The organism is Rhodopirellula sp. SH410 (genome assembly GCF_055811895.1).
In genome coordinates, this window is the sequence record NZ_CM147949.1 from 2,821,648 (window position 1) to 3,283,020 (window position 461,373).

General features: G+C 57.0%; 339 protein-coding genes, 1 tRNA gene, 1 other RNA gene and 1 pseudogene (1 of these 342 only partly in view). 173 read left to right on the forward strand and 169 right to left on the reverse strand.

Annotation, left to right across the window (positions count from 1 at the left end; genetic code table 11):
* Positions 1-1,000: 1,000 nt before the first annotated feature.
* The gene (locus SH410x_RS10315) at positions 1,001-2,065 is read right to left on the reverse strand and encodes a sulfotransferase family protein (RefSeq protein WP_473676423.1); all 1,065 of its coding nucleotides are present in this window, start codon (positions 2,063-2,065) and stop codon (positions 1,001-1,003) included.
* A 94-nt stretch (positions 2,066-2,159) separates the two neighbouring features.
* A complete protein-coding gene (locus SH410x_RS10320; protein ID WP_473676424.1) occupies positions 2,160-7,646 on the reverse strand; it encodes a LamG-like jellyroll fold domain-containing protein in 5,487 nt (1,828 codons plus the stop codon).
* A 487-nt stretch (positions 7,647-8,133) separates the two neighbouring features.
* On the opposite strand from SH410x_RS10320, the gene SH410x_RS10325 reads away from it, so the two are divergent.
* The 7 genes from SH410x_RS10325 to SH410x_RS10355 all read left to right on the forward strand — a co-directional run bounded on the left by SH410x_RS10325 (position 8,134) and on the right by SH410x_RS10355 (position 15,428).
* Positions 8,134-9,639: a VanZ family protein gene (locus SH410x_RS10325; RefSeq protein ID WP_473676425.1), complete on the forward strand. Its 1,506-nt coding sequence runs from the start codon at positions 8,134-8,136 to the stop codon at positions 9,637-9,639.
* Between the two features lie 164 nt (positions 9,640-9,803).
* Positions 9,804-11,135: a nucleotide sugar dehydrogenase gene (locus SH410x_RS10330; RefSeq protein ID WP_473676426.1), complete on the forward strand. Its 1,332-nt coding sequence runs from the start codon at positions 9,804-9,806 to the stop codon at positions 11,133-11,135.
* 143 nt (positions 11,136-11,278) lie between these two features.
* The gene (locus SH410x_RS10335; protein ID WP_473676427.1) at positions 11,279-11,608 is read left to right on the forward strand and encodes a hypothetical protein; all 330 of its coding nucleotides are present in this window, start codon (positions 11,279-11,281) and stop codon (positions 11,606-11,608) included.
* A gap of 462 nt (positions 11,609-12,070) precedes the next feature.
* On the forward strand, positions 12,071-12,412 hold the full coding sequence (locus SH410x_RS10340; RefSeq protein WP_473676428.1) for a hypothetical protein: 342 nt from the start codon (positions 12,071-12,073) through the stop codon (positions 12,410-12,412).
* Between the two features lie 66 nt (positions 12,413-12,478).
* Positions 12,479-13,441: a PEP-CTERM sorting domain-containing protein gene (locus SH410x_RS10345; RefSeq protein ID WP_473676429.1), complete on the forward strand. Its 963-nt coding sequence runs from the start codon at positions 12,479-12,481 to the stop codon at positions 13,439-13,441.
* 540 nt (positions 13,442-13,981) lie between these two features.
* A complete protein-coding gene (locus SH410x_RS10350; protein ID WP_473676430.1) occupies positions 13,982-14,320 on the forward strand; it encodes a hypothetical protein in 339 nt (112 codons plus the stop codon).
* 16 nt (positions 14,321-14,336) lie between these two features.
* Positions 14,337-15,428: a PEP-CTERM sorting domain-containing protein gene (locus SH410x_RS10355; RefSeq protein WP_473676431.1), complete on the forward strand. Its 1,092-nt coding sequence runs from the start codon at positions 14,337-14,339 to the stop codon at positions 15,426-15,428.
* A 170-nt stretch (positions 15,429-15,598) separates the two neighbouring features.
* On the opposite strand, the gene SH410x_RS10360 is transcribed toward SH410x_RS10355, so the two are convergent.
* The 5 genes from SH410x_RS10360 to SH410x_RS10380 form a co-directional block, all read right to left on the reverse strand.
* Positions 15,599-17,137, reverse strand: coding sequence for an FAD-binding oxidoreductase (locus SH410x_RS10360; protein WP_473676432.1), 1,539 nt, complete (start codon positions 17,135-17,137; stop codon positions 15,599-15,601).
* Positions 17,127-17,411, reverse strand: a complete 285-nt coding sequence (locus SH410x_RS10365; protein ID WP_473676433.1) for a hypothetical protein — start codon at positions 17,409-17,411, stop codon at positions 17,127-17,129. Before SH410x_RS10365 ends, SH410x_RS10360 begins: the two co-directional genes overlap by 11 nt.
* Before the next feature lie 44 nt (positions 17,412-17,455).
* The gene (locus SH410x_RS10370) at positions 17,456-18,223 is read right to left on the reverse strand and encodes an N-acyl amino acid synthase FeeM domain-containing protein (protein ID WP_473676434.1); all 768 of its coding nucleotides are present in this window, start codon (positions 18,221-18,223) and stop codon (positions 17,456-17,458) included.
* 832 nt (positions 18,224-19,055) lie between these two features.
* Positions 19,056-20,630, reverse strand: coding sequence for a hypothetical protein (locus SH410x_RS10375; RefSeq protein ID WP_473673012.1), 1,575 nt, complete (start codon positions 20,628-20,630; stop codon positions 19,056-19,058).
* 1,063 nt (positions 20,631-21,693) lie between these two features.
* Positions 21,694-22,506 (reverse strand): hypothetical protein, encoded by an 813-nt coding sequence (locus SH410x_RS10380; protein ID WP_473676435.1) that lies wholly within the window; start codon positions 22,504-22,506, stop codon positions 21,694-21,696.
* Positions 22,507-22,777: 271 nt separating this feature from the next.
* Here SH410x_RS10380 and SH410x_RS10385 point away from each other — a divergent pair, with 271 nt between their 5' ends.
* Positions 22,778-24,103 carry an NTP/NDP exchange transporter gene (locus SH410x_RS10385; protein WP_473676436.1) on the forward strand — a complete coding sequence of 442 codons (1,326 nt, stop codon included), beginning with the start codon at positions 22,778-22,780 and terminating at the stop codon, positions 24,101-24,103.
* A gap of 97 nt (positions 24,104-24,200) precedes the next feature.
* On the opposite strand, the gene SH410x_RS10390 is transcribed toward SH410x_RS10385, so the two are convergent.
* The 6 genes from SH410x_RS10390 to rpmI form a co-directional block, all read right to left on the reverse strand.
* Positions 24,201-25,517 carry an adenylosuccinate synthase gene (locus SH410x_RS10390; RefSeq protein WP_473676437.1) on the reverse strand — a complete coding sequence of 439 codons (1,317 nt, stop codon included), beginning with the start codon at positions 25,515-25,517 and terminating at the stop codon, positions 24,201-24,203.
* Positions 25,518-25,737: 220 nt separating this feature from the next.
* Positions 25,738-27,783 carry a transketolase gene (gene tkt / locus SH410x_RS10395; protein ID WP_473676438.1) on the reverse strand — a complete coding sequence of 682 codons (2,046 nt, stop codon included), beginning with the start codon at positions 27,781-27,783 and terminating at the stop codon, positions 25,738-25,740.
* 388 nt (positions 27,784-28,171) lie between these two features.
* Positions 28,172-30,247 (reverse strand): phenylalanine--tRNA ligase subunit beta, encoded by a 2,076-nt coding sequence (pheT, locus tag SH410x_RS10400; protein WP_473676439.1) that lies wholly within the window; start codon positions 30,245-30,247, stop codon positions 28,172-28,174.
* 103 nt (positions 30,248-30,350) lie between these two features.
* Positions 30,351-31,391, reverse strand: a complete 1,041-nt coding sequence (gene pheS / locus SH410x_RS10405; RefSeq protein WP_473676440.1) for a phenylalanine--tRNA ligase subunit alpha — start codon at positions 31,389-31,391, stop codon at positions 30,351-30,353.
* A 14-nt stretch (positions 31,392-31,405) separates the two neighbouring features.
* The gene (rplT, locus tag SH410x_RS10410; protein ID WP_473676441.1) at positions 31,406-31,777 is read right to left on the reverse strand and encodes a 50S ribosomal protein L20; all 372 of its coding nucleotides are present in this window, start codon (positions 31,775-31,777) and stop codon (positions 31,406-31,408) included.
* A 135-nt stretch (positions 31,778-31,912) separates the two neighbouring features.
* On the reverse strand, positions 31,913-32,119 hold the full coding sequence (rpmI, locus tag SH410x_RS10415) for a 50S ribosomal protein L35 (RefSeq protein WP_473676442.1): 207 nt from the start codon (positions 32,117-32,119) through the stop codon (positions 31,913-31,915).
* Positions 32,120-32,430: 311 nt separating this feature from the next.
* On the opposite strand from rpmI, the gene SH410x_RS10420 reads away from it, so the two are divergent.
* Entirely contained in the window at positions 32,431-33,432 is a 1,002-nt protein-coding gene (locus SH410x_RS10420; protein ID WP_473676443.1) for an AAA family ATPase, read from the forward strand.
* A complete protein-coding gene (locus SH410x_RS10425; RefSeq protein WP_473676444.1) occupies positions 33,429-34,874 on the forward strand; it encodes a DUF58 domain-containing protein in 1,446 nt (481 codons plus the stop codon). Before SH410x_RS10420 ends, SH410x_RS10425 begins: the two co-directional genes overlap by 4 nt.
* 24 nt (positions 34,875-34,898) lie before the next feature.
* Here the strand turns inward: SH410x_RS10425 and SH410x_RS10430 are convergent, their stop codons facing one another.
* On the reverse strand, positions 34,899-36,086 hold the full coding sequence (locus tag SH410x_RS10430; protein WP_473676445.1) for a hypothetical protein: 1,188 nt from the start codon (positions 36,084-36,086) through the stop codon (positions 34,899-34,901).
* Positions 36,087-36,306: 220 nt separating this feature from the next.
* Between SH410x_RS10430 and SH410x_RS10435 the strand changes: the two genes are divergently transcribed.
* The 3 genes from SH410x_RS10435 to SH410x_RS10445 all read left to right on the forward strand — a co-directional run bounded on the left by SH410x_RS10435 (position 36,307) and on the right by SH410x_RS10445 (position 39,139).
* Positions 36,307-36,816, forward strand: a complete 510-nt coding sequence (locus tag SH410x_RS10435) for a hemerythrin domain-containing protein (protein ID WP_473676446.1) — start codon at positions 36,307-36,309, stop codon at positions 36,814-36,816.
* Between the two features lie 133 nt (positions 36,817-36,949).
* A complete protein-coding gene (locus tag SH410x_RS10440) occupies positions 36,950-38,101 on the forward strand; it encodes an LptF/LptG family permease (protein ID WP_473676447.1) in 1,152 nt (383 codons plus the stop codon).
* Positions 38,102-38,728: 627 nt separating this feature from the next.
* Positions 38,729-39,139: a hypothetical protein gene (locus SH410x_RS10445; RefSeq protein WP_473676448.1), complete on the forward strand. Its 411-nt coding sequence runs from the start codon at positions 38,729-38,731 to the stop codon at positions 39,137-39,139.
* A gap of 1,158 nt (positions 39,140-40,297) precedes the next feature.
* Here the strand turns inward: SH410x_RS10445 and SH410x_RS10450 are convergent.
* The 4 genes from SH410x_RS10450 to SH410x_RS10465 form a co-directional block, all read right to left on the reverse strand.
* Positions 40,298-41,380: a Gfo/Idh/MocA family protein gene (locus SH410x_RS10450; protein WP_473676449.1), complete on the reverse strand. Its 1,083-nt coding sequence runs from the start codon at positions 41,378-41,380 to the stop codon at positions 40,298-40,300.
* A 159-nt stretch (positions 41,381-41,539) separates the two neighbouring features.
* Positions 41,540-41,737, reverse strand: a complete 198-nt coding sequence (locus SH410x_RS10455; protein WP_473676450.1) for a hypothetical protein — start codon at positions 41,735-41,737, stop codon at positions 41,540-41,542.
* Between the two features lie 258 nt (positions 41,738-41,995).
* Positions 41,996-42,661, reverse strand: coding sequence for a hypothetical protein (locus tag SH410x_RS10460; protein ID WP_473676451.1), 666 nt, complete (start codon positions 42,659-42,661; stop codon positions 41,996-41,998).
* Complete coding sequence (locus tag SH410x_RS10465; RefSeq protein WP_473676452.1) at positions 42,658-43,863, reverse strand: peptidylprolyl isomerase; 1,206 nt, start codon at positions 43,861-43,863, stop codon at positions 42,658-42,660. The genes SH410x_RS10460 and SH410x_RS10465 overlap by 4 nt, the downstream gene beginning before the upstream one ends.
* Positions 43,864-44,090: 227 nt before the next feature.
* Here SH410x_RS10465 and SH410x_RS10470 point away from each other — a divergent pair, with 227 nt between their 5' ends.
* On the forward strand, positions 44,091-44,996 hold the full coding sequence (locus SH410x_RS10470) for a sigma-70 family RNA polymerase sigma factor (protein WP_473676453.1): 906 nt from the start codon (positions 44,091-44,093) through the stop codon (positions 44,994-44,996).
* 1 nt (position 44,997) lies between these two features.
* On the opposite strand, the gene trhA is transcribed toward SH410x_RS10470, so the two are convergent.
* A complete protein-coding gene (gene trhA, locus SH410x_RS10475; RefSeq protein ID WP_473676454.1) occupies positions 44,998-45,705 on the reverse strand; it encodes a PAQR family membrane homeostasis protein TrhA in 708 nt (235 codons plus the stop codon).
* A 1,345-nt stretch (positions 45,706-47,050) separates the two neighbouring features.
* Between trhA and SH410x_RS10480 the strand changes: the two genes are divergently transcribed.
* A complete protein-coding gene (locus SH410x_RS10480; protein ID WP_473676455.1) occupies positions 47,051-50,935 on the forward strand; it encodes a secretin N-terminal domain-containing protein in 3,885 nt (1,294 codons plus the stop codon).
* 50 nt (positions 50,936-50,985) lie between these two features.
* Here the strand turns inward: SH410x_RS10480 and SH410x_RS10485 are convergent, their stop codons facing one another.
* Positions 50,986-51,210, reverse strand: coding sequence for a hypothetical protein (locus SH410x_RS10485; protein ID WP_473676456.1), 225 nt, complete (start codon positions 51,208-51,210; stop codon positions 50,986-50,988).
* Between SH410x_RS10485 and SH410x_RS10490 the strand changes: the two genes are divergently transcribed.
* Positions 51,209-52,219, forward strand: coding sequence for a hypothetical protein (locus SH410x_RS10490; protein ID WP_473676457.1), 1,011 nt, complete (start codon positions 51,209-51,211; stop codon positions 52,217-52,219). The two genes, SH410x_RS10485 and SH410x_RS10490, sit on opposite strands and share 2 nt — an antisense overlap.
* A 245-nt stretch (positions 52,220-52,464) precedes the next feature.
* Here the strand turns inward: SH410x_RS10490 and SH410x_RS10495 are convergent, their stop codons facing one another.
* Positions 52,465-55,281 (reverse strand): COG1361 family protein, encoded by a 2,817-nt coding sequence (locus SH410x_RS10495; RefSeq protein ID WP_473676458.1) that lies wholly within the window; start codon positions 55,279-55,281, stop codon positions 52,465-52,467.
* Positions 55,282-55,482: 201 nt separating this feature from the next.
* Between SH410x_RS10495 and SH410x_RS10500 the strand changes: the two genes are divergently transcribed.
* The 3 genes from SH410x_RS10500 to SH410x_RS10510 all read left to right on the forward strand — a co-directional run bounded on the left by SH410x_RS10500 (position 55,483) and on the right by SH410x_RS10510 (position 58,773).
* The gene (locus SH410x_RS10500) at positions 55,483-56,628 is read left to right on the forward strand and encodes a Gfo/Idh/MocA family protein (protein ID WP_473676459.1); all 1,146 of its coding nucleotides are present in this window, start codon (positions 55,483-55,485) and stop codon (positions 56,626-56,628) included.
* Positions 56,629-56,752: 124 nt separating this feature from the next.
* On the forward strand, positions 56,753-57,169 hold the full coding sequence (locus SH410x_RS10505) for an OsmC family protein (protein WP_473676460.1): 417 nt from the start codon (positions 56,753-56,755) through the stop codon (positions 57,167-57,169).
* Positions 57,170-57,315: 146 nt separating this feature from the next.
* Entirely contained in the window at positions 57,316-58,773 is a 1,458-nt protein-coding gene (locus tag SH410x_RS10510) for a beta-ketoacyl synthase N-terminal-like domain-containing protein (RefSeq protein ID WP_473676461.1), read from the forward strand.
* Between the two features lie 834 nt (positions 58,774-59,607).
* Here SH410x_RS10510 and SH410x_RS10515 read toward each other — a convergent pair.
* The 7 genes from SH410x_RS10515 to SH410x_RS10545 all read right to left on the reverse strand — a co-directional run bounded on the left by SH410x_RS10515 (position 59,608) and on the right by SH410x_RS10545 (position 65,421).
* On the reverse strand, positions 59,608-60,897 hold the full coding sequence (locus SH410x_RS10515) for a beta-ketoacyl-[acyl-carrier-protein] synthase family protein (RefSeq protein WP_473676462.1): 1,290 nt from the start codon (positions 60,895-60,897) through the stop codon (positions 59,608-59,610).
* Between the two features lie 6 nt (positions 60,898-60,903).
* Positions 60,904-61,410: a 3-hydroxyacyl-ACP dehydratase FabZ family protein gene (locus SH410x_RS10520; RefSeq protein WP_473676463.1), complete on the reverse strand. Its 507-nt coding sequence runs from the start codon at positions 61,408-61,410 to the stop codon at positions 60,904-60,906.
* Between the two features lie 2 nt (positions 61,411-61,412).
* Positions 61,413-61,802 carry an acyl carrier protein gene (locus SH410x_RS10525; protein ID WP_473676464.1) on the reverse strand — a complete coding sequence of 130 codons (390 nt, stop codon included), beginning with the start codon at positions 61,800-61,802 and terminating at the stop codon, positions 61,413-61,415.
* Positions 61,803-61,841: 39 nt separating this feature from the next.
* Complete coding sequence (locus tag SH410x_RS10530; RefSeq protein WP_473676465.1) at positions 61,842-62,366, reverse strand: 3-hydroxyacyl-ACP dehydratase FabZ family protein; 525 nt, start codon at positions 62,364-62,366, stop codon at positions 61,842-61,844.
* Between the two features lie 93 nt (positions 62,367-62,459).
* Positions 62,460-63,875 carry an aminotransferase class III-fold pyridoxal phosphate-dependent enzyme gene (locus tag SH410x_RS10535; RefSeq protein WP_473676466.1) on the reverse strand — a complete coding sequence of 472 codons (1,416 nt, stop codon included), beginning with the start codon at positions 63,873-63,875 and terminating at the stop codon, positions 62,460-62,462.
* A gap of 215 nt (positions 63,876-64,090) precedes the next feature.
* On the reverse strand, positions 64,091-64,546 hold the full coding sequence (locus SH410x_RS10540; protein WP_473676467.1) for a response regulator: 456 nt from the start codon (positions 64,544-64,546) through the stop codon (positions 64,091-64,093).
* A gap of 20 nt (positions 64,547-64,566) precedes the next feature.
* Positions 64,567-65,421: an alpha/beta hydrolase gene (locus SH410x_RS10545; protein ID WP_473676468.1), complete on the reverse strand. Its 855-nt coding sequence runs from the start codon at positions 65,419-65,421 to the stop codon at positions 64,567-64,569.
* A gap of 828 nt (positions 65,422-66,249) precedes the next feature.
* Here SH410x_RS10545 and SH410x_RS10550 point away from each other — a divergent pair.
* The 11 genes from SH410x_RS10550 to SH410x_RS10600 all read left to right on the forward strand — a co-directional run bounded on the left by SH410x_RS10550 (position 66,250) and on the right by SH410x_RS10600 (position 76,713).
* Complete coding sequence (locus SH410x_RS10550; protein ID WP_473677287.1) at positions 66,250-66,426, forward strand: Sec-independent protein translocase subunit TatA/TatB; 177 nt, start codon at positions 66,250-66,252, stop codon at positions 66,424-66,426.
* A gap of 1 nt (position 66,427) precedes the next feature.
* The gene (locus SH410x_RS10555) at positions 66,428-66,706 is read left to right on the forward strand and encodes a Sec-independent protein translocase subunit TatA/TatB (RefSeq protein WP_473676469.1); all 279 of its coding nucleotides are present in this window, start codon (positions 66,428-66,430) and stop codon (positions 66,704-66,706) included.
* A 54-nt stretch (positions 66,707-66,760) separates the two neighbouring features.
* Positions 66,761-67,270 carry a 2-C-methyl-D-erythritol 2,4-cyclodiphosphate synthase gene (gene ispF / locus SH410x_RS10560; protein WP_473676470.1) on the forward strand — a complete coding sequence of 170 codons (510 nt, stop codon included), beginning with the start codon at positions 66,761-66,763 and terminating at the stop codon, positions 67,268-67,270.
* Between the two features lie 112 nt (positions 67,271-67,382).
* Positions 67,383-68,405, forward strand: coding sequence for an ROK family protein (locus SH410x_RS10565; RefSeq protein ID WP_473676471.1), 1,023 nt, complete (start codon positions 67,383-67,385; stop codon positions 68,403-68,405).
* Between the two features lie 22 nt (positions 68,406-68,427).
* Positions 68,428-68,889, forward strand: coding sequence for a RidA family protein (locus SH410x_RS10570; RefSeq protein WP_473676472.1), 462 nt, complete (start codon positions 68,428-68,430; stop codon positions 68,887-68,889).
* Positions 68,890-68,932: 43 nt separating this feature from the next.
* Positions 68,933-69,685, forward strand: coding sequence for a 3-keto-disaccharide hydrolase (locus tag SH410x_RS10575; RefSeq protein WP_473676473.1), 753 nt, complete (start codon positions 68,933-68,935; stop codon positions 69,683-69,685).
* 296 nt (positions 69,686-69,981) lie between these two features.
* Positions 69,982-70,992 carry a stage II sporulation protein M gene (locus tag SH410x_RS10580; RefSeq protein ID WP_473676474.1) on the forward strand — a complete coding sequence of 337 codons (1,011 nt, stop codon included), beginning with the start codon at positions 69,982-69,984 and terminating at the stop codon, positions 70,990-70,992.
* Positions 70,993-70,998: 6 nt separating this feature from the next.
* On the forward strand, positions 70,999-72,897 hold the full coding sequence (locus SH410x_RS10585; protein ID WP_473676475.1) for a DUF4129 domain-containing protein: 1,899 nt from the start codon (positions 70,999-71,001) through the stop codon (positions 72,895-72,897).
* The gene (locus SH410x_RS10590; protein WP_473676476.1) at positions 72,894-74,183 is read left to right on the forward strand and encodes a hypothetical protein; all 1,290 of its coding nucleotides are present in this window, start codon (positions 72,894-72,896) and stop codon (positions 74,181-74,183) included. The genes SH410x_RS10585 and SH410x_RS10590 overlap by 4 nt, the downstream gene beginning before the upstream one ends.
* Before the next feature lie 71 nt (positions 74,184-74,254).
* A complete protein-coding gene (locus SH410x_RS10595) occupies positions 74,255-75,268 on the forward strand; it encodes a class I SAM-dependent methyltransferase (RefSeq protein WP_473677288.1) in 1,014 nt (337 codons plus the stop codon).
* A 26-nt stretch (positions 75,269-75,294) separates the two neighbouring features.
* Positions 75,295-76,713 (forward strand): sensor histidine kinase, encoded by a 1,419-nt coding sequence (locus tag SH410x_RS10600; RefSeq protein WP_473676477.1) that lies wholly within the window; start codon positions 75,295-75,297, stop codon positions 76,711-76,713.
* 143 nt (positions 76,714-76,856) lie between these two features.
* On the opposite strand, the gene SH410x_RS10605 is transcribed toward SH410x_RS10600, so the two are convergent.
* The 4 genes from SH410x_RS10605 to SH410x_RS10620 form a co-directional block, all read right to left on the reverse strand.
* Positions 76,857-77,396 (reverse strand): shikimate kinase, encoded by a 540-nt coding sequence (locus tag SH410x_RS10605; RefSeq protein WP_473676478.1) that lies wholly within the window; start codon positions 77,394-77,396, stop codon positions 76,857-76,859.
* A gap of 150 nt (positions 77,397-77,546) precedes the next feature.
* On the reverse strand, positions 77,547-78,929 hold the full coding sequence (locus SH410x_RS10610) for a hypothetical protein (RefSeq protein ID WP_473676479.1): 1,383 nt from the start codon (positions 78,927-78,929) through the stop codon (positions 77,547-77,549).
* Positions 78,930-79,196: 267 nt separating this feature from the next.
* A complete protein-coding gene (gene gltX, locus SH410x_RS10615) occupies positions 79,197-80,744 on the reverse strand; it encodes a glutamate--tRNA ligase (protein WP_473676480.1) in 1,548 nt (515 codons plus the stop codon).
* 535 nt (positions 80,745-81,279) lie between these two features.
* A complete protein-coding gene (locus tag SH410x_RS10620; RefSeq protein ID WP_473676481.1) occupies positions 81,280-82,230 on the reverse strand; it encodes an outer membrane protein assembly factor BamB family protein in 951 nt (316 codons plus the stop codon).
* A 26-nt stretch (positions 82,231-82,256) separates the two neighbouring features.
* Between SH410x_RS10620 and SH410x_RS10625 the strand changes: the two genes are divergently transcribed.
* The 6 genes from SH410x_RS10625 (at position 82,257) to SH410x_RS10650 (ending at position 90,019) form a co-directional block, all read left to right on the forward strand.
* Complete coding sequence (locus tag SH410x_RS10625; RefSeq protein WP_473676482.1) at positions 82,257-82,940, forward strand: TIGR04283 family arsenosugar biosynthesis glycosyltransferase; 684 nt, start codon at positions 82,257-82,259, stop codon at positions 82,938-82,940.
* Positions 82,933-83,295, forward strand: coding sequence for a hypothetical protein (locus tag SH410x_RS10630; RefSeq protein WP_473676483.1), 363 nt, complete (start codon positions 82,933-82,935; stop codon positions 83,293-83,295). Before SH410x_RS10625 ends, SH410x_RS10630 begins: the two co-directional genes overlap by 8 nt.
* Before the next feature lie 414 nt (positions 83,296-83,709).
* A complete protein-coding gene (locus tag SH410x_RS10635) occupies positions 83,710-84,762 on the forward strand; it encodes a hypothetical protein (protein ID WP_473676484.1) in 1,053 nt (350 codons plus the stop codon).
* Between the two features lie 35 nt (positions 84,763-84,797).
* Positions 84,798-86,249 carry a tyrosine-protein kinase family protein gene (locus SH410x_RS10640; RefSeq protein ID WP_473676485.1) on the forward strand — a complete coding sequence of 484 codons (1,452 nt, stop codon included), beginning with the start codon at positions 84,798-84,800 and terminating at the stop codon, positions 86,247-86,249.
* 102 nt (positions 86,250-86,351) lie between these two features.
* Complete coding sequence (locus tag SH410x_RS10645) at positions 86,352-88,670, forward strand: ribonuclease R family protein (protein WP_473677289.1); 2,319 nt, start codon at positions 86,352-86,354, stop codon at positions 88,668-88,670.
* 188 nt (positions 88,671-88,858) lie between these two features.
* Positions 88,859-90,019: a PP2C family protein-serine/threonine phosphatase gene (locus SH410x_RS10650; protein ID WP_473676486.1), complete on the forward strand. Its 1,161-nt coding sequence runs from the start codon at positions 88,859-88,861 to the stop codon at positions 90,017-90,019.
* 740 nt (positions 90,020-90,759) lie between these two features.
* Here the strand turns inward: SH410x_RS10650 and SH410x_RS10655 are convergent.
* The 3 genes and pseudogenes from SH410x_RS10655 to ftsH all read right to left on the reverse strand — a co-directional run.
* A complete protein-coding gene (locus SH410x_RS10655; protein WP_473676487.1) occupies positions 90,760-90,939 on the reverse strand; it encodes a hypothetical protein in 180 nt (59 codons plus the stop codon).
* 243 nt (positions 90,940-91,182) lie between these two features.
* A complete protein-coding gene (locus SH410x_RS10660) occupies positions 91,183-92,295 on the reverse strand; it encodes a transposase (RefSeq protein ID WP_473676488.1) in 1,113 nt (370 codons plus the stop codon).
* A gap of 194 nt (positions 92,296-92,489) precedes the next feature.
* Positions 92,490-94,295: pseudogene (gene ftsH / locus SH410x_RS10665) on the reverse strand (ATP-dependent zinc metalloprotease FtsH); the annotation flags it as partial.
* 497 nt (positions 94,296-94,792) lie between these two features.
* Between ftsH and dxr the strand changes: the two are divergent.
* The 7 genes from dxr to cmk all read left to right on the forward strand — a co-directional run bounded on the left by dxr (position 94,793) and on the right by cmk (position 106,181).
* Positions 94,793-96,085: a 1-deoxy-D-xylulose-5-phosphate reductoisomerase gene (dxr, locus tag SH410x_RS10670; protein ID WP_473676489.1), complete on the forward strand. Its 1,293-nt coding sequence runs from the start codon at positions 94,793-94,795 to the stop codon at positions 96,083-96,085.
* Between the two features lie 60 nt (positions 96,086-96,145).
* Positions 96,146-98,263 (forward strand): M50 family metallopeptidase, encoded by a 2,118-nt coding sequence (locus SH410x_RS10675; protein ID WP_473676490.1) that lies wholly within the window; start codon positions 96,146-96,148, stop codon positions 98,261-98,263.
* Positions 98,264-98,651: 388 nt separating this feature from the next.
* Entirely contained in the window at positions 98,652-100,595 is a 1,944-nt protein-coding gene (gene asnB, locus SH410x_RS10680) for an asparagine synthase (glutamine-hydrolyzing) (RefSeq protein WP_473676491.1), read from the forward strand.
* Positions 100,596-100,664: 69 nt separating this feature from the next.
* Complete coding sequence (locus SH410x_RS10685) at positions 100,665-101,609, forward strand: AAA family ATPase (protein WP_473676492.1); 945 nt, start codon at positions 100,665-100,667, stop codon at positions 101,607-101,609.
* A gap of 5 nt (positions 101,610-101,614) precedes the next feature.
* On the forward strand, positions 101,615-102,883 hold the full coding sequence (locus SH410x_RS10690; RefSeq protein WP_473676493.1) for a DUF58 domain-containing protein: 1,269 nt from the start codon (positions 101,615-101,617) through the stop codon (positions 102,881-102,883).
* Positions 102,884-105,466: a transglutaminase TgpA family protein gene (locus SH410x_RS10695; RefSeq protein WP_473676494.1), complete on the forward strand. Its 2,583-nt coding sequence runs from the start codon at positions 102,884-102,886 to the stop codon at positions 105,464-105,466. It abuts the gene before it with no gap.
* A gap of 52 nt (positions 105,467-105,518) precedes the next feature.
* Entirely contained in the window at positions 105,519-106,181 is a 663-nt protein-coding gene (gene cmk / locus SH410x_RS10700) for a (d)CMP kinase (RefSeq protein WP_473677290.1), read from the forward strand.
* 154 nt (positions 106,182-106,335) lie between these two features.
* Here cmk and SH410x_RS10705 read toward each other — a convergent pair whose 3' ends face one another.
* Genes SH410x_RS10705 through atpD form a run of 9 tightly spaced genes read right to left on the reverse strand, consistent with a single transcriptional unit; the run spans position 106,336 to position 113,126 of the window.
* Positions 106,336-107,220, reverse strand: a complete 885-nt coding sequence (locus SH410x_RS10705) for a F0F1 ATP synthase subunit gamma (protein WP_473676495.1) — start codon at positions 107,218-107,220, stop codon at positions 106,336-106,338.
* Positions 107,217-108,785, reverse strand: coding sequence for an alternate F1F0 ATPase, F1 subunit alpha (locus SH410x_RS10710; protein ID WP_473676496.1), 1,569 nt, complete (start codon positions 108,783-108,785; stop codon positions 107,217-107,219). Before SH410x_RS10710 ends, SH410x_RS10705 begins: the two co-directional genes overlap by 4 nt.
* The gene (locus tag SH410x_RS10715; RefSeq protein WP_473676497.1) at positions 108,782-109,585 is read right to left on the reverse strand and encodes a F0F1 ATP synthase subunit delta; all 804 of its coding nucleotides are present in this window, start codon (positions 109,583-109,585) and stop codon (positions 108,782-108,784) included. The genes SH410x_RS10710 and SH410x_RS10715 overlap by 4 nt, the downstream gene beginning before the upstream one ends.
* Before the next feature lie 3 nt (positions 109,586-109,588).
* Positions 109,589-109,870 carry a F0F1 ATP synthase subunit C gene (locus tag SH410x_RS10720; protein ID WP_473676498.1) on the reverse strand — a complete coding sequence of 94 codons (282 nt, stop codon included), beginning with the start codon at positions 109,868-109,870 and terminating at the stop codon, positions 109,589-109,591.
* A 24-nt stretch (positions 109,871-109,894) separates the two neighbouring features.
* The gene (locus SH410x_RS10725; protein WP_473676499.1) at positions 109,895-110,599 is read right to left on the reverse strand and encodes a F0F1 ATP synthase subunit A; all 705 of its coding nucleotides are present in this window, start codon (positions 110,597-110,599) and stop codon (positions 109,895-109,897) included.
* Positions 110,580-110,903, reverse strand: a complete 324-nt coding sequence (locus SH410x_RS10730) for an N-ATPase subunit AtpR (protein ID WP_473676500.1) — start codon at positions 110,901-110,903, stop codon at positions 110,580-110,582. Before SH410x_RS10730 ends, SH410x_RS10725 begins: the two co-directional genes overlap by 20 nt.
* On the reverse strand, positions 110,896-111,252 hold the full coding sequence (locus tag SH410x_RS10735) for an AtpZ/AtpI family protein (RefSeq protein WP_473676501.1): 357 nt from the start codon (positions 111,250-111,252) through the stop codon (positions 110,896-110,898). The genes SH410x_RS10730 and SH410x_RS10735 overlap by 8 nt, the downstream gene beginning before the upstream one ends.
* Entirely contained in the window at positions 111,245-111,634 is a 390-nt protein-coding gene (locus SH410x_RS10740) for a F0F1 ATP synthase subunit epsilon (RefSeq protein ID WP_473676502.1), read from the reverse strand. Before SH410x_RS10740 ends, SH410x_RS10735 begins: the two co-directional genes overlap by 8 nt.
* On the reverse strand, positions 111,624-113,126 hold the full coding sequence (gene atpD, locus SH410x_RS10745) for a F0F1 ATP synthase subunit beta (protein ID WP_473676503.1): 1,503 nt from the start codon (positions 113,124-113,126) through the stop codon (positions 111,624-111,626). The genes SH410x_RS10740 and atpD overlap by 11 nt, the downstream gene beginning before the upstream one ends.
* A gap of 791 nt (positions 113,127-113,917) precedes the next feature.
* Between atpD and SH410x_RS10750 the strand changes: the two genes are divergently transcribed.
* From SH410x_RS10750 to SH410x_RS10760, 3 genes are all read left to right on the forward strand, one after another.
* Positions 113,918-114,787 (forward strand): ADP-polyphosphate phosphotransferase, encoded by an 870-nt coding sequence (locus SH410x_RS10750; RefSeq protein ID WP_473676504.1) that lies wholly within the window; start codon positions 113,918-113,920, stop codon positions 114,785-114,787.
* Between the two features lie 81 nt (positions 114,788-114,868).
* The gene (locus SH410x_RS10755; protein ID WP_473676505.1) at positions 114,869-116,401 is read left to right on the forward strand and encodes an FMN-binding glutamate synthase family protein; all 1,533 of its coding nucleotides are present in this window, start codon (positions 114,869-114,871) and stop codon (positions 116,399-116,401) included.
* A 172-nt stretch (positions 116,402-116,573) separates the two neighbouring features.
* The gene (locus SH410x_RS10760; protein ID WP_473676506.1) at positions 116,574-119,105 is read left to right on the forward strand and encodes a plasma-membrane proton-efflux P-type ATPase; all 2,532 of its coding nucleotides are present in this window, start codon (positions 116,574-116,576) and stop codon (positions 119,103-119,105) included.
* A gap of 287 nt (positions 119,106-119,392) precedes the next feature.
* Here the strand turns inward: SH410x_RS10760 and SH410x_RS10765 are convergent, their stop codons facing one another.
* Genes SH410x_RS10765 through SH410x_RS10775 form a run of 3 tightly spaced genes read right to left on the reverse strand, consistent with a single transcriptional unit; the run spans position 119,393 to position 124,316 of the window.
* Positions 119,393-120,517, reverse strand: a complete 1,125-nt coding sequence (locus SH410x_RS10765; RefSeq protein WP_473676507.1) for an ABC transporter permease — start codon at positions 120,515-120,517, stop codon at positions 119,393-119,395.
* Between the two features lie 2 nt (positions 120,518-120,519).
* Positions 120,520-123,297, reverse strand: a complete 2,778-nt coding sequence (gene rbbA / locus SH410x_RS10770) for a ribosome-associated ATPase/putative transporter RbbA (RefSeq protein WP_473676508.1) — start codon at positions 123,295-123,297, stop codon at positions 120,520-120,522.
* Positions 123,294-124,316 carry an HlyD family secretion protein gene (locus SH410x_RS10775; RefSeq protein WP_473676509.1) on the reverse strand — a complete coding sequence of 341 codons (1,023 nt, stop codon included), beginning with the start codon at positions 124,314-124,316 and terminating at the stop codon, positions 123,294-123,296. Before SH410x_RS10775 ends, rbbA begins: the two co-directional genes overlap by 4 nt.
* Positions 124,317-124,690: 374 nt before the next feature.
* Here SH410x_RS10775 and SH410x_RS10780 point away from each other — a divergent pair, with 374 nt between their 5' ends.
* The 3 genes from SH410x_RS10780 to SH410x_RS10790 all read left to right on the forward strand — a co-directional run bounded on the left by SH410x_RS10780 (position 124,691) and on the right by SH410x_RS10790 (position 128,726).
* Positions 124,691-126,307 (forward strand): transposase, encoded by a 1,617-nt coding sequence (locus tag SH410x_RS10780; protein WP_473669183.1) that lies wholly within the window; start codon positions 124,691-124,693, stop codon positions 126,305-126,307.
* An 805-nt stretch (positions 126,308-127,112) separates the two neighbouring features.
* A complete protein-coding gene (locus tag SH410x_RS10785) occupies positions 127,113-127,631 on the forward strand; it encodes a hypothetical protein (protein ID WP_473676510.1) in 519 nt (172 codons plus the stop codon).
* 42 nt (positions 127,632-127,673) lie between these two features.
* The gene (locus tag SH410x_RS10790) at positions 127,674-128,726 is read left to right on the forward strand and encodes a dihydroorotate dehydrogenase-like protein (RefSeq protein WP_473676511.1); all 1,053 of its coding nucleotides are present in this window, start codon (positions 127,674-127,676) and stop codon (positions 128,724-128,726) included.
* A 175-nt stretch (positions 128,727-128,901) separates the two neighbouring features.
* Here SH410x_RS10790 and SH410x_RS10795 read toward each other — a convergent pair whose 3' ends face one another.
* Together SH410x_RS10795 and SH410x_RS10800 are read right to left on the reverse strand one after the other, a co-directional pair.
* Positions 128,902-130,368 carry a vitamin K epoxide reductase family protein gene (locus SH410x_RS10795; protein WP_473676512.1) on the reverse strand — a complete coding sequence of 489 codons (1,467 nt, stop codon included), beginning with the start codon at positions 130,366-130,368 and terminating at the stop codon, positions 128,902-128,904.
* Positions 130,369-130,414: 46 nt separating this feature from the next.
* Complete coding sequence (locus SH410x_RS10800; RefSeq protein WP_473676513.1) at positions 130,415-131,773, reverse strand: sigma-54-dependent transcriptional regulator; 1,359 nt, start codon at positions 131,771-131,773, stop codon at positions 130,415-130,417.
* 249 nt (positions 131,774-132,022) lie between these two features.
* Here SH410x_RS10800 and SH410x_RS10805 point away from each other — a divergent pair, with 249 nt between their 5' ends.
* Complete coding sequence (locus tag SH410x_RS10805) at positions 132,023-134,443, forward strand: PAS domain S-box protein (protein WP_473676514.1); 2,421 nt, start codon at positions 132,023-132,025, stop codon at positions 134,441-134,443.
* Complete coding sequence (locus SH410x_RS10810) at positions 134,431-134,799, forward strand: response regulator (protein WP_473676515.1); 369 nt, start codon at positions 134,431-134,433, stop codon at positions 134,797-134,799. Before SH410x_RS10805 ends, SH410x_RS10810 begins: the two co-directional genes overlap by 13 nt.
* Before the next feature lie 205 nt (positions 134,800-135,004).
* Here the strand turns inward: SH410x_RS10810 and SH410x_RS10815 are convergent, their stop codons facing one another.
* Complete coding sequence (locus SH410x_RS10815; RefSeq protein ID WP_473676516.1) at positions 135,005-135,442, reverse strand: MgtC/SapB family protein; 438 nt, start codon at positions 135,440-135,442, stop codon at positions 135,005-135,007.
* Positions 135,443-136,272: 830 nt separating this feature from the next.
* Between SH410x_RS10815 and SH410x_RS10820 the strand changes: the two genes are divergently transcribed.
* The 3 genes from SH410x_RS10820 to SH410x_RS10830 all read left to right on the forward strand — a co-directional run bounded on the left by SH410x_RS10820 (position 136,273) and on the right by SH410x_RS10830 (position 140,837).
* Complete coding sequence (locus SH410x_RS10820) at positions 136,273-138,018, forward strand: heavy metal translocating P-type ATPase (RefSeq protein WP_473677291.1); 1,746 nt, start codon at positions 136,273-136,275, stop codon at positions 138,016-138,018.
* Positions 138,019-138,248: 230 nt separating this feature from the next.
* A complete protein-coding gene (locus tag SH410x_RS10825; RefSeq protein WP_473676517.1) occupies positions 138,249-139,865 on the forward strand; it encodes a transposase in 1,617 nt (538 codons plus the stop codon).
* 366 nt (positions 139,866-140,231) lie between these two features.
* Positions 140,232-140,837, forward strand: coding sequence for a histidine phosphatase family protein (locus tag SH410x_RS10830; RefSeq protein ID WP_473676518.1), 606 nt, complete (start codon positions 140,232-140,234; stop codon positions 140,835-140,837).
* A 116-nt stretch (positions 140,838-140,953) separates the two neighbouring features.
* Here SH410x_RS10830 and SH410x_RS10835 read toward each other — a convergent pair whose 3' ends face one another.
* The 6 genes from SH410x_RS10835 to ychF all read right to left on the reverse strand — a co-directional run bounded on the left by SH410x_RS10835 (position 140,954) and on the right by ychF (position 146,356).
* A complete protein-coding gene (locus tag SH410x_RS10835; RefSeq protein WP_473676519.1) occupies positions 140,954-141,886 on the reverse strand; it encodes an alpha/beta hydrolase in 933 nt (310 codons plus the stop codon).
* 53 nt (positions 141,887-141,939) lie between these two features.
* Positions 141,940-142,842 carry an alpha/beta hydrolase family protein gene (locus SH410x_RS10840; RefSeq protein ID WP_473676520.1) on the reverse strand — a complete coding sequence of 301 codons (903 nt, stop codon included), beginning with the start codon at positions 142,840-142,842 and terminating at the stop codon, positions 141,940-141,942.
* Positions 142,839-143,918 (reverse strand): flotillin-like protein FloA, encoded by a 1,080-nt coding sequence (gene floA / locus SH410x_RS10845; RefSeq protein ID WP_473676521.1) that lies wholly within the window; start codon positions 143,916-143,918, stop codon positions 142,839-142,841. The genes SH410x_RS10840 and floA overlap by 4 nt, the downstream gene beginning before the upstream one ends.
* Positions 143,919-144,151: 233 nt before the next feature.
* Positions 144,152-144,487 (reverse strand): amidohydrolase, encoded by a 336-nt coding sequence (locus tag SH410x_RS10850; RefSeq protein ID WP_473677292.1) that lies wholly within the window; start codon positions 144,485-144,487, stop codon positions 144,152-144,154.
* Positions 144,488-144,537: 50 nt separating this feature from the next.
* On the reverse strand, positions 144,538-145,128 hold the full coding sequence (locus tag SH410x_RS10855) for a hypothetical protein (RefSeq protein WP_473676522.1): 591 nt from the start codon (positions 145,126-145,128) through the stop codon (positions 144,538-144,540).
* A gap of 136 nt (positions 145,129-145,264) precedes the next feature.
* Positions 145,265-146,356, reverse strand: coding sequence for a redox-regulated ATPase YchF (ychF, locus tag SH410x_RS10860; RefSeq protein ID WP_473676523.1), 1,092 nt, complete (start codon positions 146,354-146,356; stop codon positions 145,265-145,267).
* Positions 146,357-146,651: 295 nt separating this feature from the next.
* On the opposite strand from ychF, the gene SH410x_RS10865 reads away from it, so the two are divergent.
* Positions 146,652-146,990: a hypothetical protein gene (locus SH410x_RS10865; RefSeq protein ID WP_473676524.1), complete on the forward strand. Its 339-nt coding sequence runs from the start codon at positions 146,652-146,654 to the stop codon at positions 146,988-146,990.
* 27 nt (positions 146,991-147,017) lie between these two features.
* Here the strand turns inward: SH410x_RS10865 and SH410x_RS10870 are convergent, their stop codons facing one another.
* Both SH410x_RS10870 and SH410x_RS10875 read right to left on the reverse strand, forming a co-directional pair.
* Positions 147,018-148,004: an alpha/beta fold hydrolase gene (locus SH410x_RS10870; RefSeq protein WP_473676525.1), complete on the reverse strand. Its 987-nt coding sequence runs from the start codon at positions 148,002-148,004 to the stop codon at positions 147,018-147,020.
* Positions 148,005-148,018: 14 nt separating this feature from the next.
* On the reverse strand, positions 148,019-150,202 hold the full coding sequence (locus SH410x_RS10875; RefSeq protein ID WP_473676526.1) for a carboxy terminal-processing peptidase: 2,184 nt from the start codon (positions 150,200-150,202) through the stop codon (positions 148,019-148,021).
* Positions 150,203-150,521: 319 nt separating this feature from the next.
* On the opposite strand from SH410x_RS10875, the gene SH410x_RS10880 reads away from it, so the two are divergent.
* From SH410x_RS10880 to SH410x_RS10890, 3 genes are all read left to right on the forward strand, one after another.
* Positions 150,522-152,333: a hypothetical protein gene (locus tag SH410x_RS10880; protein WP_473676527.1), complete on the forward strand. Its 1,812-nt coding sequence runs from the start codon at positions 150,522-150,524 to the stop codon at positions 152,331-152,333.
* A 126-nt stretch (positions 152,334-152,459) separates the two neighbouring features.
* Positions 152,460-153,260, forward strand: coding sequence for an MBL fold metallo-hydrolase (locus SH410x_RS10885; RefSeq protein ID WP_473676528.1), 801 nt, complete (start codon positions 152,460-152,462; stop codon positions 153,258-153,260).
* Between the two features lie 243 nt (positions 153,261-153,503).
* Positions 153,504-154,706 (forward strand): TlpA family protein disulfide reductase, encoded by a 1,203-nt coding sequence (locus tag SH410x_RS10890; RefSeq protein WP_473676529.1) that lies wholly within the window; start codon positions 153,504-153,506, stop codon positions 154,704-154,706.
* Positions 154,707-154,751: 45 nt separating this feature from the next.
* Here SH410x_RS10890 and thiS read toward each other — a convergent pair whose 3' ends face one another.
* The 3 genes from thiS to aroE form a co-directional block, all read right to left on the reverse strand.
* Positions 154,752-154,955, reverse strand: a complete 204-nt coding sequence (gene thiS, locus SH410x_RS10895; RefSeq protein ID WP_473676530.1) for a sulfur carrier protein ThiS — start codon at positions 154,953-154,955, stop codon at positions 154,752-154,754.
* Positions 154,952-155,953 (reverse strand): sugar phosphate isomerase/epimerase family protein, encoded by a 1,002-nt coding sequence (locus tag SH410x_RS10900; RefSeq protein ID WP_473676531.1) that lies wholly within the window; start codon positions 155,951-155,953, stop codon positions 154,952-154,954. The genes thiS and SH410x_RS10900 overlap by 4 nt, the downstream gene beginning before the upstream one ends.
* A gap of 145 nt (positions 155,954-156,098) precedes the next feature.
* Positions 156,099-157,589 carry a shikimate dehydrogenase gene (gene aroE, locus SH410x_RS10905; protein WP_473676532.1) on the reverse strand — a complete coding sequence of 497 codons (1,491 nt, stop codon included), beginning with the start codon at positions 157,587-157,589 and terminating at the stop codon, positions 156,099-156,101.
* Between the two features lie 196 nt (positions 157,590-157,785).
* Here aroE and SH410x_RS10910 point away from each other — a divergent pair, with 196 nt between their 5' ends.
* The 7 genes from SH410x_RS10910 to SH410x_RS10940 all read left to right on the forward strand — a co-directional run bounded on the left by SH410x_RS10910 (position 157,786) and on the right by SH410x_RS10940 (position 168,957).
* On the forward strand, positions 157,786-159,066 hold the full coding sequence (locus tag SH410x_RS10910) for an outer membrane protein assembly factor BamB family protein (protein WP_473676533.1): 1,281 nt from the start codon (positions 157,786-157,788) through the stop codon (positions 159,064-159,066).
* A 268-nt stretch (positions 159,067-159,334) separates the two neighbouring features.
* On the forward strand, positions 159,335-160,651 hold the full coding sequence (locus SH410x_RS10915) for a coproporphyrinogen-III oxidase family protein (RefSeq protein ID WP_473676534.1): 1,317 nt from the start codon (positions 159,335-159,337) through the stop codon (positions 160,649-160,651).
* Positions 160,652-160,767: 116 nt separating this feature from the next.
* Positions 160,768-162,474 (forward strand): serine hydrolase, encoded by a 1,707-nt coding sequence (locus tag SH410x_RS10920; protein WP_473676535.1) that lies wholly within the window; start codon positions 160,768-160,770, stop codon positions 162,472-162,474.
* A gap of 360 nt (positions 162,475-162,834) precedes the next feature.
* A complete protein-coding gene (aceE, locus tag SH410x_RS10925) occupies positions 162,835-165,579 on the forward strand; it encodes a pyruvate dehydrogenase (acetyl-transferring), homodimeric type (RefSeq protein ID WP_473676536.1) in 2,745 nt (914 codons plus the stop codon).
* Between the two features lie 113 nt (positions 165,580-165,692).
* Complete coding sequence (locus tag SH410x_RS10930) at positions 165,693-167,084, forward strand: 2-oxo acid dehydrogenase subunit E2 (protein WP_473676537.1); 1,392 nt, start codon at positions 165,693-165,695, stop codon at positions 167,082-167,084.
* A gap of 175 nt (positions 167,085-167,259) precedes the next feature.
* A complete protein-coding gene (locus SH410x_RS10935; RefSeq protein WP_473677293.1) occupies positions 167,260-167,952 on the forward strand; it encodes a polyprenol monophosphomannose synthase in 693 nt (230 codons plus the stop codon).
* Positions 167,953-168,072: 120 nt separating this feature from the next.
* Positions 168,073-168,957: a hydroxypyruvate isomerase family protein gene (locus tag SH410x_RS10940; RefSeq protein WP_473676538.1), complete on the forward strand. Its 885-nt coding sequence runs from the start codon at positions 168,073-168,075 to the stop codon at positions 168,955-168,957.
* 89 nt (positions 168,958-169,046) lie between these two features.
* Here SH410x_RS10940 and SH410x_RS10945 read toward each other — a convergent pair whose 3' ends face one another.
* Positions 169,047-171,542 carry a PSD1 and planctomycete cytochrome C domain-containing protein gene (locus tag SH410x_RS10945; protein ID WP_473676539.1) on the reverse strand — a complete coding sequence of 832 codons (2,496 nt, stop codon included), beginning with the start codon at positions 171,540-171,542 and terminating at the stop codon, positions 169,047-169,049.
* A gap of 298 nt (positions 171,543-171,840) precedes the next feature.
* Here SH410x_RS10945 and ahcY point away from each other — a divergent pair, with 298 nt between their 5' ends.
* Positions 171,841-173,181, forward strand: a complete 1,341-nt coding sequence (ahcY, locus tag SH410x_RS10950) for an adenosylhomocysteinase (protein WP_473677294.1) — start codon at positions 171,841-171,843, stop codon at positions 173,179-173,181.
* Positions 173,182-173,521: 340 nt separating this feature from the next.
* Here the strand turns inward: ahcY and SH410x_RS10955 are convergent, their stop codons facing one another.
* From SH410x_RS10955 to SH410x_RS10980, 6 genes are all read right to left on the reverse strand, one after another.
* Positions 173,522-174,043 (reverse strand): hypothetical protein, encoded by a 522-nt coding sequence (locus SH410x_RS10955; protein WP_473676540.1) that lies wholly within the window; start codon positions 174,041-174,043, stop codon positions 173,522-173,524.
* 108 nt (positions 174,044-174,151) lie between these two features.
* On the reverse strand, positions 174,152-175,327 hold the full coding sequence (locus tag SH410x_RS10960; RefSeq protein ID WP_473676541.1) for a sialate O-acetylesterase: 1,176 nt from the start codon (positions 175,325-175,327) through the stop codon (positions 174,152-174,154).
* A gap of 157 nt (positions 175,328-175,484) precedes the next feature.
* Positions 175,485-176,825, reverse strand: a complete 1,341-nt coding sequence (locus tag SH410x_RS10965) for an outer membrane protein assembly factor BamB family protein (protein WP_473676542.1) — start codon at positions 176,823-176,825, stop codon at positions 175,485-175,487.
* Positions 176,826-176,827: 2 nt separating this feature from the next.
* Positions 176,828-178,573 (reverse strand): redoxin domain-containing protein, encoded by a 1,746-nt coding sequence (locus SH410x_RS10970; protein ID WP_473676543.1) that lies wholly within the window; start codon positions 178,571-178,573, stop codon positions 176,828-176,830.
* 165 nt (positions 178,574-178,738) lie between these two features.
* On the reverse strand, positions 178,739-180,094 hold the full coding sequence (locus SH410x_RS10975; RefSeq protein WP_473676544.1) for a DEAD/DEAH box helicase: 1,356 nt from the start codon (positions 180,092-180,094) through the stop codon (positions 178,739-178,741).
* A gap of 214 nt (positions 180,095-180,308) precedes the next feature.
* Positions 180,309-181,310: an ABC transporter substrate-binding protein gene (locus SH410x_RS10980; RefSeq protein ID WP_473676545.1), complete on the reverse strand. Its 1,002-nt coding sequence runs from the start codon at positions 181,308-181,310 to the stop codon at positions 180,309-180,311.
* 863 nt (positions 181,311-182,173) lie between these two features.
* Between SH410x_RS10980 and SH410x_RS10985 the strand changes: the two genes are divergently transcribed.
* Positions 182,174-185,941, forward strand: coding sequence for an AsmA family protein (locus SH410x_RS10985; RefSeq protein WP_473676546.1), 3,768 nt, complete (start codon positions 182,174-182,176; stop codon positions 185,939-185,941).
* 332 nt (positions 185,942-186,273) lie between these two features.
* Positions 186,274-187,473: a hypothetical protein gene (locus SH410x_RS10990; protein WP_473676547.1), complete on the forward strand. Its 1,200-nt coding sequence runs from the start codon at positions 186,274-186,276 to the stop codon at positions 187,471-187,473.
* Between the two features lie 124 nt (positions 187,474-187,597).
* Here the strand turns inward: SH410x_RS10990 and SH410x_RS10995 are convergent, their stop codons facing one another.
* The gene (locus tag SH410x_RS10995) at positions 187,598-188,284 is read right to left on the reverse strand and encodes a DUF2141 domain-containing protein (protein ID WP_473676548.1); all 687 of its coding nucleotides are present in this window, start codon (positions 188,282-188,284) and stop codon (positions 187,598-187,600) included.
* A gap of 174 nt (positions 188,285-188,458) precedes the next feature.
* Here SH410x_RS10995 and ffs point away from each other — a divergent pair.
* From ffs to SH410x_RS11065, 14 genes are all read left to right on the forward strand, one after another.
* Positions 188,459-188,553: signal recognition particle sRNA small type (gene ffs, locus SH410x_RS11000), an RNA gene on the forward strand.
* A gap of 71 nt (positions 188,554-188,624) precedes the next feature.
* A complete protein-coding gene (dnaX, locus tag SH410x_RS11005) occupies positions 188,625-190,445 on the forward strand; it encodes a DNA polymerase III subunit gamma/tau (protein WP_473676549.1) in 1,821 nt (606 codons plus the stop codon).
* A gap of 27 nt (positions 190,446-190,472) precedes the next feature.
* Positions 190,473-190,859 (forward strand): YbaB/EbfC family nucleoid-associated protein, encoded by a 387-nt coding sequence (locus tag SH410x_RS11010; RefSeq protein WP_473676550.1) that lies wholly within the window; start codon positions 190,473-190,475, stop codon positions 190,857-190,859.
* On the forward strand, positions 190,856-191,455 hold the full coding sequence (recR, locus tag SH410x_RS11015) for a recombination mediator RecR (RefSeq protein ID WP_473676551.1): 600 nt from the start codon (positions 190,856-190,858) through the stop codon (positions 191,453-191,455). The genes SH410x_RS11010 and recR overlap by 4 nt, the downstream gene beginning before the upstream one ends.
* Positions 191,456-191,579: 124 nt before the next feature.
* Positions 191,580-193,073, forward strand: a complete 1,494-nt coding sequence (rpoN, locus tag SH410x_RS11020) for an RNA polymerase factor sigma-54 (RefSeq protein ID WP_473676552.1) — start codon at positions 191,580-191,582, stop codon at positions 193,071-193,073.
* Positions 193,074-193,094: 21 nt separating this feature from the next.
* Positions 193,095-193,751, forward strand: coding sequence for a peptide chain release factor family protein (locus SH410x_RS11025; protein ID WP_473676553.1), 657 nt, complete (start codon positions 193,095-193,097; stop codon positions 193,749-193,751).
* A gap of 313 nt (positions 193,752-194,064) precedes the next feature.
* On the forward strand, positions 194,065-195,348 hold the full coding sequence (serS, locus tag SH410x_RS11030) for a serine--tRNA ligase (protein WP_473676554.1): 1,284 nt from the start codon (positions 194,065-194,067) through the stop codon (positions 195,346-195,348).
* Positions 195,349-195,383: 35 nt separating this feature from the next.
* Complete coding sequence (gene alaS / locus SH410x_RS11035; RefSeq protein WP_473676555.1) at positions 195,384-198,227, forward strand: alanine--tRNA ligase; 2,844 nt, start codon at positions 195,384-195,386, stop codon at positions 198,225-198,227.
* 887 nt (positions 198,228-199,114) lie between these two features.
* Entirely contained in the window at positions 199,115-200,299 is a 1,185-nt protein-coding gene (locus SH410x_RS11040; RefSeq protein WP_473676556.1) for a DUF1559 family PulG-like putative transporter, read from the forward strand.
* Positions 200,300-201,173: 874 nt separating this feature from the next.
* Positions 201,174-202,022: a PP2C family protein-serine/threonine phosphatase gene (locus SH410x_RS11045; protein WP_473676557.1), complete on the forward strand. Its 849-nt coding sequence runs from the start codon at positions 201,174-201,176 to the stop codon at positions 202,020-202,022.
* 405 nt (positions 202,023-202,427) lie between these two features.
* A complete protein-coding gene (locus tag SH410x_RS11050) occupies positions 202,428-203,639 on the forward strand; it encodes a putative glycoside hydrolase (RefSeq protein ID WP_473676558.1) in 1,212 nt (403 codons plus the stop codon).
* A 2-nt stretch (positions 203,640-203,641) separates the two neighbouring features.
* On the forward strand, positions 203,642-203,860 hold the full coding sequence (locus SH410x_RS11055; RefSeq protein WP_473676559.1) for a hypothetical protein: 219 nt from the start codon (positions 203,642-203,644) through the stop codon (positions 203,858-203,860).
* A gap of 111 nt (positions 203,861-203,971) precedes the next feature.
* Entirely contained in the window at positions 203,972-204,952 is a 981-nt protein-coding gene (locus tag SH410x_RS11060; RefSeq protein WP_473676560.1) for an alpha/beta hydrolase fold domain-containing protein, read from the forward strand.
* A gap of 348 nt (positions 204,953-205,300) precedes the next feature.
* Positions 205,301-207,355: a sulfatase family protein gene (locus SH410x_RS11065; protein WP_473677295.1), complete on the forward strand. Its 2,055-nt coding sequence runs from the start codon at positions 205,301-205,303 to the stop codon at positions 207,353-207,355.
* Between the two features lie 501 nt (positions 207,356-207,856).
* Here the strand turns inward: SH410x_RS11065 and SH410x_RS11070 are convergent.
* Complete coding sequence (locus tag SH410x_RS11070) at positions 207,857-209,410, reverse strand: DUF1570 domain-containing protein (protein ID WP_473676561.1); 1,554 nt, start codon at positions 209,408-209,410, stop codon at positions 207,857-207,859.
* 710 nt (positions 209,411-210,120) lie between these two features.
* Between SH410x_RS11070 and SH410x_RS11075 the strand changes: the two genes are divergently transcribed.
* The 3 genes from SH410x_RS11075 (at position 210,121) to SH410x_RS11085 (ending at position 214,863) form a co-directional block, all read left to right on the forward strand.
* Complete coding sequence (locus SH410x_RS11075; RefSeq protein ID WP_473676562.1) at positions 210,121-211,371, forward strand: DUF1559 family PulG-like putative transporter; 1,251 nt, start codon at positions 210,121-210,123, stop codon at positions 211,369-211,371.
* A gap of 104 nt (positions 211,372-211,475) precedes the next feature.
* Positions 211,476-211,670, forward strand: a complete 195-nt coding sequence (locus SH410x_RS11080) for a hypothetical protein (protein WP_473676563.1) — start codon at positions 211,476-211,478, stop codon at positions 211,668-211,670.
* A 73-nt stretch (positions 211,671-211,743) separates the two neighbouring features.
* Positions 211,744-214,863 (forward strand): FG-GAP-like repeat-containing protein, encoded by a 3,120-nt coding sequence (locus SH410x_RS11085; protein WP_473676564.1) that lies wholly within the window; start codon positions 211,744-211,746, stop codon positions 214,861-214,863.
* Between the two features lie 54 nt (positions 214,864-214,917).
* On the opposite strand, the gene SH410x_RS11090 is transcribed toward SH410x_RS11085, so the two are convergent.
* The 3 genes from SH410x_RS11090 to SH410x_RS11100 form a co-directional block, all read right to left on the reverse strand.
* Positions 214,918-215,769: an RluA family pseudouridine synthase gene (locus SH410x_RS11090; protein ID WP_473676565.1), complete on the reverse strand. Its 852-nt coding sequence runs from the start codon at positions 215,767-215,769 to the stop codon at positions 214,918-214,920.
* A gap of 274 nt (positions 215,770-216,043) precedes the next feature.
* On the reverse strand, positions 216,044-216,535 hold the full coding sequence (locus SH410x_RS11095; RefSeq protein ID WP_473676566.1) for a YaiI/YqxD family protein: 492 nt from the start codon (positions 216,533-216,535) through the stop codon (positions 216,044-216,046).
* On the reverse strand, positions 216,532-218,571 hold the full coding sequence (locus SH410x_RS11100) for an NAD(+) synthase (RefSeq protein WP_473676567.1): 2,040 nt from the start codon (positions 218,569-218,571) through the stop codon (positions 216,532-216,534). Before SH410x_RS11100 ends, SH410x_RS11095 begins: the two co-directional genes overlap by 4 nt.
* A 563-nt stretch (positions 218,572-219,134) precedes the next feature.
* Between SH410x_RS11100 and csrA the strand changes: the two genes are divergently transcribed.
* Together csrA and SH410x_RS11110 are read left to right on the forward strand one after the other, a co-directional pair.
* Positions 219,135-219,665, forward strand: a complete 531-nt coding sequence (gene csrA / locus SH410x_RS11105) for a carbon storage regulator CsrA (protein ID WP_473676568.1) — start codon at positions 219,135-219,137, stop codon at positions 219,663-219,665.
* Between the two features lie 26 nt (positions 219,666-219,691).
* Positions 219,692-220,399, forward strand: coding sequence for a lipase family protein (locus SH410x_RS11110; protein WP_473676569.1), 708 nt, complete (start codon positions 219,692-219,694; stop codon positions 220,397-220,399).
* A 54-nt stretch (positions 220,400-220,453) separates the two neighbouring features.
* On the opposite strand, the gene SH410x_RS11115 is transcribed toward SH410x_RS11110, so the two are convergent.
* On the reverse strand, positions 220,454-220,852 hold the full coding sequence (locus tag SH410x_RS11115) for a PEGA domain-containing protein (RefSeq protein WP_473676570.1): 399 nt from the start codon (positions 220,850-220,852) through the stop codon (positions 220,454-220,456).
* A 264-nt stretch (positions 220,853-221,116) separates the two neighbouring features.
* Here SH410x_RS11115 and SH410x_RS11120 point away from each other — a divergent pair, with 264 nt between their 5' ends.
* Positions 221,117-221,473, forward strand: coding sequence for a hypothetical protein (locus tag SH410x_RS11120; protein WP_473669212.1), 357 nt, complete (start codon positions 221,117-221,119; stop codon positions 221,471-221,473).
* A gap of 1 nt (position 221,474) precedes the next feature.
* Positions 221,475-222,680, forward strand: coding sequence for a hypothetical protein (locus SH410x_RS11125; protein WP_473669210.1), 1,206 nt, complete (start codon positions 221,475-221,477; stop codon positions 222,678-222,680).
* A 202-nt stretch (positions 222,681-222,882) separates the two neighbouring features.
* On the opposite strand, the gene SH410x_RS11130 is transcribed toward SH410x_RS11125, so the two are convergent.
* The gene (locus SH410x_RS11130; protein WP_473676571.1) at positions 222,883-223,920 is read right to left on the reverse strand and encodes an aldo/keto reductase; all 1,038 of its coding nucleotides are present in this window, start codon (positions 223,918-223,920) and stop codon (positions 222,883-222,885) included.
* Between the two features lie 269 nt (positions 223,921-224,189).
* Between SH410x_RS11130 and SH410x_RS11135 the strand changes: the two genes are divergently transcribed.
* Positions 224,190-225,347 (forward strand): 3-dehydroquinate synthase, encoded by a 1,158-nt coding sequence (locus SH410x_RS11135; protein WP_473677296.1) that lies wholly within the window; start codon positions 224,190-224,192, stop codon positions 225,345-225,347.
* Between the two features lie 48 nt (positions 225,348-225,395).
* A complete protein-coding gene (locus SH410x_RS11140; protein WP_473676572.1) occupies positions 225,396-229,127 on the forward strand; it encodes a glycoside hydrolase family 2 TIM barrel-domain containing protein in 3,732 nt (1,243 codons plus the stop codon).
* A 264-nt stretch (positions 229,128-229,391) separates the two neighbouring features.
* Here SH410x_RS11140 and SH410x_RS11145 read toward each other — a convergent pair whose 3' ends face one another.
* The gene (locus SH410x_RS11145; RefSeq protein ID WP_473676573.1) at positions 229,392-231,515 is read right to left on the reverse strand and encodes an ABC transporter permease subunit/CPBP intramembrane protease; all 2,124 of its coding nucleotides are present in this window, start codon (positions 231,513-231,515) and stop codon (positions 229,392-229,394) included.
* Positions 231,512-232,267 carry an ATP-binding cassette domain-containing protein gene (locus SH410x_RS11150; protein WP_473676574.1) on the reverse strand — a complete coding sequence of 252 codons (756 nt, stop codon included), beginning with the start codon at positions 232,265-232,267 and terminating at the stop codon, positions 231,512-231,514. Before SH410x_RS11150 ends, SH410x_RS11145 begins: the two co-directional genes overlap by 4 nt.
* A 304-nt stretch (positions 232,268-232,571) precedes the next feature.
* Here SH410x_RS11150 and SH410x_RS11155 point away from each other — a divergent pair, with 304 nt between their 5' ends.
* Complete coding sequence (locus tag SH410x_RS11155; protein ID WP_473676575.1) at positions 232,572-233,597, forward strand: transglutaminase-like domain-containing protein; 1,026 nt, start codon at positions 232,572-232,574, stop codon at positions 233,595-233,597.
* Between the two features lie 91 nt (positions 233,598-233,688).
* Here SH410x_RS11155 and SH410x_RS11160 read toward each other — a convergent pair whose 3' ends face one another.
* Together SH410x_RS11160 and SH410x_RS11165 are read right to left on the reverse strand one after the other, a co-directional pair.
* Entirely contained in the window at positions 233,689-234,894 is a 1,206-nt protein-coding gene (locus SH410x_RS11160; protein ID WP_473676576.1) for a hypothetical protein, read from the reverse strand.
* 1 nt (position 234,895) lies between these two features.
* A complete protein-coding gene (locus SH410x_RS11165; protein ID WP_473669212.1) occupies positions 234,896-235,252 on the reverse strand; it encodes a hypothetical protein in 357 nt (118 codons plus the stop codon).
* Positions 235,253-235,488: 236 nt separating this feature from the next.
* On the opposite strand from SH410x_RS11165, the gene SH410x_RS11170 reads away from it, so the two are divergent.
* On the forward strand, positions 235,489-237,567 hold the full coding sequence (locus tag SH410x_RS11170; RefSeq protein ID WP_473676577.1) for a hypothetical protein: 2,079 nt from the start codon (positions 235,489-235,491) through the stop codon (positions 237,565-237,567).
* Between the two features lie 297 nt (positions 237,568-237,864).
* Here the strand turns inward: SH410x_RS11170 and SH410x_RS11175 are convergent, their stop codons facing one another.
* Positions 237,865-239,172 carry a hypothetical protein gene (locus SH410x_RS11175; RefSeq protein ID WP_473670264.1) on the reverse strand — a complete coding sequence of 436 codons (1,308 nt, stop codon included), beginning with the start codon at positions 239,170-239,172 and terminating at the stop codon, positions 237,865-237,867.
* On the reverse strand, positions 239,153-239,515 hold the full coding sequence (locus SH410x_RS11180; protein WP_473670265.1) for a hypothetical protein: 363 nt from the start codon (positions 239,513-239,515) through the stop codon (positions 239,153-239,155). The genes SH410x_RS11175 and SH410x_RS11180 overlap by 20 nt, the downstream gene beginning before the upstream one ends.
* Positions 239,516-239,809: 294 nt before the next feature.
* Between SH410x_RS11180 and nusA the strand changes: the two genes are divergently transcribed.
* The 6 genes from nusA (at position 239,810) to SH410x_RS11210 (ending at position 249,035) form a co-directional block, all read left to right on the forward strand.
* On the forward strand, positions 239,810-241,387 hold the full coding sequence (gene nusA, locus SH410x_RS11185) for a transcription termination factor NusA (RefSeq protein ID WP_473676578.1): 1,578 nt from the start codon (positions 239,810-239,812) through the stop codon (positions 241,385-241,387).
* A 315-nt stretch (positions 241,388-241,702) separates the two neighbouring features.
* Positions 241,703-244,783, forward strand: a complete 3,081-nt coding sequence (infB, locus tag SH410x_RS11190; RefSeq protein WP_473676579.1) for a translation initiation factor IF-2 — start codon at positions 241,703-241,705, stop codon at positions 244,781-244,783.
* A gap of 55 nt (positions 244,784-244,838) precedes the next feature.
* Positions 244,839-245,318 carry a 30S ribosome-binding factor RbfA gene (rbfA, locus tag SH410x_RS11195; RefSeq protein ID WP_473676580.1) on the forward strand — a complete coding sequence of 160 codons (480 nt, stop codon included), beginning with the start codon at positions 244,839-244,841 and terminating at the stop codon, positions 245,316-245,318.
* A gap of 35 nt (positions 245,319-245,353) precedes the next feature.
* Positions 245,354-246,511 (forward strand): hypothetical protein, encoded by a 1,158-nt coding sequence (locus SH410x_RS11200; protein ID WP_473676581.1) that lies wholly within the window; start codon positions 245,354-245,356, stop codon positions 246,509-246,511.
* Positions 246,512-246,536: 25 nt separating this feature from the next.
* Positions 246,537-247,262: a YebC/PmpR family DNA-binding transcriptional regulator gene (locus SH410x_RS11205; RefSeq protein WP_473676582.1), complete on the forward strand. Its 726-nt coding sequence runs from the start codon at positions 246,537-246,539 to the stop codon at positions 247,260-247,262.
* A 219-nt stretch (positions 247,263-247,481) separates the two neighbouring features.
* On the forward strand, positions 247,482-249,035 hold the full coding sequence (locus SH410x_RS11210; RefSeq protein WP_473676583.1) for a sulfatase family protein: 1,554 nt from the start codon (positions 247,482-247,484) through the stop codon (positions 249,033-249,035).
* 304 nt (positions 249,036-249,339) lie between these two features.
* On the opposite strand, the gene SH410x_RS11215 is transcribed toward SH410x_RS11210, so the two are convergent.
* The 4 genes from SH410x_RS11215 to SH410x_RS11230 form a co-directional block, all read right to left on the reverse strand.
* Entirely contained in the window at positions 249,340-253,944 is a 4,605-nt protein-coding gene (locus SH410x_RS11215) for a beta strand repeat-containing protein (RefSeq protein WP_473676584.1), read from the reverse strand.
* Between the two features lie 242 nt (positions 253,945-254,186).
* Positions 254,187-255,860, reverse strand: coding sequence for a BBP7 family outer membrane beta-barrel protein (locus SH410x_RS11220; protein WP_473676585.1), 1,674 nt, complete (start codon positions 255,858-255,860; stop codon positions 254,187-254,189).
* Between the two features lie 798 nt (positions 255,861-256,658).
* Positions 256,659-257,546: a metallophosphoesterase family protein gene (locus SH410x_RS11225; RefSeq protein ID WP_473676586.1), complete on the reverse strand. Its 888-nt coding sequence runs from the start codon at positions 257,544-257,546 to the stop codon at positions 256,659-256,661.
* Between the two features lie 227 nt (positions 257,547-257,773).
* Positions 257,774-259,075: a TolC family protein gene (locus SH410x_RS11230; protein WP_473676587.1), complete on the reverse strand. Its 1,302-nt coding sequence runs from the start codon at positions 259,073-259,075 to the stop codon at positions 257,774-257,776.
* Positions 259,076-259,325: 250 nt separating this feature from the next.
* Here SH410x_RS11230 and SH410x_RS11235 point away from each other — a divergent pair, with 250 nt between their 5' ends.
* Complete coding sequence (locus SH410x_RS11235) at positions 259,326-260,789, forward strand: DUF6666 family protein (protein WP_473676588.1); 1,464 nt, start codon at positions 259,326-259,328, stop codon at positions 260,787-260,789.
* 69 nt (positions 260,790-260,858) lie between these two features.
* Here SH410x_RS11235 and SH410x_RS11240 read toward each other — a convergent pair whose 3' ends face one another.
* Complete coding sequence (locus SH410x_RS11240) at positions 260,859-262,340, reverse strand: sulfatase family protein (RefSeq protein ID WP_473677297.1); 1,482 nt, start codon at positions 262,338-262,340, stop codon at positions 260,859-260,861.
* Positions 262,341-262,482: 142 nt separating this feature from the next.
* Between SH410x_RS11240 and SH410x_RS11245 the strand changes: the two genes are divergently transcribed.
* From SH410x_RS11245 to mqnB, 3 genes are all read left to right on the forward strand, one after another.
* A complete protein-coding gene (locus SH410x_RS11245; protein ID WP_473676589.1) occupies positions 262,483-264,240 on the forward strand; it encodes a leucine-rich repeat domain-containing protein in 1,758 nt (585 codons plus the stop codon).
* 395 nt (positions 264,241-264,635) lie between these two features.
* Entirely contained in the window at positions 264,636-265,877 is a 1,242-nt protein-coding gene (locus tag SH410x_RS11250; protein ID WP_473677298.1) for a nucleoside monophosphate kinase, read from the forward strand.
* Between the two features lie 5 nt (positions 265,878-265,882).
* A complete protein-coding gene (gene mqnB / locus SH410x_RS11255; protein ID WP_473676590.1) occupies positions 265,883-266,662 on the forward strand; it encodes a futalosine hydrolase in 780 nt (259 codons plus the stop codon).
* 241 nt (positions 266,663-266,903) lie between these two features.
* Here the strand turns inward: mqnB and SH410x_RS11260 are convergent, their stop codons facing one another.
* The 11 genes from SH410x_RS11260 to glgB (SH410x_RS11310) form a co-directional block, all read right to left on the reverse strand.
* On the reverse strand, positions 266,904-268,061 hold the full coding sequence (locus SH410x_RS11260; protein WP_473676591.1) for a thioredoxin family protein: 1,158 nt from the start codon (positions 268,059-268,061) through the stop codon (positions 266,904-266,906).
* A gap of 163 nt (positions 268,062-268,224) precedes the next feature.
* Positions 268,225-269,142: a DUF1559 family PulG-like putative transporter gene (locus SH410x_RS11265; protein ID WP_473677299.1), complete on the reverse strand. Its 918-nt coding sequence runs from the start codon at positions 269,140-269,142 to the stop codon at positions 268,225-268,227.
* A gap of 157 nt (positions 269,143-269,299) precedes the next feature.
* Entirely contained in the window at positions 269,300-270,196 is an 897-nt protein-coding gene (locus tag SH410x_RS11270; RefSeq protein WP_473676592.1) for a hypothetical protein, read from the reverse strand.
* The gene (locus SH410x_RS11275) at positions 270,193-270,777 is read right to left on the reverse strand and encodes a PulJ/GspJ family protein (protein WP_473676593.1); all 585 of its coding nucleotides are present in this window, start codon (positions 270,775-270,777) and stop codon (positions 270,193-270,195) included. Before SH410x_RS11275 ends, SH410x_RS11270 begins: the two co-directional genes overlap by 4 nt.
* Complete coding sequence (locus SH410x_RS11280; RefSeq protein ID WP_473676594.1) at positions 270,774-271,205, reverse strand: type IV pilus modification PilV family protein; 432 nt, start codon at positions 271,203-271,205, stop codon at positions 270,774-270,776. Before SH410x_RS11280 ends, SH410x_RS11275 begins: the two co-directional genes overlap by 4 nt.
* 14 nt (positions 271,206-271,219) lie before the next feature.
* Positions 271,220-272,257 (reverse strand): type II secretion system F family protein, encoded by a 1,038-nt coding sequence (locus tag SH410x_RS11285; protein WP_473676595.1) that lies wholly within the window; start codon positions 272,255-272,257, stop codon positions 271,220-271,222.
* On the reverse strand, positions 272,254-273,462 hold the full coding sequence (locus SH410x_RS11290) for a type II secretion system F family protein (protein ID WP_473676596.1): 1,209 nt from the start codon (positions 273,460-273,462) through the stop codon (positions 272,254-272,256). Before SH410x_RS11290 ends, SH410x_RS11285 begins: the two co-directional genes overlap by 4 nt.
* Positions 273,453-274,520: a hypothetical protein gene (locus SH410x_RS11295; RefSeq protein ID WP_473676597.1), complete on the reverse strand. Its 1,068-nt coding sequence runs from the start codon at positions 274,518-274,520 to the stop codon at positions 273,453-273,455. Before SH410x_RS11295 ends, SH410x_RS11290 begins: the two co-directional genes overlap by 10 nt.
* Positions 274,510-274,911, reverse strand: coding sequence for a hypothetical protein (locus SH410x_RS11300; RefSeq protein WP_473676598.1), 402 nt, complete (start codon positions 274,909-274,911; stop codon positions 274,510-274,512). The genes SH410x_RS11295 and SH410x_RS11300 overlap by 11 nt, the downstream gene beginning before the upstream one ends.
* Positions 274,904-275,623 (reverse strand): RNA polymerase sigma factor, encoded by a 720-nt coding sequence (locus SH410x_RS11305; RefSeq protein WP_473676599.1) that lies wholly within the window; start codon positions 275,621-275,623, stop codon positions 274,904-274,906. Before SH410x_RS11305 ends, SH410x_RS11300 begins: the two co-directional genes overlap by 8 nt.
* Positions 275,624-275,657: 34 nt before the next feature.
* Positions 275,658-277,688 (reverse strand): 1,4-alpha-glucan branching protein GlgB, encoded by a 2,031-nt coding sequence (gene glgB / locus SH410x_RS11310; RefSeq protein WP_473676600.1) that lies wholly within the window; start codon positions 277,686-277,688, stop codon positions 275,658-275,660.
* A 448-nt stretch (positions 277,689-278,136) separates the two neighbouring features.
* Here glgB (SH410x_RS11310) and SH410x_RS11315 point away from each other — a divergent pair, with 448 nt between their 5' ends.
* Complete coding sequence (locus tag SH410x_RS11315) at positions 278,137-281,070, forward strand: PD-(D/E)XK nuclease family protein (protein WP_473676601.1); 2,934 nt, start codon at positions 278,137-278,139, stop codon at positions 281,068-281,070.
* Positions 281,067-283,865 (forward strand): UvrD-helicase domain-containing protein, encoded by a 2,799-nt coding sequence (locus tag SH410x_RS11320; protein ID WP_473676602.1) that lies wholly within the window; start codon positions 281,067-281,069, stop codon positions 283,863-283,865. The genes SH410x_RS11315 and SH410x_RS11320 overlap by 4 nt, the downstream gene beginning before the upstream one ends.
* A gap of 206 nt (positions 283,866-284,071) precedes the next feature.
* Here SH410x_RS11320 and pstB read toward each other — a convergent pair whose 3' ends face one another.
* The 6 genes from pstB to SH410x_RS11350 all read right to left on the reverse strand — a co-directional run bounded on the left by pstB (position 284,072) and on the right by SH410x_RS11350 (position 290,162).
* Positions 284,072-284,896 carry a phosphate ABC transporter ATP-binding protein PstB gene (gene pstB, locus SH410x_RS11325; RefSeq protein WP_473676603.1) on the reverse strand — a complete coding sequence of 275 codons (825 nt, stop codon included), beginning with the start codon at positions 284,894-284,896 and terminating at the stop codon, positions 284,072-284,074.
* Positions 284,897-284,919: 23 nt separating this feature from the next.
* Complete coding sequence (gene pstA / locus SH410x_RS11330; RefSeq protein WP_473676604.1) at positions 284,920-285,834, reverse strand: phosphate ABC transporter permease PstA; 915 nt, start codon at positions 285,832-285,834, stop codon at positions 284,920-284,922.
* Positions 285,834-286,808, reverse strand: a complete 975-nt coding sequence (gene pstC / locus SH410x_RS11335) for a phosphate ABC transporter permease subunit PstC (RefSeq protein ID WP_473676605.1) — start codon at positions 286,806-286,808, stop codon at positions 285,834-285,836. Before pstC ends, pstA begins: the two co-directional genes overlap by 1 nt.
* Before the next feature lie 15 nt (positions 286,809-286,823).
* On the reverse strand, positions 286,824-287,885 hold the full coding sequence (gene pstS / locus SH410x_RS11340) for a phosphate ABC transporter substrate-binding protein PstS (protein ID WP_473676606.1): 1,062 nt from the start codon (positions 287,883-287,885) through the stop codon (positions 286,824-286,826).
* 295 nt (positions 287,886-288,180) lie between these two features.
* On the reverse strand, positions 288,181-288,870 hold the full coding sequence (locus SH410x_RS11345) for a class I SAM-dependent methyltransferase (protein WP_473677300.1): 690 nt from the start codon (positions 288,868-288,870) through the stop codon (positions 288,181-288,183).
* A gap of 59 nt (positions 288,871-288,929) precedes the next feature.
* On the reverse strand, positions 288,930-290,162 hold the full coding sequence (locus SH410x_RS11350; RefSeq protein ID WP_473676608.1) for a BtaA family protein: 1,233 nt from the start codon (positions 290,160-290,162) through the stop codon (positions 288,930-288,932).
* A 613-nt stretch (positions 290,163-290,775) separates the two neighbouring features.
* Here SH410x_RS11350 and SH410x_RS11355 point away from each other — a divergent pair.
* Positions 290,776-292,038: a M16 family metallopeptidase gene (locus SH410x_RS11355; protein WP_473676609.1), complete on the forward strand. Its 1,263-nt coding sequence runs from the start codon at positions 290,776-290,778 to the stop codon at positions 292,036-292,038.
* 132 nt (positions 292,039-292,170) lie between these two features.
* Here SH410x_RS11355 and SH410x_RS11360 read toward each other — a convergent pair whose 3' ends face one another.
* Both SH410x_RS11360 and SH410x_RS11365 read right to left on the reverse strand, forming a co-directional pair.
* Positions 292,171-292,296: a hypothetical protein gene (locus SH410x_RS11360; protein ID WP_473676610.1), complete on the reverse strand. Its 126-nt coding sequence runs from the start codon at positions 292,294-292,296 to the stop codon at positions 292,171-292,173.
* A gap of 109 nt (positions 292,297-292,405) precedes the next feature.
* Entirely contained in the window at positions 292,406-292,585 is a 180-nt protein-coding gene (locus SH410x_RS11365; protein ID WP_473676611.1) for a hypothetical protein, read from the reverse strand.
* Between the two features lie 277 nt (positions 292,586-292,862).
* Here SH410x_RS11365 and SH410x_RS11370 point away from each other — a divergent pair, with 277 nt between their 5' ends.
* Complete coding sequence (locus SH410x_RS11370; protein ID WP_473676612.1) at positions 292,863-294,818, forward strand: PstS family phosphate ABC transporter substrate-binding protein; 1,956 nt, start codon at positions 292,863-292,865, stop codon at positions 294,816-294,818.
* Positions 294,819-294,883: 65 nt separating this feature from the next.
* On the forward strand, positions 294,884-295,789 hold the full coding sequence (gene ppk2, locus SH410x_RS11375; protein WP_473676613.1) for a polyphosphate kinase 2: 906 nt from the start codon (positions 294,884-294,886) through the stop codon (positions 295,787-295,789).
* 336 nt (positions 295,790-296,125) lie between these two features.
* On the opposite strand, the gene SH410x_RS11380 is transcribed toward ppk2 (SH410x_RS11375), so the two are convergent.
* From SH410x_RS11380 to SH410x_RS11390, 3 genes are all read right to left on the reverse strand, one after another.
* Positions 296,126-297,742, reverse strand: a complete 1,617-nt coding sequence (locus SH410x_RS11380; protein ID WP_473669183.1) for a transposase — start codon at positions 297,740-297,742, stop codon at positions 296,126-296,128.
* Between the two features lie 335 nt (positions 297,743-298,077).
* Entirely contained in the window at positions 298,078-298,791 is a 714-nt protein-coding gene (locus SH410x_RS11385) for a hypothetical protein (RefSeq protein WP_473676614.1), read from the reverse strand.
* Positions 298,792-299,175: 384 nt separating this feature from the next.
* Positions 299,176-300,249 (reverse strand): DUF1559 family PulG-like putative transporter, encoded by a 1,074-nt coding sequence (locus tag SH410x_RS11390; protein WP_473676615.1) that lies wholly within the window; start codon positions 300,247-300,249, stop codon positions 299,176-299,178.
* A gap of 437 nt (positions 300,250-300,686) precedes the next feature.
* Between SH410x_RS11390 and SH410x_RS11395 the strand changes: the two genes are divergently transcribed.
* Positions 300,687-301,433 (forward strand): cysteine hydrolase family protein, encoded by a 747-nt coding sequence (locus tag SH410x_RS11395; RefSeq protein ID WP_473676616.1) that lies wholly within the window; start codon positions 300,687-300,689, stop codon positions 301,431-301,433.
* Entirely contained in the window at positions 301,433-303,760 is a 2,328-nt protein-coding gene (locus tag SH410x_RS11400) for an exo-beta-N-acetylmuramidase NamZ domain-containing protein (RefSeq protein WP_473676617.1), read from the forward strand. Before SH410x_RS11395 ends, SH410x_RS11400 begins: the two co-directional genes overlap by 1 nt.
* A 22-nt stretch (positions 303,761-303,782) precedes the next feature.
* Here the strand turns inward: SH410x_RS11400 and SH410x_RS11405 are convergent, their stop codons facing one another.
* The 3 genes from SH410x_RS11405 to SH410x_RS11415 all read right to left on the reverse strand — a co-directional run bounded on the left by SH410x_RS11405 (position 303,783) and on the right by SH410x_RS11415 (position 307,741).
* Positions 303,783-304,709: a hypothetical protein gene (locus tag SH410x_RS11405; RefSeq protein WP_473677301.1), complete on the reverse strand. Its 927-nt coding sequence runs from the start codon at positions 304,707-304,709 to the stop codon at positions 303,783-303,785.
* Positions 304,710-304,714: 5 nt separating this feature from the next.
* Positions 304,715-306,919, reverse strand: a complete 2,205-nt coding sequence (gene glgB / locus SH410x_RS11410; RefSeq protein ID WP_473676618.1) for a 1,4-alpha-glucan branching protein GlgB — start codon at positions 306,917-306,919, stop codon at positions 304,715-304,717.
* A 96-nt stretch (positions 306,920-307,015) separates the two neighbouring features.
* Positions 307,016-307,741: a ribonuclease H family protein gene (locus SH410x_RS11415; protein WP_473676619.1), complete on the reverse strand. Its 726-nt coding sequence runs from the start codon at positions 307,739-307,741 to the stop codon at positions 307,016-307,018.
* An 848-nt stretch (positions 307,742-308,589) separates the two neighbouring features.
* Here SH410x_RS11415 and SH410x_RS11420 point away from each other — a divergent pair.
* The 3 genes from SH410x_RS11420 (at position 308,590) to SH410x_RS11430 (ending at position 312,093) form a co-directional block, all read left to right on the forward strand.
* On the forward strand, positions 308,590-310,023 hold the full coding sequence (locus SH410x_RS11420) for an enolase C-terminal domain-like protein (RefSeq protein ID WP_473676620.1): 1,434 nt from the start codon (positions 308,590-308,592) through the stop codon (positions 310,021-310,023).
* Positions 310,024-310,062: 39 nt separating this feature from the next.
* Positions 310,063-311,064 (forward strand): Gfo/Idh/MocA family protein, encoded by a 1,002-nt coding sequence (locus SH410x_RS11425; RefSeq protein WP_473676621.1) that lies wholly within the window; start codon positions 310,063-310,065, stop codon positions 311,062-311,064.
* A gap of 108 nt (positions 311,065-311,172) precedes the next feature.
* Positions 311,173-312,093: a PIG-L deacetylase family protein gene (locus SH410x_RS11430; protein WP_473676622.1), complete on the forward strand. Its 921-nt coding sequence runs from the start codon at positions 311,173-311,175 to the stop codon at positions 312,091-312,093.
* Between the two features lie 49 nt (positions 312,094-312,142).
* On the opposite strand, the gene SH410x_RS11435 is transcribed toward SH410x_RS11430, so the two are convergent.
* Positions 312,143-313,468 (reverse strand): DUF2314 domain-containing protein, encoded by a 1,326-nt coding sequence (locus tag SH410x_RS11435; protein ID WP_473676623.1) that lies wholly within the window; start codon positions 313,466-313,468, stop codon positions 312,143-312,145.
* 143 nt (positions 313,469-313,611) lie between these two features.
* Between SH410x_RS11435 and SH410x_RS11440 the strand changes: the two genes are divergently transcribed.
* The 3 genes from SH410x_RS11440 to ppk2 (SH410x_RS11450) all read left to right on the forward strand — a co-directional run bounded on the left by SH410x_RS11440 (position 313,612) and on the right by ppk2 (SH410x_RS11450) (position 321,698).
* Entirely contained in the window at positions 313,612-314,847 is a 1,236-nt protein-coding gene (locus tag SH410x_RS11440; RefSeq protein WP_473676624.1) for a M48 family metalloprotease, read from the forward strand.
* Entirely contained in the window at positions 314,844-320,216 is a 5,373-nt protein-coding gene (locus tag SH410x_RS11445) for an AAA domain-containing protein (RefSeq protein ID WP_473676625.1), read from the forward strand. Before SH410x_RS11440 ends, SH410x_RS11445 begins: the two co-directional genes overlap by 4 nt.
* Before the next feature lie 603 nt (positions 320,217-320,819).
* A complete protein-coding gene (gene ppk2 / locus SH410x_RS11450; protein ID WP_473676626.1) occupies positions 320,820-321,698 on the forward strand; it encodes a polyphosphate kinase 2 in 879 nt (292 codons plus the stop codon).
* Between the two features lie 146 nt (positions 321,699-321,844).
* Here ppk2 (SH410x_RS11450) and SH410x_RS11455 read toward each other — a convergent pair whose 3' ends face one another.
* Both SH410x_RS11455 and SH410x_RS11460 read right to left on the reverse strand, forming a co-directional pair.
* Complete coding sequence (locus SH410x_RS11455; protein ID WP_473676627.1) at positions 321,845-322,933, reverse strand: dihydrodipicolinate synthase family protein; 1,089 nt, start codon at positions 322,931-322,933, stop codon at positions 321,845-321,847.
* A 3-nt stretch (positions 322,934-322,936) separates the two neighbouring features.
* Positions 322,937-323,962, reverse strand: coding sequence for an NAD-dependent epimerase/dehydratase family protein (locus tag SH410x_RS11460; RefSeq protein ID WP_473676628.1), 1,026 nt, complete (start codon positions 323,960-323,962; stop codon positions 322,937-322,939).
* Positions 323,963-324,209: 247 nt separating this feature from the next.
* On the opposite strand from SH410x_RS11460, the gene SH410x_RS11465 reads away from it, so the two are divergent.
* A complete protein-coding gene (locus SH410x_RS11465; RefSeq protein WP_473676629.1) occupies positions 324,210-324,449 on the forward strand; it encodes a divalent metal cation transporter in 240 nt (79 codons plus the stop codon).
* Positions 324,450-324,530: 81 nt separating this feature from the next.
* Complete coding sequence (locus tag SH410x_RS11470; protein ID WP_473676630.1) at positions 324,531-325,502, forward strand: sugar phosphate isomerase/epimerase family protein; 972 nt, start codon at positions 324,531-324,533, stop codon at positions 325,500-325,502.
* Positions 325,503-325,537: 35 nt separating this feature from the next.
* Here the strand turns inward: SH410x_RS11470 and SH410x_RS11475 are convergent, their stop codons facing one another.
* The 3 genes from SH410x_RS11475 to efp are packed head-to-tail and all read right to left on the reverse strand — an operon-like array spanning position 325,538 to position 328,770.
* Positions 325,538-326,854 (reverse strand): hypothetical protein, encoded by a 1,317-nt coding sequence (locus tag SH410x_RS11475; protein ID WP_473676631.1) that lies wholly within the window; start codon positions 326,852-326,854, stop codon positions 325,538-325,540.
* Positions 326,851-328,185: a B12-binding domain-containing radical SAM protein gene (locus SH410x_RS11480; protein WP_473676632.1), complete on the reverse strand. Its 1,335-nt coding sequence runs from the start codon at positions 328,183-328,185 to the stop codon at positions 326,851-326,853. The genes SH410x_RS11475 and SH410x_RS11480 overlap by 4 nt, the downstream gene beginning before the upstream one ends.
* 15 nt (positions 328,186-328,200) lie before the next feature.
* Complete coding sequence (gene efp, locus SH410x_RS11485; RefSeq protein ID WP_473676633.1) at positions 328,201-328,770, reverse strand: elongation factor P; 570 nt, start codon at positions 328,768-328,770, stop codon at positions 328,201-328,203.
* Positions 328,771-328,803: 33 nt separating this feature from the next.
* On the opposite strand from efp, the gene epmB reads away from it, so the two are divergent.
* The 3 genes from epmB to SH410x_RS11500 all read left to right on the forward strand — a co-directional run bounded on the left by epmB (position 328,804) and on the right by SH410x_RS11500 (position 332,787).
* Entirely contained in the window at positions 328,804-329,931 is a 1,128-nt protein-coding gene (epmB, locus tag SH410x_RS11490; protein ID WP_473676634.1) for an EF-P beta-lysylation protein EpmB, read from the forward strand.
* A gap of 49 nt (positions 329,932-329,980) precedes the next feature.
* Positions 329,981-331,648, forward strand: coding sequence for an ABC transporter permease subunit (locus SH410x_RS11495; RefSeq protein ID WP_473677302.1), 1,668 nt, complete (start codon positions 329,981-329,983; stop codon positions 331,646-331,648).
* A gap of 317 nt (positions 331,649-331,965) precedes the next feature.
* The gene (locus SH410x_RS11500; RefSeq protein WP_473676635.1) at positions 331,966-332,787 is read left to right on the forward strand and encodes a hypothetical protein; all 822 of its coding nucleotides are present in this window, start codon (positions 331,966-331,968) and stop codon (positions 332,785-332,787) included.
* A gap of 135 nt (positions 332,788-332,922) precedes the next feature.
* On the opposite strand, the gene SH410x_RS11505 is transcribed toward SH410x_RS11500, so the two are convergent.
* Positions 332,923-333,321, reverse strand: coding sequence for a hypothetical protein (locus SH410x_RS11505; protein ID WP_473676636.1), 399 nt, complete (start codon positions 333,319-333,321; stop codon positions 332,923-332,925).
* Between the two features lie 83 nt (positions 333,322-333,404).
* Here SH410x_RS11505 and SH410x_RS11510 point away from each other — a divergent pair, with 83 nt between their 5' ends.
* Genes SH410x_RS11510 through SH410x_RS11520 form a run of 3 tightly spaced genes read left to right on the forward strand, consistent with a single transcriptional unit; the run spans position 333,405 to position 338,002 of the window.
* The gene (locus SH410x_RS11510; protein ID WP_473676637.1) at positions 333,405-336,023 is read left to right on the forward strand and encodes a CHASE3 domain-containing protein; all 2,619 of its coding nucleotides are present in this window, start codon (positions 333,405-333,407) and stop codon (positions 336,021-336,023) included.
* The gene (locus SH410x_RS11515) at positions 336,020-337,474 is read left to right on the forward strand and encodes a sigma-54-dependent transcriptional regulator (protein ID WP_473676638.1); all 1,455 of its coding nucleotides are present in this window, start codon (positions 336,020-336,022) and stop codon (positions 337,472-337,474) included. The genes SH410x_RS11510 and SH410x_RS11515 overlap by 4 nt, the downstream gene beginning before the upstream one ends.
* 18 nt (positions 337,475-337,492) lie before the next feature.
* Positions 337,493-338,002 (forward strand): FixH family protein, encoded by a 510-nt coding sequence (locus tag SH410x_RS11520; protein ID WP_473676639.1) that lies wholly within the window; start codon positions 337,493-337,495, stop codon positions 338,000-338,002.
* Between the two features lie 26 nt (positions 338,003-338,028).
* On the opposite strand, the gene SH410x_RS11525 is transcribed toward SH410x_RS11520, so the two are convergent.
* Together SH410x_RS11525 and SH410x_RS11530 are read right to left on the reverse strand one after the other, a co-directional pair.
* Positions 338,029-339,300: an FtsX-like permease family protein gene (locus SH410x_RS11525; RefSeq protein ID WP_473676640.1), complete on the reverse strand. Its 1,272-nt coding sequence runs from the start codon at positions 339,298-339,300 to the stop codon at positions 338,029-338,031.
* Positions 339,297-340,622, reverse strand: coding sequence for an HlyD family efflux transporter periplasmic adaptor subunit (locus SH410x_RS11530; RefSeq protein WP_473676641.1), 1,326 nt, complete (start codon positions 340,620-340,622; stop codon positions 339,297-339,299). Before SH410x_RS11530 ends, SH410x_RS11525 begins: the two co-directional genes overlap by 4 nt.
* Before the next feature lie 254 nt (positions 340,623-340,876).
* On the opposite strand from SH410x_RS11530, the gene SH410x_RS11535 reads away from it, so the two are divergent.
* Positions 340,877-342,094: an ATP-binding cassette domain-containing protein gene (locus SH410x_RS11535; protein WP_473676642.1), complete on the forward strand. Its 1,218-nt coding sequence runs from the start codon at positions 340,877-340,879 to the stop codon at positions 342,092-342,094.
* Positions 342,095-342,169: 75 nt separating this feature from the next.
* A tRNA-Ser gene (locus SH410x_RS11540) sits at positions 342,170-342,252 on the forward strand.
* 135 nt (positions 342,253-342,387) lie between these two features.
* On the opposite strand, the gene SH410x_RS11545 is transcribed toward SH410x_RS11540, so the two are convergent.
* The 3 genes from SH410x_RS11545 to SH410x_RS11555 form a co-directional block, all read right to left on the reverse strand.
* The gene (locus SH410x_RS11545) at positions 342,388-343,626 is read right to left on the reverse strand and encodes a tyrosine-type recombinase/integrase (protein WP_473676643.1); all 1,239 of its coding nucleotides are present in this window, start codon (positions 343,624-343,626) and stop codon (positions 342,388-342,390) included.
* Positions 343,627-344,064: 438 nt separating this feature from the next.
* Positions 344,065-345,201: a hypothetical protein gene (locus SH410x_RS11550; protein ID WP_473676644.1), complete on the reverse strand. Its 1,137-nt coding sequence runs from the start codon at positions 345,199-345,201 to the stop codon at positions 344,065-344,067.
* Positions 345,202-345,870: 669 nt separating this feature from the next.
* A complete protein-coding gene (locus SH410x_RS11555; protein ID WP_473676645.1) occupies positions 345,871-346,665 on the reverse strand; it encodes a hypothetical protein in 795 nt (264 codons plus the stop codon).
* Positions 346,666-346,879: 214 nt separating this feature from the next.
* Between SH410x_RS11555 and SH410x_RS11560 the strand changes: the two genes are divergently transcribed.
* The 15 genes from SH410x_RS11560 (at position 346,880) to SH410x_RS11630 (ending at position 355,688) form a co-directional block, all read left to right on the forward strand.
* Positions 346,880-347,215: a hypothetical protein gene (locus SH410x_RS11560; protein WP_473676646.1), complete on the forward strand. Its 336-nt coding sequence runs from the start codon at positions 346,880-346,882 to the stop codon at positions 347,213-347,215.
* A 39-nt stretch (positions 347,216-347,254) separates the two neighbouring features.
* A complete protein-coding gene (locus tag SH410x_RS11565) occupies positions 347,255-347,494 on the forward strand; it encodes a hypothetical protein (protein WP_473676647.1) in 240 nt (79 codons plus the stop codon).
* 122 nt (positions 347,495-347,616) lie between these two features.
* A complete protein-coding gene (locus SH410x_RS11570; RefSeq protein WP_473676648.1) occupies positions 347,617-348,060 on the forward strand; it encodes a hypothetical protein in 444 nt (147 codons plus the stop codon).
* A gap of 1 nt (position 348,061) precedes the next feature.
* Positions 348,062-348,193 carry a hypothetical protein gene (locus SH410x_RS11575; RefSeq protein WP_302117418.1) on the forward strand — a complete coding sequence of 44 codons (132 nt, stop codon included), beginning with the start codon at positions 348,062-348,064 and terminating at the stop codon, positions 348,191-348,193.
* Complete coding sequence (locus SH410x_RS11580; RefSeq protein ID WP_473676649.1) at positions 348,193-349,200, forward strand: hypothetical protein; 1,008 nt, start codon at positions 348,193-348,195, stop codon at positions 349,198-349,200. The genes SH410x_RS11575 and SH410x_RS11580 overlap by 1 nt, the downstream gene beginning before the upstream one ends.
* A gap of 432 nt (positions 349,201-349,632) precedes the next feature.
* Positions 349,633-349,917, forward strand: coding sequence for an outer membrane protein assembly factor BamE domain-containing protein (gene bamE, locus SH410x_RS11585; RefSeq protein WP_473676650.1), 285 nt, complete (start codon positions 349,633-349,635; stop codon positions 349,915-349,917).
* Between the two features lie 80 nt (positions 349,918-349,997).
* Positions 349,998-350,273 (forward strand): hypothetical protein, encoded by a 276-nt coding sequence (locus SH410x_RS11590; protein WP_473676651.1) that lies wholly within the window; start codon positions 349,998-350,000, stop codon positions 350,271-350,273.
* A 38-nt stretch (positions 350,274-350,311) separates the two neighbouring features.
* Positions 350,312-350,908 (forward strand): hypothetical protein, encoded by a 597-nt coding sequence (locus SH410x_RS11595; RefSeq protein ID WP_473676652.1) that lies wholly within the window; start codon positions 350,312-350,314, stop codon positions 350,906-350,908.
* 84 nt (positions 350,909-350,992) lie between these two features.
* Positions 350,993-352,453 carry a hypothetical protein gene (locus tag SH410x_RS11600; protein ID WP_473673834.1) on the forward strand — a complete coding sequence of 487 codons (1,461 nt, stop codon included), beginning with the start codon at positions 350,993-350,995 and terminating at the stop codon, positions 352,451-352,453.
* On the forward strand, positions 352,450-352,917 hold the full coding sequence (locus SH410x_RS11605) for a hypothetical protein (protein ID WP_473676653.1): 468 nt from the start codon (positions 352,450-352,452) through the stop codon (positions 352,915-352,917). The genes SH410x_RS11600 and SH410x_RS11605 overlap by 4 nt, the downstream gene beginning before the upstream one ends.
* Positions 352,910-353,290 carry a hypothetical protein gene (locus SH410x_RS11610; protein WP_302117412.1) on the forward strand — a complete coding sequence of 127 codons (381 nt, stop codon included), beginning with the start codon at positions 352,910-352,912 and terminating at the stop codon, positions 353,288-353,290. Before SH410x_RS11605 ends, SH410x_RS11610 begins: the two co-directional genes overlap by 8 nt.
* A 12-nt stretch (positions 353,291-353,302) precedes the next feature.
* Complete coding sequence (locus SH410x_RS11615; RefSeq protein WP_473676654.1) at positions 353,303-353,782, forward strand: pyrophosphohydrolase domain-containing protein; 480 nt, start codon at positions 353,303-353,305, stop codon at positions 353,780-353,782.
* Positions 353,783-354,008: 226 nt separating this feature from the next.
* Positions 354,009-354,380 carry a hypothetical protein gene (locus tag SH410x_RS11620; RefSeq protein ID WP_473676655.1) on the forward strand — a complete coding sequence of 124 codons (372 nt, stop codon included), beginning with the start codon at positions 354,009-354,011 and terminating at the stop codon, positions 354,378-354,380.
* A gap of 113 nt (positions 354,381-354,493) precedes the next feature.
* On the forward strand, positions 354,494-355,126 hold the full coding sequence (locus SH410x_RS11625; protein WP_473676656.1) for an SGNH/GDSL hydrolase family protein: 633 nt from the start codon (positions 354,494-354,496) through the stop codon (positions 355,124-355,126).
* A 91-nt stretch (positions 355,127-355,217) separates the two neighbouring features.
* Positions 355,218-355,688: a hypothetical protein gene (locus tag SH410x_RS11630; protein ID WP_473676657.1), complete on the forward strand. Its 471-nt coding sequence runs from the start codon at positions 355,218-355,220 to the stop codon at positions 355,686-355,688.
* On the opposite strand, the gene SH410x_RS11635 is transcribed toward SH410x_RS11630, so the two are convergent.
* The 8 genes from SH410x_RS11635 to SH410x_RS11670 all read right to left on the reverse strand — a co-directional run bounded on the left by SH410x_RS11635 (position 355,660) and on the right by SH410x_RS11670 (position 373,337).
* Positions 355,660-356,037: an ISAs1 family transposase gene (locus tag SH410x_RS11635; RefSeq protein ID WP_473676658.1), complete on the reverse strand. Its 378-nt coding sequence runs from the start codon at positions 356,035-356,037 to the stop codon at positions 355,660-355,662. The two genes, SH410x_RS11630 and SH410x_RS11635, sit on opposite strands and share 29 nt — an antisense overlap.
* Positions 355,976-356,272: a hypothetical protein gene (locus SH410x_RS11640; RefSeq protein ID WP_473676659.1), complete on the reverse strand. Its 297-nt coding sequence runs from the start codon at positions 356,270-356,272 to the stop codon at positions 355,976-355,978. The genes SH410x_RS11635 and SH410x_RS11640 overlap by 62 nt, the downstream gene beginning before the upstream one ends.
* Before the next feature lie 168 nt (positions 356,273-356,440).
* Positions 356,441-357,733, reverse strand: a complete 1,293-nt coding sequence (locus tag SH410x_RS11645; protein ID WP_473676660.1) for a hypothetical protein — start codon at positions 357,731-357,733, stop codon at positions 356,441-356,443.
* An 18-nt stretch (positions 357,734-357,751) separates the two neighbouring features.
* Positions 357,752-358,834, reverse strand: a complete 1,083-nt coding sequence (locus tag SH410x_RS11650; RefSeq protein ID WP_473676661.1) for a hypothetical protein — start codon at positions 358,832-358,834, stop codon at positions 357,752-357,754.
* A 4-nt stretch (positions 358,835-358,838) separates the two neighbouring features.
* Entirely contained in the window at positions 358,839-360,584 is a 1,746-nt protein-coding gene (locus SH410x_RS11655; protein ID WP_473676662.1) for an NERD domain-containing protein, read from the reverse strand.
* A 32-nt stretch (positions 360,585-360,616) separates the two neighbouring features.
* Positions 360,617-367,030 carry a DEAD/DEAH box helicase gene (locus SH410x_RS11660; RefSeq protein ID WP_473676663.1) on the reverse strand — a complete coding sequence of 2,138 codons (6,414 nt, stop codon included), beginning with the start codon at positions 367,028-367,030 and terminating at the stop codon, positions 360,617-360,619.
* A gap of 17 nt (positions 367,031-367,047) precedes the next feature.
* On the reverse strand, positions 367,048-370,320 hold the full coding sequence (locus tag SH410x_RS11665) for a helicase-related protein (protein ID WP_473676664.1): 3,273 nt from the start codon (positions 370,318-370,320) through the stop codon (positions 367,048-367,050).
* Entirely contained in the window at positions 370,260-373,337 is a 3,078-nt protein-coding gene (locus SH410x_RS11670) for a hypothetical protein (RefSeq protein ID WP_473676665.1), read from the reverse strand. Before SH410x_RS11670 ends, SH410x_RS11665 begins: the two co-directional genes overlap by 61 nt.
* Before the next feature lie 533 nt (positions 373,338-373,870).
* Between SH410x_RS11670 and SH410x_RS11675 the strand changes: the two genes are divergently transcribed.
* The gene (locus SH410x_RS11675) at positions 373,871-374,083 is read left to right on the forward strand and encodes a hypothetical protein (RefSeq protein ID WP_146408965.1); all 213 of its coding nucleotides are present in this window, start codon (positions 373,871-373,873) and stop codon (positions 374,081-374,083) included.
* A gap of 390 nt (positions 374,084-374,473) precedes the next feature.
* On the opposite strand, the gene SH410x_RS11680 is transcribed toward SH410x_RS11675, so the two are convergent.
* From SH410x_RS11680 to brxE, 12 genes are all read right to left on the reverse strand, one after another.
* Positions 374,474-377,626: a UvrD-helicase domain-containing protein gene (locus SH410x_RS11680; protein ID WP_473676666.1), complete on the reverse strand. Its 3,153-nt coding sequence runs from the start codon at positions 377,624-377,626 to the stop codon at positions 374,474-374,476.
* The gene (locus tag SH410x_RS11685) at positions 377,623-380,277 is read right to left on the reverse strand and encodes a PD-(D/E)XK nuclease family protein (RefSeq protein ID WP_473676667.1); all 2,655 of its coding nucleotides are present in this window, start codon (positions 380,275-380,277) and stop codon (positions 377,623-377,625) included. Before SH410x_RS11685 ends, SH410x_RS11680 begins: the two co-directional genes overlap by 4 nt.
* Before the next feature lie 185 nt (positions 380,278-380,462).
* Complete coding sequence (locus SH410x_RS11690; RefSeq protein WP_473676668.1) at positions 380,463-382,595, reverse strand: DEAD/DEAH box helicase; 2,133 nt, start codon at positions 382,593-382,595, stop codon at positions 380,463-380,465.
* A complete protein-coding gene (gene brxD / locus SH410x_RS11695; protein ID WP_473676669.1) occupies positions 382,592-383,920 on the reverse strand; it encodes a BREX system ATP-binding protein BrxD in 1,329 nt (442 codons plus the stop codon). Before brxD ends, SH410x_RS11690 begins: the two co-directional genes overlap by 4 nt.
* Before the next feature lie 231 nt (positions 383,921-384,151).
* Complete coding sequence (gene pglZ, locus SH410x_RS11700) at positions 384,152-387,103, reverse strand: BREX-6 system phosphatase PglZ (RefSeq protein ID WP_473676670.1); 2,952 nt, start codon at positions 387,101-387,103, stop codon at positions 384,152-384,154.
* Positions 387,100-391,620 carry a BREX-6 system adenine-specific DNA-methyltransferase PglX gene (pglX, locus tag SH410x_RS11705; RefSeq protein WP_473676671.1) on the reverse strand — a complete coding sequence of 1,507 codons (4,521 nt, stop codon included), beginning with the start codon at positions 391,618-391,620 and terminating at the stop codon, positions 387,100-387,102. The genes pglZ and pglX overlap by 4 nt, the downstream gene beginning before the upstream one ends.
* Positions 391,621-391,688: 68 nt before the next feature.
* Complete coding sequence (locus SH410x_RS11710; RefSeq protein ID WP_473676672.1) at positions 391,689-392,069, reverse strand: endonuclease domain-containing protein; 381 nt, start codon at positions 392,067-392,069, stop codon at positions 391,689-391,691.
* Positions 392,070-392,279: 210 nt separating this feature from the next.
* A complete protein-coding gene (brxC, locus tag SH410x_RS11715) occupies positions 392,280-395,903 on the reverse strand; it encodes a BREX system P-loop protein BrxC (RefSeq protein WP_473676673.1) in 3,624 nt (1,207 codons plus the stop codon).
* A gap of 55 nt (positions 395,904-395,958) precedes the next feature.
* Positions 395,959-396,567 carry a hypothetical protein gene (locus SH410x_RS11720; RefSeq protein WP_473676674.1) on the reverse strand — a complete coding sequence of 203 codons (609 nt, stop codon included), beginning with the start codon at positions 396,565-396,567 and terminating at the stop codon, positions 395,959-395,961.
* A gap of 10 nt (positions 396,568-396,577) precedes the next feature.
* Positions 396,578-397,216 (reverse strand): DUF1788 domain-containing protein, encoded by a 639-nt coding sequence (locus tag SH410x_RS11725; RefSeq protein ID WP_473676675.1) that lies wholly within the window; start codon positions 397,214-397,216, stop codon positions 396,578-396,580.
* Positions 397,213-398,019, reverse strand: a complete 807-nt coding sequence (locus tag SH410x_RS11730; protein WP_473676676.1) for a hypothetical protein — start codon at positions 398,017-398,019, stop codon at positions 397,213-397,215. The genes SH410x_RS11725 and SH410x_RS11730 overlap by 4 nt, the downstream gene beginning before the upstream one ends.
* 15 nt (positions 398,020-398,034) lie before the next feature.
* Complete coding sequence (gene brxE / locus SH410x_RS11735) at positions 398,035-398,640, reverse strand: BREX-6 system BrxE protein (protein ID WP_473676677.1); 606 nt, start codon at positions 398,638-398,640, stop codon at positions 398,035-398,037.
* Positions 398,641-398,751: 111 nt separating this feature from the next.
* On the opposite strand from brxE, the gene SH410x_RS11740 reads away from it, so the two are divergent.
* From SH410x_RS11740 to SH410x_RS11765, 6 genes are all read left to right on the forward strand, one after another.
* Positions 398,752-399,081, forward strand: a complete 330-nt coding sequence (locus tag SH410x_RS11740) for a helix-turn-helix domain-containing protein (RefSeq protein ID WP_473676678.1) — start codon at positions 398,752-398,754, stop codon at positions 399,079-399,081.
* A 24-nt stretch (positions 399,082-399,105) separates the two neighbouring features.
* Complete coding sequence (locus tag SH410x_RS11745; protein WP_473676679.1) at positions 399,106-400,041, forward strand: nuclease-related domain-containing protein; 936 nt, start codon at positions 399,106-399,108, stop codon at positions 400,039-400,041.
* A 10-nt stretch (positions 400,042-400,051) separates the two neighbouring features.
* On the forward strand, positions 400,052-401,266 hold the full coding sequence (locus tag SH410x_RS11750) for a DUF6361 family protein (protein WP_473676680.1): 1,215 nt from the start codon (positions 400,052-400,054) through the stop codon (positions 401,264-401,266).
* Positions 401,259-403,199, forward strand: coding sequence for a phospholipase D family protein (locus tag SH410x_RS11755; RefSeq protein ID WP_473676681.1), 1,941 nt, complete (start codon positions 401,259-401,261; stop codon positions 403,197-403,199). The genes SH410x_RS11750 and SH410x_RS11755 overlap by 8 nt, the downstream gene beginning before the upstream one ends.
* Positions 403,196-406,456 (forward strand): C-terminal helicase domain-containing protein, encoded by a 3,261-nt coding sequence (locus tag SH410x_RS11760; protein ID WP_473676682.1) that lies wholly within the window; start codon positions 403,196-403,198, stop codon positions 406,454-406,456. Before SH410x_RS11755 ends, SH410x_RS11760 begins: the two co-directional genes overlap by 4 nt.
* Before the next feature lie 69 nt (positions 406,457-406,525).
* Complete coding sequence (locus SH410x_RS11765; RefSeq protein ID WP_473676683.1) at positions 406,526-407,431, forward strand: GIY-YIG nuclease family protein; 906 nt, start codon at positions 406,526-406,528, stop codon at positions 407,429-407,431.
* A 250-nt stretch (positions 407,432-407,681) separates the two neighbouring features.
* Here the strand turns inward: SH410x_RS11765 and SH410x_RS11770 are convergent, their stop codons facing one another.
* The 3 genes from SH410x_RS11770 to SH410x_RS11780 form a co-directional block, all read right to left on the reverse strand.
* On the reverse strand, positions 407,682-408,278 hold the full coding sequence (locus SH410x_RS11770; protein WP_473676684.1) for a hypothetical protein: 597 nt from the start codon (positions 408,276-408,278) through the stop codon (positions 407,682-407,684).
* Between the two features lie 66 nt (positions 408,279-408,344).
* Positions 408,345-409,343, reverse strand: coding sequence for a hypothetical protein (locus tag SH410x_RS11775; protein ID WP_473676685.1), 999 nt, complete (start codon positions 409,341-409,343; stop codon positions 408,345-408,347).
* Positions 409,344-409,493: 150 nt separating this feature from the next.
* A complete protein-coding gene (locus tag SH410x_RS11780; RefSeq protein ID WP_473677303.1) occupies positions 409,494-409,856 on the reverse strand; it encodes a hypothetical protein in 363 nt (120 codons plus the stop codon).
* A gap of 353 nt (positions 409,857-410,209) precedes the next feature.
* Here SH410x_RS11780 and SH410x_RS11785 point away from each other — a divergent pair, with 353 nt between their 5' ends.
* From SH410x_RS11785 to SH410x_RS11820, 8 genes are all read left to right on the forward strand, one after another.
* The gene (locus SH410x_RS11785) at positions 410,210-410,731 is read left to right on the forward strand and encodes an NADAR family protein (RefSeq protein ID WP_473676686.1); all 522 of its coding nucleotides are present in this window, start codon (positions 410,210-410,212) and stop codon (positions 410,729-410,731) included.
* Between the two features lie 382 nt (positions 410,732-411,113).
* Positions 411,114-411,398, forward strand: a complete 285-nt coding sequence (locus SH410x_RS11790; protein WP_473676687.1) for a hypothetical protein — start codon at positions 411,114-411,116, stop codon at positions 411,396-411,398.
* Between the two features lie 80 nt (positions 411,399-411,478).
* On the forward strand, positions 411,479-411,754 hold the full coding sequence (locus SH410x_RS11795; RefSeq protein ID WP_473676688.1) for a hypothetical protein: 276 nt from the start codon (positions 411,479-411,481) through the stop codon (positions 411,752-411,754).
* A 65-nt stretch (positions 411,755-411,819) separates the two neighbouring features.
* Positions 411,820-412,890, forward strand: a complete 1,071-nt coding sequence (locus SH410x_RS11800) for a hypothetical protein (RefSeq protein WP_473676689.1) — start codon at positions 411,820-411,822, stop codon at positions 412,888-412,890.
* A gap of 2 nt (positions 412,891-412,892) precedes the next feature.
* Entirely contained in the window at positions 412,893-413,270 is a 378-nt protein-coding gene (locus SH410x_RS11805) for a hypothetical protein (protein ID WP_473676690.1), read from the forward strand.
* The gene (locus SH410x_RS11810) at positions 413,270-413,728 is read left to right on the forward strand and encodes a pyrophosphohydrolase domain-containing protein (RefSeq protein ID WP_473676691.1); all 459 of its coding nucleotides are present in this window, start codon (positions 413,270-413,272) and stop codon (positions 413,726-413,728) included. Before SH410x_RS11805 ends, SH410x_RS11810 begins: the two co-directional genes overlap by 1 nt.
* A gap of 265 nt (positions 413,729-413,993) precedes the next feature.
* Positions 413,994-414,326 carry a hypothetical protein gene (locus SH410x_RS11815; protein WP_473676692.1) on the forward strand — a complete coding sequence of 111 codons (333 nt, stop codon included), beginning with the start codon at positions 413,994-413,996 and terminating at the stop codon, positions 414,324-414,326.
* Between the two features lie 62 nt (positions 414,327-414,388).
* On the forward strand, positions 414,389-415,414 hold the full coding sequence (locus tag SH410x_RS11820; protein ID WP_473676693.1) for a hypothetical protein: 1,026 nt from the start codon (positions 414,389-414,391) through the stop codon (positions 415,412-415,414).
* Positions 415,415-415,638: 224 nt separating this feature from the next.
* Here SH410x_RS11820 and SH410x_RS11825 read toward each other — a convergent pair whose 3' ends face one another.
* From SH410x_RS11825 to SH410x_RS11835, 3 genes are all read right to left on the reverse strand, one after another.
* Positions 415,639-415,794 carry a hypothetical protein gene (locus SH410x_RS11825; RefSeq protein WP_473676694.1) on the reverse strand — a complete coding sequence of 52 codons (156 nt, stop codon included), beginning with the start codon at positions 415,792-415,794 and terminating at the stop codon, positions 415,639-415,641.
* A 78-nt stretch (positions 415,795-415,872) separates the two neighbouring features.
* Positions 415,873-418,881, reverse strand: a complete 3,009-nt coding sequence (locus SH410x_RS11830; RefSeq protein WP_473676695.1) for an AAA family ATPase — start codon at positions 418,879-418,881, stop codon at positions 415,873-415,875.
* Positions 418,882-418,896: 15 nt separating this feature from the next.
* Positions 418,897-420,069, reverse strand: a complete 1,173-nt coding sequence (locus SH410x_RS11835) for a metallophosphoesterase family protein (protein WP_473676696.1) — start codon at positions 420,067-420,069, stop codon at positions 418,897-418,899.
* Positions 420,070-420,568: 499 nt separating this feature from the next.
* Here SH410x_RS11835 and SH410x_RS11840 point away from each other — a divergent pair, with 499 nt between their 5' ends.
* Positions 420,569-421,129: an RNA polymerase sigma factor gene (locus SH410x_RS11840; protein WP_473676697.1), complete on the forward strand. Its 561-nt coding sequence runs from the start codon at positions 420,569-420,571 to the stop codon at positions 421,127-421,129.
* 84 nt (positions 421,130-421,213) lie between these two features.
* A complete protein-coding gene (locus SH410x_RS11845) occupies positions 421,214-423,226 on the forward strand; it encodes a protein kinase domain-containing protein (RefSeq protein ID WP_473676698.1) in 2,013 nt (670 codons plus the stop codon).
* Between the two features lie 363 nt (positions 423,227-423,589).
* Here SH410x_RS11845 and tnpC read toward each other — a convergent pair whose 3' ends face one another.
* Positions 423,590-425,014, reverse strand: coding sequence for an IS66 family transposase (tnpC, locus tag SH410x_RS11850; protein WP_473676699.1), 1,425 nt, complete (start codon positions 425,012-425,014; stop codon positions 423,590-423,592).
* Positions 425,015-425,106: 92 nt separating this feature from the next.
* On the opposite strand from tnpC, the gene SH410x_RS11855 reads away from it, so the two are divergent.
* From SH410x_RS11855 to SH410x_RS11915, 13 genes are all read left to right on the forward strand, one after another.
* A complete protein-coding gene (locus tag SH410x_RS11855) occupies positions 425,107-425,610 on the forward strand; it encodes a formylglycine-generating enzyme family protein (RefSeq protein WP_473676700.1) in 504 nt (167 codons plus the stop codon).
* A 341-nt stretch (positions 425,611-425,951) separates the two neighbouring features.
* On the forward strand, positions 425,952-426,206 hold the full coding sequence (locus SH410x_RS11860; RefSeq protein WP_473676701.1) for a hypothetical protein: 255 nt from the start codon (positions 425,952-425,954) through the stop codon (positions 426,204-426,206).
* A gap of 112 nt (positions 426,207-426,318) precedes the next feature.
* Positions 426,319-427,533 (forward strand): hypothetical protein, encoded by a 1,215-nt coding sequence (locus SH410x_RS11865; RefSeq protein WP_473676702.1) that lies wholly within the window; start codon positions 426,319-426,321, stop codon positions 427,531-427,533.
* Positions 427,534-427,742: 209 nt separating this feature from the next.
* The gene (locus SH410x_RS11870) at positions 427,743-428,204 is read left to right on the forward strand and encodes a MotA/TolQ/ExbB proton channel family protein (RefSeq protein WP_473676703.1); all 462 of its coding nucleotides are present in this window, start codon (positions 427,743-427,745) and stop codon (positions 428,202-428,204) included.
* Entirely contained in the window at positions 428,201-428,659 is a 459-nt protein-coding gene (locus tag SH410x_RS11875; RefSeq protein WP_473676704.1) for a hypothetical protein, read from the forward strand. The genes SH410x_RS11870 and SH410x_RS11875 overlap by 4 nt, the downstream gene beginning before the upstream one ends.
* Positions 428,660-428,663: 4 nt before the next feature.
* Positions 428,664-429,371 (forward strand): hypothetical protein, encoded by a 708-nt coding sequence (locus SH410x_RS11880; RefSeq protein ID WP_473676705.1) that lies wholly within the window; start codon positions 428,664-428,666, stop codon positions 429,369-429,371.
* On the forward strand, positions 429,368-430,063 hold the full coding sequence (locus SH410x_RS11885) for a hypothetical protein (protein ID WP_473676706.1): 696 nt from the start codon (positions 429,368-429,370) through the stop codon (positions 430,061-430,063). The genes SH410x_RS11880 and SH410x_RS11885 overlap by 4 nt, the downstream gene beginning before the upstream one ends.
* A 3-nt stretch (positions 430,064-430,066) precedes the next feature.
* Positions 430,067-431,968, forward strand: coding sequence for a GTPase domain-containing protein (locus tag SH410x_RS11890; protein WP_473676707.1), 1,902 nt, complete (start codon positions 430,067-430,069; stop codon positions 431,966-431,968).
* Positions 431,965-432,705 carry a hypothetical protein gene (locus SH410x_RS11895; protein WP_473676708.1) on the forward strand — a complete coding sequence of 247 codons (741 nt, stop codon included), beginning with the start codon at positions 431,965-431,967 and terminating at the stop codon, positions 432,703-432,705. The genes SH410x_RS11890 and SH410x_RS11895 overlap by 4 nt, the downstream gene beginning before the upstream one ends.
* A 741-nt stretch (positions 432,706-433,446) precedes the next feature.
* The gene (locus tag SH410x_RS11900; RefSeq protein ID WP_473676709.1) at positions 433,447-433,824 is read left to right on the forward strand and encodes a helix-turn-helix domain-containing protein; all 378 of its coding nucleotides are present in this window, start codon (positions 433,447-433,449) and stop codon (positions 433,822-433,824) included.
* On the forward strand, positions 433,821-434,450 hold the full coding sequence (locus SH410x_RS11905) for a mobile mystery protein B (RefSeq protein WP_473676710.1): 630 nt from the start codon (positions 433,821-433,823) through the stop codon (positions 434,448-434,450). Before SH410x_RS11900 ends, SH410x_RS11905 begins: the two co-directional genes overlap by 4 nt.
* Positions 434,451-434,525: 75 nt before the next feature.
* Positions 434,526-435,248, forward strand: a complete 723-nt coding sequence (locus SH410x_RS11910; RefSeq protein ID WP_473676711.1) for a hypothetical protein — start codon at positions 434,526-434,528, stop codon at positions 435,246-435,248.
* 25 nt (positions 435,249-435,273) lie between these two features.
* Complete coding sequence (locus SH410x_RS11915) at positions 435,274-437,520, forward strand: esterase/lipase family protein (RefSeq protein ID WP_473676712.1); 2,247 nt, start codon at positions 435,274-435,276, stop codon at positions 437,518-437,520.
* A 175-nt stretch (positions 437,521-437,695) separates the two neighbouring features.
* Here SH410x_RS11915 and SH410x_RS11920 read toward each other — a convergent pair whose 3' ends face one another.
* From SH410x_RS11920 to SH410x_RS11930, 3 genes are all read right to left on the reverse strand, one after another.
* Positions 437,696-438,898, reverse strand: a complete 1,203-nt coding sequence (locus SH410x_RS11920; RefSeq protein WP_473676713.1) for a DUF697 domain-containing protein — start codon at positions 438,896-438,898, stop codon at positions 437,696-437,698.
* Positions 438,899-439,293: 395 nt separating this feature from the next.
* Complete coding sequence (locus tag SH410x_RS11925) at positions 439,294-440,679, reverse strand: YcjX family protein (protein WP_473676714.1); 1,386 nt, start codon at positions 440,677-440,679, stop codon at positions 439,294-439,296.
* Between the two features lie 476 nt (positions 440,680-441,155).
* Positions 441,156-441,620, reverse strand: coding sequence for a ZIP family metal transporter (locus tag SH410x_RS11930; protein WP_473676715.1), 465 nt, complete (start codon positions 441,618-441,620; stop codon positions 441,156-441,158).
* 214 nt (positions 441,621-441,834) lie between these two features.
* Between SH410x_RS11930 and tnpA the strand changes: the two genes are divergently transcribed.
* Together tnpA and tnpB are read left to right on the forward strand one after the other, a co-directional pair.
* Entirely contained in the window at positions 441,835-442,224 is a 390-nt protein-coding gene (gene tnpA / locus SH410x_RS11935; protein ID WP_473676716.1) for an IS66 family insertion sequence element accessory protein TnpA, read from the forward strand.
* Positions 442,221-442,553: an IS66 family insertion sequence element accessory protein TnpB gene (gene tnpB / locus SH410x_RS11940; protein WP_473676717.1), complete on the forward strand. Its 333-nt coding sequence runs from the start codon at positions 442,221-442,223 to the stop codon at positions 442,551-442,553. Before tnpA ends, tnpB begins: the two co-directional genes overlap by 4 nt.
* 159 nt (positions 442,554-442,712) lie before the next feature.
* Here the strand turns inward: tnpB and SH410x_RS11945 are convergent, their stop codons facing one another.
* From SH410x_RS11945 to SH410x_RS12020, 16 genes are all read right to left on the reverse strand, one after another.
* The gene (locus SH410x_RS11945) at positions 442,713-444,935 is read right to left on the reverse strand and encodes a hypothetical protein (protein WP_473676718.1); all 2,223 of its coding nucleotides are present in this window, start codon (positions 444,933-444,935) and stop codon (positions 442,713-442,715) included.
* 233 nt (positions 444,936-445,168) lie between these two features.
* A complete protein-coding gene (locus SH410x_RS11950) occupies positions 445,169-446,437 on the reverse strand; it encodes a DUF2357 domain-containing protein (RefSeq protein WP_473676719.1) in 1,269 nt (422 codons plus the stop codon).
* A 13-nt stretch (positions 446,438-446,450) separates the two neighbouring features.
* On the reverse strand, positions 446,451-448,790 hold the full coding sequence (locus tag SH410x_RS11955) for an AAA family ATPase (protein ID WP_473676720.1): 2,340 nt from the start codon (positions 448,788-448,790) through the stop codon (positions 446,451-446,453).
* The gene (locus tag SH410x_RS11960) at positions 448,787-450,001 is read right to left on the reverse strand and encodes a coiled-coil domain-containing protein (protein ID WP_473676721.1); all 1,215 of its coding nucleotides are present in this window, start codon (positions 449,999-450,001) and stop codon (positions 448,787-448,789) included. Before SH410x_RS11960 ends, SH410x_RS11955 begins: the two co-directional genes overlap by 4 nt.
* Before the next feature lie 136 nt (positions 450,002-450,137).
* Entirely contained in the window at positions 450,138-453,203 is a 3,066-nt protein-coding gene (locus tag SH410x_RS11965; protein WP_473676722.1) for an AAA domain-containing protein, read from the reverse strand.
* Complete coding sequence (locus SH410x_RS11970) at positions 453,149-454,609, reverse strand: hypothetical protein (RefSeq protein ID WP_473673834.1); 1,461 nt, start codon at positions 454,607-454,609, stop codon at positions 453,149-453,151. The genes SH410x_RS11965 and SH410x_RS11970 overlap by 55 nt, the downstream gene beginning before the upstream one ends.
* Positions 454,610-455,399: 790 nt before the next feature.
* Entirely contained in the window at positions 455,400-456,191 is a 792-nt protein-coding gene (locus SH410x_RS11975; protein ID WP_473676723.1) for an EF-Tu C-terminal domain-related protein, read from the reverse strand.
* A gap of 280 nt (positions 456,192-456,471) precedes the next feature.
* Positions 456,472-456,606 carry a hypothetical protein gene (locus SH410x_RS11980; RefSeq protein WP_473676724.1) on the reverse strand — a complete coding sequence of 45 codons (135 nt, stop codon included), beginning with the start codon at positions 456,604-456,606 and terminating at the stop codon, positions 456,472-456,474.
* Between the two features lie 67 nt (positions 456,607-456,673).
* Positions 456,674-457,342, reverse strand: coding sequence for a ThiF family adenylyltransferase (locus SH410x_RS11985; RefSeq protein ID WP_473676725.1), 669 nt, complete (start codon positions 457,340-457,342; stop codon positions 456,674-456,676).
* Positions 457,339-457,926, reverse strand: coding sequence for a Mov34/MPN/PAD-1 family protein (locus SH410x_RS11990; RefSeq protein WP_473676726.1), 588 nt, complete (start codon positions 457,924-457,926; stop codon positions 457,339-457,341). The genes SH410x_RS11985 and SH410x_RS11990 overlap by 4 nt, the downstream gene beginning before the upstream one ends.
* Positions 457,901-458,920 (reverse strand): hypothetical protein, encoded by a 1,020-nt coding sequence (locus tag SH410x_RS11995; protein WP_473676727.1) that lies wholly within the window; start codon positions 458,918-458,920, stop codon positions 457,901-457,903. The genes SH410x_RS11990 and SH410x_RS11995 overlap by 26 nt, the downstream gene beginning before the upstream one ends.
* A 46-nt stretch (positions 458,921-458,966) precedes the next feature.
* The gene (locus SH410x_RS12000; protein ID WP_146405640.1) at positions 458,967-459,188 is read right to left on the reverse strand and encodes a MoaD/ThiS family protein; all 222 of its coding nucleotides are present in this window, start codon (positions 459,186-459,188) and stop codon (positions 458,967-458,969) included.
* Between the two features lie 137 nt (positions 459,189-459,325).
* On the reverse strand, positions 459,326-459,544 hold the full coding sequence (locus SH410x_RS12005) for a hypothetical protein (RefSeq protein WP_473676728.1): 219 nt from the start codon (positions 459,542-459,544) through the stop codon (positions 459,326-459,328).
* Positions 459,545-459,644: 100 nt separating this feature from the next.
* Positions 459,645-459,857 (reverse strand): hypothetical protein, encoded by a 213-nt coding sequence (locus SH410x_RS12010; RefSeq protein WP_473677304.1) that lies wholly within the window; start codon positions 459,855-459,857, stop codon positions 459,645-459,647.
* 41 nt (positions 459,858-459,898) lie between these two features.
* Positions 459,899-460,843 carry a hypothetical protein gene (locus tag SH410x_RS12015; RefSeq protein WP_473676729.1) on the reverse strand — a complete coding sequence of 315 codons (945 nt, stop codon included), beginning with the start codon at positions 460,841-460,843 and terminating at the stop codon, positions 459,899-459,901.
* 48 nt (positions 460,844-460,891) lie between these two features.
* Positions 460,892-461,373: the 3' portion of an AAA family ATPase gene (locus SH410x_RS12020; RefSeq protein WP_473676730.1), read on the reverse strand. Its footprint extends 1,012 nt past the window's final position; the window shows 482 of its 1,494 coding nt (coding positions 1,013-1,494); its start codon lies off the right edge, out of view; its stop codon occupies positions 460,892-460,894.

Sequence of the window (461,373 nt, forward strand, 5' to 3'; positions counted from 1 at the left end):
GCTCACGCGACTCGGCTCATTCAATCAACATCCGGTATGCGAGAAACCGAATCCCTCTGTAATCGGTCACTTGGTTTCGTCCAAGTTGGACCTGCAATGAGCCGAATGCCGTAAGGCATCGGGTAACGCGTGCCACCCGGCCGTTCACGCGACTCGGCTCATTCAATCAACATCCGGTATGCGAGAAACCGAATCCCTCTGTGATCGGTCACTTGGTTTCGTCCAAGTTGGACTTGCAATGAGCCGAATGCCGTAAGGCATCGGGTAACACGCGCCACCCGGCCGCTCACGCGACTCGGCTCATTCAATCAACATCCGGTATGCGAGAAACCGAATCCCTCTGTGATCGGTCACTTGGTTTCGTCCAAGTTGGACCCGCAATGAGCCGAATGCCGTAAGGCATCGGGTAACGCGTGCCACCCGGCCGTTCACGCGACTCGGCTCATTCAATCAACATCCGGTATGCGAGAAACCGAATCCCTCTGTGATCGGTCACTTGGTTTCGTCCAAGATGGACCTGCAATGAGCCGAATGCCGTAAGGCATCGGGTAACGCGTGCCACCCGGCCGCTCACGCGACTCGGCTCATTCAATCAACATCCGGTATGCGAGAAACCGAATCCCTCTGTGACCGGTCACTTGGTTTCGTCCAAGTTGGACCCGCAATGAGCCGAATGCCGTAAGGCATCGGGTAACACGCGTCACCCGGCCGCTCACGCGACTCGGCTCATTCAATCAACATGCGGTATGCGAGAAACCGAATCCCTCTGTGATCGGTCACTTGGTTTCGTCCAAGTTGGACCCGCAATGAGCCGAATGCCGTAAGGCATTGGGTAACGCGTGCCACCCGGCCGCTCACGCGACTCGGCTCATTCAATCAGCATCTGGTATGCGACGAAATGAGTTAGGGGAAAATCCAGCTGATCTGACGCTTTCGGAAAAGACGGACCTTGCTTTGAATGTATCGCTGTCCAGCGAAAGTGATTCAACCACATCGTGGCTTACGAACGCAAGTCCTTTAGTTTTACCTTCAAGCTGTGCAGGTTCACCGCCCAATATTGCGGATGACACCATTGCACCGCAGAATTGTGTGCTTCGGAAATAAGGCTTTCGATCGCGCCGATATTCCGGGAAGTGTTCACAGAAGTGGAGTATCCATTTTCGGCGAGCAGGTTTCCCGCGATCGAGTCGAAGTCGTGGATCTGGCGCGCCGACATCGCTTGCTTCCATTTGGAATGGTTTCCATGCATCAGTTCCTCTTCGATTTGTGCCGTGGCATACTCAAGTAGTTCGCCTCCTCTGTCGTCGATCTGCAAAAATGGAATCAACTTGGCCAACACACTTTGCGGATCGTCGAGCAAATCTTCGTAGCGGATGGTGACGAACTTCTCTGGTCCCAACTGATCTCCAAACTGTTGAATTCGCTCGACAGACCGTCGCCAATCGCGGGCAGCCACGACCGTATTCTTGATTCCACTGCGGGGATGGGCCATCGCGGACAGGGCCACGTCGCGTCCATCACGGACGATATGGATAAACTGAGAGTTGGGGAACAAATCTAAGATCGCGGGCAGATCCTCGGCATAGGTAGGACTTTTGTCGCCCCAACGCGGGCAACCGACCTGCTTGGCAACTTCGCTGAAGATCGTGTCAAGGATGCCACTATAGGTGCGCTGCCGCAATTGTCGGAGAACCTGGTCGGTCGTGACATGAACGCCAAATTTTGCGGAACGTTTGAAGTATCGTTCTTCCAGGATGGCGTGGACGAGTCGCCGCAGGTTTTTGTCATCTGACAATGGTTCAAAGCGATGGAGATGACATCGCATGCGCAGTATGAACTGGCTTTCGGTCGCAATACCGATTCCCAAATGAACGCGGCAGATGGCGGAGAAGATACTGGTTCCCGATCGTCCATGGCCTAGCACATGGACTGGACCGGGGGCTCGATGAACGACAGGGAATTGCGATGCCACTCGGTCTTGGAGTGGTGTTTTGGTTGACGCGATCATAGTCAATCTCTTAGCTACCGATGCCTGGGAATTTGTCTGCAAAATGACAAAACTCATGCTATCGATGCCAACGCATTTGCTCGTTAAGAAGTGACGAGCAAATGATTAAGATTGGAAGTTTTTTCGGCCAGGAGCTTTCGTTCGCCGCCAATCAGTGTTGGTCGAGCATAGACGTGGACGCAAAGAGAAGATCGACATCCTCAGCTGTCGGGGATTCTTCGCTAGTCGTGCGATCATCCATGGCTATCGATGGAGTCGCCAGGATCGCCCGCTCTACTGCCGACACTGCAAGTTCTTGAATCGTGTCGGAATCCAGTGCGATGCCATAGATACGCAGGTCATCCATTAAACCGTGGAATCCGTACGCACCCCAAATGCTCGTGCCAATCGACATCGGGGCCGTTGACTTGGCTAACGAGGTTCCTTGAAAATCAACTGCTGTTTGCAAAACACCGTCTTGGTACGCTTGGATGGTGGTGCCATCCCAGGTCAGCGAGAGATGAGTCCAAACGTTGACGTCGTAATGACCAAAATAGACGGTGGGCGAATTTTGGCCACTCTGATTGCGAAGTGTCGCAAGAAACTGGTTGCTGGTCGTCGTTCGAATAGCGTAGGAGCGATTGGCGACCAAGTATGCATTCGCCACAACCTCAGGTTTCACCCAAGTCGCAACCGTGATCTGCGTCGGTGTTAGCATCGCAGTCGGATCATTCACGACGACGCGCTGCGTGGAATCATTGAAAACGATCGCTTGCTCGTCTTGACCGCTGATAAACACCGGCGCTGCCGCGCTGCCATCGAGACTGCATTCGCTGTCGAGCAAATCACCATCAAACTGCCAACGCCCTAACGGCTGGATCGGTTCCACCGTGATCGTAATCTGATCGCGTCCGTTCACTTCGCCATCGCTGGCGTTCAGTTCGAGGACGTAGCTGCCTTCCTGGGAAAACGTTGCCTTGGTGGTTGCAGACGCGGCGTCATCGAAGGTCACCTGTCCTGGGCCGCTGACCGTACGCCACTGCATCGTTAGTTGGCCTGATTCGGCAGGCAGGCCTTTGAGGCGAACGTCAGCAGTCAGCTCCGCAGTTTCATTTTTTTGAAGAGCTTGCGCCGGGCCAAGGTCTACGACCGGTGCCACTCTGTTTGCGATCGTAGTCATTGCATCGGGGTCGAGTGCAGTTCGGTAAACTCGTAAATCATCCATCTCGCCGTGATAGGCGTGGACACCATACATGCTGGCACCTATCTGCGTATCAAAATTGGTTTGCCGAAGTCCATCGCCTGAAAATGGAGCCAAAGCAACAGGGATTCCGTCTTGGTACGCGCGGATTGTCGTACCATCCCAGGTGATCGAAACGTTGGTCCAGTTGCCGACGGAGTATTTTCCAAAATAAAGTGGTGTTGATGCAGCCCCCTCACTATTTCGAACTAACACTAGAAAACGTTGATCCGCAGTGGTCCGAAGCTCGTAGGCACCGTTCGCGATCAGATACGAATTGCCGACTTCTGCTGGCTTTACCCACGTGCTAACGGTGATTTCAGGCGGAGCGAGTACATTGGCTGTATTCTTCACTTGCAGTGAGCTCTTGTCGCCAGCAAACGTGATCGCCTGATCGTATTGGCCGGGTGCGAACGCAGAATGATCACCAGTGGCATGATTGCTACGAGCAGAGTCGAGCGTATTTCCGTCGAAGGTCCAGCGAGCCACCAGTCCACCACCGGGTGCTTCGTTGACGGTCACTACGGTGGCATCGGAACCGGTCAATTCGCCATCACTGACGCTCAAACGCAGCGTATAGGTACCGATCTTCGAAAATGTCGCTGACGTCGTCGCGGATTTTGCATCACTGAACGTCGTGAAGCCGGGGCCAGAGACTTGGCTCCACGTGTACGAGAGCGATCCCGGCAGGGGCAGGCCATCGTCCTGAACCGTGGCGTTAAGTAACGCGGCATCCAAGACCGTGGTCGTCGCGTCGTCACTCACTTGAACAACAGGTGCGGTGTTCGGCGGAGCCTCTGGCGACGTTACCGTGATCGTTTCGCTATTGCCGGACGAATTGCCCGCCGCATCGACGGCGCGGACGCGAGCGTAGTAGGTTGTCTCGGGCAGCAAGCCCGTCACGTTGAACGAAGTCGACGTACCAACGAAGTAATTTTGGTACTTCGACACAAAGCTTGAAAACGCAGGGTTGGTGGAAAGGTCGACGCGATATCCGCCCATTTCGACAGCATCTTGTGAGGGATTCCAGCTAAGTTTGACCTGAGTTGCCGCAGGGTCCGCTGCCAGGACGTTTGTGGGCACGGAGGGCGGTTGCGTATCGGGGTCACCCAGTTCAAAGGAGACATCGCCGCTGATCGTCATGTTGCCCGCCATGTCTTTTTCGCGGACGCGGAGGTGGTAGACATGGTCGGGCAGCAGATTTCGCAGGGTCACCTCATGCAGTTTCGCGTAAGTCGGTTCAATCGCGGAGAACTGGCCCAGCCGGCTCGTCGGGCCGTACTGCAGAAATCCGATGGAATCCTCATCAGTGACCCATTTGACGGTGACGGCTGTGTCGCTGAGCGGGGTGACCACGACATCGCGAATTTCGACCGCGCGGGTGTCGGCCTGTGGGTACAAACCTGCGGCTTGCAGGTTGGCGCCAATCGCCTGCAGGTCCGGCAATTCGAATTTACCTTGCAGCGACATCGACCGGATGTAATAGATCAGGTCGCGGAGATCAACGCCGGTGATTTCCGGGCGGGGGACTGAGCCTCCGGCACCGTCGCGAATGAAGTTGGCAAGTTCAACGTCCGACTTTTTTGCGAGATCATCGTAGGTCCCCAGGTCGCCGACGAAGGCGTGGCCACTGGCGCCGTAGAGGTTAAATAGCGAGGGTCGCAGGCTCATCGCGATCGATCCACCATTCAATTGCACGTTGCTGGGCGTGACCGCGTCAAAAGGGAATGACTGAGCCGTTCCGGCCGCAGCGACCACCAAACCATTTGTAAAGGCACCATTGTCAATCATGCTGGTTAAGACATCACCGGGTTGGCGGGGTCGGAGGAGTGTGAACGATGTGCGATGATGCGAAACGACACCCAACGCGGCACTATCATCGTCAATGACCATGCTCCAGGTTAGAGTGTGTGATCCCGCCGCCCCATATCCCGAATTATATGATCCTGGTGGATCACCGAGCAGAACAAATAGAGCATCGTTCATGTTGTCGTATCGCGAACCATCTTCGGACATCCGCACAAACTGACCGCCTACCCGGCCCTCGGCAATAATAAGATCGTCTACTGGTCCGATGTTGCCTTTGCGATCCACGTCAAACCAGCTGTCAGAGATCCCAAACTTGTCTAACATGCGAATTTTCTCGACCGTGTGGGTGGTCAGGTCCAAACGCCGAATCGTGCTCACCACACCTTCCGAAAACAACAGATTCCCTTGTGAGTCGAGCCGCACTGTATATGGATAATAAATGGTCGCATCGGCAGAGGACACGTTGCTGGGCAAGAAATCGTCTTTACTACCTGACTGCTGAATTTGCTGAGCGAGCATCGCTCGATCGGGCACTGAATCGGGACCTTTTCCAACAACCGTTGATACCTGTCCGTTGCGATCGACCTTGCGAATTGCAAAGTTGTATCGATCCGAAACGTACAGCACGCCGGTGGTGGGATCGGCAGTGAGGCTGATGGGGCCATCAAACCGAGCGGAATTGGCGTCTCCATCGACATATCCCGCCGTGCCGACTTGGCCGACAAACGTCGAGAGCGTGGGCACTGCGTGTGAGAAATCGAGTTTGGCAATCCGCTGGTTATTTAGGTCAGCGATGTACAGAATATTCGAGTCCAGTGGATCAAAGGTTAGGTCCCAGGGATTGTCCAGCGGCACATCGTAGGTCCCGATGAATTCTGCTTTTTGATTTTCCAGTTGCGGCGTATTGAAACTGGCCTCGAATTGGTAGGGAATGACGTCGCTTTGGCGACGCGGGCCAAACAGGGTCGTTACCGTGCCATCGCGGTCGACACGAAAGACACGCCCGCTAGCCTCAACACCAATGAATCCGGTGCTGTTGGGGTCCGGTGTGAAGTGACTCGTGTCACTGACCTGGTTGTTATTGCGAGGTCCATCGAAACCCACATAACCTTCTGCCGTGGTCAGACTCCATGCGGAACCTACCTCGGCACTCTTTTCCCCTTTGACCATCTTGCCACCGATAAAGGGATGGCCGTCCGGTGTCAACGCTTCGAACCGATCTACCTCTTCGCGATACGAATAGGCTTTGGTCAACGGCTCCGACACCCAACTGGCGATAGGAATCAAGGCGTCGCGGGCAGCATCGGTTTGCGGTGGACTGACGATCTGAGAGGGAAAGGGTTCTGTCGAGTTCTGGCTAGGGCCATCCACAGTCACCCAGTCCACTCCGAACGCTCCCCCCGGCAGGTTCCAGTAACCATATGTGCCCCGGGTGCCCACTGCGGCAAGCTGTTGCGGCCCCGTGACTGGACCGGCAACATTGTCAACAGTGAGGATCAAATTCCACGGGTGCCACAGATCCAAATCTCCGTCAAGTAGTTCAATCGCGATCGCATACTGACCGTCGGCGAGCGTGGTGGTATCGAAGGAGACTGTTTCGTTGCCCTTAAGCGGGCCACCGAGCGACGTTTCATTGCCTGCTGAGTCAAGCAACATGAGACGATAGCGGGCGTTGTCGGGCGGAACGTCATCCGGGTTGTCACCAGCGGTCCAGGCTTGGCCATGATCCGTTGACGCAATCGCACCAATATCGATTGTCCCCGCCACCACGGCTTGCTTGATTGCCGCATCGCGATTGTAGAAGGCCTCCTTGGCTCCCGAGAAGATGTGAGGAAAGAAGTTGAAGGTATTGCTTGAAGTTGACCAAGGGTGGACATCGAACGTGATCGGCGTGGCCGTTTGATGCCCCTCTTGATCGGTCGCGATAATCGTCGCGACGTGAGTTCCCACTTCAGTGTCCTTCGGGGTCCAGCCGATTCTCGTATTGGTGCCGGTCGTCGAGGACCAATATCCCGTTTTACTGGCGGATGTTGGAAGGCCGTCCACGGAAAGACTCACACCATTTGGCGAGCGGTTCTCAGGATCGATCGCGTCAATGCGGATATCCGAACCGTGAACGGGTGAAATCAAATCCGTGTAATTTGTCGGACGTAGTTCATACGTATTCCATGCCACTTTTTCCGAAATCCGAATCCCCGGGGTGCCGTCGGTGCGGTCAGCGATGTGCAGGTCAACGGTACGTGTCGACTGATTCCCCTGCTCGTCTGTGGCTACGAAGTTCAGGTTGTAATCGCCGGCTTGATCAAAATCGGGCCACCAAATAAAACGTCGCTGCGTCGTGTCAGGGTCTACCTGCAACTCGGCGCCCTCGGGCATTGGGGTTACGGAGTAGGTGAACTTTAGTGTATTGTCTTGCCCGGACTGCACCGTAAAAGGAATCACGAGTGTTTCACCTTCGAGCCCAGTCATTCCCTCTTGAACTACACTGGGACTTAGAATCATCGGCAGCGTCAACAAAAACCGTTTCTCGAGCGTCTGTAGTTGCAATTGCCGCTTCGCTGGTCGACGAGACTGTGTTTTTACGCGTCGCGACCGGGGGAGAAATGGCATCTTGAATTCCTGGACGTAGAAGAGTGGCGTGTGTCGAGAAAACCATTGACAAACTGATTAGCAGCCCCACGCGATCCTTGAAATAAGAGAAAACAGAACGACAGGATCGGCGTCTTGAGGGCGGAGTATTGTAAAAAGGGGATCTCGCGAGCATTTGAGCATAGGACACTTAGGTACGCCGTGGAATTCCCCTCTGGTGGGGTTGTTTCATTCCATTGCAGGAGTGGGGCTAGTTGGGTTTCCGAGGTGTTCTGTGTTTAACGCCGAAAGCGGTTTGGATCTCGTACACTACTGGGCCGCCTAGGTCAAGTGGGGTTGGGAAATCCGAAGCTGAGGCAATCTCGGGTATCACAAAGGAGGCGGCCACTGAGCAAGGGTTCGGCAACGTACCTAACACGCCTCGGCCGCCCACAGGGCAACCACATCCCGCCCCGGCAAGACGTCGTGCCGTTTCTGCGTTGTGAATTCAGGTGGGGCCAGATAGACGGTGGATCTTTCGTTCGCACGCATCAAAGCCGCGCGACATCGCAAACGCAAGGCTCAGACTCACGTGTTTAGGAAGCAGGCAAATCGAGTTTTCGCGATTGTCGCTCTGGCGGCGGCATTGATTCTACTGATCGGTTCATGGACACCATTTCAGTTTGCATCGGTGCCGTTCGCGGTAGTTTGGGAGTCGTTTTGCACGGTGCGTCCGCTGCCTCACTTTTCACGATCCGATGTCGTGGTCAATTTCCTACTCGGGTTTCCTGTCGCCGTGGGGATGTGCGGCTCAGCAACCGCCCATCGAGGCTCCGCCGGTCGGCGCTTCCGCGTGGCGATCGCCGTGATTTGCATGCAGGTGCTGCTCAGTTTGGCTGCGGAGTTGGGGCAGGGCTGGCTGCCTGGTCGTACCTCGTCGATTTTCGATTTTGGACTGCAGGTCGCCGGTGCGGTCACAGCGGTAGTCATCTGGCAGTACGTGGGCGAATGGATTTCACAGCGAGTCAACACACTCTTTGATGTGGATGACGCAGTTCAGCAGGCGACGCGCTGGGACGCGGCGATCACGCTAACTGCGTTGGGAATATTGGCGTGGTCGATGATGCCGATGGACGTGGTGACTTCGCCGGTGGAGCTGGCCCGGAAATATCGCTCTCATGGGATCGAGCTGATTCCCTTTGAACGCTGGGAGCCGTCGCTGTGGGAAAATATTTATCAGTGGATCGCGAGTTTTGTGCTCGGGTGTCCGCTGGGGGTGTGGTGGGGCCGCTGGGCATCCAAGCGGGAGATTGTCGCTGCTCGCTCCGCGATCAAAACCATGGATCGCGGAGCGATCCATGACACTGAAGGCGGAGCCCGCCAATGGACGATCTACACACTCCTTCTGGGGGCGATCGGTATCGGGGTGCTGCCGGAGTTGCTTCAGATACCGATTCGCTCTCGCGTCGCCTCGGCAACCGATGCCTTGTTTCTCGCGGTGGGGGCCGTCGTCGGGACGCTGTTCGCTGTCGGGATCACCACGGGACGCTTGCGTTCGTTCGTGCCGCGATGGCAGCAAACACTTCGATCCCCTGGTTTCTGGCTGGGGCTGTTGTGCTTGCAAGCCTTCGTGATCTGCTTGTTGGCCTGGCTGCCGCTGGATTTCAGCACCGATCCAGCGTTCATCCGTGAACGCTGGCAGACGTTCATCGCATCGCCGCTGAAGAATTCTGCGGGCAGCGACACTTACAACGCCCTGACGCTGTTTCGTTCCGGAGCGATGGGGGCCGTGCTCGGTTCCTTGGCAGCGATGTTCTTGAGTTGTCTGTGGTCGGAATGGAAGGTGTCGCGAGGCGTGGTCCGCAACATCGTCGCGATGCTCGCCATCACCACACTATTGCTGTTCGTCCTCGCCGTGGAGCTGGCCCAATTGCTCGAGCCCTCGCGGACCTGCAGCATGCTGAGTGCGCTGGTCCAGCAAACCGGAGTGGTTGTTGGCTATGTGATCGTCCGGAACTCGTTCGCGGGGCGGTAGAGTCCGACCGACCACGGCAGGATGAACGAGGGTTTTTTCATGAGACGCTTTTTCGAGTCTCGGAGAGACACGGCCTCTCATTGCGGGTATCTTTTTAACTTTGGTTCGTGTGACCGAACCGCTGATCATCAATGCATCTCCATCCCCCAAGATTCGAAATTTCCATGACAACGATTACCGCTGAATCGCTCTGCCAATCCATCGACGAACGGACCTCGCGGGTCGGGATCATTGGGCTGGGGTATGTGGGCTTGCCGCTGATTGATGCCTTCATGACCAAGGGGTTTTCCTGCATTGGGTTCGACGTCGACCAGAGCAAGGTTGACTCGTTGCAGGCGAAGAAGAGCTACATCAAGCACATCAGCGACAGTAAAATAGCGGCTTGGTTCGACCAGGGGCGGTTTGATGCGACGTCGGACATGTCTCGTTTGGCGGAGGCCGATGCGCTGTTGATCTGCGTGCCGACGCCGCTCGACGATGCCCGCGATCCCGACCTTACCTATGTGATCAGTACCTGCGAACAGATTTCGCGGCATCTGCGTGCCGGGCAGTTGATCGTGCTCGAGAGCACGACCTATCCGACGACGACGCGGGATGTGATGGTGCCGATCCTGGAGAAGTCGGGGTTGAAGGCGGGGGTGGATTTCTTTGTGGCCTACAGTCCTGAACGCGAGGATCCGGGGAACCCTCAGTTCTCCGCAGCGGGGATTCCCAAGGTCGTCGGCGCGATCAATGAGGGCAGCCTGTCGGTGGCCACGACGCTGTACAACGCGGCCGTCGCGGGCACGGTCCCGGTCAGTAGCTGCGAAGTCGCCGAAGCGGCCAAAGTACTCGAGAATATCTACCGGGCGGTCAATATCGCGTTGGTGAACGAGTTGAAGGTGTTATTTGATTCGATGGACATCGACGTCTGGGAAGTCATCAATGCGGCCAAGACGAAACCGTTCGGCTTCCATGCCTTTTACCCAGGCCCAGGCCTGGGCGGGCACTGCATCCCGATCGACCCGTTCTATCTCTCATGGCTGGCGCGGAAACAGGGACTCAACGCGCGATTCATTGAGCTGGCCGGTGAAGTCAACCGGTCGATGCCGGCGTACGTGGTCTCGCGGACGGGTGAGTTTCTCAATGACGCCAGCAAGCCGATCCGCGGCAGCAAAATCTGCATGCTGGGCGTGGCCTACAAGAAGGACGTCGATGATCCGCGTGAAAGTCCGTCGTTCGAGCTGATGGAATTGCTGCTCAAACAAGGGGCCGTGCTGACCTACAGCGACCCCCACGTGCTGAAACTGCCGTCGATGCGGCACTTCGATTTGCCCGCGATGGCCAGCCAAGAGCTGACGGCTGAGTTTCTATCGCAGCAGGATGCGGTCTTGATCGCGACCGACCATACGGATTTTGACTATGACGCGATTGTTGAGCACGCACCGCTGGTGATCGATACCCGCAATGCGACGGCAAACGTCCAACAGCACCGAGAGAAAATCCGTAAGGCGTGAGTTCGGGGGTCGCAGTTCTCTGCGTTCGTGGCGGAAACCGTAGCTCATCCGTCTTGACGGATGAGCTATCTGAGTCGTTACGTTCGTGAGCAGGTGGATTCCACCGTCTGGGGACGGTAGCTACGTTCGCGCGACGCGTATGATTGTCGTCGAGGTTGGCCACCGAGCCCGCAGCCCCTTACCACTATCGCCGCGCATTCATCGTCGATTTAGTGGTTTCGACGGATCCACGACTTCTGCAGACGGCGATCCATCAAACCGTCAAATACTGCCAGGAGCTCGGTGTCGACGCGGTCGCGATGCACATCATCAACGAGCGGATTGAGCAGGCGCTGGAGACCTACGGATTTCTGAAGCGTTCTGCCACCCGGCACTTGCTCGTCGCCACCGACGAGACGGTCGATCGCCAGACGCTACTTGAACCGCATCAATGGCTGGTCACCCAAGGCGACTCCGACATCGATCGGCCGTGAAGCGACGTGTAAAAGTTCAGCGGGGACAGTCGCCCGCGGTGAAATCAGTACCTGGGGAGCCCGAAATGCTTCCCAACCCGCCTTTGCCCGCCGACTGCCACGGCATCAAAAAATAGACTCGGCATCGCCCTCTCACGCATGTGTCCACCTCCGCGTATCTCTTGAAGGATGGTTTTCAGGGTGTTTGCCGTGCCCCTCATCAGTGCCCCCTCTTTTGTGGATTGGGCGGGCAGTTATCTCCGAGTTCGCAAGTGACATGGGCGGAAATATCGGGTTGGGGTGTGTGGGAAATGCCATTAGTTGTGCGTGGTTACGGGTGTATTGGAGTGGAGTGGATTTCGGGAACGAGTCCAGTGTCTTCGTTGTTGGGGGCCCCCTGTTGGAAATGTCGTTGGATTTATTTCCGAGGATTTTTAGAGATTTTGGTTGACTCCCCTCTGGTGGGTATTTATAAATACCCACATGCTGATTCGCTTTGCCATGACCGCTTTCCTGTTTGTTGCTGGAGCACACTGTGCCTCGGCGGGGATGATCGTGCACGAAGCGAATACGCCAGCGATTATTGCCGGTGAGGAAGTGATGCCATGGCCGGATGATTGCGACCCGCCTCTACGGGTTGAGCGGGGGGCGACACTGGGGATGACCACGACGGTCGTTTCATCGGGCACGACTGCGTCGGCGAGTGTGTGCATTTGCATTTCTGTGGCGACCACCGCTCGGGAGCCTCTGCGTTGGCGTCTACGATTGGCCAACTCGAGACTGCCTGCCAAGCCACTGCTGAGCGAGCCTCTGAAGCCTGCCTAGCCGATTAACTGTCTCTCATTTTGTTTAGACAGATCGGTTTACGTAGGTTTTCAGAAGGAAATACAGATGTTAAAGAAATTTGTTGCAGCGATGGCACTGATGTGCATCGCAACCCCGATCCAAGCGGGGGTTTTCGGGAGTGCGTTGCAGAACATCACGAACCAGCGCATTGAATACTCGTCGGACTCTACCGATGGTATCGACGGTACGTGGAATCTCGCCTTGGTGACGGATATTAATCCGCAAGGCACGACTATTTCCAACACGTCGCTCGCCACCCTGGGCGCGTCAGTGTACAGCGCTGGTAACTCAGGCGCACTTGACGGGCACATGTCGTACATCGATGAACTCGGTACTGGGAATGGGACAGGAGTAGCCCCCCATGACCGAGGACCACTCAACAATACGGCGTTTGTCACCGGAGTTCCGGGCGGGGCGACTCCCAGTTACAGTCTTGCGGACACCAATGGAGGTGGCCTGCTGGTCGGTACCGGTGACCGTTACACCCAGGCTGTGGCGAGTACGCAGATTGACGATCAGGGATTGAATTCGCAATCGTTCGGCCTCACCACGACCACCGCGAGTGGTTTGGTGGAGTTTCTCGCCGGTTCGGCTGGATTTTATCGGTACGTTGCCGACTACAGCCTCGACTTCACCGTCGATATCGTCACACCACCAGATGGGTACAATGTCGTGTTGGCAAGTGATTTTTCCGGGGCCCTCACCCGGATTCTGGGCTCGCCGACAGGTGGCAACCCCGTCATCGGCCCCGCCAATATTAATTTGCCCACGGGGGATCTGGTCCAGGAGATCACCTACGGCGCAACTGATTCGGAGAATTTTTCTGGGCAGATTGTCTCAACGGGTTTGTTTCTTCGTAGAGGCGACAGCGGTACATTCACGTCCCAGAATAGCGTTGCGGTCGTTGCCGCCGTCCCCGAGCCCGCGACTTTGTTGAGCTTCATCGGCGTTGGAGTGGCTGGTTTCGCCGCTCGTCGTCGACGCCGACGCGTTGCCATGGCAGTTTGACGTCGTTTTCGACGACTGCGGAACGGTCGTCGATTTCAACAATTGAAAAAAACGGGCATGAACTTCGAGTTCATGCCCGTTTTTTTGTCGTTTTGGCACAGGAGTGATGGGCCGTTCTCCGCGTTGATGGAAGTGTCCGCGACGACCCGTCAAAAAGGAATGGCGTGAAAACTCGCCTGAGACACGCCGTTTTGCCAAAAAAAGAAAGGAATGTCGCTCGGGGAAAATTTCCGTCGCTCCTTCATCGCTTGACTTCTGCTGGGAGCGCGACGTACTCTTGGGGTGTATTCGCTTGGAAGTCGTTGCAATAGAATTGCGGCAGCCGCGTTTGCGGGAGTCACTCGCGGGAAGTGCGTCAGCGATGATCGACGTTCGTCCGTGAAAATGCCGCCCGATCGACACGTCGTTCCATGAGTTCGCACGGACTGATTTTGACAAAGTTTTCCATGCGATCCTGCCGAAAATTATCTTTCCGAAAGTTTTTTCGGATTGCGAACTGAATCCCCTCTAATGGAATGGATTGGTATCCAGCCCGCCTCTATGTTCACTCGCCTTCTTCTCACTCTCATTCTGCTGGCCATTGGAACACAATGTGCTTCTGCCGGGATTTTGGTGCGTGCGGAGCAGACGCCTGAGGCGGTGAATTCGATGGTCGCACCGGTGGACGATGAGTCACCGATTGCGTTGCCCGCATTGGAGAAGGGCGATTTTGCGTGTGACATGACGGTCACGTCGAGTTACAGCAGTGCGTCGGGATTTGCGTTGAGCGAATGGTCGTCTGTTTTGCTCAGTGAGGCTCCCCTATCGGAAGTGATCCGGGTGTGGAGTTCGACGCTACCGACGTGCCCCTTTTTGGAAGCTCGATTGAAACCTGCGTAGTTGAGGGACTTGATCAATGAACCAAGTTTTTCAATTTCAGAGTTTCAATTTAAAAAAGTTTCAAATGTTACGTAAGTTTTTGTGTGTTGCTGCGCTAGCGATGTTTTCGGTTTCGGCGAATGCCGGCGTGATTGTAACGTCAAATGGCAGCCTGCAGGTCCAGAACCCTTACCCATTGCCGGGCGTCGCCGCACCGATTCCGGAAGTATTTAGTCTTCACACGAGCGGTGGATTTGGGTTTGTTAATCAGCTGAACAATGTGGCTCCTGCCCTTGGCGAGCGGGTTCGCTCCGCGACGTTCGTGAACTTGCCTTCGGTGCGTGCTTTGCCAGTAGGCATCGGGGCGGCTGACTACAACCCCGTTGAATTGGCAAACGGCAACAATGCTGGATTTGTCACGATTCTAGAGGGGTACATCGTCTCGGTCGGTACGGGAGGTGATTATGAAGTGTTGTTTGATAAGGGGTCAACCTTTTTGGTCGACACTGGGCTCAATCAGACCATCGGTCAAAGTCTTGCTAGCGGAAGCCTGACCACAGGTAGCATCCAAGCCAGGTACGACCTACTTCCCCAGAGCGACGTGTTTTCGGGCAATCCGCTCGGTTTTGGTGGCGCAGGAGGAGCGGTTATTGATGTCTCACCATTGACGAATCGAAGCTCCGTGAACGTTGGAACCACTGTGCTTGGAGATTCTTCGCTGCTATTCGGCGAAACTTCCGTCGGATCCGGTTTCCTGGATAATGTTGCCGACGCTTCTGGTGTAATTGGCCCAGGTGCTGAAAAGGGAATCGATGTCTTGCTGGCGAGGCCTCAGTTAACGACATCGAGCAGTAATAGTGCAGGTGAATCGGATCTTGCAGCTAACTTGGCCAGCATCAATAGTTTCTTCAATGAAGCGTTAGGTGAAAATTTCGCAGATGTTGCTGGGGATTATGATCCTAATTTTGCAGGCGGCCTGTCAACAACTGGTGACTTTTTCTTCGACACGGTACTGGGTGAAGTCAATGTCGGTCATACCGTCGTGCCTGAACCTGCATCGATCTTGTCGTTCTTGGGGATTGGTTGTGCAGCAGTTTGTGCACGCCGCCGTCGTCGCAAGAGTGCCTAGTCACAGCTTTTTTAAGCTTGAGAGATTGCGTAGAAACGGAACGATTCGGGACTGAATGCGCATCAAGTGAACCCCAGGGTCTGTCGTGACCCTGGGGTTTTTTTGTCGATAGCGTGTTGCTCATCCGCTGCGAAACGAGATGCATGCCTGATATCTTGGCGTTCCGATTTTTAGTGCTGGTTGAACGTGTTTATGTCGGCTGGCCGGCAGTCGCGATTTTGTCGCGTGGGAGTTGCCACGGGAATGCTCGAGTTTCGATACGGCGGGTATCCAAGCCGATCTATTTCGGATCTCATCGCGTGATAACATTCCCCGGCTTGGCTGCATTGCTCAGGATCCGATTTGTCATATGAGAGGTTGGCAATGCACACCGCTGCTCTCGGTACGACTGGGGAGATCGTCATCGGCAAATCAAAACCGTATCTATGGGCGATCGGTTCGATTGCTGAGACGAGTCGAAGGGCGTCCGTTCCGGTACAGGGGATGACAGGCGCGATCCAGATCAGTCCGGCATCGATGACTTTGCCAGAATCGGGGCGGTTGCGGTAGAACGCTCCTTCGAGGTGTTTCGCCGAAGGGATGCCGCACAACAGATCGTAGACGTCCGAGACGGTTGTTGAGAGACTTTTGACAGGATCAAAGAGTGTCGAGGATGGTAGGTGGCGCGAGACTCTCGCAAGGGTTCTGACTTGCCAGGCGGAAAAAAATCGGAGTGGGCAGATGCCTCGGAACGCCTTCTTGAGATCACGTTTCTTGGCGGCGACGATGCGGCGGGATCCGTATAGACCGCCCAGTCCGTTCCATTTGCTGATTCCTGCTTTCTTTGCCAACTCTGCCCGCTCGGTGGCGTTCAGAGGGTCGCGCCTGCTACCGCGTTCTCTCATCGCGGCGTGCGTTGATAGCACTCTCAAGTCGTTGGCCATGTGGACGACGCTGTCGATGGTTCCGTTGCGGCGCAGGTGGCCGATGCGGTCGATCATCTTTGCGAAGACGGCCGGGTCGTTTGTTTTAAAGTTGAAGCCCGCGATCGTCTCGTAGCGAGGCATTAGCCACACGGTCATGCGGGTGACGATCCCCGCGTGACTTTGTGGAAAGGTGCCTTGTAGGCAAGGCCCGTTGCCGTACGGATAGACGTGACCCACGTTGCTCTCGGTGATGTCACCAAATCCGGTTCGAACCAGTTTGCCGTCGGGCAGCACCACTTCGTAATTGCACGAGTTTGCATAGTGGTCGCCATAGGGCGTATGTCCGAAGCCCCTTTGCAGCGTGTTGCCCACGATGCTTGCATCGGGTCCCGCTCCGGTGACATCGAGCATCAGATTCGATCCAAAGGTCTGTAGTTGCTCGGCGAGTTGGCCTTGCGACACTCCCGGTTCGATCACGGCATACGCCAACTCTTCGTTGATCTCGACAATGCGATTCATGAGTCGTAAGTCAATGATCAATTGACCGTCCGTCGACGCGCAGGCGTCGCCGTAGCCCCAGTTCTTGCCACGACTGATTGCGTGCCAACGAATGGGATGACGCTCGATCAACTGCATCAATGCGATCACTTCGTCGCATGACTTCGGTGTGACCACGCCGAATGGGGTCGTGGATTGCGGAAGCGTTGTTTTGGCAAGTGTGAGTATCGTGCTTTGATCGTCACGAAACCGTTCCGTTCCGAACAGCTCGAGCAACTCAAGTCGAAGCTGAGATTTATCCGTCATGGGATGCCGCGGGATATTGGGTTGGCGAGCCATGCCGAGCACGAGCACTGTCGGCAACGGGGAGAATGGGACCAGGTGGCGGAAGTGTGCGCCAGAGGTTGTCCAGGCACGACTCGAATGTGCCACGGCGAATTGCCAGTGTGTCCGTGCGAGGGGTGAATGAGGCCACCGCGAGCAATGGGGTCAATCGCTGCAGCGGTGCGACGCGGCAACGAATTTCTCGGTCGATGGTGCACCCAAGTTGTTGTCGCCCACCGGCTAATTTATGGAGCATTTTATTCGTATCCGCTTGACGCATGGCATCAACTGGATGGATTCCTATGCACCGACGCCAGCCTTTAGTTTTGCATGCAAGTTGGCTTGCCCCACGAGAGAATGGCAATACCAGTACTCCTTCTCTGAGATGGGGCGAGGCTGGATGTCCTCGCTTCGATATGCGCCGTCGAAATAGTGGCCTTGCCACCGTTTTCGATACCTCGATCGATCATTGACACTACCAAGGACTGCCACACCTGGCTTGCCGCCGACCTGACGACATCGCACTTCGCCTCCAATGACTTGGAAGCCCATGGCATGCTGATAAAACTTGGCGTGCCGTGGATGAACAACTGCGGCGAGTGACTGAGCGCCTTGATTTCGAGCGAAGAACATCAGTAGTCGTGTCAGTTCGCCGAAAACCTCGGTGGGCTTGGTGTGATCAGGGGCCACTGCAAGTGATGCAATTTCGCTGACACTTCCTTCCGTGCAGCTCGCTCGAATCTCACGTTGATAATAATCCAACATCGGGAGGTCGAACCGGCCTGCCGAGACAAGTGTGACCGTACCGATGATCCGTTCGCCTACGGCCGCAACGAAGACCTGGGACTGTTGCCAACCGTGGTAGGGCATCATCCGAATCCGGCACGTTCCCGAAGATGAGTCGGCGAGACCCGCATCGAGGTAGCGGGTTTGGAGGAGCTCGAATGCCCCCAGGAAATCAGAACGCGAGGAAGCGAGGCGATACTCGATCTCGGCTCCCTCGCCAAAATCAAATGATCGTGCAACACGTGAATCGGTTGAAGGAAGACGACGGGGTCCAGCGTCCACCAGCGTCCTGCGTTTTGCTCCATCCGCATTTTTGATGAAAGCTTTCAGCCTGTGGGCGACGCCATGAACAAAAGTCCGGTCTTCCAGGTTCTGCATAACCGAGTTTCCAAATGCGAGTGAAAAGAGGACCGTTTCTGTGAATTACACGAAAACCAACTGTCCTGAACCGCGTCTAACATGCAGTCATCAACCAGATGATCAAGCAGGAAAAGTGAACGCGATCAAGGGAAAAGAATCGGTCTAAAGTATTTATCACGGTGGTCCCAAATAGAATAACCAATTCTAAAATGGCTGTCGACATGCACGGTGAAATTAAGTGCCGTAAAAACGCATCAATGAGACAAAGTGCGTGGTTAGCGGGGGGGGCCCTTGACCGTAAATGCGGTGATATAGCCGCGTCCCCTCTGTGGGCGAGTGCTGTAGTGGCTCAGTAAGGCTATTGCCTTTTGCCAACGCGAAAGGCTTCCTACTGGAGTTCCCCTATATGAATTTCTTCTGTTGGATAGCCACGCGGGGGGGGCGTGAGCACTAAATGTTTTGCCCGCGGGTGATGCAATGATGCTTGGTCGCGCCGGTTGATGCCGCGAAGTAAACCCTTTTTTGCGACGCCTCAAACCGTAAAGGCTTGAGGATGGTTTCCGAGCGAGGCTCAGGTTTTGGGGATGGAAGAATTTAAATTGATTGAGGAGCAGTGGAGGTTTTCGCTCAGCGATTGGTTTTTGGTTTTTGTCTTTTGAGCCGAGTCGCGTGAGCGGCCGGGTGGCTGCTGGTTTTAGTGCATCTGAGGGTGCATTCCCCTAAAAAGGACGCTGAGGACAAGCGATTTACGGGATCAGGTCGCCAAGGCAGGAGAGTCTTCAATTTTGATGCTCATGTTTTTCGGTTCCCAGTCCCAGCTGTCATGGGCTTCGGTGCGGCGGAACTCCGATAGGTCCGACATTGCTTGATCCCATTGATCAGGAACCACTTGGCTGCGTACTTGAAGCATCGACTCGGCATGTTCACTCTTCCAGAACATCGCATTGCTCTTGAGCCGTAGATTGATCACTCGACGGATACCGCTCTCGATCGCACCGCTTCCGCAAGGAAGACCAAGTTGTTTGAAGCGTACATACTTCAAACGCCCCGCTTCGCCGTGACGATGAAGATAAGAAATCTCAGTCGCAAGTGCTACGTTCGGTTTGTCGGTGTCTTGTAGTTCATTTAAGTCGTCAACGACCTGTTGCCATTGGCCGTTTCGAAGCTGGCTGCGGAGGTGACGATACAACGGGTTTCGTTCCTCGACGCTTAGGCCCAATGAAGCCAGTGCCTGCGAAATGTGATGCACTGCATGGCAGCAATCCAAGACTTCATAGGTCGGGACATCCTTCAGTCCGGCAAGCTGGATGATGCGGTCGATACGATCCCAGATCCAGGGAGCACCATCGGCGACGAACGTCACACTGAGGGCTTCCGCCGCACCAAGCCGATGAAGATGCATTGCCACCACCTCGGCGATCGCATCAGGACCAAGCAGCGTCCCGTCGATGGTCGCTTTGGTTTTCTTGACCATCTTGCCGTGCTCGTCATGGATGAAGATCGTCATCAGCTTCGGCTCACGCCAATCCGCCGAAAACGTTCGACGTGGCGTGCTCTTGGAACGTCCCGGTGCGTTACCAGTCAGCAAGCCGTTTTCATTGGTTGGTTCAATGACAGTGGATTTTGGCTTCATTTCGCCACGAATTTTCATTCGCCCGCCGTCGATTTGCACTGACACGCGTTTGCCCGATAGCTCGCTGGACGCTTTGAGTTGCTTGCTCCGCAACTGTGCAATGCGGTGTCGTCGCAATGCCAACAATCCTGCACCGCACTGATAGGTGATTCGCTTGACTGTCTTGATGTCGATATCAATTCCCTCGCGAGTTAGCTCCTTGTGAGCAAACGCGATCGAAGGACACAACGCCATTTGACGGGCCACCTTGCTTTGCAACCCGGGCGAGACGCCTTTGCCAAATCCGAACTGCGATAAAGTAATGTCTAGCCCGACCCGCGGCGCGTCGTCTTTACGAAAGCGTTTCTTCTTGGGAGCGCAGTACAAGGTGACCGCCCAAACGACCATGCCCCCGAGTAGTTGAACGGCGACGGAGCGTTCGCGACCCTTCTGAAGCGGACGAGAAAATTCTCTCCTTGTTTGTTCAGCCGCCTCCAAAACCTTGCCTTCTTTGATAGTCGCCGCCATCAAACCAGCAACCAGCAAGTCGGCTCCGTGAGCGTACGCCCGATGCACCCTGCGTTCGATGGATTCCAGGTCGCCTGGGCAGTTGATCAGTTGCTGTGTCCATTGCACTGCGTCGACACTGATCTGAGAAGTAAAGCGAAGAATCATTTCTTGATTTGATTCGATCAATTTGCCATGCGATCCATCCACGGTCATTCCCTCCATTAGGTCACCAGCATCCTTGCCACGAGTTAGAATTGATCCATCAAAGCAATCAATTCTAACCTCGGGAAGTCAGGCGAAAACGGGGCAAAGACCAATTCGATTTGCTAGCAAACATGTCCGTAGAATGGGAATGCACCCGCATCTGATGCAATGTTTGCGGTTGCGCGTGGGCATGCGGCTCAGTGCTTGCCCTGTTGTGTTACCCGGTGCCTTACGGCACTCGGCTCAAATGCTCAGTGAGCAGGGGCGGCCGGATGGTTTTTGTTTTTTGAGCCGAGTCGCGTGAGCGGCCGGGTGGCTGCTGGTTTAGTGCATCTGATCGAATGTTTCTGCTTTTGCGTGGGCTTGGGGCTCAGTGTTTTCCCTGTTGTGTTACCCGGTGCCTTACGGCACTCGGCTCAATTGAGCCGAGTCGCGTGAGCGGCCGGGTGGCTGTTGGTTTTAGTGCATCTGATGCAATGTTTCTGCTTTTGCGTGGGGATGGGGGTAGATGATTTTTCTGTTGTGTTACCCGGTGCCTTACGGCACTCGGCTCAATTGCTCGGTGAGCAGGGGCGGCCGGATGGTTTTTGTTTTTTGAGCCGAGTCGCGTGAGCGGCCGGGTGGCTGTTGGCTTAACGTGTCCGATTCAATGTTTCTGCTTTTGCGTGGGGATGGGGCTCAGTGCTTGCCCTGTTGTGTTACCCGGTGCCTTACGGCACTCGGCTCAAATGCTCGGTGAGCAGGGGCGGCCGGATGGTTTTTGTTTTTTGAGCCGAGTCGCGTGAGCGGCCGGGTGGCTGTTGGTTTTAGCGCATCTGGTGCAATGTTTGCGGTTATGCGTGGGCTTGGGGCTCAGTGCTTGCCCTGTTGTGTTACCCGGTGCCTTACGGCACTCGGCTCAATTGAGCCGAGTCGCGTGAGCGGCCGGGTGGCTGTTGGTTTTAGCACATCTGATGCAATGTTTCTGCTTTTGCGTGGGGATGGGGGGTAGATGTTTTCCTTGTTGTGTTACCCGGTGCCTTACGGCACTCGGCTCAATTGCTCGGTGCGCATGGGGGGGCTGTGTTTATGCGGCGCGTTTTTGTTGTGGCAGGAGGCCGCATTCGCGGGCGAGGTCGGGGCAGGCGTTTTCTGCTTTTTCGTACCAGAGGTTTAAGAGCGAGTTGCGGGTGCCTTGGGTCGCAGCGAGCTTTGACTTGCCATGCCAGCTTTTTAGCGTGATCGTGTTGAGCACGGCGAAGGCGTAGACGGTATTGGGTAAAAACTGCATCTGTTTGACAATGTCAAATCCCCGTGGCTCCCGCAGCCAGCTCGATGGGTTGAGGCTGCGTTTATAGAACTCCGTTCCCAACGATACCTGCGAATCGTCGGGTGCTAATGCGAACTGCATCGTCACGACTTTCTTTCGCGTATCGGGATGGGGTTTAATCGTGTAGCCCTCGGTCTCGCGAAAGAGTTCAGGCAGCGCAAAACCGTCGAGATTGACTGCCTCTTGGGAGGGCACGCCGTACCGGAACGCCAATCCCGATGACAGTTTGGAATAAACGGCGTCTTTGAGCTGGCGGCTGCCGAAGGCGTTGCGCACCGAGTACCAAAATGTTTGCTCATCCGCGGGCAGGCGGTTGAGCGAGTCGGCGGTCATTTCAAAGTGTCCGCGAGTGCTCGCGCCGTCCTGCGTTTGGTGGGTCCCATAACCGAATGCGGCATAGTGCTCGTCGGCGGGCAGCATTTCCAGCAATTGGGCATAGGCAGCGTCGGGGATGAAGCCGCCGGTGGTGAAGTGCGGGAATGGATCTTCGGAAAAGGGAGCCGTTTTCACGGCAGCCACCATATGCGACAAAATTTGATCGCGGAATTCGATATCAATACGTGGTTCCATCGCACGACTCCAGGTACGGTGCAGGTGAACGGTTCCGGCTCTAACCAGCCGTCGGGGGAGGACGAGACAGTATGCCCCCCGCAGAATTGGATGTAGCCAGAATCTCGCGGCGGACTCAAGAGCGATTTTTTTCTCGTTCCGCTGTTGCAGTGGGGGGAGCGGCGGAAATAGATTCTCCCGTAGCGGAGACTCGTCAGGGGTTTCCGTAGCGTCGGCAGGCAATCGAACGTCTTGACGATGTCCGCTACCGTGGGACGAGTAAACGAAATCCATGCCAGCTGCTCGCTCACCTTCGCCTCCTCAGGGAGGTCCGTCCGAACGCTGGTGGTCGCGAATTCAGGCCAGCGAGCGACCGGCGGTGGCGTGGGCGACGGCGTGGTTCTTTTTCATTCTGCTGGGATATTTGATCGTCCGTCCGGTGCGTGAAACCATGGGGAGCGTGGGTTCGACAACGGCGCTGCAGTGGCTGATGCTGGCGACGTTCGGCATCATGCTCGCGGCGGTCCCCGGCTACTCGTACCTCGTGTCACGGTTGCCGCGGCGGTGGCTCGTTCGCGTGGTCTATCATGTTTTTGCGGTCGCTCTGCTGGTCTTCTTTGTGCTGATGCGGACCCCCTCAACGGCGCTGCAGCTTTGGACGGCACGGGCCTTTTTCCTCTGGGTGAACGTGTTCGCCCTGTTTGCCACGAGTGTGTTTTGGAGTGTTCTGGCGGACTTGTTTACGAGCAGCCAGGGCAAGCGGTTGTTCGGGATCATCGCCGCCGGTGGGACAGCCGGTGCGATCACCGGTTCTCTGATTACCAGCCAATTGGCAACGCATCTTTCGACGAGCACCCTGCTGCTACTGCCGATCGTGATGATTGAGTGCGGTCTGTATTGTGCCTGGCGATTGGAAAAACAGTCCACTCTTCTGCGTGCCGGCCGATCGCCTGCCGAAGACGAGGCGGTCGCGCTGCCGGATCAAACCGCGACCGGCGGTGGTTTATTGGCAGGGATCACCCATGTCGGCAGGTCACCGTACCTGCTGTTCATCTGTGCGTTCCTGGTCTTGGTGCAAACCTGCGGCACCCAGCTGTATTTCCAGCAAGCCGAAATTGTCTCGACTGCGTTTGAGTCGAAGCAGGAGCGGACCCAGCTATTCGCCTACATCGATCTGGCGACACAGATTGTGACGCTCTTGATCCAAGTCTTCTGCGCCAGTGTGATTCTGCGCCGCGCGGGTGTCAGTATCGCATTAGTGATCTTGCCGGTCGTCTATCTGTGTGGCTTCGCGTCTCTCGCCGTCAGCCAATCGCTCGCTGTGCTGGTCGTGGTCATGATCGCGACCCGCGCCATCGGCTATGGGGTGACCGTTCCGACGCGAGAAGTGCTGTTCACCGTCGTCAGTCGTGAAGACAAGTACAAGTCCAAGAACTTCATCGATACGGTGGTGCTGCGCGGCGGCGACGCGGTCTCGGGGCAAGTGTTCGGCGGCCTGCGATCCCTCGGTGTCAGCCTGACCTTGCTGAACGTGATCGCGATCCCCGTGACGCTTCTCTGGGCGGCCATCGCATGGCGTCTCGGCAAGCGACAGCAACAATTGGCCAAGCGGGCTTGAGTAACTGAGCGAGCCGAGATGCGGCCAGTGGCCCGGTGGTGCAGCCGAGTGCCTGCTGGCACTCGGCGCGTTGCTCACGTGGGCAGGGGCAAAAGCCCTACGCCAGTCCCATGCCGGCGGCTTCGTCGGTGAAGATCGTTTGGGCGCGGTCGGGACCGACCGACAGGATGCCGACGGGCACGCCGACGAGCTCTTCGATCCGTTTGACGTAGGCGAGGGCGCCGGCGGGGAAATCGCCGACCGAGCGCACGTCGTCGACGGGTGAATTCCAGCCGGGGATGGTTTCCAGAATCGGCTTGCAACGGCGCAGTTCATCGGCGTGGCTGGGCACGTGATGAATCTCTTTGCCGTCCAGTTCGTAGGCGACACAGACCTGGAGTTCTTCGAAGTGAGCGAGCACATCCATCATCATCAGCGCCAAGCGTGTGACGCCGGACAGGCGTGCGGTGTACCGCACCGCGACCGCGTCGAACCACCCGCAGCGCCGGGGGCGGCCGGTCGTCGTACCGAACTCATTGCCCAGTTTGCGGATTTTCTCACCGGTCTCATCGTTGAGTTCCGTTGGGAATGGGCCGCCGCCGACCCGTGTGCTGTAGGCTTTGCAGACACCGAGCACATGATCGATCCATTTCGGCGGCACGCCCGCACCGGCGCAAACGCCCACGCCGCTGCTGTTGCTGCTGGTGACGAAGGGGTACGTCCCGTGATCGATATCGAGCAGTGCGCCCTGGGCACCCTCGAACAAGAGTTTCTGATTGGCTTCGGCGGCATTCAGGATCAGGTCCGTCGTGTCGGCGATCATCGGAGCGAGCCGCTCGGCCCAAGCCGCCGCCATCGTGACCATCTTCTCAGGAGCGATCGCTGCCAGTTCTTCGTCGGAGGCACCGAGTTGCCGCAGCAGCACGGTTTTCTGTTCCGCCACCGTGGCGATGCGTTCATCACGTGACGGTTGGATCAGGTCGGTCATGCGGATCCCATAGGTCCGTCCGACTTTGTCTCGGTAACAGGGACCGATGCCGCGATTCGTCGTGCCAATGGACTCGCCCTTGACGCTGACCGCGTTAATCGTGGCGTCCTCGATCATGTGCCACGGCATGACCAGGTGTGCGCGATCGCTGACCTTCAGGTTCCCCACCACGTCGATTCCGCGGGCGGTGAGTCCATCGATCTCCTCCAGCATCGTGGTGGGATTGATCACGACGCCGGGGGTGATGAAGTTTTGCACGTCGCCGTGCAGGATCCCCGACGGGATATGGTGCAGTTTGTAGACCTCGTCACCCGCGACAACGGTGTGGCCCGCATTGGCGCCACCTTGGTAGCGGATCACACAATCGAAACGAGGCGCCAGTAAATCGACGAGTTTGCCTTTGGCCTCGTCGCCCCACTGCAATCCAATCACGCATGTACCGGACAAAACAAAAAACCTAAAAAAGAGAGAGGTGAAGGGTTCAGGGACGATGAGAGTTCAGGGATCAGGAAAGGCGTGCGAGGGTGATTGTCGTGTTCAACCCAGTGTCGTTTCCATTGAAAACCCTGCACGGCATCGAAGTGATCGCAGGGACCGAATCAGCCGTCGCTACCGTCGCGAGACGGTGGAAGCCACGTTCTGGTGAACGTGGCGACGGTTTGTGGCTCTATTTTGTTGCTGCGGCGACCACGGCGGCGGCGTTGATGTGGAAGTGTTCGTAGACGGCATCGTAGGGGCCGCTGGCACCGAAACTATCCATCCCGACGAACTTGCCGGCCGATCCGATCCAGCGATCCCACGGCATGCGAATGCCCGCTTCGATCGCGACCCGATTGGTGACCGCGGGTGGCAGCACTTCATCGATGTAGGACGGGTCCTGTTCGGCAAAGATATCCATGCAGGGCATGCTGACGACGCGAACTTTCTTGCCCGCGGCGGTCAAGGTTTCGGCGGCGTCGCGGGCCATGAACAGCTCGCTGCCGCTGCTCATCAGGATCACGTCGGGGGTGCCTTCGCAATCGCTCAAGATGTAGCCGCCGCGACTGCAGCCTGCTGCGGAGGCGAACTTGGTCCGGTCGAGTGTGGGCATGTTCTGCCGCGACAAGACCATCGCCGCAGGATGGTGAGCGTCCAGCATCGCCGTGCGGTAGCACTCGGCGACTTCGTTGGCGTCACCGGGGCGATAGACCTTGAAACCTGGGATCGCACGGCAGGCTGCGAGATGTTCGACGGGTTGGTGGGTCGGTCCGTCTTCGCCGACTCCGATCGAGTCGTGCGTGAGGATATAAAGCGTTGGCAGATGCATGATGCTGCTCAGTCGCATGCCACCACGCATGTAGTCGGTGAACACGAAGAACGTCGCCGCGTAGCCGCGTAGTCCCGACAGGCACAGCCCGTTGACGATGCCTGCCATCGCGTGCTCGCGGATACCGAAGTGCAGGTTTCGGCCCGCATACTGGCCGGGGAGAAACTCGCCCGCTCCTGCGAACGTCAGGTCCGATTTATTGCTTGGCGAGAGGTCGGCTGAGCCACCGATCATGAAGGGCACGTTGGCGGCGATGGCGTTGAGCACTTTGCCGGAACTATTCCGCGTTGCGTCACCCTTTTCGCTAGGCTCGAACACGGGGATGTCCTTGTCCCATCCGGCCGGCAGTTTGCCGTCGAACATGGTTTGCAGCTCAGCCGCTTTGGCGGGCTCGGCGGACTGGTATTTTTCCCAGACCTTGTCCCAGGTTGCCGATGCCTCGGCACCGCGGGCACCCACGCCTTGGGCGAAATGGTCCATCACGCCATCGGGGATGTAGAACTTTTTATCTTCGGGCAGGCCGTATGATTTTTTCGCCAGCGCGATTTCGTCCCACCCCAGCGGCGAGCCGTGGGCACCGGCTGTGTTCTGTTTGTGCGGCGCCCCGTAACCGATCACGCTCTTAACGATGATCAGCGTCGGTTTGCCCGCGCATGCTTGGAATTCAGCGATGGCTTTGCCGAGTGCGTTGACATCGTTGGCATCGGCGACCTTGATCACGTTCCAGCCGAGCCCCTCGAAACGCTTGCCAACGTCTTCGCTGAACGCCAGCGACGTCTCGCCTTCGATCGTGATGTGGTTGTCGTCATAGATCCAGCAGAGATTGTCGAGCTGCAGGTGTCCGGCCACCGAGGCTGCTTCGCTGGAGATGCCCTCCATCATGTCGCCGTCGCTGCAGACGGCGTAGACGTTGTGATTGAACAGAGTGAGGTCGGCAGTGTTGTAGTTCGCGGCGAGCCATTTTTGGGCCATCGCCATGCCAACGCTGTTGCTAACGCCGGCGCCGAGAGGTCCGGTCGTCGTTTCAATTCCGGCGGCGTAACCATATTCCGGGTGCCCGGCACAGACCGAGTCAAGCTGCCGAAACTTCTTGATGTCCTCGAGCGTCACCGACTCTTCGCTGGTCGGTTTTCCGTTGTCGTCGGTGGCCTTGGTACCGATCAGGTGCAGGGTGCTGTAGAGCAGCATCGATGCGTGACCGCAGGAGAGTACGAACCGATCTCGGTCGGGCCAGTTGGGCCGGGCTGGATCGAAGTTCATCGTGTTTTGGTACAACTGGTAGGCGATAGGTGCCAGCGCCATCGGGGTACCAGGATGGCCACTATTGGCTGTCTGGACGGCGTCCATGCTGAGCGTACGAATGGTGTCGATTGCCAAAGTCTGAATGTCAGTCGAAGTGGCTGTCATGAACCGTGCCGAGGGGTCAGTGGAGAGTGGTCGGAATTTTGAAATCCTGGAAAACACCGCGGAAATGGATTCATTTGCGTGATTTCCAGACCCGCCAAAGCCTACTGATCTCGGCCCGCTCGGAAAAGGGGACAGAGGCGGTCACCGCGGCCACACCCTGAACGACTCCTCCGACGGACGCGGACTTGGGGCTGAGTCGCGAGGACAATCACGCTACGACAATCTCGCTATGGCAATCGCGGGCATGCGATTTTTTCAGTGCGGGGTCAGAGCGGTGGGCTTGGGCGGCACGCCGGTGGCATCGAAGTGGGCTGGTGCCTGCGGAGTGAACCGCTTTTCTGGGGGCGCCGGGGGAAACGGACGTGCGTTTGGGCCTGATGAGCGATACTTATCGCATCAGGATGGCACCGAGCTTCTGCTCGCAGGCCGCCACGATATTTTCAACGATGCCGTCCGCGTCCGAGCCGCTGAGCGTTTCAGTCAGGCTTTGCAGCTCCATCGAGAACAGCACTCGTTTCCGATCGGGGCCGTCTTGTTTTTCGTTGCGATAGGTTTCTTGGTAAGCCAGGTTCGTGAGCCGTTCGTCCGCAGCGGACTGGATCACATTGGAGAGTGCATCCCAGCGAACCGACTCGGCCAGCACCAGGTTCAGATCTCGGAGGATCGACGGGAATGCACTGACGGCTTGCTGTTGAGGGACCAGGTGCGAGAGTTCGACCAAGCGCTCGGCGGACAGTTCGGCGGCCACCACGCTGCCGGGCAGTTTCCAAGACCGGACCAAGGAATCGTCTAGGATGCCGAGGTACCCAATGGTTTCATTGGATTGGCCGTCGGCGAGGGTCAGGGCGACCAATCCGCCGCTGGCGAACCCGTCTCGCTCGACGGTTTCGACGTTGAGTCGGCCACGGATTCCCAAGCGGAGTAAAGCGGTTTCAACCGTACCTTTGGCGGCGAAGAAATCGTCGCCCATGATCATGCCGACGTGATAGGTTTCCGCAGGCAAGGCGTCGGCGCCGACTTCGCTCTGTGGGGGCAGGTAGACATGTGCGATCTCAAACAGGTCGGCGTGCAGGGAGGCGGACGCCCAGTTCGCGGCGCGGCTTTGCAGCAGGCTGGGGATCAACGAGCGGCGGAGGCGACGCGAGCCTTCGAGCATCGCGGTGCGGGTCTGCATGGCAGGGCGGTCCGTCCATGGCGACAGCGACGCGTCGAGTTTCTCCGTCACGACACTTGGTGTCATCGCTTCGCTCAGCCCCGCCGACGTCAGCACGCTGCGGAGGCAAGCCATGGCGGAATCAAACGGTCGCTTGCTGCTCGGCGCGACTGGAATCGGTGCGTTCTCAGGGATCTTGTCATAGCCGTGGATGCGTGCGACCTCTTCGATCAAGTCGGCTTCGCGGGTGAGGTCATGTCGCCATGAGGGCGGCACACACTGCAGGCTCGATTCGCTGTGTCCCGGGCTAGGGTCGCGGGTGTCGTCCGAGGCGAGGTCGACCCGGCACCCGAGGCCCGTCAGGATTCGCTGAACGGTGGCGCTGTCGATCTCAATTCCGAGCACGCGTGGCAATTGAGACAATCGCAAGACGATCGGGGCGCGATCGGCGATCGTAGGGGCCGTATCGATCAAGCCCGCGGCAACGGACCCGCCGGCGATTTCAGTGATCAGTTGGCAAGCTCGGCGACTCGCCCAGTCGATGCCGCGCGGATCGACACGCCGTTCAAACCGGAACGACGAGGGGCTGTGCAGTTTCAGTCGGCGGGCCGTTCGCCGGACGGCCAGGGGCGCGAAATCGGCCGCTTCAATGATCACATCGGTCGTGCGCTCGGACACCTCGCTGCTCGCCCCACCCATCACGCCGGCGATTGCCAGTGGTGTGTCCGCGTCAGCGATCACGCAGGTCTGGGCGGTCAGTTCATAGTCGCGGTGGTCGATCGCCTGCAGTTTCTCTTGCGGGCGACCGGGCCGGATGACGATTTTATCGCCGGCGACCGCTGCGGCATCGAACGCGTGCAGCGGTTGGCCGCATTCCATCATGACGTAATTGGTTACGTCGACGACATTGTTGACGACACCGATGCCCAGCGAGCGAAGGGCCTGCTGCAGCCACTCCGGGCTGTCGCCAACGGTCACGCCCTGGATCACACGAGCGGTGTAGCGCGGGCAGGCGGTTGGGAACTCGTTGACGACATCGAGCAGGTCGCCGACCTTCACGCTCGACTCGGTGTACTGCACTTTGGGCAGTTTCAGCTTCTGCTGCGTGAGCACCGCGATCTCGCGAGCGACACCGATGTGGCCGAGGCAATCGCCGCGATTACTGGTTACTTCCAAGTCCACGACCGTCTCGCCGTCGACCGTTTCGCTCGATTCGTGGTTCAACCCTGACAGGCTCAACCGATCCACTAACTCATCGTGGGAGAGGTTCAGGTCAACGTACTGCGCCAACCAGGAAAGCGTAACGAGCATGGTGATTGTGCTTGAAAGATGGAGGGAGAGCGTAGGACAGGCTTCCCGCCTGCCACGGTCGCGGTGCCAGGCGGGAAGCCGATCCCACGTTTGCGACGCTGCCTTAAAACTGCTGCAGGAACCGTAGGTCGCCGCTGTAGAGGTCGCGGATGTCCGTGATGCCGTGGCGACGCATGCACAAGCGTTCGACGCCTAGGCCGAATGCGAAACCACTGACCTTCTCGGGGTCGTAGCCGACCGCTTTGAAGACATTCGGGTCGACCATGCCGGCGCCCCCAAACTCGATCCAGGTACCGTTCCACAGAAAGTCGACTTCGACGCTCGGTTCGGTAAACGGGAAGAAGGAGGGGCGGAAGCGAATCTCGACATCGTCACCGAGGTAATTATTGGCAAACACCCGCAGCACCGTCTTCAGATTCGCCATCGTGACGTTTCGGTCGACGAGCAGGCCTTCCATTTGATGGAACATCGGGAAGTGTGTCGCGTCGGGCGCGTCGGGCCGATAGACACGGCCGAGTGAAATGATTCGAATCGGGGGCTGGTGCGATTTCATCACACGAATCTGCACCGTGCTGGTTTGGCTGCGGAGCAGCCGATTTCCTTCACCGGTTTCGCCCGCCCCATCGGCATCGCTCGCTCCCGCGGTGGCAAGATAGAAATTATCTAGCGGATCACGAGCCGGGTGATCTTCGGGGATATTCAGCGAGACGAAGTTGTGCCAGGGGTCTTCCACCTCAGGGCCTTCGGCGACTTCAAAGCCCATCCGGCCCATGATCTCGGTGAGATGGTTGATCGTCTGCGTGATTGGATGGACGTGCCCGAGCACGGGCCGATGGCCCGGTAGGGAGGGATCGAAGGTGGGATCGATCTGCGCGTCCAGGCCGCCTTCGAGACCGGTTTGAGCGTTCTGGAAGGCGTCATTGATGGCATTTTTGACTTCGTTGAGCCGCATGCCTGCTGCCCGCTTGTCGCTCGACTCGATGCCGCCGAGCAGTTTCTGCACGTCCTTGAATTGGCCATTCTTGGCGCCCAGAAAAGCGACGCGCGCCTGCTCCAGCGATTCGGAATCCGAAGCGCCCGAGAATGCAGACTCGGCGTCGCTTTGGAGTTGATCCAAGCGACTGAGGAAATTTTGCAGCGACATGGCTAGGACCGACCTTACGCCGTTTGCGTTTCGGCAGAGAGTGCGGCTTTCACCGCATCGCATACGTCCTTGAACCCGGCAGGGTCGTGGATCGCCATTTCCGACAGGGACTTGCGGTCCAAGCCGATGTTGGCTTTCTTCAGACCGAAGATGAACTGGCTGTAGCGCAGTCCGTGCGATTGTGCCGCGGCGTTGATCCGGATAATCCACAGTTTGCGGAAGTCGCGTTTTCGCACCCGACGATCGCGGAACGCGTACGCTCCACTACGGAGCAGGGTCTCTTTGACCGAGCGGATCAGTGATCCACGGCCGCCTACAAAGCCTTTTGCACGTTTGAACAGACGTTTTTTGGCTTGGTTCCGGGCGGCACCTTTACGTGTACGCATCTTTCGAGTTTCCTTGTGGAAGAGTTTCAGTCATTGCCGAGTCTCGATTCAGGCCCCGGCAGCAGCTGCCGAAGTTTTGCCCAATCGAGTTGCCGGGCGATTTCCTAAGAGGGTGAAATTGGACGGGGAACGTCTTTAGTTGCTGTAGCCATTCAGAGCGGCGTGGATGGTTGGTTCCATGCAGGTGTCCAACGAGGTGGTGCCACGCAGGTTACGGCGTCGCTTCTTGCTCAGGCCTTTCGCCAAGTGGCTCGTACCGCTTTGACGGTGCATTGCCTTGCCGGTCGCGCTCAAGCGAAATCGCTTTTTGGTGCCCTTGTGGGTCTTGACTTTGTTTCCCATGAAAATTCCATGATTGGAGGGTGTGTTCAATTCGCAAAACGCGTGATTTTCGGCGGATGATAACGAAGTGGCGGTGCATTCACCAGGGGGTTTGCCGGTGCGGTGCAGGCAGCTGTGCGTCCGTTGGGGTATGATGGTCACGCCCCTCGGAGCAAGGGGGCGTTTGTCATGGATCCCAATTCGGGGTGGCGGTCGTGGATCGTGTGAATAATTCACACGGGCTGACGTGTGCAGGATCTCTTGCAAGAACCATGACCGAGTTGCCCCGACTGCCCCCCTGAACCGAACCTCGTTTTGTGAGAGCGATCTCGTTGAGCCCTACCGCCCCCCCTACCACCTCGGTCCCGTCTCCGCCTGTGAGCGTTGATGTTGCTCAGGTTGCTGACATCGCCAAGCGAGTTATCGGAAATGTTGAGCTGGCAATCGTAGGAAAACGCAAACAATTAATCTTATCGCTCGTCGCGTGGCTGAGCGGCGGACATATTCTGCTCGAAGATGTGCCGGGAGTCGCCAAGACGATGCTGGCTCGGGCGCTGGCGAAGAGTCTGGGCTGCCAATTCAAGCGGGTGCAGTGTACGCCTGACCTGTTGCCTTCGGATGTGACCGGCACGTCGATCTTCAACCAGAAGAGCGCGGAGTTTGAGTTTCGTCGCGGGCCAGTGTTTACGCAGATTTTACTCGCTGACGAGATCAACCGCGCCACACCGCGAACGCAGGCGTCACTGCTCGAGGCGATGGCAGAGGGCCGCGTGACGGTCGATGGCAAGACGTACGCGCTCAAGCCACCGTTTCTCGTCATCGCGACGCAGAACCCGGTCGATCACGAGGGCACGTTCCCGCTTCCTGAGGCCCAGCTCGACCGGTTTTTGATGCGTTTCTCGCTGGGCTATCCGACGGTCGAAGAGGAATTGCGGATGCTCTCGATGCTGCAGCATCGCCATCCCATCGACGCGCTCGAACCGGTCGCGACGGCCGAGCAGCTCGTCGCGGCGCAAGCGGCAACCCGCGAGGTCCATGTCGATATCCGGGTGCAGCGATACCTTTTGCAGGTCGTCCATCAAACCCGTCATAACGAACATCTCGCACTCGGCGGCAGCCCGCGGGCGACGATCGCCCTGTTCCGCTGTTCGCAGGCCATGGCGGCGGTGCGGGGGCGTAATTTTGTGCTGCCCGATGATGTTAAAAAGATCCTCGCCCCCGTGATGAACCACCGCTTGATTCTGCGCCCGGAAAGTCGATTGCGCAAAATGACGACGGAGAAGGTGCTCGATGAGGTGCTGGGCGAGATCGCCGTTCCAACGATTCAGGCGTGAAATCAACCGACGTGAACACGCCACTGCCCTCTCCTGCGGCCGGTCCCGCGACGCCTTCTCCGCCCTGGTTCACGGTCATCGCGATCGGTGCCGCCCTGCTGGTGCTGGGCATGATTGCCGGAGCGGGGCTCTGGATGGTGGCAGCCGTCGCGGTCGCGATGGTGATTGGAGTCAGTGCGTTTGTGTCGACACAGTGGTCGATCAGCGTCGTTGCCGTCCGTCAGGAATTGCCCGAGGAAGGCCGTGATATCGAGGTGTTGGTCGGGTCCCGGGTGCCCGTCTGCGTTGCCGTCACCAACACCGGACGATTGCCCGTTGCCTGGGTGCTCGCTGAGGATCTGTTGCCGCGAGCGGCAGTCGACGAAATCAAGGAGAGCAATGATCTCGTTTCGCGGACACGGATGCCGCCGCTCTCGGTCGAAGGTGCTCGATTAGCCGTCCTGGCCCTACTGCCGGGGCAGACAAAATATTTGCGATACAGCGTTCACTGTCGCCGCCGCGGTTATTTTCAAATTGGCCCAACGGTGCTCGAGACCGGTGACCCGGCAGGCATGTTTCGGCGTTATCGGTTGGGCACACCACCCCTGTTCATCACGGTGTTACCGCGTATCGAACTGATCTCGAACTACGACATCGGTTCGCGTCGCCCGATGGGTGAGATTCGCATCCGCGCCAATGTGATGCCCGATCCGACGCGTATCCGCGGCATCCGGCAGTGGCAGACGGGGGATCCGATGCGCAGCGTCCACTGGGCAGCGACCGCCCGCACCGGGACACTGCACACGAAGATCTACGAACCGTCATCGGTGATCGGGGCAACGATCGTCGTCGACCTGCATGTCTCCACCAACCCCGATCGCAATGAGCCGGAGCGAACGGATTTGAGTGTGACGGCCGCGGTGTCGATTGCCGCGGCGCTGCATGAAGCGGGCGAGCCCTTTGGGATGGCGACCAATGGCCGCGACGCAGCGGACCGTGTTCGCACCGAAGGCTACCGTGGGGACCACCGCATCGGAGATCATTTTGCCGTCCGTCGATCGGCCGGCAATGCAACGGCGATGCGGCTCAAGAGTGATCGGCTACGGCCGGTCGTGATTGGCATCGATCGCGGCCCAGAACACTTGAAGGAGATCACGCGGACACTTGCGCGGATCGAGCGAACCGATGGTTTGACGTTATCCGAGTTCCTGATCGATACCGAACCGCAGCTCTCGAGCGAAACAACCTTGCTGGTGATCCTGCAGGAGGCGCCGCCGGAAACGATCGCCTCGTTGGTGGGGTTGTCGCGTCGTGGATGGGCCGTGGCCGTCGTGCTCAATGCCATCAGCATCGACGACTTCACTCGCTTGGCCGCGCCACTCTTGGCCGAGCGGATTCACGTATCCCATCTCTGTGACCGAGACAGCGTTCGCGATGTGTGTCGCGAACAGGTCATGCGATAATCCGTCTGCCGACGGATCGAGGTCTCAGCGGCCGATCGCGCCATAGAGACTGCGTTTGGTCACCTTGGGAACGGCGATCGGTAGCGGTTCGACATCAAACGGGTACTTTTGAGCGACGCATTTTACGGGCACACCCTGGGTCGTTTGGCGTTTGACATGATCTGCCAACTTGGGGTCGACGTTGAAGGCGCGGTACTCATTCATCACGCGTTGGATATCCGGTGCGTATTCGAATCCACCGCCGGGTAGTTCTTTGCCGAGGGAATCGAAACTGCCGATGGTGACGATCGATTGGGTTCGGTCGTGGTATTCGTAGGCTTCGACGCCTTCGGCCCGCAGCAGTGCGACCATTTGGTTGGCGTCGACTCCGCACTGCAGCATCCGCTTGGCACTGGGTTCATAATTCTTTTCCTTCTTGCCGTCCACGATCGTGTTGAACCCGGTGAACGTTCGGACGACGACGGTGTACTTGCCTTCGCAATTCAGCAAGCTGTTCGGTTTGTCATCGTTGAGGCTGCGAACGAACGCGTCGACTTCGGGCGATCGAAAATAGTCTTCGGGCAGCATCGGGTTGCGGGTGAGGAACGCGTTGCCCATGGGGCCGCGTTTCTTATCGGCGAAACGCTCGGTCAAGCGTTGGTGCATTGCCTTGACGGCGGTCACTGGGTTCCGGAAATCGTTCTCCGCGGCCATCTCCTTCTTGTCACCGAAGACGGCGCAGGAAGCTGTTTTGATGCGTTCCAGGTCGGAGTCAATTTGGGGGTGATCGGGATTGTCGTACTCGCCCACTAGGACTGCGTGTGCCTTGTAGCGGATCTGATTCTGGTATTTCATGCGGCGTTGGCTGTGTGCACCGCCGCTGCGTTGGACCGCTGAGCCAGGATTGACTTCGCCGGAGAAATCAAAGTCATCTTCGAAAACGAATGCTGGCAGATTCAGGTCACGCCGGATTTCCAGGGCCAGGCGTTCGGCGCGATCACTCGATCCCTCGCCGACGAATGTGTGAGCGAGCACCAGCCAGGGCCCGTCCTCGGGCGTCAAGGAGTAGGATTTCGACTCGTCCGCGTTGACCTGATGGTCGCCACGGGAGAACATGCGCAGTAGCGATGGCCCCTCGGCGTGGATGCTGGGCATCGCACTGGCCATGACGAGGAACGCGAGCATTGCGATCGATCGGTCACAAAACATTCGGCACATCGGCATTTTGATCATGGAAACAGCTTTCCTGCGGTCGGTGGTCACAGGCTCGGAGCGATCCGGGCGGTGCAATGGGAATCAAACTTCCATGTTGAGCTACCAAAATCGAACGACACAAATCAAGGCCGGCCAGGTGACAATCTGTCAGCCTCTGAGCGGATGATCGCTTCACCCGGATCGTCGAAATCAGTTACACTAAGCGAAGCTATTCATTCTCCAAGGCAGGAACACCCCGATGTCTCGCAACACTGATCAATCCCGTCGCTTAACGGTCAATGCCGCCTTCTTGAAGGACATCAAAGACGACAACCGCGATTTGAAAATTTTGATCGATCGCATGCGTCTGCTCACGCAGCGGCGCGAAGCTGCAGCGAATCATTGGCCGGAGTTGCTCACTCTTTTTGCGGATCTCCGCGACCAGTTGGCGCTGCACTTTGGGCTCGAGGAAGCCTACGGTTACTTTGACGAAGCGATCGGAACGGAGACCGAATTGTCGATCACAGCGGACACACTTCGCTCGCAACATGCGGTGCTGTTTGAGGAGGCTCGACACTTGGCCGAAGCGGCCGTCGACACCCACACCGGTGACGCACCGATCGAAGGCACCACGCCTGAGGTGACCACTGCCCAAGAGAGAATCTTAAATCGTTTCGATGAGTTCCTCGTGCAGCTTCAAAACCACGAGGAAGCCGAATTGAAACTAATCCTCGACGCACTCGACGAAGACATCGGGGTCGGCGACTGAGCGGCGGCCAGGGCGCGAGTAAACACGGGCCGAGCAAAAGATCGCAAGTCGACTTGCGGTGGAGACGTCGGGCGGGCTACCAAGAACAAGGGACGCGCCCGCCTGAGAATCCACGCTTTCGAGCTTTCTAGCTGTGACGAAGATCGACCGCTATATCCTGCTCCTCTTCCTTCGCACCGTGATGGTGTGTTTCCTGTCACTGGCAGGTATCTTTATTGTTTTTCATGCCTTCACGGCATTTGAGGACCTCGTCGCCCAAACCCGCTCGGGCGAGAGTCTGCCATCGGTGCTGGTCCGTTTCTATGGGCCCTATCTGATCCTGCTGTTCGACATGACCGGGGCGATCATCACGCTGATGTCGTTTCTGTTCACGGTGGGGTGGCTGCGGCGGACCGGAGAGTTAACCGCAACGCTCTCGGCAGGGATCTCGCACGGACGCATCTTTCGGCCGATGGTGATCGCCTCGCTGGTGATCATCTCAGGGCAGTTGGTGTGTCGCGAGTTTGTGATTCCGCATTTCCGCAGTTCGTTAACGATGAAGGCGGAAGACCTCAATGGTGAAATCGAACAGTCGGTCCGACCCACTTTTGACCAATTTGCAGGGATCTTGATCGAGGGTTCCCAGTTGCAGACTAAGGCTCGCAAAATCGAGCGGCCTAACTTCCGCATCGACAGTGAGTACGAAGGGTTCGGCGACATGCTGATCGCCAAGGAGGCGGTTTGGATGGATGCTCAGCCAGCCGGCGGCGGTCCGCCCACATCGGGCTACTTGATGCGTGGTGTGAAAAGCCCCGAAGATATCGGTACGATTGCATCTGCGAGTCGCGGTGGCCAGCCGATACTGATGACGTCTGCCGATCACGACTGGCTGGCCGCGGACGAGTGCTTTGTGGCGACGACGGTGCATCCGAACATGCTGCAGACCCAGGACACCGCCACTCGTTTGGCCTCCGTATGGGAACTCAGTGGCCGGATTCGAAACCCAGCCGTGCACAGCAGTTTGGCGTTACAGACTCAGGTGCATGAACGGATCGTGCGTGCACCGTTGGATTTCGCGCTCGTGATGCTGGTTCTGCCGATGGTTGTCAACGCTCGCGGCCGCAAGATTTTTGTGCTGATCGGTTCGGCCGTCGGTCTGGTGCTGGGGTTCTTCGCCTTGAAAACACTCGCGGGCGCCCTCGGCGGTAGCGGCACGATGCTCTCACCGGGCATGGCCGCCTGGCTCCCGCTGCTGGTCGTGGCACCACTGGCCTATGTGCGACTGCGTGCCGTCCAGCGAGTCTGAGGCGTCGCGGCGTGGGGGATTCATGAGCCGAGCCGCGTGAGCGGCCGGGTGGCTGTTTGTTCCCTGGGGCCGACGTCGCGTGAGGCGGCCGGTGGTGTGTGTTACCCGATGCCTTACGGCATTCGGCTCAATTGCGTGGCGAAATTGTTGGCTGGGGTTGGGGATTTATGAGCCGAGTCGCGTGAGCGGCCGGGTGGCTGTTTGTTCCCTGGGGCCGACGTCGCGTGAGTCGGCCGGTGGTGTGTGTTACCCGGTGCCTCACGGCATTCGGCTCAATTGCGTGGCGAAGTTGTTGGCTGGGGTGGGGGATTTATGAGCCGAGTCGCGTGAGCGGCCGGGTGGCTGTTTGTTCCCTGGGGCCGACGTCGCGTGAGTCGGCCGGTGGTGTGTGTTACCCGATGCCTCACGGCATTCGGCTCAATTGCGGGGCGAAATTGTTGGCTGGGGTGGGGTTTTATGAGCCGAGCCGCGTGAGCGGCCGGGTGGCTGTTTGTTCCCTGGGGCCGACGTCGCGTGAGGCGGCCGGTGGTGTGTGTTACCCGATGCCTCACGGCATTCGGCTCAATTGCGTGTCGAAATTGTTGGCTGGGGTGGGGGATTCATGAGCCGAGCCGCGTGAGCGGCCGGGTGGCTGTTTTTTCCCTGGGGCCGACGTCGCGTGAGGCGGCCGGTGGTGTGTGTTACCCGATGCCTCACGGCATTCGGCTCAATTGCGTGTCGAAATTGTTGGTTGGGGTGGGGTTTTATGAGCCGAGTCGCGTGAGCGGCCGGGTGGCTGTTTGTTCCCTGGGGCCGACGTCGCGTGAGGCGGCCGGTGGTGTGTGTTACCCGATGCCTTACGGCACTCGGCTCAATTGCGTGTCGAAGTTGTTGGCTGGGGTGGGGTTTTATGAGCCGAGTCGCGTGAGCGGCCGGGTGGCTGTTTGTTCCCTGGGGCCGACGTCGCGTGAGGCGGTCGGTGGTGTGTGTTACCCGATGCCTCACGGCACTCGGCTCAATTGCGTGTCGAAATTGTTGGCTGGGGTTTGGGATTTATGAGCCGAGCCGCGTGAGCGGCCGGGTGGCTGTTTGTTCCCTGGGGCCGACGTCGCGTGAGGCGGCCGGTGGTGTGTGTTACCCGGTGCCTCACGGCATTCGGCTCAATTGCGTGTCGAAGTTGTTGGCTGGGGTGGGGGATTTATGAGCCGAGTCGCGTGAGCGGCCGGGTGGCTGTTTCTTCCCTGGGGCCGACGCCGCGTGAGGCGGGTGGTGGTGTGTGTTACCCGATGCCTTACGGCATTCGGCTCAATTGTGTGTCGAAATTGTTGGCTGGGGTGGGGGATTTATGAGCCGAGCCGCGTGAGCGGCCGGGTGGCTGTTTTTTCGTGGGGCCGATATCGCGTGAGGTGGCCGGTGGTGTGTGTTACCCGATGCCTCACGGCATTCGGCTCAATTGCGTGGCGAAATTGTTGGCTGGGTTGGGGGATTTATGAGCCGAGCCGCGTGAGCGGCCGGGTGGCTGTTTGTTCGCCTGGGGCTGACGTCGCGTGAGGCGGCCGGTGGTGTGTGTTACCCGATGCCTCACGGCATTCGGCTCAACTGCGTGGCGAAGTTGTTGGCTGGGGTTTGGGGTTTTATGAGCCGAGTCGCGTGAGCGGCCGGGTGGCTGTTTTTTCCCTGGGGCCGACGTCGCGTGAGGCGGCCGGTGGTGTGTGTTACCCGATGCCTCACGGCATTCGGCTCAATTGCGTGTCGAAGTTGTTGGCTGGGGTGGGGGATTTATGAGCCGACGTCGCGTGAGCGGCCGGGTGGCTGTTTGTTCCGTGGGGGCCGATATCGCGTGAGGCGGCCGGTGGTGTGTGTTACCCGATGCCTCACGGCATTCGGCTCAATTGCGTGTCGAAATTGTTGGCTGGGGTGGGGGATTTATGAGCCGAGTCGCGTGAGCGGCCGGGTGGCTGTTTTTTCGTGGGGCCGACGCCGCGTGAGGCGGCCGGTGGTGTGTGGTACCCGATGCCTCACGGCATTCGGCTCAATTGCGTGTCGAAATTGTTGGCTGGGGTGGGGGGATCTATGAGCCGAGTCGCGTAAGCGGCCGGGTGGCTGTTTGTTCCCTGGGGCCGACGTCGCGTGAGGCGGGTGGTGGTGTGTGGTACCCGGTGCCTTACGGCACTCGGCTCAAAACACCGGTCGGGCTAAGACTCGATCAACAGCCTGTTAGGCCTCGACCAGCGGCACGGTTCTGCGTTCTTTCGCGCTGAGCACGGCGGAGTCGACGATCTGTTGGCCGATGCGGCTGATTTCGACCGACAGCGGTCCTTCGATCGGTTTGTCGTTGCGGATCACATCGACCATGTATTGGACCGGGTTTTGGAACGGCGGAACCAGGGTGTCTGCGTCTTCCCATTCACCTGCTTGGCACCATTCGTTTTGCCAGTGGATTCGGTTGTCGTAGTCGTAGCTCGCAATCGTGCCGCGGGTACCCACCAGAACGAACCCTGTTTTGGGTTGGGGCTGGTGCGTCCAGGGATCGGTGTAGGTGCCCCACCGCGTCTCGAACTTGGAAAGCCCGCTCTCGTACCGGGCGATGGTGATGCTGTGCTCGTCAACCTCCAGGCCTTCCTCCGCGTCGACCATGGTCGTGATTTCGAGGGGGCGTTTGCCGTTCATGAACCAGGTCCCGAGGGTGGTGCCGTAGCCGAGGTAGTCCAGGAGCGAGCCTCCACCCTGGCTTTTCTTGTAGAACCAGCTCTCTGATTTTTCCTTGGCGATTTCAGCCGGCGTTCGCTCGATCTTGTCCGCCCCGTGACAGAGCGGACCCCGGTTGCCACCGTAGTGGTGGACCTCCAAGACATCGCCGATGTGGCCTTCATCAACGTAACGCTTGGCAGTGCGGTGACAGGCCATCCAGGCCAACGGCCAGTTAATCGCCAGGCGACTGCCGGATGCTCGGCACGCGGCAGTCATCTGGTCCGCTTCGGCGAGGGAAGCGGCAAAGGGTTTCTCGATGAGGATGTCGCATCCATAGGGTGCGACACGCTCGACCCACACCCCGTGCGTCGACGCGGCGGGGCAGAGGATCGCAAGGTCGGGCTGCGTCGTCTCGAGCAGCTGCCGATAGTCGGTAAACACCTTTTCATCGGCAATGTCGAACGCTTCGCGGGCACCCGCCATCCGGTCAGGCGTCTCGTCGCAGATACCCACTAAATCCACGTCGGGATGATCGAACGCCATCCGCAGCAAATCGCCCATGTGGAAGTGGTCGAAGTTGATGCCAACAATTTTGAAACGATCGCTCATGATAAGTTGCGGTGCTATGCCGCTCCAGGTCGAGTCCACACGGGGAAATGGGAGGTCCCAAGAGCGAGTATATCACATCGTTGAGCAGCGTTTCAAATCGCATGGATGCAGATGCGAAAGGTGGCAGCCGCGGAGCCGCGGGGGAGACGCGGGGGATCACTAACGCTTGCGAAGTTCGTTGCCCAGTGCGATGCGTGCCTCGGTCATGATGCGAAGATCTTCGTCATTGGTTTCGACGCCGCGCACCATCGACGTATTCGATTCGAGCGAGTTGGCGTGACTCGCTTCGACCGTGTCGTAGATGCCACCGGAAATCAAGGCGGTGATCAGAGAAAGTGTTTGGGTAATCCGTGACATTTTTGTAAACCTCATTCAGAGCGGTTGGGCGGGGAACACCATCCGTGATGTTCTGATGAGGTGTTTGAAATGCACGTGGTGTGCCAAGTTGTCGCAGGGGTGACGGAAACCCGGCATTTCACGATCAAAGCCCTGTGAGAACGGGTGTTTTGGCACTGGAGGCCCAAGCGGGTGTCGTGCATGCAATCGCAGGTTGCATGCAAGTCTCTGCAGGCCACGCCGGCTCACCCGTCGGGCTGGGGCACCCGTTGGGCCGGGTCACCCGTCGGGCTGGGTCACCCGCCCGAAAATGTCCTTCAGGATGGCTTGTTCGAGCGAGGTGTCGCGTCCCAGTGGGATCCAGCCGATCGTTTGTGGACTCTCGCCGAAAGTGTCGGCACGGTTGGTGCGTGCTTCGCCTTTCTCGGCACCGATGATCGATTCAGTCGCGTTCTGAGTGCGATCGGTGTCCTCGAGGTCCTTCTGCACGATGACTTCCACGCTGTACCCCGCTGTGGCGGGCCGCACCGTCACGATGGCGCGGCGGCGGATCGTCTGTAGTGTGCTCTGGAGTCTCTCGAATCCGGTCGTGTTGTCCTTCTGCCATGGCTGGAAGATCGAGCCAGCGATTTTGTAGCTGGTTTCAAGTTTGCCTTCGAGCACCAGCCCTTGGCTGTTCACGACGGGTTGTTGCCGGGCGATCCGGAAATAATCGTCGAGCGTGTCGACAACTTGTAACCACAGAAAGTCATCGGCGACGGGGGGCAGTTCGAGCGGATTGGGAACGTATTGCTCCGGCACATCGCTGGTCAATCGGTACGCCAGCGTACCGCACCCGGCCGGCATCACAGCGGCGCCCAACAGCGCGGCCACAAAACCTCGACGTGTCGATTGGCAATTCCCATTTCGAGCTGCTGAGTCGCTCGTCCGCGGTGACGATCTCATTGGCGATTCATGGGTCGGGCGGCGATTTGTGGCAGTGGTTTGGCGCCAGGAATATCTTCTGGGAACAAGGACCAAACGGGCACGCGGCGACTGATCTCATCCAACGCGTCGGCTTGCGCCTTGGCGACTTTCTCGCCTCGCAGGATTTTGCGGATATCTTCTTGGACATCGGCGAGTGGGGTCACGCCTTCGGGTTCCCGATCGGTGACGCGGACGATGTGATAGGCGTCCACGTCTTCGATAATGAGGCTCATCTCCCCGGTGGGGATGGAAAAGATCTGTTCATCGAGGACGTGCGAGGCCAATGCACCCTGATTCGTCCAGTCGTGCACGCCACCGTCGCTGGCGAAGGGCTCTTGGCTTTTCTCACGTGCAATCGCTTGCATGTTGCCGCCGAAGAAGGCCTCCCGGCCCATTGCCCAGATCGCGTCATAGGCGGCTTTTTTGGAGGGGAAGTTCTCAAACTTGACAGTGATTTGCTCCCATTTCGCACGGGATTTATTGTAGAACTCGTCCCGGTGGACAATGTAGTATTCTCGTATTTCGGACAAGGCGATCGGCGGGTCGCGGTCGACTTTGTTCTGCAGATAGACGTGGCCGAGCATTTGGTCGATGAACTCGCGTTCACGTGCGGCCAGGGAACTCGCCTCCTCATGCAGTTTCTCGTCGAGCTCCGATATCGAGTCAACTTCGTACGTCTTTCGCAGTTCCGGAACTTCGGACTCGAAGAACATCTGCCGTGCTTGGGCCTGCATTTTTGCATCTGCTTCGCGGCGTTTTTCGGCCGTTTGCGTGGCGACTTGGTCGAGCAGGAAGGATTCACGCATCATCCGGTTCTGGATCGTTTGTGCCAACAGGCCCCGCACCATCCGCACGCGGGCGAAATGAATCTGGTCCGCAGGGATTTCCTGGCCTGCATTGGCCACGACCTCCTGAATGCGGGCTTCGATTTTCGGGTTGATTTCGCCTAGCAAAATGGCGCTTTCGCCGACAATCGCAACGACGGCGGCTGGATCGGTTGGCAGCTTCGCCTGCATGGCCTCGTCGATCTGTGCCTGGGTGAGCTGCTGCCCCCAGGCCAGCGGCGCAGCAGCCATCACAGCGATCACAACCACCAGGAGGTTTGCAAGCGGCAATCTATAGTTTGGGGGCATGGCAGGCCCGATGGCTGGATAGGGGATGAACAATTGCGAACGATCCATCGCTTGTAGATGAATCGTCGGTGGAAATGCAACAGAGATTGATGGGGCATCCAAAGCGCCCACTTTCACACCTGCTCATATTTGGAAAAACCGGCACGATGCGAACAAATTCTCAAACATTCGTTCGGCGGCATGGACGCGGACGATATCTAGAGTGACCCTCCCTATTGCTCCCGCAGCGCCTCCCCTGCCTGCTGAGCACCTCCTATTTGATCGGACCGCACGAGATGAGCTTTACAGAGCAACTAGAGCAAGGCGAAGTCGCCTTGTTGAAATCACGTAGTCGTAAACCTGTTGCCGACCACAGCCAAGCGGCTCAGTCGCCGCTGGAGATCTATCTGCGTGAAATTAACGAGACGGCACTGCTGTCGGCCGCCGAGGAGACTGAACTGGCGACACGGATTGCCGGAGGCGACGTGATGGCACGTGACCGGATGGTGCGTGCCAATCTGCGTCTGGTGGTCAATATCTCACGGGGCTACACGGGCAAGGGATTGGGGCTGCAGGATCTGATCGAAGAGGGCAATCTTGGTTTGCTCCGGGCCGTCGAGGGGTTTGATCCGATCCATGGAACTCGCTTTAGCACCTACGCAAGTTATTGGATCAAACAGGCGATTAAGCGGGCGCTGATCAACAGTTCCAAAACGATTCGCATCCCCGCCTACATGGTTGAATTGCTCAGCAAGTGGCGGCGTGGGACGGCCCGGCTCAACGAAGAACTCCGGCGCACGCCGACCAATGAGGAGGTCGCCCGCATGCTCGGCCTGCCCAAAAAGAAACTGCCGATCATCCGCAAGGCGATCAAGATTAACAATGCAACTCCGCAGAGTGACCAGAGCGATTCAGGATGGTCGCTCGGTGACATGGTGATGGACGAGCGAGTGAAGTCGCCTGATGAAGCGATGCTCGATCATGATATCCTGAAACACGCGATGGGCCTGCTGGAGAATCTCGATCTGCGAGATGCGACGGTTTTGAAATTGCGGTTTGGCTTGGATGGTTCCGAACCGATGACACTCAAGGAAATCGGTGCCGAACTTGGGCTGACGCGTGAGCGGGTTCGCCAAATCGAAACCGAGGCCCTGCGGCGAATGGCCGATGGTTTGACCGACCCGCGTGACATGGGATTCTAGTCTACGTGGGGACGATGACCACATATTTGACGATGCCGACAAAGTGTACGATCGACGCGGTGAACACGAACAAATGCCACACCGCGTGAAAGTACTTGACGCGGCTGTCATTGATTAAAAAAAGCACCCCCAGGCTGTAAATCACGCCACCGGCGAGCACATATCCGAAAAGTCCCAACGAGATCCGGCCATATAGTGGAATGGCCGGTAACCACCCCAGCATCAGGTAGCTGACCGTGCTGATGGAATGGATGCGGTGGTTCAAGATCGCTTTGTTGACGAATCCCCACAACGCGAATCCCCACATCGCGGCGAGCAGGAGCAGCCGGTACTGCGACGCCGCCATCTGGTAGGTGATCGGTGTGTAGGTACCGATGATCATCAGATAGATCATGGCTTGGTCCCAGGCGCGGTAGCGGTCCAACCGCGGTCGCTCGAGAAACGTGTGCGACAATGTTGAGCATGTGAATGTGCCGATGCAGCTCGCCCCATACGCGGCACAGGCAATCGCCAGCCCCGCGCTGATATGGGACGCCCGCGTCACCAGCCACACCGAGAGCCCCAACCAGATGACCGCGGCGATCCCATGCGTCCAAGCGTTGGCCCACTCTTGGTCCGGTTGGATGGGAGGTGAACCGTCGACGATCCCTCGCGCGGGCTCTGAGTGAACCGGCTCGGGCGGGGCGTGTTCTACGGTTTCACTATTCATGATGTCGCGCAATTCGAGCGGATGTCCATTCGTGTGGGGGGTGACCATCGTTAGACGGCCCAACGGCGTGAACTTAGTGAGCCGGCGGCGCTCGCCGCGGGCCTCGCATCACCGTTATTGCTGCATAAAGACCGAGGCTAGCGCCTACGGCTCCGTTTCGCAGCGAAATTAGATGGCATGGGTCAGACTTCGAAAGCCCATTGTAGCGAGCTGCGCGTGGGCTGCGACCATAGCCAAGAAATCGCCAGCCCGCTCCACGGGCCGTCGATTGCGCCGAATGCCGTAAGGCATCGGGTAACGCGCACCACCCCAGCCTGTTGATCGATTCGAAGTCCGCCCGTCAAAAATGAGCCGAATGCCGTAAGGCATCGGGTAACACGCACCACCCCAGCCTGTTGATCGATTCGAAGTCCGCCGGTCAAAAATGAGCCGAATGCCGTAAGGCATCGGGTAACACGCACCACCCCGGCCTGTCGATCGATTCGAAGTCCGCCCGTCAAAAATGAGCCGAATGCCGTAAGGCATCGGGTAACACACACCACCCCGGCCGCCTCACGCGACGTCAGTCCAGGGGAAAAAACAGCCACCCGGCCGCTTACGCGACTCGGCTCATAAAACCGCACCCCGGCCAACAATTTCGACACGCACTATTGAGCCGAATGCCGTAAGGCATCGGGTAACACGCACCACCCCGGCCGCCTCACGCGACGTCAGTCCAGGGGGAAGAAACAGCCACCCGGCCGCTTACGCGACTCGGCTCATAAAACCGCACCCCGGCCAACAATTTCGACACGCACTATTGAGCCGAATGCCGTAAGGCATCGGGTAACACGCACCACCCCGGCCGCCTCACGCGACGTCAGTCCAGTGGAAGAAACAGCCACCCGGCCGCTTACGCGACTCGGCTCATTCCATCACCAGCCCGCGAACGGCCACTGGGGTGATGCGGATGGAATTCCCCCAAACCAGCTTAAAGCGACAGCGAGTCAATCGAACGCGTCGCATTTCAAGGTCAGCACATGCTCAGACGAGCGGCAAATACGTGGCCGAACGCTCCGCGGTCGGAATCGTCGACCGCGGAGCGTTCGGCCACAACTTCAGACAGTCATTTTCCGCTCGTTCCGTAGCGGTCCGCCCAGCTCAGTTGGGCGGCGAGAGTCGATGGCATGGCAGGCCTCGAACACCGATTGTAGCGATCTGCGCTCCAATCGCGATCACAACGACTCAAGAAAACGGTCGGGTTGTGACGATGGAAGCACTTGTACGGAAACTACTACGACTGCTTGTCGTTGGAGCCTTTCGGTTTCGATTCCAACGCAGGGTGCTTGGCCCAGAGATCAACCGCATGTTAAACAAAAAAATACTGTTAGCTGACCAGCCCAATCGTTGGGCGGCAACGTTATTGCTGATCGCGGTAGCGTTCAGCAGCGTCTCGGTATCAGACGCATTCGCGGAGCGGGTCGACGCTCCCGAACTGCGGCAGGTCGCCGTACCGATCGAATTGGTCGATCCGGTCGCGACGCGATTGAGTCTGCAGTATCACGGGGAGGTGGGTGTCAGTATTACGGCCGACGATCGGGGCGGCGGCGCCGTCCTCGTCATGGCACCACCGTCTCTCCAGGCGAAGATCGCCGAAGATGCGGCGATGTTGATCAAGCACCTCCAGCCAACCGCCCGGGAGGCTGGTGAGCGGACTGCGGTCAAGGTGCAGTTAATGCATATCAGTTGGCGGGAAGCGGAGGATCTGCTCCGTTCGATCGCTGGCGAGCAAGTTGCTGTCACGACCAGTCGCAACGGTGAGCGGGCAACGTTCCAAATCCGCCTCGGCAAAGCGACATCGCCCACCCAGGTCGATGTCGATCGTCGCAGCGACGCGATCACGTTGACAGCGGCTCAGCGGTCACAAGCGGTGTGGTTGCGAATTTTCACGGCGATTGACCAGCCGATACGATTCGATGACGAGCAAACCGAAGTGCTGCGTCTCGTCCACGCCGAGGTCGGCCCAGTGCAACGAGCCATCCGATTGCTCGAAGCTCTTGAAAAGAAAACGGCTCCAGAGCAGGAACAGCAGCTCAACCGGCCAGCCGTGATGCGTAACAAGCCGAAATTCCGGACTGCGGCCTTTGCTCAAGACACCACCGCCAACGAAGAAGTCGTTGTGGAAGAAATTCCCACCCCTTCGGCAGACGTCGCCGCCGCGGTTGCCGACGCAGCCGCCGAGGATACCGACGGCGGTGTGATCGGTGATACGGATATCCAAATCGTCCCGGACTCCGGTTTGATCATCATCAAGGGTGCCAAGCGAGATGTCGAACGAATCAAGCAGGTGATCGCTGAGATCGAAGCCCAGGCCAAAATCACACAGCCTCAAATCGAAGTGCGTGAATTAAAGTACGCCGATTCGAATGCCGTCGCTGCACTGCTCGTACAACTCTATGAAGATGTGCTGTCGGCACGTCAGGGTGATGTCAGCATCACGTCTCTCGATGCACCCAACGCGCTGCTGTTGATCGGGCGGGCCGAAGCGATTAAAGCGGTCCTGGATCTCGTCGAAAAAATTGATCAGCCCATTCCAGAGACTGACAAACTACGTGTCTTCCGACTCAAGCATGCTTCGGCGATCGATGTCGAAACCAGCATCCGCGAGTTCTTCACCAATCAACCCGGTGAAGATTCGGACCCACGTCCGGGTCTGGGCGTTCGCGTCCGCGTCAAAGCCGACCAGCGGACCAACTCGCTCGTCGTGGCCGCTTCGCCCCGCGATCTGGCGGAAGTCACGCGCTTGGTCGATGACCTCGATGTCTCGCAAGCTGCCGCAACGAGCCAAATTCGAATTTTCCCGTTGCGAAACGCTCGTGCCGAGGACCTCGCACTCGTGCTGCAAGATGCCGTCACCGCGGAGCCTGAAAATGTGCCCGAAGGCACAACGCCCAAGACGTCGACACTGTCCATGGTCGGGCTCGGCCCGGCGGGCAATTCAGTGCTCAATTCAGGCGTGCTCAGCGGTACCGTCGTGACGGCCGACAGCAATGCCAACGCGGTTGTGGTGCGTGCCCCGAGTGAAGGCATGCCGTTGATCGCTGAATTGATTCGCCAACTCGACCAGCCTGCAGGGGTGGACTCGCTCGTGAAGGTATTCACGGTCGAAAACGGTGACGCGACCAAGCTGACCACGGCGCTGCAAAACCTGTTCGGTACCGATGCAGGGACCGCCGGAACGAGCGTGGGTGCCGGCAATCAATCTGGGTTGAACGCGCTGTCGAGCACTGACAGTGCTCTGGTCGCTCTGCGATTCTCAACCGACGCTCGCACCAACAGCATCATCGCCAGCGGGTCCGCAGAGGATCTCGAAGTCGTCGAGAGTATTCTGTTGCGACTCGACAGTACCGGATTCGCCGAGCGGATCACTGAGGTCATTTGGTTGAAGCATCAAATCGCCGAAAATATCTCAACGGCCATCACGAGCTATGTCACCGCTCGCCAGCAATCGCAAAACATCATCCCGCAATTGCAGCAGAGCATCGGTCCCTACGACCTGCCCGATCGGGATTTAATCGTCGTGCCTGAGAACCAAACCAACAGCTTGTTGTTGAGTGTTTCGCCACGACTCTATGAAGAGGTCCGCCGATTGATCGACCGTCTCGATCGTCGCCCACCCATGGTTTTGATCAAAACGCTGATCGCTGAAGTCAAGCTCGATGACGGCTTCGAAATCGGTGGCGAGATCGGGTTGCAGGATTCTTTGTTGTTCGATCGAGGGGTTGCCGGAGCAGGTCTGGGAACGCCATCGATCCCTGGTTTCAATTTCAACGACAACGGTACACCGAACCTGAATCGAGCGGGGAGCGACACACTCGCCTCCCAAGGCGTGACGAGTTTCGGGCTGGCCACCAGCCAGTTGATGAATGTCGGGAGTGCGAAGGGGTTTGCCTTCTCCGCAGCGAGCGACTCGATCAGTCTGTTCCTGCGTACCCTGCAAACGGCCAACCGGTTGCAAGTACTCAGTCGTCCACAGGTGATGACGGTCGACAACACCACAGGCTTTATCAACGTCGGTCAATCGTTTCCTCGACCGACCGGACTGAATGTCACCGGGATTGGGAATACGCAGATCGGGATCGAAGACATCGACGTCGGGATTACCCTGCAGGTCACGCCGCGAGTCGGTGCGGATGGTTTGATCATCATGGACATTGACGCCAGCCGCAAGAACGTGAACTTTACCGTCGGCCAGGTCATTGGCACGACGGAGACAGGTACCGATATTTTTGTTCCTGCGATTGACCAAAGTGTCGCCCGCTCGACCATCACTGCCTTCGATGGCCAAACGGTTGTCTTTGGTGGGCTGATCCAAAAGGTCCGTTCCAACAGCACCAAACGGGTCCCCTACCTATCGTCGATCCCCTTGCTGGGCGTCTTCTTTCGGTACGATTCCGAGCAGGAAGTACGCAACGAACTGCTCGTGATCATGACCCCGACGCTCGTTACGGGCGACGAGGACCTCGAGTACGTCAAAATTGAAGAGTCCAACCGCATGAGTTGGTGCTTGGCCGATGTGGTCGAGGCTCACGGTAACGTTGGATTGTCCGGTGGTCACGGATTGTGGGGACCCGCGATCGGCCCCACCATTTTCCCTGATATCCAGCCGACTGTGGACGTTTTCCCCGCCGCCGACATGCCCCTGAATTCTGAAGGTCGTACGGTACCACCGATGTACCCGAACCACTTGATGCAAGGTGGTATGGCGGCTCCAACGGCCGGTGTGCCGCCGGGATCGAACGTGTCACTGGAAACGGGACTGCCGCCTGGTGTGGAACTCGCTCCCGGAGAATCGATCATGTCGCCCGCGGAACTGTTTCAATCCGAAGCGTTCGGGAACACGCATGCCCCTGGCCAACCACAGCAGTGGGCACCCGAGGGATCTCATACCATGCCTGTACCAAGCAGCACACCGGAGTTGATGCATCCCAATGCCGCACCACGTTCTTCGGCGCCAACGTCGTCCCAACCGGGAGCCAGCGGTCAGCCATCGGAGCCACGTATCTTTTCGCCCTCCGACGGTGCTACCAACGCCAAACCGAAGACTCCAGCGACGCCGACCTCGATGAGAACCACGCCGACGAGGCTGCCCGATTCGACGCCCGAAACCAAAACTCCAACGCGACGTTGGTCAAGTTTCCAAGGCAAACTCGGCAGCTGGATCGGACCGGGGAAAGCGACGGCTCAGTAGTCAAGCCATGTTTGGGTAGTGGATCTTGTGAAAGATCCACTACCGCTATTTCAGGTAATTAGCCGGTGGTCGAGCGAAGCGAGCACCACCGGTTCGCAACGAGCGGGAAATGTCTGTTGGGAATGGTAGTCGAACGCTCCGCGTTGGAACGTTCCGGCCGCGGTGCGTTCGGCTACCAAATTTCTGCTCGTCGCTTCGTTGCCGTGCTGAGTTTTAGGATCACGAAACAATCCAAAGCCCCCTTGGGGGCGACCGTAACCCGAAAGAAACGTCATGAAAAAGATGAATTGCAAAATTGTGTCGATGCAACGCGGGCGTTTCCAATCGGGTCGTTCCGCCCTGGCCAGAGCTTGCGTCTTGGTTGCCAGTCGGAGCCTACCCTCAGCCCTGAGTGCCCGTCCCTCAGCCCTGAGTGCCCGTCGTGCTGGCGGCACTCAACCGCTCGTCGCCGGCCTGGGTTGCGTTTTGCTGGTCACCGTCACCGGCTGCAGTACGTTCAATACGAAAGAGTCACTGACCGACACGAGATCGATATTCGATCGGATGCCGTGGTCAAAGTCCAAGAGTGACGTGCCCGAACCGTATCCGAATCCGGTCAAGCTCGCTGCGACCTGGACGCCTGACACGCTCACCCAAGTCGGGCGCGTTCCAACACGTGGATTTGGAGCTCGAGTGTACTTTTACGACGAGAAATCCCGGCCCGTCCCCGTCGAGGGGACCCTGCGGGTGCATGCCTTCGACGAAGGTAGCCCTGGGAAAGAGGAGATGCCGTTGGTGAAACGCTACGAGTTCACCCCCGAGCAGTTCACTCGCCACTTCAGTCGCTCGGACCTCGGCGCGTCATATAGCGTTTGGATTCCTTGGGACGCCGTTGGTGGCAACCAAACCCGTGTCTCACTCGTGGCTTCGTTCACGACGGCCGAGGGCAAAATCGTCCAGGGCTCATCGTCCACCGTGTTGCTGCCGGGCGCCAAACCCAGTGCGGCTGAGAGTCTCGCCCAACGGTTTGCTCCCGAGTACCGACAATGGCAAGCCGCCGCATCGGGATCGAATCCACCGACCAGCGGATTGACGACAACTACGATTCACCGTGAGGCAGCGAGTGCGCGTCTCGTCCCCGAATCCGCTGCACCGACAGCAGGTGTGCCGACCTGGAACATCGCTGGCGGCAAGGCCACCAACTCGCTCAATGTGGCCATGAAACCATCGCAACCGGAGGTCAACGTGGACGACGCCAAGACCGACTACCAAACGCTGCCCGCGAGCACCCGAACGCAGCGCTAAGTAGCTTGGGACCATGGTCCCGAGCGCGCACTTTTGCAACGACTCCGCATACCGAGTTGTCGGACGGGACAATGGTCCCATCCGGGCCCAATCCCCTTCCAAATGACGCCGATCCTGGAAGGATCCCAGCGATTAGCCGGTGGTTAGCCGGTCGTTTTCGCTACGCTCGGGTCGCCGACCGATCGCTTGAGTGGCGTTGGGAATGAGGTCTTTGGGGAGTTGTCGGACGGGACAATGGTCCCATCCTACTGTGCCACCTCAGTCGGTTGGGATACGGCGATGCCGGTGGGGAGGTTGCGACTGATCGCTTCGATCACCAGATTGAAGTTTTGGGGTTGATTGCTGCGGAGAACGAGTTCGTAGTCGATCGATTCGCGTGGTTTGATCGAGCGAATTTCTTCAAAGTAGATCGTGTTACCACCCCGTGTGAATTTTCCCAGTTCAGGGCTTTGGGTTTGGGTCAGACGCTCGATCGTCACGCCGTTGGGCGTATCAAACGAGATCTGTACGGCATGATCCACTTCGTCGGTATCGTTGGTCAATCGGATCGAGTAGCCGATCGGGTCATTCACGCGGGGTGAGATGTCGCGTTGCAATACGTCGAGCCGCAGAGTGCCGGGGGCGCGGCGATCTGAAGGACTCGGCTGTGTGCTCGGCGGTGGCGGGAGCGCCGGCGGCGTGCCGGGGCCAGCGGGGATTGCCGGAGGCGTTTGTGCTGGTGGCAAGACGGGTGGCGCCACCAGAGGTGCGGCGGGGGCATTGCCTGGAAGAATCTGTACGGAGGTTGAGTTTCGGCCGCGGGCGCCTTCGGCGGATTCCGCGGTAAAAATGAATTGACTGGCCGCGCTGGTCTGTTGGGCCGCGAATTCGGCTTCGAGTACAGCGGTCTCGCCAGCGGGCAGTTCAGGAATCGTCCACGAAATCAGATAGGGAGTATCGAGATTACGCGGGAAATCCACCGTCGCTTGTTGGGGTAAAAGATGCGGATCGTACGACATCGTTACCCGCACGCTCTTGAGCGGAATGCTGCCCGTGTTTTCGACTCGCCCCCGCACAAACACGTTGTCGCCAACGCTGATGCGATCGCGGGCCGCCGAGACCATGACCGACATGGCGGGCGTGGGCGGGGCCGGATTGATAACGGTGACGCAGGAGGACAGCGATTGTTGTTGGCCACCCGCTGCGGCGGCTTGGAACGTCACGCAGCGAAGCCCTGAATCGGTGGGCGTGAATCGAACCGTGCTACGCCAGATCTCGCCGGGTTGTAGCGGGCCGTCTGTTTTGTCATTGCCCACCTCGCGGGTGCCCTTTTCACTATGCATCATGTACTGATCACCGGACGCGGTCAGCGAGATGTCACGCAGGGGGCGATCGCCGGTGTTTTCGACTTCAATCTCAAAGGCGACCTTTTCGCCGGTTTCATAGCGATCCCGTTCCGCAGCAACGCGTAGCGCCAATGCGGGGCGGAAAATGTCGACTCGAATGTTCCCGTTGGCGGACAGACCACCATCACCGCGAGCTTCGAAGTCGATCGAAACCGGTGCACCGGAGCTGAGTTTGAGTCCCAGGTCGAGCTGTTGCTGTGGGGGGATGGTGCCGATCTGCCAAACGACGCTGTTGGGGAATACTTTCGCAAACGTGTCACTCGAGATGACTTTCACGCCGTCGGGAATCGCAGCCCGAACTTCGATCCCTGTCGCGTCTTGATCGCCTGGGTTGGCGATATTGGCGGACACGTCGAAAGGCGTGTTGTAGGAGGCGATTTCCGGACCACCGGTGCGGAGAGTCAATTGCGGTGACGACCACGTCACGAACGCTTGACCGCGTCCGAGCGTCAGGTCGGGCATGTTGTCAGCGGTCCCGCCGGGGCGGATGACTCGAACGTCAACGATCGCGTTGCCCGCTGTCCCAGGAATGGGCACGAGGGTCGCGGGAGCGTTGCCGGAGTCGTCTACGTTGACTTCCACGATCGAGGATCCATCGGTGCCCGCGAAACTGGCCAGTTCAGGGTTCATGTTTTCATAGCGGACTTTCCAGCCGCGAGCGGGCAGCGACCCTTCGGCTCGGGTCACGCGTGTGACCAGCTCAGCGGCCACTCCGGCAGTCAGACGCTGCGGCGCCGGGAATACCCAACGGGCATCGACCCAGTAAATCGTCGCCGAAGCCTTGCGTTGATCCCAGCATTCGCTCTCGGGAGCCAGCACGGTGACGTGGCTGGTGCCTTCACTGGGGCTGCTCAAGGTCATCCACGTCTGGCCCTTTTCGAGTTTGACGTCGTCGTTGGGGTTGGTGTTTCCACGGGTAATCAGCATCTCCTTGGTGCTGGTCACACCGCGTGCGTAAGCGCCATCTTGCTTTTTCGCTACGGGAACACTGGCCAGTTTATGGATCAGGCCCGGTGCATTGTCGTCCACAGCGATGATATTGCCCACGCTGTCTCGGCTGAGCATCCACTCGAGCGGTTCGGCGACTTGCAGGTAACCATCGGTGCCACAGATGCCTGAAAGGAACATGACTTCCCCGCCCACGGGGGCGACAATTTTCTGGGGTGACAGAAGGATGCAGCCCCGTTTGCCACGGGAGGGCAGCTTGCAGGCGAGTTTGGGATCAATCTCGCTACCGTAGAGCACAGCGGGGGGACCGACGAGGCATTCGCCACTGCAATCGGGACCGGGCACGCAGGGCTCGTTATTGATCGCGCCGCTGCCAGTCGCGGCACCCGGTTGGGCACAGGCAGGTGGATCGGCGGGTTCGGTGAATGCGGGGTTGGGGAAATCAAAGCCGGGGCAGCTCAAGCAGCACCCCAGATTCTTAATGCACCCGAGGCATTTACATGGATTCAGGCAGCACGTCCCATTCGTACAGGGCGACACCAACTGCGTCGTTGTGGGTAGCGGGGCAAACAGGCATGACCCGGTGCCATCGATTGCGGGTAAACGCAAATGACCGCAGCCGCTGACGGTCACGAGGAGCACCATCAACCACAATGAAAACCCACGCAAGCCACGTGCGGACACACGTTGCTGGCTGCGTAGATCGTCAATGATCGTGGTGAAGTGCATCGTTCCATCGGTAGAACAGAGAAAAAGAATTCGTCCGTAGGAACGCTAGCACGCAGACACACCGGGGGCGGGATTCGCAAGAGACAAAGGCAAAATCTCGACAGAAGCTGGGTCGCCGATTGCGGGTTATCCAGATTGCGACGAAGATTACGCCCCCAGACCGCCCGCCTCCGTTTTTCCGCGTCTACTCAACTCAGCCCCATGTCATCACTACCCATTCGATTCGGCGTCCTCGGCACGGGACGTATCACGCGGCGGTTGGTCGCCGATCTGCAGTCGACGCCGGGAGCAACGCCCACCGCGATCGCCTCACGCAGCGCCAGCCGGGCTCAGTGGGCCGCCGACAATTATGGGATTGCCGCGGCGGTGGAGGGCTATGACGCGTTGCTAGCACGTGATGACGTCGACGCGGTTTACATTGCATTGCCACCGTCACTGCATCACGAGTGGACGCTCGCCGCATGCGCCGCGGGCAAGCATGTCCTGTGCGAGAAGCCCGTTGCGCTCTCAGCGGCGCAAGTTCGCGAGATGCTCGCGGCGGCGAATCGTGCCGACGTGAGATTCCTCGACGCCACGGCTTGGTTGCACCATGAACGCACCGACCAGTTCCGCCACTGGCTGACGACGGCGACACCTCAACCCGATGCCGCGATCGCGGCGGCCAAACAAGATGAATTATTTGCGGACGAGTCCGACGCAGCCCAGGAGCGTTTACCGTTTCGCATCGGTCCCCTGCGGCATATCAGTGCAGCGGTCTCGTTTCCCAATCCCTTTCAGAGCGGCGACCATCGACTCGACGCAAGTCTGGGGGGCGGCGCCCTATTGGATCTCGGTTGGTACGCCGCGGGGCTGATTCGGTTTGCCACCGGCGGGCTACCGGATCAGGTCTACGCGACGGCGGTCATGCGGGATGGCATCGACGTGCGTGTCTCGGCAACCATGCGTTTTGCCGATGAAACGACCGCGACTCTCTCCTGTGGTTTCGATACGACGACGCGGAAGTGGTGTGAGATCGCCGGGGCGGAAGCCTCGATCGTGTGCGACGATTTCACTCGCCCCTGGGCCGACAAACCTGCCCGGAGCTGGGTCCATGAAGCTTCGGGCAAGGTTCACTCAATGCTGCCGCCGAGCGAACAGGAGCTACCCGCGAGTCCCGATGCCGCCGCGCAGCCACTGACTCGCTCGCCCCGCTGCCATCAAGAGCGGGAAATGATTTCGCGACTGGTGGGCTGGATCCGCAACGGATCGCAGGCCGCTGGCGAAAAACCGTGGCAGAAGTATCACGAGCAGGCACTCCAGACCCAAACTCTGCTCGACGCACTCGCCGTCGCTATCGAATTGAAATGAGTCGTCAGGGATCACCGAGACGCGCCCACCCAAGAGCGACGTCACCGCTGTCGAACCCACACCACAGAAGCTATTCTCCCGTATCCCCTCTTTCCGATCCCCCTCTCCCCTCAATCACATCCCCATGGCAGTTGAAATCAAAGCGGTTTATCAAGGTCAGCTTCGTTGCCAGGCCACCCACGGTCCCAGTGGTCAGCAGATTTCCACGGACGCACCGACCGACAACGGCGGTCGTGGCGAGGCTTTTTCGCCGAGCGATTTGGTGGCGACAGCGTTGGGGACGTGCGTGTTGACGATCATGGGCATCGTCGCAGCCCGCCATGAGGTGGATTTGAGCGGTACGGAAGTCCACGTTTCCAAGGAGATGGTCCAGTCGCCGATGCGCCGGATCGGACGCCTGACGACCACGGTGACCTTCCCCGCCTCAATCGAATTGGACGACGCCATGCGTGACCGGTTGACGTCTGCGGCTCGCCAATGTCCGGTCCATCAGAGCCTGCATCCAGAAATCGATGCCCCCATCGAGTTCCAATACTCCTGATTTTTCCGGCAGCCGTGGCGATTTCATGTGAAATCCCCGTCTCTAGGCTGGTTAGTCTGTGGCATGCCGACCATACTGGGAGGTAGATTCGTGCGCGTTACGGACCCTTATTTTACGTCACACCCGTTATCCCTAAGTTCCGCCCCATGAATTCGTCCGACATCGTGATTACCGGCGTGGGCATGGTATCGTCGATCGGGGTGGGCCGTGCAGCGTTTACGCAGTCCCTGCTCGACGGTGTCAGTGGGGTGCGTCACTACGACGAAAATGCGAGCGAGACGAGCGAAGATGTCGTGCTGCAGTATTGCTACGAGGACGGTGTTCCCCGCCTCGTCAAAGAAACAGCGGTCGTCGCGGGGTTGGTTGACTTCAATGGCAAACAGTTTGTCACGCCGCGTAAAGCGCTCAAAGTAATGTCTCGCGAGATTCAAACGGCCTACGCAGCATCGCAGCTGGCCGTCCTGGATGCGGGATTGCAACCGTTTCTGCCCGCAGAGCCCGCGGCAACGGAGCAACGGATCCGGCACGCGGGGGCGGAGCATGCCGAGCAGCGGCCGTGCTACACCGAGAGCGGAAAAATCAGCAGCGATCGGATTGGAACCGTATTCGGCAGCGAGCTGTTGTACGGGCCCCCGTTGGAGTTGAGCGATGCGTTCGCGGACAGTGTCAATGCGGACGGAGCGTTTGCCGCGAGTGAGTTCGGTAACTCTGCGATGCGGCATATCACGCCGCTGTGGCTGTTGAAATATTTGCCCAATATGCCTGCGTGTCACTACAGCATCGTGCTCAACGCCCATGGCCCGAATAACTCGATTACCGTCGGTGACGCCTCGGGAGCGTCTGCGTTGATCGAAGCGTGTGGCTATTTGCACCGTGAGATTGCCGATTTCTTAGTCGTCAGCGCCAGCGGCACGCGTCTCAACGCGACACGTGCCTCGTTCACCGAGGACCAGCCGTTGGCCAAGGTGGTTGATCCCGTTTCACGGACCAGCCGCCCGCACGCGATTGACGCCGATGGGTTGGTCCGGGGCGAAGGTGCCGGCGGATTGGTGCTCGAGCGAGCCGATACGGCAGCGGCGAGAGGCGTCAAGCCGATCGCCCGCGTGCTGGGCTTTGCATCCCGCTTCATCGCTTCGCCCGCCTTCCTGTCGGGAGAACGGACGGCGGACATCCGCCCCGATGCCGGTCGCGGCTCAGCGGATGCCATCATCGCCGCGATGCGAGGCGCTTTGGCCGCAGCCGACATGCAGCCCGAGGACATTGGTGCGGTCGTCGGCCACGCCGCGGGCGATCCGGTGCTCGATGCGTGCGAGCGAGAAGCATTGGCACGGGTGATTCCGGACGCCGCCGTCGTTTTGCCCGCCACATTGCTCGGACATACCGGTGCCGCCAGCGGCATGATGGGACTATTGGCCGGGTGCGTGACCCTGCAGAGCGGAAAAATACCATGCGTGCCCCACGCTGATTCCTGTGTGGCGGGGACGGATTCGACCCTCAAACCACTCAATGTGAGCGATCAAGTTCGACCGCTCGAGAAACGCGTCGTGATGGTGATCTCGCACACCTCACCCGGCCACGCCACTGCCGTGATCTTGGCGGGCTAGTGGTCTGGCACTCTGGATGATGTTTTGAAATCCCCATCAACGGCACGCGTACCGAACGACATCGCTCGCGTTTGATGCGGTAGAGCATCCGCAGCCAACCCCAGGGGAAGAGTTTGAGTGGCTGTTTCTTCCCTGGGGCCGACGTCGCGTGAGGCGGGTGGTGGTGTGTGTTACCCGATGCCTTACGGCATTCGGCTCAATTGCGTGTCGAAATTGTTGGCCGGGTTGGGGGATTTATGAGCCGAGTCGCGTGAGCGGCCGGGTGGCTGTTTGTTCCCTGGGGCCGATGTCGCGTGAGGCCGGTGGTGTGTGTTACCCGATGCCTCACGGCATTCGGCTCAATTGCGTGGCGAAATTGTTGGCTGGGGTGGGGGATTTATGAGCCGAGCCGCGTGAGCGGCCGGGTGGCTGTTTCTTCTCCTGGGGGCCGATGTCGGATGAGCGACGCGGTGGTGTGTGTTACCCGATGCCTTACGGCATTCGGCTCAATTGCGTGGCGAAGTTATTGGCTGGGGTGGGGATTTATGAGCCGAGTCGCGTGAGCGGCCGGGTGGCTGTTTTTCCCCTGGGGCCGACGCCGCGTGAGGCCGGGTGGTGTGTGTTACCCGATGCCTTACGGCATTCGGCTCAATTGCGTGGCGAAATTGTTGGCGGGGGTGGGGGTTTATGAGCCGAGTCGCGTGAGCGGCCGGGTGGCTGTTTGTTCCCTGGGGGCCGATATCGGGTGAGCGACGCGGTGGTGTGTGTTACCCGATGCCTTACGGCATTCGGCTCAATCAGTGGGCGGCTCACATCCGAAACGGCTGTTCGAATGAAACACTTCCCTAACCTCGCTTAGCCATTAAAACGGCTCAGGCACAGCGTCACGTTTTGGCCACCGAAACCAAAACTATTATTGAGGGTGTACTTCAGCTCTGCCTCGCGAGCTTGGTTTGGAACGTAGTCCAAGTCGCAGTCTGGATCAGGATTCTCGTAGTTGATCGTTGGCGGCAGGACACTGTCTCGCATCGCCATCAAGCACACGATCATCTCGGTCACCCCGGCGGCGGCGATCAGGTGCCCCATCATGCTTTTCGTGCTGCTGACGGGAGTGGTCGCGGCGAGCTCACCGAAGACTTCGTGACAGGCCTTGGATTCCACACGATCGTTCACCTTGGTGCTGGTGCCGTGCGCGTTGACATAATCAATATCGGCAGGCGTCAGACCGGCATCGGCGATCGCCATTCGCATCGCGGCGATGCCGCCATGTCCGTCCGGCGGGATGTCGGTGATGCGATATGCATCCGCGGTGGTGCCGTATCCGGCAACCTCTCCATAAATGGTCGCGCCCCGCTTTTTGGCTGACTCGAGTTCTTCCAAGACCACCATGGCGGATCCCTCACCGAGGACGAAGCCATTTCGTCCTGCGTCAAACGGGCGGCTCGCTTTGGTGGGCTCGTCGTTGCTTTCCGAGAGTGCCGTCAACAAATTGAATCCGGTCACTCCGAACGGATGGATCATGCTATGGGTGCCGCCGGCGAGCATCACATCGGCCTCACCGCGACGAATGATCTCAGTCGCCTCGCCCACCGCTTGGCTGCTCGCCGCGCAGGCGGTCAAACAGTTGAAGTTGGGGCCTTGTGCGTTGAAACGCGTCGCCAGGTGAGCGGCCGGCATGTTCGGTTCTTGCTCGAGTTCTTTCGCGGGGTCGAGCAAGTCGATACCAGCGGCAATGAACCGTCTGACGTCGTACTCACCCGTCGAAAGCGCAGCGACCATCATACGGCTGAAGGTGCCGAAATCTTGGTTGCCCTCACCGCTACCTAAGTAGACGCCCATGCGCGTGGGATCCTCGACGGAGTCGAGCACACCGCTGTCGGCGACGGCTTGGGACGCCGCGGCGATCGCGAATTGGGTATGTCGACCGCGGCGGACATGCTGGTCGCCATCGGGAACGGTTTTGGTAATATCCCAGTTTTTGATTTCCGCGCTTATTCGCGTAGGAAATCCGGTCGCGTCAAACAGCGTCGTGGCTGCGACTCCGCTGCGACTTTCTTTCAGACCAGACCAGACCGTCGTGACATCCCAACCCATGGGGTTGATCATTCCGATCCCGGTAACGACGACTCGGCGGCGCGGCGACATGGACGCTCAAAGATTCTTGTAGGAAGGAACGGGATTGCCATCGGCGGTAACCGCAACGTGAAAGAAATTCATCATTCGCAACATGGACCGCAGGTCACCCGGATTGAATAGAGAGCCATCAACGAGATGCCCCTCTTCTAAAAATGCGAACATCAAGTCCGCTTCGGCTTGCAGTTCGCCATTGCAATGGCTCGTGCCACTGATGACCGCGCCGAGTGCTTGGGTTCGCCCCATCTTCACATGATAGTTCAGCGTATCACCTGGTTTCGCGGGCGCGTGAAATTTCACTTTACTGACTTTGGCCAGTACGACGCGTTTGGTGAACCCAAAATGTTCATGAACGAGGATCCCGCCCAGCTGGGCTAAGCCTTCAATGATCAATGTCGGTGGCAGCAACGGATAACCGATGCTGTACCCATCGATCACCTCCTCATCGAGCGCGACATTCTTGATGCCGCGCGCATGAGACCCACTGACGAACTCGGTAAATCGATCTACCCAAAACCAACGCATGGTTACGCATTGACCTTGCTGCTGACATAGCTGCACAGGTCACCGACGGTGAGCAGGTTGCCGAAGTCTTGAACCCGTGGGTTTTGCTCGAACTTCGAGAGGTCGGCCCAGGGCATCCGTGACTTCAGTTCCGTCATCCCTTCGGGGGTGACCACGCCGTCTTGGACGTATTGGCTGTTGGTCAAAATGTCTTCAGGGGACAGTTCTTCACGTGGAATTTGGATATTGAAGGACTTCTCGAGTTTGAAGACGATATCGAGAAAATCGATCGATTCAGCACCCAGGTCACCGACCAAGGTCGCTTCGCGAGTCGCTTCGTCGTCGTCCACACCGAGTGCGTCGACCAAGGCGGCCTGGACTTTTTCGTAAATTTCGTCTTGATCAAGCGACATCGTGAGTTCCTATTTTGGTTTAACTGAAAGAGTAAAGTATTAGGGGGTTATCGTTGGTGTCGCGTTCTCGTCGGCCTGCGCGAGGGCAGCCACACAAGGGCAATCACCGTAAAGTTCAAAAAACTGCTCGCGGGCGAGAAGTTTGAGGTCGCTGTCGGTATCAAGATATTCGGGATCGCCACTAGAGCAGCTTTCTAAAATCAGTCGTGCTGCAACCGTGATTCGATCGCCCTTGCGGGCCACAGCCTTGACCGTTGTGATCGCTCCCTCAACTTTAAAAATCTCCGCTTCCACGGTGAGTGTCTCGCCGGGCGACAGGAAGTCGCCGAATTTGACGTTCCGGACTTCTCGCAATAACACCAGGGCATCATCGAAGCCGGATGTCGTGCGAATCAACCATGCCGACGCCTGATGCAGCGCTTCGAGCATCATCACGCCCGGCATGACCGGGAAACGTGGAAAGTGATCCTGAAGGTACTCTTCGTCGGCGTTCAACGTGCGTTCGCCGACCAGCTTTTGGCCGGGTTCGAGCAGGGTGATGCGATCAAGCTGACTGTATTTCATGTGCGAATAATAGTGACCTATAGAAAACCCCTCAACCGGAGATAGGCCCCAGAAATCAGAGAGGGCAGTAATTCTAGCCCTTTTTTGACAACATCAGCCCAATTTCGCGGTCATTTGCGTCAATCCCTCGTCCAACAGTTCGATCGCAGTATCGATATGCGCGTTTGTCGTGATTATCGGTGGCGGCAAAAATCGGATTCGTGCCGGCGCCGCACCGCAGAGGAAACCCAGCAGACCCAAGTCAAACAGCAGCCCCATCAACATCTTGGCGTGATCGAGCGATCCATTGCCCGGCGTGAAGGCCATCATCATGCCTTCCCCGTACGGGCCAGAGATCATTCCAGCATGCTTTTTCGCCAGACGCTCCATCGCGGCCGCGAAGTACGCGTGGCGGCGCATGTTGGCCCCGTCGTCACCGAAGCAGCCCGATGATGCCAGTAGATCGAGTGTCTTCAGCCCCGTGCGAATGGCCGCCGTCGAGCCGGTGAAGGTTTGGCTGATGATGGGCGCGGTGGGCTGGAACTCTTTGCGATACAGCGTCGCGCAGACCTGGGTGATCTTCCCGATGGTGACAATGTCAGCAAACTCATCGAGTCCGTAGTGCTGGAAGGCGAACGCGCGGCTGGTTCGTGAAAACGATTGGATCTCGTCGAAGATGATCGGGATCCCGGCGTCCCTTAGCGGCTGGCACAACGCCGCGAAGAATTCGTGACTGCCGGGGTAATAGCCGCCTTCGCCTGCGATCGCTTCCGCCCAAAATGCCGCGTGTTGCTTGGGATAGCGAGCCAGGAGTCCCTTCAGTATCTCGGTGGCACGCTGCGTCGACCCAGCGGGATCGTGAGGGTCCAGGAACGGCAAGTAGTCGACGTTGATCGCCATCGGGATGCCGTCCCGGTAGGCGGGGCGATCGGTCACGGCCGCCAGAGCGATCGAACGGCCCGCGAATGCATTGTCGAATGCGATCACACGGGTTGCGGGTTGCGCATGATGAAAGGCAAGTTTCAGCGCGTTCTCATTGGCCATCGCGCCACTGGTCGACAGGATCGCGTGCTCCAACGCCGCGCCCGATTCGCTGGCCAGGGCCGTCAATCGGCTGAGCATTCGCACGCTCGGCACGTTTTGCTGCAGGTTCCCCTGCATGACGGTGTCTTCGAGTGCCGCATCGATACTCGCGGCGATCATGTCGGGATGGGAGTGACCGCATCCGTGGACCCCGATGCCACCGATGAAATCCAGCTTCACACTGCCGTCGGCCAGTTCCACGTAGGGCCCGTTGCCCATTCCTGAAGCAAAGTAGGGCCAAATCGGCGGTCCGCCTCGCTCACGCGTGTATTCCGCAATGATCGACTGGTATTGCTCTGATCGCTCGGCATCGGGAGACGCCACGGCGTCGAGTTTCGCTGCATGCTCGCTCACCGCCGCCGAAATCAGGCGTTTTGCTTCAGCAATTCGCGGGTCGTTTTGAAGGGATTCAGCGTGCAGCGGGGTTGGGGTGGTGGAGACGGACATGAATCTCGAATGGGGACAAGAAAACTGGCGTGGATGGTATTACGAGCGGCGCAACCATCATCAGGTTCAGGAGCAGATCTTACAATCTGTCGTCGGCAGCACGACGGGGCGGTTCGATCGTCCGGTGGGATCATTGCCCAGTCGGCGATCTGGTGTCGGCAATCTGGTGTGGGCGATCAGCAATGCGTTGGCTCGCTCGGGGCGATGGTCCCAAGCTACGCGCCCGCCGCATCCTTGGGTGGCTCGCTCTCTCCGAGCAATCGAGCCACGGCGTCGAGCAGACGATCCATTGGAAATGGTTTGCGAATGTACTCGCTCACGCCGAGCAGTTCGGCGTACGCCTGGTGGCGACTGCCCTCATTGCCCGTGATCATCACGACGGGGAGCGGCAGATCGTGATCGCGGCGGAGTTTCTCTAGCACGAGGAAACCGCTGCGTTTGGGCATCATCATGTCCAGGATCATCAGATGGGGGTGCTCGCGTTCAGCGAGCGCCAGTCCTTGATTGCCGTCTCGTGCCACCACGACTTCGTAGCCCGCCGACTCCAGCGCGTAGCTCACCGTTTCGACGATTTCAATATCGTCATCGACCAGCAATACTTTCCGGCCCAGTGGTTTCGGCTGATCCGGCTGGGGTGCCGATGCGGTCTGCTGATCGATCGATGCATTCATGATGTGGCTTTAAAAAAGGTTCAATTCGACGAAAAACCCACCATCTTTCGGGCGGCATCGTCCACTACCGCATCGCCAACGCAGGTCGCATCGGGTCTCGGCGAAATGATCTTATCAAAACACCAGCGGTCAATGTCTTTCAACGCCGCGGTATTCATGACATCATCGTCTCGGTACTGTCGGATTTCAACCTGTGCTCGGATCATCTGCGCCATCGCAATGTCTCGCACGAGCGCCTGCGGTTCGTCATCGACGCCATTGATGGCTTGCAGCCACAGCATCGGTAGCTGGCGAGATCTTAGTTGACTGAAGTTCGGGATCGTGCCATGGGAGTTGGGGAACTGGCCGCCAGCACGGACCACGCCCGCAAACCGCTCGCTGTGGCGCATCGCAACCTGGCACGCCATGGTCGCACCGTTGCCGTAACCGGCAAGGATGATTCGGTCAGGATGAATGCAGTAGACTGCCTGTGCCTGTTCGATGGCGTTGCACACGATTTCGCATGCCTTCGCCGTTGCACTGTGACCGCTGGACCAATCGAAGCCGAATCCACGGACATCCGTCGCCCGTGTCGCACGAACGCCGACACCGACATAGTTGCGTGTACTGATGTGCGGCATGACCTGTTCGATCTGCCGCTCGTTATGACCCGAGGAGTGCAGCCACACGATCAGCGGATACTGATAGCCGGCTTGGTAGTGCAGCGGTGCAAGCATTTGCACACTGCTGCGACGACTATTGATCGTTGGTGGTGCCAGCGTTTCATTGCGGCTCGCGGCGTGGTCGCTCACCTTCGTGGTGTGATCGGGTGCTTCCGCGCTCGTTGTCTCGGCTTGTGGTCTCGATATCCAACGGCGTGAAAACGAACCACTCATCGAAAGGCCTTGTTGCAGAGTAAACAAAGCAGTCGAGCGGCCGATCGGGTCGGCCCCTTAACCGCGAAGGTGAGACGACGTGAAGGCTAGTTCCTCGGCCACCCTGTTGTCAACTCCGAATCAACAGAGGAGACAAAGTTAACGAGGTCGATTTGGTTCCTCTGTTTTGCTAGCAACGCAGGCTCGCAAGTCGGATATTTCCCTGCCCGCCATGGTCAGCAGTCCGGGAGGTCTGTGGTGGGTTATCTCGGTTTTCTTGAGTGTGTCGAGGGCGCTGTCCAAGGCGAGTTAGATGACGTTCGTCTCGATCGTCAAAGACGCGGTCCGTCCCATCGTTTTCGTCAACTTGCCATGCCTTCGGCTGCGTCGCCGGGACTGCTTGATCGACTCGTGCGATTGTGCCCCTGACAGTCCGTTTGTTCTGCAGCGAGGAAGACTCGCTTCGCCGTTTCTTCTAGAAAAAGCTGTGGCCTTTGACTCCGTCGCTCGGCTTGTCTATACTTTGTGCATCACGGGTGAAATTCGCTGCCTTCAGCGATCTGCCCGTGTTCTTCGGTCCCGGAGATGTTTGTGGACGAACGGTTTTGCCAACGCGCAGGGCCGGGTCGCTTCGCATCCGATCTACCCGCTTTCGCCGAGGTTGTTCGCTAAATCTAAAACGCTGTTTCCACGACGTTGTCCTGAGTTGCTCGAACGAGTAGGCAGGCCGCTGCGTCGAACAGGTAGCGCTGTGATGCGGACGACGCCAATGTCACGATTGAACATGATATTGGAACACCCTTTCACTTTCGAAATCTCCAACCAATCTGCGGGACAATTGCCATGGGAATGCCGGGAACTACTGAGCTGTTGATCGTTTTATTCATTGCTCTATTACTCTTTGGTGGTTCAAAACTACCCTCGCTGATGCGGAACTTGGGTAAGAGCGCCAACGAATTTAAACGTGGCATGGCCGAGTCAACGGACGATGTTGACGAGTCGAAAAAGCTACACGAAAAGGTCTGAGATGTTTGGTCTCAGTTTTTTCGAGATGTCGGTGATCGGGGTCATTGCGGTGGTCCTGTTCGGCGGCAATTTGCCCGAGGTGGCGAGAAAGTTTGGCAATTCCTATGCGCAGTTGCGGCGCAGCCTGCATGACGTGCAGCAGCAGTTCCGCGACGCTCAGAAGGATGTCGATCGCGCCATGGCGGTCGACACGAAGTCGAGCGGGAAAGCGGCGAGTTACGACGAGGATGAAGACGACGCTTCCGAGCCGTCTGCACCGAAGTTCACGCCGCCGAGCTAAATCGATTCCCGATGGAGCGATCGCAGTTCAGACCTCAACGCCACGGCCGTGCCCATGACATCTCTTGCGCTTCCCTTTCGCATCGGCCTTGGGTACGACTCACATCGGCTCGGTCGCGGCGGTCCACTGCGCATCGGCGGGATCGACGTCGGTGAGGACGGGCCTGAGCATTTCCATGCGATCGGACACAGTGATGCCGATGTGTTGCTGCATGCCCTGACCGATGCGTTGCTCGGGGCTATTGCGGCAGCGGACATTGGGCGGCTGTTTCCCGACGACGCGGATGTGAATCGAGATCGCGATAGCGCGGAGTTTGTCGCCGCGGCGCTGTCGAAGGTCCGCGAGGCGGGCTATCAAATCGGCAACCTTGACGCGGTCATCTTGGCACAGCAGCCGAAAATGGCGCCGCACATTGACGCCATCCGGCAGCGGATCGCTGGCCTTCTGGATTGCCCCCTCGATGCTGTGGGTTTGAAAGCCAAAACGGGCGAGGGCGTCGATGCGGTGGGCCGCAGCGAGGCGATCGCGGCGCGGGTCATCGTGATGCTGCTACGCGTGGCCTAGCGGCCGGTCATTCAATGTGCCTGCTTCTCGCCCGTGTATCCTGAGCGACTAATTCTGTTTATGCTGGCGAATGCACGGGATACCTACGCCCAACAAATACTCGAGGGTTGTTTTGAAAGATATTTGGATTGGTTTCGACCTGGGCGGCACCAAGATGCTGGCCGTCGCGTTCGATAATGAGATGAAACCCGTCGCTCGGCGACGTCGAAAAACACGCGGCAGCGACACGGGCATTTCGAGAGTCGTCTCGACGATCAAAAAATTGCTGGACGAAAACGAAATTGATCCGAAACGCATCGCGGGAATCGGTATCGGTTGCCCGGGACCCATTGACCTTGATGCCGGGCGATTGATGGCGTCCCCCAATCTTGGCTGGGATACCGTTGATGTGCGCGGAGTGCTCACCAAACAGTTTGGGTGCCCGGTCGCTGTGATCAATGACGTTGATGCGGGCGTCTATGGGGAATATCGCTTTGGCGCCGCCGAAGGCAGTCGCTGTGTCGTCGGTATTTTCCCGGGTACCGGCATCGGTGGCGGGTGCGTCTACGAAGGAAAAATTTTGCAGGGTGCTGGCATTTCCTGCATGGAGATCGGCCACACCCGCATCAGTTCAGGGGTCCGCTGCAGCGGCGGCGAGATTCCGGGAACGCTCGAGACACAGGCGAGCCGGTTATCGATCGCTGCCGAGGCTGCCAAACTCGCGTATCGCGGCGAGGCACCCTCGCTGCTCAAAAATGCTGGCACCGATCTGACATCGATCCGCAGCGGCTCGCTGGCCGACTCGGTCAAGAACGGTGATACGGCTGTTAAGCAGGTCATCGAAGAGGCTGCCGTCGTGATCGGTTATGCTGTCGTCAATGTCGTCCACATGCTCTGCCCCGACAAAATCGTCCTGGGCGGCGGGTTGGTCGAGGCGATGGAGAGCTTGCTGCTCGAGGGCGTTCGCAAGACCGCACACGCGTGTGTCATGCCAGTGTATAAAGATCGCTTCAAAATTGTCGCAGCGAAACTGGGTGATGATGCTGGCGTGATGGGCGCAGCCGCGTTGGCTAAGTCCCGGTTCGAAGGGGACCTCGTGGCCCCCGGCCGTCAGGACGTTGCCGACGACGTTGCGATGAATACCACAGACAATTGAATTCCAATCGGAAAGCCGAAATATGAGTTACGACGCCCGCATCGAGAAGCTCGATCTCGAACTGCCTCCGCCCCCGCAAGCCATGGGGCTGTACAAGCCTATCGTGCAAGTTGGCAATCTCGTCTACCTGTCCGGTCACGGCCCCTTGCAAAGTGATGGCTATCCGCTCACGGGTCGTCTGGGTGCCGATATGGACGTCGAAGGTGGGCAGGCCGCTGCTCGATTGACCGGTCTGGCGATGCTAGCGACCCTGCGCAGCCATTTGGGAACGTTGGACCGGGTGTCCCGTTTAGTTAAACTGTTGGGACTCGTCCGCTGCACGGAGGATTTCGATGCTCAGCCCGCGGTCATCAACGGCTGCAGCGAGTTGTTCCGTGAAGTGTTCGGCAACGAGGCCGGTGTCGGCGCTCGCAGTGCCATCGGCACGTCTGCGCTGCCGGCCAGCATGGCTGTTGAAATCGAAGCCATTTTCGAAGTCGAGTAGCCAGCCCGTTTCCTCTCTTCCCACTCCCCCTTGCCCGAAACTCATGAAAAAACACCTTCCCCACTGCCTTGTGATTCTCTCCCTGGCCTGTTCGTTCGGTTCGGTTGTCGCCGAAGAATACGTGACCGGAATCGACTGGGCTGAGCCGCGCATTGTGACACCCGGTACGACCGACAACGCCCCGCCCTCGGACGCAACGGTTCTGTTCGGCGACGCTGCCGATATCTCGAAGTGGAAGGGCGCCGAGACTTGGAAAACGGACGGCGATGTGATGATTACCGGCAGCGGTATGATTCGTAGCGAAGCCGAGTTTGGTGATTGCCAAGTTCACATCGAATGGTCGGCGCCGACGCCTCCCAAGGGCAATTCCCAAGGTCGCGGGAATAGCGGTGTGTTTTTGATGGGCATCTACGAGATGCAGGTGCTCGATTCCTACGAAAATAAAACCTACTTCGACGGCCAAGCGGCTTCGATCTACAAACAAACGCCGCCGGCCGTGAACGCCATGCGACCGCCAGGCGAGTGGAACAGCTACGACATTTTCTGGACTGCACCGCGCTTCAGTGAAGACGGTGAGCTCGAGTCACCGGCCTACATCACCGCGACCCATAACGGTGTCTTGGTGCTGAACCACTTTGAAGTGCTCGGCGACACACCGTTCAATCGTGCCCCGCAATACAAGGACATCGGCCCCAAGGGACCGATCGCCCTGCAGGACCACGGCAACCCAGTGCGTTTCCGAAACATCTGGGTCCGAGATTACGAGCCCGCGCAGAAAGCGTCAGAGAAGGAATAGTCGGACGGGGCACCCGATCGAATCCGTCGCTGGGGACCATTGTCCCAAGCGACCCGCGAAAACAAGTGGCCGAACGCTCCGCGGTCGGTCATTCCGACCGCGGAGCGTTCGGCCACATTTTTCCGCTCGTTCCTATGCGACCGGGAATGAATAGCCCGAGTCGCGGCGTTCGCTAACACGTGGATTTCACCGTCTGACGACGGTAGCTGCATTGGATTCAACGCGTTTGATTGTCTGGCTGTTGCTAACTCTTGGACGGGACGAGGGTCTCATCCTACGACTTGGATTCCTTTCCCATGAACATCGCCAAGCTACTCGAAAAACGGCACAGCAATTGGGCGGAGTTGGAGCGTTTATGCGAAGCGATGGAGGTGACTGGGAAAACCCATAAAGCGGGCGAGCAGTACCAAGGTGCTGCTGGGATTGTTCGCTTCGCGACGCTCTACCGGGGTGCCTGTGCGGATCTCGCATTGGCGGACGCGTATCAGTTGCCGCCCTCGACGGTGACGTACCTACATCGGCTCGTCGCTCGCGGCCACAACCAGCTCTATCGCAGTGGGAAATTTTCCCCGGTTGGATTTTTTGATCTGGTCTTCAACGAAGCACCCCAGCAGATCTTTGCTGACTCCTGCGTGCGCGTGGCCACCCTCGTTTTCTTTGGCATGTTCGCCCTGTCGATGTACCTTGGATACGAAGCGTCACTGTTCCCGGATTTTGCCACCAACGTCGTCGGCCAGGAACAACTTAAATCCCTCGAGTCGATGTATGCACAGAAGGTCTCCGGATCGCTGAGTCACTATGTCGGCATGTCTGGGTTTTACATCATGCATAATACGGGCATTGGGCTGCAGTGTTTTGCGTATGGGATTTTGCTGATCCCGTGCCTTTATCTCTTGGCGTACAACGGTGTCGCGTTGGGCACGATGTTTGGATACATGGCCCGTGAGAACTCGGTCGGCAGCGAAAATTTCTTTCACTTCGTGACCGCGCACGGACCCTTTGAGCTCACCGCGATCGCGTTGTCTGCCGCCGCTGGACTGCGTTTGGGTGTGGGTTTTTTTCACACCGAGGGGCTCACGCGAATCGATTCGATGCGGCGGTCGGCTCATCGTAGCGTACCGATCATGGCGGCCGCCGCGACGTTGTTCGTGCTGGCCGCATTCACTGAGGGTTTCCTCTCACCGAGTTCCGCCCCATACCTGGTCAAGGCCGCGTGGGCGATCATGTCCTCGGCCATGATCAGTTTCTATTTTGTTGTGTTGGGATTCCCCCGCGCCCCCCATCGTCTCCCGTCTCAATTCGAATAGTCAGCCGTGCAACTCGACCGAACCCATGTTGCGATTCGTGTACGAACGCTCTCGGAGATCGGCGATTTGTCATTGGTGATGATCCGACGCTACCCCAAAGCCGTTTTCCAAGCCTTCTTTTTGGGGGCCGCGTTTTGGATCATTGCGGATCTATTGCTGCTCGGTTGGTTACCGTTGCGGCCGACCGGTGAAGGCCTGTTTGAGGAGGACTCCACGGGCGATCAATTTCGTTATCTATTTTGGATGGCCACGTTGGTGTTTTTGCAAGCCCCACTTGCCGGGGCGCTGACGACGTACACGTTGGGGCAGTCCATCTTCGAGCAGCAAATATCGTTGAGCAAAGCGACCCGTGAGGTGCGTCCTGTCCTGTGGCAGTTGGTGCGTGTGCTCGGTATCCGTCGTCTAGCGATCCCCGCGATGATCGTGGTGGGGATGCGTTGGGCAGCCGACACGAATGTGTTTTTTGATTTTTTCGTTCCGATCTTTTTCTTGCTGGTCGTCGCGTTGATCCGTAGCAGTCGTCCCTTCGTTGCCGAAATGATCGTGCTCGAGCGATGCCCCCTGCGAAGCAAGGATGCCGATGTGATCACGCTGGGACGCCGCTCCAGGGCCTTGCATTCCCCGATGGCAAGTGAACTAGGCGGCCGCTTTCTGACCGTGGCACTGACGCTGACGGTGTTAGTGGCGTGCGTCTTTTTCGCGTTGCTCTGGACGCGTGGGATGGCCTTGGGAGATTGGGCGGTGGACTCCTTCGCACTGCTGGTCTTCTATCCACTGGCGCTGTGGCTGGTCGCGTCTCTGAGCGTTGTTGTCAAACTCCTGGGATACCTCGATGCGCGGATTCGCTTGGAGGGTTGGGAAGTTGAGCTGGCCATCCGGGCGGAGGCAATCCGACAGTTCGGTGAAGACTCGATGTCCACTGTCGCCCCGCCCAAAACGGAATCTGCGGCACCCATCGCGCCAACGCGACAGGATTCGCGGGCCACCCCGGACGTGCCGCCCGGGGCGAATGCGCCCGCGGCGAATGCGCCCGCGGCGAATGCGCCCGCGATGGGGGCGTCGGCATCAGCTGTGAAAACGCTCGCGATCTGGGTAGGCTTTCTGCTGGCTAATCTCGCGTTCCTGTCGCCACTCGCTGCCGCCGCACCGCTTGACAATCTCGCGGCAGATGCTTCGCCACCGGCGATCGCTACCGAGCAATCCGTGGTCGCCGACTCGGCATGGTTTGATTCGGAGCGGCAGCAACTGCGGCCGATCGAGCTACGTGACCAGCGAGTCGATACGAAGAATCGCGAGAGTCGATGGCTGGCTGAACCCGCGTCCAAGTCGGCGCAGCCGAAAACGCAGCCCAGTCCCGCTCAATCGTGGTGGTGGGGTATCACGGGGCCGGGATATTTCGTTGCTTGGGCGCTCCTAATTGCTCTCGTGTGCGGTTTCGTGGCGCTACTGGTGTATGTCTTTGCCCATAGCTCGTTCGAGTTCCAAAGCGAGATGCCCGGTCAAGCGATCGTGAATAGTCACGCTCTGGACGAACAGACGAAACAACGGATTGCTGAGTTGCCCGCCGAATTGAGAGAGACCCAGGTTAGCCCGCGGGCGGAACTGCAGCGGTTGATGCAAACGGGTGAGTTCGATCACGCCATCGTCTTCCTCTACGGACATCAATTACTGATGCTCGACCGGGTCGGCTGGCTCCGCCTGTCTCGAGGGAAAACCAATAATCAATATCTTCGTGAGGCTCAGCAATCCGATCCGAAAGTGGGCGATCAGTTACGCGACACCATCGACGCGTTTGAACGATCGTATTTCGGAAAACATGCGCTCACCCGCATTCAGTTTGAAAGGCTCTGGCAGGAAAATCTGGACATGGAAGCGACCCTCTCTGCCCGCGGAGTGACGACATGAATGCTCCCTTACCCACGCCCGCACTCGCGACCACGCCCGTAGCCACGACCGCGCCCGTAGCCACCGTCGCCAGACGGTGGACCACCCTGTGCCTGCTTCCAGTCCTCCTCCTCACCGGTTGTTCGCAATTTTTAAGCGAGTACGGAGCGAGCGGGGGAGCATCGGGAAGGGAGAGTCTCAACGGATTTGGGGCGTTCCGCACCGCCCTCCAAGATTCCCCTACGGACGTACTCCCCGAGATCCAGACACACGATGTTGCGAGATTGTCCGATCAGGAATCCCAGAGCGACGCGATCGTTTGGATTCCCACGGCATGGTCTCCGAGCAATCTTCAAGCGGCCCAGGACTGGCTCGGCAATTGGCTGGCCCAGGGGCAACGCACGTTGGTGTTCATCGTTCCCGATGGCGGTAGTGCGGAGGCCTATTACCGGGAGGCGTCCGCCCGGGCGCCCGCGGGGCAGCGATTGAACTATCGACGGCAATTGGCCGAGTTGATTAACGAACGCTTGCTCACCGATGCGGAGCGCAGCGAGGTCAGCCTGGGGGATTGGTTCACCGCTGAACCGCTGCCCTACCGAATCGAATTGCCCGATCGGCAGCTCGTCGATTTTTCCGTCGAGCGTAGTCCTCTCCAGTCGGCGAGCTCGAAAAAGGGTTCCGACACGATTCGCTTCGAGCCCCTGGTTGAGGAGAGTTCGCATTCTCCCGCCGGTTCGAATTCGCTGACCACTCTGGCGCGGATCACTCGAAAACGCTGGCAGAGCTCGCAGGTCTTAGTGGTCGCCAGCGGCTCGTTGTTGACTAATTTTGCCATGACCGATTCCGCGGCACAGAAGATGGCGGATGAAATCCGCAGTGAAATCCGGCGTGCTCGCGGCAAGGAAACGGACACTCCCATCCATGTCGCGTTCTTGTCGTCGAGTTACGCTTCGATACCGATTTCGGACGCGACGCCGGGATTCCCCAAAGCAAGAGGCTGGGAGTTGATGACGGAGATGCCACTGAGCCTGATTAATCTGCATGTGGCCTTTCTCGGAATCGTCTTATGCCTCATGCTGCTGCCCGTCTTCGGCCGGCCGCATCGGGTGCGTTACAACCAGCCGACGCATTTCGGTAACCATCTGTCCGCGATGGCGTCGTTGATGCGGCGTAGCGGTGGAACCCAGTACGCCAAGCAGAAGATCAGTGCGTACCTACGGCAGGTCCGCGGCGAAACGTCGGGACCCTGGGTCTTACCCCAAGAGGACGCGGCGGATTCAGATCAAACTAGTGAAACACAACCCTGATGAACAACCCCACCCCACCCGCCGGCGATACCGATCATTCGGCGAGCCGACCTTCCGGCCCCAGCTTCGTGATGCTGAGTTGCGCCCACGGCGCCGAGGGCATTGTCAAAGCAACGATAGCTGAGGCGGGGTGGCGATTATCGTTTTCGCGTCCCGGATTCGTCACCGCCAAACACGATGAGTACCGGAATCCGCCCAGCGGCATTTTTATCCGCACAGCATCCCGCTCGCTGGGCAGTGGCAAGTCGGGAGACGCCGATGAACTGATCGATCGTTTAATCGAAGCGACCCAGACGCTGAGTCTCCCCTTCGACCACCTTCACGTGTGGCCCCGCGACCGCGTGCCGATCGGCCGATTCGACTTTGAACCCGGCCCCGACGAGGTCTCCGCCGCGGTCGCTGACCGAATTCATCAACGGCTCGGCCCCGACCGAATTCGCTGCTCGACACCCAACGAGATCGCCCAGCCGTCGCAGAGCATTCTCGATGTCGTGCTCGTCGATCCGTCCCAGTGGTTCTTTGGTTTTCACACGGCCACGACGTTACCGAGTCGGTGGCCGGGAGGCGTACAACCGGTTGCACCCGAGTACGAACCGATCTCGCGGGCCTATTACAAGGCGGCAGAATCGATTGCCTGGAGCGGATTCGATCTGCGACCGGATGATCTGGCCGTCGAAGTGGGCAGTGCCCCCGGTGGAGCGTGTGGTCGCTTGCTGGAAATGGGGCTGCATGTGATCGGCGTGGACCCTGCCGAAATGGACCCGCGGATCGCTGATCATCCTCGGTTTATCCACTATGCGGCGCGGGCCGGCGACCTGCCGCGGCGAGTCTATCGGGGAGCCAAATGGTTGCTGGTCGATTCCACCGTCAAACCCGACGCGACGTTGAGCACCGTGCGCAATATCATTGAAAGCCGTGAGACGAGTTTTCAGGGTTGCTTGATCACCATGAAACTCGGCGACTATGAGCGGGCCGACCAGATCCCTCGCTGGGAGCGGGAAGTTCAGCGATGGCGGCCCAAGAAAATCGAAATTCGTCACCTGGCGCGGAATCGTTGCGAAGTGTGCTTCGCCGTGACCCTGTGAGGCAGCACAAAGGACCGTGAAGCACCATGAAACTCGCTGCCAAGCTCATCCTCGTTTTCCTGCTCGGTGTCCTGGCGATCGTAGCCATGTTCACGTGGCAAACAATCCGGCGACAGCGAGTCTGGGACGAGCAGCGTCGCTCCGCCCACGCCGCTGACCTCGCCGAAACGCTCGCCCCGGCGATCGAGAAAGCGTACGAGGAAGGCGGCACCATCACCGTCCAACAGGCACTCGAAATCTCCACCCGCCAGCTCAGTGGGCCGCAAGTACGGTGGATCGATGGCCAGGAGGTGACGGGCGATGCCGCGGAACAGGCCACCGAAACGACGGCGCGACAAACGACGAGCCTGTCGATCACCGAAGCGAATGGGAATCGCAAGTCCTATGCATACGTGCCCATACAGATCGGTGACGAGGATGCGGGCACTGTCGAAGTGGCCGAGTCTCTGAGCGACCTCGATGCGTTTACCCAACGATCGGTGGTGACCTCCGTTCTACTGCTGATCGGAGTCGCGTTGCTGTCGGCCGTGGTCATCTTTTTTGGCGGTGTTGCCTTGGTCGGTAGGCCGCTGAGCCGACTGATTGCCCAGGTCAACCAAATCGGAAATGGACAGGTTGACCAACCGCCGGCATTGACGAGCGACGACGAACTCGGACGACTCGCGTCGGCGATCAGCGAAATGAGTTATCGCATCGGGCGGCAACGCGACACGATTCGACATACCGATCGGCTGGGCACGATCGGGACACTCGCGGCAGGGATGGCTCACGAATTGGGCACGCCGCTCAACGTTGTCGCGGGACGCGCGGGCCTGATCAAGAGTGGTAAACTGAGCCCTGACGAGGTCGTCGCGAGCGCTGCCACGATCCAGAGTGAAGCGGAGCGAATGACCAAGATCATTCGCCAACTGCTCGACTTTGCACGCCAGAAACCCTCGGCCCACCAGTCGCTGGAGTTGAACGATGTGGTCACGCAAACCTGTGAAGTGCTGCACGCACTGGCGGCAAAATCGAACGTCCAACTGGTCGTTCAACTGCCCGACGAAAACGTAACGATCGACGGCGATCCCGCGCAAATCCAACAGGTGCTGACCAACTTGATCACCAATGCGATCGCTGCGATGCCCGACGGCGGTACCGTGGCGGTGAACCTCGCCGAACGCGGTGACGAACGGACGCGAGATGCCCAGGCGGAAATTCAGGTCACCGATGCGGGCGTGGGCATTGATCCGCAAGATGTTCAGCGAATCTTTGAACCCTTTTACACGACCAAGGACGTCGGCCAGGGCACCGGTCTGGGGTTGTCCATCGCCTATGGCATTGTCCGCGAACACGGCGGCAATATCCGCTTTGATCGCGTTCCAGGTGGCGGCTCACAGTTCACGGTGACCTTCCCTATTTGCCAATCTGAGCAGCGTCCCTCGGGATCGCAGCCTGTTGATTGAGTCGACGTCCGAATGGCGATGGTGAGCCGAATGCGGTAGGGCGTCGGGTAGCGCGAACCGCTCGGCCGCTCGCGTGGCTCGGCTGATGAAATCAATACGCCGCTCGCCATCGTTGCGATGGGACGGAGGCGGAGCGAATGCCCCTACGTCCGTGTGCGTTGGCTCGTCATTGCCGCTTCAATCGCATCGACGATCTGTGGGATCGATTTCGCCGTCGTATCGATTTGGAAATTGGCGACCTCGCGGTAGAGCGGTTCCCGCTGGCTCATCACGGAGACAATTTCCGCGGCGGGGGTGAGAGGGGTTAATGCAGGTCGTCGCGGCCCGGTTGTCTCGTCGCCGGCGAGTCGCTCGGCGATGACCGCAGGATCGGCGTCGAGCCAGACGCACCAGCCTGTCGCGGCAATCGCGTCCCGGTTGACCGGTCGCAAAATCGCGCCGCCGCCCAACGCGATCACGCTCGGCGGATGCAGCGACACGCTTTGCAGAGCGAGGGTTTCGCGGTCACGGAATCCAGGCTCGCCCTCGTTCGCGAAAATCTTCGCAATCGTGGTTCCAGCGGCCGACTCGATCACGTCGTCGAGATCGCACCAGGGCAGGTTGAGCTGCGCGGCCAAGCGTTTCGCAACGGTGCTCTTGCCGCAGCCCCGATACCCAGTCAAATAAAGATGAGGTCGTTTCATGGAACGCAACATTAGGCTATCGCCCCATGCACGACAATATCACGTACCCAGGGTCCCCATACGCAGTCATTTGTAGCCACCGTCGCCAGACGGTGGGGCCCACGTTCTGGCGAACGTAGCGACGGATTCTTGTTCGGCGATCGGGCGATCTCAGCGTGGCTGTGAGATCGGACTGGATTCGTCTCGTCGAGGTTGCACGCGGCTGATCCGCGCAGCCGGCTCTGCGTCCCCGGGGGCGACGTCCGGCATTCCGCTGGCCACGGATTTTTGCGGCAGAGCATGGCGTGGCGGGCGAAGGATCGACAGCAGCCCGCTGGTTTGCCCCGACAGTGGGATCCAGACACTATGTGAGGGCGCGCATAAGCGTGCCAGATTCAGCGAATCGATCCACTTCCCGCTGGAATACACGATCGGTCGTCCGCCGGCTGAGACCACGACTTCCGCTGGCAGCCATTCCCGGCCCGGGAGACTGCGGCAGATGCCCTCCACCTGCAGCTGGGCGGCGTACAAGTCGAATCGCAGCGCCAGTGCATCGAAGCTGAAATCGTCAGCCGTCGCGACCGCAAGTCTGCAGCCCAAGTCCTCAGCGAGCCTTGGTAACAGCGACGCCGACATCCAGCCTTCGTCGGCAACGAGTTGCCCGGCCACATTGACCGACCAGTCCTGGTCGAGCTGGCAGCGGTCGATTGAGACCGTGCCGCGGCCCCGCACCTGGTGCGGTAGGTTCTGCGTGAGCTGGCCGAGATCGATATCGCGGAAGTGGCCGGCGAGGTTCAGTGACCACGCGGGTGCCGTGATGCCGTCCTGACGCGTGGCCGCGACGCTGCCATCGAACGTCGCATCGGCGCCGAGTTGGCCTAGGAACGGGTAGTAATCACTCAACACCGCGAGCGGCAGTTGTACCTCACCGGTCTGCAGCGACCACGCTGTCGTCGGCGGTGACGTGCGGCGATCCCGGGTGACTTCGAGATGCATCCCCTCGCTGTCCTGGCGATAACCCGCGGGAATGCAGCGGACCGTCGCCCATACCACATTTTCTCGGGTTTCTAACCAAACGTCGAAATCTTGTATCGTCTGGGCCGTCGAGCCGCCGCGCAGCGTGACGTCATCGGCGGCGATCCGCACAGGCACCCGGGTTTGGTCGGGGCGGCACAAGAACCGATGGTGCAGTAATTCGGCGACCTGTTCGAGCGACGCGATATGAATTTCGGGCTGGCTGAGCCGGATCACCGTGTTCTCACTCTGCGAAATCCACTGCAGCGAGCGAACCGTGGCCACCGGGCGGAGCGTTTCGGGATCGGACAGCCGCACGTCCGTCAACCGCCATGTCGACGGATCGGCACGCACGAAATCACCGATCTCGACATGCAATCCCGTCATCAGGGCAACATGGGATTCGATCGCCCGGCGAGCTCGATGATGGTACCAGGGCGTCCATGTCAGTAGGATCGCGAGCATCGTCAACGCCGTCGGGCCCGCGCAGCAGCCAACGAACAGCCATCGAGCAATCGCCCGCGTCGTTCGTTCGTGCATGGCAAATCCGTCCTGAGCGGAAACGAGAAAGAGCAACTATCTCTGAAACTACTCAATTGCCGGTACCGGCCGGAATACCGGAATGGGCGATTTACAACCTGGGGCCCCGATCAGGGGCTGTGGCAGAAGGTCGGCTCGTGTCTCGACGCGGCGATCGACGTTTCAAGGTTTCACCGCCGAGGCACGAACCGGAGGCCGTCGGCGTTTCCGGCTCGGTGAGGCGAGCTCTCGAAATCGATGGATCGCGGAGCGATCCATGACGTTTGATTAGCGGGCCAGCGTTTTGTCGATCCGTTCGATCGTTCGCTCTTTCCCCACAATTGCCAGCGTCTCGAACATGCCGAAACCGCCTGCGGCACCCGTCGTGGCGACTCGGAGGGCGTGGATGATGTCGCCGAGCCCAATCGTTTCGACTTCGCAGAAGCCGTGGACAGCCGCTTCAACACCCGCCGCAGAAAAATCGTTGCAGTTCGCTAGACTCTCACGGATCTTGCCGAGCAGGTCGCGAGCTGCGGCCGGTTTCGTGATGCGCTTCTCAAACGCTTTGGCGTTGATCTCGTAATCGTCCACAAAGCAGTAGTCGAAGTCGATGATGTCGCCAGCCATCTTCAACCGGTCGCCTGCCGCCGAGACGACGTCGGCCAGTCGCTGTTGCGACTCGGCGTCGGCCGGATCCGTCCAGCCCGCCGCCACTGCGAATGGCAATACTCTCGCGGTCCGGTCGTCGTCCGATAAAGCCGCGAAGGCATCGGCTTGAAATGATGTCAGCTTGGCCGGGTCAAACGACGCCGGTGACTTCGTCACTCTGGCCAAGGTGAACAGATCAATCATCTGCTGACGAGTAAACTTCTCGTGCTCCCCGTCGAGCGACCAGCCCAGCAGCATCAAATAGTTCAGCAACGCGTCGGGCAAGAATCCGATCTCACGGTAGAAATCGACGAGCACGGGATTGAAGGTATCGTCATCCGTCGTCAATCCACAACGCTTGGCGATCGCTTGGCCGCGTCCCATCAGGTTCGCGAAATCTCGATTTTTCACGTATTTGTCGAGTTTGCGTTTGCTCAGTTTCGCCGTCCCACCGGGCTCGGCTACGTAGGGCAAGTGAGCGTACTCGGGTAAGCCATAGCCGAGCGACTGGGCAATGAAAATTTGCCGTGGCGTGTTCGGCAAATGCTCCGCCGCACGCACGACGTGGGTGATTTTTAGCTCATGGTCATCGACGACGCTCGCGAGGTGGTACAGCGGGCTGCCATCGGCGCGGGCGATAACGTGGTCCTGTTCGGACGCCCATTCCACAACGACTTCGCCGCGAATTAAGTCCTGGATCACACATTGACCTTCTCGCGGCATTTTCAAACGCACGACACCTTCACGACCTTCGGCTTCGAACTTCGCCGCAGCCGCATCGTCGGCCGCCATCCAGCGACGGTCATACACGAACGCCCCCCCGCTCTGGCGCGCCTCATCGCGAAGCGTCTGTAGTTCGTCGGGTTTCGCAAAATCGCGGTACGCATGACCGCTAGCGAGCAGTTGGGCAATCGCGGCCCGGTACAAATCGCCCCGCTGCGACTGAAAGTACGGGCCGTGGGGCCCCCCGACCTCTGGCCCCTCGTCCCAATCCATACCGAGCCAACGAAATCCATCAAGGATCGGCTGGAGGGCCGCCTCCACGTTCCGGCCAGCATCGGTGTCGTCAATCCGCAGGACAAACTGACCACCGCTCTGACGGGCGAGCAGCCAATTGAAAAGCGCAGTGCGAACACCGCCAATGTGAAGGTATCCCGTCGGACTGGGGGCAAAGCGTGTTCGTATCATGGGGGGCAGTGAGCGTGGGGGAGACGAGGAGAGTGGTTAGCGGCGTGTTGATTTCGTGAGCCGAGTCGCATCAGCGGCCGGGGGGGCTCGCGTTTACCTGATGCGTTTTAGCATTCGGCTCAGTATTGCCGGTCGAACTTCGACTACATGAACAGCCTGTTAGGATGCACGCATTGGCTGTGATCGCCTAGTGGTGTTTCTCACTCCAACACCCGAAGCGACCATTTTTAGCTTCAGCGGTTGGTTGATTTAATCGACGTGAGCAACCCACCACTGAGCCGAGTGCTGTACGGAACCGGGTGACTTCGCCTTGCTCTGCGGGCAAGGCGAGCGGGAGTGGGCTGGGGGGGGGAATCGCGGAGGGGTGGGTGACTGGGCGGTTTGGGTGCCTGCCGTGACGCTGCGGATTTACCCCAGCGGACTGGGGAGTGAAAAAGTTGCATTGCAAAAGGCAATCAGCAAAATATCTCGTGATCACTTCGTGGTTTTCACTTTTGCGGGAATCGCACGCCCACCTCTTTGGCGGACCAACCGCTCAGTCATGGAGGATCGTCGAGTTGGAAACATTATTGCCAAAATCTTCGTGACGATCGAGCGTCCAGACGACACGTTTTGTCTCGGGGACGATCTCGATCAAGACCGGCTGACCAGGGCCAGCGTGACAGTTGCCGAACACCCAGTTGCCGTTGTCGAGAACTTCGACGGTGGTGACCCACGCCAGCCGAATTCCGGGCAGGTCGTCCTGGTGGACTTGACGGACGATCTGTTTGTCCGGGGTGACTTCGAGCAAGCAGTGTCCGTTGCCGCCGCCAATCAACGTGTTGCCGTTTTTGAGCCGAGTCGCCGAGAATAGGCTGTTGCCAAACGCATCGGGGCCGTGGCCGCGGCGGGCAGCTTTGCCAAACATCGGAACCTCGTATTCCCAGATCACCTTGCCGTCGGCGTCGTACTCCCGCACCTTGCCGTCGGCTTCTTGAGCGACAAGGTAGTTGCCATTGCTCAGCTTGCGAACTAATCGGGTATCCGAGTGAGTGCTGGGGTGATCCCTGACGAGTGTGATTTCGTGGACAAGTTTGCCGCTGGGATCAACTTCGATAATTCTCCCGGGGCCCGACTCGGCGATCATCGTGTTGCCGTTCTCAAGACGCTCAAAGGCGTGCACCTCCACGGCTTTCCCCACATTGCCATTTTCGCTGCCGCTGTCGTATTGCCAAACAATCGATTTCGATGTCGGATCAATTTCGACGACGCGTTTGTTCCCTTGGCGGGTGAGAATGTGTCCATTGTCGAGCATCGCGATATCGTGAATTTCGTTCCACGGCATCTGCCAGGAGATCTCACCATCGGGCTCGACAATCACGAGCCCCTGTTGAGTATGCAATAAAATACGGTGGGAGACAGCCTCGTCCGCAGCATCGCAGACACCAGGGGCAGTCAAGCAGGCGGCTAGCAAACCGGTTAGGATGACGCGAAATATCATGGGCATTTTGAGTTGTGGAGTTGTTAGGTGAGATGAAAAAGTCGGTTTCAATTATCATTCCGACCCTCAATGAGTCGCAAACGATTGAAACCTCGCTCCGTTCGGCCGGAGCTTTGGGGGGGCTCGAGATTATCGTCAGTGACGGCGGCAGCGTGGACGACACGGTTGCCAAGGCACGCCACTTCGCCCAAGGTCGCGACGGCGACGTGATTGTAATCAATTCACCTCGCGGGCGTGGACGGCAACTGGCCGCCGCGGCGAGGATCGCCCAAGGCGACGTGCTGTTGTTCCTGCATGCAGACAATCGACTTCCCGAAACGGTGATGAGCCAGTTCAGGCACGCCGATTGGCCCGTTTGGGGTGGGTTTCAACAGCGTATTGACCATGCGAGTTGGCGGTTTCGAGCGCTGGAAATCGGCAATGCCGTGCGCGCACGCCTGTTCGGTCGCGTTTTGGGCGATCAAGCGATCTTCGTTCATCGCAGCGAATACGAAGACGTCGGCGGATTCGCTGAGGTTGAGTTGATGGAAGACGTCTTGCTATCTGCGCAGCTATTCCGCCAACATCGACCGCGACTCCTTCCCGGCCCCGTCACGGTCGACCCCCGTCGCTGGCTGCGCCGCGGCGTTGTCCAGCAAACATGGTTGAATTGGCAAATCCAATACGCTTTCGCACGCGGTGCGACACCCGAGGAACTGCGAAAACGTTATGGCTAAAACACGATCGGCGAACGCCACGGCCTCGGTCGAGCAGCCGCAGCCACGAAACCAGGACGTGGCAAAATCAAGGCGTCAGCCACCATCGCCCCGCCGCGTGAGCGGGGACATTCAATCCAAACGCGTGATCGTGCTCAAAGCTGGCCTGTTCCTGATACTGGGCTGTTTGTCTGGCGGCCTGTTGCTCAGCTCAATCGTCACGCTGCGAAATATGATCTTGTTGGCACTGACGATTTGGAGCTTCTGCCGATGCTACTATTTCGTCTTCTACGTCATCGAGCACTACGTCGACAGCTCCTATCGTTACCGAGGTTTGATCGACCTTGTGAAGCACTACTGGACGCGGTCCAGGTAAGAGGCCTGTTGAACCAATTCGCCGGGGCGACTCGCCGGGGCGCGTACGCGGCCGGGTGGGTCGGGCGTGGTGCCCGATGCTTTTCGGCATTCGGCTGATCCGGTTTCCCACGTCCAAAATCACTCGATTTCGTCTTGTCGTGAGCGATTGATTTTCGCTATCCCGGACAATCCTCAAGCTCCTTCTGCGGACGCTTCGATGCCAACGCAGGAGGATGAGATCGTCAACTCGATCCGCTCCACATGCAGGGATGCCACGATGACGCTCGCGTCTGATACCAGAAAACCTTTTCCGAATCGTTCGAGTGAGAAGAAGCCAACGTCCGGCGAACGCTCTCATTCAGAGCCATTGCCGCCCACGCTATTGCGATTGCCTAATTTGAATTCGACGCGTTCAGCGTTTGAAGAATCGCCTGTGGTAACGACTTCCGAATGCGAACCAACGCAAACCGTTGTCGCGTGCGAACCGGGGGACATGCGCACCAGTGCGGATGCCGCTTCCCCGCGAGAAATCGCATCGGCTGCCACGAAATCAAAATTCGAATCGACGATTGACTCCACGCCGCGGTCTCGTCCCCGACTCGTTGAGCGAGTGGGCCTGCAAGACTTCAACGTCGCCGCGTGGGTGGATCGAGTGGCGACTCGAAAGACGTTGTCGGCGGCTCTCGTCGTGGTTGCTGGAATCGCGATTTGGATGCCGAGACCAGACGATTCACCACTGAAATCGTTGCCGCCCCTGACGTCCGACTCGATCTCCGAAGAACTGGAGGAATCGTTCTTGATGGCTGAGAGTCTCGAGGACAATCGTCTACCGAAACCGACGAATCGGACTCTGCCGGACGGCAGCAAATACGCGTCTGCTCCTGAACCGACCGCATCCCCAGCCAACCAGGCGACATTCCAGCCGGAGTTCTCCGACCAAATGGCTCGAATGACGCCTGCGTCAATTGAGCCTGTCTCGCACAAGACGCCGGGCAGTAAGAATGAACACGCCGGCTATGACACCGATCCGCTGGCCGCGGCCGCGAACGAGCAGATTCGCCGGATGGATGCGACCTATGCCGACCTGCCTTCAGTGTCCGCGATGGATACGGTTTCGTTCGAGCCCGAGGCCCCAGGCCTTGCGGGGAGCGACGACGAGGCCGGCAGCATGGACAGCCTGCTGAAGAGTCGCACTCCTCAGCCTATTCGTAACTGGGCCGATTACTTGCCGCCCATCGGATCGGAGACCTTTACGGGGCAGGACCTCGGCAGCCCAATTCCGCCGACGTCAATGTCTGCACCTGGCCCCGTGGTCGCCGCCTCACTCGATGCCAGCTCCACTCGAACGACGGGGTCACCCGTCGCTCCCAACTTCAGCTTTGGATTGCCAGGCGACGGCGAGCTAATTGACTCAGAACTGATTGACGCCGAGGCACACATCGCCATGCCTCCGTTGGATGCAGCCGACCGGGTCCAGACTCGCTAGATCAATTCACACATAGAAACTTATCGAGAATGCTCATGTCATCTTCCCACAATGCCCCCCAAACAACCGCTCCTGAACCGTCGGCAGAAATGGCGGCGCAGCGACTCCGCGAACGCATTGGGCAGGAAAACGTCACGCAATCCAGTGTTCTGGCGTCACGCAGGTTGGATGAAGCGTTGTTGCGCCTCGAGCGAGCCAGCGCTGGAGATCGAATCTCGCCCCCTCACCCGCAGCGGGCGACTGAGCGAGTTTCAACGTCATCGACGTGCAAACCACCGGTTACACCGGTTACACCGGTTACACCGGTTACACCGGGAACGCGAGTCCGTCAGGATGGACTCGAACCCGCCGTCGCTGGTCCGACTTCGCAGTCCGGGGAACTGTCCGCCGACGCGATCGAAGCGCTGTTTGGTCGCCCTATCGATGTCATGATTCTCTCGACCAAGGCCAAAATCGCCGACGATCGGGTGCTGCAACCAACCGATACACCCGACCCAGCAGCGCAGCCAGGTTTCACGACGCTGCATCCGCCCGAAGCCCCTGCGGGCGAAGCCCGTACGCCCGAAGCCCCTGTGTGCGAAGCCCTTACGCCCGAAGCCCCAGTGTGCGAAGCCCCTGTGTGGGAAGCGCCAAGGCCCGAAGCCCCTGCGCCGCAGCCAAGCAGCATGGTTGCGCAACCGAGTGTTGCGACTCCGTCGAGCGTTGCGTCTCCGCAGGGCGTTGCGTCTCCGCCGCCGAGCCATCTCGTTTCGCCGCCGAGCGTTGCGTCTCCCGCGAAACCGGTCATCGAACCAGCAACACTGCACGAATCCGTATCCGCTCCCGTCGCTGCGACGCTGCCGGCAAGCGAAGCCCCGCAAGAGTTTACCGCGGCCTGGCAGGTGGACGAATTTGTCGTGCCGAGCACGATTGATCAACTGTTCCTGGCGGATTCACTCGCCGAGCAACTCGCCGCTCGGTTGGGGGAGGCTCGCTCGGAGGGGCTGCAGACGATCGCGATCACGAGTGCGAAACCTGGTGAGGGACGCTCGACAGTGGCCTTGGGGTTGGCGCTCAGCATCGCGTTCTCCGGACTTCGAGTCGCATTGGTCGATGCCGATCGTAGCGGCGTCAAGATCGCCTCGGACCTACAACTCGAACTCGACCATAGCTGGGTCGACGCCATCCGCGGCAACCTACCCCTCGAAGAAATCGCGGTCACATCGCAGGCTGATGCACTGACGCTGCTGCCCCTGTTGGAAGTCGATGGTGGGGTGAGATTCGAGCGGGATGAGCTGGACAAGATGCTGACGCGGCTCAAGCAATCATTTGACGTGGTCGTGGTCGACTGCGGTGCGTCAGCAATCGACGATATCATTCTGTGCGGCACGGCCTTGATCGTCCGCGACGAGAGACGCACCGAACCCGGTGAGGTGGAAACGCTCTCGCAAACGCTCCGCAGCCACGGTGTGCATGGCGTGGGCGTGATCGAGAACTTCTGTAGCTGAAGCGGATCATTCACAGGCCGTCGACACGTCTCGACTCACTCTCTCGATCGATCGTTCCTTCCACCGTTTGTGGGAACGAGAATGGGCAGCTATTCTGTCATCATGGAAGTATCTCAACAATTGACCGATCGCTTGCTGCGATGGGTCCACGCGGCGGAATACCGCCCCAGCAAACCGAAACAAATCGCGACCCAGCTGCACCTCGATGGCGATGGCTATCGCGAGTTGCGGCGGGTGATCAAGCAGCTCGCTAATGAGGGGCGTCTGGTATACGGCGGCAATCACTTGGTCGTGGCGGCCGCTGCCGTTGGCGGACCATCGGACAGTGTGCGCGGCAAGTTCCGTCGCGCCATGGGCGGTGGGTTTGGATTTGTTCGCCCCTCAAGCGGTGGCAGCGGGGCGGACGACGACCGGCCGGAAGATATCTTTGTTCCCCCTGGAGCGACCGGCGGCGCAATGGACGGAGACCTCGTCGAGGTCGAGATTAGCCCCAGTCGGCGGGGGGGCATTGAGGGCGTTGTGATCGACGTCGTGCAGCGTGAGCGACGGCAGTTCACCGGGACGTTCTATCACCATGCGGTCCCGCCTGAACCGTCGGATGTCTATAACCGCGGTGCTCATTTGCACCAGATCGATGGGCCCGTCGTGTATCTCGATGGCGTGCATTTCAATGCCCCCGTCAGTGTCGGTGACGTCCGTGGATTGCCGCTCGTTGATGACGACAAAGTCTTCGTTGAAATCGTCGAGTTCCCCGGCGATGACGGTGGCGGCGGCGAGGCTGTCATTCTCGAGCGACTCGGTAGTAACAAAAATCCTTCCATCGATACGCTGACGGTGATGCGGCAGTACGCGCTGCCAGACGAATTCCCACAGCGTGTCCTCGAGGAAGCCCGCAAACGCGCCGATGAATTTGACGAGGACACACTGCCAGAGGATCGCACGGATCTGACCGATCTGCTGACGATTACGATCGACCCCTTCGACGCCCGCGATTTTGATGACGCTATCTCGCTGCAGCGTGAGGATGGGCGTTGGCGATTATGGGTCCATATCGCCGATGTCAGCCACTTTGTGCAGCTCGGTGGGGCAATCGATGAGGAGGCGCGGCAACGAGGCACCAGCGTGTATTTGCCGGACCGTGTCATCCCCATGATCCCGGAAATTATCAGTAATCATCTCGCGTCGCTGCAGCCCGAGCGTCGTCGGCTCGTCAAAACGGTCGAGATCGAGATGACGGACGATCTGACGATCACGCACAGCGAAGTCCACAATGCGGTCATTCGCAGTGACAAGCGATTCAATTACGAACAGATCGATCAGTACCTTGCAGCGCCGGCGGCGTTTCAGGAACTGTGGGGCAGCGAGGTCTGTGAGCTGCTCGATCAAATGCACTCCCTTGCGATGAAGATGCGCAAGCGGCGTTTCGAAGCCGGCGCACTGTCGATGGAACTGCCCGATATCAAACTCGATCTTGATCGCAGCGGAAAAGTCAGAGGGGCGTTTTTGGTGGAGAATACCGAGAGCCATCAACTCATCGAAGAGTTCATGCTGGCGGGTAACCAAGCCGTCGCGACCTGGCTCGATGACCTCGGTCTGAACTTCCTGCACCGAATACACGAACCACCCGAACGACGAAAACTCCGCAGTCTATCTGCGTTTGTGGGGGATCTCGGGTTGGGGATCGACAATGTCGAGAGTCGCTTTGAGATTCAGGCGGTGCTCGACAAAGTTGAAGGCACTCCACTGGAGAACGCGGTTAATTTTTCCGTTCTCAAAAGTATGAACAAGGCGGTCTATGGGCCGCACCGCGAGGGCCACTATGCGCTCGACATGGAGCACTACTGCCACTTCACCAGCCCCATTCGACGCTACCCTGACCTGACGGTGCATCGTCTGGTTCAGAAGCTGATTGAGAAGAAATCGACACCTGACGATTCCTTCGCCGAGCTGGTTAAACTCGGTCATGAGTGCAGCGATGCCGAACGCAACGCAGCAGCTGCCGAACGTGAACTGGTGCAACTCAAACTGCTACATTTTCTCAAGAAGAAAGTGGGTGAGACGCTCGACGCCGTGGTCAGCCGCGTGTTCGCGGACGGGTTGCACGCCCGATGCATCAAACTTCCCGTCGACGGTTTTATCCCCGTAACGACGCTCCCGAGCGACCAATACCGCTTTGAACGCCGTGGACAGATGTTGATCGGTTTCAAAGAAGGAAACCGCTTCCGGCTGGGGGATCTGTTGACGGTGCGGATCGACAAAGTCGATCTGCAGGATCGGCAACTGTACTTGGCGGTCGTCAAAAACCAATCGTCCCAGCAAAACGATCGTGCTGCCGCGGCCGACGGTGGTAAGGCGAAATCGAAGTACAAAACCAAGCGTCGAACCGATCGCCGGGGACGTAAGAAAAAGCGAGGACGTTGAACAGGCGAGGCTCCGATGGCTTGCAGATGGAAAGGCTAGCCGAGTAGAATAGGGTGTCTGGCTAGCCTGGGTTGTGCGTCGTTGCGACGGCCCCCCGGGTGCGATCATCCATCCGTTGTCCCGCCTTCGTCCACTCGATCTCCATACGGAAATTTGATCGACGCGAGAAATTGTGCCGAGCCCCTCTTTTGAATCACACTCTGCCCATAGTCATCCTGCTGGTCGAAGATAGTCCGACCGCTCGATTTCACGTGCAGGTTTGTTTGAAAAAGGGTCTGCAAGGGAACTATTCGCTACTGCAAGCGGAGAATCTTTCGGTCGCGATTTCCATGCTCCGAAAGAATTCGGTTGATATCGTGCTATTGGATTTGAACCTTCCCGACAGCCATGGTTTAGACACCTTTCGGCGTCTCGCCCACCTCAGCGCCGGTGCAGCGATTGTGATCGTTAGCGGTGATATCGATGAGCAGACGGCGGTCAACGCGGTACGACTCGGTGCTCAGGATTACATTGTGAAAGGGGCGGGCTTCACGGCCGAGGTGTTGGGCAGAACCATACACTTTGCGATCGAGCGAAATGCGCGGCACCTGCTCGAAAAGGAACTGGCCAGCGTCCGGTTGGACCTTGAGATCGCCGACACCATCCAACAGCGTTTGTACCCGCACAGCGAATCAGAGTTCCCCAACGTCAGCCTGGCCGGACGCTGCTCATCGGCGACGCAAAACTGCGGCGATTACTACGACTACATCACCCGCCCCGACGGATCACTATTGGTCGTCATCGGCGACGTCAGCGGGCACGGGATGGGGCCCGCAATGATGATGGTTGAGACACGCGCGTTCTTACGCGCCCTCGCCTCGTCGTCGATGCCAGTGGGCGAGATCTTGACGCACATCAATCGGCTGATCGCTGATGACATGCAGCAACAACTATTTGTCACTCTCTTTGTGGCGAGCTTTGACGCCAGTGGCCAGCATTTGAGTTACAGCAGTGCTGGGCATCCCGGCTACCTCGTTAAAGAGGACGGACAGGTGGTCACGCTGCAAACCGACAACACCCCCTTGGGAATCTCGCCCACGGAGACCTATCCGACCGTTACCGTTCCAGAGTTCAGGTCCGGCGATCTGCTGGCCCTGTTCACCGACGGAATTTCCGAAGCCACCAGCGATTACCAGGAGTTCCTGGGCGAGCAACGCGTGATCGACGCGGTGGTCTCAGGACGACACCATCCTGCGCTGTCGATTTTAGATTCGATGTTTGCGCTCGCTGAACGCTTCAACGGCACCGCAACGCAGCAAGACGATCGCACGGCCGTGATTGTCAAGACAGCGACCGCAGATTTTGCGTAAGTTGTCCTCAGAGGCAGAGGGACAGAGCATTTCCTTAACGTATCCAGTTCGACTTATTTTTATGCGTCCTCCCCCAGGAGAGCGAGGAGAGGGACACAACATCTCGATCGGGAGGTCAAAATCCTCGACGAAGTGCTGTGTCCCTGACGGGCGCGACGAAGTGCTGTGTCCGTGACGGGCGCTGACGGGCGGTCCTGACGGGCGGTCCGCTCAGTGGGGTGGCCCCCGTCCGTGTCATAGTGAGGAATTCAACGCAGAGTCGGGGAGACGCAAGGACGCAGAGAAAGCCGATCACTGCCTCTGACTCTCGCTCTTCTCTGCGTCTCCCCGACTCTCGCGTCTCTGCGTCCATTTTGTTCACAGAGGCTGAGGGACAGAGAGGCTGAGGGACAGGGAGGCTGAGGGACAGGGAGGCTGAGGGACAGGGAGGCTGAGGGACAGGGAGGCTGAGGGACAGGGAGGCTGAGGGACAGGGAGGCTGAGGGACAGGGAGGCTGAGGGACAGGGAGGCTGAGGGACAGGGAGGCTGAGGGACAGGGAGGCTGAGGGACAGAGCATTTCGTCTCCGTGTACGATTAGATTTCGGATAGGTCATACCGCTCCCATATCGGCATCGCAAACGTGTTTTGGCGTTCGCACGCCGCCAATGATGCGGAATGGGGCTACTTGTAGCCCACCGGGCGCGCACCTTCATCGCTGGGCCATCGCAACCACCACTTCGGAGACATCGAAAGTCGCAACTAATCCGCGGCCGTCAGCAACTCGCGGGCTCGGCGGCGAAGATGATACCGCCGCTGCGTCCGATGACAGCGCATCGAATCGACGCACTCAGGCCGTCCGGCCACGCTACAGAACAACTTCCCGAAATCTCGGACCACTTCACACCAGGTCTCCGCATCGAGCCCCAGGCGGACCAGCACCGGTGAGAGCGTCTTCGGCGTGCAACCACTCTTGCCAGAGCAAGATAGAGGGACAGAGCATTTCGTCTCCGTGTCCGATTAGATTTCGGATAGGTCATACCGCTCCCATATCGGCATCGCAAACGTGTTTTGGCGTTCGCACGTCGCCAGTGATGCGGAATGGGGCTACATGCAGCCCACCGGGCGCGCACCTTCATCGCTGGGCCATCGCAACCACCACTTCGGAGGTATCGAAAGTCGCAACTAATCCGCGGCCGTCAGCAACTCGCGGGCTCGGCGGCGCAGATGATACCGCCGCTGCGTCCGATGACAGCGCATCGAATCGACGCACTCAGGCCGTCCGGCCACGCTGCAGAACAACTTCCCGAAATCTCGGACCACTTCACACCAGGTCTCCGCATCGAGCCCCAGGCGGACCAGCACCGGTGAGAGCGTCTTCGGCGTGCAACCACTCTTGCCAGGGGCCACCTGTCTCGCCGTCCAGTCCAGCAGCTCCAGGTATCTCTCCAGCGGCATCGCCAAGAATCCCTTGTCGCTACACCGTCTGCCCGACTCGCTCGCACACGGACCGATTGGATCCGATGCCTCGTCGATCGTTAGCGGCGACAGAAACTCATCGCCCAGCATTGTCGGCCGACGACTCCGCCCGTCCCGAGTCTCCCCACCGCCACCGTCTTCTACCCGCCCCGGATTTTCCTCGGGGACCGCTTTCACCAACGCACCGATTCGTCTTTGTACCGATGTGTGATCGCTCTGCTCGATCGTCTCGCAGATCGCTGCCCGGATCGGGTTCAAGTCCACGTAGGCGGCGCAGGCCAGCAGCGAGGCCTCATCGGCCAACCGGGTCGCCCGGTACCGATCTTGGAAAAACCTCCCGTTTTCCTCTTCCTCCCTATTTGCCCGCATTGCCACACGCTGGCACAGCAACCGCATCCACCAACTGAAACTACTCAAACGTTTGCGAATTTCCGCACGTCGAATAGGACACCCTGCAATCGATAGGATCTCGGGCTGCGATGGCGTCATCGGGGAGCCATCCGCTTTCCGGCGATGGGGACAGAGCATCAACCACCGCCGCGCCACCTCTTCATCGTTCCAAGTCGCCACCACATCGGGCCGGGATCTTAAAATCAGATGAAAATGGTTCGAAAGAATCGAGAACGCCAGCAGGTCGATCCCAAAACAGGCGGCAAATTGCTGCAAGTACTCTTCGATCCAGACCTTGCGGTGATCGAAGTTTTTCCCGGAAAACTCATCGTTTCCGAGGAGGTAGCAGCGACGGCATGTCCTTGAAATGACATGCCCGATGACCACCTCATCAGGATCAAACACTTCACTCCGCGCCAAGCGAACCATCTCACACCTCTCGAGGGAAGAGAACCGGCAAACTCACCTAATTCAGGATATACCTCCTGTTGGGATAAGTCAAATACCTCGGTGTCATGCTCTGTCCCTCCTTGTTTCCCGGTGTCATGCTCTTTCCCTCATTGTTTGGCTTCTTGCGATTGCGAGATTTGCAGGGGGCCCACGAGGGGGTGGCTTCGATTCGCTTACTGTGAGTGAGCCGAATCGTCGGTTTCTCGGGGGACGATTTTTGCTTTGGGTTTGGCGTTAACGGTCCCGGGGACCAGCCAGGGGCCGGTGCTGTGTTCGCGAATCAACCGCATCAATTCGACGCTATCGATCGCTTCGACTTCGAGTAAACGCTGAGTGACCGCTTCGAGAACTTCACGTCTCTGTTCGAGGATATCGCGGGTCTGCAGTAACATGTCTTCGACAATTCGCGAGACCTCTTTGTCGATGAGTTTGGCCATCTCTTCACTATGGACGACTTGGTAGTCGCCCATGCCGCCGCCGCCCAGGAATGGAGAGCGAGTGCTGCGGCGTAGGTTAACACGTCCAATGCGGCTCATGCCGTAATCCATCACCATGCTGCGTGCGACTTCGGTGCAGCGTTCGAGATCGTTTTGGGCCCCCGTGCTGATGTCTTGGAACACCATTTCTTCAGCAAGTGTCCCCGCGAGCATGACTTTCATCTGACTCTCGAGTTCACTCTTGGTCATCAGGAACCGTTCGGACTCGGGACGCTGCATCATGTACCCGAGCGCGGCGAGCCCGCGTGGGATGATGCTGACTTTGTGCACCGGGTCGGTATTGGGGAGCGCCGCAGCGACGAGAGCGTGTGCTGATTCGTGGTAGGCGACGCGAATTTTTTCGTCCTCGTTCATGACTCGATTCTTCTTTTCGAGTCCTGCGGTGACACGTTCGACGGCGTCATTAAACTCGTCCATGCCGACCGCGAGACGCTCGTTGCGGGCTGCCAGCAAGGCTGCTTCGTTGACGAGATTGGACAAATCGGCCCCGACGAAGCCGCTCGTTATGGAAGCGATTCGGCGTAGATCGACATCCTCGTCAAGTTTGACGTTCTTGACGTGGACGGACAGAATGTGTTCGCGGCCGGCAACGTCTGGGCGATCGACGAGCACATGGCGGTCAAAGCGTCCGGGACGCAACAGGGCGGGGTCGAGGGTTTCGGGGCGGTTCGTCGCGGCGATCACGATCACCCCTGAATTCGCACCGAAACCATCCATTTCGACGAGCAGTGCATTGAGCGTCTGTTCGCGTTCGTCGTGTCCGCCAACGGCGTTGCCGCTACGACTCTTGCCGAGCGCATCGAGTTCATCAATGAAGATGATGCAGGGGGCGCGATTGGTCGCTTGGGTGAACATGTCACGCACGCGGGCGGCCCCGACGCCGACAAACATTTCGACGAAGTCACTACCCGAGAGGCTAAAGAACGGCACACCCGCCTCGCCGGCGATCGCTCGTGCGAGCAGTGTTTTACCTGTCCCGGGAGGACCCACCAACAGCACCCCCTTGGGGATGCGGCCGCCCAATGATTGATATTTCTCGCTATTGCGTAGGAAATCCACGACTTCGCGAACCTCGTCAACCGCTTCATCGATCCCCGCCGCGTCCTCAAACGTCGTCGGCAGATCTGCTTCACTGTAGAGTTTGCCACGACTCCGCGAGAACGACATTGGCGAGCCAACGCCGCCCATCCGCCGCAGCATGACGATGCCCAGAGCAATGAGCACACCGATCATCAGAAGCTCCGGCCAGTGGGTCTCGAAAAATCGGCTGGGTCGATCATAGTCCCAGCCCACGCCGGATTGATCCAACAGCGTGATTAGCTCAGCCCCGATCGCGTCGTTCGGGTAGCCGCGAATGGTCAAGAAACCGACCTGCGTGGGCGAGACCTTTGCGTCACTGGCCCGGCCCGTCAACACGCGGTAGTCGATTTTGCCAGTGATGCTGTCATCGGCGACGAGAATGTCCGTCGGGCGGCTGTATTCATATGATTTGCCTTCCTCACCGGGGACGATGATCCTCGCCACGGCCTCGTTGGTCGACGCCCCCTCTGGCGACGCGACCATGACGGCATCGGATCCCGTGTCGCTTTGACGGAGAATGACCGTTTCACCGGCCTCCGCAGCAACATCGTCGAGTTGGGCTGGCGATGGAGGACTGGTCGCGACCACGGTGTCCTCGCGCAACTCCGCAGCCTGGCTCAATAACTCAACTAAATGCGGGTAGCGGAGTCGCTTTTGGGAATCCGAGACGAGGAAGGCGCTGAGGAGAACAGCCGCCGCGATGACGATCAGGACAAACCAAATGTTGCCACTGCCGCGCTGCTCGGAAGATCCACGAGAAGATTTGGGTTGATCGCTCATTACAGAAAAGGTTTACGGGGAAGGGCGAAAGTTGCGGATCTCCGGATTGTAGTTACCGCTTGGCTCGTACATGATACGTCCCATTCGAGGATTTTGTTAGGAACAATTAAGGCAGAAATATGCACAACGGACGCCGGATCGCGATTCTCGGTGCGACTGGTAGTATCGGTGTGGCAACGCTCGATGTGGTCGCGAAGCTCAGCCAGAATTTTCCCACCGCGGATTGGAGAGTGTGTTCGGTTTCCGGCCACCGCCAGATCGACGCACTCATCAAGGCGGCTCACGCGGCACAACCACTGCCGGATTTGATTGTCGTTTCGGACCCCGACGGTGCTGCCCAGGCCCGAGACCAGTTGGCTCGGTACGATCTGCAGCGTCGTTGTCGGCTCGACATTGGGCCTGAGGCGCTTGTGCGAGCGGCCACGGATGACGCTGTCGACACCGTGGTTGCGGCGATTGTGGGGCGAGCGGGGCTGGAATCGACCCTCGCGGCGGTCGAGGCAGGCAAACGGGTGGGGCTGGCGAACAAGGAAACGCTGGTGATCGCCGGTCCCGTCGTCACCGCAGCGGCGGCCCGCAGCGGCGCTGAGTTGCTGCCCATCGATAGCGAGCATTCCGCAATCTATCAGTGTCTCGCCGAAGCCCGCTGTTTGAGCGAGCATGCGCCGGCACCCCAGCGATCGATGTCTCGCGACGATGGCTCCCCCCCCGCCGAGTCGGGCGGCGATCGGACGATGAAAAATCTACCGGGGGTTCGCCGCTTGATCCTGACCGCCAGCGGCGGGCCGTTCCGGGATTGGACCGTCGAAGCCATGCAGAATGCGACTCCAGCGGCGGCCCTGAACCATCCGACCTGGGATATGGGGCAGAAAATTACGATCGACTCCGCCACGATGATGAATAAGGCGCTCGAAGTCATCGAAGCGAAATGGTTGTTCGATGTCCCCGCTGATCGAATTGAGGTGGTGATTCACCCGCAGTCCATCATCCATTCGCTCGTCGAGTTCGACGATGGGAGCGTGATCGCGCAGCTCAGCCCGCCGGACATGCGACTGCCCATTCAATACGCATTGACGTATCCCCATCGGTTGCCCTGCCCGGCGCCCGTGTTGGATCGCGAGCGGAGCTGGGAGATGAGTTTGATCCCGGTCGATCTGGATCGATTCCCTGCCCTCAAGCTCGGATTTGAGGTTGCTCGGGTGGGCGGCACCGCCGGGGTGGTGCTCAATGGAGCCAACGAGGTGGCGGTTCCTCTATTCTTGAGCGGCAAAATTCGCTTTACTGACATCGCCCGGTTGTGCAAACAAACACTCGAGGACCACAACCATGAATCCGCACCAAGTCTCAATCGGCTCCTGCAGCTCGACGAGTGGTCTCGCTGCCGGGCCCAAAAAATCGCTGAAACTTTATAGCTTTCGTAGCCGTATTTCCGTTTCGCTTCCCATTCGCTTGCTCCAAATTTATCTGAATTCATGTCTCTGTTTGACTGCATGCACGTCGCCACGCTCTTAGCAGCGACTGACGACCCCGGTTTTTTCGCTTCGTTGTTGAGCGGAACATGGTTGTGGGCCAAGGTGCTCGTGGGTATCGGCCTGGTGATTTTTGTCCATGAGCTTGGGCATTTTTTGGCGGCGAAGCTCTTTGGTGTCAAATGTGAGAAGTTTTACGTGGGATTTGACGTGCCGCTGCAGATTGGCCCGATCAAATTCCCCCGGACGCTCGGCAAGTTCACCTATGGCGAGACCGAGTACGGCATCGGCATCATCCCGCTGGGCGGCTACGTCAAAATGCTCGGCCAGGATGACGATCCACGCAATGCCGAAGAGGAGGCCCGTCGGATCCGCGAAGAGGGAGAGGAAGGCGAGCCGGCCAAGCTCGATCCCCGCTCCTACCCCGCAAAATCCGTTTGGCAGCGAATGATCATCATCAGCGCGGGGGTCGTCATGAATGTGATCACCGGCGTCCTGTTCGCCGCGGTAGCCTATTTTTACGGCGTGCCCTACACGCCGGCCATGGTCGGCGGCGTGATGCCCGGTGGTGCCGCTTGGGCCGCTGCTGTCCAGCCCGGTGGATTGGTTACGTCCGTGGCAGGGGGCGAAGAGGACAGCCAGATGCACTTTAGCAAGATGCAACAGGACATCATGCTCGGCGGTATGGACCACCCTGACCAGCCCGTCGACGTGCACGTCGCCTATGGTAGCGATTCACGAGAATATGCGCTCACCCCGCAACCCCATCCGCTCGAACCAAGCCTGCGGATGATCGGCATCTACGGCCCCGTTGGATCGCAATTGCCAGCGAAATTATTTGCCATACCGGGAACTTCTGCCGCGGAAGTCTTGACGGACGAAGATGCTGCTGCGGAAGTCGTTGGTTGGGACGGGAAAAAGCTCGACGCTGAGTCATCGATGCCAATCGCGCCGCTGCTCAACGAAATCTACAGTTCACCTTCGAAACCGATTGAATTGACGCTCGTCCGCACAGATGGAAAAGAGCAGAAAGTAACGCTCCCGCCCCAGCGTGAGAAAGAATTTGGAGTGCGGTTCCAAGTCGGCAAAATCACCGCGTTGATCAGCGGTGGGCCCGCCGAGGCAGCGGGCATGAAAGTGGGCGACCAAATTGTCGCGGTCAATGGTGACGAATCCATCGACCTGTACGCGTTCGTTCTCCGGTCGTGGCCTGTCGGTGAGAAGGTCGAGGTGACCGTCCGTCGCGGCAAAGACCAAGCCGCCGAAACCAAGACGCTGACGATCACGCCCGTTCCATCGCTGCAGACCTACGCGCCGATTTCCCAACTCGGCGAGACAATGGCCAGCACGCCGCTCGGTTTTGCATACCATTGCGATACGACCATCCAGAAGGTCACCGCATCGGATAGCAACCTGCAAGTTGGCGATGTGGTGAAGGAAGTTCGGATTCGCTTCGCCGACGAGCAAGCCAAAACGACGCTCCTCCAATCACTCGGTGAGGCGGCCATCGAGCAGCTCCAAACAGGCTGGGAAATCGGGGCAGCGATGCCGCTCGGTGTGCTGATGGAAACGGTGCAAATCCTGCCGGTTGGTACCGAGGTGCTCGTCAAAGCCACCCGTCCCCCGGAGGGCTCCGTCATCGAATCAACCATGAAGGTGCGAGAATCGGATCGGGACTGGTACGATCGCGGATTGAATTTCGACAAGGTCTCGCGCATTCAGACTGCCAGTTCGTTTGGCAATGCGATCTCACTGGGCGTCCGAGAGGGCGTTCGGGGTCTCGAACAGGTTGGCAAATTCCTGGGCATGTTGGTGACCGGCAAAGTTCAACCGAAGTTCCTCGGTGGCCCGATTCGGATTGCGCAAATGGCCAGCCACGAAGCGAAGCGTGGCATTTCAGCTCAATTGCTGTTCTTAACCATGCTCAGCATGAACCTGGCAATCTTGAACTTTCTGCCCATCCCTGCGTTGGATGGTGGCCACATGATGTTTTTGATCGCCGAAGCGATTCGCGGTAAAAAACTCGACGAGGCCCTGGAAATGCGACTGACATTCGCCGGCGTGCTGGCGTTGCTCGCACTGATGATCTTCGTATTCGCAAACGATATTCTGCATTTGTAGATCGCCGGACCGCACGCTAGCAGGCTGTTGATTTAGCCGGAGTGCGACCGGCAATGGTGAGCCGAATGCCGTAAGGCATCGGGTAATGCGAGCCACCCGGCCGCTTACGCGACTCGGCTCAAGAAATCGACACGCCTCTGGTGGTTCCCGCCGCACGTCCGGGCGGGCATCGCCATGAAGGGCTATTTGCCTTTCGGACGGGGCCATTGTCCCGTCCAGGGGCTCATATTGGTGACCCCTCGCCAAATGCTCGCTCGGGACCAGGTCCCCCAACTATGACACCAGGCATCGATACGCGTACCCCGTGGGGCTGTTGGAATCGCGACCTGTCGGTGATACTGGGGCTTCACGTTACGTTGCAATGGTCCCTTGGAATTGCTTAGCACGCATGTGTGGAATCACCGGTTCGGTTTGGCTTCGCGACGAGCATCGCGTCGATGATGCGCTGGTCTCTCGGATGACCGATGTGATTTCGCATCGCGGTCCCAACGATGCGCAGATTTGGACGGATCCGGGGCACTGTGATGCCCGTGGAAATCCCATGGGCGTGGCGCTTGGATTCCGCCGTTTGTCGATCATTGACGTGGCGGGTTCGAGACAACCGATGGCCAATGAGGACGGCCGGGTGCGGATGGTCTTCAACGGTGAGATCTACAATTACCGGGATCTTCGTCACCGCCTCCAAGGGTCGGGGCACCATTTCGCGACGGAGGGCGATGGCGAGTCGATCCTGCATCTTTACGAGGATCTCGGTACCGATTGTTTCTCGCACCTCAACGGGATGTTTGCGATCGCCATTTGGGATGCCACTCAAAATCGTTTGGTGCTCGCCCGAGATCGTATCGGCCAGAAGCCGCTCTACTACGCGTTGAAGAATGACCGGTTGGTATTTGGTAGTGAACTGAAATCACTCGCATTGGTTCCGGGTGTCTGTGAACAGATTGATCCGGCAGCGATTGACCAGTTTTTGACGTACCAGTACATCCCTCATCCCGGCACGATTTGGAAGGGGGTGCATAAACTACCCCCGGGGCATTTTGCGGTACTCGATAGCCAGGGATTCCGAGTCGAGCGATATTGGGATTATGACCCATCGCGTGAAATCGCGATCTCACACGCCGATGCCACCGAGCGACTGCGTGAGTTACTCAGTGACTCGGTGCGACTGCGGATGCGGAGCGACGTGCCACTGGGTTCGTTCCTGTCCGGCGGAATCGATTCATCCCTGATCACGGCGTTGGCGGGCGACCACACCGAGACACCGCTGCGGACGTTCAGCATCGGGTTCCCGATTGCGGATTTTGACGAGACGGCATACGCCGCCCAGGTGGCGAAGCACCTGGGCACCAATCACACGCGTTTCGAAGTCACCCCCGACGCCATCGACATTCTCGACAAGTTGGTATGGCACTACGACGAACCGTTTGGCGATTCCTCAGCCGTGCCGACTTGGTATTTATCTGAATTAACGCGTCAGAGCGTGACGGTGGCATTGTCGGGGGATGGCGGCGACGAACTGTTTGCGGGCTATGATCGATATCGCGCCTTGTGGTTGAGTCAAAAAATCCAGCGATTGTTTCCGGTACACCGAGCGCCGGGAATGGGTTTGATCCAACGCTTGCCCGATTCGAATCGGCGCCGCAGCGTGATCCGGCGAGGCAAACGGTTCCTCGAAGCAATCGGGCAGTCTGCGGTTCGTCGCTATCTGAATTGGCTGCAGATTTTCCCCGAGCCACTGCGGGCATCGCTGTACACGGATGATTTTGTTGCCGAGTTGCCGAACGAGGATCCGATTGCGTTTCTCGAGGCCGCATGGGGCCGCAGTGAGGGACGTGATTTGGTGACGCGGGCATCGACCGCCGATGTGCTGACCTATTTGCCCTGTGACTTGATGACGAAAGTGGACATCGCTTCGATGGCGCATGGTCTGGAGGTACGCCAACCGATGCTCGACCACCGCGTCGTTGAGTTTGCCGCGTCGTTGCCGGTGCGGTACAAATTTCGCGGCCGCCGTGGCAAACTGCTGCTTCGCGATTCGTTTAGCGATCGGATTCCCGCGTCGATTTTCACGCGGCCGAAGATGGGTTTCGGGATCCCGATCGGCAGTTGGTTCCGCAACGAATTTCGCGAGTTGGTGCATGACACGATGCTGGCTCCGGACGCGGCGATTCACCGGTTCTTCCGTCCTGAAGCCGTCGCCGCGCTCGTCAACGCTCACCAATCCGGCGAGCAAAATCATGGCTATCGGTTGTGGAACCTTTTGATCTTGGAGACGTGGATGCGGCAGGTCGACGGTGCACGACCGATGGATAACGGCGGTGGAACACACTAGCATGGGGGAACTCATGGTTCACCGGCTCAACATGGCCGCGTCTTTTCGCCTCACAATTCGATCGTATTCATGGCCCCACGCAGTGCATTCGAAACTTGCAAACTGCTTCGCGAAAATATCGCTCAGGTTGTTTTAGGCAAAGACGAACTGATTGATCTGTTGATCGTCGCCATCATGGCTGGCGAGCACATTTTGCTTGAGGATGTGCCGGGTGTCGGCAAGACCCTCGCGGCCAAGGCACTGGCGAGCAGTCTCGACGCGAAATTCACGCGGCTCCAGTTCACACCTGATCTTTTGCCCAGCGATATCACGGGCAGCATGATCTATCGCTCGGCGACGGGCGATTTTGAGTTTTCGCCGGGGCCCATTTTTGCCAACGTGGTGCTGGCCGACGAAATCAACCGGGCCCCGCCCCGAACCCAGTCGGCGTTGCTCGAGGCGATGAGCGAGGGCCAGGTCAGTGTGGACGGAGTTACGCACCCGCTGCCCAAACCTTTCATCGTGATCGCGACACAGAATCCATTCGAATACCAAGGCACCTATACACTACCGGAAAGCCAACTCGATCGTTTCCTGTTGCGGACCTCGATCGGCTATCCGGCGCGTGAGATGGAGCGAATGGTTTTGCAGACGCACCAGTCCGGTGAGCCCGTCGATCGACTGACCAGCGTGTTGTCGTCAGCAGACATTCTCGCCGCCCAAGAGTCGGTCGGTGTGGTTCGCTTTGACGAAACCTTGACGGGATATCTGCTCGATATCGTTGAGGCGACGCGTCGACACGAGGGATTTCAGGTGGGTGTCAGTACACGTGGAGCCTTGAGTTTTTATCGAGGTTGTCAAGCGCTCGCGGTGCTGCGCGGACGCGACTACGTGGTCCCGGACGATCTCAAACAGCTCGCCGTCCCCACGCTTGCCCACCGCGTGTTGCCCGAAGGCATTTTTCAAGGGGGCAGTCGCTCGGTCGTCGAGCAACAGTTGGCGGATTTGATTGAATCGATTCCCGTTCCGGTGTAGCGAAAATGATGGATCGACGCAGCACCCGCCATCGTCTGACGCGTCTGGGGATCCAGGTGATGTTGATCGGCGTGTTTGGTATTCTCGGCGGGTCGCTCAAGGGACTCAACCTGCTCGTCGTCGTTGCTGCGGTGACTCTTGGGGGACTGTTTGCCCAGTGGCGTGTCAGCCTGTCGATGATCGATGGGTTGCGGATCCACCGCCGGATGCCGGCGGAAGGATTTGTGGGCAAACCGATGCGAATCCGATATCAATTGCACAACTCTCATCGACTCATGCCGCTGTGGCTGATTCGGTTGGAGGATACGTTGCAGCGAACTCAGCTAGGCGGCGATGGCGGTTTGCAGAAGGGCCGCCTCGTGGGCCGTTTGCAGCGCACCATGACCGGTGTTGGTCTGCTCATGCCAGGCCAAGCGACGAGTGCCTATTTCGATATCACGGTGACACACCGGGGACGATACCAATTGGATGACTGGTTGGTTTCAACGACCGCACCGCTCTCCCTATCCACAGCATCTCGTAAATACGCCGGGCCTCCGGACTTCGTGGACGTCTATCCCCGCCTGCTCCGGCTGCGGCGGTCATGGCAGCGGATTCTGCCCAGCCAGATCGGCAGCCTGTCGACCGCTGTGCACCGAAATGGGCATGCCGACGACGAGTTCTTTGGGTTGCGAGAATATCGCCATGGCGATAGCCCTCGACATATTCACTGGCGTACGACGGCGCGCCTCAATGAACCGGCCGTCAGACAATTCGAGCAACAACAGCGTTTCGATTTATGCCTGTTGGTCGATGCATGGTCGAACGCACCCGGGGCGACGACCGCACCCGGGGCGACGACCGCTAGCGATCCGCAAGGGATCGACGATACGCTCGAAACTGCGATCAGCTTGGCGGCGAGCATCGCGATGGAGTTGACTCAGGGTGGCGAAAATCAGGTGCTGTTGGTCGTCGCAGGCGGCGGTGCGGGCAAGGGGGTGGGCGTTGTCGCTGGCGGTCCTTCGGTGATGGCGAGAAAACGCATGCTACAATCACTGGCTCACGTCGTCCCAGGCAGGAACGTTGCGCTCGGCGCAGCACTCACCCAAGCTGCCGAGACTGCGGGACGCTTACCGGATCTCGTGGTCATCAGTCCCCGTGCCCAAGCGGATGCCGTTGCGGCGGATGAGACAACGGCTATGGCATTGCGACAATGGAAAACACGCAGCCCAATCAATTGGGTCGATGTTTCCGATAGCGGACGACACGATTGGTTTGCGATGGAGGATAATTAAATGATCCCAACCGACGATCCGATGCCTCGTTCAGACGGTGCTGCGGGCAACCAGCCCCAGGCTCGGTTGGCAGATTGGCAACGCGCCGATTCTCCGCTTCGCATACGAACGAAGTTCGCCTTCGCGGTCGTCACCGGCTTAGGGGGGATGCTACTCGGTACCGGCGCCGACACCGGGCCCCTCGCGGCGGTCGTTGTTGTGTTTGCCCTGATCGGTTTTATCTTCGTCGACTGGTTGAAACTATTCGCGCTGCCAGCGTTAATAGCCTATGCAGCGATGGCGTTGACCGCCGTGGCTTGCATCGTTGATTTTGCGCAAGACTCGTATGTGTTGGCGCCCAAGATGGTCGCGGTGGCACAGTTACTCGGGATCGCCCAAGCGATCTTGATGCTGCAGGAAAAGACCCATCGACTGTTTGAGCAACTACTCACTTTCGCGTTGCTCAACTGTATCGTCGCAGCGGTTTTCAACGATGCATTTAGCTACGCGGCGTGGTTCTTTCCACTGACCATTGCAGCGGGGGTGGCGCTTGCTCTCCTGTCGGCTGACGAAACGGTCACGCGTGCGGAGCAAATCGGGCGTGATCTGGCCGGCGCGCCCGTCCAGGGTATCTTTCGCTACGACAATCGAGCCGCCATTGGATCGTTTTCTCGCGTCTCCGCGGGACTGTCGTGGTCCAGCCTGGTCCTCCTCCTGCCGGCGGTCACTGCGATCGCTGCGGTCATCTTTTTTGCCTTGCCGCGGCGTGTCGAGGCGCAGCGAGGTGTCGCCGCTGAGGCGATGGTCGGATTCAGTGACGACATGGATTTGCGCCAAATTGGGAGGATGCAGAAGAGTCAAGACCGTGCCCTGCGGGTGAGACTCGACGATCCTGCGGAACACAAACCCTACGCCGTCCAGGGTGGTCTTTACCTTCGCGGGCGAGTTCTCGAGGACTATCTTGCCGGCGTTCCGGTGGAGAAGGGTGGTGGATCGTGGCATAACCGCTCTGCCGAATTCGAAGGCAACTCAATACCGCTCCCTCCACGATTCAGTCCGACCCGCGATAGCGATCAAAATTTCTTTGATCGCGTTCACGTGGAAATTCGCTGTGAGCCGATGCGGTCGTCGGCGTTGTTCGCGATCGCGCCCTACCATCGCATCATCGGCAGCGGCGCAATCGTCCAGCATCCGTTCCAATGGACGCTCAGCCGGAACTCGTCGGGTGACAATGCTCCCTCCATGCGAAACGAGCGTATCGAATATCAATTCGGTACCCACGGTTTTCGAAATGGGATTCAAACTCAGTGGATCCACGATGTGTCGCTCGCACCGGCCATCAACGACGATCGTAGACGGCGTCGATGGCTCGCAGACTGGGGGATCGATGATCTCTTCACTGAAGATCAAGATTCGCCCCAGCAGCAGCGTCTGACAGCCTTTCAACGCCAATATCTCGACGGGTTACTCGACTATCCTGCCGACGCGATCCCGGCAGCGAAATCTCTTGCCGACGAGTTCGTCAAGACCATGCCACCGGGGAAGCGGAATCCTTATGAGGTTGCCAAACGGTTGGAGCAGCACCTCTCTCAAGATCGTCGTTACAGCTACACGCTCAATCTCGATAATGAGGTCATTGAGGGGATGGATCCGCTGGAACAGTTCCTCAGCGTTGACCGCCGCGGCCACTGCCAATATTTTGCCTCGGCATTGGCCATGATGCTTCGCAGCCAAGGCATTCCCTCGCGAATTGTCGTAGGCTACCACTGCGAAGAATTCAACAATCTTGGGCAGTACTTCGTCGTCCGTCAGAGTCACGCCCACGCTTGGGTGGAGGCCCTGATCGACCGTAACGACATACCACTCTCACAACACGTCTACGGGCAGCCGGATTCGCTGCGGTATTGGCTGCGCCTGGATCCAACTCCCGGCGGCGGCGGTGTTCCAGACGCCGAAGCCGATGGGTTAGGTGGCGGTCGAAAAATTGCTGAGCTCGCTCGTGATATCTGGAATGACTACATCATTGAAATGGACCCGCAGCGTCAGGACTCGGCATTTCAAACCACGCCCGGCGTGGCAACGATGTCGACGTCCTATCGCACCTGGATCGAGCGTGTCAAACGACTGGCGCTCCGCATCAACTCGGACGACATTGAATGGCCTGGCGAACGAAGAACGATTTTCACGCTGGCGGCGGTCGCGGCCATCGTGCTCGGCGCGTTAGCGATCGTGTTTTTGCGACGTCAGTTTCCGGAAGCGTTTCGCCTCCAGCGGGAGGAGCGACCACAGCAGGTGGCGCGGCCGAGCATCGCGTTTTATTCCGAAGCACTCGAGTTGCTCGAACGAGTTGGGTACGCTCGCTCGGCGGGCCAGACGCCCGCTGAGTTAACGGCGAGTCTGCCCGACGAGCAGCTACGTGATTCAGCATCCGTCTTGACAAGACTTTTCTATCGGCTGCGTTATGGTGTCGTGCCATCGGCGCCGGTAGAGCAGGATCAACCGCTCGATGAAACGATCCAACGGTCACTCGCAAGTCTGCGAGCGAGGCTCGCCCAAACGAAAACAATTGAGACACCAGCAAAATCAGCTCACACCACAAAGTAAGCTGACCATTCTCAGACAGCAGATCGATTCCAAGGAAAAACAACGCATGGGTATGATTGTCACGATCGACGGGCCGGCTGGAGCCGGTAAAAGCAGCATCGCGCGCGGCGTCGCCGAGGAACTCGGTTTTGCCTTTCTCGATACCGGTGCGATGTATCGGGCGATCACCTACGGTGCGATGCAGCAGGGGATTGAGCTTTCGGACGTGGTCACGCTGGTGCAATACGCCGAAAACGCTCGGCTTGCGTGGCGTGACGACCGAATCGATCTCGACGACGAAGACATTTCGGAGGCCATTCGCACGCCTCTCGTGACATCCAATATTCGATTCATCGCTGATCCACCGGAGATTCGCGGTTGCTTGATGAGGCAACAACGCCGCATCGCCCAGGGGCGCGACCTGGTTACCGAGGGACGGGACCAGGGCACGGAAGTCTTTCCAGATGCCGATTGCAAAATCTTCTTAACGGCGTCGCCCGAGGAGCGTGCTCGCCGTCGTCAGTTGCAATTGCAAGGGGCCGGGCGCGCGGTCACGTTAGACGAAGTGTTGATGGCGCAAAACCAACGTGATCTGGAGGACCGCATGCGACCGGTCGGTCGCCTCCGCGCGGCAGCTGATGCGATCGTCATTCAGACCGATGCGATGGCGGCCGAGGATGTCAAACAGGCGGTCCTCGACGCCGTGCGATCCTGCATGGAACAAAAAAAATCATGATCCGTCGGCGGACGGATCATCGCTTTTGCAATTCAACTCATATGCAAAACCGGTTGTATCCTGGGCTGCCTTGGTCAGAGTGAGAGGCGGCGAGATCTTCGGCGCGATCATCCTCTCCGGCCATGGGCGGTGAACGGGCTTTGCGTTGAACGCTTCATCGATTCAACGCTTCGAAACCTGAAACGACATCGAAGAGTTCTTCGTCGATACTGCTTTGACGCTTGCGATGAAATGACGCATTGAGTGTCAGGAGTAGCTCCTCGATACTCTTGTCCGCACGTTGCATGGCAGCCAATCGACTCGCATTCTCGCTGGCCAACGACTCGGAACAGGCTCGGAAGGTCGATACGAAGAGGTATTCGCCCACTAGCTTGCGCATCGTTGGAAGTTCGTTGCCTAAAACTTGAGGCAGGTTCTTCGTTGGCCACAGGATCTCGGAACGTTGGCGGCGCCAGGTGTTGTCCAGTGGCAGAAGCCGTTGACTGACGGGTTCGTAGAGGGAACCGGCCGTAGGGCGATTGTGGAATACCAAGAGTTGGGTCGCAGGGTGGTGTTCGGTTTGTGTCTCATATTGGACGAGAAGTTGACCGACCAGCGGTGCGATCGCTTTCACTGTATTCGGCACGTTGAAGCGACCGATCAACGTCGAGTCTGAATCAGCCAGTCGCGCATGGACGCGCTCACCAACGGCCAAGATTTCGTGTTTGCCGGGAATTGTTGCGAGTGTTCGCAACGCTTCCTCAGCGACGATCGAGTTGAATTGCCCGACAAGTCCCTGGTCGGAACCGAACACGATCGCCACGGTCAGGTTCGTGGCGGTCGCCAGGCTGGGCTCGGAATGGATACTATTGGATTCGGCTTGCCGAATACACACACCTAAAGCGAGTTCGACTGTGCGGCTGTAGTCGGCGAGTGCCCGTACCGAACTTTCGTACTGGACAATGTTGGAAGCGGCCATCGCTTTCATCGTCCGCACGACCGATTGCAGGTCAGTGGCGCCCCCGATCTGACGCTTGAGGCCGGCTATTGTTTGACTCAAGTGGCCGCTCCCTGGTTCGATGGGCGTGTCTTTTCACCCGGCTGAAATGGCTGCAGTGCATCGCGTGCGGCGTCGAGAATATCGCTGCGATCCGCATCGCTTAGCGTGTCGGCTGACTGGATACGATCTTGCGTTTGAGCGGAAAGGCTTCCCGCAGCCGCTCGAACAGCGGCTTCCGCGTCCGCCATCTGGTCCATCGCAATGGCATCAAAGAGGCCGTCCGTCAGAGCCAACAGGACCAACACCTGCGCGGAGACGGAGACGGGCGAGTGTTCAGCCTGTTGCAGACATGCCCGGATGCGCAGGCCGTGCTCGATCACTTTACGACTGGATTCATCGACCCGAGCACCAAACTTGGAAAAGGTTTCCAATTCCTCGAACTGCGCGTACGCCAACTTGAGATCACCTGCGACGGCACGATAGGCAGCCCGTTGTGCCTTGCCGCCAACTCGCGAGACGGACTTACCCACGTCAACGGCCGGTAGAGTTCCCAATTCAAATAGTGACGGTGAGAGATAGATCTGACCGTCAGTAATGGAGATCAGATTGGTGGGGATGTAGGCGGAAATATCTTCCGCCTCGGTCTCAATGATTGGAAGTGCCGTCAGCGAACCACCGCCGAGTTCCTCATGAAGATGAGTGGAGCGCTCTAAGAGTCGAGCGTGAAGATAGAAAATATCACCCGGAAACGCCTCGCGGCCCGGAGGGCGCCGAAGCAACAAAGACAACTCGCGGTAGGCTCGGGCGTGGTGAGTCAGGTCGTCATAGACAATCAGCACGTCGCGGCCTTGCTCCATGAAGTACTCCGCGATGGTCGTTGCCGCGTACGGGGCGACGTAGGCGAGTCCGGGTGGTTCGTTCCCTTCGGCGACGACGACGACCGAATAGCCCATCGCATTCTGGTCCTTCAAAGTCGCCACTACCTTCGCGACCGTCGACGCCCGTTGACCGATCGCACAATAGACGCAGACGACGTCTTGATTGCGTTGGTTGAGGATCGTGTCGATGGCGATCGCCGTTTTACCCGTTTGCCGATCTCCTAGAATGAGTTCACGCTGACCGCGACCGATTGGTATCATTGCGTCAATGACTTTCAGCCCCGTCTGAAGCGGCACCGTGACGGGCGCGCGATCCATGATCGAAGCTGCCGGGCGTTCGACGGGCTTGCGCTGATTGGAGACGATTGGTGCCCTTCCATCGAGCGGACGGCCGAGCGGATCGATTACTCGGCCTAGCAGACTGTCGCCGACGGCGACGTCCATGACTCGGCCGGTTCGGCGTACTTCGGCGCCCGCGTGAAGCGTCGTGTAGTCACCGAGTAGAACGACGCCTATTTCTTCGGCATCGACATTGAACGCGATGCCCAGCGTGCCATTGGGAAACGTCACGATTTCGTCGTACCCAATCCCCGGCAAACCGGTGACTTGAGCGATGCCTGTCGAGACACTCGAGAGAGTTCCGACCTCGTGTGGCACCAACGTAGGCGAAAACGATTGGCGGCCACGAGCAATTCCCTCGAATGCTCGCTCGATTGTGACTTGCATTAGGTCGATAGGCTCCTTCATTGAGCGATCTCCGCTTCCGCACCCGCACTCGCCGGGGACATGGAATCGTCTTCGAGCAGCTGGCCAACGCTTTGTTGAAGCGACTCGAGATAGTCACGGATGCTCCATGCGATCCGTTGGCCGCCGATCGTCAATTCAATCCCACTGGCAACGTCCGCATCGGTTTCAAATCGAACGGGCATCTCCTTTTCGAACACTTCATTGAGTGCTCGCTCGATCGCATCGTGTTGCTCAGCGGATAGCACCAGCGCGCTACGGACAATCGCGGGATCGGAATCGGACACTTTGCATTCACGAACTTGCTGCTTCACGTCGTCGTCGAGCTCTCTCAGGCGGGCGAGAAAGACATCGCACATCCGGTCTTCCAAGTCCGCGCCGGCTAGATCGGACAACGTGTGACGCGCGATGGCGAACACTTCTGATTGAGTCCGCCGGGTGATCTCTGCCCGCATGCTCGCAAGCTCACGCGTCAATGCTTCGTGTTGCTTCGTCCGCAACGCGTCCGCATCGTGTCGTGCTTCGTCGAGCATCTGTTGCCGTTGAGCCTTCACGTCCTCAGTCGCCTTCCTCAACAATTCGTTTTTCTGCTGGTCAAACGCGTCGTTCTTCTTTGTGAATTCGTCGCGTTCCTGCTTGGCGGCTCGCTTTTTCGCATCCGCATCGGCAAGTTCGTTCGCGATGCGCTGCTCCCGCTCGTCGATCGCATCCAAGATGGGCTTGTAGAGAAAACGCTTCAGTAGCCAGACCAAAACCAGAAAGTTGACAGCCTGAGCACCGACGGTGAACCAATCGATGAGCATCGTTTAGTTCCCTGACATGTGGGCGATGACGTGATTCCAAAACGGGTTGGCAAAGATCAGAATCATCGAAACGACGAAGCAATAAATGGCGGTCGATTCGATCATTGCCAAGCCCACAAACAGTGTTCGCGTGATCGTCGGCGAGGCATCAGGCTGCTGCGCGATTGACGTCAGGGCCGTTGCGACCGCTTTGCCTTCGGCTAACGCCGGTCCCATCGTGCCAAAACCGGTCGTGAGCCCCGCAATGACAATCGACGTCACGGCAATCCAAGTTGTACTATCCATATTGTTTCCTTTCAGGTTCCAATTTTATGTTTTTGTGACGGTGGATTCATTTTCGACCTTCGGCAGGCGAATGCGTGTCGCTGCGGCAATATATACCGCTGCCAATATGCTGAAGATGTATGCCTGAACCATCCCGGTCAGTAGTCCGAGCAAGGTCATTACGATCGGGAAGAGGAGCGGTGTGATCGAAAGCAGGATGCCGACAATCATCGCCCCACTCATCATATTGCCGAACAGACGAATGGCTAACGCCAGAGTTCGGGAGACTTCGCTGATGAGATTAAACGGCAGCATAATGAACGTCGGTTCAATATAGGATTTTAAATAGCCGACAATTCCCTGGTCTTCGGTTCCAAACAACGGGACAGCGACGAAGACACACAACGCTAACGCACAGGTGGTCGAGAGCGATCCCGTGGGCGGTTCATAGCCCGGAATGATTGTGAAGAGGCTCGCGGTGGCTACAAACAGGAATAATGTTCCGAGAAACCCGAGGTATTTCTCAGGTTTGCGAAGTCCGATGCTTTTGATTTGTTGGACGATCCCAGTGACGATGATCTCCAGCAGGTTTTGCCAGCGAGTGCGCTTGATCTCCGTCGACAAGGTCCGGGTAATCAGTAGCGATCCGACGGTGAGCACGAGCATGATGGCCCATGTGAAGACAATGGTGCCGTTGAGCTTGATGAACCCCGACTGCCAAAGGATCCATTCATCGGGACTGAGACGCATGGTCGATCTCCTTCGTGGTCGGGGAGGGTGAGCATTCAGCGTTTCGCGTCAGGCGTGTCACGACCACTCTCGCGATCAGAAATCCGGCCAGGCAGAGCAGGAGTCGCTGCCAGTTTCCATTGGCGACGAAATAGAATCCAAGGAGTGCCACGGTCATTCGCGACAACTGGCTGACCAGAAACCAAGTGGCAGGGTGGTCAGACGTCAGTCCTTTGCGAACGGTCCACCATAATCCACCGAAGAAAATGACACCGATGGCCAGGCCTGAAACGAGGGGCAGCCCCACGTTGAGTGACTCATTCATTATCGTCCTCCTTCTCTTCGTGCATCGCCTTGTCCTCGTTGGAAACCCACATCCAGGCATTGAAACATCCGATCAGCAATCCGGCGACCAGCAACATCAATGTCCACGACTGACCCCGCGGGAAGTGATGGTCCAGCCACATGCCAAGGGCCGTTCCCACAAGCGTCGGTACCACGATCGACCAACCGATCAGTCCCATCATGCCCAGTCCAAACCAAACGCCGGAGTCGCGATTACGCCTCGCCTTCATTTTTCGTTTCGACTCCGCATCAATTTGGCGGGTAAAACGCGATGACTGCCCCGCTGGTTTTTCGCTATTCGGTGGATTGGGTTCGGGGATTTTATTCATGGCGCCAATTCGCGATACGGCGAACGAAATCGATTTCCATTCTCGCCAGCACGGCGCGAACGTTCTGTTCTTGTTCATTGAGCGTCAAGAAATCTCGCTGTACCGCTTCGCGGAGTTCGTTCAAATCGACACCCTCGATCGCGTTTCGAACCGAGACCAACACGTTCGTTCCGGCCTTCACAATCGCGCCGTCGTCAACCGCCACAAAGGCCTCTCCGTCCTGCTCTGATTCATAGACGAGAATTCCGGGCGTGATCGCAGCGACACAGTCGAGGCGGTGGGGCAGGAGTCCAAAGGAGCCGAACGGGGTTTCCGCTACCACGCGCAAAACATCATGGCGCTCGACGAGCACTTCATACGGCAACAGGATCTTAAGCGTCATGCGGGCTGCCATCAGAGTGCTCGGCCTCCTCGTTACGATGCCCATCGGATTGCCCGGAGTCGGTCTCACGGAAATTTTTGGCTTCGTCGATTTTGCCAATCATGTACAGAGCTTTTTCAGGGTAGTCCTTGAATTCATCGTTCAAGATCCGACGGCAGCCGTCGAGTGCATCTTCCAGGCTAACCGCTTTTCCCTTCAATCCAGTGAACTGTTCGGTTGTGAAAAATGGTTGGGTCAAGAATCGTTCCAAGCGTCGAGCGCGAGCGACGACGTTGCGATCGCGCGCCGACAATTGGTCAAGTCCCAACATCGAAATGATATCTTTTAGGTCGTCGTATTGCGCGAGCGTGCGTCGAATCTCTTGAGCCAAATCATAGTGGCGTTTTCCAACAATGCCCGGTGTCGCCATCTTGGAATTCGATTGCAGGGGATCGATGGCCGGAAACAATCCCTCGCTTGCTCGTTTGCGTGACAGGACAATCGAGGCCGACAGGTGCGAGAAAGTGTGGACGGCGGCGGGGTCGGTAAAATCGTCGGCTGGGACGTAGACCGCCTGAATCGACGTGATCGCGCCGGAATCAGTGTTGGCGATCCGCTCTTCCAAACCGGAGAGTTCCGTTCCCATCGTCGGTTGATATCCTAACCGCGAAGGCATTTGCCCCATCAATCCCGAAACTTCCATGCCCGCTTGGATGAAGCGAAAGATGTTGTCGATCAATAACAACACGTCGCGGTGTTCCTCATCACGGAAGTACTCTGCCATAGTCAGGGCCGCGTGACCAACACGAAACCGGCTGCCCGGCGGTTCGTTCATTTGACCGAAAATCATGACCATGTTGTCCAGCACACCGGCGGATTTCATTTCGCGGTATAGCTCTTCACCCTCGCGACACCGTTCGCCAATGCCACAAAAAATGCTCGTTCCTTCTTCGTGGCCGACCATGTTGTGAATCAGCTCCGCGAGCAGCACCGTTTTGCCGACGCCCGCGCCGCCGAATAGACCGGCCTTGCCACCTCGTTCCAAAGGCAAGAGCACATCGATCGCTTTGATTCCCGACTCGAACACTTCCGATTTTGTCGATCGACGGACGAGTGGCGGTGGGGCGTGGTGCACGCTTCGCCACTGCACATCGCCCAGCGTAGGGCCTCGGTCAATCGTATTGCCAAAAACATCGAGCATTCGCGATAGAATCGCTTTGCCCACGGGAGCGAGCAAGGGACTCTCTGTGTCCGTCACCTGCATCCCCCGTGCTAATCCTTGCGTGGGGGTGAGTGCAATTCCACGCACGAGATGGGCGTCCAATTGGGCGAGCACCTCAATCGCGATCTCCTGATCGGGCCCCGTCCGCAGCATCGTGTGGATCGCAGGCAAGCGTTCCGTGAAGCGAACATCCACTACGCTGCCGCGCACTGCGACCACCTTGCCGATATGCAAGTCCGGCTGGGAGGCGTCAGCCGAGGGAGGGCGGGTTGATTTGTTTGATGTCGTCATCAGTTGCATTCGTGGCAGTACTGTAGCAAAACAGTGCCGATTCAATCAGGCGAAAAACGTTTGCTCTGAGCTGTCCCTTGATTGCTATGGGAATGTTCATTCTAGAATTACGAGTCTAGGTGTAAATCCCTCGCTTCGCTATCGAGCATCATATTATTCTCAGGATGGCTCATTCTTCCATCGCCGATCGCTCCTTCAGTAGCGAGTCTCGCCAGCGATTGGAGGAACGATCCATCGTCTGGCCAGTTCAGCGAAATTCATTTTCAGGAAGGTTCGAGAGTGCCCTTTCAAAACCTAGCCCGTTGGATGGATAGCTCGTCCATCGGCACGCCTTTTGCGATTAAGTTCATTCCTGTTAAGGAACGAACGCATTATTACTGTGTAAAGTTGTAGCCGAACGCTCCGCGGTCGGTCGGCATCTGGCTGCCGGGTGTGCGTAAACGCTCAGAACTGCGCATGGTTTATGCACAGGTCAGGAACGCTGGCTAGAAACTGATCGAAAGATACCGTTGGTCAGCGACCAAATTTGAAAAACAAAATAGACAACGAAATAGCATGCCATCGGAATGAGTATTGACGAGGATATGGAAGGTTTAGGAACGAGTAGAAAATTACTGTCTAATATTGTGGCCGAACGCTCCGTGGTCGATCACTCCGACCGCGGAGCGTTCGGCTACTTTTGATCATTCCGACCGCGGAGTGTTCGGCCACTAATATTCCGCTCATTCCTTAACGAGTCGATTTATCTGGCACTGGTGCCAGCCTGGGTTACGACAAAGGGGGACAACCTGATGGGCAAAGACATTGTTACGAAACCGTTTCGGGTGCAGGCCGGAGAGCAGGTCGATCTTGGCAGCCGACCGACGAAGGTGAAGCGTCTGTACAAGTCGAAGAAGCAGTATCGTCGCATGCTCAAAAGCCACGTTGAGCAGCTTAGCGAGCTGCAACGCCTGCACTATTCGTCCGACCGCTACGCGATGCTCCTCATTTTTCAAGGCATGGACGCGGCCGGCAAGGACGGCGCGATCCGGCACGTTATGTCGGGCGTGAATCCGCAGGGGTGCCAGGTGTTTAGTTTCAAGCAGCCGAGCCACGAGGAATTGGATCACGATTTTCTCTGGCGCACGAACCGTCGCCTGCCGGAGCGGGGACGGATCGGGATCTTCAACCGCTCTTACTACGAGGAAGTGCTCATCGTCCGAGTGCATCCGGAGATTCTGTTGAATCAAAAGCTTCCAGAGGAGTTGGTCGACGCACAGACGATTTGGCGGGACCGTTATCGCTCGATCGTTGATCTCGAGGAGCACCTCCACCGCAACGGCACGCGGATCCTCAAGTTCTTCCTCCACTTGTCGAAGGAGGAACAGGCCGCGAGGTTTCGCGATCGCATCGATGAACCGGAGAACAACTGGAAGTTCAGCCTCGCGGATGTGACCGAAAGGGAAAGCTGGCCGCTCTATATGCAGGCTTTCGAGGACGCTCTGGGCGCCACCAGCACGGAGGACTCACCCTGGTATGTCGTGCCGGCGGACAATAAGAAGAATGCCCGGTTGATCATTTCTCAAATCATCATGGATGCGTTCAAGGATCTCAATATGTCGTATCCCAAAACCACCGCGAAACGACGACTTGAATTGGCATCGATCCGCGAAAAACTTTGAACGCAGCATATGAATCCGAGTTCTCTGTTTCCACTGCGTAGGGATTGAAATAATGCTCAGGAAACCCAAGGTAGCTTTCACATGAGACGTTTGTTTCTTCTATTCAGCCTGGTGCTTGTCAGCGGTGTGGTAGCAGTCGCTTGGTTTTTGCCATCCGCGTGGTGGTTGTTCCTCGTCGTCGGTCCGCTGGTGCTGCTAGGGATCTACGACATGCTGCAGAGATCGCATGCGATCCTGCGGAATTTTCCTGTGCTCGGTCATTTGCGATATTGTTTTGAACTGATCTCGCCCGAGATCCAGCAGTATTTCATCGAACGCCACACGGATGGAATGCCGTTCTCTCGTAACCACCGCACCCTCGTTTATCAGAGGGGCAAAGACCTCTCGCCCACCCATCCCTACGGCACGGAACTGGATCTTGACAAACCGGAATATGAGGGACTGACGCATTCCATCTTTCCCGTGGACGCACCGGATGATCCGCCACGTGTCCGGTTCGGTGGTGCCGATTGCAAATCCCCCTACGACGCATCGATTTTTAATATTTCCGCGATGAGCTTTGGCGCGATCAGTAAAAACGCGATCCTCGCGATGAACCAGGGTGCGAAGATGGGCGGGTTCTATCAGAACACCGGCGAAGGTGGACTCAGCAAATACCACCTCGAAGGTGGCGGCGACATCGTCTGGCAGATCGGCACGGGATACTTCGGTTGCCGGGCCGATGACGGCAGTTTCGATCCGAGATCCTTTCAGGAAAGAGCCACGCATGATCGTGTGAAAATGATTGAATTGAAGATCTCGCAGGGTGCCAAACCCGGTCACGGTGGCGTACTGCCTGCGAACAAAAACACGGCTGAGATTGCCGAGGTTCGGCAGCTTGAACCCCACACCACGGTTCTCTCGCCGCCCGGACACAAGGCATTCTCCGATCCAGTCGGCCTGCTGAATTTTATTCAAAACCTACGCAATCTCTCTGGCGGTAAACCCGTCGGTTTCAAGCTGTGCATCGGAAAAAAGAGCGAGTTCACAGCCATCTGCGAAGCGATGAACTCCACAGGCATACTCCCTGATTTTATCACCGTCGATGGAGCGGAAGGCGGCACGGGCGCTGCACCTTTGGAATACTCGGACTCCGTCGGATTTCCGTTGGAGCCGGCTTTGAAATTCGTGGATAGCGAGCTGCGGAAAAACGGCTTGCGCGATCAGATTCGGGTCATCGCCAGTGGGAAAGTGCTGACGGCGTTCTCCGTCGTCAAGCTCATCGCTTACGGAGCGGACACCTGCAACTCCGCCCGAGCCTTCATGCTCGCCGTCGGCTGCATCCAGGCCCAACGCTGCGATACCAATAAATGTCCCAGCGGGGTTGCTACCCAGGACTCGATGCTGATGAAGGGTCTCGTGGTCGATGAAAAGAAGCACCGGGTTGCGAACTTCCACCGCCGCACCGTGAAAGCCGCTCTCGACCTGGCCGCCGCTTGCGGCGTCAGGCATATCGCGGACGTCACCCCGGATCTCCTCATCCACGGCACTGACTGGCAGAATGAGGGCGGGACGACAACGGGGGAATCCCAAAAGAATGCTGTGAAACGCCGGTTTCTGCCATCTCGCTCCTAAACACATTCGTTCAAGTATGTCCGATGAACCGCATGTGCTTACCACCGCTTTTACATCCATCACGTGATGTCGGAGGGCATGAAATAGATAAGGATTCCATATCAATGCGACTGAGTTTGCAACTCGCGTCTTATCAATCCAATGGCACATCAAATACGAGGATCTACCTATCATGGCGACAGATACTGACCAGCTCAGAGTTCCTGAAATAGAGTCTGGAAAGAGAACCGAGGCGAAGGATGATCTAAAGTCGCTTCCCATGGCGGAGGTCGAAAAACGGTTGGCTTCGTCGCCCGATGGCTTGACGGGCGTCGAAGCCAAAAAGCGACTGGCCGAATACGGTCCTAACGTAATCAAGGAAGAGAAAACCAATGCGATTCTGAAATTCCTCTCCTATTTCTGGGGCCCCATTCCATGGATGATCGAGATCGCCGTCATTCTTTCGGCTGTCGTCGGACACTGGGAGGATTTCGGCATCATCCTCTTTTTGCTGTTGACGAATGCCTTTGTCGGTTTCTGGGAAGAGCGTCAGGCAGGCAGTGCCATTGATGCACTGAAGGCCAGACTAGCGATCAAGGCCCGCGTGAAACGTGATGGGAAATGGATCAACCCGGCCGCATCGGAGCTGGTGCCGGGCGATGTGATTCGATTGCGTCTCGGGGACATCGTGCCCGCCGATGCACGCTTACTCGACGACGACGAGATTTCAGTAGATCAGTCCGCACTGACCGGTGAGTCCTTACCCACGACTCGCAAATCGGGCGAAGCTGTCTTCTCAGGTTCCATCATCCGTCGTGGTGAAATCGCCGCACTCGTTTATGCTACCGGGAACAAGACTTACTTCGGCGAGACGGCGCAACTGGTGCAGGAGGCGCATGCCGTCAGCCACTTCCAGCAGGCCGTATTGAAAATTGGGAAATACCTGATCGTTCTCGCGATCGCTTTGGTGTCCATCATCATCACGGTGGGCGTCATCCGCGGCGAACCGATGCTGTATGCGAAACCGCCGAAGGATCCAGTCCTCCTGTTCGCTTTGATCCTCACGGTAGCGGCCATTCCAGTGGCGATGCCGACGGTGTTGTCCGTAACGATGGCCGTTGGAGCGAGGCTGCTTGCCAAGAAGCAAGCCATCGTCAGTCGCTTGGTCGCGATTGAAGAACTCGCTGGGGTCGACGTGCTATGCGCCGACAAAACGGGAACGCTAACGCAGAACAAGCTGACCTTGGGGGATCCGTTCACCGTGAATGGTATAGCGGCCGATCAAGTCATCCTCAATGGTGCGCTGGCATCGCGTGCCGACGACAACGACACGATTGATCTCGCCGTGCTCGCCGGAGTGAAAGACAAGGAGGTGCTGGCAGCTTATGACGTCGGACATTTCCAACCATTCGATCCGCTGCATAAACGAACCGAAACGACCGTCAAAGCCAAAGGTGGAACACAGTTCAAGGTGACCAAGGGCGCTCCACAGGTGATCTTGGCAATGTCAGCCAATGCCGCGCAAGTCAAAGGCGTGGTCGAGAAAGCGGTTACCGACTTCGCGATTAGCGGATTCCGTTCGCTGGGGGTGGCTCGAGACGACGGCGACGGTCAGTGGCAGTTTCTCGGCGTGCTGCCACTATTCGATCCGCCTCGCGAAGATGCGAAGGAAACCGTCCAGACGGCTCGCGAGATGGGCGTGACGATCAAGATGGTCACAGGCGATGCGTTGGCGATCGCCAAGGAAACGGCCAAAAAGCTCGACATGGGCACCAACATTCTGGATGCCAGTGTCCTAGGCGATTCGAAGACGGACGAGAGTGACGAGGTATCCGAGTCGATTGAAAATGCCGACGGTTTCGCGCAAGTATTCCCCGAACATAAGTTCCATATCGTGGACGTGTTGCAGAAACGCGGGCACATCGTAGGGATGACGGGTGATGGAGTGAACGATGCCCCCGCGCTGAAGAAAGCCGATTGCGGTATCGCGGTTTCCGGTGCGACCGACGCGGCTCGTGCCGCCGCGTCCATCGTGCTGGTTGCGCCCGGTTTAACGGTGATCGTCGATGCGATCCAGGAGAGCCGGAAAATATTTCAGAGGATGAACAGCTACGCGATCTACCGCATTGCCGAAACGCTGCGAGTGCTGCTACTGATGACACTGGCAATTCTGGTCTTCAAGTTCTACCCGTTGACCGCGGTCATGATTGTGATGATCGCATTGCTCAATGACGGAGCCATCCTTTCCATCGCCTACGACAATGTCCATTACAGGAACAAACCCGAGGCGTGGAACATGCGCATGGTGTTGGGAATCTCCACGGTGTTGGGGGTCACCGGGGTTGTGGCGGCGTTTGGTCTGTTTTATCTCGGTGAAGTGGTCTTTGCACTCGACCGTGAGGTCATCCAGACGCTGATGTACCTCAAGCTATCGGTGGCGGGTCATCTGACGATTTTCCTATCACGCACCCGTGGGCCTTTCTGGTCCATTCGCCCTGCGAGGATTTTATGGGTCGCCGTGCTCGGTACACAACTCCTCGCGACGTTGATTGCCGTATATGGGCTGTTCATGACACCGCTGGGCTGGGGATGGGCCGCGTTTGTGTGGGGATATGCTTTGCTATGGTTCCTGGTCAATGATCGAGTGAAACTGCTTGCGTATCGCGTGTTCGATCCCGTTGAAGCTGAACCGACATCGAATACTCAAGTTAAACCAACCGTTTAGCTTTTCTGGTTCTACTCGAAATTGAATGGGAGTCATCCAGGATGCGGGTTTTTCTGAGTACTTAGGAAATCCATCACGTTGGATCGGTCTGGGCAATCGGTAGCGTGCCACTCCATTCCGTGAAGAGCCCGTATTCTTGCCTCTTATTGAGGTAGGTTCCGAGGTTCTATTCGATGCAAGCCGATGCACCGAGCCGATGCTGTAGAAGAGCCCAGTGGTTCGTTTGAGGTCGGCAACTGAGTAGGAAGCGATTGTCACGCGAGCAACAAACCGATTGTCGATCTGGTCTATCCCGTCGCGGCGATAGACCGGCGAAACAACGCGAGGCTGCCGAAGAAGGCGGCAAGTCCCAATCCCAACATGGCGACGAATTCAGGCCACACATTGCTGAAGCCAACGCCTCGAAACGCGATCGCCTGAGCGAAACTCGTATACTGTCGTGATGGCAGGAACCAGGTCATTCGCTGCAGCCAATCGGGCTGACTTTCCAACGGGCTCATTCCACCGGAAAGCATCATCATCGGAATGATGGTAATCATGCAAAGAAGCCCGAATTGCGCCATGCTTCGCGCAATCGTCGCCAGTAAAATACCGACCGCGGCGGCGGCAAATAGATAGACGACCGTTCCGCTAAGCAAAAGCAGTCGCGAGCCGGCGAAGGGCACTCCGATTGCCCCTTCGACCACAAAAAGCATCGACAAGGTGAAGAACGCCAAAATCACCAGTCCATTCGCCCAGACTTTTGCGATCACGATGTCAAACGAAGTGAGCGGCATGACAAGCAAGTGTTCGAGCGTGCCGTGTTCGCGTTCGCGCAGGATGGCGGCGCCTGTCAGGATGATGGTCAACATCGATAGTTGATCCAACAAGCCCGCGACGGCACGCGTCCAACTGTTCGTCCCGTTGGGATTGAACGCTTTGCGTTTGACCAACTGAATGGGCAGCGAGACAACTGCGTCGCTTCGTTGGACGAAACGATTGATCTCCCTTGTCAAAATCGCCTGAATGTATCCTGCTCCCAAAGCGGCCTGGCGAACGGCGGTCGCGTCAATATTGACTTGAATCTCTGGCGATTGCCCTTCGCGAACGTCCGCCTCGAAACGGGGTGGAACGACCACAACAAACAAGAACCGCCCGGCGTTCATGGATTGGTCGATCTCCGCGGCGGTGATCTCTTCGGGGATTTTGAAATAGGGCGGGTAGAGCGCATCTCGCATATTTCGCGACAGTGTCGATTGGTCTTCGTCCACAAACGCCACTGACGCACGATTGACGTCTTCGGGGACTCCTTCACTTTGTTGGTAGACACTGAAGGTAAATGAATACACCAAGAAACCCATCAATGAGATGCTTCCCAGCAGCGTGCGGAGTTCCTTTGTGCCCAGCCAAAAGATGTTTGCGAAAGCGTTCATCTTCACTTCTCCTGCTTCTTAAGAAGGAGCAGACAAAGCACCCAGAAGACGGGCGAGAACATCGCTAGCTTGACCAAGTCCGGGATCAGCGAAACGGCGCTGAGTCCCTTCGTAAATGTCCCTACGCTCAGGTGAAGATAGTATGCCGCCGGCCACAGGGTTCCCATGACGCGAGCCGCACCTTCGAGGGTCGAAACGGGTTGGAACATGCCTGAGAACTGCATCGTTGGCATCATGGATAGGATCGCCGCGAGCAATACCGCCGTCACTTGGCTGGAGGCGAGATTCGAGACCAACAGACCGTAGCCTGTCGTTGCGGTGACGTAGAGCAAAGCACCGAACGTGAGCGTTAACAGGCTTCCCTTCATTGGGACTTGTAGCAAAAAGACGACGACTAGCGTCAGAATGGCGAAGTTCGCCATGCCAATGGCGATGTAGGGGAGCTGTTTGCCGAGCAAAAATTCCATCCGTCGTGTTGGCGTGACATAGAAGTTGGTGATCGTGCCGATCTCCTTCTCGCGAGCCACGCTGACGGCCATCAAGATTGCCGGAAACAATAGCAGCATCATGGTTGGGACCGTTGGCGCCATGGCATAGATGCTCTCGAACGAAGGGTTGTACCGATAGCGTGTTTCAAACGATGCAACCTCGCTTTGAACTTGTGGTGACGTGCTCTCGCGAGCGAACCGTTCGATGAGTTTTCCGTGAGCGCCCTCGACATAACCTTCGATCGTCGACGCCCGTGACGTGTCAGCGCCGTCGATCCACACCGAGACTTCAGGATTGTGGCCACGTTTCAAATCGCGACCGAAGGACGGCGGAATCTCGATTGCCATCGTGATCTGACGAGTCGCAAGCCTTGTTTCGAGATCGTCTTTGTTCCGCAATTCAGATTGCTCGGTGAAGTAACGTGAACTCGAATACTCCTGCACGTAGGCGCGGCTCGCCGGGGAGCGATCTTGGTCAAGAACGGCAAAGGCGAGATTTTCGACGTCTGAGGAGAGCCCATAAGCAATCACCAGTAACAGCAGGAGGCTGCCGCCGAACGCAAACGTCAGCCGAACGGGATCACGCAACACCTCCATCGTTTCGCGATAGCTGAAGGCAAGCAGACGAGTCAGCCCGGCGAATGAAGGAGTCGTTTTCGGAGGCGATGAGAGCGGCGAGATATTCGCTTCTGCAGCGAATGAATCGCTTGCTGAGACTGCCGATGGATCGCCGGCTCCTTCAATGCATTCAATGAAAGCTTCTTCCAACCCGTGGGCGCCACCCCCGTGGGGGCCTGCGATCGTTTGCGGGTTGTCTTGCACCAACACTTTACCCGCGTGCATCAGCGAGATGCGATCACAGCGCATGGCCTCGTTCATGAAGTGCGTTGAAATGAAAATCGTGACCTTCTGGTTTCGAGACAAGTCGATCAAGAACTCCCAGAACTGGTCGCGAGCCACCGGATCAACGCCGGACGTTGGCTCGTCCAGGATCAACATTTCCGGCTCGTGAATGACGGCCACTGCGAGTGAAAGTCGTTGACGAAGTCCCAGTGGTAACGAATTCGCCTTCTCACTTCGATACGGTGTCAGTCCAAAACGGCCGACGAGTTCTTCGATCCGTTGCCGCGTCTTGGAGGCCGGCATGTGATACAGACGAGCATGCAGCTGCAGATTCTGCTGGACCGTCAATTCTCCGTACAAGGAAAACCCTTGGGACATGAATCCCACTCGGTAACGAGTCGCCATGTCGCTCGCATCCACCTCGTTGCCCCACAGCCAAGCCTTGCCCTCGGTCGGTGACAAGAGGCCGGTCAGCATCTTCATCGTGGTGGTCTTGCCACAACCATTGGAGCCTAGAAAGCCAAAGATTTCTCCAGCCTTGATCTCAAAACTAACATGATCAACGGCTGTAAAGTCGCCAAATCGCTGCGTCAAACCATCTGCCACGATTGCCACCGGGCTATCCGTTTCGGATCTCGGCGGAATCTTCAGAATCCGAGCGTTCCCTTGTTTTTCAGGCGGCAACAAAGCGACAAATGCGTGCTCCAAATCATCTGTTTGGGTGTTCGCTTTGATTTCGTCGGGGGTGCCCGTTGCCAATATTTTTCCCGCGTCCATCGCGATCAGCCAATCGAAGCGTTGGGCTTCGTCCATGTAGGCTGTTGATACCAATACGCTCATTCCCTGTCGCTCGGCGCGAATCGAGTCGATTAGCTCCCAGAACTGGCGCCGCGACAGCGGATCAACCCCGGTCGTCGGTTCGTCAAGAATCAAAAAATCAGGATCATGAATCAAGGCGCAGCACAGACCAAGTTTTTGCTTCATGCCACCTGAGAGTTTTCCCGCCGGGCGATTCAGGAACGGAGCAAGTCCTGTTGCCTCGGTGAGTCGGTCCATACGCGTTTTGCGTTCGCTGCGGGCCTGGCCGAAAAGCTTGCCAAAGAAGTCGAGGTTCTCGTGAACACTTAGGTCCTGGTAGAGATTCTTACCTAGTCCTTGTGGCATGTAGGCGATGCGAGTGCAGACGGCATTGCGGTGCCTCGCGTTGGCCATGCTACCGTCGAACACTCTGACGCTACCGGTTTGCAGCTTTCGAGCTCCCGAAAGCAATCCCAGCAGTGTCGACTTACCGACTCCATCAGGGCCGATCAAACCCAATGTCTGTCCCGCGGGTATTTGGAGGGACACGTCATCTAATGCCAGCGTCTTACCATAAACGTGGCTCAGACCGCTGGTTTCGGCGACATTGGTGACATGCGGAACCGGCTCGGCACGAACGGAACCGTTCATCGTTCGATCTTCATCTGAGAAAGATCGTCGGGGAATAGGCGATTGAGTTCTGGTGGCCAGTCGACGGAGTCATCGAGTTTTACATAGGCCACGCCACGGATACCCGATTTGATTTTATCAATGTGCTTGACGACTTGTTCAGGCGGGACTCGAACCTTGACACGGAACATCAGCTTGTCTCGTTCTGCCTGCGTCTCGACTTGCTTCGGAGTGAACTGTGCTTCCGGCGATACGAAGCTGACTTTGGCAACCCCGGCGTAGCCGGGCACAATATCAAGCACGATTCGAGCGTCAGCACCAATGGAAAGCCGGGTCGCATCCTCGGCCGGCAGAAAAATCTCCATATAGATGTCGCTCAGGTTCATCAATGTCATCACCTTACCGCCACCGGCGAGGACTTCGCCTTCCTCAGCGAGTCGGTACAGGACTCGACCGATCGTGGGCGATTTCAGTTGGGCGTCGGTGATTTGAACTTGGGCTTGAGTCACGGCTGCTTTTGCCACATCTGCCGAGCGCTTGGCTGTATTGATAGAGGCTTCCGCAGCCGCTACCGAAGCTTTCGCAACTTCAACTTGACTCTTCTTCTGGTCGAATTCCTCCTGCGAAATGGCTCGTTGAGGCAGAAGTTTCTCGGCTCGCTCCAAAATGCTTTTTGCGAGGTTGAGTTCACTGGTTCGCTCGAGCAGGATTGCGTCGGACTGGGCGATCGCTTGTTCTGCTTCTGCCAAGCGAGCTTGCGACTGCGCCAGTGCTGCATCCAACTCAAGCGTGTCCATCTGCACCAGCAACTGATCTTTCTCAACCAGATCGCCTTCGTTGGCGAAGACTCTTTTCACTCGTCCGGCGTACTTGGTCGCGATATCAACTTGGACCGATTCGATCCGCCCGTTGCTAAAGGCGATTCCCTCCGGCAGCGGTGCCGGTTGCTGAGCGAGCCAGTATTGCCAACCGAAATACATCCCAACGGAAACAGCGGTCGCTAACGCAACTCGCAAAATCACTCGAGTAGAATTCTTCATGGGGCAGGTTGGCTGTACTGGTTTAACGAAACGGTTGGCGTTCACGAAGGGGTGGCCCTGGTGTGGAACTCCAGCGACTGCTTGTCGGTCGGGAACTCGGCACCGCGAGTAACGCCTTCCCACCCAGCGAAACCCCTCGCGTCAGTCATCGAACTCAGCGACATCGCGAAACGCATGTTGGATTCCTCCAGCTTCGATTCAGATTGTACTCGATGGAGCAAACGCCTAAGCAACGCGGGATCAATAACTGGCGTAGTGGATCTTGTTAAGACGCGCCCGACAAAAGTCTCATACTACCAGCTTCTTTCATGGGCGAGATGCGTTACCTTTTGCTGTCTGGATTTAGCTTTTTTCTTCGAGTGGTCGGTTAGTCAGTGAAAACCATCGAACTACCTACGCAGCAAAGACTTTTCGACCCGTTCGAGGGCGTCATCGGCCCCATGGGGCGAAAGATGATTGACAACGGATGGCAGGGCCTCCTTCGCGACGTGCTCTTGGAGCAGATGCCCATCGGCCTCGTCGGTGAGCATCTCAGTGACGATCAAGGACGACCAACCTTTGAGTTGCACGCGATCATCGCGCTCCTTTGGATCCGTGACTTTCAAGGTTGGACTGTCCCCCAGGCCCACGAAGCACTGCTGTTCCGAACCGACATCCAGTACGCACTGAACCTGGAGCCAAGCACCGAAGTCACTCAGCGAACCATTGAACGCTACATCGCTCGAATGCAAAGCAACGAGAAGATCAGTGAGGAGATCTTCGCAGGCGTTACCGACACCCTGCTGCAAAGCATGGAAGTCAAAGTCAAAAAACAGCGTCTCGATTCCACCCATGTGCTCAGCGACATGGCCACCCTGGGACGCGCCCAAATGATCGGCGTGGCCCTGCGGCGGTTCTTCAAGAAAGTCGAAAAGCACGACGCTCAGTCTGGTTCGGCTAGGCTGATCGACCGATTTGACGACGAGCTTTTGGCCCGCTACCGCAAGCAATCCGACAGCCGAATCTTTGGCGACGCACGCACTACCGAACAGCGGAAAATTGCGTTGCAGCAAGCCGCCGAAGACCTCTGCTTAATCCTCAATGAATTAACCGAAACCAAACCGATCTGCGACTGGGACTCCTTCAAACAACTGCAAACGATCTTTAACCAGCAGTGCGAACTTCGGGAAGAATTCGTCGAAGTTCGCAAGAAAACCGGCGGCCATGTGATCGTCAATCCGTCGGATCCCGACGCGACCTACAGCGGTCACAAAGGAGCCGGATACCAGGTTCAAATCGCCGAGACGTTCAACGAAGACGGCGAGCCGAACTTGATTACTTCGGCCAAAGTCGAAACCGCTGCGGACAACGACGCCGATGCGGTCTCGCCGGTGTTGGAGGACTTGAAAAAGCGGGACGCCATGCCAGACGAACTGCTGGCTGATACCGCTTACGGTGGCGACGCCAACGTCGAGTCGGCTAAGCAAGAAGGCGTCGAATTGGTCGCTCCGGTGCCAGGCTCGAAGAAGTACGATGCTGATGAAATCGGCTACGACCAATTCAAGCTCAACTGCGCCGGTGAACTGGAGTCTTGCCCGGCTGGTCACGCTCCCGAGTCGACCAACTACAACGCCAAAGGCGACTACACTTTCGCACAGATGGATCCCGAGAAGTGCCAGCACTGTCCGCTGCTTGCACACTGCCGCGTTCAACGCAATCGGGACACCGCGCAGCCGACCGGCCGCATTCAATTTACCGGCAGTGCGGTTCGAGCCGACGCGCGTCGTCGCCACGAGCAGAGCGACGAGTTCCGCGATCGCTACCGTTGGCGGTCGGGTATCGAAGGGACCAACGGTTGCCTCAAGCGAATGATGGGCTTGGGTCGGCTCCGCGTTCGCGGCCACAATGCGGTGAAGCTTTCGATCCTACTGAAGCTGGCCGGTTGGAATCTGCTTCGAGCGGTGGCAATGCGCCGCCAGAGAAAGAATTCGCTCCAATTGGCCATTAACTAGGGGGAACAGGGGCAATAGGCGACTAGGACGACGGTTCATGTAGAGCCTGCGACTCCTCGACAGTCAAACCAGGGCCTCCAGAGAGGCCCCGGCTAAAAAATTTTGCACCACCAAAAAAAGTCGCCCGCAGCAAAGCCACCTAATGTCGGTTCCGTCTGTTAAAGATCCATCCAGACCAGGATCTTTAACAAGATCCACTACGGTAAACGCGTCACTTATTGTTCCTGGTATCCTAATCCTGTCCCACGCTGACTGTCCGTCGGAAGCCTCAAGGTCGTCGGGAGTCCTGTTTGCCTCGTGCGGTACAAATGAGGAAAGAGCGGAAAGTTCTGTCTGAAATTGTGGTCGAACACTCCACGGTCGACTATGCCGACCGCGGAGCGTTCGGCCACCTATTTTCCGCTCGTTCCTTAACGCAATTCGGATCGAATAGGGAGTGTTCGCATGACAATCAATGGCGATGTTGTTGGGCAAGATACAGCAAAAGACGGGCGAGGCAAGACAAAACGTCGAGCAGTTTCTGCAACAATTCGAGGTCGACGGGGCGTCCGCATCGATTCGTGGACCATTTCCGTCACCAAGGAGGTGCGGTACGAAACTTGCTGTTTTATTGATTGTAAATTTTGACTTAGCATTGCATGAACAAAAACTGGCGTAGGTACGCTTGCTCAAGGGTGGGCTTCGACCGACTGGCGACGCTCGCGACGGGAGAATTCGTCGCGTGTTGTTCACGCGGTGCTAACTTTGACCGAAACGCACACGTTGCCGTTTTTCACGACGGCTACTTAACCCAGCAGGAACGACGATGAGCTCTCGCACAGAAAATGACACTCAATCACTATCGCCCGAACCCGATGCGCATGTTGTGACGAGACATTTCCGCACGGGTGTGCGGATACTGCTCATCCTGTCCTTAGTTGCCACCGTCGTGTGTCTCTTCTTCTTTCGGGAAGCGGCTTACTTGGCGGCGATTCCAATTCCCGTACTGTACGCCGTGTTGGCGTACACGAATTACCTTGAATTTCGCTCGCGGACGTCGAATTTACGGGCCCATGGCCATGACGGGCTCACTCGCGATGAATTGGAAGTCGATGTTGAGACCGTCGGCATGGTCACGCTGATGAAGTTGATCGGTGTGCTCGCGATCGGAACCTTCATCATTGCGGCGTCATCGTTTGAGTGGCATATGGTCGGAGCGGCAGCGGCTGCTTTATTCTTTATGGTCATTCTGATCCAATCACCGTTCTTGCCACTCTACCTCAGCGAATTTGAGCGAGACGAGCTCGAGAAGTTGAAGCGGCAACGGAGTCACACCCGTGGTTAAGCTGCGAATTCAATCACGCCCCCCACTACTGCGAGCCTGAACATGTCCAAAGAACTCAACACGACCTACATGGGGATGGAATTGTCCTCGCCCCTCGTTGTCGGTGCGTGCCCACTGACCATTGAACCGGAACAGGTCCGACAGATGGTTGCTGCGGGGGCCGGCGCGATCGTGTTGCCGTCGATGCTTCAAGAACAGATCATGTACGGGATCTTGAAACCGGTCGACCCGATCGGGGCTCTTTCAGAGAGCGGTTATCAGCCGCAACAGGATCGCTACAACGGGGGCACTGAGAACTATCTGCAAACGATTCGGCAGCTCAAAACGTTGTCTCAAGTTCCGATCATTGGAAGTCTCAATGGATCGTCGGTGGGGCCATGGCTCGACTACGCCGACGAGATTCAAGCCGCGGGGGCCGACGCTTTAGAGTTGAATTGGCAACGTGGGCTATCCGGTCCCGATGAGTCCTGCGACGCCGTCGAATCTCAGTTGATCGACTTGGCCGGTAACCTCTGTGATCGTCTTTCCATTCCCGTCGCCGTCAAGCTAACGCAGCAGTTCACCAATTTGGCGTCGGTCGCCCGCAAGTTGCAAGCCGTCGGCGTGGAAGGCTTGGCACTGTTTACGCACCGTCCCCAATGGGACGTCAGTATTGATCGTATGCACTGGACCACCCGTTGGGAACTTTCCCCCATCGGCTCTCTCGGGACCATTTTGGAAGGCATCGTTCACGCCCGCACCGGAGGGTTGCAGCTATCGCTCGCGGCCAGCGGCGGCGTGCGTACCGGTGAAGACGCGATCAAGGCAATGATTGTCGGTGCGGACATTGTGATGGTGACATCGGAGGTCTATCGCGAAGGACCCGATGCGATCCAGAAAATTTTGCAAGGGATCTCGCGCTATCTCGACAGTAGCCCGCACGATTCGTTGGTGGCATTCCAACGCTGCCGCCCCGAGGTTGAACTCACACCCGAGCGTCTCGTGCGATTGGAATATATCGATCCGCTTACGAAATCCGAGCACTACGCGGACCCAACGCCTCAAGTTTCCACCGACACCGGTGACGCCTACGGCCACCATGACGAGAGCCGGTAAGGATAACAGGAACAATAAGTGACGGGTTTACCGTAGTGGATCTTGTTAAAGATCCTGTTCTGGATGGATCTTTAACAAGATCCACTACGCCAGTTATTGATCCCGCGTTGCTAAGTCGCGGTGGCCGACATCATTCAAATGGCCTTGCCGAGTAGCGAGGCCTCGTCAGCCACGGCTACATTGCTTCGCGTCGGATCAGATCAAGCAACCCACTGACGGATGTGAATTTGCCAATGACGCTGGTTCTAGGAAACATTAGTTTGGGAATCGAGCCTTCGCCCACTCGTTTGTAAAGAGCTACATTGCGTGCGATGAACTGATCGGGAACGCCTGAAGCTAGTTCCGCATCCAATTTTTTAGGATCCGCCAAGGTTCTCGCTTTTGCGATGGTTTCGGCATAGCTGGGTGCTTCATCCCCGTTCATCATCCACATGTGCAGCGTCAAGAACGCCTCAGGGTCGACTCGCCACATCGCCACAGCAAGCTTTGACAGGTCGCAGGACTCTTTGTAGTGCGGGCCGGTGACTTTGATCGTCGGGTTGCAGTCAGAGTTGAGCGGCAGCGGCAATAAAACGATTGCCAGTTGGTCCCCGAGTTCGGCCCGTGCACCCCGGATTGCCTCGAAGGTTTCACGGCAAGGCGGACAACAATAGTCGAACAGTTCCACCATGACATACTTGGCATTGCTGGGACCGATGTGTGGCCAATCGGCAACCTTCAGCTTGACGGCGCCTCCACGGATGGATGCAACCCGTTCTGGTGGTTGATCCGCGGGGGGTGAATTGCCCTCGACAACGCCGAGGGCGAATAGGCTTGGCGAGGCAAGTAGGCGAACCCATCCCTGATCGCCGAGGGGACGGGCGGCGCTGGTCCCCGGAGCATCAAAGAAGCTATTGTCCGTAGGCTCATTGCTCCCGTCACTCTCGGCGGGTGGAGCAAACTCAAATCCGTCGCCCCCATCAATCGCAGGGGAGTCGAAACGTTCAATCTCGAACGTCGTTGGCGGAGTGGTGAGCAGTTGACCGGAGACCAGCACCATCAACCCGGCGAAGCTGACCACAGCAATCGCCATCGCGGATTTTGCTCTCAGCGGACCCGCGACCAGGATGGTTCCCGTCGCAATGAGCCCACACGTGTGAGCGAGCATGCAGTAGAGGCAAATGTGTTGAAGGACCAACAGCTGGATCGCGATAAACCAAACCGCGCTCATGCCGGCGGCAAACACCGCAGCGGTCACGACCGTCCAACCGATCTCACGCAGCGGACGACTGAAGCGAGCGGAGCTTGCGACCACCAATGCCGCAGCCAATGCGAGATAAATCGCGAGCGCCAATAGACTGACGGGAACCCCGAACCAAGCCGACCAGCGGCTAACGGCCACGCCCTCACAGTCAACCCAACCGCCACCGCTGCCGCAGCCCGCGATGGGTGATGAGGTCACATGCGTCCACAACAAATAGCTGCTTGTGCCAATCGCAACAATGATGCAGATTGCCAGCACCGATACCACCGGCCAACGCGGCAGCGGTTTTGTATCGCGAAGGAGCCAATTGAAGACCGCGACAGGTTTGGATGGTGAGCTGGCGTCGGGTTGGCGTTCGGATGGCAGTGTTGGGTTCGCTGTGTGGTTCATCGTTTCCATGCTCTGTCTTGAGGAATTGCATTTAGGAAAATGGCGTACGCCGCGATTAGCTGATCCCGTGTTTTTCCATCATGCGATAGAGTTTGCGTCGTTCGATACCGAGGACTTTGGCGGCTTTGGACTTGTTGCCGTTTTCGCGTTGTAGAACCTCGACAATATGATCTCGTTGCAAGATCATCAGCGATCCGGTCGTTTTTTCGGATGGGTTCGCAGACGTCATGGATGGGCGGTGCAGCGATTGAGGCAGTTCGTCCATCGTGATCACTCGATCGTCGGCGAGGATCTTCGCTCGTTCGATCACGTTGATCAGTTGACGAATATTGCCGGGCCACTCGTAGGCCTCCATCGCCGCAAGAGCTTCGACATCGAGTTCGTAGTCTTCGCCCATGAAATGCTTGATCAGCAATTCGATGTCGTCTCCCCGATGACGAAGCGGCGGCAGTTCCAGCGACATCACGTTGATGCGATAGTACAAGTCTTCGCGGAAACGGCCCTCGGCAACTTCGTGTGCCATGTCGCGATTCGTTGCCGCGATGATCCGGACATTGACGCGGCGTTCTTTCGCGGAGCCGATCCGCCGAAGCGAGCCATCTTCGAGCACGCGCAAGAGCTTCGGTTGCAACGCCAGTGGCATTTCGCCGATCTCGTCGATGAACAAGGTGCTGCCGTCGGCGACCTCGAACAATCCCGGCTTCATGGCCGTTGCACCGGTGAACGATCCCTTCTCGTGCCCGAACAATTCGCTCTCGACGAGTTGTTCCGGCAGCGCTGCACAGTTGAGGGTAACCATTGGTTTGTCGGATCGGGCACTGCCGGCGTGAATTGCCGCTGCGACCAACTCCTTGCCTGTCCCGGTTTCACCTTGGATCAACACCGATTTGTCCGTCGGTGCGACCCGGTCGATTAACGAGAACAGTTTTCGTATGGGAGCGGACCGGCCGATCATCTGATGGGCGGATTTTCTGGATCGCGTGATGAGTGCGCGAAGCTGTGTGTTCTCCTTCTTCAATTTCCGTCGTTCCATGGCGGCCAGGCATCGGCGTTCGAGATCGCCCATCGGGAACGGCTTCGTTTGAAAGTCGAAAACGCCCAATCGCATCGAGTCGACGGCATTGTTGATCGTGCCTTCGCCCGTCAACACGATGACCTCGGTGTCCGGATGCGATTCACGCATTCGCTGGACCAGTTCCAGCCCGCACAAACCCGGCAGGTTCCAGTCCAAGATTGCGATATCAAAATCGTGGTGGCTGCACAGGTCCAGCGCGCCTTGGCCGCTGGTCGAAATAGCCACTTGGTAGCCCTTATGGTCGAACCAGCGGGCGCAGCCCTCCCCAAAATCTTCGTCGTCGTCCACAAAGAGTATATTGAGCGGGTTGGTCATGTTGGTTCCGTTACTAGGTTTCATTTGGGAAGCTTACGCCACAGGAAGTTGCCCGTATATGCGCACTCGCTGTGCGACATTGAGCGGCTGGCATGAGAGGAAGCATCTTGGTTTCCGTGATCTTCATGCCATTTTTCAGCGAAATATGGTTCGCTAGCAAGTGGGAAGCTTACGCTACGGGTCAACAACGCAAACGACGAGCCAGCTTGATTGCAATGATCGCCAGGAATGCGACAATGGCGGCGAACCTCTTTTACAACCTGGAACCCAGCCATGTCATCGACCACCCGACCCGCTGCCGTCGAAGGGGCTGCCGATTCCCTTCGGGCAGTTTCGCAGGAAGACGTAAAGTTGACCCAATTGAAAATGGAGAGTCACACGCGAATTTTGGAGCACCTGGTTCGTGGCGATTCGCTTGAAAGCGTATTGACGATGCTGGTCGAATTGGCCGAGGAGACGCGCCAAGGGATGCTGGGATCGATCATGTTAGTCGATTCCCACACTCAGCAGTTGCGACACGGTGCGAGCGTATCGCTGCCACGCGAATACATTGACGCGATCGACGGATTGCCGATCGGCCCGAGCGTCGGTTCGTGCGGCACCGCGGCGTTCTCGGGTGAGCGGGTCATCGTCGCCGACGTGCAGACGCATCCTTATTGGGCCGAGTATCAAGACTCAGTCCGCGCCGCGGGACTGCGTGCCTGTTGGTCCGAACCGATTGTGTGCGGCAAAGGCGAGCTGCTGGGGACGTTCGGGATGTACTTCCGCGAACCGCGACATCCCGAGCTGTCCGATCTGGAATTCGTGTCCGAGTGTGCGACACTGTCCGCGCTCGCCATTGAACGTCACCGAGACGAACTACGCATTCGCCAAACCGCTGCGATTGTGGACTCGTCCGATGACGCCATCGTTTCCAAGGATGTCAATGGAATCATCCAAAGTTGGAATCCGGCCGCTGAGCGGATATATGGTTATTCGGCCGACGAGGCGATTGGGCGGCCGATCACGTTGTTGGTACCGCAGGATCGTTTAGAGGAATTAGACGCTTACCAAACGCGTCTGCGGAACGGCGAACGCATCGATCACTTCGAAACGGTGCGAGTGGCGAGGGACGGGACTCCTGTTGACGTGGTCCTCACGCTCTCTCCGGTGCGTGATGCTGACGGCAACATCGTGCAAATTGTCGACGTCCAGAAGAACATTACCGCGTCCAAGCGTGACCACATGGACCTTCAGGAAACTCGACGTCAGCACTCGATGTTGCTGAGCAATCTGCTCGGTGCAGCTTTCCGCTGCCGAAACGATGAAAACTTTACACTCGAAGTCGTTAGCGACGGCATCGAGTCGGTTTCGGGCTACAAGCCCGCACAATTGGTTGGCAAGGAGGTCGACTGGCTATCAACCGTCGAGCCGAGCGATCGCGAGCACCTGCGCTCCGAAATGAAGTTGGCACTCCAAGAAAAGACGTCGTATCAAATCGAGTTTCGGATTCGACATCGGGATGGTACGACACGTTGGCTTTGGGAACAGGGGCGAGGGATCTACGATGACGATGGCAATGGGATCGCGTTTGAGGGATATGTGACGGACATCACCAGCCGAAAAATCGCCGACGTCGCGGTACGAGAGCGCGAGCAGCGTTACCGCTCCGTTATCGAGACGGCCAACAGTGTCATCCTGTGCGTGTCGCTTGATCACCGCATCACCGAGTGGAATGCGGAAGCCGAACGCGTCTTTGGTTACACTCGGGACGAGGCGATGGGGAAGAACCCGTACGAACTCGTCGTGGTGCCCGATCGTCGCGAGGAGGCAATCACTAAGGCGCGAGGAGTCAACGCAGGAAAATCGCTCCGCGCCTACGAGCTCGCGTGTGTCCACCGCGATGGATCACCACGGACTGTGCTGTGGAACGCGAGTCCGTTGCTTGACGGCGATAGCCAACCGATTGGCTTCATCACCATCGGACTCGACATCACCGAGTTGCAAGTGGTTCAGAACAAACTGATTCAATCCGAGCGACTGTCGGCTCTGGGGCAAATGATTTCGGTGATCGCGCACGAAAGTCGCAACGCGCTGCAGCGGATTCAAGTCGGCGTCGACATGCTGGGTTTTACGATGGCCGAGGACTCTGATTCGTGGAAAGACCTGCAGCGGATATCACGAGCGAAAGAAGATTTGCGGCACATGTACGAGGATCTGCGCAGCTACGCAGCCCCGACGAAACTGGAATGTGATGTCTGTTCGGTCGATCAGATATGGCGGCAAGCGTGGGCCAGCTTGGAATCGGTCCGGGGCGATCGCGAGACGTATTTGACCGAAGCTCACGAAACCATGCTTGACTGCGAGATCGACGCGTTTCGGGTCGAGCAGGTGTTCCGCAACCTTTTTGAAAATTCGCTGGCGGCGTGCGATGACCCCGTCGAGATCTCCATTCGATGCTATGAAACCTCTCTTGAGGGGGCTCCCGCCCTAGCAATCCGGGTTTGCGACAACGGTCCGGGGCTTTCCGATGAACAGAAATCGCATGTATTCGACGCGTTTTTTACAACCAAGCAAAAAGGGACCGGTTTAGGAATGGCAATTGCCCATCGCATCATCTCGGCCCACTTCGGAACGATTGCCATCGAAGATGGCGAATCGGGCGGCGCCTGTTTTGAGCTAACCATTCTAAGAAAGCAAGCATGTCTCCCTTGACGGGCGCACTACGGATCGTGGTCGCTGATGACGAAGCCGATATTCGCGATTATCTCGAGGTTCTTTTGCCTCGACTCGGTCACGTCGTTGTGGGGTTGGCTGAAAACGGGCGACAACTGGTCGACTTGTGCTTGCGTGAACGGCCTGACTTAGTCATTACCGATGTCAGCATGCCAGAGATGAGTGGTTTAGAGGCAGCCGACCGGATCGCTGAAACGCAGCCGGTGCCGATCATCATTGTGTCGTCACACGCGCGGAACGAGCTGCGGGAGAATCCCTTGATCGTCGGCTACTTAGTCAAACCCTTCGGTGTCCCTGAACTGCAGGCCGCGTTCGATCGAGCGTTAGGGCTCTAGCAGGTGGCATCGGCCGCCCCCTTGCGATCATGAATTCTGGGCAAGCTCACGACCTCTTCCGCTGTGCGCCCATGCGCATCGCTTTGTCCTGAAACGCGCACTTCGCTGTGTCGTTTGAGACAGGGTGATTATTTGAGTGAGGCCGAAATGTTTACGGCAATGGTGCACCGAATACGAAAGAAATCAGCATGCACATGTGCAGATTTCAAAGGTCGCGTTTCGACTTTTTGCCAAAATAGGATTCGATCGGTCGCAGCATGACCAGAACGATGACGGTCATTAACACGCTGGTGCATGCCAATGCATACTGATCCAGTCCGCATGCGGTCCCCACCGCGGCGGACAGCCAAATCGTGGTCGCGGTGGTCAAGCCAGAGACGGCATGTTCGTGATGAGTTTTGAGAATAGTGCCCGCGCCGATAAACCCGACGCCGGCGGCGATCCCTTGGACGACGCGAGTCATTTCTGCCGCTGAATTGGCTGTCATCGTTTCGCACGCGAGCACAAAAATGGCTGCCGAAAGTGAAACGAGCATATGGGTTCTCAACCCTGCCGCGTGCCCTCGGATCTGGCGTTCCAGACCAATGGTGCCGCCCAATAGTAGAGCCATTCCAGTTGGCAATAGGAATTCAAATTGATTCATTCTCTGAGCCGAGTAGGTGGCGTAAGCTTCCAGCTTGCCTGGGAGTCAAAACGGCCATCGCGAAGCTGACGACGCGCTGCGATGTGGTCGATCATGACCGTAGACCAGAAAACAAACGCGTTGAAAGATGCTGAGGAAGAGGTCCAGCACTGAGCGTAGGGGCATCATTGAATAGATCGCCGGAGTGGTCAAGATCATCAGAAGCGAAGATTTTCCAAAGCGTTCTTCAGCCCCTCATCAAATGGTAACGGCGCATGACTTGCATTCGTCTGCAACGGTGATCGCATCGACACCAGTATAAGGTTCCATCCGACGGGCGGCGTGGCCACCGTCGTTCCCTTGGGTGACCTCGCTCTCGGTTGTGCAGGATAGTTTGTGCTCGCGGTAAACAGGGCTGATCGTTAGTGTCACAAGAGGGGTGACTTCCAGTCGCGGGGGCGTAGCGTTTCGGAACGTCGCAGACCGGTTCGAAAACGGTAGGCTTGCTCACGCGAGAAACGCCGGACGTGCGAGCGGTTGCCTTGTTTGGGTGAGGAGACGTAGGTTACCGATGAAGCAGGTATGATTGTACAAGCCGTGCGTCGAGTTCTCTCCATTCTTGTCGATGAGGAAGAACCAGCAATTCCCAAGATCAGCACCAGGGCAGCCCATTGACTACCGCCACCGAACATTCACACAACGATGCGGGACGGGAAAACAACCTGTCAAAGCCGCCTGCGAATCCATCTCTCAACTGGTGGAGTCGCAAGTCATTCGTTATTGCGGGGTTTGCCATCTTAGCAATTGTCGTGCACCTGGTGCTGCGGTTTGGCGTCCATGCCACCGTTGCGATGAGCGACCTTCCCCTGCTGGTGACGTTGGTGATCGGTGGATTGCCGATGCTCTATGACTTGCTCCAAAAGCTACTCCATCGAGAGTTTGGGGCGGATTTGCTGGGTGGTATTTCGATCATCACCTCCGTGGTCCTGGGTGAATACCTTGCTGGGTCGATCATCGTTTTGATGCTCTCCGGTGGGGAAGCGTTGGAGTCGTATGCGCTGCGCAGTGCCTCTTCGGTGCTGGCAACACTTGCCAAACGCATGCCCTCGATCGCTCATCGAAGACATGACTCTGAGATCGTTGATGTCCACCTGAATGAGATTGCCATCGGTGACACGCTGGTCATCTTCCCGCACGACGTCTGCCCCGTCGATGGTGTGGTCATGGAAGGCCGAGGCGTCATGGATGAATCCTATTTGACCGGCGAGCCCTTTGAGATCACGAAGACGTCGGGGTCAAACGTTATCTCCGGTGCCATTAATGGCGAATCGGCGTTGGTTATTCGCGCGACGCATCTCGCCGCCGATTCGCGTTACGCGAAGATCATGGAAGTGATGCGTGAATCCGAATTGAAACGCCCGCAACTGCAGCGGTTGGGCGATCGGCTCGGTGCGATCTATACGCCGGTAGCGTTGGTGATCGCATCGATGGCCTGGGCCATCAGTGGAGAGGCGATTCGCTTTCTATCGGTGTTGGTGATCGCGACGCCTTGTCCGCTGTTAATCGGAATTCCAGTCGCCATTATCGGTTCCATTTCGCTATGCGCTCGACGCGCGATCATCGTGAAGAGTCCGATTGCGCTGGAACAGATCACGGCCTGTCGCACCGCGATTTTTGATAAGACCGGGACGCTGACGTATGGCGAGCCGACGCTCACTGAGAGCTTGATGGCGCCGGGTTTTGACAGGCATGAAGTGTTGACACTCGTTGCCAGCCTGGAGCGATATTCGAAGCATCCTTTGGCGAGCGCGATTCTTGCCGCTGCGAGTCAAGCCGGCATCTCGCTACCCGAAGCGACCGAGGTTGGCGAGCAACCTGGCAAGGGATTGATTGGAACCGTTTCCGACCATTCACTGCAAATTACTAGTCGCAACAAGCTGGCCCAGCAGGACATAGCGGGCGTGGATCACATTCCTCCTGTCAGCGGTGGCTTGGAGTGCGTGGTGGCAATTGACAATCGATATGCCGCAACCTTGCGATTTCGGGATGCACCGCGATCAGACAGTCGTCCGCTCGTGAAGCATCTCGCACCGCGGCACCAATTCAAGCGTGTGATGATCGTGTCAGGCGATCGCGAATCGGAGGTCCGCTACTTGGCCGACCAGGTCGGAATCACCGAGGTCTTCGCTGAGCGAAGTCCAGAAGAGAAACTGGCCATTGTTCGCAAGGAAACCTCGCAGGCGAAAACGCTATACGTGGGCGACGGCATCAATGACGCGCCCGCCATGATGGCCGCAACGGTCGGTATGGCGATCGGACAGAACAGCGACGTGACGGCGGAGGCAGCCGGTGTGGTCATTCTGGACAATTCACTCACCAAGGTTGACGAGTTCATGCACATCAGCCGGCGAATGCGATCGATCGCACTTCAAAGTGCCGTTGGCGGCATGACGCTGAGCGTGATCGGAATGGGGTTTGCCGGGATGGGATATCTGACGCCCGTCGCCGGTGCCATTCTCCAGGAAGTCATCGACGTCGCCGCAGTGCTGAATGCTTTACGCGCCGCGTTTCCACCCAAAGTAATCCATGACCTCTAACCGCCCATCATCTTTGCCTACCACGCAGATCGATCGACTCATGTCTAAGGACACCAGGAACAATAAGTGACGGGTTTACCGTAGTGGATCTTGTTAAAGATCCTGTTCTGGATGGATCTTTAACAGACGCGCCCGACAAAAGTCTCATGCTACCGGCTTCTTTCGTGGGCGAGATGCGTTACCTTTTGCTGTATGGATTTAGCTTTTTTCTTCGAGTGGTCGGTTAGTCAGTGAAAACCATCGAACTACCTACGCAGCAAAGACTTTTCGACCCGTTCGAGGGCGTCATCGGCCCCATGGGGCGAAAGATGATTGACAACGGATGGCAGGGCCTCCTTCGCGACGTGCTCTTGGAGCAGATGCCCATCGGCCTCGTCGGTGAGCATCTCAGTGACGATCAAGGACGACCAACCTTTGAGTTGCACGCGATCATCGCGCTCCTTTGGATCCGTGACTTTCAAGGTTGGACTGTCCCCCAGGCCCACGAAGCACTGCTGTTCCGAACCGACATCCAGTACGCACTGAACTTGGAGCCAAGCACCGAAGTCACTCAGCGAACCATTGAACGCTACATCGCTCGAATGCAAAGCAACGAGAAGATCAGTGAGGAGATCTTCGCAGGCGTTACCGACACCCTGCTGCAAAGCATGGAAGTCAAAGTCAAAAAGCAGCGTCTCGATTCCACCCATGTGCTCAGCGACATGGCTACCCTGGGACGCGCCCAAATGATCGGCGTGGCCCTGCGGCGGTTCTTCAAGAAAGTCGAAAAGCACGACGCTCAGTCTGGTTCGGCTAGGCTGATCGACCGATTTGACGACGAGCTTTTGGCCCGCTACCGCAAGCAATCCGACAGCCGAATCTTTGGCGACGCACGCACTACCGAACAGCGGAAAATTGCGTTGCAGCAAGCCGCCGAAGACCTCTGCTTAATCCTCAATGAATTAACCGAAACCAAGCCGATCTGCGACTGGGACTCCTTCAAACAACTGCAAACGATCTTTAACCAGCAGTGCGAACTTCGGGAAGAATTCGTCGAAGTTCGCAAGAAAACCGGCGGCCATGTGATCGTCAATCCGTCGGATCCCGACGCGACCTACAGCGGTCACAAAGGAGCCGGATACCAGGTTCAAATCGCCGAGACGTTCAACGAAGACGGCGAGCCGAACTTGATTACTTCGGCCAAAGTCGAAACCGCTGCGGACAACGACGCCGATGCGGTCTCGCCGGTGTTGGAGGACTTGAAAAAGCGGGATGTCATGCCAGACGAACTGCTGGCTGATACCGCTTACGGTGGCGACGCCAACGTCGAGTCGGCTAAGCAAGAAGGCGTCGAATTGGTCGCTCCGGTGCCAGGCTCGAAGAAGTACGATGCTGATGAAATCGGCTACGACCAATTCAAGCTCAACTGCGCCGGTGAACTGGAGTCTTGCCCGGCTGGTCACGCTCCCGAGTCGACCAACTACAACGCCAAAGGCGACTACACTTTCGCACAGATGGATCCCGAGAAGTGCCAGCACTGTCCGCTGCTTGCACACTGCCGCGTTCAACGCAATCGGGACACCGCGCAGCCGACCGGCCGCATTCAATTTACCGGCAGTGCGGTTCGAGCCGACGCGCGTCGTCGCCACGAGCAGAGCGACGAGTTCCGCGATCGCTACCGTTGGCGGTCGGGTATCGAAGGGACCAACGGTTGCCTCAAGCGAATGATGGGCTTGGGTCGGCTCCGCGTTCGCGGCCACAATGCGGTGAAGCTTTCGATCCTACTGAAGCTGGCCGGTTGGAATCTGCTTCGAGCGGTGGCAATGCGCCGCCAGCGAAAGAATTCGCTCCAATTGGCCATTAACTAGGAAAAACAGGGGCAATAGGCGACTAGGACGACGGTTCATGTAGAGCCTGCGACTCCTCGACAGTCAAACCAGGGCCTCCAGAGACCCCCGGCTAAAAACTTTTGCACCACCAAAAAAAGTCGCCCGCAGCAAAGCTACCTAATGTCGGTTGCGTCTTAACAAGATCCACTACGCCAGTTATTGATCCCGCGTTGCTTACCGCATTTTGCCGCTCACCTCCTGCACCGAGACGTCAAGCACTTTTTGGAATCGGAATACGAAGACCCATTAAGTTGGTCAGGAGCACTGCTGGATGACTGCGAAACAACCTTCCGAACGCGTGCGTGTTCGGGTTGCCGATGGCATCGAAACGCTAGGAGATTAGTAATGTCACTGCGTGTATTTTTAATACGACACGGCGAAACAGAGTGGTCGCTCTCTGGACAACATAGCGGTCGCGCCGATATTCCGCTGACCGAGAATGGAGAGAACGAGGCGCGTGAACTTGGTGCTCGGATTCGCATCTTCTCATTTAGCCACGTCCTAACAAGCCCGTTGCAACGTGCGCAGCGAACCTGTGAATTGGCCGGTTTCTCAGATCAGGCGAAGATTGATACCGATCTGATCGAATGGGACAACGGAGACTACGAGAGTCAAACTCATGAGGGAATTGTCGCCATGCGACCGGGATGGAATCTCTTTCGGGACGGTTGTCCCAACGGAGAGATGCCTGATCAGATTTCGGCGCGAGCCGATCGACTGATCCGATCGCTGAGTGAGCTCGATGGAAATGTTGCGCTCTTTTCGCACAGTCATCTCGGACGCGTCCTGGCTGCGCGTTGGATCGGTTTGTCTGTCGAACACGCAGCGCCATTCCTGCTGAACACCGCGTCGCTGAGCATTCTTTGCTTTGAGCATGACCGAACCGATCAGCCTGCCATTGCGTTATGGAACTCTGCTCCACTCGAGAGATATGCCGTCCACGCCCGATGAAACGACGCGCGGGTCAGCGACGTCGCCTTGGCGGGGCTCGTCAGCACGTCGAACCAGTCAGCACGACGAACCAGGGAGCACGTCGGCGAGACAAATTACCGGGGTGGTGTCTTGGTTCACGACGACCGATCTTCCAATGTGCGAAGAGCTTCGAACTCCTGTCGCAGGGTTTTGTTTGACATCCGGTCCATGTGATGTAGGTCGGGGACCTCGATCCAAGTCTTGTGCGGGGTGGTCAGCGAATCGAATAGGGCGCGGCCATTCTTCATGGGCACAATTTGGTCGGGCGGACCGTGGGTCACCACAACGTTGCCTTGAAAACTCCCGAGCCGATCGCTGCTGTTGAATGGGTTTCGAATCAACCAGCGAACCGGTAGCCAGAAATATCGATCCGCACCAATCTGCATCGCGCTGTCAAAGGTGCGATCGAGAATCAAGGACTTCGGCGGTGAACCCCGCGTCTGCATGGCCTCGGCAAGTCCTGCGGCGACACCGCCGCCGAGAGAGCGACCGTAGATGGTGATATTCGGTGCAGCAACGCCGGTGGCCTCGGACAATGCGTCGATGGCAGAGACCGCATCGGCAATCGTGCTCGCTTCGTTTGGAGTGAATCCATCATCCTGAAACCCCCGGTACTCTGCCGTCAGCACGGTTGCATTTGCGATTTCGGATAGACGCCGTGTCCATGAATCCATCTCGACCGCACGGATCCCGTTGCCATGCAGAAACAAAATCACACGATCGGGATGCTCGCGAGCTACGATCCGACCTCGCAGTTCCTCGCCGTCTGCGGCGCGGTATGCCAATGTGGTGACGGACCCGAACGCCGGTTGCTCAGGGGAAAATCGATCCGGGTCTTCTGGCGGCCGACCTTCGATGTACGCACCTGGAAAAACCAGTCGCGTTTCTATGCAAACCAACGTGATACAAATCGCGGCGTACCCCACCGCCAGAAGCACTGCAATATTTGACAAGCTCCGTTTCCATGTTCGCTGCGGCACCGCAGGCGACTGAATCGGTTGTTGCGTTTCGTCGTCTTCGTTTTCCATGGGATCGCCCAAAGGTTACCTCGCGAACTCGTCGGGTGATGAAGTGCCTGCGGTCACTCAGCGGCGTATTGCTGCACGAACGCGGCGCTCATATCGGCAACGTATTCCGCGTCGGACGGGTTTTTAATCAACAAGTGATCCGCGTCACTCAGAGTCACCAGGCTGCACCCTGGCAACCCATTCTCGTCTTCAATCAAGCTTGCGATGCGCAGCGCGTGATCATAGCCGAGCGTCTGATCGACGGGCGAATGAAAGGCCAATACTTTGCAGCGAATCCGATTCAAGCAATCGGCGAGAAGGTGGCTGCGGAAATCATCGAGCATCTCGCGGCGGATCGACCACGTCAGTCCACCGATCACCACATCCCCGCGTCCGCTACTTTGGATTTCTGGGTTCATCCGCTGCAGTAAATCAGCGAGATGTTTCGTATCGCTCGGGGCTGCAATGCTGATGACAACGGCAAGCCGACGACGGAGCTCCTCGCTCAGGGGAGTACTCTGAGGAGGTGTGCACTGCGCCAGCGGCATGCCAGCGGCCGTGGCGAGCGACGCGGCACCGCCGAAGCTATGTCCAATCAAGGCGGTCACCGGCCCGAGCGAATCACTGGCAAAGCGGACCGCCGCGGCCAAGTCGGCCATATTGGTCGAGAAATTGGTATTGGAGAAGTCGCCCTCGCTGCGGCCGAGGCCCGTCATGTCAAAGCGCAGTACCGCCACGCCCCATTCGGCCAAACGGCGAGAAATCCGAGTGATCGCCTTGAGGTCTTTATTGCATGTGAAGCAGTGACTGAACACAGCGACCGGGTAGGGCAGCGGCGCGGATGGGTCACCGTTCTGACCGGCGGGGGTCGGTTGATCGACGATACCCGCTAAGGCGAAGCCATTGCCGCCGTCAAAACGAACTCGATAGGAGCGTCGCTGAAAACCTGCCGTCCGATTTCCATCAACACCGCTCACGCTGGCCCGTCCATCGGCAATCTCGCGTTGGTCGTTCCGATCCGTCCGACCTTGAAGGCTTCCGCCATCGCTTTCGGCACGTCCGCTTCGGCGAGCACGAGTAACGCACGGTTCTCTGAAACACGGGCCTTCATTTGCTGCTCTTGGGCGATTGCCTCGGCGCGTCGCCGTTCGGCTTTGGCGCGTGCCACGCGGGTGTCCGCTTCGGCTTGGTCGCGTTGCAAGCGGGCACCGATATTTTCGCCGACGTCGATATCCGCGATGTCAATGGAGACAATTTCGAATGCGGTTTGCGCATCGAGCGCACGTGAGAGGACAACTCGCGTGATCATGTCCGGATTCTCCAGGACATCGAAATGGGAGGTCGCCGAACCGATCGAGCTGATGATGGCTTCACCAACGCGGGCGATGATCGTGTCCTCGGTTGCCCCGCCAATCAATTGTTCGATGTTGGTACGGACGGTCACCCGCGCCCGCACACGCAGTTCAATCCCGTTCTTGGTGATGGCACTCAGAGTGGTTTTTCCGCTGCGTTTGGGATCTGGACAATCGATGACTTTCGGATAGACGCTCGTTTGCACGGCATCGAGCACATCACGTCCCGCCAAGTCGATTGCAGCGGCTTGGTCAAAGTCCAAGGGGATGCGGGCGCGATGGGCGGCAATGATCGCGTGGATCACATTCATGACATTTCCACCCGCGAGATAGTGGGCTTCGAGACGTTGCGTGCTGACCCCATCGACTCGGCTGGTGTTAAGTTTGGCTTGCGCGGCCATCACTTTGGCCTGCACGATCACGTTCGGATTGACCTTCGTGAAGTGCATGCGAATGAGATTCACTAGCTTCACATCCGCGTCGGACATGTACGCTTGGAACCAGAGTTTGCCGTACTGAATGATGAAGAAGGACAGGACCGCAAAGAACGCGACCGCGATGAGGATGCCCACCGTGATCGCGATTGGGTAAATAGAGACCGGCTTTTCACGCTGTGCCAGCACACCGCCATGAATCAGCAATGCACGTCCCAGCGACGAAGCTGCGGACAAATCAGAAAACAGTGCAGGGGTCAGGAACATAGATATCGATTAGCCAAGGAGGGACACGTGACGCATCAGAGCCGAGCGTCGCGTCGGCGCGATGCTCCATAGTAACTCAAGTGGCGCTCAAATTGTAACGATGGGTCGCTGAAGGGGCCTTTTCGCTGATCGCTTTCGCCATTTTTACGCCAAAAAAACTCATCCACCTCGCCAGCGGAGTGTGAAATCGACCGCTGATGTTGACGCGTCGGGCTGGCCACCGAACAGGCAGCCTACGACGACACGATCCGTGAGATGCGATCGACCGCTTGCCGCAGGGATCTCGCTGCCATGACAAAGTTGGTGTGACCACTGACTTCTGGCTGGATTTGCTCATACAGCCCCGTCGCCCCGACCAGTCGCCGCAGTTTCTTCTTGGCCATTTTCAAATAGGCCGCCGTGTCGATGGTGTCATCGACCGGCCCGACGGCCAAGATGAAATCGTACAGATCTCGGACGATCTCGCGGAGATCGTCGTCATCCTCCGCTTCATCACAGTGCTTTAGGAACGTTCGCACCATCCACACGTGGGTGATTTGAGCATCGATCGCGTGAACCCGCTCGAGCATCTCGTTGCCACCGGCCTGATCGCCGGGGTCAGAGTGATCTCCCGTCGAAGTCAAATCGCCGGCTCTTCAACGGGGTCCGCTTCGATTGAATCCGACGCGCTGGTGGCAGAAACAGGTGCCGCGACGTCACCGGCAGGTTTGGTGGGTACATGAGCGTGCGGTGTATTCACCGCGACGATTACGATCCCCACGACGGTCAGTGCCATGCCGACCCACAGCAGCGGACTGACGGTTGTTTCGGCGTGCAATTTGAGCATCGACACGATCGCACTCACCGAGACGGCACCGCCGAAGACGATGGGCATGACCAGCAGTGCGTTGCCGCGGCTGGTCATCATGGCGGTGGTCAAACACAAGGCACCGAATGCGCCAAGCAGCCCGGCCAGAAAGCCCCATTTCATCGTAGGGTAGTACTCGCCGGTGAAGCTGAACGAGTCACCTTTGGCAGCCATCATGGCGAGCCCGCCGCAGATCGCAACTAAAAGATAGGCAATGCCGATGAACACATAAGGTTTAAAAGGTGACCACAACGGCACGCCATCCACACGGGGTGACTGGGCGTTACCGATCGTTGGACCGTAACAACCCCAGAAAGCTGCCGTGCCGAGTGCGAAGAGAATGGGTATTAACATTTTGCTCATGAATCCCTCAAGGGGGGCGTTTGGTGACAAAGGTAACGAATCACAGATAGTCTGAGTGAACACCGCCCAGTTGGACAACGCTCATTCGCCCGCGAGATCGCGATTTTGTTGAAAAAAAGGCGTCCCCACGCTCCGTCTATGGGCCGATCAAGAAGTGACAGATGTCGCCATCTTGCATCACGTATGCCTTGCCTTCCGCACGAAGTTTCCCGGCGGCCCGGATATCTTTTTCCGTTTTGTGTTCTTCGAGGTCGTCAAGATTGTAAATCTCGGCGCGAATGAACTTGTGTTCAAAATCGGTGTGAATCACGCCCGCAGCTTGCGGGGCGGTCGAGCCGATCTGGAACGGCCAGGCACGGACTTCTTTCTCACCCGCAGTGAAGTAGCTCTGCAGCCCGAGCGTGCGGTAGGTCTGGCGCGCGATCACGTTGAGCGAAGGTTCTTCGAGCCCCACGTCGGCTAGCATCTCGGCGCGGTCGGCTTCGTCGAGTTCGGCAATCTCAGCCTCGAGCTTTGCACAGACACAGGCCACGCTGGCACCCGATTTCTTGGCGTGTTCACGAACCTTCTGCACCAACTCATGCTCGCCGGCCAAGTCGTTTTCGTCGACGTTGGCGACATATAGGATCGGTTTGGCGGTCATCAATCCATAGCTACTGATCGCCGCCGCCTCAGCTTCGGGCAGCTCCAGTGTTCGCAGCGGCTGCTCGCTCTCGAGGTGCGCGTTGCATTTCTGGATCGCCAAGACCCGCAGCTTCGCCTCCTTGTCGCCGCCGCGGGCACTTTTTTCAGCCTTCGGCAGGGCGTTTTCGAGCGTCTGCATGTCCGCGAGCACCAGCTCGGTTTCGATCGTGTCGATGTCCGCAATCGGATCGACATTCCCCGAGACATGGATCACGTCGGGGTCTTCGAAACAGCGGACGACCTGCATAATCGCATCGACCTGGCGGATATGGCTGAGGAATTTATTACCCAGCCCCTCGCCGTCGGAAGCACCTTTGACGATGCCCGCGATGTCGACCAGTTTCAGTGCGGCCGGGATGATTTTCTGGGGCACGATGAATTGCGTGATGCGATTCAAACGCGCATCAGGCACACTGACGATACCCTCATTGGGCTCGATTGTGCAAAATGGATAGTTGGCACTTTGGGCCGCGACGCTGCTCGTCAGGGCGTTAAATAATGTGCTTTTGCCTACATTCGGCAAGCCGACGATTCCGGCTTCCATCGAATACCTTTGTGGGAGGGGGCGGGGGTCAAGCGAAGAATTTCTCGCAACAGATGCTGCGCTGAAAACGCATGTTTCCAGTGACGAGGCATGTTATCGCTGCTCAGCGTCGATTCGTCGACCCAGGCAATCAACAGGCTGCCGAAAGCGGCCGTGAAGATTCGCTCGCCCGCGGCCGCGGCGATGGTAAAACACGCCGCAAGGGTGTGGAAATCTCTCTAGGTCCGTCAATGGAGAGTTGGTAAAATCCGCGTGATGGCGATACTAACCCATTGACTTAGGAACGGATTGAAAGATGAAAACGCGAATCGGACTTTCGCTGTTGTTGGCCACGGTGCTCGGTGTCTTTTGCTTGCTGACTCCGCGTGTTTCGGCCAGTGGAGCCGCTGCGGACAGCGAGAAAACGTACCCTGTGACGTATCGATTGGGTGATCTGCCGGTCTGGACGAAAGACGGACAGTTCCAGCCCAAATTGATCATGTCCTTTATCCAAACCACCGTATCACGTGAAGGCTGGGAAGGCTTGGGCGGTCGCTCGACGATGGCTCCCTATCCACAGGGCGCGTCCGTGGTGATCTCAACGACAAGTGAAACCCACGACAAAATCGTGGAGTTCCTCAAGCAATATCGGTAGTGAGACGCTCGGGGCAACGGTCCCAGGCTAAGGCTGGCCCAGCAGCTCTGCTTTGAAGAACCGACTAACCTGAGCTTGGGTCTGGGGGTGCATCAGCGTCACGATGTGGCCTTGTTGTGCAATTTCGGTGAGGATGACCGAGACGCCCGCCTGGGTCGATGCTTCGGCAAATCGCCGGCTATTGGCGATTGGCACAATCATGTCCGTCTCGCCGTGAATCAACTGGATCGGTGGGTCCTTTGCCGAGACATGGGCGATCGGCGAGGCAGCCGTGTAGAGCTCCGAAAACTGGCGTCGGGAGCCTTTCAGGAAATAGGACAGCGTCTCATTATCGAGCGGTAGCCCTTGGAAATCACATGGTGGACCGCCTGCACACACCGCAGCGATCGGAGGCAATCGCGACCAACGCGGATCGGAGAGCTGCCAATTGCTCGCGGTGGCCTGCACGTCGCGGGACTCGTCCGCGAGCACGCCGACCAATGCGGAGAGATGCCCGCCAGCGGAATAGCCAAACAGCCCGATACGCTGGGGATCGATGCTCAGCGCTTGAGCATGATCACCCAGATAGACAAGGGCGTCGCGAACATCATCGACTTGAGCGGGGAATTTGGCATTCGGTGCCAGCCGGTAGTTGATGTTCAGCACGCAGATCCCCAATTCGGCGAGCTGCTGTGCGTAGCCGCTGATCGTCCATTTGCTGCCGGCGAGCCAGCCGCCGCCATGAACCACGACAACGGCCGGACGCAGCATGCCGGAGACCCTCACCGGAGGTTGGCTCGGGTCCGCGACTGTTGCATTTTTGGGATGCTCGACCTTCGCGATCGAATCACCGGGCAGGATGGGGATATAGAGATCCGCCAAGCCTGCGGTGCCCGACTGCAGGTCCGCCGACGTACTGAAACGGATGTCTCCGAACGTGTCGACTTGGATCGGCGCGGCTGCCTCGGCCCGCAACGGGACCGAGGCAAACATCGTCGAGACTGCCATCAGGAGCAATCGGAGGGAATCGAGCATTGTGCCTCTCCCGCTCAGTTCGCTCTCGCTAGATTTTGAGCCCGCAAGCCCTCGATGTACTGCTGCGTGATGTTGAGGACTTCTCGGTTGTAGAAGGAGTCATGGAAGACCTCTTCGGTACCAATTTGTGCATCGAGTTCCTTTTCTTGCTCGTCCTTCTGAGCCTTCATTTCGGCACGACGCTGCATGAATTTAACTTCGTTGAGCGAGATCGTCTTGAGATCCTTTTGCTCGACGTACAGTCCAATTCGTCGCATCAGTTCGATAAACTCTTCGTCCTGAGCGATCCGCTGCTGCGAACTGGCTCGCAACGAATTGATCAGATCCGCTGGCACCATCCGATACAAATCGTGCTTTGCTGGTTGGATCTGGTCGTGGGCGAGGGCGTATTCGAGATCGCCTTCGGCAACGGGCATCTTGCTGATCACGCTCGGTATCACGATGTCCGCTGGGACGCCGTCGAGTTGTGTGCTCTGGCCATCGGGCAGATAGAATTGCTGCAGCGTGACTTTCAATGCGCCGTAGTTGGCCCGCCGGATTCGGAACAGCGACTGGCCGATGTCCATCAGCGTTTGCACGGTGCCTTTCCCGTGCGTTTGCGGGTCGCCGACGATGATGCCGCGACGATAGTCTCTGATCGCACCGGCGAGAATTTCACTGGCACTCGCACTGAGCTTGCTCGTCAGGACGACGAGGGGCCCATCCCAGACGGTGCCGGGATGATCATCGTCGTATTTCTGCACCGAGCCATTGGAGTCCTTCACCTGCACGACGGGACCCTGGTCGATGAACAGTCCCGTCAAACTGATTGCTTCGGTCAACGAGCCACCGCCATTGCGGCTGAGGTCGAGCACGACTCCGGCAACGTTTTCCTTCTTGAAATCCTCCAGAATCTTGGCGACGTCACGAGTGCTGCTGCGGTAGTCGGGATCGTTTCGTCGGGCCCCCTCCATGTCCATGTAAAAGCTGGGCAGGTTGAGGTAACCGATTTTAAGTTTGCCTGGCTGGCCGGGGACTTCATGCTCGATGACTTCGCCACGAGCGGCCGAGTCTTTGAGTTCAATGTGAGCACGAACGATCTTCACGATCTCCAGATTCCCTGTTCCGCCGGGGCGGACGCCCAAGCGAACGGTGCTGCCCGCTTTGCCGCGGATCAGTTTCACAACGTCCTTGAGTGGCATCTCGATGATGTCGACCATCTCACCGTCTTGGCCTTGGCCCACTGACACGATCGAGTCATCGGGCTTGAGTTTGCCGTTTAAATCGGCCGCGCCCCCGGGGATGATTGCCTTGACCTGAGTGGTGCCGTCCTTCTCGCCCAACGACGCGCCGATGCCGTCGAGGTTGAGTGCCATGCTGATGTTGAAGTCATCGAGCGTCGCGGGCGACATGTACGTGGAATGCGGATCGTAACTGTTGGTAACCGCCGTCAAGAACATTTCGAGGATGTCGTCGCTGCTGGTCGATCTCCAGCGATTGGCGTAGCGGTCGTAGCGACGCATGAGTTGATCGCGAGCTTCTTGACCGACAACGGGTTCGTCGGAATCTTTCAGGTCGAGCAGTGAAAGCTTCAGCTGTCGTCTCCAGCGGTCGGTCGCTTCAGCATCGTCATGGGCGTACTGGGCGGCGTCCCGGTCGACGACCACTTGCTCATCGATATTGAAATCGAAGTCACCATCGAGCAGCTGGCGGATTTTCGCCACGCGTTGATCCACGCGTTGTGTGAAGCGTTCAAAAATGTAGTAGGCCAGGTCGAGATTGCCGGCCCGCACATGATCATCAACGACCGTTGAATAGCGTTGGAATTGATCGATGTCGCTTTGCAAAAAGTAGAGTTTCAGCGGATCGAGCGTTTGGAGGTACAGATCGAGCGCCCGAGCACTCTGAGTATCGTCGAGGTCTTTGCCCGAGACGTGTTGGCTGGGCATCAATTGGGCGATGAGTTTCGATACCACGCTGTCCTGAGGCGCCGGTTTCGGCAATTGGGCGGGAGCGGGTTGTTTCGCGGCGGCAGGCGGCACCGCTTGCCCTTGTTTTTCCGCTGGGATCGGCACGGCACGGGGCGTGTCAGGGGCTGCATTTCGTAGTTGATCCGCCTCCTGAGCGTGAAGAGGCGTGAGCAGGCCAGAAAAACCCGCAAGGAGCCCCAACGTCGCTGCAGCGAACCGAAGGGGATACGAACCGAGGCGTTGCGACATATGAGTTCTGCGTTGGGGTGAAGTAACCGAACTCGTAGGCATCGCTCACCCAGCAGCTAGGCTGATGGGTCGTTTCCATGCGCACGAGCACGAATTTAGGAGAGGTTATCAGAGGGATAGTAGGAAAGGACGGGAAGTCAGGCAACCGCGATTTTTCCATCATGTTACTCTACGTGTCCGAGCCAATCGTGTTCGGATGGTAACGATTGTTCGGGAATTATCGAATGTCGCGGGCCGGTTGTGCCGATAACTTTGCCTGAAGCGGTTCTGCTGACAACGGCGGGGCGTACTCAGGCAAGCATTGTTTCAGGAATCAGGGATGAACACTCACTCACAACTCGCCTCGATATCGAAAAAATTCTCGGTGGCCGCGTGGCGGTCCATGGTCGCCGCCGGGATGCTCGTCATCCTGTCGCCCGTGATGGTATCTGCGGCTCCACCCTCGCCAGAGGATGATATCGATTATGCCGCTAGTGGCTTTCGACTGCCTCCGGGGGTGCATCCGGGAGACTGGTCCACCGCCGCTAAGGTCAGTGCCGCAGGCGGAATCAACTACGCCAGTCAACCGGCGATCAGCGGCCCCATGATGGGCGGAGCGATGATGGGCCCCATGATGGGCAACACACCATTGTCTCAGAAAATTCCGTCGTCGTTCCCATCCGGACCGATTCCGGGGATGCCGGGGGGCATGCCCGTGTCGACCGGGTTGTCGGGGCCAATCGGCCCGGCCGCGTACCAATCTGCGATGCAGAACCCCTATGGACAGGTCATGCCCGTCAGCTACCAAGGCGGACCGATGGGCTACGCCCCGGCTGGCTATGGCTACGCTTGTGACTCGTATGTGGAGGGAGCCGGCGGTGCTGGTTACTGCAGCGATAGTGCCTGCGGCTGTGCTGGCCCGGGCGGATTTCAGGGGATTCTGCCCGCGATGATGGGACACTGCAATCTGTGCAATGGCCAGGGCTGCGGGGTTTGCAGTTCACAACTGTACCAAAGCGGTTGTCTTGGCCGCGGGGGGATGCTCGGCGACTGGTGCAGCGGCAAGTGCATGCAGGGCGACATGGGAGTTCTGTTGGGGACCATCGGCGGCGGAGCAATCGGCTGCGTGAACGCTCTGCGTCCCTTCAGCGAGGCGGGCAAGTGTGCCCAGCGATGGTACGACCTTTCAGTCGAGGGGCTGTTCCTGGGGAATAACTTTTCACAGGGCAACATGGCACTGACATCGCGGGGCGTTGGCGGTCCGACCGCATTGAGCCTCAATGACGTTAAAGCAAGTGATTTGGAAGCCGGCGTGCGAGTGTCCGCAGCCGTGATCCTGGGAGTCGGTGGGAACTTAGAAGGCACGTATATGGGCGGGCAAGAGTGGAACAACAGCGGACAAGCGTATGCAACGGACCCCAATAATCCCGATTTGTACTCGTACATCTCAGATTACGGAACGCTTCCGGTAGGCGGGTTCGACGATACGGACCGCTCGGTGAGTCAGCAGGCGTATACCCAATCGCGATTCCATAGCGGGGAAGTCAACTATCGCCGCCGGGCGGTGGGACCAGGCTGCCGGTTCCAAGGCTCATGGTTGGTCGGAGCACGGTATCTCCGCCTGGACAACGACTTCGGATATAGCACCGTGGGGATGCCTGATCCGGCCGTCGGCTCCGTCGCCCCCGTGGGATATTATGACTCCGTGACCGGGACCAAGAACAACCTCTTCGTCGGCCAGATTGGATACGACGTGTGGTGGAACATGGTGCCCGGCGTGCAGCTCGGCTTCGGCATGAAGGGTGGCTGGGGACAAAACGACTGGGAACGAACGACCAACGTCTTCGCCAACTCGATCGGACCCGGGGGGACTGCCGGGTCGGCCAGCATCAGCGACCGCGATCGACGCGGCAGTGTGATGGGTGAATTTGAGACGAAACTCGTCTACCGACTCTCGCACTCGTGGTCGTTCCGAACGGCGTATCACATGTTGGCCGTCGACAATATTGTCAACACGGTACCGCCGGCTGACTACGTTCGCTCGTCGCTGGGAACCCTCGGGAGCGGCGGTGTCGTGACGGCCGCACCACCGAGCAGCTTCAGCAATGTGGTTCTTCAGGGCTTCACCGTCGGTGCGGAATACATGTGGTAACGGGAGGCTAAGGTGAACACGCTCCCCGGAGCGTGTTCACCGCCCCACGACGGGTACGAAGAAAGCCAAAAACGCTCTACACTGCTGATTCGACTCCGTTTCCGCAGCCCTGATCGCTTTCTCTTCATGATATCTCGCAAACCCATTTTCCCTGGTGTCATTGAACTGAACTTCCAGGCCGGTGAAGTACTCGGTTGCAATCTGTACCTGATCTACGACCAAGACGAATGGGTATTGATCGACATCGGGTACGAAGAAACAGTGGATGATTACATCCAGATCATCCGTGATTTGGATTTCCCACTCTCTCGCTGCCAAACGCTGATCGCCACCCACGCCGACGTGGACCATATCCAGGGACTGGCGAAGGCGAAACAGGCGCTGAAGACCACAGTGACCTCGCATCCCAACGCGGTCGAGCCCCTGCAGAGCGGCGACACGCTGAAAACGCTGGCTTTGATCGAAGCCCAGAACTTGCGGCTGGAGATGCCGCCGGTGCAGATTGATCATGTGGTCAATGATGGCGACGTCATTCGCGTGGGCAAGCTCGAGCTCGAGGTCTGGCACACGCCCGGCCATACCGATAGCCAACTGGCATTTCGCTTAGGCGATGTGCTGTTCTCGGGCGACAATGTTTACCGCGACGGATGCATTGGCGCGATCGATGCCCACCACGGCAGCGACATCAAGGCCTTCCTGCGTTCGCTCAGGCGGATCCGTGATAGCGACGTGCGTTGGCTCGCCCCGAGCCACGGCCCAATCTTCGCCAAAGACAACGCGATGCTCGACAAAGTCATCGCTCGCGTTGAAGGCTACCTGCATATGGCGGACTTTGGAACGCTCGCAGAGGACTGGCCGCTGATGGACGCATGGGACGAGGAAGTCGCTCAGGGCATCCTCCCCGATGGGCTGGAATTGCCAGGTTAAGGACCGCGACATCCCTTGGTCGATCGAGTCTCGCCGACACAATGAGTTGCGGTGGACGACGCACGCTTCGGTCGGATGAACCCTGTGAGTCGGTATGGAGCACCACGGACTCGCTGGGATTCATTATGCTCTGTGGTGTGGGGCAGCCCCCCAGTCCACCCGTCGAGTCAAGCTAGTGAGAATCTCATGCGCCGTCCATTCACCAGGGATGCTGTGTCTTCCCGATATCCCCGTCTCGAATCGTTGTCGATTGTATTTTGTGGCCTGTTGGTCGTCGGGCAAGCCCTGTGTCCATGCGGTGTGCGGGCCGAAGACGACGAATCCTCGCCTGTCAAAGCACAGCAGGAGGCGAAACAAGAAAACGGCGCAGAGGCCGCTGAGGCGGTCGCGATCGAGATTCCCGATGGCAACGCGGAGGAACTGTTTGCCTTTGCGTCCGAAACGATGCGAAATCGAGGTCGTGACATCAAGTCTGTCCGCCGCGCCGCACGCGCCGTCGTGGACGCCACCGCGAAAATTCGCACACTCGACGACGTGACCCTGGCCGAGGAGCTCAAGGCGATCGCGCTGCAGTTGCCCGCTCTGCAGTTTCTTGCCAACCAAGACGAAGAGGATGCCGAGGAACGCGACGCGTTGCTGGCATCGCTGGCCGCAGACGATCGCCCCGCAATCCGCAATTTTGCGTTGATGGAGAATCTTCAATCAGAGATCCGCGACGCTCAGACAAAGGACGCGACCGAACAACAGAAGCTCGTCAATCAGCTGTTAAAAATGGCCGACGAAGGCAGCATGAGTCCTCAGCTGTATGGGCTGGCGTCGCTACTGGCCAGTCGCCTCAACGCTGGCGATCAAACGGAGATGGCCGTGAGCCTGCTCACTCGGCTCGCTGACCAGATCGACGAATCGGAAGGCGAGCAAATGCAGGATCTCGCTGCTCGTGCCCGCGGCACCGCTCGCCGCCTGGAATTGCTCGGCAACTCCATGACGCTCACCGGAGTGACCGGTAGCGGTGAAAAATTCGATTGGTCGAAATACCGTGGACGCGTCGTCTTAGTCGATTTCTGGGCCTCGTGGTGCGGCCCCTGTCGTGGTGAAATTCCTAACATGAAACGCAATCTCGCCGCCTATGGTGACCAGTTCGCGATTGTTGGGATCAATATGGATACCGATCCCGAAGCGATGCAGAGCTACCTCGATAAAGAGGACATCAGCTGGGTCAATATAGTCGGGGATGAAGAGACCGGCGCCGGCTGGGACCACCCCATGGCGCGTTATTACGGCGTCTCAGGCATCCCGACGGCGATCCTTGTCGATCCCCAAGGAACGGTCGTGTCGCTGTCCGCCCGTGGCCAACAGCTCGACAAATCGCTCGAAGAATTGCTCGGCCCACCCCCTGAATCGAACGACGAGGAAGCCGACACCAGCCTGGAAGCCGAAGCGGAATAGAACACCGCGATCGTCGTCTTCAAACGCCGCCGACCCGCGTCGTCTTCAGCCGCCGCCGACCAGCGTCACGACTTCGACGCGGTCGCCGTCGGCGATCACGTGTTCACCATGCTGTTCACGCGGTACGACGTCCTCATTGACTTCGACGGCCAAGTAATTTTTGGGGACGTCGACGTGCTGAATCAACTCGTCGATCGTCATCGGGCGATCGACTTGCGTGGTGGTTCCGTTGACCGTAATGGTGATCATGAGGCTTCGTCAAAGGCGGCATCGAAGGCCACGTTGGAGGGCGAGAAGTCGAGCTTCTTCGTGAACGCACAGGCCTCGCGTGCACCGAAGGTGCGTTCCATCCCAGAGTCCTCCCATTCGATCGATAGAGGGCCGTCGTAGCCGATCACGTTGAGCGCCCGGATGATCTCTTCGAAGTTCACGCCGCCCCGGCCGGGACTGCGGAAATCCCAACCCCGACGAGGGTCGCCGAAGTTCAGGTGGCTGCAGTTGATTCCCGACTTGCCGTCGAGCGTCACGATTGCGTCTTTAATGTGCACGTGAAAGATGCGATCGGGGAACGCACGGATAAATTCGACCGGATCGATCCCCTGCCAAATCAAATGGCTGGGATCGAAGTTGAAGCCGAACTCGGGGCGATGGTCGAGGGCTTCGAGGGCCCGCTGAGCGGTGTAGATATCGAACGCGATCTCCGTTGGATGAACCTCCAGTGCGAAGCGAACGCCGCACTGGCCGAACACATCGAGAATCGGATTGAATCGCTCGGCGAGCAAGTCAAAACCGGCATCGAGCATTTTCTCAGGGACCGGTGGAAACGAATAGAGCAGGTGCCAGATACTGCTGCCGGTGAATCCATTGACGACGTCGACACCAAATTTTTGTGCCGCGCGAGCGGCGTTGGCGAGTTCTTCCGCGGCGCGTGCGTTGACGCCGGCTGGGTCACCATCACCATAAACGTGTTCAGGGAGGATGGATTTGTGACGCTCGTCGATCCGATCCAGCACGGCTTGGCCAGCCAAGTGGGCACTGATGGCATGGCATTGCAGGTTATTCTTGGCCAGCAACGCGTGTTTTTTGTCGCAGTAATCATCTTCGGCGAGTGCCCGATCGACTTCGAAATGATCGCCCCAGCAAGCCAGTTCGATGCCATCGAAGCCAAAATCGGACGTCATCGCCGCGAGCTCTTCAATCGGCAAATCGGCCCATTGACCGGTAAACAGGGTGACGGGACGAGGCATGGAAAACTCCGACGAGTGGGGTGAAGAAGGACAGATTGCTCGTAGGATAACGGAGCCAGCCGCCCCGTTGTAGCACCCCGACTGAGTCACCGTGGCGACCGGAGATAGACCCCCGGGCTTCGGGGGATATTCGGCGACGCGAGGATCAGTTGATCTGCACGGGGTTGGTTGCCTGTTTGATCTTGTCCCGCATCAGATCCGTGGGGGCGTCCTGGCCGGTGAATAACCGGAACTGATACGCGGCTTGACGAACGAACATGTCGACACCGGTGATCAGCCTCGCTCCCGCTTGCTTCGCGTGCTTGATCAGCATGGTGTTCTCGGGGTTGTACACGGTGTCGAAAACGACCATGTACTCATTGATCGACGTCATGTTGTAGGGCGAGACGTCGACGTTGGGGTGCATGCCCACGGGAGTGCCGTTGACGAGCAGGTGTGCTTTAATCTCATGACGCTGATCCCAGGGGATCGAATGGCAACCAAATTCTTGGGCGAGCAATTGACTGCGTTCTGCGGTGCGGGACGCGACATAGACGTCGCATTTGCGCTGTCGCAGCCCCCATGCGATCGCCCGGGAAACGCCCCCGGCACCGAGGATGAGTGCGACCTTACCCTGCATCGAGTTTTCCTTGCCGCGTTCGAGCGCGAAGGTTTCCTCGATGCAATCCATCGCAGCGCGGTAATCGGTGTTGTAGCCGAGACGCTCTTCGTCGTTGAAAATCATCGTATTGATGGCACCAATCCCCGTCGCACTCGCTTCCGCCTGCGTGCAGTAATCCAACGCCGCTTCCTTGTGCGGGATCGTGATGCTGATGCCTTCGATCCCAATGCTATGGCAGCTGTTCATGAACGTCTGCAAATCGTCCTTGGGGACTCGCAGCGGCAGGTAGCGCGCGTTGAGCCCAGCATCGATGAAAGCGGAGTTGTGAATCAAGGGACTGTGGCTGTGCGCGACCGGATCGGCGATCACACCGAACAGCGACGTTTGCGGATTGATCGACTCGTAGTGGTAGACATTGTTCATCTCCTTCCAATTGATTTGGCCGGGGGCGAGTTTTTTGTCAGCACTGAAGGTGGCGTACGTGAACGGAGATCCGACCCGGTTGGACAGGATCCGGGTGATCATGCCCATCTCGCCCATGCAAATGCCGATGGTGGGAATCTTCGCATTTTCCACCAGCTTAATCATCCGAACATTGTCGGAGAACGTGTTTGCCATCGTGGCGATCTTGACGATGTCGGCATCCTCTTCCGCCATGGCGGCGTGAATTTCCTCCAGTTCCTCGGGCGTGCCGCTGAAGTCGTGGTAGCTGATGATTCGCTTCGTCGCACCATAGCGCGGGATCTGGGCTGCCACATCCGCTTCAATGTCGACATACTCGACTCCCGTCGCGATGGCGCTGCGGAGCAGCATCAGGCGTTCCTGTTCCGATTTCTCCCAGCGACCACCGTCTTCCTTCCGGCGAGCGGTCAGCACGACGGGGCCGGGACGGTCGCCCACGAGCCGCTTCAGGTTGACCGCGCGCGTGATGTAGTCCACACGCAGTTCAACGAGTTCAGCCCCTTGTTCAACAAGAAACTGATGTTCGGCGATCATTCGTTGGTGGCGCGCACGGCCGAGGCTGACACAAATCATTGACAAAAAGCTCGAAAGACAGAAGAAAAACACCGCATTGCGGGACAAAACCGGCGGGCGGACAGCTTATAATAGTCGGGACGGTCTCGACCAGGAGGTCAGCGAAACTGAACAATACTCCAGGGTGCTGGCGTAGGGACAGGTTCTGTCCGGGCTGGAGGCAGCGAAACTGAAACAGTGAATATTGAAATCGATCATGCAAATTGGAAAAACGGACCGTTCGACCCCAGTGACCGCGTTGTTCATGGTCGTGTCCTGTTTACTCGCGAGTGTTGCCACGGCTGAGGCACCGTCGGTCGCCCCTCGGCCGACCTGGACGATGGCCCGTGCCGACAGTGGTGCCAGCGGTGCGATCGACCGCACCCTGCCCGGAAATCTGCGTGTGCTGTGGGAGTCTCAGACGGCCGAAGCCATCGAAACGACGCCGGTCAGTGATGGCGTGAGCGTATTCGTCACCGACGTCATGGGTGGCGTCGAGGCGCTCGATCTCGATTCGGGCCAGTCGCAGTGGCGACGGGATTTTGATACTGGTTTTGTGGCATCGGCCGGTCTCTTGCTACCCGAGTCGATCGACTCGAAAGCTAGCCTGACGTCTCAAATTCCGATCATCGCGGCGGCGCCCGGCGACCATGCGAAGGATTCCGGTTCGGTGTCCCAGGCCGGTCTGGCCCTGCTCGTCGTAGGCGACGTTGAGGGCAACATCGAGGCGCTCAATCCGGTTAACGGCGAGACCGTTTGGAAATACACCACCGAGGGCGAAATCAGCGCAGCACCCTCGTTTTTCGCTGTCCCGCGTGATGACGCTTACGAAATTCGGGTGCTACAATCCAGCCAAGATGGAAGTCTGTATTGTCTCGATGCGAAGGATGGGACGTTGGTTTGGAAGTACGAAACGGGCGATCAAATCCGTTGTTCGCCCTCGATCGCATCGGGAAAGACATTTCTGGGCGGTTGTGACGGGCAATTGCATGTCATTGACCTGGCCACCGGGAAGGCGGCCCGTGAGCCGATGCCGCTCGGCGGTCCCACCGGCAGCACACCCGCCGTCAGTGGTGATGAGGTGTTTTTGCCGATCATGGATGGCACCGTATTCGCGTTCAATCCCAACTCGGGTGACGTCCGTTGGAAATTTGATGACCCCGACCGGCCGCAAGAATACCGCAGCAGCGCGGCGATCGGTCCCGATCGAATTATTGTCTCGAGCCAAAACAAGCACGTCGATGCGATCAACCGTGCGACGGGCGAACAAATTTGGCGGAAAACGTTGCGCCGCCGCGCCGATGCCTCGCCACTGATTGCGGGCGAGGATGTCTGGATCGCGTCGACCACCGGTTTGCTGTTAAGATTGTCCCTTGCCGACGGCGAGGAAAAGTGGTCGTTTGAGTCACGTGGCAAATTCATGGCGGCGCCCGCGATCGTGGGCGACCGGTTGATCATCGCCGATGACGATGGTGTTGTCCGCTGCTTCGGGCTTTAGATAGTGTGTTCAAAGCACCGGTCGAGCGGTTTTCCTCAGTCGTCTGTCGCTCGGTTTTAAGAAATTGAAAAGGTTGAAATGAGAATCGGGAAAGGCAAAAGAGAGATGGAGATGATGCTCGATTTTGCACTTTCCGATTAGCATTTTAACTTTTTTTAATAATTTCACCCATTGAGTGCCGGTTCATTGTGCCGCAGGCCACCCGCCGCTCGCCACCACCGACACCTTCCCATCCGAACCTAACCTCTGCACCCTGGAATCCCCCGCCATGACGAGCACCTCGAGCGACGACAAGACCGAAGTGGGCAGTGTGTTCATTTCCAACTACCCGCCGTACAGCCAGTGGAACGCAGAGGCGCTCGACGATGTTCGCGCCGCGATGCAGGCGCCGCCGGCCAACGACAACCCACTGGGGCTTTATCTGCACATCCCGTTTTGCCGCAAACGCTGCAAATTCTGCTACTTCAAGGTCTTCACGGATGTCAAGGCAGCCGATGTTCAGCGGTATGTGGACGCGTTGTGCAACGAGATTTCGATGGTCAGCAAGTTGCCTGTCATGGGCGATCGACCCTTTCGCTTTGTGTATTTCGGCGGCGGAACGCCGAGTTTTCTGTCCCCCAAACAGCTGACCAAGCTCGCTGACCGGTTGCACGAGCACATCACGTGGGACGGAGCCGAAGAGGTCACATTCGAATGCGAACCGGGCACGCTGAGCGAGACCAAGGTCAAAACGCTGCGAGAGAAACTCGGCGTCACACGGATCAGCCTCGGTATTGAGAACTTTAACGACACGCTGCTCGAAGAAAACGGCCGAGCACACCTTTCCAAACAGGTCTTTGCGGCTTGGGATTGGATCGAAGCGGCCCAGTTCCCCAACGTCAACATCGATTTGATCGCCGGGATGGTCGGCGAGACCTGGGAGAATTGGCGAGACAATATTCGTCGCACAATCGAGATGTCACCCGAGAGCGTGACGATCTATCAAATGGAGTTGCCCTTCAACACGATCTACAGCAAGGACATGATCGGCAACCATACCGAGAGCCCGGTCGCGCCCTGGCAACTGAAACGCGATTGGGTCGATTTCGCCTTCGACGAACTGATTGCCGCTGGATACAAAGTCAGCAGCGGATACACGCTCGTCAAAGACACCGGGAAAGTCAATTTCTCTTACCGTGACAATTTGTGGAAAGGTGCCGATCTGATCGCCACCGGCATCGCGAGTTTTGGCCACGTGGGCGGGGTGCATTATCAGAACCTGCCGCACATGCCCGCGTATCTAGAGACGATCGAGGCAGGCAACCTGCCGCTGGGACGTGGCTACGTCCCCACACCGCATCAATCGCTGATTCGCGAGATGATCTTGCTGCTCAAACGAGGCTTCCTCGAACGTGACTATTTCCGCGATAAATTTGACGCGGACATTGTCGCCCAGTGGTCCGAGGTGTGGAATCGCTATGTTGAGCAGGGGATGGTCGTCATCGACGACAATGAAATTCGCTTGACGCGTGAGGGGTTACTGCGAGTCGATTCGCTGTTGTCCGCATTCTTTGAGCCCGAGCACCAGAACGTGCGTTACACCTGATCAACGCAGCGGACTGGTGTCGCATCGATCCCCGGCAAGACGATCGTTTTCAGTTCATGGTTCGCGGGTCGAATTGACAATTTGCCACTCGTCACGGAAATGTTTTGAGTTTGACCATGAGAGCGTTATTCTTTGACCCTGCGAGCAGCGATCGCCCGCGTCATCTGATCTTTGCATCGCCGGTTCGTTGCTGGGGAGCATTCAAGTCGGTGGCCCGAATCCGATCAGTGGCCTCGCCGCTGGCCGTGCTCGGCGTGGCGATCATCCTCATCGTGGCAACCTGCTCAGGATCGTCCAGCGGTGCCGATGACGCGGCATCGACGGCTCAGGCACCCACCGGCCCGCCCGGCGATCCGCCCCCGACGGTGACCAGAGCGGACGTTGATGCGGCCCTCGCGATCATTCCCGAGCGTGTCGAAGCGATGCGCGTGGAGAGTGGTGTGCCCGGTCTGGCCATCGCCATCGTGTTCCAGGATGAGGTCGTTTATGCGGCAGGCTTTGGCGTGCGCGAACTCGGCAGCGACGATCCGGTCGGGCCGGACACGGTCTTTCAGATTGCGTCGTTGTCCAAGGCGTTGAGCGCCACGGCGGTTGCCGGTGTCGTCGGCGACGGCACGATCGCCTGGGACGACCCGGTGGTCGAGCATCTGCCGGACTTCGCGCTGTCGGATGCCTACGTCACCGAGCACGTCACCTACGCCGACCTGTTCACGCACCGCAGCGGCTTGCCCTCGCACGCCGGTGACCGGCTCGAAGATCTCGGCTTTGACCGCCAACAGGTTTTCGACCGACTCGCCCAGCAGCCACTCTCTCCGTTCCGCGCTCAGCACCTCTACACCAACTTCGGGCTGACCGCCGCCGCAGAGGCCGCCGCAGCCGCAGCGGGGATGCGGTGGGACGAACTGATCAAGGAGCAACTGTTCGCCCCAGCACGGATGAGCAACTCGTCGGCGCGGTTCGACGACTACCTCGCCGCTGACGACCGCGCCGTACCGCACCAGCGCGACGCCGGGGGGAACTGGATCGTGACCACTGACCAGCGTGACCCCGTCGCGCAGTCGGCCGCCGGTGGCGTGTCGTCAACGGCGGATGACCTCGGCCAATGGCTACGTCTGCAGCTGGGCGGCGGTGAGATCGACGGCCAACGGATCATCGACCCGGCGGCGCTGCTCGCCGTGCAGACACCGCACAGCATCACTGGGCCACCGAGCACGCCGAGCGCGCACACGAGCCTGTATGGACTCGGCATGGGCATCAGCGTCCGTGACGACGGATACACCAGCTGGACTCATTCGGGAGCGTTTTTGCTGGGGACCGGCACGAACTTCTCCATGATCCCGGGACAGCGGCTCGGTGTGGTGACGATCACCAACGGCCAGCCCGTCGGGCTGGCCGAGGCCACGTCGGAAACGGTGCTCGACCTGATCGTCGCCGGGGAGGTCACGCGAGATTGGCTCAGCGGGTACCGGGGTGTGTTCGCGAAAATCTACGAATCGGAGACCCCGACGGACTGGGCCGCGGCGGTTGCCGACCCGACGCCGCCGGCGCCATGGACGACCTACGCCGGCACGTACGACAACGACTACTACGGCCCGATGACGGTCGATGATTCGTCCGGGACCCTGGTGATGACGCTCGGCCCCAAGGCGATGAGGTTCGAGTTGACGCCCTACGACGGCAACACCTTCCTCTTCACTCCGCCCGGTGAGAACTCGGTCGGGCCGACGGGGATCACCTTTGAGGTCGAAGGCGGGCAGTCCGTGGCGGTGACTTCGGAGTTCTACGACATGACGGGGCTGGGCACCTGGACCCGGCAGCGCTGAACACATCGTGACCGCTGGTTTGGTGACCGCTGGTTCGATTTCGTCGCTGTCTGACCGATCGTTCCTGCGCGTGTATTGAAAAACGCGTTTGAGTGACAGCCTCGTTCCCGTCGCCGATCACGCGTTCTCGAACGTCGCCGAGCGACCGCAGCAAGTCGCCAGGGGCTGCAGTCGGATCAAAACTCAAAGGATTTACAATCCATATTGTCTGCGTACATCGCCTGAGTTTATCACCGCGGGGTGGACTACATACCTTGTTGAAAACGGGGTCGAGTGAGTAAAGTAAGGGGCTTCCGAGATTTTTTGCACCTACCGCAGCTTTTGACCACGTTCCCAGAGGCCGGGTTTTTCCCGTATTTGATGTCCGATTCCAAAAACGTCGCCGAAGTCGAAGTCGCCCAAAACGAAGTCGCCCAACAGCTCGGCGAATTGCAACGATCCACTGACGTCGATATCAATGCTTACGAAACTCAGGAATGGCTCAGTTCACTCGAATATGTGCTCGATAGCCAAGGCCCCGAACGGGTCAAGTTTCTCATCGATCAGCTCCGTGACCGCGCCGCCGAGCACGGTGTGCCACTGACAGCGGATACCTCGACCCCCTACGTCAACACGATTCCCCCGAACGAACAGCCCGCTTATCCAGGCAATCGAGAGCTCGAACGACGGATCAAATCCATTATTCGCTGGAATGCGATGGCGATGGTCGTCCGGGCCGGGAAGCGAGGCGGCGGCGTCGGCGGGCACATCAGCACCTTCGCCAGCAGCGCAACGCTGTACGAGGTTGCCTTCAATCATTTCTTCAAGGGTCGCGGTGAGGACGGTTACTCAGGCGACTCTGTCTATTTCCAAGGCCATGCTTCGCCGGGAATGTACTCACGGGCCTTCGTCGAGGGCCGGTTGGATGAATCGAAACTCGAGAACTTCCGTCGCGAACTCGAACAGGACGGTGGCCTCAGCAGCTACCCACACCCGTGGCTGATGCCTGACTTCTGGGAATACCCCACCGTCTCGATGGGACTCGGCCCGATCATGGCGATTTACCAAGCCCGCTTCAACGAGTACCTCAATGACCGAGGCTTGAAAGATACGAAGGGGCAAAAAGTATGGGCGTTCCTCGGCGATGGTGAGTGCGACGAGCCCGAAACACTCGGCGCCATCGGTTTGGCCTCGCGAGAAAAACTCGACAACCTGATCTTCGTCATTAACTGCAATCTGCAACGTCTCGATGGTCCGGTTCGCGGCAATAGCAAGATCATTCAAGAACTCGAATCGATCTTCCACGGTGCCGGTTGGAACGTCATCAAAGTCATTTGGGGCGGTGAGTGGGATGAGTTACTCGCTCGGGACACGACCGGACTGCTCGCCAAACGCATGAACGAAGTCGTTGACGGCCAGTACCAGAAATACACGTCGATGCCGGGCAGCTACATCCGCGAACACTTCTTTGGCAAATACCCCGAACTGCTCGAGTTGGTCAAGCATCTCTCCGACGAGAAACTCGAGAAGATCCGTCGCGGTGGGCACGATCCAGAAAAGGTGTACGCAGCCTACAAGCAAGCGACCGAGCTCAATAACGGCAAACCGACCGTCATTTTGGCGAAAACAGTCAAGGGCTACGGCCTCGGCGAAGCGGGTGAGGGACGGAATGTTGCCCACAATCAAAAGAAAATGAACGAGGCTGAACTGCTCGAGTTCCGCACCCGATTTGGCATTCCGATCAGCGACGAGGAAGTCGGCAACGCCCCGTTCTACAAGCCACCAGCCGGCGGTGCCGAGATGAAATATCTCCAGGCCCGTCGCCAGGAGTTAGGTGGGTATCTGCCGAGTCGCCCGACGACGCACCCGACGATGGAAGTCCCCTCGATGGACGACTTCGCCAAGCTCATCAGCAAGCTTGAAAACAAGAGCATCAGCACGACCTTCGCAGCCGTGCAAACATTGATCGCGATGTGCCGCGACAAAAAGATTGGTAAGAACGTCGTGCCAATCGTGCCTGATGAGTCACGCACGTTTGGAATGGAAGGCATGTTCCGCCAGTTCGGCATTTATGCCCACGCCGGCCAGAACTATGAGCCAGCCGACTCGGACCAGCTGTCGTACTACAAGGAAGCCCAGGACGGTCAGATTCTCGAAGAGGGCATTACCGAGTGCGGCTCGATGAGCAGCTTCAATGCCGCCGGGACCGCCTATAGCTGTCACGGCGTCAGCATGATCCCGTTCTTTATCTATTACAGCATGTTTGGGTTCCAGCGGATTGGTGATTCGATCTGGGCCGCTGCCGACATGCGAGCCAAGGGATTCCTCGTCGGTGGCACCGCCGGGCGAACGACGCTCAATGGAGAAGGGCTGCAGCACCAAGATGGTCACAGCCTCCTCAATGCGATCGCATTCCCCACCGTGCGTGCCTACGATCCTGCGTTCGCCTACGAAGTCGTCGTTATCGTGCAAGAAGGTTTGCAGCGGATGTTCGTCGACGGCGAACAGTGCATCTACTACATCACGGCTGAAAACGAAGAGTACCTGCATCCCGCCATGCCCGAAGGCTGCCAAGAAGGCATCATCAAGGGTATCTACAAATTCAAGAGCGTCGATGTCGATGGTGGCAAGCAGCGAGTGCAGCTGTTCGGCAGCGGTGCGATTTTGAACTCCGTGCTGAAGGCACAAGAGATTCTCGCTGAGAAATACTCGGTCGCCTCGGATGCGTGGAGCGTGACCAGCTACACGCAACTTCGCCGCGATGCCGGTGCCTGCGAGCGTTGGAATCGACTCCACCCGACCGAGACGCCACGCCGCAGCTACCTCGAAGAAACCCTCGAGGGCGTCGAAGGACCATTCATTTCCGCCAGCGATTATGTGCGGGCGCTCGGAGAGCAATTGACACCGTGGATTCCCGGTGACTACTACGTGCTCGGAACCGACGGGATGGGCCGCAGCGATACTCGCGAATCACTGCGTCGACACTTCGAAGTCGATGCCGAGTCGATCGTCATTGCCACTCTCTATCGATTGGCCAAAGCGGGTGAGTTCGAGATGTCCGACGTCGCCCAAGCAATCAAGGATCTCGATTACAATCCCGATAAAGTTGATCCTTACTTCGCATAAGAAAAGAAAATCGGGTTCAGAGTGCAGGGTTCAGGAACGAGCCCAGGTGTGTGCTCCTGAACCCTCTTTCTTCCTGAACTCTGAACCCTTTTTCTCCCTGAACCCTTTCTCCCATGCAAATTAAACTTCCTGAACTGGGCGACGGAATCGAATCCGGTGACGTCCTTGAAATCTTCGTTTCGGTCGGCGACGTGATCGAGGCTGGCCAAGACGTCGTCGAGATGGAAACGGACAAAGCCACCGTACCAGTGCCGGCTGACGTTGCTGGCAAGGTAACGAAGATTTCCGTCAGCGAAGGTGACACGGTACCCATCGGTGGCGTGCTGCTGGAAGTGGAAGCGGCAGCGGGGGCCAGCGAGAAATCGCCACCACCGGCAGCGCCGAAAGCGGAATCCAAGCCAGAGCCAGCATCCAAGCCGGCACCTAAGGCCGAGCCGAAACCCGAGCCCGAAGCGGTTCAGGCTCCCGCGCCCGCGCCGCCGGCTCAACCTGCCGCACCGGTCGCTCCAGCGGCAGCCGCACCGACCCCGGCGCCCGCCCCCGCATCAACCGACCCAAGTTCGATTCCCGCGGGTCCCGCGATCCGGAAACTGGCACGCGAAACAAGCGTTGACCTCGCCAGCGTTCGTGGCACGGGCCCCGGCGGACGAATTTCCCGCGATGACGTGCTCGCTGCCGTGCGTTCGGTCAGTCAAGCGAACGCCGCACCGGCCACTGGCGGTGGAGCGACTGCGCCCCCGGCACGCCCCGCGTCCCCGGTTTCAAAGGATCTGCCCGGCAATGCCGATCAAGACGATTTTGGCCCCATCCGTGTTGAGCGAATGAGTAAAATCCGCAAGACAATTGCGGCTCAAATGCACGCGTCATGGTCCAGCGTCCCACGCGTTACCAACTTTGACGACGCCGACATCACCGATCTGGAGCGACTGCGAAAGTCCAGTAAAGAAGACTACGCCGCCCAGGGTTTGAAGCTCACCACGATGCCGTTTCTGATCAAAGCGGTCGCGACGGCACTGCGGCATCACCCCACGATCAACGCGGTAATCGATAGTGAGAACGAGCAAGTCGTTTACAAGGATTACGTTAATATCGGGATCGCTGTGGACACCGATCGTGGTCTCGTCGTCCCGGTTCTGAAGGACGTCGATCGCTTGGGCATTCCAGATATCGCGCGTGGTCTCGCTGAAACAGCGGGCAAGGTCCGCGGCGGCCAGTTCGCCGTCAGCGACCTGAAGGGTGGTTCGTTCACGATCAGTAATCTCGGCGCGATCGGCGGCCAGTACAGCACACCGATCGTCAACATTCCTGAAGTTGCGATTTTGCTGGTCGGACGTAGCCGGAAACTTCCTGTCGTGATGCCCGATGACTCGATCCAGCCACGGCTGATGATGCCATTGAGCCTGTCGTACGATCACCGGCTCGTCGATGGCGGCACGGCTGCTCGCTTCCTCAACGACGTGATTGGATATTTGCAGGCTCCGAGCCGTTTGTTATTGGCTCTCTAATCAACCCAGGGAACAGGCTTCTAGCCTGTCGATTCCCCATGGACAGGCCGAGACGTCTGTCCAGCATCGGCAGAATTAGCGGCAACTCGAATGAGCAATTTCATTGACTAACCCGAGCAAGCCGCTGGATGTTGTGGGGGATCCCCCGTTAACCTCGGCGACCCATCATCCGAAAATCCTCGTTGGCGTGTGCACGTATAACGAGGCGGGAAACATTCGAGAATTGCTGCAGCAAATCACCCGTGCGCTGCCCGAGGCGGATGTCCTCGTCGTCGATGACAACTCGCCCGACGGCACCGCTGCGGCTGTGCGGGATTTTGCTCGGCAGAGCACCGGTGGAACGTCGATCGAGTGCCGGGTCCGCGATCAACGTGGCCTCGGCGGTGCCATTCGGACCGCGATGACTGCGGCGATCGACGGAAGCTATGACTTGTTCTGCAATCTCGATGGTGATCTATCGCATCGCCCCGCCGATCTCCCTCGGCTCGTTGACGCGGTGATGGCCGGTGCCGACGTGGCTGTCGGATCACGATATGTTGCGGGCGGAGAAATTGTCGGATGGCCGCTGCGGCGAAAATGGATGAGCCATCTCATCAACGCGGTCACTCGTCGCCGGCTCGGATTGCCCGTCCGCGACGCGAGCGGCTCGTTTCGTTGCTACCGCGTCAAGAGTCTGGCGCAGCTCGACCTCAGCGACCAATCCTACGAAGGTTACGCGTTCATCCAAGAAGTCCTGCTGAGACTTCATCATGCCGGCGCCCAGTTTACGGAAGTCCCCATCACGTTCACCGAACGCGTCGAGGGCGAGAGCAAGCTGAGCCTATCCGAAGCGATCCGCTCGGGCTGGACCGTGTTCCGAATGAAGTAGGACAGCGGTTGAGGGTGCAGGGTATCGATCGGCCACTCACGCTGGCCCACATGAAATAGGCTAAACTGAGGTATTGTCTCTCCCGATATCTTCTTCTCCCGATCTCCCCCTCTCCTCAACATGAACACGCCCCTTTCCCGTCGCAGCGTTCTCTCAGGTTCGCTTGCCACCGCAGCGGGTGCTGCGACACTCGCCGCGGGCTCCCTGCACGGTGACGAAACCGCATCGGCCAGTCCCGCGGTCAACGCGAAATCAGGTCGACTCAACCAGTCCGTCTGCAAGTGGTGCTACAGCGGCATGTCCCTCGATGAACTGGCGTCGCATGCTCAGTCGATGGGCCTCGTTGGGATTGACCTGCTCGGTCCCGCGGACTTCCCCGTGCTGAAAAAACGCGGTTTGGTCTGCACCATGGTCGGATCGCATTCGCTCACTAATGGATTATGCGACACCCAATTCCATGACGAAGCACTGGAGAAGATGAACGCGGCGATCGAAGCGACCTCGGCGGAGGGTTGGAAGAATGTGATCTGCTTTAGCGGCAATGCTCGCGGGATCGATCGCAAGACCGGAATGAAGAACTGCGTCGCTGCCCTACGCAAGATCGTTCCAGTCGCCGAAGCCGCGAACGTGACGCTGCAGATGGAGCTGCTCAACAGCAAAGTCGACCATGCCGACTATATGTGCGACAACAGTGACTGGGGCGTCGAGCTCGTCAAGCAAGTCGGCAGTGACAACTTCAAGTTGCTCTATGATATTTATCACATGCAGATCATGGAGGGCGACATCATCCGTACGATTGAGAAGAATCACCCCTACTACGGTCACTATCACACGGCGGGCAACCCGGGCCGCCACGAACTCGACGACACGCAGGAGTTATTCTATCCACCCATCGCCCGCGCCATTGCCGACATCGGATACCAGGGATATTTCGCGCACGAATTCATCCCCGCGGGCGACCCGGTCGCCGGCCTTCGTGACGCCGTCGCGCAGTGCACTGTGTGAACCGAGTCACAGCGGGTGAACCGAGTCACAGCGGCCGCTGATCCCACAAACGGATCATGGGGGCTGCGAAATGAATTCCCCCAACCTGATTAGAAGACGAAGACAAATTCGTTCCAGTTCAGGATACTGAGGGCGTAGAGAGCTTCGGCTCGTTCGGGTTTGAGGTCGCTGTCGTTGATGAAGGAGTTCATTAACTCCTTGCCTTCGGCGATCTCTTGCTCGGTCGCTTCCCGGCCGAGGGTGCGGTGGAGCAGGGCGCTGACGAGGAGGCCGCGGTCGGCGGCGATCGCTTCGTCGGTGGTGCCCGCGGCGTGGAGTTCTTCACGGACCGAGGCGAGTAGCTGGTGGGCCTTCTCGTGAATGAATTCACTGTTGAGCAGCGACATCGCTTGACCGGGCTGCAGCGTGACGAAGCGTGCTTCGCATGTGGTGTCAGGCTCTGGGAAATCGAAGGCGGCGAGCATTGGCGTTAGCAACGAACGCTTGACGTGGATGTACACGCTGCGCCGGTTTCGATCCGATTCACTGGAGTCTCCCCAGCCTTTCCCCGGTTGCGACTGCCCGGCCAGGACCTCCGGTGAGAGTTCTTCGTAAAAGCTTGGGCCATAGCTTTCTAGGTTGATCGTTCCAGCGACGGTGAGGATCGTGTCGCGCACTTCTTCGGCGGTAAGGCGACGTGGATCGAACCGCCAAAACAGATCATTGTTCGGGTCGATGACCGATGTGTTGCCGACCGCTTCGGCTTGCTCAGGCGTGAGTGCCGCAGCGGCTTGATAGGTTTGGCTGGTCATCATGAACCGGTGCATGTCTTTGAACTTCCATCCCTTATCCACAAACACGTGCGCGAGGTAGTCGAGGAGTTGGGGGTGGGTCGGCGGGGTGCCGAGTTGTCCGAAGTTGTTCGTTGAACGCACGATGCCGCGGCCGAAGTGATGCTGCCAAATGCGGTTCACGATCACGCGGGTGGTGAGGCGGTTCTCGGCGGTCGTGACCCAGCGTGCGAACGCCAAACGACGCTTGTCCTCGGCGATCTCGGACCCCATGCCCGACAAACCTTGGCTTTGGAAAACGTCGTCTTCGAAAATCTCTGGCACGCGGGGAGTGACGGGGGTTGTGGGCGAATGCGGGTTGCCGCGGAACATGACAAATGTCTCGGCCATCTTCTGTTTCGTAGCGAGCCCGAGGACTTGTTCACGCGCGGGCAGCTCGCGACGGCGTTTTCTCGCCGCGGCGAGTTCTTTGCCGAGTTCCGCATAACGGCTGCGCTGATCGGCCGTGAGATGCTGGTCCAGTTTTTCTCGGAGCACCTTGTTGCGTTCCTTGCGGTCACCTTCGGTGGCACGTTGGTCTGGGGCCGACATTTTGACGATGCCCGCTTGCTCGATTTCGGTGCGTTCGGCTTCAATCCGCGAGAAATCTTCGTCGCATTGTTGATACTTGACCAACAGTTCGGGTGACGTGATATCGATTTGGTTGTTCGTGACATGATCAGCACGGGACGCGTACGGAGCCACGTCAGCGAAGATCGCCAGCATGCCGTAGTAGTCCGTGGTCGGGATGGGGTCGATCTTATGATCGTGGCAGCGGGCACAATTGATCGTCAGCCCTAAAAAGGCTTGGCCGGTCGTGGTGACGAGGTCGTCGAGTTCGTCGTAGCGGGCCTGCAAGGGATCGGCGGGCTCGTCGTCCCAGACGCCCAGGCGGTAGTAGCCCGTGGCGGTTTTGGATTCGGTCGTGGGATGTTCGAACAGGTCTCCGGCAAGTTGTTCTTGGACAAATTGGTCGTACGGTTTGTCTTCGTTGAACGAGCGGATGACATAGTCGCGAAACTTCCAGGCGTTGGGTTTGGCGGCATCACGTTCGTACGAGTTGGTCTCGGCATAGCGGACAAGGTCGAGCCAATACCGGCCCCACTTTTCGCCGTACTGCGGCGTAGCGAGCAGCCGGTCGATGAGCTTTTCGTACGCTTGCGGGTCGGGATCATTCGCGAACGCTTCGACCTCGTCAGGGGTTGGCGGCAGGCCGGTCAAGTCATAGGTGGCGCGGCGAATCAGCACACGTTTGTCGGCCGGTGGGGCTTGGTGCAGCCCCGCTTCGTCTAGCCGTTTGAGCACGAACGCATCGATGGGGTGCACTTCCTCGCCTTCGACTTGGACGTCCGGGACGACGGGATCGGTGAGCGCTTCAAACGCCCAATGCTTACTGAACACCGCCCCCTCTTCGATCCACTGTCGCAATAAACCGACTTCGCTCGGCGTCAGTGGATCACCTTCGGGCGGCATCCGTTCGTATTCGTCGTCGCTGGTGACCCGGGCCAGCATCGCACTGGAATCAGGATCGCCGGGCACAATCGCGTACTCGCCCGATTCGGATTCGACCAGAGCCAGCTCCGCATCATGAAACGCCAAGCCGCCTTCGGACTGGTCGGGGCCGTGGCAGGAGAAGCAGCGGCGGGCGAGCAGCGGTTGAATGTCGCTGGCGTAAACGAGTTCAGCGGCATGAGTCGGCGCGACCGCCGCCATGCTGGCAATGCTCAGTAGGACGGTGCAGCAAGCGAAAAGGGATCGAAGAATCAAATCGGGCATCACGCGTAGCGCTCGGAGCAGGGGGGAGGCGGGGGTTGGGTCGGCACGATCACGGGCTCGGCGAGGGGACTCCTATTTTGATCGAAAATAGCGGTCTTGGTAACCGGTAAAAATAGCCAAAATGGACCGGCGCAATTGGGGTGGCAATTTTTCAGGTTTCGCTACAATGCTTGGCTTGTCAAGCGGGCCAGCGGGAGTCCCTGTGATCGGTCTGGCGAGCGTTTCGGATGCATTGATTGTGTGCGGTGCGTTTCGCGTTACCTGTTTGTTACGAGACCCTGAAACGAGAGAAAGAAGTATGTCGCAAGTCGCTACGGAACGACTGCCCTACAAAGTTCGAGACATTTCGCTGGCCGAATACGGCCGCAAGGAAATCGATCTGGCCCAAAACGAAATGCCTGGCCTGATGGCATTGCGTGCCAAGTACGGCGCCTCCAAGCCGCTGGCCGGTGCTCGCATCGCCGGTTGTCTTCACATGACCATCCAAACGGCCGTCTTGATCGAGACTCTGATCGAGCTCGGTGCCGAAGTGACCTGGAGTAGCTGCAATATTTACAGCACCCAGGATCACGCTGCCGCCGCGATCGCCAAGGCCGGCATCCCTGTTTATGCTTGGAAGGGCATGAGCGACGCCGAATTCGATTGGTGCATCGAGCAAACGTTGCAGTTCCCCTCGGGCCAACCGCTCAACATGATCCTGGACGACGGCGGCGATTTGACCGCCATGGTGCATGACAAGTTCCCCGAATTGCTGGGCGACATTCGTGGCATCAGCGAAGAGACGACGGCGGGCATTCACCGCCTCGAAGTGCTCAATCGCAGCGGTCAACTTCGCGTCCCGGCGATCAACGTCAACGATTCGGCCACCAAGAGCAAGTTCGACAACCTGTACGGTTGCCGTGAATCGCTCGCCGATGGTGTCAAGCGAGCCACCGACGTGATGTTGGCCGGTAAGGTCGCCGTTGTTTGTGGCTACGGCGACGTCGGTAAGGGCTGTGCCCAAAGCCTGCAGCGTTATGGCTGCCGCGTGCTCGTGACTGAAATCGACCCCATCAACGCGTTGCAAGCCGCGATGGAAGGTTTCGAAGTCACCACGATGGAAGAAGCCTGCAAAGAAGGCCGCTTGTTCGTCACCACAACCGGCAACAAGGACATCATCCTTGGCCAGCACATGGTTGAAATGGCCAATGACGCGATCCTCTGCAATATCGGTCACTTCGATACCGAGATCGATGTCGCTTGGTTGGAAGCCCAAGTCGATGCCGGCAAGGCGACTAAGAGTGAGATCAAACCCGCCGACATCGGCGCCGTCGATCGCTACACATTCAAGGATAGCGATCGCAGTATCATCATTCTTGCCAAGGGACGTTTGGTGAACTTGGGCTGTGCCACCGGCCACCCGAGTTTCGTGATGAGCACTTCATTCACCAACCAAGTCCTCGCTCAGCTCGAACTGTGGAAGCAGGAACAGCAGTACGAGAACAAGGTTTACATGTTGCCCAAACGACTCGACGAAGAAGTCGCTCGGCTGCACCTGGGCAAACTTGGCGTGAAGCTGACGACGCTGACCCAGGAACAAGCCGATTATCTCGGCGTGCCAGTCGAAGGTCCATACAAACCGGACCACTACCGGTACTAACAGTCCCGGGCAAGTAGACGGTTTGAGGCTTGTTAAAGGGACTGTCGGCTGAAATCAGCCCAGTCCCCGGATGAGACTTGCGGTCTACGGCAAATGAACGAGCGGGCGGCAGGGAACGAGATAATTCGCGTCGCTGTCGCTCCTCGAACGAATGCAGCCAAGCATTCTTGTGTGAATTCACACGCAATCCGTGGGCAGCCACGTGGCCGAACGCTCGGCGCTCGCTCCGCCTTCGCTCCGGCCACGAGGCAATCGGCCATGGAGCATTCCGGCCACCGGCATTTGCCTGGGGTGTCAGCCCCAGACAAAATGCTGTGTTCACGCCGCGACGTTGGGCAACCTAGACAGCGTCTTTCTTACCTTTGCCGTTGCCCTTGCGGCCTTTGCCTTGTTTGGCGCCAGCCTGCAGTGGTTTGCGAACTGCTTCGGGCAAGGCTTCGAGTTGCTCCTTGGTCAGCGTGCTGGCGACTGCCTTTTGCAATTCGGTGGTTGCTTTGTTCATTTTTTCAAATGTAGCCTGTTCGTCAGCGGTCAGGGATTCGTTGATCTTGGCGCGGAGTTCCTTGCCTTTGAGTCCTGATTCACGAGCCGCCTTCATCGCCACGCCCCGTTTTTTCATCAATTCGGGAGTCAGGCCTTCCTCACGCAGCTGTTTCACTTTGGCCGTAAAGGCCGTGGTCGCAGCTTTGATTTTCGTCTTTTGTTCTTCGGACAATCCGGCATCTTGGAGGCCCTTCGTCAATTTCGCAACCGCTTGGTTGCGGCCTGCACGGTCGCCCTTGTTCTTCTTCGGTGCCGCGTCATCGGCAACTGCGGTCAGGGTGAGCGAGGCAATCAATGCGAGGGCGAACAGGTTTCTCATCAGGGTTTACCATGGGAAAAGTGGGGAGTGTTGACAATACAGTCGGCTTCTTAACCCCAAGCGAAATCTAAGGTTTCGCGATTATCCGCAAAATAGAGATAACATCGATTATTCCGATGGCGGTGGTGGCATCATCGCCTGCATTTGGTCAGCGAAGGCGTCGCCCATGAGGGCAAATGTCTTCGCGCAGCCGAGATAGTGGTAGCCCGCGTTGGAGGCACCTCGCGCCCGCATGGCGGCCTCTTCCGGGGAGATCAGCTCACTTTCAAAGGCGGCCACTGCGGCCTCCATTTCTTTTTGGGTCAGCTTGCCTTCGCTCACCTCATGTTTGTTGAGCTGGTAGCGTTTCTGTGCGACTTGTTGCACCTTGGCCTGGATCGCAGCGAGCGGTTCATCCCAGAACTCGCCCGTTTGCACCGCAATCACATTACCTTGGAACTCTGGATACGATGCCGGTGCCGCCATGGCCGCTCGAAATTGCCGGTTGCCGGGGTTGATATGTTCGCTCTTCATGCCATCGACGCCCATCACCCCAATCACGACTGGCATGTGCGGCGCGTCGAGGTCATGCCGAACGTCTCGAATCAAGTTCGCCAGCCACTCGCTGTACTTCTCGAATCGATTTGCGTCGCTCTCAGGAGGCAATTCCGGGTAGACGTCGCGGTTGACCATGTCATTAAAACCTTGGAACCAGACCAGGCCTGCGATTTCGTAGCCACGATGTTCATCGTAGTCAGGGTAGACACGCTGGATGTCGCTGAGCACGTGTTTGACGTGCTCGATCATCAAGCGGTAATAGTGGCCACTACGCTCGACGCTGTTTCGATTGTTTTCAATGTCTCGTTCGGTCCGCTCGTAGGTACCGGAGCTTGGCGAACGAAAATCGTAAAACAGCGACTTGCCGCCCCAGGCCGTCTTGATAATGAGGATTGGTTCTTCGATCGCCTCATCCATGGCGAGTCCAAAGGTGAACTCAGGGCCAATCTTGCCGCCGTCGGCCGCCGGGTTGGGGCGTGACCCGTAGCCTGCGGTGAGTTTGCCAAACCCCTCGCCGTTTTCGTCTCCCCGGCCGGTGAGGTAAGAGATCCATACGTTGTCGGCAACCTTCGGTGTGCCGTCCGGACCGATCATCTTCCGATAGAGCGGGGCCGTTTGCGGGTCATCGGCGATGTACTCAAACGTGGAGACTTTTGCGTGCCCCTCCATGTTGGACTGACCCGCCATGATAAACACCTTGATCGGTTTTGGATCGTCGGCCGCAGCGGGGCAGGCCCACCAAGACAAGGACGATATGCAAAACAGAAGGGCGGCCAACGGGCAGCGGGAATGCATCGGGGGAACTCCGGCAGAGAGATAGGTTGATCCGTTCGCAAACGAGATGCAGTCGGCATCATGCGGCCTATTCTAACCGCTGTTGCTAGCGAGATGTCGATTCAATGACTCAGCGCGAAACCGCGTCTGCATTCGTAATGCAGTAGATCTTGGTCAGCGTCCGGATCAGCAGTTTGCCGCCCACGATGCTCGGGGTTGCGATGCAGAGTTCATCGAGCGGATTGGTTGCCAGGATTTCGAACTCCGGTCCCGCCTTGATGACGTAGGTGAGCCCGTCTTCGCTCAAGCAAAATAGCTTGCCGTCGTACGCCCATGGCGACGCGGTGAACGATCCCTTGGGTGAGAACCGTTGCTTGCCATAAACCTCAGCACCGGTCAATGCATTCTGACACGTGATGAAGCCTTGGTCGTAGACCGTGTAAAGGTAGTCGCCGTAGACGATCTGGGTCGTGTTGTAAGCCGACGCTTGCGGTTGGTACCAGGTGATGAAGTTGCTGTCCTCGTACTTGCCATCGCGGGCGATTTCTCCCTCGGCACCAGGCGCAATGGCAAACGTCGGTCGATGAGCGTCGCCCACGTATCCCGATGAGATATAGCACATTCCATGGGCGGCAAAGGGTGACGGGATGACCAGCATGGACATGTCACCGTTGAAGTTCCATAGTTCCTTGCCATCGAGCGAATAACTGCGGTTGGCATTTTCACCGGGCACAACGATTTCTGTCCGTTTTTCATTCTCCCAGATGAACGGGGTCGCCCACGATCTCGTTTCGTCGCGATTGGTTTTCCAGATCTGGCGACCGGTCTTCGTGTCAAACGACGCGACCCATGACTCGTCTTCATTATCGTAGACGACGATGACTTGTTCCTCGTGAACCACCGGTGACGAAGCGGCACCGTAGTCCATGTTCGTTTTCTTCGGTTCGATCATCTGCGACCACAGCAGTTCACCATCGAGGCTGTAACAAAACAGTCCCAGGTCACCGAATAATACGAATATTCGTTCGCCATCGGTGGTCGATGTTTCGGCCGCGTACGAGCTTTTGGGGTGTCGCGGCACGATCGGCTGGCCCGTATGAGCCTCCTGTTTCCACAATTGCTGACCAGTGTTCAGGTCAAAGCAAAAGACTAGCCAGTGATGGATGCCTTTGCCCGGGTCGCGGACGCCCAGTCCCAGATACAGACCGCTTTGTGGTTTGAGGTTTTCCTCGTCCGCGACGACAGACGACACGAATACCCGATTGCCGACGACGATGGGGCTGCCCCAGCCTTGGCCGGGCACGTCAGCGACCCAGGCAACGTTCTCATCTTGGCTCCACCGGGTCGGGAGTGCTGGGTGATCAGCGGCAACGCCCGTCGCATCGGCACCACGAAAGCGTGTGAAGTCATCTCCGAAGACCGGCGACATGCTCGTCAGCAGGAGGACGGCCAGCAGCGGAAAGCGATTCATTCTTAAAACTCGTCTTTGACGGGGACTGTGTCCATGAAACCGATCATCATTTCCTCGAAACTCTGTTCGCCCCATCGTACCGGTTTGGATGGATCGGGGTTGGTTAAGTTGCTCTCGCTGTTGTCGAAAACTGCCGTGCACTCGATGCGGGTTCCCTTGGGCAGCGTCAGCGGTTTATCGAGAATGTATTTCAGCTGCCAATTGAAGTCATAGTTCGGCACGTCCAGCAGAGTCTGTTCGCGACCGTCAGGAAACGTCGCGTCGTAGCGAAATGATTTACCACGCAAGTGCATGTGCGGCGTCATGCTGATCAGGTTTTCATCTTGCGGAACGATGTAGGTCGCCTTCACTTCGTGTTGCGAGTCGCCCGCGGGAATCTCGAATTTGTGATTGATGGCTAGCCGCCCGCGCAGACGTTTGCGAACGTTGGCTTGATCGGTGAATTTTACCCCGAGGTAACTCAGGTCCTCCGCGGGGCTGCCATTGGGGGTGTAGTGCATCTCGAAGAGCAACTTGCTGCCCGCTTTGACTTCCAGGGCCACCCCGTCGGTCAATTCCAGCGGCGGCATGCCTGGTGCGTAGCCCGCGACCACTTGCCGAAAATCACGCTTCCTCTCACCGGGCGGAATCACATAGACCAAAATATGATGGACAACGCCGCGTTTGTCCGGTCTCGCTTCCGCCGAGACGATGTATTTATCTTCCTCCCAGCCGGGATCGACGACGAAATGTTGGTAGTCCACGATGCCTTCGGCAGGCACGGAGAACGGTTGTTTTCGCATGGGGAAGACTTCGTCCGGTTGAGCCATCTGCCAGCCTTCGGCAAACTCGGGTGTGGCCGGCAGGTCGTTGGCGTCTCCTTCGGGCATGCCGTTGTCGACCCAGGTCGAGATCAGGTCTCGCTCGGTTTGATTCAGACGCGCATCATTGGCAAATTTTCCGTGCTGGGGGTCAGCGTACCAGGGCGGCATGCGGTTATCTGCGATCACTTCCAGAATCGTATCCTCCCAGCCCAGCACATCGTCGTAGCTGGTTAGGGTGAAGGGCGCGATCTCACCATCGCGATGGCACTTTACGCATCGATCGTTAAAAATCGGCGAAATATCTTTGGTGAATGTGATATCGCCACTCGGCTCGACTGCATTGGCTCGACCGATGTAGCAACCCACCGCTTCGGTTTCGGGTACCTGGATCGTTTGCCCGTTCAGCAACGCGTCAATTGCCACGGTCAATTCGGGCTTGGCCTCACGTTCCTTCGAATAGCCCACGCCGTACTGGTCATCGATGCGGCCGTGATATTGCACAACGCGATCTTGATCGAGCAAAAATACTTCCGGGGTTCGCTCCGCTCCCATCGCGTCGGCGACACGGTTGCCGGGATCCTTGAGCATCGGAAAGTCAATTTGGTGGCGGTGCACATACGCAGCCATTTCCGTCAAACTGTCTTGCTTGTTCGAATTGATCCCGATGACCTGCACGCCGCGATCGGCGTACCGTCGTTGGATCTCGGACAGTCGCGGGCCGTAGAGTTTGGCCAGCGGGCATTCCGTGCCCAGATACACGATCGCGATCGCATTGGCGGACGAAAAGTCGTCCAAGGACACGGCTTTGCCGTAGCAGTTGTCCAAGGTAAACGATTCGATGTGCTGGCCCAGATGCCCCGTTGTGGGGCCCGTCGCGTCAGCGGACCAGCAGGCTGGGCAGCTCAAAATGGTTAATGCGGCGGCAACGAATCCAGTTTTCCACATCCAAAAAACTCCCAAGGGGTTCACAATCACATCGGATCAGACTGTCCAGCCGATCCGCTCGGGTATCATTGGACTCGAAAGTCACTGCTGATACCACTGTGATATTGTGTCAGATTGTACCGGCTCGATCGCGGTGGCTGACGGTTGGCAACGACTGCCGGTTTCTTACCGGCGTCGTTTCTTTTTCCGCGTCATGGGGTTGAGACTGCGGCGAACCTCGGCGACGGGTTCTTCGACTTCGGGTTGTTGTTCCGCGGCCGTCAGGGGTGGCTCGAATCCTTCGAGGGAATCGCGGATCAGCTCTTTATTGATCCGTCGTTCGATACTGGTCAGGATATCACCTTCGCCGGGCACGACGAATGTAAACGCGATGCCGTCACGGCCCATTCGCCCGGTCCGGCCCACACGGTGTACGTAGTCGTCGCAGTCTTGCGGGACATCGAAGTTGACGATGTGTGAAATCGTCGTGATGTCGATCCCTCGCCCGACAACATCCGTCGCGATCAGCAGCTTGAGTTTGCGGTCACGCAAACTCTGCAGGACACGGTCGCGTTCACGTTGTTGAAGGTCGCCGTGGATGCAGCCGCATGCGCCGTGGTAGATTCGCGATAGCTGCCGATGCAGACGGTCGGTGCCACGTTTGGTGCGGCAAAATACGATTGCTTGCTCAGGGTCTTCGCGCTCGAGCAATTGCTCGAGCAGTTCGACTTTACGTTCGTTGGCGACGGTAAAGTAGCGTTGCTCGATCGTGTCGACGGCCATTTCGTTTTGGCAGCAGTCGATCACGGTGGGGTCGGTCATGTAGCTTTCGGCGAGTCGCCGCACGACCGGTGGCAGGGTCGCCGAGAGCAGCAGGGTTTGGCGGCTGCGAGGGCACTTGCGCATGATCCGTTCGATCTGCGGTCGGAAGCCAATATCGAGCATCCGGTCGGCTTCATCGAGCACGACACACCAGGCTTTGTCGAGCCGGAGGGTGCCACGCTGCAGGTGGTCGTGGATCCGGCCGGGCGTGCCGACGACGATCTGGACACCATTTTCAAGTTGCCGCAGTTGGCGATTCATGTTCTTGCCGCCGGAGAGAACCGCGATTTCAGTCGGGACTCCATAGGCTAGCCGCGCCGTTTCAGCGGCGACTTGGTCGGCGAGTTCGCGCGTCGGAACGACAATGATCGCTTGCGGATCGCGGCAGTCCTCGAGCGCGTCGAGTTGTTCGAGAATGGGGATGGCGAATGCCGCCGTTTTCCCGGTTCCCGTGCGGGCTTGGCCGATCACGTCACAGCCTTCGAGGCCGTATGGGATCAAGGCAGCCTGGATCGGCGACGGCTTCGTGAATCCTGTCTTGGCGAGGGACTGACGCATGATCGGCGACAAGTCGAGTTCGTCAAAGGATTCCATTTCGGGCGGCAGCACAACGGGACCGACCGACTCCAACAGGGCGACGGAATCTTCGTTATCTTCGAATCGGGGTGGTGGCCCACGGCGGCCGCTACGGGCATTTCTGGGACTTTTAGTATAGCTCATACCGAAAGTTTATCCGCTCAACGGGTTTTGCAACACTCCCAGATGCCGAAATGGTCGTGTTTAGTTAGGGAGGAGATCGCCCTGTAACGATTGGACGCTGGGTCGAGATCGCCAAGCGGGATCCCAGGCGAGATGCGTAGCCCATCGGTCGGGTGCTCCCGCTTCGGCCTGGTGTTTCCGTTTCCGCCTGGCCGTTCCGTTTCGGTCTGGCCGTTCAGTTTCGCGGTGGGTTGAGCAGGCGGGCGATCGTTTCGTCATTTTGGTTGTCCGGCGTGGCGACAAAGATCCCCGTGTCGACGAAGGTTTCCACCGGTTCACCGCGGATGGCGGCGGTGAGCGTTTCGATGGCCAGGTAGCCCATGCGGACAGGGTCCTGCAGAACGATCGCGGAAACGTGACCCGCTGCCATTGCCTCCCGCAGCGAATCGCTGCTGTCAAATGCAACCAGCTTGATTTTATCCGACAGGTCGCGGTCGCGGATCGCGCGTAGCATGCCCTCGGCATTGGGTTCGCAGGTCGTGAACACGCCGTCAACGTCATTGCCAAAACGGTTCAGCAGCGACTGCGCCTTGTCGACGGCGGACTCGGTCGTCGTGCCGCCGTATTGATCGCTACTGATCACTTCGATTTGCGGGTACTTTGCGATGCCGTCTAGGAATCCTTCTTCGCGTTGATGGGTGCTCTCACTGCCTTGGTGGTATCGCAAGCAGATGACTTTGCCGCCCTCGTCGCCCAGGCTTTTGGCCATCGCATCGGCAGCCATCTGGCCACCGCGAAAGTTGTCTGTCGCGACATAGGAAACGTATGCTTTTTGGTCGGTGTTCAGTCCGCTGTCAAAGATCAACACAGGGACGCCCGCACGGCCGGCCTCCTCGACCGAACGCACGAGCGCATCGGCATCCAAGGGGGCCAAGCAGATTCCATCGACACCGGAGTTCAGGAAGTTTTCAAAGAGGCTGATTTGCTCACTGCGGTCACTCTCTTGGGATGGTCCCTTGAACGTGACTCGGACACCGAGATCTTTACCCGCCTGCTGCGCACCGCTGCGCACGGATTGCCAAAAGATATGGTTCTCGCCCTTCGGGATGACGGCCAGGTGTAGCTCGCGGTCCTGTGTTGCCGCGGTGGGGTCGTCCGCACCACGCGGTGGTCGGCACCCGCACAACAAGGTCAGCAAAACAACTGCAACGATTCCGCGAGAGGCAAGCAAGTGCATGGGTTCGATGTTCCAGGTCCAATGAGATCAACATGAATGAAAAGATAAATTTCTTTAGGTACATCAGTTTACCGTATTTCGTGCAGGCACATCGCCCTGGATAGGCAGTCGTGAAAGCAAGTTTGAAAAACTTTCTGAAACTTGGCTTGACCCGCGAAAGGCATCCCGGCTAAGTTTCCCCCATCGTCGCAAGCGGGTTGTTTCGGCAAGTCGCTCGCGGCAAAAAGACGATCATAGACGGAATGATTTTCGCACGGGTCAAGCTCGCATTTATGTGTGCGTGACTGCGAAGAGGGTAGTTAAAATGGGGCCACGGATGGCGCTGTTTGATCACCAAGTTTCACTATGTTCAGATCGTTCGAGCGGTGCTAGCATGGATGCGACGCACTCACTCGAACATTTTAAGAGCAGCAGTCAATCTGCGACTTGCAACCTGCGAGGCTTTCGACGATAATTCAAGTGCTCAGTGGCGATGTCACTGAAGCGAGAACTACCGCAGCGAAAACAGCCTGAGAAGGCTCGCCCGGGTAGGATACTCAGTACCGACCACCGGCTCCCGGAACAGAAGCGCGTTGTCCTCCGCCCCCCTAGGACCTCGTACTTTCCGGGAGCTTTTTTTATGCGCGCTCAGAATCCGCCCAACCTCTCTTGCGCTGGGCAGGCGTAACTCGCTATAAGGGGTTCCTATCGTGGCAAGCGGATGGGCGCTCGCCCCGCTTTTCTTTCACGAGTCGACACGCGTTTGAGAGAACCAGGGCAGACGCCCGATGGTCGGTACTCCAAAAGAAATACCGACCCGCATCGATGCTCCTGTGGTATCGCCGCGTAGAGATTCGCCCCTCCCTTATCAGCGAGACGCACGGATGCGACGCAGAGCGGTTAGCAATTACGATCTCCAGGTTCGCGAACGCACGCAAGCCGAACATACTTCGCATCGCCGTGCCGATCGATCACGGCGGCGCCGAATGATCGCGTTCAGCATGGCTCTATTCGTTGTCTTGCTCGTTGCGAGCGCACCGTCCTTGGTTAGCGTGTCGCCTCTGGGGCGGTCGCTGTTAGTCCAGGCTCTGGCAGGATATGGATGGGACACGGATGTCGATAGTGTCCAGTTTGGATGGGTCACCCCGGTTCGCATGACCGGCCTGCAACTCGTTGGCAATCGCGCGGGGTCGACAATTCAGGTTGGCGAAGTGCAGACGGGCATTACCGTCACGCAGTTGTTTTCGGGTGACTTGTCCCGTGGTCGTTTCGGCGACGTGGTGCTGCGTGACGTGCGGGTCGCCTGTCGGGTGCAAAATGGCAGCAGTTCGATCGAGACCGACCTGACCGACTTGCTCGCACCCTCGGACCCCGCTTCTGCTATGTCGCCCGCAGGGGCGGTGCAAGTGCAAGGGCTGCACATCGATATCACCGACGATGTCACGGGGGCGACGTGGTCACTGAAGCAGTCCAATGCCTTGGTGCGGATCGATGCCAAGGAGTTGACGTCGGAGTGGCAAGGCGTCCTCAGTCAACCCGGTGGCGGTGAAGGATCGCTGCAGGGCGAAGCGATTGTGGGCTGGGCGTCGGAGGCGGCGATGCCCATCACGTTGAAAATTGAAGCTGACTCGCTGCCTATCTCCGTCTTGAGTTTGGTCTCGAGGCGGTTTCCCGAAAGTGAACTGCCAGCGGCGATTACCGGCGATCTGTCGGGGAGTGCGACCGTTGAAATGCCCGCTTCGGGGTACCCGCTTGTGTCGCTGCGTAAAATTGAACTGCGTGGTCTCGCAGCGTATGCCCCAGGCGATGGCACTCGATTGTGGGGCAACGAGCTCACTCAGCTCGACGGCGAGTGGATTTGGCAGCCCGGCCGGATCGTGGCCCGCCATGTGTCGGCCAAAACGGACTTCGCCACGGTTGCTTTGAACGGTACCTTTTCCGATTCCATTTCATTGGCCGGCGCTGGGTCGAATCCTTTGGCGTGGCTCGACCAGGTGGACGCGACCGCGGATGTTCAAATTGACCTTTCACGCTTGCAAGTCGCGATGCCCAAAGCACTGCCTCTTCGCAGTAACGCGACGTTGCACCGGGGGATGATTCGCGCGACGATCGAACCCATCGAGAACGCACTCGCCAGCGGGAAGGCAAACGGATCGCGGCGCCGCCGTTTGGTGATCCATAGCGATACGATTGAAGCAACATCCGCGGGCAAGTCGGTTGTGATCGCGCCGATGGATGCGACCGCCATTGTCGCCAGCGATGCGACGTCACTCTCGGCGGAACAGTTTGAACTCAATAGCCCATTCGCGAGGATCCAAGGGCACGGCAGTGTCGCCTCCGGTGCAGCCGAACTCAGCGTCAATTTTGGCAAGCTCGCACAGATGCTGAATCCACTCTTCGAGCTCGATCACCAGGACTTGCGAGGTGATGTGGTGGCGACGGTGCGCTGGGATGCCGAGGCCGGCGGGTTGTGGCGTCTGCGCGGGAATAGTCGCATTGACAATTTAATGATTCAGTTCGATCCCGAGCGACGTTTGCGGCAAACCAAGCTCACGTCCACGCTCGACGCGGAAGGCCGATGGTCCACGTCGACGGGCAGTTGGTCGCTCGACGAACTCTCCGGTGGGTCGCTGCGCATCGAAGGTGATGGCGTCAAGGCGGATGTGGAGCTCGTTCGTGCGGTGTCCCATCCCAGCCGAGACCGAATGCTGCCGCTACGCATCAGTGGGCAGGGGCGAATCGAATCGATGGCCGAAATGCTGCACCCTTGGATGCCGGATTCTGCCTCGCAGGTTCGTGGCGGCTTTCGCGCTTCGACGCAGGCGAGTGTGAGTGTCGCGGGCGAAATCATGATGGACAGCCTCGCGGGCGAGCTCAGCGCACTTGAGATCTCCGTCGGTGAAAACCTCCTGCGGCAAGAATTGGTCCAGCTGGATTTCGAGGGCAAGGCTTTGTGGCCCCGCCAAGAGTTGACGATTGACTCGTTGACGCTCAAGGGCGATGCGGTGTCCGCGGCCGTGGAGGGCAAGTGGGTTAACGATGTGACGGATCTGGAGATCGCGTGGCGGGCAGACTTGGATCGATTGCAACCCGCCGCACTCAATCAGGTTGCGCAGCGGTCCGGCCAGGGCTCGGCAAGTGGGAGCCCGCGCGATGCGGGCGGACAGCGAGCGGGCGACAATGTCCGCTCGGTTGGATTCAGTAATCAAGCGTCTGTGCCGACGAGCGGAGGCTGGACGATCGGGGGCCAGCTCGAGGGCAATACGATCGTCGTCGGCGATCTGACGACGTTGCACTGCCAATCGAAGCTTACCGGTCGCGACATGAGTCTCCGGGAGCCGGTTTCCGGGACGAGTTCGCCCCAGACTTCGCTTGTGTGGTTCGAACCGCTTGTCGAAGTGAACGGCAAATTTGACCTGCAGATGCCGGCGCTGGCGATCCAGACCAACGGGTTGCAGGTTTCGACCGGTTGGTGCGGCGTGGCGTTGGAGGGGGCTGCCTCGTGGCAGAATGGCGTTGCCGATGTGCGCCTGAGCGGGCCGGCGAGGTTTAAGATGGACGAGGTCGCCCGCCACCTTACCCGGCTGACGGGCGTGAACATGGTTGCTGAGGGGCTGCATCAAACGCCTCTGGAAATCCTCTATGCACAAAACAGCAGCGAACACTACGCGTTCACGATCAAGGGATCGCTGGGGTGGGAAACGGTCGACACCGCCGGCATGCTGTTCGGGCCTGCGCAAGTGCCTTTTCGGATGACCGAAAGCGTCGTCACGATTGCGCAGAGCAAGATACCGGTACTGGGGCCGAGTCGTTTGACGCCGCAGTTGATCGGGCCGCAGGTTCCGCCGCTAAGCGATCAACCACGTGACCCATCCGGGGGCGAGATCCAATTGGCCGGTGACGTGCATTACCGGCCCGAACTGTATATCGAAATGCAGCCGGGACCGATTGCGAGGAACGTGGAGCTGACCCCCGATATGACGGGGCAATGGTTGAAGTACTTGGCCCCGATCGCTTCGGATGCGGCCCGAGTGGAGGGCACTTTCAGTGCTGAACTCGAGCACGCTGTCGTCTGGATCGACGAACCCCGACGCAGCGAGGTGCGGGGACGACTGGATATTGAACGGGTGCAGATGAATGCGGGGCCGCTGGCCGATCAAGTGATCGCGGGGGCCCGGCAGTTGCAGGCATTGGCGGCAATCGGCACGAGTTCTCAAACCCCGCGCACCGGTCGCACGCTGATCACATTGCCCGCCCAAAGCGTGGCATTCAGCGTTTCCCAGGGAGTTGTCGCTCACCGCGCGATGATGCTGGATATCGATCGCGCTCGGGTGGTCACGAGCGGCCAGGTCGACTTTGACGGACGACTCGACATGATCGCGCAGATTCCGCTCGATGCGAAGTGGCTCGGCGGCGACCTGCGAGGCTTGGCCGGCCAAACCATGACGCTGCCGATTGACGGGACGCTTAGCCGTCCGAGTCTCGATTCGGCAGGAATTCGCCGTGTCGCGGTGGATCTTGGCACCCAGGCGGCTCAGGACGCCGCCGGCAATTACCTGCAGCAGCAATTGGGGCGAGGCCAGCAATCGCTCGAACAGGGGATCAACAAAGGGCTCGAAAAACTCCGGTTTGATAAACTCTTCGGGAACTAATTGGCTCCCCCGCCGTATAGAGCGTCCGGCCACATGCATTGATTTAGGAACGAGCGGAAAAGAAGTGGCCGAACGCTCCGCGGTCGGAATGGTCGACCGTGGAGCGTTCGGCCACAATCTCAGACCGTATTTCCCGCTCGTTGGTCAGTGGTCCTGAATTGCCGCGGGATCTCCTGGGAGAACGGCCGATACCGGCGCCATGGGTGTCGCTGGCTCAGGGATTTGGAGCAGGTTTCAGGCCTTGCATTGATTCCTGAAATTTCCAGCTTACGCTATGGTGGTCTCCGTCCATCAGGGTTTCTTCGCTTCCATTGTCAACTGGTACGTTCAACATGCAATCAACAATAACGACGCAAACGCGTGCATTCCGGCCGTGGTTACTCTCGCTGCTCACGCTGCCGGTTCTCGTCGTCCTGCTCTGTTTCACCCCGATTGGCAGCGCGCTGGCGTGCCCGTTCTGTAGCGCCGTTTCTCAAACGCTGCGGCAGGAGATGGAGGTTATGGATGCGGTCGTCATCGCGTCGGCCCTGCAGGGAGACGCGACCCGCAATGCAGACACTGGCGAGGTTGAAATGAAAATCGAAACGGTGCTCAAAGGTGCCGATCACGTGGAAGTGGGCCAGCATGTCAAGGCAGTCTATTTTGGGGATGTCGCAAAAGGGCGTCGCTTCCTGCTGTCGGGTGCCGACCCCAGCGATATGCAGTGGTCCTGTCTCCCGGTGACACCGCGGGCCGAGCAATATCTCATCCGCATCCCCGATGTCGCCAAGCAAGAAAATGCTGATCGATTACGGTTTTTCTTGCCTTATCTGCAAGACGACGATTCGATGCTGTCGCGAGATGCGTATGACGAGTTTGCCATCACACCCTATGCCGATGTGCAGCAGATCAAAGAGGACATGGACCACGACCAGTTAGTGGAGTGGATCCAGGACGAGACAATGTCGCCCGATCGCAAGCGGTTGTACCTCACGATGCTCGGAGTGTGCGGCAGCGACAAGGACCTCCCATTGCTGGAAGGGATGCTCAAAAGCACGCAGAAAGCCTCACGCACGGGGCTCGATGCACTCATCGCGTGTTACCTCACCTTGGCGGGCGAGTCGGGGTTGGAGTTGATCGATCAGGAATTCCTGCTTAATCAACAGGCGTCCTATGCGGACACCTACGCGGCCATCATGGCAATTCGATTTCACGGCACCGAAGGCGGCATTATCCCACGCAGTGCACTTGTCGAATCGTTGCACTTGATTCTCGATCGCAATGACTTGGCTGACCTCGTGATCCCCGACCTGGCCCGCTGGGAAGATTGGAGCCAAGTCGACAAGCTCAAAGAGCTGTTCCTAACTGCCGATGCCGACAATAATTGGGTTCGCGTGCCAGTCGTCAATTATCTGCGGGCCTGTCCGAAGCCAGAAGCGGCCGAGGCACTCAAGGAACTCGAGAAAGCGGATCCTGCGAGCGTTCGTCGCGCCAACACCTTCTTCGCGGTACCAAAGCCGGCGGCGGCCAGTGTTCAGCCGAGCAAGCAATAGCGACAGCGAGAACTTTCCGTCGCGACAGTGAGAACTTGAGAAATGCGTCGAGCGATGGCAGTTGCCGTCGCCAGAGGGTGGGAGTTGCGTTCTGGCGAACGCAGCGACGCGGTGGGTTCATGCGTTACCAAATCTTCAGCTCGAGCTCTTCGTCAGGCTCGAGGCGATCGATGACCGCCTCGTCAAACCCGGGCGGTCCGACTTTGCCTCGCGCGGCATTACTGAAACCGTAGCGTTCGGCGGGAACGCCAAGCAGATTTCGGTCGAGTAGCCCGTTCTCGTTGACGTCTTGAAATGCCGCGATGGCGAACGTGGGCGGCAATAGGTCAATCGGGATCAGGCATTCCGCCTCCGCCTCGGGTTCGATCGCGATCGAACGTTTCCAGATCGCAAATTCGGGCTCATTGAAGTGCTCGCTGGTGGAATAGACGGCAATGCGGATCGTACCGTTGTCGCTCGCGGGGGCCTCCGTCGTGGCACCTTTGATTCGCAAACGGAACGTCGGCCCCTCGATTTGCTCGTCCAGGCTGCCATCGGTCGCGGCGAATGCGTTCGATGTGGACTCATCGGATGGCTTCGCGAACATCTGAGATGACGGAAAGGCGGGTTTGCGAAAGCGATTCTGTTGGAACAGCAAAATCGCGACCCCTATTAACAGGATGGCCGCGGCGAAACTCATCAAGAGCGAGCCATGATTCTCTTTCCACTGATCTGAGTAGGTTCTCCAGGACGGATCGCCACGCTGATGCGGCGGTTTACGCTTCTTGCCGGCATGGTTCGGGTGGGGCGTGGCTGGCTGGTGAGGATCCACAAAAAAATCTCCGGAAATGGCATCGCAGGAACGGTATGAAAAGTCTCGATGGCGTTTTGTACTCTATTTCACCACATTTGCGGAATCTGCGGTTAGTCGCCGCACGCATCTTTCGCGAATCGGTTTGGTGTTCTAGAATGGGCGACGCCGTCGGGAACGATTTCCCCGCGTGATGGTGGCGACCCTTGCGACTGCAAGCTGTGAACCTGGTCAGGCCTTAACTGGAGCAGCCATAAGCAGTGCCGCTTTGTGTGAGGGTCGCCTCCATCGCGCGGGCGATTTGTGACCCGGCATGACCCCTTTTCGGATCGATTCTTACGGTTAAATACACGCCGAAAACATGGGCACTTCTGCGAGCGAACAGGAATCTGGTAACGACTCCTATGTCGTGGTCGCTCGCCGGTATCGACCGCGAGATTTCGATCAATTGGTCGGCCAAGATCATGTGGCCAAGGCGTTGCAGGGCGCGATTGAGACCTCGCGGGTTGGGCATGCTTACCTGTTCACGGGGGCACGGGGAGTTGGCAAGACCAGCACTGCGCGGATTTTTGCCAAAGCGCTGAACCATCCCGGTGGCCCCACGTCGCACCCGGATAGCGAAAGCGACGTCTCCCAAGCAATTGACTCGGGGGAAGACGTCGATGTGATTGAGATCGACGGGGCCAGTAATCGGGGAATCGACGAAATTCGATCCCTGCGGGCCAACGTGGGTGTGCGACCGAGCCGATCGCGGTACAAGATTTACATTATCGACGAAGTCCACATGTTGACGGGCGCGGCGTTCAATGCGCTGTTGAAAACGCTCGAAGAGCCGCCTGAACATGTGAAATTCATCTTTTGCACGACCGATCCAGAGAAAATTCCGATCACCGTGCTCAGCCGCTGCCAGCGATTTGATTTCGCGCCGGTGGAGTCCAGCAAAATCGTCGGTCGGCTCCGTGAAATCGTTGCCGCGGAAAAGAGTACCGCCGAAGAGGAAGCGTTGGAGTTGCTCGCCCGCCGTGCGTCTGGGTCAATGCGTGACAGTCAATCGCTGCTCGAGCAGGTGCTCAGCTTCAGTGATGGGCACCTGACGGCTGATCAAGTCCACACGATGCTCGGCACGGCCGACGATCAACGTTTGCATCGGCTTGCCCAAGCAATGCAGGCTCGCGACGCAGCCTCCGCTCTCACGCAAGTCGACGAGGCTGTGGCGGCGGGCGTCGATGCCGGCCGGCTGACCGAGCAAATGCTGGGGTTCTTCCGCGATTTGATGACTGCCAGTGTGGGGTGCGACGCTTCGATGTTGCGCTACGCGGCCGGTTCGATGCACCCGTCCTTGGTGGAATTGGGCCAGCAGTGGGGGCTGCAAACGGTGCTCGCCATTGTGGGCTTGGTTGACGAAACCTTGGTGCGAATCCGACACAGTGTTCACGCCCGCGTGCTGCTGGAGTCGACCTTGATTCAGATTTGCCATCTGCCCGACCTACAAGCGATTGTCGATTTGACCGCCGCGGCGCAGAGTCTCGCGGCGGACGGTAGCGAAAAAAAAAACGCGATAAATAGAGCGCGGCCCGCAGCGGTCGGTGCCGCGAGTCCTGCGGGTGCCGCGAGTCCTGCGGGTATGGCAGCCACCACGCCTTCCGCAATACCGCAGACGCCCGAACCGCCGGGTGCGGGATCTGCACCACCCGTGGGGACGCCTTCGCCAGGTCCGGTTCCGCCAACAGCAAATCCGACAGCCGAAAATCCGCCCGCAGTCGGTGCCACCTCGGCTGCACTGATTACCGAGGCCGAACTACAATCGTCATGGCGACAGATTCTCGACGAGATGGATCCGATGACGGCAACGTTGGTCAAAGCGGCCGAGAAATTTGGGGTCTCCCAACCAGGGATCGTCGAGTTGACGTTCCCGGAGGCGTCTGGATTGGCGATGAGCCGCTGTGGTTCGCCCCAGAACAAAGACGAGATTGTTCGCACGATCGCCCGTGTCACCGGTCGCCAGCTCAGTGTCACGTTAGTCACCGGAACCAAAGCACCACCGATTCAGCAAGCCGCGGCCAAACCTAAGACGCAGAATCGAATGCAGCGGATGCGAGAGATTGAAGCGAACCCGATGGTGCGTGCCTGCATCGATCTACTCGGCGCCGAAATCGTTCGAATTGATACGCCACGATCTTAAAACCTAACTTATTGAAGGACGATTTCTATGTTCAAAGGACTCGGTAACCTCGGCAACATTGCCTCGATGATCGGCAAACTGCAGGATCTGCCTGATTACATGAGGCAGCTCAACGAGCGAATGAAATCAGAGCGGGTTTCGGCGAGTTCCTCTTGCGGCCACGTGACGGTAACGATGAATGGCATCGGCGAAGTTCAGAATGTCGAGGTCAGTTCCGAGGTCTTTGGTGAGGGAGCCGACGGGGCGCTGCCGCCGGAGCGACTCAGCCGCGCGTTCCAGGAAGCGACCAATTCGGCTGGCGCCGATGCCAAGCAGCTCTACGCCAACGCGGTCAGCCAGCTCGCCAGCGATCTCAATGTGAATATCCCGGGCATGGATGGAATCCTGGCCAGCATTACCGGCGGCAATGGATGAGCAGTCATGCGGGGGCCGTCTCGCAGCTCGTCGATCGGCTCAGCCAGTTGCCTGGAATCGGTCGCAAGAGCGCCGAACGCCTGGCGTTCCACTTGCTGCGCGTTCGGGAAGACGAAGCGTTAGCGCTCGCCGATGCGATCCGCCGTGTGCGGACGGATGTTCGCTACTGCGCCGCCTGTTTTAATTTGTCGGAGCAAGAATACTGCCAGATTTGTGCGGACCCGAATCGCGACACCACGCGGCTGTGTGTTGTCGAGCAGCCGCGAGATTTGCTCAGCCTCGAGGCCTCGGGGGCCTTCAAGGGGCTCTATCACGTGCTGCTCGGGCGGATCGCGCCGCTCGATGGCGTCACGCCGGATCAATTGACGATCGATGCGTTGGTCGATCGCGTCCGAACGGGAAAATTTTCCGAGATTATCATGGCGACCAACCCGACCGTTGAGGGCGACGGGACATCGCTATATCTGTCCAATCAATTAAGCGAATTTCCTGTGGAAATCACCCGATTGGCTCGCGGAATCACCGCCGGCAGCGTTCTTGAGTACGCCAACCGCGAGATCATTGCGGATGCCCTGACCGGGCGACAGAAACTCTGACCGTTTTTTTTGCACGTCAAATTTAAGAAAAAAATCAAACCGTTCTTACCGTTGGCACCGTATTCGCTCTAGAATGCGAGGGACGTGTTATCAGGTAACTTTTCTTAGAGAGAATGGGATTCCCATGCGGATGTCAGTGGGGCTGCACGCCCGACAGAGCCAGGTGCAGAAACTCGCACCTCGGATGATCCAGTCGATGGAAATTCTGCAGATGCCAACGCTCGCGTTGCAGGAGCGGATTGAGCAAGAGATGAACGAGAACCCGTTGCTTGAGCAGGTCGCGGGCGATCCGATGTCGCCCGATGATGCCGACGACGATTCGTCGAGCAAAGATTCTCGCAGCGAAAATGAAAAAGAGCTGGTCGTCGATAACGACCACAACAACAAGGACGATTTTGAGCGGTTGCTCAATATGGACGCCGATTCATCGAGCAACTTCGACGACTCGTTTCGCCGCAGCAGTAACCGCATGTCCGAGGAAGCGGACCGGCGGCACGACATGATGGCCAATGCCCAGTCCCGCCCGGAATCGCTCAACGATTTCTTGCTGCATCAACTCGCCGAGATGGACATCGACGACGAGGTCGAGCAGATCGCCGAGCGAATCATTAGCACGCTCAACGCGTCCGATGGCGGTTACCTGCGCACACCCATCGCCGACATGCTGCCGCCGGGCCATACGAAAGAGGATCTCGCCAAGGCGGAGGAAGCCCTGCGTTTGGTGCAGTCGCTCGAGCCGACCGGAATCGCGGCCCGGGATCTCGCCGAGTGCCTGGTCCTGCAACTCGATCCAGACAGTCCTCACTACGACGAATTGCAGAAACTGATTCGGTTTTACCTGAATGACTTGGCCGAAAATCGTCTGCCGCAAATCTCGAAGAAAACAGGGTTCTCGATCGAGCAGATCCAGGAATTGCGGATGGAACTGCACCTCCTCAATCCCAAGCCCGGCGCTGCGTTCTTGGAAACCTACGTTCCCAACGTCACCCCCGATATCATTCTCGAGCAAGACGAATCGGGTGAGTATCGCGTTCGCCTCGATGACGATCGCGTTCCCAATCTATTTATCAGCAAGTATTACCGCAGTCGCTTGCAGGCCTCGGATTGCTCGGCGGAAGAACGCGAGTTTATCAAGCAGAAAATCAACGGTGCCCAGTGGTTGATTGATTCGATCGAGCAACGCCGGAGTACCTTGACGAAAGTCTCCGAGGCCATTGTCGAACACCAAAAACGGTTTCTCGATGAGGGGCCCGAAGCGATCGAACCGCTCAAAATGCAGCAGATCGCCGACAAGGTAGGCGTCCACGTGACCACCGTTAGCCGGGCCGTTGACGATAAATGGATTCAAACCCCTCGCGGTATTCTGCCGCTGCGACGGTTCTTCGTCGGCGGCACCCAAACCGAGGACGGTGACGATGTCGCATGGGATACAATCCGTTTGAAGTTGCAAGAATTGATCGACAAGGAAGACAAGAGCAAGCCGTTTAGTGACGAAGCCTTGGTCGAGGAACTGCACCATTCGGGGATGACCGTCGCCCGCCGTACGGTCACGAAATATCGTAAGAAGATGGGCATCCCCAGCAGTCGGCAACGACGCGACTGGACACTCAGTTCGTGATCGAAAGGGTGAGGTTTTAAAGTGCCGTCGCGCCGCGACGAACATGTGATGTCCGACAACAATCCATCATCCGATTCCCGCTCCCCGCGTGCCGACCCGTCGTCCGCGGAGATGCCAAGTCCCAGCCAGCGGCTGGCGTTGACGCATGTTGCCTCGCCCCATCCGGCCGTCTGGGAAATCGATGACCTGCTTTCGAAGTGTGAATTCCGCATGCAGTCGCGAAGCGGCCCCGGTGGCCAGCATCGCAACCGCACCGCCTCAGGTGTTTTTGTCACTTTTCGGCCTGCGGAGATCACGGCGGAAGCGACGGAACAGCGGAACCAGCACCGCAACCGAGATGTCGCCATCCGCCGTCTGCGCTACGTTTTGGCCGTCGGCCTACGAACGACCTCGCCGCTGGCGGCGGAGCCCGACGTGCTGCCCGAATCACTCGAGCAGGCAGTCCGAGATCGCTTTCGCGGCACGCCACTGAAACTCGCGGAGGACAACCCGCTCAACCCCGCCGTGATCGCCTTATTGCTGAATGATCTGCATGTCGCCGGCGGTCAGCCGAGCCTGGTGGCTCCCCTCTGGAAGGTCTCGACCAGCCGCATCGTGGCGTTGCTGCGGACGCATCATCCCGCCTGGACGCTGGTGAATCGCATCCGTGCCCATCACCAGCGTAAACCGCTGCGATGAGGGCCGACTGCTAAACACTCGTTCGTTGCGACCGCTGCCAGACTGTCGCGCCCTCGCACGCGACGCGAAACACCGAAAGTTTGGCCTGCGTCGCGATGTCCTTAAATGGCCCAGCAATCCCAGCAAAACGTACTTTTTTTGCTGTCGGCTGGGCCGAGCGAAGCAGACTTCGGGACCTTTGGCCCGCCATACGGCAACTTCCTTGCGCCGGACCCGCGAACCGGGCCTGCGAAAAGTCGGCAACTTTCGTTAAGTTGTGCGTTTTACGCTCAGACTCCCGTTCGTTGTTCCTCTCTCACGTTGCTCTCCGCCGATGCTCGATCGCAAATTTATTCTGCAAAACCCGGATCTAGTCGCCCAAAACTCGGCGCGGCGCGGGGTCAAGGTCGACGTGCAATCGATTTGCGAACTCGAAACGCAGCGATTGGCGGCGCTACAAAAATCTCAGGAATTCAATACTCAAGCGAACGAAACGAGCAAACGCATCGCATCGGCGAAAGACGCCGATGAGCGAAACGCGTTGATTGCCGCCGGTCGAGAACTTCGAGACCAGAAAGATGCCGCCGCCGCGGAGCAGAACGAGCTCGATGCCCGCATTCTCGAACTGCAATCGGCACTGCCCAACCTGACCCACCCCGCGGTTCCCGATGGCGGTGAAGAAGACGCTAACGAGCTCGGGTTTGGGAAAACACCACAACCCGTTTTCGATTTCAAGCCAATCGATCATCTCGCTCTCGGCGAAAAGCATGACCTGTTCGATTTCGAGAGCGGCGCCCGCGTGGCCGGATCGGGGTTCTATTTCCTGCGCAACGCCGCCGTTCGATTGGACCTGGCCCTGCAACAGTTCGCGATCAGTTTCCTCTCCGACCGCGGTTTCACGCCCGTCACCACCCCGGACTTGGCGCTGACGAGCGTTTTGCAAGGCACGGGCTTCAATCCACGTGGCCCGGAAACTCAAATTTACAGTATCGAGAACACCGAGCTGAACCTCGTCGCGACGGCGGAGATCCCACTGGGCGGCATGCTCAGCGGCCAGATCCTCGCGAGCGAAGAATTGCCGATCAAGTTATGCGGTTTGAGTCATTGTTTCCGGACCGAAGCGGGCGCGGCGGGACGTGCATCGCGGGGGCTCTACCGGGTCCATCAATTCACCAAAATCGAGATGTTCGCCTTCACGCTGCCCGAGCAAAGTGATTCCGTTCACGAGGAGATGCGTGAGCTGGAGTGCGAGATTTTTGATGCCTTGGAGGTTCCTTACCGTGTCGTCGACACCGCCGCCGGGGACTTGGGCGGCCCCGCCTACCGCAAATATGATCTCGAGGCTTGGATGCCCGGACGCGGTGACGCTGGCGAGTGGGGCGAAGTGACGAGCACGAGCAACTGCACCGACTATCAAGCCCGACGTCTGGACGTGCGATTCAAAACCCCAGGGCAAAAGGGGACTCAGTACGCGCACACTCTCAACGGAACCGCCGTGGCGACAGGACGCGCCATGATCGCCATTTTAGAAAATCATCAACGTGCCGACGGCTCGATCAGCGTTCCCAAAATCCTCCAGCCCTGGGTCGGTAAAGAAGTCCTCGAGCCGATCGCCTAACCAATCCAACCGCATCCCATCAGAAATAAACAGCCATGAAGACAGACGAACTACGCGAAAAATATCTCGAATTCTATGAAACCAAAGGTTGCGTGCGGCAGCCCAGCGACGTGCTCGTGCCGGCCTGGGATCCCTCGGTCCTGTTCACGCCCGCCGGCATGAACCAATTCAAAGATCACTTCCTCGGCAAAGTCAAACTCGACTACACCCGCGCCACCACCTGCCAAAAATGTCTTCGCACCGGTGACATCGATAACGTTGGCCGGACCGCATTTCATCACACGTTTTTCGAAATGCTGGGCAACTTCAGCTTCGGCGACTATTTCAAGCCTGAAGCGATCGCCTGGGCATGGGAATTTCTCACCGACAAGAAGTGGCTGGGCATCGCGCCGGAACGATTGACGGTGACCATTTATAAGGACGATGACGAAGCGTTCCAGATTTGGAATGAATCGATCGGTCTGCCCGGATCCCGCATTGCCAGGATGGAAGAGGACGAGAACTTTTGGCCCGCGTCGGCACCGAGCGAGGGCCCCGACGGCGTGTGCGGACCGTGCAGCGAGATCTATTACAAGCTCGACGACGGTAGTGAAGTTGAGATCTGGAACTTGGTGTTTACCCAGTTCAATCGCGTTGGCGTGCCGCCGAACAACCTGCATCCGCTTCCCAGCAAGAACATCGATACCGGCATGGGGCTGGAGCGAACGGCCAGTGTCCTGCAGGGCGTGCCGACCAACTTCCACATCGATAGTCTGTTCCCGATCGTGCAGGCAGCTGCGGAAGTTTGTGGTGTGAAATATGAATACGACAGCGATCACGGTCGCCGCCTTCGCCGCATTACCGACCATGCTCGCGCGGCCGTCTTTGCGATTCATGAAAATGTGTATCCGGGCCCCAAAGACGCCCGTTCGGTCATCCGCCGCCTGATCCGCCGCGCCGTGCTCGATGGATACCAGATGAACCTGCGTGAACCGTTTCTGTATCAGCTCACCTCCGCGGTGGCCGATGCGTCCAAGGTTGCCTACCCCGAAATGACCCAAACGACACAGCGTGTTAGTGAGGCGATCGAGTCTGAAGAACGAGCGTTCTTTTCGACGATTGACGGCGGCATGAAACGCATCAGCGGTCTCTTCAACGACATGCGATCGGAATCCTCCGTGATGGTGCCAGGCGCCGAAGCAGCCGATCTGCTGACCACGTACGGCGTGCCACCGGAACTCGTGCAAACACTCGCGGCGGAACAGAACTTTACCTTTGATTGGTCCGGTTTCGATAAGGCGATGGAAGCCCACGCCGGCGTCAGCGACGGCGGACAGCGGGTGCTGTTCCAAACCGGTCCACTGGAAACGCTCAAAGAAGCCCTGCGGGAGACACCGTTTATCGGCTACGAATCGACCGAAGCCAGTGCGGTCGTCAAAGGCATCATCACCAGCGACGGCAAGGCCAAAGGCGACGAGGGCCAATTGCTCGCGCACCTCGACCGTCCCGGCGACGCCATCCACCGACTCGTGCTCGATCACTCGCCCTTCTATGGCGAATCGGGCGGCCAAGTCGGTGATACGGGAGTGATCGAAAATGATCATTTCACGTTTGAAGTGATCGATACCCAGCGTCATGCGTCGTTGATCGTGCATCTTGGCAAGCTCACACGCGGTACGCTCAGCGAAGGTGAGATTTGCCTCGCAAAAGTCGACGTCGAAAACCGCACGGCGCTCGCCCGCGCTCACTCGGCAACCCACGTCCTGCACCACGCCTTGCATAACCATGTGGGGCGCCACGCCGAGCAACAGGGCAGCAAAGTCGAGCCAGATCGCTTGCGTTTTGACTTCACGAACCCGAAAGCCATCCCGGACGAGACGCTCGTCGAGATTGAACAGGATGTGCTGGCACACGTCGCCCAGCGAGCCCCGATCCGCTGGGACACCGTCTCGCTCGATGCGGCGCGGAAGGCGGGTGCCATGATGCTGTTCGGTGAGAAATATCCCGATCCGTGTCGGATGGTTTCCATGGGTGAGTTCAGCCGCGAATTGTGCGGCGGCACGCACCTGAGCAATACGGGCGACATCGGCGCCTTCGAACTCGTTGTCGAAGAGAGCGTTTCAACCGGCACCCGCCGGATCGAAGCGCTCACGGGACAACGCGCGACCGAACACCGTGAGCAGACCCAGCGGTTACTCGATCAGGTCGCTGAGCGACTTGGCTGTCAGGCTAACTATGCTGCCGCCGCCACCGAGGTCCTGATCAACGATGTGCGCAGTCTGAAGAAAGAACTGTCGGCCGGCAAAGCCGCTGATCATCCCGCTGAATTCCACTTTGACCCCCGCGCTGCCAAGGCGACCGCGACGGATACATCAAACTACCATGCTGTCCGGGCGGCCGTCCGCGAGCTGACACGGCGTCTCAATGTCGCGATTGATGACGTCACCGAACGTCTCGATGCCCTCTTGGCCGATCGCAGCCGATTGGTGACCGAGTTGAAACAGGTCACCGCTGGTGGCAACTTGTCGGCGGACGACCTGATCGCCTCCGGTGTTACCATTGGTGATACTCTGCTCGTGGTCGCAGACACGCCCGGAGCCAATCCGAACGTGATGCGAGGCTGGATCGACCAAATCCGCAAGAAGAGCAAGGGCCCGACCGCGGTTTTATTGGGCGCAGCTCAAGGTGACAAAGTCGTCCTGGTGGGCGGCCTCAGCCGCGAACTTGTCGACCGTGGTCTCAACGCCGGGCGTTGGGTCGGTGATACCGCCCAAGTTGTCGGCGGCGGAGGCGGCGGACGCGATGACATGGCCCAGGCCGGGGGTAAGGACCCCGCTAAACTGCCGCAAGCGATCGAGCAGGCACGTCAAAGCATGACCGAGCAATTGAGTAAAGGATAATGCTGGACCGCTAATATCTTTGGCGTTGACGCTATTATCCTGCCTTGGATTTTGATTCCGAGCGAAGCCAAAACGTCCCAGTCTCCCCTCTGCCCCACGAAGCGTGGGGGAGAGGGGAGACTGGACAATGGGGTCTGGTCTTCAGGAGGCGGAGATGCAGAAGAAAACTTGCGCAATGCAAAACGCATTGCAACCCCAACGATTTAGCGGTCCAGGATAATGCCCGGTCGCGATCCTTATAGCGCGTTCCCACGTACATAAGAACACCCTTCCGGTGGATGAGCATAAATTATTTGGCCAAACGCTTGAAGTGATCGCAGATTTGTAATAGACGCCCGCTGCTTAATCGCTAAACTCGTCGCCTGATAAAAAACATGCGACTTGCTCTGGCATAAAAATCGGCACAGGAGTCGGAACCCGTCCAACTAGGCGGTGTTTATCCTTCCAGATGATGAATTCCCGCCAGTTGAATGGTTGAATTCTCGCCAGTTGAATATTTGGCACGCGGTGGTCACCTGCCGTTCTGGGGGGTGGCTCTCTGATTGGTGCGTAAAAACACCAGAATTTGTTACGCACGTTTTCTCTACCTCATATCGAAAAATTGATTTCAAATGCGAATTCCTGGGTTGTTAGTCTTTTCTGTTCTTTTGCTTGCATTCGTCATTGGATGTGGCGGATCGGGTGGCCCGAATGTCGTTACCGAACAGGACGAGCTCGCTACTTACGCTGCGGAAAACCCAACTCCGGAAGGTTCGAATCCAGATTGAACGATTTCGTAGAACTTCAAAATGTGAGCGTCTCTTTTTTGAGGTTATCGCCGTCGGCACCGTGATGCATTTGATCGCGGATTGTTTTCCTTGTTTTTTCTATTTTAAAAAGTTACTTGAATGTTAAGTATGAAACGGAGGCAGGCGTTCACATTGGTTGAATTGCTTGTCGTGATCGCAATTATCGGTGTTTTAGTGGGCCTGTTATTGCCTGCCGTCCAGGCTGCTCGTGAAGCAGCAAGGCGGATGAGTTGCAGTAATAATTTCAAGCAAATCGGCTTGGGGATTCACAATTATCACTCTGCTTTCGACCAGTTGCCCAAAGTCAACGGTGGCACGCCGGGTCTAGTGTCCGGCAATAATGTCAACAACAACAACAACAATGAGTTGAGTTGGCTGGTCGGGTTGTTGCCGTTTGTGGAACAGCAGGCTCTGTGGAACCAAATTAGCAATCCGTTGGATTGGAATAATGACGGCACGATTGATTTTGCGGCTATGGGACCCAACCCCCGTCGTACTCTGAATACCCACGCAGCTTCACCCTACGCCCCGTTTCTGACCGAAATACCTGGACTTCGTTGCCCCAGCGATCCTGGCCAAGGGATACCGGGCCAGGGACGTCATAATTACGCTGCCTGTACCGGAGACTCCGCCTATTACAACCAAGGTCCTGAAGACGACCAGGGTCGATTGACAACGGCTCGATCGATTGCGGCGAAAGCGGGTTGTCGCGGATTCTTCGTGTCGCGAGAAAAATCAAGGTTCCGCGATGTATTGGATGGACTCTCCAACACGATTTGTGCGGGTGAAATCGCGTCCGACTTGGGAGACAATGATGTTCGTACACGTGGTGTTCAGCTAACCACGGATCCTACCGTTGCGGGCGGATCGATTGCCTGTCGGCCTTCGATCGATCCAACTCGGCCGAGCTTTTGGTTGTCGACAGCAAACTTTGCTGGTGAAATTGCGGTTCCCGAAGATCGTCGCGGTATGAAATGGGCATTGGACCGCGGGTTGCATGGAGCCGTGAATACCATTCTTCCTCCAAATAACGAACTTTGTATGCAGACCCATTCATTTAATACTGGGGTTATGCCACCAAGCAGTCGACATCAAGGTGGTTGCCACGTATTAATGGGCGACGGAGCCGTCAAGTTTGTTACTGATTCGATCGAAGCTGGTAATTCGTCGAGTCCACATGTCGGTGAAGGTGGCGTACGTCTACCCGCCGGTTCGCAAAGCCCCTTTGGGCTATGGGGTGCATTGGGTACTCGCGCATCGAACGAAACAGGCGCCTCTTTGTAGTCGCTTCTGCGTCAACGATTGTGATTACAAACCTCACCTGCAGATTGTAGGTGAGGTTTTTTTATTGCCCTGCCGTGGAAGAGGGGCAGAGAAAGAGGGGCAACCAATTTGGAGCCTGGGCTACGGCGTATTTTGCACCGATTTGAGTTCCATCCGCTCTCCGCAGAATGCCGCCACCGATCATCTCGCTGATTTTTTAGCTCGTCCGACGGAAACGTACTTCGGGAGGTGCTGTGTCCCTCATGCGCCTTCGTGTCCCTCAGGTCGAGTCCCCACCGCGGTCATTGCGACGAAAATGAACGCAAAGGCGCGAGAGTCGGGGAGGCGCAGAGAAGCGAAAGAATCAGAGGCCGCAATCGGATTTCTCTGCGTCCTTGCGACTCCCCGTCTCTGCGTTGAATTCTTCACGACGATACGGCCGCCCACCTATCAGAAGCGACACGCCATAGGGACACCGACACGCCATAGGGGCACATCACCTCTTCTGAAATTTTGATTTTCCCATCGGAGCAGAGAAAACGATTTTGGTGCGTGCATCAAGTTTCTTGAGAAGGTGCTGTGTCCCTCAGTTCGTGCTTTGCGACGAAAATGAACGCAGAGGCGCGAGAGTCGGGGAGGCGCAGCGAAGCGAAAGAATCAGAGGCCGCAATCGGATTTCTCTGCGTCCTTGCGACTCCCCGTCTCTGCGCTGAATTCTTCACGACGATGCGAGGTCACCCACCTATCAGAAGCGACACAGCAACTATTCCTGCCTGTCCCCCATCTAATCGCTTCGAACGAAAATCCCCGATGAAGTACGAAGCGAGCTGCTAGAATCGCGGTAGGAAGAATTGGATAGACATTCAACAACATGTACTGACCCCAAGGTGAACCGATGAATGCAACCGAAACCGAGCGGATGAAGTGCATGGAAGTTTGGGGCGGCAATCGAGCTGCCGATCGCAGTATTGAGATGGCAGGATTGCGGATCTGGGCATATTCCATGCCGCTTGCCGGCTCTGATTCTGGGGGTGATGTCTACTTCCTCTCTTCCTGCGCATCGGGGCGTATTTCAAGGATGCTGCTGGCTGACGTCAGCGGCCACGGCGAGGAAGTCTCAGCGATCGCCCTCGAACTTCGCGACCTGATGCGCCGCAATGTCAATTTCATCAGCCAATCACGCTTCGTCGCGGGAATGAACGAGCAGTTTGCAAAGCTCAATGTTCAAGGTGAATTTGCCACCGCATTGGTCAGTACTTTTTTCGCACCGACGGGCAGCTACTCACTATGCAACGCAGGCCACCCACCGCCGCTATTGCGCCGCTCGGCGGACCAGTGCTGGACTGAACTATCCGATCGCGAAGATCATGCAGACGTCTTCTCAGACATACCACTGGGGGTCAGTGATCAGGCAGCCTATTTTCAACATCACATAACCCTGCACCCTGGCGATCTGGTACTCAGCTTCAGTGACGCGATTACCGAAGCAGAGGACGCTCATGGCCAACAACTCGGCTGCGAGGGTGTCTTGCAACTGGTTTCTGATTTGCCAGCTGGTAATCCGGCGGGGCTCATACCCGCATTGGTTGAGCGGATCACCTCGTTGAATCCGCAGAATTTAACCGTGGACGATACGACCATCCTGCTGTGCCAGGCCACAGGCGGCGGCCCGAGGATGAAGGACAATCTACTCGCACCATTCCGATTTTTCAGTGAGGTCCAGGATCGGACGGAATTAGCGTAGATACCCATTGTTGAACTTTGGAATGAGCGGAAATTTACTGTCTGAGATTGTGGCCGAACGCTCCGCGGTCGACCATTCCGACCGCGGAGCGTTCGGCCACTTATTTTCCGCTCGTTCCTTACATTGGGTATACTGCGTTGCGGCAAGAAAACCGGGATTAGGAATGAGCGGGAAATTACTGCCTGAGACTGTGGCCGAACGCTCCGCGGTCGACCGTTCCGACCGCGGAGCGTTCGGCCACTTAGTTTCCGCTCGTTCCTTCATTATCGGGGACTCTCACGCCCGTGTTGGGCGTGCTGCAGGCCGAGACCGCCGGTCGGACTCGCCCGTGAAACGAGATGCCGAAGTTTCGTCGTTTTTTTAACACATCGATGTTGGACGATTCGCCCTCAGGTTAAAAACAGTATGTACAAAATCCTGCCGCTGACCCTGTTGCTCTTCCTTGCTTCTGCCGTTTGCGCCGATTCCTCACGGGCTCAATCTACGCATCCCGGCATCACACCCAGTCAGGGAGAGTCCCAGACGCGACTCCCGGAGTTTTCCTGGGATCGCATTCCGTTGTACATGCATGTCCGGAAAGACACATCGTACACCGATGACGAAATCAAATTCCTGGCCAAGTTCCCATTGATCACGTTTGAAAAAGCCAACGGTCAGAAGGACCACGGCACCGTCGAGGCGGGAACACTCGCTGCGGCGCGAGCGGTCAAGGGTATCAATCCGAAGACCACGATTCTTTATTACCGCAACGTGATCGTGCATTACGGTGGGTATGAAGCGGACGAACAGCTTGAGCGAATTCCTGGGGCGTTGCTCCGCGATCGCAATGGATCCACAAAGCTCGTTCGTAACCGGGTCCAAGCCTACGATCTTTCTAATGCGAATGTGCGCAACTGGTGGGCACAGGCGTGCAGTCGAATGACGAGCGACCCGGCCATCGACGGCATCTTTCTGGATGGAAACATCAAAGCCCTGGAGCCACAGTACCTGCGTGGTCAGATCGGCGCTGGCAAGAAGATGCAGACGATCGATGGCTATCACGAACTGATGAAGCAGACCAGAGAAGCGATTGGTCCGAGCAAATTGATGCTCGCCAATATTATTCGTGCACGGTTTAAGAACGCGGGGATGGAGTACCTCAATTACTTCGACGGATCATACCTGGAAGGATTTTTTCACAATGTCGGCGGGGTCAGCTACGAGGACTATGTCGCCAAGGGTATCGACGCGGTGCAGCAGGCGGCACGCCAGGGCAAGATCATCGCATTAACGACCGGATTCGCACCGCCCGGGAACACGGTCAAGAACACCAGTCGTCTGGGCATCGACGAAGGTCACAGTAACGTTGCATCGGATGCGCAGGCCAGGGCTGGGCTGATCTATCCGCTGGCGATCTTTCTCGTCTGCGCCGAAAAGCATAGCTACTTCCGCATTCATGAGGGTTACTCGGCCAACGAGAACGACCGCTGGATGCGTTGGTTTCCCGAATACGATCGTCCACTTGGACCGCCGCTCGGCCCGGCGACGAAGGACGGCTTTCGCTATTCGCGAGCGTTTGAACACGCTTCGGTGGAACTGGATATCAAGAACCGAACCGCCAGCATCGACTGGAAATAGCGATGAATCGACCATTTCCAGCGTTTCAGATTGCGATCACGTTTCGCCTGGGCGGCGCGTTGTCAGGTGCCTGTGCTGTGCAAGACGCGGTTGCAGACGGCAATGACACGAGCAATACCAAGGGGATCGGCATTAAGAGCTCCCGCGCTATCGGAGACGGTGTTGCGTTGGATACCCAAGTGACCCAAGACGCTATCGATGCGTGTCATGATGCGGGGTGAGGAACGGTTCGCGTCCCCGCCGGAGAGATTTTCCGACTCGTACGATCCAACTCAACAGCAACGTCACTCTGTCGCTCGACGACGGAGCCAGCCCCTAATGAATGCAAGAGAATGAAAATTCGAACGATCGTCGCCATCATGATGGCTGTGACAGCAACCAGCGGAATCACAGCTCAAGAAACACAGCGCCAGACCAATGCTGCGCGGACGCCCAAGGGAGCCAAGTATTTAGAGACTGGCGGAGAACGCCAGCTGGAAATTGTCTACAAAACGGTAGCAGGAAGAGATCTCAAGCTGGACCTGTATCACCCGACGGCCAAACGTTCCGAAAAATCTCCGGTGATTGTGTTTACTCACGGTGGAGGATGGGCGGCTGGGAATCGATACAAGGCCGCCAGTGGATCTTTTGCCGCCGTTTTTAAACAGTTGATCCAGGAAGGTTTCGCGGTAGCGTCCGTGACCTACCGGTTGGCCAAAAAGGGCAGCAATGTGGCGATGCGTGATTGCGTCATCGATTGCAAAGACGCCATTCGCTATTTGGCAAAGCACAGTGAGGCGTTGCACATTGATCCGCTGCGTATTTGTGTGATGGGAGATTCTGCAGGCGGCCATCTCGCACAAATGCTCCTGCTGGCATCGCCTGAACAATTACAGGGAGATCCCGCGCTCGCCGAAGTTCGCTACCGAATGGTGGCAGGCGTCTCTTGGTACGGACCCTGTGATTTTGAAAACATGGAACTGTTCAACCACGATGACCGAGCTGACTTCAAGGATCGGTTTGCTGCTCGCATTCTCGACTCCGATTCGGGGTCGCCAGACAAATTGGCTCGCTATCGTGAAGTCAGTCCGGTCAATTACCTCCGCCAAGACAGCCCGCCCCTGCTGATGATCCAGGGTGACAAAGACACGACCATTCCGGTCAAACATGCTCACTACATGAAGCAGAAAGCAACTGAAGTTGAGGCACCCGTTGAGATCATGATCATCCATAACGCGGGGCACAACTGGCGCAAGGTCGACGCGGAAATCGATCCCTCGCGGGAAGCGATTATCGAACGTACGGTGCAGTTCTTCATGCAGAACAATCGATAGCCCGATTCGCCGCGCGCCGAGTCAATGAAAATGTGCTGGTTAAAAATCACCCTCTTGCTGCTCCTCTGATCTTCTGGCGACGGCATGTCCTTCCTCCCGGCGACCGCGTGGCGATGCATATCGGTGATTAGAAGCGGGGCGGCAGCGAAACGCTGATAAAGATTCAGCTGTATGAGATACCGAATGACTGGCTAATCACTCACCAGGAACCATAAGATGTTTCCACCGACCGTGGGCAAAAACTCGCCCTTCATCCGCAAGGCAATCGCGGCAACTCTGTCGCAACGGAACATGATGAAATACTCAACACTATTTACCTATGCTGCTATCCTTCTGTCGCTAGGGTGGATGCCGCTTTGTCGCGGCGAGGAGACTCCGCCCAACGTGGTTTTGATCTTTGCCGACGATCTGGGCTACGGTGATCTGGGGTGCTATGGTGCGACCCAGGTGCAAACGCCCAATATTGATCGACTCGCCACCGAAGGACGCCGGTTCACCGATGCCCATTCGGTTTCGGCCGTGTGTACGCCCTCACGGTATGCGCTGCTGACGGGCCAGTATCCTTTTCGCGCCCATGGAGGCAAAGGAGTTTGGGGGCCGGCGCCCGTCACTTCTCCACTGATCATCGACACCGACAAGCAGACGATCGCGGATGTTTTCAAGGCCAGCGGCTATGACACGGCGGCGTTTGGAAAGTGGCATCTCGGGTTCGGGGAACAAAAGAATGACTGGCAGGAACCGCTCAGCCCCGGTCCGCAGGCTCTCGGCTTCGACTACTACTTTGGAATGCCAGTGGTCAACAGCGCACCTCCGTATGTCTTTGTTGAAAACGATCGCATCGTCGGCAGTGACCCCAACGACCCATTGGTTCATCTCGGCCGAAATTTCCAAGACGCCACACCGATCACACCCATTCCACCGGAAGCTGCGCAGCGAAGTCCAAATCAATTCGGTGGGGCGAAGGAAGCGCACAAACGATTCAATGACTATCAGGTGGGGACAACTCTGGCGAAGAAATCGGTCGAATGGATCAATGAACGCGGTGGCAAGCCGTTCTTCCTGTACTTGGCAACCACGAACATCCACCATCCTTTTACGCCCGCTAAGCAATTTCAGAACACGAGCAAGTGTGGACTTTATGGCGACTCCATCCATGAACTGGACTGGATCGTCGGCGAAATTCTTTCTTGTCTCCACGACAACGGACTGAGCGACAACACGCTGGTGATCTTTACCAGTGACAACGGTGGCATGTTCAACCGCGGCGGGCAGGCGGCGTTTGAGGCGGGGCATCGACAAAATGGCGACTTGTTGGGTTTCAAATTCGGCGTTTGGGAAGGTGGCCACCGCGTGCCCATGATCGTGCGCTGGCCGGGCAAGGTGAAAGCCGGAACGGTGTCCCACCAATTGATCGGCAATGTCGACATGCTGGCGACGTTTGCGGCAGTCACTGGACAAATATTGGACCAGGACCAGCAAGCCGACAGCATCAATGTGCTGCCTGCCATCACTGGGGAACCGGAGCAAACAATCCGCGACCATCTGGTTCTGGCCCCGTACAAAGGCACGCATCTATCGCTGCGGAAAGGAAATTGGATGTACATTCCGGCTCGCGGCAGCGGCGGTTTCGGCGGGCGGAATCCCGGCGACCACACCTTCGCCGGACCGCCCGCGGCTAGCTTTGTGGGGTCGGTGAACAGCGATATCGAAAACGGAAAAATCAAACAGGATGCACCACCCGCACAACTTTATGATTTGGCGTCGGATGTCAATCAAACGGCAAACGTGCACGACGATTATCCAGACGTGGTGCAGGAACTCAGCACACTACTTGGAAGCTACGCACCTCTGCAGACGAGGCAGCGTCCCGGAAAAGAGGGGCGTTCTTCAGCGGGAAACCCTGCCACAAAGTCAGCGGCAACACCGAGTAAGCGAAGCGCTTCGTTCGATTTCGAATCCGGGAACCTGGCACCGTGGAAAGTGATCGAAGGCAAATTCGGACATCTACTGGGAAGCCGTTCCACGTTCTTTCGAGGCCTGGGCGAGTACAACAAGCAGGGAACGTATTACCTGACCACCCTGGAGCCTTCGGTGAACGCCGTGAAAGGCATGGACAGTCAGACGGGTGTCATCGTTTCTCCTCGGTTCGTCCCTGCGGGCGGCCCGATGACATTTCGAGTCGGTGGAGGCCGCGGTCCGGATACCTACGTGGCATTGTGCCTCGAGGACGGCACGGAGTTGAAAAAGGCGAGCGGTATCAACAGCCAAGTGATGCAAAAGGTCGTGTGGGACCTGACGCCCTACGCTGGCAAGAAGTTGTATCTAAAGATCGTCGATCAATCCGCAACCGGCTGGGGCCACATCACCGTCGACAATTTTCAGTTTGATGGGGAACACGACTGAGGGACACAGCACTTCTTCGAACACGACTGAGGGACACAGCACTTCTTCGAGGATTTTGACCTCCCCATCGGAGCGGAAAAGCTGATTTTGCTACGAGCATCAAGTTTCTTGAGAAGGTGCTATGTCCCTCAGGTCGCTATGTCCCTCAGGTCGAGTCCCCACCGCGGTCATTGTGACGAAAATGAACGCAGAGACGCGAGAGTCGGGGAGACGCAGAGAAGCGAGAGAATTAGAGGCCTTGATGGGATTTCTCTGCGTCGTTGCGTCTCCCCGCCTCTGCGTTGAATTCTTCATGGAAACGCCAGAGGGACACAGCACTTCTTGAAGGATTTTGACTTCCCCATCGGAGCGGGAAAACTGATTTTGCTACGAGCAGCAAGCTTATTGAGAAGATGCTATGTCCCTCAGGTGCTATGTTGTGTCTCCCCGCCTCTGCGATGAATTCTTCACGATGATACGAGGCCCCCAGCTATCAGAAGTAAAACGCCAGAGGGACACGGGTCAACGAGTGATCGCCTGCATGGCACGCATGGCCGAAGTTCGGTTGGGGAAGCTTTGGACTCGGAAAGTGCGCAGCGGCAGGGTGGACTTTCGTAACCTTTGGACGGTGTCGGGCGACGAAGTCAGCGTGACTTGGCTGCCCGAAACCACCAGGTAGTGGATCTGGTTTTCCACGGGGTCCGTCCAGTGTAGCGAGGACAGGTGTGTGGACAGGTCTCGTTCCATGGCGGCGTAGCTTGTGCCGAGGTGCTCCTCGAACAGCGGCGTCTCCGGTTTCGCTCCACCATCGTTCCTATCGTCGTCGGTTCTCTCGGCGAGGTATTCGAGCGGCTGCCGTTGCGAGGCCGCTCGAATGCACGCAAAGAGTTCTTCGCGGTGCTTTCGTGCCATCCAGTGGATCACGCCCCATGAATACGCGTACTCTCTGGAATCGAAGGCGTCGAGCTGGACGAGTCGTGCCAGGTTGGTGCCACTGCCCAGTCGTTGGCCCTGTTTGACGTCATCGACAATCTCTTTCATCCGGAGATCATTGGGTGCCCCGAGCCCTTTCCACTTCGCACCGGCATTGGTTGAAGTGGGTGCGAAGAATTCCGGCAGACCCTCACTGAGCCACATCGGCCATCGCGACAACCGTTGCTGGACACCGATGTTGTGCAATATTTGATGCACGCCCTCATGGGCGACGGTGGAAATCGAATTCATGATCGCGACCTGGGGCGCGACAAGATTGAGTCGCGATTGCTCATACATCGACACGCTGTTGAGGGTGCTATCGTAGTACGCCACAACGCCCTCGGGCATGCGTTTGAATTCCTGAAATTGATCGTCGGTGGCGAACGCGATCACCACGAGCGGGAACTCGGGCTCGTGGGTTTCAATTTTAGTCCGCTGAAAATACTTGCGAACCGCGGGGTACATGGTTTCCAGAATCGTGCGAGTGGCTCGAATGAATGGCTCACTGGTGTTGTAAAGAAACAGAAACCTCTGGCTCTGGATTGATTTCATGCCGAGCTTCGACAAGCGTTCATCGGCTAGCCAGCGGTCTCTGATTTCGTCCACCGACATCGGCACGAACGGATCGTCGGTGGGCGTGGTGAGCTGCGTTTCGTAGGCTTCCAATCGACCATCGGGCATCATCACAATGCGTGACTCGCCGCTGCCGACGTGATACCGGGCAACGACACGGTTGCCTTCATCGTCACGGACGGCGAGCCGTTCATTGTTCGGATGGTAGAGTTTGCCGAACCGAACCTCCAGCCCGCCCGACGGGGCGGGCACGTCGTCGGCCGTCGGTACGGCGGGCCGTTCGGTTTTGCCTCGCATCCCCGCCGGGATGCTCAAGGGCGGCATCGCGATCGGTGCCATCGGTTCGAAAAAGTCTGAACCGAAGCCGCCGGGGATTGATGTTGGCGGCGGGGCGAACGTGTCAGGCTCCCCTGCGATGGGAGACGCAGGCAATCGCCCCTGCGCCAACACACGATCGCTCGACAGGTTTGAAAAAACGCAGCATAGGACGATCGCGATGCGCAGCGGCGACAGGCGGGGAATGCTCATTCCAAATTTCTCTCTGAAGTTAGCTTGGGTGGATGCTGCGTCGATGCAGTCGTTGCATCCGCCGTTCGTTCACATTTCTCGTCTGCAGAATAGCATCCCGATCTGTGCCATGGATGAGTTGTGATCTCCGGCTCTGATTGAGTGTAATCGTTCGAGAGCGGCCACTCAGCATCGTGTGAAGAAAAACGGACGTAGGTACGCTCGGCAGCGCGTGGGATTCGACGCTCCAGCGACGTCGCTATGAGAGCATTCGTCACTTGTTGATGACGCGATGCTAAGGCGATCGCGGGCGTTTTCGCGATGACATTTCGAAGCCCCCAACCCACCGCTGCGTGAGATCCGATGGAGGTGCATCACGCCGCCTCGAGTCGCGATAGGCCGTACGACGGTGAGATCGCGTGCACTGAACAGATGAGTGGCGTGCGCATGAGAAAATACGAAAATGTATAGACCCCAGAAATAGGTAAAACGTCGTGTTTGAGGGCAATTTCGGCAAATACCCCCTCTGGAAATGCAGGATCAACGCCCAAAAAAGATTGACGGAGGGTTGACGAGCCCCTACGATCGCCTTTGTCGCATTGTTCGCAGTTAGTGTCCGTTTTAGCTGCCTTGTTCCTCCGTTAGCCTTGGCGAGCGATTTGACCACATGCCTACGGTTCTCCGCTTGAGCACGCGGAATTCATATTGTTCCTCCTGTCTAAAGGTGCCTCATGTCGAAAAAAGGTCACGCTGGCTTCACGCTAGTCGAGTTGTTGGTTGTCATCGCAATCATCGGAGTGTTGGTGGGGTTGCTGTTGCCCGCCGTTCAAGCGGCCCGTGAGGCGGCTCGGCGGATGAGCTGTAGTAATAATTTCAAGCAGATTGGGCTGGGGATGCATAATTACCATGCCGCCTTCAACCAGATGCCGATCCATGGCATTGGACGTGAGCCGAGCGCCAGATTGAACTGGTATGCGAGTAGCACGCAGGGCAGCAATTGGCGGCTCAGTATGCTCGTTGCCTTGACACCGTTTGTCGAGCAGCAAGCACTTTGGGAGCAGATCTCCAATCCAACGGATGTGAACAAGAATGGGACGGTCGATTGGATCGGTGATGGCGACTTTCCGCCCATGGGGCCGACACCTCAGAACATCAATTTTGCCCCCTGGGCGACCGATATCCCGACACTCCGTTGCCCCAGTGATCCGGGAGTCGGGTTGCCCGCGTTAGGACGGACAAACTATGCCGCCTGTTTAGGCGACTCGACGCATCGCATGTTCTCGGGACGCGGGGTTGAAATTGATACTTGGAGCGGTGGTGCCCTTCGGCCAGGATCGATCTATCCCGCCGAAACCGGCTATAACCGCGACGCGAGAGTCTCTCAGCGAGGTCCCTTCATGATGTTCGCAAGCATGAAATTCCGGGATATCTTAGATGGACTCTCCAATACGATTGCAGCGGGCGAGATCGCTACGGACTTGGGTGACAAGGACAATCGTACGGCCTATACAAAGGTTTCCGCGGGCGGTCCCGAGATCCTGGCCAACCCGAGTTATTGTCGAGATACGGCGGGGTGGATCGATCCGACCCGGCCCCAATACTGGTTACAGACGCTGACATCGGGCCAGATTGGCGGGTCCACCGAAGGGCGTGGATTTCGATGGGCTGACCGCGGAACGACGTTCACGGGTTTCTATACCATCTTGCCGCCCAACGGTGAAAACTGTGGTGATGGCAATGGTGCCGTCGGCAACGCTACCTCGCCCGCGTCGAGTCGTCACCAAGGAGGCGTCCATGTGCTGATGGGTGATGGTGGAGTCAAGTTCATCACCGATTCGATCGAAGCAGGTAATCGCCAGAATCCAATGGTGATCTATGGGGGGACCGGGGCGAATAACAATGCCCCGGGATCGCAGAGCCCGTATGGGCTCTGGGGAGCTCTCGGGACACGTGCTGCAAACGAACAGGTAGGAGATTTTTAGCTTCCTGTGGCGGCGATGACCATTTCGTTATCAGACTGAAAGGTCTTCTGCCATTTCAGTCTTCTTTATCAGTTTTGATCCCCTTCCATGAAGGAAACCATCGAGTGAAGTACTCTCTTAACTTTCTTTTTGTCTGCTGTCTTGTCCCTGCCATGATTGGCTGTGGTGGCCGAGCGCCTCAGAATGTCGCTGAGAATGCCTCGCAGGAGGCGATCGATGCGTACAATCAGGAAATTGAAGCGCAAGAGGCCGCGATGAACGCCGGTTTTGCGAAAGGCGATCCCAACGCCAAAAAGTAATCCGGTTGGCGAGTCGTATTCGTGATCGGCGATTTTCAGTTATTTCGATTTGAGCTGTCACGAACGAGAAACGATGACGAACCAAGATCAGGTGTCTGTCTGGGTTGCATGGACGTGCTTGTGGATTGCCGCCCTGGGCTTTGCAGGTTGCAATCCACAGGTGTCACCTGTTCAGCGGAAAACCACTCCGCGAGCGGATCTCGATTCGCTCGCGGAAATGCAAGCTGCGGCCAGCCACGGTAATTGGCAGCAAGCGATTGAACATTCCAACGCGGTGCTTCTGCAGCATCCCGGCGACCCTGAGCTGATGTCGGAAGTCGCACGGGTCGCTTTTTTTGCGGAGCAGCCCGGCCTAGCCGCTGACTTGCTCCGTGATGCCTGTGTTGCCGAGTCGTTCCAGAGCGAGGAACGCTGTCTGCAAACGGTCGTCGCACTGATTGGTGTCGGAAAGCTATATGACGGCATCGAACTGCTCGAGCAAGCGGTTGTGTCGCATCCACAGCACTTCCAACTCAGGCGTTGGCTTTTCGATTTTTACATCGGTACTGAGGACCGGCTGGCCGCATTGCCTCATGCGCAAGTATTGGTCCGCAACCGGCGGTTCGACGCGGATTTATTGGTATCTTTGTCCAGCATGCCGAGGCGCTCGTTCGATTGGGGGCCGCTCGATGAGATGGTTGCGCGCAATCCGAGCGATCAGCGCCCCTGGCTCGGCCGCGCCAAAAAATTGTTCGATCAAGGAAAATATTCGGCGTCCGTGGATCTGTTGGACCAGATCCTCGAGCAACATCCCGATTCGGCGATTTCCATCGCTTTAAAAGCCCGAGTGCTGGCGGCATCGAGCCAATTTGAAACACTTGAGACATTGGTCGGCGGTGATTCGGCAGCGGCAGATCGTTATCCGGACTATTGGATCGCGATGGGCGACCTCGCGCGATCACGGGGGCAACTCGAACAGGCCGGCCGGGCGTACTGGGAAGCTACCCGTGTTGATGCCAACGTCACCGAGGCTTGGTCCAAACTGGCCGGTGTGCTTCGCGCCGCGGACGGTGTTGCGGAGCTCGATTCGATGGATGTGGACGCTGTTTACCAGCGCAGCGCGAAACTAAACGAGCTCGATCGACTGGTCGAACGTTTTGATCAATTGCACCGCACGTCCCCACTGCAAGCGATCGATATTGCTGAATCGCTGAAGGGGTTGGGGCGGCTTTGGGAGGCCGAGGCCTGGGCCGCCCTGGCAATCAGTATGCAAGAATCGGCGTCCGAGCAGACGACTCGAGCACGTCAGTCGATCGTCGCCAAAATGAGTCGGTCGACTCCATGGCAACAAACCAGCGACCAACCGGCACTGCGGCTTGATCTCTCCGAGCTGCGGATGCCCGTCGCATCGACAGCAGACATCGCGAGTGACGGAGCGGATATTCAAACGCACCGCTCCACGCTTGCCGCCTTCATGGCAGCGAGAGCGCCGATCGAATTGCGAGATGAAGCGCATCAGCGGGGTCTCGATTTCTCAGGCTGGACGCGCCGCGATCCCAGCACGAAGGACACCAAGTTGCACGAGACTCTCGGCTGCGGTGCGGGGGTGATCGACTATGACCTCGATGGCTGGCCCGACTTGTATCTCCTCGCCGCTGGTGGCACACCGTCTCGGGCCGACTCGGACCCCAACGCACTGATGCGAAATCAAGGCGGTCGATTTATCAACACCACGCTAGCAACCGGGGTGGGAGAAACTGGGTTTGCCCAGGGAGTTGCGGTCGGAGACATCAACGAGGATGGATTTGCAGATCTGCTGGTGCTGAACTTTGGTCGGAATCGTTTGTATATCAACAATGGCGATGGCACGTTCAGCGACGCCACGGATCGGCTGGGGGAGAACGGAAATCAACAATGGTCGACCTCCGGTGCGATCGCGGACATCGATCGCGATGGAATCTCGGATGCGATCGTGCTGAACTATTGTTACGGCGACAACATCACCACATTCGACTGTACGTATGAAACAGACGGCTTTGAGCGATCGTGCACGCCAGTCGTGTTTCCCGCCGATCAGGATCGATTTTATCGAACCAACGCAACGGGAGATCTGGTCGATCAAACATCGCATTGGGACGCGATTCCGCGAATGGCCGGACGAGGGCTGGGCGTGGTGGTGGGATCGTTTGATGAACTGCCTGGGCTGGATATCTACATCGCAAACGACCAGACCGAGAACCATTTTTGGAGTGCCCAGGGACCCACCGACTCCCTGCGGTTATTGGAAACAGGGATCACGCGTGGTTTGGCCTCAAACGACCGCTCGTTGGCGCAGGGGTCGATGGGGATTGCGGTGGGCGATTTGAATCTTGATCGGCGTGTCGATTTCTATGTCACGAACTTCTCGGGTGAATACAACACATTGTATGAGCAGCAATCAGGAGGAACATGGAAGGACAACACCGCCCAGAAAAACTTAGTTTCCAGCACCTTGCCGATGGTGGGCTTTGGCACCGTGGCCGCGGACTTTGACAATAATAGTTTGGCGGAGTTGTTGGTTGGCAATGGCAATGTGGATACATACGTCGCAGACGAAGTCACCAATGAACCCATCATTCAGACGCAACCGGTCCAGCTGTTTGGGCTTGATTCCACTCTGGAGTACGTGCCGATCGAAATCGATCAAGCGGAAGGCTACATGCAAAAAATGCATTTCGGCCGAGGCCTATGGACCTTTGACGTGAATCGCGATGGTCTCATCGATGTGGGAGTGACTCATCAAACCGAACCCGTCGCAGTCCTCGTCAATCACACCGATACCCCGAACCACTGGATCGAGTTGCAGCTTGTGGGGCGTGCATCGGCGCGGGATGCCGTTGGAGCCCGTGTGACCCTACACCGCAATGGGTTAGGAACGAGCGGAAAATTACTGTCTGAAGTTGTGGTCGAACGCTCCGCGGTCGATCATTCCGACCGCGGAGCGTTCGGCGACCTCTTTTCCGATCGTTCCTTCGAGCGTGTTGCATGGGTGACATCCGGCGACGGCTATCTGTGCAGTAGCGAGCGAGTCGTGCGATGGGGCGTGGGCAACTCGAGCGAGCCATGCCAATTCACGATCACGTGGCCCGACGGCAGCATCCAAGAAACGGATTCGCTTTCTTTGGGCTCTCGCTGGCTAGTCGTGCAAGGCGACGACGCCTTTCGCATGCATTAACGTCATCGAGGGCCTGTTTCCAATTCCCTTTGGGATCGATCGGCACACCGGCCGTTAGAAATCCATGCCGGGAGGAAGGGGGGCCTGGAAGGATAGCCATTGATCGGTCTTCGGATGTACCAGGGATAGACTGGAGGCGTGCAGGCACAGACGCCCAATGGGGTTCGTGGTCGCGCCGTATTTGGCGTCGCCAGCAACAGGATGGCCAATGGCTGTCATTTGGGCGCGAATTTGGTTTTTCTTGCCCGTTTTTAGTTTGACGCGAATGAGCGTGTGAGCGTCTCGGGAGGTTAGCGTTTCGTATGAGAGCGTGGCTTTGATGGAGTTGCGGCCCGGACTTTCGTGAGCGTGCACGAGCAGTCGATCGTCCTCTTGCAAAAAGTGTGTGAGGGTCGCCTGCGATGGATCGGGTGCGCCTTCGACGAGTGCGTGATAGATTTTGTCTGAATCGCCCCAGTTGTTCTTGATCTGCGATTGCGACCGTTCCGTCTTGGCGAGCAGAAGAACACCGGACGTGTAGAGATCGAGACGCTGGACGATGTAGCAACGTTGTCGCTGCTCGGCGAGGGCTCGGTTGACAATCGACTCGACGGTGCGAGTTTTTTCATGCTTATTGCCGACGGTGAGCAGCCCGTTGGGTTTGTTGATCACGAGGATCGTTGCGTCTTCGAACAGAACATCGAACGGGAACGAGCGTTCGGCGGCAGCCCGCTGGCTGCGAATTTCAAGGGTATCGTCCCCGCAGATTTGGGTATCGTGCTGGGTGATAGACACTCCATTGACGTGAACCAATCCGCTACGCAGCGTCGTTTTGATACGCGACCGCTTCGTATCGCTCAGTATCGTCAACAGGTGCGCCAGCAAGCCGGTGGGCTGTGGTGGACTTGGCAGGGTTCGGTCGGCCATGGTTTTTCTCGAATCTCAGAACGGAATTCTCCGAAAGGATATCAGAAAGAAGCGGACCGTTTTGGCTATTTTTGAATTCGGGTTCGACCCCCGCGAGGCCGAAGTGGGGCGACGGAGGCGTCAACTTAGGATGCTTTGCGGGCCGCGGTAGACGCTCGTGCACGCTGTTTCCCGCTCGCGAAGGTTGAGGTGACCGAACGTCTCGATGTCTTGGCGGCTTCGCGAAGGCCTCCCACGATGGGTTCGCGACAGGCACCGAACCTCGCCAACGCGTTCACTCTGAACTCGAATCGTCGCTGGAGGACGCGCTGTGCCAGCGGATCGCCTTTTGCAGCAATCGATCGAACGTGGCCGCAAATGCTTTTTTATCTTTCTCGCCATAGGGCGCGCTGCCGTTGGTGACGACGCCTGTGCCGCGGAGTGTGTCCATGAAATTTCGCATCGACAATCGACCTGCGATGTTGGCCGCGGAGTACTCCTCGCCGCGGGGGTCAATGACGAGCAATCCTTTGGCGACAAGGTCGGCCGCCAGAGGCAAGTCCGCCGTGATCGCCAGTTCGTTGGGTTGCCCATGTTTGACGATATAACGGTCGGCTTGATCGGCACCCTCCCGGACGACGACCGATCGCGCAGTGGGGGTACCCGGTGGGGTCGCGATCTTTTGATTGGCAACCAGAATCGTTTCAATTTTCAAACGTGCCGCGGCGCGGAACACGATTGTTTTGACATCCGTTGGCGCGGCGTCCGCATCGATCCAGATTTTCATGAGCGAGCCCGCTTCGCTGTAAAGGCGGCGGAAGAGGCGTCCGACGGCATCCGCCAATCTCCGCGTGGAGAGAGCGACACGGAACCTACTTTCGGTCCGTCAGGGACACAGTTGCGTTTGTACTGGCTGGCGAAAAATCGGCGGATGAATGTTTGCAACGTTTTCTCAATCACGGCAGTCGAATGGGCTTCGGTGAACTCCGCTTGCGATGCGAGGAACTGCATCTTGTCGACGTCACAGCCACCACGAACGAAGTGGTAAAGAAAAAAATCGTGCAGCTCGTAGGGACCGAGAGAAGCCTCAGTGCTCTGACGAATATCTCCGTCGCTCGATGGAGGCATCAGCTCTGGGGAGATTGGCGTGTCGGCAATCTCATGCAACAGTTTCCGCATTTCTCCCTCGTGACGGTGATCGGCGAAATACCGCACGAGGTACCGCACGAGTGTTTTGGGGATCGAGCAATTGACGTTATACATCGACATGTGGTCGCCGTTGTAGGTACTCCACCCGAGGGCTTGCTCGCTCAGATCACCGGTTCCGAGTACGAAGCCACGAGTCATCAGCAGTAGCGTTCGCATGCGAGCTTGTACGTTCTCAAAAACGAGATCGGCGGCATCGTCGTCGGTCGATTCCAATTCACGTTGCAAATGGGAGAGATTCGTATCGTCGCTCACGTCGATCCCCAGCGGTGAGTGTTCCAACCCGATGAAGGTATCCAGTGACAGTTGCCGGATGTCGACCAGGCGGCAGGTCACACCGAGTCGATTGACGAGATCGACCGCGTTGCTGCGGGTGTGCGTGGTGGTGCCGAATCCTGGCATAACGAGCGCTTCGATAACCCTGCGATCGCGTTGCAGGTGGTCGACCGCGCCGACGGCAACGAGCAGTGCGAGGGTGCTATCGAGACCGCCGGAAATACCGATCGATAGCGTCAGGTCTGGCGGCAGGCCCGCGAGTCGCTTGACCAACCCACCGGTTTGAATCGCCAAGATTTCCGCGCAGCGAGCCTCTCGCTCGGTCACGTTATTGGGCACGAATGGATGCGGGTCGATTTGACGCTGCAATTGCACACGAGGTTTCGTCGCAGCGGAATCCGCCGCCATCGGCTCGATCTCAATCCAGCGATAGGGGCGAGGCAAGGAGTCGCGAAAATCGTCGAACGAACCCATCACGCGGCGATCGTGAGCGAGACGCTGCAGATCGAGATCACGCGTTAACCAGGTCGGCGCGGGCAGCACTGGATCCTCGCCGTCACCGATCCGCCGCGATTGGCCGAGCAGCCCGCCGTTTTCGGCAATCAAACAGTGGCCGCCAAAGACCAGGTCACTCGATGACTCGTCTCCGCCCGCGGACGCATAGACGTAGCCACAAATTAAACGTCCCGATTGGCTGACGACGAGATCCCGTCGCCACTGGGCCTTGCCCACCGTTTCGTTGCTTGCCGACAGATTCACGACGACGTTTGCGCCGGCGATGACAGCGTGCGAACTCGGTGGCACGGGGACCCATAAATCTTCACAAATCTCGGCCGCAATCACGGCATCCTGGTCGCGAAACAGGAGGTCTGTGCCGAAGGGGATTTCCTCGCCGCCGATCGATACGGTGGTGGGGTCTCCCGCAGCGGAGGCGCGAAAGTGCCGACCTTCATAAAACTCGCGGTAGGTGGGCAGGAATGTCTTGGGAACGATTCCCCACAACCGTCCGCGGGCGACCACCGCGGCCACATTCATCACACTCGTGCCGACGGCTAATGGCAAGCCGACCACGACAATCCCACGCCGTGACATGCTCGCCCGCACGATCGTCAGCAGCGCGTCCTGAGCCGCGTCGAGCAACGTGTCCGTGGCAAAAAGATCGCCGCAGGTGTAGCCCGTCAAACCGAGTTCAGGCAGCACGACGAGATCGGAGTCATCAAAACGCTGCAGCATCTCGATCGATGCTTGGGCGTTGAAGGCTGGATCGGCGACACGCAACTCAGGCGATGCGGCGGTGGTGCGGTAATAGCCATGCTCTCGCACGGGGTCCGGATTTGGCATGCGCGCCGCTTTCATTCGCTGCAGAGGAATTCAATCGTGGGGGGAGGCTGGCTGGTGCTTGGTCACCGCTAGAAACTTGGATGTGAGAGTAGCGGGCCTGCGAGGGATCGGCTCGCGGCAGGATCTTGGACAGAATCCACTCCCCTCAAGTTCATCCGTGACATTGCACGCGTTCATTCGTGACATTGCATGAGGCCCGCGAACCTTTCTCGAACAGCCAGGCTCTGGCAGAGTATAGCGGCTGCACCGATTTTTTGGAGTTGATGCCATGACGCATTGTAAAGCAGGGAATCAGAGTTGTAATTCCTTCCTTTTCGATCGCTAGGTACGGGCGGGTCGAAAATGTCGGAAAGTCACTAAGTTGCAATAGGGAAAGCACTTACGCGAGAAGTTTATGTTTGTGAAATAGTTTTGGCACCACGATTGCATTAACACTCTTTCGTTGCCGCGAGGAGTTAGGACCTCGCGGCGGCCCCCCTTTAACATCTTTTCGAGTTTCAATCCTGGTTTTTCCCAACCGCTCCGTCCGGGCGGTGGGAAACCTGGGCACTAAGGAGAATGCCATGTTGGTTCTGACACGAAAACTGAACGAAAAAATTAAAATCGGCGACGATATCACGATCACGATTGTCAAGCTGCGAAACAACCAGATCCGAATCGGCATCGAAGCGCCCCGCGAAGTCCGGGTTTTGCGAGCGGAGCTCGAGAAGGCTGTTGCCAGTGGATTGGAAACTGCGGATGCAGAACCGACTGCGGTGAAGGTTCCCGCGAAAGCGACCTATACCAATCGAGTGCGTCATTTCCTCGAGGCCGAATCGGTCGTTGCGGATTCTGCTGCGAGCCATCCCCGCGGCAACGATATCGTTGACGGACTCGTGTCGGCCGATGAAATGATCGCTGCCGGGAAGGATAGCGATGACGAGCGTTTCGACGGTGATTCGATGCCCGATCACGACGGCGATCGTTCGCCATCGACCACGCTGCAGGTGTTTTCGGGTAGGATTGGCCGGGATGGTGAGCTTCGTGAGAGCGGCAGCGGTTCGAAAGTTCGGCCATCGCGTGCTCCACTGGCTGGCTATTTTACTGCCCCGTAATCCTCCTGTTCTACCACGATGCGTCGATGCCTGAGCGATCTGCCACCATCCACCGCATTCTGTTGATCCCTGGTCTGCTTGAACCGCGACTGGCGATGTGGCCATTGCGACACCGCCTCGGGAAGCAGTGGGATCATGTTGAAATCTGGCGTGATCGTTACATCTTCCGCGATGTCGACGCCAGCGTCGCGAGATTGGCCGATTGGATCCGAGATGACGGCCGTTCCACACGACTCGCGATCGTCACCCATAGCTTCGGAGATTGGCTGGCACGTCGTGCCATCGCACAGACGCCGAATCATCGTGTATCCGCGTTGGCATCGATCGCTCCGGTGATGCGTAGCGGATGCATTCCCAAAGTGATTCATTACGCAGGCGGCGACTTCATCCCTGAAATCGCGATCATTAGCGACCCCGCGTGTGCGTCGGAGAATTTGAATTGCGACCCCAACGTTCGCCGCATGGTGATCTGGGCCAAGGTTGACATCGGAGTGAGCGCCATCGATCTCAGTGATCTACCCCAACTGCAAACGCATCGCGTTGCCGGGACGCATCTCAGTGTCATCATGCAGCCCAATGTGCACGGGATGATCGAACGATTTTTGGCTGATTCAGCCATCCCATCACCGCGCGAGACCTCCGACAGTCATCCCGAGTCGCTTGAGACCAATGTCCCGAGCGAGCGAGTCGGCCACGGGACCGGACCAGGATCCCATCCCGCGACTCGATCATGATTCGCGGCGTTGAACGCTGTGACGGATCCGGCGGGATGAAGTATCAGCAGAAATCTAGCCGCCAATGGCTTGGCTTCGCAGTTGTTCGGCGCGGCCGAGTACCTCGTCGGAAGATTCGCTGACGGCGGGCACGAGTTCCACGTCGATGATCCGTTCGTCGCGAATTTCTCCGGGCCATAGCGTTTCACTGACGAATTCTGCCACGGGCCATTCGTACCAGGGTGGTTTGATTTTGCGGCGGATCGTTTCGGTTCGGTATCCATCCTTTTCGATTCGAATCTCTCGCGTTCCGTAATACACGAAACTCGTTGCCGCGGGACTGGTGCCGATCAGTTGATTGTCGATCGAAACCGTTGCGCCGGGCGGTGAAGTTCGCACGGTCATGCGGCGGCGGACACAGCCCACGCTGAGGCAGCACAGGGCCAGGACGACCGTGCACGTCGCCACGCGCACGTGACGGCCCTCGTGGGAGATGGTTGTTCGAATGCGGTGGGAATGTTGTTGGGTGTGAAACACAATGGGGTCATACCGATGTCTTGATCGAAATCGCAGAATACATCGGGTCTAGCAACTATCGTCGGACGCTGGCTAGAGCAAACCGTTGACGGCCCACACAAGGAGTGCACCTGACGGTTTGCAATTGGCATGGCCTTTGATCTGTAGATCGGTCAGAATCCCGGTTTCACGGTTCACTTCGGATAAACCAGGAGGGCTAGGATGGCCATTTCACCCAAGAATCGCGCTCGAGCGCTCGAGCTCGCCAAGGAATTAAATGAAATCAATGGTGGTCGTTACCACGACGACGGGACGCCCAAGACCTTCGATGAGCTGGAAATCGAAACCAATGCCCTAACCGATCTGCTCAGTTCGATGGCACTGAACGATTCGGCCAAGGATCTGCCCGACGAAGAAAAGCCCATTCGCTGTCCAAAGTGCAAAGCCGTGCCCAAGCCGCACGACCCTGACGACGACGAGCCGATGATCATTCAATCCGCTCGCGGTGAAGTCGAGTGGATCAACGAAGGCTTCTATTGCCGGCGATGTCGCCGGTCTTTTTTTCCCTCGGCTCGCTGAATTGGCGCTTCGCGTTGAAGCCACCGTCAGCCCCAAGGTCGAACGCAAGATGGTTTACGCGGGAGCCAACAAGGCCAGCTATCAGATCGCCAGTGACGATTTGAAAGAACTGGCTGAACTGGACATCAAGACCGAACGGATCCGACTGGCTACGCTGCGAAACGGTAAGGCTCGGCGCGCACTTGAGAAGATCTTGCAGGACGCCTTCCTCGAGAAATCCATTCCCGATCAGAACTACTCGGGGCCCGCTGACAAAGAGGCTCCTGAACTGGCGGTGGTGATGAGCGATGGCGGTCGGTACCAGCGATTCGATCGCGCTGGCGAGAAACCTGAATCGGGTAGTTTTTGGAAAGAAAGTCGAATGGCGATCTTACTGTCGATGAAAACTAAGTCACACCAGGAAGATCCTGACGCGGAGTTGCCTGACTTCCTGCAAGACGTTTGCATCGCCAAAAAGCTTGCTGATATGGGGTGCGTTGCTGGCGAAAACCCCAAGGGCCAGCGCGTCGAGGTGACGCAGGAGTCTCCTTGGCAACGGCCTGAACTGCTCAGTAAAGACGTGGTTGCTAGCGGTCAAACCTGGAAGGAGTTTGGGCCGATGGCAGCCAGTTCCGCTTGGTACGCCGGCTTTTTCAAGGCGACTGAAAGGGTCTTTGTCTCCGATGGATCCTCGGCGATCGAAGAGATGCAGCAGCAGTGGTTTGGCAACTTCACGAGCGTGCTGGACATCATGCACGCATTGTCTTACAGCTTGGCAGCTGCCCGCGCGATCTACGATAAGCAGCCGCAATCATGGGAGTGCTATCGTCGTTTCGCAACATGGGTTTGGCAGGGAAAGGTCGACGAAGTGATCCTGGAATTGGATCAGCACCAGAAGGAACTTGGGGATCCTCCTGCCGATGCGAGCGACACGGACCCTCGAGAGATTGTTCGTCGATCGCGAGTTTACTATCGCAACCATCGGGGGCGAATGAACTATCCGGAGTACCGTCGGCGTGGCTATCCGCTAACGAGTTCGATCATGGAATCGACGGTCAAGCAGGTCAATCGCCGCATCAAAGGAAGCGAGAAATTCTGGTCGACCGCTGGCGGAGAGGCCGTTTTGGGCCTGCGAGCGGCGTACATTAGCGACAGCAAGCCAATAGAACGCTATTGGAAGCACGCCCAACAAACGGCCAACGGTTGCCGCGCCTACGTCGCAGCTTAAACCTGCAAACTGTCAGGTGCACTCCCACACAAGAAGCACACAAGATGGTCGTGGAGTTGGCTTCACTGGTTTCTCGTTGAACGCACTGAGTCCTGGCCACTCAGAGCGTCTGTGCAGACGTTTCCGTATTGAGTTAGCCGATGGGCGTTCACGCCCATCGGCTAATTTCTAGGTTTTTGTCCGAGAACTGGTGCGCAGGTGCTTATAGCCTGCGCAGACCGTCCTCGGTCATCGGCGTGGGGATCTCGGCGTCGATTTCATCGATCCGCGCTAGCGTCTCGGCGTCCAGGACGAGGTCGGCCGCCGCCAAGCTTTCTCGCAATTGTTCGACCGTCGTGGCGCCTAGAATGGTCGACGCGACGAAGTCATGTTGTTTGCTCCACGCGATGGCCAGTGCCGTCACGGAGACACCGATGGATTCCGCGATCAGCATCAATCGCCGCGTTGTTTCGAGGGTGCGATCATTGACAAATCGCTGCGCCATGCGTTTTTGCCGCTCGCCATCGCCGGCGAGGTAGTCGCTAAAACGTGCACCTGGCGGCGGCCCATCATTGTATTTGCCCGTCAGCACGCCGCCGCCGAGGGGCGAGTAGGGCAGCAAGCTGACGTTTTCGCGGCGGCATACCTGGGCCAGTTCGCTCTCACAGCGTCGATTGATCAGACTGAAATTGTTTTGGACGGTCTGATAACGCTCGACGCCGCACAAATCCGCCGCCCACAAACTTTTCATCAGTCCCCAACAGGTTTCGTTGCTGCAGCCGATCACGCGGACTTTGCCGGACCGTTTGAGGTGTGTCAGGGCATCCAAGACTTCCTCGTAGGGCATCCCATGATCGGGCCAGTGGGTTTGATAGAGATCGATGTAGTCGGTATTGAGCCGGCGCAGCGAATCCTCGCAGGAGCGGATAATTTGATGACGATCCAGAGTCGTGCGTCCGTGGCGCACTGGGGGCGTAAACCAACCGTGCCCGGGGCCCGTAATCTTAGTTGCCACGGTGATCGCATCTCGGGGTTGCCTCGCTAACCAGCGGCCGAAAAACTCTTCCGTTACGCCGACCGTTTCTTTCTGCGGGGGTACGGGATAGATCTCCGCGGCATCGAAAAAATTGACGCCCGCTTCGAACGCCACATCGCAAATTTCATGGGAAAGACGTTCGTCACACAAACCGCCGAATGTCATCGTTCCCATGCAAATATCGGACACTGTCAATCCGCTGCCGCCGAGTCGTTGTTGTTGCATGGTCATGGGTTCCTTGGGAACGAGTCAGTTTGCAGTTACACTAGGTCACTGTTGGGTTGTAGCGTTCTAACGCTCAGCATCAATCCCACTCCCAGCGGCCAATCTCTCGCCCCCCCATCCTCTCCCCCACCGCCCGCCTCGTGTCTGACCATGCTGAATCTGTCGTGCCCGCCCCCTCTGCGGCATCGCATCCTCTCCCCGTCTGCGGGAGCCGCAAGGGAGCCTGTGTGCAGCACACGACGCCGCAGGAACTTGGCGAACCGAAACCGGTGAACGATATCGACGTCCCATTCGCTGTAACATTCACGCACCGTCTGCGTCAGACACTTGATGTCGCGGGCGTCGATTTTGACGTGCTCACCGATCTGCTCGCCGGCGAGACCGAGCAGCCCGCCAAGGTGCAGTTTTGGGTGGATTCCAATTTGCAAGATGCGACCGGCGATCATCCAGACTTCGCAGGCCGACTCGGCAAGCGGCTCGCCGCGAGCGATCGCGTGGGTCTGGTGGGGCAAACGCACACGATTCCTGGTGGCGAGTGTTGCAAGAACTCGCCCGATGTTCTGCAGAAGCTGCTCAGTCTCATTCACGATTTTGACATGGACCGGCGGAGTTACATCATCGTTGCCGGCGGTGGTGCCGTGCTCGATGTGGCCGGGTATGCTGCCGCGATCGCCCATCGGGGGATCCGCCTGATCCGGTTACCCTCGACGACGCTCGCCCAGGCGGATTCGGGGATTGGTGTGAAAAACGCGATCAATCAGTTCGGCAAGAAGAACTGGATCGGTACCTTTGCCGTCCCCTGGGCCGTGGTCAACGACGCAGCGATCTTGCAATCTCTTCCCGACCGTGACTTCCACTCGGGGCTGACCGAGGCGATTAAAGTCTCGCTCTTGAAGGACGCCGCTTTTTTTCAGTGGATTGAATCCAACGCGGCAGCAATTTATCAGCGTGATCCTGCGATCAGCTCGGAAGTGATCGCCCGGTCCTGCCGTTTGCATCTCGATCACATCACGCTCGGTGGCGATCCGTTTGAAGCCCTCGAGGCGCGCCCGCTTGATTTCGGACACTGGTCCGCCCACCGGCTCGAACCGATGACGCAATATGAACTGCGGCATGGCGAAGCGGTTGGGATAGGCGTCGCGCTCGACACGCTTTATTCCGCGCGCATGCTGGGGCTGGATCACGCCAAAGCGATGCGGGTGTGCCATGCGATCGCCGCGATCGGTTCTCCGTTATGGTGCGATGCTCTCGACGATTCTGACGCGGTGCTGTGCGGGCTCGAGGAGTTTCGTCAGCATCTCGGCGGGCGGCTTACCGTGACCATGCTCCGCGACATCGGCGAGAGCGTGAACGTGCACGAGATTAATACGGGCGTGATGAGCGAATGCATTGAAGAACTCCGCCAGATCGCGACCACCACGATGTGACATACTCCGACTCGTTTCCTCGCCTCGAAATCGATGATGGATTCTCCGATGAAACCTACCGAGCGACCGCTCTGGATTACCGTCCCAACGTTGATTTTCGCCGCACTTCTGTCGGTCTTGGGTGAGTGCGGAGCACCGGACTGGGAGAACGAACAGGTCATCGGCATTAACAAGCTGCCACCGCGGGCGACATCGCTGCCGTACTGGGATCGAGAGGCCGCCTGTGCGGACGATCCCAGCGCCAGTCCGTTTTTTCAAAGCCTCAACGGCGACTGGAAATTTCATTGGTCCAAGGATCCCAGTAGCCGACCCACCGATTTTTATCGCACCGACTTTGATGCCAGTGGCTGGAACGACATTCCGGTACCGAGCAATTGGCAATTACACGGATATGGCGTGCCGCTGTACACGAACGTCACGTATCCCTTCAAGAAAGATCCGCCGCGTGTGATGGGCGAGCCGCCAGCGGACTACACGAACGTTGATGCGCGGAACCCGGTCGGTTCCTACCGCCGCGAATTCGCGATCGACGATGCTTGGGAAGGACGGCAGGTCTTCGTGCAGTTCGATGGCGTTGATTCCGCGTTTTACCTGTGGGTCAACGGTGAGCAGATCGGGTACAGCCAAGGCAGTCGCACGCCGGCGATGTTCGATATCACCGAGCACGTCAAACCCGGCAAGAATTCGATCGCCGTCGAGGTCTATCAGTACTGTGACGGCAGCTACCTCGAAGACCAAGATTTCTGGAGGCTCAGCGGAATCTTTCGCAACGTGTCGCTGTGGTCCGCGGGCAAACAGCACATCCGCGATTACTTCGTCCACACCGACCTCGATGACGACTACCGCGACGCCACTCTGAGTGTTGATGTCGAGATTGCCGACGCCACCGAGGAACCCAGCAACCTGTCGCTCGAAATGGACCTTCTCGATGCCTCCGGCCAAGTCGTCGCACAGCAGACGTCGTACACACTCGCGGACGGCCCGGCCCCGAGGATCTCACTGACGCAGTCGCTCGGCACGCCCGATCTATGGTCTGCCGAAAAACCGAATCTGTATCGCCTCGTGCTGACGCTGAAGGACTCCGACGATGAGATCGTTGAGATCGTCAGCACGCGTGTGGGCTTCCGAACCGTCGAAATCAAAGACGGGATGCTGCAAGTCAACGGGAAACCGGTGTACCTCAAGGGCGTCAATCGGCACGAGCATGATCCCGATACGGGGCACACCGTTTCGAGAGAATCGATGATCGCCGATATCAAATTGATGAAGCAATTCAACATCAATGCGGTTCGCACGAGTCACTATCCCAACGCCCCGATGTGGTATGCGTTGTGTGACGAGTATGGGGTGTACGTGATCGACGAAGCGAATATCGAGTCGCACGGGATGCACTATGGCAAAGAGTCGCTGGCGAAGGATCCCAAGTGGGCCGTGGCGCACATGGATCGATTGCAGCGGATGGTCGAGCGAGACAAAAATCATCCCTCCATCATCATCTGGTCACTCGGTAACGAGGCCGGTAATGGCGTCAATTTCATGGCCAATTACGATTGGGTGAAGCAGCGTGATCCGTCCCGCCCGGTGCAGTATGAGCGAGCTGGGTTCGACGATCGTAACACCGACATTCGCTGTCCGATGTATGCCAGCATCGATCGGATTGTGAAGTATGCCACCGACAATCCCGACCGTCCTCTGATCCTATGTGAGTACGCGCATGCGATGGGCAACAGCGTCGGCAATTTCCAGGACTATTGGACGGCGATCGAGTCGCACGACGCACTGCAGGGCGGCTTCATTTGGGATTGGGTCGACCAGGGACTGCGCAAACCGATCCCTCCACAGTATCGAGTCACCGACTCAACCGGCCAGCATCTCGAGGCCCGGGTGGCGGGCAGTTTCGACAACCAGAATGGAGTTACCGGTGGCGTCGTTTTGCCCGACAATGATGCGCTCGAGTTGACCGGTAGCCTCACCCTTGAAGCCGTTGTTGTCGGCAATCGCGCCGACGGTTTCAACCCTCTGATCTCCAAAGGCGATCACCAATACCTGCTTCGTCTGGATTCGAACGGCGTGAATTTCACCATCTATACCGATGCGTGGAAGGTGCTCCAGGTCTCTTACGACGATGCCGGACTTGTGGAGGGAACCAACCGGATCACGGCGACCTACGATGGCGCGAACATGCGTCTCTACGTCAACGGCCAACCGGTCAAACGGCAATCGATTCAGGGCAAGATTGCCGCCAGCGGATTCCCGGTTAATGTCGGGCGCAATTCGGAGCACTTGGACCGCATGTCGTCGCTGCCCATCCAAATCGCTCGGATTTATAACCGTGCACTCTCACCCTCCGAAGTCAGTGATGTCGATGGCCGTCATCGCGATGGCTTGGTACTGGATCTCGATTTACGACGAGCGGTGCGTGAGGAAACCCCGTCCGGCGCCGACACGACCTTCATGGCATATGGGGGCGACTTCGGCGACCGTCCCAACGATGGCAACTTCTGCATCAATGGGCTGGTCAGTGCTGATCGAAATCCGAATCCCCATCTCTGGGAAGTCAAGAAGGTTCATCAGAACATTAAGGTGACGGCCGATGATTTGGCGGCGGGCAAGTTCCGCGTGCAAAACAAGTTTGTCTTCACGAACACGAACGAGTTCGTCCCTCACGTGACACTGCGGTTGGACGGCAGGGTTGTCGGTCGCGCCACCCTCAAACCGTTCAACATCGAACCGGGGAGCGAGCAGACGATCATCATTCCGACGATGAAGACCGAGGCGATGCAGGGCGAGGCGTTATTGACCATCGCGTTTGACACCGCGTCGGAGACGGCTTGGGCGCCTGCCGGACATCGTGTTGCCTGGGACCAGTTCAGACTGAGTCGGGGCGAATCTTCGGCACCGCAGATTTCCGATGAGAAGATCTCGATCTCGCTACCAGACGATCAGCACTACATCCTGGAGACCGGCAACGTCACAGTCACCTTCGACGCTCGTCGCGGTTCGGTGGCGTCACTGCAGGTCAGCGGCAAAGAATTGTTGCACGGTGAATGGATGCCGAATTTCTGGAAGATCCCCAATGATAATCAGTACGGCAATCATTACGTCGGGCGACTCGGCGCCTGGCAGAACGCGGCAGGCACGATGAAGGTCACGGACTTCGCTATCGACGCGAAGGAAGATCGCGTCGAGATCTCCGTCCAGGGGGACTTAAGTGTCGGTGACTCGAAATGCGAGCTGAAGTACACGGTGTTTTCAGGAGGCATGCTTCGCGTCGAAGCCGAGTACATCCCCGGCACAGGCAAGATTCCGTTGCTGCCACGTTTCGGAATCCAGTTCACCGTTGGTAAAAACCTGGACCACGTTGCATGGTACGGTCGCGGACCACAGGAGACCTATTGGGATCGCCAAACAGGCGGCGAGATTGCGGTTTACGAGTCAACTGCGGAGGAGATGTTCCATCAATATGTGCGACCTCAAGACGCTGCGAATCGCTGCGATGTTAGGTGGCTAAAAATCACCGATGATGCCGGCGATGGAATCGAGATCGCTGGCGAGGAACCGTTGAGCATGAGCGTGTGGCCCTACACGATGTCCGAGGTGGAATCGGCCGCTCATCCCTATGAACTCCCACCAAGCCAGTTCAACACGATCTTTGTCGATCACAAGTTGCAGGGCGTTGGTGGTGACAATAGCTGGGGCGCGAAAACTCACGCTCAGTACACCTTGCCAGGCAACCAGCCGTATCGCTTTTCCTTCACGATCACGCCCATGGGTTCGTGAGTTGTTTCGCCGCTCGCGGGGAACGACTACCGCGGCCCAGCAGTGGATGGAATTCCGAGAGTGACCGCACTGGATGCTTTTGTGCGGAGCTGTCGGGATGCTGCGGGGGGGCGATCTGAGGCTAAATCGAGAGTCGTGGATCTCGGTAAGGTTCCACACGCGACAGGCGTTTTAAGAAGCGAAGGAACGAGCGGGAAAGTTCTGTCTGAAATTGTGGTCGAACGCTCCGCGGTCGACCATTCCGAGCGCGGAGCGTTCGGCCACTTATTTTCCGCTCGTTCCTAAACTGTCAGTCGCCGAGTCCACGCACTTCGGACGTGGGCTCATGTGCACGATCACAATTCCGGTCAACAAGCAGCTGCCGGCGATTGCCAGCCACAACGGCGGCAGGTGACGATTGCCTTCGATCTCCGCACCGAGAAACGAGAGTTTTTCGTGATAGCGTCCCACCAGTTCCAGAGATCCGTTATGCAGAAAGTGCATCAGCATGCCCGGCAGCACGCTGCCGCTTCGGTAGGCGACCCACCCCAACGCGATGCCCAATAATGTGGTCGGCAGAAAGCGTTCGATCAGCAACGTGCTGCCGACGAAGACATGAAACAGCCCGAACAGGACGGCCGTCGCGAGGATCGTTTGCCAAGGCCGCAGGGCAGTGCGGAAGGCAGAGAATAGATATCCGCGAAAACAAAGTTCTTCGACCACCGCCGGTGCGAGTGCCAGCGTCGAGAGCAGCAACACCGGCGAGATCGTCTTCCATTTCTCCAGCACCCCACGGGTCCGTTCCAGTTGGTCTTCGTTCAACAGCGCCAGCTTCCATTGGTCGGCGAGGACGAGCGCCTCGTAGGCAAACGCCCAGGCGCCGAGCGACATCACGACGGCCCCCACATAGAACCCGAGGTTCGCACGACTCAGTCGATAGGTCGACGCCAGCCGGTGTCGGCCTAACAGGGTCGCGACCAGCGGTATCAGTCCAAAAGTTGCGATTAGCGAGCCAGCGTTGAGTGCTAGTTGCAGCGGTATGTTGAGTCCATCATCCTGGCGGCCGATCCACTGCATCAGTGCGTTTGAGACGACGAAGGATGCCGGCAGCAGCAAGGCAATCACCATGCCGGCTTCACCCACGCTCGGCCGCGCGGTGGCAACCGCGGGGCGTCGAAACAAGGACCCGATGGAACGGTCGCTGGTGCGATTGACCGCATCACTACCGAACAACTTGGCAGCGATCGCCAACGCACCGGCCGCGTAAAAGAGGGTGGACGCGACCGCGATTGTGGCGCCGAGCGGGTGAACGTCCCCCGACAGAATCTCACGTGCCAGCAACACAATATTGAGCAGCGGTGCGACCGCGAGCGGCCCGGTCAGGTTGATGCCAGGCATCAAGGACAGCATCGCGGGGGCGAGGGCCAGCAACATCACGGGAATCAGGTACGCCTGCGCCTCCTTGAACGATCTCGCGAAACTCGTCAACGACAGTAGCACGGCTGCGAAAAAGGCGCTAAAGAGGACGAGCAGCAGGAAGATGTATCCCATCTCTTTCAAGCCCAGTCCACCGCCTTCCCCGAGGAGGATCGACATCAGGCCGGTCAGCGAAAGAGTGACAAACATCGCCCCGAGGTTGGCCACCGCCGTCAGCAGCGCCACGCTCACGACAGCAATGTACTTGGCCAGTAGCAGCCACCACCGTGGTACCGGCGATGCCATCAGTGCTTCCATGGTTCCCCGTTCGCGTTCTCCTGCGGTCAAATCGATTGCGGGATAGACGGCTCCGGTGATCGTCATCAGTACCAAGACCAATGGGATGATCGATGCCAACACATTACCACTTTGAGGCTCGCCAATCTCGGTCGTCGTGATTTTGAAAGCAGTGAACTCAGGCACGACTTGCTTCACGATGCGCTCGGCATCCTGCATTTTGAGCCAGTGCAAACGTTCGATCAAAATCCGCCGCGCGGATTGGCTAGCTTGATCACCGGCGAAGGCTGTCACTTGAATCGACGAGGGGTCGCCGTCACTGATCGTCAGTTTCGCGGCGGCATCGAGTTCATTGGCGAGCAATGCCTGCTCGGGATCGGTGTTGGGCGTGACAACAACTTTGAAATCCGCCATTTCACCGCCGCTGGCCTGCAGGATCGATTCGGGGGGGCGACTGCGTGGATTAAGGAGCAGGGACTGCAACCATTCGCTCTCCTGTTCGCTGCCCACGCCGATAACAAATCCATTCGTCCCCGGGCCAGCGGATGAAATCAAAAAGCGATTCATCGCCATGCTCAGCAGCGGATAGACGAGCAGCGGCATCATCAGCAGCGTCAGGATGGTGCGGCGATCGCGCAATGTTTCGCGAAGCTCTTTGCGGCTGAGTCGAGCCAGTCGAGACCAGGAGAGGTTCACGTAGCGATTTCTATCGGGGAGGAGGAGTGATTCATGAGGTCATCAAACATCTCGACGAGATGCTCACGCCCGGTCGTGCGTCGTAGTTCGGAAAGAGTGCCCTCGTATTGCATTCTGCCGCGGTGCAGCAACCCGAAGCGATCGCATAGACGCTCGGCCTCGTCGAGTCGGTGCGTGCAGACCACGACCGCTTTCCCTTCTTGGCGGAGGTGCGAAATGTACCTGAATATCGTTTGCACGCCCACGACGTCCAGTCCGCGAGTGGGTTCGTCGAGCAGCATCACGGGCGGATCATGAATCAACCCGCGCACCAACGTTACCCGCTGCCGTTGCCCGGTTGAGAGCGTCCCCGCGCGGCGGTCGAGCAGTCCTTGGATATCCATGACCTCAGCGAGCGTTCGCAACCGGTCGGCCGCCCGATCGGGTTCGACCCCGTACAAGTCCGCGAAATACAGCAGCATTTCACGCACGCTCAACCACGGGTACACGCCATCGCTGGCCGAGACAAATCCCAGTTTGGCTTTGGCGCCAAATGGATTGATCGATGTGGGAATGCCGGCGACTTCGGCATCGCCGCTGTCCGGGGCGACCAGCCCCAGCACCATCCGCAAAGTCGTCGTTTTACCCGCCCCATTGGGACCGAGCAAACCGAAAACTTCGCCCGGCCCGACTGCAAAAGACAATCCATCGACCGCACAAACCGTCTCGTCCTCGGCCTCGAATCGCTTCGTCAACGCGTGAATTTTCAGCATGAGGAGCGTTTCAGTGGTCGAGTGGAACCGAGAGAGAAAAGAGGGACCCCCACCGCTACGCAGCATCAAAGAGAATGGGTCGCCAGACGGCTCGGCCGGTCGCGAGAAATCGGGAAGCCTCCGAATCACTCCTGCACTGGGCCGCATGCCTAACCTGTGCAATCGCTACGACTGACCCCGTCCCCCGGGTCAGTCGGCTCGATTGTTGGAACGAACACGCGGTCGTGACTATCTTCAGGGTATTCATTTCACTGACCGGTTCCGTCCGAGCCGGTATCTGCCCAAAAACACCGGAGCATCGTCCATGAGCCACGCAGCCTTATCCCGTCGCCACTGGTTGGCCGCAGCGAGCGGTTTGCTTGCCTCAGCCTGTTTGCGCCAGCGAGCTGTTCGTGGGCAAGGCGTCGCAGGCACGGTTGAGCCGGCATCCTCTGAGACGGAAGAGACCTCGTCGGCACCGAGTTACGCCGAGGGGAAAGAATTTGACTGGCAGTTTGGGATGAAGCTCAATACGCCCGTCACGTTTACCGCCGGGCTGGCCACCTTCCCCATTCCGATGGACTGGCCCGAACAAACGGTCACGCTCGCCAGTCGTGATGTGTCCGGCCCAGTGACCCAATTGCAGACGCGAGATCTGCAGGGCGGGGCGCGGCAAGCCGTGGTGGGCATTGCCCGCATGACCGCCAATCAATCGCTCGATGTGCTGCTGAACGTGCGCATCGAAAAACGAAACATCATCGCACCGACCGAGACGGATTCACTCGTGATCCCCAAACGGGTCTCGCGAGAGATGCGCGCCTATCTGGGCAACAGCCCGATGATTGACGCCACCAACGGAAAGATCCGATTGCTCTCACGTGAACTTGCTCTTGAAGCCGCCGACGACACGTCCGCATGGCAAACGGTGCGTCGTATCTACGATCGGGTGCGTGAGAAAGTCACCTACGTGGAGGGCCCGATTCGCAACGCGTCCGATGCGCTGGAAGACGGCCAGGGCGATTGCGAAGACATGACGAGTCTATTTGTGGCCCTGTGCCGAAACGCAGGCGTCCCGGCCCGGATGGTGTGGATCCCCGGGCACTGTTACCCCGAGTTCTATCTGGAAGAAAAAGACGGCGGCGAAGAATCGGGCCACTGGTATCCCTGCCAAGCCGCAGGGACTGAACAGTTCGGCGAAATGCAGGAGGATCGCCCGATTTTGCAAAAAGGCGATCGCTTCAAAATTCCCGAGCAGCGAAAAATCGTCCGCTACGTCAGTGAGTACTTCCGCTGCGACCGCTCCGGCCAAGCTTCACCGAGCGTGAAATTCGTGAGTGAGAGGCAGCATTAGAAAAAGTGTCGCTCGGTGCTCAGGGCGAATCGCGTCTCCACGGCGTTCTCGGATGCCCCGCGGGCGAGAGTGCACCTGACAGTTTGCAGGTTTAAGCTGCGACGTAGGCGCGGCAACCGCTGGCCGTTTGTTGGGCGTGCTTCCAATAGCGTTCTATTGGCTTGCTGTCGCTAATGTACGCCGCTCGCAGGCCCAAAACGGCCTCTCCGCCAGCGGTCGACCAGAATTTCTCGCTTCCTTTGATGCGGCGATTGACCTGCTTGACCGTCGATTCCATGATCGAACTCGTTAGCGGATAGCCACGCCGACGGTACTCCGGATAGTTCATTCGCCCCCGATGGTTGCGATAGTAAACTCGCGATCGACGAACAATCTCTCGAGGGTCCGTGTCGCTCGCATCGGCAGGAGGATCCCCAAGTTCCTTCTGGTGCTGATCCAATTCCAGGATCACTTCGTCGACCTTTCCCTGCCAAACCCATGTTGCGAAACGACGATAGCACTCCCATGATTGCGGCTGCTTATCGTAGATCGCGCGGGCAGCTGCCAAGCTGTAAGACAATGCGTGCATGATGTCCAGCACGCTCGTGAAGTTGCCAAACCACTGCTGCTGCATCTCTTCGATCGCCGAGGATCCATCGGAGACAAAGACCCTTTCAGTCGCCTTGAAAAAGCCGGCGTACCAAGCGGAACTGGCTGCCATCGGCCCAAACTCCTTCCAGGTTTGACCGCTAGCAACCACGTCTTTGCTGAGCAGTTCGGGCCGCTGCCACGGAGACTCCTCCGAGACCTCGCCTCGTTTACCTGTGGGGTTTTCGCCAGCAACGCACCCCATATCAGCAAGCTTTTTGGCGATGCAAACGTCTTGCAGGAAGTCAGGCAACTCCGCGTCAGGATCTTCCTGGTGTGACTTAGTTTTCATCGACAGTAAGATCGCCATTCGACTTTCTTTCCAAAAACTACCCGATTCAGGTTTCTCGCCAGCGCGATCGAATCGCTGGTACCGACCGCCATCGCTCATCACCACCGCCAGTTCAGGAGCCTCTTTGTCAGCGGGCCCCGAGTAGTTCTGATCGGGAATGGATTTCTCGAGGAAGGCGTCCTGCAAGATCTTCTCAAGTGCGCGCCGAGCCTTACCGTTTCGCAGCGTAGCCAGTCGGATCCGTTCGGTCTTGATGTCCAGTTCAGCCAGTTCTTTCAAATCGTCACTGGCGATCTGATAGCTGGCCTTGTTGGCTCCCGCGTAAACCATCTTGCGTTCGACCTTGGGGCTGACGGTGGCTTCAACGCGAAGCGCCAATTCAGCGAGCCGAGGGAAAAAAAGACCGGCGACATCGCCGGCAATAGAAGCCTTCGTTGATCCACTCGACTTCACCGCGAGCGGATTGAATGATCATCGGCTCGTCGTCGTCAGGGTCGTGCGGCTTGGGCACGGCTTTGCACTTTGGACAGCGAATGGGCTTTTCTTCGTCGGGCAGATCCTTGGCCGAATCGTTCAGTGCCATCGAACTGAGCAGATCGGTTAGGGCATTGGTTTCGATTTCCAGCTCATCGAAGGTCTTGGGCGTCCCGTCGTCGTGGTAACGACCACCATTGATTTCATTTAATTCCTTGGCGAGCTCGAGCGCTCGAGCGCGATTCTTGGGTGAAATGGCCATCCTAGCCCTCCTGGTTTATCCGAAGTGAACCGTGAAACCGGGATTCTGACCGATCTACAGATCAAAGGCCATGCCAATTGCAAACCGTCAGGTGCACTCCGCGGGCGAACAATCCGTGAAATGATCTTGCATTTGCCCCTGGAGAATCGCTATCGCTGACCACATGCATTCGTGTTGCGGCGGGTGCTGTCGTCACTCTGGCACCATTTCTTTCTCATCACAACGGAAGCCGCACGATGCGTCGGTCCCCGCTGTTCAGTTTACCATGTCCTCGTCCTCACTCGCTCAACAGCAGTTGTTGCCGCTGGGTGTTGATGATCGCAGCAGCGTTGCCCATGAACCCGGGCTGGGCGCAGTCAACCGGTCCGCAGTCCGCCGACGGGACCGGAAACTCGACTGTGTCGGACCCCTATCTGGTGTTTGTCGCGGATGTGTCGGCGCACCTGCGCTGCGGCCCCGGTGGTGACTACTACCGCACCGATCCGCTGCGGCATGGCCAGGAACTCGAGGTGTATGTCGAGTATGCCGATGGCTGGCTAGGCGTGCGCCCCACCACCGATAGCTTTTGCTGGATTCCCGCTGACGCGACACGCATCATCGACACGAAAAAATCCAAGACGTCCGGTCGTCATGCCGACGCGATCGAGGCGGAAGTCATTGAAGACAAAACCAAGGCTTGGATCGGTACGAACCTCGGCCGCGCCCGCCGCTCGCTTTGGCAAGTTCAACTCGGCCTGGGTGAGGTCGTCACGATTCTTGGTCGCAGTGAACGCGACGGCCCCGATGGGCCGCAGGTCTGGTACCGCATCGTTCCGCCATCGGGCGAGTTTCGCTGGATTCATCGTGATCAAGTCGTAACGACGGCCGAAGAATTGATCGCCGGTTTGAAGCCCTCCGCATCAGAAGTCTCGCGTTCGGAGGAACCCCTCGAGTTTCTGCCGGCCGGCCCGACGTCCGTCGCCAGCCAAAAATCAGAGTCCGAGCGGGCGAGCGAGATCGCCAGCATTCGTCGTCTCGACGAAATCGAAAAACATATTGATGAACGTCAGCGAAGCCGATTTGATCGATTGCGTCAGGATGAGGCTGGCACCGCGTTGGCGGGTGCTCCCAATGCAGCTCATGGAGATTCGCATGATCATCAGATGCGTAGTTTCTCGCAGCGTGTGACCGATGGGTTGGCGATGCTGATCAATGGGCAATCACCCGGGTTGAGCGAGTTGGAGCCGCTGACCGGACAGTCGAGCCGCCGCGCCCCCGAGCTGGTGCCGATCAGCAATGGTCTGGCGGCCGCCGAGCCCCTGTCGCCCAATCCTGTTCCGGCCACCTCGCCCGCCGACGCTGTTGTGTCTTCGGCATCGTTGGTCAGCCCGTCACCGGCCCCTGGAGCTAGTCCATTACCCGCCCCTGCCATTGGGTCGGGGGTTGCAAACCCCACAGTCAGCAGCGTTCCGGGGATGAATCTCGCAGCCCACGCGAAGCCCGTCGCAGCAACCGCTCACCCTGAGTTTCGCTCGAGTGAGTCCCAGGTCGCGATCATGTCTGCACCCCGCCTCGTCGCCAGCACCGAGACGTCGCCTTGGGCACCGCCCGCTTTCGCGGGCCAGTCCTTGCAGCCGACCAAGCTGAGGACGATCACGTCGGCGCAGCTCGAAGGCGTGCAACAATCGGTCGCGACATCGACTCCCGATTCGCTGCCGCTGATCATGTCCACGCTGATGTCGCGTGGTGCGTCGGCGCCCGAGATTCGGATTGTGGCCGATGCCGCGCAGCGATTTTCGATGAATGATCTCGCTCAGCGAGCCCGCGACTACGAAGCCCTGGCGCGGCGCCGAGACGGCGACACGCTCGTGGCAGCATCACCGATGCCCTATGCACCTACGATCCCCGTGACACCAATGCCGCCCGCACCATTGTCCAATCCCGCACCCTCATTCGCAGTTGACAATGCCTTTGTGATGCGTGCGGGCAGTGATCGGTATGTCGCAGCCCCAGGCCCGATCATGCCCACGTCGCACACGGGCGAGATCGCGTCGAGCCCGAGCATCCTGCCCATCGGCAGCGCGCCGAACACGCCTCCGCCAGCCTCCGAGCAGACCGGCACGTTAGTCGAGGTCTATTCCGCAGATCCGAGCCGTCCGCCCTACGCGATCACCGATCGAGGAGGCCGAACACTCGCCTATGTCACGCCCGCTCCTGGCGTCGAAATTCGCGATCACCTTGGCAGTGAAGTCCGCATCCAAGGAGAAACCGGCTACCTGCAAGGACTCGACACGCCCCACATCTTTGCCTCGCAAGCCGAGCGGTTGATGCGCTAGTCGCTTCGCTGGGCTCCTCAATCAAGACATTGTTTTGAATCGCCGCTGGGTGTTGTCGCAGTGCTCGGGGCGGCTTGGTTGTGTCGCGTTCACTGCTCTTCACCGGTGCATCTGTGAAGCCCTCCTTGTGGCGGAACAATGAGTGTCAACGCGGTCGGCGGAACTATGTTTTGGCGATGAGGTTTTTGGAAGGACGTTCGCGGAGGTGTCGATTTTGGCTGGGTAATCGGGTTGCTTAGCAGGCGAAAAAAGGACGGCTGGGCGGTGAATCTCGGGCCGGGTGCATGACAGGGTTTGTTAGGTAACTTTGGTTTTGGTCTTGCGATGGCGGAAGCCGTCGTTTCGCTGGCCTCGACGATGCCAGAAGGCGTCTCGGTCGTGCGTTTCGCTCAGGTCGTCCGCTTTGAGCTGCAGTAGTGGCTCAAGCGAATCGTCTCGCCAAAACTTTTCCGTCCCTTTGATCCGCTCGTTGATTTGCTTCTGAGCCGATTCCACGGGCGAGGTGGTCACTGGAAGTCCCGCACGCCGATAACGAGCATACTGCATCCGCGACGCGTTGTTGCTCAGGTAGGTGATGGCCCGACGCAGGTCTTCGGGAACATCTTCGTGACCGGCAGCTTGCTGTTGCATCGCCGTGATGACTCGATCGACATCACCGCTCCACGTCCACTCGAGCCACTGGATATACAACTGCCAGCCATCTTCGATCCGCCCGCAGGATGCGATCGCACCGCCGTAGACGTAAGCCAAGGCGTGCATGATGTCGACGATCGGCGTGTAGTGCGAGAAGTGACTCGACCACAGCGACCAGTTCACTTTCAAGCCGTCGCCCATGAAGGCTTTGATTTTGGCTTTGTTAAAACCACGCCGATACGCCTCGGCCGCCAACGCCAACCCGAGATGATCATATCCCAGTCGGGTCGCAACGATCGTTTGTACCAACGGATCACCGCCGCTCCAACGCTTGTGATCCTTGCGTGACGACTTGCTGTTTTGGCTGGCTGGTTCTGCCGAAGCTGATTGCTTTGATGACGGCTGGCTGTCACGCGATGGCTCACTCTCAGGTTCGCCTGAATCACTTGATGAACCGCTGCTGCGATGGATTTCATTCACTTTGGGAATAATCCACAGCGGATCTTTCAAACATTCTGGGACCTCGGGGTGAGGGTCCACGTCCGATGGCCTGGACTGATACGTTTGCAGCACGCCGGCCTGAGTCTCTCGCCACCAACGGTGCTTTTTGTCGCTCGGTTTGTCCTGCCCCCAAAGCGAATCGCGAATCTGAGCACGACCGCCGTCACCCTGTATCACTGCGGCACGTCCGCTCCAATCATTTGCTGGTGCATCGTGGCTTTGGCCGTGCTGTTGCTCGGGGATGCTCGCGGCGGTGTAGCGATCAATGCTTTGTTGCTGTTCGCCGAGTCGTTCGTTGCCGATGCGAATGGCGATCCGCTGACATTGCTTGGAAGAGATGGTCAGTTCAGCGAGGTCTCGCAGGTTGCGACTGGCCACCGCATAGGAACGGTCTCTCGCTGCGGCGATGGTAACTTTCTGTAGGACTGCGGGCGTTTGCTCGATGTCGATGTCACACTGCAATGTTCTCATCTGAGGGAAAAAAATCGAGGCGGCAAGCCTCGCAATGAGATACGTCGGTTTTGAATTTCACTTGGCCTCGTCTACTTTGCAGCGAGCGATGCTGAGCCTTTTTCGGTGTCATTTCCATACCGCATTTGGGACAGGCGGTCACCGGATCGGCCTCTCGAGACTGCTTGGCGAGCAGTTCGCTCATGACGATTTGCGTGACCCGGTCGACTTCCTCGATGGTCCGTTGCTCGATCGTCATCAAGTTGGCGTTGGCGAGATCGGGAATCCCGCCACCATCGATGAGCCGCTGCATGACGAGGTCAGCGATTTGTTGGGCGGTGGGTGTGGCTGATGCCGATTCCATGGCGATTCCCTCGAAAAGTGTTCTCTAAAGCTCCCAGCCTTCCCGGCTGCACGCCGCAAAGTGTAATTCATATCCAAATTCAAGCCGACCCCAATCCCAGCCGCAAACCCTGTCATGCACCCCTCGGGCCTTGATGGTGACAGATGGATTGACACTGACACCCCGTTCGGATAGCCTTCTCGACACAGACTTCAGGCAAACCTTTGTTGGCCCGGGCCTTTTTTGGTCCGGGCTAATTTTTTTATCAGGGCTTGGCTTTTTACTTCTCCATCCTCTTTTTCATCTTTTGTCGCCATGAACCCGCAAGACATTTTGCGATACGTCGATTCGCTCCATCGCGACAGAAATATCGATTCAGAGCTTTTGTTTCAGGCCATTGAGTCGGCACTTCAGAGCGCAGCAAAGCGGCAGTACGGCGAAGAATCGGACGTGGTTGTTTCGATCAATCGCGAAAACGGCAAGATCGCCGCAACCCTCGAAGGCGAACCGCTCGGCGAAGACCAAATCGGTCGGATCGGTGCGCAAACGGCCAAGCAAGTGATCATTCAACGCGTTCGGGAAGCCGAGCGTGATGCGTTGATGATCGAATATCGTGATCAAATTGGTGAGATCGTTAGCGGCATCATTGGCCGGGCCGACGGTGGCGTGGCCACTGTTAACCTTGGTAACGTCGAAGCGATCCTGCCTCGCAGCGAGCAGATCCCGGGCGAGAGCCTGCACGCCAACGAGCGGGTGCGGGCGATCGTCTACGAAGTCCGACCGCAGGGCGGTAACCGCGTTCGTGTCGTGCTCAGCCGCACGCGACCGCAGTTCGTACAGCGACTCTTCGAACAGGAGATTCCCGAGCTCAACGATCAAGTGATCGCGATCAAGTCGATCTCGCGAGAACCAGGCTACCGCAGCAAAGTTGCTGTCAGCAGCGAGGATTCTCAAGTCGATCCCATTTCCGTCTGCGTGGGATATCGCGGCAGTCGGATTAAGGCGGTTCGTGAAGAACTCGCCGGCGAACATATCGATGTGGTGCGATACGACAGCGATCCCGAGGTGCTGATCCCCAACGCCTTGCAGCCCGCTGAAGTCGATCAGGTATTGCTCTGCGACATGATCGGCCGCGCCATTGTGCTGGTGAAAGAAGACCAACTCTCGCTCGCGATCGGCCGCCGCGGCCAGAACGTGCGATTGGCCAGCAAACTGTGTGGCTGGGATATTGAAATCATGACCGGTGGCGAACTCGAAGAACAGATCGAGCGCGCCGTGGGTGGGTTCAGCCAGATTCCAGGCATCACCGAAGAAATTGCTCAAACCCTCGTCGAACAGGGCTACCTCTCCTACGATGACTTGTCGGTGATCGAACCCGATCAGTTCGCGGAGATGGCGGGGCTGACCGAGGAACAAGTCGACCAGATTGTCGAAATTGCCGAAGCCCGCGCCGAGGAAGCCGAGCGGGCAGCGGCCGATGAACGCCGCGTCCGTCGCGAAACCGAGAAACTCGATCGCGAACGGGCTGAGATGGAAGCTCACATGCCTGCCTCCGAAAAGGGGGATCTTAAACCAGTGGTCGCGGAAGTTGTTTCCGAACCCGCGGCAGCGGAAGAAGGTTCTGAGCCAGCGGCGACTGACGACGATTCAGTGGAAGCTCAGGCGACTGACGACGACTCGGAAACTGTCCCCGTCGCCGAAGACGCTGCCACCGAAGATGCCGCCACCGAGGACGTGGAGCTAAGCGAAGCGGCGGTTGTCGGCACCGACGACGAGACCCTCCCCCTGGAGGCGGAAGTTGGTGCGGACGAGATTGCTCCCGAAGAGGCCGCTAGCGTGGGTGAATCCGATGCAGCGACGCTAGTTGAGAAAGATTCTGAGGGAAACCTCTAGGAGCGACAGGGGGGGGCATTTTCAATATTCCCCGTTGCGCGTTATCCTATCCGTGACAAGCCTGTGAGGCGACCGTGCCCGCAGGCGAATATTCCATTTTTTACCGCTATGAAATTCCCCGGCCCAGTGAAATTTTCGAGCTTCGATGAAACCAGTTGCTGGCTCTTTGAGACCAGTCGTTGGGCGAAGATTACGAATCCTTAGCGAGGTCGATGGAGGTCTTTTTATGCGATTTTGAACAAAACAACATGGAGCCGAGCAGCCCGCGCTGGGCCGGCGGACTCCATCTATCGACCTTGACAGGATTCCCCCCCAGTGCCAGTACGCATTTACGCGCTTGCCAAAGAACTCAGCCTTGACAGTAAAGATCTCGTTGATCTGGTGAAGAAAGCCGGTATCACCGGTAAAGGCTCTGCGCTCGCAAGTCTTACCGATGACGAAGCCGATCAGGTACGCAACAGCATTTCCAGTGCGTCCAAGGCAGTACCGAAGGCTCCCGCAGCTGCTCCGGTGGCTAAAGAATCACCCACTCAGCCGGTTGCTCCGGTTCGTGACTTGGATCGCAGCTCGATGCGGCGGCCGCCGTCCATCCAGATCGGCCGTCCGCAGACACGTCAGAGCGCACCGTCGGAAGGCAACGCCTCGAAGCGTCCCGCCCCGGTACTGCGCGCTCCTGTCCTGAAGCCAGCCGAGCCAACGCCTCCGCCTGTCAAGCCAGCGGAACCGACGTCGCCCAAGCCGGAAGTACGCTTGCGAGACGTGATGCCCGCGAACAAGCCTGTTGCGGAAATTGGCAAGCCTGCTAGTGAAGCGAACAAGCCTGTCGAGAAACCGAAAGCAACGCCCGTCGCGCCGCTGCCACCTGTTTCGACGCTACCGCCGGCAACGCCTGTGTCGTCGCTACCGCCGGCTCCGAAGCTGCCGCCGGCGAGCACGCCGACTGCCAGTCCGGAAGCTAAGAAACCAACGCCGGCACCGGCCGGTGGGATGGCCAGCCGTATTGCTGACCGGATGGCCAGTAATTCGGGCGGGCGAGTGGTTCCGAATCGTCCAGGCGAGCCTGTTCGCCGCGAAGGTCTCGGCGGCGGCGGTAAAATGCGGTCGCTCGATCGCGCGTCGACGCGTGCCGGAACGGGCAAGCCCAGCGACGCTGCCAAGGCTCGTAAACGTGAGCCACGCATCAAAGTGAATTTGGCTCAGCTGCCCAATGCACCCGCGCCCGCTGCGCCGATCTCCACGACGGGACCGGCTCAGAAGCCTGATATTAAATTGACCCGCGATGTGATCGAAGGTCACAAACAGGGTATGAAGGCTCCTTTGGCGCGACTTGAAAAAGACGACGCCGAACGTAAACGTACGAAGAAGGAAAAAGAGACGACCGCCGTTCCCGATTTGGCTGGTCGCAAAAAGATCATCGAAGAAGACGACAAACCACGTGGTAAGAAGGGTCTTGCCGGTATGGCGAGTGCTCGTGCCGAACGTGCCCGTGGTGGCGGTGGCCGACGGGTGTTTGGTAACAGTGACGATCGCTCTTACTCACGTCGTAATCGCCCCCGGATCCGTCGCAAGGGCACCAACACGGCCGCGCCGCGGAAAGAACGCGTGCAGCTCGAACTGCCGTGCTCGGTCCGCAATTTCTGCGAGGCGTCCGGTGTCGCCATGTCCGACGTGATGAAAACGCTCATGGGCATGGGCATGATGATCAACATTAACTCCGAGATGGACTTGGAGACTGCGGAGCTGATCGCGACGGAACTGAACCTCGAGATCGAACTGAAGGCCTCCGAGTCGCTCGAAGACGAACTGATCACCGAGATCGAAGAACAGCAGGACGAGGAGGAATCGCTCGTGCCGCGGGCGCCGATCGTAACGTTCCTCGGCCACGTCGATCACGGTAAAACCAGCCTGTTGGATTCTTTGATCGGCATCAACGTCGTCAAAGGCGAAGCGGGCGGGATCACCCAACACATTCGCGCCTATCACATCGCCAAGGGCGATCGGGGGGTCACGTTTGTCGACACGCCTGGTCATGAAGCGTTTACCGAAATGCGTGCTCGCGGTGCCAACGTGACGGACATTGCCGTCGTGGTGGTCGCCGCCGACGACGGGATCATGCCGCAAACCGAAGAGGCAATCAGCCATGCCAAGGCGGCCGAGGTCCCCATCGTTGTCGCCTTGAATAAGGTCGATTTGGCGGGCGTCGATATTAACCGCGTCATGACCCAGCTCACCGAGCATGGACTGACCCCGAGTGAATGGGGCGGCGACGTCGAAGTCGTCAGGACCAGTGCGACGACCGGCGAGGGCATGGACGAGCTCCTTGAAACGCTGATGACGGTTGCCGAGTTGCACGAATACAGTGCGAATCCGAACCGCTCGGCTCTGGGCGTCTGTTTGGAGTCCGAACAGCACGGGGATAAGGGCGTTGTCGCCAAACTCGTTGTTCAGAACGGAACGCTCCGTGTGGGCGACATCATTGTTTGCGGTCCCGCCCACGGTCGGGTGCGAGCGATGCACGATACGTTGACGAACAAACCCATTACCGAAGCGGGACCAAGTGTTCCGGTCAGTCTGACCGGTTTGGATACACCGCCGGGTGCTGGTGACCGATTCCATGTGCTCAAGGACATCACGCAAGCTCGCCAGATTGCCGGTAGCCGTGAAGACGAGTACAGCCGTCAATCGCTCTCGGGGATCACCACGAAGGTCTCGTTCGATTCGTTCCAAGACCTGCTCGCCGGTGGTAACCTCGCCGGTGAAGACCGTGCTAAGTTGAACTTGATCATCCGCGCCGATGCACGGGGATCGCTCGAAGCGATCGACAAAGAGCTCAGCAAGTTCGATCATCCCGAAGTTGAGATCCGTGTGCTGCAACGTGCCGTCGGGGGGATCTCCCTCGCTGATGCGACGTTGGCCAGTGCATCCGATGCTGTGATCCTCGGTTTTAACGTGATTCCAGACGAGAAGGCACGTCAGCTCGCCGACCAACGCAATATCGAAATCCGTCGTTACAGCGTGATCTACAAGCTCACCGACGACATTCGCATGATGATCGAAGGTCGCCTCAAACCCGAGGAACGTGTCGTCGAACTCGGTCGAGCCTTGGTCAAACAGGTGTTCTCGATCAGCCGCATCGGCACGATCGCCGGGTGTTATGTCGCTCAGGGATCCATCGTTCGCGGTTGCCGCATTCGGGTCAGTCGTGACCAGCGAGTCATTGGCGACTACCCGCTCGACACACTTCGGCGAATCAAAGAAGACGTCAAGGAAGTGCCGCGGGGAATGGAGTGTGGTATTCGCTTGTCAGGTTTCAATGACATCAAACAGGACGACGTGCTCGAGGCCTACCGCATCGAACAGGTCGCCCGCAAGCTTGAGTTGGATTCTAAATACTAGCGTTTAGCTTCGAGCGTTTTCTCACTCCCGTAATCCCACTCTCCCCCTTTTAAAATTGTCTACTCGTCGCCAACTCAAAGCCGCTGAAGCGATTCGCGAAGTGGTTGCTACAGCTGTTCTGACCGACATTCGTGATCCGCGAGTTCGCGACGTGACGGTCATTTCCGTCGACGTGTCACCTGACATGCGGGAGGCGAAGGTTTCGGTGAGTGTGATGGGGGACGATTCTCAGAAACAACTGTCCCTTCGTGGTTTAGAGAACTCGGCCGGGTTTTTGCAGAGTAAGATTGCCAATCGACTCGATACGCGGTACACGCCGCGGCTTACTTTTGAACTCAATCGAGGTCAAGAGAATGCGCTCGCGGTCCATGAAATCTTGGCTCGTCTGCAAGCCGAAAAAGAAGGCAACCCAACCGGCGATACGCCGGCGTCTGAGAGCAGCGACACTCTGCCGGCCGAGAGCACTGCTCTGCCGGCCGAGGGTACCGAAACGCTGCCTCCCAAAAGCATCGATGAGACGTCGACCGAACTTTGAACCCGAATCCTGAACACCTCCTCAATCCAGTCTCTATGTCCGCATCGAATCGTACGAAACTCATCGCGAAGCTGCACGCTGCCCTGAAGAAGAACTACAGTGTGCCGCCCGCGAGCCCCTCGCGTCCGCTCTTAGAGCACGCGTTATATGCCTGTTTGCTCGAAGATTGCCCCAGCGAATTGGCTGACGAGGGTCTCGCGAAGCTCGAGCAAGACTACTTCGATTGGAATGAAGTGCGGGTCACGACCGTCACGGAGTTGTCCGGTGTGCTCTCCAATCTGCCCGATCCGGCCAGAGCGGCGGGCCGATTGAAGTCGAATTTGCAGGCGATCTTCGAAGAATTCTATTCGTTTGATCTCGATCATCTGAAGAAAGAGAATCTCGGGAAGGCCGTGGCCAAGTTTGAGAATTTGCCCTCGATGACGCCTTTCATCCTCAGCTACATCATCCAGCATGGGCTGGGCGGGCATTCGATCCCAATCGATTATTCGGCCATGGTGATCATGCTCGTCAGTGGGATCGCCACCCAGAACGAAGCATCCGATGGTCGTGTTCCAGGACTCGAACGAGCGATTCCCAAAAGCAAGGGCGTCGAGTTCGCGAGCCTGCTGCATCAACCGGCCGTCGCGCTGTTAGTTGACCCCGCCGACGCGGACGCACGCCAGTTGCTCGAATCCGTGTCGAAGGGTAGTTCAGCGGATCTGGATGAGTGGTTGGTGAACAAAAAGGCGGCTAAGAAACGCGTCGCCAAACGTAAAGCCGAAGAGCGTGAGACCGCCAAGGCGGAAGCCGAAGCGGAAGCCGCCGCCGAAGCTGTCGTGGCAGCACCGACCGGGAAAAAGAAACCCATTCGATCTGCAGCCAAAGCAACCTCGACAACCAACAAGCCCAAAGTAAAAAAGAAGACGGCCGCTGAAAAAGCGAGTGAGGCGGCGCTGGTGAAGGCAAAGGAAGCCAAGGCGAAAGCGGAAGCCGCCGCAGCGGCCGAGAAATCGAACGCTGCCGCCAAGATCGCGGCCAAGAAAAAGACATCTAAGAAAGCTGCAACTGCAAAAAGTGACGCCGACTCGGAGTCAGCTGCCAAAAAAATGACATCCGGACAGGGCGCAGCATCGTCCGGAACGGGTGATGAAAAGTCCGGCGGCGTCAAGAAAACAACGAATCGCAAACTATCCAAACAAAAACCACGTTAAAAACGACGCCGAAGGAATCAGCATCATGGCAGGTCACTCAAAATGGGCCAATATCCAGCACCGCAAAGGCCGCGTTGACGCTGCTCGCGGTAAGCAGTGGAGCAAACTGAGCAAGGCAATCATCGTTGCTGCCAAAGGTGGTGGAGGTGATCCAGCAGCCAACATTCGCTTGCGGAAAGCCATTGATGATGCCAAAGCGGTTTCGATGCCCAAGGATAACATCGAGCGCGCCATCAAACGCGGTACCGGTGAACTCGGTGGCGACGCCGTCGAGGAGGTGCTCTACGAAGGTTACGGCCCCGGTGGTGTGGCGGTGATGTGCCTGGCACTGACTGATAATCGTAATCGAACCGCGCCCGAATTGCGGACGATGTTCGGTAAGCATGGTGGGGAATTGGGGAAGACCGGCTGTGTTTCGTATCTGTTCGAACGCAAGGGGCTGTTTCTCTTCGCACCAGGCACCGACGAAGATCGTGTGACCGAAGTCGCTTTGGAGAATGGTGCCGAGGATGTTGAGACGGACGACGAGGGGCAAATTCAAGTCACTTGCGCTCCCGAAAATCACGACGCGCTGTCAGAGGCCTTTGAGAAGGCCGAATTACAAGCCGACCTGAACGAAGTCACTCAGATGGCATCGACGAACGTGGATGTTGATCAGTCCGTTTCAGGTCAAGTGATGTCGCTGCTCGAAGCGCTTGATGATCATGACGATGTTCAAACGGTCAGCACGAACGCCAATTTCACCGAGTGAATGGGCAGCTCTGCCTGAGACAGGCGGCGGAGTCGATCTGACTCTCAAACCGCGTGGGCAGGCCCCGTCGGGCATTCCAGCGGTGCATCCATTCTGTTCATGGGCTCCACCTGCCTGAAGGTGGATAGGATCTCGTCGCTGGCGAGATCGGCACAACCGTATTTTCGATGGTGGGTCATTGCTATACTGAGCATTCCACTCTCACCATCGGATTGTCTTATGCGTTTGCACCTTCACTCTCTGCGAGTGATTTCGTCCATCGGTTTCGCTGTTTGGTTGCTGTTCCCCTGTCTCTCACAGGCTTCCGAACACCCCAACATTGTCATGATTTTGGCAGATGATTTGGGTTATGGGGACCTGGGCTGTTACAACCCCGAGTCCAAGATTCCGACGCCGAATCTCGATCGGCTTGCTCAGCAGGGCATGCGGTTCACCGACGCGCACAGTCCTTGCACGGTTTGCACGCCGACTCGGTACAGCTTGCTAACCGGTCAAATGGCATTTCGAGTGCCCAACGGTGGTCGAGTCTTTAGCGGCGCAGGCGGTCCGTCTTTGATCGCAGTTGATCGGTTGACGCTGCCTGAGATGCTACGTGAGCAAGGCTACACGACGGCTTGCTACGGGAAGTGGCATATCGGGCTGACGTTCCGCGATACAGCGGGCCAACCGATACACAACGGCGGTCCGGACGGTGTGAAGCGTATCGACTATTCGCGTCGTATTGAAGGCGGTCCGATCGACCATGGTTTTGATCGGTTTTTTGGGACAGCCTGCTGTCCCACGACGGATTGGTTGTACGCCTACATCGAGAGTGATCGGGTTCCCGTGCCGCCGACGGGTAGGCTCGACAAGAGTGGACTGCCCAAGCACGCCTACTCGATCGACAATCGCCCCGGTCTCGTGGCACCGGATTTTGACCTTGAAGAAGTCGATCTGAAATTCTTGGAAAAGAGCCAACAGTTTTTGCGAAAGCATGCAGAGGCCAATCCAGAACAACCATTCTTTCTATTTCACTCCGCCCAAGCGGTTCACTTGCCCTCGTTCCCGGCAGATCAATTCAAGGGAAAAACAAAATCGGGGCCTCACGGCGACTTCATCTTTGAGTTGGACTATGTCGTTGGCGAATTGATGACGACGCTCGATGAACTCGGGATCGCGGAGAATACGATCGTGATGTTCTCGAGTGATAACGGTCCCGAAGTACCCGCCATCTACAACATGCGTCACGATCACGGGCACGATGGTGCCCGGCCTTGGCGTGGTGTCAAACGTGACAATTGGGAAGGTGGCCATCGCGTGCCACTGATCGTGCGTTGGCCGGGGCAGGTTCCCGCAGCGACAACGTCCGACGAACTCACATCGTTGACCGATGTGTTCGCCACCGTTGCTGAGATCATTGACGCTCCCTTGCCCCATGACGCCGCGGAAGACAGTTACAGCATGCTATCGGTCTTGCGTGGCGAGGAACCGTCGCAACCCATTCACCCCTACGTGTTGCAGCAAGGATTTGCAGGCGGGAAATGGCTGGCGATCCGCCGCGGCAAGTGGAAGTATCTTGCCCACCAAGGTTCTGGTGGCAACAACTACGCCACCCATAAAATGCTGCAGGAGTATCAGCTTCCCAATACCGCTCCGAATGCGCCAGGGCAGCTATTTGATCTGGAAAACGATCCCGGTGAGACAACGAACCTAGCGTTGGAGCGTCCTGAAATCGTCAGCGAGTTGCAGTCGTTAATGAACGAGTCCATCGCGAGCGGGCGCAGTCGCCCGTGATTCGTACGGGTGGCGTTACCGATTCGAACTCGGGGTGCCTGTGACGCACGCACGCGTCATGGGGACCGGAGTTTTGATAGGCAGTCACTCGAGGCGGGACGCTACCCGTCGCCGCATGGACAGAAAAAAAGCCCGGTCTTCCCCCCGAAAGACCGAGCTCAATTTGCGACGTGGCGATTTTTAGTTCGCTCACGCCGCTGTCTCCGCGAACACTTCAGGCCCCCCGACCCTGTTGTCAACGATCGGTAAAAACACCGGCTCCCGTCGATCGTGACAAACGAAGTGTTCGTGAAATTTCAGTGCGTTATAGAACGCACAGTCGATAGCTCAGGTAAGGCACCAGAGCAAAGTTGTTATCCGGGGCACTGTTGAGCGAAGTCCCATCAAGGGTGACATCGATCGAGTCGCCGGTGTCCGCAGGCGTGGCATCGGGCCCAGCCTGTTCGAGTCCGTCAAGGTAGTACTGAGGCATGCCGAGTCGCTGGACGACGTAGTCACCCTCGACGAGGTTGTCGAAGAAGTAGAATCCCTCGTCATCCGTCGTCGTCGTGCGTCCATCGGGACCGAGGTCGCCTCCGGTCAACAAGAGCTCGATGCCTGCCAAGCCATTATCGGCTCCGTTCATGACCCCGTTATTGTTGAAGTCTCGGAAGACCATTCCCGAGATTTGGTTGATCGCTTCGTCAATCGACGTCGTCGCCGTAGCAGTGTCAGGTTTATCGTCAGCCGGCTGCGCGGTCGTTGTGGTGACCGTCACCGAGTTCACAACGTCATTGGTGACGCCTTCATTGATGCGAGCGATAATCGTGAACTGGAACGTTCCGCCTGAGGCGAGTGCCGCGTTATTGAGTGGCGTCACGGTCACGGTTTGCCCGTTGGCGGTGAGTGCTCCGTTCGGGCCCGTACCACTGACGAAGGTCACCCCGGTCGGAAGGGTGTCGATCACCGAGACGGCATCCGCAGGTGACGGACCGTCGTTGAACACGTCGATCGTGTAGGTCAGTTCGCTGCCTGCTTGAGCGTGGGCTGTATTGACACTCTTGGTAACGTAGACATCCGCTTGTGCGGCCACAGGGACCACGGTCACGTCAGCGGATGAGGTGTTGTTATCGGTTTGCGTGTCGTAGGCTGCGGCGAGAGACACATTATTGGTCAGATCACCGCTGGCATCGCTATCGACCGTCGCGATGATGGTGATGGTGCGTGTCGCTCCAGGGGCCAGGTCGAATCCGGGCAGCACGATGTTGCCGCCTGTCGTGCTGGTTGGCGTGATCGGTGTCCCACCTGCGGCTGCTGACTTGAAGGTCAGTCCGGCGGGTAGCACGTCGGTGACTACGACATCCTGGGCGAGTGATGGACTGAGCCCATTGTCACCCTCGGTACCGTCGTCGCTGGTATCATGCGAGACCACGATGGTGAACAAGATGTCTGCGAGCGGTGCGACATCTCCCGAACCCACGACGGCCTTCACGATCTGGAGGTCATATTCGGGCGTCAATGTGATCGTGACCGAATCGGTGTTGTTGGCGGGATCAAGGTCCGTTACCCCAGGTGTTTCCACCGTCGCACTGTTGACGAGATCCGCCGTCGCATCGGCGTTCACATTGGCAGTCACGGTGAACGTGCGAGTCTCGCCGACTGGGATCGTTGCATACTCGACCAGCAATTGCCGGGTGGCGGTGTCGAAGGTTGGGGTGCCTGTGGAATCGGGAGCATCAATCAACACACCCGTCAGGCCCACGGGGAGCACGTCCGTCACGTCCACGTTCATCGCGTCGGAGAGACTATCGTCAGCGTGGCTGACCGTGAAGGTATAGATGACTTGATCTTTGCCCGGAACGGCAGTCTGGACGTTGGCGGTCTTGTCGAGTACCAGGTCGACGCGTGCGTCGGGATCGATCGAGACTGTGGCGGTGTTGTTGCTGCCGGCATCGCCGACCTCGGGATCCGTGGTCGCAATCGTGGCGGTGTTGGCGATCGGATCGAGTTGATCGCTGCCGATGGCCACTTCAAAGGTGAACGTGCGTGACTCACCAGGTGCCAAGTCCGGCACCGTGAACGATAAATCTTGGCCGTTGACCGCGATCGTCGCTCCGCTGGTCAATGCATCGAAACTACCGTCGACGAGCGTGAGTCCGGGATCGAGTGTATCCACGACAGTGACCCCGCGAGCGGTGGACGGGCCGGCGTTGGTCGCGATCACTTGATAGGTCACATAGCCGCCGGCGACGACATCGAAGGGTGCCGTGTTGTCGATGATATCACCGCTGGGGTCATCATCGCCGCGGACGTCAGGGATGCGGCTGGAGATCACCGTTTTGTCGACCGTCACATCCACTTCGCGAGCGACTGTGGTGTCATCGGTCGCCGATGCGTCCGGCACATTGTCGCCACCGACCACAATCGTGTTGCTCAGCAGCGAGTCGGGTGCGGTAAAGTCGGGATCAATGAGGACGTCGAAAGTGACCACTTCTTGCTCATTGATGGCCATGTCACCAAACGTGATGCGGAGTTTGCCGTCATCGACACCCCCATCGCTAATCACCTCGAATGTGCCGCTGCCCATCGTGAATGTCCCCGAATCGGAGACGTAGCTCACGCCGGCGGGCAAAGCGTCGAGTGCGACGACCGCTTCGGCGGCGTTACTGCCCGTGTTCTGCACGGTGACCGTGTACGTCAATTGCTCACCCGCTGTCGCGGTGTCCGGCGAGTCGATTCCATCGGTCTTGGTGACCGTCAGTGCGACGAGCGCCAGATTGACTCTTTCCGTGGCGATATTGTTCGCCAGCGGTCCCTGCAGCGGTTCGCCGGGTTCGCGGTCGGCATCGTTGGGATCAGCGTCGACCTCAATTTCGTACCCGCTGACGATCACTTCGTTGAGGGGGTCGACTGTGGCCGTCGAGTCGATGGTGGTGTTGATCGTGTAGGTCACGCTCGCACCGGGAACCAGTGGCCCTGGTACGGAGAATGTTTGCACGACATCTCCGTCGCCGTTCGTGGAACTGGTGGTCGTGACAGCGTCACCGTCGCTATCGACGACACTGACGAAGGTTAAACCAGCCGGGATCACGTCACTGACTTCGACTTGCGTGGAGTCGGTGCCTCCGAGGTTTTGAATGGTTACCGTGAACGATGCCGTACCGCCCAGGACCACGTTGCTGAGGCTGGCGTCGATTGCTTTATCGATCCTCAGGTCGGTCGTGGGCACGACTCCGAAATCAACGGTGGTGTTCGTGTTGCCATTGCCGCTTGGTTCGGCACCTGCCGTCAGCGTGATGGCACCCGTGACGAATCCAATTCCCTCGATGAACACACCGTCGTTGTCGCCGTCTACGCTGTCGTTCGTCGTGTCAGTGCCACCGTTTCCGGGGTTGGCAATGGTGCTGCCAATGTAGCCGTATAGCGGCCCCGCCAAATCAAATTCAGTTGTCGGGATCACGACATAGTAGGTGCCTGGGCCGAGATCGTCGCCATCGGTGAGGGTACTGAAGTCGTACGTACCATCTGCGTTAACGGTCGTCGTGGCGATCGGCGTGGGAGTGCCGACCGCGGGATCGGTATCGTACAGATCGACTTCGATCGGATCACTGGCCGATCCGTTGAACGGACCTTCGTCGGAATCCAGTAGCCCGTTGTCTTGGTTGGGCTTGTTGTTGCCGCCACCGTTATCGACGAACACCTCGCCGCCAAGGATCATCGACGGGGTGGATAGGGTCGCAGCAGCATTGACGATGTATTCGTTGGAACGCTGCGATCCCAGTACGGAGACTTCCACGTCCAGGTTGGGTGCTCCAGCACCATTGTTGCTGTTGACGCCGTCAACCAACGCTTCAATCGCGCCGACCTTGGTGTAGTCCATCGCACCGGTGGTGGTGAAATCGGCAAACGGGATGAACAGGTTTTGCAACGCGTTGGCGATCAGATCTTGACTGAAGATCGCGGAGTTTCCATTGACGTCGTAGATCCGCACCACCAAACCGTCCGAGGTCGCCTGGTCGGCTTGAATGGCAACGGCCAATCCAGCGGCTGTGTCGTTGCCCGTCAGGTCCACACCATTGGGACCGAAACCCTGGGGGTTCAGGTCGAGCTGATTGTCACTGACGTCGTCGCTATCGACGCCGTCGTATTGAACTAAAACGGTGGAGGTCACGTTGCCGTTCTGAACCGTGAAGAACGGATTGCTAGGCGTCGTGTCCACGCGGAAAATGCTGCTGTCGCCGGTACTCGTTGCCACGTTGATTTGCACGTCGCGTTCATCGCCGAGCACACCACCATTGGAATTCAGTGCGCCGGATTGGCTAAACGTCACACCGCCGGCAGTATCTTGGGAGATCGGCTGCCCCGGTTGCGCGAAATGGAAATCGTCGATTGTCTCGGCGGTCACTCCCGTATCGTCGGTAATTTGCACGCTCTGATCCTGCGGCAACACGACGTCGGAGATGGGATTGCCGGCGGCATCTTGCACGCCGCCGGTGCCGGGGCTGAACGAGACAACGTAGAAACCGTCGTTCGTTTGATTGATGGGTGACGGCGGTGTGTCCGCGTCGCTGCCATCGAGATTCGTGAACCGGTATGTCCCGTCAGCTCCGGTGGTCATGGTCCCGACCAACGTTTCTCCCACGTCAACCTGCCCGTTCTGGGTAACGTTGTCGAGGTACAGCTTCACCTCCACATTTTTTAGCAACGCTTCGCCGACATCATACGCCTGGTTGTCATTCGCATCGATGAAGGCTGTGCCGCTGATCGCTCCCAAATCGCTGGCAAACAGCTCTCGCTTTTGCAGTGCTTCCAAGCTCAATCGGCGGGCGTTGTTGCCGCGACGAGTGCGTTGACGGGTGGCACGGGTGGGTTGGCCAGTCAGTCGGTTGATCATGCGTTGGAAAATCATCGGTTCACTACCTTCGAGCATTCAGTGTGTGATTTGGAAGCATCACGCTCGATGCGTGGTGCCGGAGGCATTCGCCAAGTGGGGTTGGTAATTCAGAACCGGCGATTCAGCCCGCTCCTTGGATGCTTTTCACAGCGATTTAGTTTCGAACTGATACATGCAGATCAATCGGCGATCTTTCGCCCGTCGCGATAGTCGTCAGGGTCGACACCGATGCAGTCGGCGTAATCCCTATACCTTCCAACTTCTTACGCGAGAGCTGCTTACCAGCGGTAATTCAGCCCAAAGCTGAGGCCCTGTGCCCAGTAGTCGGTGTTGTCAAAGGCGAATTGTGGGAACGTTCCCGTGGGGGTTGGGGCGTTTGCGTTGGGGATTTGTGCTGTGTCGATGATCCGATCAATTTGGTCGCCAGGGCGAACCACATTGGACATGTATAGGAACGTGTATCCGAACGTCGCTCGCAAGCGATCGGTGAGTTGGTAGCCGATCGTCGAGTTGAACTCAGGCAACACAGCAAACTCGTTGCGGTCGTAGCTGCCAATGTTCGAGTTCAACGCCAGCAACCCACCGCTGAGGGCCGGGCCCGTTCCATTGACGATTGTCGAGCCAGCGATCTGGACCGTTTGCTTCATGTTGCCGACACCGAGCCGCAAGCCTAAGTCGAAGTTCCAGTAGCCGATCGAACGAGTGTGATAAAAGCCCAGGTCGATGCCGTTGAATTGGTTGCGGGTGCGGAACGATTCATTGAGGGCGAAAGTCAGGGGGCCCGTGCCGGTGCCGGCGCCAGCGACCATGATGTTGCTATCGATCGCGATCCCTTCGTCGAGTTCGACGCTGCGGAAACCAATACGATGCTCCGAGCGTGAGCACCACCGGGTCGGGCAGGAACACGCACCGGTGTGCGTGCAGCCTTGATCGGCGTTGCGGAAGTGTCGGAGGTAGACGTTCCAACCCGTCAGGCGGCTGTCGACGTCGATGTTCAGCGTTCCGGTGTGACCGACTTGCGAATAGTTGACCAGGGCGACTGCTTCGCCAAGTTCGTCCATGTCGGGTGCTGGGTTATCCAATACCGTGATGATCGGGCGGACCAACGGATCGTTCTGTGAACCGCCTGCGAAACTGCTGGTGCCACGATCCAAGGCGAAGCCGCCCCCACCGATGCCCCAGGTGTGGCACTTGTCAAACCAGAAACCAAAGTCGAGTCGACCACCATTCAGATTGTCAGTGATGACATCGTTGCCACCGTACAAAATACTGCCATTGGCCAAGGGGTCACGATCGGACAGGCGACCGGTCGAAGCCAAGGGGGGCAGGCTCACGCCGTCTTGCCACCACATCAGATACTCCGCCGAAAACCAGCCGTCTTGAGGCCAGCACAATGTGATGCAGGGACGAACGGCGTCGCAGTCGCGGTACTCGCCGCACATCGGATCGCCGTTACTGCAGTATCCGCTGGCACAACTCGAGCCGTCGCAGCCGCCCATCGACTGTCCACAGCTGCCATCGCAGCCCATGTCGTCGCAACCGTAGCTGCCGCCCATGTGAAGGGGTTCGCCAGCGTATTGCTGCATTGGCTCGAGCATGACTTGCCCGTCCATCAGCATCTCGCCTTCCATCACGACGGGCTCGGACAGAACCGAGTTTGACGTCCCTGAGTGCGACACGGGTTGCAACCGGCTCGCATTCGGCTGAGTCGATCGACGAGTTCCCTGTGTCGTTTGACGCTGTGTCGCGGTGGGTGCTTCGTGATCGACTAAGCGAATCTGGCCACTATTGCTCGCCGCGGCCGCCGAGCCGTTGGATAAATCGCGGACGGGCTGCCATGCGGCCCTCGCAGATTGTTCCACGCCAGCGCCGCTCGTCGTGGTTGAACGTGTTTGGGCGAGCAACGGAGTGCTCAGGCAGAGAGCCGCCATGGCGGCGGTTGCCGCAAGCATGATTCGGTGTGTGTTGTTCAGACGTTGCGACACTTTTGTCACCCATCAAATTGAGAAGTCGGGGGGGAGGCAGTGGGTGAAACCGGACTCAACGGGAACATCTATTCAGAAAAAAAAGATGCACGTCGGTCGAGAATCACCGGCTCACCAGCGATATCGTCAAGATGGAGGGCAACAGTGAAACGAAAATCCACAAAATCGGTAGAATCCGCAAAATCATACCAACCGCTAAATGCGGCGGCATCGGAAAAGCTTACCTAACCATCGCAAACTACCAGTTCTTCGCCAGTGGCAGGCCGCGGAGGGTGAACGACGCTGAGAAAGGCATGCGCCGCACGAAGGTTGCCTCTTCCGCGGAATCGGGGGGGCGACATGACGGGCTGGGGCCTGTCCTGGACCGCTAAATCGTTGGGGTTGACGCTATCATCCTGCCTTGCATTTTGTTTCCAAGCGAAGCAAACCCGTCCCAGTCTCCCCTCTGCCCCACGAAGCGAGGGGCAGAGGGGAGACTGGACAATTGGGTCTGGTCTTCAGGAGGTGGAGATGCAGAAGACAACTTGCGCAATGCTAAAGCAATGCACCCCAAAGGTTTAGCGGTCCAGGCCTGTCCCCCGCGGGCGTAACGTCCCCGCGGCCAAAACGTCCCAACGGGCCTAACGTCCCAACGGGCCTAACGTCCCAACGGGCCTAACGTCCCCGCGGGCGTATCGGTTCGAAACATGACGCGTCTCTGAAAAGTGAGCGTCGCTAGCGGAAGACCAGTGGTTCGTCTGGCCGGATCACATGGGGCGGATTGGGTCAAGCTTTCCAGGTGTAGTTGGCCTGTTTTCGAAATCCTTCGACCGCGATTGTTCCGTTGGCATTCAGGCTGACCGTCGAATAGCCATTGTTGTCGGCACCCGAGCCTTCCACCATCGCAACCAACGTGCAGTAGTGAATCCCCCCGATGTCGTTGACGTCGTTTTGGTGGCTGTGCCCCTGGAAAACGGCCAGAACGTTGCCGGAACTCTCCAGCACGCGTCGAACGTCAACACAGTTCTTGACTCCGTGGCTGTTGCTGACATCCAATCGTTGATGAGCAAAGACAATCACGGGGGCGTCGTTGGCCTTCAGATCCGCTTCCAACCACTCCAGTTCGGCAGATGGGACGTTGGCATCCGTCCATACCGAATTGTGGCGACCATAGGGCTGGCCATCACTTCGGAAACAGGAATCGAGCACGATAAAGTGAAAGCCACCCCGATCAAACGAATAGTACGACTTTTCCTGCCCAACGCCGCCTAGGAACTCTTCTTTCGTGAGCGTCTCGACGCAGTGGTTTCCTAGGACATAGTGACGGTCTTTGCTGATTTTCGAGAATTCGCCGTTTATCGTGCTCAGATACTGCTGCTCCGTTTCAACGGTGTCGGCAGCGTCAATCAGATCGCCCAACTCGACAACGAATGCGGCCTCGTCCTGTTCAAATTGAAGAGCCGCCGCGTTGAGCTTGCTAAGCGATTCCCGGTAATGGCGAGTTCCTGCCGCCGGCTTGTCGGCGTAGTGCAAGTCTGTGATCAGACCGATCTTCAACGGCGATTGGTTCTGTTCGGCAAATGCCATGGACGGAGCAAACGAGGCCGTCGCCAAAAGTAGCGTTCCGTTTTGCAGCAGGGTTCGGCGTCCTAGCCGTCGATCATCGGTACTCATGAATGCCCTCAGAGATAGTGGTGATTTTAAATCAATTTGTGCTCACCGAGCATACGCGAAATCCGCGAGCGTTTGTGACATCGGGTGCTGGAAATCTTGATTGCGATAGCACATGGGACGCATCGGAGAGGGGGCAGCCCCTGTTCGATTTCCCTGTTTGATCCTCTATCCGGATGAACGAATCCGACTCGAAATCGGTGAGTCAGTTCCTCGTTCGGCATGCTCGATCAGGCGTCGTTACCTTGGGCGCGTGCTAGCTCGTCGATTGCCAGAGCGAGGTCTTTTTGCCGTGCCAGGCGATCCCCTCGGAGCTGATGGATCTCCAATTCAATTTCGAGATCGCTGCCAGGAGTAACCTCATCAAGGCGGAGTTTACCGCGTGTCTCGTTGAGTCGCTGAGCGGCGAACTGCAGTTGCTCGTCGACGAGTTTCAATCTCGCACCGGCACTGCGCACGTCCAGTACCGCCTGCAGGGTTTCATTTCGGATCACCGATTGGAGGGAAGCTTGTAGTTCTCGGCATTGGCACCGCCTCGCGTTTTGGTCGTTGTCCGTGTTGTCGTCTTTGAAACACTTGAGAATTCCTGTGGCCGCCGTCGCCAATGACAGTCCCACACCGGGGCTGAGCGTGCCCATCAACAGTCTCGCGGCGTCGAGATTGCAGCTATTGAGGTCACGACAGAGGATTTGCACGGCACGCAAGTCATGACGCTGACTCAGCGCGGTCGCGACCGCTTCGCCCGCAGCTATCGAGGGGGCTTCGTTGGGCAGTGCATCGCTCATTGTCGCCGTGGCCACTTCAGCTTCGCTGCGGGCGGTCAAACGAGAAAGTTCTTGGCGAAGTTTCAACGCGTTGAATGATTGCTCTGTTTTCACATCAACGAGATCTAGCCGCCTTTGGCGTAGTTTCAGCGGGTTGGCGTCGGGGATTTCCAACCGTTCCGCTTCCGTAGCGAGTGCAATTAATCTGTCCTGCACAGCGATCGCTTCATCCGCGATTTCCACGGCTCGCGTTGCCGCAATGAGTTTGTGGTAGGCAACACTGGCTTGTGCGGCACTTTCGCTGCGGCGTGCCAAAGCCACCTCACGCAAAACATTTTGCACCAAACGGGCCGCACAGCATCCATCAGAATCGCTGGTGTCGATGCCACGCATCACGGCCTTGGCTTCCGATTCAATCAGACGTGCCGCAGGCGAGTGATCGTACGCCCATCGTGCAACGTCGGCGTGTGAGTAGGCACTCGGCACCGACTCGCCCGTGACCCCCGACGATTCCGAGGGATCGACGAGATCGATGACAACCGTCGGGTTCGGGGCCGTCGGCGGAACCGCATCGGCGAGGAGATGGTCGTCGAGCGACAACGAGTCCTCATCGTGTGCGTCGATCGTGCCTCGCGCCCATGCCAAAGGCGAACCGAGAGCCTGGGCGGCATGTGGCGTGGCATACCAACAGACCGTTCCCGGAGCGAGAAGGGCGAGCAAGAACGATAGACCGAAACGTCGGTAGGGAAGCATGTGATTCGTTGACATCGCTGTCTCACGAGTTTCAGAAAGCGAACGTAGACAATTGTCTGTATTTTCGGACGAATTCCAGTGCCCCCCGCAAAATGGATGAGTGTTGTGGGGCTGTGCCGACTAGGGATGGTCGCTCTGCCGTGAAACTCAGTCAAACCGTTCCGATTCGACCGTTTGTGACGATTGCGAGGGATTTTCTAATGAGGCCGACTGAAACGATCCGATGCTAAATGACGTCGAAACTCCCACAGCACGATGTTGGTCGATGACCACCACTTGGTTGGTCGATGACCGCCACTTGCGACTTTGGAATCTATTCATGCTTGTCACCGATACCTTGACGACTCTCACCCTGGCACGTCACACCCGGGTGTTGCAAATCGCGACGTTCCTTGCTGTGGTGGCATGTGCATCCATGGTGACCGCAGCGGACGCTCGCACGGGTCAGCAGCTCGTTCCGGTCCAGGCAGCTTGGTCTCCGGCACGGGTCGATGCCGACGCATCGGCAATCGCCTCGCGTGCACCCCAACTGGTGCAGCGTTCGAGTTCGCGTCAACAAACGATCACCACGAAATCTGGGAGCTCAACGCAGCGGCAGGGCAACAGTCAGGTACAACAGGTTGGCTTTCTCGAAGACTACGGCGCCCACGGCCCGGTCTGCGATTGCAACGAGTGTGCTGGCTATGGTCCCGCGTGCGGTATGGAGGGCGGCTATCTCCCTGAACCGAACTGTGGGCTGGAGTTCACCGATGGATTTGAGACGAGCTGCGGCCTGGAACCGGCTTACGGTCTGGAGTCGTTTGGCAATGACGCCTGCGGCTGCGATGCATGCAGTTCTGGCTTTGGCGCCTGTGACGGGTTCGGTGAAAATCGCACTCACCGGTCCGCGCGGCTGCCACTCCTTCTGCCCGTCTTGCAAGTCGACTGGAGTCGCTTCGAGTTCTTCTATGGAACCCATGCATTCCTCAACCCCATGAATGTACCCGCCACAGGCACGGGAACGAACGCCAACAGTGGCAGTTTCGGCTTTCACGAAGGCTTCAACGAAGGACGAGATCTCAAACACCTCTTTGGGATCGACCTCTCGGCGCAATTCGGACTCCGTGCCACCCAGAGCAATCTAGAGGGGCAGGGCTTCACCGACCAACATCGCAATCAAATCTTCATCACCGGCGGCCTCTTTCGCCGCGTCGACTATGGACTGCAATACGGCGTGGTGCTGGACTATCTCAATGATAATTGGTACTATAACATGGATCTCATGCAGCTCCGTGGCGAGCTCAGCTGGAAACTGTCACCGAAGCACAACTTTGGACTCCGTTGGATGGCCGGGCTCAACGATGACACCGTCCCGACCCTGGTCTCCGATCAGTCCGGCACGGTGTTCAATGGCACTCAAACCGTCCAGGCCAGCAACCAGTTCCGCGCCTTCTACCGGTACAGCTTCGGACCGACGGGCCAGTGGACCTCCTACGTTGGTGGCACGGACAACGACCACTTCATCCTCGGCAGCGACATGGACGTGCCGCTCTCGGGAGGCTTGTCAATGAAAGTCGGATCGACCTACTTCGCCCCAACGGGTGACTCGGCAGTTCCCAAGTATCAAGCCGAAGGTTGGAATGTCGGTATCAGCATGGTCTATCGACCAGGCGGCCGAACGGCATCCAACCGCTACCTGCGTCCAATGTTCAATGTCGCCGACAACGGCTCGTTCTTCGTCTTCAGGTAATGAAAGCACAGGCGGGAAGGGGTGCAGGGATGAACCCGATCCCAACCTGTTTCTCCTTTTGGAACCGGCTCATTCATAATCCCATTTCATGATCCAGGGATCGTCGAACTGCTTCTGGGCCGCTTTCAGTTTGGCTTGGTATTCCTTCAGCAGTTCTTGGTTACCGGAACTCTCGGCGAGATTATGTTGTTCGTGGGGATCCGCGACGATATCAAACAACTCGAACTGGGGTCGTTGGATGTAGCGACCCACGGTCGTGTTGCCATAGGGAGCATCCAGGCCCTTGGCGAGTTGGGCCTGCCAACTGCTCGCCGCCCACAGATCGCTCGCAAACGGATACGGGAGTGGGTGTGCGATGTTCCAAATCAACTTGTATTTTTTATCGCGAATCACTCGCATCGGATAATACATCTGAATTTCATGGAACGTATGCGAGGCAAAAATTTCATCGTGATGCGCTCGATCTGGATGAGCGAGTACGTCGAGCCATGACGTGCCATGATAGTGGTCGAAGGGTTGTCCCCCATCGCGGTTGTCGATGGGCGACAGACCCTTTTCTTGCCAGTACTTCCGGGCGTTTAGCATGTTTTTGGGAGCATTCTTCTTGCGATTGAGGCCGCCGGCAAAATCCAGGAGCGTGGGGGTAATGTCCACGTGGCTGATCAACGCATCACTTTCCACACCGCGCTCGTCGACGTAGGGGTCCCGCACCACCATCGGGACACGCAATCCGCCTTCGTAGACCGTGGTTTTGCCACCGGCAAACGCCATCCCATGATCGGATGTGAACACAATCAGGGTTTTCTCGTAGAGTCCAGCGTCTTTGAGAATCTTCACCAGACGGCCAACGCCTTGATCGATACGGCTACAGGCTTGATAGTACTGGGCCAGTTCGCTGCGTGTTTCGGGGGTGTCGGGCAGGAACGCTGGCACGATCACATCGGCAGGATCCACGAAGACTTCGTCGACGCCCGGATACGCGGCACGATTGGGCCGGTTGCCGAATAGATCGGGTTTGAGCGGCAATGTCGATGTCTTGTCGACGCCACCACCGCGGTGCGGATCAGACGTGGCGAAATAGAGAAAGAAGGGACGGTCGTCCTGCGAATCGGTGATGAAGTCTTTCGACGCATCCGCCATCGCAACGGCATTGCGAGGGTTTCCCTTCAGGTACGTTTCGAAATGGTAGACTTCTTCTGGAGCCACGTGGTATTTGCCAATTTGGCCCGTCCGATATCCAGCGCGCTCCATGACGCGTGGTAAAGACAAACCGATCACATCGTTAAACGACGAGAACTTATGATAATGGTGTTGATGTCCAAATTGTCCGTTGCGGTGGTTCTGCAGGCCGCTCATGATGACGCTGCGACTGGCACTACAAGACGCTGTCGTGGCAAAAGCGTTGCGGAAGATCATCCCGTCGGCCGCGACAGCATCAATCGCTGGCGTCACCGCACAGGGATCACCATAACAACCGAGCGTGGGGCTCTCATCGTCTGTGATGATGAACAACACGTTCCGCTCGGCCGCTCGGCCGTTCGACGCCAGCATCACGCTGCAGGCGAGGCACGCGAGAAACGATGCGGCCACCGCCCATGGCTGCGTCTGCCAAAGACTGAACGAAAGTCGAGAAGGGGAGCTAGAGATGAACATGAATAACGGTTGCCTTAACCAACGTACTGCGAGACGGTCATTGAAGAGTGCTATTCTAACGCATTCCCTGGGGTTGGGGGCGTGGTTCCTGGTTTTCAGCTTCGCCGTTGCAGTCCCTGCGGCGGACCGCAGCAAGTGCTATCTGCCCGTCGCAACATCCGATCTGACATCCGTCTCAAACGCCTCCGCGGACGCTGCCATCTCACACGCGGGTATTTTTCCCACCGAAGCTGTCGGTATCGGCTCGACTTCCCAAGGTGGTGACGCGGATTGGTGGCGGTACCTCGCACTGTGGCGCAGCCATCACGATGATCCTGATTCAACCGCCATCCGACGTTGGCTCGGCTTGCCGCTGACGGGCGAAGTCCAGATGACCGCCCGGAAGGGGCGTTCTAGCCCTCGGTTCTTGCCCTGGAAGGTGGCGAGTTTTGCCGTTGTCCAAACACCTCATTTCGAGATCCTCACGCGGGCACAGGCGACCGATTCGAAGCAGATCGCACGTGATCTCGAACGCATCTATTGGGCCTGGACCCAACTCTATTTCCCACTTTGGACCGGTCGCGATCAAACGGCCGTCAGTTTGTCGGATTGGGATCCCGCGGCGACGTCTGCCGACGAGTTTTTGTCGGAACACGCGAGATCGAGAATCTCCCTGCGGCAGCGACATCGGGTCGTTCTGCTACCCGATGAGGCGGCCTACCAACAGACCATTGCACACTCTCAGATCGCAGCGGGTAGCTCTTCGACGATCGCCGCCTCGACGGGATTCTACAGCGACTCGTTGAAGACATCGTTCTTCTACCCGCAAGCCGATCAGGCAGCGATGGCACACGAAATTTGCCACCAATTATTCGAGGAGGCAACCGATCGAAGACGTTCGGGTGCGACGACGGCAACGACGGACGAGTTCTGGTTGGTCGAAGGCGTTGCTGGACATTTCGAATCTCTGCAGTACGGTGAGCGTCTGGCGAGCGTCGGTGGTTGGGATAGCAACCGCTTGCAATACGCCCGGTATCAAACGTTGATTGCACGCCAAGAGAATGTTCCCATTGCCGAGTTGCGGGGAAACCGCGCCGAGATCCAGCGACGAGCGGATCTGTCGTATTGGTATTCGCAGGCGATTCTGCATACCCACGACGCGCTCGATCGCAATCCGGAATCACCACGGCGAGCGAACATTCTGGCGCTGCTGGCGGGGATCTACGGCGTCGACGTCACGGACTTTGCCAGCCTGCGCGTGTCCGGTGTGGAGCCAAGGGGCGACGAAGAACGAGTCGATCGTTTTTTGAAGATCGATGACCAGGATTTACTTGCCCATCCCATTACCGGCAATGCGAACGCGATTTGTCTCGCGTCCTGTGAGATTTCGGATCATGGTTGGGATGCGTTGCCGCCGTTGCCGCGAGTTCACTGGTTCGATGCCTCTCGAACTGCGATTTCGGACGCAGCAGTGCACCGCTTGCTCGAAAACGCATCCCAGATCGATCAATTGAGTTTGGAGGCGACCAAGATCACTCCGGCGATCGGCAGCCTAATCGCGGGTGCGAGCGAGCTGCGAGAACTTGATCTGAGTTGGACGGCGATCGACGATTCGGTCGTCCAATCGCTTCAGAAATGCCCGCTCCTGGAAACGCTCTGGCTGACCGGGACGCCCATCACCGACGGGGCGATCGATGCAATCGCTGCGCTGCCGAATTTAACGACTCTTGACGTCCAACGCACCCAGATCAGCGAAGCGGGATTGCAACGTTTGCGAAAGGCCTTTCCCGGAATGAAGATCAATCCGTTGCAACTGTGATCCCGGGCGGATCCCAGTCCCGGGTGGATCCCTGGTGGGGGCGGATCTCCGTCGGTCGCGATCGTTCTGGCATCGGCCGCGGCGATAGGCGGCCGTGAGCGTCCTCTTGGTGGGGCCAGCCAACAGGTTTTTCGATAGCGCACTGTCCAATCCATGCAAGTTCCGGAAATGATGTCACCTTTGTCAGCCACCATGCCAGCGGTTAGGATGCGGCTTTCCGCCAGCCAACCCCGAATTACGGTCGACTGCTGATGTCATCCGATCTCGATCCCACAGCTAAATTGCCCACTCCCGCAACCGATGTCGGCGACTCTCGAGCGTCTGATGCAGATTCTACGGATCCGTCTTCGACTTCGATCTCCACAGTCGGCGGCAGCGGATTGGTGTCCGAACCCATGTCCTTCGAGCGGCAGGCTTCGCGGTTAGTTACCGATGAAGCGATTGCGGCGGCAAGTCAAAACTCCGTTGAGGACTTAGAGGTCAAAGACGCCCAGGTGATCTTCAATACCGTCTGGGAAGACCTGGAAGAGGAAATGGGCCACGAGAACTTGCGGTTCTCGAAGGAACTGATCCTGTTGGGCGGTGCGCCCGGGTCCGGGAAGGGGACCAATACCGAGTTCATCGCCAAGGCTCGGGGGCTGACGTGCCAGCCAATCGTCATCAGTGATCTGCTCAACACTCCCGAGGCCGAACGGATTAAGGTCGCCGGCGGCATGGTCGGTGACACGGAAGTGGTCGGGATCCTGTTCCGCAAACTGCTCGACGAAGTCTATCGTGACGGCTGTATTCTTGACGGCTTCCCACGTACACGCGTCCAGGTCGAGTGTTTGCACTTGCTCGTTCAGAAGATGAATCAGCTCTACCGTGAGTACCACCATACTCCGCTGGCGATCAATTTCCGCAAACCGACCGTTCATGCGGTCGTTCTATTCATCGATGAAAAAACGAGTATCGAGCGACAGCTGTTGCGCGGTCGAAAAATTGCTGCTCACAACGAGCGCATCAAACGCGAAGGCAGCGGTCAGGAAATCGAACTGCGGCCTACGGATCTTGACCCGATCGCAGCCAAACGACGCTACCGGGTGTTCAAGGAAAAAACGTGGGACGCGCTGCAATCGCTGAAACAGATTTACCACTACCACTTCATCGATGCCGACAGCCCCATCGACGAAGTGGAAAAGAAGATCCGCGTCGAGTTGGATTATCAATCGTCGCTGGAACTCGATCCAGAAACCTACGACGCGGTGCGAGGTTTGCCGCTCGCAAGTGAAATGGGGCTGCATGCACGTCAGGAACTCGTCCGCCGCTTGGATAGCTACCAACTCGGGCACCGCGAACTCTTTCATCGTGTCATCGAGATTATCGACAAACGATTCATGCCCATCATCCAGCGTCACGCGATCGCCGGATTGGCGGTCATCAACAGCGAGGATTCCATCTTCGAAGATCCCATCACGCTGGCGATGGTGATTGACGTCTTTGCCGAACGCGGGTTCCGCGGCGTGGCCAATATTAATTTCGCTGAAACACCCGACCATTTCGATCTGAAAACCGGCAAGATCACCTGCCGAACCAAAAAAATCTTCCGCTTTCAAATCCGGTTCGAAGGCAGTGAAATTCGGCGTGGCGGCAGGTAACCACAGTGGCTGCAAGCTCAGCTTGGGATGACGAGATACCCTCAACGGCCACCGGTTCTCGGCTGCTCTTGGTGCCGACGGCGATGGAGCGAGATCGATTGACCTCGGTGCTATCCCAGCGTGGCGACGCGGGCACGATGATACTGGACACGACGCGTATCGAAACGTGTGGATTCGGAGTCGTGGCCGCTGCGGCGATGGCGATGCAAACGCTCGATCGATACCGCCCCGAGTTCGTGATCCTGGCCGGCATCGCTGGGGCGCTCGGACGTGAGTGCAAGGTGGGCTCGGCCTATTGGTTTGGTGAGGTTGTCTGCGATGGGATTGGCGTTGGCGCCGAAGAGTCGTTCTTGTCGGCGACCACGCTGCGATGGAATCATCTCGATGCCGACGGCAGCGGTCAGCCCATTGGCGATCGCATTGCCCTGCACGTGCCCGTCTCGAGGTCTCAGGACGCGTGCCAGTATGGGCTGGTAACCCGCTGCGCCGCATCGGCCGATCCCGTGGCGGCGACGGCAGCGCGGCGACGGGCCGAGCAAGCGTTCATTGAAAACGCGACCGGTTCATCAGCCCTCTTCGCAGCCGAGGATATGGAGGGATTCGCCGTGGCCCTCGCCTGTCGGATCGCCAATGTCCCGCTTTCGATCGTCCGCGGAATCTCCAACGAAGCCGGCGACCGAAATCACGCAGGCTGGCAGATTGGCCCCGCTATCGATGCCGTCGCCGCACAGTTGTGCTCGTTGGACATGATTGACCGGAAGTGTTTTCGACCGGCAAATTACTGAATGAGACGCGGCAGGACGGCAGCCCCATTGATAAACGACTCGGGGGTGCCCGCTCGAATTCGTCAGCATGACGATTCAGGACGGCGGGATCGTGTCAGCGGTGTACGCGTCCACCTCGACAGCCACCGGTGGCTTGGTCGATTCCGGGCCGTTGAGTTCGTAACACCCGCCTCCCCTGGCCCACACGTTTCGTGGTCGAGCGGGGAGACCGAGTCGATTGAGAGAGACGCGATCGGGACTCTTAGAGCGTGTCCGGATTGGCGTCCGCGACGGCTTGATTCATGACTTCGATCGCGGCGTCGGTGTAGCGTTCAAACTCGTCTTGGAAATGGTACATGGACGCTTCGTCGGCAAAGAAAAACATCCGTTGATGGATTGGATCTCGCATCCCAAAGCGGCGTTGACCGGGGACGATCCGACGTTCTTCGAAAAATCGTACGACATCGATTTCGTTGAGCACTGGCGTGTAACGCATCGGGTCAGCGAGAAAGACTTCCATTTTTTCAGCCGAGCTGAACAGATAGAGTTTACCCAAGTGGACAACACCGAACTTGGGGTTGCCCTCAACCCATTGGTCGCCGTCGATCACGGTGACGGCGCAGAAGCCTTCCATCGCGAGTTGGGGCGCTGCGTCAGCTTCCGCATCGAGCGATGCCTGTTGATCGCTAGGTGCCGGTACCGTGGTATCGATCCGCGCCGAGGCGAGGCTCGCAATGCCTCCTCCGGGCATCATGTCTGAACGCTGCCCAGCGGGCGATGGCGGAACTGCCTGTGCAACGGGTGCTGCGGCAGCGGGTGTTGTGGCGACGGGGGCTGCGGCGACATCGTCGAGCGGGACACTGTTTGATCCGCTGTCGGGTAGGCCTGGCAACTCGGTTTGAACATCCCCTGCGCCCGCGAGTTGCGAGGTTGGTTCATGGGGAGTGGTCTCAGGCGAAAATGCCGCCGGCGCGAGAGCCGGCATCTTGCTGCTCGCCTGCGCCAGCATGGCGATGTATTTCGCGGGCTCTTGGGGGCTCACCGTGTGAGCGAGTGTTTCGCCCGCTGGGGTCACGACGACATCCATCGGGAACTTGGTCACCTTGAACATCTTGGCCAAGTCGCGCGACTCGTTCGCATGGATCTTCACCGGGACGAATCCCTTGGCGACGGCAGACTCCACTTCCGGCGACTGAAACGCACCGGCTTCGAGCCGGTCGCAATACACGCAGTTATCCGTGTAAAAATGCAACAGCAGCGGCTTGTTTTGGGCTTTGGCCTCGGCGTGGGCCGTGGTTAATTGGTCACGCCAGGGAATCTCCGCCGCCAGCGGTTGGAAGCAGAGCGAACTACCGGCGATGAGAACGCCAGTACGGACGATGTGGAGAGACTTGATTTGTGTTAGCCAGGCCAGTCGCATTGGACAAAGTCCTTCTTGTCTGTTTGCAGGATTGCTCGGCCCCCTGCAATCGCGGGGGGCTGTTCCATTCAGATCGGCTGTGCCGATGGTGAGGGTTGAGCGGAATCTACGGAATTTTCCGATTCCACCGCCAGGGCAGGCGTGGGGGATTGGGGGGCCAAACTCAATATCCGCTGCCCATCATCGCTCCGTCGGCGCGGTTGCCGAGGTTTTGGTAGAGCGTGGGATCAATCGATTGGGTCAGGAATCGGATCGAACCGTCTGCAAAACAAAATTGTGCGCCGCCTGCATGGTAGCTGTCAAAACCGCCGACAAACTCCTTGTTCGCCATCCGATCTTCGCTTGCGGGCGTCAAGACCGGACCGCTGCCAGGCTGTCTCGGCCGCGGATAGGGCGCGATATCTGTGGCACCGGGGGTCATCGATTTGCCCGCAAACCAGCCGGTGTTGCGCAGCGATGCACGCGTTCCCGCAGCCCATCCCAAACTATCCAGCTGCGGCAGCATCTCACCGATCAAGATCGTGTGAGAACTGCCGTCGGTGATTTCTCCGTAGCGCACGTGGCTGTTAAGAAACATCAATCCCGTATTGTTCGAGTCAATCGGGGCCTCGGTGTGGTGATAACAGCCCGCATAATTCGTCAAACCAGAAGTGCCTTCGTCGTTCTGGGAATAGGGCGAGGACGGGCATATAAATGAGTTGATTCTCTGTTCTCGAGCAGGCGCGTTGGCAGGGTCATACGTGCCCAGCGAGATATTGAACTGGTTGGCGATGCCTTGCTGTTCAATATAGGGACACAACTGCACAAGGTAGCCGACGTCTTGGCCCACCGGCTCGTTGAGAACAGGTCCGGTGGGATTGATCGAACCGGAAGGCAGGTGTTCCATCGAAAATTCGAAGTTGTGGGCCGCGAGGCCGAGCTGCGCCATGTTGTTGGCGCATGAACATCGACGTGCCGCTTCCCGAGCGGCCTGGACTGCGGGTAACAACAGTCCCACGAGAACGCCGATGATCGCGATCACGACGAGCAACTCGACGAGTGTGAACGCCATTCGTGCGGCGGAGGGATTTCGTTTCACGATTTGAGGCATGGGATTTCTCCTAGGGGGTGTCGGGTAAGAACCGAGCGGAATTGGGTGTCGTCTTTTCACCCCGCCAACGCAATGCAACACGCAATGCTTCGCGGAGCGAAAGGCGACGATTGTTTCCCAATCGATCCTGAGTGATCGTCCAGTGGGGTCAGCCGCCGACATTGTTGCCAGTGGGTTTCGTGGGGGCAGGGTGATCGACGGCGGCGGTGTTTTGGTCGGTGTGAACCGAGATGACGCGCGAGCGTTTGGTTTGAAACGGATTCACGTCTTGATTTTGGAGCGTGGCGGTGATCTGGAAACGTTTGGATGTGACTGGGCTCGTTTCCTCGACGTCCGTGACTTGGATCTCGATGCGCGCTGTCGGGTAGGCGTCAAACGCTCCATCGAGGACCCACGATTCGCCGGAATAATCGGCTTGCTCCGCCACACTTCGATGGACGCGGCGAATACCAGCATCGAGCAGCATTCGCGTTTGCTCGAGTTGCCACTCGTGATTGAGCTGTCGCCGAGCACGCAGGCTCCCGTGAAGGGCCACGCCGGTGATGGCTGAGGCAATCCCCAGGCACACCAACACCGCGAGCAGCACCGCACCATCCCGGCGATTGAGAGTCGACATTCGCGTCACGGAAGAACCCTTTCCCGCAACGTTCGCCGAGCGCAAGGCGACAATGGATTCTCCGAAATGTTTTGTTCCGGTGTTCTGAGTCGCGATTTCGACCGAAGATGGTCGCCTCGAACGCGAGTCCGGGGTTTGGGACAAAATGTAGCGGTGCAAGTCGCGAAGCGACGACATGAAATAACGCGCACCCGTCGCCTTGCGATCGAGGCGAAATGCCTGTCTTCGCGGCGCGACTACACGACGGAACTGAACGAGCGCAAGTCTGGACGCCTCGCAACCCCAACGTTTGTGCAGATCAGCGTTCGCCCGCGTTCCTACGCGACAGTCACGAAAACCGGTGCTAACGCCAAAACGGGCAATGGACTCCGCGAAACGCATGGTCTTTTCATCAAGGTGATTGGCTGCAGCTAGGCGGCGACCGTTCATGGCGTTTCTCCTGAAGTGGACGCCGCGCCGCGGACAGGGGTGGCTGAGTTCCACCGGCCCACAGCCGCGCGAATCGCGAGATCCTGGGGCGATGATATGGACGCATCTATCTTCAGATCGCCGTTTGGCGTCGGTTTGTCCTGCTGTCGCCGGTGAACGACAAGCGAAACCCACTGGGGTGATTCGCCGAGGTCCAGGATCACCGCCGCTTGATCGCGGAGTTCATAGGTCTCTTGTCCGCGAATCGTATCTTTTGACGCATCCAACAGACTCCGCCGCACGACGTTGCCATCCATTTGGTAACGCACTGTCGTGTCGTCAACGGTGAAAACAACTTGGGAGCGATCGCCGTCCATTGCATGCGCTGCGTGGGCGTCATCGCGAAACTGCCGGCCGAGCCGCATCAGACTCTGGTGATGCCGCTCATGTCCCCGCAGCACCGCCGCCAGTCGAAATGTTTGATGTATCCAACCCACCGCGATCACGAGCAGCGTCGACGAGACGGACAGTAGGACGATCATCTCGATCAGCGACGAGCCCATGCGAGATCGAGACCTCGGTTCTCTCCGGACAAGTTTCATGGCGACACCTCTGCAGTATCGATCCATCCCACGAGTTGCACCGGAGGAAGGGGGTGGGCCGATCGCCAGCTCAACTTCAAGACGACGCGATCACCGAACGGGTCCCGGATCCGTTCGGCAGTGAGTTTCGGTTGGTCCAAACTCGCCTCCGCCGCTTGCGACGGTTTAAGGTTCGCCAGTGTCTCATTAATTTCATCGAGGGGCAGTTCCGTGATCGACTCCAACGCATTGGCCAATTCATTCATCGCAATTCGTTGATGGGCAACATCGATCCACAGACGACTGATGCGAAATGACATCGTCGTGACGATGCTCATGACGACGAGCAGGATGGATGCAGCGACCACGCACTCGATCAACGTAATGCCATGACGGCGATCGCGACGACGCGGTATCGCGAACGCGATGGGTCGAAAAGATTGAGTCATGCGATTTTCTCCACCTAAGCCAGAGCCTCGACGAGCCCGTAAATGCAGGTAAACATCCCCACAGCAGCGAATGTCACAATTGCGGCCAGTATCAAGAGCAAGATCATCGAGACCGAACGAAGCAGAAACGCCGACCGAAGACTCGCCCAGAGGTTACGATTCTTCGCGGTTCGACGCAGCAACCAAGCCTGTGTCAATCGGTCATTGGTGAGCTGGAGCGCGTCGCAATTTGCTGCGCTAATGAATTGGCTATCGGCGAGCGCCCGCCATTCATTTTCCCCTTGGTGGATCGCACGAGAAGCACGTACCAGACGGCGCCGGATTCGCCCCACCGGATGAACCCTCGACAGTGTGGCAATCCCCACGCTGAGCGGGCGCCCGGACTGCAGGATCACGCATAGCAGATCGAGTAGCTGAGTGCTCGCCTGAGGCATCTGTCGGCCCAGACTCAGTGGCCAGCCCATGTTGTTAAAAAACAGCGGTCGCGAGAGCAACGCAAGCACGTACATGACGAATCCCGGAATGACTAACCATGGGATGTACTCGCCTACGGCGATGAACCATAACATCGGAGTCGGGATGGCGACGCCAAATACGGCGAACATCTTTTGGAGTGTCGGGATGATGAAAACCATCAGGAAACTGAGTGCTAGAGAAGCAATCAAAAATCCACCAGACACCTGGATGAGTTGAGTTTCCATGGAACTTGAACGCGCCTCGAGCATCGGGTCTACCGCAACGCCATTCGCGATCATCGATTCCAGCGTTTCGGGATAGGTGCCCGTCGCCAATCCCAGTCTTAATAGCAGCACCGCTGAGGGATCGAGAACTCCCGGAATTTGCTCGAGCGCATCGACCACCGGTGTTCCCTCGGCCAGCAACCTAGCGACCTGACGCAACGCCCGGTGTGGTCCGCGTGGGAATTCGCCCGCAAGACGGTCAACCATGATCGCAGGATCGAGCCGCCGTCGTTGCGACATCAACAACACACGCACGACGGCACGCTGGTGCGGTACGGTCAACTGAAACGAGAGACATTCGATTTTGTTCATGCCAGCCCCGAGATGAGGCTAACCAACGGAGCGAACAAAGCCAGGACAATCAATCCGACCGTGAACAGGATCCCCATGTAAATGAACACGTAGAGACAACCAAGCTGACTGGCCGATCGCGGCTGCGCTCGATCCCAGTATATCTCCGCAACATCCCGCAGCACGCCTGGTTGATCGAGCGGCATACGTTTACCGGCGGTCTTGCGTGAGGCCTGCGTTTGGGAATTCATATCCATCGCGAGAATGTCGGCAAGCAACGGGCAGGGCAGACCGCGAATATGGGTCATGTGAGCAAATGGATTCTCACCAACGCGAATTTCCTGCGCCCAGACTCTGCTGTCACGTCGCAACCATGCTCGCGTCGACGAGTCACCGGCGAGTTCAATCGCATCCGCTTTGACCAAACCAGCACGCATCAATAAGGAGATGTGCCAAGCCCAATCACCGCACACGCTCCGCTTCGAACGAATGCCCGTACCACGCAGATTCACGCCAGAGGAATGGCCTGCCAGATCGTGGGGGCGTCCCCTAGTGGGAGCTCGTTGCAGGTAAAGAAATACCACCTGGCATAGCAGAATCAACCCGATGCAAACGTACGTCCACGGCGAACTTACCAGATCGGCAACCGCAAACAATAATTGTGTGATCAGGGGGAGCGTCAAACCAAACTCTCGAAACATGGACTCGAAGGTCGGTATCAGCAGCGTGCTCGTCAACACCAAGATCATGCTGCACGCCAGCAGCATGAGCAGGGGGTATACGATCATCGTGAGTAGTTGTTGACGGGCGACCTGGACGGGCAAATGGTTGAGTAAAACACCGTTGACTGCATGCTCCACACTGACGTTCAAGTCGTCTTCGAGGCCGCCGATTGCCCTCTCGCGATCGCCATGAACTGGGCCGGGGCCATCACCATGATCCGAGATCGTGGGCGACGTACGGGGGGCGTCGCCGGTGGAACCCAAGAGTTGTTGACCCGCCAACGTTAGAAAAATTTCCAGCGCCAATGGGTTCCTCAAAATGTCCGATTCTTGTTTTGCGAACGCAATCTCGTCGGCTAAGCGACGCAGCTTTTTCCGTGTATGTCCGGTCAGGCGATCGGCGGTTGAAGTCAATGACAATACAATTTTGTCTCGGACCGGTAGCCAATCGTTGATCCACGAGGTCACGGACGTGACATTGCCGTGCGCTGGGGTCATGGCCATATCTCCGTGTCTGTCGGAATGGTAGCTAAGTCATGAATCAGCATGATGAGAGGTCCGAATAGCAGCAGACCATACATCAACACCCCGCCACCCCCGAGTATCGCAACGAGTAGCATGGGCAGGCTGATCCTCATCCGCAGCAATCGGTGTTCGGCTAGCGAGGAGGCGCTGTCGGCGACCAGCGACCAACCCACACGACGGGCTCGCGTCTCGCGCTGCTCCCGGTCAGTGCCCGGACGTGTTTGGCCATCAGGTGTCGCTGTCTCAACGTCGTCACGCTGACTCCAAATCGCCTGCTCGATGCGGGCCCCTGTGGCGGCGGTGCGGGCGGAGCGATATCGTTGCCCACCCAACCAACCTGCGATTATTGCCGAGCCGCTCGTGGTAAAACCGAGCACGATCAGTCCCAGACTCATTAGGGGCAACGCCACCATGAGCCAACCCACCCGTGGCAGCGACAGCCAGGTTTCGTCGACCGGGGCAGTCGGCATCAACGCCAGGTCGTCTCGAATCGCAGCAAACCGGGGCAGTGAGAACTCGGCAAAGATGGCGACGCCCACTGTGGCTACGAGCAACATCGCGGCCAAATAAAACCAAACCGGACGTACCGTCCCCGCCAGATCTTGAGCGACGGACCGTCGCAGCGAGAGTGAGTCGAGAACAAGATCCATCCGTCCGGATTCGGCGAATGATCGATACGCAGACAGATATCCGACCGCCAGGCCGGACGCTGTGTCCTCCGCGGAGGGTCGACGCTCCGCGGCCACCGGTCGACCCTCCGCGGGGTCGCGAGTCGGCAACGCGATTGGGCGAGATGTCACCCACTCATTCAGGAGTGGGTACAATCGATCGAGTTTTTCAAGCGTCGCGGTGCCACCGAGCGAACCATGGTTTGCGGACCTGTTCGATGCCGCTGCTATTTTGGGCTCTGCCGTTTCCAACGCTGCGGCATCCCCCAGGTCAAGCTGGGCCCCCGCGACGACTGCAGCGCGGAGCGATTGGTGAAATGTTTGCAGTCGCGCCGTGACGCCGTCGGCCACCCCGGGGTCACCACTCATCACTTACCTCCCCGTGTCTCACGTTGAGTTGCGACGCTGACGAACTCGATGAAGGTCTCCGCCAATCGTAAATCACCTCAGTCAATGCCCATTCCCAATCAATCCGTTCCACGCTCGCCCGCTGCACGGCTTGATCATGAACGTCGCCCACCGATCGGCCTTGCGGTGCCACCCGCAATCCGATCTGGCCAACAATCAGCAGCAGTGCCGCTACGGCCGACGAGAATACGACCCCACCGAAGAAACGCTGCCAAAGTAGACGCCGATCGCGACACTGGGCAACTTTTTCCAATATTCGTGCGCGGAGTTGATCTCCGGGATGCACATAGTCTCCTGCGTCGCGAATCAGACTTTCGATATCGGAAACACGGTGGTTTTGAGGCTCAAACATGTTGCGTGCCCTGTTCGTGTCGATCCGCGCCCGCGGTGTCGCCGAGTTCAACGCTCAGTCGATCGCTGAGTTTGGCAACCGCGTAGCGATATCGGCTCGCGGCCGTCGAGGGTGTGATCTCCAGTATGGTGGCGATCTCGGCAAACGTCATCTCCTCCCATATTTTTAGCACAACGACTTCACTCTGCTGGGTCGGTAGCGACCGCATCGCTCGCCAAATCGCTCGGTAGCTTTCCTCTCGCTCAAGCTCGTCGACGCGGCACCGCGTCAGCAGATCGCAGACATCGCCAATTAGGTTCCAGCGTGGCCGCCGACGCAAAATGACGAGTGACTCATTGCGAACCATGCGCAGTAAAAACGCCCAAGGGTCATCGCATTGATGCAGCCGTTCCGGTTGGCTCGCGACCTTCACGATCGCCGTCTGAACCGCATCCTCGGCATCATGCTGGTTTCGAGTAATCGTGGTTGCGAAACGGACCAGACGCAGTGAGGTCAGGTCGATCAGGCCGCTAATCGCGTCCTCACCCAGTTCAGCGAGGTGGCGGGCACTGACGCGAACCCGTTGCGAAAACGAAAGGGACAAGGACGGATCCTCTGCGGCGGACCAGGAACCCGCTGCAGGCGGCGAACCCGCTGCAGGCGGCGAACCCGCTGCGGGCGGGGGGGCCGCTGCAGACAGGTCGGAAGACGGCGGTGGTTTGGAGTGGCTCATCACCCCATAGGATGCGCCCAAGGGCAGGATTTGTCTAACTGTCTGTCGTTTCTTTTAAAGAAGTGTCTTTTTCGTCGCATGTCACGGCCAACATTACAACGGCGAGCGGTGGGATGTTGAGCTTCAGGCTCTGCTCACGCCCGTGGGCGGCTACGTCGTCGCTCGTGATCTTGCCGAGGTTGCCGACGTTGCTGCCGCCATACAATTCCGAATCACTGTTGAGAACTTCGTTGTACGTGCCTGCTTGCGGGACCCCAATCCGGTATCCCACGTGCGGCGCGGGCGTGAAGTTGAGCACGACGACGATCGTACTGCCATCGCTGGCAAACCGGCAGAAGGTAAAAATGCTCTTGTCCGCGTCATCGGCGGCAATCCACGAGAAACCGGCGGGATCGCAGTCCAGTTCGTACAGTGCCGGGTAGTCTTTGTAGATCCGATTGAGGTCACCGATGAATCGCTTGATGCCGTCGTGAACATCAAACTGTAGCAGTGACCAATCGAGCTGGCTCTCGGCGTTCCATTCCGACGATTGACCGAACTCGCAGCCCATGAACAGCAGCTTCTTTCCGGGCGAAGCGTACTGGTATCCGTAGAGCAGTCGCAGGTTCGCAAATCTCTGCCACTGATCGCCCGGCATCCGCGAGAGCAGCGATCCTTTGCCGTGCACCACTTCGTCGTGTGACAAGGGCAGCATGAAGTTTTCGCTGAACTGATAGACCGAGCGAAACGATAGCTCGCCTTGATGGTACTTGCGATAAATCGTCTCTCGTTGAATGTACTCGAGTGTGTCGTGCATCCAGCCCATGTCCCACTTCATGCCGAACCCCAGTCCGCCGGTGTAAACGGGCCGCGAGACGCCACCGAACGAAGTCGATTCTTCCGCAATCGTCAAAACGCCTGGGAAATCAGCGTGCAGGTGCGTGTTGAACTGTTTCAGGAATTCAATGGCGTCAAGGTTCTCGTTGCCGCCGAATTCATTCGGAATCCATTCGCCCTCTTCCCGCGAGTAGTCCAGGTACAACATCGACGCAACCGCATCCACCCGCAGTCCATCGATGTGGTATTCCTTGCACCAAAACCGGGCGCTCGAGTGCAGGAACTCACGCACCTCTTGGCGACCATAATTGAAAATATGTGTGTTCCAATCCGGATGAAAACCCTGGCGCGGATCACTGTGTTCGTACAACCCCGTGCCGTCGAAGTGTGCCAATCCGTGTGCGTCGTAGGGGAAGTGCGCGGGCACCCAGTCGACGATCACGCCGATGCCGTTGCGGTGACAGTGATCAACAAAATATCGAAACTCGTCAGGGCTCCCGAACCGACTCGTCGGCGCAAAGTAACTGGTGACCTGATATCCCCACGAGCCGTCAAACGGAAATTCCGTAATCGGCATTAATTCAATATGCGTGTAGCCGAGTTCCTTGACGTAATCGACCAGCATCGTGGCCAGTTCACGGTAGCTGTGGTACCGACGGCCATCCCAAGGACGCTTCCACGACGAGAGTTGGACCTCGTACACCGAGACCGGTTGCTGCAACCAGTTGACCTGGCCGCGACGATTCATCCAGTCGCTGTCATTCCATTGATACTGGTCGAGGTCATGGATGATCGAAGCGGTCGCGGGGGGGTGTTCCGCAGCGAAGGCAAAGGGGTCGGCCTTGTCGAGGACCGCCCCCGCTTTCGTCTTGACGGCGTATTTGTAACGAGTGCCCTCACCCGCCCCGGCAATGAACCCGCTCCACACGCCGGAGTCGCTACCCTGCAGCCAATCGCGTCCCGGTTGCCATCCATTGCCGTCCGTCAAAACGCTGACCTCGGTCGCATTGGGTGCCCACACCGCAAATCGGGTTCCGGCAACGCCGTCGCAATTTTCCAAATGCGCGCCGAGCCAGTCGTAACGTTCGTTGCGTGGCATCGCGCCGGCCCGCGATTCGTTCGGCCGCACCACTGCTGGGCGTGTGATCCCCGGTTGCTCACCCACGGCATTCGTCCCAACCGGTTGAGCCTCTTGCGCGGGGGCCGCTGTCGGTTTGGCGTCGGTTGGTTGGGAATCGGGCGATTTCATCAGGATCTGTACCGTTAGAGAATAGGAATCAAACGTGTTGACATGGGTAAGTTTACCGCGCCGAAAGGGCAGCGTGTGACCGGCCGATCGTACGACCAAGGAGACGAACGACGACTTATTGTGTTCTAAATTGGCAGCGATTCGAAAAAGATTTCTGCTCACGGGCGTGAACCTCCACGGCCAATCTCACCTCCTAGGAGTCGTCCGCAAATCGGATGCCGGAATCACTCCTATTGATTCGGTTCACTCCGGGTTCTCCAAAGGGCCCTTCGTCGTACACTGGTGCGAAGCACATCCGAATCAAGTCTTTTTGTTTAACCGCGTGGGCGTCGCCCCGCACAGGGATTCGCGAAACGCGGCCTGCGGGGCACGCGGTGAAACCAGTTATGCCGAATGCTTTTCTCTGATGTGCGTATGGATGATTGCAGGCGTCATGGGAGAATTTGAATTGACAGCGAAACCGACAGCGACGAAACGGAACGCGGGGAAACCAGCCCCCACAAAATGCGAGCGAATTTTCTGCAATTGGGATCGACCACTCATCCAACTTGCGGTCGAGTGGTTGTTGGAAAATCAGCATGCGGACGCGTCCGAAGCGGTGGATCTCAGTTCACTCGACGTCGTCTTGCCGTCCAGTCGAGCGCTCTCTCGTTTGCGAGAGAAGCTTGAAGGGTTCGCTCAGGCCAGCGGCCGCGTCTATCATCCACCACGCTTCTATCTCGTCGGACGCCTGCCCAGCCTGCTGTATCGGCGACCAGCCGATTGGGCATCTGATTTTGAGCAAACCCTCGCTTGGGCGCGTGTCCTATCGCAGTCTGATCCGGAAGCGTTAAAGACACTCGTGCCGGCTCCTCCAGAACCCGATGCGACGACTCCTTGGTTGGATTTGGCGTCGACGACGCGGCGATTGTGGTCCAAAATCGCCGCCGAAAATAGCACCTTTGAAGATGTTCTGGCGAAGGTGGAGTCGGACTCCGAACGCCGTCGTTGGGAGTTCTTGGTGGATTCCATGCGCCGCTATCGTCGCCAACTCGAGGCGGCCAAACGGTGTGACCCGAATGCGGCCGCGATCGACAAAATTGCCGGTGGCAAGTGCCAAGCTTCGCGATCGATTGTGCTCGTCGGCGCGACGGACCTCTCGGAGATGGTCAAGGCGATGTTGGCGCAAGTCGACACGCCCGTCACCGCCCTCATCGCAGCGCCCGCCTCACTGGCCGACCATTTTGACTCGACCGGATGCCTGATTCCGGACCGATGGAAAGACCACACGTTGCCGCTTCGTGATGAACAACTGATCCCCGCTGCTGCTGTGGATGACCAATCGCACGGAGTGGTCGAGTCGCTGGCGGAATTCGGCGAGAGCTACAGCATTGATGCGATTACGATCGGAGTGACTGACGAATCCCAGATCGAACCGATCGAAAATCAATGTCGTTTGCTGGGCGTTCCCACCTACCGGCACCTGGGCTGGACCGTCAACGAGACTTCGGTGGGACGATTGCTGGAATTGCTGGTGACGTACCGGCAGCGGCGAAGTTGGCGAGCGCTGGCCGCACTCGTTCGCCATGCTGCCGTATACTCCATGATCGATCACCACTTCAACGCGCCCGCGGATCGTGGGGCTCCCGCAAAACGCCGCAAGGATTGGTTGAGGACTCTCGATCAGTTGATGGGTGACGCCTTTCCCCGCAGTATCGATCAACCCCTGCCGCCGGCCCGTCCGGAAACGGCTTCGGCCGAAGAGATTCGAAACTTGGTCGAGGCGTGGCTGACGCCGCTGGATCAACAACGCCGCACGATTCGGCAATGGAGCAAAGCGGTCGTGGACGTGCTCGAACACGTGTATGCCGCCGAGATTGAGAGTGGTTCGGGCAGCAACCTGACCCCGCTCGCGATCACGACCACACTGAAGGTTTTGGCCGATTTCGAAAATGTCAGCGAGCCCCTGGACACCGCCGTCGACTCACTCGCGGCACTCGAATTGATATCTGCCCGGATTGGTGAGATCTCACTGGCAGATACACCCACCGCGGACAAAATGGAGATTTTAGGTTGGCTTGACTTGGCACTCGACGATGCGCCCGCGCTGGTCGTTTGTGGGCTGAATCATCCGTTTGTGCCTGAGGCGGCATCGTCGGACCCCTACTTGCCATCGTCGCTCCAAGCGACACTCAGCCAACGGATCAATGATCGGCGATACGCTCGCGACGTGCACGCGATGCAGCAGATGTTGAGCACTCGCGACGAAGTGCGTTTTCTCGTCGGCACGCACTCCGCCGACGGATCACCGACGCCTCCGAGTCGGTTACTCGCGGCGGCCACCGCCGATGACGCTGCTCGCCGCGTCTGCGGATTGTTGACCGAGCATCGAGAGCCGGTGCATGTGGTTCGGCCCACGAGCGTCGATGCACCGGAGAATAGCCCGTCGAGCGGTATTGATTATTTTCGACCGCCGCCGCCGCAGCCCGGTCGCACGATCGAGACTCTCAGCGTGACAGCGTTTTCGGCCTACCTCGCGTGTCCGTACCGGTTCTATCTGCGATACGTCTTGAAGCTGCGCCCGCTCGATGATGCCTCGCTCGAACTCGCTGCAAATCAATTCGGCGATCTTGTTCATGGAGCATTGGAGTACTTTGGCGAAAGCGCTGCCAAAGACGAGCCGGATTCGGACAAGATTGCCGCTGAGTTGATTGCGCAGTTGCATCGCTATGCTGCCGAAAAGTATGGCGACAACACCGCCTCGACGGTGCAGTTGCAAGTACGCCAAGCCGAACGCCGGTTGAGAACCGTCGCCCTGCGCCAGGCCGAACGCTACGCCCTGGGGTGGCGGATTCACCGCGTCGAAGCGTCGGTGGACGAACTCGATTACGATCGCGAGACGAAAAAGCCCAAGCATCCAACGGGCATCCTGATCGATGGCCAGTTCACGGGACTGCGAGGACGTTTTGACCGCATCGATTATCATCCCGAGCTCGATCGCTGGGCCATTCTGGACTACAAAACGCACGGACATCTGCCCGAAAAAAAACATCTCAAAAAGCTGGCGGACGGTTCGACACAGTGGGTGGACCTGCAACTGCCGCTCTATCGTCGCTTCATTCCTGACCTGGGCATCTCCGCGAATCCCGCCGATGTCGAGCTCGGATATTTTAACGTCGCCGAAAAGGACGCGGAAACGAAAATCAATCTCGCCGCCTTTACCCAGTCGCAGTTTGATCAAGCCGATGAGTTGATCCATGACTGCGTGCGACAGATTCGCAACTGTCAGTTCGAGCCGAATCCGGCGGGCGTGCTGTTTGACGATTATGAAATGATGTTCAACGAATCGCTCAACACGATGCTGATCGACGACGACAACGAATCGAGTGAGGAGTCACCATGAGCGATCACCCAACGAATCCTGCCGAGGCTGAATTGACGAACGCCATGGGGACGGAAAACAACATGGACGATGCATTCGACGACCTCCTGCTTGGCCAGGAAATGCTGACACCCGAATTGTTGCGAGGCGCGTTTGAACCGACGCTGGTGCGCGCCTCGGCGGGGACAGGCAAGACGTATCAATTGACCGCGCGTTTGTTGAAGATCCTGCTAACCGGGGCGCCACCCGAAACCGTCCTGGCGACCACGTTCACTCGCAAAGCGGCTGGCGAGATTTTAACGCGTGTGCTCGTGACGCTCGGCCAAGCCGCCGACCCGACGAAGCCCGAGTCACTGGCGGCGCTGCGCGACCAGGTGGGGTTGCCGGGGCTGCCCCGGCACGTGTGTGGCGATCTATTTCATCGGTTGCTGCGGAATATCCACCGGCTGCGGATTTGCACGCTCGATAGCCTCTTCTCTCAACTGGCGCGGGCTCTGCCGTTTGAATTAGAACTGCCGCCGGGATGGCGATTGACGGACGATGTCGAAGAGGTTTGGCTGCGCCAGGTCGCCGTTGGCAATATGATCGACAGTCTCAAACCCGCCGAAATCGAGAGTCTGATCTCGATGCTCGGTCGAGGTGACGTTAAACGAAATATCGCCCGTGAGCTCATTAACGTGGTGGAGACGACATACACGATGGCTCGTCAAGCCGGCGTCGAAGTCTGGGACTCGATCCAGGTCCCAGCGCGTCCCGAATCCAAGATGATCACCTCCACGGCGGGAGCCTTTCGGATGGCCGACCTGCCACAGAAGTCACTGCGAGAACTACTCGAAAAGATGGCGGATCAACTCGATGCTCGCGACTTGGGGCCGCTCGTCGAACAAACCCTGCTAAAGAATATTCACAAATCGCGTCGATTGGACGAGGAAGTTAAGTTTGGCCGCAGCAAGTTCCCACCTGAGCTCGATGCCGGCTTTGATGTTTTATACCAATCTGTTCAGTGCGAAGCCCTGTCGCTGCTGCGGAGTCAGAACAATGCCACCGGCGGTGTTGCGGTGCACTATAACGAAGCGATTTCGGAACTGAAGCAAGCTCAGCGTGCTTTCGCTTTTGACGACATTGCCGTGCGATTGGCGGGTGTCTTCCGCAGCCTCGATGCGGTGACGATCCAACGACGACTCGACGCGAAAATTGATCACCTCCTGCTCGATGAGTTTCAAGACACCGCTCCAGTGCAGTGGCAGGTTCTCAAAGTGTTGGCGCTGGCGACCGTAAAGCCTGCGGGGAACGCGGGCGACGGGGCGGCCGCTCGGGAGTTGGATCCGCGTCGCAGCCACTCGTTTTTCTGTGTGGGTGATACCAAACAAGCGATCTATGGCTGGCGCGGTGGCGTCGCTGAGATCTTTGATGCGGTGGACTCGAATATCGATGGCATCGTCTCGAGTTCCCAGGATAAGAGCTTTCGCAGTTCAGCGGTCGTGCTCGATGCCGTCACCGACGCCTTTCAAAATCTGACACAGCATCCGCTTGCGGAGACGCCAGCGAACGAAGACCCGGCGGAGAAGTCCTGTTATGAGGCAATCGCGTTGCAAACCTTCGCGACCAAGTTCCCCAAGCACACTGCCGCCAAGTCGCTGCCTGGGTTTGTGCGTTTCATGACCGGGCCGCTTGTCCCGCCCAAGCAAGACCCTGATAATCCGAAGGCCAAACCGGTTCGGCCGACCGCTAAAGAGATTAACGATGCCCTGTTGGTCGAAACGGCCGAGCAAATCGAAACGCTGAATCGCGACGCACCGCATCTGTCGATCGGTGTTCTGACGCGAACCAATGCGACCGTGGCGATGTTGATCGATCACTTGGAGTCGCGGGGCGTCGATGTGAGCGCCGAGGGTGGGAATCCCCTGTCCGATTCCGTCGCAGTACGCTGGGTGCTCTCCGCACTGATGATGGTCGAGCATCCAGGCGATGGTCGTTGGCGGTTCCACATCGCCTACTCACCGCTGGCCATGTGTCTTCCGTTATCGGATGTTGATGCGTCCGATGCCGCGGGCAACGAATTGCGATCGATGCTCGAAAACCGCGGTTTGCCAGCAACCGTGATGTTTCTCACCGAAGCACTGCGCGGCACTTGCGATGCTCGAGATCGCGGTCGTTTGGACCAACTCGTCGAACTGGCAACACTGTATCGCCATACGGCTCGTGCACGACTGCGGGATTTTGTCGACCTGGTGAACGCGAAACGCGTCCAACGCCCCCGAGCGGCCGCAGTCCGCGTGATGACGGTCCACCAGTCGAAAGGACTGGAGTTCGATGCTGTCTTCCTACCGGAACTCCACAAAGAATTGATCGGTCGATCGCCCCAGTGCATTGCGGATCTTCCCGACCTCGGCGCACCGCCCACCGGGATGAGTCGCAGCGTCAGCGAAAAACAGTGGCACTATCTGCCGGAGCGTTGGCAGAAAACGTTTGGGGCGAATGTCACCGCCCGCGTCACCGAAGCTCTTTGCCTGCTATACGTCGCAATGACCCGCGCCCGGCAAGGTCTCTACCTATTGGCACCGCCTGCGAGCAAGCCTGACTTCAATAACAAAAATGCGGCCTCGCTGCTATTTCATGCTTGGCATGATGCAGCCCGTTCTGACATCGACCCCACCGCCGGCAACGCGGTGTTGTTCGAGTCTGGCGAGGAACAATGGTGGCAGTCCACCGAAGCCCGCGAAGCGTCTCAACCCAGAGAACCAACGACCGAACGATGCATTTCGTTCCGCCCTCTCGGTGATACGCCCCGACGAAACTTGTGCACCGACACCTGAAAGCCGTTCGAAATCCGGTTTCGGAACGAGCTGAAGGCGACCGTGTTAATTTTGGGGCGAACGCTCGATGATTCCGACCACGGAGTGTTCGGCCGCATTCCAATCGATGATCGGCCGTCTCTATGTGGGAAATGAGGCGCCAAGGCAGATGATCACCAAGTGGTGAATCGAGCTTTCTCCCTTGGGTAACCAAAGGCGGATCGACGCTAGCTAAACTCACCCCGGATATACTGCTTCGTTGCGTCTTCTCGCGGCGACTCAAATAGTTCCTGTGTGTCGCCGAATTCGACCAGATAACCCGTTCGGCCACCTTCACTCGTATCGACGTACATAAACGCAGTGCTGTCCGCGACCCGTTTGGCTTGTTGCAAATTGTGGGTGACGATCGCGATGGTGTATTTCTGGGTAAGCTCACTCATCAGCTCTTCGATCCGTCGAGTTGCGATCGGGTCGAGTGCGGAGCAGGGTTCATCCATCAGCAGGACTTCGGGCTCAGTCGCAATCGCTCGTGCGATGCACAATCGTTGCTGCTGGCCGCCCGATAGCGATAGGCCGCTATTCTTCAGTTTGTCCTTGACCTCATCCCAAAGCGCTGCTCCCCGCAGGGCTTCTTCAACCTTCTCGGCAACGTCGCCTCGATAGCGATTCAATCGCAATCCGAACGCAACGTTGTTGTAGATGCTCATCGCAAACGGATTGGGTTGTTGAAAAACCATTCCGATGTACCGACGCACCGAGACCGGGTCAATGTGAGCCTGGTAAATATCCTTGCCACGGTAATGAACATGGCCATCAAAACGAAAGCCACGCACCAAATCATTCATGCGATTGAGGCATCGTAGGGCACTGCTCTTGCCGCAACCCGATGGGCCGATAAACGCGGTCACGGATCCCCGACGAATCGGTATGTGGCTATCCCGCACGGCGCGGAATGATCCATAGTAAAGGTTGCGAATTTTGCAATCCAAGAGCAGTTCGCCATTTCCATCGGCTAACAAGTCGTCCACTTCATTGCTAGGTGTTGCGATCACGTTGGTTTCTCTGAAGGTACGTGTTAGGTGAGTCGTGTTTTATGAGAGATCACTTGTCCGGTAATGTTGATCGTCAATACCATCAACACCAAGACGAGCGATGCCGCCCAAGCCATCTCGATCTGGTTTTCAAACGGCATTCCTGAAAAGTTGTAGATGAACACGGCCAGAGAGGCGGTCGGCTCCATCACCTGAGATTGGCCGTCTTCAAAAATCCAGTAGTTGCTGAAGAGTGCCGTAAACAACAGTGGTGCGGTCTCGCCCGCAGCGCGGGCGATGGCCAGCATGACTCCCGTCAAGATGCCCGGCAGGGCGGTCGGCAAGACGATTTTCCAGGCTACTTGTGTGGGGGTGCATCCCATACCGATCGCAGCCTCCTTCATCTTAGTCGGCACCATGCGCATCGCTTCTTCGGCCGTCAAGACAATCGTTGGCAGCATCAGCAGCGAGAGTGCGACTCCGCCCGCCGGAGCCGAATAGGTTCCCGTCACCACGACAACAGCCGCGTAGGCAAAAACCCCAGCCAATATCGAGGGCAACCCCGTGAGCGTTTTGGCACAGAAGCGAGTAACCGATGCGGTCCTCGACCCGGAACCGAATTCCGCCAGGAAGACCGCTGTCAACACGCCGCTGGGGATCGCAATCGCCGCCGCAATCGCGACGATCACCATCGTACCGACGATTGCATTTCCGAACCCGCCGCCGGACTCAAATGCGGTCGGAGGCAACTCGGTAAACAGTTCTAGCGAGATTTTTCTGCCGCCGCGATAGACGAGCATCACGAGCACACTGAACAGTGGAATGCAGGCGATCACCGTCGCTACAAACGCGCCAATACTCAACACCACGCTGATCAGTGTGCGTGGATGGCGCAGCGAATGCTCCAATTTCGGGAAGTCAACCTCAGAGAATTCCTCGACGATTTCGTTGGGGGTCATTAGTGGGCGACTCCAGTGAGTCGAGCGGAAGCTCGGTTGAGTACCAGGGCGCCGAAAATGTTGACGACCAACGTAATTGCGAGCAGAATCAACGCGGCATACATCAGCACCGGTTCCTCCTTCTCACCCGCCTCGGGAAAGTGATTTGCCAGTAACGCCGCCAGCGTGTTCGCCGGTGAGAAGAGCGAGACACTCATTTGATTGGAGTTGCCCACTAACATCGCCAGTGCCATGGTTTCGCCCAGAGCCCGGCCGAACCCGAGCACCAAAGCGCCAAAGATCCCCTTCGCCGCGGTGGGCAAGATGACTCCAAAAATTGCTTCCCACCGAGTGGCCCCCAAACCATAGGCGGCTTCTTTCAGTTTGCTCGGGACATTACTCAATGATCCCCGCGAAATCGCCGAGACCGTCGGCAGAATCATGATCGATAGCACCAGAGCGGCGGGTAGCATTCCCGGACCCGACAACGAAGTGCCAAACAGAGGGAACCAGCCGAGGTGTCCGTGCAGCCAGTTCGCCGTGGGGCGAATCATCGGAATGACAACGAATATCCCCCACAGGCCGTAGACAACACTCGGGATCGCCGCCAGCAACTCGACGACGTTTTTAAAGACCCATTCGATCTTGGGCGGTAAGAAGTTCTGTGTCAGAAATATCGCGATCGCGATGCCAAAGAAACCACCGATCAGCAACGCCAGAATCGAGCTGTAAAGAGTCCCCCAGATCTCGGGCAAAACACCGAACTCTCCGTCTTGCAAATTCCATGTCGTCGTCGTCAAGAACGAGAACCCTTGTTCACGAATCGCCGGCATTGCTTTGCCGCCGACCTCGTAGACGATATAGAAAACCAACGCCACGGTTGACCATGCGAAAAGTCTCGTGAACAGACGAAACACACGGTCGCTCATCACATCGAACTTCGTTGGCTCGGTCGCGACTGACGTTTTCGACTTCCATTCTGATGGATTGGGCATAGCGTTCATTTCGCGTTATTGAATCGAATCGAGTTTGGCTTGCACGGCCTCGACGACGTTGGGCGGCAACGCCACGTAGCCCATTTCACCGCTCGCCTCTTGCCCTGTCGTCAAACACCAGCGGACGAGGTCTTTGATCGCGTCCGCTTTCTCCGCGTCCTCGTACTTTTGATAACACAACAACCATGTGTAACTGACAATCGGATAGGCCTGATCACCCGATGGATCGGGCAGCCAAGCACGCATGTCCTCTGGCATCGTTACCGCAGCGAGGGCCGCCTTTGCGTTCTCCAGCGTTGGCGCGATCATGTTTCCCGCTTGGTTCTCTAGCTCCGCCATCGGCAGCTTTGCCTGGGCAGCGAATCCATACTCGATGTAGCCGATCGCTCCTGGAGTCTGCATGATCGTCGCGGTGACACCGTCATTCTTGGGAGCGGCGATGAACTTGTCACTCTCGGGCCAACTGACGCTTTTTCCTGTTCCTGGTCCATCGGCGAATTCTTTGCTGATGGCCGACAGGTGGTTTGTGAAAACAAACGTCGTTCCACTGCTGTCCGCTCGCACAACAACGGTCACGGGAAGGTCCGGTAGCGAGACCCCTTCGTTCGTCTTCGCGATCGCAGGATCATTCCAGGTGGCGATTTCCCCCATGAAGATCTTCGTGTAGGCGTCACGGGACAATTTGATCGGTTGGTCTACACTCGGCAGATTGTAGGCAAGCACAACACTACCTGCCGTCATCGGTAGCAACACCACGCCCGCATCAACCTGCGAGATCTCCTCATCGTTCATCGCCGCGTCGCTCGCCGCAAAATCGACGGTATGCTCAATAAAGTCTTTGATACCGCCGCCACTGCCTTTGGCTTGATAGTCCACTCTCAAACCGTCTGTTTTCGAACTATATTCTTTGAACCAACGACCGTATAGCGGCGCAGGAAAGCTTGCTCCCGACCCCTGTAACTTGACCGTGGAATCACTACTCGATGAATCAGAGGTGTTCGATGATTGCGACGAACTGCATCCGATGCCCAAGGGCAGAGCGAGCAGAAGAGTGAGTGTCAACGCAGATTTGAGCACGAAATGCCTCTTGGGGGAGGTGCCTGGTTGGGGCGGAGGAAGTAGTAGTCATACTTCTAGTCGGGACCTGCCGATTGCAGAACCTCTCTTAACACAAAATTAACAGCATCGAGCCTCGACGGGACGTTTTACGAGGGAAATCGCATTTTGCTCTGACTTTCGAGAGCCCGGGAAACCCACTTAGGAATGAGCGGAAAATTACTGTCTGATATTGTGGCCGAACGCTCCGCGGTCGATCATTCCGACCGCGGAGCGTTCGGCCACTTATTTTCCGCTTGTTCCTTAACGGAACCATTCACAATGGTTTGCGTCCGATGAATGTGTAGTACGGCGCTCGTAGCAATGGCAGATACGGCACCTTACCGCTGGCTTGCTCGACGTGCTGTGGAACAAATCGGCGCGTCAACATCGCTAGATGGTCGCCACTCAAAAACACGCTATCGAAGGCAAACCAGTGCGTCCAAAAGGTCCGCCGCAACCAGTTGTCTTGTCGCAGGTTATGGGACGCGAACTTTCTCGATACCGTGAAGTCGACCACAGCGATTATCCCCCCCGGTTTTAGCAACCGCTCAGCGGTGGAAATTGCCTCGAACCAATCGGGGATCATCGTTAGCGAGTACGAAAACGAGACAACATCTACACTCTCAGGCGGGAGGTCAAAAACCGTTGCGTCACACAGATGGATGCTTGCTTGACTGATCCCATGTTCGGCCATCCGCTGCTCGGCGACACCGAGGAGCGATGGAGCCAGGTCAACGAGATGAATGCTTTTCAAGCGAGACACCGCATCCCCAGCCACGATCACGTTCTTGCCCGTCCCTGCTCCCATGTCGACCCAGACACCGCCATCGGGAAACTCAAGGTTGCCAAAGAGTTGGTCACGTCCATGTAGCAATCGTGAGCGAAACGAATCGTAGTCCTTCGCCTGACCACGATAGAAGCTCTCCAGTCGCGCCGCGTGTGTGTTGCCCCGGGCTGGATGCATCAGCAGATGCCAGAGCACCCTCAGATCTCCACCGATGCTTCCTGCGAATGACGTGATACTCACGCCGCCACTCCCTTCGAGTCCGCACAAGCGGCATTTTTATGCAGGTCTGTGATGTAAAAGCTGCCGTAAGTGTGGACCCGGTCGCGCTGATGCAATCGTTCAGCTAGCTCTGTGTGATAGTGAAGAAGATCCCGCAGGGCGACAGACGCTCCGCCCGTTTGAATTTTCAGCGGATCAACAAAGTCCACGTTGAGTGCTGCACTTCGCCAAAGGATGCGAGTATTGCTAGCCGAGCGATCGACAATGCGTTGCCATTCGGCAGCTAAACTCGCCGGGTATCGATCATAGAGCCAGTCCATGTGATCGAGCAAAACGAATCGCGAGATTTTACATTCACACTGGTCCAAGAATCCTTCTACCGTCATGGAGTACGTTGAAATGCAGTCGGCAAGTCCATTCTTGAGGCGAAGGAAGTTTTCCTGTTTGAGGTATTCGGGACAACACGAACTCGAGTATTGCCCTGTCAAATACACGCGCCAGAAGTAGTTGTCCCGAAGCGATATGCTTTTGAACACATTCTCGATTCGGTCTTGAATGAAACGCGAGATGCCGCCGGTGTAGCCGTTTTGAATCTGGTCACGCTGACTACGTGGTACACCGAGCATCGCCATGGTTGCTTCGCGACGCAGTGCCCATCGCAATGGTTTCTTCCATAGCAGTTCGCGCACACGCCTCGAAATGAAGATCTCTTTCTGATGGTCGATCGACGGTGCCTCCATCATCTCCATCACGGCTTCCCGGAGCCCCGGCGTGCGGCTCATGTAGGCATTGACCATCCATGCGAACAGTCCGGAGGTGCCACGGAAATAGAAACTGCTGCGCCGATGGCTCGCATCGAAGAAATCGAGGCGTTTGTCCCAAACCGTTTGATACGCTGGAGAGAGTTGGTCTCGGACGGCATCGAAATACATCGATCGCCACTGAGGATTGCGACCATCCCCAAACACCGAAAAGAACTCATCGAATGATAAAGCACGGATCGCGGCAAGCTTTAGTTCTAACAACGCGTTTTGCAATGGATTCATGTCCACAGCGAACACATTCCGGGGGCCGTCCAGGGCGTAGTCCAACGCATTGCAACCAGCCGACGTAATGACGAGCACATTGTCGGTATCGCCTAGATTGAGGGCCTGGCGGTCGAGTCGTGGGTCTTCCCAGCATGTGTTGTAGACGAGGTTGCGCTGATGGACAGCCGAGAAACACTTCTGTCCGATCCATTGAGTTACCATCCAATTTCCAATTCAAATTGAGGGAGTCAAACAGGTATCAAATGAGGCAGCGAATTCACTCGGTCCATCATCCATCGATGTGTCCAACCATTCATATTTAGGCAGGCGTCCTAGGAAGCCGAGCTCCCCTTGGGAATCCACCGCGGCCTTGTTTCAAAAGGAATTCGAGCAGGTCATCGTGGGTTACGAGCAATCGCCAGCCACGGAACGTCTCAAAAAGAAATTCGTTGGCGATCTGGATTTGGGAGAATTCTCGCGGCAACGACAGCCGAAATATTAGATCTCGCGGCAATGTTCGGGCTGGCCGAATCTCGATTTCATCCACGCCGTTGATCCTGCGGTCAGGGAGACAAGCAGTTGGCTTCTCGACTGAACGGAACTGTAACAGGCGATGATGTGGATTCAGTTAACAGAACTGTTGGGTTTGATGAATTCGAGCAGTGTTTAGAGCTCACCGAGAGACTGCTGTATTCGTATCGGATTGTGGAATATCCGCTCCGGTGGTCAACTCGCCAATCATCGCCCCGCCGGCCGATGAAGCTGAGTCGATTCGTGCCTTGACAGCACGTCCACCGCCACTCTCACTCTATCCCCATGAGTCTCCGTTGCCACTATGATTGACTTTGAACTGATCACGGGACCGGATGGTGTTCCGATCTATTACCAACGACTTCCCGTCAACACGGTCTCGTTGAACTGGCTGATGTTCGTCGGCAGCGCTGATGATGAGCAGGGGGGCGGGCATGGAGTCTATCACTGGTTTGAGCACATTCCCTCGCGTGGAACACGGAAGTTCCCCGGTGGTTACCGCGATACCGAAGCAAGATTGGTGCGGCATGGAGGCGACAGTGATGCTGAAACCGGGTCCACGCATACTGCGTTTAGTGCCAGTGTTCCCAAACGGGTCTGGCCGGATGCGTTGGAAGTGCTCGCCGACATGGTCGGCCAACCACTGTTACGGCTGGAAGATATCGAAGCCGAGCGTGAGGTGATCCTGCAGGAGATCGGCGAATGGCATTCCGATCCCTACCATCACTCGCTGTGCCTTTTGCCCGGCATACTCTGGCCCAACCATCCGCTCGGACATGACCAGCTCGGTACGGCCAAGCAGTTAAAGGCCATCGACGCCAATCAACTGCGGCATGCCCACGTCTCGGGGTACTCTCGAAATCGATCCGCCTTGTTTGTCGCCGGAGACATTGAGCGGACACAGTTGCTCGACGTGGTGGCGCGCTGTCTCGAACAGATGCCCGATCGACCTCTTTCCCAACGGCGACGCCCGGCGAGCTATGGGCCGCTTCCAACGTGGCAGGCGGGCAAAGTGACCACCATCGACACCACCTACGCTGACACGGTCGTCTATCTGCTGTTTCCAATTGGGCCGCAGAGCGATGGCATTGCCACGCGTCTGGAGTGGGATTTTCTCGAAGATGTTTTTTCAGCCGGAGATTTGGGGTCTCCCCTGAATCGACTCGTTCGCGAGGACGAGCGACTCGCCTATTCACCCGAATTCATCAGCACGACCTATCCTGATGGTGGATACGCCGGCTTGGTAACGCAAACCAGTGCGGAGCCCGAACGGGTGCTGGACGCTTTTTGGCGTTTGATCCAAAGTCCCGAACTGCGTTCACGGACGTGGCTTGACTACGTGCGAGACACGATCCGTGGCAGCATCGAGATGCACGACCCACACGCCTGCGAATACACCGATGAAGGCAGTTCCTCGCTGATCCACTATGGAGAGTGTATCGCGGACGCCGATTTTGCCGCGACCATGCTGGGCTATCAAGATCGCCAAGTAGGCGAATGGCTGGACTCGCTGCAGCCGAGCGATTCCCACGCGATTGTCTTTCGCGGCCAGGGTGAGGAGGAATGAGTGCTTCGAAACGGATCGACCTCCGTCTCGGGCAGCCTGTGGAAGGCGACTGCGCACGAAAAAAGGGCTGGCGAAATCAACGATTCGCCAACCCTTTGAGCCAGAATCAATCAGGCTTTCGCGGAGGAAGAACTATTTCTTCTTGCCCTTCTTACCTTTTTTGCCCTTGCCCTTCTTGCCCTTGGACTTCTTGCCCTTCAGGTCTTTGGCTTTCTTGCCCTTCTTCGTTTTGTTCTTCTTGCCTTTTTTACCAGCCATGTCACTTCTCCTACAATGGTTTGCCGAAAGCGGATGCTAACGACCTCGTTTCCGCCGGCGGGAACGCCCCTCCGACGATGCTACTCAAGTTCAGCGATCGATCCTCACATCAAGAATCCTCCGAGAGCTGACGGCGTGCCTCTTTGACGAGAACTCGCCTCGCCCAATTACTCAGCGAGCGTTCCTCGTTGCCGGAAGCCGCTTCTAGCAACGCGAGCTCCTTCTCAGAAACACGCAGGTTGATTCGTTCGGTGAGTTTCTTTTCGCTTTTGGATTTTTCTTTTGCCATCGTCTGACCTTTCGTCGCAGTTCGAAAGATATCATACGGCGTATGACAAAGTGTGTCAATGCCATCCCTTGGCAATCTTGGATATCGTTTGGCAATGCGCCGTTGCTCGCATCAGCGAAATCAGGCGGCCGTCATGTCCCTTCGTCACCCGCCCATCTTACGGCATGAAGATGCGATGAAGATTCTCTGCTTGGCCCTCAATTCGAGTTCTCAGGACGTTGTTGCTCGATAAGCTGTTCCACATCTCGTGTATTTCAGCCCCCCCGATCCAACGCACATGAACGAATCCTTCGCCATCATCGGCTTCATGCTCGCCGCCTATTCCATCGTCGCCAACGATGCGATTCAGACGCTCGGCACGTTTTTGAGCTCCAATGCGAAACGTCCTTGGTGGACGTTGTGGGCGTTCGCGTGCACCGTCTTATTGATCGTGCTTGTGTACGGCTGGATCGCGAACGATGGCGATGCCTCTTTCGGGCGACTCGCAAAGTTCCCTCAGCCAGCCGGCGGAATCACCTGGCTGCACATCATCCCGCCGATCATCATTTTGTGCTTGACACGATTTGGCATCCCCGTCAGTACGACATTCTTGGTGTTGGCGGTGTTTGCGCCCGGCAACATGACGGCGATGTTGACCAAATCTCTGTTGGGATACATGGTTTCGTTTTTCGTTGCGATTGGCGTCTACGTCGTCATCTCCAAGACATTCGAAAAGAACGTCCGCAGCTCTGGCGACCAATCCGCACGCAAATTCTGGTATCCACTCCAGTGGATTTCCACGGCATTCTTGTGGAGCCAGTGGTTAATGCACGATATGGCGAACATCTTCGTCTATCTGCCGCGCAGGCTGAACGTGCCGTACTTCTTCTTCGCTGCCATCGTGATGCTGGCATTGCACGCAATTATCTTTTCACGACGTGGGGGTGAGATCCAGGAGATCGTCACCAGCAAGACCAACACCAGTGACATTCGTTCGGCAACGGTGGTTGATTTTATCTACGGCATTATTTTGGTGATCTTTAAGGAGTACAGCAACATGCCGATGAGCACGACCTGGGTATTCCTCGGGTTACTGGCCGGTCGTGAGACGGCGATCTCCCTGCAGCTAAAGTCGCCCCCATTTAGGAAGACGACTGGCATTATCTTTCGCGATGCTGGCAAAGCATCCGTTGGACTGGCCGTTAGTGCTTTACTGGCCTTTGGACTCCCTGTGCTCGCCCGCACCATCGATGGAACAGCCGTCGCATCCTCGGGGTCGGAGACAGCCACTGCTCCGGCAGCGGAAACCTTGAGTGAACTTCCCAACTACGAGCCTGTTGAAGTGCCGCGGGGTAACCTGCGTCTGGCCGGTTCCGACACGCTCCGCCCCGTTGCGCAGGCGTGGCTCGACGAGTTCTCGAAGTTCACCCCCACTGTGAAAATGAGCCTTCAATCGAAAGGCTCGGCAACGGCGTTTACGGCCCTCGTCGACGGGACCGCTGAAATTGGACTGCTCAGCCGCCCGCCGACGCGTCAAGAGATTGACGTTTTTCGCACACGATATCAGGCCGCGCCCATTGTCGTTCGAATCGGTTTGGATGCGTTGGCGGTTTACGTGCATCGTGACAATCCCATTCGTGGCATGACGCTCGATCAACTCGCCTCAATCTTCGGCAAACAGAAATCGAATCGCGAGTTGACCTGGGAGGAATTCGTCATGCCCCCGTTCCCCAATTTGCCGATCGAAGTCCACGGGCGAAACGAGCTGTCAGGAACGCGGCAGCTCTTTGCCGAAGTCGTGATCAACGGCGGAGAGTTTCGCCGTGATATCCATTCTCATGGGGACTCGCTCGAGGTCGTCGATGCGGTGGGGCAATCGGTTGCCGCAATCGGCTACGCAGGACTGAATTTCACTGATGAATCCGTCCGCACGATCGCAATTGCCCGTAACGAGGAGGACGCCTATCACCAGTATTTCAGTGAAGGAACGCCTCGCGATCCATTGCTTGCGAGATACTATGAACCCGTCTACTCGGGACGCTATCCACTGGCCCGCTACCTGTACGCGGTTGTTATCAAACCTGAGGGGAAACCAATGAGTCCGGCCACCGCCGCCTTTCTTCGTTACGCCATTTCAAAACAAGGGCAAACAGCCGTTGTTAACGCCGGCCTGGTCCCACTGGACAAGTCATTGCACGATCAGCAAGCATTGATGTTAGCACCTGACTATCAGCCCGGTTTACTCACCTTCTGAACGCCCGCGATCTAGCCAACCCCAAGGGCATTCGTTGCCTTCAAAACGACCTGGGAAATATAGTCATGAACGAACAGGACCTATTGCGAATCCGTGAAGAAATCCTTGATTCCATCGACGAGGAATTCGAGGCGGAACTTGAGGATGCAATGTCGGATCATCATCGAGCTTCAACTGCAGCGACCAGTGGCGATCACAGCCTGAGTCGTCGGGATTACTTTCGGAATCTTCTGCAGTTGCAACAAGAGTTGATCAAATTGCAAGGCTGGGTCGTCGAGACGGGGGCCAAGGTGGCTGTCATCTTCGAGGGCCGAGACGCGGCGGGAAAGGGGGGCGCGATCAAACGAATCACGCAGCGATTGAATCCCCGCGTATGCCGGGTCGTCGCGTTGACAGCACCTTCGGAGCGAGAAAAGACGCAGTGGTATTTTCAACGCTACGTGCCCCATCTGCCCGCTGCGGGAGAAATCGTTTTGTTTGATCGCAGTTGGTACAACCGAGCCGGTGTCGAACGCGTGATGGGGTTCTGTACCAACGACGAGTACGACGCGTTCTATCGTGACGTGCCCAACTTCGAGAAAATGATCGTCGACTCGGGAGTCCATCTGATCAAGTATTGGTTTTCTATCTCGGACGAGGAGCAGCAATTTCGATTCCAATGTCGGATCAGCGATCCTCTCAAGCAGTGGAAGCTCAGCCCCATGGATCTCGAGTCACGGCGTCGTTGGGAGCAATACACCGAAGCGAAAGAGGTCATGCTGGCGAAATCCAATTCGCCGTACTCCCGATGGTGGATCGTCGAAGCCGACAACAAGAAGCGAGCTCGGTTGAATTGCATTCGGCACCTCCTGGAGCAAATTCCTTACCAGGAGACTCAAAACACAGCGGTTGAAATGCCACCGCGAGAGCGTTCAGACGACTATGAACGCAATCCGCTACCCGACGAAATGTTTGTCGAGTCAGTCTTCTAAACGACCGCGAATGAATCACCCGAGTAGTTGCGTTCGCCAGAACGTGGACTCCACCGTCTGGCGACGCTACCGACATTTGATTCGACGTGTTTTATTGTCTCGCTGTCGCTAAGCAACGCGTGATCAATAACTGGCGTAGTGGATCTTGTTAAAGATCCATCCAGAACAGGATCTTTAACAGACGGAACCGACATTAGGTGGCTTTGCTGCGGGCGACTTTTTTTGGTGGTGCAAAATTTTTTAGCCGGGGCCTCTCTGGAGGCCCTGGTTTGACTGTCGAGGAGTCGCAGGCTCTACATGAACCGTCGTCCTAGTCGCCTATTGCCCCTGTTCCCCCTAGTTAATGGCCAATTGGAGCGAATTCTTTCTCTGGCGGCGCATTGCCACCGCTCGAAGCAGATTCCAACCGGCCAGCTTCAGTAGGATCGAAAGCTTCACCGCATTGTGGCCGCGAACGCGGAGCCGACCCAAGCCCATCATTCGCTTGAGGCAACCGTTGGTCCCTTCGATACCCGACCGCCAACGGTAGCGATCGCGGAACTCGTCGCTCTGCTCGTGGCGACGACGCGCGTCGGCTCGAACCGCACTGCCGGTAAATTGAATGCGGCCGGTCGGCTGCGCGGTGTCCCGATTGCGTTGAACGCGGCAGTGTGCAAGCAGCGGACAGTGCTGGCACTTCTCGGGATCCATCTGTGCGAAAGTGTAGTCGCCTTTGGCGTTGTAGTTGGTCGACTCGGGAGCGTGACCAGCCGGGCAAGACTCCAGTTCACCGGCGCAGTTGAGCTTGAATTGGTCGTAGCCGATTTCATCAGCATCGTACTTCTTCGAGCCTGGCACCGGAGCGACCAATTCGACGCCTTCTTGCTTAGCCGACTCGACGTTGGCGTCGCCACCGTAAGCGGTATCAGCCAGCAGTTCGTCTGGCATGGCGTCCCGCTTTTTCAAGTCCTCCAACACCGGCGAGACCGCATCGGCGTCGTTGTCCGCAGCGGTTTCGACTTTGGCCGAAGTAATCAAGTTCGGCTCGCCGTCTTCGTTGAACGTCTCGGCGATTTGAACCTGGTATCCGGCTCCTTTGTGACCGCTGTAGGTCGCGTCGGGATCCGACGGATTGACGATCACATGGCCGCCGGTTTTCTTGCGAACTTCGACGAATTCTTCCCGAAGTTCGCACTGCTGGTTAAAGATCGTTTGCAGTTGTTTGAAGGAGTCCCAGTCGCAGATCGGTTTGGTTTCGGTTAATTCATTGAGGATTAAGCAGAGGTCTTCGGCGGCTTGCTGCAACGCAATTTTCCGCTGTTCGGTAGTGCGTGCGTCGCCAAAGATTCGGCTGTCGGATTGCTTGCGGTAGCGGGCCAAAAGCTCGTCGTCAAATCGGTCGATCAGCCTAGCCGAACCAGACTGAGCGTCGTGCTTTTCGACTTTCTTGAAGAACCGCCGCAGGGCCACGCCGATCATTTGGGCGCGTCCCAGGGTGGCCATGTCGCTGAGCACATGGGTGGAATCGAGACGCTGTTTTTTGACTTTGACTTCCATGCTTTGCAGCAGGGTGTCGGTAACGCCTGCGAAGATCTCCTCACTGATCTTCTCGTTGCTTTGCATTCGAGCGATGTAGCGTTCAATGGTTCGCTGAGTGACTTCGGTGCTTGGCTCCAGGTTCAGTGCGTACTGGATGTCGGTTCGGAACAGCAGTGCTTCGTGGGCCTGGGGGACAGTCCAACCTTGAAAGTCACGGATCCAAAGGAGCGCGATGATCGCGTGCAACTCAAAGGTTGGTCGTCCTTGATCGTCACTGAGATGCTCACCGACGAGGCCGATGGGCATCTGCTCCAAGAGCACGTCGCGAAGGAGGCCCTGCCATCCGTTGTCAATCATCTTTCGCCCCATGGGGCCGATGACGCCCTCGAACGGGTCGAAAAGTCTTTGCTGCGTAGGTAGTTCGATGGTTTTCACTGACTAACCGACCACTCGAAGAAAAAAGCTAAATCCAGACAGCAAAAGGTAACGCATCTCGCCCATGAAAGAAGCTGGTAGTATGAGACTTTTGTCGGGCGCGTCTTAACAAGATCCACTACGGTAAACCCGTCACTTATTGTGCCTGGTATCCTAAGGAACGAGCGGGAAATTACTGTCTGAAATGGTGGTCGAACGCTCCGCGGTCGATGATTCCGACCGCGGAGCGTTCGGCCACTTATTTCCCGTTCGTTCCGAAACGGTGGATCGCAAATCAACGATTCCATCGTGAACCGAGTGCCGGTTGGCAGCGCCAACCCGGCCGCCCACCCGTCTCACTGGGCGGCCGCGAGATCCAGTAACGCCGCTCGCAGGGCCTGGCTATCCAAACCGATTCCTGTGGGGCCGTCCGCAGCGGTATCGCCGCGGAGATGGATGCCCGCGATCGCCCCAGAATCGAACAGCAGCGGCGCTCCCTCGGTCGCTCGAAAGGAAATCCTGGGGTTCTCAAACGTGTAGTTGATGGCGCCCGAGGGTTCGACTCCCGTCACCTTCACGGCGTGGCATTTTTGACTGGCCGAAGCACCTGCAAAAAGCGCCGTCGCCATCCAAAGCCGTTGGCCGACGCGGACCGATTCTGTTGAAAATCTCAGTGCGTTGCCCTTGAACTTCGGGCCTGGCTCGAACGCGATGATATCGAGATCGAGCCACTTCTGTTGTCCGGAATCAGCGTCCACAGGAATGAGCGGTCGACCGACTTCTTTGATGGCATCGGTAGCACCGAATGCATCACCGACGAAGGTCGCCTTGATGGCTGATTTCCATTGGCTCGGTTGGATATCCCGGGCCAGCCCGGTGGCGGTTCCGAGCAGGTGAGCCGCCGTGACGAGATAGGGATGGTCGTCGCTGTAAGGCAGCGCCAGGAATGCCGTGCCGACCGTGTTTCCTGAAGACACGTCGCCTGCGTCGGTGTCGAAGAACGGGCGCCAAACCGAGTACTCGGGGACATCCGGCGAACCCTCGATCCGGGCGGGTTGGTGAATGATCATCTTCGATCGATCTATCGATGACGCTGAGTCACAGCCGGAAATACCAAGACTGGGTACCAATGATAGTGCAACGAGAACAAGGTGCTGTTTTGGACGTGTGGGCATTGCGAGATTCATTTTCAAGTTGATTTGATATCCACCATGTGGATGCAAACAACGCCACCTCCTCAGGAAGTGGCGTCGAAACAGGTTGATGCTCTGATTTCGAGCCAAGCTACAAGCTCGATTCCTCGTCCCTTACTTTTTCGTCATGCTTTTGACTTTCCGCTTCCATAGCAGCATCAATCGGTGGTGGGGGAGGTGGGCCACCGCAGCCGAACTGCATACTGCATCCAAGGACAACTAAAAACAGTAAAGACTTATACTTCGATTGCACACAACACATTATAGTTTTCCTTCGTCGATCACTTCGCCATCATTGATGAGACACAGTTGTTTCCAGACCGTCGCATCCACTGAAAAGGAATAGAATCGGACGGAGCCGTCGCAGAATCCGGCGTTGAGCCCGCCCATGTGGGCAGCACCAAAATAGCGATTCCAGTTTGTCGAGCCGCCTTCCTCAGGTGCGTAGGTCTGTTGGTCGGCGCGTGGTGGAAAGTGCCAACGGACGACGCACTCATCCCAGCCGGCGTTATTCCATCGTTCGTTATCGCCACCATCGACACCATGTTGGCTGGGGTGAAGAGACTTTTCGGAGAACAGCAGCGACATCGATGTGCCGTCGGTAATGTCTGCGAGGGTCCGCTTGTCTCCCAGACCGGGCCAGATGATGGCGCCGCCGCGTTGCCGGGCTAAGCCACCATTGGGAGCGGTACGTGTCCCTTCGGCTGGAGCGCCGAGGGGAGCCTCGGGGATGAAATCGATCACCGAGTCAGGCCGACCGTGATAGAACCCGGCGCTGCCCGCATAGTCAGTCCGACCATAGAATGCGCTGCCATATCCTTTGGCCGAACGACGGGAGGGGCAATAGAAGCTCGACACGAGCTGTTGTGCGACAACGTTCTCGTTGCCATTTCCCGATTGATTCGGCCAGAACGGCGGATCATCGCGACCGAGTTCGTAGACGTTGTTGCCTTCCATGAACGGGAGGATCTTGTATTGAGCACTCCATCCCCGACGTGTCGATGCGCGGCAGCACATGTTGTCTTTGGGGTTGCCCGCAGTGGTAGGTGCTTCGCTTGGATACTCGACGGCACTGAGGTCACCATCGATGGGGCCTTCGGGAAGTTTCTGGTGCGCACTTTCGAAGTTAAGTGATGCCAGCCCCATCTGTTTCAGTTTATTGGAACATTGCATGCGGCGTGCTGCTTCACGGGCGGACTGTACGGCGGGCAATAATAGCCCGACCAAGACGCCTATGATCGCGATCACCACGAGTAGTTCCACCAATGTGAACGCACGTTGGCGGCTCAACTTTCTGTTCCCAGGCGAATACGCGCCCCTAATCGTTGTCGTCATCGATTCTCCTCTGTAAATCGTAAAAGACTGAAGTGCACGTGGCTGGATATTCTCCAAACATCGTGTCGAGCGATTCAACAATGCATCGCTCGATGCGGTGATTCGAGCAACTGAAATTGAAACCGCCTAGTGCTTTCGAGCGAGAATCCAACGCTCTTCATGGAGACTTCATCGATGCGTTCGATTTGTTAAGCTCGGGTGATTGAATGTGTTAATAGTTCGTGAGGATATGGAGATCTTTCACTCACAAATCAAACCTGCAAGCGAGGGCGACACCCCAACCCCTCACCGGTGAAGGGGGGCACTCGCGTCGTGGTCGAATGGCGAGACAACTGTTAGTCTGGGGCGGCAACACATTGCGGCGCGTCGCCAACTGCTGCGGGCAGATGGCGGCGATGCCTCCCCGATCAGATACCTCATTTAGGAATGCGTCGCCGATGCTCCCCTCCAACCCGCCCCCGAACGATTCGATCGACCCGCTGCGTAGCGTCTACCATGAATCCGTAATCGACATCGCTCAGCATCGTGAGCTGTTGATCTCCCGCAACGCAGCCCTGTTATGTATCGACCTGCAGTATCTCGATGCAGCGCCCGGCCATGGCGTGTTCGCCACGCCGGATCAAGGTGGCGTTTCGCCCGCAGGGCAGGCCTACTACTTTGACCGTCTCGAAAAGACGGTTCTGCCGGGGGTGCGGGAATTGCAAGACGTGTTTCGCGCTCACGATTTGGAGGTGATTCACACACGGATCCAGGCGTTGACGCGGGACGGACGCGACCGCAGCAAAGGTCACAAGCGGCTGGATCTGCTCGCTCCTCCCGGATCACGCGATGCCGATTTCCTCGAGCAAGTGGCGCCTGACCCCGAGCGGGATGAGATCGTGATCAATAAGACCGCCAGCGGCGTGTTCTCGTCCACGAACCTGCATTACGTCCTCAATAATATGGGGATCGAGGCGTTGTTCATTGTGGGGGTGTACACGAACGAGTGTGTCGAAACGACCGTTCGAGATGCGTGTGACTTGGGGTACTTGGTGACGCTGGTCGAGGATTGCTGCGCCACGGTGACGCCGGAGCTGCACGAGGCGTCTCTGGCGACACTGCGCGACCGCTACTCGCGCGTGATGACGCTACGCGATACAATTGGCACGATCGAGCGTTTGATTCCAGTAAGTGAGACCACATAATGCAGATAAACACACGGGCGGTATTCATCGCCGTTTTGATGACGTTGGCGCCGAGCAATCCGGCTTTTTCGGAACACCTACCAACGGCCACACCGGCCGCGGTAGGCATGCGAGCAGATCGGCTGGCGGGGATTGAGACGTTGATGCTTGATGGCATCGAGCGGGGCAAGATGCCTGGTGGCGTGGTCTGTGTTGGCCGCCACGGCAAGATCGTTTATCTCGAAGCGTTTGGAAACCGGCAGCTCGGGGAGGCTCCCGAGGAAATGACCGTCGATACGGTCTTCGACTTAGCGTCCCTGACGAAACCCGTCGCCACCGCCACGTCGGTGATGAAGCTAGTTGAAGACGGGCGTTTTTTGTTGCGGGATAAGGTCGCCCGTTTTCTGCCCCAGTTTGCCCCCCACGGCAAAGACGAAATCACGATCCAAGACCTGTTGCTGCATGAGAGCGGGTTGATTCCCGACAACGCGCTGGCGGACTATCTCGAGGGGCCCGATGTGGCATGGGATCGAATTTGTCAACTCAAGCTAACCGCGCCCGTGGGCGAGCGATTTCGCTATTCGGATGTCAACTTCATCGTCTTGGCAAAACTCGTCGAGGAAGTCACGGGCAAGGATATCAGCGAGTTTTCGCACGAGGAGACCTTTGCTCCCTTGCGGATGGACGAGACCGGCTACAACCCTGCTGAGGCACTGAAACGCCGCGCCGCGCCGACACAAATGCGCGATGGGCATTGGATGCGTGGAGAGGTACACGACCCGCGTGCGCATGCTCTATCGGGCGTCGCGGGACATGCGGGGCTGTTCTCGAGCGCTCAGGATCTCGCAAACTATGCGCAAATGATGTTGGGGGAAGGTTCCCTTCGTTTCGAGGACGAGACGGTCCGTGTCCTGGCACCGGCCACCGTACGCAAAATGATCGCGCCCTATCGGGTCTCCAGCGGGGTTCGTGGGTTGGGATGGGATAAGCAAACGCCATATTCGAGCAATCGCGGTGATCTGCTCTCGGCGAGCGCCTTCGGCCACGGTGGATTCACCGGCACCGTGCTATGGATCGATCCCGAACTCGACTTGTTTTTCATCTTTCTGAGTAATCGAGTGCACCCGGACGGCAAGGGCAGCGTGAACTATTTGGCGGGACAAATCCTCAACGTCGTGGCCAGTTCCATCGTCGATGAGCCCAGCCAGGTGACCTCCGAAGTGCTGCCGGGTATCGATGTGCTCCGGTCGCAAGAGTTCCGGGCGCTGGCCAATCAACGGATTGGTCTGATAACGAATCAAACCGGATGCAGCGCTGATGGTGCTAGCACCGCTTCGATCCTGCAGGCGGCGCCGGAGGTTTCGCTGACCGCACTGTTCAGCCCCGAGCATGGGATTGCCGGAAAGCTCGACCAATCGAATATTGCGAACACGCAGGACGCGCAAACGGGACTGCAGGTGTTCAGCCTCTACGGCGAGACGCGACGTCCGACCCCCGAGATGCTGGCCGATGTCGACACACTCGTCTTTGACATCCAGGACATCGGCACGCGCTTCTACACGTACATTTCCACCATGGGCGAGGCCATGCGGGCGGCCTCGGAGGCCGGCAAACGATTTGTCGTTCTCGATCGCCCCAATCCGCTCGGCGGACTCGTCGTGACAGGTCCCATGCTCGATCCAGGTCAGGAGTCATTCGTCGGGTACCTTCGTCTGCCAGTGCGGCACGGGATGACGATTGGCGAGATCGCCCACCTGATCAAAGCGGAGCAAAACCTCGAGCTGGACTTGACCGTGGTGCAGTGCCGAGGCTGGTCGCGGGAAGACACGTGGGATCAAACAAACCTGACGTGGATCAATCCCTCACCCAACATGCGCAGTCTCACCGAAGCGTTCTTGTATCCCGGTATCGGACTGCTCGAGATGACGAACCTCTCCGTGGGCAGGGGCACGGACACTCCCTTTGAAGTGATCGGTGCGCCGTGGATTGATGGACGTGAGCTAGCACTTCAGCTTAACGGCCGAGGGCTCCCGGGCGTGCGATTCATTCCGATTCAGTTCACTCCCGACGCCAGTCGATACAGCGGCCAAGTTTGTGGCGGCGTGAACATCATGGTGACGGATCCCAAGCAAATGGAATCGGTTCGCGTGGGGATCGAAATTGCCACCAGCCTCCTGGAACTCTACCCGGGTGATTGGCAGACTAAAAATCTCAATCGTTTGTTGGGCAATGAAGCGGTTTACCAAAGCATCACGGGTGGGAACGACGGCATGACCACGTGGTTGAAATCGCTCGATGGCGTGTCTGACTTTCGAACGGCGCGCCAGCAGTATCTACTCTATCCGTGAGACGTGGGTTGCAGAGAAATGGTCACGTTCCATCCGGTTTTTGATAGAACTTGCTCAAATCGAATCCTTGCCGCTGTTCCTGCTCCATCAGTTTGATGCGAGTTTCGAGTCTTTCGATGCGGCGGAGCATGGCGGGGATGGTGTCGCGATCCGTTTCGACTTCGACGGGGCGTGGAACGGGTGGGTATCCCAAGTGCCGCTGCATCGCACCGAACAGATAGACGGGATCTTTCTGCCGGTTCGCTAAGGCGATCCGGCCCTCCTTCTCGCCGAACAAAAACGGACCTTTGCCATCGAGATCCAGTCCCTCGGCGATGAGTCGGCGTCGATACTCGTCACTGGCGAGGAACAATAAATCGGCCAGATCGACCAGCCCCACATTGGCGCGAAGGTTGAGTAGCCATTTCGACCAATCGGCGTCGAAGAGGGGATCGCGGCTCATCGCGGTCAATCCGGCGTCATAGCCGAGACGATTACGGGACAAGACTTCGAATTGGAAAAAGAAAAATCCGCTGCGGGCCCGCTGCGCCATCCCCTCGGTCGTCAGTTTCCCGCCCCGCGGTACCACCTGGAACGATTCCCCCAGGTTTCCCGCGACATCGATCGACTCCAGTCTCGCCGTATAGTCGGCACGCAATTTCGCGTCGGCCTGCAGAACCTGCAACGCCAGATGGATCGAGAACCGACCGGCTTCACGCTCCGCTTCTTCAATCAGAAACGTCTGAAACGAAGAGAAATAGTGTCCCAACCGCGACATCGCTTCGCCCATCAGGCCCGAATGTCGCAGCTCTGTGAGCATGTACTCGATCGCCATGGGCAACCGCGTCGTTGCGAGCAGTTCGTGCCTGAGCTGGCCGAGTAATTCCTGCATCGGCGTCCCGACGGCAACCCGCTCACGCAAGAGGTCGAAGAGGTAGGCCTGTTCGACGTATTCGGCGTTCTCGAGCATTGGGGTCATTGTTCGAGCCGGAAGATTGTTGTGCCCAATGGTGGTAAGGTGACCGCGATGCTGTCGGGGCGATGATGATGACCGATCCCGCGGGTATGGCAACCGGGAGAGTTGCCGACTTTGCTGCCGCCGTACTCTTCGTTGTCGCTGTTGAACACCTCTTTCCAGAATCCCGATTGCGGAACCCCGACGAGATACTCTTTGCGGACGACTGGCGTGAAGTTACAGCACACGAGCATGGGGGCGTGACCGATGTCGCCTTTTCGCAGGTAGATCAGCGTGCTCTCTTTCGCATTCTGACAATCCACCCATTCGAAGCCTTCGGGACCGAAATCGAAATGATGCAGCGCGGGGTTCTCGTTGACGAGGTGGTTCAGATCTGAAACGAGCTGTTGCACGCCCCGGTGCGAGGCAAAATCCAGCAGCAACCACTGCGGCCCGTCATCTTCATTCCACTCGTTCCACTGCGCCAGTTCACCGCCCATGAACAGGAGTTTCTTGCCAGGGTGCGTCCACATGTAGGAATAGAGTAGACGCAGGTTGGCAAATTTCTGCCACATGTCGCCGGGCATCTGGCTGATCAACGAACCCTTTCCATGCACCACTTCATCATGCGAGAGCGGCAGCATGAAGTTCTCGGTGAACGCATAAATCATGCTGAACGAGAGTTCATTTTGGTGATGCTGGCGGTGGATCGGTTCAATGCGCATGTACCGCAGCGAGTCGTTCATCCATCCCATGTTCCACTTGTACGTGAATCCCAATCCGCCGTCGCTGGTCGGTTTAGAAACGCCGGGCCAGGCCGTCGATTCTTCCGCAGCGGTCACGACACCCGAGTACGTTTCATGGACGGCGTCATTGAATTCGCGGAGGAAATCAATGGACTCGAGGTTCTCGCGTCCACCGTAGCGATTGGGAACCCATTCGCCTTCTTCACGGCTGTAGTCGAGATACAACATCGAGGCCACCGCATCGACGCGGAGCCCGTCGATGTGGTATTTGTCCAGCCAAAAGAGCGCGTTGGCAATCAAAAAGTTTTTGACTTCGTTGCGTCCGAAGTTGAAGATCATCGTGCCCCAATCAGGATGCTCTCCCTGACGTGGGTCGGCGTGCTCATAGAGCGGTGACCCGTCAAACCGGCGCAGTCCATGATCGTCTTTGGGAAAGTGCGCGGGCACCCAGTCAACGATGATGCCGATGCCATGCTGATGGAGGTAGTCGACAAAGAACATGAAGTCCTCGGGGCTGCCATGGCGGCTCGTCGGTGCATAGTAACCCACACTTTGGTAGCCCCATGAGCCCGAATATGGATGCTCGCTAATCGGCATCAATTCGATGTGGGTGAAGTTCATGCGGTGGCAATAGTCGGCCAGCCGGCGGGCGAGATCGCGATAGTCCAACCATCCGTTGGTGCGTCCGGCACCCTTCTGCCAGCTCCCCAGATGGACTTCGTAGACGTTCATCGGGGCGTGCAGAGGGTCGAACTCGCTACGGCGGTTCATCCAATCGCTGTCACTCCACTGATACGAGTTGATATCCGTAATGATATTCGCAGTCAGCGGCGGCAGTTCGGACGCAAAGGCCATCGGATCGCACTTGTCCATCCATTCGCCGTGCTCACTATGGATGCGGAATTTGTACCGCTGGCCAACCCGAGCGGCGGGAACAAACAGTTCCCAAATCCCCAGATGCGGTAGCTGACGCGCACCGTGTTGACGCCCGTCCCAGCCATTGAAATCGCCGACCACTTGCACCGCCCGCGCGTTCGGTGCCCATACGGCGAAGTTGACCCCCGCGACGCCGTTGACAGTGCGAAGCTGTGCTCCGAGGCGATCGTAGATTTTGTGATGACGCCCCTCGCCAATTAAATATCGGTCAAAATCCGTCAGGAGACTGGGTGTCGAGTATGGATCGGCTGTCTCGGTCATATTGCCCTTTTTATCAATCATTTCGACTTTGTAGTTGCTCTCTGAAGTTTCGTCAAAAATAGCTTCGAACACACCCTCAGGGTGCAACCGCCGCATGGGACGCTTCAACCCCGACGCGGAGTCAACCAACGCGATCGATTGAGCCTGGGGCTGAAACATACGAACCGCGGTCGCTGGAGTACCACGATAGTCGACCGGGTGCCGACCAAGCAAACTGCTGGGGTCGGTGATGCTGCCGTCGAGGAGCGATTGGATACTCGAGAGAGTGAGCTGCGTATTCATAACGGGCGTGCGAACTGAAAAAGGTGGGTGAGCGGAATCTGTTTGGAAATTTCGTGAAATTCGAATGGAAGCTAAATAAGCCGAGGGAACTGCTCTCTAAGATCCCGGTTGTCCGATCATCGCGATCCGATGAGCCCGGTGGCTGGTATCGACCGCCGATTGCAACAGCCAGTCACGCAGGCGGTTGCCGCTGTGCGGCGCCGGTGGCTCGTCATGCGGCGAATCAATTCGAGTGGGTGCGATGCGTCGAGAGTCTGCGGGAGGCGTCGCGACGGTTAAACTGTTCTGCGGGGCGACTGCATCTGGGCGGCTGACCATTCTCGCGGTCAGCAAACAGGCCTGGACTTCGTGAATGCAAAGGGCATGGTCGATCCGTCGCCACAGATCAGCATGCTGCACTTCGACTCGCCGCCCAAAGTGATCCCACACGAAATCACTTCGCCGCCAACGCGGCAACGAATCGGTTAACGAGCGAATCAGGTAGCGATTGTGACTCAGTAGCGTCACCCCGGAAGGCCCGTCAATAGCCTCCAAACCGCGGACTGCCGCTAACAGAGTCAAGCGGTTGAGATCGCCCCGCTCGCAGTCTTCGGCCTCCAGAATCGGCTCGCCGCCAGCGGTCTCGATCGCAAACTGCCAGCGGCCATCGTCCAGCGTGCTGCTCTGAGCCGAGACCACCAACAGCAGTGATGCCAAGTTCGGTGCTGGTGCGGGGGCGGCGTCGATATCCCGATGGAGTGCTCGAGCGACCGCCCGCTCAGCAAACTGCAGGCGATCGAGCGCCAACGAATCGGATGAGATTTTGATGGAGTGTTGAGCCATAATAGGTTAGTTCCATCCGCCCGTCGGCGGTGTGCATGCAAAAGGGTGCGTCGGTGTGCTCAAAATGTCGGCGGCGGCCGGAGTCAATTCGGAGGGGGGGAAACTCGAGACTCAGGCCGCCGCCAGCGATCCGTCGACCGACGGACCATGGCACGTGCGTTGCCGATTGTGCGGGAGGGGTACACAACTCGGACGCGGTTCGTCGAAGCGAAGGCTTGGTGCGACCACTGCCTCGACACAAATAGTTTTCGACAAACTCGACGGGTTCCCCCAAGTCTGCTTGCCCAAAAAAGTCGACCTAGCTTGCCAGGGCACCGACTAACCCGAACATTCGGCATGACCCGGAAGGATGCCGATGGCAGCGAATGCTAGCTGCACACAAACGCCCGCTGCTGTCGAGAAACACTGCATTTTCAATGCGACAACAAACGCTCGCCGCAGGGATTGTCGCGAGCGTTCGATGTCGGATCCGGTGGCCTCAGGCTGCCGACACGTGATCGAGAAGGGCAGGCAGTGCATCGTCCGGTCGCAAGGGTGCGGCCCGACGATTCGCATCGATTCACGCTGCCGGTGGGCACGGAGATCAAATCTCCGATATCCTATCAGCCCGTACGGCATGGAAGCGAGTTTCACCATCCTCCCAGCGATACTGGGGAGGGCCGTGTGGGGAGAGCTGACCACGCAGTGGGAGGTTATCCAGCGTGATCGCTCCTCGCCGAACCCAGCCTCTCGTGGGGCGGGGAGAGGCTCGTAAACCTCTGCCGACCATGCACTTAAAATCTACCCTACCGACATCAATCACCCCGGGAGTTGCCTCCGTGATTGCACAATCACAATCGGATCATCACATGAAATTGCAAACCGAGAATTTGGCCAAGAACGTACGCGTCGTCCGTTCACAGATGTATCTCCTGCCCGTCGCGACGCGTGTCCCACTAAAGTTTGGTGCGGAGACCTTGACGAGCGTTTCCTGTTTGCGAGTTCGCTTGACAGTGGCCGGCCAAGACGGACGCGAAGCGGTCGGGTGGGGCGAAACTCCGGTGTCGGTCCAGTGGGCTTGGCCGAGTTCGCTTGACTACGATACGCGACTGAAGTCGATGGTCCGTTTCGCTCATCGTTGTTCATCAGCTTGGTCCGAGTTTGAATCCAGCGGACATCCCATGGAAGTGGGACACGACTTTGTCAGCCTGCGGTTGCCTGAGTTGATGGCCGAGCACAACGCTGAAATCGAGAACTCCGAAGAGGCATTGCCGTTTTTGGCGGCATTGATCTGCGCCAGCGCCTTTGATATCGCGCTGCACGACGCCTATGGGCAACTCCACAACGTCGACATTTATACGACCTACAATGGCCAGTGGATGAACCGCGACTTGGCCAGCTACTTGGAACCCGCTGACGACTCGGTCGATTTCTCCGGGCGATACCCGGAAGACTTTTTTGTCAAATCAGCACCACAGCGACTCGATGCCTGGCACCTCGTCGGTGGGCTCGACCCACTTCACGAATCAGAGCTCACCGGCGAAGAACCAGCTGACGGTGTGCCGTTGTTCCTCGGCGATTGGATTCGTCGTGATGGTCTGAAGCGACTCAAGATCAAGTTGCGAGGGAACGATCAGGCATGGGACTACGAACGCATGGTCGAGGTGGGCAATATCGCGATTGCCGATAGCGTGACCGCGACGACGGCCGACTTCAATTGCATGGTGACTGATCCCGAATACGTGAACGAAATTCTCGATCGGCTCGAACGCGAGCATCCCGCGATCAGTGATTTGTTGCTGTACGTCGAGCAGCCGTTTCCCTACGACCTGGACGCTCACCCGATTGATGTTCATTCGGTGTCGCGGCGCAAGCCGCTTTTCTTGGATGAAAGTGCACACGATTGGCAGCATGTGCGTCTGGGGCGTGAACTCGGTTGGACCGGCGTGGCGCTGAAGACGTGCAAGACGCAAACGGGAGCCTTGCTAAGCCATTGCTGGGCGAAAGCACACGGGATGGGCATTATGGTGCAAGACTTGACCAACCCGATGTTGGCTCAGATTCCTCACGTCCGATTGGCGGCGCACGTCGGGACGATCGGTGGAGTGGAAACCAATGCATCACAGTTTTATCCTGCCGCCTCCGAAGCCGAGGCGCAGGTGCATCCCGGACTCTACCGCCGACGTGAGGGTGCCGTGGACCTGTCAACCTTGTCCGGACCCGGTTTCGGTTACCGTCTCGATGAAATGGATCGCGTGTTACCTGCCGAGTCCGTCGCGGCTGATGATTCGTTTGCGGTATAATTGAGCCGCATGCTCAACGGAGAAGCATGAAGGAATCCCATGAAAGTAATTTTGCATTCAATCGTGTTCGTCGCTTGCCTCGGGCTCCTGCCTGTGGGCGTTTGTCTGGGTGAGGAGACCGTCCGGCCTCACTTGCGCGTCGGGATCATCGGCTTGGACACATCGCACTGCATTGCATTCGCGAAAGCCTTGAATGATCCCAACGTGAGCGATGAGTTGGCGGGATGTCCCGTCGTCGCCGCTTACCCGAAGGGCAGTGCGGATATCGAGTCGAGCACCAGTCGGGTTCCTAAGTACACCGCTGAAATGAAAGAGCTCGGTGTCGAGATTGTCGAGTCGATCGATGCGCTGCTCGAACGCGTCGATGTGGTCTTGCTGGAAACCAACGACGGGCGACCACACCTCGCGCAGGTCTTGCCAGTATTGGAAGCCGGAAAGCCTGTCTTTGTCGACAAACCGGTTGCGGGATCATTGCGTGACGCGATCGCGATCTATGACGAGGCTCAGCTGAGAAACGTCCCCGTCTTTTCCTCGTCACCACTGCGGTTCAGCAAGGAAGTGGCAGAGGTCACGATGGGCGCGGTCGGTGACGTGATTGGATGCGACGCCTATTCCCCCTGCCCTGTCGAAGAAACCCATCCTGATTTGTTTTGGTATGGCATTCACGGTGTGGAGACTTTGTTCGCGGTCATGGGCCCTGGGTGTCAACAAGTCACGCGAACCAAAACCGCGGGCACCGATGTCGTGGTCGGCGTTTGGAACGATGCGCGTGTGGGAACGTTTCGCGGAATTCGTGACGGACGACGCGGCAACGGCGGAACAGCCTTTGGCACGACAGGCATTCAATCCTTTGGCCGACCGGATAAGTACGAGCCTCTGCTAGTGGAAATCGTTCGCTTTTTCCGAACCCGGCGGCCACCAGTGTCCGCTGAGACAACGCTCGAAATCTATGCGTTCATGGAAGCCGCTGATGAGAGCCAGCGTCGCGGTGGCGCGGCCGTGACCCTCGATGAGGTAATCGAAGCTGCTGCGCAGCGCTAACGCGTACGCCGCGGATCGCTTCACGGATCCAGTCCTGGATAGGTGGAGCGGCCCGCGGCTAGCAAGACAAGTCACTGAACAACTCACTTCATCCCAAGGAGAATCGCCATGCGTTTCCTACTCTGTTTACTCACCGCCATCACACTCGCGTCCTCCGTTGCCGTCGCCGACGACATTGCAGAGGATGACGGCAAATTGCGAATCATCGTCTTCGGTGCGCATCCCGATGATGCCGAATATCGCGCCGGTGGCTGCGGTGCGATGTGGTCGAAACTCGGTCATCATGTGAAATTGGTTTCGGTGACCAACGGGGACATCGGGCATTGGGCGATGTCCGGCGGCGCCCTAGCGAAGCGCCGAACGGAGGAGGTTCGCAAAGCCGCTGAGATTTTGGGCACGACCTCGGAAGTCATGGACATCCACGACGGTGAGTTGATGCCGACACTGGAGAATCGTCGCGCGATCACGCGGCTCATCCGCGAATGGAACGCCGACGTGGTGATTGCTCATCGCCCGTGGGATTATCATCCCGATCATCGTTACGTCGGCGTCCTGGTGCAGGACGCTTCGTTCATGGTCACGGTGCCATTCTTTTGTCCTGACACACCGCCCCTGCAGAAGAATCCGGTCTTCCTGTACGCCAGCGACCGCTTTAAAAAGCCATACCCCTTCACGCCCGATATCGCTGTCTCGATTGACGAGGTGTTTGAAACGAAAGTCAAAGCCATCGCCGAACTGGAGTCACAGGTGTTCGACGGCGGTGCACTCGGCAATGCAGACATCGCCGCCAACTCGCCGCCAGCTCGAATGAGAGATCTGCGGTTAGCTGAAGTCCGAAAAACCTGGGACAATCGGTCCGGAAACGAAGCGGAAAACTATCGCGATACGCTTGTCCGTTGGTATGGGGAAGAACGCGGAAACGCTGTTAAGTACGCCGAAGTGTTTGAGATTTGCGAATACGGCCACCAACCGTCTGATGATGAAATCAAACAGCTCTTCCCGTTCTTCTCGCCAACTCAGTCCGATTGAACGCGCCGCCGCCGCAACGGTGGAATCTCATACAGCGACATAATCGCTTTTATTCCATCGTTTCATCGTCCTGTTGGCTCTGGCGAATCGCCTCGAGGCTGAACAAGCCTACGGGCTGGTCGTTGTCGAAGTAGCACCAATCGCAAACATCTTGGATTGGGAATTCGACTTGGCTGCCGAGCGTGAGGTCACCTAAGTCGACCGGATCGTTGGCGAGTTTGCCGTGCACGTACTTGGGTTCGAGCCCGATCACATTGACCCAAATGAATTCGGTGGAATCGCCCTCGGTGAGACGAGCCTTGACCACAAACTTCGCATCATCGCCTGGGTCGGGTCGCCCTCCGCTCTTTTCGAACGCGGCGACAAACTCGGGCCATCGCTGCCGGGCGGTGGCGACGGCCGCTTGCATCGCAGGATCATCGTCGGCGATCTGGATCACCGGCACGTTGTCTTGATGCGAGAGTTCTTCATACGCTCCCGGCGTCAGCAATCGGTCGGCCACCTCGTCTGACCAAACGTTGATGTCCATCGATTCAGGCCGCACGACGGCCAGGGTATCTTCGTCGGCTAGCGCCACGAGCAGTTGGGCAACTGTCAGGTACGCCTCCCGCATATCGGGGTGTTCATCCCCCGGAGTGAGTAAATCAACAGACACCCAAGCGTGATGATCTTCCACCGCTTTGCGTAATCGGAGTTCACCGATCGCTTCGACGACGTCCGCCTTTTGCTCCCAGTAGTCCGTATCCATATTGTGGACCAAGTACATGCCTGTGGGAGCTTTGATCACAAAGAGCGGACTCTCACCGACCACGAACCCATCGCCCGACGAAGTCTCCTCATCCTCGTTTTCGTCGGTATCGCTTGCACTGGAGTAGTCGCCTCCCCAGGACGCTTCGACGAGCTTGGTTAAGATGATGTCTTCCAGGTATTTCTGTTTTCGCTGCAATAACACCAGCGAGATCATCGGCTTGTCGTCCTCGGAATCTTCATTCTCAGGATTCAATTGCGTGTCCGATCGGGAGCGTGGGTGACCGAACATTTCGGGTGCTCGCAGTTGCCTGAGCCCCTGAAAGGATTCATAGCTGAGTTGGGCGAAGGCCAAGCAATAGACGAGGAAACGCCAATGGAAATCGCCCAACATGCGGACTGCGTGCAGCACGGCCATGACGCCAAAAGCCAGGAACCCCGCCCACAGTCCAATGCTGAGTTCCTGCCAAATCAGGATTCCGATCAGCAGGTAGACGCCTCCGATCACGACAAGCGTCGAGTCAGGCCCGTTCATGATCCCTACTGCGAGCAATAATCCGCCGATCGCGACGGCCCACAGACTGGTCCAAGCCAGCCCGAAGCGAGGTTTCTGCAAAAGAGGTTTCAATGAATCGGCCTTTTTGAAACGGGGTACAGATTGAATGGAACCTCGGACCGACTGAACATCCGAGCTCAGGTATCTTTATACCCAATCGGGCCCCCCCAAGGTCTATCCTGTTTTTGCGTTCGAAGTTTCGCTAGCATTTCAGCATGGAAACGGAAAAGAACACAGCTGTGGGCGAGACTTTGGCGATGGACGCCCTGGTTCCACCGTACTTAAACGAGCTGGCTGCTTTCTTGCAGACCCACATGCCGGATGCTTGGCAGTGGATGCACTCGGATCGCTTTGCGAGAGACGATGCCGAGTCGATTCGCCTGGATTTACTTCGGACAACTGTGCGGATCGATCGAGACAAGAACGAACGATTGTATGGGCTCGCGGACATGGTCGCCGACAAACTCCAGGTCAACATTCCCGTAACGCTGTACCAAACGCAGAATCCGCAGGGCTGGAACGCGGCGGCGGTACCGATCCTTGACCATGCTCATCTGCTGATCGAGGGACCGCTGCTGAAGGAATTCAATGACGATGAATTGACGGCGGTGTTGGCTCATGAACTGGGGCACGTGCTGCTATGGCAGATGGATGATTGCTGTCACCGCACCACTCTACGACTGTTGGATGCCCTTTGCGACGACGCCAACGCTGCGGTGGCGCACGTCCAATCGGATCGACTGCGACGCTTGTACACCGAGATTTTCTGTGATCGTGTCGCCAGCCATGTGCTCGGCGATCCGTTGCCAGCGATCGCTTCGTTACTGAAAGTCGGGACACAGGCCAGCGAGGTCGATCCTGACAGCTATCTGGCTCAGGCTGACGAGATCTTTGCCACCGGTTCGGTCAAGTCCGATCAAGTGACTCATCCGGAACTGTTCATCCGCGCTCGTTCACTGAAACTGTGGTCCGACTCATCGGAAACCGTCCATGCTGAAGTGGACACAATGATCGGTCGCGACGCGGATCTCGACCAGATGGATTTGATTCAGCGGGAGCGAATCGGACAGCTCACGCGACGAACGCTCGACGCGATTCTGCGGCACGATTGGATGCGCAGCGACGCGTCTCTGGCGCACGCACGTCTGTTTTTCGATCAGTACGAGTGGACGACGCTGTCCGCCGACGACTTGAAAAGCCTGGCGTGGAAGATCAGCAAACTAGCGCCCTCGATTCAAGAATTCTTCGCGTACCTGTTGCTTGATTTCGCCACCACCGATCGAGAGCTGGAAAACATTCCGCTGGCGTCGGCAATGGACCTCGCGGAACGGTTCTCGATCAGCGACGCACTACGTGAGATCGCTCGCAAAGAATTGAAGATGCGAGTCAAGCAATGGAACGAACTTGACAAGAACAAACAAGACTTGTTGGCGAAGGTGGATCCGAAATGAGCGAGCAAGCGGATGTGTCAACGATCGATGCGCTGTTGGATGCGGCAATCGCTGATGGTGGCCTGCCGACGGAAGATGTTCTCGCAGCGATCGTGTCGCTGATGCAGCAATGCATTGGCACGCATGCCGCAGGCCAGGTGGCCCCGCTCGAAGGACTCGCGTCGCTCCGCGTCAACGCGGGCCGTCTTTTCTTTCCCGTTGCCGAGCAGCAGCCGTTGCGACGTAATATCGCACCGATTCAAAACATCGAAGCGGCTGATACGGCGACGATGGAGATCGTGGATGACATGGCCCAAGTCATTGGTGCCCAGGGGCAACCACAATTCCTCGATCAACGTGTGGCGGATGCCGGTGAAGTGGTCAAACGACCGGTGTACGTCAATGGGTTCGTAACCTGGGAGCACTTGGTAGAGCATCACGATCCGCTGACCGATGTCTTGAGTCTGGGACAGCTGTTGGCGAGTCTCGCATGCGGAATCGACTTTCGCGACCTCGAGCAGGTCCATCGTTTTGCCACGCACCGGGGCAACCTATTCGCGCTGAAGGAATCATTGCACCCCGTGCTCGCGAGAGCGATCTACCGGATGACGGAGCTGCATCGGTCGCGGCGTGTCCAGGATCTGCCGTCGTTGGTTCTGACGTTGCAGAATTATCGTGATGTGTCCGCTGGGTTCGACGTGGACCTTCCTCTCGATGCGGAACCAACGGCTGAGCAAACACGTTCCACAGCAATTCTCGATCGATTGCGTCGTCGTCTCTTTGAGATCACTCGCCGCAATCGACTGCTGCACTTCTCGCCGACGATGGCGACGATCAATCTGACGCAGGCTTCGGTGCCGCTGTCGTTGGACCCCAGCAAAATCGATTTGAAGAAGCTGCTGATTGCTGACGATTCGATGCTCCGGCGATTGGGGGCGGGCAAGGCCGTCTCGCTGTCCAGTTTCATCAATTTCCAAGAGGTTCTGTACGCCGCCAGCGTGTTCGAACGCATCATCACCGACGACCGACGTGACCGCGCGGAGTACGGATTCGGGGGCCTGCGGCTGGCAATGGCGTTCCTCAATTGGACGGACGTGAAGGCGACCAGTAAGACGCCCGAAAAGTACAACTCGCCGCTCGTTTTGGTGAGCGTGATCCTGAGGAAGAAGAAGGGCGTTCGCGATACCTATTTCTTGGAAGCCACTGATTCCGACGCGGAAGTGAACCCGGTGCTACGCCATATGATGCACCAGTTGTACGGAATCGAGTTGCCGGAAACGATTCCGCTCCAAGGTGGAGCGATTGCGGCATTGGCCGAGCGACTGCGGACCGCGATCGCCGCCAGTGACACGTCCGTCGAGTTGTCGATTGTCGAACGACCGCAGATCGAATTGATCCGCGCGAAGGCGCAGAAACGCTTGCAACAGTACCAGCGTCGTGCTCGCGTCAGTGGTCGTGGGGTACGGCAGTTCGGGGAGCTGCAGTACAGCTATGATCCGGCGAACTACCATCCGCTTGGCGTGCGGTTGTTCGAAGCGAAAATTCGTCAGCCGACTACGAATCTCGAGGCGATCACTCGAAAGGAGATCCCGGCGCGACGCTATTCCATGGCACAATCGCCTGGACGTGACGATTCGAGTCAAACGCCGACAACGGATCCGGCGCAGGAACGAGCGGCGTCTCAGCGATCCATGAATGAAGCTCCCACAGGCGACGAGACGGAAAAGACGTTTTACCGATGGAAGGAAGGCGGCAGCGACAATCCGTATCACTGGCAAATCGATCTGTGCAACATCACTCTGGCGTCGTTCCGGTATCGCCGCATGTCCTTAGTGCGTGATTACGACGCCATGGTTCGCGACGGGATCGAAAACGCCGCATTCGATGCGTTGTTCTCGCCGGTACCACGGGATGTGACACGGCCTTTGCCGACGGAACTTCCTGTGAACCAACGGTTCGACGTGGTGCCATGCGATCCGACCCAGGCGCAAGCGGTCAGCGAAGCACGTGAGGGACGCAACTACATCATCCAGGGACCGCCCGGCACGGGCAAGTCGCAAACGATCACGAATTTGATTGCGGACTACGTCGCACGCGGCCAACGTGTGCTGTTCGTTTGTGAGAAACGCGCAGCGATCGATGTTGTGTTCTCGCGTTTGAAAGCAATCGGCCTGGGCCCGTTGTGCTGTTTGATTCATGATGCGCAAGCCGACAAAAAGGATTTCGTCCACGATTTGAAGGCCACCTACGAAGCATTCCTGCAGACCAACACGACATCCAAGCGGTCCCGCACGACGCGTACCAAGCTGGCGGATGACATGAGCGGCGAGCTGGCTCATTTGCAGCAGATCGATGAGGTCATGAATTCACCGCTGGAGGAGGCCGGCCTCTCGATGATGGAACTACTCGATCGCTGTTTACAGTTGGCCCCCGCCATTCAACGTACGGCAGTGAGCGGTTCGCCATCGTGGCCGAACACGGCGCAGTCGGAACCCTCAACTCCGCAGCATTCCGGTACTGAACTGTCTCGCTCTGTCGTTCCAGACGCCGAACAGCCAACGCTCACGGACTTGGACCGCGAACGATTGCCTCCCTATGCAGACTGGCGAAACAACAACGCTGCCATTGATGCGCTGGCCGCTCGGCTACGGCCCATTCAACCTGATGGCATCCTGGCAAAACACCCACTATCGATTCTACGTTGTGACCTCGCGATCGATTCAGAACCACTCGCCCGCGTGACCCGCGAGCTAACCGTAGCCCAGCAATCACTCGATCAGCTGCTCAAGAAATTTGAGACGCTAGGGCTGTCTCCTGCGGTTTGGCAATCATTTGAGATCGCACGGGCAACCATCGACTACGCCGAAACAGCCGCTCCGCTGGCCGGAGCCGACTTACTCGCCGCGGTCGAAAAAAATAGCAAAACCGCCCGGTCGCTGGCGCAGAAACTTCGCAACCTCAAACGACTGCGAGACAATGCGGACGAATCCTCTGCGGCGAACGCAAACTGGCGTGAAAAGCTGTCTCCTGATGATACCGACATCGCGCTGTCGATCGCTCAGCAGACCGAAGGCCAACTGACGAATCTGTTCAGCCCGCGTTGGTGGCGATTGCGTGCACTGCTCAACCGAACCTACGACTTTTCGCGTCATGCGATCCGCCCCTCTTGGGTCGCCGTTTTGGAACAACTGCGAAGCGAGCACGACCATGCCAGAGCCGTCGAAGTGCGGGTGCAGAAACTGCAAGACGACTATGGCCTGAGTGGAGATCCTCTGCATTGGCAGGACCGCATCGCCCGTGTGCGGGAGTTGCTGTCGGAACAACCGGAGTTGCGGACTCAGCTTCACGAGCGGATGCTCGAGTCCGAGGACGCGGGTGACACGCTCGAGCAGATTGCCGCCGCGAGCGAACGACTCACCAGCGTGCAACAATCGCTGGATTCGACTTGTGAAGCGTGGCGAGATCTATCGCTACCGGAGCTGAGTCAAAGGCTCTCTCAAATGCAGAACTCGCTCGACCAAGTCCCGCGTTTCTTGACCGTCTTGGAATCGCTTCAGCCGATGCCCGAGCGGTTGGTGTGGGCGTTGCGGCGGCTACCCGTCACGCACGCCGCATTGGAATGGGCGATCGTCGACGAGACCTACCAACGACAACTACGCCGCAATCCGACTGCCGAATCGTTCTCGGGTGGCACTCGTGACTCCCACGCTCAACGGCTCGGCACGTTGTACGACCAATGGTTGCAATCCAACAGCGGCGAGGTGTTGCGACAGGTCGCCAAGCGGTTCATGGACCATGTTCAGCGAGCGGAGGATCCGTCGCTGGATTCACGCGAACAGAAGCAATGGCGTAAGACCTATCAAAAAGGTCGCCGTGAGCTGGAGCATGAGTTCGGCAAGCAGATGCGCTACAAGCCGATTCGGATGCTGCTCTCAGGTGAGACTCGCGAGGTGATTGTCGATCTGAAGCCCGTTTGGTTAATGAGTCCGCTCAGCGTCTCGGACACCCTGCCGCTGGACGACGATGTCGACGTGGTGATCTTTGATGAAGCGAGTCAGGTCACGCTGGAAGAAGCGGTCCCGGCGCTCTGTCGCGGGCGTCAAAGCATTGTCGTGGGCGATCAGATGCAGCTACCGCCCTCTAACTTCTTCTCGAGTTCCCAGGCGGCTGATGACGAAGACAACGAGTTTGCTGTTCGTGATGGAGAAGGCGACGATGTTCAATACGACCTGTCATCGGCCAGCTTCTTGGACTTTGCCGATCGTAATTTGCCCTCGACCATGCTCGGTTGGCACTACCGCAGCCGCAGCGAGTCGCTGATCAGCTTTTCGAATTGGCGATTTTACAACGGTCGTTTGCTTACGGTTCCCGAAGAGAGATTGCGAGGCAAACCGATCAGCTTCCATTTCATGGAGGAAGGATGTTACGAGAACCGTCGGAACCGCTGCGAAGCCGAGCATATTGCCGCTCTGGTGCGCGAGCTGTTGTGCGGTGTGACGTCGAACTCGGACACCAACGGGCCGAACCCACATCAACCGAATCGGGGAAACGCCACGGGCAGTCTTCCCAAATCACTGCCACCTCATCCCACGATTGGCGTGATCGCGTTCTCCGAAGCACAGCAGTCCGAAATTGAATCGGCCCTATCACGCTTAGCGGAACAGGACAGCGAGTTTGCAGAGAAGTTGGATGCAGAGCTGGTGCGGGAAGACGACGGCCAGTTTGTTGGTCTACTCGTCAAGAATCTCGAGAACATTCAGGGCGACGAGCGGGACATCGTCATCATGAGCATCTGCTACGGCCCCGATCCGCACGGCAAAGTGCGAATGAATTTCGGTCCGATCAATAAAAGTGGCGGTGAGAAACGATTGAATGTGGCGTTCAGTCGCGCCAAACATCACATGGCTATCGTGACCAGCATCAAGTACAGCGCGATCACGAACGATTACAACAACGGAGCAGCGACGTTGCAGGACTACTTGCAGTACGCGGAAGCGATCTCGGATCGTCGCACCGAGCAAGCATCACGCTTGCTCAGACGCATTGGTCGCCAACGTGCCCGATCTGGAATTGAACCCGAAATCAGCGACAGCGTCTTGAAGGAACAGATTGCCGCAGCGATACGAGAGGCGGGGTGGCACGTGGACCTCGATGTCGGTCAAAGCCACTTTCGTGTCGACATCGCAGTCCGGGGCAGCGATGACGAAACCTACCGCTTAGGAATTCTATTGGACGACGCCACATATCGAGAATCCGACCCGTTCGAGCGCGACGTCCAACGCCCCCAGCTACTCCACGAGTTCGGCTGGCAGATCACATTCGTCCTCGCCAAAGACTGGTATTTCGACCGGTCTTCGGAAACACAGCGTCTGCTGAGTCTGTTGGGATAGCCCACTTCCACCGTCCGCCTGCACCCGTTGATCCAATGCGATCGACCTGAGCGGTACGGCGGCAGCCAAGCATCGCGTGATCAACAACTGACGAATTCTCCCGTAGCCACCGCCGCCAGACGGTGGTCCCTCCACGCTCTCGCGAGCGTAGCTACATCGGTATTCTTCATGCGATGCGAATCGCCGCGCGAGCAGTCACGGGCCATCTCGGTACTTCGATCGCACCACGACCTCCTCGATCTGGTTGCCACTGACAAGCACACCCTACGATGCATGCCCCATGCTACTTTCGTGTAAACTAGCGGTAAATTGCTGTTGGTGCACTCTTGGGTCCCAGCGGCGAGGTGTCCAATAGCGAGGCGACAGCGAGACAATGAAACGCGTTGAATCCACGGCGGCTACCGTCATCAGACGTTGGAATCTACGTTCTGGTGAATGCAGCGTCCAGCCGGATTCATCCGCTGTCGCGAATGAAGGAATGAGCGGAAAATGACTGTCTGAAATTGTGGTCGAACGCTCCGCGGTCAATCATTCTGACCGCGGAGCGTTCGACCACTTATTTTCCGCTCCTAAACTGCTACGCCATGATTCAAAGGTGCTCACGTGAACAAGCAAAGTACAAATGAGAGTAGACGCATCGATCAACTCGATCAATCGAGATCCGATGGGTTGCTCCTCGGCACCGGCGATGTGGTCGCACCGAAGCATCGAATTGACAGCAAGTCGTACAAGAAAGAACTCAGGCGACTGCACGTGGAACTGGTCAAGATGCAGGAGTGGGTGAAGCACGAGAAACTGAAAGTCGTCGTCGTATTCGAGGGACGTGATGCCGCGGGGAAAGGTGGCACGATTAAACGGATCACTCAGTGCCTCAATCCGCGGATCTGCCGCGTCGTTGCGTTGGGACGACCAACCGAGCGAGAAACCACCAGTTGGTATTTCCAGAGATATGTCGCTCATCTACCGGCGGCCGGCGAAATCGTCCTGTTTGATCGCAGCTGGTACAACCGCGCGGGCGTCGAACACGTGATGGGGTTCTGTAGCGACAAGCAGTACCAAGAGTTTCTGCGATCATGTCCAGAGTTCGAACGCATGTTGGTTCGCTCGGGAATCATCTTGATCAAGTACTGGTTTTCAGTAAGCGATAAAGAGCAAGAGAGTCGATTTCAAAAGCGGATGAATGATCCAACGCGCAGCTGGAAACTCAGCCCGATGGACGTCGAGTCACGATCCCGCTGGATTGAATATTCTCGCGCAAAGGACACCATGTTCGCTCATACCGACATCAAACAAGCACCATGGCACGTGGTCAAAGCTGACGTGAAAAAGTGTGCGAGACTGAATTGCATTTCGCATCTGCTGAGTATGATCCAATACAAAGATTTGACGCCCGTTCCCCCGGAACTGGGAGATCGTCCCCACGAAGGTGGTTACATGCGCACGCCCCATGACGATCAAACCTTCATACCCGAGGTCTGGTGAGCACGGAATCGAGTGGCACCGGCAGCGGGATGCTCCCGGCAAAGTGAATCAAAACAATGGTGTGGTTCGGTTGCAGCGAGACAACATCACTGCCCCCCACTCCCGTCGCCAGACGGTGGCCCCACGCTCTGGCGAGCGTAGCTACGTCAGTTTTCTTCGTGCGCCGTTAGCCAATGGTCTCGATTCTCACGCACAAATGCATCGTCGCTCAGATGTGGATACGCGGCAATCACGCGATCGATTTCCTCCGATTGACCTGGCGAGAGCACCTCATCGGGGTTCAGGCACCACGTTCCCGATAATAAACCCTGCCGCCGCAAGACTTCGTGGATTCCAGGGATACAGCCGGCAAAGTCGTTCGCAGCATCAAAGAAGGCTGCGTTGCAATCGGTCACTTCGACGTTCCGGCGGAGCAGTTCACAGGGGAGGTCTCCGCCGCGATCGAGTACCCCGTGGATTTCCTTGAGCAGCTCGACGGCCGTACGCGTCCATACGCTCCAGTGCCCGAGCAGTCCACCACGAATGCGGACCGACTTGACCCCGGTTGCCGTGACGATGCGATAGGGAGTCAACAGGTCAGCGATGATGTTGTCGTCATTGCCGGTATAGAGAGTGATCGTATCCTCCCGACCTGCATCACAAACGGCGCGAACGACATCCAATGTCTGATAGCGATTAAAGGGTGCCAGCTTGATCGCAAGTACGTTGCCAATTTCCGCAAACTCGCGCCAGAAGCGATATGGCAATACGCGACCCCCGACGGCGGGTTGCAGATAGAAACCGACGACCGGCATGACTTCGGCGACTTCTCGGCAGTGCGCGACCAAATCGTCGATGCTGTTGTCCGCCATCGCTGCCAGGCTCAACAAACAAGCATGATATCGCTGCGACACAGCGAACTCCGCTTCGCGGATCGCTTGAGACGTCTTCCCGCAGACGCCCGCGACTTTGAACAGTTCCCTGCCTTGGGAACCGGCGTACTCATCAATGACCTCCGATGCGAGTCGCAGCACCGGTTCAAATAATCCGATCGCCGGATCTCGGATTTCGAATTGAGTCGAATGAACACCGACCGCGATCCCTCCCACGCCTGCGTCGATGTAGTAACGCGTTAAAGCTGTTTGGCGTCGCGGGTCGAATTGTCGATTGGCGTTCAGTGCGAGAGGTTGCGCCGGGATCACCATCCCTTTGCGTACACGTGAGCGGACCATGGTGGGCAGGTCGCTGATATTCATGAATCAATAGGCTCCGTCACTAACTTCAAAATGGGTTGGCTTGCCCAGCGAACGACCGCCCGACTCGATCCAATGAGCCTGCCAACGAATGAGTTGTTCGGCGCTGACCGATGGTGGGCCGAACAGCTTTCTCGCCTGGGAGCTATCGCTCAAATAGGACGCGTCGCCCGACCTTGTCGAGAATCGGGCTGGCTTATTGAGCAACTCGCCCAGTTGACGAGCGACGTCTTCGGTCGCGAGCGTTTCAGGCCCGGTCACATTAATAATGTTTGCCGGCGTCGTGCAGTGTCCTAGGCACGTCAATGCCTGACGATTGGCATCGCCCTGCCAGATGATGTTGAAGGCCGGCGCCGAAACGTCGACAGGCTGGTCATGCCAGATTTTTGTAGCGATGTCGTGCAACACACCGTAGCGAAGATCGATGGCGTAGTTCAACCGGTACAGACAAACCGGCGTTCCCCACGCGTTGCTCGCGTACTCAAACATCCGTTCGCGGCCCAAGCACGACTGAGCGTACTCGCCGATCGGTGCCGGCGGGATACTCTCGTCTGGTGCACTGCCGGCGCGAGCCAGGGGGTAAACACAACCGGTCGAGAACGCAACGATGTGGGAGTCACGAAAGTGGTCGGCGACATTTGCCGGCGCCATCGTATTCATTGCCCACGTCAGAGGTTCGTCGCCACCGGTGCCGAACTTGCGTCCTGCCATGAATAAGACATTGCGGACCTTGGGAAGCTTGGCGACCGCGTCACGGTCCAACAGGTCGCACTGGATGGTCCTGACTCCGGCGGATTCCAAGCGATCGCGAGCATCGGGGGCCGAAAATCTCGCAACGCCGTAGACGTTTTTGGGAACGCCCGCTTTCTCGATCGCCGCCACGGCCAATTGTCCGAGGCTAACGCCCATCTTCCCTGCGATCCCCAAGATAATGAGATCGCCTTCGAGCTGACGCATGAACTCAACCAGTCCATCGGTCGGCTGGGCAAGGAACGAATCGAGTTGCGATTCCGTTTCGATCAAGTCAGGCAAGATGAGAGTCTTTCGTTAAAAGGGATAGTCGTGGATCGCTCCGCCGATCCTACATCGCCGCAGCAGAGCGGGCGACATCATCATGCGGTTTGCTTGGACACTGTTTCACGCCGATCTCACAAACCGGTTGGTGGTCGTGTGCATCGAATCACTATCCTAACAGGCTGTTGATTCCGTCGAACATCGACCGGCAATTATACGCCGAATGCCGCCCGGCGTCGGGTAACGCGACCGCTGGCTTCGCATCATGACCACGCTCATTTCGTTAACCGGAAAGGTCGTGTCCCCGGCGGCTCTGCTTCTGGACTTTGGCCGAACGCCCACAATCATCATGGCCCAAGCGGTTACTGTCGTGGGGGCTCCATTGGCCGCGATCGTATTTTTGTGGTTGGCCAATCGCAAGGATATGATGGGAGATCAGGTCAACGGTCCAGTCACCCAGGTGGTCCAACCATACCGTGAAACCATGGCCTCCGAACAACGGTAGCGGTGACGATTGGTACAATACAAATGCTCACCCCACGCATCTACTTACCGCGTTACCGCGGCCTTGGAGGAGATCACTCTCATGAACCATTTACAACTCAATCGTCGACAACTCGCTAGCTCCACCGCCGCATTGGCGACGGCTTCGATTTTGAGCAACCGGCTCGGTCAGCCACGGGTTGCTAACGCCACGGAACCCGAGTTACCCAATGCTAGTGAACGGCGGCCCAATCCGATTGCTGTTTCGACGTATTCGTATTGGCGTTATCGAGACGACAGCAAGTTGTCGATCGAAGAGTGCGTGAATCTGGCTGGGGAAACGGGGTTCGACGCGGTCGAAATTTTGCATGTTCAGATGGAAGACCAATCGCCTGCGACGCTGCAGCGAATCAAGCAGCGTGCGTTTCGCTGGGGCATGAGTTTGTGCGGGCTTTCCACCCACCAGTCATTTGTGACTCCTGATCGGGCGCAGCGTCAGAAGAATGTTGACCACACGATTCGTTGCATCGAGCTGGCTTACGCGATGGGGATTCCGACCATTCGCGTCAATACCGGACGCTGGGGCACTTCGGGTGACTTCGATGAATTGATGGCGAACAAGGGCATCGAACCGCAACTCGAGGGTTATACCGATGACGAAGGATTCGCTTGGGTCCGCGAAGGATTCGAGAAGTGTCTACCAACTGCTGAGAAGTGCGGCGTCGTGCTCGGGCTGGAGAATCACTGGGGGCTCGGTCGAACGGCCGCGGGCGTACTTCGAGTGTTAGGTGAGATTAATTCACCCTGGCTGCGTGCGACGCTGGACACTGGCAACTTTTTGGAAAACCAGTATGAGCAGTATGCACAGCTCGCCCCCGAAGCGGTCTTCGTTCAGGCAAAAACCTACTACGGTGGCGGTACCTGGTACACGCTCGACATCGACTACGGACGAGTCGCCAAGATCCTCCGTGATGTCGATTATCGCGGCTACATTTCGCTCGAATTCGAGGGCAGCGAATCGTACCAGACCGCGGTTCCCAAAAGTCTCGCGATGCTCCGTAACGCGTTTGCGTAGCCTGCCCCTAACCGGCAGGCGGTGTTCCCGCCTGCTCAGTCTTGGTCGGCTTGGAGGGGTGACAAGTCCTCCTTTTCGCCGGATTCCCGGCGAGATTCGGCGGCATTGAATTCCGCTTGCTTGCGCACCTGTTCGAGTGTTTGGAGTATCGCGGCGCGATGGGCGATCGTGGCCGCATCACCGATGTCCAGCCGCTGTAGGTCTTGCAGCGACTCGATCGCGCGTTCGACCAGTCGGGGGTCCTGCTGGGGGAAATGCCTCTGAAGGTATCCCTGTTCTTGTGTACCTTGAAACCACCCCTGTTGTCGCAAGGCGATCTCGTCGGCTTGCACCATCAATGTGTCAATGATCCAACGTGGGCACTGGGTGCTCTCGATTCCGGCGATGAGTTGGGCAATCGCGGGTGATTGACTGTCACGTTCCGGGAACGTGGGTGGCGGGTCCCAAACAATTGGAAAGGCAGCTTGGCCATCGCGTGTCATCATTTCAATGGCCTCGACGACTTTTTTATCGCGGAGCAGCATGTCGACCTCGGTGGCCCGGTACAAACGAGGCTGGAATACGCTGGCGCCGGCCAGCAGCAAACATGTCGCCGTGATTGGTATCCACCACACCCTCCGATGCATCCTGCCGACGAGGGCACGAAGTTCGTGTTCCGGATCATGTTTGCCACGGAGCATACCGATCGCTGCCAGCCCCATGACAATCATTGGGATCACTCCGTAAAAACAGATCATCAGGACACTGTCCTGATAGTCCACCAAAATCTGTTGTGCCTGAGTCAAACGAATTCCGCCCATGATGGATACCATGGATAGATTCGCTGCCAACAGTGCCACAAACGCAATCATCATGCATGGCAACAGCACCCACGACAGCACTGCGAGCATCGGGACGGCGAACTGGATTGCGATGACGCGACTGAATAGCAGGACACGCCAGACCGAGACGATCGAGAGCATCGTCAGGTTGAACTTCAATGCGCTCACTTCATCGGTCATGGTCTCAATCGGGATCGCGTACAGCCACGCCAGCGGTGCGGTCATCCAGTAACCCGTCATGAACACACGATAGTCGCGCCACAGGTTTTGGCTTCTGCGGCCGATGGAGACCAAGCCAATCGTGACGAACAGAAAGATGATGGAACCAATCAGCAGCGAGGCAGCAAAGGGGGCTGTCAGATCCCGCGGATCATGGAGCCAACTCACCGCGTCATATTCTCGCGCCAGTGCGGCCGTCGCTACTAACGCGAGTGCCAACCAGATTGCTTTCGGGCAACGCTGCACGCGCTGGATGGATGATCGCACGCCGAACAGGAACAGCAGTGGATCGCGAAGTCGTAGGGTGGTCATCGTGTTCTCGCAATCGCTCGAATGGATTTTTGAATCGTGTCGCGTCTGTGCTGCATCTCTTCACGAAATACACGGGATACGAGACCGTGAAATGCGTTCCGCAACTGCTCGGCTGTCATCCGATCCGGTTGATAGACGACGTCGAACAGCGTATAGCGAGAAAAGTCTCCCGGCAGGAGCCGGTCGGCTGCCTTGAGGGAATGATAGAGGCTGGTGCCGGGAAATGGAGTTTGCAGCGTCAATTGGACTTCACCCATCGATGCGGTTTCCAAGAAATCACCGAGTCGCTCGATCGACTCAGCCGTTTCGCCATCGGCACCGACGATAAAACACGCGTTGACCACAATACCAGCGGCCTGAATGGTCTCGACGGCATCGATCATGCGTTGCCAAGCGGCTGTTTTGGCCCCCATTCCTCGATAGCGAAAAACACTCGACTCCAAACCGATCAATGTTTGTCGACATCCGCTCGCCGCTATCTGACGCAGCAGCTCCGGGCGCTCGGCAATCCGCCAATCCGACTCGGTAAACCACCGGGCACGACTTTGGCGGAGTGCGTCAAGCATCGGCCCATGGTCGCGGTCGCTGGCGAACGTGTTGTCATCGGCCAGTTCGATCCACGGCCGCGGCTGCATCGCGGTGATCGCGGCGAGTTCGTGTTCGATTTGACCATTGGTCTTCGTCCGTGCTGGCCCCAGCAGACGACTGGCGGCGCAGAATGAACACGCCCACGGGCAGCCCCGCATCGTCTGCAGGGTATAGCGAGGCGGCGCATCGGTGCCCATTAACTCCCAGCGTGGTGTCGGTGACCTGGCGAGCGAATAGGTGCCATTGGCCGAGTAGCGACGCTGCAAGCGGTCCGCCTCGAAATCGGCCAGCAACTTTGGCAGCGTGACTTCGCCGTCGCCACAGGCGACAACATCGAAGTGCCGTTCGCAGGACGCTGGTGCCGCGGTGGCGTGCAGTCCACCGACGACTGTGACGATTCGCTTTCCGCTAAGGCCCTGCCGGCCAATCCGTTCACTGATCCGCGCCGCACGATCCGCTGCGGGCGTCAGGCACGAGAAAGCCACGACGTGGGGGCGATGTTGCAGGATCCGATCGACAAGATCGGCCTCATCGCCGACGCCGTCGTCGCTGACTAAGTCGACGTCCCAGTCCGCTGGCGCGGTCGCCGCGATCGTCAGCAATCCCAGCGGTGGTAGCTGAGCCAAGGCAGCGGCCCGCCGGGCGAGTCCCGGTAGGCTCATCCCGCGGGCGAGCAACTCGTCGTGACCCACCCGCAGACCGCTCATCGATACAAGGGTCAGCCGGTGCCGTTTGTTGATCACGAAGAGTTGATTTTGCTAGTTACTGACGCGTTCGACGTATTCCCCAGTGATCGTGCTGATCTTGATGACGTTGCCTTCTTTGATGAATCCAGGCACGAGGAATTCCGCCCCTGTTTCCATTTTCGCGGGCTTCGTCACGTTCGTGGCGGTGTCACCCTTGGTGCCGGGGGCCGTTTCGACGACTTCGAGTTGCACGTGCTGGGGTGGTTCGACAATGATCGCCTGACCATTGTATAACGTCATCGAGCATTCCATGCCGTCTTTGAGGTATCTCCAGATGTCGCCGGCAACGTCGGAGGAAACTTCGTATTGCTCGAATGTTTCCCCGTCCATGAACACGTAGTCTTCAGCCTGACGATACAGGAACTGCACCGAGGTGGTCTCGACGTCAGCGGATTCAAGTGAATCACCGCCTTTGTAGGTGCGGTCGAGCGTGGTGCCACGGATCAGATTTTTCATCTTGCACTTGTACATGGCGTTGCCCTTACCGGGTTTGACGAACATCATCTCAGTCATCAAGTACGGTTCGCCATCGATTTGGATTTTCAGGCCCTTGCGAAAATCGCTTGTATTGTAACTTGCCACGGGCGGCTCCACTCCCAAACGGAAAAGAATTCAGTGATTGTAAATCGGAAGGCCGAGAGTTTAACGAGCGAGGGTCAGGTTGTCCCACCCCATGCGGGCAAAGATTTTACCACTTCGCTCGGGCTCGACAAATCTTTTCAGCTGCCGATCCCGCCGGCAGAAGATGCCTGGCTCGATTCAATGCGCCAGACGATCCGCTCCAGCGCCGAGCTGCGGCGGGTCTTGGCCCTCGGCACGGTGCCTGCCCGCGGAGCCGATGGGCAGGTCGCCAATGCGTCCGGTGACGAGGAAAACTACGATTTTCCCGTCTTTGTGCCCCGGGAGTTTGCCGCCCGCATGCGGCCTGGCGATGCGCGGGACCCCTTGCTGCTGCAGGTCATGCCCGTTCCCGAAGAGGGGGTCGAGGTTGCGGGGTTCAGCACCGATCCCGTCGGCGATTTGCATGCCAATGTTGCTCCAGGCGTGCTGCATAAATACGCCGCCCGGGCGTTGGTGATCACGACGGGGGCCTGCGGGGTGCATTGCCGATACTGCTTCCGCCGTGCATTCCCTTACCACGAGACCGGCTCGCGGAGCCAAGCCTACGAGCCGTCGCTGGCGTATCTGCGGCAGCGCAGCGATATCGAGGAGGTGATTTTGAGCGGCGGTGACCCGCTGACCATGACCGACGACGCCTTGGACGCTTTGATCGCAAAAGTTGAAGCGATCGAGCATATCGTGCGATTGCGAATTCATTCGCGGATGCCCATCGTGATCCCGTCACGCGTGAATCGTTCCCTGATCGAGCGATTGCGCGCCTCCCGATTGACGGTGTGGATGGTCGTGCACAGCAACCATGCCGCGGAAATTGACGCGGAAACGTCTGCGGCGCTGCAGCGGATGGTGAACGCGGGGATCCCGGTACTCAACCAATCCGTGCTGCTGCGGGACGTCAACGACTCGGTCGACGCGCTCGAGTCACTCTCACGAGCTCTGATCGATTGTCGGGTGATGCCCTATTATTTGCATCAGCTCGATCGTGTGGCCGGTGCCGCCCACTTCGAAGTGCCCGCAGAGCGTGGTCGGGAGCTGATTGCGCAGCTAGAATCGCGGTTGCCGGGTTTCGCGGTACCACGTTATGTGAGCGAAATCGCAGGCGAGAAATCCAAAACGCGATTGTAGACATCATCTTCATGAGAAACATGTGAACACCCACGCGTCGCGATCCCGCCTGCCCGCACGCTGGAACTTGCCGGTCGGCTTGGGGCTGAAAAACAATCCCGTGCTGCAGCGTGAACTGCTGGTAAATCTGCGTACCAATCGCGCGTTCATTCTACTAGCGGTCTATCAGGTTTTGCTCGCTGCGGTCACCTGGATTGCCTGGCCACGCGACGTTCATCTGGATTTGACGCAGAATCCACCCTCGGCCCGGCGGTTGGTGGATTTGTTTTTTCTCGGGCAGTACGTCATCGCCTCGTTGATCGCCCCCAGTTTCGCGGCGGGGACGATCTCGGGGGAGAAAGAACGCCAGACCTACGAGATGCTGTTGGCCAGCCCACTGCGGCCGGGAGCGATCGTAATGGGGAAACTCGTCGCCGCACTGACGCACTTGGCACTGCTGATTGTCGCTTCGCTGCCAATTATCGTGCTATTCCTACCGCTCGGTGGCGTCAGTGTGTACGAGGTCGCGGCGGCCTATCTGGGGTTGTTCGTCTCGGTGATCTTATTCGGATCGATCGGCGTGTTCTGTAGCAGCTATTTTTCTCGTACCAGCAATTCACTCGTCGTCAGCTATCTCGTCATCCTGCCGCTGGTTATCGGCGGTGTGTTGATGTGGCAGGCACTCGCCGCCGACGGGCTGCTGCGTTTGAAGGTGATCGTGTTTGTCATCCCCGCCTTTGCCATCGCGGCGGTGATCTTGATGGGCGCCGCCACGGCCAGCCGATTGCTGTATCCGCCCGATGTGGGCAGCGAAGGCAAGGAGATCATTGACCTCGAACAGGAGGCCGCCCAGGCCGTTGGCTTGGTCATCCAGCCGGATCAGTTCCCCGATCGTTTGTTTGCACCTCCCCGCCGCGATTCGTTGATGGAAGACGGCGTGAATCCGGTGTACCACAAAGAGATCCACGGCGAAATCTTCAGCCAAGGCACGTTGATGCTGCGGTTGGTCATCCAGATCAGCATCTTGCTGGCGATTCCACTGATGGGCGTGTTGCTGTTTTGGAAGACGCCGCAGGCACCCTGGTTCGCCGTCTACGTCATCGTTTTTAACCTGCTCGTCGGACCTGTCTTCTTAGCAGGGGCGTTCACCAGCGAACGGGAACGGCAAACCCTCGATATGCTGCTGACGACGACTCTTTCGCCGTGGCGGATCTTTTGGGGGAAATTTGTCGTCGGATTCCGCGTGGCGTTCGTCCTGACCAGCTTCCTGGTGTGGCCCATGCTGCTCGGGTTGTTGCTCAATCCTGACTTCTATTCGAACTGGGGATTGGTCGCCGGCATGTTCGCGATCCCAGTCATGGTGGCGGTTGTCAATGCATTTGTGGCGATCACCGCATCTCTCTATCAGACCCGGACGTCGATGGCGTTGATGACAACCTACGTCGTCTTGATCGTGTTGTACGTCATCCCGACTGGATTGAGCACGCTCGTCGCCACGCTGAACCTCTCGGCATCAACCCAACGATTCGTCGATTTCATCGGCGTGACCAGCCCGTTCCGCGCATTGTTCGAATTGCCGATGGATCATCATCTGCTGCAAGTCGATGAGATTTCCCAAGCCTATCATGGCAGCCCGCTCTTTGTGTTCGGGTATTTCGCCTGCAGCGTCATCGTGATTGCCATCTCCCTGTTTCTAATTGCTGCTAGAATGAAGCGTCTGGGGGGCCACCTCGAGTGAGGCTCGTCCGCCGCAGCGCAGTTTATTGAATGGACGATCGACTTCGGCACCGCAATAGGAACTACGTGACATAACAGGCTGTCGATTTAATGAGCCGAATGCCGTCAGGCAACGCGGGATCAATAACTGGGGTAGTGGATCTTGTTAAAGATCCATCCAGAACAGGATCTTTAACAAGATCCACTACGGTAAACCCGTCACTTATTGTTCCTGGTGTCCTAAGGCATCGGGTAACGCGAGCCACCCGGCCGCTCACGCGACTCGGCTCAATCGACTGCCCGTTCAAGATCCACCCCAGGAAACCCAAGGCGTTTTCATTGTCACTCTTTAGCAAGCATTCGAAGTACCACGTCGCACGCCTGCTGGTACTGGCCGTCATGATCGTTCCCGCAATGCTGGGGTGGATGCCACTACTTTTTGCGACCGACGCCGTCAACGAACACGGCCATCGCGAATTCGGCTTGCGCGATCTCCCCGCCCCACCGGCCGACATCAAGGTGTGGTTGGACCGCGGCGAGGTGACATTTCTGATCGGCGGCGAGCGACCGTCGGTGGTCGATCCGAGCCGCTCGGCGGGAGCGAAACGAGGGCGTTTTGATGCCGAGACACGCTACCACATGAGCTACTCATTCAAGAGTCGCTGCCGCTGGCACTGGGCCGATACTTCACGCTCGCAGCGGCTGGCCATCGGAGTTCGCTATGAACAGCTCGAGTTGGAGGTCGAACACCAAGTTTGGCTCCGGGAGATGCCGGAACTCAGCACTTTCTGGGACTCACCACTGGTTCGCCACGAACTCGATCACATTCGGTTGTCGAGCGATCCTCGCTTAGCGGCGCGTTTCGCCACAGCGGTCAAGAAACGTGACCGAATCGAACTGACGCGAGAGCAGAGCGCTCTCGTACTCGCCGCAGCAACGAGACGTTTGAATCATGGCGGGAGACGGTATCGGTCAATCTTGAACGCTCTCGGTTCAGACGACGCACAGCGCTGGTTGGATGAGCAACTGCAAGTCGAATTTGCGCGTACCTTGGACCTCGTCGAAATTCGGTACCAAGAACTCGACCGGCAAACCGACCATGGACGCGGGCCTGTACCGGTGGCCGGTGAGTTGAGCGAATGGTTGTCGCCCGCTGAGTAGCAGCGAACAAACTTTGTCCGCTGCGGATGAATTCTGTCCGCTGGCGGGCGGAGAATTTTGGGGGCCCAAACGCGTCGGCGGAGGGGGCTGGCCGCGCACCCCGCTGCTTGACGGCAACATGGCCGAGCGATCCGGCTAGGCGATCCCCCCTTTGATCTCGTCACGCAGCGGTCCCCAGACGACGCTTGGGCGATGCTTCGTTTCCAGCGTCACGGCCTCTTCGATTGCTATCAGGGCGGCCTGCCACTGATCGCGGCGGATCAAGGAAACCGCTTTATCTGCGGCACGCTGGGCCGCGGCAGCATCCAATTCGACTTCGCTCAGATAGGCCGCAGCTGCATCCCAAGCACTCGATTCCTCACCTGATGTCGCATTTGCGATCAATCGGGCCTGTCGTGACCGCACGTCGAGCAGGTTGAGTTTGCGGGGGCCGTACTGGGTTGCCCAATTGCACCCCCACCACTGCGACGACGCCTGTTGGTGCGTGTTTAGGATTGAATCACGGGTTGGGTGTCGACTTTCCAGAGTATTCACCATCACCAGTTTTCAAGAAGGAGTTCGGCTCAGACGCCGCTCGGCCTGATTGCGTCACGCAAAACCTTGCACATCGCATACCAATGCGATTGGCCAACCACTACAATTTCATCTATCCGCTGCTCGCGACCTCCCTCGCCGTCCCCCTCATGCTTCGCCTCGAACGCACCTCCATCCTGCCAGCCGCCATCGTCGCGGCATTTCTTGCGGTAGCCGTGTTCGCAATGATCACGTTCGCCAATACCGTCTCGATTCGGAAAAGCGAAAAAGCGGCGACCGAAACGTATGCCATCCGGGAGGCGACCTATCAAATACTTTCGGCCATGAAAGATGCTGAGATTGGACAGCGTGGGTATCTCTTAACCAACGACGAAAATTTTTTGGTTCCCTACGAAGACGGCATCGAGCGTGCTGGCCTGCAGGTCGATCAGTTGGTCCGGCTGACCGAGAGCAAGGAGGACATCCATCGAGATGCGGTCCTGCTCAGGGATGCGTTCAACGCACAGAGAGAGCACACAGACCAAACCATTCAACTGCGCAAAGAGGGGCCGCCGCATCAATCCAACGACGAATCTCCCGATACGGCAATCGAGTTGGTCAAGTCAAACGGGCAATCCCATATGCGGCAGGCCCGCAAAGCGGTCGACAACATTCTGAAGGTGGAAGAACGCAAGTTGGCCGTTAGCGAGGCGAGCATGCGCGAACGTACCGCCGTGTCCCGCACCACGATCACCATCGGCAACCTTCTCGCGATCGGACTGATCGCATTTGTGGGCTTCGCGGCGGTCGTCGACCGCAAGAAACGGGACTTCGCCGAATATGAACTTCGACAGCAACAGAATGAACTTCAAGCGGTGATTGAGTCCGCTTTCGAAGGCATTCTCACCTTTGGCGACGATTTGATGATCCGGCACATGAATCCGGCTGCTGCAGAGATGCTGCGCACCGATCAAGTCACGGCTCATCAACGCAGCCTGTTGGAGTTTATTCCCGACTCACTCCAGCAGATCACCCGGCAGAGTGTCAACGATTTCAATGCATCCGGACAGATGGGCCAGTCGCTCGGACGCTTGACACTGCTCCGCACCAATGGTGAAGAGTTTTCCTGCGAAGGTTCTGCAGCCCGTACGCTATCCAATGGTGATCATTTCATCACGATGAAGTTTCGTGATGTGTCTGAAACACAGATTCTGAAGGCTCGCGAGCAGGAATACGCCTTGATATTGGGCCAGGTGCACGAGGCGATCGTTGTCTGCAGTCTCGATGACCGCATTGAATCATGGAATGGCGGTGCCGAAAAACTCTTCAAGATAGTGGCCGGGGACGCGATCGGGAAAAATATCGTCACGCTTCTGTTTCCTCACCACGCCCAACCATGGCAGGCGAATACCAACGTCTTGTTGGCCAAGGGTAGCCACGCGGCGGTGATTTCTCACGTCGATTCGATCGGTCAAGAAAGGGTTATTGAAAAACGGCGCTCGCTCGTTTTTGATGACCATGGCCAGCCGACTGCTCAGCTCGTCTTCATGATCGACGCGACTGATCGGGTCCGCGCCGAAGCAAAAGAGCGGCGATCACAGCGTCTTGAGAGTATCGGAACGCTTGCCGGCGGGGTCGCCCACGACCTGAATAACGTACTGACCCCAATCGTAATGAGCGCCAAGTTGCTCCGCCGGGGCACCAAATCTCCTGAGCGGTTGATGGACAACATCATCGCCAGTGCGGATCGCGGAGCGCGCATGATCCAAAAACTGCTTGCCTTCGCTGGCGGAGAGACGAGTGTTCGGCGTTCCGTGGACGTCCGGAATATCGTATCGGAGCTGGCCGAAATCCTAACCCACACGCTGCCGCCGACCATCGACATGCACGTCCGCGTGCCGCCCGCATTGCGACGCGTTGACACCGACGATACCGAGATTTCACAAGTCATCATGAATCTCGCCATCAATGCTCGAGATGCGATGCCCCTCGGCGGGCAACTCATCATCGAGGCCCAGGACGTCCATGTCGACGAGGAGCGTGCCTCCCGCAGTGACAACCTCCGCGTGGGGCCGCATATTCTGCTAACCGTTTTCGACACAGGCGAAGGCATCCCCGAAAACATCATCGACCGCGTTTTTGACCCCTTCTTCACGACCAAGGTGCAAGGCAAGGGGACCGGCTTGGGGCTGGCGACGACGATGGGGATTGTACGTTCCTGCGGCGGGGATATTTCGGTCTCCAGCGACCCGGAAACCGGTACCACGTTTTCCATCCTCCTGCCCGCCACCCAATCGCAGCCCCCCTTCGCGACGCCCCAGGGGATGGCGGAGTATGGAATCCCCCACGGGCGTGGTGAAACGATCCTGTTCGTCGATGACGAAGAGATGATCTTGGAAACGGCCCAAGAAACGCTGGAATCGAGCAACTACCGCGTCCTCGCGACACGGTATGGGACCGAAGCGATTGAGATTTTTCAGCGTCAATCCACCGAAATCGGCGTCGTGATCGTGGATATGATGATGCCGGGGATGGACGGTTTTCAAACCAAGGATATCCTGCGAGGATGCGATGCCAACGCAAAGATCATCGCGAGTAGTGGCCTCCGCCGGCCCAGCAACGAGGGCAGCCGCATGCAGGATATCGACGGGTTTCTCCCCAAACCCTACACCGACGAACAACTCTTGCGGCTCGTTCGCGAAGTATTGGACAAGGACGTATGACTCACCTGCTTGTGATTGACGACGAACCACTCATCCTCGAAACGATTGAACTGGCGTTTCCCGATGACCAGGTCACCACGTGCCAGACCGCCCAGCAGGGCATCAACGCGTTTTTAAAGCACGCCGCTGACGTGGTCCTCTGCGATATTCGCCTACCTGACATGTCCGGTATGGAGGCATTCGAGAAACTTCATCGCATCGATCCCCGTGTCCCCATCATCCTCATGACAGGACGCGGTACCGCGCAGACCGCGATCGAAGCGATGCAGCGGGGGGCATTTGAATATCTCCTCAAACCGCTCGACCCCGATACGCTGATCCCCCTGATCGAGGATGCCTCCGAAACGAGCCGGATGACACGGACCCCCGCCATCGTGCCCGATCCAGCGAGTGAGGACCAAACGGGGGATGCCTCCACCGATCTCTTGATCGGCAACTGCTCGGCGATGCAGGAAGTCTATCGCTCCATTGGCCGGGTGGCCCGGCAAAACGTGACCGCATTGATCCTGGGCGAGAGTGGGACGGGCAAGGAAGTCATCGCCCGCGCTATCTATCAATACAGCGAGCGAGCTGCGGGCCGGTTTCTGGCAATCAATTGCGCTGCCATCCCCGAGAACCTGCTCGAAAGTGAATTGTTCGGACACGAAAAAGGAGCGTTCACAGGAGCCGATCGGAAGAAGGTGGGCAAGTTTGAACTGTGCAATAACGGCACCTTGTTTCTCGACGAAATCGGCGACATGACGCCGCTCATGCAGACGAAAATCTTACGGGTACTGCAGGATCAATCCTTCGAACTCGTCGGGGGCACGGAAACGATCCGAACCAACGCGAGAATCATCGCGGCAACCAATCGCAATCTCGAACAGGCGATCGAAGAGAAAGAGTTTCGCAGCGATCTGTTCTATCGGCTCAATGTCTATGCGATCGAGCTTCCCCCGCTGCGAAAACGCGGCGACGATATCATGATGTTGGCCAATTACTTCCTCCGTCGGTTTGCGGCCGAACTCGGCAAAGAAGTGACCGGTTATGCACCGGAAACCATGGAACTCATTTCCCAGTACAGTTGGCCGGGAAACGTCAGGGAACTGCAAAGCGTCGTGAAACATGCCTTGCTCGAAGCCACCGGCCCGATCATTGCCCCGGCTCATCTTCCCGCCGCCGTGCGCGACAATACTCCCCACCGGATAACGTCATCGACAGCGGACGGCAGTACCGTGGGCGGCGGACTCGATTTCCCCGCGCTCACTCGCTCACTGCTCGCCTCGGGAAGCGAAGACATTCACCGGGAATTGGTCAGCATGGCAGAAAAGGAAATTTTTGGCGAAGTCCTGAAAGCAACTGGTAACAACATGACCCAAGCCGCCCGGCATTTGGGGATCACACGAACAACCCTCCGCGCTCGACTCGAGTCCCTCGGAATGTCCAATGGGAAATCCGGCTCGGCGAGCTAACGATTTCGGAACAGAATCATGCAAGATAAATCAGCCAACAAAGTGACCGACGAACGCAACGCTAAGCGATTTTATATCGGATTGGTGCTGCTGCTTTTCACGATCCAGATCACGATTCTCGGCACAGCTCTCTCGCTGGCAATCGGGGATCCCGCACTCGCTGTCGTCCCCGATTACCACCAGGCCGCACTCGATTGGGACTCGAAGCATGCCGCGGCAGGCGCGGCCGAAAAAATGGGTTGGAATCTGCAGGTCGATGTCTCCGATGTCGCGGACGGCCGCGGGCTGCGGGCGATCGATTTGAACCTGCGTGATGAACACGACCAGCCGCTCGCCAACCTCCAAATTTCAGGCAAGGTCTATCATCATGCCCACGCCGATCGAATCGAACGATTTGAGATGCAGAATGTCGGCGAGGGACGCTATCTGGCCACGCCGCCGATGAGCCGTCGCGGTCTGTGGCAACTCGAACTCGACGTTCAAGAGGCGGGAGCGCCGATGACGTTTTCGAAGACGGTTGAGTTCTGACGCCACCCGCACCGACGCACGTGTGCTTAAAATAAACTCGCCGGCTCAGCTTTGAGAAGTTTCCGCAACGCAAACACCCCCGCGGCATTGCACATCAGGAGCGAGAGCACCAGTACCAGACTGACACGCAACCACGTCATTTCGATTGCAATGCCCGAGGCGATCGAGGTGGCATAGTAGAGCCCCACGGATGCGAACAGGGCCGGCGGAAACGCTAGCACGGCGAGTAACGATGATTGCGTCAGCAGAGTCTTGATCAGAAAACGGTTGCTGTATCCCATCGCTTTGAGAGTCGCGTATTCGCTCAAGTGTGCTGTCACGTCGGCAGCTAACACCATGTAACTGATCACGCCTCCGACCAACACGGCCAACGCTACGCCGATGCCGAAGATCATGCCGATCGGGGTCTGCGTGTACCACATCCATTGCTCGCTGGACTTAGCTTGCTCGAGTGTGACCGCATCGGCGTATGCCGCCGTCCCGCCGAGCGATCGCAGACGTTGCTGGACGGCCCGCAGTCCACTGTCGAGCCGTTCGGGCTCGGCGAGTCGAATCAACAGCAGTGAGACTCGCTGCGAGTGTCCGCCAGGGGTTAGTTTCTGGAAGGTATCTCGTGACGAAAGCAGCGCTCCGTTTGCGGCCAAGCCGGTCCCCATCGCGAACGTCCCCTTGATTGTCGCCTCGCTGCCGGCCACATCGGTCGTCACGCCGACGTCCGCAGTGGTGAAGCGGGCTCCCTGCTGCGGGCCGAAATCCTGGCCGCTGGCGTCGTCAATCAACACCGATCCGATGGGGCGCAGGTTCGCTCGCATGCTCGGATTCAACTCGGGGAGATCGAATGCCGGATCGTCCAAATCGATGCCCATCAAGGCGATGGCGCGAAAGGAATGGTCGCTGGGGTTTTGCCACTGCGTGACACCGATATCCAGCGGAATCACATGGCGCACTTCCGGCAAACCAGCGAGCCACTTGGGTAGGTCATCCCGTAATGACGCGGGATCGTAGATGTTGAGATAGTCGGCCGAACGCACGATCACGTCGCACTGCATGCGGTCATATACCACCGTGGCCGTACCGCCCACGCTGCCGAGAAACCCGAGTTGCATGAACATCAACAGAATCGCGAACCCGATTCCGCCGAGTGAGACCATCGTGCGAATCGGTGTATCAGCAAGATTTCGCCACGCCAAGTGCGTGCGCCGGACTGCTGACGCGGATCCCGGCGACTCGATCGAATGGGCCGACCCCTCGTCCGTTGATGAGGGGCTGTTCAGCGGCCGAGACGTCGCGGCGTTCATGTTGACCGCGCACCGTCAGCAGATGGATCATCGTTGGATGGTTCGCCTCCCGCAGCGGACGAGCCCGTCGCAGAATCCGTCCTGACCGCGGGGCGGTTCGTATTCAAGAAAATGCTCACGCTCACTTGCATCTCAATGCGTTGAGCGGCCGCGGGAGTATCAGCGGCGTCAATTTCGATAATCACTTTGGCCGTGTAGCGATCGACCGGTGCCAGCGGAAATGGGCTGGGCATGGCGGGGGTGGTGATCATGGGTTCGATCCGCCCGACCGTGCCATGCAGGGTGCGGGCGAGTCCGGGACTCTTGATCTCGACGGACTGGCCAGACTCGACGCGGCCGAGGTCGGCAACGTTGATTTCAGCGATACAGACCATTTTGCTGGTGTCGGCCAAGTGCATCAGCGGCATCGTCGTGGTGGCTTGGCCCGGCATCGTATTAATCGATAGAATTCGCCCCGCGGTGGGGCTGACCAATTGCGCCGCTTGGACATACAGACGTAGCAGATCAATTTGCTTCTCGAGTGATGCTAACGATCCCGAAGCCTCCGCCGCCAGCATGGACTTTTCGGCGGCAATGATTTCCTGTCTCGCAGCCGCGACGGACAATTCCGCCGTTTCAATCGCGTCATGTGCATCGACCTTGGCCGCTTCGTACTGGGCACGCGTCTCACTGATTCTCAGCGATTCTTCGTCAAGCTTGTTTTCCGACACCAGACGAGCGGTTTGAGGGTCGTTCGATGCGGATCGTAATTGATCGAGTTTGCGTTGGCCAAGTTCCGTGGCCCGCCGCATCAAATCAAGGCTTCCGCCCGGACCCTCGGCAATCTTTAGTCTCCCACGAGACTGCTCAACCTGAGTCTGGGCTTGCTTTAATTTTGCCTGGGCGACCTGCAGGCGAGCGGTGGCGGATGCCTGTTCCGCCTGAAACTGGGCGCGTCCCTCCTCGAGCTTGGTCTCAGCGACATCAAGTTCAATTCGCTTCGCCCGCAAACTTTCGAGTTCCACAAGCAAATCACCGGCAGCGACCGTATCGCCCTCTTTAACGGCAATCTTGGCAACGCGATCCCCCGGCGGCGCCATCACCGCCAACACACCATCCTGGGGCGCGAGTTGTCCCTGGGCGCCCACGAACGTCATCGCGTGGTCGTCCGCGCCGGACAACTGCTGATCTCGCGGCGGCTGACCCGAAAAAAAACTTGAGATTTGGCCGTCACATCCGACCGTCGCGATGACGCCGAATATGCTCGCATACAATCCTGCTCGCAATTTCCCTGCCCCGAACGCGTTGATCGGTAGTGAGTCATGGAGAAGGCGAAACAGCATCGGAAAATCGTAGGGAAAGAAGAAAAACGGATGGTGCCGCGAAAATATACCCGCTATGAGTAGCCACGTCGCTCCGAAACTCGAGCAAGTTTCTCACTGTGAACTCATCGGGTTCACCTGTCTGACTCGCTCCCGATGGAGTCATTCACGATCAGCCCGTAGAATGAGGCGGCCAAGACGTCTTGATAACACCTGCCAAACGGAGCGGTCTTAGTGTACCGCCGTTCTAATCTTCTTACTGCGCGAAAGTAAACGTGAGTTACGAAAACGCCCAAACCAATGGAGACGCGAGCGCCGGAGCGAGCAGTTCGGCGACTGGCATGTTTCGGCGATTCAAGTCCAAGAGCGTTGAGGCTGACCGCCGTTTCGATGGGTCGGCCCTGATCGATGTGTGCGGCATCAATCACCACTTCGGCACCGGTGATGCGCGGAAACAGGTGCTCTATGACAACAATCTGCAAGTCCAGCCCGGCGAGATTGTGATCATGACGGGCCAGAGCGGGTCAGGCAAAACCACGCTGCTGACTCTGATCGGCACGATCCGCCAAATCCAACAGGGCGAGATTCACATTCTCGGCCAACCGCTCCGCGATGCTCGCTCCGGCGAAATTAATACGATTCGCAAACGCCTCGGTTTCATCTTTCAAGCCCATAATCTGTTCGGTTCACTCACTGCACTTCAGAACGTGCGGATGGCCCTGGAGTTGCAACCCGCCGGGGTGTCACGTCGCACCCAGAATCAACGCTGCGCCGAAATGCTCACCGCCGTGGGATTGGGGGAACGGATCCACTACAAACCCAAAAGCCTGTCCGGTGGCCAGAAACAACGAGTGGCGGTCGCACGCGGACTCGTTCACCAGCCCGAAATTGTGCTCGCCGATGAGCCGACAGCCGCCTTGGATAAAGATTCCGTCCGGCAGGTCGTCGAATTATTCCAGCGTGAGGCTCGCGAACGCGGCACCGCCATCGTCATCGTCACCCATGACAATCGCATTCTCGATGTCGCCGACCGAATCGTGAAGATGGATTTTGGGAATATTGCCCAAGACACGAATCTCGACGAAGCCGCACTGCTCGGTACCATGCTCAAACGCTGCGACGTCTTCTCGCGGGTCTCCGTCAGTACGCTGACCACGATCGCCCGCAAAATGAAACGGGAGGAACATGCACCCGGCGACCGAATTGTCACCTACGGCGACGTCGGGGACCGGTTTTACATGATCCGAGAGGGCGAAGTCGTTGTCAGCCAGCCGGACGATGCCGCCCATCGCGACTTCCGCGAAGTCGCCCGGCTCAAAGAGGGTGATTTCTTCGGCGAGACGGCATTGCTGACCGGTCAAACACGCAACGCCCACGTTGACGCCTCCACCGACACGGTCACCTACAGTCTCGATGCCCAAACGTTCAACGAAGTCCTCGCTGGCCAAAAATCACTCGAAGAAGAAGTTCGCAGCACCGTGTTTTCCGAGTGACCACCCGGCTTGACGATCGCCGCAAGAACGTCAGAATAGGCCCCAGTCGAAAGACGGAAACGTTTTCCGACATGAGGAGGATAAGCGAATTGGCAAGCAGGTTGATTCGAAATCAATTGCTCCGTAAGGAGTTGCGGGTTCGAGTCCCGTGTCCTCCGCTTTTCAAAAAACACCGTCTGAAACCATGGTTTTAGGCGGTGTTTTTTATTGGCCCAGTCAACTGGGCCAAAACTGGGACAAAATCGTGTGTCTCACCGGTCAATGTCTTTGACCACTTGGCTATCGGCTTGGCATCACTCCTGGTCCAAAGGTTGCTCGTCGTCGGTGGCGGAACACCCGTCACTTCCTCCCAGCAGGTTCAGTTGATCCATTTTGCGGCGAGACTCCTCATCGTTGAGGTGGTAATAGTGCCGCACCATCTCACTGTCCGCGTGGCCAAGCCAGTTCATGGTGATCCGCTCCGGGATTCCCGTGTTGGCACACGCGCTACAAAAGTAATGTCGAAAGCTGTGCAGTCGGCCATCTTCAAAACCTCGCTCGTTCTCGAACTGTTTTGGGAATCGCGTCTTGAGTGGTGTGATGACTTCTCGGACAAGCACATTTCGTACAGTGTCGGCTTTCAGACGACCGCCACGAGGTCCATGAAAAATGTATGGGTCATTCCTGGGCAGTGCACCCAGAACAGCTAGCAACTCAGTACGAATGGGTATGTGTCTGCTGCGACTACTCTTGTTTGACCGGGTGTCGTACGTCTGGTTTGCGAACCCGCTTTCATCCGCGATCGTCAGCATCTGCTTGTCGATTTTGATGTCTGACCACTTCAGGTTGCACAATTCGTCAATTCGCATGCCAGTACAAGTCAAGCCCACGATCGTGTCTCGAAGCCATAGAAGACTGGTCGATGCCTTGCAAATGCCGTACATCGCTCCAACCTCTTCAGGCGTGTAGCAATAGGCCCGTTCGCACTCGGCTTTCTTTAGCGGCAGTTTGATTGGGTCGCTATGAATATGGCCTTCGCCGATGAGCCATTTGACTGCGGTTTTGAGCAGCGTGATCTCACCATGAATCGTTTTGCGTGCGTAGCCTTTTTCTTCCAAGTACTTTGCGTAGGCAGTGAGCGTGGCTTTGGTAACCAAATGCCAGCCATCAATTCTCTTCGCGACTGCAAAGATCTCGAACTTGTCCAGAATCGCTCGATAGCGTTTTTGCGTCGACTTCTTCGTTCCGCCCAGTCCAACGGGACGGCCGTTGTAATCATCAAACAGTTTGCGACCATCCGCGATTGCTAGCGGTGAGTGCTGATCATGTTGGTCGCTGGGCTCAACTAAACCACGTTCCTCCGCAACAACGCGATCGAGGTGGGGCAGCTGCTCCAGCGCTTCTTCCTTATCGCGGGTCCCGAGGGAATGGCGCCCGCGATTCTTCGAGGTCGTTCGGGCGTCGGCGTACCAGACGCCGTTTTCTTTCCGCTGAATCAATCGCCATTCATAGAACTGGCAGCGGACGGTTTGGTACTTCGGTTTCTTGGGCATTGGAGCCTCCTTATGTTATTTTCTTGCACGCTTCGACCATTTTGGTTTTGGTCCAGCTAGCTGCCTCGGTGGTCGCTCCTCGGTCGAGTTGTCTTCATGTGGATCTGCAGACGCTTGGATTGAAGCGGTCGAGTTCACGCGGTAGAGTTCCCACGGTGGGATCACGATTCGGCAGTTCGTGCCACCGCTTTGCCATTTTTGGATTAGGCCCGCCTTCAATCGCCGATGGACTGTGGAGAGGCTCAGGCCGCTACGGCTGGCAAACTCGTTGGGTGATAATCCGCGTTCATCAGAATTGACGGAACAGTCGGGATTGCGCATGGCACTAGGAGAACGAAACGCAGAGTCACTCATGCCGTGACCGATAGCAGAAACGAAGATATGTCTCCATTTTTCCGGAGGGTGAAATAGCGGCCACGCTATTTCGGAGGCGGATACTCAGCCGCCTTCCATCTCGATGATTGACCGCAGTTCGTTGATCGCCGGTTCTGCGTCCTCCTCCAATTCGAGCTCAGCAAGGATCTGATCGTTTTCGCGTCCTGATCGGATCATATCTCGGATTTGCTCAATCGCACTTGTCACATTGAATCCGTCTTCGTTGCTGGGGAAGTTCTCCAGAACACTGGTCCCAGGATTTTGTTGACTCGACGACAAGGTGGTATCGTCGGTTCCTCGAACCGATGAGGCATGTCGAAGTCGAGAAAGCGATATCGAGTTGACATCGCGGCCAAGATAGCCGGAAAGGTGAAGCACCCCCATCAGCCGCATCCAATTACTGAATGAAAACGGATGCCCGGAGATAAGCTGAAATCCCTGCTGATAGGCATACTTGGCATTTCGATCAGAGGTGCCTAGTTCGCGGGCGACATCTTTGAGAGTCATCGGAGCCAAGCGATCGTACACGCCATCGCGCCACCCTTCTCGTGTGTCCCATGCCGCCAGGTACGATCGCATTTTTGTTTCGCTCGTACGGGAATCCTCGATACCGAGTTTGCTCCGCATTGCGCTGCGTAAATTTGTAATGTCTGAGACGAACTCCTTACTTGGGGCCGAGGGGTTGTACAGAAGAAGTGGCAAGTCGACCAACACGTCGAGATCCGGGCATTTGAGGCCAGTAAAACTCGACAGTTTCTGATCTCGTTCTATCGATCCCGCTTCGCTTTCTGCTGCGTCCAAAAGCATGCCTGATAGAGTCTGCAAGTCACTTGAACTGAGTTTCGTTCCCAGCATTCTTGCGAGCAATCCATAGGTTACCGGCCTAGCAGAACGCTTCAGCCAAAGTAAATTTGTGTCGGTATCGAACAGTTCATTGAGTTCCAAAGCTGGGTCGGAAGGGATTCCGTTGATGCCGAGCATGATCCCGGCACCATGGCAGAGAGGAATATTCAGGAACAATGACTCAGCTTCGCTTCCATGATTTTGCTGGAGAGCCCTCCACGTATTCCAAAGCACAAAGTAAAGTGGATGACGACGGGTCGTCTCCCACTTCATTTCGACTGACAATGCATCAAGGTGCGATTCAGATCGCAGAAGCATCGGATGATCGTCGTGGTCTTCGTCGCGGGTTTTAGGCATCATTCAGAAATTGGTTCGAGTTCTGAGAGCTAAGTGGTCTCTCAAGTAATGATGACACCGATTCGACCGAAATTCGGGTGCATTTCCATCCATGAACCACGAGGCGATCTTTATCAATCGGGCATCACCACCCAGGCCAGTTTTTGCTTCCAATTTAGCAAAATCGCCGTCAAAAAGGATCTCGCCCCCGGGAAAATCGCGTTTTCACACCGCAAAACACGTGAAAACGACATCAACGAGTCGTCAGCGCCGACATCTGCGGGCGCTGACGAGTCCTTGATGGCATTGTCATTCGAATCGACGTCGTTAACCGGCTTGTCACTGGTTCGAGTTTGTATCGGGGAGCCTTTTCGGACATTCGCGAAGTGTGAGTGTCCGTCAGTAAACGCCAAAGGCCGATGCACAAGCATCAGCCTTTTTGCGTTTCTACCCGGCATTTGCGGCACTTTCTGGCCGACGCGGCAAACCCCCGTTCGCTCTCGTCCGGTCGGGTGAGACGACAGGAAAGCAGCTTTCCGGGTCGGACTCCCGAACCCAACCGCCGAATCTCTCAGACTCTCTCCGTTAACATGTCCGCCCCCAGTAAACAGAATCCGGCGGTCAGAGAGAGACTTCGAGAGTTCGGCTGACTCCGGGCCGGTAGAGTGGCTTCGAGCAAAATTTGCTAGCTCAAACGTATCCTTCCCGATCGGGATATCGCTGGCGGTAGGCGTTGATCATCTTGGTGCTCATGGCGACGTGGTGGGTGGGGCCGATGCCTTTTGTGATTTCGACTTCAAAGCCAATATCTTTGAGTAATCCGGGCCAGGAGTCGTGGCGTTTTTTGGGTTTGCCAGGAAGCTCGAAACCCAACTGAAACAAAGCGGTCTTGGCGTGGGCGCGTTCGATTTCGTGGGGATAAGGAATTCGTCCGAGTCGGCGACGGAGTTGGGATTTGACTCGGGTGCGGCGGTAGCGGCCGCCAGCGGGATCGGTTTCCCAATCACGTAGGTTCAAAATCGTTCGGTGCGTGTCTGGGGTCCGCCGGATGACTGCGGCAATCTTTTTGCCGGTGAAAGCGATCGCGTTGTATTGGTGTCGCATCAATAGATAGATGTCCCAGCGATCAGGAATGTCGGGATAGCGATTTTCACTGCCGATCTTTTCATGAGTGTCTTCGAGCGGTTTGCAGTGACACAGGATCGCCTCGTCGTGGGGCTCGAATTCGCGTTTGCGACCGCTGGGCGGCACCGCGGGTAACAATCGCTCGTCAACCATCCACCGGCCGTTGACGGCACCCGACTTTGGTTGCAGCAATCCTCGCCAATGAACCTTGGCGTGGCGGGGAAGACTCGCGTAACAGCCCGAACCCAGGTATCGCTGCAATGGATGGGCAATCGACAGCCGACGCTCGCTGGTGAACGCGTCGACTTGCTGTTGAATGGTTTGACGCGGCATGGCTAAATCGGCATAGCTGAAAAGCACGATTGAATGGCGGTTGATACGCAGATTGTAAATTTACTCTAACCACAACGTTTTGCGAGGGAGGACAAAATTTACAAACCTGAGTGTTGGGAGATGTTTTTCACAGGCCAATTCGACGACCTTCGGCAGACTTAACACTCGGAGCGATTCGTGACTAGAGAAGGTTATCGCTTCTGTTTCGCCCGTGCCCTTTCGTCGCCCCCAAGGATCGCATTTGATTTCTACTCATCCGCTGCCCAACCAACTCTCGTCCCCGCACTACCTGTTCGTCGAAAACCTTCGCGGTCTATCCCACGAAACGCCGTTCGTTTGGGACGCCGACCACACGATAGGCAATGTTGTTGGCATGGCCCGATCGTATCCCGTCGCCCGCACGTTCATCCCGACTCCTTGCTGGCCATCGGATGTCGGCAAACGAGCGATGCTGGAGCGACATTTCCCTTCGCACTCGATCGCACTGAGTTGTGGTGGCGTTGTCGATCAACCGCGAGCGTTGTCGTTTGACGATCATCCAAGTTCGCTCGCAGGCCCAGACCAAGACGGCCCGTGAGATCGAAGTCTGTTCGGTTGAACCTACACGATCTTATGGATGGCCGCCGGCGACGAGAACGAAATCGCGGCGGCGATGGTGGCCGATCGGGATTCACTTGTGGCGTACTACAAGCAAGAACGTGAAAGACTCGCTCTGGCTTCTTGGATGTACGCACACCGCGTTGATTCATTCATCAACCAATGGTTCAACGATTGGTACCTGTCGCGGTTTTGCAGATTAGCCGGTCAGCCGACGATCGAGGTCGAACGTGTCCGTCAAATGCTGACGACGACATAAACCTGTTGGCAGAACTTGTCAAAAACCCTGCCAAACCGTGACTATCGGCAAGCGTCCCGGTTTATTGAATTGAGTCCTCGTCGCTCCCCTTCGTTTCTTCCTCTCCTACCAAGAGTCTTCGCTTGAAAGCAATCTTCACTCAAACCAGCAACAGCTCTCTTCACTCGATCGACTTCTCCGTCGAACTTCCGCTCATCATCGCTGACTGCACAGAGCGTTCGTTCGGCCGCGGGATCTTGATCAGTCGAGCACAGAATCTCAATCGAATCGTCGACGAAATGGTCGAGATCAATATTGGCCGATTCAACCAAGAGACCATCAACGCCGCCCCTATTTACCACGACTACTTGAGCGATTTGCTCTTCACCGATGGTCTGGAGTTTGTTCACCGGTCAGGACGCTATCGAATGGAGATAGCGATCGGCCTGTGCTTTGACACCGAACGGGTTTGTCAGAACATCGCCACGATTGTTCAGCGGCACTTCTATCCAGAGCATGAGCTTTCCACCGAGAGCCGAGTCAATTTCAATTCCGCCAAAACCGGAGACACCAGTGTACACGTTTGAAGTGAAGATTCGCCTTGGTGGCAGTGTTTCCTACGTCAATGTCAACGCTCGCGATTCCGCTCAGGCTCGTCGTTTGATCGACGCACAGTTCGGCGGCCAAGTGACCGTTCTGCAAACCAAAAGGCTACGTTAATGAATCCCCAAGACAACGCAATCAACCGCCGCCAAGCATTAGGCTTGGCGGCGACCGTCGCGGGTATCGACGTGACGCCAGACCGCTGGATGTTGGTGATCCAACAGCCGAACGAATTGGCTCGGCACATCCATGAACTGCGTCGCCAATTAGATCTCTTCAACCGGTACATCGTGCCTCGATTCGTCGATGGTCGCAGCGATGCACCAGCGTATCAACCATGCCGCGCCCGTCACTTCGCCGCGTTGTCAGCCTACCTGCGAAGCAAGTTGGTTGAACGTTTTGTCGAGGTTGTCATTGACTGCTCGCAGGATCATCTTCGTCACCAGCTTGGTCAATTGCATGTTCGCACACGCGTGGACCGTACTTGCTTCGACGACTCGTTCGTCCAGCATCCTGGCATGGCGTTTCTGCGAGACGAACACGGCAAGCCCGGCCACGCATTCGCCTCTTTGGCTTGGGGGTTGTCACCGCAGCGTCTTGAAGAATGTGCCGAACAAATCTGCATGTGGCTTGAGACCCCGACGAGCGGGCCGGAATCGTACGATGTGATTCGCAGCGTGAGTGACAGCGAATTGGGAATTTGCTTTGCGGCAATGAATATCGACGAATATTTTGATTTGGTCGAAGCCCTGTTTTCCATTCGACCCGAGACGCCAATTTCGCTGCTGACTCTGCAACGTGATGATTTGAAACGCAGTCATGGATTGCGCGGAATCATGTCGACCATTTGTGGCAACTTGATGGAACGACTGGCGAACAACTATTTCCATCAGGCCTCGGCGATTGCAAGGTTGCCGGAGTGCGAAGGAAGCTGGCACGGCTTCATCGCCGGGCAGGTCTTCGACATCTTGATGCAGAAGTGGTTGCGACTGATGGGCAGCCCGCGAAGCGACGAAGCGATCGTGCTGGAAGAAGCCGATGGTCTTTCATTGGCGATGCAACGCGGTGTGGTCGAAAGTATGCGGAACGCCTCCCAGGATCAGCGTCAGTCTTCCCAAATGTGAGCGAACAACGGCAGGAAGATACGTCGTTGATCTCCTTCGGTTCGATGAACCAATTGTGATCCCCATTGCGACTCTAACGCATCGACACGGCGCCTGCCGCCTGGTCGCCGCCCCGCCCCTCTCACAGCTTCAAACCTGTCAAAGAACCTTCCAAATCTGGAAGTCTTTTCTGTCTCCCGATATCGTTGCAATTCTTGTTTCCAAACTTCACTTCAACCGGAGTCAACTCATTTGGCCATCACTGTCATCTGTCCCCATTGCGGACGTCCCAACACTGTCCGTGATCGAATCCGAAACGGCACTCAACGAGAAACCTGCCGGCACTGCAACAAGAATCTCGGCGTCCAGTTCCGAAACGGCGAACTGTATGACATCACCCGGTAGCTCATCGCTCGTCACCATCTCCCTCCTTCACCCCAACGGATTCACCACATGTCCCAAATCAAAAGTCTGCTGCTGTTGTCTTGCCTTTCTCTCTTCGTTGGCTGCGGCGGCAATCGAGTGACCAAAGACAACTACGCCGAAGTCAAAACCGGGATGACAATCAATGAAGTCGAGTCGATTCTCGGAACTGGCACCGAGCAGGCCAGTAGCGATGCCAGTTTCGGCGGCATTTCCATCGACATGAAGAGCATGGTCTGGCAAGACGAGGACAAGATCATTTCGATCACCTTTTCGCATGACAAGGTGCAATCGAAATCGCAAATTGGCCTGTGAATCTTCCGGCAGGCATCTCGCCTGCTCCTGTCCCGCAAGTTGACTGACCGACTAACCCTACTCCCCTTGGAGACTCACGTTTGCGAAAGATCGCCAAACTCATCTCGCTATTCTACGGCTGCCAAATGCTGCTTGGCAGCCTTGGCATGGCGTTGTATTGCTACCTCGATCCAAACGCATTCGGAAGTCTCGGCAAAGAATCCGGCATCAACTTGCGGTTGTTCTTGTTGACGGCCGGCTTGGTCCCCCAAGCCGGCCTCGGATTGCTTATGATATGGCTCGGCATGCCCAGCCGAAGCCGCATGCGAACCTGGCGTGTCGCCAGAACAACGATCAAACAGATCGTTGAGAACTAGAGTGTACAAATTTACGTCCTTTTGTTTATGGAGATCCAGTGGAAATTTCTGAACGCACGATTCTCTACGGAATTGATCCCGGTTCAAGTAAATCGTGGGCGAGCTATCGCACTACCTGCCAGAAATCGTCCGCGACTTTTGATAGACCAACGTATACCGAAACACCGATCGTGTCTCTTGACGCATTCATTTCAAAAATTGCGTGCGACGCAAAAGACAGCGCGGTGCTACTCGCGATTGATGCTCCGATCTGCATGCCGCAATCCTTTACGCGTCCGGGTGCTTCGTTGAAGGGATCTTACTGGCCATTTGACCTGAACCCTTTTTCGACACGCCCTTGTGAGAAGGCGTTGGGCAGCAAACCATCTGTCCTCGATTCAAAACTGGAATTCCCCAAACTCGCTGAGATCATTGGCAGACTCTGCGGATGGAAAGGGGAGCACCGAAACCAGTCAAACCGTTCGTTAACGAAAATACACCCAGGACTTTCCGTGTTGGGATATCAAGGCGCGCCGCATGGTCCTGTTGTTCAGCTGTTTCGAGGTCGACTTGCCGAGAGAGCCGCTTCCGAAGGTATTTGTCTGTCCTATTCGCCTAAGGCGGCGACGGGTGCGATCCACGTAATGCGCCCTTGATTTGCTGGGATTGGTATTCATGAAAAGAGGCTTCCTCCTGCAAAATGTTGGTTCTCACACTAACACCGCAGGAAAGGAAGCCTCATGGATGTCAAAGCTAACGTCGGAAGCCTTATTCACGCAATCGCAACTGATGAGATTGCGCAGTTCACTGGCCAAATTGCCGACGATTTGCGGCAACAAGTCACCATGCTGCTGGAGTTGTTCGCCGGGAACGACCCGACACCTTCGCGAACGCTTGACCTGGAAAATGCTCTTCAAGACCATCTTCGGGAATTCGGACGCAAGTTGATACAGTGGCTCGTTTCTCGACTTGAACCGGAACTCTCGCAGATGCCCGGAACGATCAAGCACCAACGTAAATCTTATCGTCGCTTGGCCGAAAAAACGCCACGGACCGACGTTGTCACGCGGTTCGGGAAAGTCACAATTGTTCGCGCCCGCTATCGACGCGGTCGATCCGGTCGAACGATTTTTCCGCTCGAAATGTTGCTTGGCGTGGAGAACGGATTCACGCCCGCAGCGGCGACCCGCGTCGGCAAACAATTTGCTGCCGCAGGAAGTTCTCAAGGCCGAACGCTGGAGTTGGTCGAGGATCAAATGGGTACGAAAATCGGCACCGAGAAGCTTCGCAAACTCGTCGGCACACTCGCTGGTGGCATGGAACCCTTTCGTGAGCAGGCTCAGGTGGACAAGTTGATGAAACTGGTCGAGCAAGCCCGGCAGCGGAAACTGAAGCCGGTGCTGTCGGTTAGTCGCGATGGTGTGGCCTTGGGCTTGGCACCATGGAGCTTCTTCGAGATGGCGAGCGTGGCCTGCGTGAGCGTGTTGGCTGACGGCAAGAAGCTCGGTACAGTCTACCTGGGCTGCACTCCCGAAAGCAATCAAGTCACGCTCTCGACGCAATTGACCAGCCTGCTTCAATCGACGATCCGTCGCTGCGGTGACTGCGTGCCGGAGATCGTGTACGTCAGCGATGCCGGCAAGGTCGAGACGGCATATTGGAAGAACACGTTGCGGAAGTTCTTCGTCGATGGCGTGCGGATCAAGATCACTCGCGTCGTGGATTACTACCATGCGGCGGAGCGTCTGACGACGATTGCCAAAGCGCTCAAGTTTGGCAAGAACAAAGGCAAGCGGCAGGAGTGGCTTGAACATGCTCGCTGGTTGCTGCTGCAGCCCGGCGGACACGGAAGGATGCTTCGCAGTATCGCGAAAATGCGAGAGCTACATAAGTACAAGGCGTCAGAGAAAGAAGAAGCCGTCAAAGCGGAACGATACCTTCGTCGCTACAGTCGTTTTATGAATTATGCTGAGATGAAATCACGAGGCTACCCAATCGGTAGCGGCGTCGTGGAATCGGCTTGCAAGCAAGTGGTCAGCGAACGGATGAAGTTGTCCGGCATGCGTTGGCACAAAACCGGCGGCCAAAGAACCATGAGCTTACGCTGTCTGCTACTGAGCGGAATTTGGGATACTGTCTATAGGGCTTGGCTCAACTCAAAACCAACCGTCAGCGAACTTATGAATTCGGGAACCCTGTGAATTACCGACTCGATGAGCGCAGCACCCAGATCGCACCCGCGGCGACCAATCCGGTCTCGCGTTGCATCTACGTTCTCGAGAGCCATCCAGCTGTCACAATGGCGGTTTGGATTGCTCAGAAACGCCTCGGTGCGATCGACACGCTCCAAAAGTACAAAGGCGATTCTTCCGCAGCAACAAAAATTGGATTTCAAGCGGCTTGCAACGGAGTCGTGGATCTGCTGAGCAAAGAGATTGCGACATTAGATTCACCAGTGTCTTCGGATGATGAATTGGATGCGCTGGTGGGTCTCGCAAATCTTGTTGATTTGATTCGCGGCAAATGTGATTGGTGGGGCACGGAAGACACGGGATATTTTCTGATTCCCAGAATCACGGACAGCCTTTGCTGTCCGACTGTACGCGAAGCCTGGGACAATGCCAACAAATGCGTCAACGAGCTAGAGGTAAACAAGCATGGTTGAAGGAAGTAGATTCACTCTCGGTCTAGACCTTGACGGTTGCATCACTGAAGCACCGGAGTTCTTCTCGGCTTGGACACATTCATGGCCGGGGAAGGTGATTGTGATTACTTATCGACGCGATCGGGCGAAGGCGATTGCGGACTTGAATGAGCGCAACATTCGCTACGACGAAGTGGTGCTGGTTGATCGGATGGATGCGAAGGCGGAGGTGATCGCCGAGCATGGCGTCACGCTTTACGTTGACGATCAACCTGAAATGCTCAAGAACGTGCCTGCGGGCGTGAACGTGATGCTGTTCCGCAACGAAGGCAATTTTGATTTCGCTGACCAACGCTGGATGCTCAGCCAAGAAACCGGCAAGCTTGTTTGCTAGAGAGACAGACCCTTGGAAAGACAATTAAATCAAGTCGCTGAGTTTCATCGTAAAATCGGCGAAACCGTATCCGACTCACTGAAGCTGCTCGACCACGATGCTGACCTTGATCGCGATCTGGCACGAACACTCCGGCAGACCGTCGATTCATTCAATCGCCGTGACAGCCAGAAAACGCAATTGACTCGGCGGGCGTTGATGGCTGTCGAAGAATTGGCTGAATGGATCGAGGCTCATGGCGAAGATGACTTGGTGGCTGCGGCGGACGCGTGGGCCGATCGTATGACCGTGTTGCTGGGCGATGCGGTCGCGACCGGAATGCCGGTTGAACCTTTGCTCGACGAAGTGCACCGTTCCAACATGACGAAACTCGCGGCCGATGAGCAGACCGGTAAGGGAGCGAAGAGGGAGGGCTACGAACGCCCCAATATTCATCAGGTTTTGAACTACGTCGAACAAGGAGACAATTCATGGCGACAGCATTTATCGTGAAAGACGATGGGAAGTTTTGTCGCGACCGCGGCGGCCCGATGACAAGGTTGGGGGATGGAGCATTTTGTGAAAACACAACGACGAAAGGGAGCCAGGAAGATGCAAAAGATGATTGTGAAGCTCTTGGCCGGGAACGACGGCGCTTTTGTGAACACTGCGGTGAGGCAGTGCGGTTGGGTGAAACCGTTTGTCCAGACTCGAAATGCGGAAATACGGCGTACCGACCATGAATTTGAATAAGCAACCACAAATTGGAATCTGGTGGGACAACGGATCGCAGATCGTTTCGTTCCCGCACGCTCCTGGCGAAGTCGATCGAGCGACCGGGTTGTGCGATAGCGATGACTCGCACAACGACCTTTGGCCCGACGCGGCGATGCAATTGGGTCTGACTGATTTTGAAGAATACTTCAGCGTGCCGCGTGGCCGAGTGCTATGGTCGCCGACAAAGAAGACCAGCATCGTTTATCACGGCAACACGACAACACCTGAGCGGTTGCAAAAGATCGCCGATGAGTTCTCACTCGCCGATTGGGAATCGCGGACTGATATCCACTACATGATGGGCGATGCGATCGGTGATCTGTTCGACGCTTGATCTTTTCTGCGTTTGGGATCACTGAGAGTGGACGAGGCGACAAGTCCAGCGGGACGGGACTCGTCGCCTCGTCCACTACGTTAAGAACCGCAAAACCACAATGGCTTAAAAGCATGATCACTACCACGCACATCTGTCTGTTGGGCGATTCGATCTTTGACAACAAGATCTACGTCCCCGACGGCAACAGCGTCCACGAGCACTTACTCGCGAACCTGACAGCGCCCGACACAGTTTCGCTGGTTGCCGTCGACGGGGCAGTGGTCAACTCGGTCCTGCGGCAGATCGAACGAATTCCCGAAGCAGCGACTCACTTGGTGCTCAGCGTCGGCGGCAACGATGCATTGTACTTGCAATCTTCGGTGATGGGCGAGTCGAGCGACAGCGTGTACGCGTCGCTCGGGAAAATGAAGGCGGCCATTGCGACGCTGGAGCATGAGTACGAGCAGGTGATCGGCAAGTTGCGTCAAATCAAACTGCCGCTGACCGTTTGCACAATCTACGACTGCGTACCGGGACTCGACGACGCGGCGCTGGCCGGTCTGGCAATCATCAACGACACCATCACCCGAACGGCGTTAAAAAACGGCCTCGACCTGATCGACTTGCGTTTGCTCTGCAACGATCCAACCGACTACTCAGAAGTCTCACCGATTGAACCGTCGCACGCGGGCGGGGCCAAGATCGCAACGGCAATCATGCGAGCGGTTTCCGGGCATGCAGCAGCGGCCAGAATCTTCTGTTAGGCCCGGTCAAGATGTGGATTTCCTTGACTGAAGAAGCCAACCGCTATCGCGTACCAATCCGAAATCCCAAGTCCTGAATCACACGGCAAGCATGAAAAAGAACAACCACGACTACATCTTCTCTGCCACCGAACTTTCCAACATTTTGGCTTGTAGGCATGCGACATCGCTCGACATGCGGCGTGCCAACGGCGAGATCGAGGTTCCGTTTGGTCACAACGCTCGACTCGATCGACTTGCTGAAAATGGGTTGGCTCACGAAGCCGCCTACTTAGCGATGCTGCATCGACAAGGTTTGAATATCGTTGAACTTCGTGACTTCAACGATGCGACGCAAGTCGAAACGACGGCTGATTTGATGCGGCAAGGCGTAGATGTCATCTTTCAAGGATCGCTGTCCAAAGATGCCTTCGCGGAACGCAGCGATTTTTTGATTCGAGTGGACGAGGCGAACGAGCTTGGGAATTGGTCGTACGAGGTCGCGGACACTAAGCTTTCCCAAGACACCAAGGCGGGCACACGGCAAACGCACACTATAGCACGGGAATTCCCAGTACTTTAGCGAGATAGTCCAGGTTCCAACCAGCGAATCGTCGCCTCATCGCAACGCTGTACTTGTCGTCTTGCTGCTTCAGCATGCTCAGAGCGAAGCGTTTCAGCCACGCCATATTGTTCGCAGTGTTTCGCTCGCGGACTCGATTTTCATCCTCACGGAATGTCACATCAAGGCACCAATGAAGCGTGTTCTCGATCGCCCAGTGACCGCGTACGTAGCGAGCAAACTTCTTTACTCCCGGTGCAATCGAAGCGATGAAGAATCGAACCTCGGTTGAGGACTTTGAGCCACTCTCACTTTGCCGGATAGCGACACCTACAGACCTTCGCTTTGCCGCGTTCGACTCGCCAAGCATTCAAACGCATCACCGCGTCACGACAGGAGTGATCGGCAGAAAGAGTTTGTCCCAGGAACATCCAGAGCGTGATGACCGGAGTGTAAATGCGCTCCCGGAATTGGTATCCAAACTGCCCGCAAGCCTCCACGATTTCAGGGGCCGGCAAGAAGCGTTCAAAGACCAAAGATTGTTCTGGATCGTTTTGCAACTTGGCTGCCACTTTGGACAGCGAGTTGTTATCATGCTGGGACACGGCGGGGTTCCGTTTTGTCAGTGTTGGGGTTGATCGTTCAACACATCAGAGCGGGATCTCGCCGTCTTTGAAAGACGAATCTTGGCACAGCAAATGCCGTCACACTGTGTGCGCTATTTGCTAGCACTACAGGTTGTGGTTGATCGACCGAAATCGTCTACCGGTTGATCAAGACGCTAAAACACGCGGCATTCGGGTCAGACCATTGAGAAATAGACACGTTCCAGCATGCTTCGCAAGCGACTCGGCTGCCGCGTCGGACAACTCAGTCAGTCCGTCTAGGTAGAGATGTTCTCCTTGATGCTTGCCCAACGATTCCGCAGCGGCATCGGACAACGTGGTTAGCCCGTTCAGACATAGCGAGCTCCGATGGTGGGCCAACACCTCGGCGGACGCATTAGACAGGCTCTTTAATCCGTCCAGGAGAAGTACGCCCCGATACTTGGCCAGTGCCTCAGCAGCAGCGAACGCGATTAATTTGCACTCGGTAAACCTTACTGAGTTCTCGTCGTGAAGAAACCCTCTTACGATTTCAATCGTTAAAATTTTGTTTTCCGTGGGTAACTTATCTGAAACAAAGAGCTGGCCCTGGTACTGCGACAACGACTCGGCAGCGGCATTAGACAACGAGGTCAGTCCGCGAAGAGAGAGCGATGAGCCGCGATATCTAGCCAACGATTCGGCAGCGGCGTCGGACAGCGTGGACAAACCGTCTAGGGATAGAACCGTCCCGCGATACTTATTCAACGACTGATTAGCAGCGGCTGACAACTTGGTCGTGGCAGCGGACAGTTCCTCTACGGCGGCGGACATCGTGTTCGCTCCGCGGTGTGTTAGTATTCCCTGATACTTGGACAAAGACTCGGCACCGGCGACCGACAACGCGGCAGCAGCATCGAGCAGCGAGGTCAGACCGTCGAGAGTCAAATCGGCCCCGTGATGCTCGGCCAGTGACTCGGCTGCTGCGTCGGACAACGTCGCGAGGCCGTCAAGCCTGAGTGTGTCGTGATGCTTGGCCAACAGTTCAAATGCGGCGTCAGGTAACGTCGGCAGTTCGCTGAGAACCCATGAATCGAGCTTGCAGAGAAACCAACAATCTTTCATCAACGAGGTGACTGGGCTGGCTGCATGCCTAAAGAGATTTCGGAGAAAGCGTTTGCGAAAGTCCTGATTTTTCGTGAGCAATCGTTTCTCGACAAAGTCTCTGAAGCTTTGGCAGAGGGTCTCGTGTTCCTGCAGAAGTGGTGCGACGGCATTCCAAACTTCAGTATCCCAAGTATTCACAATGATGCTGATGATCGGAGTCGAGAACAAATCCAAAGCGTCGTCGGCCGTGGCACCCGACGTTTCGATCAATATCACCGCCAGCAGGATCTGATCGGAAGTGTTACCGCCAAGCAGCTTTTGAATCTTGCTCTTCTGCTGTTGCGATAAAACGCATTGGCTTGTGGGTGACGACATCGGTTTTCTTTTTGGGGCTCAATTCAGATGACGAATCTGTAACTCTGGGACAGCACGAACGAGCCATTGGTAGGTCAGTCGTACGTCGAGCACCGCATATCGCTGCCATCTACCAGTCGGCTCACCTGTCAAACTAAGTATGGTGCTGATCTGCGAGGGAACAGGGAACGTACATTGGATTTCACTATCATGGTTGTCGGCGTCGATCAGCTCCGGTTGCCCATTTCTTGCGCCAATCGCGATCAACATCCAGTTCCTTAACTCGTAGGTAGCGATCGCATCATTTCGGCAGTTGAGCATGATTGATTTGCCTTGACTGCCGTCGATTCTTAGAAGAATGGGGATCCAGTGTTGCTCGTTTCGGCCAGGCTGAGCACCCAAGTAAATACCATCATCAAGCTTGCTAGGAGATGTCCAGCGCGTGCGTTCGGGCTTTCGCTCGCTTCCGAAGAACTCACCCGGTCGATGATTGATTGCCAAGATCTTGGTGTCGTTGATGAACAATGGGCTGCCCTCTTGGTCAAGTTGGCTGATTTGCCATTCCAAAAGATCGGCGAGCGAGCCAATACCATCCTTCTGGTCTTTAAGCGATTTCCAGCTCGGTTCCCCTAGCCAATCTTCAAACGATTGTTCGCTCACACCGATACGATTCAGGTCCGTGACAATCGCATCTGACGGACGAAACCTTCTTAGGAATTGGTTAGGGTGATACGACGAAAATCGATGAGTCTCCGTCGCGGTTGTTCCCAACAACACCGCGTCCGTGTCACTTAGCTTGATCCAACGCGATGGTATCGCCGAATAACCGCGTTGATTTTCGACCTTCAAGTCAGCCAGTTCACCAACATCCACCATTCGGACTGCGACAGAATGGATAGCCTTGTTCGCATCTCCCTCAAAGCCAGCCGCGATCAAGAATGGTTCGATTGCCTTTCGCAGTTCACGTCGCGTCGCGAGACCATGGCGACGAACTTCCCGCCGGATCAATCTAGCAATGCCCCAAGGCGAAGGGACGCTGTTGTCCTGGTCCGATTCAAGGTAATCAGCGAGCCCTAGCTTGTTCGAGAACTCATTGCGGCTGTAGGTGACAAATGATTCCATCGAGTTATTCTCCCAGTTCCTTTCCAGCGTTCTGTATCGCGGCTTTAATGTCGGCGAGCATTTCTCGTCCGGTAACTAGAAAATGGACGTGCGAGCGGGCGCGTGTACAGGCAACGTACAAGTCCACATGTGAAAAGCCTTTCGAGATTCGGTCCAAATCGTAGACAACAACCACATCCGCTTCGAGCCCTTTGAAGCTTCGGGCTGTCGTGACCAAAATCCCCTCGCCGCGGTTCCATGCACGCGTATCATTGGTTAGAGCGATGCCGGCAATTTCCGATACATCGGCGAGTGATCCGTTTTCGAGGCCGCGCGGTCCGATCAGGACCAATTGTGACGGGCCGATATCGTGTTGCCCAACCAAGTTTTCGACGGCTTTACAGACGATACCTTTCATTGCTGCAAGGGTCGGCACCGTGCTGATCGCTGGTCTCCCACCAAGCGGTGATCGTTTGAAGAACTTGGCCTCCGTTTTGGCGATCGTCGTGCTGGTGCGAGCGATCCAGCGACTGTTGCGACAGTTACGACGCAGATTGTATTTCGTTTGAAACGCGACCGGCGGTTTGGCCGGTGCCCAGTCCCACAATCTTTGGACTGGGTCGGCGAACGCAAATAGCGTCCCGTCCTCGGCATTCTTCAGAAGCGTGCATTGTAAGACTTCCCACCAGCGAGAATGAAAGTCCTGGGCCTCGTCCATGACAATTGCGTCATACTGCATATCTTCCCCCTCCTCCATCGCAAGATAGGCGGCTTGTTCAATCAGATCGGGTACATCATCGACAAAGAAATTTGAACCTGATTGAGGCGACTCTGGCGGATCCCAATCAACACCTGCATCTTCGATGATCTCGCGAGCGAGTTGATGGAAGTGGGCAATCGTCAATCGCTTTTCGAGTAGCCCTTTGTCGGGATGCTGATCGAGGCTCCGGCGAAGATGGTCGGCCAGATGTCGGTTGTAACAAACGAACAACGTGCGATTATCATTCTTGGCCAGTTGAATCGCTCGGTCGAACGCGAGCTGCGTTTTCCCTGAGCCAGCCACGCCGGAGACGTATACGCGGTTATTGTCTTCGTACAAACCACCCAACAGTTCAATCTGCTCGTCCGTCATTTCTTGAATCTTGTCGAACACATCGCTGGCACTGCCGACGATGGGGCGAAACAGTTTGAACTCGGGCAACAAAGCGGTTGCCATTCGACGCCACTGATGGTTGCTTAGCGGCGTGGGGCGTTGTGGCCAACTGGCCATCGCGGACTCGATCGCCGTATCCATCGAGTTCATTTGTCGCCGTGACAGAATCAGCGACACATCAGCCCCCGGCGGAATCGCACCAGTGTAGTTATCGTGCGGAAAGACAACGGCATGACCGTAGCTGAAGTGGTGCGGCCGAACATCGCCGGCGGTCTGTTTTTCGATTCGATCAACGAGATAGTGCATGCTGCCACGAGCTTGCTTAAACGGGTCGGTGATCGGCTCGTAGCCGTGCTTCTTCTTTCGTTCCCAAGTTGCATTTTGGTATCGCAGTTCGCCACCTTTGACCTCCAGCACCAACATGCCTTTCTCTTGATGCAAAACGATGAAGTCCGCTTCGCCCTCGCGCAACGTGCCATCGCGATCTGGTCGCAGCCAGGGATATGAGTGAAGGACAACAAACTCATTGCCGAGCTGTTCTTTCAACGCACGGTAGACAAGCCGTTCTGAATCGTACGGAATGTCGTCTGGGTCGATATCGGGTCGCATAGTCGCCATAGTGAATCCTGCTGAGTTAAGATGCCATTCTGTCAGGCGAGTGAATGGTAAACACCACGCCGAACCAACCCGATTGGTCGACCGATCACTTTGATCGTCTCGGGCGACACACGCTGGCCGGTGGCATTGCGACTTGCTGATAAATACCTGATTTGCACAGTGTCTTTTTCTTGCCATTTACTCCATTGGCAAATGGCAAAGGTGACCGAGCATCGGGTGGCACGGAAAGCCTCGGTCGGCGATTCGATTAGCCACATTTGTCGATCGTGCTTCGATTGATTCATCTGCTCGTCGCATCGCTCAAAGACAAGCACCGTGCCGGGATTCAAGTTCACCTTCTCTTCACCAACGGTAACTGAAAATCTTTCCATTTGGGGGCCGTCGACTTCAAGCAGGATCACCTGATCTGGTTGATAGCCAGCGATACTCAGCTCCGCTCTTGGTTGACCGGTCGCTGAGCCCGACGCCACACTGCGGCAATTGTGGAGAGGAATCCCACTATCGCTGCGTTTCAAACCTTCCGGAAGCGGAGTCGATGCGGTGATTTCATTCCGGACCGACGTGCCGCAACGCTCGACGGCAACTGGTAACGCTCGCTTGATGCACAAATGGTCAATTGGCTGGGCAACGTTACGGCCGGATTGGCTGGCCTGCTTAGCGGCCTCCGTTGCCGGCACACCAGGTAGGAGAGCATGGGAGATCACAATCACTTTGTCGCCTTGTGACTCGAGAATAAGATGTCCAGGCTTGACCACAACGGTTTCGCCATGGTCTCTTAAATCGACGGCCATTGTCTCCAGCAACTTTGATTCCGTTAGTTCGTCAAGCAACGGTTTCTCGCTGCGACCAAGAATGTGGTCGAGAAGTGCAGCACCAATTTCACGATCCAAGTCTTGGTGTAAAAAACGATTGTCGTACGAGCGAAGGCACTTGTAACAGGATGTTCCGCAGCTGCAGGCTTTCAATAGAGCAGAAGCATCCGCAAGCAGTTTGACCGGGTCACGGACGGCTGCCTTAACGAATCCCGCACCGCCAGGTGTCGTGTCGTAGAGGTAGAGATCCACCTCGGTTCCCAGTTTGCCACCAGGGGTTTGGGCCGCACGGAATTCAGCTCCGATGTTCCCGCGATCAAGTTCCAGGTCTTCGGCGGCGACGAGTGCGACCGCTTGTGCGATTGTCGTCAAGCAAATTTTTGCGAGAGAAGTTCCCGGCATCAACATCACGTTGTCGCCCATGCGGAAACGAAACAGCGATACGTCTGACCGAAACGTTGTTCCAAGGCTGACAATCTTCATCAAACCTGTGCAATTCGGCTTTTCACGGTGATTCGGGAACGGTTTGGGATGTGGGATTCTCGCGCGAGTCCGATAGGAATTGTTCAGATACGCCCGGTCTGGGTCACGCCATCCGGCCGGTTCGATTCGGCCGCACCAAGTGCAAAGTATGAATCCACGATCAATGGTCCCCTCCGCGCCTCGGTTGGTCAGGAACAAGTCCTCTTTTTTGGTCCACACTGTGAAACCACGGTTTCCGAATTCATAGTCTTCGCCGGGTAAGTCTGGATCGTTAAACGGTGCCTTCAGTTTTGCTTGGGTCGGACGTGTGTAGTCTGGAGGCTGGTCGACAGCCAATTCCTCCTCCATCTCGGCTGGATGGGCGAATCCAGGTGGGACCATCCAAGTGATCGCAGGACCAAGTCCTGACTGATCGCCACAGGAAGGACATGCAAGCCTTTGGTCTTCCATGTATCCGGAATCAAGTTCCTCTAGTCGAGCGTACCCGCATTTTTCACACTCAAAATAAAGCTTGCGTTGCTCCCAAGCTCTTTTCAAATCGCCAAACATTGGACTGTAAAGAGCAAATGAGTAGAACCGTTTTCCGTCGATAAAGATCTCGCGACCGGGTGCGTAGCTCGATAACGCTTGTTCCAGTCCACGCTGCGGCGCGTACTTGATCACAGGACGGCGAAATGGCTTGGAACGGTTGGTATCGAACACCGTCATGCTAACGACGTCCGTTGGGAAAGCGTAGGACGGAAGCGTCGCCTTCTCGAATAGACGGTCGAGCAGGTTGACCGTTTGACGGCCTGTTTCCGGGATCTCCGGACTTACCTCATTCGTCGCGTTTTCAGCCGCTGTCGTATCGTCGTACCCTTCGTCGTAGAATACATCGTCCGGCATGGCGAAAGCCGACTTGTTACGTTCTTCTGGCGTTTCAACCGGCTCCGGTGTCGCCTCCCCGCAACCGATCTTGGTTAGTTCGGCTAGAAGCAATGATGGAATTGCTTCTATCGAATCCGCCGCGTCGCTTTGCAAGAACTCGCGTGGAACAATCTGCTTTAAGGATTGAAGCAGCGATTCTCCATTGGCTTCTAGCCAACTGGCCAAACCACGGTAGCTGAACTCTTCGGGACCGCCGCAGCGGAAGTCCTCAACTTTTCCGAGAGACGAGAAAAGATTGGAAGTCTGCTGCGTTGCGTCAGTCCCATCGATTCGCTCACGTTGAAACAGGCCTAGAAGCAGTGCGAACCCATGCCGACGGACAATCTCTGAATTCTCAAGGTTCAAGACGGGATCTTTGACAGGGCCGCTAATCATTTCGGCCGGATGCCGGAAGTAACGCTGGTCGTGAGTTCCCTGATCGGCGTACGTGATAACCGTCGACAATGCCGACCCTCGGCGTCCCGCTCGCCCAGCTCTTTGTTGATAGTTGGCACGGTTCGGGGGAACGTTTCGCAGAGCCACGGCCGTAAGACTGCCGATGTCGATCCCAACTTCCATTGTGGTTGTGCAGCTCAGGATATCAACGATCCCTCCGGGTTCTCCACCGGGACCGTCTACATCCAAATCTTGAAAACGCATTTCGTGCCACTCGGCACGCGAAAAAGCATCTTGCGACTCAATGGCTCCAATGGCTGCTGTGTGTTCTTCCGCAACAAATGGTCGAAGGTCGATTGATGTGTCATCGACATCCTTTCGATAGAATCCTTTGCGAGTCATGAAGACATCATGAACGCTGCGGTTTTCTCGCGAGAGTTCCTGAAGCATTCCCTCACAGCCACATTCGGAACAAATGTCGGTATCGAATGGATCGCAGGGTAAAGCCGACGTGCAGTTATCGCACCGAAACCACGATGTCGTGTCGAAATCAATCGCGATCCTTTTTGGATCAAGAACGTATTCATCAGCAGTAAGGCAACACCCCAGTCGTTCCTGGAGGAACACTTGCCAGATCCCAGTGCCAGTGTTTCCGCCGGATAGGTTGGCTCGGTAAAAGGATGGTGAAACACGTTGTGTCATCAAGGTGTTGAATTTGCCGGCGCTTCGCTGAATCCTAACGCCACCCTCGCGTGTTCCGATCCATTCCAGGGGTGTCCCCGGCAGGCGAACGGCTCGCACTCGAACCATGCATCCGATCCAAAAATCGAGCAACGCTTTTCGCCGCTCGCCTTCTGATTGCAGTTGGGCCGGCTGTTCAGGAGCCGGTAAGGAAGACATCAGTTCCCAAACGTAGTCTGGCAAAAGGGGAACGAACTTCCCCAACGCGAGACTTTGCATGCCGCTGAGCGGGTTGAACATGACCTCGTGCAATGAGATCAGCAAGTCCGCAGGCGTCTGTTCGGCGATTTGCTCCGATACATCGAGGAATGCGGCGCGACTCCCTTTGCGTGATTGACAGAGCTGCTCAACTGCCGAAATTGCTCGCTTGAAATTTTCTTGCTCACGTTCCTTCAAACTCGGACGCAGCGAGACTTCTTGAGAAAACGCTCCGCAGAGCAAGGCGGCATAGGCATGCGAAATTGAGATGTCACGGGTTCTTCCTTCAAACCACCTTTCAGCAACGTAGCGAAGCCCACGGATCAGAAGCGGCCGCACAGAATCCCGGAGTGAATTCGACTTCAGCTTTCCAGCGAGCCGCGAGGCTGGTTGTCGCCCATCAGAGAATACAAGGAGCTTTCGTCCCTGGAGCGCGGTTTCATTACCAGGAGTCGGCGGTTGCGACATTAACTGAGCGGAGACCAAGTGTTGGAATGGTTCATCGCCCTTGGTCGCCATGTCGGAAATCTTTGCGTGCTGGACACGGCACCGTGGGCACGTTCCGAACAAGCCGGCTTTCCGCTGAACCCCCGCTTGAAGTTCAGGAACAAAGACTTCGCGACAAGACGGCGAGTCGGTTGCATTCGTGAACAATCGGCCTGTCTTTGGCTCCAGCCACCTTCCGCGGGTTCCATCGGGATTCTCTGGTTCGATCAGGCACAACTGAATCGGCTGAACGGCGTCTTCAGCATCGTCGATTTCCCCCACATTTTCCGTCCAAAGGTAAGTCGGCTTGCGAACGTTTTGAACGTAGGCTTGAAACATCGCGGTACCACAGTTTCGGCAGGCCAACAGCTCAAAGACCCGGCTTCCGCACTCGCATTCGCGACGGGGCTGGACGGTTAGTTTTCCCGTCGGCCCCTTCCCTCTCGCCGCCGCTGGCAAAGCGGAGCAATAACGATCCGCACACGCCCAGATTCCTGGGATACCGCGAAAGAAGCGGTGGACACGAGCTGCAATCAAAGGCGAGCCTTCGGGAGTCGCTCGCGCCATGGAAGCGGCCTCGACGAGAACGTCTGTCGCCGTTTTGGCGTGTTCAGAGCCGCAGCCAGGGAACAATCGTGATGCTAAGCGACCAATCTCCTGTGCTCCCAGATCTGAGTGCGTCTCTTGATCATGCAGGTCCTCGGTTGCTGAGGTCAAATTGACCAACCTTCCGGTAACGGGCAACGGACGCAGCAATTCATTAAGGATGCGAGCCATGCCGAAGTGAAGCTGCTTGCCAGACGACAGTTCGTCGTTGTCGCTTCGAACGACGCATTCGCGAAAACCACCGTCACGAATCGCTTCGACGGTTACCTTCGGATCTGAACAAGTCATCGAAACGATCGTTAGGTACGCGTGTTCGGTTTGCTTCCGACCTCCCGTCGCGAGAATCAGAGACTCTTCACGAAGTTCTCCCTCCTTCGTGAGTCCAACCAGACTCACTTTGCTTTTGGCTTGAGTGGAATCATGCGGGTTCGATTGAAGTTCATAGACTCGTTCCTCCAAACTGACTGCACTGAGAACCAGCATCGGAGCAATCGCCTTTGCGCGTTCGATTGCATCGTCGGAGAGTAGTTCGCCCAAATCGACCGCAGCCAGTGTCTGAGCGGTGGCTTCGTCTCCCGCGAACGAGGGCTCGGCCGGTTCCTTGGTACCTTGCAGACAGGCAAAATCCGTGGCGTTCGTGCCCGTCAGGCCAGCCGCGAATTTCTTCGCTTGCTCTCCATCTTCAAACGATGCACTGGTCGTGATGACTTGGAATTGATCGGCGGACAATTCTAAGCGGTGCCGCAGGCGACGAATCAGCATCGCAACTTCGGTACCTTGGGCACCGCGATACAAGTGAGCTTCATCGAGAACGAGAATGAAACGCTCATTTGGATTCGCGACGAAGTAGTCACGAGTTTGCTGAAAGATCGAACGCTCGATCGGTCGCAGCATCATGTATTCGAGCATCGAATAGTTTGTCACCAAAAGGTCTGGTGCCGATGCCTGCATCTCATGACGGGTTAGCAATTCGGTATCGTCGGGATTTTCCACCGCGCGTCGAAGGTTGCCGTTGGCATCTTTCCATGCCCCACCCGAGCCAAGCCAACGAGCCAGGCCGGGATCGTTGCCGATATCCTTCGCGGGCCATTTTCCCATCGCTCGCATCGCGCCAAGCAGCTCGATTGCATCCTGAACTCCGTCCGCCGCTCGTCGTTCAAGGTCCACGTAAAACCGTAGGCCAGCGAGTTTTTGCGAGATGCGTTTCGTGTCATCAGGAATGACGCCGGGAAACGGTGTCCGACTTGTATAGCGTCCAAACTTCACTGGCCGGCCGCCGTGCTGTTTGAACCAATCACGAGTCGTCGGTGCGCCAAACAGACGACGCAAACGCGATAGTTGATCGTTGACCAAGGCGTTCATCGGATATAGCAGCAACGCTCGAACGGCCCGCGTCTCAAACGAGCCTGGCGACCGTGCCGCCTCGCGACCAAGTCGGCCCATAATCGGCAGCAGAAACGTTTCGGTTTTTCCCGAGCCGGTCCCCGTGGTCACGATTGTGTGTCGCAATTCATTGCCCAGTACCGCCTCCAATGCCTGTGCTTGGTGTTGGTAAGGTTGGGGGAAGACGATGCCACCGCCTTCCTTGGTCGCCAAGAACGACAGCAACTGTTCCGCTTCGGTCGGAATGTTCAGTTCACGGTAGGGCTTCCCGATCGCGTAGCGTGCCGAGCTTTCGATGAACGGAGCATGGCACAGCACTTCCGGCTGTTCCAACAGCTCGCGACGTAACCCGACCAATTGCGGGTCCGACAAGTGATACGCCGACTCAATGTAAGCAAGCAAACGATTGCGAATGGATTCCAGTTCGTTGAACATGGTGGATGAGGGTTTCCTTACCTGGGTTTGTTCGGTTTGTCGATGATGGTTGATTCTTGTTGAGGCGGCGACGCCGTGGCAAACTCGCTCGCCATCAAGCTTACCTCGGCATCGTCATCGGGTTCCTCGGGAAGTGGCACAGGATCATTCTGCATTCCCACAACTGCGACAGCCTGCAAGTAGACACTGGTGGGACTTGGATGCTGCAAGTGCTCAAGCGATTTTTCCAGTAGATCGCACCGCAAACGACAAGCGTGCTCGCTAATCTGGAGGGCTTCTCGCAACATGGAAACTCGCGGCAGGTAGGTTAGCTGTATGGTTTGTTTGTTCTGTTCGCTCGGAGCGGATTGCAACTGCTCGATCTGTCGGTTGGCTTCATTAATCGCAGCCTGAAGATTCCAGGCGACATCAAAGGCCTCGACTCGAATCATTTCTATTCGTTCGGCGACGAGTTCTGTTAACTCGTCCATGCTTTGCCCCCAGAAACGCTTCAGGTCTGCCGCGATAGCGGCTTTAAAGTGCGGGGGCAATCCTTCATGCAGTTTTGGAGCGACCGGATTATTGTTCGTGTTTGGACGCTCATCACGGCTCCAATTCGCGGTCATTAAGTCCGCGGCGTCACATTCGCTGCAAGGCTTTCCGTCACTGAAAAAAGCTAGGCAACACGACTTGGTGGAGGCAACCATGCGTATGAAACGTTGGTCAGCTTCAATTCCAGCTTGGAACTGAATAGCCTGGTTAGCACGCATTTGCTTTCGCCTTGAACCAGTCTCATCTGAAAACGCCTCCGCGATCAGACTTGTGGGTGAAACCCGCTGATACGCATAGGCAGCATCTATAAAACCAACGCCAACAGGATAGTTTCCTGGTATTAGAGATGTACCGTTGGGAAAGTGACGTGGGCCAATGGCAAAAAGAGTGATACCAAGTGGCGTGGTAACCCGACCGTCGTCGCGATAGGTCTGGATCAGTTCTTCATGCAAACTAGAGCCGTGGGATAGAAACTGAAGCAGTACCTCTCGGTCTTGCCCCTCCTTCTTACCCGTGACCACCCGAAGGCGTGGAGGCGAATAGACGTTGCGACGGGCCAAGAAGAAAGCCGGAAACGATTGGCTTCGATCTTCTAGGGATGGAAGGCTGATTCCCACGCAGTCCATTTGTGACAACGTATAAATCGCACCACGCCGTGATCCGTCGGTGTACTTTTTGCTAACCTTCCATGCAGCTGCTTGCTGGTGTTGCTCGAGCAGCTTGATCCAGCTTGCTAGGCATTGCTCTTGCTGATTTGAAACGAAGCCAAGAGGCTTGGTATGACGGAGTTGCGGTTCCAGTGCGTCACCAAAAGCAATTTCGGAATGAACCGAGATCGCATTAGAAACGCTCCAGATAGAGCCGCTTGGTGGCTGTACTTCTCGGACTTTACGAGTAATCGCAGGTGGCTTTTCCAGTGCTGTATCGCGAGACCAAATCTCGCTGGAGATCCGAGTAGAGATGTCGTCGGCAAGCTCACGGTCCATGTCAACTGCCGACTCCAACACACGATATTCGTTGAATACCTGCTCGACGGACTTCGTTGGATCACCGTTTCGGTGAATGGTAACAATTTTGACAGGCTTTGGCGGACTCTTCCGCACCTCCGGAGCGACAAAACCACGTCCAAGACGATCGACTCGACCAATCCACTGGTCTACATCTTCCGGCCTCCAGGGAAGACTGTAAAAAATCAATGCGTCCGCCGATTGCAAGTTGTATGACTGACGAAATGAATCTGTTGCAATCAGAAGCTGCTTTCCACCCATCTTGAATTCACGGAGTTGCGAAGAGGCCATGCTCCGAAGTGCTTCAGACGTCCGGGGGGAATCGTCTTCAATCTCACTTGAAGCGGAGAATGAGTCTCGCGCGGTCGCAATCCGCAGCGGCCTTCTGTGATCACGCGGCCCGATCATCGGAATTCGCCATTCAATCTCGCGTTCAAGTTCTTCGACGGTCGCGTTGTCCTGCGCGGCGACGAGAACTTCACGCGTTGGATCGTCACGCCAGAAACGAACAAGCCAATCGACCAAGAAATCCAAACGAGCGTCAGCATTTGCTCGACTGGTGACCTTTAGCAGTTCTTCGATCTGGCTGGTTCCTCTGTCCTCGTTCTGCCGCAAGGTTCTCAGTTGTGACTGAAACGATTCACTGCCTACTGACGCTCTCCGTAGAAAAACCGACGCTCTTTCGGTGTCCAATCTGAATTGATCTTCTGCATAGCGAATTGCAAGCGAAACTCGCCGAGTCTCGGATTCCGTTGGCTCGATTTTGTCAAACGACCTCGGATGTCGCCTAGGCAGGTGATCTGGGTAGTCTTCACGGTACGACCTGAGAACACGGCGGTATCTCCACGACAGATCCGTCAACATTCGAGACCGACGGTGAATCGCAATTTCGCTAAACGCCGCTGATGCGCCTTCGGGGACGAAGTCTGGGTCAATGATCCCATCTGTTACGGCGGCACAGCTTTGGTCAAAACGATCGAATATTTCCAGTAATTCGGCTTCTTCCAAATCACGTAGCCGCGACTTTGACCAAGTTACTTCGTCATGGAAAGGATCTCGGTCGATCTCGCGACGCGCCCTCTCGATTCGTTGCGGCTCGAGTATTTGCAACAATTCACAAAAGCGTTCAGCGTTGCTGAGGTTAGGAGAGGCAGTCAGCAGTAGCAACGAAGCAAACTCTTCCGAATGCTCAGCGATGAAGCGGAGCGTTTCAACCTTTAAACTCTGAGGCTCGTCGATGATCAGCAAATCAAACGCGTTTGCGTTAAATGTATTTGCCAAAGAATCAATACTTGATTCAGTCACTACCTCGAACCAAGTTTCACCGAAGACAGACTCTGACTTGTCCCAAATCACGACGTGGGAGCGGCAGACTTCTTCGGACCATTGTGATTGCAGTTCACTCCGTCCTACGATGACTCGGACTCGCAAGTGCTCTCGCTGCAGTCGCATAGCACTGGCAACCATCAACGCTTGGATCGTTTTGCCCATTCCGACCTCATCAGCGATTAGGTGTCGGATTCTTGTTGCTGATAGGATCCGTTGCACGTTCTGAATTTGATGAGGATAGAAGTGTGCTCGGGTCCCTGAACCGCCTTGAATGGGGCATGCAAGACGTTCGACGTAGCGCCGCATCGCTTGGACGCCATGCATCGCTCGCTCAAATTGGTCTATGATTTCGGGCGGCTTGCTCATGAATGAGGCTCCAACATCAGAGAAGATTCGAGACGTCGAACTTGCTCTACTCGCCATGCCAGGAACGCACCGGCGCGCGCGACTGGTCGATCTTGAAGCAGCTTTTCAACCACTGATTCCCAGGGATGCTTCCGCAAACGTTCCGGGTACAACAGCAAGTTCAACCAGATTTGCAACTCGCCGGACGACCATGTTTGCCGGCCGCGCCCACGGCTGAGTGAACGCCGAATCCACCCGAGCAGCTCCGTTGCACAATTGGTGATACTCATTTCCGTCACGTGCCATGCCAGCAATTCGTCTCCAGCATCAGCGGGAATCAGAAGATCTGCCAAGTGACCGCCACACAGTTTCTGATTCGCGTGACGGAGCGATGTCGTCAGTGCTTCGGCGTCCACGATGACAGTGTCGTCATCAATCAGGTGTTGGAAGATCGAATCGAGCGGTTCTGCGTCATCCGGCTCGACCTCGGCAATCGAACCATCCCACCAACCAACAGGCAGCACGTCTGCGAACTCGGCAAGAACCAAGTTGGGCAAGGTGGGGGGCAATTCGCGAACTTCTTCCGGTGGCGGTTGCAACAAATCCTCCTCACTTGCTTGGCACTCCCACCAAATCGCCACCGGGTTCACGGATTCAATCTTGGACGACTCGCGTTGCTTTTGGACCCAGTTGCGGCCACACACGCTGTTGAGGATCCAATCGCGAAGCGCACCGGCGGCACCGACACGGTTCACTTCCGCCGTTATTGACGAACTCGTCGCCGATGAGAGTTGTAAATAACGCTGCGTGATCGATCGCATTCCGGGGACGCTACCGACGTCATCCATTTGCCGCAGTGATCGCTGTGGCTCATCCGGTTTTCTGCTCAGGAAAGCATCGCCTACTAAACCAACACGGGCATCGAAATGCAACTCGTTTCCGTCAGCATCCAGTGCTACTGAGATGAAAGGATCGCCATCGGTTGGCTCGTCAATGGATACGCCTTTGATGACGCAATGATTCCGGACGTCTAATGACCCGCTATCGCTAACGGCGATTGGCATCCCATCGGCGTTGTCTTCCCACCACAGTTCTTGCAATTCCGCTTCAAGCAGCCAAGTATCGTGCGAAAGATCCTCGATCTCCACGCTGAGCGACAAATCGCACGGTGATTTCAAGACGGACGGAGGTAACCGATCGCAAAGCTCATCCCACACCGGATGAGTCGCAGAAAGTCGCGTGGGGATTCGATCCAAACGAACGCTCGCCACGGCTTCGCCGGGCATCACGGTCAACTTCGCGTTGAGGTTCTCGATGCCACGATCGCCGATGATGTCCAAATTCAAACGGCGGTTGAACAAGTCTTTACGTGAAAGCTCAATCTCACCGGCATCGACGTGCGAAACCACCGCATGCCAAGGCGTCTCAGGATCCGGTTCGATGAACCCATCGCCCTTGTCATCAACGATGACGAACGAAAACGACTCGATTTCTTCGCCATCACACTGAACCAACAGTTCGTAAGATTCCCTTGAATCAAGTGTAAGCATCGCCACGGATGAAACCGATTCACTGACGATTTCTTTCGAACCCTTTTTCAAAACCAATTGGACCGGTTTGTCACCGACGACCGAAATACCGATCTCATCATCAGTTGTGTAAACAGGCTGGTTCTTTGCGTCGATGGAGACCGGCGAAGGCCGTAGCCATGTGAACGCAGGTCCCGTTTGAGTGTCCACCGCATTGGCTGGCGGCCACCCAAGCCACTGCCGCACTTCCGCATTGTCGGCATCGAACTCCCAAACCTCACCACCTTCGATCGGACCGATGAGGTTGCAATAGGATTCGTCTTCTTCGCTTCGTCGCAGCTCGATCTCGCCGCGTCGTGCCGCCACCCAAATCCGGCCGCGGTGCGGCGTGCGACCAACGATGGCATGAGAGCTATCGTCGTCGGCATTCATCGGTGGAAACGCCAGCATCTCGGCCGCAGGAAAACGAACGCTCTCAAGCCAAAGCTTCGCGTCCTGGTCCACCGACAACTCGTCGACGCCGGTGAAGAAGGGCGTTTCGGCATTGGCTCGAGCTAGGTAACTGAAGCTGACAGGAAAATGCCCACGAATCGAACGCAAACAGTCCGATGGAATCGGACTCGCGCCACCACGTCCCCAGGGCCGCGCCTTCCATCGGCCGCGGATCGGTTTCAACGATAGTTGAATTAGCTTGGGCAACTCAGGCATCTCGCCACAAAGCTCTAGCCCGCCGTTCTCGTCCTGCCGCAGAAAGAACTCGCCGAACCGTTCCGCCTCGGGCTGGTTCCCAGCCGCATCATCATGGTTCTCTTTCAGCCCTGCTTTACGCCCCGACTCAACCTGGCGGACAGCTCGACGAATCTCCGGTTCATTGCGAAGATCCTCGATCAAACGATCGCGAAACAATTTCGAAAATAGCCCCGCTTCATCGAGCGGTTTTCCACCCAGCAAATCACGAACGATTCCGGCCACCACATCAGGCCGCTGCATCCAAGTTCGGAACCGCCGCGAACCCACCTGAGTTGAGATTCGCGACAGATCCGCGACGATCGTTTCGTCCGTCAGTTTTTCATTCTCGACATTACGGCGAAACCGGCGCAAGCAATCCGCGAAGGGGCGACGAATGTCCTTCGCTGCAACCGCGTGAGTGATCGGCCAAGCGATGTGGCGAAACGCTTGTTCCCAGTCACTTGAACCCGGCGTCACGCCACCGTACTTCGCACTCGCTTTAGCAAACCAATTCGACAAACGATTGCGGTCATCAAAACTAAATTCGTGGCTGAGCGTCTCGGCCAGCTTCGGCCAGAAATCTGTTCCGTTGCCCCTGTAGCCGTATCCCACCTCGACAGCGCAAACGATGATCGGCAAATAAGCCGTTTGCCAATCGAAAGAATCCAGTGGCTTGCACTGCAACGCTTCCCGCACGATTTCGCGTAGCGATTCGCACTCCGCGCGACTCAACCCGTGGTCGACGAAGTACCGCCACTTCGGGCCGCCACCCTCGTCACCATGCGCTACCGCGAAATGGTCGGTAAGTTGCCCGTGTTTTTCTCGTAGTCGCTCCAAAATCGCCCCACGCCACTTTGATTCTTAGTTGTCTATTCTAGCGGCGTTTTCTAACCGCATATAATCGTTGTGCATGATTGTACTTGCTCACGACGAGCACGTGTTGTGCCCGCGACCCTTCCTCGATCGAGCCAACTTCCATCACAAAAGCCTGATTGACTACCAATCGTTCGATCAACTTCGCCGGAAGCCAAAGAATCTCGTCGTGCTTAGAATCCGTTCGGTAATGGCGTTCGAGTGAATCAACTTTAGTTTTAAGCAACAATTGGAACCGATGCGTTTTGGAGCAGGCGTGTCTGCTCTGCCTCTGGTCTATGGGAGACACCTGTCATCAATTCAGTCTGTTTTCCCGAAAGCTCTCGCCAGACGACTTCTCAAAGTCTAAAATTTAATCTTACTGTATGTTGCATCCGCGGGCTCACGCCCATCCTTTACCCCAATCGCTTGTCCCAACTCGCGAAGTTCTGAGTACTTCGCGCCGACGTTAACGCTAGCCCGCTACTTCCGGGGAAAGAAGTAGACTCAGCAGTCCAATGGACGAACTCGACCCGATTTCGATGTACGAGCTTTGCTTCCCCGGTGCCGTCACCGGTGAGACCGAAGTGACTTGCCCGCATTGTGAGGAGTTGCTGACGCTCAATGTCGATGATCCGATGGGGACCTACGAATGTCGATGCTGCGAGTGCAACGGAGCTTTTACGGTCGACCTTAGCAAGCAATCCGTTCACTGGATTCCGAAGGAATAAAGGTTTCGCAGCGAACGATGGTGCCAAAAAGCAAACTGCTCACCGTAAAGCTGGCGCACGGGATTCGTGACGGTCACCCTCGGTGTTGCCTCGGGCATGCAGTGATTGCTTGGGGAATGGGCCAGCGCATATTCGCCAGAACAGAATTGTCGGCAGGCTTTCTTGTTAGTTGCTACGCTCGCTTGCCGCCCTCAAGTTTCTCTATCCGCAGGAGCAGCTCTTGCTGCAATCGAGCCTATCGGTAGATCATTGCTCGTAAAACAATGTGGCTTTCTTGTTCTTCCCGATCGCGGCGATCATGTCGCTCGGAGTTGTGGACGGCAACCACACCGACCAGCCCGACTGGGTTCGCTATCACGTAACTCGCTTTGCTGCGCGCCGCATCACTGTTCACTCAACATTGACCATCACTCCAGCGAGTGGGAAGTGGATCCAGCTTGATGCAATTTGGCACCCTTGCTGCCGCAGCATTTCGTTGTAGGCATCTAGTTGGGCAACGTATTTCCTTGCCTTTGGCTCGCAGTTCGCACGGCGAATGGGCGCGCTTTTGTGGTCGATGATGGCAATCGTTGCGTCTGGCATTTCGAGAATCAAATCCAACGTGCCACGATACGAGCCACCCGCCTCGCGACCGGCAATGGCGGGGACTTCTACCCGCCATGTTGCACCGGGAAAAGTCGCTTTCACCCACTCGACAAACCGTCCTCCGACTTCAACCAGAACGCTTGGGGCAAGCTTGCCATCCATTGCGAGGGCAGACAAACATCTTCCGGCGATCACGGTCTTGCGTGCGGCATCAGCATTCGCAAGTGAAGGCAACGCCGCCAAGTAGGCGTGAACGGCATCGCCGAACGCTGAATAGTGCTCTTGGTCGAGGCCTTCGGGAAAATGCGAATCACCCGCCATTTCGTACATGTGGAGCTGGCGGTCATCCGGCTCGCCAGCTTCGATCTGGCTGGGTGAATGAAAACGTGGTGTCGCAACGGCGGACGCATTGTCTGTCTTCGCAAACCAATGGATTGACTGCACTTCGGTGGCGTCGGTCGAATCGCTCGCGGTGAGATGTCGCACGACGTAGCTGGTGTCGATGCCCGCCAGTGAATGTTCACCGGGATTCTTGTCGACGGGAAGAATCGTGTCGACGTTTGGTAAACGCTGCAACCATTTATCGGTGCCGGGTCGGTGTGCGAAAATCAACTTGGATTCAGCTCGGGTGCAACCGACGTACAGCAATCGCAGATTTTCGGCGATCTCGTCATTGGCTTGCTCAACACCTTCCGGCGACGCGACTGCATCTTCGTCCAGTGAGGTGCCGGTACGACGTTTGGGCGGCTGGGCGTCCGTCATGCCAAACGGCCAGGTCCAGGCACGAATGGTCCTGCCATCCAGCGGCTTGTTCACATCCTCACCGCCGCCACCAACAGAGGGCTCCCACATGTTCGGACCGCGGTCGCTATTGAGCCCGCTCAAAATCACGACCGGCCACTGCAGGCCTTTTGACTTGTGGTACGTCATAATCGTGACCGCATTGTGACCCAGCGGCGGATACTTGATGTCTTCATCATCGTTGGCCAATTGCTCCAGGTACAGCACCGCTCCACCCAACGTCGCGGCTTGGCCCGAGCCGACCATCTGATCTTCGTAATTGGCAACGTGTTTCAAGATGGAGTCCAGATTCGACGCACGTTGGGCAACGTCGCCCCACGTCGCAATCCGATTAGGCAAATCCAACGCTTCCAAAACCAGTTTGCAAACCGAATGCGGTGAAGAAGTTTTACGTTCGATTCGTTCCAAGTCAGTCAGATCCGGGTCACCTCCCCACGGCTGTTTCCAAATACGATTTTCGTTGCTGGAGTCTTCATCAGCCTCTCGATCAGATTTCCGCTCAGTCAGCCGGTCGATGATCCAGTCCGGTGTCGTTGCATCCGGCGATGAAAGGAAGTGTTTGATCGTCGCGGCGGCCAATGAATCGTTCCTGTCCAACACCATTCGCAGACCAGCCATGGTCAACACACCTTCACGGGTCGATAACAATCCGGCGTTCTCAAACAAGTACTCGATGCCGTTACGTTCCAGCTCAACAGCGAGCATGGCGACGCCGGCGTTGGCCCGCTCGAGGACGACCATGTCGCCAAGCCGACAACCTTCGTCCTGCAATTCGCGTATCCCCGCGACCAATGCCTTTGCATCGTCGCTTTGGTTCTTCGTTTTGAACAACCAGCGTTCGATGTTGCGATTCGATTTTTCGTTGACCGGATTCTGCTTTGCATCCTCGCCGAAGATCGGTTCAAAGATTTTCCCAACAAACTGAACCAAGCCCTTCTGGCTGCGTCGATTGTCGGGAAGCGGTGGCAATTCTGAATCATGAAACTGCTCCCAAACTTTACTGACCAACGCAGGATCCGTACCACGAAAGCCAAAGATCGCCTGCTTCGGATCGCCAACCCAGCGATGCCGTGGCGAGATACGACGCACGGCTTGGAAGATGGCAAGTTGCAACGGATTCGTGTCCTGGAATTCATCCACCATGACCAACGAGAAGTCGTTCTCGATCAGCTCCGGTAACTGATCACCCAGCAGCGCTTCCAAGAACAACGTTTCCAAATCGGTGAAGTCGACCAGTCCCCGCTCGATCTTGTATCGATTACATCCCGTTTCGATCAAGATCGCGTGCTCGGCAAGTAGGTCGGAGAACCGGCAAACATCATCGTGCAGATCTTGGTGGTTGCAGACTTCCACCGCATGCTCCCGCAAGTTTGTCAGCGCCCCATCGGCACCGGAGCGTTTGCCGGCTTTGAACCCTTTCGCCAAAACTTCGGCATAGGCTTCCCATTTCCCATGTCGCTGAGATTGAAGGTCAGCGAGCTTTTGGCGAATCTTAATCGAATCCTGGGTTGTGCATGTTTGCACGGCGGGATCGCGAAGCGTTTCTTGAACGAGCTCAAGAAAGTTATCGAAGGACGCCGCCAGAAGCGGCTTGCGGGTCGATAACAATTGGCAAACCCTCGTGCCCGAATCCTTCAAATGCTGACGCAGTTCATCGTCACTGATTTGGTTGCTGCGTTTCGCATCAAGCAGTTTCAGGATTTGCTTCTGAAGATCCGTGATACCGAGGCGGTGAGCACAAGAAACCAGTTGCTCCCAACCATCCAACGGCAAGATATTTAGTTGCTCGGAGACCAATCGCTTTGCCGCGACTTCCGACATCACCTCCAACCGCGTCGATAGCCCGAGTTCGACGGCGTAACGTGACAACACCCGGTGGGCGACTCCGTGAACCGTTCCGATCGCGGCCAGTTCCAAACGGTCCGCGGCAAGTTGATTCTGGGTGGCATCGTCCGTGCCCGACAACAGTTTCGATTGAATGCGTCCCTTTAGTTCCGCTGCCGCCTTCTTTGTGAACGTTGTCGCCATGATTCGGGCTGGGTCCAATCCACCGTGAACGGCCGCAGCAACGGTTTCGCACAGGTTGTACGTCTTGCCGCTTCCAGCACCGGCACGAATGAGCTCGAGTTTCGATTTTGATTTTTTCGGCTTGCTCATTGGACCGCCTCCTTACCGCACAACTTCGTGTAGTCGCAATAGCGGCAAACGCTCTGCGATTCATCCCGTTTCAGTTTTTCTTTCAACACGATGTCCGCTCCATCGGGCCAATCATCAATCACTTGAAGCGGCCTAGCTGGAACCGCCGCGTCGGTGGAAAGCCAATCCTCGGCATCAGTGATCGCCCGTGAGAAATTGTTCCAGACTCGCTCGATGGACGGCCCATCGAGAACAGTTGCCGGATCGACACCAGCGAGCGGGCTGCCCAATGGCGTGAAGAACTTTCCGTCCGAGAGCACCAAATACGCGACCGCCGGAAAGTTTCCGCCAGTTTGACGACGACTGTGTGCGTACGTGGCAAGCTGAACCGATCGCCCCTCGGTAATCATGCCATAGAACTTCGCGCGACCGGCGTACTTAAAGTCAACCACCGCTTCACGACCGTCATCGGCCGATGCCACACAGTCAATCCAACCTCGCATCTCTTTCCCGAATGCGGTTCCCGTGATTGGCTCTTCGATTTTCACGCTCGTGTAACCACCACGCGATAAAGTCTCCACAAACAATCGAGTCGCCTTCACCAACTCGTTCCGCAGTCGCTGGCTCTCAACCCGTTTCTCCGGTTGAGCCAACGGGGCGGCGTCGAGCGGCAAACGTTCATTGAAGGTCGACTCGACCAATCGAACCGCTTCCGTCGCATCCGGCAACGAACCGTCGCCAGCAAAGACCCGCTCGAGAATCTTGTGAAACAGATTCCCGCGAAGTTGAAACTCGTCCGGCAAGCTCGCGATCTCGCTCGATCGCAAACCCGCTTGATACCGAAATGTCCATTTCAACGGACACGCCAAGCGATCTTCCAACTCCGATGCCGATACCGTGTCGCGATCCTTTAACAGGCTAGCCGGTATCTCCCAAACGGGACGCTGTGGTTGAGCCGGTTGCGTGGAGACGGATTCACAACGGAATACGAACGGCGCGAGCGCGTCGCAATCATTGTTCGCGACTAAATCCTCGATCGCCGGCGGGCTCCAATGATCGGGGTGATGATGATCAGCGATCTTTTGTTCGATCGCCAACCACAGCGGATGCACTCGCTGTTCCTCACTTGCCGGCAATGCAACCACCAACATCGACTCTTTTGCCAAACACAACCCCCGCGCCTCGGCCGCTCGCAGAGATCGCAGGTTGTGTGTTCCGTCGTCGAGATGGATACCGGCGGCGGCAAAGTCGTTGAGCTGTTTGACCGACCAGCAACTGCCCGTCGCATCCGTCGTTGTTGTGCCCAGCCAAATCAAACGATCGTAGCCATCGGCGATTTCGGACAGCGATCGCACACGCGTCGGCCCACCATCAGCGACCGGGCAAGGTCGCGATTCGACACCGCGGTCCATCACTTCGTCGAGCAATCGCCCCAGTTGCGGCTGCGTAATGGTTTCGCCCGCCAACTCAACCAGGTCACCAAGCAGCGAAGCCTGACGAGCCGCTTCGTGCAGAGCGATGGCAACCTGATTGTCCGAATCACCTCGACTTTCATCATTCCAAATCAATGTGGCACGACCAATCGCCCACTTCGCCACCTTGCGACATTGACCGGCCACCATCGTCGTCGCGATCGGTTGGTCCGCGGGAGATCGCTCGGTGCAGAACCAATCTTGCAGTCTCTGCTTCATCTTGCCGGGGTTCTCGATATCCTGTTCCGACTCTGCGCAGATTTCCTCAAACGCATGATCCCACGCCGCGCTGCCCAGTCCCGGTTCTTCAGCCAACGCCCGCGCCAACCGCGACGCGATCGGACGCCGAAACGGAATCACGGGCAACGTCAACAAGTCCAGCAAGCATTGTGGATCCACGGGATCCCAACACAACTCAAGTGCCAGTGGCAACACCTGCAAGACCGGATGCGCCTTTGTCTGCACCGATGCCCCCATCGTCGGCACGCCGCGCCGCAGCAAGCTAGTGTCCAGCCGGACCGCCAACGAGTCGTCTTCACACAACACCACCGTGCGAGCGACCTTGTCCGGATGGCTTGCATGATCTTCTGACAAAACCGATGCAACTAGCTCGGTCGCCACAGTCTCACTGCGTGCCTTCGCGATCCGCAAACTCTCGTCGCAGCCAAACGCCGTCATCGTGTTCCCTCGCACGACGCATCCGGCCGCGTGCAACGAACCAACTTCTGTGGACAATGGCAGCACCTCATCCGCCGGGCAAATATTCATGCGTTCCAGCACCGCCTGCCACAACGCTGGCCAGACGTCGATAACCTCGTAAAGCTTCAACTCATGGCGCGGCAATACCTGGCCCGCATTGAGCGATTCGAACACCATCGCCAACCGCTCCGCGTCACCGGGAAACGAGCCCCTGTACTCCTTCTCGGCGGTCGCTAGGTCGCGAGTGATTGGCGGACAGCCATCGCTTTTGCTTCCATCCCAACCAGACAGCATCAACTCATCGCGTCGCTTCAGCAGTTCCGACGCCGTTTCCCATTTGTCCGCCTCAAGACTTGGCGAGAAGCAAGCGTTGGGTACCTTCTCCAATGCATCGGCATACTGCATCACACGCGATGCCCGATGCACATCAGCTTGCGGAAGGCCTAGTTGGGTTTCTAACCACTCCAGCAAGACAATTGGCCCTCCAACAATTCGGTCCAAGGAAACAGTTCCCCCGAACAAAGCGGAGCGTCCGGGAGTAAGCCGAATGTGCAATTGCGTACTAGAAAACAATGGTGACTCCGAATCTAGAATTGTCAGGGGATCAGTTCTTCAGCAAACCAACGCATTGAATCGTTGGAAGCCTCTGCGACTACAACTTTGATTTAATGTTCGGTGCCCGCCTCTTACTCGAGCGAATTTTCCGCCAAAATTGATTGCCTCAGGAATCGTTCCGTTCCAAAAACATCCAGCAGATGCCGTTGCAGCGTTTCTCGTTCCACGCAATCCGGCATGAGAGGTTGAAATTTAGTGAGGCGGTAATTGGGAATCGCGGCGGTGATGGATGCATGGAGGGCGTCATTGGCCCAGAAGTCGTCAGTGGAGATTTGGCTGATGGCTTCGCCTAGCCATGCGGATGTTGGGCTGTCGCCTCGGATCTTGATGGCGTAGTTGTCGGGGATGAACGTCCAGGTTGGTTCTAGGAACGCTAGGGCGTAGCGGAGGGTTGAGTTGATTCGGCCTCCGGCGAAGGTCCACCAGCGGAGTTCGTGGGTGTCGCCGTCGATGCCGCCGCGCTCCGGTGTGAGGAAGCCGCCTAGATTGCGACGTTCTTCGTGCAGGACTTCGCGTGATTCGGTTTCGAGATACGGATAGTCTTCGGTTGAGGTGAGGACTTGCAGGATCTGTTGACACAGATCATAGCCGAGAAACTGTGGCAAGAAACTGCCCCAGGACGGTTGCCGTCCCATTGGAGATGGGATGACGAAGATGCGGCGATCGTCGTGATTGATTTGGTTGACGGCCCAGGCTCGGCCGCCGAGTAGGAAACTACTGACGTCTTCGACGAGTCGATCGACGAAGTCTTGTGTGAGCGATCCGACCGGTTGACCTGCGATTGTCATCACCGCATAGGTCTTGGGTGACGAAAAGACCGCGAACAGTTCCATGAAGTTGCGGCGGCCAAAACGACGCTCGGCCGTCGGGCCAAGCGATAGCAGACCGCTGGATAGCACCATTGAGCCGTCTTGAATCATCCAGGCGATCAGACGATCGAATTCGTCGCGCTGGATGCCACAAAAGTCCGGCAAACGGGAGAGGTGTTCCCATGCCTGCTCGGGACGCAGTCCACCGGTCGACAGGGACATCGCGAGCAACTGATGGATCAGCACTGGCCAACAGCGATCGTTGACTTCGATGCTTTCGACCCAGCCGGTTTTCGCTAGCTCAATGATCGCGATCGCTTGCAGAACGCCTTCGCTCGTTTCGCAATAGAACGTCGTGTTGGCTGGATTGTCTCCACGGCGTCCGGTGCGGCCCATTCGCTGCATGAACGAGCTGACCGTGTCCGGTGCCTCGGATTGCAGGACGTAGTCCAAGTCGCCGACGTCGATGCCGAGTTCAAGGGTCGATGTGCAAACGATGCAAGCGTCACTGCCACTGTGGAACTGCTCTTCGGCGAATTGACGCTCTTCTTTGGAAACGGCACTGTGGTGAACGAAGACCTCGGTACCTTCACGTCGCATTTGTTCGGCGACCGCTTCGGACGTCGCACGCGACTGGCAGAAGAACAGGCTCTTGAAACCGCGAGCCTTCCTAGACGCTTCATTTGCGATCGAAGCCAATCCAGCACGGTGACATATCTGCAACTGGCGTTTTGATGGTTTCTTTGGCGGATCCACCACGACGCCTTCTCGCTGTGAACTGCCCTTGAGCCATGTGAGGATCGCCTCTGGATTGCCGACCGTCGCACTCAACCCGATGCGTTGCAAATCGTGTCTGGAGTGAACTGCGATGCGTTCCAGCACGCTCATCAGGTGAGCACCGCGGTCGCTGCCAGCGATGGCATGGACTTCGTCGATGATCACATACCGCAGTTCACGAAATAGCGTCTGTTCGTCCACGCTCTGTGATACCAGCATCACCTCCAACGACTCGGGCGTCGTCATCAGCAACTCGGCCGGCTCCTTCAGAAACTTCTTGCGTTCATTGCTTGGTGTGTCTCCGTGCCAAACGAACCGACGCAGCCCAACCATTTCAGTGTACTGGTCTAGGCGATGCGACTGATTGTTCAACAACGCCTTGATCGGAGCGATGTAGATCGCACCAACGCCATCAACAGGATCGCTGACCAATCCCGAAAGCGTTGGGAAGATCGACGCTTCCGTTTTCCCGCCAGCAGTTGGCGCTAACACAACCGCGTTCTTACCGGCGAGGATCGCCTCGCCGGCCAGTTCTTGAACAGGACGCAGGCTCGTGAATCCGAGACGTGAAACGATGGCCTCCTGCAATCGAGGGGCGAACTGAGAAAAGACGCTCACCAAATGTCCTCAGCAACAGGTGGTTCGCCATCGTCATCCCCGTCGCCGGGCGTGAGCGAGGTACCGCTGATCGCCAGTTGTTCCTCGGCCGATAGCTCATTGGGCTTAAATCCACACTCGGTCATTGGATCGTAGTCTTCGTAGTCATTGACCTTGTCCAAATGGTCAACAAATTGGCGAAGGAATTGACGTGGTACGACTCCAACATCGCCTTTGAACCCCTTAGTAACCTCTTCCACCAATCGTTCGATGAACTCGACGCTGACCTTACTGTCGATACGAGGCTGATCATTTGTTGGATACAGCTCGCGCAGCTTAGCGGCAACGCTTCGCAACCTCCCGGCATCGAACGGCGTCAACTCCAACTGAGCCTGCCGAAGACTGGCAAATCGCCCCTGCTTCATGAATGCAATCCGGTCGTTAAGTGGTGCTAGTCCTGCGACGCCCTGACGTGAATCGTAAAAGTCCGGTGTGCCGGTGAAGACCCAAAGCAGTCCGGGGTAGGATCCCGCTGCATCCGCAATTTGGCGAATTCCGTTGAGCGACTTGTGTCGCGAGTCTTTCCGCATACGCAGGATCGTCTCCGCCTCGTCGATCACGATGACTAATCCCTTGTAGCCAGCCGCTTTGACGATCTCCAACACACCTCGTAGGTAGTCGAGCGCATCGCGGCTGGTGATGTCGCCTTTGATGCCGGCGGCTTTCTTTGCGGACGCAGCCACATTGCCGCTGCCGCACAGCCAAGAGATCAGCGAACCGGCCCCGGCAATGTCGCCCTGCTGCTTTAGGTCAAAGATTGTCTGGATGACGCGTACAAAATCCTGCGGAGCTTGGCCGCCAGTCAGCGATGCCAGGTCTTCATCGAGTCGTTTACGGACCTTTTCGTCGAAATCGTCCGCGTTCTCGTCTTCGCCAGCCGCGATCAATGCGTCTTCCACCTTGCCGATCCAGCGATCAAGGATGTCGCCCATTGCACCTCGCGGACAGACATTAGTGCCAAGTTCGATCATCACCTTTCGGTACACATCGTCGAAACGATGAAAACGCAAATCGTTATCGGACACTACGACAAAGCTGGTCGCGAACCCTTTGTCTTGTGCATCCAGTAGCGACAAACGCGCCATGAACGTCTTGCCACATCCATAACCGCCGCGAAGAAATTTGATCGTTCCTTCGCCGCCTTCGGCTAGCTCCAGTTGGCGCTCCATTTCGCCACGCAGCTTCTCAATACCAACGGCAAAGGCGTCGATGCCACGTTCGGGCACCAAGCCCTTGCGGAGCGACTCAAAGATGTGCTGGATGTCTCGATTCGTCATTGCCGTCATGGTGATTCCTCATTGCTAATTAGTGATCCCGAAGGGATCCCAGCCATTAGCCCCGGGTCGCGCAGCGCACCCGGGGATACGCCCGGCCAACGCGGCGTTGATCCCGGAGGGATCACAGACCGGGCGCTGTCATCCCCTCGGGATGAATGTGCGTGGGGGCCGCCGGAACCCGGCGGTGTTCGCTTCGCTCGACCGCCGGCTAATGGCTGACATCCCTTCGGGATGATGAATTCAGGACTTATCAATCTTGTACTCCGTCTCGTGTTCGCGAACGTATCGCTTGCCGCTGCCAACCACGTCGATTCGCACATCGAATGGTGCCTTCGCCGCGAGCGACTCGAACTTAGACGCGAATCGGCGCGCCTGACGTGCGGTACCGAGGACTCCAACCAATTCGGTTTCGGTAATCACGCCATGCTGAGCTATATGCTCGAAAACACGTCGAATCCCAGGATCTTCAAATTGCTCCAGGCGTATCTGATCAGGCATAACGACAGGAGTGTCTGGATCGACGTCCTTCGGTGGCGGCGTTGTTCGCTCGACAGCGAAACGCCCTTCGATCGTTACCGACGTCACATCCGCTTCGGCACCTGGATGATACAGCTCGATTTCGACGCGAGTGTCCGTGTCGCCGCGCAAACGGAAGAAAAGCTCGAACTCCTCACCCACAGCGGCCAACACACTGCCGCCGGCGATTTGTGAGCCGCCGCCGCGCACTTGGCACAACTCGGCCGTCACGGTCGGCGTGTCCGTTGAACGCACGGCAATCTCGATTTCACGGTGGCTACTGAAATCTAATGCCGGTTGTTCCGACATTGCCTTGATGGTTGCCGTCAAGCAATGCATACCACCGACACCGTCACGCGCGAGACCGTGGATCTGGTACTTCAGCGTGTTTCCACCAATGTCGGCGCGGTGGCTCAGCGTTAGCACCGGGATGACACGTTCCTGCAACGAATTGCCACCGTGAACGAACGTGCCCAACCGCTTGCCCTTGTCAAAGGCCGCCGTTGTCAGCGGAAAGATCAGATGATCGTCGGTGTCGTCGTACCCCAGATCACTCAGCGGCACACGGATCTCGTCTTTCTGGTCCACCGCGAGCGACGAAATCAAATGGCGGCGATCAGGAATGACTTTCGATCCACGCCACTGGACATTGTCCAATCCATCACGAAGCAAGAAACCGTGATCCGCCGTGAACACAAACTGCTTCACGCCGGCTTCGCGAAGCAAACGCCACGCACGACGAATGTTCTTAGTCACCGAATCGAACACAGCCGGACCGAATCCTGCTTCACCCGCCGCGTCGATCTCTTTGCTGTGAACGATCACCAGTTTGGCCCGAGCGATGCTGCGTTTCAAACTCGTCGCGTCACGGTCGACCACTTCTTGCAACTTCAACAACGGGCACGTTGGTCCACCGACGCGATCATGCATCGCCCGCTTTCGAGTCTCCGGATCAAAGACGCGGTACTCGCCAGCATGAAAGCCGCCGATTTTCCCATTGATAATCGAAGGCTTCATCCGGCCGTCACGAACAACGGGAGCCAGTGCGTTCATGCCGACCGAAGTGATCGTAGGTAACTCAGCAAACCGTGCATCGAGTCGTGGCGACGTCAAACGCTCGCCCGTCAGATGCTGCATCAGCTCTGCGGCCATCTCGTATCGAAACGCGTCGATCACGAACAAAGCCGTGGTCGCTTTCGCGTCCATCATCGGCGACACGACTTGGTCAAACAGATTGCGTTGTTGCAGTTCCGCTGGCGGCATGAATCCGTGCGTGCTACAGAACACGTTGAAATCGCGTGCCCATCCGTCTGCCCACTTTCTCCACACTTCCCGCAGCGAATCCAAACAACTCCGCAACTTGTCGAAGTCTGGAAGCCTCGGCCCCAGCAACGCGTGACGACGTTGTTCCAATTGGCGGTGGGCACGATCGACCGGCGCACCGAGGTTCGCGTAGCGTTCAAGGATCGTTGAGAAATCATTGACATCGGTCAGCGAGGTACTCGCTTCCGAAATCCGCTGCCCTAGTTTCGCAGCGTCATCGACAAGCAACCATGCGCTGCGGCGGGTGGCTTCACGGCTGAGCCAGAACGAGTCGTCTTGAATACGGCGTCCGGCCCAATCGACCGCGGCATTCCAGTCGGCATTTTGCAGAGCGTCAATCGCACCGCTCAGCATCTTGGTTTCTTCAAACCGGAACGTATCAATCTTGCCGAGATCTTCCGGTCTTGCCTGTTCGACCTCATCTGGCAACATCGCTTCGGTTTCGTCTGCCGTGCGAGTGTAGAAATCGGGGTGCCGCTGACGCAAGTGCTCCGCGAGCGCACGGCAATTCTCAACCAGTTTGGTCGCCAATCCGCTCGTCGCATTCAAACGCGGATCCACCGGAGCACGGTGCAAATCATCGACGTACTCAACGCTCAGTGCCCAGCTCGATGCGACGAACGCGATCGCTTCAGGCGTTGACTTTTGTTTCTCCCTCTCCTCCGCTTCGGGGGAGAGGGCTGGGGTGAGGGGGCTCGGCATTGGCATGGCTTGATCACGCCACAGCAGTGGCAACCCCAACGCCGCGCCGAATCGTTCCCAAATTGCGTTGACATCATCTTCGCTCGTGATCTGTGACGACAGCGGTCCCTTCGCGGGCGGCGGAGTCAGCAAGTCATCAATCAGCGACTCGGTCGTCACCAAACGCAAGCGTCCAGTCAACGTGCTGGCGGTATCGCCCAGCATCGAGGCCAGCCATTGATCTGCATCGGCAAGCGATAATTCCGTCCCAGCCAAGTACGCGTCGATCTGAGTCGGCAGCACCTTGCCGGCCGCGGCGTCGGAGATGGAGGTCGACAAGTTCGGCTCGAACTTGCAGCCGGCCAGATACATCTCCAGCAGCGGCGTGCCGCGAACGGATTGTTTATTGAAGCCGGGCATGTGAACGACCATCGACTTCGGTGCGATGCCACTGGTCCACGGTTCCAATTCAAGCATCAGCTCCAGCAGGCTGTCTTGAAGCGTGAACACGTCGTAGGTTAGCTCTCCCGCGGCACGCAAACCAATCAATTGCTGCGTCAGGTCCGTGTAAGCACCTTCAGCATCCAACCAGATGACCAGGTTGTGCCGTCGTACCTTTTGACGAAGCTCCGTTTCCAGGTGTCGAGAGATGGGGCCGAGGGCATCGGTCATTTCGCTGCGCCCCCGGTCTTGTTTGCTTTACGTTTTCTTTTCTTAGGTTCTGGATCCGAGTCCATTCCGGGCAGTTCGGGCGGGCAGTACTTTTCGATCAGCTTTTTGCGTTCGGCGGCTTTCTCGGGGTTGGCCTGCTCGAACTTGATCCGGGAGGATTCGTGGTCGGGGTCGATCAGTTGGAAAGGCGCCTTTTGCTTTTTAATGAGTTCGATTTCTAGGTCGTAGCACTCGGCGGCGCAGTTGGCCCACAGGTTGGCGTCGGCGATCGAGTATTCGGTCAGCGGGTTGCGTGGGCTGCGTCGGCTCAGGATTTCGGTACGCACGATCTGCAGTGCTTCGCTGGATCGCGTATGCAGGAAGTCCTTACGCGATTCATCTGAATCGGGAGCGTGCAATTGGAAATCGACTTCCTGGGTTCCGCTGGTGCGAAGTTCCAATGCGAAACATCGTTCGGGCAGCACCGACCAGATGCCGGGTTCGAGGATTCGCATTTCACTGATCGGTTCTTCCGACTTGCGTATTCGACGGGTGAGTTCTTTTTCGATTGCCTCGAAAGCAGTGTCGGGGTGGTCGGCCAAGAAGGTGTCACGATGTTCGTTGTCACCGCCATCGCCGCGGTAGGATTCCTCGCGGATGCGGAACTCTTGCTCGATCTCGTCTTGCAGTCTCAGCTCCCATGCCCATGCTCTGGCGGGGTGGTATTTCCAAAAGCAACCGTGAGCGACGCCGAGCGAGGGATCGGATTGACATTTTTTGTCGACGCGGTTGGGCCAGTAACGCATTGCCAGATGCGACCAGTCGTAGTCTTTCTTGCCCTTAGCGGCGACCAATTCCTTCCACCACTTTTTGGGTTCCTTCCACTGCGGTTCCAGCAGCGGCCACAATGCGGAACTATTAATCATCACTCCGTCGTCGAGGACCGGGTTGTATGCTGCGTCGGATCCTCGTTCGGGTTTTTGTGGATCCGCCGGTGCGGGGCCGCGGAGGGCGCATTGGTTGACGTTCGCAATGAATTCTGCAAGTTCATCTCGCCATGCTTTGACGTCGGAGTAACGATCGTCGGCTTCGCGGGCGGCCTTGCGATCGGAGCTACTGCGTGTGGCGGTCAAGTCGTTCAGTTCGCCGTCGAGCCGTGTAAGTGTTGGTTGCAGGTGATCAGCCAGCAGTACGGTCAGCGTGCGGTCATTTATCCGATGAATGTTGATCCAGGCGACAAATGTTTTCTTGGCCGACGAGAGCGGCCAGTGGATCGGTCGGTTCTCGTACATGCTCTTGTGAACGTCTTTGAAGAAGTCCAGCGACAACCACTGCCGTAGACTGCGGTTCTTCTTGATCTGCGAGCCGTACCTCGCCCAGGACGTGCGAAGCATCGTGGAGGCTGGATGCGACAAGCCATCGTCATCTTCATCAGAATCGAGTGTGCCATCCAAGAACAGGATACCCGCGGGCAGTGCGTGGTCGAGCGAATCACTCGTTGGATCCAAAATGCCTTCGCGATCGGTACCAAATCGTCCGAGTGCACATCCGAGAGCAAAACTCAAGTGATCTGTCGGCGGTTCGGGATCAAGTTGCGAAACGTAGTCCGAAAGCGGTTCGCCTTCGTCGCGATCAACTGCCGCTTGTGCCCAGACTTGGGCATGCCGCCAAGGAGACGGACCAGCACTCACGTACTCTATCGCTGGCTCGCGATGTGACTCGTGTTCTATGAACGAAGTTCGCAGCGATGCAATAATAGCATCAGATGAATCGATCGGAAACAATGGGAGCCGATTTATCCCACCAACAGTAAAATGCAGGGTGGGATTAAGAGACTCCATATTACGCTGACTCAGTCCTGAATTTAGCGCGCACAACGACGACTCAATGTTAGGCGGAAAAAGCGATCGTCCGCTGTTTCCGAAGATTCCCACATGCATGATGAGTCGTGCATTGAACGAAGAACCGATCGTTGCAAAAGCCAGGCTTCCTTCACGAAAGAAGTATTGCTCGTTCGCATAGCGAAAAACCTCTGTATTTGTCAAAGCCGATGCGTAACACTTTGGTTCGACGCCGAAAACACCCCAGTTTGCGACCTGGCGAAGAGGTTCAAACCAAACTGCCCCTGACGCCCCGTCAACGAAGGGTACCCAATCACAAGTAGTTGCCTTAGCGTCCGGGATCATCCTTATTTTTTGAATTGCGACCTCGTGTGGGGCCCGCGTGAATCTGGGATTATTGTATAGGCCTTGTGTCGACCTCGCCGGGCACGTTTCTGAAAGCTTTGGCGCCTCGGCATATCGATCCAAAAACGATTTCGTCCACCAGTAGATAACAGGCCATTCTGGTATTACCTTCAGTGCTTCAGGGGCAAACTCGTGGCGACTGCGATGTATCAATAGTGCCGCCTCGACACGAGCTGGTTGATCTACGTCACGCCGAACTTCTGCTGGGGACATGGGACGGATTGCAACGGATTGGTGCGAATTATTGCTTGCGTTCCGGACTACATAACAAGCCGTTGAGATCAGCGTCCCACCCGTGGTGAATGCTGCTTTTCCGAGGTCCGCGAGGGCTACCAATTGGTGCATCAGGACGTGGGCGCGAAACTCAATAAACGACTTGAGAAACATCCAGTTGGACAACGCGATCATCGCGCATGTCCCTCCCGGCCGGAGAAGCTCAAAACCTCGGACCGTCATTCCGGCGAAAAGGTCGGTCGTTGCAAACGAGTAGTGTGCGTCATACCAACTCGAATCGCGAAGCTTCGATGTGCTTTGATACGGCGGATTGGCCACTACCAGATCGTAACTGCCTTCTTTAAGTAGACGTAGGAACCGCACACCGGTGGCAAGTTGCTCGCCGCGAAGGCGAAGGCCAAGGTCTTCTCCTGCGTTGTGTTTGGAAAGAAACGATTCGAGTCCATCGACGAGTGACCTGCGGGTTGCTTCGGCGTCGAAGTCTATCTTTCGCTGGATCGCTTGCGGCGTGCCAAAGAAGTCGGGCTGCCACGTCACAGGACGTTGCTGAACCTCAGCTTCAAACGCATTGATCGCGTCGTCGACCACTTTGTCGATCTTCAGTAGCGAACCGAGGTGATCGGCTCCGCGAAGTGCCTCGACAATCTCGTTGGTCAACTTTGCCGGAACGCCCGTTTCCGCTTGAACGACTCGTCGCATCTCGACGAGCGCCGGATCGTCATCGGGTAGGCTGGCGATTCCCAGATTCGATGCGACCAAGTTCAATTGTCCTGGATGAGCTTCCGGGCAAGCCTGCTGGGCCTTGAGCCAAAGTGCCGCCGCCGCGATCTGAACCGCACGAGGATCGAGGTCGATTCCGTGTAAGTTGTGTTCGAGAATTCGTTCGACGATGGCCTTGGGGGTGTAGTCATCTGGGTTGAACCCCCTCACCCCAATCCTCTCCCCCGAAGCGGTGGAGAGGGAGCTAGAGGACAGGTGCTTGGCTTCTTCTAGGTACAGCGCAAACAACAAGTCAAACGCGACGACAAGAAAGTGACCGGAGCCGACCGCCGGATCCAGTATTTTTAAATCGCGAACACTTTTCGGCGCATGTTCGACCGCGTCATCAGGAATCGGTTGGGGAACGTAGTACGCCCAACGTCGTTCCATGTCGGTGTGCAGCGGCATCAAGTCGGTCAATTCGACTTCGCCGGCGTCCCGTTTGGATCGCCACTCGACGCGGCGTTGTTCCAGGGCGTCCAGTGCGACGCTTGATTCGCACTCGGGCGTCCAGCCGTGCTTTTTGCACATCGCCAACCACATTGGGCCGAGGCTGTTTTGCAACAGCCAATCGACCATGTAACGCTCGGTGAACATCTGCGTCTTGCTGGCGATCTCGTGCGGCTCGATCTTGCCGCCATCGTTGATCTTGGCGTCCAACTTTTCACGCTCGGGATCGTTCCAATACTGGTAGATCCACCCGAGCGTCATATCATCGGTCCAGCACGATTCCAAATCCGGATCGTCGAACGCTTCGATCACTGCACGAAGCGTCGCCGGCGGGATCGGAATCAACTCCGCAGCACCCGCCGGTCCGTACAGACCGGGCATATCGAGTGCGAGTTCCTCGAAGATCATCTGCAACAGGAACGCAAGCCCTTCATTCTCGTCGTATTTGACTTCGACGAGAGTTCTGGCGATCTCGCGAAACGCCTTGTAGATCGAACTGTTCCAGCCGCCCGTGGCAACTTTCTGTCGCCGCAAACCCATGGACTCCATCAACCGCAGGATCACCATCCGGTTGAGCAGCGTGTAGGCAGCCTGCTTCTCCAGATCGCGACGAAAGTCTTCATGCTTGCGAGCGTTCTTGCGTCCAGCCTGGGTGCGAACTTCCAGATCGACCCATTCGTCAATTCGTCCGCGTCTGACCCGCTGGGCTGCCGTCAATTTGGCCCGGTCAATCTTGGATGCAAATTGATACGTCGACTCGGCCGACGATTTCAGATCGGCGAGAAGACGCGTGCGTAGGGCACGGATCGTTGTGGAAAGCTTCGATTTGGCGTCGGGTGTCATGCTCATGATGTGATGCAGCTTGTCTTTGCCCCCTCTCCCCCGGCTTTGCGGGGGAGAGGGTTGGGGTGAGGGGGCTACTTAGGTTTCCTTCCGCGAAAGGTTGGCTCTTCGCCCAGCTCTTTAGCAATCGCGAACGCGACAGCCTCAACGTCGCCAAGGACGTCTTCATTCGTAAATCGGATGACTTGCCATCCTTTGTCTTCGATCTGTTTCTGTCGTGTCATATCTGCTTCGTAAACTTGTTCGTGGTAACCGCCATCAAGCTCGACAACAAGGTCACGCTCGACGCAGGCAAAATCCACGATGTGAGGTTCGATCGGAAACTGTCGCCTGAATTTCAGGCCACAGAGTCGACGACCACGCAGCACGTACCAAAGCATGGACTCAGCTTCGGTTTGTCTCGCACGGAGATCCCTGGCGTATTCGGTAGCTTTTGGCGATTGTCGGTGTGGCATGGTTTTGTCTTCTTGTTTGTATTCCCCCTCACCCCAACCCTCTCCCCCGAAGCGGTGGAGAGGGAGCAGAGGCAAGCCCCCTCACCCCAACCCTCTCCCCCGAAGCGGTGGAGAGGGAGCAGAGGCAAGCCCCCCTCACCCCAACCCTCTCCCCCAGTTTCTGGTTCGCTTAGGCTCACCAGAAACCGGGGGAGAGGGGGCAAGAAGTTGCTAACTCGTGATGCGGATGCGGACTCCGTTGTTCAATTGCTCGATCAATTGCAATCGAATCTCCGCCAGCAACGCGTCCACGTCCGCTTCGTCTTTGACTTCGCGGTTGTTTAGATTCAACGAGACTTTCTGGACGAGCGGTTTGTTGCCCGAGCTGAGGATCTCGTCGAGTTTGTCGTTGGCCGCTTCCTCTGCACGCCCGAGCCGCAAGGTGAAGGGATCACGCAAATCGTTGAGTGCCGGTGCGACGGCTTCGACGCTGGTGTCGTCGGCTGCTTGGTCAAGGATTCGTAGAACGCTGTGACTTTGATCGGCCGACAGACGGCTGAAGTCGGGCCTCATCTTGATCTGGCTGCGTGCCGCTTCGGTCTCTTGTTCTTGGGTATTGATCAAATCGCTACGTGCCGCTTGATAGGCATCGGTGACGGTGTCGATGTCGGTCCGCAACGAATTAATTTCTCGCCAAGGACGTTCTGCTTCCAGTTGAGTGTCGATCCGCTCAGCCGATTCGGCGACATCGCCAACCAGATCGCCGATTTGTCGCAACTGAGTCAGTTGATACTGGCGGACATTGTGCAGGGCACGAACGGCCGCGACGCTGGCATCATCTAGCTCGGCCTCGAAGACGTTCAGCATTTGGATGCCGTCGCGGAGGGCATCGAGGTTGCGTTTGACCGCGGCGACAGTAGGCTTGGTTCGACGGATGTCTTGAACGCAAGCTTCGATGGCTTTTTGCAGTTTTGTTAGCTCGCTGGGGGCGGTCGAGAAGCCCGGTAGCGACGACAGCTTGCCCATCACTTCACGAAGCCGGATCGCTTGCTGCGGAAACAACTTTGCGACTTCATCAGCAATCAGGTGGTCTTCACGGTCGATCGTGACCTTCAATTGCTCGGCCAGGAATTTGCAAATCTTCGCTCTTGCCTGGTAGCCAACATCGTCATCGCCGACGGGATAGATCTCGCTGCGTTTGAAAACGCGGTCACTCGAAAACAGGTCGGTGACGCCGGCATCTCGAATCGCGGTGATCTCGCCACCGGCTTCAACGGATTGGATCTTGATTTTGGAACCACGCAGGAGACCCGCCACACAGGCTTTCACGACTTCAGGACGATACCCATACGGTGGCCGACCGAAATGCTGCAGCAAATTGACGCCGGAGATTCCGTCTTCGTTTTCGATGTGCTCTTGGATCCGCCGAGGCACAACGCCGGTGCAGGACGGCACGAAGCGACCACTGTCGAGTTCCAGGATGCCGAGATGCTCTTCGGTAAACTTGACGCTTGGCCCGTTCAACTCGGACTCGGTCAGTTGCGTCAGTTCTGCCGGCGTGATGTTGATCGAGTCGAAGTGTGGGAACAACGTCGCCAAAATCTTGGTGGCGGTCTTTGTCAGTGCGGTGTTGAAGGCGTTGTACTCGCTGGCCGAATAGGATTCGCCCTGGAAATAGAAGGTGCCGCCGCGCCATGCCGAGGCAACGGCGTCGCGAACTTCACTTTGCAGGTCGCCGAGACGAACTTCTTCTTGGCCGAGCAGTAACTGCTTGGCTTGTGTCAGCGATCCGCGTTTTTTTCCGTATCGCCCAATCATGGTTCGGCAACGAACGAGCTGACGAACGCGATCGTCAATGTCTGACAGGTCGCCACAAACCCAGATCAGACGATCTTCCAGCAGCGATTCCTTGCTGCGTTCTCGCCAAGTCGCTTCATCGGTTTGATCGCGCGGCAAGAACCGGAAGTCGACTTGAATAGAGGCGTCGTCCTTGGGGTCGATGATCTTTTCGTCACGCTTGGAGGCCGAATCGGAATAGATGCCGCTAATGGGGAACGCACGTTCTTTGTGCTTTGGTTTGTCGGTGTCTTCGATCAGGTACTTCAGTGCCTCTTGGACCTGCTCGCTGATGTCTTCGCGTTTGACGGGGATCTCTCGCTTAGTTCGTTCCCATTCTTCGCCGGCCGTGGACTGAATTTTGTAGCCCAGCTTTTCGCTGTAGCCGAGCAGGTTGTGGGCCAGCAGCCATTCGAGGGCTTCGGTCACTTCGGCGACTTGATTGCCACGATCGAGTGTGTCGAACAGGCATTGCGCAACGAGTTCGGCAGTGGTCGGCTCGGTTTCCTGGATCAGCTCCAGCAGGGAAACGACTTTGGCCGCCCGGATCTTCAAATCGCCAGGCTCAGCAGCACACTCGTTCATGACTCGCGACATGCTCGACTGCGTGTCGCTGTCGAGTGCGGTGTGCTGGATTTCATAGATCAAATCCAATGTGACCAGCGCGCCGACTTCTTTGTCCGCTAGCTTTTGAGCACGGAACAATTCGCCGAGCAATTGCAACAACCCGCGAATCGCTTGATCGTCGCCCTGTGATCGAGTCGATCGAGCACGGAGCGCACTGGTGATCCGCAGCAATAGGTCGATGTGACCGGGAAGCATCGGATAGGTTTCGATGAACTCTTCGGCCGAGATCTCACTGCAACCATAGGCGTACAGTTTGAGGTCGGGTCGATGTTTATCGAATCGCTGTCGCAGCTCTTTCTCGCCGGCAGGATTCTTTTGCAGCAATCGTTTGTGAACCACGTCGCGGATGTTGGTCGGTGCCAAGTCGACGCGTAGGTGCGGCGGGAAGCGGTCGCGTGCCCAAACGAGCGTCGATGCTCCGGCGTCTTCATCAAGCTTTTGCTGGCCAAGGGCCAACAGCCACGCTTTCCCTTTGAGCGTCGCGCCGAGCGCCGATGCGAACGCTCGCAGGCGGTCTTGCCGATCTGGGTTCTCATGGACGTACTGAGAAACCTCGTCGACGACCATGAATAGGTGCGACTGAGGACTGCGGAACTTCAACATGTCGCGGATATCATCGGCCGCGTTTTGCGGTGCTTTGCCGACGGGCGGTTTGCCGCCGTGACTGTCGAGCCAAGACTGCGGGTCTTCGTATCGCGTCGGAAACAGCTTTGAGATCACTTCGGAGAAGTAGTCGTCGGCAAGGTTCTCGTTCTTGGCATCATCCCAAGGCCGACCAAGTGTCTTTTCGGCGACGTCAAGAAAGTCATCGTACAAACCGTCGCGTTCAAGTTTCAGTTCGTAGTCGCAAACGGCATGATCTGCGCGACAATAGCCGAGGCGTCGCTGAAGTTGACGGACCGCGGCGGAATGGACGTGCTCATTATCGAGAGCAATACTGCCGACGTCGAAGACGATGGAGATCGGGTCAATCTTTTGACGGAGTTCGCTCCATGCCTTTTCGAGTTCAGCCGCCTTGGGCGAAGTGTCGCGGCGAAGCCACGCATCGGCCAGGGACTTCCCGCCGGGTAATTCGAGTCCGTCCAATGCAAGTCCGAGCAACTTGGCGAAACTTGACTTACCGGAGCCGTAGAAACCCGAGATCCATGACGTGGGCAGCTCGGGGCCGCCTGGCTTGTCGAGCTCCTTCTTAATGGCCGTTAGCAGACGAACGTATTGCTCGTGAATACCGTTAGGCACTCGCTTGTAATTCGGATGTGATTCCGGCCAGCCCCCGGTGATGATGTACTCGCTAACCTCCGCAGCCACCTTTTCGGGTGTCTGTTCGTAAAAGTAAACGACCGGCGCAATGTCGCGGGTGACGTCGTTGAGAAATAGGTCTTTGATTGCCATGATGTTGACTCGAGTTCGATTGAGCGAGTAGCGTCGCAAGTAAATATCAGTCGACCTATTCGGCTGGAGTAGGATCTGGATCTGGATCGTCCGAAAGCCCTGACCACAATTTCGCTTTCGACTTGTAAAGCCATCCCGTGCATGCCGTCATGACGACGGAAAAGCCTAGTGCTATTGCAAATCCAAACCATATCTCTCCAGCGCTAAACGTGAGTGCAAAGTCTGTCAATCGCTTCAGCCACGGAAGGAGTTTTTCGGCGCGACTCCAATGAAGAATGAACAACGCTCCAAGCATCGCAAAAAACAGATTGATCAGAGATAGGATCGTTGCACTGAAATGCCATTCTCTCGCATGCTGTCGTTTCTCAATGCTGCTCGGAAAGTTTTCTTTATTCTGAAATGTATTCAATTGACGGGCCGTCAACCAAGCCATCATGGCGACGCCCGATCCAGGAATTCGAGCTGCAATAAGTAGAGTGAAGAAGACCCGCTCGATTAGCCCCGTGAACCAACCTGGCAAGTGCGATGGTTTTTCATGTTCGATTGGTCTGCGTATGTCCTTCCACAATCGGTAACTCGTTGCGAGAAATGAGACGATGCAAGCGCCCCCCGCCACAGAAACGACGAGTAGACCAAGCCAGAAATAGTAGGTATGTCGATCCATAGTTGCGTTCTCAATAAATTCTTGGCCGATAGTCGCTATCGGGATTCAGTTCGCCCATGAACGAAAGCGATGTGTGTCCACGTCGTTCGCCGGGATACAACAACACAACTGGCACTTGCCGAGTCTTGCCGTCGAGGTGTTTCAATAGCGCCGAGGATCGAAAGTACGGATACAAGGCTCCGGCGCGTCCAATGAGTGCGATGGTGTGGTCGACTCGGTCAGGATTTTCAGCGGCAAAGTCGGCGATTAACTTGGCACAGTCCGCAGAGATTCCTTCGGGGCCTTCGATCAGTGGACCGATGTTGTTCTTCAGGTCGACCAGCCCACGCTGTGGATCACGTGCCCGGAAGCGTTTCTCACGCTGGATAACTCGCTTGACCCAGCCTTCACCCTGGGCACGGATGCGATCGTAGAGCAGTTTTTGCAAACTGATCGTTAGCACATGCCAACCGTTCTTCTCCAAGTCGATGCTGAGCGCTTGCACCTTTTTCCGTAGCTCGAATTCCTCTTGCGGTTTGTACTGCAGAATCGCGAACCGATAGTTCCGCATCGTGCTGATCTTGGGACCGCCTTCGGGCGTCAAGTCACGGCGGAGTGCGTCGATGGATTCAGCAAGCGTTGTCCTGTCGAATAGTGGAGTCTCACTCATGATGCCTCCACGTGATTTGCAGAAAGCACTGGGGCGACCGCTGGCGTCAGTGACAACTCATGTTCCGCCCATTGGATAAGGCTCTCATACTGCCAACCAAAGTGCAGCAGATCGCCTTGGCGATTAAAACCAAGCGATGGAATTGTCCGCAGTCGCCCGACGAGCGTTTCTAGCTCAAACCCAAGTGAGGCGACGTAAGGGCTCTTCAACAGTGTTCCGGCGAAATTGACTTCGCGAAGCAGGTACACCAGGTAGGCGATGACCGTGTCGCTGACTCGTGGGAATGCGATCGACCGTGGGTCTCGATTCGATTCCAGCAGACCAACCGTCATAGCCGATGTCATCATCTTGCTGGCGATCATCGATCGAGTCGGCACTTTCCATCGTCCTGGCACGACGGACTCGATCCAGTCGATAACCAACTCACGGTCAATCGAAGTGCGTTGGCTTCCATATCTGTCAATAAGGAACGCACCGGTGAATTGTCGGTACAACGGATCTGCCAACTGCGTGTGCAGGTGACAAAGCACGCTGCGGTCCGATGGATTTACATCATTCCAACGCATGAGGACTGTCAGCGAAGAAGGAAACGCATTAAAACGGTGCCGCATGTCAGCAATCAACGTCTCAACGCGCGAGAACGTTCGTGACCCGAAAATGGCTTTCTCAAACGCCTCAGCCGTTGTTACCGGACGCCCAACTTCGCCGCATGCGTGCCAATATGAGCGTGAGTGATCGACTTCGAGGGTGCATTTCATCATCCTCGTGTGATAGGTGGTTTCCTCGGAATTCACGTTCGACATCAGGCATCCCTTTCCTTATCGAATGATGTAGTGAGGTAGAGGATACTCTTCCGAAATGGGAACCAAGGCGCAAACGAGTCCGGCAATGATGCGATCGAGCGATGATGGGACATCGCCTTTGATCCGCCGGCCTGAGGTCGTTTTGGTGTAATTCCCTTCACCATGACCTTCGCACCAATCGACGAATGCTTGCTGATCCCACTTGCCGCCGATCAACTCCATCGCCACAGGCAATGCTTCGCCCGGCGACTTTCCACTTCGTTTGAAATCCTGCAACCGTTCGTCCGTCCGCTCTTCCACGTGAAAACCGAGTGCAAAAAGCGAGAGCAACGTATCGGAGTCATGTGCCTCTTGTCGCGCCGCTTCGTCAATTCGTCTTGCGGCTTCGCGGACGGCTTGAAGCACGGCCCACTCGCTGGTCCGAGGCAATAAACTTCCCAACAAATCGCGGCCACCATCGGCACTCAACAAGTCCGTACGCCACCACCCGAGTCGTCGCTCGTCTTGGCCTCGTTCACCGGCCCACGCGACAATCAATTGTGCTGTCAGAAGCGAATCAATTTCGGACGCAAGCGGAGCCGACGAAAGGACCGATGTTGTCGCTGCATTCGCTTCACTCATCGAAGAATCACCCCTTGCCGCATGTTGACCTGAAAGTGCAGGTAGCATACGCTTTGGCCGTGCGCGACACAATTAGGGGCACCGAAGAGCCACTCTATAGCGAGCGAAGCGATGCAGTTCGGAGAAAGGGTCAAAGACTTGCGATTGCAGCGTGAATTCACGCAGCAATATCTAGCGGACCGCATGAACGTCAGCGTGTCGTACATCAGCAAGGTGGAGAACGGCAAGTTGCACTTCGGCGATTACCCGTCGGAGAAATTCATCCATAAGTTGGCGAGCGAGTTGAAGGCTGACGAAGACGAGTTGCTGCTTCTGGCCGACAAAGTGCCGGCAGCAATACGACGAAAAATCCGGCAACGTCCGGAGCTTTTTAGGAAATTAGCAAAGTTGGACAGACAGTCGCTGGATGCCGTTGAGTCGTCACTGGATGCAGCGAAATAGCGATCGGGGAATCAAAGGGGCAGCGTGGAACGAATTCTTGACTGGCTAACGATCGTGCTGTTGCCCGCCGTTGTTGCAATTTCTGGGGTAGCACCGATCGTTCTCTTCGTTGCCTATTGGCGTCGCGAGCAATCAAAGAAGACGAGACAAAACCCGTTGACTCGAGCACTGCTCCGAAGTCCTGGCCACTCGTTACGCAAGCGGATTGACGATCTAGAAATTGACGTTGATTCGCTAATGATTGCGTGGATGCTCGTATTGCCGTTGCTTTGCGTGTTCCACCTTTTCGACTCCTACGTTAGAGAAACTCCCGAATCGACAACACGTATTGTCCTGGAAGGCCTGCTGGTGATCGGAGCGTCGATCATTATTGGTCGCACCCTGAAAAAGAAGCTTGATGATTTGCGTCATTACAAGCTTGGGCTGGAAGGAGAGCTGGCGACTGGCCAAGAGCTTGATCAACTGATGCTGGAAGGATGTCGTGTTTTCCACGACATCCCGTTTCCGTATGGCAATATCGACCATGTCGTCGTTAGCCGAAGTGGCGTGTATAGCGTCAATACGAAAATGCGCGGCAAGCCCAAGGAGGGCGAAGGCAAGGCAGAGATCGTGGTCGATTACGAGAACGACGAAATACGGTTCCCGGACTTCAAGTGGCGAATCCCGAACAAGCCGCTAGAGACCGAGGCACGTTGGCTTTCACAACACTTGTCAGGAGCGATGGGCGAAACCATTGAAGCCGAGCCAATCCTGGCGCTCCCCGGTTGGTTCATCGCAGACCGAATCGGGCGTGGCAAAGTATTCGTGATCAACCCGGTGAAGCCAAAGCGATTCTTTGTTCAGTCGAGGCAGGTGTTCTCGGATACACGTGTCAGCCAACTGGCCCATCATTTGGAACAACTGTGCCGCGATGTGCAGCCGTCATTTCGCGAAGATCCGAGCTGGGATAAGCAAACCTAAGAGATTCTCCATGACATCAACGTTTACCTGGCTCGACTATTCCGAAGCCGAGCGTCGCAAGATGCTCGATGTGATCGATCTGTTTGGCGAGAAAACGACTCGCGATGAGTTGGGACTCGGTGGCGTGCGTGATGCATTTGCCGACTTGCTGTTTCCTGGGACGACCACGATCCAAACCAGAGCGAAGTACTTCCTTTTTGTGCCCTGGATGTATTTGGATCTTGAGCGGAAGAAGGTGCCTTCGGCCAAAGTTCGTGGACGCGCCCGCGACTTTGAGATCTGGTTGGCAAAGAAACTTGGCGATGCGGATGGTGTTATCGGCAAGGTCGCCAAGGAGTCGCTGAAGCGATTGCCGAGCAGCGTGTATTGGCAGGGATTGTCGGCTTGGGGCATCCGGCGGTATCCCAACTCGCAGAGTGAGTATCACCGCTCGCTCGATCTTTTCTTCGCACGTCATAAAGGACACGCGGCGGGCGCGGCGGAATTTGATGGGGAGGGTGCTCACCAACATGGGCTTGCCAATTGGCACACTGGAATCGTCAAACCAAGTTCGGACTTTCCAGATCAGCCGACAATGGACCTGTCGTTTGAAGAGGCAAGTTATCTGCGTGAAAGGGTGATGACGAAATGTGCTGATTCAATGTTGGCTTATTTGCTACAGCATCACATGAATGCCGTCGAAGCTCAGTTTGCTTGGGAAGTTCCAGGCCAATTTCCTGAAATGGTTTCACGCCCGCTGACGCACGCAAGGAACTTCTCTGAGACGATCCACGGAGCTCAGTTGCTTTACAACCTGATTCTTGCGGACCAAACCAAGAACGTGACTCGGATTAATGAATATCGAAAGAAGCTTGACAAGTGGTGGCAGAAAATTGAGCAGCGTCGAGGCGATTTATTGGCGTGGAATCAGACGGAGTTCTGGTTGACGGTGCAGAAGGTCAATCCGCGAGTGGGCGGCAAAGCAAAGACATTCATCCAGAGCTGGTTTGATTTAGCGATCAATGCGGGTAGTCAAGGCGAGGTTGTTGATTCCGTCAATTCTCGCAAATTGATTGAGGTTCGCGAATTTCAAATCAAGGGAAGCTTGGCCCGCACACGAAACCAACGTGCTCGCGAACTTTGGGGTGGTGCGGCGGGCTCCGATCAACTCGATCTCCGCTGGCGAACGAGTCGGCGTTTGATTGACGATATTCTTCAAGGAATCGAGGTTACCGCTGATGCTTAAACCCAGTGACCGTCGTCTACTATTCGATTCCCTCGCGCCGCCATCGGGCTTTCATTTGGATTGGACGATCGGAACCACTTATTCGCTCGACCTGATGGCGATGTTGGCGGCACCAGTGGCGTTTGCCTTCTCCGATTGGCAAGACCAAGAGGGGCGTCCGATCCCGGATCCGATAGCCCTATTGAAAGCAGTTCGCCAGTATGCCGATCGCATGTGCTTGTTCTATCACGTCGGACGCATCCAAGTTCCTACCGCTTATCAGCCACTTTTGCAAAGCCTCGAGAAGAGTGTTGTCGAAGCGACCGCTCCGCGCGGAGGCAGTTTCCACCCGAAGGTTTGGTTCCTGAGATTCGTTAGCGACGATGATCCGTCACAGATTCGCTACCGGTTTTTGTGTCTAAGTCGCAACATGACGTTCGACCGCGCATGGGACACGATGTTATGCCTCGATGGAGAGCTGACGGATCGCAGCAATGCCTTCGGGCGGAATCATCCGCTCGGCCGGTTCGTGGAGAGCCTGCCGTCGATGAGTGTGCGTCGCTTATCGAAAACCTGGAAAGACCGCGTGAATGAACTTGCCTATGACATTCGCCGCGTTGCTTTCGAGGTTCCTGAGCCGTTCGAAGATATTGCGTTCTGGCCGATTGGGATCGACGAGAATGAAGATTGGCCTTTCGATGGCATGAATCGGCGGAAGCTGATCATTTCACCGTTTGTTAGCGAGGGCATTTTCGAGGAACTCATCGGCAAGAGTGGGAAAGTCGAGCTGCTATCGCGTGCTGATCAACTGGAACTCATCAAGCCGAAGACATTGGAGGCGTTCAAGGATGTCTGGGTGCTCGATGATGCCGCGGCCCCTGAGCCTGGCGATATTGAGCAGGACACCGATGAGCTTGGCAATGACGAGCAGGAAGCAACGGCAACGAAGGACCTGCCGTTGTCGGGTTTGCATGCAAAGGTCTACGTGATGAACGAAGGCTGGAACGCGAGTGTGTTTACGGGTTCGGCGAACGCGACTCGCGCGGCTTTCTATCAGAATGTTGAATTCCTGACGCAGTTGCGCGGAAAGAGGAGCGTTTGCGGTGTGGATGCGGTTCTAGGCCGTGCTGGGGAAGCGCCGGATGGGAAAGTGCCAAGTAAGAAATCGGTGGCATCACTCTCTGATTTGCTGCAACCGTTCAAGCCGCTTCCTGAAGGCGAGCCGGTCAACACGACAGAGAAAGAATTTGAGCGATTCGTCGACTCTGTCGCCAAGGCGATCGCTTCCGCCCTGGTGGTTGCGACTTGCGTGAAGGGTAGCGGCGACGAAGAGGGCTATCGAATTGAGTTGGCTCCGACAAGAAAGCTGAAGCTACCAAAAGGCCAAGCCTTCGACTTGTCGGTGCGATTGGCGAGCACGCCTACAGCGTCACCAATTCCAGTTCAACTTAACGAGCCGATTTGGACGACTTTTCCGTCGGTGACGTTGATGGGGCTGACTTCGTTCTTCGTCTTCGAGGTTGTTTCAAAATCAACGAGTTCGCTGCGACGTTCATTCGTCCTGAATCTTCCCCTGGAAGGTGAGCCGGGAAATCGGAAGGAATCGCTGCTTCGGTCTTTGCTAAGCGACCGCGGTAGGGTGATGCGATTCATGTTGATGCTGCTGGGTGGATCGGATGGAAGCGGGTTCGATGGCTGGCCGGGCGGCAATGGTGGCGACAAGTCATTCACATTCGCATCGTCGCTAGGCGACAAGACGCTGCTGGAATCGCTGATGCGATGTTTAGACCAGGATCCCGCCAGGTTGCGGGATGTTCACGAGCTGCTGACCGACTTGGAACAGAGTGCCGACGGGAAGGCGCTGCTGCCCGAAAACTTTGATTCGATTTGGAAGCCGATTTGGAGCGTCGCTGAGGAACAACTTGGGCTTGTCGAAAAAGGAGCCAAGCGATGACTGCCCCCGCAAACAACCGCCCCGACACCGCCGCGGTGCTTGGTGGTCTGAAGGATTTCCAGCGAGCCACTGTTGAACACGTCTTTGATCGATTGTACGGCAGCGATTCGCCGTCGCATCGCTACTTGGTTGCCGATGAAGTTGGCCTTGGCAAGACGCTTGTCGCTCGGGGTGTGATCGCGAAGACGATTGACCATCTTTGGGATTCTGAAGATCGGATCGACATCGTTTACGTCTGCTCAAATAGCGACATCGCACGACAAAATATCAATCGCATGAACGTCATCGGCGGCAACGAGTTTTCGCTCGCGTCGCGCATTACGCTTTTGCCATTGTCAAAGCTTGATTCCAACAAATCGAGCTTTGCGGACTTCGATTCTCAGCGGGTGAATTTCGTTTCATTTACGCCAGGAACGTCGTTTGAATTGCATGGCAGCGGTGGAATCGCTCAAGAACGAGCGTTGCTTTACTGGTTGCTCAAAGACAATTGGCAGCTCGACGGCAAATTGGCATCGCGACCTTTCGAGGGAACCTCTGGACGCAAGGGGTTTCAGTACGAATTGAAGTTGGTTTGTCCGAAAAGCGGCCGATTTGCAATTCATGCCGGGATGCAGAAGGACTTCGTTGCCGCAGTAAACGAGCAACCGAAGCTACGGAAAACGTATGAAGAATTGTTGAGTCAAGTGCCACCGCGAAAAGACGAAATTCCCATCGAACTGAAATTGCAGTGTATTACTTGGGTCGGTTTCCTTAGGCAACTGCTGGCAGAAACGTGCTTGCATTGGCTCGAGCCAGATCTAATCATCCTCGACGAATTCCAGCGATTCAAACATCTGATGGATGGCAAGTCGGATGACGCACCGGCATCGGCAGAGCTAGCCGAGCATCTTTTCAGTTATCAGAATAACGGCAACGCAGCGAGAGTCATGCTATTGTCGGCAACGCCTTACAAGATGTACACGACCAGCGAGGAAGCCGAGACCGACGATCACTACAGCGATTTCCGTTTGACGCTGAAGTTTCTGATTTCCGATTCTTCAAAACGGGCAGAGTTTGAAACGCTTCTTAACCGGTACCGCGAAGAGATTTTTCGGATCCACGATAATGGGTTTGTCGGATTGCTGAAAGTGAAAAGCGAGCTAGAGAACTTGTTGCGAAGTGTGATGGTTCGTACCGAACGATTGGCGATCCACGCGGAGCGAAACGGAATGCTCGTCGAAAAGGAGATGCCAGCATTGTCGCTCGACGCGATCGATGTGAGGCACTATCTCGGCCTGCAACAGGTTGCACAGTATTTGGAGCACGGCGAGATGCTCGAATATTGGAAATCGGCACCGTATCTGCTGAATTTTATGGAGAACTATGACATCAAGCGTAAGCTGAAAGTTGGCATCGAAGCTCAAACAGATTCATCACTTTCAAAAGCGGTTCGCAGTCTGGGCGACGGATTGCTGGACCGCGAGACAATCGAGAGCTACGGCAAGCTTGATCCAGGCAATGCGAAGTTGCGATCCCTCGCTGCGGATACAGTAGGGCGTGAAGCGTGGCGTTTACTTTGGATTCCGCCTTCATTGCCTTACTATGATGGAAGCGGCCCGTATGCCGATCCGAATCTCAGCCGATACACGAAGCGACTCGTGTTTTCGTGCTGGAAAGTTGTGCCCAAGGCAATCGCGTCGGTGCTCAGCTACGAAGCCGAACGGCAGATGATTCGGCAGTTTCGTAAGAAAGCTAAGAACACCCAAGAGGCAAGAGAGAAGCGACGAGGACTGCTGCGTTTTACGTTTAGCGATGGCCAACCATCGGGAATGGCAGCACTCGGGATTCTCTATCCATGCCGGACTTTGGCGTCACGATTTGATCCGCTGCAACTTTTGCAGACGCCCAGAGTGTCCGAGGCGGATGCTATCGAAGCAGCGGTCAAGTCAGTTGAAGCTCTGCTTTCACCAATTTTGGCGGCGCACAAAGGCGAATCGGATGTCGTTGACCAGCGTTGGTATTGGGCTGCACCGCTACTGTTGGATCTGCACTACTTTGCAGACGAAACCGCAGCGTGGCTTGGACAAGCGAATCTTGCCGCAACTTGGGCAGGCAAAGCGGATGACGACAAAAAGGGGGTAGCCGATGGATGGGCAAAGCACGTCGAGATCTTTAAAAGTATTGCCAAAGATATAACGACGCTCGGTCGCCCCCCGGAAGATCTTTGTCTTGTCCTTAGCAAAATGGCACTCGCATCACCTGGCATCGTCGGGTTGCGTTCACTGTCGCGGGTGATTGGCTCTGCCTCAGTCAAAACTGAAGATCACTTCGATTTATGCAATTTCGCCGCGGCGATGGCTCAATCGTACCTGACGCTATTCAACCATCCCGAAGTAACGTATTTGTTACGCAGTAGTCAGCGAGACACTCCGTATTGGCAACTTGTACTGGAGTATGCAATCAGCGGCAATTTGCAATCGATGTCGGACGAGTACGTCCACAATCTTGTCGAGTCACTGGGGGTCAAGGGGAAGTCCCAAAAAGCGTTTTCTAGCCAGCTGGTTAATGAGTTTTCCGAAGCGTTGTCGCTTGGGGCTGGCTACTCACAGGCTGACATGATGACCACAACACAGCGGCGGGTCGTTTCAGAGAAGTCACTACGAATGCAGAATCGTTTCGCCATGCGTTTCGGAGTTCGCGAGCGAGACGAAACGGGCGAGATGACGCGTCCGACACAATTGCGGATCGCATTCAACTCACCATTCTGGCCGTTTGTCCTGGCGTCTACATCCGTCGGTCAGGAAGGACTCGATTTTCATCCGTATTGCCATGCGGTCGTTCACTGGAATTTGCCGGGAAATCCAGTCGACCTGGAGCAGCGGGAAGGGCGAGTCCATCGTTATAAGGGGCATGCCTTGCGAAAGAACATTGCCAGCTGCTTTGCTGATGCTGCAATCTCGCAGAACGAAGCGGATCCGTGGGAAGCAATGTTTGAGCGTGCGAAGAAAGATCGAGACGTTTCGGACAATGACCTAACACCGTATTGGATCTTCCCCAGCGGAGAAGCGAAGATTGAACGCCATGTTCCAGCGTTGCCTCACAGTCGCGAGATCGAGCAGCAAGCGAATCTTCAACGATCACTCGTACTCTATCGAATGGTATTCGGTCAAAATCGGCAGGAAGATTTGATTGCGTATCTACGAGGCCGATTTACGGACGGGGAAATCGAGAAGCTTATCGACGAATGTCGCATTGATCTCTCGCCAAATCCGAAGTGAGATGCATGTCACTTTGGACCGTCGGTCCGTAAACTCTTAGTTCAACCCTAACCCTCGTTGAGGCCCACTATGAACGGACGATCCATTCGCATCTATCTCGTCGACGGCGACGCGTCCGGGTTGCTTACCGCGGAGGTGATGAATTGGAGCGGCAAGATGCTGGTGTCGCCGCGTAGTCGACTGGCGGACTTGGCAAAGCGTGATGAGATTACTCGGACGGGAATTTATGTCCTGGCTGGACCGGACCCTGAAAATCCGATGGGCGAGATTGTGTACATCGGTGAGGGCGACGACGTTTTCCGCCGGCTTGCTCAGCATGACAAGGATGAGAAGAAAGAATTCTGGACTCGCTGCGTCGGCGTGATCAGTAAGGATTTAAATCTCACCAAAGCCCACGTGCGATACCTGGAAAGTCGCTTGATCACCATGGGCTACGCAGCCGAACGGGCCAAGATTCACAACGGCAACGCCCCACCGCTGCCGCCAATGCCCGAAGCCGACGTTGCCGACATGGAAGGCTTTCTGGAACACATCGAACTGATGTTCCCGGTCCTCGGTTTCTCGTTCCTGAAAACGAAGCCAACGGTCAGCCGCCCTGTTGGCGACGAAACTTCCAGCGATAGCGAGTCCCCTACGTTTGAGTTTTCGTCCGGTGAAGCAACGGCAACTGCGAAAGAGATCAACGGTGAGTTTGTTGTGCTGAAGGGTTCAACAGCCACGCTCGAACCGCGCGCGAGCTGGACCAGCTATCGAGAACTTCGCAAGCAACTGCTCGACGAGAAGAAGCTGGTCGAGGTTCCGGACAAAGAGCTGCTGCTGTTCGTCGAAGACGTCTACCTGAACAGCCCCAGCGCCGGTGCCGCAATCGTCGCCGCTGGCAACACCAACGGCCGCGCCGCCTGGAAAACGACCGACACCCGACAAACCTACGGCGACTGGCACCAATCGCAACTTCCCAGCGACGAAGATGAATGATGATCTATCTCGATGACGAACTAACCACGCCGAAGGTTGGGGCCTACCTCGAACTTACGTGCCTACGCCACATGGCGGTACGACAGCAAGTGCCCGCCAAGTTCCGAGGCACAGACAACGTTGCGTTCGACGTGGGCCTGCATGCGCATTGCCCGAAAGTTCCCGCGGCCCATCCTGCTCGTCCATCCAGATGGTCAAGAAACACATGAGAACGACACATCGCGACTGTTGGAAAGTGCCCCTGCCAAAGTCACTCAGTCCAAAGGTTGGCGAACAGGGGCAGGTAGACGCGGCGGTGACCGCCGTCGGTCCGTGTCACCAGTTCACCGCCCCAGTCCGGTTCCAGCTTTTCTAGTCGGCGACGCACGGTCGATTCGGAAACTTGGGCCGCGTCGGCGGCTGCGGCGACCGTTACCCAGCCTGCGGTGCGGTCATAGCGGTACTCTTTGATCGCCCAGCCGTCTGGTGAAAAGGATCGGATGTCGCGAAACGGATTGCGACTTCCTTCCGTTTCTCGTGGGCCGAAAGTGATCTCGATCCAGCGATCGCGTCGTTGCAAGTGGATCCAGCTTCCTGGGGCCTCAGGTGGTGTTGGCATGCGCAGTGCCTGGGCGTACGCGAGCAAGCCCGCATCCCGGTCGCAAGGGATCAACGGGCCGATCACAAGATCGCGACAAGCAATCTCGCCCTGCGATTCAAGTCGCTGCTCGCCAACCATCCAATAGATCGCGAACTCGAGACGGATCAGCGTAAGCGCAATCGCTGGATCATTTTCAATCGGGCGAGTCGATACCTTGGTCAGCTTTGCCGCGTAAGGCTTGTCGGTTTGAAAGTTGTATCGTGTCATGAATATGAGTGGTTTTGGTAGGGTTTTCAGGGAAGACGGGTAAAAAGAAGGCGAGTGGACCGTGCTCTATCGTGAAACACGGTCCCCTCGCTGATTGATGCCAGATCCATTACCTCCAAGAAGCCTTAAACGATTGCGGCGGCAGGTACCTTGGTGATTGCATCGTGTTTTTTCGTCTGGAGGTTGGCGTCGAACACACGAAACGTTTTGTGTACTCCCACCATAACGCAGCGTCCGTTTTGATCGCTGCTTCACCATCCAAAAACCGTTGCCGGATCCCTGTCGCATAGGCAATGCGTTGAGAGGATCGTACGCAATCAGCGGTTCGATCTCGAGGATTCGCTGCTGAAGTCGCTCTAGGATGAGCGGCCCCAACTCTTCGTTCACTGTTTGTGTTTGCTCGTCTTCGGTCTCCGTAAAATACGAAAGAAATTTGGTTTGGTAAGCGTCTGCGATTGGCGAGGTTACCAATGAAGCGGCCATTCGTGCATATTGCTGAATCGAGGCTTCCGAGTAGTTGATCAGCAGGCAGTCCTCAAAGCGAATGTTTCGCTCACGCGACTCGGCTTGCCAACCAACACTCCAGTTTTTGACAGGCTTCCTTGCACCCGGGGTGCGGCGTCGCCAATCAGTCAGTTTCTCTTGGGAAATCTCCTCGTTGGTTTTGGGAATCGAACCTGGAAACGCCTCGTGATAACGCCAAACAGCACTCTTGGAGCTTTTGATTCTAATCTCGAACCTCGGCCACCGTTCGCGACGACATGTGATCGCGTAGTTGCGGCGTGGGTGCCATTTGCCTGTCCAGTGTTTGACCAGCCAGGCGAGATACTCTTTCTTGGGTGTCGGGTCGTGCTCGGCGAGTTCCCGAATCAGCGGGCGGAAATCAGGGTCTTCGCCGAAGTGTTTTTTGAAAAGGAAATCGATTCGTTTGTCGGCTTGGGATCCTTTGAGCGCTTCTGTCGGCTTGGGCTTCCCGCGGTGATGTCCTTGGTCGGTTGGTGGCGAGCAGTTTTTGGTTGGTTTGGTTGGTTTGGACGAGGATGGCGTGAGTGTGGCTGTTTTCAAATCGGACTCCGGGGTGACTGGGCTCTCAAACAAAAAAAACGCGTGCACGTGCACGCGATTGAATATGTACATGTGGCGCCGGCGAGCGTTTCGTTAACCTCGCTCAGGGCCTCAAACGGAAGAAATCCGCATCAGAGGGGGGGCATGCCGTCACAACGAGCACATGAACCGGCATGCCGGCCGCTTCATGTGCTCGATCATGTCCTGCGTGCCGGTGTTTTCGCCGTCGTGAAGCGCGATCAAGGCTTCGCCGACAGCGGCGAGCTCGCGGTTAGCAATCGAGCCCGCTCCGCGACCGAGTTTCCAGTTCGGTTTGATGACGGTGGTTGGGACATCGTTCCGAGCGGCCCACTGCTCGCCTGCACGGTCGGGACCGCGCGCGCCGCGCGAGATGACTTCGGTGATTTGGAAACCAGATTCATGGATCGGGGTTTCGAGAACGCTGGCAAGTTCGTCGTAGTCCCAGCGACGCGAACTGATACGGGCAACGCTGCGAGATCCAGCGATGATCACTTTCAAATGGCTGTCTCTTAATTCGGGGAAGGGCTAGCCCAACGGTGGGCCTCATTGATTCGAACCATCCAACCGGTCCAACGGACTCGCGTGACAGAATTTCTGACAGGTTTCCGGATTGCGGCAAGCGCGTGAGAACCGCCTTGTAAATTTACTCCCGGATTTGAGCAGTCGCCTTTTGGAGCATATTTACAAAAACCGGCGTTAGCGACCAGGAAACACGATGTTCCAGTGGACTTCGCGACAGGCAATACGCTGTAGGTAACGGCGCACTCTAGATAGGCAGACGTGTGCATTTCCATTTTCCGCTGGAGTTGCCTACGGCATGTGTTGCCCCGTCCCCAATTTCCGCCATGATCTTTCCTGCCGCCGACGATCAGATTCTGATCCGAAGCGTGGCCGAGCCCGGAGGTTGGCTCAGCAATGTGAGCCCGCATCCGATTGCGTATGAAGGGCTGAAATGGTGGCATGCCGAGGCGCTATTCCAGGCCTTGCGATTTGCCCCCGATGATAAAGAGGCCCGAGAGGCGGTGCGTGCCACGCGCTCGCCAATGAAGGCCAAGATGATTGCTAAGAGATTTCGGGCGCGGCAAGTGGGTCCGCCGCTGAGTGAGGCAGATGTAGAGAATATGCGGCTATGTCTTGCCTTGAAGTTGGATGCCCATGGTGATTTGCGAGGCAAATTGATTGCCAGCGGCGAAAGGCTGTTGGTGGAAGATTGCAGTGCCCGCGGCCGCCGAGTGAACAATTTGTTTTGGGGCGCGGTGCGAGTGCCAAATGAAGATTGCTCGCTTGAATATGCCTGGGAAGGCAGCAATATGTTGGGCTGCCTTTGGATGGAAGAGAGGGCCATGCTGCAGGCCTCGATTAGTTAGTGATGCGTTCTCCGTGGTGGGAGATTGATTTGTGCGGGGCGGTTGCCGCTTGGTGGCCGCCCCGCCTCTCTCACGGCTTCAAACCTGTCAAAGAACCTTCCAACTCTGGAGTTATTTTCGGCCGCCCGATATCGTCTCACTTCTTATTTCCAAACTTCACATCAGCCGGAGTCAACTCATTTGGTTGTCACCGTCCTTTGCCCACACTGCGGTCGCCCCAACACAGTTCGTGATCGAATTCGAAACGGCACTCAACGAGAAACCTGCCGGCACTGCAACAAAAACTTCGGCGTCCAATTCCACGACGGCGAACTGTACGACATCACCTGGTAGCTCCCTGCTTGTCACCATCTCACTCCTTCACTCCCAACGGATTCACAACATGTCCCAAATCAAAAGCCTGCTGCTGTTGTCTTGCCTTCTTCTCTTCGTTGGCTGCGGCGACAATCGAGTCAACAAAGACAACTACTCCGAAGTCAAAACCAGGATGACAATCGATGAAGTCGAGTCGATTCTTGGCCCTGGCACCGAGCAGGCCAGTAGCGACGCCAGCTTCGGCGGCATCTCCATCGACATGAAAAGCATGGTCTGGCAAGACGAAGGCAAGATCATTTCGATCACCTTTTCGCAGGACAAGGTAAAGGCGGAATCGCAGATTGGGCTGTGAATCGTCTGGCAGGCATTTGGCCTGCCCCTTCCCCGCAAGTTGACTGATCACCTGAAATTTCTTTCCCTGGAGACTCACGTTTGCGAAAGATCGCCAAACTCATCTCGCTGTTCTACGGTTGCCAAATGCTTCTTGGCAGCCTGGGAATGGCGTTGTACTGCTACCTCGATTCCAACGCATTCGGAGATCTCGGCAAGGAATCCGGCATCAACTTGCGGCTGTTCCTATTGACGGCCGGCTTGGTCCCCCAAGCCGGCCTCGGATTGCTTATGATATGGCTCGGCATGCCCAGCCGAAGCCGCATGCGAACCTGGCGCGTCGCCAGAACAACGATCAAACAGATCGTTGAGAACTAATGACATCACGTATTCTTTCGTTTGTAGCTACACTCTCGAACAACTGAGCCGAGTCAGGAGCAAATATGCAATCTTGGATTTACTTTGCCGCAAATGAGACGGCAGACCTACGAGCCACAATTGACCTGGCGCTTGAGAATCGTGTCATATCGCGTACTGCGAGAAATAGCGATGGGAACTTCATCGCACTTGTTAAGTCGCTCCAGCCAGGGGACGATATATATCTCGCTTGCCGCGGACAAGATCGACACATCGCACTCAAAGCTATAATCGGTGTCCCTGTCAACGCAGTTTCGGGCACGGAAGCACTCGACCATCTTCACACGCAATACGACGCTGACGCGATTGACTTGATTCATTTGCTTTACGGTGATGATCGGGATCTCACCGCGATACGACTGATTGACGTGCAGCCATGTTATGTTGATTTGGGTGAACACACCTACCCAATGAACACAATACAGCGATTTCCAGAATTCCTCCTCGAAGCAGTTGTGGAGGACGACCAAGACGATTCACTTGTTCTGGCGAGTCTGTTCCCGTACATCGGCGAGTACGTTCTACAAGAAGGAATGAATCAGACGCTTGCCGCTTTGCCGCAATTGTTCGGATGCTCCGCTGTGAAGCGGGTTCATCGCCAATGCAAACTCGGATTCGATAAGTCCGGTGTCTCGTTCGACGGAAGCGGAACACTCGACCTAGCAATCGAATTGACTGATGGGGGCATCTTGCCGGTGGAAGTCAAGCTTGGCAACAGCGGGCTGCGGCGAGCAGCAATGAATCGCATATTGAAAGACTGCGAGCTCTCTGCTCATACAGACAAGCCAAGGGTTTCTGGTAGGGTTCCGGCAGCGCTCAACGGAAATTTTAGCGAGAGTCTTCGTGGGAAAGTCGGCGATGAAAGCTTGAAAGCATTGATCGACGGAGGATGGAAACCAGTCTTATCTGATTGGAGAATTGTTGCTCGCGACCGAGTTATCAAGTCCTGGGAAACACAGCGCCCAAATTTCGACGATTCATTCAAGGCGATTTCACTAAAAGATCTGTGTGGCGTGATCGGGAAAACCCCCTTTAATCGTATAGTTCAAGGTCTTCTTCAAAAACGAAATTTCTATGCTTCATGGATTGCGGAGTAGTCATGAATAATCTTCAATTCACCCTCGGCCTCGACCTTGACGGCTGCATCACCGATGCGCCGGAATTCTTCTCGGCTTGGACACACTCGTGGCCGGGGAAGGTGATCGTGATTACGTACCGACGCGACCGCCCGAAGGCGATTGCGGATTTGGACGAACGCAACATTCGCTACGACGAAGTGGTGCTGGTTGATCGGATGGATGCGAAGGCAGCGGTGATCGCCGAGCATGGCGTGACGATGTATGTCGATGATCAGCCGGAAATGCTCAAGAATATTCCGGCTGGCGTCAACGTGATGCTGTTCCGCAATGAGGGCAATTACGATTTTTCTGACCGCCGCTGGATGTTTAGCGGCGAAACGGGAAAGCAGGTGTGCTGATGGAAAAACAGTTGGCCCAAGTGACCGAGTTCCATCGGTTGATTGGCGAGAAAGTTGCTGCCGACGCCGAATTGCTCGAGCGAGATAACGAGGCCGATCGCGCGCTCGCTAGCGGATTGCGAGAATTGATCGCCACATCGATGTCTGTTGGGCCCGATCGTTCTCATTTAAATCGGCGAGCGTTGATGGCGATTGAGGAACTGGCCGAATGGATTGAGGCACATGCAGAAGGAGACCTGGTGGCTGCAGCCGATGCGTTGGGCGATCGGATCTATGTTTTGTTGGGTGATGCCGTCTCGACCGGCTTTCCGTTGGAACAAGTCTTCGATGAAGTGCACCGATCGAACATGACGAAAACGCAGCGACGACGATCAACTGGTAAAGGCACTAAGGGAGAACATTTTCGATCTCCTGAACTTCGACATGTGCTTGGAACCGACTCGGAGGCGATCGAATAATGGCGACCCACTTTTCTGTGCGAAACGGGGGTGGATTTTGTCGTGAGTGTGGCGGGCCAATGACGCGACTAGGCGACGAAGCATATTGCGAAAACACAACGACACGAGGTACCCAGCAAGATCCGAAAGATGTTTGTCAGGCGTTGAGTCGTGTGAAGCGATTATTTTGCGAGTTCTCCGGCACACCGGTGGCCCCGGGGCAAACGGTTTGTCCCGTCTGCGGAGAGATGGCGAGCTCACCTTGAATCTAGAAAAGGCATACTCGATGAAATCACAGATTGGAATTTGGTGGGATCATGGGCGGAAGGTTATCGCCTATCCGGTACCTGTTGGTGATCCCGATCCTGAAATCGGATTATGTGATAGTGACGATTCACACAATGATTACTGGCCTGACGCAGCGATGGCACTGGGAGCTTATCCGGTGGACGAATACTTTTCTGTTCCCCGAGGACGAGTCATGTACGATCCCAAGCGGGAAATATCGATCATCTTTCATGGCAATCGCACAGATGCGTCGCGTTTGCCGCTGATAGCAGCGGAGTTCGGACTCGAACGCTGGGAAGCTCGCCGAGACGCCCACTACATGATGGATTGAGCCGAGATCGGGTTTAATGACGTGTTATCAAATGGGATTTTAGGAATTACGTGCCACCTCGAATGATTACTCTGGACCGTCATCAGTTCGAGCATGACTTCCGCCCACGCCGGCGGTTCTTACTATTGAGTGTTCGGCGTCCTGGTAGTCGGTTCGCACAGGGCCGTTCGACATGGGCAACGCTTTCACGATGTGACTTGATGTTGCACGAGTGGAACACCGATGACCCGCCGTTTCCGTTGCCTCTGGTGATTCTTCAATCGCGTCAGGCAGTGAAGGTCGCTGATTGGCTCTCAAAGCACCAAGATGTACTTGAATCCGGTGAAATTGACCTCGTCGTGCAAAGCGAGTGCGCCAGCGATCAGTTAGCGGCGATTTGCAATGCTTTCGAATCGATTCTCGATTGGCCGATGAATAATCGCGTCGAAGTCAGCCCACATCTGCACACGCAAGTGTTGATCGAAATGGCGATGGCTTCGAGATCGTTCGAATCGCAAAGCAACACGACTGAAACTACTCTGACAAACGGATCGTCGTCGAGTGAGCTGAATGCGTTGGGTAAGCTCTTCCAGTTATTGAATGTTGACTTCGTGTTCTCATCGGAACTCGCCCCGATTTCCGTTGTCGACATACAGGCCGCACGTACGGTTGCTGGCCGCATCGTGGAGTCGATCGTTCCCGCAGACGTGGACGAGTGTTCCAATAAACAGATTCACAATTTCATCGAAGGTGTTTTACTGAATCGCGGTACTCGGGTTGGCAACCCACTCGAGAAGCAATTGGCAACGTGCGATATGCCAGCCATGAGGAGTGCGGCTTTGTTAATCGAGCCGAACGATGAATTCGTACTTCAGCATCAATTGAATTTTCATGGAAGCATTCATCTATTCATCCCAAGTTTCGACAAACCCTGGGGTTTGAAATCCATGCTTCTTTCCCGCGGTTCCTGGTTGCTCGAAACGCCCGTCGGAAAATGGCGTCTGTTATCGGTCACGCGAAACCCGGACTGCGTTTGTGAGCTTCTCCACAGGCAACTTCGTCAAACGGATCGGCGTCATGCCTCAAACGGCGACTTCGATCTTGTTTGATCAGATAGTCGTTTTCCGCAGCGCTGCTGCGCTAAACCGGCGTCGGCCGCCGGCGCACGCAGGCGGAGGTCCAAATCTACTCCCGTCGACTCCGCACCTGCGCACAGGCAATTTGCTAAAGTTGGCGCAAGTCCGGTCGACCAGGGCTTGCGACCACGCGCTGCGTGCAGTCGGTTCGCTTGTTGCAACCGGCATCGATCTGGATTCGCTTGTGGATGAATCAATTATTGACGTCGGTTCACACTGCCGCTCAATCCGATCGGTATATCAATGCTTTTCTTGATCCCGTCACCCAACACCGCCTTGAGACCTTGCTGAGTGATGACCAACTCCGCGACTTTCTTAAGCCCCGGCAATTGCCGAGGTTCTACATTTCGCATTCTGACTCCTCGTGCTCCGGAAAGGTGCATCGTGTTGCTGTAGACGGGGAGACCCACACAAGCAGTTTTATTTGTGGATCACACGTCAGCCAATGCAACACTCCCACCTCGCCCGCGTCCGGGAACGACCTTGCCAGCCGACACGAGATCGGTTTTCACGGTGTCGTAAATCGCGTCGCTCCAACCGAGCGTTTCTCGAAGCGATTGATTGCCCGATCGTCCGCCCAATTCACGCAGACGTTGCAGAAATTGGTGCGAAAGATCATCGGAATCAGAACTTGCGATCTGCTGATTGGATTTTGCACCAATCTGTTGAACCCAAGCTGATCCAGTTGCTTCGCCACCTGGGTCGGTCGGGTCTACCAAAGGTACAGTTTCTAGTTGGTTGACAGACGACGTAGGCGCTTTCCGCAATATCGATTGCGTTGCTCCGAATGCGGCATATTCTTCCGGGTTACACGTCAACACAATGACTTGTAGTCCACGTGTTGCCGCAAGATCCAACATTCGTTGCAATGCGTGGATTCGGGTTGGGTCGGAGGAGGCAAATGCGTCATCAAAAATGATTGGCAAGCTACCTCCATGATCGGCCGCCAAGACTTCTGCCATTGCCAATCGAACTGCGGCAGCTAGTTGTTCTCGTGCCCCCCCACTGAGATCATCAAAACCGAACGTACCATGATCGGGACGCGAAAGTTGCAATCCGGTGAACTTGTTGTTTTCCAACCTAACCGAGGCTTGTGCGTTGGGTCCGAACACCGATCGCAGATAGCCCGTGATTTTTTCCGCCAGAGGTTGCGTGAACTTGTCGGCGAGCGATCGCTGCTCCTCTTGGAACAAGCGATCCAGCAAAGCCACTGCATTCGCTTTACGATTTACGGCGTCCCGCTGTTCGCTGGCGATGTGTGCTTTCGCATCGGCAATGGTGAGTGCCGCTCTGGGATCTTCATGACCGTCGCTTCGCAAAGTAGCCCGTGCCACAGCAACCCGTGATTGAAGATCGCTTTGCTGGGTTCGCTTTTGCTCAAGGGCTCGCTCAATTCGCTCTCGATCTGCCTCCAGAAGCTCCGGTTGCAGCTTTTCAATTTCCGCTGTAGTCTCCGACAATTGTCGCTCAGCTGTCGTCTTCTCGACCTGTAACTGATCGAGACGCCGTTGAAGATTACCATCTTTGTCATAAGTCTCGATCAGTTGGCTCAACCGAGTTCGCTGATTGAGCAATTCGGTGTTTTTCTCTTTGGCGGAGTCTGCCGTTTCTTTCAATTCCTTTTCAATTCGATCGAAATCGGACTTGCATTGATCCCATGCGGCCCGAGATGCCGTGTCATTGGCTTGAGTCTGAATAAGTTCGTCGGCAGATTCGGTGACCACGGCCTTCGCAGTCTCCAGATTCTTCGGAAGCGTCACGTCCGGGAGTTGTTCCGAACGCCGCTGAATGCTTGCTTGCGTTTCTTCAAGCTCTCTTTTCGTTTCGCTCCATTCGTGATCGGTTCCCGTTGGATCCATTCCCTCCAATTCGGCGCTTAGTGTTAAGATTTGGGCACTGATGTTGATTCGGTGAGAGTAGGCGTCGGCAGCTTGTTGAAACGTCTCCACTCCCAATTCATCCAAGTTTCTTTGTAGCGTTGTCGCGGTATCGTCTTTCGCCTTCCTTGCTTCCTCCAGTGTCATGCCTCCGCCGGGTGTGATTCGCAGTCGAACGGTGTCGCCGACATTGACGTCGGTGTCTTCCGTAAGAATTAGTTTTTGACCTTGCCCAGCAGTTGTGCCGTTGACGACCACGGTTTGATTCGTCGTCAGTACTTCTAATCCGGCAGCCATCGCCTGCAAGGAGGTTTGTGTTTTCGTGCAATCGGCTTCTAATGCTCGCAGAACGCCAAGTTTTTCTTCATCGACATCTGGGAACTGGGACCGCGTTGTCTCGAGATCGGAAATCGACTTCCGAATCTGCTTAATGGCTTCTACCTTTTCGTCGAGTTTTGATTTCCGCAGGGCAAGCTCAAATTCTCGAACGTGAGCCGACGCCAATTCGTGTCCAAGGCGCACGTCACGAACCGCATCGATGGCGGCTCGATGTTCTTGTTCAGCAGTACGAACACGCTGTTTGGCGTTTGCCAAGGATTGTTCCAACTGCGAAAGCTTTGCGTTCTGCGGGTTCAATTCCCGCTCAAGAATCTTGATCGTTTCCCCTAGATCCGTGATTCTTTGATTTGCATTCTGCAACTCATCAAATCGTCGACGGACGATGTTGGCATTTTCGCGACGAGACAACTCTTCGGTGGCCAGCCTTGTAAGCTCTTTGGATCGTAAGTCGAGCTGCTTTTGTTCTGCCTTGAATGTGATCAAAGTCTTTACGACGTTGGTCAGATCGCTACTCGCTGAATCCAAATCAGCCGCGGCTCGATCCAAGTCAGAAACACGCTGTTGCGCACGTTGCAGTTCGTTTTGGGCGACTTCTGCGTCGTGCAGAGCACGTTCCAATTCGGACCCCGCCTTGGGCTTATTCGCCTTTGTAAACAGCTTGCCGACCTCGTCGGCAAAATAGGCTGCGACTTGGGCATCCAGGTCCGATTGCAAGACGGCAGACGCCCCCATGTCCTGCAGCCGTGTTACCAATGCATCTCGCTGTTGGGTTGCATGGACTGACGGATCATTAGCCGATTCGCCCTGCAACACCCACAAATGAGCCCACTGTGCCAGCGTCGCTTTTCCACTCACGCCGGACTCGACATTCAAGATTTGGGCGAGTTTCGTGTCGGCCGCGTCGCCGGATAGCGAAACCGAATCCGCGGGATTCAGAGTGACCGTACCGGCGTGGCCAAATTGCTTTTTCAGTTGATAGATCTGGCCTCCCGCCTCAAATTCTAACTCGACCTCGGGTTGGCCTGGGTAAAGGGTCGACTTCATCGCACGATGATGTTCCGTATTGCCCTTCGCTTTCAGGAAAAAAGCTCGATGAGTGGCTTCGGCAAGCGTGCTTTTTCCAACTTCGTTAGGGCCGCCAATCAGGTTGCGGGCATGATCGAGGTGGACGGTTAGTTCTCGATGCACACGATAATTACGAATGGTGACTGACTTTAATCGCATGTTTAGGCCCTGGGGTTAGAGGGTGTGGCAGGAAGAATAGAGTTGTCGAAGTGCGGTGCGGGCAACAGCGGCGTCGTCATCGTTGGCAGAGGCCAGAGTGACCAATCGTGAAGCGACGCTTGCAACCAACGGATCGTCGGCACGGCGAACAAGTGCATCTAGCTCGTCTGCACTAGGTGCAAGTGTGGTCCGATTGTTCAATTTCAAGCGAGTTAGTCGCGAGTCCCATGACTCGAGCATCGTGTCGAGTCGCGTCGACGCATCGATTCCCAACGAACCATCCAACTGAAGGTGCAAGAGATCTTCGTTGGCTCGATTGCCAATTCGGTCGACCACTCGGGCAGCGAGCGTTTCAATCGACGTGTCATCGGAAAACGTGAACGAAAGATCGTGCCAACCGACTAGGCCCGTTTTGGCGATCTCGACTTGGGGTGTCTCCTGACGACCGACTCGGACAATAAGAGTATTTCCGGGATCGTGGTCACTACCTTTGACGAAACGATCCAGTTCCGGTGTGCCTGCATACCAAGCTTTGGGGCCAACTTGTTTGGTGCCATGCCAGTCACCGAGTGCGATGAAATCGAATTGGTGATCCGAGAGCCGGTCCAGGTCAATCAGATTGGAGGCTCCGGAACTGGAATCTTCATCGTCGACCAGTCCACCAAAGTCCTGTACGCTGCCATGAGCGATCACAATTCGTGGTTTGTCGCCATAGCTGTGCGTTTCATCTGAAAACGTCCTCAGCCATTCAGTGGGATCATTCAATACATGTCGCCGCTGCAGCGGACAAGGCAGTAGTACCACCTGATCTAATTCCAGCGGTTCAGGTTTGTTCAGCACATGAAAATTCGGTGCTAGTTGATCTCGTTCTCGTTGAAAGAATTCTTGATCCCACAAACAGCCTTCACCACCGTGGTCATGGTTCCCAGGAATGACAAAAACGGGCACACCAATTGCCCCGATCGCACTGCAGGCGGCCGATACAGTTGCCTTGGTGGCGCTGGTCGAATCGAACAAATCACCGGCAACCACGACGAATTGTGCGCTCGACTGTTTGGCCTTTTCAGCGATCCGACGGATTACTTCAAATCTTTGGTTTTGCAGCAAAGCACGTTTTTGCAGATCTTGGACACCGGCAAACGGCTTCCCAAGTTGCCAGTCGGCGGTGTGGATAAAGGTAACACTCAAAGCAGGTCTCCTTTGGGAGTATTCAGATAGATCAAAAGAAGCAAGGTGACGACGGATCGTGACAATCATATCACTGTCATCATGGAAGTTCAGCGATGCGATCTTTCGGAAACTAAAACGGTAGGCATTCGGAAGCATCACTGACTGCGGCAGTCGGAGCAGGTTCTCTACCCCGAGGGTTCTGGGCGTCGACTGCTACCAAGGGGAAACAGCTTTAGCCGATGGTGCGTGCTATCACAGCGTCGCAGCGCGGAACATTTTCGATGAGCGGAAGTGATGGACTCTCCACTACGGCGTCCGGCTTCGACATGCCGCCGCCTCCGCCACGATCGAGAGTGCACGTCGCGACCTTTCTCGTGCCTCCGTGGCTGAATTCTCCCGCAGAGTTCGTTATCTTTTGTGCACTGAACCAAACGAGAACAACGCCATGCCCCCCGAAGACTCATCCAATCGGCGATCGCAGCCCCGGTCTCATTCCGAGTTTGCCACGCATTCTACCATGATCGTCGACTTGAAGAATTTCTCGCCGGAGCGATGGAGCAACTTCGTGCTCGTCTATACGCCGTTGCTGGCCTGCTGGATACACACAAAGAATGTCCCTGTGTCGGCAGAGGATGACGTGCTCCAGGACAGCCTGTACGCGATCGCGAAACGAATCGGCAGCTTTGAGCGTGATTCCACGAAAGGCAAATTTCGCGGCTGGCTTCGCACGATCGTTCAGCGGCGTGTTGCCGATTACTTTCGCTCGTTGCCTCAGGACCATTGCATGTCACAGGAGGTGCTCGATGCGATCATGACACCCGAGCAGAAGGACGCTGAGGAAATTGAGGCTGAGCAGCAGGCACTCAATGATGTGAAGGCCCGAGCTATGGAGCTCGTCCGGCAATCCACTGCGGAAAAGACCTGGCAGATGTTCTGGCTCAATACAGTCGAAGAAGTGCCGACAGCCGATATTGCTCGCCAGTTTGGAGTTACGACCGCAGCCGTACGTGTGCATAAACTGCGTGTTTTAAAACGACTGCGAGAGTTAATGGTCGACAATTTAGCCGAAGATTCGTGACGCCGGATTCGCGTGTTACGCCCTTCCGATATTTATCACTGGGAGCGTTCCAGCACACTGACAAAAACTTTCGGTACAGCAAGTATGATCGAATCAGCAAGTTGCCCAACACAAGACGAGCTCATCCGCCTGACCCACGGCGACTTACCGGGGGATCTGTTGGAATCTGTCTGCGATCACGTGATAGAGTGCGAGAAGTGCCAGGATTCCCTTTCTCTGCTCGAAGATCCGCCTGACGAATTTGCGAAACAATTGGCTCGGATCAGCCCTGAGGATCTGGAAAATGCCCGAGTAGCAATCGAAGCTGAAACTCTCAAGGAGACGGCGACAGGAGCATGGGATCTCTTCGCACCGCTGCTGGATTCCCAATACCGACAACTCACACTGACCGTGCCGTGCCAATTGGGTCAGTACGAAGTTCTACGGCTGATCGCTTATGGCGGCATGGGAGAAGTTTACGAAGGTCGCCATGTGCGACTGAAACGCCCCGTCGCTGTGAAAGTGATTCGTGGCTTCCGCCAGGACGATCCGGTATCGCACGAACACTTTCTCAGGGAAATGGAGACCGCTGGTCAGTTGGAGCACCCCAACTTGGTCCGGTCCTACGACGCTTGGGAGCACGACGGCTACCTGTTTCTCGCTCAGGAGCTATTGGACGGGGAATCGCTCCAAACGCTGGCCCACAGAGGGCAGATCAAAACGCCCGACGAGATCGTTGACGCGTTACTGGGCACCTGCCGGGCACTTGAGCAGTTGCACGGCAAAGGCTTTATCCATCGCGACGTGAAACCCGCCAACATCATGCGGCTGACCGACGGCACGATCAAACTGATCGACTACGGTCTAGCCGTAGCAGCCGACTCCGGCAAATCAGCAGGTCGCGTCGGTGCTGGCACGGTCGGCTATATGTCACCCGAACAGGCCCATGGCTCAGGCGCCGTCGATAATCGTTCAGATATTTACTCGGCGGGACGCGTGCTGAAGTATTTGCTCAGCAAGTTGCCGGAAGTATCCGCAGACGCCAAGCAAGCCGAACTCGTCCAAAAGCTCACCGCACTTGCCGAACGACTAACGCAGCATAAACCGAGCGATCGGCTTCAGAGCGTCGACGCCGTGATCGCGCAGTTGGAGCAACTCCAGTATTCGGTCGCGCCAACGCATACGCCGCCGGAAGTGCAAGCTCCACCGGTAACTCCTCCACGTCCGCCGATTGCGAGCGTTAAGGAGACCAACCAGGCGTCCTCTTGCCTGCCCACAGATGTACCGGCAACCCAGCCGAAAGCACCTCCGAAGCCAAAGCGTCGCGGTATGGGCGGATTGGTGCTGGTCGCGTTGATGCTTGCCGCTGCCGGGTTTACTGCCTTTCAGATTGTCTTCAAGACCGACAGCCAAGCCACCGTCCTGGTCGAGAATCATCAGCCCGGTGACGTCATCAAACTCACCAGCGAGGATGGGAGAGTTCGATCCGTCGAGCTAGGAGATCAGGCGAAGTTTGTCGTTGATCGGGGAATTTTTAAACTGTCGCTCGAGGGTCCCAAAAATCGTCGGCTCAGCCCCGCCAACATCACGGTCACTGGCCAAGATCGTTTGACGGTGCGAATCGAGGATCTCCCTGTCAAAAACGATCGTGACGAGCCATCCATTGCAGATACGATTGAGTCGCAACCGATGGATCACGAGCCAATTTCCCGCGCAACCAGAACCGATTCGAAGACCTTAACGGCACCATGCTCCGTTTCCGAAATCCAGGCCGCACGTCAGGCATGGACTCAATCTCTGACGCTTCCGGACGTAATCACGATTGGAATGCCGAACGATCCAGCCTTTCAGTTGGCGTTTGTTCTGATTCCGCCGGGCACCTTCGAGATGGGAGCACCAGAAACGTTGTCAATGATGAGCGGCAACAAACCGGAATGGAACGATTCCAGTCGACCGGCGCATCAGGTCACGATCACGCAGCCGTTCTACCTCAGTCGCTACGAAGTGACGCAAAAGCAGTATCGTGATGTCATGGGAGGCGGGCTGACGCCCGTCACAGGCGACGGAACTCAGTTTCCAGCCACTCAAATCCCCTGGCACGTGTGGGTCGATTTTTAGTAACCGTTCACGGCCTACGGCCATGAACGAGTAGTGTCTGATGATCCGAAGCGATGCATCGTGCTCAGTCACCGGACTGTCCTGGCAAGCTCACTGACATCTCTGCTGAGATGGATCTGAATGTCATGACAATTGTATTGATGTGATGTTCGTGATTTCCATCCGCCTTAAACGTTCGTGGTCGTCAGTGGAAGGTTTTCTCAGGCATCTCTCAAGTATCCAATGATTTTTTCAATCCGGCGGACTTCCGTCGATGCACGCATTTCTATCGCTTGAGCTCCTTTTGCCCATTGGACGCAGGAGCCAATCCTCCGGAAATCCACCATTCTGGATCCCCACCGTTGAATCTGCAGCAGAGTGAGCCTACGAACTATCGCAGGGCCCTGGCAGTAGACTGGGTGACGGCTCGCCCCGAAGAAACTGGCTCACCGACTCAACCAGAAATTCAAACACGCTGCGACCTTGCTGCTCGCAGGTTACCACCACGGTGCAGATCCGTTCAAACCAAGCTTGACCATTCTCGCCACGCGTTCCTTGCGTCATCCGGCGATGAATCGCCACAAACCGAATCGCCTGCTCGGCCAGATTGTTGGTCGGGCCGATCTGCGGGTCACTGATGAAGCGAAAGTAGTCTTCGAAGTGATCGTAGAAACGCTTTGCCATGTTGGCGGCGTGTTGTGTATCGGGTTGTTCGCCAGTCGCATTCCAAGCGATCTCATTGCGGATGCGTTCGAGCGACTGGCGAAACGTTGTTTCGCTGGCGAACTCATCGCGGCGAGCAATCGTCTTGAAAAGCTTGCGAAAGTCTTCACGCAACCGCTGCCCGTAAACCTGGTTGGCGTGCTCAGGGTGGCTGCACAGAAACTTGATGTCGCGAATCAGGTGAGCGATGCAGAACTGCAGCTTGACGTTCTTATCAAGTCGCATGTATTTGTGGTATGCCGAGAAGTAGTCGCAACCGATCGTGCCATCGAATTCGGCTCCCAGCGTTTCCAGCAACACCTTGCTGCCGCGACTCGGAGAAATCCTAAAAACGGTAAACAGGTAGGCACGAAAGCACCAGGTCCAGAGTTTATTGCCGTCGTCTTTGTGACCCGTCTCATCCACATTGAGATGGCTCTGCTGGGAGATCGCGTCCAGCAATTCTTGATAGGGATCGGCGATGCTCTGGCTGACCTTGCCGACGAGCTTTTGAATCAAGCCACGGCTGAGCGTCACGCCGACGACATCGCGGAAATACTTTCTGATCTTCGTAATTGACATGTGGCAAACGCCCTTGAGCCAACCGATCAGAGCGGTCATCTTCGGCCCTACCAATCCAGCCCGTTGAATGTCATCTGGCAAGGCACAGTGATGCGTTTCTCCGCAGTCTTGGCAGGTTTGGCCGACCCGTCGGTGCTCGGTGATCTTGATTGGTTTATCGATCAGCTCCACGCTCTGGAGCGTCTTGGAATCAAGGTCGCCTTCGCATAGCGAACCACCACAGCAGGGACACTCGTCGTAGCGATACTCAAGGATGAGATCGACTTGCTCATCCAGAAAGGATTTCCGCTCGTGCCGTTTATGGCCGAGTTGTCCGCCCCGTTTTCGTTTGGGAGGGCGGCCTGGCTTTTTTCGTTTGGGTGGTGGGTTGGTGATATCGCTCGAAGGTGGCTTAGACGATGTCGCCGAGTTTTTGCTTGCCTTCGCAAGTTGATCTTGGATCGCGGCAAGCTGCTTCTCTAGCTCAGCTATTCTGGCAGCTAATTGGACGCACTCTTGGCACTGGTTGCTTGCTTTTCCATCCATGATCTCAGCATTCTAGCCGGTGTCGCCAAATCGACCGATAGCAATTTCACTGCAGAAATTTTAAGATCTCAATGCGTTCAGGGCCGAAGGCCGTGAACGGTTACGATTTTTGTAATCGTTTATCGAACTCCGGTACGAACATCCCGGCGGGCGGTAAAGTGCGCCTGCCCACCGAAGCCGAATGGGAGTATGCCTGCCGAGCCGGCACGACGACGCGATTCTGGAGCGGTGACGAGATTGGACCGAGCCAGGCCAGCCTCAGGATCAGCGGTCGCGAGATGAACCTGGAGCCTGTTGACTCATTCCAACCCAATCCATTCGGCCTCTACCAGACGCACGGGAATGTTGCCGAATGGTGCTCAGACTGGTTTTCCCCGACATTCTACGCATCCTCTGGCAAAGTTGATCCCACAGGCCCCAGCGATGGCACTCGCAAAGTCCTTCGCGGCGGCGGCTATACCAACCCGCTATTCTCGGCGACCTCCTATTGGCGGCAAAGTTACGAGCCAGCCACCCGCAGCCGCAACATCGGCCTACGCCCCGTCCTCGAGCTGCCCACTCGCCATCGAAACCCCGATTTTCACGGCGTTTATTGATCTTCAGGAATTTTTTTCGGTTTTCGTGTTACGCCCCTGCGATATGTATAGGTGTCGAGGCGAGCCGGTTCTCTGCGACACAGATTCCAGCTCCCGTGCTGGGTGTGTCGCGTGTGAGTGGGGCAGTGAGTGACAGCAAACAGGCCAAACCAGCTGCTTCGGTGTTACGCTCCAGCGATAGAAGTAAATAGGTGGAAAATCGCAACCTTCTTCCGAATCCCAACACAACCAAGTGGCGCGATCATGATCTGCAACGACCGATGCCGAAACGACTGCTCCCCGAGCGGTTCTGTGCCACCCTTCAACCTCAGCACAAACCAACGAATCAAAAGGTAATGACTATGTCGACACAAGCCGAAACCGTCCTCTCGAAAGCGCAGAAGCGGTTCAGCGTTGACAAAAGAAAGCTCCCTGGATTTGAGGCTAAACCAGGCGAATCATTGACTGCCGCGTTGATGAGTCGAATCGCCTTCGTTTGCTTGGCGACCGTTGGCATGCAAATGCTCGCTTTCGCACAGGCATTTGAGGTGGACCGAAACAAATACAGCGAGGGAATTTGCCGAATCGCTCCTAAGCGGTTGTTTCCGTCCCAATGACCCGTATGCGGGAACGGCGATCACTACCGACTTGTCACCTCCCCCTCCAGCGATAATTCCCTCGTTTCGTCACTAGACATCACGCTCCTCGACACAAACAACTAAACGAAAAATGGACTACAATCCGCATAGTGCAGAGTACGCAGCGATTAAGCGGGAAATCCGCGATCTAACCACGAGACAAAAGAAGGTCAGCACTGAATTGAAATGGTATTACGGTATCGATTCCGATGCATTGCAAAACGAACGTAGCGGCCTTGCGGCGAAGTCAAGCAAACTGGCCGACACGATAAAAGCCATTGAGTTGGAACAGTCAGATAATCAACGCGACATCACGAAAACCTCCTCGTTGATCGGTTCATTGTTCAATCCAGCAAACTGGCTTGCGGAACCACAGGTCACACTTCGCCGAAAACAGCAGCAGCTACGCAAGTCAAAACGCAGTTTAAGCGAGCATATGAATGCAACAGTCGATGTTTGCAAAACGGTCAGAAAGAATATCATCGAAATCGACTCGGTGCTGAAACGCCACAGTGAATTCAATCTTAAACTGACCAACAAACAGTTGTGCAAAATCAAGTCCCGCATTTTCGACGCGAAAAAAAGACTCCGTATCGTCGGGAAACGCAAGTCGGAGGTCGACGTACAAATTGAGCCGCTGCTCAAAGAGCTGCGAAAGCTGGAATCGAAAAAGAGCGACGCCCAGTCTAGTCTTCGCAAGGCCAAAGCTCTTGATGACGATTTAACGAACGCGGACAATTCTTATGAACGCGCACTGACACATGAAGAATGCGAAAGCCAGTTCGGTACAGGAAGTCCTCGCTCCGTAGTTCGTGAACAAGAGAAAATTATCAGACGTGCCGAACGCGATTACGCGAAGGCAAAATCGAGAGTCGAAACCATGAGCAAAAAGGCTGCCCGCGAAATCAATACACTTGTGGTCGATGGAAACAACATGTGCTACGAGGGCGGCAAATTCATTGGATTGTCGGCACTCAAAACAGCTATCCCAATACTGACGCGTAAATACTCGATTGTTATCGTATTTGATTCCGCAATTCGCCGTATGCTTCAAATCGACGACGCTGGACTTCGCAAAGAGTTTGTCCCGCACGCTAAGATTCATGTTGTTGCAACTGCCGAACTCGCTGATGCAACCATTCTTGAACTCGCTGCGTCAAACCGAACTTCATACGTTTTAAGCAATGATCGGTTTGCGGACTATAGCGAGAAAGAGGTCGTTAGTCGGGCGCGTGTCATTCGACACGAGATTGTAAACGGAAAGGTGTTGGTACACGATCTGTTCCTAAACGCTAAATATGCTTAAACAGTGCAAGGAGTGCATGACTGAGTTTGCACTTGGGATCAGAGTCGGCTCAGGATCTTGAAGTTTTGTGTCCGCCGGTCTTGGGCCAACGCAGATTCATGTGTCACGAGGAAAACGGGCTTTCCGAGCAACTCTCGCTCATTTCCCACCTGCACCCAAAGAACTACAACACGCATGTTCACCCCGATCAATCGTGGTTAGAATGTTGCGTGGCTCACCGCCAGAAAACCGAGAAATTGAAATCGATTGAGGAATCCGTGTTCAACGCCTATTGGACGATCGTACTAAGCAGCCCACTGGATCAAGTGATCCTGTTTTTCGGCTTTGCGCTGATCATACTGCACTGCTATGGATTGACGATGCGTTTCCAGGGAACAAAGCGCGGCTTCGTTCAAGGGATCGACCGCTATCGTTCATTCCTCTTGCTCCTGACTGAAATATTGCCCGTGCTTGGCCTCCTTGGAACGGTGCTTGGCCTGATGAATACGTTTCAGTCGTTCCAAATGGCTAGTGGTGAGGGTTCCAGTGACTTGTCGGGCATGATCCAGGCGTTCTCGCCCGCGATGAGCACGACTGTCTCGGGACTGCTGATGATCATGCCAAACCTGTTGCTCAACGCTCTTTTGTGGCTCGCATCACCAGTGCCCCAGACGCAGGATGGTTCGCGATGAACAACGCAAACGTCATTGTTCGTTTCATGTCGCTCTTGGACGTTGCGTTGATATTGCTCGGTGTTCTCATGCTTGCGCTGATGCAAACCGCTGTACCTACGCCGTCCAAAGCGAGTGATCGACAGGTTAGTTCGGAACCCGTCTTAGATCAGATCAACTTTATTTATCTCTTTGCAGGCTGGAAGGGCGAGCAGAACGGGCGCTGCTTTGAGCTGAACCAGAATATGGAAATTGGCGACGAAGTTTCCATGCATTCCGATTCCGATATCTCAAAACTGGGTGGACGCAAACGCTCTGGGCCGTCTTCGCCTTCGATCGCGATGCTGGTATTTGAGGAAGACGGCTGGTTCCCAGCTTGGTCGTCCGAAACGATTGCCAATGCTGAGAAGGCTTGGGGAATCAAGGTGATTCCTATCTACGACGTGTCCGTTTCAAATCAATCAAACGAAAGGTGATTCGATGAACCAACTCATCGCAGCAGGTTCTCAGGGGACTGTCGGCTTATTGGCGTTTGCAAACTTGCCTACGTTTGATTTGCAAGCGGCCTTGTTCGTCGGGGCAATCGTTGTCGTTGCTGTTGTCGCGGTGACTGTGATTGCCATCGCAACGCCGTTCGTCGCTATTCAGGCTGGTGCGACAGTGATCGGCACTGTCCTAACTATTGGTGCCATCGCCTCGATTACCGGTATCATCGGAGGAGTGGCTGCTGGTCTGTATGAAGGCGGTCAAGCCGACACTGAGTACAAAAGGAGCCTAGTTCAAATTGCTGGCCAGAGCAACCAGTTGCAAATTAGGTTCTTGCCTTCTGCGAGTGACGCATCGAGCGCGGCTGACTTTCAATGCGAAATCGTAACGTACAACGAGGCCGATCTTTCGTCGCGTCCTCCGAAGGTTGAGCAAGAAGAATTCCAGATCACGGCAGCCAGCGGAAGCGAATTTTTTTCGATCCTTCAAGACAAGCTTGAGATTTGGTTTGCGAGAAGTGTTTTGGCGGACCAAGACAGCGAAACTCGGAGAGTCACGATCTTCATGGAGCCGTATCCAGGAAACGGTGTGTATGAACGTATCGTGGAGTTGGTGGATCAGTGCAAGGCTCGCACGTCCGAAGTCCAGCGTATCAACGGTCCGTGGAGATCTGCTGTTACTGATCAGCAGGTGACTCAGTGAATGTGATCGCAGACGTATTCCTATTTCCACTCGCCGTCGCGGGGCCTTTGCGTTTACTTTGGGATGCTTGGTCATGGCTGGCCAGCCCAACCGTCATCGGATGGATTGGCATTGTCGCAGCGATTATCGCAGCGTTTGCGGTTTCCCCACGCCAATGGATTTCAGGCCCCGTCGTGTTTCTTGGACGCACTGTGGTTGTCGCGATCGTTTGGGTTTCGGTCGTCTTGATTCTAAGCGCCTTTACACCAATTGGATCTGGGGCGGGAACCGCTGCTGGACACGCTGTAGAACGGGATGAACCAGCCAGCGCAGCCCCCCTACCCGCAGCGGGCAGCGGCACGATCGTTATCAAACCGCTCAGTGATACCGATGCTGCTCAGTTCGGAGACGACATCACCATTCGTTTTGTTCCCTCAAAGGCGAATCCCGATCTTGCTCAGCCGTTTGCATGTGACCTGCTTTTGCAATTGCCAGCGAAGTCCCCGTCGCTGGTCGAGATTCGCTCGGCAAGCACCAGCGAACTGGTTGAGCGATTTGCGGCACAGTTGCGCAAGATCGAGATGCAGTCGGTCACTCAAAGTGTTTCGATCCGAATCGAGACGAGTCCCTTTCCTGGGGAACCGGTGATACAAAAACTGAAACAGGTGTGTCGCAACGTGAATCTCAACTGTGATTTTGTTCTGGGAGAATGAGCATTGAAGAAAACTGCAAAGCATCTTGAAGTCGGAGTTTACGGTCGCACTCAAGCTGGCAAGACTCGCTTTCTGTACGAGCTACTGAAGCACTGGGAGAAGAAACGACGCATCTTGAGCCAGTCGGCGTCGTGTCAGAGATTCCTGCAACTTATATCTGATCAAGTCGGAGAGTTTGATAAGCCGCTTCCCACGGCACCCGATTTCAATCCTGAGCCGCTCGAATTGACTATTCGAACGGGAGAGAGCGCCGAAAGCGCAAACTACCGACTAATCGACCTTCGCGGCGAGGTCCTTGAAGGTGAAATCGATGGTTTAGATTCGCTTGAGAAACCTAGTGCTGAAGGACTCCTCACCCGCCAAGTACAGCACTGTGACGCGTTCCTTTTCTTCTTTGATCCCGAGTCGTGGGAGAAGCCGGAAGACATCAAGCAGCACCATGAGCGGGAGTTTCGTCGAGCGCAAATGTTCATTCGATATGTTTTGAATTCGCGTCAAAACGAGTACCTGCCCATCATCTTTGTGATCACACGAGTCGATTGCTGGAAGAACGACGCAAGTATCACCGATTTGGCCGACCGATGGGGAGAACGTGTACTTAAGGAATTGACGTCTGCTTATTCGCAATCGCTTCATGGTCATTTTCCGCGTAGCCTCGTGACGGAACAACGAGTCATTGCCAAAACGTCCGCATTGCGAGCGGATGATGTGGAAGCGGTACTGCTAAACGCACAGGAACTGTCAAAAGACAGTCGCAAATTTCGCCGAGAAGATCGGAAAGCGATTAAACCGATCCTTATTGGTGGTCTGCTGTTTCTCGTCATCGTTTTTGGCATCGGCAGTTGGATCGGACTCAGTGATACATCCTCGACGACAACGAACAAGGCAGAGCCTTCCATCGTTGAGCAAACCGAAAACGATGTCCTGGTGCGAACGCGAGAGTTTCGCGAACTACTGTCGCAAGTCGCACCGCTCAACTCACCCACGGACGCGCACGTCAAGGAGGTGAATGACAAGCTGAAGTGGCTTGTAACTACGATGGAGGTTCAAAAGACTGAACTGTCTGCCGCTACCAAACTGGAAATCGAATGCATCTCGGTCCAGCTTAGCGAGCTTCTTGGTGAATCCGCGAGTCGCGGCCCGAGAGACCTTGGTTTCTTGACTCAGGTATTGCTTGGCGTCGGCGATGCTTCTTCGCTATCGGATGACATCGCTGCTATTCAACAAAAGAGGTACTGGGGCCTTCAACGGGAATCTGTTGTTGCATCGCTGGCGGAATCGATGCAGACCATGAACGAAATTCAGTCCGATCCTGCAACGAGCCTGAATGAATTAGAGGGAAAACTCAACACTGCAAGCCAAAGCATCGAGCAGATCGACGTTTTTGGACCAGATGCAAGAAAGTATCTTTTGAGCGACATAGAAGTTGCGAGCCAGTTTTGCAAAAAGTACGCGAACGACAAGGAATATAGTGCGACGCTGAAGATTGATTCTGCGAGACTTGAGCAAGACGCAAAACCCGAGTTGGCGACGCATGCCATTTTGATTTCGCCGAAAACAGCACATGCGTTTTCACTGCATTACTTGTCTAAAGATGGAAATAACGTTACATTTGGGGCGCTAGCCGAGAATTTTGATCTCGACCTGGAACTCTCGCGATCCGTCAACTGTGTTGTGTCCAAGTATGTGAATCGTCAATGGGAAGAGGTCGAACGCTTTGATTTGGCTCGTGACGACGCGCCGCTTTCTGTGATTGGAATGCCGCTCCACAACACGAATGAATCAGCAATCAGACAAAAGTTTGGGAATGGAGGCTACGAATTTGTATTAGTATTTTCGGGGCTGCCGAAAGTTCCTGCTCTTCTATGGTCCGCGGCTGGACTCGTGGAAGCGAGGCTAGAATGAACCACACAAGCAAGAAATTCCAAGAAGCGACTGCATCATTTATCGTCGCCAGAGTCCCAGGTGAAGGATATCGAATCACGTCGTCTGAAGGCCCGAGTGCAGACGAAATTGAGCCTCAAGTTCTTCGAGTTCTGGAGATGCTCGGTCAGAGTTCATCAACGAAATCAGACGGACAGGTTTTCTGGCTCGGGCCATTTGGGGATTCCGATAACTGGGTCGGGATTCAGCGCCGAGTCTTGGATTCCGGGACCACGGAATATCATCAGGACTGGTTTCGTTCCACCGTCGCAGCAACGAGCAGGGGCATCGGCCTTAGGTACCTGGTAGCTACTGGCTTGATGTCCTTTGTTCTCGGTATCGGATTCATGACTGTATTGAATTTTCAATTTCCACGCGGAGAGAGAACTGGATTTGTACAAGGCATTCAGGATCAGCCTGCGGTTGATCAAAGTATCGAAGAGAAGTTTGCGAAAGATAGAGACGCAACCGGCATCGATAGGTTGCGTGCCAATCTTTCGAAAAACCGATCACTGCGTGTGCAACTGACTGGCTTCCTTTCACAAGACGGTTTATCGTTCGACTCGAGCCTGTCAGTTGTTGAAGAAGAACCATCCGTTATAATGTGCTCCGTCCCAATTCAATCGCCTCCTGGCCAAGGGGTGCTCCACTTGTCGAACTTTCAGGTTCGGCGATTGCTTGAACTATTGTCCGAACTGGCCGAGTGCGAACGCGAATAAAAACCATCCAGGAAAAGTCTTGAACTCTCCAAGCCGAGTAGACAGCAATGAAATTTTGTTCCCTCGTTTTTCTTTTTGCGACGTTCATCCTTGCAATTGGTTGCGACTCCGCCGAGCAGCCCGTGCCTCCATTCCCAGGCACGCCCATGCAACCGCCACAGCCAGAATTTGAAGAGCCTTCCGTCGGTCCCGACGGGCACGCAATGGATCAAGGCGCAACTCCGACGTCGGTAGGTGAATGACAGATTGATGGACAGGAAGCATCTGTTTCCGATGTACAACCTCGAAGAGACCCGATGAGTCGAGTGTCTTTGTTGGGTATTCCAGGCGATGCGTCTGAGCGGATCGACACTGGCGTAACTCGGAGGATCGCGGTAGGGACGGCTGTTGCCAGCCGCCCCCCGCACAGATCCGTACTTGAACCGTGACTCATACGGCTCTTGCCTTGAGTCGGACGCGAAATCGTTCGCTGGGATAAGGGTGCAGTATCGTCGGTTCAGGCACGTACTTTTCAAACATGCGAACGAAACGAGGCCAAGTCCAGCCACGATCAAAGGGGAATCGGTGGTTTCGAGCACGATTGCCATTTATTACCCCTCTCTCTTTTCTTTCTCGGCGTCGCTGACCTGTGTCGGCGATTGACTTTTGTATCACGTGTGCAACAATTGCATTCAATGTGATGTTGAGGCATAGTCTCTCGAATTGCCAAAAATCCCCTCCATTCAACTCGGACTCGTTGCCATGTCTCAATCCGAAATACTCGCGCGCATCCAGAAACGAAAAAAGGATCTTGAGATCTCGGTTTCGGATCTTGCGCGCCGGAGCGGGGTTTCGCGGGCCACGGTGATTCGGGTTCTCGGCGGTGAGGACTACGAGTTCTCGTTCGCCACCTTGCAAGCGATTCTGCTCGCCCTGGGTATCTCGCTCGATTTGACAGAGATTCCTGCCGAGCAATTCAGAGAACAGGTCGCCACCGTAAAAGCGAAACGGTTGGTTGCGTTGACACAAGGCAATGTCGCTCTTGAGTCTCAGGCTGTGTCTGGCGCGTCGGTCCAATCGCATCTTGACGAAGCGAAAGCACGGATTGCATCGTCCAACCGAAAACTGTGGGCGTCATGAACTCTGGTCGCGGTAAAGGCATGGGCACGGGGCTTGGTTCGAGCGGGAAAGATGACGACACGCCGTTTGATGGATCAGGCTTGAAATGGAAGTCCGTCAAAACGCGGCGTGAGCTTAACGAAGTCGAGTTCGCTTCGATCTTGCGCGTGACTGAGAAATACTTGCTCACCAAACCCTCGCGGAAAATCGCACCGTTCAATTTTGATTGGCTTCTCGGGCTTCATCGCGAGATGCTTGGCTCGATCTGGAGTTGGGCAGGCGAGATCCGATCAACCGAGAAGAATATCGGTGTGAGCCCAACTATCATTTCCTCTGAGCTGGGCGTTATTGCGATCGAGGCCGACAAGCGACATGACGAAACGGGGGCCTCCGTAATCGCAACGGCTGCGGAGTTTCATCACCGCGCTGTGTGGGTTCATCCCTTTGAAGATGGCAACGGTCGCTGGGCAAGACTTCTGGCAAACATCTGGCTCATGCAGCACGATCAACCAGCAACACTCTGGCCTGCAACCGACTTGCGAAACACAGAGAGTCCGATTCGCGACGAGTATATTGCCGCCATCAAGCAAGCGGACATGCGAAACTACGGTCCGCTGATTGGGCTGCACCAAAGATTCAGCGAGTGACACTGCAAACACGACGAAAAGGGCAGGGAATGGCTTCGAACTCGATTGTCACTAATTCCCACTTTCCCCTTTTCTTTGCTTCCCATTTCCCTCACTAAATTGCTGCTGGACGTGAACACCCAAACCAACCCGCTGACCACTCCGGTCTCTCATCTCGTCTGCGGCGATCCGCCTCCCAATAGCCAGCCGGCCACTGAGTGGAAGGCCGGTGACGAGTCAGCGCTGCTCTCGGTTCTGCAGGGCCTGGCGGCACTGCATCGCCCACCGCAGGGTGCTCTCCAGGGCAACATCACCGAGCAGTCCTTTTGCCGTGACCAACAAGGGGAGCTGTTCCTCTATTGCGGAGCAAAAACGCCGTCCCAGTGTGAGCAAACGCAGCTCAATGACCGAATGGCCCGTCTGTACGTTCACGCTGGCGGCAAACCCCTCTCTGATGACGATTTGACGGCGATCGGGGTCGTGCTCGCCGAGTGGCTGGTCGGTCTCAAAAATTTGCCCGCTGTCGATGGCGGGATGAAATTCTATCGCAGCCAACTGGCTGAAAAACTCAAGAGGGTTCCACGAGCGAAGCATCTGTCGCAGACTTGTCGAAAGCTGATTGACTCACTGCTGCTGGCTGATGTGCATGGTTTCAAGAATGCTGGCGACTGCCTGGGGGGGCAATCGGCATTGGCGGCGTGGTCGAGCGATGGCAATTTGCGATTTGCAAGTGTACGACAACTTCTGACCACGCACGCTTGGGTGCCGCTCATCGCGTTGGCGATGGTTATTGCCCTGTTATTGACCTCGTGGCAATAGCCAGTCCGTATACACGCTCGTGTGGTTGCCGCTGCTTTTTGCGGTTGCCATTGCGATCGCGGCCCCGCAGCTCTCGCCCACGGGCGAAAATCAACTGTTTCCGTATCTCGTGGGATTCCTGTCTGTTTTGTCCGTAATCTGGATGGCCGCCAGTGGTGCCCACCTCACGGTCACACAGCAATACGAACGCATTCAGTTTGAAAGACTCCAAGGGCTGCGGCCGTACGCGTATCTGCTTTCAAAAACCATTTTCTTCTCCGGATTGGCAGTCCTGCAGGCGACCGTTTTAGCGGGCGTGTTACTGACAGTGCGACATCGCTTCATGCATCAACCTGTTTTTTACGGAACGTCTAAAGACGGACCGGGAGACGGTATCGTCGCGATGGGAACGCTCTTTGTTGAGAACCTTGACGTGAGTCTCTGCTGGGTGTGGGTTGTGCTCGTCGTGGTCGCGTTGACTGCCACGCAAAGCGGGTTGCTGATTTCGGCCATGGCGAGGGGGCGCTCTCGTATTGCTGCAGGCATCTTGCCGCTGGTCATGATGACCCAGTTGATTTTCTCTCCATTTGTTGTGCAAGCTAGAGTGAGCGATCGCTCGGTTCAGATAACATACGAAGGATTTTGGCTTCGTCGACAGTGCGACGGTGTCGAGGGCTGTCCTTCACATCTGGTGACTTACTACGGTGATGGTCGCTATCTATGCATGAACTGCACAAATGCAATCTTAGACGATGATGAACCAATATTATTAGACGACGAGAAACGAAAGGTCCGAGAAGCGGACAATCAAAAAGTGCCCCGCTACCTGGCGACCATCCTTTCTGAAGGAACCATGACACGTCATGCGGACTTGGCGCTGCGACCAGTCATCGGCCTGGTGCGCCAACAGACGGACGACATCAAGCATCAAAACGATTCAGAGCTTCAGTCGGATAGCCAGCTTCAATTTGGTCCTGAATCCAAGGTGGAGGCTAGGAAGTACGGTCATCGCTGGACGAGTTGGAGCGGTTTGCTTGGTCTGGCGTGCCTCGCCGCATTCGCGCACCTTTTCACCGTGGCAGTTTATTGTCCACGCGAGATCCGAGCGAATCTACGTCGACTTGCATTCCGCCTCACCAAGAGCCGGAATTCAGCGTTATTGATCGCCACTCTCTCCGTGTTCACCTTGCCAGCGATCTCGCAATCTCACGAGAATACCCGGACGGTCGAGGTAAGGCTACCGATCGAGGATGGCCGCGACGATGCGTCGGGTTTATCGAATTCGCGAGTTACAAGCCCACACTCAACCAGTGCAGTTTGGTTCCTACTGACGGCGAAGACGAGATCTGCATTGTGGTTGTTGAAGACCACCGGCACGTTGCGGGATTACAGCATCACAGATTCCGAAATGGTTTTGGAATTTGATCGCCAGCATGAAAGTGATTTGCAGACGGCGTTGTTCCCACCACGGTTGCAAAACCTAAGCGATTACGCTGGTGAAGACCGAGTCGCTGTGCTCATCCATGGGCTCGAGGGCGGACTGCTCACGTACCGTGAACTCGCACCGGTGTTTCGCGATGCGGGGTGGTTCGTAGTCGAGATGGTCTATCCCAACGATGGAGGCGTGCAGCGTCCAGCGGACTACTTGCGAGAAGAACTGAAAAAATTTGCTCGAGAACATCCCCATGTCAGAATCGCAGTTGTCGCACATTCTCTGGGCGGTTTGGTTGGCTGGGCCGCACTGTCGAACGAGGCCCCGCAAAATGTGTCCGATTTGGTGACATTGGGAACGCCCTACCTTGGCTCCACAATGGCGTCGTTTCAGCAGGAATTAGAGTTTGCCGACATTGCCGTTCGGTTGTTCGGCAATGATCGCGAGAGCCTCGACATGGTCAGCGACGGAAGTGGCGAGGCAACAATCTTCTTGCGACCAAACAGTCCGGAGCGTGACCAATTGCTATCACATCCGCTGCCCAAGCACGTTGGACTTCATATCGCCGCCGGCAGCGATGGCCCTATTGCGATGTCCGAGCGAGCAAAGTTGACTGCGGGGATCGAAGGCTGGATTGAGCATCACAACCCAGCATCGAGCATGATCGAGAATTTAAGATTGCTCGCCCATGCGGACGAACTCATCGCAGGCCTAGGCGACGGAGCGGTTACGATTGCCAGTGCAACCGCCGCACCGGCAGCGGAAAGTAAGAAAGTCTTCGATCTGTCTCACACCGGCCTTCTGCAAGTGAGAACTCACCCCGAACTTTTTGAGTGGCTTCGCTCTACCATCGGCCCGTAGTTTGGCTTTCACAAGTCAGTGAGAGTTCTCGTACAACGACACTTTCATGCCTTTTACGTACTTCCGCAGAGGCCAAGCAAAACCGCATTCAACGCCTCGCACAGGTCGACAGTGAGTGCTCAATTCAGACGCGGTCGTCGTGATGGCGGCATGCGTCTGGCTTGCCATCACTGGTCTAATCCGCAACCGGACAGAGATAGACCTTGAGGCGATTACCAATCCGACGCACGAACATCGCGTTGATCGTTCCTTCACCCAGTCTCGCCCCGACCTTGGCGACCACCGATCCCGCCGCCACCCCTAGGGCATCTTGCAGTGTCTCTCGCAATTGTTCCTCGACCGTGTCGGCCGCTTGGTCTCCGCCAGCCGCCAAAGCCACCGATAGAAGCGATTGACCCAGGATGTAGCATGTCTCTAAACCACCTGGCCGAACCCCGTACAGTTGGCACAGGTCATTGACCAAGCGGTACGACTGCGCCATCACGATCAAAGAATCAACGCTTCCACGAGGTGAGATCGCAGTCGATGCCCCGACCTGGAGTGAAACTCCCTTGATCAGGTTGGACGCCGCATCGTCGAGTGGCTTGACAATTTGAGTACGAACCTCTTCAAGCCACTGTTCCGGTAGTCCATCGTCCTTTTGCACCAGGTGCTCGATCTTCTCGAAGAACTCGTTATCCGAGATGCCGTTGCGACCAAATCCTGCCGTTTTCATCAATTTACGTTGAGCATTGCCCGACGGGTACTGCCGCAGAAATTCCCGGACTGCAGATTCGGCAGTCTTCTCATTCTCGCGGTGCGATTGACGACTCTCAGCACGATCCTTCATGATCTGAATCGCAGACATCGAAACCCCCGGCGTTTTCTTTAGTCGGATAAAACCCGAGACTAGCTGCCAAGCCGCGAAGGCAATGGCCAGCCACAAAATGCCCAACGAGATGAACCCGATCCAGTTGCCAGGAAACGGCAAAAATCCGATTTCACGCGCGAGCGTCGCCGTTTGCGAAAGAGCAAAAAGCAGAAAGGCGGATGCAATGATTGTCGCGAAGGAAGCCACGATCCAATTGAAGTGTTTTAGTCGCCCAATCAAGTTGGAAGGACCGGCTGCCGCAGCGTTCTCCAAAAACGCTTCGTCTTCTTTGTTTTCATCGGCAAAAAGAATTTCGTCGTCGGCCAGCGGCTCCCCCGGAACGTCTGGCACACCCAGCAAAGCATTCACCTGCTTCACCACACGAGTTTCCGAACTTGACAATGGTTTGGCCGCATGCGTGGACTGCGCGTTCTGTACGGAGATCGGGTCGCCCTCAACTTCAGAATCGTCGAGTAGGGTCGAATCAAAAATGTTCTTGATTGGTCGAATCGGTTTTGGATCGCTCATGGGCTCGACTGGTTCAGGGGGCTGGGTGTCGACAACGATGGAATGGCTTGCAAATGCTTCAGCGACCGTCTCAGGGGACGTGGAAGCCGGAGGTGGATTTTCTTGCGTTGTGCGGTTGATCGTTGCTTTTTCCTCAGAATTTGCTGCGGGCATTCGCACCTGTTTCTTTCGGAGGCGTCTCGATATTCTTGGTTTCCGTGTCTCGGTTTGTGACAGCGTCGATGGTTCGCGGTCTGGTGTTTCCTCCAATCCGCAGGTGCCTGTGGCCTCATGGCTGGAAGGCTGGTCAGAAGCGATCTTTGACGACGAATCGTTCTCAACCGACTGAGACGACGCGGGTGCACCGGTTTGGTCTTCAAGACTTGGAAGACGATCGAAAATATTGTTTCGTTGTTTCATTGGATGACCAGCACGCAGTGTTGCTTCGTAATCGAAAACAAAATCTCAGTAATTCGATCCAGCCCAAATTGCTTGGGCGGTTTTGCTTTGATCACAGGCATGCGAGGAGCGGTTCTAGGAAATTGGTACTTACCGCTTTCCCAACTATCAGGGAATTCATCCGGCAATTCACTCACCGTCGTCTTGAGGGCGCCTTCCCCGTCCTGTTCCTTGTAGCGAAGTTCGTGATTGGGATGCGACTCGGTCGACTCGACCGCCGCCGCCACGCAGTACTTGACTTCGATGTAGCCTTTCGTTGCCGGTAGCCGGACTGCTGGGCGGGCCAAGTCTTGGAGCAACTGCTTCACTTTCGAGCGATCGTCGCGATGGATGCGATCAGCCTGAGTTGCGACAAAAATGATTCGATCAACCTGCGGTGAGACAAAACCCAAAGCGCCGTAATGAAGTGTTTTGTTGAAATATTTTTCCGCTTTGCTAGCAGGTGCTACACCACCGACAAATCGTTCAATGAGTGTGCTCGCCTGGTTCTTCCAACTATCTCCCTGCGAAAAGATGCCAGCAACATCGACGAGGAAAAGGATATCGTGACACGCGCCCAATTTGTCCAGTACCGGCAGCACGACTGTACTGCGGTACTCCTGATAGTATGATTGGCAAAGGTTCCAAATTTCGCTGTCCTTGTCCTTAAAGCAGCTTGGCAGTGGAACGATGGGCTTGCCAGCCACTCCCATCGGACACTCATCCCTAAACCACGTCTTCAACTTGGAGATGCTGGCCATTGAATCTTCGGGAACATAGCAGCCATCCGCGTCGACCAGCATCGATGACGGTGTGATCATCGGGATGCGGTTGAAGAGAAATCTAGCCATCAGCTCTCGATAAGCGGTTTCCAATTCGCCACGGCGCGCTTCGGTGGCGATTGTTGTTTTGTGAAAGAGATTCAGAAAATCCGTGGCGTGGTCCTTTAGTGAATCGTCAATTTCGATCGTGTGAACGATCGCCTCACTCCACTGCGACAGGCACTTGTGGCGAAGCATTTCGGCATCGGCAAGACGCTCACCAGGAAGGTCGTGCAATTTCACTGGCTGATCTCGGTACCAGCTCTTGCAACTCAGGAAAACCGAATAGTCTTCCTGCTGCAATGACTTGTCAACCCATTGTCCGCCAGCGATGGACGAGCGGTTCCTTTCAAATCGACGCTTACCGCTCGCTACATCGTCGCCATCCCAGCGAATCATCAATTCGTGCTTGTCTGGCGTCTTACCGAGTGAGAACCTCTTTGGGTCATGGTTGTTCCAGTGATCCAGAAGCGATGTCAGGAAAGTAGTCTTTCCGCTTTGAGTCAGACCAATGACGCCAATGTGATGTGTCCGATTGAGCATGCCGCCGATTGATCTTCAAAACGGGTGATGGAAATAAAAATTGCCGCCTAAACGCGAGATCACTCACTTGAAAGAAATCTCAATAACTCGATTTACAATGTTAACGCCGACCGACAGCATCAGAAAGGCGTGATGCTGTCAATCGCATCCAGAGACTCATGCTGCCATAATAGCCAAACACCATGGATCTGCAGCAAAGGTTGAACGGAATCGGTTCGTTTCGCATTGACGTTCTCTGAAATCGCGGAAGAAATACCTTCAGGAGGCAGAAAGTGAGCTTAAAATAGTGAAGCGAAATTGCTTCAACCAGAAGTTGAATTCATGCAGTTTTACAGTGAGTTACACGGTAAACCATTGCAAAATCGGTCGAGTTCTACGCAATCGCGTTCGCTGATCTATATAATCCCACCACCTGTCAGTTGGAACACCCCTTCCTCGTCCGGGCCCACGAAGCTGCGGAGCATGACGGTGCGAGCTCACTCCAGCAGTTTGAACATCACCGCGATGAGGAATCCGGCCAGCGTGCTCAGCCCGACCTCATTGGGTCTACCGTGTTCCGCCGCCTCGGGGAACATGGCTGCTGCGATCATCGTGAGTATGGCGCCGGCGGCGACACTTTCGGCGAATACCAGCCAAGTCTCGCTCAGCACACCCGCCAGTAAAAAGCCGAGCCCTGCTCCAATTGCGGTCATCACCATGAGTGCAAACCGCATCAGCAAGATCCGCCGTCGTGACCAACCCACGCCGAGCATGTTGGACGAACTCGACAGGGCTTCGGGCAAGTTGGATAGGAATAACCCAGCGATCAGCGTGAATGGAATCGCGTGACCAAAACGCAGCGTGTCGACCGCAGGGTGTGCCGCGAGCATGAAGTAGAGCCCCGAGCCGATAGCGACGCTTTCAGGGATGCCGTCCAGCAGAATGCCCAACCAAACAGCCAAGGGTGAGCCGGAATGTTGAGTATGAGCATGGCGGAGTGCGAGCGTTGGCAATTCTTTACCGTGCCGCAAAACCTCGGCCGCCGAATGCGTCCATTTGATCGCCTCGCTCAGTCGTATAATCAGGTGTTGCGCGGTAACCGTACACCAGAACCATGGTAGGCGCGGAGTTTAGCTTGGTGGGTTTTGTTTCGTTTCACTCGAGCGGAGAAAACCCATGTCCAAGTCCGAAACCGCCCGACTTTGGGACGAGCGTTTGCAGCGCTTTGATCTGTCCGGCACCACCGTCGCTGCATTCTGTGCAGCTGAGGCCGTTTCCCAGCCATCCTACTATTACTGGCGACGCAGACTGCGGGGGCCGGCCAGTAGAGCCCGATCAAAACCAAAGATTCCGCCCACTGCATTCCTGCCTGTCACGCTCGCTCCCAAAGTAGCCCAGCTCGAACAAGCCACCAAAGCCGAGCAGGCCACCTGGCCTGACAACCCGCCTCGTGTCTGCACGACCATCGAACTGCCCGGTGGTATTCGCATCCGAATCGAAGTGCCGACCGATCCGCAACACGATGCCAATTCAAATTCGGCCGGCGGCGTGGAGGACAGATCATGATCGGATTGCCCACCGGAGTACCGATTTATCTGTGTATCGACCCGGTCGATTTCCGAAAAGGCTTCGACGGGCTGACCGGCATCGTCACCACGTCGCTTGGCAAGAACGTCACTGACGGATCGCTGTTCCTGTTTGTCAATCGAAAGCGGGATCGCATCAAGGCACTATGGTGGGAAACCGGTGGGCTGACGCTTTGGTACCGCAGACTTGAACAGGGAACCGTTGAACTACCGAATCCGCTACCTGGACGACGTGTTGCGTCGCGCGTTGGCCGGGGAGACGGACTGGTCATTGATGGCACCGCACGCCTGGAAAGCAGACCATCCTGAATCGATTCGCGAGTACCGCGCGGACGAGCGTCGCCAAGCCGCCGACCGCAAACGAACCCGCCGTGCCCGCCGCCGCCTCCCTAAGAAGTCAACCCCACCCCACTGACTGGCTCTGGTGTACGGTTACCGATGTAGACACGCTTTCGTCGTGACGGTTCGCTATTCGCTCGCCATCAGAATGTCGCCCGAACCTTTTCGGTCGATATAGTTGATCATCTGTTGAAGGGCTGCCGGTAGATCAACAGAACCGCCCATCGGGCGTAGTCGCCGTTGTTTGTGCCGTTCGATCGCGGTGCGAAACAGTTCCTTTGCCTTGGTTGCTAGCTCAAGCTCGGGATCAAGGAAGTCGAGATCGAACATCCTGCGGCGAAGCATATAGACGACAATAAGGCTCGCCCATCGAAACGGATAGCCTCCGCCGCCGTGTTCCATGCCTTGCTCGAAGACTCCAATGCAGGACTGAATGACTTGTTCACACTTTCGGCTGCAAATTCCCTGTGTAGCATTTGTTCGATAGCGCAAAACCTGTGAGATTGCCTTTAGTTCGTTCGCGCCTGGCGATCCAAGTCGGCCGTTCGAGAAGAAAACATGATCGAAGAGTATTGCGATGCTTTCTGGTCGACGCATCGCAAGTCCCGAGGTATGCAGCACTGCTTGTCTGTCTCGGAAACTGTTTCGTAGATTTAAAGCAAGCCATCTATCAAAATCGGGATCCTCAATTGAAAGGTATCCCATTGCTCTGACAAGCGTGCTGAGCGATGGCGAGTTCATGTGTTTGGTTGCTCGCCACAACTCCAGCAGAGAATTACCAAGTGCTTCAAGCACATCCTGGTCGTAGGGTGCCTTGTAGTCAGATCCAATCGCGGTTGCGTCGTAAGGCGATTGGGAATAGTCCTTGTCTTTTAGGTCGTCTTTGAGCTGCGTGATTGCCCAATCGTCTTTGATGATCGCTTCGGGGAGTTCGTCTGTAGCACGCTGAATCATCTTCTGGGCGGTTGGCATCGCTGCCCTCCACTTGACATGGCTCCATCTTCTCGGGAATAGCTCCGGAAAGGCTCGCGGTTGCATCTTTAAAAACGTTTCTTTGTCGACCGATAGCCCCTCGTGATTGAGAACAGGCTGCATCCGGTCCCAGTTCGCCTGAATCAAACGCGATGGAATTTCGCCCTGCTGCTGCGTCAAGAGCCGCAGCTTTGCGTTACCCTGGGCTGGTGTAGCGGAAACGTGGAGCTTCGCCGAGAGTCGTTGCTCCGCTGGCCGGTCGAGTGTCACTTGCAACTCTCGCACACCATCGTATTCGTCGTGCGCGACGACCAGTTTGATGCTGGTTGCGCCGCGACGTAGCGCGAGCCCTTCAATTGGGCGAGGTAAATTCCACTCTTCGCCGCCAGGGAGGAACCGGTCTGTGTCGCCGAGCAAGCTGAGCCACTCATATTGGTGATTTCGATCAACGAACAACTCTAGATCGGGAAGTGTGTCGAGATAGCTGATGCGATCCTCAACACGATCACGCGCAAAAATCGCTGCGCCACGAGCGAGAAAGCTCTCCCCGGCGACGCGATCGGCGATTAGTGAAGAAGTGTGGCTTACTTCGCGAGCGTGCGTTTGGCGACCAACGTGCTCACCGCTGGCAACCTGATCGGCGAAATCTCCCACGAAGACAATGGCGATTGGTGACGGAATCTGTGAAAGGTGCTCGGCTAGTGATAAATCGACTTGCCAACTGCCTTTCTGCTCTACGGACCAACCTGCAATGTGCTCCAAGAGGTTCGATTTGGATATCGAAGAACTGCGTTCAGGAGTCAAGACGGGTGTCGCAAAACGCTGTTTCCAAATGGATTGAGAATTGGTAGCGTTGCATCCGGCTGCTTCTGTCCAACCAAAGCCCGGTGTGTGCCAGTCGCTGACGATGGGACGCTTGCGAGCCGGGATCCATCGAAACCCTGTCCCTGCTTTCGTCGGCACGAGCTGAAGGGTTGAGCATCTGACTTGCCCCCAATCGGCATGAACGATTGGCAGTGTCAGCGGATCATCGGACGCACTTCGTGGCGGCGTCAATCTGTCCTGCTGTTGCTCAAGCCAAGCCAGCGCCGCGGCGACGGGAAGCCAAAGCAATGATGCGTTGACGCCTGCAACGGCACAAAGGTCAAGCAGTTTTTGCTGTTCTCGCTGCCGGAAGTCGTTGGGGATCACGATCGCTGATGGAGCGACCTTCGCATGCATTTTGGCAAGCTGCGATGCACCGCTCGCAATTGCGTCTAGTGAACTCAGTTCATGATCTTCATCATCAATCGTCCATCGCCAAAGCTCATTGCCGTCGTCGAGTCGGCCGGTCCACGCCGCGGCGATCGGGAAGCGACCACCACCAGTGTCTCGGTTCACGGCGGCTTCAGGTGGCCAGGGTGCAGCGGTTCCACGCGGATGGGGTGGCAACCAGTAGTCCAGCCTCAGCGGCTCGCCGACTGTTCGGCTTAGTAGCACCGACGGCGCAGTGTTTTTGTCGTTCGATCTTCTTTCGATTGCGTGTTGCCCGCGATCAAATGGAATGCCTTGAGCAGACCAGTGCATGGCTCCCACGCTGATTCCCCAGGCATGCTGACTTTGTGTATGCGAGGTCACGATAGACACCATTCCTGGTGAAGTGTGTCCAAGGCTCTCGGGTTCTCAATCAATGCCAGTGGAACGACGTGCTGCCCAACTTGCTTTCCGGTCACACAATCAATCAGCGTGATCATGGCTTGGTTCTCGCCGTAGCTGCCAAGCCTTCCGGTCCGCTCGGTGTCACCAGAAAACGCGACCTCTAACTTGGCGGCATGGTACTTCGTTCGGTTCCACGTCGTGACGAAGGCTGCATGGTCCTCGTTGTCGGAACCCTCGACGAGTCTTACTATATCTAAGTCGACGCCGAAACTCTTGGGGAGTTGGGCTACGTCGCCAATGGATTCGATCGGCCCGATATAGAACGCGGCGTCATCGCCCAAATTCCACATCGGCGGCAATCCAGCCCAATCAAAGAACGTTCCTTGAAGAGGCGTTTCGCGAATCCGTAGATCAAAGCGATGGGCCGCTTTTCTTACTTGTCGGTCAGCTGATCCACGGCTGGCGGAACTCATCCACGCAATCGCTACCATCTCGGCAAACGCTTGATGTCGCCATGCCCAAAGTTGTTGTCGCCGACGTTGCTGTCGAATAACCTCCATGTACGAACGCCAAACCTGTTTGTAGCGTGATTCATGCAGCAGCACGTAATTTGGCTTCGGCAGGCTCGGCAAGCCGGAAACTTCTTGCAGTTGAGGTAGCGACTCCAAACGCCGGCAGAGTTTTCGGAAGTGATCTGTCATCCGAATCCAGTCATGGTTCGGATAATTCGTTTGATGCTGACGGAGGTAAACGCTTGCCAAGGCGATGCACCTTTTCAGGAGATCTCTCACGACACGATTTTCTAGAGTGTCAACGCTCTCGTAGCGTTGGACCGCGAGAACGGCACGACGATGGCCTGATTTCTCAGCGAGCGTGTTGCCTGGTTGACGCGTCAGCCAGCGGACGCAACTGGAATCGAGTTCACGCAGGCGATTGATCGGCTCCATCGCACGTCGTCGCTGCAGAATTCGTTTGGGGTGACCGGCGACGTCAGTTAGTACGTTTGGCAGGTCTCTTGCGAGACGAACGACTAAAGCAAAGGGTGGACGATTCGGTTTGCTCGCGTGACGCCATTTGCAGAGAACCCGACCGACACTGCGGACCGCAATCCGGCTTGGATTTCCTTCCCAGGCAATCGGATTCGGTTTTTCGGAGTCAACTATCTCGTCGGCGAACTGCGCGAACTGCTCCAACGCGTCTAGAACCGGAGACTCCTCCGGTGCGACATCAGCTAGGTCGATCATCGATTCCACCACGCTAGACCTCGGTGCGGTCGATACCCGTCCATTGGAAGTAATCGTCTTTGCGACAGATTTCAATCTTGGTTTTCAAGGCGTTATCGTCGACCTTCTCAAGAATTCGGTCGATTGTCCCGAACGCTCTCTGCACACTCGGGTCTTGGGGGTTCAGCCCCATCAGCTTTGGCAGAATCTTCTGTTCAATCTGATCGGCGATGATAAAGTCCAAGCGACGTTCGATGTCCGGATAATTCGCGGCGTATTCAAGCATCGAGTGCGCGACACGGTAGGCAAACGGACGGTTGACTTGGTCCATGGAACCACGCAACTCACCGATCCAATCCAATAGCGTCGCCCGATGATCGTCACTCAGATTGTCCGCAGTCTTGCACCAGCCTTGCCAAGTTTGGCGAGTCAGTCGAGGACAGTTTTCCATCGCACGACCGTTTCGCTGCGAGGCCGGCACGGGGACAATGGAGTTTGGACTGCCGAATCGCAACACGTTGGCTCGGTCAATCACCTTGTCCGACAATGCCTGCGTGGTTTCATCCTCGTTCATCGTTCCGACGAACAGGACATTTTTGTCGACAAACAATTGCATCGGCGGCTGGCCACTGCGCCGGCCACCGACGTCCAGCGGAATCTCAGCGAGCTTTCGTCTCTGCGAATTGTTGGCGTCGATTCCACGACGAGTTTCCAAGCGGCTTAGAAACTCACTGAAGTAGTACTCGATGCGAGCAAGGTTCATTTCGTCGAGCAGCACCAACAACAACTGATTCGGTAATCGCTGCTTCTCGTAGTCTTTCGGTTGATTCCAACCGCGGTCCTTCTCGGCTCCGATCGCGTCCATCTGGATCAGTGCCCGTGTCAGGTCGGTGGGGCGAAAACGTCGTTCCAGGTAATCGTAAAACCCGAACAAATCCTGCGGGCTATCCCATCGAGGCTGAACTGCCACATTGAGGAAGTTCATTCCAGTCGCTTCGGCGTAGCGTCTGGGCAATTCGCTTTTGCCTGTGCCGCTGACGCCGGCGAGCGTCACCAGCGGTGAGCTGTCGGTCGTTTTCAACGACGTATGGAATGCGTACAGCGTACGGGGATCAAACTTCAAACCGAACGACACAAGGCTGCCGGCGAGGTCGTCCAGGCACTCATGTTCGCTGCGGGAATTTTGTCGCGACGGTTCGATGACGGGCAATACCGGCTGCCAAATCTCGTTTTCCTCAGGCTTGGTTGGCCCATCGTGTTGGCTGACTGCCGACGAAAGCTGATCGAATGCAGACTGCATGACTGGGATCTGAGCACCGAGCGCATGCGATTTGGACTCCAGTTTCTCTACCTCGCTCTTTAGTTTGCGACGCTCTTGTTCGAGTTCTGACTGCTCCTTGGCAAGTTGACCGAGCGATTTCTTCAGCTTCTCTGCTTCGGATTGAGATTCCTCTTTCTGCCGCTTCAGTTCTTTCAGCTTCTGGTCGAGCGTTTCCGCTTCAACTTTGGCAGCCTTCTTTCTGTTTTCAAGGTCTGCAATTTCCTTGGCAACCGAATCCGCCTTTTCGACCTGAGCCTTCATGTCCTGTAGTGCACGTTTTAAGTTGCGTTCTTCAGCGCCCATTGCATCGACATTATCGCGAAGCTGCTTCAGTGACGACTGCAGATCAGAATGCTCTTTGCCCTTTGCTTCAATACCTTTACTAAGGGAATCAAAGTCTCGTTGCAGCTCGTCTCTCTTATGCCGTAGTTCCGCTAGTTCGGATTCAAGGCGATTACGAAGCTCCGAAGCAGCTCGGCGGAGTCGTTCGGATTCTTCTGCAGCCTCAGTCTTCGCTTGCTCTAGACGTTTAATTTCCTCGCGAAGGCGATTGGCTTTCTCAATCTCCAAATCAAGATCGACGAGTTGCTTGCGCATATCGTTGGCCTTGTCTTCAAGCTCGTCGATCTTGCTCTTTCGTTCCGCAACTTCGCCGTCCAGTGCAGCTTTCTGCTCATTCAAGCTGGCCAACTGTGTCTGCTTTGTTTCCAATTCATTTTGGATCCGGGACACTTCTCGCTTGTCTTCTTCGAGCCTCGCGATTTCTTCCTTTGCGTCCTCCATCCATTGACGTTGGTTTTCCGCTGCTTCGATTGTTTGCTGAGCGTCGAACACATTGTCCTTCAGCGTGTTGTACTCCTCCCGCAATTCTTCGATCTGGACTTGAAGATTGGCCATTCGCGTAGCATCAGGTAAACGCTGTTCACGTTCCCAGAATCGAATCGCTTGACGGCGGTGGTGTCCATATGCCAGCAGTGCCAGCAAGGCACCGATCAGAGTCACGGCCAATGCGAGGGCGACCGAGACAATTGACCAGAAGTTTGGATCGCTCATGGTTGCTCACCGTCGGTTTCTTCAGGCGTTGATGCCGGCGGCTGCATGTCAGGCACTTGGAGCTCGCTGACGGCTTTACGAACCTCTGCTGCTTTCGTTGCCATTTCTTGAATCGTCGAAGCGGCCGTCGCAGAGATTTCCGAAAGCGATTTCGAGGCGTTTACCGCGGCGGAGTTGAGTGCGGTCGTCATCGTCGCCATTTGTTCGGCGAGTTGTTGTTCCATCTTTCGCAGATCGGCAAGGTTCGTCTCCGCCGTTTTGACGTCGGTCTGAATCGACGTTAACTCGGAATCCTTTTTATCTCGCGTCGCCGTCTGCTCATCCACTTGCTTCTTGAGAGCGGCTAGTTCATTGGTGGCTTTGGCGACGGCAGCGGTTTGACGACGAAGCTCTTCAGCGGTTGCGTCTAGTTCCTTCGCGGCGTCAGCCGATTTCTCTTGCTGTAGTTTGAATTCCGCAACACTTGCCAGCTTCTTTTGCAGGAACGCATCGAACTGCGTGATGCGAGCTTCCATCGCGGCAAGCTCAACTTCGCTCTTGCTGAGGAGCTTCTCTTGTGTTTCCACCTTGGCTTCGGCTTCCGCGGATTCCAATTCCAGTTTCGCGAGTGCTGCTTTGATCTTTTTCCCACGTTCGATCAATTGATCGTTCAGGCTTTCGGTTTGAGTCGTCGCTGAATCGGACGCCGATACAGCCAACTCGGCCGCCTGCTTCTGCTGGTTCACGTCATCCAACTTCGCTTTCGCTGAGTCGAGTTCGCTTTGCAGCGACTCGCGTGTTTGCTGGAGCGACGAAAGCGTCTTGGTTTGCGACGTCGTGGTTTCGACTAACTGGTCACGTTGCTTTTGAAGCGAGTTGATCGTTCCTTGAAGCAGCGATGATTGCTCACGTAGCTGATCGACGTTTTTGCTTGCTTGCTGTTCGATACTATTCCACGTGTCGGTGGCTTCTTGGCGATTTTTGTTCGACGCTTCCCAAGCGGCCACCTTCGCTTGAAAATCAGATTCCTGCCTTCCCGCATTCAGAAGCCCTAGCAGCGACCAAGTCTGCAACGATAACGCAGCAAGTGCCGCAATCCCGATTAACCACGGCCAAACCGTCGACGGGAGTTCCGGCCGAACGCTGTCCGACAGATCCACCTCGACTGGCGTCTGCGTTTGTCCGGTCGCGGGGTGATCCGGCGGCGAAGGTGGTTCGGGATAAGCGGTCATGAAGGTGAGACGGCGGTATACTTATGAAAACTCCGGTTTCAGCCGTAAATAGCTGCCCTGGGGCACTCATTGTAGTTGCTGTGATCGTGGAGGATAGGCTTCGGGTTTGACTCACCGAAAGCACCGTGCGGCTTGTCTAGCCAGCACCACTGTTGTCAATGGTCTGCTTGATCTTTTCAACACATCGGTCCATGTCTTCACGGAGTTCGTATACCCAGAATCGAAGGATCGTCCACCCATTTGCGATCAATGCCTGATCTCGGCGGATGTCGTCCGACACGCGCTCGCCGCTACCGCTGCGGTGATAGGTTTCACCATCGACCTCAACATCCAGCTTCATCTCATCACTAAAGAGCGCGAAGTCGAGGAACCTCCCGCACGCAGGATACTGCTGGTGAAACTGCAACCCGGCCTTCGTCATCGCCTCGGCCAACGCCGGCTCCCACACCGGTCCCACCAAGTCTTTGCGAAATCCCGATTCAACGGCCTTGGATCTTTCGGCAAGTTCGCGATCGCAAAACTGGGCGAGCGTGCGGATGTGGCGGATGTGGCAACTGCGTGCCCAAGTCAAATCGCCAAAGACATGCAACAATTGTTTAGCGCGACTGACGGCAACGTTGAATCGGTTTGGACCGCCCGATAGAAATCGAAGCGAACCGTCTGTCAGTCCCTCTCCACCGACCAAACTGAACAGAACGATGTCACGTTCGTCGCCTTGAAACCCGTCGGCCGTGTCGACCAACAATCGAGACGTCACGATGAAGTCGTGAGGCAAGGTTTGGTGAATGGCGTCGCGTAGCCGGTTGGCTTGTTGGCGAAACGGAGTGACCACACCAAGCGACCCCCCGTAGCCACTCTCGTGCAAACGTTTCAGTTCGTCACAGATTTGACTGATCTGCTGTTGGCTCAGCGCGCCGCCGCCCGGCGCGGGCTGGCTATCATCGGCAACGTGAGTCCATTGGATTCCTTGTTTGCCGGTGTCTTCCGTCAAAACCGTCCAGGAACCTTTGTAGAACGTCTCGCTGCAATAGGCAGCAATCGAAGGGTGACATCGATGATGTTGGCGAAGCGACACTCGGGATCCGACGCCCGGAGACGTATTGGCCAAGTGAAACATGGATGAGGTTCGATAGCTGAATCGTTCCAACTCAATGTCATCGACACCGAATTGTCGACGTAAATGCCGGTCGGTCGCTGATGAAAGGCTTGTCACATGCGAAAGTTGCATCGGATCGCCAACAATCATGGCACGCTTGGCACGGAACATTAGCGGAATGACCGAAGCTATGTCGCATTGCGACGCTTCGTCGATGACCAACAGATCAAAGACGGCTGGTTCCAGGTTGATGTCCCTGCGAATGGAAAGATTTGTCGTCGCGGCCAATGGAAAGTGTTTCAGGAATATCGGAAACGCTTTCCGCATCGCGTCAGACCAGCGACGATGATCGGCCTCGGTGTCCAGGCCGCTTCTGTTTTCAATGGTGGCCAAAATGTTCGCGAGCAGACTTCGCTCTTCGTCTGAGATCTCCGCACCACTTTGCCGTGCCAATTCCAGAAACGATTCCGCCGACAACTTGGCAACTTCTTGGGCAGCCTCATACTCGGCGCGGCATGCTTCATCGGTGGGAGGCAGTGCATCAAGTCGTCTTCGTAGTTCGCCAACCAAACACGCTGCTTCGTTCGCTTGCCCGATCGGTTTCCAAAACTCCATCACCTGCCTGCTGAAGGCGATGGTTTCTGCCGTTGCGCTGCATCCCATCGGCGGGAGCTTCTTCGCTTGATCGAACACCTGCTTCATTTTGTCGTCGACGCCGATCGCGAGGGTCAGCCCCTGCTGCAGTCGTTTCTTCTGAAACAATCGCTGCCATAACCAAGCCAATGACCACCTGCACGGTGGCGGATCGACAAGCATTTCGATCGCGGTGTTGATCTCGGATTTGCTGGGCAACGGCTCGTGGCCGCGGGCCGCAAGATCTCGATACCCTTCCGGCACCAAGCGTATCACTTCGTCGAGATCGAAAGATCGTTTTCGAAGCGACTCGCGAAGTTCTCCTACTTGCGAAACCGCTCGAGCGGCTTCCGCATGATCGGCAATTCGCCTCGCCAAGGCTTGGCGTAATTTCCCAAGGTGGTCTCGGTCTCCGACCAAGTCGCTTGAAACCAGTTGCCCGATCGCTGCCTGCATCGACATATCAGCGGGCGCACCCCATGGCCGAGCCAAACGCAGCATGATCGGCCAGGGTTCGGTAATTGCGTTAACTCGGGGCACAACCGCTTCGAGTGCTTGGTGGTTGCGACTCGCCGCAAGCCCACTGCGGTCCAGCAACGCTTGCTGAGCCAAGACGGCAGCAACGACACGCGACTTTCCAGTTCCCGGCGGACCGACTACGATTGATAGATCATGTTCGGCCGCAGCACGCGAAGCAGCCATTTGCTCATGGTTTAAGGTCAAGACTTGAGCACCGACGACATCCAACGGGTAATCAGCGTCGTGTCGATTTTCACTTTCCGTTGATGGAGTCTTCGCTATATCGCATGGGAAAAAATGCCGCAAGGCACTCCTGTCGAGCTGTTCGTCTGACGTCTCGTTCGCTAGCTTCAAGAGTTCTTTGTAGAGACCTCCAGTGAACTTCCACTTCTTCGGGATGATTAAACCTGCTCGGTTGTAGATGCCATCCTTCGTGAGACTCGCAAGACTTGGTGATGACTGCACTCGACCAGGATCGAGGGTTTCGACTTGCCAATCAAGATAGAAGTGGTTCAACAGTCGCGCACATTCACTCCACGACGTCGAGTTGATTCTGTCATCACTCGCCGAATCGAAGCTACAAAGTTCCAAGAAGGTGCGACGCTCGTCTATATTCTTGAGACGACGCTCAAGCCAACCTTCATTGACGCGAACCGGACCAACTGATTCAAGCTCAAGGTCAGTGCCATGCAGTTGCGTCCGGCACGGAAGCACGAAGACGGGTGAAACAAAATCGACATCCTCGCCTTTTTGCGGGTCGCGCCACCGGTATCGCTGCAACGGATACCCAACAAAAACATAGTCATCTTCGGTCAGCTTCCGAACCCATTTGTGCCATGACTCCCGCGTTCGGATTCGCAGGGGTGCGATCTGGGTGCTGCGCTCATCGAGTCGGTAATTCACAGGGTTCCCGAATTCATAAGTTCGCTGACGGTTGGTTTTGAGTTGAGCCAAGCCCTATAGACAGTATCCCAAATTCCGCTCAGTAGCAGACAGCGTAAGCTCATGGTTCTTTGGCCGCCGGTTTTGTGCCAACGCATGCCGGACAACTTCATCCGTTCGCTGACCACTTGCTTGCAAGCCGATTCCACGACGCCGCTACCGATTGGGTAGCCTCGTGATTTCATCTCAGCATAATTCATAAAACGACTGTAGCGACGAAGGTATCGTTCCGCTTTGACGGCTTCTTCTTTCTCTGACGCCTTGTACTTATGTAGCTCTCGCATTTTCGCGATACTGCGAAGCATCCTTCCGTGTCCGCCGGGCTGCAGCAGCAACCAGCGAGCATGTTCAAGCCACTCCTGCCGCTTGCCTTTGTTCTTGCCAAACTTGAGCGCTTTGGCAATCGTCGTCAGACGCTCCGCCGCATGGTAGTAATCCACGACGCGAGTGATCTTGATCCGCACGCCATCGACGAAGAACTTCCGCAACGTGTTCTTCCAATATGCCGTCTCGACCTTGCCGGCATCGCTGACGTACACGATCTCCGGCACGCAGTCACCGCAGCGACGGATCGTCGATTGAAGCAGGCTGGTCAATTGCGTCGAGAGCGTGACTTGATTGCTTTCGGGAGTGCAGCCCAGGTAGACTGTACCGAGCTTCTTGCCGTCAGCCAACACGCTCACGCAGGCCACGCTCGCCATCTCGAAGAAGCTCCATGGTGCCAAGCCCAAGGCCACACCATCGCGACTAACCGACAGCACCGGCTTCAGTTTCCGCTGCCGGGCTTGCTCGACCAGTTTCATCAACTTGTCCACCTGAGCCTGCTCACGAAAGGGTTCCATGCCACCAGCGAGTGTGCCGACGAGTTTGCGAAGCTTCTCGGTGCCGATTTTCGTACCCATTTGATCCTCGACCAACTCCAGCGTTCGGCCTTGAGAACTTCCTGCGGCAGCAAATTGTTTGCCGACGCGGGTCGCCGCTGCGGGCGTGAATCCGTTCTCCACGCCAAGCAACATTTCGAGCGGAAAAATCGTTCGACCGGATCGACCGCGTCGATAGCGGGCGCGAACAATTGTGACTTTCCCGAACCGCGTGACAACGTCGGTCCGTGGCGTTTTTTCGGCCAAGCGACGATAAGATTTACGTTGGTGCTTGATCGTTCCGGGCATCTGCGAGAGTTCCGGTTCAAGTCGAGAAACGAGCCACTGTATCAACTTGCGTCCGAATTCCCGAAGATGGTCTTGAAGAGCATTTTCCAGGTCAAGCGTTCGCGAAGGTGTCGGGTCGTTCCCGGCGAACAACTCCAGCAGCATGGTGACTTGTTGCCGCAAATCGTCGGCAATTTGGCCAGTGAACTGCGCAATCTCATCAGTTGCGATTGCGTGAATAAGGCTTCCGACGTTAGCTTTGACATCCATGAGGCTTCCTTTCCTGCGGTGTTAGTGTGAGAACCAACATTTTGCAGGAGGAAGCCTCTTTTCATGAATACCAATCCCAGCAAATCAAGGGCGCATTACGTGGATCGCACCCATTCGCAGTTTTGACGAATTTGGTAACGCACCATCCATACAAACGATGGTTTCAAACTCATCGGCTGCCGTCGCGGTAATTGAAGACCGCTGATCCAAACGAACGCATTCGGCGTAGTAATCACACAGTCGTCGAAATGTTGACCACCGCGAACCCCGACGATCGAGATGACGGGAAGCAACATTCTCCCGCGTCCGCGGTTGGCGTGCAAAACCTTCTGAAGGCTGGGAGCGAGCGTTCTGACTCGGTGACTGACGAGGACTGGCCGGCGGTGGCGACGAAATCGAGGCAGTGAGGTTTGCAGAAACGTTGCTACCCAAATCCGCACGCGAATGGACTGCTGACCATTTGCTTCCGCGAAACGTCACCTGTCCAGCACTTTGAAGCTTCAACAGACACTGATTCACTTCACTGGGGCGGCTCTTCAGTGATCGCGCCAGTTCACGAGTCGTCATTCCAACGGAGCGCCCGCTTAGCCTCCGCAGAATTTCCTGCTCATCCACTGATAATCTGCTGTCTGCCACTGTCGATCTAAGTTGCCTCGATTGTTCATGCGATTTACTTACTCAATCATGATACCGAACATCTGTGAGAAGCGGCAGTTGACACAGACCTGATAGAGCAGCGGGAACGCCCGCGGCAGATTGCTCCACCGGGGGGCGTTTTGCGATTGATGAACTAGGCGACGACTCGCGTGACGACGCCCGAGCCGACGGTTTTGCCGCCTTTTCGGATGGCGAAGTGGTCGCCGTCGCTGATCGCGATCGGTTGCTTCAGGGCGATGCTCAAGCGAACGCCGTCGCCGGACATTGCTATCTGCACGCCGTCCAGCAGCGAAGCACTGCCGGTTACGTTCGTGGTTCGGAAGAAGAACTGAGGCGCGTAGCCGTCAAAGAACGGCGTGTGGCGACCTCCTTCCTCCTTTTTTAACACATAGACTTCCGCCTCGAAATTGCGATGCGGAGTCACACTGCCGGCATCCGCCAACACTTGTCCCTTCGTGATCGCCGTATGAGCGGTCTTGCGGAGCAACACGCCAACGTTGTCGCCAGCATGGGCTGCTACCAAGACTTCGCCGAACGATTCGACTTGCGTGATCACGTCGCTGCCGGTCTCGCTCGCCAATCCAACGATCTCAACCGCGTCGCCTGCACGCACGGCACGTTGCTCGATTTTACCCGTCACGACCGTGCCGCGACCGGCGATCGAATAAACGTTCTCGATCGGCATCAAGAACGGCTTGTCGATCAACCGCAACGGATCAGGAATCGAACCATCGAGTGCGTCAAGCAATTGCTCGATGCACGCGATCGATTCGGGGTTAGCGGGGTCGTCATGAGCCTGTTTGGCGGATCCGCGAATCACGGGCACCTGGTCGCTGGGGTATCCGTACTCGCTGAGCAGCCTCAACCGCCTTTTCGCTCGCATGTGCGCTAGATGACCGGGAACGAAGAAACAGGAAAATGCCATCAATCGGGAACCAACCATCCACAAAAAAGCCCGGCAAGGAAATCACCGGGCGGGCTTTGCGGATCGTTTCGGAATCAACCGTCAATCACAACACACCATCCCCGCCTCTCCCTCGAAGGACGAGTCGGTTGTTGATGATGTAAATGAAGGGAAGGTGTTCAATTCGTTTTCCAGATTTAACGGACTCGGGAAAAGACACACGATGGAGGCGAAGGTTCACTGATAGCTAAAAAAAAGAGATGCCGTGACCGCCCCGAAGGGCGGCCACGGCATCCAGTGGTTAGTCGCGGCGGCGACTGCGTTTACTTCGGCTGCGGCCGACGTTGTAACCTTTGCGGCTGCCAGTGCGTTTGCCGTCCTTATAGGACCACCATGCGACGAAGCCGACGATGATCCATCCTGCTAGACCTTCCATGTTTCCTCCTTTCGAGAACGCGTTAGGGCTGAAAGCCTTGGTGAAAGCTCGTGCCCTGATCGTTTCCTTAGGAAGCGTCGCGGACGGTCCATTCGCCGGAAAGCAGATTGACGCAGGTGTCAGCGTCCGTCGGTATGTTTCGGAGCCAGCGCGTGAACTGGTGCACCATCATTCCCGCAGCGATGCTGGCGGCGTAGATCGTGCTGCGTGACGTGCAGGTTCCTTGCTGGGCTTCCGAAGCAGTGAACAAGGTGGTCGCATAGTGCTGTGATGATTGAGTATCATCGACAGCCAGTACGCGGATCACCTCGCCCAGCATTCGGCCGTCAGCCCAGAAGGCTGCTCGGCCTTCCACTGATTTCCAAATCGCTGACCGCGCCGTGATCGAATCGACACAACAGAACACGGCATTGCCGATAGATTGCCGTGGTCGATAGCGGTCTTCGATGCGTGTGACCTCGATCGTTGAATCGAGTTCACTGATCGCTTCACCGCATGCAAACGGTTTACTCCAGCCGATTTCGTGCTTTCGATAGCCCTGCGTCGTTGTGTTCGACAAGTCGACGTGGTCGAAGTCGATCAGCTGGATCCGGGGCGTGCCGATGGCGGCTAGTTGCAATGCGACTTGGCGGCCGATCGCGCCGACGCCGATCACCGTTGCGGTGACCTGAGCGAGGCGGTCCATCGGGACCAAGTCGCTCTGACGAGCGAACCGGTTGGATGTTGCGGTGGTCATCGGCCAACCTCAAACAAAAGGTCGCTCCACAGATCGGCTGCCGTGGGTGGTTGCTGCCACCAGTCGGCATCCTCGTAGCGATCGGTGGCCGAGCGGCGCGATGCGAATGGATCGAAGACCGTGACGTTGTCACAGTATTCCTCGAACCATTGATCGTGGTCGGTTCCTGGGAACTCGCAATCGAGAACCGTTCGGCAGCGCAGCCGCCGATCCGTTCCGGGGCCGACGTTGAATCTCGCACGGGTATAGGTGTTGCCCTCCTCCGCCAGAATGTGCATGACGCACCAATCCACGCCGCCGAAACAGCGACTGAACGTTTCCTCATCGGTTTGACTCGGTGAGGGTGAGGCGCCGGGGTGCGTGTGGACCCAGACTCTCGCGAATTGCTCTGGTTGGCGTCCGATGTCGACTTGGCTGTCAAAGAAGTCGGCAACGCTGCCGTCGTCAAACTCGACGGAGGTGACCGAGCAGGTTTGCTGGACCAGCTGAATGTCTTCGATCAGCAACAGGTCGTCGGCATTGGAAATTCCAAAGCCGCCGATTTCGGTAGGCCCGATGTCACGCAGGTACACCAGCTTTGCCAACGCAAACGGAGTGAATCGCAGGGCACGGTTGCTCCGGTTCGTCTTCCGTATTCGCTTCATTTTGGTTGTTGAGGCAATCATCACAGGTTCCTTCAGAGAGGCAGGAGGGACAGAAAGATTCGCCGCAGTCGTCGCACGACTTCAGGCACATTTTGCACGCGTCATCGCCGCAGCTTTCGCAGGACGAGGCGCATTCTTCGCAGTAACGTTCACAGCATGAATCGCATCGCGTACTGCAATCCATGCACAATTCCGTTTCGCAGTTGAAACAAGCGATGGTCTGATCGGAGTCGACCGTATCGCCACAGGATCGGCAGGTGACGCCGTTCCAATCATCCAGTTGCACGTATGCAGATCCCGGGTTGTAAGTCCGCAGAATCTGATCGACGATGCAGAAGAAGTCATACAAACGACCTTCATCCAGGGCGCGACGAATCGCGTCAGATCCCTCACCCTCGCAAAGCGAATCGTTCTGGACGTGAGGATGCGTCACGCCCTCGCCATTGGCTGGCTCATTGGGCTCGATCGCGATCACATCGAACGGCGACGATTCTTTGATGTACTTCCAATTTAAGCGAATCTCGAAGCTTCCAAGCAGGACTCCGTCGAGGAGAATGCTCGACGTCGTCACTGTTAGTAGCTGTTTCGAGCGGTCGATCGTCACCGCATTGAATTCCCCACGCAACGCTTGAATCTCCTGAAATACCAACGTCGCAGTTGGTTCGAGGTGAGATCGCGATTGCCGGCTCATGTTGTCGATGAAGTGAGTCGCTCGCATCCGAAGGATGTCGAGTGCACCACGAAGTCGATCATGAGCATCTCTTGCGGCGGTGGGCCAGTTGCGGTGTGTCGCAATTTCAAGTCGTCGCTGCCAGCGTTTGCATTGTTCAATGGAGTCAGCGAAATGAGACATCGAACTTGGCTCACGCATGACACGCACGCACTGCAAGATTTCAACGGCAGCTCGATAATCTTGTTTGATTTCGTTTTTCATGGCATGGCTCGGTGGAAATGTTCAGTCAGGGCGACGGAAGCAGACCTTAAGCAGCGCCTTCGATTTTCTGTGGCGTGAACGAGACGCGGTCGCCGTCTCGCAGCACTTGATCGGCCGCCGCGGGTTGGCGATTGACGCGGATGAGATAGCTGTCGGCGTGAAACGCGCCGACATGCCGCTCGAACATTTGCTGAACCGTCGTGTTGTCGGGGGCTTCGACGTGATGGGCATATCCACCTGCGTCATTGGAAATGAGAAGAACTTTCATGCTTGGTGCTCTTTGGCCGGGAGTGATGGGTAAACGTTTTGCGTTTGGGAAAGCGAAGCCGCCGCTGTCCACGAACGGGACAGCGGCGGCGTTTCGCTACGAGGTAGGAGGGCTGATGGCGAGTGAGCTTCATCGCATCAGCCGATTGCGGCTTCCAAAACGAAGCTATTTTCATCGGGCTCATCTTGAAGGAACTCGAAATCGTCCCAGTCGATGACTCGACCGCCGTGCACGGGATCGGTCGGGTCGTCAATCAGGTCACTGGGGTGAGCGATCATGAATCCGAGTCGTTTGACTGCGGAGATGGTTTCGCCAGTGGCACGAGCCACGGCACGATTCAGGTCGTTCTGGTTCATCGGAATATTTCCTTACGGAGGGTGGAAACGAAAAAAGCCCCGCTCACCTGACTTGCGTCAGACGAACGGGACTTTGGTAAAGGGAGATTTGAAAGAACGGCTATTCCGGTGAGCGGACTAACCAGTTCTGATGAAGCCAAGCGACTTCTGCCGCCAGGGCTTCGCTGCGTTTGTCAAACGGTCCGAGAGTTGGACCAGCGACGGGAGAGAGATCGGAGGTCCATTGACCCACCGACGTTGGCTCAACATGCGAGCCACGCTGGATGGAGATGCAACCTACCGAGCGAAGGTCAACGCGGTCGTCGAAGACCATTCGAGTAACACCGTTGGCGGTCACGACCAGTTCGATGGCACTCACCGCGGGCCCCGAATGATGTTTCGGCGTGGGCGATCCGTCATGAGCTCATCGAGACTCGTTTCGACATCCGTCAGCGATCGTGCCATTCGATCACGCAACGACGCGCGATCACGCAAGTCTCGTGGGTCGACACCGCTGACGACTTGTCGTGCATTTTCAACCAATTGATCGAGGTCCTCATTGCTGCCAATGCTGAGATGCTGGAATCGCTCGAAAAATTCGTTCAAATTGGAAATCGCGGAATCGCGAAAGACTTTCGGTTTGCCGTCCACCGAACCCGACAATCGCTCGGCCAAATGACCGACCAACTGCGACAGTTCCTCGGCGAAGGTTTGCTCGGCTAGCTCGACCGCTTCGGCAAACTTTGCCTGCACTCGCTGGCATTCCTGCTCGTACAGCTCAGGATTCACCGTTCGCAGATAAGCCGGCGGTGTGACGGATGGGAAATCCCAGGTGATCGCGAACAGATCCGAAACGGAGACGGGATAGTCCGCCGAATCAAACAAGTTCCCAAGTTGCGTGCGGGCTTGAGCGACGAGTTCCGCGAAACAGCGGTCGAGTTCGTCGACGGCTTCGCCAAGTTCCGCTTGAATGACAATCATGCGATCGTCGAATTCCGAAACGTCACCCCGGCGCAACAGCCGGACGCCTGGCTCGATGTATGGCAACGTCATTCCCTTCCACAACGCACCCGCCTTCGTTTTGATCGCCGAGACGGCGCGGAATGACGGATGCGATGTGTCGAAGAGACGTTTGGCTGCAGAGAGCGTGCGGCTATCGGCGTCGAACGCTCCGGCAGCTTGTTGTTTCTGGTCGCGACTGAGACTCTTGCGAGTGCCCGGCCAGCGGATGTGCAATCGCACGGCGGTCGTTTCGGCTTGCAGCCGAGTTCCGTGCGATGAGTGATTCTGGGTCACAGGTTCTTCGAGCATGGTGCTCATGGATTCTCCTTGATTAGAGTTTGTTTTCAGTGAGCGCGTCCCATCGCTTCAATTCTGAGACGGACTGGAACGTGACACCCGCCGTCGTGATTGAGGCTTGGCCTCGTGCTGGTAGATCCCAGACTTCTCCGCATCCAAGCAACGACCGCTCGCCCATTGACGCAAACGGTCCACCGATTCGGTGGCCGTGACTGCGACAGGAACAACGTTCAGCCCGGCTTGCGAGAGGGGAATGTCAAGCAGTGCAGACAACCGACAACAAGCACGGATTTCCGCGCCGGTCCATTTTTCGTCCGCCGGACGATTTTGCTCCGCTTCCAGCCCGAACATGGCGGTGTATTGGCTCCAGATGCGGTCTTTCTGGTCACGCTGCGGCAGATCGAGGAACACGATTCCGTCAAACCGTTCGGCGCGAGAAAGCTCCGGGGGCATCCGCGTGATATCGTTGCAGGTCGCGATCAGGTAGACGTTTGAGGTGTGATCATTCATCCAACTGAGCAACGTGCCCAGCATGCGAGACGACACACCCG

Coding starts and splice junctions, on each gene's coding strand:
- SH410x_RS10450 (WP_473676449.1), bottom strand. CDS start 41,380: ATGAGCGATCGTTTCAAAATTGTTGGCATCAACTTCGACCACTTCCAC.
- SH410x_RS11665 (WP_473676664.1), bottom strand. CDS start 370,320: ATGGCGAGTAGAGCAAGTTCGACGTCTCGAATCTTCTCTGATGTTGGA.
- floA (WP_473676521.1), bottom strand. CDS start 143,918: ATGTTCCTGACCCCTGCACTGTTTTCTGATTTGTCCGCAGCTTCGTCG.
- SH410x_RS11760 (WP_473676682.1), top strand. CDS start 403,196: ATGACTGCCCCCGCAAACAACCGCCCCGACACCGCCGCGGTGCTTGGT.
- SH410x_RS11515 (WP_473676638.1), top strand. CDS start 336,020: ATGACTCACCTGCTTGTGATTGACGACGAACCACTCATCCTCGAAACG.
- SH410x_RS11765 (WP_473676683.1), top strand. CDS start 406,526: ATGAACGGACGATCCATTCGCATCTATCTCGTCGACGGCGACGCGTCC.
- SH410x_RS11730 (WP_473676676.1), bottom strand. CDS start 398,019: ATGTCGAACGTGAATTCCGAGGAAACCACCTATCACACGAGGATGATG.
- SH410x_RS11950 (WP_473676719.1), bottom strand. CDS start 446,437: ATGATCGACCTAGCTGATGTCGCACCGGAGGAGTCTCCGGTTCTAGAC.
- SH410x_RS11010 (WP_473676550.1), top strand. CDS start 190,473: ATGTTCAAAGGACTCGGTAACCTCGGCAACATTGCCTCGATGATCGGC.
- SH410x_RS10785 (WP_473676510.1), top strand. CDS start 127,113: ATGAGCTCTCGCACAGAAAATGACACTCAATCACTATCGCCCGAACCC.
- SH410x_RS10510 (WP_473676461.1), top strand. CDS start 57,316: ATGAATTCGTCCGACATCGTGATTACCGGCGTGGGCATGGTATCGTCG.
- SH410x_RS11155 (WP_473676575.1), top strand. CDS start 232,572: ATGAGCCACGCAGCCTTATCCCGTCGCCACTGGTTGGCCGCAGCGAGC.
- ppk2 (WP_473676613.1), top strand. CDS start 294,884: ATGAACGAACAGGACCTATTGCGAATCCGTGAAGAAATCCTTGATTCC.
- SH410x_RS11975 (WP_473676723.1), bottom strand. CDS start 456,191: ATGGCATTTTCCTGTTTCTTCGTTCCCGGTCATCTAGCGCACATGCGA.
- SH410x_RS10470 (WP_473676453.1), top strand. CDS start 44,091: ATGAGCTTTACAGAGCAACTAGAGCAAGGCGAAGTCGCCTTGTTGAAA.
- SH410x_RS10945 (WP_473676539.1), bottom strand. CDS start 171,542: ATGCCCGATTTGATTCTTCGATCCCTTTTCGCTTGCTGCACCGTCCTA.
- SH410x_RS11545 (WP_473676643.1), bottom strand. CDS start 343,626: ATGCCCAAGAAACCGAAGTACCAAACCGTCCGCTGCCAGTTCTATGAA.
- SH410x_RS11260 (WP_473676591.1), bottom strand. CDS start 268,061: ATGCGACTGGCCTGGCTAACACAAATCAAGTCTCTCCACATCGTCCGT.
- SH410x_RS10690 (WP_473676493.1), top strand. CDS start 101,615: ATGATGGATCGACGCAGCACCCGCCATCGTCTGACGCGTCTGGGGATC.
- SH410x_RS10355 (WP_473676431.1), top strand. CDS start 14,337: ATGAACCAAGTTTTTCAATTTCAGAGTTTCAATTTAAAAAAGTTTCAA.
- SH410x_RS10675 (WP_473676490.1), top strand. CDS start 96,146: ATGTCTCTGTTTGACTGCATGCACGTCGCCACGCTCTTAGCAGCGACT.
- SH410x_RS10350 (WP_473676430.1), top strand. CDS start 13,982: ATGTTCACTCGCCTTCTTCTCACTCTCATTCTGCTGGCCATTGGAACA.
- SH410x_RS11995 (WP_473676727.1), bottom strand. CDS start 458,920: ATGAAAAACGAAATCAAACAAGATTATCGAGCTGCCGTTGAAATCTTG.
- SH410x_RS10555 (WP_473676469.1), top strand. CDS start 66,428: ATGTTTGGTCTCAGTTTTTTCGAGATGTCGGTGATCGGGGTCATTGCG.
- SH410x_RS10465 (WP_473676452.1), bottom strand. CDS start 43,863: ATGGATCGTTCGCAATTGTTCATCCCCTATCCAGCCATCGGGCCTGCC.
- SH410x_RS11820 (WP_473676693.1), top strand. CDS start 414,389: ATGATTACTCTGGACCGTCATCAGTTCGAGCATGACTTCCGCCCACGC.
- pglX (WP_473676671.1), bottom strand. CDS start 391,620: ATGAGCATGACACCCGACGCCAAATCGAAGCTTTCCACAACGATCCGT.
- SH410x_RS11960 (WP_473676721.1), bottom strand. CDS start 450,001: ATGACCGCTTATCCCGAACCACCTTCGCCGCCGGATCACCCCGCGACC.
- SH410x_RS10525 (WP_473676464.1), bottom strand. CDS start 61,802: ATGTCGCTTGATCAAGACGAAATTTACGAAAAAGTCCAGGCCGCCTTG.
- brxD (WP_473676669.1), bottom strand. CDS start 383,920: ATGACGGCAATGACGAATCGAGACATCCAGCACATCTTTGAGTCGCTC.
- SH410x_RS10590 (WP_473676476.1), top strand. CDS start 72,894: ATGAATGCTCCCTTACCCACGCCCGCACTCGCGACCACGCCCGTAGCC.
- SH410x_RS10900 (WP_473676531.1), bottom strand. CDS start 155,953: ATGCCTCGTCCCGTCACCCTGTTTACCGGTCAATGGGCCGATTTGCCG.
- SH410x_RS10630 (WP_473676483.1), top strand. CDS start 82,933: ATGGCTAAAACACGATCGGCGAACGCCACGGCCTCGGTCGAGCAGCCG.
- SH410x_RS11655 (WP_473676662.1), bottom strand. CDS start 360,584: ATGGCGACTATGCGACCCGATATCGACCCAGACGACATTCCGTACGAT.
- SH410x_RS11740 (WP_473676678.1), top strand. CDS start 398,752: ATGCAGTTCGGAGAAAGGGTCAAAGACTTGCGATTGCAGCGTGAATTC.
- SH410x_RS10955 (WP_473676540.1), bottom strand. CDS start 174,043: ATGAGAAACCTGTTCGCCCTCGCATTGATTGCCTCGCTCACCCTGACC.
- SH410x_RS11865 (WP_473676702.1), top strand. CDS start 426,319: ATGGACTACAATCCGCATAGTGCAGAGTACGCAGCGATTAAGCGGGAA.
- SH410x_RS11445 (WP_473676625.1), top strand. CDS start 314,844: ATGAGCGAGCAAGCGGATGTGTCAACGATCGATGCGCTGTTGGATGCG.
- SH410x_RS10800 (WP_473676513.1), bottom strand. CDS start 131,773: ATGAAACCTAGTAACGGAACCAACATGACCAACCCGCTCAATATACTC.
- SH410x_RS11150 (WP_473676574.1), bottom strand. CDS start 232,267: ATGCTGAAAATTCACGCGTTGACGAAGCGATTCGAGGCCGAGGACGAG.
- SH410x_RS10975 (WP_473676544.1), bottom strand. CDS start 180,094: ATGAGCTATACTAAAAGTCCCAGAAATGCCCGTAGCGGCCGCCGTGGG.
- SH410x_RS11405 (WP_473677301.1), bottom strand. CDS start 304,709: ATGCTCGAGAACGCCGAATACGTCGAACAGGCCTACCTCTTCGACCTC.
- SH410x_RS11055 (WP_473676559.1), top strand. CDS start 203,642: ATGAATCGACCATTTCCAGCGTTTCAGATTGCGATCACGTTTCGCCTG.
- dnaX (WP_473676549.1), top strand. CDS start 188,625: ATGGGCACTTCTGCGAGCGAACAGGAATCTGGTAACGACTCCTATGTC.
- SH410x_RS10850 (WP_473677292.1), bottom strand. CDS start 144,487: ATGCTCGAGCGGGTTCACGCGATCGATGCTCAAATCACCCACGTGTGG.
- SH410x_RS11550 (WP_473676644.1), bottom strand. CDS start 345,201: ATGCCTAAAACCCGCGACGAAGACCACGACGATCATCCGATGCTTCTG.
- SH410x_RS11805 (WP_473676690.1), top strand. CDS start 412,893: ATGAATAATCTTCAATTCACCCTCGGCCTCGACCTTGACGGCTGCATC.
- SH410x_RS11720 (WP_473676674.1), bottom strand. CDS start 396,567: ATGGATCGACATACCTACTATTTCTGGCTTGGTCTACTCGTCGTTTCT.
- SH410x_RS10795 (WP_473676512.1), bottom strand. CDS start 130,368: ATGGAAACGATGAACCACACAGCGAACCCAACACTGCCATCCGAACGC.
- SH410x_RS10750 (WP_473676504.1), top strand. CDS start 113,918: ATGGGCAAAGACATTGTTACGAAACCGTTTCGGGTGCAGGCCGGAGAG.
- SH410x_RS11895 (WP_473676708.1), top strand. CDS start 431,965: ATGAACCACACAAGCAAGAAATTCCAAGAAGCGACTGCATCATTTATC.
- SH410x_RS12000 (WP_146405640.1), bottom strand. CDS start 459,188: ATGAAAGTTCTTCTCATTTCCAATGACGCAGGTGGATATGCCCATCAC.
- gltX (WP_473676480.1), bottom strand. CDS start 80,744: ATGATACGAACACGCTTTGCCCCCAGTCCGACGGGATACCTTCACATT.
- SH410x_RS10830 (WP_473676518.1), top strand. CDS start 140,232: ATGTCACTGCGTGTATTTTTAATACGACACGGCGAAACAGAGTGGTCG.
- dxr (WP_473676489.1), top strand. CDS start 94,793: ATGCACAACGGACGCCGGATCGCGATTCTCGGTGCGACTGGTAGTATC.
- SH410x_RS10885 (WP_473676528.1), top strand. CDS start 152,460: ATGATATCTCGCAAACCCATTTTCCCTGGTGTCATTGAACTGAACTTC.
- SH410x_RS11230 (WP_473676587.1), bottom strand. CDS start 259,075: ATGTCAACGAATCACATGCTTCCCTACCGACGTTTCGGTCTATCGTTC.
- tnpA (WP_473676716.1), top strand. CDS start 441,835: ATGTCCAAGTCCGAAACCGCCCGACTTTGGGACGAGCGTTTGCAGCGC.
- SH410x_RS11680 (WP_473676666.1), bottom strand. CDS start 377,626: ATGAGCAAGCCGAAAAAATCAAAATCGAAACTCGAGCTCATTCGTGCC.
- SH410x_RS11520 (WP_473676639.1), top strand. CDS start 337,493: ATGCAAGATAAATCAGCCAACAAAGTGACCGACGAACGCAACGCTAAG.
- SH410x_RS10865 (WP_473676524.1), top strand. CDS start 146,652: ATGAAAACGCGAATCGGACTTTCGCTGTTGTTGGCCACGGTGCTCGGT.
- SH410x_RS10490 (WP_473676457.1), top strand. CDS start 51,209: ATGAAAAAGATGAATTGCAAAATTGTGTCGATGCAACGCGGGCGTTTC.
- SH410x_RS11970 (WP_473673834.1), bottom strand. CDS start 454,609: ATGGATGTCAAAGCTAACGTCGGAAGCCTTATTCACGCAATCGCAACT.
- cmk (WP_473677290.1), top strand. CDS start 105,519: ATGATTGTCACGATCGACGGGCCGGCTGGAGCCGGTAAAAGCAGCATC.
- rbbA (WP_473676508.1), bottom strand. CDS start 123,297: ATGAACGGTTCCGTTCGTGCCGAGCCGGTTCCGCATGTCACCAATGTC.
- SH410x_RS11815 (WP_473676692.1), top strand. CDS start 413,994: ATGAAATCACAGATTGGAATTTGGTGGGATCATGGGCGGAAGGTTATC.
- SH410x_RS11845 (WP_473676698.1), top strand. CDS start 421,214: ATGATCGAATCAGCAAGTTGCCCAACACAAGACGAGCTCATCCGCCTG.
- glgB (WP_473676618.1), bottom strand. CDS start 306,919: ATGAATACGCAGCTCACTCTCTCGAGTATCCAATCGCTCCTCGACGGC.
- alaS (WP_473676555.1), top strand. CDS start 195,384: ATGAAGACAGACGAACTACGCGAAAAATATCTCGAATTCTATGAAACC.
- brxE (WP_473676677.1), bottom strand. CDS start 398,640: ATGAGTGAAGCGAATGCAGCGACAACATCGGTCCTTTCGTCGGCTCCG.
- SH410x_RS11790 (WP_473676687.1), top strand. CDS start 411,114: ATGTCCCAAATCAAAAGCCTGCTGCTGTTGTCTTGCCTTCTTCTCTTC.
- SH410x_RS11455 (WP_473676627.1), bottom strand. CDS start 322,933: ATGAATATCAGCGACCTGCCCACCATGGTCCGCTCACGTGTACGCAAA.
- SH410x_RS10480 (WP_473676455.1), top strand. CDS start 47,051: ATGTTAAACAAAAAAATACTGTTAGCTGACCAGCCCAATCGTTGGGCG.
- SH410x_RS11065 (WP_473677295.1), top strand. CDS start 205,301: ATGCCGCTTTGTCGCGGCGAGGAGACTCCGCCCAACGTGGTTTTGATC.
- recR (WP_473676551.1), top strand. CDS start 190,856: ATGAGCAGTCATGCGGGGGCCGTCTCGCAGCTCGTCGATCGGCTCAGC.
- SH410x_RS10430 (WP_473676445.1), bottom strand. CDS start 36,086: ATGATCAAAATGCCGATGTGCCGAATGTTTTGTGACCGATCGATCGCA.
- trhA (WP_473676454.1), bottom strand. CDS start 45,705: ATGAATAGTGAAACCGTAGAACACGCCCCGCCCGAGCCGGTTCACTCA.
- SH410x_RS11635 (WP_473676658.1), bottom strand. CDS start 356,037: ATGCTTGGCGAGTCGAACGCGGCAAAGCGAAGGTCTGTAGGTGTCGCT.
- SH410x_RS11650 (WP_473676661.1), bottom strand. CDS start 358,834: ATGGAATCATTTGTCACCTACAGCCGCAATGAGTTCTCGAACAAGCTA.
- SH410x_RS10380 (WP_473676435.1), bottom strand. CDS start 22,506: ATGGAACCACGTATTGATATCGAATTCCGCGATCAAATTTTGTCGCAT.
- SH410x_RS10775 (WP_473676509.1), bottom strand. CDS start 124,316: ATGAAGAATTCTACTCGAGTGATTTTGCGAGTTGCGTTAGCGACCGCT.
- SH410x_RS11660 (WP_473676663.1), bottom strand. CDS start 367,030: ATGTTCAACGAACTGGAATCCATTCGCAATCGTTTGCTTGCTTACATT.
- SH410x_RS11465 (WP_473676629.1), top strand. CDS start 324,210: ATGACCACGCTCATTTCGTTAACCGGAAAGGTCGTGTCCCCGGCGGCT.
- SH410x_RS11880 (WP_473676705.1), top strand. CDS start 428,664: ATGAACCAACTCATCGCAGCAGGTTCTCAGGGGACTGTCGGCTTATTG.
- SH410x_RS11290 (WP_473676596.1), bottom strand. CDS start 273,462: ATGGCCATGACCCCAGCGCACGGCAATGTCACGTCCGTGACCTCGTGG.
- SH410x_RS10620 (WP_473676481.1), bottom strand. CDS start 82,230: ATGCCCATGATATTTCGCGTCATCCTAACCGGTTTGCTAGCCGCCTGC.
- SH410x_RS10535 (WP_473676466.1), bottom strand. CDS start 63,875: ATGTCCGTCTCCACCACCCCAACCCCGCTGCACGCTGAATCCCTTCAA.
- SH410x_RS10735 (WP_473676501.1), bottom strand. CDS start 111,252: ATGAATAAAATCCCCGAACCCAATCCACCGAATAGCGAAAAACCAGCG.
- SH410x_RS11140 (WP_473676572.1), top strand. CDS start 225,396: ATGAAACCTACCGAGCGACCGCTCTGGATTACCGTCCCAACGTTGATT.
- SH410x_RS10920 (WP_473676535.1), top strand. CDS start 160,768: ATGAGAGCGTTATTCTTTGACCCTGCGAGCAGCGATCGCCCGCGTCAT.
- SH410x_RS10340 (WP_473676428.1), top strand. CDS start 12,071: ATGCTGATTCGCTTTGCCATGACCGCTTTCCTGTTTGTTGCTGGAGCA.
- SH410x_RS10990 (WP_473676547.1), top strand. CDS start 186,274: ATGCAATCAACAATAACGACGCAAACGCGTGCATTCCGGCCGTGGTTA.
- SH410x_RS11295 (WP_473676597.1), bottom strand. CDS start 274,520: ATGAGTGGTGACCCCGGGGTGGCCGACGGCGTCACGGCGCGACTGCAA.
- SH410x_RS11415 (WP_473676619.1), bottom strand. CDS start 307,741: ATGGCTCAACACTCCATCAAAATCTCATCCGATTCGTTGGCGCTCGAT.
- asnB (WP_473676491.1), top strand. CDS start 98,652: ATGTGTGGAATCACCGGTTCGGTTTGGCTTCGCGACGAGCATCGCGTC.
- SH410x_RS10505 (WP_473676460.1), top strand. CDS start 56,753: ATGGCAGTTGAAATCAAAGCGGTTTATCAAGGTCAGCTTCGTTGCCAG.
- SH410x_RS10455 (WP_473676450.1), bottom strand. CDS start 41,737: ATGTCACGGATTACCCAAACACTTTCTCTGATCACCGCCTTGATTTCC.
- SH410x_RS10965 (WP_473676542.1), bottom strand. CDS start 176,825: ATGAATCGCTTTCCGCTGCTGGCCGTCCTCCTGCTGACGAGCATGTCG.
- SH410x_RS10970 (WP_473676543.1), bottom strand. CDS start 178,573: ATGTGGAAAACTGGATTCGTTGCCGCCGCATTAACCATTTTGAGCTGC.
- SH410x_RS11280 (WP_473676594.1), bottom strand. CDS start 271,205: ATGACTCAATCTTTTCGACCCATCGCGTTCGCGATACCGCGTCGTCGC.
- pstA (WP_473676604.1), bottom strand. CDS start 285,834: ATGACCCCCAACGAAATCGTCGAGGAATTCTCTGAGGTTGACTTCCCG.
- SH410x_RS11350 (WP_473676608.1), bottom strand. CDS start 290,162: ATGGTAACTCAATGGATCGGACAGAAGTGTTTCTCGGCTGTCCATCAG.
- SH410x_RS10600 (WP_473676477.1), top strand. CDS start 75,295: ATGAAACTCGCTGCCAAGCTCATCCTCGTTTTCCTGCTCGGTGTCCTG.
- SH410x_RS10805 (WP_473676514.1), top strand. CDS start 132,023: ATGTCATCGACCACCCGACCCGCTGCCGTCGAAGGGGCTGCCGATTCC.
- SH410x_RS11045 (WP_473676557.1), top strand. CDS start 201,174: ATGAATGCAACCGAAACCGAGCGGATGAAGTGCATGGAAGTTTGGGGC.
- SH410x_RS10495 (WP_473676458.1), bottom strand. CDS start 55,281: ATGCACTTCACCACGATCATTGACGATCTACGCAGCCAGCAACGTGTG.
- SH410x_RS10550 (WP_473677287.1), top strand. CDS start 66,250: ATGCCGGGAACTACTGAGCTGTTGATCGTTTTATTCATTGCTCTATTA.
- SH410x_RS11475 (WP_473676631.1), bottom strand. CDS start 326,854: ATGACCACCCTACGACTTCGCGATCCACTGCTGTTCCTGTTCGGCGTG.
- SH410x_RS10725 (WP_473676499.1), bottom strand. CDS start 110,599: ATGCGTCTCAGTCCCGATGAATGGATCCTTTGGCAGTCGGGGTTCATC.
- rplT (WP_473676441.1), bottom strand. CDS start 31,777: ATGCGTACACGTAAAGGTGCCGCCCGGAACCAAGCCAAAAAACGTCTG.
- SH410x_RS10460 (WP_473676451.1), bottom strand. CDS start 42,661: ATGAGATCGTCACCGCGGACGAGCGACTCAGCAGCTCGAAATGGGAAT.
- SH410x_RS12005 (WP_473676728.1), bottom strand. CDS start 459,544: ATGAACCAGAACGACCTGAATCGTGCCGTGGCTCGTGCCACTGGCGAA.
- SH410x_RS11235 (WP_473676588.1), top strand. CDS start 259,326: ATGACCACCACTTGGTTGGTCGATGACCGCCACTTGCGACTTTGGAAT.
- SH410x_RS10545 (WP_473676468.1), bottom strand. CDS start 65,421: ATGAGTGGTTCGTTTTCACGCCGTTGGATATCGAGACCACAAGCCGAG.
- SH410x_RS10515 (WP_473676462.1), bottom strand. CDS start 60,897: ATGTCGCCGCGCCGCCGAGTCGTCGTTACCGGGATCGGAATGATCAAC.
- SH410x_RS11305 (WP_473676599.1), bottom strand. CDS start 275,623: ATGAGCCACTCCAAACCACCGCCGTCTTCCGACCTGTCTGCAGCGGCC.
- SH410x_RS10570 (WP_473676472.1), top strand. CDS start 68,428: ATGAGTTACGACGCCCGCATCGAGAAGCTCGATCTCGAACTGCCTCCG.
- SH410x_RS11320 (WP_473676602.1), top strand. CDS start 281,067: ATGAGCGATCACCCAACGAATCCTGCCGAGGCTGAATTGACGAACGCC.
- SH410x_RS11800 (WP_473676689.1), top strand. CDS start 411,820: ATGCAATCTTGGATTTACTTTGCCGCAAATGAGACGGCAGACCTACGA.
- SH410x_RS10730 (WP_473676500.1), bottom strand. CDS start 110,903: ATGAATGAGTCACTCAACGTGGGGCTGCCCCTCGTTTCAGGCCTGGCC.
- SH410x_RS11985 (WP_473676725.1), bottom strand. CDS start 457,342: ATGACCACCGCAACATCCAACCGGTTCGCTCGTCAGAGCGACTTGGTC.
- SH410x_RS11420 (WP_473676620.1), top strand. CDS start 308,590: ATGAAATTGCAAACCGAGAATTTGGCCAAGAACGTACGCGTCGTCCGT.
- SH410x_RS10985 (WP_473676546.1), top strand. CDS start 182,174: ATGCGACGCAGAGCGGTTAGCAATTACGATCTCCAGGTTCGCGAACGC.
- ahcY (WP_473677294.1), top strand. CDS start 171,841: ATGTCGCAAGTCGCTACGGAACGACTGCCCTACAAAGTTCGAGACATT.
- SH410x_RS10820 (WP_473677291.1), top strand. CDS start 136,273: ATGAGCGACCTTCCCCTGCTGGTGACGTTGGTGATCGGTGGATTGCCG.
- SH410x_RS11710 (WP_473676672.1), bottom strand. CDS start 392,069: ATGCCACACCGACAATCGCCAAAAGCTACCGAATACGCCAGGGATCTC.
- SH410x_RS10715 (WP_473676497.1), bottom strand. CDS start 109,585: ATGCTCATCGATTGGTTCACCGTCGGTGCTCAGGCTGTCAACTTTCTG.
- SH410x_RS12010 (WP_473677304.1), bottom strand. CDS start 459,857: ATGGTCTTCGACGACCGCGTTGACCTTCGCTCGGTAGGTTGCATCTCC.
- SH410x_RS10645 (WP_473677289.1), top strand. CDS start 86,352: ATGGAAGTATCTCAACAATTGACCGATCGCTTGCTGCGATGGGTCCAC.
- SH410x_RS11370 (WP_473676612.1), top strand. CDS start 292,863: ATGAACGAATCCTTCGCCATCATCGGCTTCATGCTCGCCGCCTATTCC.
- SH410x_RS10365 (WP_473676433.1), bottom strand. CDS start 17,411: ATGCTCCATAAATTAGCCGGTGGGCGACAACAACTTGGGTGCACCATC.
- SH410x_RS11630 (WP_473676657.1), top strand. CDS start 355,218: ATGAAAAAGAACAACCACGACTACATCTTCTCTGCCACCGAACTTTCC.
- aroE (WP_473676532.1), bottom strand. CDS start 157,589: ATGATTTGTGTCAGCCTCGGCCGTGCGCGCCACCAACGAATGATCGCC.
- SH410x_RS11610 (WP_302117412.1), top strand. CDS start 352,910: ATGGTTGAAGGAAGTAGATTCACTCTCGGTCTAGACCTTGACGGTTGC.
- SH410x_RS11955 (WP_473676720.1), bottom strand. CDS start 448,790: ATGAGCGATCCAAACTTCTGGTCAATTGTCTCGGTCGCCCTCGCATTG.
- SH410x_RS11675 (WP_146408965.1), top strand. CDS start 373,871: ATGGACGAACTCGACCCGATTTCGATGTACGAGCTTTGCTTCCCCGGT.
- SH410x_RS11770 (WP_473676684.1), bottom strand. CDS start 408,278: ATGACACGATACAACTTTCAAACCGACAAGCCTTACGCGGCAAAGCTG.
- SH410x_RS10870 (WP_473676525.1), bottom strand. CDS start 148,004: ATGCTCGATTCCCTCCGATTGCTCCTGATGGCAGTCTCGACGATGTTT.
- SH410x_RS11110 (WP_473676569.1), top strand. CDS start 219,692: ATGCCTGAGCGATCTGCCACCATCCACCGCATTCTGTTGATCCCTGGT.
- SH410x_RS10595 (WP_473677288.1), top strand. CDS start 74,255: ATGCTGAGTTGCGCCCACGGCGCCGAGGGCATTGTCAAAGCAACGATA.
- SH410x_RS11440 (WP_473676624.1), top strand. CDS start 313,612: ATGGAAACGGAAAAGAACACAGCTGTGGGCGAGACTTTGGCGATGGAC.
- SH410x_RS11565 (WP_473676647.1), top strand. CDS start 347,255: ATGGCCGCCGGCGACGAGAACGAAATCGCGGCGGCGATGGTGGCCGAT.
- glgB (WP_473676600.1), bottom strand. CDS start 277,688: ATGAAATCGCCCGATTCCCAACCAACCGACGCCAAACCGACAGCGGCC.
- SH410x_RS10660 (WP_473676488.1), bottom strand. CDS start 92,295: ATGGTTCGCTTGGCGCGGAGTGAAGTGTTTGATCCTGATGAGGTGGTC.
- pheT (WP_473676439.1), bottom strand. CDS start 30,247: ATGCTCGTTACGCTTTCCTGGTTGGCGCAGTACGTTGACCTGAACCTC.
- SH410x_RS11275 (WP_473676593.1), bottom strand. CDS start 270,777: ATGAAACTTGTCCGGAGAGAACCGAGGTCTCGATCTCGCATGGGCTCG.
- tnpB (WP_473676717.1), top strand. CDS start 442,221: ATGATCGGATTGCCCACCGGAGTACCGATTTATCTGTGTATCGACCCG.
- SH410x_RS10710 (WP_473676496.1), bottom strand. CDS start 108,785: ATGAAGGAGCCTATCGACCTAATGCAAGTCACAATCGAGCGAGCATTC.
- SH410x_RS11130 (WP_473676571.1), bottom strand. CDS start 223,920: ATGCAACAACAACGACTCGGCGGCAGCGGATTGACAGTGTCCGATATT.
- SH410x_RS10765 (WP_473676507.1), bottom strand. CDS start 120,517: ATGAACGCTTTCGCAAACATCTTTTGGCTGGGCACAAAGGAACTCCGC.
- SH410x_RS10740 (WP_473676502.1), bottom strand. CDS start 111,634: ATGACGCTTAAGATCCTGTTGCCGTATGAAGTGCTCGTCGAGCGCCAT.
- tnpC (WP_473676699.1), bottom strand. CDS start 425,014: ATGGATGGAAAAGCAAGCAACCAGTGCCAAGAGTGCGTCCAATTAGCT.
- atpD (WP_473676503.1), bottom strand. CDS start 113,126: ATGACGACATCAAACAAATCAACCCGCCCTCCCTCGGCTGACGCCTCC.
- SH410x_RS11215 (WP_473676584.1), bottom strand. CDS start 253,944: ATGCTCGAAGGTAGTGAACCGATGATTTTCCAACGCATGATCAACCGA.
- SH410x_RS10385 (WP_473676436.1), top strand. CDS start 22,778: ATGCCAGCTGCTCGCTCACCTTCGCCTCCTCAGGGAGGTCCGTCCGAA.
- bamE (WP_473676650.1), top strand. CDS start 349,633: ATGTCCCAAATCAAAAGTCTGCTGCTGTTGTCTTGCCTTTCTCTCTTC.
- SH410x_RS10610 (WP_473676479.1), bottom strand. CDS start 78,929: ATGCACGAACGAACGACGCGGGCGATTGCTCGATGGCTGTTCGTTGGC.
- SH410x_RS11085 (WP_473676564.1), top strand. CDS start 211,744: ATGACGAACCAAGATCAGGTGTCTGTCTGGGTTGCATGGACGTGCTTG.
- SH410x_RS10530 (WP_473676465.1), bottom strand. CDS start 62,366: ATGAAATACAGTCAGCTTGATCGCATCACCCTGCTCGAACCCGGCCAA.
- SH410x_RS11395 (WP_473676616.1), top strand. CDS start 300,687: ATGCTCCCCTCCAACCCGCCCCCGAACGATTCGATCGACCCGCTGCGT.
- SH410x_RS10575 (WP_473676473.1), top strand. CDS start 68,933: ATGAAAAAACACCTTCCCCACTGCCTTGTGATTCTCTCCCTGGCCTGT.
- SH410x_RS10880 (WP_473676527.1), top strand. CDS start 150,522: ATGAACACTCACTCACAACTCGCCTCGATATCGAAAAAATTCTCGGTG.
- SH410x_RS10815 (WP_473676516.1), bottom strand. CDS start 135,442: ATGAATCAATTTGAATTCCTATTGCCAACTGGAATGGCTCTACTATTG.
- SH410x_RS11430 (WP_473676622.1), top strand. CDS start 311,173: ATGCGTTTCCTACTCTGTTTACTCACCGCCATCACACTCGCGTCCTCC.
- SH410x_RS11755 (WP_473676681.1), top strand. CDS start 401,259: ATGCTTAAACCCAGTGACCGTCGTCTACTATTCGATTCCCTCGCGCCG.
- SH410x_RS10320 (WP_473676424.1), bottom strand. CDS start 7,646: ATGCCATTTCTCCCCCGGTCGCGACGCGTAAAAACACAGTCTCGTCGA.
- SH410x_RS11365 (WP_473676611.1), bottom strand. CDS start 292,585: ATGGCAAAAGAAAAATCCAAAAGCGAAAAGAAACTCACCGAACGAATC.
- SH410x_RS11470 (WP_473676630.1), top strand. CDS start 324,531: ATGAACCATTTACAACTCAATCGTCGACAACTCGCTAGCTCCACCGCC.
- SH410x_RS11980 (WP_473676724.1), bottom strand. CDS start 456,606: ATGGAAGGTCTAGCAGGATGGATCATCGTCGGCTTCGTCGCATGGTGG.
- SH410x_RS11600 (WP_473673834.1), top strand. CDS start 350,993: ATGGATGTCAAAGCTAACGTCGGAAGCCTTATTCACGCAATCGCAACT.
- ispF (WP_473676470.1), top strand. CDS start 66,761: ATGACATCTCTTGCGCTTCCCTTTCGCATCGGCCTTGGGTACGACTCA.
- SH410x_RS10345 (WP_473676429.1), top strand. CDS start 12,479: ATGTTAAAGAAATTTGTTGCAGCGATGGCACTGATGTGCATCGCAACC.
- SH410x_RS10980 (WP_473676545.1), bottom strand. CDS start 181,310: ATGCACTTGCTTGCCTCTCGCGGAATCGTTGCAGTTGTTTTGCTGACC.
- ychF (WP_473676523.1), bottom strand. CDS start 146,356: ATGGAAGCCGGAATCGTCGGCTTGCCGAATGTAGGCAAAAGCACATTA.
- pheS (WP_473676440.1), bottom strand. CDS start 31,391: ATGTCGCTGCAAAATTTCCTCAGTCGCTTGGATCAACTCCAAAGCGAC.
- SH410x_RS11400 (WP_473676617.1), top strand. CDS start 301,433: ATGCAGATAAACACACGGGCGGTATTCATCGCCGTTTTGATGACGTTG.
- SH410x_RS11925 (WP_473676714.1), bottom strand. CDS start 440,679: ATGCTCAATCGGACACATCACATTGGCGTCATTGGTCTGACTCAAAGC.
- SH410x_RS11725 (WP_473676675.1), bottom strand. CDS start 397,216: ATGAGTGAGACTCCACTATTCGACAGGACAACGCTTGCTGAATCCATC.
- SH410x_RS10520 (WP_473676463.1), bottom strand. CDS start 61,410: ATGCGTTGGTTTTGGGTAGATCGATTTACCGAGTTCGTCAGTGGGTCT.
- pglZ (WP_473676670.1), bottom strand. CDS start 387,103: ATGACCGATGCCCTCGGCCCCATCTCTCGACACCTGGAAACGGAGCTT.
- SH410x_RS11920 (WP_473676713.1), bottom strand. CDS start 438,898: ATGAGCGATCCAAAACCGATTCGACCAATCAAGAACATTTTTGATTCG.
- SH410x_RS10485 (WP_473676456.1), bottom strand. CDS start 51,210: ATGACGTTTCTTTCGGGTTACGGTCGCCCCCAAGGGGGCTTTGGATTG.
- SH410x_RS10695 (WP_473676494.1), top strand. CDS start 102,884: ATGATCCCAACCGACGATCCGATGCCTCGTTCAGACGGTGCTGCGGGC.
- SH410x_RS11205 (WP_473676582.1), top strand. CDS start 246,537: ATGGCAGGTCACTCAAAATGGGCCAATATCCAGCACCGCAAAGGCCGC.
- rpmI (WP_473676442.1), bottom strand. CDS start 32,119: ATGGGAAACAAAGTCAAGACCCACAAGGGCACCAAAAAGCGATTTCGC.
- SH410x_RS11525 (WP_473676640.1), bottom strand. CDS start 339,300: ATGAACGCCGCGACGTCTCGGCCGCTGAACAGCCCCTCATCAACGGAC.
- SH410x_RS11300 (WP_473676598.1), bottom strand. CDS start 274,911: ATGTTTGAGCCTCAAAACCACCGTGTTTCCGATATCGAAAGTCTGATT.
- brxC (WP_473676673.1), bottom strand. CDS start 395,903: ATGGCAATCAAAGACCTATTTCTCAACGACGTCACCCGCGACATTGCG.
- pstC (WP_473676605.1), bottom strand. CDS start 286,808: ATGCCCAATCCATCAGAATGGAAGTCGAAAACGTCAGTCGCGACCGAG.
- SH410x_RS11360 (WP_473676610.1), bottom strand. CDS start 292,296: ATGGCTGGTAAAAAAGGCAAGAAGAACAAAACGAAGAAGGGCAAGAAA.
- SH410x_RS11200 (WP_473676581.1), top strand. CDS start 245,354: ATGTCCGCATCGAATCGTACGAAACTCATCGCGAAGCTGCACGCTGCC.
- SH410x_RS11355 (WP_473676609.1), top strand. CDS start 290,776: ATGATTGACTTTGAACTGATCACGGGACCGGATGGTGTTCCGATCTAT.
- SH410x_RS10855 (WP_473676522.1), bottom strand. CDS start 145,128: ATGAGCAAAATGTTAATACCCATTCTCTTCGCACTCGGCACGGCAGCT.
- SH410x_RS10625 (WP_473676482.1), top strand. CDS start 82,257: ATGAAAAAGTCGGTTTCAATTATCATTCCGACCCTCAATGAGTCGCAA.
- SH410x_RS11810 (WP_473676691.1), top strand. CDS start 413,270: ATGGAAAAACAGTTGGCCCAAGTGACCGAGTTCCATCGGTTGATTGGC.
- SH410x_RS11225 (WP_473676586.1), bottom strand. CDS start 257,546: ATGAGTACCGATGATCGACGGCTAGGACGCCGAACCCTGCTGCAAAAC.
- SH410x_RS10810 (WP_473676515.1), top strand. CDS start 134,431: ATGTCTCCCTTGACGGGCGCACTACGGATCGTGGTCGCTGATGACGAA.
- SH410x_RS11220 (WP_473676585.1), bottom strand. CDS start 255,860: ATGCTTGCGGCAACCGCCGCCATGGCGGCTCTCTGCCTGAGCACTCCG.
- SH410x_RS11625 (WP_473676656.1), top strand. CDS start 354,494: ATGATCACTACCACGCACATCTGTCTGTTGGGCGATTCGATCTTTGAC.
- SH410x_RS11060 (WP_473676560.1), top strand. CDS start 203,972: ATGAAAATTCGAACGATCGTCGCCATCATGATGGCTGTGACAGCAACC.
- SH410x_RS10435 (WP_473676446.1), top strand. CDS start 36,307: ATGTCTCGCAACACTGATCAATCCCGTCGCTTAACGGTCAATGCCGCC.
- SH410x_RS10330 (WP_473676426.1), top strand. CDS start 9,804: ATGACAACGATTACCGCTGAATCGCTCTGCCAATCCATCGACGAACGG.
- SH410x_RS10360 (WP_473676432.1), bottom strand. CDS start 17,137: ATGACGGATAAATCTCAGCTTCGACTTGAGTTGCTCGAGCTGTTCGGA.
- csrA (WP_473676568.1), top strand. CDS start 219,135: ATGTTGGTTCTGACACGAAAACTGAACGAAAAAATTAAAATCGGCGAC.
- SH410x_RS11170 (WP_473676577.1), top strand. CDS start 235,489: ATGCGTCGGTCCCCGCTGTTCAGTTTACCATGTCCTCGTCCTCACTCG.
- SH410x_RS11095 (WP_473676566.1), bottom strand. CDS start 216,535: ATGAAAATCTGGATCGATGCGGACGCCGCGCCAACGGATGTCAAAACA.
- SH410x_RS10580 (WP_473676474.1), top strand. CDS start 69,982: ATGAACATCGCCAAGCTACTCGAAAAACGGCACAGCAATTGGGCGGAG.
- SH410x_RS11645 (WP_473676660.1), bottom strand. CDS start 357,733: ATGTCGTCACCCACAAGCCAATGCGTTTTATCGCAACAGCAGAAGAGC.
- SH410x_RS10605 (WP_473676478.1), bottom strand. CDS start 77,396: ATGAAACGACCTCATCTTTATTTGACTGGGTATCGGGGCTGCGGCAAG.
- SH410x_RS11830 (WP_473676695.1), bottom strand. CDS start 418,881: ATGCGATTAAAGTCAGTCACCATTCGTAATTATCGTGTGCATCGAGAA.
- SH410x_RS12015 (WP_473676729.1), bottom strand. CDS start 460,843: ATGAGCACCATGCTCGAAGAACCTGTGACCCAGAATCACTCATCGCAC.
- nusA (WP_473676578.1), top strand. CDS start 239,810: ATGAACCCGCAAGACATTTTGCGATACGTCGATTCGCTCCATCGCGAC.
- SH410x_RS11050 (WP_473676558.1), top strand. CDS start 202,428: ATGTACAAAATCCTGCCGCTGACCCTGTTGCTCTTCCTTGCTTCTGCC.
- SH410x_RS11425 (WP_473676621.1), top strand. CDS start 310,063: ATGAAAGTAATTTTGCATTCAATCGTGTTCGTCGCTTGCCTCGGGCTC.
- SH410x_RS10930 (WP_473676537.1), top strand. CDS start 165,693: ATGCAAATTAAACTTCCTGAACTGGGCGACGGAATCGAATCCGGTGAC.
- SH410x_RS10640 (WP_473676485.1), top strand. CDS start 84,798: ATGTCATCTTCCCACAATGCCCCCCAAACAACCGCTCCTGAACCGTCG.
- SH410x_RS10910 (WP_473676533.1), top strand. CDS start 157,786: ATGCAAATTGGAAAAACGGACCGTTCGACCCCAGTGACCGCGTTGTTC.
- SH410x_RS10720 (WP_473676498.1), bottom strand. CDS start 109,870: ATGGATAGTACAACTTGGATTGCCGTGACGTCGATTGTCATTGCGGGG.
- SH410x_RS10500 (WP_473676459.1), top strand. CDS start 55,483: ATGTCATCACTACCCATTCGATTCGGCGTCCTCGGCACGGGACGTATC.
- SH410x_RS11580 (WP_473676649.1), top strand. CDS start 348,193: ATGAATCCCCAAGACAACGCAATCAACCGCCGCCAAGCATTAGGCTTG.
- SH410x_RS10790 (WP_473676511.1), top strand. CDS start 127,674: ATGTCCAAAGAACTCAACACGACCTACATGGGGATGGAATTGTCCTCG.
- SH410x_RS11250 (WP_473677298.1), top strand. CDS start 264,636: ATGTCCTTCGAGCGGCAGGCTTCGCGGTTAGTTACCGATGAAGCGATT.
- SH410x_RS11165 (WP_473669212.1), bottom strand. CDS start 235,252: ATGGCCATTTCACCCAAGAATCGCGCTCGAGCGCTCGAGCTCGCCAAG.
- SH410x_RS11860 (WP_473676701.1), top strand. CDS start 425,952: ATGTCGACACAAGCCGAAACCGTCCTCTCGAAAGCGCAGAAGCGGTTC.
- SH410x_RS11345 (WP_473677300.1), bottom strand. CDS start 288,870: ATGCATCCAGCCCGGGGCAACACACACGCGGCGCGACTGGAGAGCTTC.
- SH410x_RS11240 (WP_473677297.1), bottom strand. CDS start 262,340: ATGCTGGCGTCGAACGGCCGAGCGGCCGAGCGGAACGTGTTGTTCATC.
- SH410x_RS11090 (WP_473676565.1), bottom strand. CDS start 215,769: ATGGCCGACCGAACCCTGCCAAGTCCACCACAGCCCACCGGCTTGCTG.
- SH410x_RS11530 (WP_473676641.1), bottom strand. CDS start 340,622: ATGCTGTTTCGCCTTCTCCATGACTCACTACCGATCAACGCGTTCGGG.
- SH410x_RS11510 (WP_473676637.1), top strand. CDS start 333,405: ATGCGATTGGCCAACCACTACAATTTCATCTATCCGCTGCTCGCGACC.
- tkt (WP_473676438.1), bottom strand. CDS start 27,783: ATGACAGCCACTTCGACTGACATTCAGACTTTGGCAATCGACACCATT.
- SH410x_RS11100 (WP_473676567.1), bottom strand. CDS start 218,571: ATGCCAAATCCGGACCCCGTGCGAGAGCATGGCTATTACCGCACCACC.
- SH410x_RS11750 (WP_473676680.1), top strand. CDS start 400,052: ATGACATCAACGTTTACCTGGCTCGACTATTCCGAAGCCGAGCGTCGC.
- SH410x_RS11840 (WP_473676697.1), top strand. CDS start 420,569: ATGATCGTCGACTTGAAGAATTTCTCGCCGGAGCGATGGAGCAACTTC.
- SH410x_RS11180 (WP_473670265.1), bottom strand. CDS start 239,515: ATGGAATCGGCATCAGCCACACCCACCGCCCAACAAATCGCTGACCTC.
- thiS (WP_473676530.1), bottom strand. CDS start 154,955: ATGATCACCATTACGGTCAACGGAACCACCACGCAAGTCGATCGCCCG.
- aceE (WP_473676536.1), top strand. CDS start 162,835: ATGTCCGATTCCAAAAACGTCGCCGAAGTCGAAGTCGCCCAAAACGAA.
- SH410x_RS11210 (WP_473676583.1), top strand. CDS start 247,482: ATGCGTTTGCACCTTCACTCTCTGCGAGTGATTTCGTCCATCGGTTTC.
- SH410x_RS10540 (WP_473676467.1), bottom strand. CDS start 64,546: ATGAATGCATCGATCGATCAGCAGACCGCATCGGCACCCCAGCCGGAT.
- SH410x_RS11385 (WP_473676614.1), bottom strand. CDS start 298,791: ATGATCATTCACCAACCCGCCCGGATCGAGGGTTCGCCGGATGTCCCC.
- rpoN (WP_473676552.1), top strand. CDS start 191,580: ATGCGGATGTCAGTGGGGCTGCACGCCCGACAGAGCCAGGTGCAGAAA.
- SH410x_RS11285 (WP_473676595.1), bottom strand. CDS start 272,257: ATGAACAAAATCGAATGTCTCTCGTTTCAGTTGACCGTACCGCACCAG.
- SH410x_RS10755 (WP_473676505.1), top strand. CDS start 114,869: ATGAGACGTTTGTTTCTTCTATTCAGCCTGGTGCTTGTCAGCGGTGTG.
- SH410x_RS11075 (WP_473676562.1), top strand. CDS start 210,121: ATGTCGAAAAAAGGTCACGCTGGCTTCACGCTAGTCGAGTTGTTGGTT.
- SH410x_RS11175 (WP_473670264.1), bottom strand. CDS start 239,172: ATGAGAACATTGCAGTGTGACATCGACATCGAGCAAACGCCCGCAGTC.
- SH410x_RS10315 (WP_473676423.1), bottom strand. CDS start 2,065: ATGAGTTTTGTCATTTTGCAGACAAATTCCCAGGCATCGGTAGCTAAG.
- SH410x_RS11120 (WP_473669212.1), top strand. CDS start 221,117: ATGGCCATTTCACCCAAGAATCGCGCTCGAGCGCTCGAGCTCGCCAAG.
- SH410x_RS10875 (WP_473676526.1), bottom strand. CDS start 150,202: ATGTCGCAACGCCTCGGTTCGTATCCCCTTCGGTTCGCTGCAGCGACG.
- SH410x_RS10685 (WP_473676492.1), top strand. CDS start 100,665: ATGGCCCCACGCAGTGCATTCGAAACTTGCAAACTGCTTCGCGAAAAT.
- SH410x_RS11270 (WP_473676592.1), bottom strand. CDS start 270,196: ATGAACGGTCGCCGCCTAGCTGCAGCCAATCACCTTGATGAAAAGACC.
- SH410x_RS11900 (WP_473676709.1), top strand. CDS start 433,447: ATGTCTCAATCCGAAATACTCGCGCGCATCCAGAAACGAAAAAAGGAT.
- SH410x_RS11070 (WP_473676561.1), bottom strand. CDS start 209,410: ATGAGCATTCCCCGCCTGTCGCCGCTGCGCATCGCGATCGTCCTATGC.
- SH410x_RS10760 (WP_473676506.1), top strand. CDS start 116,574: ATGGCGACAGATACTGACCAGCTCAGAGTTCCTGAAATAGAGTCTGGA.
- SH410x_RS11875 (WP_473676704.1), top strand. CDS start 428,201: ATGAACAACGCAAACGTCATTGTTCGTTTCATGTCGCTCTTGGACGTT.
- SH410x_RS10940 (WP_473676538.1), top strand. CDS start 168,073: ATGAACACGCCCCTTTCCCGTCGCAGCGTTCTCTCAGGTTCGCTTGCC.
- SH410x_RS11620 (WP_473676655.1), top strand. CDS start 354,009: ATGAATTTGAATAAGCAACCACAAATTGGAATCTGGTGGGACAACGGA.
- SH410x_RS11825 (WP_473676694.1), bottom strand. CDS start 415,794: ATGCGAAATGTAGAACCTCGGCAATTGCCGGGGCTTAAGAAAGTCGCG.
- serS (WP_473676554.1), top strand. CDS start 194,065: ATGCTCGATCGCAAATTTATTCTGCAAAACCCGGATCTAGTCGCCCAA.
- SH410x_RS11040 (WP_473676556.1), top strand. CDS start 199,115: ATGTTAAGTATGAAACGGAGGCAGGCGTTCACATTGGTTGAATTGCTT.
- SH410x_RS10835 (WP_473676519.1), bottom strand. CDS start 141,886: ATGGAAAACGAAGACGACGAAACGCAACAACCGATTCAGTCGCCTGCG.
- SH410x_RS11785 (WP_473676686.1), top strand. CDS start 410,210: ATGATCTTTCCTGCCGCCGACGATCAGATTCTGATCCGAAGCGTGGCC.
- SH410x_RS10915 (WP_473676534.1), top strand. CDS start 159,335: ATGACGAGCACCTCGAGCGACGACAAGACCGAAGTGGGCAGTGTGTTC.
- SH410x_RS11905 (WP_473676710.1), top strand. CDS start 433,821: ATGAACTCTGGTCGCGGTAAAGGCATGGGCACGGGGCTTGGTTCGAGC.
- SH410x_RS11390 (WP_473676615.1), bottom strand. CDS start 300,249: ATGACGACAACGATTAGGGGCGCGTATTCGCCTGGGAACAGAAAGTTG.